329 protein-coding genes, 5 pseudogenes and 2 riboswitches are annotated in these 441,140 nt (G+C 71.3%); of the genes and pseudogenes, 155 read left to right on the top strand and 179 right to left on the bottom strand.

The features are described 5' to 3' along the window. A pseudogene (locus tag A6A29_RS46650) lies at positions 1-648 on the top strand (fumarate reductase/succinate dehydrogenase flavoprotein subunit); the annotation flags it as partial. Continuing rightward, positions 645-1,391 (top strand): succinate dehydrogenase/fumarate reductase iron-sulfur subunit, encoded by a 747-nt coding sequence (locus A6A29_RS18135; protein WP_073721137.1) that lies wholly within the window; start codon positions 645-647, stop codon positions 1,389-1,391. The pseudogene A6A29_RS46650 and the gene A6A29_RS18135, both read left to right, overlap by 4 nt. Before the next feature lie 84 nt (positions 1,392-1,475). On the opposite strand, the gene A6A29_RS18140 is transcribed toward A6A29_RS18135, so the two are convergent. Both A6A29_RS18140 and A6A29_RS18145 read right to left on the bottom strand, forming a co-directional pair. Further along, positions 1,476-3,941: an excinuclease ABC subunit UvrA gene (locus A6A29_RS18140; protein ID WP_073721138.1), complete on the bottom strand. Its 2,466-nt coding sequence runs from the start codon at positions 3,939-3,941 to the stop codon at positions 1,476-1,478. Between the two features lie 108 nt (positions 3,942-4,049). Next, on the bottom strand, positions 4,050-5,096 hold the full coding sequence (locus tag A6A29_RS18145; RefSeq protein ID WP_385728442.1) for an MsnO8 family LLM class oxidoreductase: 1,047 nt from the start codon (positions 5,094-5,096) through the stop codon (positions 4,050-4,052). A 113-nt stretch (positions 5,097-5,209) separates the two neighbouring features. Here A6A29_RS18145 and A6A29_RS18150 point away from each other — a divergent pair, with 113 nt between their 5' ends. Beyond that, the gene (locus A6A29_RS18150; RefSeq protein WP_073721140.1) at positions 5,210-5,698 is read left to right on the top strand and encodes a phosphatase domain-containing protein; all 489 of its coding nucleotides are present in this window, start codon (positions 5,210-5,212) and stop codon (positions 5,696-5,698) included. Here A6A29_RS18150 and A6A29_RS18155 read toward each other — a convergent pair whose 3' ends face one another. Next, positions 5,699-5,914, bottom strand: a complete 216-nt coding sequence (locus A6A29_RS18155; RefSeq protein ID WP_073721141.1) for a dodecin — start codon at positions 5,912-5,914, stop codon at positions 5,699-5,701. 205 nt (positions 5,915-6,119) lie between these two features. Here A6A29_RS18155 and A6A29_RS18160 point away from each other — a divergent pair, with 205 nt between their 5' ends. The 3 genes from A6A29_RS18160 (at position 6,120) to A6A29_RS18170 (ending at position 9,340) form a co-directional block, all read left to right on the top strand. Then, on the top strand, positions 6,120-7,373 hold the full coding sequence (locus tag A6A29_RS18160) for an extracellular solute-binding protein (protein ID WP_073721142.1): 1,254 nt from the start codon (positions 6,120-6,122) through the stop codon (positions 7,371-7,373). 162 nt (positions 7,374-7,535) lie between these two features. Next, positions 7,536-8,423 (top strand): GNAT family N-acetyltransferase, encoded by an 888-nt coding sequence (locus A6A29_RS18165; protein ID WP_079182837.1) that lies wholly within the window; start codon positions 7,536-7,538, stop codon positions 8,421-8,423. Next, on the top strand, positions 8,420-9,340 hold the full coding sequence (locus tag A6A29_RS18170) for a lysophospholipid acyltransferase family protein (RefSeq protein WP_073721143.1): 921 nt from the start codon (positions 8,420-8,422) through the stop codon (positions 9,338-9,340). Before A6A29_RS18165 ends, A6A29_RS18170 begins: the two co-directional genes overlap by 4 nt. Here the strand turns inward: A6A29_RS18170 and egtD are convergent. The 4 genes from egtD to egtA are packed head-to-tail and all read right to left on the bottom strand — an operon-like array spanning position 9,283 to position 13,665. Continuing rightward, positions 9,283-10,245, bottom strand: a complete 963-nt coding sequence (gene egtD, locus A6A29_RS18175) for an L-histidine N(alpha)-methyltransferase (protein WP_073721144.1) — start codon at positions 10,243-10,245, stop codon at positions 9,283-9,285. The genes A6A29_RS18170 and egtD overlap by 58 nt on opposite strands. Then, on the bottom strand, positions 10,242-10,997 hold the full coding sequence (gene egtC, locus A6A29_RS18180; protein WP_073721145.1) for an ergothioneine biosynthesis protein EgtC: 756 nt from the start codon (positions 10,995-10,997) through the stop codon (positions 10,242-10,244). Before egtC ends, egtD begins: the two co-directional genes overlap by 4 nt. Next, a complete protein-coding gene (egtB, locus tag A6A29_RS18185) occupies positions 10,997-12,328 on the bottom strand; it encodes an ergothioneine biosynthesis protein EgtB (protein ID WP_073721739.1) in 1,332 nt (443 codons plus the stop codon). Before egtB ends, egtC begins: the two co-directional genes overlap by 1 nt. Beyond that, positions 12,328-13,665 carry an ergothioneine biosynthesis glutamate--cysteine ligase EgtA gene (gene egtA / locus A6A29_RS18190; RefSeq protein WP_073721146.1) on the bottom strand — a complete coding sequence of 446 codons (1,338 nt, stop codon included), beginning with the start codon at positions 13,663-13,665 and terminating at the stop codon, positions 12,328-12,330. The genes egtB and egtA overlap by 1 nt, the downstream gene beginning before the upstream one ends. 146 nt (positions 13,666-13,811) lie before the next feature. Here egtA and A6A29_RS18195 point away from each other — a divergent pair, with 146 nt between their 5' ends. Further along, the gene (locus tag A6A29_RS18195; RefSeq protein ID WP_073721147.1) at positions 13,812-14,648 is read left to right on the top strand and encodes a TIGR02452 family protein; all 837 of its coding nucleotides are present in this window, start codon (positions 13,812-13,814) and stop codon (positions 14,646-14,648) included. Between the two features lie 118 nt (positions 14,649-14,766). Here the strand turns inward: A6A29_RS18195 and A6A29_RS18200 are convergent, their stop codons facing one another. Then, positions 14,767-15,234, bottom strand: coding sequence for a type II toxin-antitoxin system PemK/MazF family toxin (locus tag A6A29_RS18200; RefSeq protein ID WP_073721148.1), 468 nt, complete (start codon positions 15,232-15,234; stop codon positions 14,767-14,769). A gap of 275 nt (positions 15,235-15,509) precedes the next feature. Here A6A29_RS18200 and A6A29_RS18205 point away from each other — a divergent pair, with 275 nt between their 5' ends. The 3 genes from A6A29_RS18205 (at position 15,510) to A6A29_RS18215 (ending at position 17,977) form a co-directional block, all read left to right on the top strand. Then, positions 15,510-16,451 carry a glycosyl hydrolase family 18 protein gene (locus A6A29_RS18205; RefSeq protein WP_073721149.1) on the top strand — a complete coding sequence of 314 codons (942 nt, stop codon included), beginning with the start codon at positions 15,510-15,512 and terminating at the stop codon, positions 16,449-16,451. Positions 16,452-16,596: 145 nt separating this feature from the next. After that, positions 16,597-17,619, top strand: coding sequence for a LacI family DNA-binding transcriptional regulator (locus A6A29_RS18210; protein ID WP_073721150.1), 1,023 nt, complete (start codon positions 16,597-16,599; stop codon positions 17,617-17,619). A gap of 61 nt (positions 17,620-17,680) precedes the next feature. Next, on the top strand, positions 17,681-17,977 hold the full coding sequence (locus A6A29_RS18215; protein ID WP_073721151.1) for a hypothetical protein: 297 nt from the start codon (positions 17,681-17,683) through the stop codon (positions 17,975-17,977). Positions 17,978-18,053: 76 nt separating this feature from the next. Here A6A29_RS18215 and trxA read toward each other — a convergent pair whose 3' ends face one another. Beyond that, the gene (trxA, locus tag A6A29_RS18220; RefSeq protein ID WP_073721152.1) at positions 18,054-18,434 is read right to left on the bottom strand and encodes a thioredoxin; all 381 of its coding nucleotides are present in this window, start codon (positions 18,432-18,434) and stop codon (positions 18,054-18,056) included. Positions 18,435-18,549: 115 nt separating this feature from the next. Between trxA and A6A29_RS18225 the strand changes: the two genes are divergently transcribed. Then, positions 18,550-20,004: a dihydrolipoyl dehydrogenase family protein gene (locus A6A29_RS18225; RefSeq protein ID WP_073721153.1), complete on the top strand. Its 1,455-nt coding sequence runs from the start codon at positions 18,550-18,552 to the stop codon at positions 20,002-20,004. Between the two features lie 46 nt (positions 20,005-20,050). Here the strand turns inward: A6A29_RS18225 and A6A29_RS18230 are convergent, their stop codons facing one another. The 11 genes from A6A29_RS18230 to rpmG form a co-directional block, all read right to left on the bottom strand. Continuing rightward, complete coding sequence (locus A6A29_RS18230; RefSeq protein ID WP_073721154.1) at positions 20,051-20,968, bottom strand: RNA polymerase sigma-70 factor; 918 nt, start codon at positions 20,966-20,968, stop codon at positions 20,051-20,053. A gap of 172 nt (positions 20,969-21,140) precedes the next feature. Then, positions 21,141-22,343 carry an NAD(P)/FAD-dependent oxidoreductase gene (locus A6A29_RS18235; protein WP_073721155.1) on the bottom strand — a complete coding sequence of 401 codons (1,203 nt, stop codon included), beginning with the start codon at positions 22,341-22,343 and terminating at the stop codon, positions 21,141-21,143. A gap of 100 nt (positions 22,344-22,443) precedes the next feature. Beyond that, a complete protein-coding gene (locus tag A6A29_RS18240) occupies positions 22,444-23,199 on the bottom strand; it encodes a class I SAM-dependent methyltransferase (RefSeq protein WP_073721156.1) in 756 nt (251 codons plus the stop codon). A 68-nt stretch (positions 23,200-23,267) separates the two neighbouring features. Beyond that, a complete protein-coding gene (locus tag A6A29_RS18245; RefSeq protein ID WP_073721157.1) occupies positions 23,268-24,428 on the bottom strand; it encodes an aminotransferase class V-fold PLP-dependent enzyme in 1,161 nt (386 codons plus the stop codon). A 59-nt stretch (positions 24,429-24,487) separates the two neighbouring features. Next, the gene (locus A6A29_RS18250) at positions 24,488-25,807 is read right to left on the bottom strand and encodes a pyridoxal-phosphate dependent enzyme (protein ID WP_073721158.1); all 1,320 of its coding nucleotides are present in this window, start codon (positions 25,805-25,807) and stop codon (positions 24,488-24,490) included. Beyond that, entirely contained in the window at positions 25,797-27,338 is a 1,542-nt protein-coding gene (locus tag A6A29_RS18255) for a diaminopimelate decarboxylase (RefSeq protein WP_073721159.1), read from the bottom strand. Before A6A29_RS18255 ends, A6A29_RS18250 begins: the two co-directional genes overlap by 11 nt. 147 nt (positions 27,339-27,485) lie before the next feature. Beyond that, positions 27,486-27,788 carry a hypothetical protein gene (locus tag A6A29_RS18260; RefSeq protein ID WP_073721160.1) on the bottom strand — a complete coding sequence of 101 codons (303 nt, stop codon included), beginning with the start codon at positions 27,786-27,788 and terminating at the stop codon, positions 27,486-27,488. Positions 27,789-28,050: 262 nt separating this feature from the next. After that, a complete protein-coding gene (gene rpsR, locus A6A29_RS18265) occupies positions 28,051-28,293 on the bottom strand; it encodes a 30S ribosomal protein S18 (protein WP_073721161.1) in 243 nt (80 codons plus the stop codon). Between the two features lie 37 nt (positions 28,294-28,330). Further along, complete coding sequence (locus A6A29_RS18270) at positions 28,331-29,485, bottom strand: CobW family GTP-binding protein (protein ID WP_073721162.1); 1,155 nt, start codon at positions 29,483-29,485, stop codon at positions 28,331-28,333. Beyond that, the gene (locus tag A6A29_RS18275; RefSeq protein WP_073721163.1) at positions 29,485-29,739 is read right to left on the bottom strand and encodes a type B 50S ribosomal protein L31; all 255 of its coding nucleotides are present in this window, start codon (positions 29,737-29,739) and stop codon (positions 29,485-29,487) included. Before A6A29_RS18275 ends, A6A29_RS18270 begins: the two co-directional genes overlap by 1 nt. Before the next feature lie 63 nt (positions 29,740-29,802). After that, entirely contained in the window at positions 29,803-29,967 is a 165-nt protein-coding gene (gene rpmG, locus A6A29_RS18280; RefSeq protein ID WP_073721164.1) for a 50S ribosomal protein L33, read from the bottom strand. A 68-nt stretch (positions 29,968-30,035) separates the two neighbouring features. Between rpmG and rpmB the strand changes: the two genes are divergently transcribed. Further along, positions 30,036-30,272: a 50S ribosomal protein L28 gene (rpmB, locus tag A6A29_RS18285; protein ID WP_073721165.1), complete on the top strand. Its 237-nt coding sequence runs from the start codon at positions 30,036-30,038 to the stop codon at positions 30,270-30,272. Then, positions 30,272-30,577, top strand: coding sequence for a 30S ribosomal protein S14 (rpsN, locus tag A6A29_RS18290; RefSeq protein ID WP_073721166.1), 306 nt, complete (start codon positions 30,272-30,274; stop codon positions 30,575-30,577). Before rpmB ends, rpsN begins: the two co-directional genes overlap by 1 nt. Positions 30,578-30,754: 177 nt before the next feature. On the opposite strand, the gene A6A29_RS18295 is transcribed toward rpsN, so the two are convergent. From A6A29_RS18295 to A6A29_RS43115, 4 genes are all read right to left on the bottom strand, one after another. Beyond that, the gene (locus A6A29_RS18295; protein WP_073721167.1) at positions 30,755-31,204 is read right to left on the bottom strand and encodes a DUF6187 family protein; all 450 of its coding nucleotides are present in this window, start codon (positions 31,202-31,204) and stop codon (positions 30,755-30,757) included. Beyond that, positions 31,197-32,531 carry an FAD-dependent oxidoreductase gene (locus A6A29_RS18300; protein WP_073721168.1) on the bottom strand — a complete coding sequence of 445 codons (1,335 nt, stop codon included), beginning with the start codon at positions 32,529-32,531 and terminating at the stop codon, positions 31,197-31,199. Before A6A29_RS18300 ends, A6A29_RS18295 begins: the two co-directional genes overlap by 8 nt. Beyond that, positions 32,528-33,013, bottom strand: coding sequence for a DUF6423 family protein (locus tag A6A29_RS18305; protein ID WP_073721169.1), 486 nt, complete (start codon positions 33,011-33,013; stop codon positions 32,528-32,530). The genes A6A29_RS18300 and A6A29_RS18305 overlap by 4 nt, the downstream gene beginning before the upstream one ends. 201 nt (positions 33,014-33,214) lie before the next feature. Beyond that, positions 33,215-34,336 (bottom strand): DUF6235 family protein, encoded by a 1,122-nt coding sequence (locus A6A29_RS43115; RefSeq protein ID WP_143197002.1) that lies wholly within the window; start codon positions 34,334-34,336, stop codon positions 33,215-33,217. Positions 34,337-34,877: 541 nt separating this feature from the next. Between A6A29_RS43115 and A6A29_RS18315 the strand changes: the two genes are divergently transcribed. The 4 genes from A6A29_RS18315 (at position 34,878) to A6A29_RS18330 (ending at position 39,192) form a co-directional block, all read left to right on the top strand. Then, a complete protein-coding gene (locus A6A29_RS18315; RefSeq protein ID WP_073721170.1) occupies positions 34,878-35,693 on the top strand; it encodes an inositol monophosphatase family protein in 816 nt (271 codons plus the stop codon). A gap of 411 nt (positions 35,694-36,104) precedes the next feature. Beyond that, positions 36,105-37,274: an MraY family glycosyltransferase gene (locus tag A6A29_RS18320; protein ID WP_338012882.1), complete on the top strand. Its 1,170-nt coding sequence runs from the start codon at positions 36,105-36,107 to the stop codon at positions 37,272-37,274. 263 nt (positions 37,275-37,537) lie between these two features. After that, entirely contained in the window at positions 37,538-38,527 is a 990-nt protein-coding gene (locus A6A29_RS18325) for a metallophosphoesterase family protein (RefSeq protein ID WP_073721172.1), read from the top strand. Next, positions 38,524-39,192, top strand: coding sequence for a 4'-phosphopantetheinyl transferase family protein (locus A6A29_RS18330; RefSeq protein ID WP_073721173.1), 669 nt, complete (start codon positions 38,524-38,526; stop codon positions 39,190-39,192). The genes A6A29_RS18325 and A6A29_RS18330 overlap by 4 nt, the downstream gene beginning before the upstream one ends. Positions 39,193-39,262: 70 nt before the next feature. Here the strand turns inward: A6A29_RS18330 and A6A29_RS18335 are convergent, their stop codons facing one another. Next, positions 39,263-39,901 (bottom strand): histidine phosphatase family protein, encoded by a 639-nt coding sequence (locus tag A6A29_RS18335; protein ID WP_073721174.1) that lies wholly within the window; start codon positions 39,899-39,901, stop codon positions 39,263-39,265. A 263-nt stretch (positions 39,902-40,164) separates the two neighbouring features. Between A6A29_RS18335 and A6A29_RS18340 the strand changes: the two genes are divergently transcribed. The 5 genes from A6A29_RS18340 (at position 40,165) to A6A29_RS18360 (ending at position 43,950) form a co-directional block, all read left to right on the top strand. Continuing rightward, positions 40,165-40,380: a CbtB domain-containing protein gene (locus tag A6A29_RS18340; RefSeq protein WP_073721175.1), complete on the top strand. Its 216-nt coding sequence runs from the start codon at positions 40,165-40,167 to the stop codon at positions 40,378-40,380. Between the two features lie 19 nt (positions 40,381-40,399). Continuing rightward, positions 40,400-41,170: a CbtA family protein gene (locus A6A29_RS18345; protein WP_073721176.1), complete on the top strand. Its 771-nt coding sequence runs from the start codon at positions 40,400-40,402 to the stop codon at positions 41,168-41,170. A 250-nt stretch (positions 41,171-41,420) separates the two neighbouring features. Continuing rightward, positions 41,421-42,188 (top strand): SDR family oxidoreductase, encoded by a 768-nt coding sequence (locus tag A6A29_RS18350; protein WP_073721177.1) that lies wholly within the window; start codon positions 41,421-41,423, stop codon positions 42,186-42,188. Positions 42,189-42,329: 141 nt separating this feature from the next. After that, positions 42,330-43,223, top strand: coding sequence for an SDR family oxidoreductase (locus tag A6A29_RS18355; protein ID WP_073721178.1), 894 nt, complete (start codon positions 42,330-42,332; stop codon positions 43,221-43,223). A 13-nt stretch (positions 43,224-43,236) separates the two neighbouring features. After that, positions 43,237-43,950, top strand: coding sequence for a TetR/AcrR family transcriptional regulator (locus A6A29_RS18360; RefSeq protein ID WP_073721179.1), 714 nt, complete (start codon positions 43,237-43,239; stop codon positions 43,948-43,950). Positions 43,951-44,158: 208 nt separating this feature from the next. Here the strand turns inward: A6A29_RS18360 and A6A29_RS18365 are convergent, their stop codons facing one another. Beyond that, the gene (locus A6A29_RS18365; protein ID WP_073721180.1) at positions 44,159-44,512 is read right to left on the bottom strand and encodes a tetratricopeptide repeat protein; all 354 of its coding nucleotides are present in this window, start codon (positions 44,510-44,512) and stop codon (positions 44,159-44,161) included. A 154-nt stretch (positions 44,513-44,666) separates the two neighbouring features. On the opposite strand from A6A29_RS18365, the gene A6A29_RS18370 reads away from it, so the two are divergent. Further along, the gene (locus A6A29_RS18370; RefSeq protein ID WP_073721181.1) at positions 44,667-45,632 is read left to right on the top strand and encodes a pirin family protein; all 966 of its coding nucleotides are present in this window, start codon (positions 44,667-44,669) and stop codon (positions 45,630-45,632) included. A 1,313-nt stretch (positions 45,633-46,945) separates the two neighbouring features. Continuing rightward, complete coding sequence (locus tag A6A29_RS18375) at positions 46,946-47,359, top strand: hypothetical protein (protein ID WP_073721182.1); 414 nt, start codon at positions 46,946-46,948, stop codon at positions 47,357-47,359. A gap of 126 nt (positions 47,360-47,485) precedes the next feature. Here A6A29_RS18375 and A6A29_RS18380 read toward each other — a convergent pair whose 3' ends face one another. From A6A29_RS18380 to A6A29_RS18390, 3 genes are read right to left on the bottom strand one after another with little or no spacing between them, the layout of a single operon-like run. Continuing rightward, a complete protein-coding gene (locus tag A6A29_RS18380; RefSeq protein ID WP_073721183.1) occupies positions 47,486-48,547 on the bottom strand; it encodes a FecCD family ABC transporter permease in 1,062 nt (353 codons plus the stop codon). After that, a complete protein-coding gene (locus A6A29_RS18385; RefSeq protein WP_073721184.1) occupies positions 48,544-49,578 on the bottom strand; it encodes a FecCD family ABC transporter permease in 1,035 nt (344 codons plus the stop codon). Before A6A29_RS18385 ends, A6A29_RS18380 begins: the two co-directional genes overlap by 4 nt. Beyond that, a complete protein-coding gene (locus tag A6A29_RS18390; protein WP_073721185.1) occupies positions 49,575-50,606 on the bottom strand; it encodes an ABC transporter substrate-binding protein in 1,032 nt (343 codons plus the stop codon). Before A6A29_RS18390 ends, A6A29_RS18385 begins: the two co-directional genes overlap by 4 nt. 194 nt (positions 50,607-50,800) lie before the next feature. On the opposite strand from A6A29_RS18390, the gene A6A29_RS18395 reads away from it, so the two are divergent. Together A6A29_RS18395 and A6A29_RS18400 are read left to right on the top strand one after the other, a co-directional pair. After that, positions 50,801-52,420 (top strand): ATP-binding cassette domain-containing protein, encoded by a 1,620-nt coding sequence (locus tag A6A29_RS18395; RefSeq protein WP_073721186.1) that lies wholly within the window; start codon positions 50,801-50,803, stop codon positions 52,418-52,420. Next, a complete protein-coding gene (locus A6A29_RS18400; protein ID WP_073721187.1) occupies positions 52,417-54,030 on the top strand; it encodes an ATP-binding cassette domain-containing protein in 1,614 nt (537 codons plus the stop codon). Before A6A29_RS18395 ends, A6A29_RS18400 begins: the two co-directional genes overlap by 4 nt. A gap of 109 nt (positions 54,031-54,139) precedes the next feature. On the opposite strand, the gene A6A29_RS18405 is transcribed toward A6A29_RS18400, so the two are convergent. Genes A6A29_RS18405 through A6A29_RS18425 form a run of 5 tightly spaced genes read right to left on the bottom strand, consistent with a single transcriptional unit; the run spans position 54,140 to position 61,460 of the window. Continuing rightward, entirely contained in the window at positions 54,140-54,979 is an 840-nt protein-coding gene (locus tag A6A29_RS18405) for an ECF transporter S component (protein WP_073721188.1), read from the bottom strand. Then, positions 54,976-56,631 carry an ABC transporter ATP-binding protein gene (locus tag A6A29_RS18410; protein ID WP_073721189.1) on the bottom strand — a complete coding sequence of 552 codons (1,656 nt, stop codon included), beginning with the start codon at positions 56,629-56,631 and terminating at the stop codon, positions 54,976-54,978. Before A6A29_RS18410 ends, A6A29_RS18405 begins: the two co-directional genes overlap by 4 nt. Continuing rightward, the gene (locus A6A29_RS18415; protein ID WP_073721190.1) at positions 56,628-57,812 is read right to left on the bottom strand and encodes an energy-coupling factor transporter transmembrane component T; all 1,185 of its coding nucleotides are present in this window, start codon (positions 57,810-57,812) and stop codon (positions 56,628-56,630) included. The genes A6A29_RS18410 and A6A29_RS18415 overlap by 4 nt, the downstream gene beginning before the upstream one ends. 4 nt (positions 57,813-57,816) lie before the next feature. Further along, positions 57,817-58,740, bottom strand: a complete 924-nt coding sequence (locus A6A29_RS18420) for a hypothetical protein (protein WP_073721191.1) — start codon at positions 58,738-58,740, stop codon at positions 57,817-57,819. Next, positions 58,737-61,460 carry a prenyltransferase/squalene oxidase repeat-containing protein gene (locus A6A29_RS18425; RefSeq protein WP_241838539.1) on the bottom strand — a complete coding sequence of 908 codons (2,724 nt, stop codon included), beginning with the start codon at positions 61,458-61,460 and terminating at the stop codon, positions 58,737-58,739. The genes A6A29_RS18420 and A6A29_RS18425 overlap by 4 nt, the downstream gene beginning before the upstream one ends. 429 nt (positions 61,461-61,889) lie before the next feature. After that, positions 61,890-61,965, top strand: a riboswitch (cobalamin riboswitch). 137 nt (positions 61,966-62,102) lie between these two features. Between A6A29_RS18425 and A6A29_RS18430 the strand changes: the two genes are divergently transcribed. After that, positions 62,103-63,515, top strand: coding sequence for a hypothetical protein (locus tag A6A29_RS18430; protein WP_073721193.1), 1,413 nt, complete (start codon positions 62,103-62,105; stop codon positions 63,513-63,515). Positions 63,516-63,577: 62 nt separating this feature from the next. Here the strand turns inward: A6A29_RS18430 and A6A29_RS18435 are convergent. Together A6A29_RS18435 and A6A29_RS18440 are read right to left on the bottom strand one after the other, a co-directional pair. Continuing rightward, positions 63,578-64,049: pseudogene (locus A6A29_RS18435) on the bottom strand (citrate/2-methylcitrate synthase); the annotation flags it as partial. 36 nt (positions 64,050-64,085) lie between these two features. After that, positions 64,086-64,313: pseudogene (locus A6A29_RS18440) on the bottom strand (methylisocitrate lyase); the annotation flags it as partial. Positions 64,314-64,623: 310 nt separating this feature from the next. Here A6A29_RS18440 and A6A29_RS18445 point away from each other — a divergent pair. The 8 genes from A6A29_RS18445 (at position 64,624) to A6A29_RS44795 (ending at position 76,044) form a co-directional block, all read left to right on the top strand. Then, positions 64,624-65,286, top strand: a complete 663-nt coding sequence (locus A6A29_RS18445) for a deoxynucleoside kinase (RefSeq protein ID WP_073721196.1) — start codon at positions 64,624-64,626, stop codon at positions 65,284-65,286. Positions 65,287-65,659: 373 nt separating this feature from the next. Next, positions 65,660-66,499, top strand: coding sequence for a helix-turn-helix domain-containing protein (locus A6A29_RS18450; RefSeq protein ID WP_198953117.1), 840 nt, complete (start codon positions 65,660-65,662; stop codon positions 66,497-66,499). Positions 66,500-66,666: 167 nt separating this feature from the next. Further along, entirely contained in the window at positions 66,667-67,530 is an 864-nt protein-coding gene (locus A6A29_RS18455) for an ABC transporter ATP-binding protein (protein ID WP_073721198.1), read from the top strand. A 58-nt stretch (positions 67,531-67,588) separates the two neighbouring features. Beyond that, on the top strand, positions 67,589-68,650 hold the full coding sequence (locus A6A29_RS18460) for an iron-siderophore ABC transporter substrate-binding protein (RefSeq protein ID WP_073721199.1): 1,062 nt from the start codon (positions 67,589-67,591) through the stop codon (positions 68,648-68,650). After that, complete coding sequence (locus A6A29_RS18465; protein ID WP_073721200.1) at positions 68,647-70,749, top strand: iron ABC transporter permease; 2,103 nt, start codon at positions 68,647-68,649, stop codon at positions 70,747-70,749. Before A6A29_RS18460 ends, A6A29_RS18465 begins: the two co-directional genes overlap by 4 nt. A gap of 124 nt (positions 70,750-70,873) precedes the next feature. Further along, entirely contained in the window at positions 70,874-71,983 is a 1,110-nt protein-coding gene (locus A6A29_RS18470) for a peptidase C39 family protein (protein ID WP_073721201.1), read from the top strand. 100 nt (positions 71,984-72,083) lie between these two features. Further along, on the top strand, positions 72,084-72,959 hold the full coding sequence (locus tag A6A29_RS18475) for an alpha/beta fold hydrolase (protein WP_241838573.1): 876 nt from the start codon (positions 72,084-72,086) through the stop codon (positions 72,957-72,959). A 2,266-nt stretch (positions 72,960-75,225) separates the two neighbouring features. Then, positions 75,226-76,044: a hypothetical protein gene (locus A6A29_RS44795; RefSeq protein WP_143197003.1), complete on the top strand. Its 819-nt coding sequence runs from the start codon at positions 75,226-75,228 to the stop codon at positions 76,042-76,044. A 78-nt stretch (positions 76,045-76,122) separates the two neighbouring features. Here A6A29_RS44795 and A6A29_RS18490 read toward each other — a convergent pair whose 3' ends face one another. The 3 genes from A6A29_RS18490 to A6A29_RS45285 all read right to left on the bottom strand — a co-directional run bounded on the left by A6A29_RS18490 (position 76,123) and on the right by A6A29_RS45285 (position 79,485). Beyond that, complete coding sequence (locus tag A6A29_RS18490; RefSeq protein WP_079182902.1) at positions 76,123-77,805, bottom strand: ABC transporter ATP-binding protein; 1,683 nt, start codon at positions 77,803-77,805, stop codon at positions 76,123-76,125. A 193-nt stretch (positions 77,806-77,998) separates the two neighbouring features. Further along, complete coding sequence (locus A6A29_RS18495; protein WP_158074411.1) at positions 77,999-79,294, bottom strand: cupin domain-containing protein; 1,296 nt, start codon at positions 79,292-79,294, stop codon at positions 77,999-78,001. A gap of 17 nt (positions 79,295-79,311) precedes the next feature. Next, positions 79,312-79,485: a hypothetical protein gene (locus A6A29_RS45285; protein WP_158074412.1), complete on the bottom strand. Its 174-nt coding sequence runs from the start codon at positions 79,483-79,485 to the stop codon at positions 79,312-79,314. Positions 79,486-80,006: 521 nt separating this feature from the next. Here A6A29_RS45285 and A6A29_RS43125 point away from each other — a divergent pair. From A6A29_RS43125 to A6A29_RS18510, 3 genes are all read left to right on the top strand, one after another. Continuing rightward, positions 80,007-82,145, top strand: a complete 2,139-nt coding sequence (locus A6A29_RS43125; RefSeq protein ID WP_079182844.1) for a choice-of-anchor A family protein — start codon at positions 80,007-80,009, stop codon at positions 82,143-82,145. 208 nt (positions 82,146-82,353) lie between these two features. Further along, the gene (locus tag A6A29_RS18505; protein WP_079182845.1) at positions 82,354-83,145 is read left to right on the top strand and encodes a L,D-transpeptidase; all 792 of its coding nucleotides are present in this window, start codon (positions 82,354-82,356) and stop codon (positions 83,143-83,145) included. 393 nt (positions 83,146-83,538) lie between these two features. Further along, on the top strand, positions 83,539-86,814 hold the full coding sequence (locus tag A6A29_RS18510) for a S8 family peptidase (RefSeq protein WP_385728437.1): 3,276 nt from the start codon (positions 83,539-83,541) through the stop codon (positions 86,812-86,814). Between the two features lie 320 nt (positions 86,815-87,134). On the opposite strand, the gene A6A29_RS18515 is transcribed toward A6A29_RS18510, so the two are convergent. From A6A29_RS18515 to A6A29_RS18530, 4 genes are all read right to left on the bottom strand, one after another. Continuing rightward, on the bottom strand, positions 87,135-87,797 hold the full coding sequence (locus tag A6A29_RS18515) for a hypothetical protein (RefSeq protein ID WP_073721205.1): 663 nt from the start codon (positions 87,795-87,797) through the stop codon (positions 87,135-87,137). Beyond that, positions 87,794-89,329: a sensor histidine kinase gene (locus A6A29_RS18520; protein WP_073721206.1), complete on the bottom strand. Its 1,536-nt coding sequence runs from the start codon at positions 89,327-89,329 to the stop codon at positions 87,794-87,796. Before A6A29_RS18520 ends, A6A29_RS18515 begins: the two co-directional genes overlap by 4 nt. Positions 89,330-89,331: 2 nt before the next feature. After that, positions 89,332-90,015: a response regulator transcription factor gene (locus A6A29_RS18525; RefSeq protein ID WP_073721207.1), complete on the bottom strand. Its 684-nt coding sequence runs from the start codon at positions 90,013-90,015 to the stop codon at positions 89,332-89,334. 250 nt (positions 90,016-90,265) lie between these two features. Continuing rightward, on the bottom strand, positions 90,266-93,007 hold the full coding sequence (locus tag A6A29_RS18530; RefSeq protein WP_143197004.1) for an AfsR/SARP family transcriptional regulator: 2,742 nt from the start codon (positions 93,005-93,007) through the stop codon (positions 90,266-90,268). 131 nt (positions 93,008-93,138) lie between these two features. On the opposite strand from A6A29_RS18530, the gene A6A29_RS18535 reads away from it, so the two are divergent. From A6A29_RS18535 to A6A29_RS18585, 11 genes are all read left to right on the top strand, one after another. After that, the gene (locus tag A6A29_RS18535) at positions 93,139-94,134 is read left to right on the top strand and encodes a pyridoxal phosphate-dependent aminotransferase (RefSeq protein WP_073721209.1); all 996 of its coding nucleotides are present in this window, start codon (positions 93,139-93,141) and stop codon (positions 94,132-94,134) included. Beyond that, the gene (locus tag A6A29_RS18540) at positions 94,131-95,135 is read left to right on the top strand and encodes an SAM-dependent methyltransferase (protein ID WP_073721210.1); all 1,005 of its coding nucleotides are present in this window, start codon (positions 94,131-94,133) and stop codon (positions 95,133-95,135) included. The genes A6A29_RS18535 and A6A29_RS18540 overlap by 4 nt, the downstream gene beginning before the upstream one ends. Then, on the top strand, positions 95,132-96,436 hold the full coding sequence (locus A6A29_RS18545; RefSeq protein WP_079182846.1) for an ATP-grasp domain-containing protein: 1,305 nt from the start codon (positions 95,132-95,134) through the stop codon (positions 96,434-96,436). The genes A6A29_RS18540 and A6A29_RS18545 overlap by 4 nt, the downstream gene beginning before the upstream one ends. After that, positions 96,433-97,728: an MFS transporter gene (locus A6A29_RS18550; RefSeq protein ID WP_073721212.1), complete on the top strand. Its 1,296-nt coding sequence runs from the start codon at positions 96,433-96,435 to the stop codon at positions 97,726-97,728. Before A6A29_RS18545 ends, A6A29_RS18550 begins: the two co-directional genes overlap by 4 nt. After that, the gene (locus A6A29_RS18555; protein WP_073721213.1) at positions 97,725-99,092 is read left to right on the top strand and encodes an amino acid permease; all 1,368 of its coding nucleotides are present in this window, start codon (positions 97,725-97,727) and stop codon (positions 99,090-99,092) included. Before A6A29_RS18550 ends, A6A29_RS18555 begins: the two co-directional genes overlap by 4 nt. A 10-nt stretch (positions 99,093-99,102) precedes the next feature. Further along, positions 99,103-100,482, top strand: coding sequence for a hypothetical protein (locus A6A29_RS18560; RefSeq protein ID WP_073721214.1), 1,380 nt, complete (start codon positions 99,103-99,105; stop codon positions 100,480-100,482). 624 nt (positions 100,483-101,106) lie between these two features. Then, positions 101,107-101,316, top strand: a complete 210-nt coding sequence (locus A6A29_RS18565) for an MbtH family protein (RefSeq protein ID WP_073721215.1) — start codon at positions 101,107-101,109, stop codon at positions 101,314-101,316. A 38-nt stretch (positions 101,317-101,354) separates the two neighbouring features. Beyond that, the gene (locus A6A29_RS18570) at positions 101,355-101,981 is read left to right on the top strand and encodes an LmbU family transcriptional regulator (RefSeq protein WP_198953104.1); all 627 of its coding nucleotides are present in this window, start codon (positions 101,355-101,357) and stop codon (positions 101,979-101,981) included. A 120-nt stretch (positions 101,982-102,101) separates the two neighbouring features. Then, positions 102,102-102,491, top strand: a complete 390-nt coding sequence (locus A6A29_RS18575) for a cobalamin B12-binding domain-containing protein (protein WP_241838540.1) — start codon at positions 102,102-102,104, stop codon at positions 102,489-102,491. Further along, positions 102,488-103,834 (top strand): hypothetical protein, encoded by a 1,347-nt coding sequence (locus tag A6A29_RS18580; RefSeq protein WP_073721217.1) that lies wholly within the window; start codon positions 102,488-102,490, stop codon positions 103,832-103,834. The genes A6A29_RS18575 and A6A29_RS18580 overlap by 4 nt, the downstream gene beginning before the upstream one ends. Beyond that, positions 103,831-107,796: a non-ribosomal peptide synthetase gene (locus A6A29_RS18585; RefSeq protein ID WP_073721218.1), complete on the top strand. Its 3,966-nt coding sequence runs from the start codon at positions 103,831-103,833 to the stop codon at positions 107,794-107,796. The genes A6A29_RS18580 and A6A29_RS18585 overlap by 4 nt, the downstream gene beginning before the upstream one ends. A gap of 57 nt (positions 107,797-107,853) precedes the next feature. Here A6A29_RS18585 and A6A29_RS18590 read toward each other — a convergent pair whose 3' ends face one another. Further along, positions 107,854-109,266: an MFS transporter gene (locus A6A29_RS18590; protein ID WP_107468246.1), complete on the bottom strand. Its 1,413-nt coding sequence runs from the start codon at positions 109,264-109,266 to the stop codon at positions 107,854-107,856. A gap of 122 nt (positions 109,267-109,388) precedes the next feature. On the opposite strand from A6A29_RS18590, the gene A6A29_RS18595 reads away from it, so the two are divergent. Genes A6A29_RS18595 through A6A29_RS44800 form a run of 6 tightly spaced genes read left to right on the top strand, consistent with a single transcriptional unit; the run spans position 109,389 to position 123,388 of the window. Then, entirely contained in the window at positions 109,389-113,963 is a 4,575-nt protein-coding gene (locus A6A29_RS18595; RefSeq protein ID WP_073721219.1) for a non-ribosomal peptide synthetase, read from the top strand. Continuing rightward, a complete protein-coding gene (locus A6A29_RS18600; protein WP_073721220.1) occupies positions 113,960-119,020 on the top strand; it encodes a non-ribosomal peptide synthetase in 5,061 nt (1,686 codons plus the stop codon). Before A6A29_RS18595 ends, A6A29_RS18600 begins: the two co-directional genes overlap by 4 nt. A 59-nt stretch (positions 119,021-119,079) precedes the next feature. Further along, positions 119,080-120,153, top strand: coding sequence for a glutamate 5-kinase (gene proB, locus A6A29_RS18605; RefSeq protein ID WP_073721221.1), 1,074 nt, complete (start codon positions 119,080-119,082; stop codon positions 120,151-120,153). Between the two features lies 1 nt (position 120,154). Beyond that, entirely contained in the window at positions 120,155-121,411 is a 1,257-nt protein-coding gene (locus A6A29_RS18610; protein ID WP_073721222.1) for a glutamate-5-semialdehyde dehydrogenase, read from the top strand. After that, positions 121,401-122,573: a pyridoxal phosphate-dependent aminotransferase gene (locus A6A29_RS18615; RefSeq protein ID WP_073721223.1), complete on the top strand. Its 1,173-nt coding sequence runs from the start codon at positions 121,401-121,403 to the stop codon at positions 122,571-122,573. Before A6A29_RS18610 ends, A6A29_RS18615 begins: the two co-directional genes overlap by 11 nt. Continuing rightward, a complete protein-coding gene (locus A6A29_RS44800; RefSeq protein WP_073721224.1) occupies positions 122,570-123,388 on the top strand; it encodes a pyrroline-5-carboxylate reductase family protein in 819 nt (272 codons plus the stop codon). The genes A6A29_RS18615 and A6A29_RS44800 overlap by 4 nt, the downstream gene beginning before the upstream one ends. 387 nt (positions 123,389-123,775) lie before the next feature. Here A6A29_RS44800 and A6A29_RS18625 read toward each other — a convergent pair whose 3' ends face one another. Next, the gene (locus tag A6A29_RS18625; RefSeq protein WP_073721225.1) at positions 123,776-125,128 is read right to left on the bottom strand and encodes a hypothetical protein; all 1,353 of its coding nucleotides are present in this window, start codon (positions 125,126-125,128) and stop codon (positions 123,776-123,778) included. 96 nt (positions 125,129-125,224) lie between these two features. Here A6A29_RS18625 and A6A29_RS44805 point away from each other — a divergent pair, with 96 nt between their 5' ends. Beyond that, on the top strand, positions 125,225-125,476 hold the full coding sequence (locus A6A29_RS44805) for a hypothetical protein (protein WP_143197006.1): 252 nt from the start codon (positions 125,225-125,227) through the stop codon (positions 125,474-125,476). Between the two features lie 187 nt (positions 125,477-125,663). Here the strand turns inward: A6A29_RS44805 and A6A29_RS18630 are convergent, their stop codons facing one another. Then, a complete protein-coding gene (locus A6A29_RS18630; protein ID WP_073721226.1) occupies positions 125,664-126,302 on the bottom strand; it encodes a TetR/AcrR family transcriptional regulator in 639 nt (212 codons plus the stop codon). Positions 126,303-126,461: 159 nt separating this feature from the next. Here A6A29_RS18630 and A6A29_RS18635 point away from each other — a divergent pair, with 159 nt between their 5' ends. From A6A29_RS18635 to A6A29_RS18645, 3 genes are all read left to right on the top strand, one after another. After that, complete coding sequence (locus A6A29_RS18635) at positions 126,462-127,304, top strand: SDR family NAD(P)-dependent oxidoreductase (RefSeq protein WP_073721227.1); 843 nt, start codon at positions 126,462-126,464, stop codon at positions 127,302-127,304. Positions 127,305-127,513: 209 nt separating this feature from the next. Beyond that, positions 127,514-127,747 (top strand): DUF5988 family protein, encoded by a 234-nt coding sequence (locus tag A6A29_RS18640; protein ID WP_143197007.1) that lies wholly within the window; start codon positions 127,514-127,516, stop codon positions 127,745-127,747. Between the two features lie 3 nt (positions 127,748-127,750). Further along, positions 127,751-128,413, top strand: coding sequence for an O-methyltransferase (locus A6A29_RS18645; RefSeq protein WP_073721229.1), 663 nt, complete (start codon positions 127,751-127,753; stop codon positions 128,411-128,413). Between the two features lie 45 nt (positions 128,414-128,458). Here the strand turns inward: A6A29_RS18645 and A6A29_RS18650 are convergent, their stop codons facing one another. From A6A29_RS18650 to A6A29_RS18690, 9 genes are all read right to left on the bottom strand, one after another. Then, the gene (locus A6A29_RS18650) at positions 128,459-129,583 is read right to left on the bottom strand and encodes an HAD-IIIC family phosphatase (protein WP_073721230.1); all 1,125 of its coding nucleotides are present in this window, start codon (positions 129,581-129,583) and stop codon (positions 128,459-128,461) included. A 43-nt stretch (positions 129,584-129,626) separates the two neighbouring features. Next, entirely contained in the window at positions 129,627-130,733 is a 1,107-nt protein-coding gene (locus tag A6A29_RS18655) for an acyl-CoA dehydrogenase family protein (RefSeq protein WP_073721231.1), read from the bottom strand. After that, the gene (locus tag A6A29_RS18660; RefSeq protein ID WP_107468264.1) at positions 130,726-131,022 is read right to left on the bottom strand and encodes an acyl carrier protein; all 297 of its coding nucleotides are present in this window, start codon (positions 131,020-131,022) and stop codon (positions 130,726-130,728) included. Before A6A29_RS18660 ends, A6A29_RS18655 begins: the two co-directional genes overlap by 8 nt. Before the next feature lie 2 nt (positions 131,023-131,024). Continuing rightward, on the bottom strand, positions 131,025-131,918 hold the full coding sequence (locus A6A29_RS18665; RefSeq protein WP_073721233.1) for a 3-hydroxyacyl-CoA dehydrogenase family protein: 894 nt from the start codon (positions 131,916-131,918) through the stop codon (positions 131,025-131,027). A 118-nt stretch (positions 131,919-132,036) separates the two neighbouring features. Then, the gene (locus A6A29_RS18670) at positions 132,037-133,146 is read right to left on the bottom strand and encodes a Rieske 2Fe-2S domain-containing protein (protein ID WP_079182852.1); all 1,110 of its coding nucleotides are present in this window, start codon (positions 133,144-133,146) and stop codon (positions 132,037-132,039) included. Positions 133,147-133,150: 4 nt separating this feature from the next. Beyond that, on the bottom strand, positions 133,151-134,614 hold the full coding sequence (locus tag A6A29_RS18675; protein WP_073721234.1) for a cytochrome P450: 1,464 nt from the start codon (positions 134,612-134,614) through the stop codon (positions 133,151-133,153). Positions 134,615-134,622: 8 nt separating this feature from the next. Continuing rightward, positions 134,623-135,639, bottom strand: coding sequence for a 3-oxoacyl-[acyl-carrier-protein] synthase III C-terminal domain-containing protein (locus tag A6A29_RS18680; protein WP_143197008.1), 1,017 nt, complete (start codon positions 135,637-135,639; stop codon positions 134,623-134,625). A gap of 18 nt (positions 135,640-135,657) precedes the next feature. Continuing rightward, on the bottom strand, positions 135,658-141,861 hold the full coding sequence (locus A6A29_RS18685) for an SDR family oxidoreductase (RefSeq protein ID WP_073721236.1): 6,204 nt from the start codon (positions 141,859-141,861) through the stop codon (positions 135,658-135,660). Further along, positions 141,858-143,312 carry an acyltransferase domain-containing protein gene (locus tag A6A29_RS18690; RefSeq protein ID WP_206745369.1) on the bottom strand — a complete coding sequence of 485 codons (1,455 nt, stop codon included), beginning with the start codon at positions 143,310-143,312 and terminating at the stop codon, positions 141,858-141,860. The genes A6A29_RS18685 and A6A29_RS18690 overlap by 4 nt, the downstream gene beginning before the upstream one ends. Before the next feature lie 614 nt (positions 143,313-143,926). On the opposite strand from A6A29_RS18690, the gene A6A29_RS18695 reads away from it, so the two are divergent. Beyond that, positions 143,927-144,946 (top strand): AraC family transcriptional regulator, encoded by a 1,020-nt coding sequence (locus tag A6A29_RS18695; protein WP_079182854.1) that lies wholly within the window; start codon positions 143,927-143,929, stop codon positions 144,944-144,946. Between the two features lie 394 nt (positions 144,947-145,340). Here A6A29_RS18695 and A6A29_RS18705 read toward each other — a convergent pair whose 3' ends face one another. Next, positions 145,341-145,733: a VOC family protein gene (locus A6A29_RS18705; protein ID WP_073721239.1), complete on the bottom strand. Its 393-nt coding sequence runs from the start codon at positions 145,731-145,733 to the stop codon at positions 145,341-145,343. After that, a complete protein-coding gene (locus A6A29_RS18710) occupies positions 145,730-146,032 on the bottom strand; it encodes an ArsR/SmtB family transcription factor (RefSeq protein ID WP_073721240.1) in 303 nt (100 codons plus the stop codon). The genes A6A29_RS18705 and A6A29_RS18710 overlap by 4 nt, the downstream gene beginning before the upstream one ends. A gap of 297 nt (positions 146,033-146,329) precedes the next feature. Between A6A29_RS18710 and A6A29_RS18715 the strand changes: the two genes are divergently transcribed. From A6A29_RS18715 to A6A29_RS18725, 3 genes are all read left to right on the top strand, one after another. Further along, positions 146,330-147,466 (top strand): PQQ-dependent sugar dehydrogenase, encoded by a 1,137-nt coding sequence (locus A6A29_RS18715; RefSeq protein WP_073721241.1) that lies wholly within the window; start codon positions 146,330-146,332, stop codon positions 147,464-147,466. 279 nt (positions 147,467-147,745) lie between these two features. Continuing rightward, positions 147,746-148,963 (top strand): cytochrome P450, encoded by a 1,218-nt coding sequence (locus A6A29_RS18720; RefSeq protein ID WP_073721242.1) that lies wholly within the window; start codon positions 147,746-147,748, stop codon positions 148,961-148,963. Positions 148,964-148,991: 28 nt separating this feature from the next. Then, positions 148,992-149,183 (top strand): ferredoxin, encoded by a 192-nt coding sequence (locus tag A6A29_RS18725; protein ID WP_073721243.1) that lies wholly within the window; start codon positions 148,992-148,994, stop codon positions 149,181-149,183. 182 nt (positions 149,184-149,365) lie between these two features. On the opposite strand, the gene A6A29_RS18730 is transcribed toward A6A29_RS18725, so the two are convergent. The 3 genes from A6A29_RS18730 to A6A29_RS18740 all read right to left on the bottom strand — a co-directional run bounded on the left by A6A29_RS18730 (position 149,366) and on the right by A6A29_RS18740 (position 151,754). Beyond that, on the bottom strand, positions 149,366-150,064 hold the full coding sequence (locus tag A6A29_RS18730; RefSeq protein ID WP_073721244.1) for a methyltransferase: 699 nt from the start codon (positions 150,062-150,064) through the stop codon (positions 149,366-149,368). Between the two features lie 184 nt (positions 150,065-150,248). Continuing rightward, positions 150,249-150,950: a hypothetical protein gene (locus A6A29_RS18735; protein ID WP_241838541.1), complete on the bottom strand. Its 702-nt coding sequence runs from the start codon at positions 150,948-150,950 to the stop codon at positions 150,249-150,251. Positions 150,951-151,292: 342 nt separating this feature from the next. Then, entirely contained in the window at positions 151,293-151,754 is a 462-nt protein-coding gene (locus tag A6A29_RS18740) for a hypothetical protein (protein WP_073721245.1), read from the bottom strand. Positions 151,755-151,938: 184 nt separating this feature from the next. Between A6A29_RS18740 and A6A29_RS18745 the strand changes: the two genes are divergently transcribed. The 5 genes from A6A29_RS18745 to A6A29_RS18765 all read left to right on the top strand — a co-directional run bounded on the left by A6A29_RS18745 (position 151,939) and on the right by A6A29_RS18765 (position 158,425). Further along, the gene (locus A6A29_RS18745) at positions 151,939-153,219 is read left to right on the top strand and encodes a cytochrome P450 family protein (RefSeq protein ID WP_073721246.1); all 1,281 of its coding nucleotides are present in this window, start codon (positions 151,939-151,941) and stop codon (positions 153,217-153,219) included. A 136-nt stretch (positions 153,220-153,355) separates the two neighbouring features. After that, on the top strand, positions 153,356-154,306 hold the full coding sequence (locus A6A29_RS18750) for an ABC transporter ATP-binding protein (RefSeq protein WP_079182855.1): 951 nt from the start codon (positions 153,356-153,358) through the stop codon (positions 154,304-154,306). Positions 154,307-154,377: 71 nt separating this feature from the next. After that, the gene (locus tag A6A29_RS18755) at positions 154,378-155,355 is read left to right on the top strand and encodes an iron-siderophore ABC transporter substrate-binding protein (RefSeq protein WP_073721247.1); all 978 of its coding nucleotides are present in this window, start codon (positions 154,378-154,380) and stop codon (positions 155,353-155,355) included. Between the two features lie 22 nt (positions 155,356-155,377). After that, positions 155,378-157,456, top strand: a complete 2,079-nt coding sequence (locus A6A29_RS18760; protein ID WP_073721248.1) for an iron ABC transporter permease — start codon at positions 155,378-155,380, stop codon at positions 157,454-157,456. 141 nt (positions 157,457-157,597) lie between these two features. Then, a complete protein-coding gene (locus tag A6A29_RS18765; protein WP_073721249.1) occupies positions 157,598-158,425 on the top strand; it encodes a PhzF family phenazine biosynthesis protein in 828 nt (275 codons plus the stop codon). Between the two features lie 77 nt (positions 158,426-158,502). On the opposite strand, the gene A6A29_RS18770 is transcribed toward A6A29_RS18765, so the two are convergent. After that, entirely contained in the window at positions 158,503-159,570 is a 1,068-nt protein-coding gene (locus A6A29_RS18770) for a hypothetical protein (RefSeq protein ID WP_241838542.1), read from the bottom strand. Positions 159,571-159,862: 292 nt separating this feature from the next. Beyond that, entirely contained in the window at positions 159,863-160,480 is a 618-nt protein-coding gene (locus tag A6A29_RS18775) for an SUKH-4 family immunity protein (RefSeq protein ID WP_073721251.1), read from the bottom strand. Positions 160,481-161,320: 840 nt separating this feature from the next. Here A6A29_RS18775 and A6A29_RS18780 point away from each other — a divergent pair. Continuing rightward, positions 161,321-162,910, top strand: a complete 1,590-nt coding sequence (locus tag A6A29_RS18780) for an ABC transporter substrate-binding protein (RefSeq protein WP_073721252.1) — start codon at positions 161,321-161,323, stop codon at positions 162,908-162,910. A gap of 231 nt (positions 162,911-163,141) precedes the next feature. On the opposite strand, the gene A6A29_RS18785 is transcribed toward A6A29_RS18780, so the two are convergent. The 3 genes from A6A29_RS18785 to A6A29_RS18795 all read right to left on the bottom strand — a co-directional run bounded on the left by A6A29_RS18785 (position 163,142) and on the right by A6A29_RS18795 (position 165,499). Further along, positions 163,142-163,765, bottom strand: a complete 624-nt coding sequence (locus A6A29_RS18785) for a DUF5753 domain-containing protein (RefSeq protein ID WP_143197009.1) — start codon at positions 163,763-163,765, stop codon at positions 163,142-163,144. Positions 163,766-163,856: 91 nt separating this feature from the next. Then, entirely contained in the window at positions 163,857-165,056 is a 1,200-nt protein-coding gene (locus tag A6A29_RS18790) for an MFS transporter (RefSeq protein ID WP_073721253.1), read from the bottom strand. Between the two features lie 35 nt (positions 165,057-165,091). Further along, entirely contained in the window at positions 165,092-165,499 is a 408-nt protein-coding gene (locus A6A29_RS18795) for a MerR family transcriptional regulator (protein ID WP_073721254.1), read from the bottom strand. A gap of 92 nt (positions 165,500-165,591) precedes the next feature. On the opposite strand from A6A29_RS18795, the gene A6A29_RS18800 reads away from it, so the two are divergent. Continuing rightward, entirely contained in the window at positions 165,592-166,602 is a 1,011-nt protein-coding gene (locus A6A29_RS18800; protein ID WP_241838543.1) for an alpha/beta hydrolase, read from the top strand. 94 nt (positions 166,603-166,696) lie between these two features. Here the strand turns inward: A6A29_RS18800 and A6A29_RS45290 are convergent, their stop codons facing one another. The 8 genes from A6A29_RS45290 to A6A29_RS18840 form a co-directional block, all read right to left on the bottom strand. After that, positions 166,697-166,861 (bottom strand): hypothetical protein, encoded by a 165-nt coding sequence (locus tag A6A29_RS45290; protein WP_158074416.1) that lies wholly within the window; start codon positions 166,859-166,861, stop codon positions 166,697-166,699. A gap of 220 nt (positions 166,862-167,081) precedes the next feature. Continuing rightward, complete coding sequence (locus tag A6A29_RS18810) at positions 167,082-168,443, bottom strand: aldehyde dehydrogenase family protein (RefSeq protein WP_073721256.1); 1,362 nt, start codon at positions 168,441-168,443, stop codon at positions 167,082-167,084. Between the two features lie 53 nt (positions 168,444-168,496). Next, on the bottom strand, positions 168,497-170,272 hold the full coding sequence (locus A6A29_RS18815) for an asparagine synthetase B family protein (RefSeq protein ID WP_073721257.1): 1,776 nt from the start codon (positions 170,270-170,272) through the stop codon (positions 168,497-168,499). Between the two features lie 95 nt (positions 170,273-170,367). After that, a complete protein-coding gene (locus A6A29_RS18820) occupies positions 170,368-170,901 on the bottom strand; it encodes a hypothetical protein (protein WP_073721258.1) in 534 nt (177 codons plus the stop codon). Between the two features lie 100 nt (positions 170,902-171,001). After that, positions 171,002-171,922, bottom strand: a complete 921-nt coding sequence (locus A6A29_RS18825; RefSeq protein ID WP_241838544.1) for a hypothetical protein — start codon at positions 171,920-171,922, stop codon at positions 171,002-171,004. Next, the gene (locus tag A6A29_RS18830; protein WP_073721259.1) at positions 171,919-173,115 is read right to left on the bottom strand and encodes a hypothetical protein; all 1,197 of its coding nucleotides are present in this window, start codon (positions 173,113-173,115) and stop codon (positions 171,919-171,921) included. The genes A6A29_RS18825 and A6A29_RS18830 overlap by 4 nt, the downstream gene beginning before the upstream one ends. Further along, positions 173,112-174,176 (bottom strand): hypothetical protein, encoded by a 1,065-nt coding sequence (locus A6A29_RS18835; protein ID WP_073721260.1) that lies wholly within the window; start codon positions 174,174-174,176, stop codon positions 173,112-173,114. The genes A6A29_RS18830 and A6A29_RS18835 overlap by 4 nt, the downstream gene beginning before the upstream one ends. Next, a complete protein-coding gene (locus A6A29_RS18840) occupies positions 174,173-174,892 on the bottom strand; it encodes a cupin domain-containing protein (protein ID WP_073721261.1) in 720 nt (239 codons plus the stop codon). Before A6A29_RS18840 ends, A6A29_RS18835 begins: the two co-directional genes overlap by 4 nt. A gap of 379 nt (positions 174,893-175,271) precedes the next feature. Between A6A29_RS18840 and A6A29_RS18845 the strand changes: the two genes are divergently transcribed. The 3 genes from A6A29_RS18845 (at position 175,272) to A6A29_RS18855 (ending at position 178,229) form a co-directional block, all read left to right on the top strand. Next, positions 175,272-176,270 (top strand): ArsR/SmtB family transcription factor, encoded by a 999-nt coding sequence (locus tag A6A29_RS18845; RefSeq protein WP_073721762.1) that lies wholly within the window; start codon positions 175,272-175,274, stop codon positions 176,268-176,270. A gap of 161 nt (positions 176,271-176,431) precedes the next feature. Further along, positions 176,432-177,145 carry a C39 family peptidase gene (locus A6A29_RS18850; RefSeq protein WP_073721262.1) on the top strand — a complete coding sequence of 238 codons (714 nt, stop codon included), beginning with the start codon at positions 176,432-176,434 and terminating at the stop codon, positions 177,143-177,145. A 97-nt stretch (positions 177,146-177,242) separates the two neighbouring features. Then, the gene (locus tag A6A29_RS18855) at positions 177,243-178,229 is read left to right on the top strand and encodes an alpha/beta hydrolase (RefSeq protein ID WP_073721263.1); all 987 of its coding nucleotides are present in this window, start codon (positions 177,243-177,245) and stop codon (positions 178,227-178,229) included. Between the two features lie 147 nt (positions 178,230-178,376). Here the strand turns inward: A6A29_RS18855 and A6A29_RS18860 are convergent, their stop codons facing one another. Continuing rightward, entirely contained in the window at positions 178,377-179,906 is a 1,530-nt protein-coding gene (locus tag A6A29_RS18860) for an alpha/beta hydrolase (protein ID WP_073721764.1), read from the bottom strand. 124 nt (positions 179,907-180,030) lie between these two features. On the opposite strand from A6A29_RS18860, the gene A6A29_RS18865 reads away from it, so the two are divergent. After that, complete coding sequence (locus A6A29_RS18865; protein WP_073721264.1) at positions 180,031-180,978, top strand: helix-turn-helix domain-containing protein; 948 nt, start codon at positions 180,031-180,033, stop codon at positions 180,976-180,978. Positions 180,979-181,029: 51 nt separating this feature from the next. Here the strand turns inward: A6A29_RS18865 and A6A29_RS18870 are convergent, their stop codons facing one another. The 9 genes from A6A29_RS18870 to A6A29_RS18910 form a co-directional block, all read right to left on the bottom strand. Continuing rightward, positions 181,030-181,923: a siderophore-interacting protein gene (locus tag A6A29_RS18870; protein WP_073721265.1), complete on the bottom strand. Its 894-nt coding sequence runs from the start codon at positions 181,921-181,923 to the stop codon at positions 181,030-181,032. Positions 181,924-181,974: 51 nt separating this feature from the next. Then, on the bottom strand, positions 181,975-183,897 hold the full coding sequence (locus A6A29_RS45840; protein ID WP_073721266.1) for an ABC transporter ATP-binding protein: 1,923 nt from the start codon (positions 183,895-183,897) through the stop codon (positions 181,975-181,977). Beyond that, positions 183,894-185,603, bottom strand: coding sequence for an ABC transporter transmembrane domain-containing protein (locus A6A29_RS18880; protein ID WP_241838545.1), 1,710 nt, complete (start codon positions 185,601-185,603; stop codon positions 183,894-183,896). Before A6A29_RS18880 ends, A6A29_RS45840 begins: the two co-directional genes overlap by 4 nt. Further along, positions 185,600-186,487, bottom strand: a complete 888-nt coding sequence (locus A6A29_RS18885; protein ID WP_073721267.1) for an ABC transporter ATP-binding protein — start codon at positions 186,485-186,487, stop codon at positions 185,600-185,602. Before A6A29_RS18885 ends, A6A29_RS18880 begins: the two co-directional genes overlap by 4 nt. Beyond that, a complete protein-coding gene (locus A6A29_RS18890; RefSeq protein ID WP_073721268.1) occupies positions 186,484-187,572 on the bottom strand; it encodes a FecCD family ABC transporter permease in 1,089 nt (362 codons plus the stop codon). The genes A6A29_RS18885 and A6A29_RS18890 overlap by 4 nt, the downstream gene beginning before the upstream one ends. Beyond that, entirely contained in the window at positions 187,569-188,651 is a 1,083-nt protein-coding gene (locus tag A6A29_RS18895; RefSeq protein ID WP_073721269.1) for a FecCD family ABC transporter permease, read from the bottom strand. Before A6A29_RS18895 ends, A6A29_RS18890 begins: the two co-directional genes overlap by 4 nt. Before the next feature lie 47 nt (positions 188,652-188,698). Next, positions 188,699-189,787, bottom strand: coding sequence for an iron-siderophore ABC transporter substrate-binding protein (locus tag A6A29_RS18900; protein ID WP_073721270.1), 1,089 nt, complete (start codon positions 189,785-189,787; stop codon positions 188,699-188,701). 348 nt (positions 189,788-190,135) lie between these two features. Continuing rightward, on the bottom strand, positions 190,136-190,993 hold the full coding sequence (locus tag A6A29_RS18905; RefSeq protein WP_073721271.1) for a helix-turn-helix domain-containing protein: 858 nt from the start codon (positions 190,991-190,993) through the stop codon (positions 190,136-190,138). A gap of 144 nt (positions 190,994-191,137) precedes the next feature. Further along, positions 191,138-192,739: an alpha/beta hydrolase gene (locus A6A29_RS18910; RefSeq protein ID WP_073721272.1), complete on the bottom strand. Its 1,602-nt coding sequence runs from the start codon at positions 192,737-192,739 to the stop codon at positions 191,138-191,140. Positions 192,740-193,368: 629 nt separating this feature from the next. Here A6A29_RS18910 and A6A29_RS18915 point away from each other — a divergent pair. The 3 genes from A6A29_RS18915 to A6A29_RS18925 all read left to right on the top strand — a co-directional run bounded on the left by A6A29_RS18915 (position 193,369) and on the right by A6A29_RS18925 (position 195,445). Further along, positions 193,369-194,382, top strand: coding sequence for an L-histidine N(alpha)-methyltransferase (locus A6A29_RS18915; RefSeq protein WP_073721273.1), 1,014 nt, complete (start codon positions 193,369-193,371; stop codon positions 194,380-194,382). A gap of 63 nt (positions 194,383-194,445) precedes the next feature. Next, positions 194,446-195,087 carry a HemK2/MTQ2 family protein methyltransferase gene (locus A6A29_RS18920; protein ID WP_338012883.1) on the top strand — a complete coding sequence of 214 codons (642 nt, stop codon included), beginning with the start codon at positions 194,446-194,448 and terminating at the stop codon, positions 195,085-195,087. Between the two features lie 109 nt (positions 195,088-195,196). Then, positions 195,197-195,445 (top strand): CDGSH iron-sulfur domain-containing protein, encoded by a 249-nt coding sequence (locus tag A6A29_RS18925; RefSeq protein ID WP_073721275.1) that lies wholly within the window; start codon positions 195,197-195,199, stop codon positions 195,443-195,445. Here A6A29_RS18925 and A6A29_RS18930 read toward each other — a convergent pair. Then, positions 195,431-196,474, bottom strand: a complete 1,044-nt coding sequence (locus A6A29_RS18930) for an iron-containing redox enzyme family protein (RefSeq protein ID WP_073721276.1) — start codon at positions 196,472-196,474, stop codon at positions 195,431-195,433. The genes A6A29_RS18925 and A6A29_RS18930 overlap by 15 nt on opposite strands. A 264-nt stretch (positions 196,475-196,738) precedes the next feature. Then, positions 196,739-197,629 (bottom strand): helix-turn-helix domain-containing protein, encoded by an 891-nt coding sequence (locus tag A6A29_RS18935; protein ID WP_158074417.1) that lies wholly within the window; start codon positions 197,627-197,629, stop codon positions 196,739-196,741. A 385-nt stretch (positions 197,630-198,014) separates the two neighbouring features. On the opposite strand from A6A29_RS18935, the gene A6A29_RS18940 reads away from it, so the two are divergent. Next, positions 198,015-199,397 (top strand): MFS transporter, encoded by a 1,383-nt coding sequence (locus A6A29_RS18940; protein ID WP_073721277.1) that lies wholly within the window; start codon positions 198,015-198,017, stop codon positions 199,395-199,397. Positions 199,398-199,448: 51 nt separating this feature from the next. Here A6A29_RS18940 and A6A29_RS18945 read toward each other — a convergent pair whose 3' ends face one another. From A6A29_RS18945 to A6A29_RS18955, 3 genes are all read right to left on the bottom strand, one after another. Beyond that, positions 199,449-201,971, bottom strand: coding sequence for a SpoIIE family protein phosphatase (locus A6A29_RS18945; protein ID WP_073721278.1), 2,523 nt, complete (start codon positions 201,969-201,971; stop codon positions 199,449-199,451). Between the two features lie 225 nt (positions 201,972-202,196). Continuing rightward, a complete protein-coding gene (locus A6A29_RS18950) occupies positions 202,197-203,375 on the bottom strand; it encodes a glycoside hydrolase family 26 protein (protein WP_073721279.1) in 1,179 nt (392 codons plus the stop codon). Positions 203,376-203,531: 156 nt separating this feature from the next. Next, positions 203,532-204,815: a cytochrome P450 gene (locus A6A29_RS18955; RefSeq protein WP_073721770.1), complete on the bottom strand. Its 1,284-nt coding sequence runs from the start codon at positions 204,813-204,815 to the stop codon at positions 203,532-203,534. Positions 204,816-205,036: 221 nt separating this feature from the next. Between A6A29_RS18955 and A6A29_RS18960 the strand changes: the two genes are divergently transcribed. Both A6A29_RS18960 and A6A29_RS18965 read left to right on the top strand, forming a co-directional pair. After that, entirely contained in the window at positions 205,037-205,573 is a 537-nt protein-coding gene (locus A6A29_RS18960) for a tyrosinase family oxidase copper chaperone (RefSeq protein WP_073721280.1), read from the top strand. 19 nt (positions 205,574-205,592) lie between these two features. Continuing rightward, positions 205,593-206,453 (top strand): tyrosinase family protein, encoded by an 861-nt coding sequence (locus A6A29_RS18965; RefSeq protein WP_073721281.1) that lies wholly within the window; start codon positions 205,593-205,595, stop codon positions 206,451-206,453. 74 nt (positions 206,454-206,527) lie between these two features. On the opposite strand, the gene A6A29_RS18970 is transcribed toward A6A29_RS18965, so the two are convergent. The 11 genes from A6A29_RS18970 to A6A29_RS19020 form a co-directional block, all read right to left on the bottom strand. After that, the gene (locus A6A29_RS18970) at positions 206,528-206,809 is read right to left on the bottom strand and encodes a chaplin (RefSeq protein WP_073721282.1); all 282 of its coding nucleotides are present in this window, start codon (positions 206,807-206,809) and stop codon (positions 206,528-206,530) included. Between the two features lie 172 nt (positions 206,810-206,981). Next, positions 206,982-208,130 carry a GNAT family N-acetyltransferase gene (locus A6A29_RS18975; protein WP_073721283.1) on the bottom strand — a complete coding sequence of 383 codons (1,149 nt, stop codon included), beginning with the start codon at positions 208,128-208,130 and terminating at the stop codon, positions 206,982-206,984. Beyond that, entirely contained in the window at positions 208,127-208,804 is a 678-nt protein-coding gene (locus A6A29_RS18980; protein WP_073721284.1) for a lipopolysaccharide biosynthesis protein, read from the bottom strand. The genes A6A29_RS18975 and A6A29_RS18980 overlap by 4 nt, the downstream gene beginning before the upstream one ends. After that, the gene (locus A6A29_RS18985; protein WP_073721285.1) at positions 208,801-209,937 is read right to left on the bottom strand and encodes a glycosyltransferase; all 1,137 of its coding nucleotides are present in this window, start codon (positions 209,935-209,937) and stop codon (positions 208,801-208,803) included. The genes A6A29_RS18980 and A6A29_RS18985 overlap by 4 nt, the downstream gene beginning before the upstream one ends. Further along, on the bottom strand, positions 209,934-210,770 hold the full coding sequence (locus A6A29_RS18990; RefSeq protein ID WP_073721286.1) for a polysaccharide deacetylase family protein: 837 nt from the start codon (positions 210,768-210,770) through the stop codon (positions 209,934-209,936). The genes A6A29_RS18985 and A6A29_RS18990 overlap by 4 nt, the downstream gene beginning before the upstream one ends. After that, positions 210,760-212,601, bottom strand: a complete 1,842-nt coding sequence (locus A6A29_RS18995) for a lipid II flippase MurJ (protein ID WP_073721287.1) — start codon at positions 212,599-212,601, stop codon at positions 210,760-210,762. The genes A6A29_RS18990 and A6A29_RS18995 overlap by 11 nt, the downstream gene beginning before the upstream one ends. Continuing rightward, positions 212,598-213,956 (bottom strand): O-antigen ligase family protein, encoded by a 1,359-nt coding sequence (locus A6A29_RS19000; RefSeq protein ID WP_073721288.1) that lies wholly within the window; start codon positions 213,954-213,956, stop codon positions 212,598-212,600. The genes A6A29_RS18995 and A6A29_RS19000 overlap by 4 nt, the downstream gene beginning before the upstream one ends. Before the next feature lie 2 nt (positions 213,957-213,958). Further along, positions 213,959-215,449 carry an exopolysaccharide biosynthesis polyprenyl glycosylphosphotransferase gene (locus A6A29_RS19005; protein ID WP_073721289.1) on the bottom strand — a complete coding sequence of 497 codons (1,491 nt, stop codon included), beginning with the start codon at positions 215,447-215,449 and terminating at the stop codon, positions 213,959-213,961. Continuing rightward, complete coding sequence (locus A6A29_RS19010; RefSeq protein ID WP_073721290.1) at positions 215,446-216,621, bottom strand: glycosyltransferase family 4 protein; 1,176 nt, start codon at positions 216,619-216,621, stop codon at positions 215,446-215,448. The genes A6A29_RS19005 and A6A29_RS19010 overlap by 4 nt, the downstream gene beginning before the upstream one ends. Before the next feature lie 645 nt (positions 216,622-217,266). Beyond that, complete coding sequence (locus tag A6A29_RS19015; RefSeq protein WP_073721291.1) at positions 217,267-218,316, bottom strand: polyprenyl synthetase family protein; 1,050 nt, start codon at positions 218,314-218,316, stop codon at positions 217,267-217,269. Beyond that, positions 218,313-219,374 carry a tetratricopeptide repeat protein gene (locus A6A29_RS19020; protein ID WP_073721292.1) on the bottom strand — a complete coding sequence of 354 codons (1,062 nt, stop codon included), beginning with the start codon at positions 219,372-219,374 and terminating at the stop codon, positions 218,313-218,315. Before A6A29_RS19020 ends, A6A29_RS19015 begins: the two co-directional genes overlap by 4 nt. A 309-nt stretch (positions 219,375-219,683) precedes the next feature. Here A6A29_RS19020 and A6A29_RS19025 point away from each other — a divergent pair, with 309 nt between their 5' ends. Then, complete coding sequence (locus tag A6A29_RS19025) at positions 219,684-220,739, top strand: phosphotransferase (protein ID WP_073721293.1); 1,056 nt, start codon at positions 219,684-219,686, stop codon at positions 220,737-220,739. A 26-nt stretch (positions 220,740-220,765) separates the two neighbouring features. Here A6A29_RS19025 and A6A29_RS19030 read toward each other — a convergent pair whose 3' ends face one another. Together A6A29_RS19030 and A6A29_RS19035 are read right to left on the bottom strand one after the other, a co-directional pair. Then, positions 220,766-223,003: an FAD-dependent oxidoreductase gene (locus tag A6A29_RS19030; RefSeq protein ID WP_073721294.1), complete on the bottom strand. Its 2,238-nt coding sequence runs from the start codon at positions 223,001-223,003 to the stop codon at positions 220,766-220,768. Between the two features lie 96 nt (positions 223,004-223,099). After that, positions 223,100-224,917 (bottom strand): hypothetical protein, encoded by a 1,818-nt coding sequence (locus tag A6A29_RS19035; RefSeq protein WP_073721295.1) that lies wholly within the window; start codon positions 224,915-224,917, stop codon positions 223,100-223,102. A gap of 392 nt (positions 224,918-225,309) precedes the next feature. On the opposite strand from A6A29_RS19035, the gene A6A29_RS19040 reads away from it, so the two are divergent. The 5 genes from A6A29_RS19040 (at position 225,310) to A6A29_RS19060 (ending at position 232,773) form a co-directional block, all read left to right on the top strand. Continuing rightward, positions 225,310-226,692, top strand: coding sequence for an ABC transporter substrate-binding protein (locus A6A29_RS19040; RefSeq protein WP_073721296.1), 1,383 nt, complete (start codon positions 225,310-225,312; stop codon positions 226,690-226,692). A gap of 96 nt (positions 226,693-226,788) precedes the next feature. Next, the gene (locus tag A6A29_RS19045) at positions 226,789-227,757 is read left to right on the top strand and encodes a carbohydrate ABC transporter permease (protein WP_073721297.1); all 969 of its coding nucleotides are present in this window, start codon (positions 226,789-226,791) and stop codon (positions 227,755-227,757) included. Continuing rightward, on the top strand, positions 227,757-228,683 hold the full coding sequence (locus tag A6A29_RS19050; protein WP_073721298.1) for a carbohydrate ABC transporter permease: 927 nt from the start codon (positions 227,757-227,759) through the stop codon (positions 228,681-228,683). Before A6A29_RS19045 ends, A6A29_RS19050 begins: the two co-directional genes overlap by 1 nt. A 169-nt stretch (positions 228,684-228,852) precedes the next feature. Then, positions 228,853-231,657 (top strand): hypothetical protein, encoded by a 2,805-nt coding sequence (locus A6A29_RS19055; protein WP_073721299.1) that lies wholly within the window; start codon positions 228,853-228,855, stop codon positions 231,655-231,657. Between the two features lie 141 nt (positions 231,658-231,798). After that, entirely contained in the window at positions 231,799-232,773 is a 975-nt protein-coding gene (locus A6A29_RS19060) for an acetylxylan esterase (RefSeq protein WP_073721300.1), read from the top strand. Positions 232,774-232,785: 12 nt separating this feature from the next. Here A6A29_RS19060 and A6A29_RS19065 read toward each other — a convergent pair whose 3' ends face one another. The 7 genes from A6A29_RS19065 to A6A29_RS19095 form a co-directional block, all read right to left on the bottom strand. Then, the gene (locus A6A29_RS19065) at positions 232,786-235,794 is read right to left on the bottom strand and encodes an alpha-mannosidase (RefSeq protein ID WP_073721301.1); all 3,009 of its coding nucleotides are present in this window, start codon (positions 235,792-235,794) and stop codon (positions 232,786-232,788) included. A gap of 77 nt (positions 235,795-235,871) precedes the next feature. Beyond that, entirely contained in the window at positions 235,872-236,582 is a 711-nt protein-coding gene (locus tag A6A29_RS19070) for a polysaccharide deacetylase family protein (protein WP_073721302.1), read from the bottom strand. Further along, positions 236,579-237,730, bottom strand: a complete 1,152-nt coding sequence (locus A6A29_RS19075; protein ID WP_079182859.1) for a Gfo/Idh/MocA family protein — start codon at positions 237,728-237,730, stop codon at positions 236,579-236,581. The genes A6A29_RS19070 and A6A29_RS19075 overlap by 4 nt, the downstream gene beginning before the upstream one ends. A gap of 74 nt (positions 237,731-237,804) precedes the next feature. Further along, complete coding sequence (locus A6A29_RS19080) at positions 237,805-239,439, bottom strand: FAD-dependent oxidoreductase (RefSeq protein ID WP_073721304.1); 1,635 nt, start codon at positions 239,437-239,439, stop codon at positions 237,805-237,807. 13 nt (positions 239,440-239,452) lie between these two features. Continuing rightward, positions 239,453-240,625 carry a substrate-binding domain-containing protein gene (locus tag A6A29_RS19085; RefSeq protein WP_073721305.1) on the bottom strand — a complete coding sequence of 391 codons (1,173 nt, stop codon included), beginning with the start codon at positions 240,623-240,625 and terminating at the stop codon, positions 239,453-239,455. A 213-nt stretch (positions 240,626-240,838) separates the two neighbouring features. Further along, on the bottom strand, positions 240,839-241,909 hold the full coding sequence (locus A6A29_RS19090) for a LacI family DNA-binding transcriptional regulator (protein ID WP_073721306.1): 1,071 nt from the start codon (positions 241,907-241,909) through the stop codon (positions 240,839-240,841). Between the two features lie 78 nt (positions 241,910-241,987). Next, positions 241,988-242,356 carry a VOC family protein gene (locus A6A29_RS19095; RefSeq protein ID WP_073721307.1) on the bottom strand — a complete coding sequence of 123 codons (369 nt, stop codon included), beginning with the start codon at positions 242,354-242,356 and terminating at the stop codon, positions 241,988-241,990. Between the two features lie 213 nt (positions 242,357-242,569). On the opposite strand from A6A29_RS19095, the gene A6A29_RS19100 reads away from it, so the two are divergent. The 4 genes from A6A29_RS19100 to A6A29_RS19115 all read left to right on the top strand — a co-directional run bounded on the left by A6A29_RS19100 (position 242,570) and on the right by A6A29_RS19115 (position 246,891). After that, the gene (locus A6A29_RS19100; protein ID WP_073721308.1) at positions 242,570-243,457 is read left to right on the top strand and encodes an ABC transporter ATP-binding protein; all 888 of its coding nucleotides are present in this window, start codon (positions 242,570-242,572) and stop codon (positions 243,455-243,457) included. Further along, the gene (locus A6A29_RS19105; protein WP_073721309.1) at positions 243,454-244,764 is read left to right on the top strand and encodes an ABC transporter permease; all 1,311 of its coding nucleotides are present in this window, start codon (positions 243,454-243,456) and stop codon (positions 244,762-244,764) included. The genes A6A29_RS19100 and A6A29_RS19105 overlap by 4 nt, the downstream gene beginning before the upstream one ends. 124 nt (positions 244,765-244,888) lie before the next feature. Further along, positions 244,889-246,247, top strand: coding sequence for a sensor histidine kinase (locus A6A29_RS19110; RefSeq protein ID WP_158074418.1), 1,359 nt, complete (start codon positions 244,889-244,891; stop codon positions 246,245-246,247). Next, entirely contained in the window at positions 246,247-246,891 is a 645-nt protein-coding gene (locus A6A29_RS19115) for a response regulator transcription factor (RefSeq protein WP_073721310.1), read from the top strand. Before A6A29_RS19110 ends, A6A29_RS19115 begins: the two co-directional genes overlap by 1 nt. A gap of 76 nt (positions 246,892-246,967) precedes the next feature. Here A6A29_RS19115 and A6A29_RS19120 read toward each other — a convergent pair whose 3' ends face one another. Genes A6A29_RS19120 through A6A29_RS19130 form a run of 3 tightly spaced genes read right to left on the bottom strand, consistent with a single transcriptional unit; the run spans position 246,968 to position 248,987 of the window. Beyond that, positions 246,968-247,618 carry a TetR/AcrR family transcriptional regulator gene (locus tag A6A29_RS19120; RefSeq protein ID WP_073721311.1) on the bottom strand — a complete coding sequence of 217 codons (651 nt, stop codon included), beginning with the start codon at positions 247,616-247,618 and terminating at the stop codon, positions 246,968-246,970. Next, positions 247,615-248,295, bottom strand: coding sequence for a DUF4166 domain-containing protein (locus A6A29_RS19125; protein WP_073721312.1), 681 nt, complete (start codon positions 248,293-248,295; stop codon positions 247,615-247,617). The genes A6A29_RS19120 and A6A29_RS19125 overlap by 4 nt, the downstream gene beginning before the upstream one ends. Continuing rightward, positions 248,292-248,987, bottom strand: a complete 696-nt coding sequence (locus A6A29_RS19130; protein WP_073721774.1) for a hypothetical protein — start codon at positions 248,985-248,987, stop codon at positions 248,292-248,294. Before A6A29_RS19130 ends, A6A29_RS19125 begins: the two co-directional genes overlap by 4 nt. Before the next feature lie 216 nt (positions 248,988-249,203). Here A6A29_RS19130 and A6A29_RS19135 point away from each other — a divergent pair, with 216 nt between their 5' ends. Genes A6A29_RS19135 through A6A29_RS19145 form a run of 3 tightly spaced genes read left to right on the top strand, consistent with a single transcriptional unit; the run spans position 249,204 to position 251,508 of the window. Continuing rightward, entirely contained in the window at positions 249,204-249,881 is a 678-nt protein-coding gene (locus A6A29_RS19135; protein WP_073721313.1) for an ABC transporter permease, read from the top strand. Then, positions 249,878-250,555 carry an ABC transporter permease gene (locus tag A6A29_RS19140; protein WP_073721776.1) on the top strand — a complete coding sequence of 226 codons (678 nt, stop codon included), beginning with the start codon at positions 249,878-249,880 and terminating at the stop codon, positions 250,553-250,555. Before A6A29_RS19135 ends, A6A29_RS19140 begins: the two co-directional genes overlap by 4 nt. Further along, positions 250,552-251,508, top strand: a complete 957-nt coding sequence (locus A6A29_RS19145) for an ABC transporter substrate-binding protein (protein ID WP_073721314.1) — start codon at positions 250,552-250,554, stop codon at positions 251,506-251,508. The genes A6A29_RS19140 and A6A29_RS19145 overlap by 4 nt, the downstream gene beginning before the upstream one ends. A gap of 40 nt (positions 251,509-251,548) precedes the next feature. Here A6A29_RS19145 and A6A29_RS19150 read toward each other — a convergent pair whose 3' ends face one another. Continuing rightward, complete coding sequence (locus tag A6A29_RS19150) at positions 251,549-252,523, bottom strand: acetylxylan esterase (RefSeq protein ID WP_073721315.1); 975 nt, start codon at positions 252,521-252,523, stop codon at positions 251,549-251,551. A 105-nt stretch (positions 252,524-252,628) separates the two neighbouring features. On the opposite strand from A6A29_RS19150, the gene A6A29_RS19155 reads away from it, so the two are divergent. Next, on the top strand, positions 252,629-252,904 hold the full coding sequence (locus A6A29_RS19155) for a DUF2087 domain-containing protein (protein ID WP_073721316.1): 276 nt from the start codon (positions 252,629-252,631) through the stop codon (positions 252,902-252,904). Positions 252,905-252,926: 22 nt separating this feature from the next. On the opposite strand, the gene A6A29_RS19160 is transcribed toward A6A29_RS19155, so the two are convergent. Continuing rightward, positions 252,927-254,090 carry an ABC transporter ATP-binding protein gene (locus tag A6A29_RS19160; RefSeq protein ID WP_073721318.1) on the bottom strand — a complete coding sequence of 388 codons (1,164 nt, stop codon included), beginning with the start codon at positions 254,088-254,090 and terminating at the stop codon, positions 252,927-252,929. Positions 254,091-254,196: 106 nt separating this feature from the next. On the opposite strand from A6A29_RS19160, the gene A6A29_RS19165 reads away from it, so the two are divergent. Next, positions 254,197-255,492, top strand: a complete 1,296-nt coding sequence (locus A6A29_RS19165; RefSeq protein WP_073721320.1) for an alpha/beta fold hydrolase — start codon at positions 254,197-254,199, stop codon at positions 255,490-255,492. Between the two features lie 90 nt (positions 255,493-255,582). Here A6A29_RS19165 and A6A29_RS19170 read toward each other — a convergent pair whose 3' ends face one another. Next, positions 255,583-256,155: a rhodanese-like domain-containing protein gene (locus tag A6A29_RS19170; RefSeq protein ID WP_073721321.1), complete on the bottom strand. Its 573-nt coding sequence runs from the start codon at positions 256,153-256,155 to the stop codon at positions 255,583-255,585. Positions 256,156-256,255: 100 nt separating this feature from the next. On the opposite strand from A6A29_RS19170, the gene A6A29_RS19175 reads away from it, so the two are divergent. Next, the gene (locus A6A29_RS19175) at positions 256,256-256,534 is read left to right on the top strand and encodes a metal-sensitive transcriptional regulator (protein ID WP_073721324.1); all 279 of its coding nucleotides are present in this window, start codon (positions 256,256-256,258) and stop codon (positions 256,532-256,534) included. A 31-nt stretch (positions 256,535-256,565) separates the two neighbouring features. On the opposite strand, the gene A6A29_RS19180 is transcribed toward A6A29_RS19175, so the two are convergent. Continuing rightward, positions 256,566-257,333 (bottom strand): sulfite exporter TauE/SafE family protein, encoded by a 768-nt coding sequence (locus A6A29_RS19180; RefSeq protein ID WP_073721328.1) that lies wholly within the window; start codon positions 257,331-257,333, stop codon positions 256,566-256,568. Beyond that, a complete protein-coding gene (locus A6A29_RS19185) occupies positions 257,330-258,754 on the bottom strand; it encodes an MBL fold metallo-hydrolase (RefSeq protein WP_073721329.1) in 1,425 nt (474 codons plus the stop codon). The genes A6A29_RS19180 and A6A29_RS19185 overlap by 4 nt, the downstream gene beginning before the upstream one ends. Before the next feature lie 133 nt (positions 258,755-258,887). Between A6A29_RS19185 and A6A29_RS19190 the strand changes: the two genes are divergently transcribed. From A6A29_RS19190 to A6A29_RS19250, 13 genes are all read left to right on the top strand, one after another. Next, the gene (locus A6A29_RS19190; RefSeq protein WP_073721330.1) at positions 258,888-259,622 is read left to right on the top strand and encodes a PIG-L deacetylase family protein; all 735 of its coding nucleotides are present in this window, start codon (positions 258,888-258,890) and stop codon (positions 259,620-259,622) included. Between the two features lie 156 nt (positions 259,623-259,778). After that, positions 259,779-260,378, top strand: coding sequence for a helix-turn-helix domain-containing protein (locus A6A29_RS19195; protein ID WP_073721331.1), 600 nt, complete (start codon positions 259,779-259,781; stop codon positions 260,376-260,378). Positions 260,379-260,483: 105 nt separating this feature from the next. Then, on the top strand, positions 260,484-261,452 hold the full coding sequence (locus A6A29_RS19200; RefSeq protein ID WP_073721350.1) for an NADPH:quinone oxidoreductase family protein: 969 nt from the start codon (positions 260,484-260,486) through the stop codon (positions 261,450-261,452). After that, positions 261,449-262,639: an acyl-CoA dehydrogenase family protein gene (locus A6A29_RS19205; protein ID WP_073721352.1), complete on the top strand. Its 1,191-nt coding sequence runs from the start codon at positions 261,449-261,451 to the stop codon at positions 262,637-262,639. Before A6A29_RS19200 ends, A6A29_RS19205 begins: the two co-directional genes overlap by 4 nt. Next, the gene (locus tag A6A29_RS19210) at positions 262,636-263,769 is read left to right on the top strand and encodes an acyl-CoA dehydrogenase family protein (RefSeq protein WP_073721354.1); all 1,134 of its coding nucleotides are present in this window, start codon (positions 262,636-262,638) and stop codon (positions 263,767-263,769) included. The genes A6A29_RS19205 and A6A29_RS19210 overlap by 4 nt, the downstream gene beginning before the upstream one ends. 166 nt (positions 263,770-263,935) lie before the next feature. Next, positions 263,936-265,552, top strand: coding sequence for an ABC transporter substrate-binding protein (locus A6A29_RS19215; protein WP_073721356.1), 1,617 nt, complete (start codon positions 263,936-263,938; stop codon positions 265,550-265,552). A 23-nt stretch (positions 265,553-265,575) separates the two neighbouring features. After that, positions 265,576-266,541, top strand: a complete 966-nt coding sequence (locus A6A29_RS19220) for an ABC transporter permease (RefSeq protein WP_073721358.1) — start codon at positions 265,576-265,578, stop codon at positions 266,539-266,541. Continuing rightward, on the top strand, positions 266,534-267,391 hold the full coding sequence (locus tag A6A29_RS19225) for an ABC transporter permease (RefSeq protein WP_073721360.1): 858 nt from the start codon (positions 266,534-266,536) through the stop codon (positions 267,389-267,391). The genes A6A29_RS19220 and A6A29_RS19225 overlap by 8 nt, the downstream gene beginning before the upstream one ends. Positions 267,392-267,441: 50 nt before the next feature. After that, entirely contained in the window at positions 267,442-268,431 is a 990-nt protein-coding gene (locus A6A29_RS19230; protein ID WP_073721361.1) for an ABC transporter ATP-binding protein, read from the top strand. Continuing rightward, positions 268,424-269,104 (top strand): ABC transporter ATP-binding protein, encoded by a 681-nt coding sequence (locus A6A29_RS19235; RefSeq protein ID WP_073721362.1) that lies wholly within the window; start codon positions 268,424-268,426, stop codon positions 269,102-269,104. The genes A6A29_RS19230 and A6A29_RS19235 overlap by 8 nt, the downstream gene beginning before the upstream one ends. Before the next feature lie 259 nt (positions 269,105-269,363). Then, positions 269,364-270,263, top strand: a complete 900-nt coding sequence (locus A6A29_RS19240) for a phosphatidylinositol-specific phospholipase C/glycerophosphodiester phosphodiesterase family protein (protein WP_073721778.1) — start codon at positions 269,364-269,366, stop codon at positions 270,261-270,263. A 117-nt stretch (positions 270,264-270,380) separates the two neighbouring features. Then, positions 270,381-270,575 carry a hypothetical protein gene (locus A6A29_RS19245; protein ID WP_073721363.1) on the top strand — a complete coding sequence of 65 codons (195 nt, stop codon included), beginning with the start codon at positions 270,381-270,383 and terminating at the stop codon, positions 270,573-270,575. 67 nt (positions 270,576-270,642) lie between these two features. Beyond that, positions 270,643-271,383, top strand: coding sequence for a hypothetical protein (locus A6A29_RS19250; protein ID WP_073721364.1), 741 nt, complete (start codon positions 270,643-270,645; stop codon positions 271,381-271,383). Positions 271,384-271,451: 68 nt separating this feature from the next. Here A6A29_RS19250 and A6A29_RS19255 read toward each other — a convergent pair whose 3' ends face one another. Next, positions 271,452-271,817, bottom strand: coding sequence for a DUF779 domain-containing protein (locus A6A29_RS19255; RefSeq protein WP_073721365.1), 366 nt, complete (start codon positions 271,815-271,817; stop codon positions 271,452-271,454). 87 nt (positions 271,818-271,904) lie between these two features. Here A6A29_RS19255 and A6A29_RS19260 point away from each other — a divergent pair, with 87 nt between their 5' ends. Continuing rightward, on the top strand, positions 271,905-272,282 hold the full coding sequence (locus A6A29_RS19260) for a hypothetical protein (RefSeq protein WP_073721366.1): 378 nt from the start codon (positions 271,905-271,907) through the stop codon (positions 272,280-272,282). A gap of 161 nt (positions 272,283-272,443) precedes the next feature. Continuing rightward, positions 272,444-272,635 (top strand): DUF6381 family protein, encoded by a 192-nt coding sequence (locus A6A29_RS19265; RefSeq protein WP_073721367.1) that lies wholly within the window; start codon positions 272,444-272,446, stop codon positions 272,633-272,635. 53 nt (positions 272,636-272,688) lie between these two features. Here the strand turns inward: A6A29_RS19265 and A6A29_RS19270 are convergent, their stop codons facing one another. Beyond that, the gene (locus A6A29_RS19270; protein WP_073721368.1) at positions 272,689-273,705 is read right to left on the bottom strand and encodes a PHP domain-containing protein; all 1,017 of its coding nucleotides are present in this window, start codon (positions 273,703-273,705) and stop codon (positions 272,689-272,691) included. A gap of 214 nt (positions 273,706-273,919) precedes the next feature. Here A6A29_RS19270 and A6A29_RS19275 point away from each other — a divergent pair, with 214 nt between their 5' ends. Next, positions 273,920-274,246 (top strand): plasmid stabilization protein, encoded by a 327-nt coding sequence (locus A6A29_RS19275; protein WP_073721369.1) that lies wholly within the window; start codon positions 273,920-273,922, stop codon positions 274,244-274,246. A 54-nt stretch (positions 274,247-274,300) separates the two neighbouring features. On the opposite strand, the gene A6A29_RS19280 is transcribed toward A6A29_RS19275, so the two are convergent. Further along, entirely contained in the window at positions 274,301-275,617 is a 1,317-nt protein-coding gene (locus tag A6A29_RS19280) for a helix-turn-helix domain-containing protein (protein WP_073721370.1), read from the bottom strand. Between the two features lie 202 nt (positions 275,618-275,819). Here A6A29_RS19280 and A6A29_RS19285 point away from each other — a divergent pair, with 202 nt between their 5' ends. After that, positions 275,820-276,422: a hypothetical protein gene (locus A6A29_RS19285; protein ID WP_079182861.1), complete on the top strand. Its 603-nt coding sequence runs from the start codon at positions 275,820-275,822 to the stop codon at positions 276,420-276,422. Between the two features lie 79 nt (positions 276,423-276,501). Further along, positions 276,502-279,036 carry a SpoIIE family protein phosphatase gene (locus A6A29_RS19290; protein ID WP_079182862.1) on the top strand — a complete coding sequence of 845 codons (2,535 nt, stop codon included), beginning with the start codon at positions 276,502-276,504 and terminating at the stop codon, positions 279,034-279,036. A 30-nt stretch (positions 279,037-279,066) separates the two neighbouring features. On the opposite strand, the gene A6A29_RS19295 is transcribed toward A6A29_RS19290, so the two are convergent. Continuing rightward, positions 279,067-280,485, bottom strand: coding sequence for an FAD-dependent oxidoreductase (locus tag A6A29_RS19295; protein ID WP_073721372.1), 1,419 nt, complete (start codon positions 280,483-280,485; stop codon positions 279,067-279,069). A 486-nt stretch (positions 280,486-280,971) separates the two neighbouring features. Next, a riboswitch (cyclic di-AMP (ydaO/yuaA leader) is annotated at positions 280,972-281,131 on the top strand. A 2-nt stretch (positions 281,132-281,133) separates the two neighbouring features. On the opposite strand from A6A29_RS19295, the gene A6A29_RS19300 reads away from it, so the two are divergent. Beyond that, positions 281,134-282,042, top strand: coding sequence for a transglycosylase SLT domain-containing protein (locus A6A29_RS19300; protein ID WP_073721373.1), 909 nt, complete (start codon positions 281,134-281,136; stop codon positions 282,040-282,042). A 200-nt stretch (positions 282,043-282,242) separates the two neighbouring features. Then, entirely contained in the window at positions 282,243-283,871 is a 1,629-nt protein-coding gene (locus A6A29_RS19305; protein ID WP_385729475.1) for a GMC oxidoreductase, read from the top strand. Here A6A29_RS19305 and A6A29_RS19310 read toward each other — a convergent pair. The 3 genes from A6A29_RS19310 to A6A29_RS19320 all read right to left on the bottom strand — a co-directional run bounded on the left by A6A29_RS19310 (position 283,858) and on the right by A6A29_RS19320 (position 286,412). Next, positions 283,858-284,352, bottom strand: a complete 495-nt coding sequence (locus tag A6A29_RS19310) for a carboxymuconolactone decarboxylase family protein (RefSeq protein ID WP_073721375.1) — start codon at positions 284,350-284,352, stop codon at positions 283,858-283,860. The two genes, A6A29_RS19305 and A6A29_RS19310, sit on opposite strands and share 14 nt — an antisense overlap. Next, positions 284,349-285,428: an NAD(P)H-dependent amine dehydrogenase family protein gene (locus A6A29_RS19315; protein WP_073721376.1), complete on the bottom strand. Its 1,080-nt coding sequence runs from the start codon at positions 285,426-285,428 to the stop codon at positions 284,349-284,351. The genes A6A29_RS19310 and A6A29_RS19315 overlap by 4 nt, the downstream gene beginning before the upstream one ends. A gap of 114 nt (positions 285,429-285,542) precedes the next feature. Beyond that, the gene (locus tag A6A29_RS19320) at positions 285,543-286,412 is read right to left on the bottom strand and encodes a UbiA family prenyltransferase (protein WP_073721377.1); all 870 of its coding nucleotides are present in this window, start codon (positions 286,410-286,412) and stop codon (positions 285,543-285,545) included. A gap of 118 nt (positions 286,413-286,530) precedes the next feature. Here A6A29_RS19320 and A6A29_RS19325 point away from each other — a divergent pair, with 118 nt between their 5' ends. The 3 genes from A6A29_RS19325 to A6A29_RS19335 are packed head-to-tail and all read left to right on the top strand — an operon-like array spanning position 286,531 to position 289,136. Beyond that, positions 286,531-287,586 carry a type III polyketide synthase gene (locus A6A29_RS19325; protein WP_073721378.1) on the top strand — a complete coding sequence of 352 codons (1,056 nt, stop codon included), beginning with the start codon at positions 286,531-286,533 and terminating at the stop codon, positions 287,584-287,586. A 12-nt stretch (positions 287,587-287,598) separates the two neighbouring features. After that, the gene (locus A6A29_RS19330) at positions 287,599-288,126 is read left to right on the top strand and encodes an isoprenylcysteine carboxyl methyltransferase family protein (protein ID WP_073721379.1); all 528 of its coding nucleotides are present in this window, start codon (positions 287,599-287,601) and stop codon (positions 288,124-288,126) included. After that, a complete protein-coding gene (locus tag A6A29_RS19335) occupies positions 288,123-289,136 on the top strand; it encodes an NAD(P)/FAD-dependent oxidoreductase (protein ID WP_073721380.1) in 1,014 nt (337 codons plus the stop codon). Before A6A29_RS19330 ends, A6A29_RS19335 begins: the two co-directional genes overlap by 4 nt. A 47-nt stretch (positions 289,137-289,183) precedes the next feature. Here A6A29_RS19335 and A6A29_RS19340 read toward each other — a convergent pair whose 3' ends face one another. From A6A29_RS19340 to A6A29_RS19390, 11 genes are read right to left on the bottom strand one after another with little or no spacing between them, the layout of a single operon-like run. Next, the gene (locus tag A6A29_RS19340) at positions 289,184-290,782 is read right to left on the bottom strand and encodes a PucR family transcriptional regulator (RefSeq protein WP_073721381.1); all 1,599 of its coding nucleotides are present in this window, start codon (positions 290,780-290,782) and stop codon (positions 289,184-289,186) included. Between the two features lie 2 nt (positions 290,783-290,784). Further along, a complete protein-coding gene (locus A6A29_RS19345; protein WP_073721382.1) occupies positions 290,785-291,711 on the bottom strand; it encodes a serine hydrolase in 927 nt (308 codons plus the stop codon). Beyond that, positions 291,708-292,814: an o-succinylbenzoate synthase gene (gene menC / locus A6A29_RS19350; protein ID WP_073721383.1), complete on the bottom strand. Its 1,107-nt coding sequence runs from the start codon at positions 292,812-292,814 to the stop codon at positions 291,708-291,710. The genes A6A29_RS19345 and menC overlap by 4 nt, the downstream gene beginning before the upstream one ends. Next, entirely contained in the window at positions 292,811-293,668 is an 858-nt protein-coding gene (locus A6A29_RS19355; RefSeq protein WP_073721384.1) for a GNAT family N-acetyltransferase, read from the bottom strand. The genes menC and A6A29_RS19355 overlap by 4 nt, the downstream gene beginning before the upstream one ends. After that, a complete protein-coding gene (locus A6A29_RS19360) occupies positions 293,665-294,810 on the bottom strand; it encodes a M20 family metallopeptidase (RefSeq protein WP_241838547.1) in 1,146 nt (381 codons plus the stop codon). Before A6A29_RS19360 ends, A6A29_RS19355 begins: the two co-directional genes overlap by 4 nt. A gap of 1 nt (position 294,811) precedes the next feature. Further along, the gene (locus tag A6A29_RS19365) at positions 294,812-296,254 is read right to left on the bottom strand and encodes a serine hydrolase domain-containing protein (RefSeq protein ID WP_073721385.1); all 1,443 of its coding nucleotides are present in this window, start codon (positions 296,252-296,254) and stop codon (positions 294,812-294,814) included. Positions 296,255-296,277: 23 nt separating this feature from the next. Further along, positions 296,278-298,218, bottom strand: a complete 1,941-nt coding sequence (locus A6A29_RS19370; RefSeq protein WP_073721387.1) for a S9 family peptidase — start codon at positions 298,216-298,218, stop codon at positions 296,278-296,280. After that, on the bottom strand, positions 298,215-299,003 hold the full coding sequence (locus A6A29_RS19375) for an ABC transporter ATP-binding protein (protein WP_073721389.1): 789 nt from the start codon (positions 299,001-299,003) through the stop codon (positions 298,215-298,217). Before A6A29_RS19375 ends, A6A29_RS19370 begins: the two co-directional genes overlap by 4 nt. After that, complete coding sequence (locus A6A29_RS19380; RefSeq protein ID WP_073721391.1) at positions 299,000-300,919, bottom strand: dipeptide/oligopeptide/nickel ABC transporter permease/ATP-binding protein; 1,920 nt, start codon at positions 300,917-300,919, stop codon at positions 299,000-299,002. Before A6A29_RS19380 ends, A6A29_RS19375 begins: the two co-directional genes overlap by 4 nt. 2 nt (positions 300,920-300,921) lie before the next feature. Further along, positions 300,922-301,944 carry an ABC transporter permease gene (locus A6A29_RS19385; protein ID WP_079182863.1) on the bottom strand — a complete coding sequence of 341 codons (1,023 nt, stop codon included), beginning with the start codon at positions 301,942-301,944 and terminating at the stop codon, positions 300,922-300,924. Beyond that, complete coding sequence (locus A6A29_RS19390; protein ID WP_073721782.1) at positions 301,944-303,494, bottom strand: ABC transporter substrate-binding protein; 1,551 nt, start codon at positions 303,492-303,494, stop codon at positions 301,944-301,946. The genes A6A29_RS19385 and A6A29_RS19390 overlap by 1 nt, the downstream gene beginning before the upstream one ends. A gap of 302 nt (positions 303,495-303,796) precedes the next feature. Between A6A29_RS19390 and A6A29_RS19395 the strand changes: the two genes are divergently transcribed. From A6A29_RS19395 to A6A29_RS19405, 3 genes are all read left to right on the top strand, one after another. After that, a complete protein-coding gene (locus A6A29_RS19395; protein ID WP_073721393.1) occupies positions 303,797-304,663 on the top strand; it encodes a hypothetical protein in 867 nt (288 codons plus the stop codon). A 119-nt stretch (positions 304,664-304,782) separates the two neighbouring features. Then, a complete protein-coding gene (locus A6A29_RS19400) occupies positions 304,783-306,381 on the top strand; it encodes an MFS transporter (protein ID WP_073721395.1) in 1,599 nt (532 codons plus the stop codon). A 252-nt stretch (positions 306,382-306,633) separates the two neighbouring features. Further along, positions 306,634-306,837, top strand: coding sequence for a cold-shock protein (locus A6A29_RS19405; protein WP_015613078.1), 204 nt, complete (start codon positions 306,634-306,636; stop codon positions 306,835-306,837). A gap of 105 nt (positions 306,838-306,942) precedes the next feature. On the opposite strand, the gene A6A29_RS19410 is transcribed toward A6A29_RS19405, so the two are convergent. Beyond that, positions 306,943-307,347: a DUF5997 family protein gene (locus tag A6A29_RS19410; protein ID WP_073721397.1), complete on the bottom strand. Its 405-nt coding sequence runs from the start codon at positions 307,345-307,347 to the stop codon at positions 306,943-306,945. Between the two features lie 58 nt (positions 307,348-307,405). Between A6A29_RS19410 and A6A29_RS19415 the strand changes: the two genes are divergently transcribed. Beyond that, positions 307,406-308,185 (top strand): LysR family substrate-binding domain-containing protein, encoded by a 780-nt coding sequence (locus A6A29_RS19415; RefSeq protein WP_073721399.1) that lies wholly within the window; start codon positions 307,406-307,408, stop codon positions 308,183-308,185. A gap of 159 nt (positions 308,186-308,344) precedes the next feature. Here the strand turns inward: A6A29_RS19415 and A6A29_RS19420 are convergent, their stop codons facing one another. Further along, the gene (locus A6A29_RS19420; RefSeq protein ID WP_073721401.1) at positions 308,345-308,563 is read right to left on the bottom strand and encodes a ferredoxin; all 219 of its coding nucleotides are present in this window, start codon (positions 308,561-308,563) and stop codon (positions 308,345-308,347) included. 5 nt (positions 308,564-308,568) lie between these two features. Continuing rightward, positions 308,569-309,756, bottom strand: a complete 1,188-nt coding sequence (locus A6A29_RS19425; RefSeq protein WP_073721403.1) for a cytochrome P450 — start codon at positions 309,754-309,756, stop codon at positions 308,569-308,571. 109 nt (positions 309,757-309,865) lie between these two features. Between A6A29_RS19425 and A6A29_RS19430 the strand changes: the two genes are divergently transcribed. From A6A29_RS19430 to A6A29_RS19460, 7 genes are all read left to right on the top strand, one after another. Then, positions 309,866-310,462: a TetR/AcrR family transcriptional regulator gene (locus A6A29_RS19430; RefSeq protein WP_073721405.1), complete on the top strand. Its 597-nt coding sequence runs from the start codon at positions 309,866-309,868 to the stop codon at positions 310,460-310,462. 281 nt (positions 310,463-310,743) lie between these two features. Further along, complete coding sequence (locus A6A29_RS19435; RefSeq protein WP_073721407.1) at positions 310,744-311,685, top strand: sterol desaturase family protein; 942 nt, start codon at positions 310,744-310,746, stop codon at positions 311,683-311,685. A 76-nt stretch (positions 311,686-311,761) separates the two neighbouring features. Beyond that, a complete protein-coding gene (locus A6A29_RS19440; protein ID WP_073721409.1) occupies positions 311,762-321,178 on the top strand; it encodes a non-ribosomal peptide synthetase/type I polyketide synthase in 9,417 nt (3,138 codons plus the stop codon). Continuing rightward, the gene (locus tag A6A29_RS19445) at positions 321,168-322,853 is read left to right on the top strand and encodes a phytoene desaturase family protein (protein WP_073721411.1); all 1,686 of its coding nucleotides are present in this window, start codon (positions 321,168-321,170) and stop codon (positions 322,851-322,853) included. The genes A6A29_RS19440 and A6A29_RS19445 overlap by 11 nt, the downstream gene beginning before the upstream one ends. 50 nt (positions 322,854-322,903) lie before the next feature. After that, entirely contained in the window at positions 322,904-324,568 is a 1,665-nt protein-coding gene (locus tag A6A29_RS19450; RefSeq protein ID WP_073721783.1) for a phytoene desaturase family protein, read from the top strand. Beyond that, complete coding sequence (locus A6A29_RS19455; RefSeq protein WP_073721413.1) at positions 324,565-325,620, top strand: MDR family NADP-dependent oxidoreductase; 1,056 nt, start codon at positions 324,565-324,567, stop codon at positions 325,618-325,620. The genes A6A29_RS19450 and A6A29_RS19455 overlap by 4 nt, the downstream gene beginning before the upstream one ends. 203 nt (positions 325,621-325,823) lie before the next feature. Then, the gene (locus A6A29_RS19460; RefSeq protein WP_073721415.1) at positions 325,824-327,029 is read left to right on the top strand and encodes a cytochrome P450; all 1,206 of its coding nucleotides are present in this window, start codon (positions 325,824-325,826) and stop codon (positions 327,027-327,029) included. Positions 327,030-327,358: 329 nt separating this feature from the next. Here A6A29_RS19460 and A6A29_RS19465 read toward each other — a convergent pair whose 3' ends face one another. The 6 genes from A6A29_RS19465 to A6A29_RS19490 form a co-directional block, all read right to left on the bottom strand. Beyond that, positions 327,359-328,468 (bottom strand): Rieske 2Fe-2S domain-containing protein, encoded by a 1,110-nt coding sequence (locus A6A29_RS19465; protein WP_079182865.1) that lies wholly within the window; start codon positions 328,466-328,468, stop codon positions 327,359-327,361. Positions 328,469-328,896: 428 nt separating this feature from the next. Next, positions 328,897-330,039, bottom strand: a complete 1,143-nt coding sequence (locus A6A29_RS19470) for a hypothetical protein (protein WP_073721417.1) — start codon at positions 330,037-330,039, stop codon at positions 328,897-328,899. Next, positions 329,954-331,399: a cysteine desulfurase family protein gene (locus A6A29_RS19475; protein WP_241838548.1), complete on the bottom strand. Its 1,446-nt coding sequence runs from the start codon at positions 331,397-331,399 to the stop codon at positions 329,954-329,956. Before A6A29_RS19475 ends, A6A29_RS19470 begins: the two co-directional genes overlap by 86 nt. Further along, positions 331,396-332,340, bottom strand: coding sequence for a hypothetical protein (locus tag A6A29_RS19480; RefSeq protein ID WP_073721419.1), 945 nt, complete (start codon positions 332,338-332,340; stop codon positions 331,396-331,398). Before A6A29_RS19480 ends, A6A29_RS19475 begins: the two co-directional genes overlap by 4 nt. Before the next feature lie 26 nt (positions 332,341-332,366). Continuing rightward, positions 332,367-332,987 (bottom strand): hypothetical protein, encoded by a 621-nt coding sequence (locus A6A29_RS19485; protein ID WP_241838549.1) that lies wholly within the window; start codon positions 332,985-332,987, stop codon positions 332,367-332,369. Between the two features lie 5 nt (positions 332,988-332,992). Further along, the gene (locus A6A29_RS19490; RefSeq protein WP_073721423.1) at positions 332,993-333,550 is read right to left on the bottom strand and encodes a dCTP deaminase; all 558 of its coding nucleotides are present in this window, start codon (positions 333,548-333,550) and stop codon (positions 332,993-332,995) included. A 208-nt stretch (positions 333,551-333,758) separates the two neighbouring features. On the opposite strand from A6A29_RS19490, the gene A6A29_RS19495 reads away from it, so the two are divergent. Then, the gene (locus tag A6A29_RS19495; protein WP_073721425.1) at positions 333,759-334,829 is read left to right on the top strand and encodes a LysR family transcriptional regulator; all 1,071 of its coding nucleotides are present in this window, start codon (positions 333,759-333,761) and stop codon (positions 334,827-334,829) included. A 15-nt stretch (positions 334,830-334,844) separates the two neighbouring features. Further along, positions 334,845-336,185: a methyltransferase domain-containing protein gene (locus A6A29_RS19500; RefSeq protein WP_073721427.1), complete on the top strand. Its 1,341-nt coding sequence runs from the start codon at positions 334,845-334,847 to the stop codon at positions 336,183-336,185. 123 nt (positions 336,186-336,308) lie between these two features. Here the strand turns inward: A6A29_RS19500 and A6A29_RS19505 are convergent, their stop codons facing one another. Next, a complete protein-coding gene (locus tag A6A29_RS19505; protein ID WP_241838550.1) occupies positions 336,309-336,686 on the bottom strand; it encodes a nucleoside triphosphate pyrophosphohydrolase in 378 nt (125 codons plus the stop codon). Between the two features lie 200 nt (positions 336,687-336,886). Beyond that, a pseudogene (locus A6A29_RS19515) lies at positions 336,887-338,151 on the bottom strand (IS701 family transposase). A 473-nt stretch (positions 338,152-338,624) separates the two neighbouring features. Here A6A29_RS19515 and A6A29_RS19520 point away from each other — a divergent pair. Then, a complete protein-coding gene (locus tag A6A29_RS19520; RefSeq protein ID WP_241838551.1) occupies positions 338,625-339,050 on the top strand; it encodes a hypothetical protein in 426 nt (141 codons plus the stop codon). Between the two features lie 58 nt (positions 339,051-339,108). Here the strand turns inward: A6A29_RS19520 and A6A29_RS19525 are convergent, their stop codons facing one another. Beyond that, positions 339,109-339,471: a hypothetical protein gene (locus tag A6A29_RS19525; RefSeq protein WP_073721429.1), complete on the bottom strand. Its 363-nt coding sequence runs from the start codon at positions 339,469-339,471 to the stop codon at positions 339,109-339,111. Between the two features lie 101 nt (positions 339,472-339,572). Here A6A29_RS19525 and sigJ point away from each other — a divergent pair, with 101 nt between their 5' ends. Beyond that, positions 339,573-340,469: an RNA polymerase sigma factor SigJ gene (gene sigJ, locus A6A29_RS19530; RefSeq protein WP_073721431.1), complete on the top strand. Its 897-nt coding sequence runs from the start codon at positions 339,573-339,575 to the stop codon at positions 340,467-340,469. A 103-nt stretch (positions 340,470-340,572) separates the two neighbouring features. Here the strand turns inward: sigJ and A6A29_RS19535 are convergent, their stop codons facing one another. Beyond that, entirely contained in the window at positions 340,573-340,962 is a 390-nt protein-coding gene (locus A6A29_RS19535) for a winged helix-turn-helix transcriptional regulator (RefSeq protein ID WP_073721787.1), read from the bottom strand. Between the two features lie 123 nt (positions 340,963-341,085). On the opposite strand from A6A29_RS19535, the gene A6A29_RS19540 reads away from it, so the two are divergent. Then, positions 341,086-341,937 carry an alpha/beta fold hydrolase gene (locus A6A29_RS19540; RefSeq protein WP_073721433.1) on the top strand — a complete coding sequence of 284 codons (852 nt, stop codon included), beginning with the start codon at positions 341,086-341,088 and terminating at the stop codon, positions 341,935-341,937. 514 nt (positions 341,938-342,451) lie between these two features. Here A6A29_RS19540 and A6A29_RS19550 read toward each other — a convergent pair. The 4 genes from A6A29_RS19550 to A6A29_RS19570 all read right to left on the bottom strand — a co-directional run bounded on the left by A6A29_RS19550 (position 342,452) and on the right by A6A29_RS19570 (position 346,556). Continuing rightward, positions 342,452-343,771 (bottom strand): AMP-binding protein, encoded by a 1,320-nt coding sequence (locus A6A29_RS19550; RefSeq protein ID WP_073721437.1) that lies wholly within the window; start codon positions 343,769-343,771, stop codon positions 342,452-342,454. Between the two features lie 71 nt (positions 343,772-343,842). Further along, the gene (locus A6A29_RS19555) at positions 343,843-345,084 is read right to left on the bottom strand and encodes a CynX/NimT family MFS transporter (RefSeq protein ID WP_073721439.1); all 1,242 of its coding nucleotides are present in this window, start codon (positions 345,082-345,084) and stop codon (positions 343,843-343,845) included. Next, positions 345,081-345,791 (bottom strand): FadR/GntR family transcriptional regulator, encoded by a 711-nt coding sequence (locus tag A6A29_RS19560; protein WP_073721788.1) that lies wholly within the window; start codon positions 345,789-345,791, stop codon positions 345,081-345,083. The genes A6A29_RS19555 and A6A29_RS19560 overlap by 4 nt, the downstream gene beginning before the upstream one ends. 309 nt (positions 345,792-346,100) lie before the next feature. Next, positions 346,101-346,556: an SRPBCC family protein gene (locus A6A29_RS19570; RefSeq protein WP_073721441.1), complete on the bottom strand. Its 456-nt coding sequence runs from the start codon at positions 346,554-346,556 to the stop codon at positions 346,101-346,103. Positions 346,557-347,153: 597 nt separating this feature from the next. Between A6A29_RS19570 and A6A29_RS19575 the strand changes: the two genes are divergently transcribed. Both A6A29_RS19575 and A6A29_RS19580 read left to right on the top strand, forming a co-directional pair. Continuing rightward, complete coding sequence (locus A6A29_RS19575; protein WP_073721443.1) at positions 347,154-348,068, top strand: AurF N-oxygenase family protein; 915 nt, start codon at positions 347,154-347,156, stop codon at positions 348,066-348,068. 32 nt (positions 348,069-348,100) lie between these two features. Then, positions 348,101-349,753 (top strand): FAD-dependent oxidoreductase, encoded by a 1,653-nt coding sequence (locus tag A6A29_RS19580; protein ID WP_073721445.1) that lies wholly within the window; start codon positions 348,101-348,103, stop codon positions 349,751-349,753. A gap of 389 nt (positions 349,754-350,142) precedes the next feature. On the opposite strand, the gene A6A29_RS19585 is transcribed toward A6A29_RS19580, so the two are convergent. Together A6A29_RS19585 and A6A29_RS19590 are read right to left on the bottom strand one after the other, a co-directional pair. After that, the gene (locus A6A29_RS19585; protein ID WP_073721447.1) at positions 350,143-351,372 is read right to left on the bottom strand and encodes a PQQ-binding-like beta-propeller repeat protein; all 1,230 of its coding nucleotides are present in this window, start codon (positions 351,370-351,372) and stop codon (positions 350,143-350,145) included. A gap of 402 nt (positions 351,373-351,774) precedes the next feature. After that, a complete protein-coding gene (locus tag A6A29_RS19590; protein ID WP_073721449.1) occupies positions 351,775-352,677 on the bottom strand; it encodes a LysR family transcriptional regulator in 903 nt (300 codons plus the stop codon). Positions 352,678-352,945: 268 nt separating this feature from the next. Here A6A29_RS19590 and A6A29_RS19595 point away from each other — a divergent pair, with 268 nt between their 5' ends. After that, positions 352,946-354,070, top strand: a complete 1,125-nt coding sequence (locus A6A29_RS19595; protein WP_073721789.1) for a M20/M25/M40 family metallo-hydrolase — start codon at positions 352,946-352,948, stop codon at positions 354,068-354,070. Positions 354,071-354,137: 67 nt separating this feature from the next. Beyond that, positions 354,138-354,635 carry a hypothetical protein gene (locus A6A29_RS19600; protein ID WP_073721451.1) on the top strand — a complete coding sequence of 166 codons (498 nt, stop codon included), beginning with the start codon at positions 354,138-354,140 and terminating at the stop codon, positions 354,633-354,635. Between the two features lie 120 nt (positions 354,636-354,755). On the opposite strand, the gene A6A29_RS19605 is transcribed toward A6A29_RS19600, so the two are convergent. The 3 genes from A6A29_RS19605 to A6A29_RS19615 form a co-directional block, all read right to left on the bottom strand. Then, the gene (locus tag A6A29_RS19605) at positions 354,756-355,127 is read right to left on the bottom strand and encodes a hypothetical protein (RefSeq protein WP_073721453.1); all 372 of its coding nucleotides are present in this window, start codon (positions 355,125-355,127) and stop codon (positions 354,756-354,758) included. A 122-nt stretch (positions 355,128-355,249) separates the two neighbouring features. Next, complete coding sequence (locus tag A6A29_RS19610; protein ID WP_198953107.1) at positions 355,250-355,693, bottom strand: GNAT family N-acetyltransferase; 444 nt, start codon at positions 355,691-355,693, stop codon at positions 355,250-355,252. 89 nt (positions 355,694-355,782) lie between these two features. Then, positions 355,783-355,965 carry a hypothetical protein gene (locus tag A6A29_RS19615; RefSeq protein WP_073721455.1) on the bottom strand — a complete coding sequence of 61 codons (183 nt, stop codon included), beginning with the start codon at positions 355,963-355,965 and terminating at the stop codon, positions 355,783-355,785. Between the two features lie 252 nt (positions 355,966-356,217). Between A6A29_RS19615 and A6A29_RS19620 the strand changes: the two genes are divergently transcribed. Next, positions 356,218-357,201: a hypothetical protein gene (locus tag A6A29_RS19620; protein WP_143197010.1), complete on the top strand. Its 984-nt coding sequence runs from the start codon at positions 356,218-356,220 to the stop codon at positions 357,199-357,201. 25 nt (positions 357,202-357,226) lie between these two features. On the opposite strand, the gene A6A29_RS19625 is transcribed toward A6A29_RS19620, so the two are convergent. Beyond that, positions 357,227-360,169 (bottom strand): hypothetical protein, encoded by a 2,943-nt coding sequence (locus tag A6A29_RS19625; protein ID WP_073721458.1) that lies wholly within the window; start codon positions 360,167-360,169, stop codon positions 357,227-357,229. 401 nt (positions 360,170-360,570) lie between these two features. On the opposite strand from A6A29_RS19625, the gene A6A29_RS19630 reads away from it, so the two are divergent. After that, positions 360,571-361,119: an FABP family protein gene (locus A6A29_RS19630; RefSeq protein ID WP_073721459.1), complete on the top strand. Its 549-nt coding sequence runs from the start codon at positions 360,571-360,573 to the stop codon at positions 361,117-361,119. 128 nt (positions 361,120-361,247) lie between these two features. After that, on the top strand, positions 361,248-361,649 hold the full coding sequence (locus A6A29_RS19635) for a VOC family protein (protein ID WP_073721460.1): 402 nt from the start codon (positions 361,248-361,250) through the stop codon (positions 361,647-361,649). A 99-nt stretch (positions 361,650-361,748) separates the two neighbouring features. Here A6A29_RS19635 and A6A29_RS19640 read toward each other — a convergent pair whose 3' ends face one another. Beyond that, positions 361,749-364,985 carry a BTAD domain-containing putative transcriptional regulator gene (locus A6A29_RS19640; RefSeq protein WP_241838552.1) on the bottom strand — a complete coding sequence of 1,079 codons (3,237 nt, stop codon included), beginning with the start codon at positions 364,983-364,985 and terminating at the stop codon, positions 361,749-361,751. A 412-nt stretch (positions 364,986-365,397) separates the two neighbouring features. Here A6A29_RS19640 and A6A29_RS19645 point away from each other — a divergent pair, with 412 nt between their 5' ends. From A6A29_RS19645 to A6A29_RS19660, 4 genes are read left to right on the top strand one after another with little or no spacing between them, the layout of a single operon-like run. Next, positions 365,398-366,273, top strand: a complete 876-nt coding sequence (locus A6A29_RS19645; RefSeq protein WP_073721461.1) for an ACP S-malonyltransferase — start codon at positions 365,398-365,400, stop codon at positions 366,271-366,273. Between the two features lie 3 nt (positions 366,274-366,276). Further along, on the top strand, positions 366,277-366,534 hold the full coding sequence (locus A6A29_RS19650; protein WP_073721462.1) for an acyl carrier protein: 258 nt from the start codon (positions 366,277-366,279) through the stop codon (positions 366,532-366,534). Positions 366,535-366,549: 15 nt separating this feature from the next. After that, positions 366,550-368,595: an asparagine synthase (glutamine-hydrolyzing) gene (gene asnB / locus A6A29_RS19655; protein WP_079182868.1), complete on the top strand. Its 2,046-nt coding sequence runs from the start codon at positions 366,550-366,552 to the stop codon at positions 368,593-368,595. Next, on the top strand, positions 368,592-388,940 hold the full coding sequence (locus A6A29_RS19660) for an SDR family NAD(P)-dependent oxidoreductase (RefSeq protein WP_073721463.1): 20,349 nt from the start codon (positions 368,592-368,594) through the stop codon (positions 388,938-388,940). The genes asnB and A6A29_RS19660 overlap by 4 nt, the downstream gene beginning before the upstream one ends. Positions 388,941-389,020: 80 nt before the next feature. Here the strand turns inward: A6A29_RS19660 and A6A29_RS46665 are convergent, their stop codons facing one another. From A6A29_RS46665 to A6A29_RS19705, 11 genes and pseudogenes are all read right to left on the bottom strand, one after another. Further along, positions 389,021-391,945 carry an AfsR/SARP family transcriptional regulator gene (locus tag A6A29_RS46665; RefSeq protein WP_241838577.1) on the bottom strand — a complete coding sequence of 975 codons (2,925 nt, stop codon included), beginning with the start codon at positions 391,943-391,945 and terminating at the stop codon, positions 389,021-389,023. Between the two features lie 141 nt (positions 391,946-392,086). Beyond that, positions 392,087-394,372, bottom strand: a pseudogene (locus tag A6A29_RS47550) (SAV_2336 N-terminal domain-related protein); the annotation flags it as partial. After that, a complete protein-coding gene (locus tag A6A29_RS19670; RefSeq protein WP_079182869.1) occupies positions 394,369-395,409 on the bottom strand; it encodes an AAA family ATPase in 1,041 nt (346 codons plus the stop codon). The pseudogene A6A29_RS47550 and the gene A6A29_RS19670, both read right to left, overlap by 4 nt. Then, complete coding sequence (locus A6A29_RS19675) at positions 395,406-397,565, bottom strand: VMAP-C domain-containing protein (RefSeq protein WP_073721466.1); 2,160 nt, start codon at positions 397,563-397,565, stop codon at positions 395,406-395,408. The genes A6A29_RS19670 and A6A29_RS19675 overlap by 4 nt, the downstream gene beginning before the upstream one ends. A 5-nt stretch (positions 397,566-397,570) precedes the next feature. After that, entirely contained in the window at positions 397,571-398,050 is a 480-nt protein-coding gene (locus A6A29_RS19680) for a CU044_2847 family protein (protein WP_073721467.1), read from the bottom strand. 49 nt (positions 398,051-398,099) lie between these two features. Then, positions 398,100-398,774 carry a DUF5825 family protein gene (locus tag A6A29_RS19685; protein ID WP_073721468.1) on the bottom strand — a complete coding sequence of 225 codons (675 nt, stop codon included), beginning with the start codon at positions 398,772-398,774 and terminating at the stop codon, positions 398,100-398,102. Between the two features lie 118 nt (positions 398,775-398,892). Then, complete coding sequence (locus A6A29_RS19690) at positions 398,893-400,866, bottom strand: RiPP maturation radical SAM C-methyltransferase (RefSeq protein WP_073721469.1); 1,974 nt, start codon at positions 400,864-400,866, stop codon at positions 398,893-398,895. A 254-nt stretch (positions 400,867-401,120) separates the two neighbouring features. After that, positions 401,121-401,243 carry a hypothetical protein gene (locus A6A29_RS47555; protein WP_274535814.1) on the bottom strand — a complete coding sequence of 41 codons (123 nt, stop codon included), beginning with the start codon at positions 401,241-401,243 and terminating at the stop codon, positions 401,121-401,123. Then, entirely contained in the window at positions 401,203-403,026 is a 1,824-nt protein-coding gene (locus A6A29_RS19695; RefSeq protein ID WP_073721792.1) for a S9 family peptidase, read from the bottom strand. The genes A6A29_RS47555 and A6A29_RS19695 overlap by 41 nt, the downstream gene beginning before the upstream one ends. A gap of 113 nt (positions 403,027-403,139) precedes the next feature. Beyond that, entirely contained in the window at positions 403,140-404,510 is a 1,371-nt protein-coding gene (locus A6A29_RS19700; RefSeq protein ID WP_198953108.1) for an MFS transporter, read from the bottom strand. A 782-nt stretch (positions 404,511-405,292) separates the two neighbouring features. Beyond that, entirely contained in the window at positions 405,293-406,276 is a 984-nt protein-coding gene (locus A6A29_RS19705) for a LuxR family transcriptional regulator (RefSeq protein ID WP_198953109.1), read from the bottom strand. 216 nt (positions 406,277-406,492) lie between these two features. Between A6A29_RS19705 and A6A29_RS19710 the strand changes: the two genes are divergently transcribed. After that, positions 406,493-407,905, top strand: a complete 1,413-nt coding sequence (locus tag A6A29_RS19710; protein WP_073721472.1) for an aminopeptidase P family protein — start codon at positions 406,493-406,495, stop codon at positions 407,903-407,905. A 124-nt stretch (positions 407,906-408,029) separates the two neighbouring features. Here the strand turns inward: A6A29_RS19710 and A6A29_RS19715 are convergent, their stop codons facing one another. The 3 genes from A6A29_RS19715 to A6A29_RS19725 form a co-directional block, all read right to left on the bottom strand. After that, positions 408,030-408,242 (bottom strand): hypothetical protein, encoded by a 213-nt coding sequence (locus A6A29_RS19715; RefSeq protein ID WP_073721473.1) that lies wholly within the window; start codon positions 408,240-408,242, stop codon positions 408,030-408,032. 110 nt (positions 408,243-408,352) lie between these two features. Then, on the bottom strand, positions 408,353-409,459 hold the full coding sequence (locus tag A6A29_RS19720; RefSeq protein ID WP_073721474.1) for an alpha/beta hydrolase: 1,107 nt from the start codon (positions 409,457-409,459) through the stop codon (positions 408,353-408,355). Positions 409,460-409,686: 227 nt separating this feature from the next. Next, on the bottom strand, positions 409,687-410,580 hold the full coding sequence (locus A6A29_RS19725; RefSeq protein WP_073721475.1) for a hypothetical protein: 894 nt from the start codon (positions 410,578-410,580) through the stop codon (positions 409,687-409,689). Positions 410,581-411,185: 605 nt separating this feature from the next. Between A6A29_RS19725 and A6A29_RS19735 the strand changes: the two genes are divergently transcribed. The 3 genes from A6A29_RS19735 (at position 411,186) to helR (ending at position 417,601) form a co-directional block, all read left to right on the top strand. After that, entirely contained in the window at positions 411,186-413,738 is a 2,553-nt protein-coding gene (locus A6A29_RS19735; protein ID WP_073721476.1) for a helix-turn-helix domain-containing protein, read from the top strand. Between the two features lie 297 nt (positions 413,739-414,035). Then, positions 414,036-415,265, top strand: a complete 1,230-nt coding sequence (locus A6A29_RS19740) for a glycosyltransferase (protein ID WP_241838579.1) — start codon at positions 414,036-414,038, stop codon at positions 415,263-415,265. 188 nt (positions 415,266-415,453) lie between these two features. Further along, on the top strand, positions 415,454-417,601 hold the full coding sequence (gene helR / locus A6A29_RS19745) for an RNA polymerase recycling motor ATPase HelR (protein WP_073721478.1): 2,148 nt from the start codon (positions 415,454-415,456) through the stop codon (positions 417,599-417,601). Between the two features lie 73 nt (positions 417,602-417,674). Here helR and A6A29_RS19750 read toward each other — a convergent pair whose 3' ends face one another. Further along, the gene (locus A6A29_RS19750) at positions 417,675-418,436 is read right to left on the bottom strand and encodes a maleylpyruvate isomerase family mycothiol-dependent enzyme (protein WP_073721479.1); all 762 of its coding nucleotides are present in this window, start codon (positions 418,434-418,436) and stop codon (positions 417,675-417,677) included. 64 nt (positions 418,437-418,500) lie between these two features. Between A6A29_RS19750 and A6A29_RS19755 the strand changes: the two genes are divergently transcribed. After that, positions 418,501-419,511: a MerR family transcriptional regulator gene (locus A6A29_RS19755; protein ID WP_241838555.1), complete on the top strand. Its 1,011-nt coding sequence runs from the start codon at positions 418,501-418,503 to the stop codon at positions 419,509-419,511. 246 nt (positions 419,512-419,757) lie between these two features. Here A6A29_RS19755 and A6A29_RS19760 read toward each other — a convergent pair whose 3' ends face one another. Next, on the bottom strand, positions 419,758-420,402 hold the full coding sequence (locus A6A29_RS19760) for a class I SAM-dependent methyltransferase (RefSeq protein ID WP_073721481.1): 645 nt from the start codon (positions 420,400-420,402) through the stop codon (positions 419,758-419,760). A 105-nt stretch (positions 420,403-420,507) separates the two neighbouring features. Between A6A29_RS19760 and A6A29_RS19765 the strand changes: the two genes are divergently transcribed. Together A6A29_RS19765 and A6A29_RS19770 are read left to right on the top strand one after the other, a co-directional pair. After that, on the top strand, positions 420,508-420,963 hold the full coding sequence (locus A6A29_RS19765; RefSeq protein ID WP_073721482.1) for a VOC family protein: 456 nt from the start codon (positions 420,508-420,510) through the stop codon (positions 420,961-420,963). Positions 420,964-421,119: 156 nt separating this feature from the next. Further along, positions 421,120-421,509 carry an AAA family ATPase gene (locus A6A29_RS19770; protein WP_073721483.1) on the top strand — a complete coding sequence of 130 codons (390 nt, stop codon included), beginning with the start codon at positions 421,120-421,122 and terminating at the stop codon, positions 421,507-421,509. A 150-nt stretch (positions 421,510-421,659) separates the two neighbouring features. On the opposite strand, the gene A6A29_RS19775 is transcribed toward A6A29_RS19770, so the two are convergent. From A6A29_RS19775 to A6A29_RS19785, 3 genes are read right to left on the bottom strand one after another with little or no spacing between them, the layout of a single operon-like run. Then, the gene (locus A6A29_RS19775; RefSeq protein ID WP_241838556.1) at positions 421,660-422,676 is read right to left on the bottom strand and encodes a quinone oxidoreductase family protein; all 1,017 of its coding nucleotides are present in this window, start codon (positions 422,674-422,676) and stop codon (positions 421,660-421,662) included. Positions 422,677-422,725: 49 nt separating this feature from the next. Then, positions 422,726-423,787 (bottom strand): sulfotransferase family protein, encoded by a 1,062-nt coding sequence (locus A6A29_RS19780; protein ID WP_073721487.1) that lies wholly within the window; start codon positions 423,785-423,787, stop codon positions 422,726-422,728. Positions 423,788-423,819: 32 nt separating this feature from the next. Further along, on the bottom strand, positions 423,820-425,088 hold the full coding sequence (locus A6A29_RS19785) for an MFS transporter (protein WP_073721515.1): 1,269 nt from the start codon (positions 425,086-425,088) through the stop codon (positions 423,820-423,822). A 56-nt stretch (positions 425,089-425,144) separates the two neighbouring features. Here A6A29_RS19785 and A6A29_RS19790 point away from each other — a divergent pair, with 56 nt between their 5' ends. Continuing rightward, positions 425,145-425,774 (top strand): winged helix-turn-helix domain-containing protein, encoded by a 630-nt coding sequence (locus A6A29_RS19790; RefSeq protein WP_073721516.1) that lies wholly within the window; start codon positions 425,145-425,147, stop codon positions 425,772-425,774. Positions 425,775-426,257: 483 nt separating this feature from the next. Here the strand turns inward: A6A29_RS19790 and A6A29_RS19795 are convergent, their stop codons facing one another. Then, positions 426,258-427,241: a class I SAM-dependent methyltransferase gene (locus A6A29_RS19795; RefSeq protein ID WP_198953110.1), complete on the bottom strand. Its 984-nt coding sequence runs from the start codon at positions 427,239-427,241 to the stop codon at positions 426,258-426,260. 276 nt (positions 427,242-427,517) lie between these two features. After that, on the bottom strand, positions 427,518-436,760 hold the full coding sequence (locus A6A29_RS19800) for a non-ribosomal peptide synthetase (RefSeq protein ID WP_158074419.1): 9,243 nt from the start codon (positions 436,758-436,760) through the stop codon (positions 427,518-427,520). Between the two features lie 229 nt (positions 436,761-436,989). Here A6A29_RS19800 and A6A29_RS45295 point away from each other — a divergent pair. Next, on the top strand, positions 436,990-441,140 hold a 4,151-nt coding region (locus A6A29_RS45295), incomplete at its 3' end, for a non-ribosomal peptide synthetase (RefSeq protein WP_158074420.1).

Genomic DNA, 441,140 nt, shown 5'->3' on the forward strand with positions numbered 1-441,140 from the left:
GGCGAGGCGAACTTCTCCGACCACGGGGCCAACCGGCTCGGCGCCTCCGCGCTGATGCAGGGCCTCGCCGACGGCTACTTCGTCCTGCCGTCCACGATCAACGACTACCTCGCCCGCAACCCCCACACGGAGACGGTCGACGCGGACCACCCGGCCGTCGCCGAGGCGGTCGCCGAGACCGAGGACCGCATCAATCTGCTGCTCTCCGTCGACGGCGACCGCACCCCCGACTCCTTCCACCGCGAGATCGGCGAACTCATGTGGGAGTTCTGCGGCATGGCCCGCACCGAGGAGGGACTGCGCAAGGCCCTCGAACGGATCCCGCAGATCCGCGAGGAGTTCTGGCGCCGCATCAAGGTCCCCGGCACCGGCGAACAGTTCAACCAGTCGCTGGAGAAGGCGAACCGCGTCGTCGACTACCTCGAACTCGCCGAGCTGATGTGCCTCGACGCCCTGCACCGCGCCGAATCCTGCGGCGGCCACTTCCGCGAGGAATCACAGACCCCGGACGGGGAGGCCGCCCGCCGGGACGAGGAGTTCTCCTACGCCGCCGCCTGGGAGTTCTCCGGCACCGGCGAAGCCCCCGTCCTGCACAAGGAAGACCTCGTCTTCGAGTACGTCCACCCCACCCAGCGGAGCTACGCATGAAGCTCACCCTGCGCGTCTGGCGCCAGCAGAACGCCGAGACGCCCGGCGCCATGGCCACCTACGAAGTCGACGGCATCTCCCAGGACATGTCGTTCCTGGAGATGCTCGACACCCTCAACGAGGAGCTCATCCTCGGCGGGGACGAGCCCGTCGCCTTCGACCACGACTGCCGCGAAGGAATCTGCGGCGCGTGCAGCCTCGTCATCAACGGTGACGCCCATGGACCCGAGCGCACCACCACCTGCCAGCTCCATATGCGGTCCTTCCGGGACGGCGACACGATCGACATCGAGCCCTGGCGGGCCGCCGCCTTCCCGGTCGTCAAGGACCTGGTCGTGGACCGCTCCGCCTTCGACCGGATCATCGAGTCCGGCGGCTACATCTCCGCCCCGACCGGCACCGCCCCGGACGCGCATGCCACCCCCGTGCCCAAGCCGGACGCCGACTTCGCCTTCGAGCACGCCGAGTGCATCGGCTGCGGCGCGTGCGTCGCGGCCTGCCCCAACGGCTCGGCGATGCTCTTCACCTCGGCGAAGGTCAACCACCTCAATGTGCTGCCGCAGGGCGCACCCGAACGCGAGACCCGCGTCCTGGACATGGTCGCGACCATGGACGAGGAGGGCTTCGGCGGCTGCACCCTGACCGGCGAGTGCGCCACGGCCTGCCCGAAGGGCATTCCGCTGCCGTCGATCGCCGCCATGAACAAGGAGTGGCTGCGGGCGACGCGCAAGGTCCGCCGCTGACCCGACCGGCACACAACGCCCCTGACCCCAGGGCCCGGAGGCCGCCCGCCTCCGGGCCCTGCGCGTCAGGAGCCGATCACGAAGTCACCGCGCCCCGGGGCCGGTCGCCGGGCCTTCGCCCGGTACGGGGCCCAGCCGCAGCGCCTTCGCCAGATACGGGGCCGTCCGGCTGCCCGCCGCCCGTGCCACCTGGGCCGGAGTGCCCGTCGCGATAATCCGGCCACCCTGGTCACCGCCTCCCGGCCCCAGGTCGATGACATGGTCCGCACCCGCCACCACCGCCATGTCGTGCTCCACGACGACCACCGTGTTGCGCGCCTCCACCAGCCCGTGCAACTGCCGCATCAGCACCTCGACATCGGCCGGATGCAACCCGGTCGTCGGCTCGTCGAGCAGATACAGCGTGTGCCCGCGCCCGGTGCGCTGGAGCTCCGCGGCCAGCTTGATCCGCTGGGCCTCGCCGCCCGACAGCTCCGTCGCGGGCTGGCCCAGCCGCAGGTAGCCCAGCCCGACATCGAGCAGCGTGCCCAGGCTGCGCTCGGCCGCGGCGGTCCCCGCGAAGAACCCGGCGGCCGACTCCACCGTCAGGTCCAGCACCTGCGCGACGGTGAGCCCGCGCAGCGTGACCTCCAGCGTCGCCGGGTTGTAGCGCGCGCCGTGGCAGTCCGGGCAGGGCGCGTACGTACTGGGCAGGAACAACAGCTCCACGGAGACGAACCCCTCGCCCTGACAGGTCTCGCACCGCCCGCCCGGCACATTGAAGGAGAACCGGCCCGCCCGGTATCCGCGCGCCCGCGCCGTCTCCGTCTGCGCGAACAGCTTCCGTACGACATCGAAGAGACCGGTGTACGTGGCCAGATTCGACCGGGGCGTACGGCCGATGGGCTTCTGGTCGACCTGGACGAGCCGGTCCACCGCCTCCAGCCCCTGCGCCGACGCGCAGTGCCGCGCCACCCGCACCTCGGGCAGCCCGGCGCCGGCCGAAGCCTGCCGGTCCGCCAGTACCCCGGCCAGCACCTGACCGACCAGGGTCGACTTCCCCGAACCCGAGACACCGGTCACCGCGGTGAACACCCCGAGCGGGAACGCCGCGTCGACGCCCCGCACATTGTGCCGGTCCACCCCGTCCAGCCGCAGCCACCCGGTGGGCGCACGCGGCTCCCGTGCCGGCGGCGGATCCTCGTCGAACAGGAACCGTCGCGTCGCGGAGTGGGCCACGTCGGCGAGCCCCGCGGGCGGTCCGCTGTGCAGCACCTGCCCGCCGTGCTCCCCGGCCAGCGGACCCACATCGACCAGCCAGTCCGCCTGCCGCACCACGTCCATCTGGTGCTCCACCACGAACACCGTGTTCCCGGACTCCTTCAGCCGGCCGAGCACGGCGAGCAGCGACTCGGTGTCCGCCGGATGCAGCCCGGCCGAGGGCTCGTCCAGCACGTACACGACCCCGAAGAGCCCCGATCGCAGCTGGGTGGCGAGCCGCAGCCGCTGCAACTCGCCCGAGGACAGCGTCGGAGCCGTACGGTCCAGGCTGAGATAGCCGAGACCCAGCTCGGTCACCGTCCCGATGCGGGCCAGCAGATCGGCCGTCAGCACCCGCGCCGTCTCCTCGCCGCCCGCGCGGGACAGCACCCCGGCGAGATCGGCGAGGGGGAGCGCGGCGAGCTCGGCGATCGTCCGCCCGCCGAAGGTGACGGCCATCGCCTCGGGCCGCAGCCTGCTGCCGGCACAGACCGGGCACGGCACGCTGGTCAGAAACCGCTCCGCCTTCGCCCGCAGCGTGGTGCTCTTGGAGTCCGCGAACGTGTGCATCACATAGCGCCGCGCGCTCATGTACGTACCCTGGTAAGGGCGTTGGATGCGGCCCGCGTCGCGCACCGGATGGACCGTCACCACCGGCTGCTCGTCGGTGAACAGGATCCACTCCCGGTCCCCGGCCGCCAGCTCCCCCCACGGCCGGTCGACGTCGTACCCCAGGGCGTCGAGCACGTCGCGCAGATTCTTGCCCTGCCAGGCTCCCGGCCACGCGGCGATGGCCCCGTCCCGGATCGACAGCGAAGGGTCCGGTACGAGGAGTTCCTCGGTGGTGCGGTGGATGCGGCCGAGCCCGTGGCACGCGGGACAGGCCCCGGCGGCGGTGTTCGGCGAGAACGCGTCGGAGTCCAGCCGCTCGGCGCCCCCCGGATAGTCCCCGGCCCGGGAGAACAGCATGCGCAGCGAGTTGGACAGGGTGGTGACCGTCCCCACCGAGGAACGCGATCCGGGCGCGGAGCGTCGCTGTTCCAGGGAGACCGCGGGCGGCAGCCCGGTGATCTCGCCGACGGCGGGAGCGCCGACCTGGTGGATCAGCCGGCGGGCGTACGGGGCGACGGACTCGAAGTAGCGGCGCTGGGCCTCGGCGTAGATCGTCCCGAACGCCAGCGAGGACTTCCCGGAGCCCGACACACCGGTGAAGACCGTCAGGGTGTCGCGCGGGATGTCGACGTGGACGTCCTGGAGGTTGTGCTCCCGGGCGCCGCGCACGCGGACGTACGGATCGTGGGGGGTGGGCATCGGGGCGTGGCTCCGTACGGAATCTGGGCGGGGTGGGAAATTTGGGGTATGCGGTTCGATTCTAGGCACCCCGGCCGTTGCCGCGTCAGATGAGTGACGAGGGCGGGGTCACGCGCGCACGGCGGGAGCGGGGCTGTGCGTGTGCGGCCCGTGGGAGGCCGGTCCGCCCGTGATCCTGGACAGCCGTGTCAGGGAGTCCAGCAGCCCCTGACGGTCGTGGGTGCTGGTGGTGACCAGCACTTCGTCGGCGCCGGTCTCCCCGATGGCCGTGTCGAGCTGCGCGGCCACCTGCTCCTCGGTGCCGTGGAGGTGTCCGCGCAGCCCCTGTTCGAACAGGCTCCGTTCCTTCGCCGTCATCGTGAGCGCCTCGATGTGCTCGGCGGGTGACAGCGGCGGGAAGGTGCCATGGGTGCGGGAGTAGGCCATGGACCAGGCTTCCGGCATCAGGAGCCGGAGCGCGTCCTCTTCCGTCCCGGCGACCGCGACCGTGCCCGCGACGACCACGTAGGGCTCCGTCGACCAGGCGGAGGGCCGGAAGTCCCGGCGATAGCCCTCAATGGCCCGCAGCAGCCTCTCCCGGCCGCGCAGATCACCGACGACCAGGGGCAGCCCGGACGCCGCCGCGATCGCCGCGCCCTCGCCGGTCGCGAGCACGTACGGGGGGATGCGCAGCCCCTCCGCGGGCAGCGCGTGCACCTGGGGGTGGGCCCGCTGGGTGCCGTCCAGCCAGCCGAGAAGTTCCGTGAGCTGCCCGGCGAAGTCCTCGGCGTCCTGCTTGTCGCGGCCCAGTGCTCTGCGGATGCCGTCGGTGAACCCCACGGAACGGCCGAGGCCCATGTCGATCCGCCCCGGGAACAGCGAGGCGAGCACCCCGAACTGCTCGGCGACGACGAGGGGCTGGTGGTTGGGCAGCATCACGCCGCCGGTGCCGACCCGGATGGTGGAGGTCGCGGCGGCCACGGCGGCGGCCAGCACGGTCGGCGCCGAACCCGCGACCCCCGGCACGCTGTGGTGCTCGGAGACCCAGAAGCGGTGATAGCCCAGCATCTCCGCCTCGCGGGCCAGCCGCACGGTCTCGCGCAGGGCCTCCGGGCCGTCGTGACCCTCACGGGTGCGGGAACGGTCCAGGACGGAGAAACGGGTCGACGCGATCACAGAGCTCACGCAGTGTTCAACGTCTGCGGCCCGCCAGGATTCCCGCACCCAAGGGCTGTCCCGCCGTCCCTGGCGGGACAGCCCTCGGCCGCCGGCCTCCCTAAGCTGGGGGAGTGAGCGACGACGCGCGGCCTCTGGCCGTTTTCGACCTGGACGGGACACTTGCCGACACTGCCCACCGGCAGCACTTCCTGGAAGGGCGGACGAAGGACTGGGACAGCTTCTTCACCGCCGCCGTCGACGATCCGCCGCTGCGGGACGGGGTGGCTCTGGCGCTGACGAGTGCCGAGGAGTGCGAGATCGTCTATCTGACCGGGCGGCCGGAACGCTGCCGCCGGGACACCGTGGACTGGCTGGCCCGGCAGGGGCTGCCCGAGGGCAGCCTGCACATGCGGCGCAACGGCGACAGACGGCCGGCCCGCCGCACCAAACTGGACATCCTGAAGCGGCTGGGCCGGGCGCGCGGGGTGCGGGTCTTCGTCGATGACGACGCATTGGTCTGCGATGCCGCCGAGGTGGCCGGATTCACTGTGGTGAGGGCCGACTGGGCGGAGGCCCACGCATCGCTGAAGGATGCGCAGGAGCGTGAGGGGCGTACCTGATCAGGCGTTTTCGTCGAGCCGGAAACCGACCTTGAGCCCGACCTGGTAGTGCGCGATTCGGCCATCCTCGATATGCCCGCGCACCTGACTGATCTCGAACCAGTCGAGATTGTGCAACGTTTCCGAAGCCCTGGCGACGCCGTTGCGGATCGCCGCGTCGATTCCCTCCTCGGAGGTTCCTACGATTTCGGTCACCCGATAGGTGTGATTAGGCATGGTATGTCTCCTTTCCTGTGACCACGGTGCCTCAATCCGGGGTGCCGCGCGAGAGGGAGGGCCCGGCCGACCGGCCTCTGTCCGGGCCTTGACCTTATGAATGGTCCATACCAAAATCCAGCCACACACCCGTGCGAGCGATGCCGCCGCAGTCCCCCCACACCGGGTTCTGATTCCGTCGTGCCGTTTCGCAGAAGGTGACCTAGTGAAGAACCGCATACTCGCCGGAGCCGTCGCGCTCGTTTCGTCCGTCGCGCTCGGTGGATGTGGCTATTTCTCGGACTCCGGCTCCGGTGGCCGCACGGTGACGGTCTGGCTGATGAAGGACAGCGTTTCCCAGGGATTCCTGGACAAGTTCACCGCGTCGTACGAGGAGGCGCACCCCTCCGTCGAACTGGAGTTCAAGATCCAGGGATGGAGCGACATCAGCCCCAAGATCATCACCGCGCTCAAGGGGGACGACGCCCCGGACGTCATCGAGGTCGGCAACACCCAGGTGGCGCAGTACGCGGAGAGCGGCGGGCTGCGTGATCTCACCCTCGAATCGATGCGGGACCTGGGCAGCGACGACTGGCTGCCCGGACTCGCCCAGCCGGGCAGCATCAACGGCGTTCAGTACGGCATCCCCTGGTACGCGGCCAACCGGGTGGTGATCTACAACAAGGAGATCTTCGAGCAGGCCGGCGTCGAGACTCCGCCGAAGACCCGCGACGCGTGGATCGAGGCGAGCGAGAGACTCAACACCAACGGGAATCAGGGCATGTACCTCGCGGGCCAGAACTGGTACGTCCTGGCCGGGTTCATCTGGGACGAGGGCGGAGAGCTGGCCGACGAGAACGGCGGCGACTGGGAGGGCGCCCTGGCCTCGCCCGAAGCGCTCAAGGGCATGCGGTTCTACAAGGAACTCCAGGCGCTCGGCGACGGCCCCCTGGACGCCGACGAGGAGAAGCCCCCGCAGACCGACGTCTTCGCCGAGGGCGATGTCGCGCAGATCATCGCGGTGCCCGGGGCCGCCTCCCTCATCGAGCAGAAGAATCCCGAACTCAAGGGAAAGCTCGGCTACTTCCCCATCCCCGGGAAGACCGCGAAGTCACCCGGCTCCGTGTTCACCGGCGGCTCGGACCTGATCGTTCCGAAGAACGCCGACCAGCGCAGCGCGGGCATCGAGGTCGTCAAGGCGCTGGCGAGCGAGAAGTGGCAGACCGAACTCGCCCGGACGATGAGTTACGTGCCCAACAAGCCGAGCCTCGCCCATGTCATCGAGGGCGAGGAGGGCACCGCGGCGATGGCCGTCGGAGCCACCCGGGGCCGTGCCACCCCCAACTCGCCCCAGTGGGCCGCCGTCGAGGCCGAGAACCCGATCAAGCCGTACATGACGGCGGTCCTCCAGGGCGGCGATCCGGCCGAGGAGGCCAACGCGGCCGCGGAGCGCATCACCGCGCTGCTCGCGGGCGGCTGAGCCGCGGGAGGAAGGGACGCGCGGGATTCAGCCGTCGCACATCCCCGCTCTCCGTAGCGGTCATGTCAAATCCAGTCGGTCACGGAAGAAGTAAGGGGTCGGGCCGTCGCGCACCGCGGCGGCCCGGCGGCCGCCCTTGCTGATCCGTCCCCGGAGACTGCCATGACCGTGCTGCCCACCGCCCCGCTCGCCCCGGTCCCGGACCGGCCCGCCCCGCTCACCCGGATCCCGGACCGGCCCACCGGCCCCGCTCCCTCCGCGACCTCTCCCTTTGCTCCTTCCGGCGCCGTTCCCCCCGCGACCGCCCCCTCCGCCCCCGCCTACCGGGTCTCCCTCGCCGTCGACGAGGACGACGTACGCGCCGCACAGCGCCTGCGCCACCAGGTGTTCGCCGGTGAGCTCGGCGCCCGGCTGGACGGTCCCGAGCCCGGCCTGGACAGCGACGCCTTCGACGCGTACTGCGACCACCTGCTCGTACGGGAGTCGGCCACCGGCGACGTCATCGCCACCTACCGGCTGCTGCCGCCCGAACGGGCCCGGATCGCCGGACGCCTCTACGCGGACAGCGAGTTCGACCTCTCCCGGCTCGGGCCGATCCGGGACGACCTGGTCGAGGTCGGCCGCTCCTGCGTCCACCCCGCGCACCGCGACGGCGCCGTCATCGCCCTCATCTGGGCCGGACTCGCCCGCTACATGGAGCGCTCCGGCCACACCTGGCTGGCCGGCTGCTGCTCCATACCGCTCGCCGACGGCGGTGCCCTGGCCGCCCGCAGCTGGGACACCGTACGCACGAAGCACCTGGCGCCCGAGGAGTACTGGGTCACCCCCCGCCGCCTCTGGGACGCCTCCGGGCACCCCACGGGCAGCGGCGGCGCCCGCGCCGACCTCCCGCCCCTGCTGCGCGGCTACCTGCGGCTCGGCGCCTGGGTGTGCGGAGCCCCGGCGTACGACCCGGACTTCAACGTCGCCGACCTCTACGTCCTGCTGTCGCTGCGCCGCACCGACCCGCGCTACCTGCGCCACTTCCTTTCCCTCGCCCCGCTGCGATGAGTGTCTGGCTGCCCGTCGCCCCGTGTACCCCGCACGACTGCACAGGGCACCACGGGGCGGTACGGGCATTCCTGCCCGCCGCCGCCCTGCTGCTCACCGGGTGCGCGCTCACCCTGCTCGGCGCGGCGTGCGTCCCGGCCGTACTACTGCTCGGCGCGGCGCACCGCGACCGGCTGATCCGCCGGTGGGCGTACGCGGTGGTACGCGCCTTCGGTGTACGGGCGACCCTCAGCGGCCGGCCGGTGCGGCGGGACACGGCGGGTGCGGGCGAGCTCGTCGTCGCCAACCATGTCTCCTGGCTGGACATCCCGCTCGTCGCCGCCGCTCTGCCCGGACGGATGCTCGGCAAGAAGGAGATAAGGAACTGGCCGCTGCTCGGCCCGCTCGCGGCGCTCGGCGGCACGCTGTTCATCGACCGTGACGGGCTGCGCGCCCTGCCGGGCGCGGTGCGGACGGTCGCCGGGGCGCTGCGCTCCGGCGCGCGGGTGGTCGCGTTCCCCGAAGGCAGCACCTGGTGCGGCCAGGGCGCCGGCGGCCGGTTCGCGCCCGCCGTGTTCCAGGCGGCGATCGACGCCGGGGCGCGGGTACGCCCCGTCCGTATCGACTACCGCGTCCACCGCCGCTGCCGGGACACCGCCGGGGGCGCGGGAGCCGCCGACGGCTCCGGGGGCGGTACGGGCGCCGTCGCCGGGGCCGTCGCGTTCGTCGGGGACGACCCGCTCGCCGCCTCGCTGTGGCGGGTGGTGAGGGCCGCCGGGCTCACCGCCGAGATCCGGGTCCTGGAACCGGTGCCCTCGGCCGGCGAGCCCGGCAGACGAGCACTGGCGCGCGCGGCCCGTGCCGCTGTCCTGGGCGCCGGTCAGACAGCCGTGGCCAGCGACAGCGCGAACCGGCCCGCGGAGTCCGTCCACCACTGATCCAGCCGCAGCCCCGCGACGGCCAGCTCCTCGCGCACCCCCTCCTCACGGAACTTCGCCGACACCTCCGTACGCATCTCCTCACCGGCCTCGAAGGGGACCACCAGGTCCAGCTCCGGGATCTTCACCGTGAGGGCCCGCCGGGCGCGCAGCCGCATCTCGATCCACTCGGCACGCGGGTCCCACACCGCGACATGGTCGAACGCGTCCAGCGGGAAGTCGGCCCCCAGCTCCCGGTTGACGACGCTCAGCACGTTCTTGTTGAACGCCGCCGTCACCCCGGCCGCGTCGTCGTACGCGGCCACGAGCGCGCCCTCCTCCTTCACCAGATCGGTGCCGAGCAGCAGCGCGTCGCCGGGGGAGAGCAGCGACCGTACGGAGTGCAGGAAGGTGGCACGCTCCTCCGGGAGCAGATTGCCGATCGTGCCGCCGAGGAAGGCGACCAGCCGCGGCCCCGGTGTACCCGGCAGCGCCAGGCCGCCGGTGAAGTCGGCGATCAGCGCGTGTACGGAGAGGTCCGGACGTTCGGCGAGCAACGACTCGGCGGCGCCCGTCAGCGCGCTCTCGCTGACGTCGACCGGCACATAGCTGTGCAGGCCGCTCAGCGTGTCCAGCAGGTGCCGGGTCTTCTCGGAGGAGCCCGAACCCAGCTCGATCAGGGTCCTGGCCCCGGAGACCGCGGCGATCTCCGGGGCACGGGCCAGCAGGATCTCCCGTTCGGCACGCGTCGGGTAGTACTCGGGCAGCCGGGTGATCTCCTCGAACAGCTCACTGCCGTGCGCGTCGTAGAACCACTTGGGCGGCAGGGTCTTCGGGTGCCGGGTCAGGCCGCTGAGCACGTCGGCGCGCAGCGCCGCGTCCGTCGCGTCCACCGGCAGGGTGCGGGTCAGCAGAAAAGGACTCACGCGGTGGGCTCCTTGAGCGGGGTCAGCAGGATGTCGGTGGAGGTGGCGACCAGCAGCGTGCGGTCGGGAACCTCCTGCCAGCGGGAATCGTCGTCGTACGGCTCCGAGGCCACCACCGTGCGGAGGCCCGGGGCCCGCAGATACCAGAGGGAGTCGCCCCACGCGGTGCCCACGATCGTGAAGCCGTCGGTGAGCAGCAGATTCAGCCGTGAGCCGGGTGCCGCGGCCGCGATGTCTCCCACGGTGTCCGCGACGGCCTGCGGCACGGCGTCGCCCTCGGCGATCCGGTGGCGCACGAGCGCCCAGATCAGCGCGGAGTCGCTGCGGGCGGCCAGCGTCAGCAGGGTGGCGGGGGGCAGCGCGGCGGACAGCGGCGCGAGCGATCCGGGCCAGCCCCTGACCGCCCCGTTGTGGCTGAACAGCAGCCGGTCCGCGGCGAACGGAGCGGCTGCGGCCTCCCCGTCCGCCCCCGCCTCCGTGGCGTCGCGGACCGCGGCGAGCAGCGCCGTACTGCGCACCACGCGGGCCAGATCGGCGAAGGTCTCGTCGCCCCAGACCGGGCCACGGCGCCGGTAGCGGCCGGGCACCGGGTCGCCGTCCGCGTACCAGCCCACGCCGAAGCCGTCCGCGTTGACCGTGCCGTACTTCTGCCGCCGCGGTTCCCAGGACTGGCGCACCAGCGAATGCGGGGGCGAGAGGAGGATCTCGCCGAGCGTCACCGCCGGTCCCAGATAGGCGATATGACGGCACATCACGCGTCCTTCGCGGTACGGAAGCCCGAGAAGATCTGGCGTCGCACCGGCAGGTCCCAATTGCGGAACGTGCCCCGGCAGGCGACCGAGTCCACGGCGAACGAGCCCCCGCGCAGGACCTTGTGGGCCGGACCGAAGAACACTTCCGAGTACTCGCGGTACGGGAAGGCCGCGAAGCCCGGATACGGGAGGAAGTCGCTGGACGTCCACTCCCACACATCGCCGATCAACTGGCCCGCTCCGGACGGCGAACGGCCCGCCGGGTAGGCGCCGGCCGCCGCGGGGCGCAGATGGCGCTGGCCCAGGTTGGCCCGGTCCGCGGTGGGATCCTCGTCGCCCCACGGATAGCGCCGGGAACGCCCGGTCGCCGGATCGTGGCGGGCCGCCTTCTCCCACTCGCTCTCCGTGGGCAGCCGCCTGCCCGCCCAGCGGGCGTACGCGTCGGCCTCGTACCAGCTGACGTGCAGCACCGGCTCGTCGGCGGGCACCGGCTCGGTGACCCCGAACCGGCGGCGCAGCCACTGACCGGCGTCCCGGTGCCAGAACAGCGGTGCGGACAGCGCGTGTTCACGCACCATGGCCCAGCCTTCGGGAGCCCACCAACGGGCGTCGGTGTATCCACCGTCCTCGATGAACCGCTGGTAGGCGCCGCAGGTGACCGGTGCCGTGTCGAGGAGGAACGCGGCCACCTCGCGCCGGTGTGCGGGCCGCTCGTTGTCCAGGGCCCACGGCTCGGTGGACGTCCCCATGGTGAACGGCCCCGCGGGGACCAGGACTTCGGCGGGCAGTGCCGCGGTGCCGGTGGGGGGAGGCGGTTCCGGCTCGGTCAGCGCGGCCGGTCCCGCCCGTAGCTGATGGGTGATCAGCATCGTCTCGTCGTGCTGTTGTTCATGCTGGGCGATCATGCCGAAGGCGAACCCGGCCCGCTCCAGCGGGCGCCCGCCCGAGTGCAGTGCGGCGCCCTCCAGCAGGTCCAGGGCCCTGCCCCGTACCTCGGACGCGTACGTGCGTGCCTCGGCGGGCGCGAGCAGCGGCAGGGAGAGCCGGGCGGCGCGCGGGTGCTCGAAGGCGTCGTACAGCCCGTCGATCTCCGGCCGCATCGCCTCCCGGCCGCCCACGGTGCGCAGCAGCCACAGCTCCTCCTGATTGCCGATGTGTGCCAGGTCCCAGACCAGCGGCGACATCAGCGGGGAGTGCTGGGCGGTCAGTTCGTCGTCCTCCACGCTGTCGGTGAGCAGCGCGGTGCGTGCGCGGGCGGCGAGGAGCGCGTCGAGGGCGCGACGCCGCAGCACCTCGGGGTCGATGCCGGGTACGGCATGCGCGTCGGTCATCAGGAGGTTCCCCTTCCGGAGTGCGGCGTCGTGGTCCCCGCGGCCCATGCGGCCCCGGCGCCCGGCCCCGTGGGGTCGGGCAGATCGTCGGCCGGACATCGGCCCCGGGCGGCGAACCGGTCGTTGAAGGCCGCCACGGTGTTCTGCACGGCCTGGCTCGCGCCGATCCGGGGGAGTGCCTCCAGCGCGACCTCGAAGCAGGTGGCGGCCGCCGCCCGCAGTTCGGGGTCGGCCAGGCCGTCCCGGGCGGCCGTCGTCCAGAGCCGGTTGCGGGGTGCGGCGGGTGTGCCCGCCGTCTCCGCCAGCGGTTTGACGGTGCGGTACACGGTCTCGGCGGCCTCCGGGTCGTCGAACAGGGCGGTGGTGACGGCGAGCGGCACCAGCCATCCGTCCGGACCGCTCTGCGCGTCGATCATGCGTAGTTCGAGATGCCCGCGCGGGCGGACCGGAGGGAAGAGGGTGGTGATGTGGTATTCGAGATCGGCGTGCGACGGCCGCCGGGGCGCGCCGCCGCGGATCCACTCCCGGAAGGTGAGCCCCTCCGGCACGGTCCACGGTCCTTCGTCGCCACGGATGCACATCACGGTCGCGTCGAGCGCGTGGGCGGCCCAGGCGTCGCGCGGGGGGAGATGGCCGGGCGGGGCCAGTGAACGTACCGGATCGAGATGCGTCCACAGGGCCTGCCGCGTGGACTGCCAGCCGGTCCTGCGCCCCTGCTGGTAGGGGGAGTTGGCGAACGCGGCCACCAGGACCGCGCCCAGCAGGTGCGCCAGCTGCCAGCGCCGTCCGTAGCCGAGCGGCCCCGGCTCCTCCACCCCGGCGTCCAGACAGACCTGGACGGACGCGGAGGTGCACATCATGGCCCGGCCGTACGGGCCCGAGCGGTCGAGCGCCCTCTCCATGGCCTCGTAACGCGGCTCCAGCAGCCTGCGTCGCGGTGGATGCCACGGGTCGACGCCCAGACCGACCGGTGCGAGACCCAGCCGCCCGAGGCTGTCGCGTACGGCGGCCAGATCGGCGGCGGTGGCCTCCACACACGCCATCAGGGAGTCCGCGGGTAGCGAGCTGAGTTCCAGCTGACCACCCGGTTCGAAGGTCAGCGGGGCGCTCAGCTCCAGCGCGCGGACCGCTTCGACGGCGGCCTCGTGGCGCTCGGGGGACACCGCGACGTCAGGACGTTCACGGTCGTGGATGAGCCATTCGACTTCCACGCCCACGGTGCGGGGCGGACCTGTCTTGAAGCAGATGCCGCGCAGTAGATCCTCCGCCTCGCCTTCCCCGAGGGGGGCGTCGGCGGGCGGGAGCGTGCCGTGTTCACCGGGATTGTCCGGGGGCATACGGGCCTCCTCTTCGGTTACATCGATACCACCCAAACCCCTCCAGTGAGATCGCACAAGACTGCCTCTGCCCGACAAAAATACGGTTGCGTCCATGCCGTCGCGAGGTCGAGCATGCCCCGTATGCACCACACGGGGACGCGCCCATGAGCGCACGACTGCGCGGCATCGCCCGCGAGACCGAGGCCATCGTCGAGGCGGGCCGGTACCGCACGGCAGAGGGCCACGAGGTCTCCATCGAGCGCGCGCTGACGGCCGCGCTCTCCGGCACCCGGCTGTACGGCCCCGAGCCGGTGCCCGTCGCGGCCCTGGACACCGACCGCGTCCCGGTCATCGAGGTGACGGACGAGAGCAGCCTCCGGGCGGCCCGCCGGATGACCGGCGAGGCGGCGGGCAAGGTCGCCGTCCTCAGCTACGCCTCGGCCCGCAACCCCGGCGGGGGCTACCTCAACGGCGCGCAGGCCCAGGAGGAGGCCCTGTGCCGTGGCTCCGCGCTCCACGCGACCCTGTTGCGCGCCCCGGAGTACTACGCGCACCACCGAAGCGAACGCAGCGCCTTCTACACCGATCGGGTGATCCACTCGCCCGGGGTGCCCGTCTTCCGCGACGACCGGGGCCGGCTGCTCGACCTCCCGTACACCGCCGGGTTCCTCACATCGCCCGCGCCCAACGCCGGAGTGATCCGCCGGCAGACCCCGGACGAGGCGCACCGCGTTCCGGCCGCGCTCGCGAGCCGCGCCGAACGGGTCCTTGAGGTGGCGGCCGTACGGGGCTACCGCCGGCTGGTGCTGGGTGCCTGGGGCTGCGGCGTCTTCCAGAACGACCCGGCCCGGGTGGCGGGCGCCTTCCACGCGCTGCTCGCCGACGGCGGCCGGTTCGGCGGCCACTTCGAGCAGATCGTCTTCGGCATCCTGGACCGCGACCCCGACTCCGCGGTCCGGGCCGCGTTCACCCGGACGTTCGCCGGACGCGTCCAGGCGTAGGGCGGAGCACCGTCGCGGCGCGCTGGCGCCGTCACGGCCGGGTGTACGGCGGCGGGGCCGGGTCCGGTCCGGGTCCGGGCCCGGTTCCGGGTCGTACGGTGCGCTGCCGCGGTCACGGTCAGTTCCAGCCGTACCGCTCCCGCAGCCGCACGGCGACCAGATCGAACCGGTCCCGGTCCAGCGCGCACGCCTCCCGCCGCATCCCGTCCTCGTGGACCCGCAGCACCCGGTCCAGATCGGCCCAGGACGGCCGGCCCGAGCTGTCCCAGGGGCCCGCCCCCAGCGCCACCCACTCGCGGTCCAGGTCGTGCTGCTTGCTGGAGAGCTGGACGGCGAGCAGGGTGCCCGTCTGCTCGCGGGCCACGACGAGTACCGGCCGGTCCTTGCCGCGCCCGTTGTTCTCCTCGAACGGCACCCAGGTCCAGACGATCTCGCCGGGATCGGGATCGCCGTCACGGTCGGGGGCGTACGAGGTGCGGACCGGACCCGCGTCGCGCGGGTCGGCCTCAGCGGTCGCGGCCGGCCCGTTGCGGCCGGGGAAGTCGGAAGAGCTGTCGGTGCTGTATGTGCCGTGGTGGAACGTCATCGCATCACCGTAGGACCTGGACGGCCCATTCCGTGGAGCGGGTCCGCCGAACAGGCCGCAAGGTCGACCTCATGGCCCTCGCCGTCCTCACCCACCTGTCCAGAACCGCCACCGTCGCCGCGCTCCTGGCAGCGGCCCTGCTCCCCGCGGCGCCTGCCGGTGCGTCAGCATCGTCGCCCTCAGGACAACCGGCCCCCACACGCACACCCTCACCCTCAACCGTAGGGTCAGACTCCGGTTCGGCGGGAGGCGGCGCGGCCGCCCCTCCCCGCACCGTGTCGGCCTGGCTGCCCTACTGGGACCAGGAGGGCGCGTATCAGGATGCCCTGCTCCACGCCGACCAGCTGCACACCGTCAGCCCCTTCTGGTACCAGGCCATTTCGGCGGGCCGCATCGACGCCCACCCCGGCGCGGGCGAGCGCCGCATCATCGACGGACTGCACCGGGCGGGCGCCGAGGTCGTGCCCACGGTCATGGAGACGATGAAGTCCGGAGCTCTCGCCGCGATCCTCACCAGTCCCACCCGGCGCGCGGAGCACGCCGACGCCTTGACGCGCACGGTCCGCAGCCGCGACTACGACGGGCTCGACCTCGACTACGAGTCCATCGCCGCCACCGGCGACGCCACGTACGCCAAGGTCCGCGACGGCTTCACCGCGCTCGCCACCGACCTGTGCGACCGGCTCCACAGCCTGCGCAAGAAGTGCGTGATCACCGTCTTCCCGAAGACCGCCACCACCGGACGCATCTGGGACTACGCGGCGATCGGCAAGGTGGCCGACCGGATGCGGATCATGGCCTACAACCTGCACTGGTCCAGCGGTGAACCGGGACCGATCGCCGACACCCGCTGGTACGAGGACATCCTCACCCGCGCCACCGACCTGGTCCCGGCCGCCAAGCTGGAGATGGGGCTCCCCGCCTACGGCTGGGACTGGTCCACGAGCGGCGGCAAGACCGCCACCAAGCACGTGACCTGGAAGGACGCCGAAGCGCTGCGCCGCAAGGAGGGCGCGCCCTACCGGCTCGACGAGGTCTCGGGGACGCCGTACTTCACCTACCTGGACGGCACGGAGCGACGCGAGGTCTGGTACCAGGACGCACGCGGAGTCGCCACGCATCTGCCGGTGCTGCGCCGCCACGGCGTCCGCAACACGGCGCTGTGGGCCCTGAACTTCGAGGACCCGGAACTGTGGCCGGTACTGGCCCGTGGCTGAGTCCGCTCCACGTACAGTCCTCACACCGCGCCACCGGCCCGGTGCGGCCGGTGCCCCGGCCCCGCGGTACACAGGGCCCCGTCCCCGCGGTACAGGGCCCCGGACCGTTCCCCGGCCCGGCCGGTCTGGAAGACTGCCCGACGCCATGAGCCAGTTACCCAAACAGCCCGCCGCAGTCTCCGTTCCGACCAGCGCCGACGTGGCGCGACTCGCCGGAGTCTCCAGGGCCACCGTGTCGTACGTACTGAACAACAACGCCACCGTACGGATCAGCGAACCCACCCGGCACAGAGTCAGAGAAGCCGCCACCCAGCTCGGCTATGTGCCCCACGCGGCCGCGCGCAGTCTGCGCGCCGGACATACCCGCATGGTGCTGCTGCCCGCCGGACACGCCCCGGCCGGACCCGCGCACCACCACTTCTTCCAGGAACTCCAGTCCGGCCTGCGCCGCCTCGACTACACCGTCGTCCAGTACGGCAGCGTCGGCCTCGGCGCCGACGAGGCCGCCAGGGCCTGGGCCGAACTCCGGCCCGTCGCCGTCGTCGCACCCGCCGGTGTCGCCCTCACCCCGCACGGCATAGCCGTGCTCACCCGCTCCGGAGCCAAGGCGGTCGTCACCCTGGGCCCGGAACCCGTCGACGGTGCGCACGCGCTGGTCATCGACCAGCGGGAGGTCGGCAGTTGTGCCGTCGGCCATCTCCTCGGACGCGGCCGCCGCCGGATCGGCGTGGTCATGCCCCAGGAGCCGGGCCTCGCCCCGTTCGCCGAACCACGCCTGGCCGGAGCACTGCGCGCGGCGGAACCGGCGGGCGCCCGCATCCAGCCGCTGCCGCTGCGCTACGAGGAGGAGTCGGCGGCCGGCCTTGCCTCCCGCTGGCGCGCGCTCGGCCTGGACGCGGTCTTCGCCTACAACGACGAGTACGCGATGCTGCTGACAAGAGCCCTTCAGGACGTAGGCATCGAGGTGCCGCGCGAAACAGCGGTGATCGGCGCGGACGACCTGATGCTGGGCAGACTCCTGCGGCCGAGACTGAGCACCGTCCGGATGGAGCTGGCGACGCAACAGCCCCTGGCCGAGATGATCGACCGGCTGACGCAGCACCCCGGCGGAACACCGGAACGTCACGACCTGCTGCGCACCCGTGCCGTCCCCCGCGAATCCAGCTGACCGGGCCGCCGCGCGGAGCGACGACATGCGCGGGACACGACGGATGTCTAGCGTCGAAGGCATGAGCCATCCGCAGAGCTACGAGATCCTGCTGGTCCCCGAGTTCGAGAAGTCCGGCACCGACGACGCCCCCCGGCCCGGCCGCGCCATCCGCTCCGCGGTCGTGGCGGCCACCGGCCGGACGGGGGAGTCGGGCTACCCCCGCTACGCCGGCGACGGCATGGTGGCGGACATCGACCCGGCGACGCGCACCGTGGAGGCGCTCCTGGTCGACGGCGCGGAGCTGGACTACGGGCTCTCCGTCAGGATCTCCGAGAAGAGCGTGGACAGCGGCACCGACAGGAACACCCGGAGCTGATCCGCCGTCGCGGACAGCGATGAGGGCCGGTCCGTCCGGACCGGCCCTCATCCCGGGCGCTGCGCCGCGAAAAGCCCTACTGCTGCTCCGGCTGCTCCTGCTTCTGGGCCTCGACGGACTTGCGTACCTCGTCCATGTCCAGGTTCCGGGCCTGTCCGATGACGTCCTCAAGGGCCGCCTCGGGCAGCGCACCGGGCTGGGAGAACACGGCCACGTTGTCCCGCACGATCATCAGCGTCGGGATGGACCGGATCTCGAAGGCGGCCGCCAGCTCCTGCTGCGCCTCCGTGTCGACCTTGGCGAAGACCAGATCGGGGTGGCGCTCGGACGCCGAGTCGTAGACCGGTGCGAACTGCCGGCACGGGCCGCACCAGGAAGCCCAGAAGTCGATCAGCACGAAGTCGTTGTCACTGACGACCTGATCGAAGTTTTCCTTGGTGAGCTCTACGGTGCTCATGCTGTGATACCTCTTCCTGTGCCCGTTTGGACGTGTCCCGCACAACGGTGACCGCTCCTGCGCTATTCCGCCTTCCCATGTGGCCGTGGCGCACACCCACGATCAGACTGTTCGCATGACCGAAGCAGTGGAGGGCGCAGTGGAGAACACCGAGTACGACGTCGTGGTGATCGGTGCGGGGCCGGTGGGGGAGAACGTGGCCGACCGGGCCCGCGCGGCCGGTCTGAGCGCGGCTGTCGTGGAGTCGGAGCTCATCGGCGGCGAATGTTCGTACTGGGCGTGCATGCCCAGCAAGGCTCTGCTGCGCCCTGTCGTCGCGCGGGCCGACGCACGCCGCGTCCCGGGCCTGAGCGCCGCCGTGCAGGGCCCCCTGGACGTCGGGGCGGTCCTGGCCCACCGCGACGCGTACGCCTCGCACTGGAAGGACGACGGCCAGGCCGCCTGGCTGGACGGTATCGGCGCGGACGTCTACCGGGGCACGGGCCGCCTCACCGGTACCAGAAAGGTCACCGTCACCGCCCCGGACGGTACGGAACACGGGCTGACCGCCCGGCACGCCGTCGCCGTCTGCACCGGCAGCAGGGCCGTCGTCCCCGACCTTCCCGGGATCTCCGACGCCCGGCCCTGGACCAGCCGCGAGGCGACCAGCGCCAAGGAGGTGCCCGCCCGGCTGGTGGTCGTCGGCGGGGGCGTCGTGGGCGTCGAGATGGCGACCGTCTGGCAGGCCCTGGGGTCCGAGGTGACGATGCTGATCCGGGGCACGGGTCTGCTGCCGAAGATGGAGCCGTTCGCGGGCGAGCTGGTCGCCGAGGCGCTCACCGAGGCCGGTGCGACGATCCGTACCGGAGTGTCCGCCACCGCCGTGCACCGGGCCGGTCAGGACGGACCGGTCACCGTGGAGCTGGACAACGGCGAGCGGATCGAGGCCGACGAGGTCCTCTTCGCCACCGGCCGGGCACCCCGCACCGACGATCTGGGCCTGGAGACGGTGGACCTCGAACCCGGCTCCTGGCTCACGGTCGACGACAGCTGCCGTGTCGAGGGCAGCACCTGGCTGTACGCCGTGGGGGACGTCAACCACCGGGCGCTGCTGACCCACCAGGGCAAGTACCAGGCCCGTATCGCGGGCGCCGCGATCGCCGCCCGCGCCCAGGGCGTCCCCCTGCTGGAGAGCGACCGCTGGGGCGCCCACGCGGCCACCGCCGATCACGCCGCCGTCCCCCAGGTCGTCTTCACCGACCCGGAGGCGGCCTCGGTCGGCCTCACCCTCGCCGAGGCCGAAGAGGCCGGCCACCGGGTACGGGCGGTCGACCACGACCTGGCCGCGGTGGCGGGTTCAGGCCTGTACGCCGACGGGTACCGGGGCCGCGCCCGCATGATCGTCGACCTGGACCGGGAGATCGTGCTCGGCGTCACCTTCGTGGGGCCCGGCATCGGCGAACTGCTGCACTCGGCGACGGTCGCGGTCGCGGGCGAGGTGCCCATCGAGCGCCTGTGGCACGCGGTCCCGGCATACCCGACCATCAGCGAGGTGTGGCTGCGGCTGCTGGAGGCGTACCGGGACGCGTAGCCGCGCGGGTGGCCCGGCGGCCGGTCGCCCGACTCCGCCCCGGTACTCATCGCAGGGTGAGCCGGGTCTCGGATGCGACGCGGGACAGCTTCTCCGGGTTGCGGACGTAGTAGAGCCCGGTGATGCGGCTGTCCTCGACCCGGACGGCCACGACGCCGTCGATCTCCCCGTCCAGATGTACGAGGAGTGCCGGGCTGCCGTTGACCACGGTGGGAGTCACGGTGATCGGGCGCTTGTTCTTGCCGAGACCGCCGATCATGAAGCGGGCCACCTTCCCGGCGCCGGTGATCGGCCGCAGCGCGGCCTGCTTGATGCCGCCGCCGTCGCTCATCAGGACGATCTCCGGGGCGAGCACATCGAGGAGGCCCTGCGGGTCCCCGGTTTCGAGCGCGCGCCGGAACGACTCCAGGGCCGCGCTGGTCACGCTCGGGGGGACCACCTGGCGAGGGCGGCGGGCATCGACGTGCCGGCGGGCGCGGTGCGCGATCTGGCGGACGGCCGCGGGGCTCTTGTCCACGGCCGTCGCGATCTCGTCGTAGCCGACGTCGAAGACCTCGCGCAGCACGAAGACCGCGCGCTCGGTCGGCGACAGCGTTTCGAGGACGAGCATCATCGCCATCGACACACTCTCGGCGAGCTCGACGTCCTGAGCCACGTCCGGCGCGGTGAGCAGGGGCTCGGGCAGCCAGGGACCGACGTACGCCTCCTTGCGGCGCTTCATCGTGCGCAGCCGGTTGAGGGACTGCCGGGTCGTGATCCGGACCAGATAGGCACGCTGGTCGCGTACCTGCTCCAGGTCGACCTCGACCCACCGCAGCCAGGTCTCCTGGAGGACGTCCTCGGCGTCGGCCGCCGATCCGAGCATCTCGTAGGCGACGGTGAAGAGCAGGTTGCGGTGGGCGACGAACGTCTCGGTCGCCGGGTCCGTCGTCCCGGTCGCCGGGGCAGTGGCGTGGTCGCTCATGTCTCGACCCCTCTCCTTCGCGGTCGGCCCCGGTGGCGGAGGGCCTTGGAGCGTGCATCCACAGCAAGGTCCTTTCCACCGGCGGCCGTTCGGTCCGATGCACCTGTCCGGTGCGATCAGGAGTGTGACACCATCCGATGCCGGTCCGGCCGGCCGGACCGGCCACGAGCCCTCAGGCCGCCGGTTCGGCGGCGGCCCGCACCTCGCCGCGCCTGGCCTCCAGTACGTGTCGGCGTGTGTCGTCCTTGGCCCACGACCAGCTGAGCGAACCGGGCTTGCGTGCCTCGTCGGCCAACTGCTTGACCGTGCCCCGGCAGATGAACTCCTTGAGCTTCGCGCCGGGGCGGCCGCCGAGATGGAACCGCATCGCCGTGTCGTTCCTGTGGGCGAGCTGGAAGATGCCGACGCGACGGCCCAGGCTGATGCACTGTCCGGCGAACCCCAGCTCGATGGGTGCGGGTCGCTCGTCCGCGATCCGGCTGAGCACCGTGTCGGCGGCGTGCGCGCCCAGCGGCCCCGCCGCCTGGCAGCTCATCCGGAACGGCAGGTCCGAGGGAGCCGCCGAATCCCCGGCCGCGACGATGCGTGAGTCGTCCACGCTCGTCAACGTCTCGTCCGTGAGCAGGCGGCCCAAGGCATCGGTGCTCAGACCGCTGCGGGCGGCCAGGTCCGGCACCCCGAATCCGGCGGTCCACAGGGTCACCTCGCTCGGCAGCTCACGGCCGCCACTGAGCCGCACGGCATCACGCGTCACCGCCGTCACCTTCGCGTCTGGGCCTTCCAGCACGGTCACACCGAGCGCGGCCAGCCGTCCGGCAACCGAGCGTCGGCCCCGGGGGTGCAGGTACGGGCCGAGCACGTCGCCGCAGACCAGGGTCACGGTACGGCCCGCCTCCGCCAGCTCGGCGGCGGTCTCGATGCCGGTCGGACCGGCTCCGACCACCGTCACCGCGGCCGTCGGCGACGCGGCGTCGAGGACCGACCGCAGCCGCAGCGCCTCTTCCAGGCCGGCGAGCGGGTAGGCGAACTCGGCCGCTCCGGGCACCCGCGGGTCGGCGCTGCCACTGCCCACCGCGTACACCAGATAGTCGTAGCCGACCGTGCCACCGGTCGCCAGCGTCACGCCGCGCCCGGCCGCGTCGATCCGGGTCACGGTGCCGACGACCAGCCGGACGCCCGCGGCCAGGATCTCCCGGTAGTCGACGACCGCGTCGTGGGTCCCGCCCACCACTTGGTGCAGTCGGATCCGCTCGACGAACGTCGGGCGCGGATTGATCAGTGTCACGGTCACGTCGTCGCGCCGCGTCAGACGATTGGCCGTCATGACACCGGCGTATCCGCCGCCGATCACGACCACATCGGTCTTCTCCGTCATGGTGTCTCCTTCGTTCGAGGCGTTCGGCCTCAAGACACCGCGTGTTCGGCCCTTGTGACAGCGTGTGAGGCAGATCACTCCCCGGAGACGGTCCCGACCGTCACTGCCGTACGGCTACGAGTACGTAGCTGTTGCCCACCTGCCAGACCGGGCCGGCGTTGGTGAAACCCGCCTCCTTCAGCAGTTCGACATGGCGGGCCACGGTGACGGAGCAGCCGGAGTGCTCGCTGCCGCGTCGGCGCCTGCGCGCGCACAGTTCCGCCAGTTCGGGTTCGTGTGCGATCGCCGCCCACCACGCCTCCCAGTCCTCGTGGTCGAACGCTCGCTGCCGCTCGGCCCGGCGGGTCCCGACGAATTCGGCGATCCCGGCGACGCTCGCCCCCTCCTGGGAGAGGTGATCCGCGTTGATCAGTACGCCGCCGGGCCGGAGGAGCGCGGTGAGCTCGGCATAGGTGCGGCGCAGCACCTGTTCGGGGAGGTAGTGAAGTGCCGTGGTGGAGACGATCGCGTCCACCGGTCCCCGCAGTGCCAGCGTGGCGATCCAGCCGTCCTCGCCGATGACCGCCTCGACATAGCGCGCCGCGTTCGGATGGCGGGCGCGCCCCAGTGCCAGCAGCAGGGGGTCCATGTCGACGGCGACGATCCGGGCCGTCGGCAGGCGCCCGACGAGCCGCGCGGGCAGGGAGCCCGGACCGCAGCCCAAGTCCAGGATGCGGGGCCGGTCATGGTCGGCTGTCACGTGCTCGACCACGTCGGCGACCACGGTGAATCGCTCTTCCCTGTCGATCGCGTACCGCTGCTGCTGCTGTTCCCAGCGGTCCACCCACCGTTCGGCCGTCGGCATGCTGACGCTCATCGTGCGGTACCACCCCTGCTCTTCCGGTTCTCTTCCCGAGACTCCGAATCTACAGGTGAAAACGGTTTTCATGATGGTGGCGCCAGTGAAGTCAGCACTTCCAGCAGGCGGTCGACCTCCTCCCGGGTGTTGTACGCGTGCAGGCTGACCCGGACCGAGCTGCGCCTCTCTCCGGCGCGCCCCTGACACAGTCCGTCGGCCCGGACCATGAACCCGTGGCTGAACAGGATGAAGCCCAGGTCCACCGACTCGATGTCCGAGTGGCGGAACGTCACGATCCCATGGCGCTGCCGCACCGCGGACCGCTCCGCCAGACTCAGTTGACACCCCACCACCTCATACGGGGGCAGCCCGCGAAGCCCCTCGGTGAGGCGGGCAGCCAGGCCGACGGTCCACTGTTCGATACGCTCCGGCCCGGCGCCGTCGAGCCAGTCGAGGGCTGCTCCGAGGCTGGCGATGCCGACGGTGTTGGGGGTGCCCTGCCAGCCGCGCGGGGTGAACTCCGCGCCACGCAGGCCACGGGACCAGACCGCTCCCGACCCGGGCAGGGCCATCGCCTTGTGACCCGAGAAGACGGCGAAGTCGACGTCCAACTCCCGCAGCGAGAGCGGCAGATGGCCGACGCTCTGAGCGGCGTCCAGGGCGATGGGCACATCCGGGCCCACTGTTTCGCGTATCCGGCGTACGTTCATGTCGCCGCCGTAGACATGGTGCACATGCGTGGCCGCGACGAAGCGGGTACGACGGGTCAGCATTCCGGCCAGCGCGCGGATGTCGTAGTCGCCCGACGACTTCTGGTAGGGCATCTCCCGGACGCCGACCCGGATGTTCCGCCGGGCCAGGACATCCCTGGCCTCCAGCCAGGGCGAGACGTTGGCCTCGTGATCCGCGAACGGAACGATGATCTCGTCACCGTCGGCCAGTTCGTCCACCAGCCAGTCGAGTGCCACCGCCCGTAACCCCTCGGTCGTCCCGCTGACGAAGTGCACCCGGGAGCGGGCGGGGTCCGGATCGTCGAGGAACGCCTTGACGCGTTCCCGTACCCGCTCGATCAGTGCCGTGGTGCTGTTGGCCCAGGGGTATGTACCGCGTCCCGCATTCGCGTTGGACGTCGTGAGGTAGTGGTGGACGGCATCCAGGACCGGCTGAGGTTTCTGCGCTGTCGCGGCGCTGTCCAGATAGGCCAGCTCCGGGTGCGCGGTGATGATCGGGAACTGGGCACGGATCATTCCCTGCCATGTGCTCAGATCCTCCCAGGAGGAAGCCCGTCCGTGCTGAGTCACGAAATTCACTCCCGTATCAGCGGGGCGCCCGCATCGCGCCAGGCGATGATGCCCCCGGCCAGGCTGCGGACATCGGGGTGACCCATACGGGTCAGGAGAGCCGCGTACTTGAGGGACTTCTCGCCGACGGGGCAGGCCAGGAGCACGGGCTGTTTCTTGCTGAACGGCAGCCCGCCCCGGACGAGGTCCTCGAAGAGTTCGTCAACGATATTGATCGATCCGGCGATATGGAGCGCGGCGTAGGCGAAGGGGCTGCGCATGTCGACCACGGTCGGCGCGGCCTGCTGTATCCACTCCTGAGCCTCCGTGATGCCGATCGCGCAGGCATGTGCCGTATCGGCATCCGAGAGCGAGGCGACCGAGTGGACTTTCGGTCGTTGTCCGATCAGTTCGGGCCGACGCTTCCTGATGTAACTGAGATAGCTTTCCACGCGATCGCAGACAATGAATACGGCCGTTTTCCGTCCGGTCAGCTGCGAGTCTATTTCCCGCAGATGGCGAACGGTCCCGAAATAGGCTGCTCCGCCGGTCGGTCCCGCCAGTATTCCGCACCTGCGGAGAAGGGTGACCATCCCGTCGATCGCCTCATCGGACGTGACGGACTCGATGGTGTCATAGGTCTGGGGATCGAATATCCCTACCTCCTGGACCTCATCGATATTCCGGATGCCGGGAATGAAGTCGGACTTGTCCGCGACCAGACCGACCACCCGCACCTTGGGGTCCTGGTTTCGCAGGGCGCGGGCGACCCCGGTCGATGATCCGGCGGTGCCGACGCCGGAGATGAACCAGTCCGGCGCCCGGTTGTCGAGGTCGGCGATGATCTCGGGGCCGGTTCCGGTTTCGTGTGCCTCGGAGTTCAGGCTGTTGTAGTACTGGTCCGTGTGTACGTACGAACTGCTCGGGTCGGACAGGCTCCGATGGAAGAGCGTCAGCGGATCCTCGGTGTTCGTCGGGTCAAGGCATTCACTCCGACCCGGCAGTTCTTCTATCTCCGCCCCCAGGAGGAGAAGCAATTCCTTGATCTCCGGAATCTTCATCCGGTTGGTCACGCTCTTGAAGCCTATGCCGTGCATGCCCGCTATCGCCGCGAGGGCCTTGGCCGTATTTCCGCTCGACAGCTCCACAATCTGACTGCCGTGCTCGACCGCCGATGACAGACCGGGCCGTACCATGTTCCAGGCGGCCCGATCCTTGAGCGATCCGAAAGGATTGCAGAATTCGAGTTTCGCGAAGAGATCGATGTTCTGGAGCCCGTGCACGCGCGAGTCGATGCGTACCAACGGGGTGTCGCCCACCGTATCGATGATGCTGTCATATCTCATGGGCGTCCCCCGGGGAATGTATGGGCCAGTACTGGTCGTCGAGACTCCACTGCCAGCCGTCGGTATCTCGGTAGAGCGCCACCTTGCGGGCGGACGGTCGCTGCTGGGCGTACTGGGCGCGGAAATCCATGCAGTAGCCGGCGGTATTGGCGAAGGCGAGGAGGTCGCCCGGGACCGGCCGGCGGGGAAGGAACACCATCCTGCGCGTGATCAGATCGGATTCGAGACACAGATTTCCGTGGAGATACACCCCGACGGAATCCGATCCGTCCGCCGGCCGGCTCGCCCCGCCGCGGTCGAGGAGCACGGGGTCCATGAGAATCCCGTGCTCCTCCAGCGCGCAGTCGTCGGCGTTCATGGCGAGCCGCACCGAGTACGAGTCGTCCGGAGTACTGTGCACTCCGTCCTGATTCCCACGTGCTCCATCCGGATTCCCGCGCACCTCCAGCACGCGCGCCAGGGTCAGCCCGCACTGGTCCACGAGCGCCCGCCCCGGCTCGACGCACAGGTCATAGAGGTTCTCCAGCAACAGGGTGGCCAGGGGGCTGCCGAGCGAGGGGGCGGGGTACCGCAGGAGTTCGTCGAGGTAGTCGACACCGGCGACCGGGCGGTGGGAGGGGTAGAGCTCCAGGGAACCGCGCAGGGTGCCCGCCTCGCTGCTCAGCCCGTAACGGTGATCGCGCCACGTCAGCGCTTCGCGCCGGCCCAGCGCCGCCAGGGTGAGCTGTGTGGTGTAGTCCTCCCACTGTGCCTTGTGTGCGAGGTAGTTGACGCCGAAGCCCCCTCCGATGTCGAGCACACGCGGATGCATCCCCCTGGCCCGGCACTCGTCCATGGCCCGTATGCAGCCCTCCATGGCCACCGCCTTCTCGTCGAGGCTGGTGGTGTCGAGATGGAACGCGACGCCGATGATCTCCACCGCGTCGCGATGCCGCTCCGCCACGTCCAGCAGGCCGGACAGCTCACCGGCGGGGGAGCCGAAACGGCTGCGGCGGCTGAGTACCTTCACCCCCTGGGCGGCGAAGTCCGACAGCCGCAGGAGGACCTTCGCTCGCGTCAGCCCATGGCCGCGCACCAGGCCCGCCAGGGCTTCGAGTTCGGTTCGGCCCTCGACGTTGACCGTCACTCCGCAACGGGCGGCCAGCCAGAGGAACTCCGGTTCCTTCGGGCCCGTCGCGCCGATGCGGTCCGCCGTGAAGCCACAGGCCATGGCGTGCTGCAACTCGTGCAGTGACGCGACATCCATGGCGGCCCCGGTGGCGGCGAGCCGGCGGACGAGCGCGCTGGACCGGTTGGCCTTGTGGGCGAAGGAGATGTCCCCGCCCAGGCGGTGGCGCCGGTACAGCGACCGGAACCGGGAGACGTTCTCGGCGACCTGGTCCGGAAGCACCACGTTCAGGGGCGACCCCAGACCGTCCACGAGGCTGTGGAGGAGGGGGGCCGAGGCCAGTAATGACTTCGGCCGTGGTTCGAGCCTTGGTTCCAAGTACAGAGGAGAAGCCAACGACGGCACGCGCCTTCCCACGGGCATGGGAGGCAACTGAGCGGACTGCGTGACCGGTTGGCGCTGCCTCGGACGGTCGGGGGATTCATCGAAATGATTGTCATATCGATGATGTCCAGGCTGCGGGAGCTGTATGCCTGTCCGTTACGCGAAAACCGGGGCGAGCGGCGTGAGTCAGTGGTCGTCCCAGTGACCGTCGTGCTCGGCGTGCCGGTGGCCCTCGTGGATGTAGTCCACGTGATCGTCGTGCGGAACGGCGACATGGCCGCAGGCCGGGCCGTGCCGGTGGTCGTGCCCGTCGTGTACCGAGTGCTCCGTCTTCACGCATTCGTCCACATGGTCACCGTGCGCACGGTGCAGGTGGTTGTCGTGCGCGTAGTCGACGTGGTCCTCGTGAGGCACCGCGACGTGTCCGCATCCCGGGGCGTGCTGATGAGGGTGGGCGGTGTGGGGGCGGTGTTCTGTCGTGGCGGACATCTGCGTTGCTCCTCGCGGGTCAAGGACTCGGGGATGTGCTCACGTCGGCCGAAAGGTGCATAGGTGTTCCTTTCGGCATATGTGCGAGTCTATCGCCGCCCCTGTGCGCATGCCCGCGGGAGCGTCCGCGACGGCCCGTGACACGCGCTCGGCCGGCCCCGTGGCGCCCGGCGGGCGTCGGACCCCGGCCGGGCGTCGGGCGTCGTCCGGGCGTCGGGGCCCGCCTCGCACGGAACCGTGGAGGCGGGCCCCGGCCGGTCGGTCACGTGAGCGAACTGGAGTAGGGCAGCAGGGCCATCTCCCGTGCGTTCTTGATGGCGGCGGCGACCTGGCGCTGCTGCTGCGCGCTGATCCGGGTCACCCTGCGGCTGCGGATCTTGCCCCGGTCGGAGACGAACTTCCGCAGCAGACCGGTGTCCTTGTAGTCGATGTACGTGATCTTGGCGGCGTCGAGCGGGTTCGGACGGGCCTTGAGGGGCTTGTGGGGGTCGGGGCGGCGGGTCATCGGTTTCCCTTCGGGGGCACGGTCGGTGCGGGGGCGGTCAGTGGACCGGGTCGAGGAGCGAGTCGAAGGCGCGGGGCAGGCTCTTCCACGCCTCGCGCCCGGCCGCGTACTCCTCGTCGGTGAGCAGGCAGGAATCGAGCACTCCGGTGAGGCCGTCGCGGTCGAGGCCGGGGGAGACGAAGACCAGGTGCTGGCAGCAGTCGCCGTGCTCCGGGTGCCAGTCGAGCGCGGCGGCGGCTCGGCGGAAGGGCGGCACCATGTCCCAGGCGGCGTCCGGCAGGGAAGCGAGCCAGGGGCCGGTGTTCTCGACGCAGAGCGCGCCGCCTGCCGCGTCCCAGGAGAGCAGTGTGTCGGGCCGGTCGGCGAGCCAGAACCGGCCGCGGCTACGGGCGGCCGCGCAGCACAGGTCCTCCAGCGCCTCGTACAGGCGCTCGGGGTGGAAGGGGCGGTGCCTGCGCCAGACGAGGGTGCTGACGCCGGACTCCTCCGCCTCCTGGGGAAGGAGCGCACATGCCGGGTGCTGGGCGGCGCCCGCCGCCTCCACGTCGAACCCGGAGAGCGCGAGTTCCGTCAGTGCGTCCGATCCGGCCGTCGCCCGCCGGGCCGTGGGGTGCAGTTGCCCGATGAGCGCACGGTCCTCGTCGTCCGCTTCGTCATTCTCGACGAGGGCGACGACGGACGCGTACTCCAACTGCCGCGCCCAGGTGTCCCCGACGGTACGCCGATCGGTCGCCGCCGCGGCCAGTCCGGCTTCCGCCAGATCGTCGCCGTTGGTGAGACAGGGCAGCACGAGGGCCGGATCGACTGCGGTGATCACGCTCCTCACCTCGGCCCGCCCCGCTCCGTGGACGGCGATGACCTCCGCCGTGGCCTTCGGTTCGACCGAGTCCCAGAGATCGAGGACGGCGAGCCGGGTAAGCCCGTCGGCCGCGAGCCGGCGCAGTTCCGGAATCAGATCCTCCCGCAGCGCGCAGCAGGCGCAGTCGTTCACGAGAGGTGCCTCGCCGCTGGACAGCTCGCCCGAGGAATCGCGGACCGTCCGGTGCACGGTCCCCCGGTCCGCCGTGGTCAGGTCGTGGTGCAGCGCGACGCTGTGCGGGACCTTCCTCAGCAGCCCCTCCACCACCTCGCGGCGGGCGTCGGCGTGCAGGCCGCAGACGATGACGACGGGCAGCTTCCGGTTCTCCTCCATCACCGGCCCTCCCGGTTGCCGTAGCGGCGCTCGAACCGCTCCACCCGGCCCGCGGTGTCCAGGACGCGGGCGGTGCCGGTGTAGAAGGGGTGGCTCGCGGAGGAGATCTCCACATCGACGACCGGGTAGGTGTTGCCGTCCTCCCACACGACGGTGCGTTCGCCGGTGAGGGTGGAGCGGGTCAGGAAGGCGAAGTCGGCGGCCTTGTCGCGGAAGACGACGGGGCCGTAGGCGGGGTGGATACCGGGCTTCATGCTGATGTCCTTGAGGTCGGGCCGCGGGGTGGGCCGGTCGGGGCCGGTCGGGTGGGGGCGGAGTCAGCGCTCTTCGCGGAAGTCCACATGGCGGCGGACGACGGGGTCGAACTTCCGCAGCACCAGCCGGTCGGGGTCGTTCCGCCGGTTCTTGCGGGTGACGTAGGTGTAGCCGGTTCCGGCGGTGGAGCGGAGCTTGACGATCGGACGTAGTTCGGTGCGGGCCATGGCGCTACTATATGGGAATGGTTTCCATTTTCAAGAATGGACCCCGTCGATGAGAGGCAGGTAACTCTGTGTCCGCCTACTGCCAACTGACCGGCGCCCGGCCGGGCTTCGGCAACGCCATCTCCCACTCGCACCGGCGCACGTCACGCCGGTTCGACCCGAACATCCAGAGCAAGCGCTACTGGCTGCCCAGCGAGGGCCGGCATGTGCGGCTGACTCTGAGCGCCAGGGCCATCAAGACGGTCGACTCGATCGGAATCGAGGCAGCGGTGGCCCGTATCCGGGCGCGAGGGGTGAAGGTCTGATGGCGAAGAAGAGCAAGATCGCGCAGAACGAGAAGCGAAGGACGACGGCCGAGCGGTACGCGGCCCGGCGGGCGGAGCTGAAGGAGATCATCCGCAGGCCGGGGACGCCGGAGGCGGAGAGGTCCGCGGCCGTCGACGAGCTGCGGCGCCAGCCGCGTGACGCCAGTGCCACGCGCGTCCGCAACAGGGACAGTGTGGACGGCCGACCGCGCGGGCACCTGCGGAAGTTCGGGCTGTCCCGCGTCCGGATGCGGGAGCAGGCACACGCCGGTTTTCTGCCCGGGGTGACCAAGTCGTCCTGGTGAGGACGGCACACCTGACCCGAGGCGGGTGGTGGCCCGGTCTGCGGGCCGCGCCGTCACCCGCCTTCCCGGTGCTCCGGGTACCGACTTCGGCTCGGACCGGCTCGGCTCGTGCGCGCCGGACCGGCTCGGTCCGGACCGGCTTGTGCTCCGGTCGGGAACGTACGGGACCTCGGTCCGTCAGCTTCCCGTGAGTGCCGGGCGCCGGGCGAACCGGTCGATCTCCTCCTGCCGCAGCCAGCAGGCCGCCAGGTGGGCGATGGTGGCGGAGCCCGAATCACCGAGGTCGCAGTAGGTCAGCATGCGCAGGGTCTCGTCCCAGGCCCTGCGGAGGGAGGCGGGTGCCGGTGGCCGCGAACCCGCGGCGGCGATGACCGCGCGGGTGGAGCGCCAGTGGCGGGCGCCGACGTCGACGAGGGCGTCGAAGCCGGGAAAGGCGGGGACGTCGTGCCGGACCCGGTCGACGGCCAGGGCCACTTGGGCGGGATCGTCGGCGAGGGTGGCCAGGCCGAGTCCGGCCAGCAGGCGCTCGGCGTCGAGGCCCATGAGCATGACGCCCGTCTCGGTGAGCGCGGGTTCGTCCACGGCGGTCAGGGAGAACCGGGAGTCGTAGCCGTCGTGGTCAGACATGGGCGGCCACTCGGTCGTCGGCGAGGCGCGGGACGGCCGCCGACTCCAGGTGGGCGGCGACAGCGGTGGCCACTCGGGCGGTCGCGACGCGGTGCCCGTCGATGTTGCGGGCGGCGGGGCCCAGCACCATGCCCGCTGCCGCGCCGACCGCGAACACGCGGGGCGCGTTGCGGTAGGCCAGGGTCTGTTCGTCGAGGTCGGGCCAGCCGTCACGGGGTGCGGTGACTCCCTCGGGCAGGAGGTGTTCACCATTGGAGACGGTGGTGCCGAGGGCCAGTACGACATGATCGCCGATGACCTGCTCGCCGCCCGCGAGCCGGACGGCCGCGCGGCCGGCGCGCTCGGGTGCCACGGCCGTGATGGTGCTGCCCCGGTGCACGGTCAGCCGGCCGTCGGCCTCGGCGCTCCGCAGCAGGGGGCGGAACTCGAACATGACCGAGGCCCGGCGCTGTCCGCCCATCAGGATCTGGCGGTCCTCCCAACTCGTCCCGTCGAAACGGGCCCTGCCCTCGGCACGGAAGAACGACGCGTTGACATCGGCGCATTGGTAGCGCTCTTCGGAGGCGCGCAGAACCCAGTGCACGTTCTTGCCGTCGTTGAGGGCGTTCGCGATGAGGTGCGCCGCGCTGAGGCCGGAGCCGACGACGATCAGCCGCTGGGCTTCCCGGGGCACGGGTTCGTCCCAGTAACTGACGCTTCGCGGGGTGGCCTCGCCGTCCCACCAGTCGGCCGGCGCGGAACGGCGTTCCTCACCGAGGCAGAGGACGGTGTACGCGGCGCTGACCGCGAACCCGTCGCCGCGGACGGTGACACCGTCGGCGGTGGGCCGCACTTCGCGGACGGAGGCCCGCCGGATGCGCTCGTCCACGTGGTGCAGGGTGGCGACGTGCCTGCAGTAGGCCTCGAAGACGTCGACGGGCACGACGGAGCGGTGCCCGGCCTGGGCCATCCGGATCTCGCGGCGCTCGACGGGGGTGAGCAGCGACCAGTGGAGGCGGGCGAAGTCGAGCAGTTCGCAGTCGCGGTAGCCCTCGACTCCGGGGTGGTGCTCGTAGGGCGAGCGCAGGACCCGCTGTCCGAGGACGTCGACCCGGTCGAAGAACTGTCCGCACGCCCGCCCTTCGCGGTCCAGGAGGACGACGTCATGGACGCCGAGGTGCCAGAGCGCGGAGGCCACCGCGAGACCGGCGGGGCCGGCGCCGATGATGGCCACGTCCGCGGTGGCGGGCGGCGGGGCGGTGCGTGTGCCGTGCGGTCCGGGGGAGGGCGGCCAGTCGCGCCCCCGCGGAGAGTCCAGCAGGTAGGGCTCGGGGACGAAGGAGATCACCCGATGACCGTCACAGGAACGATGACCTCGATGACCGGTCGCTGGGGCATTCCCTCGGCGACCAGCTCTTCGAGGGTCCTGGCCGTGATCTCCGGGCTGTCGGTGGCGATCGGGCTGTACCGGGAGTACGCGTAGGTGGGCCTTCGGCCGGTGGTCTCCAGGGAGTACATCTTCACCACGGCCTCGCCGGGACGTACCTCGCCACCGTAGAAGGTGAGTCGGCGCTGGTCGGGCGTGATGAAGGACTTGGAGAACTGGCGCGACATCACGAGGGTGTCGGCGTCGTCGACGAAGACGGAGTCCTCGTCGGTGGCGGCCTGCATGGCCACCCAGGTGCGGTCCGTCAGGTTGGTCTCGGACTTGATGACCTGCCAGCGGCCGGGCTCGGGGAGGTTGACACAGACCGAGACGTCGTGATCGACGGTGTCGATGGCACCGGAGATCATCAGGACGTGGCGGCGTATGTCGGCGACGCCGGCCATTTGGATATCACGGGCCCGGACCCGTGAGGAAACATCTATTCCGGATACTTCCAGTGGCGGCATCAAATCTCCCCGAGTTCTTGACAGAGGAAGTCCAGGTAGCGCAAGTGCGGCCGACATTTTCACAGGGTCCGCACCCTGTCAAGGACACTTGTTCGGAGCCGAGTTGATGCATGAACACCCGTCCGCCCGGGAAGTGTGTCAAGCCGCTCGGTCGATTTCCCTCCCGATTCCGGGCGCCTCGTCGATCGGGCCGACGTGGGCGATCTCGAAGCTGTCCAGGTCGCAAATATGGATCTTGAGGACGAGTCCCTCCCTCACCGGGACAAAGAAGTCCAGCGGTTGCGTGGCGTCGTCATAGGTCTCGTACGTTCGGAACACCGTTCTGTCGGCGACGGCGAAGAGTGCCTTGTGCACCGCGTTCTTGTGGATCTGCCCGGCCGTCCGCGCCCATCGCTCCACGCGCTCCCAGCCCGCGTGCAGCCGGAGCGGGCCGCAGCCGGCCGGACCGGCGCCTTCCGGCGTGTGCCCGGGTGCCCGGCCGGGCGGATGGTGCTCGGGCGCCGGCCCCGACTCCGACCTCGGCCCCGACGCAGGCTCCGGCCTCCGACCCGACTCCGGCCCCGCCAGGTGGTGTCCGGGGTCCAGGGGCCGTCCGAGCAGAGCGCAGGCGGCCCGCAGTTTGGCTCGGACGGCAGGCGTCGGGCGCAGCCGCAGTACCGCGCGCAGGATGCGCTCGGCGGTCCAGCCGTCCCCCGTTCTCAGATAGCCGAGCGCCTGCCGGTACAGGAAGTCGGCCTCCTCGCCGCTGAGCCGGCCGGTGGAGGTCGCGAGGTATTCGATGCGCCGCTCGCGGGCGCTCGCGACGGCGGGGACCAGACCGACCGGGCCGACCGGGACGACGGGGACGGCAGAGCCGGTGATGCCGGCCGCCGGACAGTGCACCGTGATCAACCCGTCGGACACTTCGGCGAGTTCGGCGAGGGCCGAGAAGAACAACCGGCTGCCGTCGTCGAGCAGTTCCGCGTCGATCACGTCGACGCGGCAGGGGCCCACCTGGTCGAGCCACGCCTGTCCGACCTCACGGAGACTGCGCACCACCCACTCTCCGTACGGCACCCTGTCCGGGCCGTGGGCCCGGCCCCGTACGGTCGCGTTCTCCTCTTCCTCGTTCGTGGCACACGCGGGGTCGTCGGGAGCGACCAGCTTCAGTCCGATGCGTGCCTGCCGGGGCCACGTTGCCGTGGCACCCGTGTTGATCAGGGCTCGCACCGGTGAGAAGCCGACGGTTCCGATCTCGGCCCGCACAGCGAATCTACGCATCCCTACCCCAGTGATCCATCGGCCCGGATACGGCCGAGCGGTGGCACGGCTGTCCGCCTCCACCGCGCATCGGTGACCTCGTGATCGGTCGTGTCAGATGGCATCGCGCACGACCACGGCAATGGCGCTTCCGATGGCCGACGTAGCCTTGGCAGTCTTCACATATCGTGCCGGAAGGCACTTCCTTCGCTTTCCGTCACTTAGCAAAGTAGCTACGTCTCAGGGGGGCCACATCTTCCAAATTGCTCTCGCGCCTGGGGTGTTGCAGGAAACCGACCCACCTCGCCAAGTCCGCTCTTGCCATAACCCCAGATGGGATGCCCGCGCCCATGCGTCCGTTCCCGTGAACGTTCATGTGGCTGTTCAAGTGGCTGTTCAGTCACCGCGCCGGGGCCTCGCGTCAGTCACCGCGCCGGGGCCTCGCGCCGGCCGGTGCGGGGGTGAACCCTGGGGGAGCGGCCCGGCGCTCCGATGGCCCGAGGCGGGCCGATGCCGGTCGGAGCCGCCCTGTCCGGAAAAGGGGAGTGGCTATTCTGCGCGCATGTCGATCACGGACGCGAAGACGGATGCACAACTGGCGGTAGCGGCAGCACGGGCGGGGGCGGCCGTCGTCCGCTCGCTGTACGGGGAAACCCTGGAGCGGTACGAGAAGTCCGCGGCCGATTTCGCGACCACAGCGGACCTGGAAGCCGAGAAGGCCATCCTGGGTGTGCTGCGGACCGCGCGGCCCGACGACGCCATAACCGGCGAGGAGAGCGGGCGCACCGGCGCGGACGGCGCGGAGCGCAGGTGGCTGGTCGATCCGCTGTGCGGCACGCTGAACTACGCCGTGCGCAACATGCTGGTCGCGGTGAATGTGGCCCTCCGCGTCGGGACCCGTATCACCGCGGCCGCATCGGCCGACCCCTTCACCGATGAGGTGTTCTGGACGGACGGCGAGCGCGCCCACCTCCGCAGCGGCGGCAGGGACGAGGAGTCGGTGCCGTCGCCCGATTCGCGTCTGGTGGATGTCAACCTCGACCCGCCGTTCCCCAACGCGCCCGGCTTCAGGGCGGCCCGCCTTCTCGACGACCCGGGGTTCATCGAGCGGTTCCGGCCGCGCGTCGTCTCCACCACCCTCGCGGTGGCCTGGGTGGCAGCGGGCAGACGGGCCGCCTACGTCACCGACGGCGACCTGCGTGACAGCGTGCACTTCGCCGCCGGGATCGCGCTCTGCCAGGCGGCCGGCTGCGTGGTCACCGGCATCCACGGCCAGCCTCTGCACACCGGTGCGGGCGGACTGGTCGTGGCGGCCGACCGGGAAACGCACGCCGCGTTGCTGAAGTTGATCAGCGGTCAGTCCTCGGGCGACCGATAGGGAAGCGCTGCGAGCCACCACCTCCCGTCACCACGTCCTCACCGGCTCCCGTCCTCACCGGCTCCGGGATCTTCCGCCTGCATGACCGGGGCGGCCCCGAAAGCGCGCCGCACGCGACGGAGGAAACGCCGGACCGTCCGGGCCGCCGATGGCGTACCGGAGGCGCGTCCGGCGTGCCCATTTCTGACGGAACCTCAATCAGTGTCGAGTTTTTCGTGTTATTCGGGGCATATTGTGACATTCGAGCCTTAAGTTGTGGGACGACTCCACTCGGGTGGCGTCACGCATCGCTCCGAGACCGCAACGAACGTGCGACACCGATGTGTGCAGACGGCTGCGACGGATGAGCCGGACCCGGAGCGCCGGCCGCCGCAGGGGCGCGTGTCAGGAAAGGCAGGGCAGGTGAACGTGGTGGGGATCATCACTTCCGGTGTGGTCGCGCTGTTCATCACGGTGATACTGACCGCAGGCATCCGCAGAACAACGCTCCGCCGCAGAGGGCCGGACCGCCCGGACGGCCGCAAGCGGCCCGCCCGGCCGATGCCGTACCTGGGCGGAGTGGTGACAGTCCTGAGCGTCACCGGCGTCGGCTGGGCCGGATCCGAACTGGGGCTCGCGGAACCAGGCGCCCCCGTCCTGCCACTGCTCGCCGTGTCCGGCGCCGTCGCGGCGTTCGGCCTCGTCCACGACCTGAAACCGCTCAACCCCTGGCTGCGGCTGGCGGCACAGGCGGTCGCCGCGGCCGTCTTCGTCTCCTTCGCCGGGCTGTCCCCGGTGATGGCCGTGCTCGCCGCGCTCTGGATCGTGTTCCTCACCAACGCCTTCAGCACGCTGGACAATTCCGACGGCGCGATGGCCACCGTCGCCGTTGTCACCGCGACCGGCCTGCTCGTCTGCGCCGTCCTCGACGGCCGGTCCGGTGTGGTCCTGCTGCTGGCCGTCCTCGTGGCCGCTCTCACCGGGTCGCTGGTTCACAACCGGCACCCCGCGCGGATCTTTCCCGGCGAATGCGGCTCCCTGTTCACCGGGTTCGTGCTGGCGGGCTCCGTCGTGCTGCTCCATGCGGCCGCGCCACCGGAGCGTGCCGCGTGGGTGGCACTGCCGGTCCTGATGGTGGTGGCCGTTGCCGACACGGCGCTCGTGCTGGTGTCGCGCCGACGGGCCTCACGGCCGTTGCTCCCGGACGGCGGCGATCACATCGCCCACCGCCTGCGCCGGATCCGGTTCACCGCACCGGGCGTGGCGGTCGTCCTGGGCTTCGGCGCGGTTGTCGGGGCACTCACAGGGACCTTGGTGTACGCGGGGCTGCTGCACCCGCTCGCCGGACTCGTACCGTCGGCGGGCGCGCTCCTCGCGGTCTTCGCCCTGCTCAGGATTCCGGTGTACGGGGGAGCGCCCCGGCGCTCCGCACGGCCCGCCGGCCGCCGCAAGCCCCCGGGGAAGACGACCGGAGCGGTCGGCGCGGCGGTGCCGCCCCCGGCATCCACACCGACCTCTTCCACCGCCGCCGCTTCCGGCCGGACCGTGCCGCCCCCGCCGAACGGCCGCCCCGCCACCGAACTCGCCGCGGGCCGAGGCTGACGGACGCCCTGCGGCAATGGTCGGCCGTCGTCGCGGCCCCGGTCGGCCGGGGTCGGCCCGCGCCGCGGTTCTCCTGTTGGGCCGGACCGGCCGGACCGGCCCAACAGGAGGTACGGGGTGTCCGGGCCCGGCCGTGAAGCACGGAGCCAGGGACGAGGACTGCGTTCGAGACCACCGGGCGCGTGCGGGACGGTAGATTTCCCCTGACCCCGCACTGTGCGAGCGGAGTCGTACGCCGACCGACAGATGGGGAATCGACCTCCATGACTTCTCGAACTCCTGCGAGCGACCCCGCCCCCCACGCCGCGCCCTTCGCGCATTCTCCGGACGCCGTGCACCCCTCGTACGGAGGGGGCAGTCTCCTCGCGGTGAGCGATCTGCATGCCGCGGTCTCCGAGAACCGGGCCATCGTCGAGTCGCTGCACCCGACGTCGGACGAGGACTGGCTCATCGTCGCGGGCGACGTGGCGGAGCAGCCGCACGACGTCCGGTGGGCGCTGGAAATCCTCGCGGAACGCTTCGCCCATGTGGTGTGGACCCCCGGCAACCACGAGTTGTGGACGATGGACAAGGACCCCGTACGGCTGCGCGGGCAGGCCCGGTACGAGCACCTCGTCGAGACGTGCCGGAGCCTCGGGGTGACGACCCCCGAAGATCCGTTCCCCCTGTGGCCCGGCCCGGAAGGCCCGGTGGCGGTGGCCCCGCTCTTCCTCCTGTACGACTACACGTTCCGCGCCCCCGGAGCGCGGACCAAGGAGGAGTCGCTGGCGATCGCGCACAAGGCGGGCATCGTCTGCAGCGACGAGTACCTGCTGCACCCCGATCCGTACCCCGGCCGGGACGACTGGTGCCGGGCCCGCGTCGCGGCGACCGAACGCCGACTGGCCGCGCACGACCCGGACATCCCGCTCGTCCTCGCCGGACACTGGCCCCTCGTACGGGAACCCACCTCGGTGATGTGGTACCCGGAGTTCGTCCAGTGGTGCGGCACGGAACTCACCGCGGACTGGCACCGCCGGTTCAACGTCGCGGCCGTCGTCTACGGACACCTCCACATCCCCCGGACCACCTGGTACGACGGGGTGCGCTTCGAGGAGGTCTCGATCGGCTACCCCCGGGAGTGGCGCAAGCGCGGACATCCGCGCGGCCTGCTGCGGCAGATCCTCCCGTACGAGGAACGCCCCGCGACCCCGGACGGCGCACCCGCCCAAGGGCACGAACCGAGCCGCACCGCATCCGAGGGCGCCTCGTGATCGAGCGGCTGTTTCCCGAGTACGTCTCCTGTGCCGCCACCCGTGAGGAGACGGTGCCGGACGGAATCCTGTTCCCCGAGGAGGAGGAACTGGTGGCCAGGAGCGTGCCCAAGCGCGTCAACGACTTCGCGACCGCGCGCGCCTGCGCCCGTCGCGCGATGGCGGGCCTCGGCCTGCCGCCCGTGCCGGTGCTGCGCGGCCGACGCGGTGCGCCGCTGTGGCCCGAGGGGATCATCGGGAGCCTCACGCACTGCGAGGGCTACCGGGCGGCGGCGCTGACGCGGGCGACGGACGCACTGAGCCTGGGCATCGACGCCGAGCCGCACGCTCCGCTGCCCGCCGGTGTCGGGGACCTGATCTCGCTTCCTTCCGAACGCCGTTGGAACTTCCCGCCCCCGCCCGGCGACGACGGTGCGCTGCACTGGGACCGCCTGCTGTTCAGCGCCAAGGAGAGCGTGTTCAAGGCGTGGTACCCGATCACCGGGACCGAACTCGACTTCGACGAGGCGGACATCACCTTCCACCGGGCCGAGCACGGGGGCACCGAAGGCACCCTGAGCGCGCGCCTGTTGCGTACCCACCCCGCGCTGCCACCGACGCTGCGGGGCCGATGGCGGGTCGAGGACGGCATCGCCGCCACGGCAGTCCTGGTGCCGCACGGCTGAGCAGCCGCGCGGGCGGCGGGAATCGGCTGATCTCCCCGTCGGCTGTTCCCCCGGTCGCACCACCGGGGGTTCAGCTGTCCCGCGCCGTCAACGGCTGCCCCAGCCGCACATTCCACCGCCCTGACCGGCCGCTGAGCTCGGTGAGCGACAAGGGGGCGACATCGAGCCGCCAGAACGCTGCCATCGGCAGAGCCAGTCCATGGACGACCGCCGCCCGTACCACCGAGGGACCGGCCACCGCCAGCACGCTTCCACCGGCGTCGGCGTCGGCGTCGGTATCGGCTTGGGTCAGGGCCTGGGTCTGGGCCTTGGCTTGGGCCTGGGTCTGGGCCGCGAGCCAGCCTCCGACCCGGGCGGTCAGATCCCGCAGGGACTCACCGCCGTGCGGGGCTGCCGCAGGGTCGCCGAGCCACTCGGCCACCGCCTCCGGCTCCCGCCCGGCCACCTCGTCCAGGCGCAGGCCGCGCCAGCGTCCCAAGTCCCAGTCGGCGAGGTCCGGTTCGTGCCGGACGGCGAGGCCGAGCGCCTCGGCCGTCCGGAGGCACCGTTGCGAAGGGCCGCTCGCGTAGCGGCCTGCCGCCGGCATCGTGCCCGCGGCGGCGCGGGCACGTTGTTCGCCGGCCCGGTCCAAGGGACCGTCGCCGTCGAAACGGGCCTCCCGCAGCGCGGCGTTCATGGCAGGTGAGACCAACATCACCCGTACCGTCACGCTCTGTCTCCACTCCCTCGACTGTGGTCCCCATGGCGCGGTTTCCCAAGGTCTCCCGGGCCGTGGCCATGCCGATTGCACCATGGCGGTGTCCGCGTGCAGGCGGTAGGGTCGCGTCGACCATGACGAGGGTGTGACGGAAGTCCGGTGAGAATCCGGCACGGTCGCGCCACTGTGTACCCGTACCCGTACGGGAAGTCAGACCCAGCACCGTCGTCTGAGGCACCACGACAGGGACGCGTGTTCCCACAGGAGGTTCTGCCATGGCACAGTCCGCTGCCCCGGTGACCGGCGCAACTGCGATCACCCCCATCTCGGCGAAGGCCATTGCCCCTTGGGCGGTCTTCTTCGGCATTCTCATGCTCGTCCTGCTGTACTTCGTCGGCGCCGAGCAGGGGGCCACCGCGGTCATCTCCGGTGAAGGTGTCCACGAATGGGTCCACGACGGTCGTCATCTGCTCGGCTTCCCCTGCCACTGAGAAAACAGGGGAAACTCTCGTGAACTCCATATCTGTCAGAGCCCTGCTCGTCCGCGGCATGCTGGCCGGCCTGGTCGCGGGCGCGGCGGCTCTCGTCGTCGCCTACTTCCTCGGCGAGTCCCAAGTGGACGCCGCCATCGCGCTGGAAGAGGCCCACAGCCATGACCACGGCGGCGGCGAGGAGCTCGTCAGCCGCACCATGCAGGCGACCGGCGGACTCGCCACCGGCATCCTGGTCTTCGGCGTGGCGATCGGCGGCATCGCCGCTCTTGTCTTCTGTTACGCCCTCGGGCGCATCGGCGACTTCGGCCCGCGGGCCACGGCGGCGCTGATCGCGGGCGCCGCCCTGTTGACGGTGTACGTCGTGCCGTTCCTCAAGTACCCGGCGAATCCGCCGGCTGTCGGCAACCCCGACACCATCGGGAAGCGCACCACCCTGTTCTTCCTGATGGTCGCCCTCGGTGTTCTGCTGGCCGTCGTCGCCGTCATCCTCGGCAGACGGCTCGCGCCTCGCTTGGGCAACTGGAACGCGACCATCGTCGCGGCTGCCGGTTTCGTCCTGCTGATCGGGCTCGCCTATGCGTTCCTGCCCTCGATCAACGAGGTCGGCAGGGGCTTCCCGGCTGCCCTCCTGTGGGAGTTCCGGCTCTCCACGCTGGCTATTCAGGCCACGCTCTGGGCTGTTTTCGGCCTGGTCTTCGGCTATCTGACCGAACGCCTGCTGGCGCCCGGGACGGGGGCGGCGGCGGGCGGCGCGGTGTCCCGCGACACGGCCGGAGCGGTGACCTGACCGGCTGACCTGCTGACCGCCCGGCCTGCCGGCCGCCCGACCTGCCGGCGGTACTGCTGGTCGGACGGGACTGCTGGGCGGACAAGAACCCGTCGGGGATCATCCCGGCGGGTTCCGTCGTATGCGGCGGAGGGGTAGCGACGCTAACGGCGTCACCGGCAGCAGGGGTAGCGTCGCTAACGTATCGGTGTTAGCGTTGATGTCATCGGGTTCGCGGAACGCCAACCCCTGTGTCATCGGGAGCGAGACCATGACTGACCACACCACTGCCACTGCCTCCGCCACGGCTGCCGCACCGCGCGTCGCCCTTGTCACCGGGGGGTCCCGGGGAATCGGCCGGGAGAGCGCCGAACGGCTCGCGGTCGACGGTTTCGCCGTCGTCATCAACTACGCGGGCAACCGGACCGAGGCCGAGGCCGCCGTCGCGGCCATCACGGCCGCGGGTGGACAGGCCGTCGCGCACCAGGCCGACGTCGCCGACGAGATCGCCGTCGCGGCTCTCTTCGACGCCGCCGAGGAGGCGTTCGGGGGCATCGATGTCGTCGTGCACGCCGCGGGCGTCATGGCGCTCGCGCCGCTGGCCGAGCTCGACCTCGACGCGCTCGACCGGATGTACCGCACCAACATCCGCGGCACGTTCGTCGTCGACCAGCAGGCCGCGCGGCGCCTGCGGGGCGGCGGGGCCATCATCAACTTCTCCAGCTCGGTGCTTTCGCTCTCCCTTCCCGGATACAGCGCCTACGCGGCCACCAAGGGGGCCGTCGAGGCCATGACGCTGATCCTTGCCCGCGAGCTGCGCGGCCGGGACATCACGGTCAACGCCGTGGCCCCCGGGCCGACCGCCACGGCCCTGTTCCTGGACGGCAAGGACGAGGAGACCGTCGCGAGGATGGCCGCTCAGCCGCCGCTGGAGCGACTGGGCACGCCGCAGGACATCGCGGAGGTCGTCTCGTTCCTCGCGGGCCCGGCGCGCTGGGTCAACGGGCAGGTCGTGCGTGCCAACGGCGGGATCGTCTGACGGCCCCTTCCGGCAGCGGACAGTGGACAGCGGACGGCCGACGGTCTGCGGCTTTCGGCGTGAGCCGGGCCGAGGCCCCGCATATCTCTCTCGCGCGTCGCTGTTCACCCTGTGCGCATTCCCCGGCCGAGGAGCAGTCCCATGAGCAAGGTCATCGTCATCACCGGTGCGGGTTCCGGTTTCGGAGCCCTGGCGGCTCGGGCCCTGGCCCGCTCGGGCCACATCGTCTACGCCGCCCTGCGGAACACCACCACGCGCAATGCCGGCCGGGTTGTCGAGGTGGCGGCCTATGCCGCCGAGCACGGGGTGGACCTGCGCACCGTGGAGCTGGATGTGCTGTCCCAGGAGTCGGCGGACGCCGCGATCTCCGCGGTCATCACCGAGGCCGGCCGCCTCGACGTACTCATCCACAACGCCGGGCACATGGTCACCGGCCCCGCCGAGGCGTTCACCCCCGAGGAACTCGCGGCGGTCTACGACATCAATGTCCTCGGTACCCAGCGCGTGAACCGGGCCGCGCTGCCGCAGCTCAGAGGCCGGCGGCACGGTCTGGTGGTGTGGATAGGTTCCACGTCCACCAGGGGCGGTACGCCGCCCTACCTGGCCCCCTACTTCGCAGCCAAGTCCGCCATGGACGCCCTGGCCGTCTCCTATGCCGCCGAGTTGGCGCGTTTCGGCATCGAGACCGCCATGGTCGTGCCGGGCTCCTTCACCTCGGGAACCGACCACTTCATCACGGGCGGGCATCCGACCGACCAGTCCGTGGTCCCGGCCTACGAAGAGCTCTACGCCGGCCTGATGGAGCAGGTGTCCCAGCGGCTGGCCGCTCTCGCTCCCGCCGATGCCGATGTCGCACAGGTCGCCGATGCCATCGTCCGGGTCGTGGACGCCGAGCACGGGAAGCGCCCCTTTCGCGTACACGTCGATCCTGTCGACGACGGCAGCGAGGCGGTCAGCGCGGTCGCCGACCGCGTCCGCGCGGAGTTCCTCGGACGGATCGGCCTGGACGACCTGCTGGCGCCGCATGCCGCTTGATAGCGTCCGTTCGATGAGCACGCGAACACGCATTCTGGAAGTGGCGGCGGACTTGGTGAGGGAGTCGCCCGACGGTGACATCTCCACGCGTGCGGTCTGCGAGGCGGCGCAGGTGGGAGCCCCTGCCCTCTACCGGCACTTCGGTGACAAGGAAGGTCTGCTGTCGGCGGTCGTCGATCATGGATTCGACAAGTATCTGGCGACCAAACGGGAACGCGACGGCACCACGGATCCCGTCGAGGACCTGCGCAACGGCTGGGACAGCCATGTGGAGTTCGCCCTTCGCAACCCGAACCTCTACCGGCTGATGAACTCACCCGCGATGCGCACGCCGCCGGAGGCCGCACTTGAGTCCCACCGGATCCTCACCAGGGATCTGACCCGGGCAGCCGCGGTGGGAAGGCTGCGTGTCGCCCCGGAACTCGCGGCGCAGATGATCATGTCGGCCAACACGGGAGTGGCCCTGATGCTCGTGGCCCGCCCGGCGACCTTCTCCGACAACGCCATGTCCAGGAGGGTGCGCGACGCCGTGCACGCGGCCGTCCTCACTCCGGACGCGACCCCGAGCGGCCCGACGGAAGCCGGAGTCCCCTCGACGGCGGCTCGATTGAGCGCTCTGCTGCGCCACTCCCATGAATCGGGACTCAGTACTGCGGAGGCGGCCCTGATGACGGAGTGGCTGGACCGCGTGGCGAACTCGCTTCCGGGAGACGGGCCGACGGCCTGAACCGTCGACCCACCGCCACTGACACCGCCACCGCCAACCATCGACGACGACCCGGACCGGGGGATGCCGTGGGGCAGGGCCGCTGCCCACTACGGCCGGGTCGAGGCGGGCCCCGGGGCCGCTCCGGGGCCCGCCCCCGAATCACGCGGGCTCGGGCCCCGGACGAGTCCGGCTCCGCCTTCGCCGTTGTCTCCGCTTTGTTTCCGGCTCAGGAAGCGCCGGAGTCGAAGTCGCCGGTCAGCGCGGAAGCCATCCGCAGATGCGGCGCGGCCTCGCTGTGCCGCCCCTGGCGCTCCAGGGTGCGCCCCAGCATGAGGCGCGCGTAGTCCTCCACCGGGTCCCGCTCCAGTACGGCGCGCAGCTCGGCCTCGGCCTTGCCGAGCCGGGCGGAGTGGTAGTAGGCGCGAGCCAGAAGCAGCCGCGGGGCGACCTGCTCCGGCACCTCCTCGACCAGCCCGCCCAGAATCCGGGCCGCCGTCAGGTACTCCTTGGCCTCGAAGAACATCTGTGCCCGGTCCCACCGGTCGGCGGCCGTGCCGAACTCGTCATAGGTCTCGCTCACGTGTCCTCCTCCTGTTTCCTTCCGGCGCGGGCCGCCCGAGGGCTCCGTCCGCGTTCGCTCAGAGATGAGAACACAGCATGATGGTTTAACATTCCACTAAATTTTCGGCGTGGGGACCAGGCCTCCGCGCCCGTACGGGAATAGGTTGTGCGCCATGAGCAATCTCGATCGCCAGGCCGCACTCTCCGTCTGCGGAGGGCGGGGCTTCGTCGTCGCCGAACCGGTGCGTGAACTTCTCACCCCGCGCCGTGTCCAGCTCGGCGAGTCCACCGAGGTGCGCCGCCTGCTGCCCAACCTGGGGCGCCGCATGGTCGGCGCCTGGGCCTTCGTGGACCACTACGGCCCCGACGACATCGCTGACGGGCCCGGCATGCAGGTACCGCCCCACCCCCACATGGGGCTGCAGACGGTCAGCTGGCTCCACGACGGCGAGGTTCTGCACCGCGACAGTCTGGGCAGTCTCCAGACGGTGCGCCCCCGCGAGTTGGGTCTGATGACCTCGGGCCGGGCCATCAGCCATTCCGAGGAAAGCCCGAAGTCGCACGCCAGGCTTCTGCACGGTGCCCAGCTCTGGGTGGCCCTGCCCGAAGCCCACCGCGGCGTCGAGCCGCACTTCCAGCACCACGTGGACCTGCCCACCGTCACCGCGCCCGGCCTCACCGCCACCGTCATCCTGGGCGAACTCGACGGTGCGGTCTCGCCGGGCACCGCCTACACCCCGATCGTCGGCGCGGACCTGGCGCTGGCGCAGGGCGCCCAGGCCCGGCTGCCGCTGGACCCGGACTTCGAGTACGCGGTTCTGTCCATGTCCGGTGAGGCGGAGGTCGACGGCGTACCCGTACTGCCGGGCTCGATGCTCTACCTCGGCTGCGGCCGCTCCGAACTGCCGGTGCGCGCGATCTCCGATGCTGGGCTGATGCTCCTCGGGGGCGAGCCGTTCGAGGAGGAGATTGTCATGTTCTGGAACTGGATCGGACGGTCCCAGGAGGACATCGCACAGGCCCGGGAGGACTGGGTGAACGGGACCCGCTTCGGCGAGGTGAAGGGCTACGACGGCCCTCCGATCCCGGCTCCGGAGCTGCCTGTGGTGCCGCTGAAAGCGCGGGGGAGGGTGCGCTGAGCTGGGGTAATCGCCCGAACTGACCTCAGGCTGGCCGGCTTCGGACATGTTCCGTTTCTGGTCGACTCGTAGCTGCTCACTTCGCCCTTGGCGTGCGCTGCGGATCTTGAGTGCGACTTCCAGGTAGAGCAGGGTGTGGTGACGTTCGGTGGAACGAATGCTGACTCAATGCTGACTTCACTGACGAGTAGTCAGTTATCTGGTGGTGGTCCGCGCCGTGTCGTCGCGACAGGAGTGCGCGGGGTCGAGGCTCCGCCCGCAAGGCGGTCCCGTGCATGGAGCAGGGTCGTGGCGTGTGTTGTGTCGCGCGTGATGGGTAACGGTCGACTACGCGTCTACGCTGATCCAACGAATTGTGGGCAGTCGACAAAGAAATCCCTCTCAACTTCCCGTTCGCGACGGGACCGCGTCTGCGTGCGGGATCATGATGCGAGTCGCCGAGTTCGCGAGGACGCCGTCGGAGAAGCTGCATCGGTCGGCCTCGCAGTGTGACCCGCCTGAGCGGTTGATCTCGGGCCGCCGCAGAGCTGTGTTTGTGGGACGGATCGCTACTGTGTCAGCTGCCTCCACCGTCTGCATGGAACGCGATGCGGCGCAGCGATGGCGCACTCGCATCGCTGCCGGTGGGGTGATTCGCCCGCGCGGCGACAACCAGAGACCTTTGTCATGAAGATTGTCTACCTGGCGGCGCTGACCTGCGGTATTGCGACCTTCCGCGCCTCTGACCTGCCAAGACGGGTCTTTGAGGGTCTTTCGAAATCGTGCCGCGTTACGCAGCCGATTCTCCCCACGTGCTCCCCAGCGCCGCCCGTACTCCCCAGATTCTCCCCAGGAACGGGCTGCCCCGGGAGGGCAGGGAGACCTGAAGGCGGCGTACCCGAGGAACGGGCAGAGGCACGGTGGGTTACGTCGCCGAGGGTCCGTCAGGACACCAACAGGTTCTTCGTCTGCTGGTGGTACACGTCCCGCGCCCTGGTGACCAGCGAAAACATGTTTCCTGGTGGTCTTCGAGTGAGACTTGGTCCGCGAATGGCCCGGATTTTGGGGTAGTTGAGGGTCTGGGTGTCCGTTGCAGCCCGGCTTGGGCGGGGGACGTACATGCTGTACGTCGAAGTGCCTGGGGGCCTGGCCCCAGCGCCAGGCACTCGGCGAGAGAGGGGCGGAGGCGCCGGTGAGACTGCCGAGCAGTTCTGACCTGGCGTCCGCAAATTGGTTGGCGGTCGGGCTGGTGCGACGGTTTCAAGGCTGGTCGGCCTCACCTCCGCTCGCGCGGAGAGCACACCACCTTCTCGGGTGAGGAGTCGCTCGCGGAAGTGGCACAGAGCGAGAGCCGCACGATATTCGGGGCCCTGCGGCACCAGGAACTGCCCCACGCCCTGATGGCCAAAGAAATCGATCCGGAGAATTACGGCATCCGCTACCTCTCCGAGACGGGGTACGGACCGAGGTATGTGAACTTCGACCTCACCTCGGGCGGCTCCTCCTGGAAGCTTCGGACCGACGGGCTGACCGTGACCACCGTGCGCATCGCTCGCGACGAGGTGCCCCGGGGCGGGATGCGGGTGCACATCCGTGACAGCGGTGGGAGCGCGCTGGTCGAACTGCGGACGGACACGGGGGAGTACCGCGCGGAGTGGGCGGAGGAGTTCCTGGCACGTTACGTGAGTGTCCTGCGCCGCTTCGCCGCCGACCCGGGCACTCGGGTGGCTGGGGAAGTGGGCCGCTGACCAGGAAAGGAACGGGCGCGGCGGCTGACGGTCGCTCGCATCCCGGTTGCGCGCGGCCGGAGCCCTTCCGGATCGTCCAGGAGGGACGGCACCGCGGCTCACCCCATCTGGCCTCCGCGCCGCGGCTCACCCCTTCCGGCCTCCGCGCCGTGGGCCGAGCAGCAGCCAGAGCAGATACGCGCCCCCGGTGCTGACGGTGACGACTCCCGTCGGGAGCTGGACCGGGGCGAAGGCGTGTGCGGCGACCCAGTCGGCCGCGCCGAGCAGGAGGGCACCGGTCAGGGCGGCGCCCAGCAGACTGATGCCCGGGGTGCGGCGGTACAGAAGCCGGGCGATCTGCGGTGCTGCGAGGGCCACGAACGCCAGGGGCCCGGCGACCGAGGTGGCGACGGCGGTGAGTGCGACACCCACCGTCGCGAGGATCAGCCGCCCCCGTACGACCCGCGCGCCGAGCGCGGTGGCCACGTCGTCACCGAGCTCAAGAACCCGCAAGGTACGGATGAGGAACGGGGTGACCAGGGCGAGCGGCGCGAAGGCCACCAGGGCCGGGACGGCGTGTTCCCAGCCGAGGGCGTCGAGACTGCCCGCGGTCCACTGGGCCGCACGGGCGGCGACGGCCGTGTCGGCGCCGTACATCAGCCAGGTGTTGACCGAGGTGAGGACCGCGCTCACGGCGATGCCGGTGACGACGAAGCGGGTGGTGGCCGTGGAGCGCCTGCCGCCGAGCGCGTACACCAGGGCCGCCGTGGCGAGCCCGCCGATGAGAGCGCTCAGTGCGGTCCGGGTGTAACCGGCGGTGCCCGTGAGGAGCACGGCCAGGGCACCGGTCGAGGCGCCGGTGTTGAACCCGATCACGTCGGGGCTGCCGAGCGGGTTACGGGTCAGCGTCTGGAAGATCGCCCCGGACAGCCCCAGCGCTGCCCCGAGGGCCAGTGCGAGGAGGGCGCGCGGCAGGCGCCAGGTGAGGACCACCGTGCTGGTCAGCGGGTCCCCCCGCCCGGCGAGGGCGTGGAGGACATCGGGTACGGGGACGGAGATGTCGCCCGCTGCCAGTGAGGCGATGAGTACGGCCGCGCCCAGGAGCGTCAGCGTCAGTGAAGTGCCGGCCGCCCGGTGCCGGCGCCTGCCCCGGGAGCGACGGGCGCCGGGGGCTGTGGTCGTGGGCACGGTGGTGGTGGGGCCGGTCACCGGATCCGCCCTTTCCGGGAGTGGAGCAGTATGAGGAGCAGCGGTGCTCCGAGGAAGGCGGTGACGACTCCGACGGGGAGTTCGCCCGGCCGGGTGACGAGCCGAGCGGCCACGTCGGCGGTCAGCAGCAGCACGGGTCCGGCGATCAGCGAACCCAGGAGCAGGCGCCGGGTGCCGGGGCCGATGAGTGGCCGCAGCAGGTGGGGGACCATCAGCCCGAGGAACGACAGGGGTCCGGCCAGTGCGGTCGCCGAGCCCGCGAGCAGGGTGATCGCGGCGATGGCGACGGCCCGGGTGAGGTGGGTGCGGGTGCCGAGGCCCCGCGCCAGGTCCTCGCCCATGGCCGCCATGTCCAGGCCCCTGGCGACGGTCAGGGCGGCGATCAGCCCGACGGCGACGAAGAACGTGAGGAACGCGGTGGTGCCGGGCGGGATCCCGGTCAGGGTGCCGGCGCTCCAGGCGCGCATGGTGTCGAGGGTGCGGGGGTTGAGCAGGGTCAGGGCGGCCTGGATTCCCGAGAGGACGGCACCGAGCGCGACCCCGACGAGGACCAGTTGTCCGGGGTGGCGGTTGTCGGTCGCCGCGGCGACGACGACGATCAGCACGGTTACGGCGGCGGCCCCCGCGAAGGCGGACCAGACGGTGGCGGTGACGCCGGTGGATCCGGTGAGGGCGACGGTGAGGGTGACGGCGAAGCCGGAACCGCTGCTGACGCCGAGCAGTCCGGGGTCGCCGAGCGGGTTGCGGGTCACGGCCTGGATCAGGATGCCCGCAGCGCCGAGCGCGGCCCCGGCGACGAGCCCCGCCGCCGTACGCGGCACTCGGACCTCCCGGACCAGGGTGACGATGTCAGCCGGTCCGGTGTGGGCGAGCCCCTGGACGATCTGATGGATTCCGACGGTCCGCGAGCCGAAGGCGACACTGGCGGCGGCGACGAGCAGCAGGACGCCGCACCCGGCCCCGGCGAACGCGAGGACGCGGGTGCGGGGCCGGGGGGCGCGCCGCCCGACAGGCGGGATGGAAGCGGTCATCGAGCGGAGGCGGCGGTGGCGAGGGTGGCACGGAGTTCACCGATGAGCCACGGCACGGCGGCGGCGTTCGGGGACTGGAGCGCGGTCGCCGCCTCGATTCCGAGCGGCAGGTACCGGTCGGACGTGACGATCCGGAGCCGCGACACGACGGGGTTGGACTCGAACTTCTCCTTGAGCGCGCCGCTCTGGTACGTCATGAAGAGGACATCGGCGCGGTCGTACAGGGCGGCCCGTTCGTAGCTGACGTCGACGGCGCCCGGTACGGAGCCCCTCCCGTCCAGGTTCGCGACGGCGGGCAGCGGGGTCAGGCCGAGCCGGTTCATGAACCGGGCGGTGGCGTTGGTCTCCTCGGTGATCATCACGGCGAACCCGTCACGGGCCTGGCCGTACAGGTAGGTCTTTCCGGCCAGGCCCGGCAGGTCGGTCTTGAGCTTCTCCACCGCTCGGTCGGCGGTGTCCAAAACCTTCCGCGCGCCCTGCTCGTCGCCGAGGGCCCGCCCGATCCGCAGGGCCTCCTCGGTGGCGTCCGCCCCGTAGAGCTGCTTCTCGTAGGCGACGACGGGCGCCACGGTGGACAGCCGCTTGTAGGTGGGCTCATCGAGGGTGAACGCGGTACTCGCCAGGATGAGATCCGGCCTGAGCGCCGCTATCCGCTCGGTGTTGATGTTCATCGGGTCGAGCCAGGTCACGGAGTCGTCGAGCGGCTCGGTGTAGGGGAGGTTCTCGTCCTTCGTCTCCCCGCTCACGCTGCCGTAGCTCTTGACCGCGCCGACGATGTGCGCGCCCAAGGCGCCCGCGACGGCGGTGTCCGCGTAGCCGAGGGTGACGACGCGCCGGGGCGCGGCCGGGACGGTGGCCGTGCCCCAGGCATTGGTGAAGGTGGTGGGGAAGCCCTTGCTCGTCCCGCTCGCGGCGTCCGGGGCGGCGGAACTCTCGGTGCTCTTGCCGGCGGTGCAGCCGCTCAGGGCGATGGCGGCGGCGAGCAGGGCACCGAACAGCGGTGTCCACGGGCGGAAGGGGCGGGGCATGGTTCTCTCTTTCGCAGGGGTTGTGTTCGCGTCAAAAGGGGTGTGCGGATCGCCGGTACGGCCGGCGGTGCGGCGGTACGGGGTGTCGGCGGCGATGACGCACCGGTGCCCCCACATGTCACTGGTCTGACCAGCGCCGCCATCAGGTAAGCCTAGCCTTATCTTGCGGATATTTTTACATGTACGGTAATGCAATGCTTACTTCTACGGGGCCCGGTATCGGACGGGCACTGCACGGCTCGGTCGCACGTCTCGCCACAGGGATCGGCTGCGCGGCGCTCGCCGCCGGGGCGGGAGTCGCGCTCCTGGCCGCGGTCGTCGAGTTCGTCCGCGCCCCGGACCCCCGATGGGTGTGGTGGGGCGCCCTGGCCCTCGTCGTGGCGGGAGCCCTGAACTCCCTGTCGTCCTGGCTGGCGCACGGCGCGGAGGCGGAGTTCGAACACCGGCTCCGCCGCATCCTGGCGGCCCATGTCTCCCGGCTGCCCACATCCGCACTGGCCCGGCTCGGCGCCCAGGGTCTGCGCACCCGGCTCGACGACGACGTCTCGGCGCTGCACCACGCGGTGGCCCATCTGCCCGGCGAGATCGCGACCGTGGTGATCGCCCCGCTCGCCGCGCTCGTCCTGCTGGTCGGATACGCCGGTCCGCCCGGCCTCCTCGCGGTCGTGCCCGCCGCCCTGGCGGCCGTGTTCCGCCTGGTGGTCATTCCGCGGCTGTCACGGCGCTACGCGGCGGACCGGGGCCGGACCGTCGGCCGCATCGTCACCGCCGTAGACGACATGGTCCGCGGCGCGGTGATCACCCGGGTCCACGGCGACGAATCCGGCGCCTCGGCCCGATACGCCACCGCGACACGGGAGTTCGGGCACGGGTTCCGGGACTGGGTCGGACGGGTCGCGACCCCGGCGGCGGTGGCCACCGCGCTGCTCCAGCCGAGCGTGACCCTGGTCGCGGCGTTCTGCGTCGGCCACCGGATGCCGGTCTGGCAGCTCACCGCCGTCTGCGTTTTCGCCCTCGCCTCCCTCGCGCCGGTCCTGCGCCTCGGCCACGGCCTGGACTACCTCGGCGCCGCCCGGGACGCGGCCCGGCGCATCGATGCCCTGATCGCCGAACCCCTGCTGCATCCCGGTCCCGCAGGGAACAGGCCGCTGCCCCGGGACGAAACCGCCGCTGCCACCCGTGCGGCCGGGGACCCGAAGCCGGCACCCGTCCTCGAAGCGGTCACCGTACGGGAGGACGGGCGGCGGCTCGTCGGCCCGCTGAACCTGGTCATCACGCCGAACGCGGTCACAGCGATAACCGGTCCCAGCGGTTCCGGCAAGACCACCCTGCTGCGCCTGCTCGGCCGGGGCATCGACCCCGACGACGGCACGATCCGCCTCGGGGACACGCCCTACCGGGACCTGCCGCTGGAATCGATGGCACGACGCGTCGCCACCGTTCCCCAGTCGCCGGATGTCCTTCCCCGCAGCGTCCGCGAGAACCTGTTGCCCGCCCGCCCCCACGCCACCGATCCGGAACTACGAGCGGCCCTCGCGGCCACCGCCCTGGACGTCCCGCTCGACGCCCCGGCCGGACCGCTGTCCGGCGGGGAGCGCCAGCGCCTCGCCCTCGCCCGCGCGCTGCTCACCCAGGCCCCGGTGCTCGTGCTCGACGAACCCACCAGCGCCCTCGACCCCGACACGGCGGAGGCCGTCATGAACACCCTGCTCGCCCTCCCCGGCCGCACCATCGTGCTGGCCACCCATGACCACGCCCTCGCGGCACGGGCCGACCACCGCATCGTCCTGGAGCACGGGGAGGTGGTCGCATGAGGACCGCGTTCGGCACCACGGCCGTGCGGCGCGTACGCGCCGTGGCGCTCGCCTGGATCTGCGTCACCGCCCTCGAAGCCACCGTGGCCGCACTGCTCGCGGCCACCCTCGTACACGGAACACCCCTGGGCTGGGCGGTGGGCACCGTGATCCTCGTGCTCGGCGCCACCGTGCTGGTCTCCCGAGGCGGCTATCTCGCCGGCGCCGCCCTCGCCACCGACCTCTACCGCCGGCTCGGCCGCGCCCTGGTCCGGCTGCCGCTCGGCTGGTTCACCCACGATCACCGGGCGCTCTCCAACCGGATCGCGGGCGAGGGCGTGCCCCGGCTGATGGGCATCCCCGCGCATCTCGTGGAACTCCTCGTCCGCGGCGTACTGACCCCGCCGCTCGTCGTCCTCGGCCTCGGCATCGTCGTCGGCCGGCCCCACGCCGCCGCGCTGCTCGGCCTCCTCGCGGTCTCGGGCACGGCACAGACCTTCGCCCAACGGGCCCTCGCCCGCACGGACGCGCACCGCCAGACCGCCCGCACGGCCTCGACCGAGGCACTGCTCGAATTCTCCGAGCACCAGGAGCTGTACCGCAGCGTGACCGGAACCGCTGGAGCGGTCCGCCGGCTCACGGACGCCTGGGACCGCGAGCACGCCGCACTGCGACGGCTCAACGCGGTCAGCGCCCCGGTGACCCTCGTCTCGGCACTGGCCACGGCCCTGCCCACGGTCGGGATGCTCGCCCTCTGCGTCGCGCTCGACGCCCCTGCTCCCACGGCGTTCGCCGTACTCCTGCTGACCCTGCGCGCCGCCGCCCCGGTCGACGAACTCGCGCTCCTCGGCGTGACTCTCGGCGACACCCGCGCCGGTATCGACCGGTACGCCTCGCTCGTGACCGTGCCCCCACTGCCCGAACCGCCGCACCCGCGCCCGCTGCCGGACGACACCGGCCTCGGCATCGACCGCGTCGCGTTCGCCCCGGCGCTGCGGGATGTGTCCCTGACCATGCCCGCCGGATCGACCACCGTGATCACCGGCCCGACCGGAAGCGGCAAGTCCACCCTGCTGAAGCTCCTGCTGCGGGGCGACGACCCGGACAGCGGACGCGTCACCCTGGGCGGCACCGATCTGCGGCACCTCGCCGCGGCGGACCGGCTCCGCCGCTTCGCCGTCCTCCCCCAGGAACCCACGCTCTTCGACGGGACGGTCGCCGACAACATCCGCGTCGGCGACCCGAACGCCGACACCGCCGCGCTGCGCGACGCGGCACTGCGCGCGGGCCTCGGCAGTCTGCTCGACACCCACCCGGACGGTCTGGACCTCCAGGTCGGAACCCGCGGAACCGCGCTCTCCGGCGGCGAACGCCAGCGCGTCGCCCTCGCCCGCGCCCTGCTCAGGAACGCCCCCGTCCTGCTCCTCGACGAACCGACCGCCGCTCTCGACCCTGTCACCGGCGCCCATGTCACGGCCACGGTCAACGCTCTCCACTGCACCCGCGTCGTGGTCACCCACCACGACCCCGAACGCTGGCGTCCCGACCGGATCGTCCGACTCGTCGACGGCAGCATCACCGACCCGGAACCTGCACGGGGAACGCCGAGTGGCCGGGAGCGGGATGCGTGACCTGCCTCCCGCCGAGGCGCCGGCAGAAGGCGAGGACCGATTCGGCGCGGTCCGGTGTTCATGACCCGCACGGCCCGGGCCGACACCGCGGGCCGGCCCGGGCCACGACTCAGGGCGCGGGTCGCTTCGGGGGCGTGCGCTCGGCCGGAGGCGTGCGCGGTGCGAAGCGGATCGGGGCCTGGAAGCGGGCCCTGCGGGCCGCGCGGCGGAAGACCGTGAGCACGGCCGGGCCCGCCAGGCAGACGCAGACGAAGTTGGTGACGGCGCGTCCGGTGTCCCAGCCGAGGGAGGTGGCGAGGTCGAAGGCGAGGTAGCGCTGGAACTGCTCGGTGAAGGGGAGGCCGGGGAGATAGGCGATGGAGCTGTTGGGGTCGAGGGAGAACGGCCAGAAGGAGAGGTTGAGGAGGAAGCCGAAGAGGTAGCCGGACACGGAGCCGTAGACGGCGAGCAGAGCGACCTCGCGGCGGCCGGTGGCCTTCGGGAGGAAGCCGGCGAGCATACCGACGAAGGCGCAGCCGAACATCTGGTACGGCATCCAGGGCCCGACCCCGCCCGTGATCAGGGCGGAGGCGAAGAGGGACGTGCAGCCGAGGGTGAAGCCGAAGCCGGGACCGAACACCCGTCCGGCCAGGACCAGGATGAAGAACACCGTCTCGATGCCGGCCGTGCCCGCGCCGAGGGGGCGGATGGCGGCGTTGACCGCGGACAGCACCCCCAGCATGGCCAGGGCCTTGGAGTTGATGCCGCCCTCGGCGATCTCGGAGATGACCACGCAGAGCACGATCACGAGCAGGACACCGAAGATCAGCGGTGGTGCGTAGTTCGAGCCGAACCTGCCGGGGGCGACGAGGAAGGGCCAGAAGAACGCGACGATGCCGAGGAAGCCGGCCATGGCGATGACGGTCCCGGCCCGCGCGTTGATCCGGATGGCGGCGGCGCGTGCGGTCATGAGTCCGGGTCCGTCTCGTCGGCGGGCATGCGGGCGGCCGACTGGGCGACCGTGAGGTACGGGAGCGGGGCGAGGATCTTGGCCGTCTGGGGGGCGAAGACGGGGGAGGCGACGATGACCTCGGTGGTGGGGCCGTCGGCGACCACGTCACCCTCGGCCATGACCACGACGCGGTCGGCGGCCCGCGCGACGAACTCCACGTCGTGCGTGGAGATCACGACGGCGCGGCCCTCCGCGGCCAGGTCGTCGACGATGCGGATCAGTTCGCTCTTGGCGCGGTAGTCGAGGCCGCGGGTGGGCTCGTCGAGGAGCAGCACGCGGGGGGCGGCGGTCAGCTGGATCGCGAGGACCAGGGCGAGCTTCTGGCCCTCGGAGAGGTCACGGGGGTGGGTGGTGTCGGGGATGCCCGGTGCCAGCCGGTCCAGGACGGCGCGGGCCCGGATGCCGTCCCCGGCGACCCCTGACTCGGCGTCGGCCTGGTCGAGCTCCTGCTTGACGGACTCCAGGTAGAGGAGGTCGGTCGGGGTCTGGGGGACGAGTCCGACGAGCCGGCGGGCCGCCGCCGCGGAGAGCTTCCGGGGATCCCGCGGCTTCGGTGCACCGGGCGCCGCGACGGCCACGGAGCCCGCCTTGCGCGGCCCCGACCCCTGGAGCGCCCACAGCAGGGAGGACTTGCCGGAGCCGTTGCGGCCCATGAGGGCGGTGACCTCGCAGCCGTGCAGGGTCAGGTCGACCTCGCGTACGGCCGGCACGCCGTGGTAGGTGACGGTGATGCCGCGCGCGGTGAGGAGTTCGGGGCGGTCCGGGGCCGGGGCGGGCCTCACCGGCGGGGGAACGGTCCCGGCCAGCCGGGTGCGCAGCGGAGCCGCCGCCCGGCGGGCGTCGCGGATCGACAGGGGGAGCGGGGACCAGCCCGCGGCGCGGCCGAGTTCCACGATGGGCGGGGCGATGGAGGACGTACGGAAGATCTCGGCGGGCGCGCCCGACACGACGAGGCCGTCGCCCGGGAGGTGGATGACGCGGTCGGCGTACTGGACCACGCGCTCCAGGCGGTGTTCGGCGAGCAGCACCGTGACACCGAGGTCGTGGACGAGCCGGGTGACGGCCGCCAGGACCTCCTCCGCGGCCGTCGGGTCCAGGGCGGACGTGGGCTCGTCCAGGACGAGTACACGGGGGTGGGCGGTGAGGACGGAGCCGATCGCGACGCGCTGCTGCTGGCCGCCGGAGAGCTCGTGCAGCGCGCGGTGGCGCAGGTCGGCGAGGCCGAGCAGGTCGAGGGTCTCCTCCACGCGTTTGCGCATGGTGGCGGGCACAACCGCCAACTGCTCCATCGCGTAGGCGAGTTCTTCCTCGACGGTGTCGGTGACGAAACCGTCCAGGGGGTCCTGTCCCACGACCCCCACCACATCGGCGAGTTCACGGGGAGGGTGGTCCGCGGTGTCCCTGCCGTCGACCAGGACCCGGCCGAAGAGGGTGCCGCCGGTGAAGTGCGGTACGAGGCCGTTGACGGCGCCGAGGAGGGTGGACTTGCCGACACCGGTGTGCCCGACGACCAGGCAGAGCTCGCCTTCCTCCACTGTGAGGTTCACGTCGCGCAGTACGGGCTCGGCCGTGTCGTCGTACTGGACGGCGACCTGATCGAAGGTGATCATTCGGGTTCCTCGGTGCGCTGAGCGGGGACGGCCGGTCGGGCCGGGGTGGTCGGGGGCGGGGCCAGGATCCCGGCCGTGCCCGCGAGCAGGATCGCGGCGGCGGGTACGAGCGGCAGCGTGGGCCAGCTGAGCGGGTAGATGGAGGGGTTGAGCTCGGCGGCGTTGAAGCCGACGTTCGTGAACAGCAGGACGGCGGAGAGGACGCCGCAGGCGGCGACGGCCCATTCCGCGAAGTGCCAGGGGTCGGGGCGGTACGTGGTCCGGGTGACGCGGCGGCCGCCGAGGCGCAGGCCGGCGAAGCACAGGAGCGCGCCCGCGCCCATGGCGGGCAGGCCGAGCAGCTTGGGGGCGGTGGCGTCGAGGAGGCCGTAGGCGCCGGCGCACAACCCGCACATGCCGAGCAGCATGAGGGCACCGGTGGCCCGCCGGGAGCGGCGGGTGGCGGTACCGGTCCGGCCGTAGCCGCGCGAGTCCATGGCCGCGGCGAGCCGCAGGGAGCGTTCCAGGGCGTCTTCGAGGACGGGCACGATGATGCCCCGCAGGGCGCGGAGCCCCTTGGAGGGCCCGGCCCGCAGCCGCTTGGCCCGGTGCACGCGCTGGACGCTCTGGACGAGCTGCGGGGCGACGCTGATGGAGACGGTCACGGCGACGCCGAGTTCGTAGAGGGCACCGGGCAGCACGCGCAGGGCTCGCTTGGGGTTGGCGAGGGTGTTGGCCGCGCCGATGCAGCACAGCAGGCAGGCCAGCCGCAGCCCGTCCGTGGCCGCGGAGAGGAGCGCCTCCAGCGAGACGGGGCCGCCGAGTTGAATGCCGGCGTACCAGTTCGGGGTGGGGATGTGGGGGAGCGAGAAGAGGAAGTGGTCGCGAGGGGTGATCCCGGTGGCGAAGATCGCGCGGAACACCACCCGGATCGCCACCACGGTCAGTGCCAGGTAGAGGTAGTACGTGAAGCCGCGGGCCCAGGGGGCCTCGGTGCGGCGCATGGTGATGACGTAGCCGAGGACGGCCAGGACGAGGAACAGCAGCAGCGGGTTGTTGGTGCGGCTGACCGCCGTGGCCAGGGCCAGGGCCCAGATCCACCAGGCGACGGGGTGAAGGGTGCGGGGCAGGCGGCGGCCGCCCGCGTCCGGTGCGAGGCCGGACACGGGCGGCTCGGCCGCGGCCGTGGTGGTGCGTGACACGCGGCTACTCCGTACGACGGCGGCGCTTGGCCGCGCGTACGGCGGCGGCGCCGATGAGGAGCACCAGGGCCCCGGTGGCGACGGCGGGCAGGTACGAGCCCACGTCGTGTCTCGCGTCCGCGGCGGGAGCCGCGTCAACGACCTGTGGGCTGGGAGCGGCCACGGCCGGGGCGCTGGACGACGGTGACGGCGAGACGCTCCCGGAGGGGCTTGCCGAAGGTGAGGGGCTCGCCGACGCGGTGGGGCCGGGCGGCGGTGTCGTCGCGGGAGGGGCCGGGTCGGCCGGCGGCGGATTCTCCGGCTCGGGGCCGGTGTTGACGTCGCGCGGCAGGGGCGCCGCCGTACGGGTGTCCTCGGGGGCGGGTCCACCGGTCGGCCTGGTGTTCCTGGCGCGCAGCTGGTCGGGGGTGACGGTGGGCCTGCCCTCGGTGCCCTCGATGTCGGTGCCGCCGAAGATCCACAGATCGACGCTGCCGGGCTTCGGCTTGTAGAGCATCGCGCCGAGCCGACTGTACTCCCAGGTGTTCCGGCCGGGGTTCGCGTGCCAGTACGACCAGTACGCGGAGGCCGGCGGGGTCAGCACGCAGTCGTCCTGCTGGGGCGTCGGGTACTGCCTGCCGCCCTTGTAACCGCTGTATCCGATGCGGCAGATGAAGGCGGGGCCGTCGTGGCCGGTGCCGGTGGTGGCCCAGCCGCCCTGGTTGAGGAGCTCGTAGCCGGTGGTGGGGGTCGTCCCGCAGGAGCGGTAGACGGGACCGCCCCAGTGGCTGAAGTCCACGGCCAGCACGACCCCGGAGGAGGTGGTGCACCTGCCCATCGGCTGCGGGGCCGCGGCTGCCGGGGCCGCGGTGGCGGCGAAGGCCGCCACCGTCAGCCCGAGCGCGGCGACCGTACGGGCCAGGGCCCGCAGGAGTCGGTTGCCGCTCATGCCTCGCTCCCGGTGTTCTCGCGGCGGCGCCCGGCGGCGGCGCGGGTGAGGCCCCAGCCGCCGAGGGCCAGGACCAGGGCGGCGGCGGCGAGGCCGACGACCCGGGCACCGGTGGAGGCGAGGCTCCCGCCGCCCGAGCCGGAGGCGCCGCCCCCGGAGGAGCCCGCGCCCCCCGCGTCCTCGCCCGGGGTCACGATGACGGGCGAGCCGTTGCCGCCGGAGGAGGAACCGGCGGTCCCGCCGTTCGTCCCGCCGGATGTGCCGGGGACGGGCTCAGGGGTGGTGCCGTCGAGGTCACGGGTCAGCAGGCCGAAGGAGATCCCGGTGGCGCCGCCGACCGCCTGGGCGGAGGCGCGGACATCGGAGCCCGGCTGGCCGCCCTTGGCGATGGTGAAGCCGCCGTCGCGGTTCTGCCGGCTCGCCAGGAACGTGCGGGCCCTGGCGATCTGCGCGCTGTACTTGGGCGCGTCCAGGGAGAGCCCCTGGATGGCGAGGGCGGCGGAGTTGACGGAGTTGCCGGAGGCGCCGGGGAACCCGCCGTCCACCTTCTGCTGGGTGGCGAGCCACGCGACGGCCTTGTCCGCGGCGGCCTGGGAGGCGGCATCGGGCAACAGGTCGATGGCCATGGCGGCCATGGCGGTGGAGTCGACCTCGGCATCGCTCGGCTCGCCGATCAGGCTGACCCAGGCGCCCGAGGGGGTCTGGAGGCTCTTGAGATAGGCGATCGGCCCGGCCGCGGCAGCCTTCTCACCCGCCCGGAGCTGCGCGATGACGCCGAGGGACTGGGAGAACACGGAAGTCGCGTAGGTGTAGTTGCCCTTCGCCGCGCACTCCTGGCGGGTCGAGGTCCTGGCGGCGCAGGTGCCCTTGGCGAGTGCGGCGATCAGGTCCTGGCCGCCGAAGTCGCGGGGGTCGCGTCCCACGGCCTCCGCGAGGAGGGCCGCCTTGCCGAGGGAGCCGCCGCTCGCGTACTTGGTGCCGATGAGCGTCCAGTCGTGGATGCCCCGGCCCTTGCCGTCCTTGCCGCCCTTGTCGAAGAAGTCGACGATGTTGCGCAGGGTGGCGTTGTCCGTCCCGGTGGCGGCGAGGGAGTAGGCGCCGTCGATGGTCATGCCGTAGTCGGCGTGGCCGGTGCCCGCGCCGGCCTCGTAGTAGCGGCCCCGGATCAGCCGGCTGGGGTCGGTGAGGTACGCCACGCCCTTCTTCAGATTGGGCCCGTCACCTGCCGGAGGCGTGGTCGGCGGGTCGGTCTTCCTGGTGGTGAGCGTGACGAGGTCGCTCCTGGCGCCGGCGACCGTGACCGGGGTGGTGGCGAAGAGACGCGATTCGGTGTCGTCCTCCTCGAAGCCGAAGCCGCCTCCGGGGAACTGGTGCTCGGAGAGCCAGGAGACGCCGGCATCCGCGAAGGCGGCGTCACCGAGGGCGCGCAGGGCCTGCGCCGCCCAGGCGGTGGAGGCCGGGCTGCCGGTGGTCATGTAGGAGGCGGAGGGCCAGGCCCCGGACGCCAGTTGGGACTTCTTGAGGTAGCCGCGGGCCTTCTGCACGGCGGCGTCGTGACCGCCGGCCCGCCCCAGGGCCAGGGCGATCAGACCGGTGGAGTTCGCGTCGCTGTCGCACCACCCGCCGGAGCGGATCAGGATGGAGGTGAAGCCGCCGTCCTCGCACTGGAGCCCGGTCAGTCGGTTCACGGCGCCGGCGGGGGGCGTCACACCGCCGTTCAGCAGGGCGATGACGGCCATGGCCTGTGCGTCGGACTGTCCCGTCGTGCGGAAGTCGCCCTTGGTGAGGCAGCCGTCGATCGTCTCGCCGTCGCCGATGTCGCGCGGACAGACGTAGGTGAGGAGGTCACCGAGGAGATCGTGCCCGCCGAAGGCACGGGGGTCCCTGCCGGTGGCCTCGGCGACCAGCGCGAGGCGGGCGGCGGCGGTGGCGTCGGGTATCCCGTCCTTGCCGGCGGGGTACGCGTACGCGTCCGTCTGCGCGGGCGTGGCCAGGAAGTCGGCGATCCTGCGGGCCGCTCGGCTCTTGGCGTCGGTGGACGCCAGGGCGAACACGGCCTCGGTGGTGAGGAAGTAGTTCGGAGTGGTGGAGCCTTCGTCGACGACGCGCTTCCCGTCCGTCAGCTCTCCGGTGATCCAGCGGGTGGCGGCCGGAACGTCGACCGATCCTGCGGGCACGTCGGGCGGGGCGGTCGGCACCGTCGGGTCGGGGGTGGAGCCGCCTGCGGCCCGGACGTCGTCGGGGGAGAAGGCCGGCTTGCCCTTGGTGCCGCCGATGTCGGTGCCGCCGAAGACCCAGGCGTCCACGTCGCCGGGCTCCGGGGTGCGCGCCATGGCGCCGAGCGGGCTGTAGGTCCAGTTCTTCTGGCCGGGGGAGGCGATCCAGTACGACCAGTACGCGGTGGCCTGCGGGGTGAGGACGCAGGCCTCCTTCTCCGGAGTGGGGTACCGCGTACCGGAGTCCTTGCCTATGCGGCAGATGAAGGCGGGGCCGTCGTGGGCGGTGCCCTCGGTCGTGAAGCCGCCCGTGTGCAGCAGTTCGTAGCCGGTCGTCGGGGTCGTGTCGCAGCCGCGCTCGACCTTGCCGCCGAAGGGACCGAAGTCCACGGCCACGATGGCGCCGGTGGTGGCCGTGCACTGCTCGATCGGTTCGGCACTGGCGGAGTCGGGGACTGTGAAGAAGGCCATGCCCGCACCGAGCGTCAGGAAGGACGCGGTCATGAGCGAGAGGAATCGTCGTCCCGTCCCCGACTGCCGTTTCGCCTGCTGTTCGGTCCCCACCGCGGCCCCTCGTCTCTGCCGGGCGGCTGCGTGCGTGGCGATGTGCCCCCGCACGGCTTCCTTCGCCCCGGGGAGGCTGCGACGACCACACCGTAATCCGCGACGGCGCTCTTCGTACTTGTGGCCCAGCCCCAGGCATTCCGGCTCACCCGGGACGAGCCCGGGCCTACGGTTGCGGGTCAGCGCCGGAATTCGACCGGCTTCCCCTGGAGTTGAGCAGTTATCAGCCGGAGTGCAACACGGATTCCATGGACGCGTCAAGGTGGCACAGGATCGGGCGGACCGGCCCCGGATGCGTGCGGTCCGCATTCCGGTCCGGATGGCTGGCGGTCCCTTGACCACTCGGGTAGCGTCCTGGGCTGCCACTTGGGGGAATCCGGTGAGATGCCGGAGCTGACGCGCAGCGGTGTGGGACGGCGGGGGCCGTTTCCGAGCCCGAATGCCCAGACGGCGATGCAGTACAGGAAGCCGTACCACGCGTTCCGGACTACGGCCCTCCGACCAGGCTCAGCCGTGCCCCTACGGCGGTGACGTGCGGCCTGCGCAGGAGCAGCCGGGGTCCGCCGATTCCAGGAGCAGGACATGTCCCGTCCCCGTATCTCCCGCCGCCTCGCGCTCGCGGTGCCCGCAGCCCTGAGCGCGTTCGCGCTCACCTCGCTGCCCGCCTTCGCGACCTCGTCTCCCGCGCAGATCGCCACGTCCAGGGCGAACGGTGTCGCCTACCTCAAGTCGCTCCAGGCGGCCGACGGTTCGTACGCCGGTTCCGGCCTGTCCAACGAATGGGCCTTCAGCACCTTCGCCGCCGCCGGCACCGCGGTCGTCGACGTCTACCCCGGCGGCGACACCACGAAGAACGCCCGGACCGTCTACCGGAACCTGCTGTCCACGGCGGGCTGGCCGTCCGCCGCCCCGGTGGTCACCGACTACGAGCGCGGCACGCTGAACGCGTACGCGGCCGGTATCGACCCCGCCCGGGTCTCGGCCTCGCGGAACCTCGTCGCGAACATCTACGCGTACTGGCAGACGGCCGAGGCCGGGTACTTCGGCCCGTCCGCCAACTTCAACGGGACCGTCTTCGCGGCCCTCGCGCTGCATGGTGCCAAGACCCAGGGCGGCGCGAACCGTATCCCGCAGGCGCTCACCGACTCGATGGTCACGCGTATCCGTGCCAACCAGCACGTCGACGGCGGCTGGACCTACAGCAAGGCCGAGGGCGACCCCACTGCCCTGAACGCTCCCAGTGACGTTGACATGACCGGCTCCGCGATGGCTGCCCTGTGCGTCTCCGGCGTGCCGAACACGGACGCGGACGTGGTGCAGGCGAAGAACTTCCTCAAGGGCAAGCTGATCGCGGGCACCGGTGCCTTCAACTCCATGTACGGGGTCAACACCAGCTCCAACGGGTGGGGTGTCGCGGGCCTGAACGCCTGCGGCATCAACCCGCAGACCGGAGACTTCCTCACGTCGAGCGGCAAGACCCCGATCGACTTCCTGATCGCCAACCAGTACAACCCGGCGGGCGGCTTCAAGTACCAGCCGGCCGACACCGGCCCCTCCGCCTACTCCTCCATCGACGCTCTGCGGGGCGTCGTCGGCGGCGGTTTCACGACTGCCCCGCCGGTCCCGGTCACCCCTGGAGCCCCGCGGTGGGTCGCCCAGCCCACCTTCACCGCGGGCACCGCCACCACGTTGGCCCTCACCGTCGACGACGGCGCGGGGAACCTGAAGGTCTGCTCGGTGGCCTTCACACCCACCGGTACCACCACCACCCTCGGCGACGTCCTCAACGCCGCCGGCAGCGGGGCCACCCCGTCGGGATGCGTCACGAGCGTGACCCCCTCGTCGGGCACCGGCACCCTCACCGACATCAACGGCAAGGCCAACAGCGGCTCCAACACCTGGAAGGCCGGCGTCGACGGCTCCGCCTTCGCCGGTGCCGCCCGCAACAAGGTGATCAACGTGGGCGACACCATCGCCCTGCGCTGGGGCGCCTGATCCCGGTCCGGGTGTGGCCCCCCGCACAGGGGCCGCACCCGGACCGGGCACGTCCGGTCTCACTCGGGGTCCGCGGCCCTGGCGTCCAGCCGGTCGGTGGCCTCCTGCATGATCGGCACACGGGAGTCCCCGTGCCCGTGGATCCGATGGCCGAAGTCCATGATCTTTCGCTTCTCCGCCAGCGCCGGGTCGAGCCACGACCCCGCGTGTCCCGGGTCGCCGATCTCCCGCAGCATGTGCATCACCGCCTCGTCGGCCCCACTGTGCGGCGGGCCCTTCAGCGCACCGATCGCCGCCGTCACGGCGCCGAAGCACATCTGGAAGAAGGTCTCGGTGCACCCGAGCTCCGGATCCGGCTGGATGGGGTCCTGCCCCAGCCGATGCCGGAGACCGGCGGCGACCACCACCGGCAGCTCGGCGGTGGTTCGGTCGAGCGGACGCAGTGCCCGCTCCCGGGCCCGGAATCGCTCCAGCTGGACGGTATGTCGGCAGCTCTCCGTACCAGAGGAGGTACGCGACCTCCCCGAAGGACTTCAGAGGTGGTGGCGCTCATGGCTCACTCGGGTGGGATCAGCTGCCGGGAGGCAGGGCGAAGTCGAAGACGCTTCCGTCGAAGGCGGCGTACGCGCCGTACTCAAGGACCTCGTACAGACGCGAACGGGTCTGCGTACGGGGGAGGAGCGACCCCTGGGTGCCCTCTTCCGCGATCATGCGCAGGCCGTCCTCGACCGCCCCCGGGGCAAGGCGGAAGAACGTCACCGGACAGATGACGAGGTCGAAGCCGAGGCCGTCCAGCGTGCCGCATGGGCTGCAGGAGGGGACAGCCCTCAGGGGAGGTGGGTGCCGGTGCTCCGGACCGCGGGGGGCGAGTCGTCATTTATGCTTCAGGGCGGCCGCGGGGCGATGGCTCCTCGCGGTACGCGGCACCTGCGGAACGGTTCGTCCGGCCGTAGGAGCGCTGCGCGCGTCGGGACCTCGGTCCGGCCGGGACCTGGATGACGCCGATCATGAAGATCTTGGGGAATCGGGTGGCTGCCGACCCGCGTCCCGGTGGTGTGGGGTGTCCAGCCCCCGCCCGTGAACAGAAGCCCCCAGGGAGAAGCGAGGTATGCCGGTGATCTGCGTCGGAGGCATGATCGGGATCGGCAAGACGAGCGTGGCCGAGCTGCTCGCCAAGGAGCTGGGCAGTGAAGTCTTCTACGAGAGCGTGGACGACAACCCGATCCTCCCGCTCTTCTACACGGCGAGCCCCGAGGAGATCCAGGCGAACCGTTACCCCTTCCTGCTCCAGCTGTACTTCCTGCAGACACGGTTCGCCTCGATCAAGGAGGCGTACAAGCAGGGCGACAGCGTTCTCGACCGGTCCATCTACGAAGACTGGTACTTCGCCAAGGTCAATCACGACCTGGGGCGGATCAGCTCCCTCGAGATGCGGGTGTACGAGGGGCTGCTCGACGAGATGATGCGCGAGATCGACGGCCTGCCGTACCGCAAGGCACCCGATCTCATGGTCTACCTCAAGGCGGACTTCGAGACGGTGCTGCATCGCATCGGGCTGCGGGGCCGCGATTTCGAGCAGGACGAGAGCCTCGTCGAGTACTACCGGACGCTGTGGTCCGGCTACGACGACTGGGTGCACACGCACTACTCGGCCAGCGACGTGCTCGTCGTCGACATGAACCACACCGATGTGGTGAACGACCCCGAGGACGCGGCCCGCGTGCTGCGAGAGGTCAAGGGCGCCCTGACGGCGGCCGGGCTCCGGGTCTGAAGCCGTTCCGCGCGGGTGCGTCCCCACGCGGAGATCCTGGACGGAGTCGGCGGGCGAGCTGCGGTCCTGCTTCCGGGGGCGTCCACCTCGTTCGCAGGCACCTCGTATCCCCGATCCGTACTCCTGAGCCCCGCCCGTCGGACCTGACCGTTGCCCGTACGCGGACGATTCCATGTGCGGGGGTCCCGGTGACCTCGTGAGCGGGTCGGCGTGCATATCGAGCGGTACGTGCGGTGGCGGCCGCGCGTTGTGTTGTTCCTTCGCGTCCGCACCGCTCGTCGGTTCATCGCGGTCCGGGGCGCCGGTGCCGGTGCGGGCCCTGGATAGACTCGGCCCCATGGTCCGATCGTCCTGTGGTGAGGCGACCCCCGGGATGTGGCGGCGCGAGGCGGGTACCGCCATGCGCCGGGTCGCGGCGCTGCCGGAGGAGGAGGCAGTCCCTTTCGCCATCGTCGCCGGGTTCCGGGTTCCCCGCGTTCCCACGGAGTGGGCGCCGCATGCGCATGCCCTGCACGAGCTCGTCTGGGTACGCGGGGGAACGCTGACGTCCCGGGTGGAGGACCGCGTCTTCACCGTGTTCGAGGGGTGCGGTCTGTGGATGCCCGCCGGAGTGGTGCACGGGGGCAGGGCGACGGCCGGCGCGGAGTTCCATGACGCCTTCTTCGCTCCCGACCGCACGCCGTTCGCGTTCGGGGAACCGAAAGCGATCACGATGACGCCGTTGCTCGAGTCGCTGCTGACCCATCTGTCCCGAGAGGATCTTGACGCGGAGGCCAGGGCGCGGGCGGAGTCGGTCGTGTTCGACGTGATCCAGCCGTCGGAGCGCCAGTTCGCTCTGCAGCTGCCCGGTGACGACCGGATCGACACGATCGCCGAGGCACTGCTGGACGATCCCGCCGACGGCCGCTCGCTGGAGGAGTGGGCACAGTCGCTGGGGATCAGCGACCGCACCGTCACCCGTGCGTTCCGTCACACGACGGGTCTCTCCTTCGCGCGGTGGCGGCAGATGCTGCGTGTGCATCGGGCGCTGATGCTCCTCTCCGAGGGCTTCGATGTGATGACGGTCTCGGAGACGCTCGGCTACGCGCAGCCCAGTTCCTTCATCGCGGCCTTCCGACGGGTCATGGGAACCACGCCGGGCGCGTTCTTCGGCGCGGCCGACGGTACCCACGGGAATGTCCGGAATCCCGTATCGCGTGTCCAGAACTCCTGATTGTCGACTCGGCAAGCGGAATATAACCTTCACGGAGTTAGGTGACCCTTAGTTGGTGCTCGCCGCGCACGGTGCTCTCTCCGTGCGCGGGAGAGCCGCGGCCCGGCCGGTGAAGGCCGGACGGAGGGTGCCGCAGTCCTTGCCCCTCCGACCGTCCGGACCCCTCGATGTTCACAAGCCCCTTCCGGCACGCCGGCCGCCCCGCGGTGGACCGCGTCGCGCCGGCTGCCGCTCTCAACGGGCACGACCTGGTGCTGCGGTACAGCGGCAAGCCCGTCGTCCACGGCGTCTCCATCGCCCTGGAACCCGGCCGCGCGACCGCCCTGGTGGGGCCGAACGGCAGCGGGAAGTCCACGCTGCTGCGAGCGCTCTCCCGACTGCACCGGGTGGACGGCGGCCGGGTGACGCTCGGCCCCCGCGACGGACAGTCCGAGCGTGACGCGGCCCTGCTCAGTCCCCGCCGGTTCGCCCGCGAGGTCACGCTCTTCTCCCAGTCGAGGCCCGCGCCCCAAGGGCTGACGGTGACGGAGGTCGTGTCGTTCGGACGCCACCCCTACCGGAACGGCTTCGGCGGACAGACCGCCGAGGACCGGACCGCCATCGACCACGCCATGGGCATCACCGGCGTACGGGACATGGCCGGCCGGCCGGTCGGGGAACTCTCCGGCGGGGAGATGCAGCGTGTCTGGCTCGCGGCCTGTCTGGCCCAGGACACCGGCGTCGTGCTGCTGGACGAACCGACCAACCACCTGGACCTGCGCTACCAGATCGAGACGCTCGACCTGATACGCGATCTCGTCGAGGAGCACGGCATCGCGGTCGGGGTCGTGCTGCACGACCTGGACCAGGCATCCCGTGTCGCGGACACGCTGGTCCTGATGCGCTCCGGTCGTGTGCACGCGGCGGGCGCGCCTGCCGACGTCCTCACCGCCGAGAACATCGGCGAGGTCTACGACATCCGTGTCGAGGTCGGTATCGACCCCCGCACGGGCCGTCTCCGTATCGACCCGCTCGGGCGGCACTCCTCCTGAAGCAGGACATCCGCTCCCCAACGAATCGCGAACGAACCCCAAGAAAGCAGGACCCTTCATGAACCGTGCCCGTCGCCTGGCGGCGTCAGCCTCCACCGGGCTCGTCCTCCTCGTCGCAACGGCCTGCGGCACGACTGATGTCGACAGGACCGAGGCAGGCGGCACCAGCGCGTCGCCCGCGTCGAAGAGCTGTGCCGAGGACACCACGGCCACCTCGACGAAGCCGGTCTCCTTCAAGGACGGCGTCGGCCGGCAGGTGAAGCTCGACAAGCCCGCCAAACGGATCGCGGTCCTGGAATGGCAGCAGATCGAGGACGCGCTGACCCTGTGCGTCACCCCCACCGCCGTCTCCGACGCGAAGGGGTACCGCACCTGGGTCAGCGCGGAGAAGCTGCCCGGCGGGGTGACGGACATCGGCACCCGTGAGGAGCCCGACCTCGACACCCTCTACGCGGCCAAGCCCGACCTCATCGTCGTCGAGGCGTTCGACGCCGACGACGAGACCATCGCGAAGCTGGAGAAGCGAGGGGTCCCCGTGATGGCCACACGGGGTGCGAACCCGGCCGACCCGATCGGCAACATGCAGGAAGTGTTCAGCATGATCGGCAAGGCGACGGGGCGCACCGAGCGTGCCGACCAGGTGCTCAAGGAGTTCGACCAGCACCTGGCCACGGCGAAGAAGCGGGTCACCGACGCCGATCTGCCGACGAAGGACTTCCTGTTCTTCGACGGCTGGCTCCAGGGAGGCAACCTCACCGTCCGCCCCTACAGTGACGGCGCCCTGTTCACCGAGATAGGCAAAGAGCTCGGTATGAAGCCCGCATGGACCAAGGACATCGACAAGGCGCACGGGGACGGCGGCGTCGATGCCGCCTACGGCCTCGCGCAGACCGATGTCGAGGGACTCACCGCCGTGGGGAACGCCAACCTCTTCTACGCCAACGACGAAGGAGCCGGCGGGTACGTCGCGGCGCTGGCCAAGAACCCGATCTGGAAGACCATCCCGGCCGTGAAGGAAGGCCGGGCGCACGCGTTCCCGTCGCGGGTATGGGGCGCAGGCGGCCCGCGCTCCTGCGCGCAGGCGATCGACGCCTACGTCGACGTACTCGACAAGAAGTGAACACACCGCAGACAGCGACATCCGGAGGGAGAACGCTGCCGCGCGCCGAGCGCGGTGGCGGCCCCCAGGGGGTGGCCGTCCTGGCACTCCTTCTCGTCGTGACCGCGCTGGTGGGCATGTGGCACCTGACGCAGGGGACGTCGGGCGTCGGCGTCGGCGGCCTGGTGCGCCATCTCGCCGGGAACCGGGAAAGCACCGGTGACGCACCGGTCGGTGAGATCCTCACCGGCTCACGCCTGCCACGCCTGCTCGCGGGCGTCGCGGTGGGCTTCGCCCTCGGCACCGCCGGCGCGCTGCTCCAGTCCGTCACGCACAACGCGCTGGCCTCCCCCGACACCCTTGCGGTCACGGCCGGGGCCTACCTCACGCTCACGCTCGTCGCCGCCTTCGGCCTCGCCGTTCCGCTGTGGGCGTCGGGGGCCGTCGCCTTCACCGGCGGCCTGGTCGCGGCGGCGCTCGTGCTGCTCCTCGCGGGCCGGGCCGCAGGTACCGCGGGCACCCGCCTCATCCTCGCCGGATCGGCGACGGCCATGGCCCTGGACGCGGCGACCGGGATGCTCCTCATCCTGTTCAACCAGAACACGACCGGGCTCTTCGCCTGGGGGAGCGGTTCGCTCGCACAGCTGAACATCGATGCCGCGGCACGCGCCTTCCCTCTCGTGGCCGTGGTGCTGTGCGTCGCCCTGGTGCTGTCCCGGCGGCTGGACGTGATGAACCTGGGCGACGATGCCGCGTCCACCCTCGGCGTGCCGGTCCGGACCACCCGTGTGACGGCCGTGATCTGCGCTGTACTTCTGACCAGTACGGCGGTGACCCTCGCGGGCCCGATCTCCTTCGTCGGCCTCGGTGCCCCCGTCCTGGCCCGCCTGATCGCGGGGCGCGTCCGGGCGTTGCGCCGGCACCTCTTCCTGGTGCCCGCGGCCGGGCTGTTCGGCGCGCTGCTCATCCTGCTCGCGGACGCGTCCCTGCGCGCGGTGCAGGGTGCGGACGGGGCCGCCTCCATTCCCACCGGCGTGCCGACCGCGCTGCTCGGCTCCGTCGTGATCGTGGTCCTCGCGCTGCGCCTGCGTGACACGGGCCGGCTCCGCCAGCCACCGCACTCACGGGTCGCCGCACGCTCACGCCGCGGGTTCCTCCTCGTCGTGTTCGCCATGGTGACACTCCTGGCCGGGGCGGTCCTCGTGGCCGTTCTGGCGGGCAGCCTCTGGCTGCGGACGGGGGACATCACGCTGTGGTTCCGCGGCGCCGCCCCGGACCTGATCGGCCAGGCGCTCGACGACCGGGTCCCGCGGGTGACGGCCGCGGTCCTCGCCGGCGCGGCGCTCGGACTGGCCGGATGCGTCGTGCAGAGCGCGGTACGCAACCCGCTGGCGGAGCCGGGAGTGCTCGGCATCACGGCGGGTGCCGGGCTGGGCGCGGCGAGCGTGGTCACCTCCGGCCTCTCGGGCGGACGGCCTGTGCTCATCGCGGTCGCGGTCGCGGCGGGGCTCGCCACCTTCGGGCTGATCGCCCTGCTGGCCTGGCGCGGCGGCTTCCTGCCCGACCGGTTCGTACTGATCGGCATCGGGTGCGGGTACGGCCTCAGCTCCATCACCACCTTCCTCCTGCTGCGTGCCGACCCGTACAACACGCCCCGGATCTTCACCTGGCTCTCCGGCACGACCTACGGCCGCACCCTGCCCGACGTCGTACCGGTCGCGGTGGCCCTGGCGCTCGCGCTTCCCGTGCTGTTCGCCATGCGAGGCCGGCTCGACCTGCTCGCCGTCGACGAGGACACCCCGCGCATCGTCGGCGTCAGGGTCGAACGCACACGCTTCGCCGCGCTCGCGATCGCCGCGGTGCTCGCGGCGCTCAGCGTGATCGCCGTCGGCGTCGTCGGCTTCGTGGGGCTCGTCGCCCCGCATCTCGCCCGGTCATTGGTGGGCGCCCGGCACGGCCGCGCGATTCCGGTCGCGATGCTGCTCGGCGGATTGCTGGTGTGCGTGGCCGACGCCCTCGGCCGCACGCTCGTCGCGCCCGCCCAGATGCCGGCGGGCCTCATGATCGCTCTGGTCGGGGCTCCGTACTTCGTCTGGGTGCTCCGGCAGTCCCGCGCATGACACCGGGCGGCAGCGCCCCGGGCTCTGCCGCCTGCCACCGGCCCCAGGGCGCGGCGGCCCGGGGCCGGTGGCAGGCCCGGCCCGGGCCCCGCCCCTCCCTCTCAGACCCACCAGGAGTACCGATATGACGTCCCAGCAGGAAACGTCCGTGAATCCCCTCGTCGTCCCGTTCGAGGCCGGTACCTCGCCGACCCCGCTGGGACGACTCGGACACCACGAGGTGCTGGAGCGCTGGCACGCGGTCGACCGCACCGCCCACGCCCCCCACCTCGTGGCCGTTCCGGGTGAGGACGGCGAGGACTGGACCGCTGCCGCGCTCGTGACGGCACGCCCGCACACGGCCTATCTGAAGATCGTCGACGCCATCGGTGACATCCCGGCAGCCGTCACCGCCGTCGTCGCCCACGCACGCGACCGGGAGCTTGCGCAGGTCAAGTGGGAAGGATGGACGGCAAGTCCCGAGGACGCCGCTGCCGCCGGCTTCGCCGCGTTGAGTCCTCCGCTCGCGCAACCGGAGGACGTTGCGGGGCCCGCGGCCGGTTACGTTCGCTGGCTGCACGACAGCACGGTGACCGAGCCTCCGTACTACGGGCAGACCACGCACTTCACGTGCGGCGCCGTCACCGCCCTGGTCGCCCAGGTGCATGCGGGGGTGCTGTCGCGGGAGGAGTTCGACCGCCGGGCGGAGCTGACGCTGTGGCGCGACGCGACCAACTTCCCCGCATGCGAGCCCGTGGGACTGGGCGTGGCCGTACGCCGGGCATGGCCGTCGTCCCCCGTCGCGGTCCACCTCGACGTGGACCGGCCCGTCCTGCTGGACCACCTTTCGGAGAACGAGCAGGAGTGGCGTGCCCACCTCCAGCGCATGTCGCGTGCGGACGCCGGACGGATCGGCGTACCGATCGCCCCGCACCGTCTCTCCACGGCCGCGATCCGCTCCGCGGTCGGCCGACGGGAGCATGTGCTGCTCCTGGTCTCGCTGGCCGGGATGCAGGGGTTCGACGTACCGCACTGGGTGCTCTGTCACGGCGTTGTGCCCGGCGCCGTCGTCGTCGAGGACCCGTGGGCCAACGCGGCGACGGGGGACACCTGGGTCGATGCCCATCTGCTGCCCGTCCCCGATCGGTCGCTGGACACGATGTCGGCCGTCTCCGCGGACGGCTTCAGCGGTGCCGTGACCATCGGCCGCCCGCGGCGGAGCGGTGAGCCGTCCTCTGAACCGGCCGACGAGTAGCCCCCTCGGGGCCGGCATCCCACCCGGCATCAGCGGCGCTGGGTTCGTCGGTTCTCGGCGGGCCCTCGGTGAGACCGGTAGGTTTGCCGAGGTGACTTCGATGGAGGCGCAGGGGCTGGTGCCGATGACCGACGGGGCGCAGTTGCGCTGGGTGGCGTCGGGGGATACGACTCGGCGGCCGGCTGTGGTCATGCTTCATGGCGGTCCGGGTCTGCCGGACTATCTGGGCGATGTCGCCCCCATGGTCGCGGACCTTGCGCCGGTGTACCGGTATGACCAGCGTGGTACGGGCCGGTCCCCGTGGCGGGGCCCTCATTCCCTTGCCCGGCATGTCGAGGATCTCGCCGAGCTGCTCGACGCATGGGACGTGCCCGAGGCCGTGTTGATCGGGCACTCCTACGGCACCGATCTGGCGAGCCGGTTCTGCCTGGCGCACTCGGACCGGGTTGCCGCGATGCTCCTGATGTGCGGACCCTTCGTCGGTGATTGGCGTACGGGGGAACAGGCGGAGCGAGGCCGCCGCATGTCCGTAGCGCAGCAGGAACGGCTCCACGAGTTGGAGGAGTTGCCGCACCGCACGGAGGAGCAGGAAGTCGAACTGCTCACGCTGGCCTGGTTCACCGACCACGCCGACCTCGAACGCGGGTGGCACTGGGCAGCCCAGGGCGCCCGGCGGCGTCGCCCGGTCAACTGGGCCATGAACGGCGAACTCGGCAGGGAAGGGCGCGCGGACCCGCTCGACGAGCGCCTTGCCGAGCTGCGCGCGTGCTTGCCCGCACGGGCGGAGCTCCTCGGTGGACGCGGCGATCCCCGCCCTCTGGCGGCACTCGAATCGCTCGCGCTCCGCCTCGCTCTTGCGCTGACGCGGATCGAGGGCGCAGGACACGAACCCTGGTTGGAGCAGCCCGAGGCTGTCCGCGCGCACCTGCGGCGATTCGTGCGGGGCGCCGTCGGCGCACAGGGCTTCGACGGGTGACGGCTTCCGCTGGTGGCGGCTGCGGGACCTCGCCGACTACCGAGGTTCCGACACCTCCGACGCGTGGGACCACCACGTCGACGGCGGCGGAGACGACGCCGGCCTCGTCTTCGCCTGCCGGTTCCTGCCCCTTCCCCTGAAGCAGTCCCTGGCCGACGATCAAGACGTATGGCGGGGCCACATCGATCCGCGCTGGACCACCGTGACCGGCGACGGTCGGTAGTCGGAAAGCCGGGCCCGTCCGCTGAACACGCGACACCTCGACTTGCGAGCCCACTGTGGTTCCGGCGTTTTGCCGCACTTCCACGCCTGGTGGCGCTCGGTCGGAGAAGCCCCGAGGCGCTCAGTCTGCTGATGGGCAGTACCACTGGAGTGCCGTACTTGGAGACTTCACGGACGACTTCTACGACCTGTGCTGCCCTCACTGCGCCGTCGAGGTGACCGTTGCCATCGGCAACTACGGGCGGTACTCGGCAATCCGGGACTGGCAGGCCGGCGACAGAGAAAGACGCGACCTGAAGCCCACGTCCCCCGGAGCCCTCGTCGGCACCGGACGATGGATGTACGACCCGGCCGTCCGTGACGGCCATGACTGGCTCGCCAACGGTCTCACCTACCTTTTTGGGCGAGCCGAGTGCCCGAGGTGTGCCAGCACATTCGTCATCGCGGTGGAGTACACAGCCGCAAACCTCCCGTTTCCGGGGGCCTGACCGTCAACAGGGCCTGCGGAGCATGGTTTTCACAGGTCTCAGCGTTACTGCTCCAGAGAAGTTGAGCCGGAACCCGAGAAGTAGCAGCAGGGGAGCTGTCGGTGCCGGCTTCCTGTCTCCCCGGCGCCGGGCCGCCGAGGCCATCAGACGGTCCGGCCCGACGACGGTGGAGACCTCTGCAGCGCACACCGGGACCGCAAACCACCTGGAGTCCGCGTCCACTGGCAGATTTGTTCGACAACTACTGGCAGGTCGACGGTGTTCCCTGGTCTGCTAGGGCGTCGATTCGGTCGGGGCGGGCGACGGTACGGGCCCGTGGATGCTGAGGTGGTCCGGAGATGGGCAAGGCGGGACGTCGGCAAGGGGAGCCAAAAGGGGAGACGGCCGAGGCGAACGCACTGGCGGTCTTCCTGCGGAACATCACGCAAGGACGTACGGTCCGGGACCTCGCCAAGAGCTACGGGGCCGGCAGGACCAGCTGGAGCGACTACCGCTCCGGGGCAAAGATCGCTCCGCTGGAGCTGCTGGAACGGGTAGCGTCCGGCCGAGTCCGCGACGACCGAGGCCGCGCCGAGCTGCTTGCCCGGGCCAGGCGGCTGCACGCCGCTGCTTGTGCGGCTGAGGAGGGCAAGGGGCAGGCGGCGAAGGGCGCCTCGGCGAGCGGCGAAGCACTTGAGCCGATGCGGGAGGCCAAGCGGATCGCCGAGGCGCGCCTGGCCGAATCCGAGAGGGCGGTGCGCAGCCTGCTGGGGGTGACGGCACGGCTGCAGAGCGAGTTGGACGACGCACTCCGGCGGTCGGGCGGCGGGACCGCGGTGGGCTGGGATCCGCCCACAGGGGCGGCCCCTGTACCTTCGGCACGGACCCGGCCGGGTGCAGCGGACGGCGAACTCGTACGGCCGTCCCAGGAGCGTGCCGTCGCCCGAGAGGAGAGGGACGCACTCGCGTCCCCGGCAGCCGGGGAACGGTGCGGCGACCAGCAGCCGGACGCACAGGATGAAGCGGGCGGAATTCCGCCCGGAGCGGAGCTCGTCCTGCGAGATTGGTATCTGCCCGCGACACGAGACCTCGAAGTGCCTCTCATCCCGGTCGGTGCCGACGTGGGGGTCGGGCGTACGGGCTTGCCCCGGCTTCGTACCACGGCCGGAGTGATCGCGGCCAGGGAGACGAGGGTCGTCTCCGGACGTGTGGTGCACCGGGCGGACGACGCGTCCGGCGGACCGGGACGTTCGCCCGTCGCACTGCGACGCGCACTGGCTCGTCTCCCGTTGGCCCCGGGGTGTCGGTGGTGCGTCCTGTTCATGGTCTGCGTGGGTTTGGTCCTCGGAGCGGCGGCAACGGCGCTGGAACCGATGCCGTCCGCCCTCCGCGCCGGGTCCGGGGCCCCCTACCGGTCCGGCCGTGTCCCGCAGATGGCGCCGCAGAAGCGCGCCATCGGCTCCTCGCCGCGGCCCCCCGTGGCGACCCCGAGCCGATTACCACCGGGAACGGCCCCCTCTTCCGGCGCTCCCGTGCACCCGTCCACACCTGCGCCGAGCCGGTTCGCTCCCGAGGCGATGCCGTCGTCCACGGCGCCGCGGCCCGCCGAGATCCCGGCGCCGTCGGGCAGCGGCGTCTACGCCGTGGCGGAGGACGGCCGAGCGATCGTTCAGTGGAGCGGCGCGGATGCCGTATGGGTGAAAATCGGCGGTCCGGCCAAGGATTTGTACGCAGGCCCGGCAGGAGTCTTCGCCACCGACCCGGAGACGGGCGAACTGCGTGGGTACAGCGGTGTGCCCGGGGCCTGGGCGCCAGTCAGCGCGAGGGCCGCCGCCTTCGCGATGAGCGGCACGCAGTTGTACCGGCTGGCCGCGGACCGCGAAGCCGTCCACAGATGGAACCGGGCCCGTGGGACGTGGACGCGGATCGGCGGACCGGCGGGGCGACTGTACGGCGGCGGGGCCGGGCTGTTCGCGACCGATCCCGTCGACGGCCGGATCTTCGCGTACGGAGGGAAGGCCGACGTCTGGTTCTGCGCCGGAACGGCCGGCGCCGACTTCGCCGTGAGCGGGGACCATCTGTACGGGCTCAGTCCCGAACGCAGCGCGGTGATGCGCTGGAGCGGCAAGGCCGGCGTCTGGAGCGCGATCGGCGGACCGGCAGGCGATCTCTTCGCCGGCCGCTCGGACCTGTATGCCACCAACGACGCCGACGGTGGACTTTGGCGATACCGGGCGGGCGGTTGGTCGCGCGTCGGCGATGCCGGAGCCGCATACGGGACTCGCGGGGACCATCTCTACCGGTTGGACCGTGATCGCGCGGCGGTCCGGGAATGGGACGGGACGGAATGGCGACGCATCGGGGGGCGCGTCCGCACACTCGTGGTCGCCGAGTAACGCCTCGTGGCCGAACGATTCTCCCCAGAGCCGGGGGCGACGCCGGTTCGGCGGAGTCCTGTCCGTCCACGCCTCCCCTCACACCCGGGGCCGCTCCCGGCGCTCCGGCCGGAGCAGCGCGGCGTAGCGGCCCGAGTGTGCCAGAAGATCGGCGTGAGAACCGTGCTCCACGATCCGCCCGCGCTCCAGCACGATGATCCGGTCGGCGTTCACCACAGTGGAGAGGCGGTGGGTGATGGTGATTGTGGTGCGTCCACCGGACATCTTCGCCAACGCGCGTTGGACGCGCCGCTCGGTGTGGACATCGAGCGCGCTGGTGGCTTCGTCCAGGACGAGGACCGGTGGATCGCGCAGCACTGTCCTGGCGATGGCCAGGCGCTGCTTCTCCCCTCCGGAGAATCGGTACCCCCGTTCCCCGACGATCGTCCGGTACCCCTCGGGAAGACTGCGGATGAGGTCGTGGATATGGGCCGCTTTGGCCGCGGCGACCAGTTCGCCGTCCGTCGCGCCCGCCTTCGCGAAACGGAGGTTGTCGGCGATGGTGGTGTGGAACAGGTACGTGTCCTGCGACACCAGGCCGACCGTGGCCGCGAGGGTCTCGAAACTGAGGTCCCGTACATCGACCCCGTCGATGGTGACCGTGCCGCTGGTCGGGTCGCACAGCCGCGTGATCAGATATCCCAGGGTCGTCTTCCCAGCTCCAGTCGTTCCCACGACCGCGAGGTGTTCACCGGGGGCGATGTCCACGTCGATCCCTGACAGCCCTGTCGCCGATCCGGGGTAGTGGAAGTGCACTCCTCGCAGTTCGACCCTGCCCTTCGGGTGAGGGAGCGGCGTCGGGGCGGCCGGTTCGGGGACGCCCACGGGAAGGTCGAGATACTCGAAGACCCGGTCGAACAGGGCCATGGAACTCTGTAGGGAGATGCCCACCCGCAGGAGGGAGACCGCAGGGCCGAACAGACCCTGCTGGAGTGACGTGAAGGCGATGAGTGTGCCGATGGAGACCGGGTCCTGGCTCTGGTGACCGATGACTCCCGCCGCCCAGTAGATGATGACGGGCATCGTCCCCATGATGATCGCGATCGTCGACTGCCTCCATCGGCCCACCATCGTCGAACGGACGGCGAGATCCGTCAGAGCCCGGGAGTTCGCGGCGAATTCGGCGTTCAACGTACTGGTCCGGCCCATCGTCCGGCCGAGGAGGAAGCCGCTGACCGACAGCGACTCCTCCACCAGGGCCGACATCACAGCCAGTTTGCGCTGGTACTCCATGACTATCCCGCGGCGCTCGGCCCCGACCTTGCGGCTGATCCATACGAACAGCGGAAGTATGGCGAGAGAAAGAACAGTGAGTTCCGGGTCCAGGGCGAGCATCGCGACCAGGCTGGCCATAACCGTGGTGACGCTGCCGACGACCACCGTGGCGGTGCTCGTGACCGTCGCCTGCATACTTCCGATGTCGTTGGAGATCCGGGACTGGATCTCGCCGGTGCGGGCGGTCGTGAAAAACGCCAGCGACATTCGCTGGAGGTGGTTGTAGACGCTGATACGAAGGTCCTGCATCACCCGCTGTCCCAGGACCACGGTCAGATACGACTGGAGTACGCCGAGCCCGGTACTCACGACCACGGCTCCGGCCATCCCCGCTGACAGAGCGGTGAGCAGGCCGGTGCGTGCCTGTGGCAGGGCCACGTCCACTATCTCGCGCAGCAGGAAGGGGAGAGCCATCGACACCAGGGACGCTCCCACGATCAGGAGCATCAGCGCGGCGAGGCGTCCGCGGTATGGCAGGAAGAGCCTCAGCACCCTGCGTAGCCCCACCCCCTGCGGGTCTTTCTGCTCGGCGGTCAAGCGCGTCTCCCCTCCGGACTCCCGGACGTCCGGTGGCCCCGTCAGCGCTGCATCCGACGAGGCCACCGGTCCGGCATGATCACTTGCTGACGGGCGCCGCAGGTCAGCTCAGCGTCAGAAAACCTTCCCGTACGAGTGCCTGGACGAGCACCAGCCTGCCGGGCTCGTCCAACAGGCCCGGAACCGACCGCGGTGTGAACGATGGCTCGCCTCCCGTGGCCACGTACCGGACTTCGTCCGACACATGGACGGGGAACGCGACCGTCTTGTTATGGAACCGGAGTTCGATCCTCTCGGGTTTTGCCTCGATACCCCAACGAATACCGGGCTGACGTCGCACAGGCGTGTCGAGGCCGATGGACGCGACGCCTTCCAGGTCGGTCAAGTGGTGCCGCAGCCGTGGCGTTGCCAAGGACACCGCACGCTTCACCGCTCCGGCGGTCATCGATGCCGGAGACAGCCTGGAGGTCAGCGATGCGAGAAGGTCCGTCAGGGTCTCCTCGGTCTCCTTCTGTGCTTGCGCGTCATTGGCGAATCCCATGGGCAGCCCGGTGCGGAATCGCACGTCGTCGCCGAGAACCGCGTTGACGGCCTCCTGGATCACCGCGTTCCACAGGAGCGGACGAAATCCCACGGTGATGTGGACCGATGCCGAGTCCGTCGAGGTCGCCGCGTGGACGGTTCCCCTCGGGAGATAGAGCACATCGCCCGGCTTCAGGTCTATTTCTTGCTCCACCTCACGCTCGAAGACCTTCGAGTGGTCGAAGGGCTGGTCTCGGAGAGGCAGCTCGTGCGCCGTTCCGTAGAGGTTCCAGCGTTTCACCCCGTGTACCTGTAGAATGCAGACATCATGGGTGTCGTAGTGCGGGCTGAGTCCCTGGGCGCCACCACCCGGGGTGAGATACACATTCGTCTGCACGCGCGTGCTGGTTTCCGCGCTGAGTTCGGCAGACAGTCGTGACAGCGGCTCCCATCGCTGCTCCAGGGCGTTCAGCGCAATTGTGGATCCCGTCCGGTAGAGCTGGTAGAGCGTTTCGAGGACCGTGACCCGGCCGTTCTGTCCGCTCAGGTGCTCCAGCTCGGAGACCGGCATCTCCTTACCCTCGGTCAGGACCCTTATGCCATCGAGATTCACGCCCGCGGAGAACAGCAACAGGTCCACGTCGTCCAGTGTCAAGAGGTCCGAGAAACAGCCGGGGTCCTCGCGCTGGACCAGAAGAACCTGTTTCTCCCAGTACTTGTCCCGAAAGGATTCTTTTTCCAGCGGGTCAATGATCCGAGAGAGACCGAAGAGGCCTCGCTCCTCGGTTCCCGGAACGGCCCGAGGCCCGGACTCGACCTCATGCCGGCTGGCAGGAATTGTCATCTGCTTCTGACTCTCCTTGCTGAATTGGCGCACAGCTCGAAGGGGATGGACTAGTCCTCGTCGTCGACGTAGATGTTGTCGATGTACTGGTTGAACACGTCCTTCTTGCCGGAATCGTTGGTGTCGTTGTCGTCGTGGTTCCCCTTGCTGGGGTCGTGCCGCGCGAGTTCGAGGCCCTCGGGCCTGACGACCGTAATGTCCTCGGGGTTGAGTGAGTTCGTCATCACGTTCCCGTTCTGTAGTGACGTGGTCCGCGGATTCGGTACGAGAACCACCGTGCGGCCGACGCCGATTGTCCGTAAAGCGGTCGGTGCAAAAGCGCAGCCGACGTGCGGACAACCCCTGTTTGTCCGCGGACAACATGAAGGGGAACCCGGTACCGGGAGGCACCCGGCGTGCCCGGCGCATGCCGGCGAAAGGAAGCCGATCGCTCCGTGCGTCCGCGAGACGGCTCGGGGGCGAGCCGCGGCGGCAGGACCAGCTCCGCGATCAGCGAGCTCCGTCGTGAACGGTGACGGTCCCGGTCATGCAGACCGGCATCCCGTTCTGGGGCTCTCCCGTGTGCGACGGGATCGACTATGTGCACGTCAAGGTGGTAGCCCCGCCTCTGTCCAGGCGCCACCCGGCCCGGTCGCGCCTCTGTCCAGGCGCCACCGGCCCGGTCGGGTGATCTGTCGTGCGGCAAACGGTTCGGAGCGAGTGTCCCGCACGGGCCATCCCCCGCGCGCGTGCGACAACGCCACGTATGAAACTCCTCACCCAGCTATCCGGCCGGGGGCCCACCGGACGCACCCGCACCCGAGCCTGGGCCACCGGGCTCGCGTACGTGGTCGCCGCCGCATCGGCCCCCGTCATCGCCCTCGGTGCCGCGGCGGCACCGGCCGTGGCGGCTCCCCTCCCCGGCGGCCTCGGTCCCTGCGTCCCGGGTGACTGCCCGGATCCGTACCCGCCCGTCAGCAACGGCCCGATCATGGGCCGCGACAACGGCATCAACATCTTCGCGGGCGGTGACTACCGGGTCCGCGGACGTGCCGCCGAGGCCGAGGGCCGCCTCGTCGTCCTGGGGGACTTCGACCAGAACAAGAGCACCGCGGGCAGCGCGATCTACAACGTCGGCATCGTGGGCGTCGGCTCACGGGTCCCCCCGCCGGACGGAGCGGACTTCCTCACCACGGGCGGTAACGTCTCCGTGGCCGCCGGCCAGCGTCTGCTCGCCGAGGGCGGGGTCGTCCGGCACGCGGGCACCGCCACGGGCACCATCGAGGGCACGGTCACCGCCGACCCGGACGCCGCCGCACCGTACACCGAGCTCCCCGGCCTGCTCACCACCGCGAGCCAGTGCTACGCGCGCACGGACGCCGGGCCGCGGCCCGCCACCGGCACCGCCGTCAACCAGGGCGGCCAGACCCTCTTCACCGGCGACAACACCTCGGCCCTCCAGGTCTTCAACGTCGACTTCGACCTGACCACGAGCACCGGTGCCCAGCAGGGCCTCGTCTTCCGGAACATTCCCGCGGGCGCCACCGTCCTGGTGAACATCCTCGGGACCTCCCGCACGCTCAGCACCTACAGCGGTGGCATCGCGGACACCGACCCGCTGAACCAGCTCCGCCCGCGTCTGCTGTGGAACTTCCCGGACGCCACGACGGTGAACCTGGCCGGAACCGGTCAGTTCCAGGGCAGTGTCCTGATCGGCAACCCCGCCTCGGAGGCCACCATCACCCTGCCGGGTGTCAATGGCCGTTTCTTCACCACCGGTTCCCTCACCCACACCAGCTCCGCCAGCGGGGGCGGCGGCCAGGAGTTCCACGCCTACCCGTTCGACGGCGACCTGCCGGACTGCTCGGTGCCGGTGCCCCAAGCCCCGGTGACAGTCGTCAAGAAGGACTCGGCGACGGGCGACGTGCTGCCTGGCGCGGTGTTCGAGCTGTGGGAGGAGACCAACGGGGTGGCCGGTCTCCAGACCACCGGTGGGACTCCCGACACCCAGGTCGGCACCTCCTGCACCACCGGCGCCGACGGCAAGTGCTCCAAGACGGTGGACCTCGGTACGTACTACTGGCGCGAGACAGCGGCTCCGCCCGGCTACGAGCTGCCCCCGCAGACGGTCTTCGGGCCCGTGACGCTGACCCAGGCACAGATTCCGGACGGCGTCAGCATCACCGTCGAGGACGACAAGACGCCCGTCCTGGGCTCCGTGACGGTCGTCAAGAAGGACTCGGCGACGGGCGACGTGCTGCCTGGCGCGGTGTTCGAGCTGTGGGAGGAGACCAACGGGGTGGCCGGTCTCCAGACCACCGGTGGGACTCCCGACACCCAGGTCGGCACCTCCTGCACCACCGGCGCCGACGGTCAGTGCACGAGGTCGGCCGGGACCGGCACGTACTACTGGCGCGAGACAGCCGCACCCGCCGGGTACGACCTGCCCGACCCCGCGGTATTCGGCCCGCTGGTACTCACCGACGGGAACGCACCCGACGGTGTCACCGTCACCGCGGAGAACACCAAGACATCGGTGCCGACCGAGGAGTCGACCATCGAGGTCGCCAAGACCGACGCGAAGAACGGCAAGCCGCTCGCCGGGGCCGTCTTCGAACTGTGGCGAGAGTCCAACGGGGTCGCGGGTCTGCAGACCCGCCCGGACGGCACCGTGCCGCCGGACACCCGCACCGGTCCGGGCTGCTCCACGGACCCCGTCGGATCCTGCGTCTTCGACGAACTGCCGCTCGGGACGTACTACCTGCTGGAAACAGCCGTACCCGAGGGTTACGTCCTGCCGGAGAACCCGGTGAACGGCCCGTTCGTGATCACCGAGCAGAACGCCGGTGAGACCGTGACGGTCAAGATCGCGAACAAGCGGGGAGAGCCCGGCAAGTACAAGTGACCCATTTCCCTCCCCGAAACGGGTGAGGCCCCCGGACGGCCGCGTTCCCCGTGCGCCGTCCCCGGGGGCCTCACCGGTTCGGCATACTCCGCGGGGCGCGGACAGGCCGCTCCTGATAGCTGTGGGGTGGCAGGGGCGACGGTCGCCCGGTGGGCGCCGGTGGTCACATGTCGCCGGGGGCTGTGCCGCACGAGGCGCGGAGGCCGGCATGAGGTTCGCGGATGTCAGCGGATGTACGGGAGGGCCGTCCGCGGGAGGCGACCGGGCGACAGCGGTACGGGGGAGGGGCGTACGGGCGGGGCTTCGGGGCGGCACGGTGCGGCGGCGGATCGCGGTGCTGGCCGTGGTGGGCGCGGGACTGACGGCAGCGCTGCCCGGGACGGCGGCGGCCGCGGCCGCGGCGGAGACATGCACCGCCGCCACCGGCCCCTACCAGCGGCCCATGGAGGAGTACCTGAAGCGGACCGTCGACGGTGCGCAGTCCCCCGAGGACTGCGCGGCGATCCGTACCTTCCAGCAGTCCCGGTCCATCACCCCCGCCGACGGCTACGCCAACCTCGTCACGTACCGGACGATGACCGCCGTCAAGGCCGGCGCCAATCCCAACGCCGCCGGTGACTGCCCCCAGCGCTCCGACCGCGTCACCTGCGTCGACCTCGACCGTCAGCTCCTGTGGGTCCAGACCGGCAAGAACGTCGTCCTCGACCCCGTACCGATCCGCACCGGGCGCGACGGCGAGGAGACCCGGACCGGCTGGCACGCCGTCTACTGGCGGGACCGCGACCACGTCTCCACGATCTACAACAACGCGCCCATGCCGTACTCGCAGTTCTTCGACGGCGGCCAGGCCCTGCACGGGCGCCCCGACGGCCTGTTCGACGGGGGTGGTTCGGCGGGCTGCGTGAACCTGCGGCTCGCGGACGCGGCGGCCCTGTGGGACCTGCTGGACATCGATGACGCGCTGTACATCTGGGGCACCAAGCCGGGCACGGCCGACTGACCCGGCCGGGTCCGGGGGGCGCGGGGCCGTGGCGTGAGGTCTGTCGATGTCCAGGAAACGGGCGTGATCCCTCTGTGCGCGGGCACGGCTGGAGTGCCGTTCGCCCGAGACCCGCGGCACGCCCGAGCAGCCGCACATGCCGGGCATCCGGGCCCGTACGCCCCTCCCGGGTAAAGCCTGTTCATTCACTGCGGCTGTTACACAACGATCATTGAGTGCGTCCGAGCGACCCCGGCATACTTCAGAAATCCGGGGTCGTACACGTATCCGAATGCGCCCCGTGCGGGCTGGGCCTTCGCCCGCCCGATTCACTCCTGAGCAGGGGCAATCTTGCGTAGACAATCAAAGAAGGCGTGTGCCGTCGTTGCTGCGGCCGTCGCCCTCACGGCGGGCATGACCGGCCCGGCGTCAGCGAAGATCAGTGGCCTGGATACGGAATCCCCGGTTGCCGCCGCGGAGTTGGGGGCAGCCGGCCGGACTCAGCACACCGTCACCCTGATCACCGGGGACCGGGTCCTCGTGGACTCCCGTGGCCGGGCAGGCGGCATCCAGCGGGCCAAGGGCCGGGAGGACATACCCTTCTTCACCCAGACCTACGAGGGCCGTACCTATGTGGTGCCGCGTGACGCCCGTCGGCTGATCGCCGACGGCACGCTGGACCAGCGGCTGTTCGACATCACCGCACTCGCCAAGCCGGAGAGCCGCAAGGCCAACCGGGCCGGACTCAAGGTGATCGTCGGCTACCGGGGAGCGGCGGCCAAGTCCGCCCGGGCCGAGGTGCGTTCCTCCGACGGCACCACCGTCCGCCGGACCCTGTCGGCCCTCGACGCCGATGCCGTCACCACTGCCACCACCGACAGCACGGGCGCGCTGTGGGACGCCCTGACCCGTCAGCGGAGCGACGGTTCGGCGGCCACGGCCTCCGGCATCTCGCGGATCTGGCTGGACGGCGTGCGGAAGGCGTCGCTCGACCGCAGCACCGGTCAGATCGGCGCCCCGGCCGCCTGGGCCCGCTCGTACGACGGCACGGGTGTGAAGATCGCTGTCGTGGACACCGGAATCGACGCCACCCACCCGGATCTGGCGGGCAAGGTGGTGGCAGAGCGGAACTTCAGCGGCTCCGCGGACGCCCGGGACCATGCCGGTCACGGCACGCATGTGGCCTCCACCGCGGCAGGTACGGGGGCGAAGGACTCGCGGTTCAAGGGCGTGGCGCCCGGGGCCCAGTTGATCAACGCCAAGGTGCTGGACGACCGGGGCATCGGTGACGACTCCGGCATCATCGCGGGGGTCGACTGGGCCGTCGCCCAAGGCGCCGACATCATCAGCATGAGCCTGGGCAGCCCCGACACCGTCGGGATCGACCCGATGGAAGCCCAGGTCAACAAGATCTCCGCGGAGAAGGGCATCCTGTTCGCGGTGGCCGCGGGCAACAGCGGGCCGGGACGGGGCACGGTCGCATCGCCGGGCAGCGCCGACGCGGCCCTGACGGTCGGCGCCGTCGACGACAACGACCTGATCGCCGACTTCTCCAGCGTCGGGCCCCGCACCGGGGACGGCGCCGTCAAGCCCGACATCACCGCGCCGGGCGTGGGGATCACGGCGGCCGCGGCGGCGGGCACCGCGGGACAGAACCCTCCCGGGTACGTCAGCATGGACGGCACGTCGATGGCGACCCCGCACGTCGCGGGCGCCGCGGCGATCCTCAAGCAGAAGAACCCCACCTGGACGGGCGCGCAGATCAAGGCCGTTCTGACGGGATCGGCCAAGGGCAGCTCCCAGTCGGTCTTCCAGCAGGGCTCGGGCCGGCTCGCCGTCGACAAGGCGATCGACCAGACGCTCGTCTCCGAACCGGGCTCCGTCAGCCTGGGCACCCAGCCGTGGCCCCACACCGACGACACCCCCGTCACCAAGCAGGTGACGTACCGGAACAACGGCACCGCCGACGTGACCCTTGACCTGTCGCTGGCGGAACCCACCGGCGGGGACGGAAAGCCCGCGGCGGCAGGGTTCTTCACCCTCCAAGCGCAGCGGATCACGGTCCCGGCGGGCGGCACCGCCTCCGTGGATCTGACGGCCGACACCCGCCTCGGCGGTACGGTCGACGGCTCGTACTCGGCCACGATCGTCGCGTCCGGGGGCGGCCAGACCGTGCGCACCGCGGCAGCCGCGGAGCGTGAGAGCGAGTCGTACGACGTCACCTTCAAGACCATCGGACGGGACGGCGAGCCCAGCACCGGCTGGCAGGCCGACCTGAAGGGCTACCGCGATTCCGCCGCCGGCCAGCGGTTCTTCCCGGACCTGTCGTCGGGCTCCACCACGGTCCGGCTGCCGCGCGGTACCTACAGCCTCGCCGCCAACATGCTGGTCGACCCCGCCGCCCCGCGCAAGGGCACCGATCTGATCAACAATCCGCAGCTCTCGGTGACCGGTCCCACCACGGTCACCCTCGACGCCCGGACCACCCGGCCGGTGACCTTCAAGGTGCCGGACGCGGCCGCACGCCCCACGCGCGCCGGAATGATGAACACCCTGAGCACACCCGAGACCTACATCATCGAGGGGGCCGAGCTCAGCAGCTTCGACAACCTCCGCACCGCGTACCAGGGTCCCAAGATGGACGACGGTGTCCTCGCCCAGCAGTGGTCCGCCAACTGGGAGCGGGGCACCACCGAATACAACGTCCTCACCGGCGGCCCGGTCCAGGAGCTGGCCACCGGCTACAGCAAGACCTACACCGCCAAGGACATGGCCCTGGTGAAGGCGAAGATCGGGTCGTCCGTACCCGGTCTTGAGGGCGCCCTCGCGGCGCACGGCCTGCTGGACTGGGGAGGCGGCGTCGACGCCCCCTTCTCCGTGCAGTCGGCACCGGGAACGCGGAATGTGTATCTGTCCACGGCAGGCGGCGCCGCCTGGAACATCGTCGCGGCCGTACTCGGCGAGAAGGACGCGACGGGTTACCGCGGCTTCGACTCGGCGTACGAGCTCGGCGGGCCGCAGCGGTTCACTGCGGGGAAGACCTACACCGAGGACTTCAACATCGGTGTCATGGGGCCGCGGATGAACGCGGACGAGGGGATCGTCCGCGACGGCGACGACATCCAGGGCGCGTTCCCGCTGGTCAGTGATGGGGCAGGCCATTCCGGGTTCGCCGAGTACTCCGGTGCGAGCACCACCATCCACCGCAATGGCGAGCTGTACGTGCAGAAGGACGCCGCCATCGACCAGGGGCCCTTCACCCTGCCGTCGGATTCCGCCGCGTACACGGTGTCGACCACGATCCACCGGAACCCGAAGTTCAACCGCACCGGGACCCGGATCGACGCCTCGTGGACCTTCCACTCGGCCCGTACCGAGAGCCCGACCGCGCTCCCGGTCTCCACGGTCCGTTTCCTGCCGCAGCTCGCGTTGGACTCCACCGCTCCGGCGGGCGTCAAGCAGACCGTCCCCGTCAAGGTGCAGGGCGCGGCGGCCGGCGCCAACCTGAAGACCCTGCGGGTCCTGGTGTCGTACGACGGCACGACGTGGCTGCCCACCCCGGTCCAGTCGGACAAGATCACGGTCCGCGCCCCGGCGAAGGGCAAGGCGATTTCGCTGAAGGCCGTCGTCACCGACAAGGACGGCAACCAGTCGACCGTCACGATCCACAACGCCTTCTTCGGCAAGTGAGGCATCACGGGCCAGAACCCACGGGCGTCGCGCGATCGGGTGAGACCCCGACGGGCGGGGCACGGCCCGGGTGAGTTGAGGGGAGCGGCCCGCCGGAACGGAAGTTCCGGCGGGCCGCTCCCTTTCCGTGCGGGGCCGTCGGGAAGCCTCGATTCCGCCGTGGTCCGCCCGGACCGCCGGCCATCCACGGCGGGGTCGCCCCGGCTCCTTCGGACGGACGGGTGACCCGGGTCGGCACGGCCGACGTCAACTCGGCCGTGCGACTCGGGGATTGGCCTCTACGGCCGGTGCCCGGCCGTCCGCACGCCCTCGGTCAGGGCTCAGCGTGCCGGCACCTCGACCGGGCGAACGGGGCAGTCGGCCGGGGCGAGCCGCCCGTCCTGCCCGACCAGGCTTACGGACACGGCCCCCTGCGCATGCGCCGCGTACGCGGCCGTGCAGACGATCTGGTCGCGGGCGGGGGCGGTCAGCCGTTTCACCCGCAGGCGCAGCTCGACCTCGACGGCGGGGCCACCCGTCACGATCCGTTTTGCGGCGGATGCCGCGCCGGGCAGCGAGGGAGCATTGCGCAGCCCGGCCCGCCGTTCGGCCTTGTCCGGTCCGGCGAGCAGGGCGGTGACGGCCGCGAGCGGTGAGAGGGACCCGCCCGTCCCCCCACCGGCCGGGAACGAACCGCCGGAGCCGTCCTGTCCGTGCGGCTCGTCCGGGCCGGCCGACGAGTCATCCGACCCGGTGGAGCCCGCGTCGCCGCTTCGCCACGGCGCTTCGACGGTCCGCGGCACGGGCAGCAGTTCGTTGTCGGGGGAGAAGAAGAACAACAGCACGCGTCCCTCGCGCGGGGGAAGCAGATCGGCGACAGCCGGTCTTCCGGCCTCGATCACGGCCGTCTCCCGGACACCGCAGCCCGCGAGCGGGCCCCCGGCGAGCACCAGCAGCGCGGCGAGCCGGACCGCTCGACGCCCACGCGGCGCCGGCTTCCTCACGCGGTGGCCCCCGTCCGGTCCTGGCTGTCCCTCGGCCCCGCATCGTGCGCGGGCGACGGATCGTGCGCGGGCGACGGGCCGTCCGGCGCGCCGCTTCCGGACGCGGGCCCGTCGAAGGGCAGTTCCACCGTGAACAGCGCGCCGCCGCCGGGCGCGTTCTCCGCGCGGATCGTGCCGCCGTGCAGCCGTACGTTCTCCTCCGTGATCGCCAGCCCGAGGCCGCTGCCCGATGAGCGGGAACGTGCGGCGTCCGCCTTGTAGAAACGGTCGAAGATGTGCGGCAGCGCGCCCGGCGCGATCCCGGGGCCGCTGTCGTACACCTCGGTGATCAGGGCACCCTTGTGTGCCGACAGCCGCACAGTGACCGGTTCGGCACCGTGGCGCAGGGCGTTGCCGACCAGGTTGGCCACGATGACGTCGAAGCGACGCGGGTCCAGGCGGATCCGGAAGCCGTCGGGCAGCTCCCCGCGGACCCGGCCGAGCCACTGCCTGCCGGACAGGGTGCTGCGCACGGCCTCCGCCGCGTCCACCTCGTCGGCGTTGAGCTCCGCCGCGCGGGCGTCGAAGCGGGAGATCTCCATCAGATCCTCCACCAGTACGGCCAGATTGCCGGTCTCGGCGCTGATCAGGCGCACCGCCCGCGCGGTGTCCGGGGCGAGTTCCGCGGCGTCCTCGTCCAACACGTCCGTGACGGCGAGCATACCGGCGAGTGGGGTGCGCAACTCGTGCGAGACGTCCGAGGCGAAGCGCCGGGCCCGTGCCCCGGCGTCCCGCAACTCCTGCACGGAGCGTTCGAGCCGGGCCGCCGACTCGTTGAACGTCCTGGCCAGGTCGGCCAGTTCGTCCCGGCCATGTACGGGGATACGTGTGTCGAGCTGCCCGCCACCCATGGAGTGCGCGGCACGCCGCAGTTCACGGACGGGGCGCAGCACGCTGCGCGCCGAGAGCAGCGCGGGCACCAGGGCCACGGCCAGCCCCGGCAGCGCGCCGTCGCGGGCAGCGGTCACCAGGGCGTCGATGTCCACCTCCTCGTTCGTCATGGGCATCACGGCGAAGAGGACCAGGCCGCTCGGCACCGCGCCGCCGCCGGCGATGACCCGGGTCATCACCGGCATCCCGATCGTCAGATACGCGTTCCCGTCCTTGACGACCCGCTCGAAGCTGCCGTGCGGCGAAGTGAGCGCGGTGCGGCGAAGCTCAGCGGTCAGCACACCGGAGACGGACTTGTCACCTGAGGAGACGCGCAACGAGCCGTACTCGGCGAAGACGATCCACGGATGCGGTTTGGCGCGCGCCGCGATGTCGAAGAGGTCCCACCGCAGCGACTCCACGTCCAGGGGCAGGCCGGGGGCGAACCGCTCGGCCTCCTCGCGGAAGGAGACGACGGCGGTGTCCTGCGCACGCACGAGGACCGCGCTGCGCGCCTCCCGATAGGTCAACGCGGCGGTCGTGACAGCGCTGACGGCGGCCACCAGCAGGAACGCGATCACCAGCCGGGTGCGCAGCCCGAACGCGGCGGTCGCCCCGGGCATCCTCACAGCGGACCGAAGCGGTAGCCGAAGCCCCGCAGGGTCTGAATGTACCGGGGATCCCGGGACGGATCCTCGATCTTGGCCCGCAGCCGGCGCACACAGGCGTCCACCAGTCGGACGTCACTGTGGTAGCTGTGCTCCCAGACCTCTTCCAGGAGCCTCTGCCTGCTGAAGACCTGTCCCGGCACCGCGGACAGGTGCAGCAACAACTTCAGTTCGGAGGGCGCCAGTGCGATCTGGTCGCCCGACTTGACGACGCTGTGACCGGCGCGGTCGATGTCGAGTTCATCGTGGTGCTCAACGGCGGGTCTCGCGTCGACCGGGCCGTCGACGCGGCGCAGCACGGCACGTATGCGAGCCTCGATGACCTCGCTGCGGGCGGGCTTGACGATGTAGTCGTCCGCACCCGCCTCCAGCCCGACGACGATGTCGGTGTCGTCACCGCGCGCGGTCAGCATGATGATCGGCAACTGGCCGGCCGCGCGCACCCGGCGGCACACCTCGACGCCGCTCATGGCGGGCAGCATCAGGTCGAGCAGCAGGAGGTCGGGGCGAAACGCACGCAGTGCCTTCAGGCCGGCCTCCCCGGTCGCGGCGGCGAGGACCTCGTGCCCGCGCCGGCGCAGCCCGATCTCGACGCCCTCGCGCACGGAGGGGTCGTCTTCGACGAGGAGTACGCGTGGCATGGCGGTGTCTCCGGGGTCGTGGCGAATGGGACGGTGTTGCCATGACAGCAGTCTGGGGAACACCGGGCCGTATCGGAAATCAATGATCTGTCCGTAACTGGCGTGATCGGACCGGTCGTCATGGGCGGGTGCGAGCCCGGAGCGGTGCGTCGGAGGGCCACGAGCGACAGCCGCGGTGACAGGACGGCGATCACCTCCGCCGAGGGCGAGCTCGTGCGGCCGTCGAAACCGCTCACTGCGCACGAGGTCGTCAGTCCTGGACGGCGCCGGTCGTGTGGCCGAACTCGGCAAGGATGTCGCGGGCGTTCTTCCGCGCCTCCAGAGCGGTTCCCGGATCGCCCGCCGCGTCCGCCGAGTCGCCCAGGTGAGTGAGCAGGGATGCCTCATTGAACCGGTCGCCGAACTCGCGGTAGATGCACAGGGCTTGCTCGTAACAGGCAATGGCTTCCCGGTGCCGTCCCACCCGGTGGTACACCAGGCCGAGGGTGTCCAAGGTGGCGCTCTCGCCGTTGCGGTCACCGATCTCCCGCTGGAGGGCCAGAGCCTGCTCGCAGCATTCGCGGGCCGTGGGATACCGGCCGAGCTGAGTGTTGCACCAGCCCATGTTGTTGAGAGCCCGGGCCTGGCCCAACCGATTGTCGACCAACCGGTAGTTCGTCAGCGCGGAGGTGGCCTCCGCCAGGGCGGAGGCGAAGTCGTGCTGCCGCTCGAACACCAGGGTCAGGGTGTTGTGACAGTGCGCCTGTCCGAGCGGGTCGTTGAGCTCGTGAAACAGCAGGACGGCCCGGCGCAGGAGCAGGCCGGCTTCCCCGTAGCGGCCCATCCTGGCGTTGGCGCGCCCCAGTTCACCGAGCGCCACGCCGATCCCCGGCCGGTCGTCCAGCCGCTGCGCGGCGTCCAGCGCGGCGTGCTGAGTGGCCACCCAGTCGGGCCAGTGGCCGCGCTGTTCCAGGTAGGTCGATATCGCCCTGGCCAGCAGACCCACATGGCTGTCGGGGGCCGATTCGACCGTGGCGAGCAGGGTCTGGTGCTCGGAGGCGAACCACGTCGAGGCGCTGTCGCGGTCCGTGAACGCCGCTGGCGGCACGCCCGGCGCGGGCGGGGGGAGGCTGATCGCATCACGAGGGCCCAGGAGCGTGGTGGCGGCGTACGCGGTGTGCAGGTAGTAGTCGACGAGCCGCCGCAGGGCACCCGCCCGGTCGGCGGGCGTGACGTGGTCGTGCGCCAACGTGGTGGTGTACGCCCGCAGCAGGTCGTGCATGCCGAACCTGTCCGGGCCGACGAAGTGCACCAGGTGTGCGCGGGTGAGCGTGTTCAGCGCCTGGCGGGTGTCGTCCGGACTGCGCCCGGCCAGGGCGGCGGACGCGTGCAGAGAGATATGGGGCCCGAACTGGAGGCCGAGCAGCCGGAAGAGGCGCGCGGCGGCCGCCGGCAGGTGCTCGTAGGACCAGGAGAACACCGCACTGACCGAATTGCCGACCGAGTCCAGCATGCCGAGGCGCCTGCGGCTGTCGGCCAGTTCGGAGACCAGATACGGCAGCGGGGTGGTACGCAGCGTGGCCGCGAGCTCGGCTGCCACCCGCAGTGCGAGGGGCAACCCCACGCACTGGAGCGCCAGTTCCTCGCCGACCCCCGTCCTGCTGTCCACGCGGTCACCGATCAGCCTGCGCAGCAGGTCCAGCGAGTCGCTCATCGGCAGCAGGTCGAGGCTGACCCTCCGGGCCCCGTGCCGGGCTATCAGCCCGCCCAGGGTGTCACGGCTGGTCACCACCACCGCGCAGGATCCCGTTCCGGGGAGCAGCGGGCGGACCTGCTCCACCGAGGAAACGTTGTCGAGCACGATGAGGACGTGGCGCCCGTTGAGTTCGGTCCGGTACCGGGCCATCCGGTCGGCCTCGTCCAGCGGGATCTCATGGGCGGGCAGGCCCAAGGCGGACAGCAGCCGGGTCAGGGCCTCGCTGCCGGACAGCGGCTGCTGTGGGTCGTAGCCCCGCAGGTCGACGTAGAGCTGGCCGTCCGAGAAACGCGACCGGACGCGGTGCGACCAGTGCAGGGCCAGTGCTGTCTTGCCGACGCCGGCGGTTCCGGAGATCACGGCCACGGGGACCGCGGCGCCCTCCGGCCGCGTCAGGACCTGATCGAGTTCGGCCAGTTCACGCTGCCGACCGACGAAGTCGGGCACGTCGCCCGGCAGCGTCGCGGGCACCAGCCTGCGCATCGGGAGCCCCACGGTGTGCCGGGCGTCATGCGTCAGCAGCGCCTGGTAGGCGGCGATCAGCTCGGGGCCCGGGTCCATCCCGAGCTCCTCGGCCAGCCGGCGCCGCACCTCGTGGTAGGCGTCGACGGCCGCCGCCCGTCGCCCTGCCGCGTCGTAGCCACGGATCAACCGGGCCAGCGCGGCCTCGTCCAGGGGGCGTGCGTGGGCGGCCTGCTCGAAGAGGGCGACCGCTTCGTCGGCGGCCCCGGCGGACAGTAACGTCTCGCCCTTGGCCGCCAGGGCCGCGAACCGTTCCTCGACCAGGGCGCGGGTCGCGGGATGGGCGGCCAGCGCGGGGACGTCGGAGAGCGGGGAGTCGGCCCGCCAGAGCCCCAGTGCCGAGTCGAACAGAGCGAGGGCGTCCGTGTGATCCCCTGCCTGCCGGGCCGCCGCCGCTCGGGTCAGTACACCTCGGAACGCGCGGACGTCGACGGCGCAGGCCTCCGTGGGCAGTACGTAGCCGTCGCCGGCGGAGGGCAGGACAGAACTGGGGGCGCGGGGCGAGCGCTGGGGTTCGAGCAGCTTCCGCAGATGCTTCACGTGCGTCTGGATCACGTTGACCGCCGAGTTGGGCGGGTCGTCCGACCACAGGGCGTCGATGAACTCCGCGCGGGACACCGGCCGGCCGCCGGCCAGCCCGAGGAGGCCGAGAACGGCCCGCCGCCCCGCCGTCGGTACGTCGTGCCGGACCGCCCCGTGCAGGACTCTGACCGGGCCCAGCAGTTGGATCCGCACGCATGGTTCCCCGTCTGTCGTCAATGCGTCCCTCGCCCCGTGTGAGGGATGACCACTCGCCGTCCAGTCGTCGTCCAGTCGTCATCCAGTACCGATTCATACGGTAGTCGAAAGATCGAATCGGGAGAGCGATGCTGCGTCTGCATGCCAATGAACACCCGCAGGGACCGCCGGCCGGTGTGGCCGAGTCCCTGCATGCGCTGGTCCCGGAGCTGCACCGGTACCCCAGCCGGGAGGGCGCCCTGCAAGCCGCGATCGCGGAACTGCACGACGTCCCGCTCAACCGGGTTCTGGTCGGCGCGGGCAGTGCCGAGATCATCAGCCTGGCCTGGCGCGTGTTCACCGGGCCGGGGCGGGCGGCGTTCTTCCATGAGCCCGAGTTCGAGTTCTATCCGATGCTGAGTGCTCAGTGCGGCACCGCGGCACTGACCCGGGCGTGGCCGCCCGAGGAGCACCTCGCCGAGTATCTCCGGCAGGAGCGGGTCGGTCTGATGGCCCTGTCCAACCCGCACAACCCCACGGGCGCCTGGCAGCCCCGACAGGCGATTGCCGACCTGGCGGGACGCCTGCCCGACACCACCGTCGTCCTCAATGACGAGGCGTACTACGACTATGTGGACGTGCCGGACGCCGGGCCGTCGCTCAAGGCGCTGTCCGAACTGCCCAACGTGCTGACCACCAGGACCTTTTCGAAGATCTATGGTCTGGCCGGCCTGCGGGTCGGCTACGGCGTCGGCAACGCCCGGCTGATCGGCCTGCTGCGTTCACTGCAGACGCCCTTCAGTGTCAGCAGCACCGCGTGCTCCGCCGCCCTGGCAGCCCTGGCCGATCAGACGCTGGTCCTGGACCGTCGCGCCCGGAACCGGGAGCAACGAGAGGCCATGGCAGCCGCGTTGACCGAACGCGGATTCGAGGCGGAGCCCAGCCAGGCCAACTTCCTGTATGTCCGGCCGCCGCGTGGCACCGCGGACTGGGTGGCCGATCTGCTCGACCGCGGCGTCCGTGTCTACCCCGTCGGTAGCGCACTGCGGGTGACGGTCGGCTCCGCTGCCGAGACCGCCGTTCTCATCGCCGCGGTCGACGACGTTCTGACCAGCATTCAGACCAAGAGCATGGAGGAAATATGACCAGTCCAGGCATTGATGACCTTTACAACCACACGCTCTCCGCCTTCGCGATCTCGGCGTCCTGGGAACTGGGCCTGCTGGATCGGCTGGAGAGCTCCGAGTCGCCGGTGGACCTCCGTGACTTCTCCCGGGAGCAGGACCTGGACGCTCCCTCCGTCGAGGCCATCGCCCGGGGCCTGGCCCTCGTCGGCGTCATTGTGCTCAGCGCGGACCACACCACGGCCAGGCCGGGCCCGCTGTTCGCCGACACCCTGGCGAAGAAGGGCTTCTTCTACTGGCTCACCCGCGGCTGCGGCGAACTCTTCACCACCATGCCGGAGCTGGTCCGCAACGCCAACCGACCCGACGGATTCACGGTCCGCCGTGACTACAAGGCCATCGGTCTGGGGGCCCGCGAGGCGGGTTTCTCCTACGTGGACCCGGCGTTCTACAAGATCATCGCGGACCGCGGCCTGCGCCACGGTGCCGACCTCGGCTGCGGCAGCGGTGAACGGCTGATCAAACTGGCCGGGAGCGACCCGGAGTTCCGCGGGATCGGTGTGGACTTCGCCGCCGGAGCGCTGTCGCTCGCCACCGAGTCGGTTGCCCGGGCCGGCCTCAGCGACCGGATCTCCGTGGTGCACGGCGACGCGACCCGGATGGAACACCGCCCCGCATTCGACCAGGTCGACTTCGTGTGCACCTTCATGATGGGACACGACCTGTGGCCGCGGGCCGAATGCCTGGCCAGCCTCAAGCTGATCGGTGAGGCGTTCCCCCGGGCCACCGACCTCATCATCTGCGACACCTACCGCTCCGACCTGCCGTCCACCGAACGGCACCCGGTCTTCACCCTCGGCTTCGAGACCGCGCACGCCGTCATGGGACAGATGATCCCCTCGCTGGACGAGTGGACGGACGTGCTGGCCGAGGCCGGCTGGCTCCGGACGGACGTCATCGACTTCGACCTCCCCCCGTACACGGCGCTCATGCACCTCACCCGCGAGGTGACGGGCGAATGAACGCCCCTGCTGCGGCGGGCAGGCACATCCTCGTCCTCAATCGTTTTGATCAGGGCGTGGGCTGCGACTACACCGCGTACATCGACCACACCGCCGACCGGGTCGCCTACCTCGTCCCGCCGGCGGGGATCAGCGGCGTCGACGCCGGAACGGCGGAAACCGTGGACGTCGTCGACGACCTCGCGGACTGGCAGGCGGTCTCGGAACGGGCAGGTGACATCGTGCGGCGCTTCGGTCCGGTGGACCATGTCGTCGCCCTCTTCGAACGTGACCTCGAAACCGCGGCGGCCCTGCGCGAGCTGCTCGGGGTTCCGGGCCCCCGGCCGGACGACATCGCGCGGGTGCGCGACAAGGTGCCGATGAAACAGCTGGTGGCATCGGCGGGCCTGCGGGTACCGCGGTTCGTGGAGGCCCGCGAGCCCGAGCAGGTACGCCGGCTCGCCGCCGAGTGCGGCTTCCCGGTCGTGCTCAAGCCCCGCGACGGCTCCGGAAGCCAGGGCATCTACCTGATCAACTCCCCGGGCTCGCTGGAGGAGACGCTCGCGCTCCCTCTGGAGAACTATCTCTGCGAGGAGTTCGTCAGCGGGACGATGTACCAGGTGGACGGGGTGATCCAGGACGGGACCGTACGGGTCCTGCGCGCCTTCCGCCTGCTCAACACGTGCCTGGACTACGCCCTGGGCGACTCGTTCGGTTCGGTGGCCGCCGACGATCCGGAGCTGGAACGGCGGCTGACGGGCTACTCGGAGGTGGTGCTGAACGCCCTCGGCGTGCGCAGCAGCGTGTTCCACCTCGAAGTGTTCACTGTCGACCCGACCGGGCCGGGGGAGTACGACGGGCTCGTGTTCCTGGAGGTGGCCGCGCGGGCCGGCGGTGCGGAACTCCCGCACATCTGGCGCGACGTGTACCGGCTCGACCTGCTGGAGATCGCCACCCGGCTGGCACTCGACGAGTCCCCGGTACTGGCCTCGCACGGCCCCACGGGCGAGGCCGGCGGCTATCTCCTCATCCCGGAGCCGCCGGTGCGGCCCTGCCGCGTCCTGTCGACCACCTCGCTCCTCGACCGGGTGCCCGAGATGTATGCGGAGATCCTGCCCGAGGCGGGCGCGATCCTGAACGGCACCGGCGGGGCGAAGGAGACCGGTGGCCGCTACCGGTTCCGTGCGAGCAGCGGCGACCGCATCGCGCTCGCGATCGGCCGGGTGCTCGCCGAGTACCGTCTCGACTGGGAGCCGGTGGCGGAAGGGGACCTTCCGGTGATCCGGGCAGCCGGACGTGCGCAGTCGGTGGCGCGTCCGTGAGCAAGGCCCCGGCGGTGCCGCGCTTCAGCCAGGTGTTCGTCATCCGCGAGTTCCGCATGCTGTGGCTGGCACAGCTGATCTCGGTGGGCGGCAACCAGCTCGCCCGGGTGGCGCTGGCCGTGCTCGTGTTCGACAGGAGCGCATCGGCGGGGCTGGCAGCACTGACCTACGCCCTGACCCTGCTGCCGGAACTGGTCGGCGGTCCGATGCTCTCCTGGCTGGCGGACCGCTGCCCACGGCGCGGGCTGATGGTGGTGTGCGACCTGGTCCGAACGGGCTTGGTCGCCGTCATGGCCGTGCCCGGCATGCCACTGTGGCTGCTGTGCGCACTGGTCGTCGCCGTGCAGTTGGTCCAGTCGCCGCACATGGCGGCCCGAGCGGCGCTGCTCCCGACGATCGCGCTCGGTGAGCGCTATCTGGCCGCGTCGGCGGTCGTCAACCTGACCGCTCAGCTCGGCCAGCTCGCCGGGTTCGCGGCGGGGGGCGCGGTGGTCGCTGCGCTGGGCCCCTCGCAGGCGCTCCTGGTCAACGCCGCTACGTTCATGCTCTCGGCGGCGCTCACCCGGTTCGGCCTCGCGCGGCGCCCGAGGCCGAGGCCGAGCGGCCCCGCGCCGGCCGGCGCCCGGTGGAGTGTGATCACCGGTGGTGCCGGCCTGGTCCGGGCCGACCGCCGATTGCGCCTGCTGGTGGCGTTCGGCGCCGTGTCGGGCTTCTACGCCTGCAAGGAAGGCCTGGCCACCCCCTACGCGGAGGCCTTGGGGGAGGGACCGGCCGGGGCGGGGTTCCTCCTCGCGGCAAGTCCGGCCGGCGCGGTGGTCGGCATGCTCGTCATCACCCGATGGGTGAAGCCGGACCGTGCTCTCAAGCTGCTCGGGCCGCTGGCCATGGCCTCGTGCGCGGTGCTGATGCTCACCCCGGTGTCCTCGGGCATCGCCGTGACCTGCGTGCTGTGGGCGGCGTCCGGGCTGTTCTCGGCGTTCCAGCTCCCCGCGAACGCCGAGTACAGCCTCTCGGTCCCCGACTCCGAGCGCGGCAAGGCGTTCGGCCTGGCCTCCGCCGCTGTCCGGGTGGCCCAGGGAGCCGGCATCTCGATGGCCGGTCTCGCCACCGCCGTCGCCCCGGTGCCCCACGTCATCGCGGCGTTCGGTGCCGTCGGCGCGGCGGCCTCCGGACTTCTGGCGATCCGCTGGTCCAGGATGCCGCCCCGCGTCGCCGACTCCACGGGCGAACCCGTACGGACACCGAACCACCTGACTTCACGTCCCACTGACTTATCCAAGGACCTCGAATGACCACTACCGCACCGACGAACACCGAGCCACCGAAGGAACAGCTGCGCAGCACCCTGCGTTCGCACCACCTCACCATGCTCGCGATGGGCGGAGTGATCGGGTCCGGCCTGTTCGTCGGTTCCGGCGCCGGCATCAGCGTGGCGGGACCGGGGATCGTGCTGTCCTACGTGGCCGCCGGTGCGCTCACCCTGCTGGTGATGCGCATGATGGCCGAGATGGCCGCGGCGTACCCCTCCAGCGGTTCCTTCTCCGTGCACGCGGAGCGTGCCTTCGGCGCGTGGGCCGGGTTCACCATCGGCTGGATGTACTGGCTGACTCTGGTCGTGGTGCTCGCACTCGAATCGACCGCGGCCGCCGTCATCGTCCACAGCTGGCTGCCGGCCGTCCCCCAGTGGCTGCTGGTGCTGCTCTTCATGGCGGTCTTCACCGCGATCAACCTCACCGAGGTCGCGAACTTCGGCGAGTTCGAGTTCTGGTTCGCCCTGATCAAGGTCGCGGCGATCGTGGGATTCCTCCTGATCGGCGTGCTGGCGATCGTCGGCGTGCTCCCCGGCGGGGACTCCGGTGCGCTCAGCGGCGACCTGCTGCCCCATGGCTGGGCCGGAGTGGCGGCGGGACTCACCATCGCCGTCCCGGCTTTCGGCGGCCTGGAGATCGTCACCATCGCAGCCGCGGAGTCCGACGACCCCGCCCGCGCCACCGGCCGGGCCGTCCGCAGCGCAGTCTGGCGCATCGCGATCTTCTACATCGGCTCGATGGTGGTCATCGTCAGCCTGCTGCCCTGGTCCGACGAGTTCCTCGGCGTCGGCCCGTTCGCCGCCGTCCTCGACCACATCGGCGTGCCCGCCGCGGCGAAGATCATTCAACTCATCGTCCTGATCGCCCTGCTGTCCGCGCTCAACGCCAACACCTACGCCGCCGCACGGATGGCCTTCTCCCTGGCCCGCCGCGGCCAGGCACCCGCCCTGCTGGCCCGGCTCAGCCGGACCGGAGTCCCCTATCCGGCCGTGCTCGCCTCCGCCGCTTTCGGATTCGTCGGGGTCGTCCTCAACCTGCTGTGGCCGCGCACGGTCTTCCTCCACCTGCTCAATGCGATCGGGGCCGTGCTCCTGCTGGTGTGGATCCTGGTCGCCTGCTCCCAACTCCGCCTCCGCCCGCGCCTGCCGGCGGCCTCGCCGGTGCGGATGTGGGGACACCCGTACCTGAGCTGGGCCGCCCTCACCGTCATGGTCGCGCTGCTCGGGCTCATGGCCGTGAGGCCCGACACCCGGGTCCAGCTGATCAGCTCGGCCGTGCTCGCCGCGATCGTCCTCACCGTCGGACTGATCCGCGGTCGCCGCACAATCGCGGCGACCGAAAAGTAGAGAGAGAGCCATGGACCGCATCTCGCTGACCCGCGAATATCTCGCCGAGCTGGCCGAGGAAGGGCGCGCCGGCCACTCCTGGCCGGGAGGCCGGGCCGGTTCGGAACTGCTCGACGGGATGTACGAAGGGAGGTATCTGTCCCGGCCGCTGTTCCTCGGCCACGCCGACCGTGTGCGGATACACAGCGACCTGGAGAACCTGCGCACCGCCCTGGCGGCCCTTCCCGATCTGCTCTTCGGCGGCGATTTCGGGGCGTTCGCCCGTGCGGTCGGACTGACCGACGTCCAGATCTCCGCCGTGATGCGTGGCCGCGGGATGGCGATGAGCCGTCAGACCCGGGCCGACCTGTACGTCGACGACACAGGCTTCAAACTGCTGGAACTCAACATCGGCAGTGCCGTTGCCGGCATGGACAACGCCGACATGTGCCGGGAGTTGCTCACACACCCGCCCCTCGCGGCCTTCGCCGAGCGCCACAGGCTCGGCTTCGTGGACTCGCTGCGGGAACAGGTCAACAACATCATCGTGGAGAGCGGATTCCGACACGGCGACCGTCCCGTGGTCGCCCTGGCCGACTGGCCGGACGGCTACGAGCGGATGCTCCCGTACATGAAGGCGCTCTGCGAGCGTTGGGGCGGGTACGGGCTCGATGCGCACCCCTGCCACGTCGGGCAGTTGGAGGCGAGGGACGGCAGGGTCTGGCTCGGGGACAAGCCCGTGGACATCGTGTTCCGGGTGTTCCTGATCGGCGATCTGCTGGAGTCCGCGGAGGCACTGCGCCTGGTGGACCCGATCCTCGATGCGGCCGAGCGCGGCGAGGTCCGGATATTCACGCCGCTGGACTCGGCCGTGTATGCCAGTAAGGGTGCGCTCGCCCTGCTCTCCGACGAGTGCAATCGGGGACTGTTCGGCAAGGACGTGCTCGCCAGCCTCGATCGCATCCTGCCGTGGACGCGCATGGTCCGCCCGGGGACGGTCACCCTGGAGAGCGGCGACCGCGTCGATCTCGTCGATTACGCGCTGGCCCACCGGCAGGAACTGGTCCTCAAGCCCACCTCGCTGGCCGGCGGCAACGGAGTGTTGCCCGGCTGGACGGAGGGACTGACGGCGCAGCAGTGGAGTGAGCGGATCCTCGCCGCGCTCGACGGTCCGTACGTCATCCAGCGACGGGTCCGGCCGACGGTCGAACTCTTCCCCGACGACCAGGGCGAACTCCATCCCTGGACACCCCTCTGGGGGGTCTTCACCGTGGTGAACGGCCACGGCGGTGCCTTTATCCGTGCCACCCCCGCCACCTCCGGAGGCCTCGTCGTCAACCTCGCCACCGGGGCCTACGGGGGCGCCGTGCTCCACGAACTGCCGCCGCACGGGCAGGCCATCGACGTGTGAGGAGCTCCGACATGCACGAACTCGCCCTCAACGAGCACCCCTTGCCACCCCTGGGAACGGGCGCACATCCGCACCCAAGTCTTTCCGGGTGAGGGCGTACGGCCGACCATCGGCGACCGCGGGGACAACGACGCCGTCCTCGATGCCCTGCGCGACTGCTCCCCGTCCTCGACCGTGCAGCGGGAGAACAGGGACGGCTATTCGGAGGGCGGTTCGCTATCGAGCGGGCAACGAGAAAGGAATGCCGGCTCCTGGCGAACGAGTGGGGCTCGTTGAAGTAATCCGATCAACGCGCCGGGACGGCCCCCCAGTTCCTGAGCGCTGTCCCGGTGTGCGGCGGCCCCGGTGGCCTCATCAAGATCAAAATGGACCAAGACGCACGGAATCGATATCAACCGGCGCATGACGGCAGGCAAAGATTGCAGAGGGTGACCGAATCCCCTCAACGCCTCCCAACGGCACCGGATCGCGACTCCAAAGAGCGTTGCCGCTGAGCCAATCCGCTACTAAGATCCGTACGGACGCCGCCGGTCAACCATTGGCAATCGATCGGAAAGGAACTCGGCGTTCTCCAATCGGCATGGCGCTAAAGTCGAACGGCGCCACGAAATCGAGGGGTACCGTATGGCCAATCCGTTCGAGGACGCCGACTCCACCTACATGGTCCTCGTGAATTCGGAGGGACAGCACTCGCTCTGGCCCGTTGCCATCGACGTGCCGACCGGCTGGGAGATCGTGCTTCCCGAGTCGAGCAGGGACGCATGTCTTTCCTATGTGGATGAGCAATGGACCGACATGCGCCCGAAGAGCCTCATAGAGGCCATGACTCGCTGACCACGAGAACAAAGGATCCTCCTGAGAAGAATCCTCCGATGCAGGAACGATACGGCGAACAAGATCCTCACCTCCGCCCCCCGGACATCGTGGGCATCACCGACCAGATCATCCGGACGGACGGCGTAACGGCGGACCGGCTCGGCCTGCGACTCTGCGACGACCTGTCCTTCGACGCATGGCACTCGGTGGGCCACCGGATCATCGACGTCAGCGAGTCGTCGGCGTGGTGGATCGGGGACTGGATCATCTTCGGTCAGCAGTGCTACCGCACCCGCTACCGTGACGCAATCGCGGGTACACAGCTCGACTATCAGACCCTGCGTAACTATGCCTGGGTGGCTCGGAAGTTCGACATTGCGCGACGCCGTGCGGAGCTGACGTTCCAGCACCATATGGAAGTGGCCGCACTTCCACCCGTGGAGCAGGATCACTGGCTGGACTTCGCCATCAAGTTCGGGTGGTCAAGAAATGAACTCAGGAAGCAGATAAAGGCGGCCGGTGAATCACCGGAAGGTACGGAATCACAGCCGGATCCCGAGGCGTATCAGCTGCGCCTCGTCTTGAGCCAGGACCGAATTCGTCGCTGGCGGGCAGCAGCCCGACGGCAGAACTTAGACCTGGCCGACTGGATCGCGAATGCCGTCGACAAAGCGGCATCCTAGACGCATGATCCGTCGCCGCTTCCGCTACATGAGAGGCCAGCGCAGGTGCGCTCAGAGCTCGACGCCAAGGCAGTCGTGTGTTCCATTTCGTCGGATGCACACACCTGGAATCTCGTCTACTTGCAATTGCTTCTCGAAGACTTGGGATTCGACGTACGAAACCTGGGAGCATGCACCGAAGTCGCCGACCTCATGAAGCTCTGCCGCACCGAGCCGCCGGTACTCGTCGTGCTCAGTACGGTCAACGGCCACGGTCACATCGAGGGTCCCGCGTACGCGGGGGCGGTCCGCTCACTGCCCGGCTGCCGTGACACCAAAGTGGTGATCGGCGGAAAGCTGGGAATCGACGGGGCGGGCGACCAGTACACCGCCGCGCTCCTCGCCGCCGGGTTCGACGCGGTCTTCAGCCCCGGAGAAGCCGAACTGGCACGCTTCCGGGAGGATGTCGCGCCGCTCGCCCGCACCGGGACCCGCCATGCCCGGATACCGACCCCGACCGAGGTCACGTGAACAGCCCACACCTCGCGGTCAGTGTCTTCTCGCGGTACGTACGGGACTCGGCACGGGCCACCGGTGTTCCGGTCGTCCAGCCCCGCATGGGCTTCTCCGATCCCGAGGCGATGCGCCAGGGCCTGGCCGCCGTGAAGGCGGTGGGGTTCCCCGCCTGCGGCACCCTGACGCTGGACAGCTACACGAGGGTCGGCGACCACGGGGCAGCCCGCGCGGCATGCTCGGACGGCGTCCCGCTCAACGGCTATCCGATCGTGGCGCACGGGGCGCAGCGCACCCGGGCGGTACTGGCGGGTCTCGTCGGAGACGACTTCCCGGTCCAGGTCCGGCACGGCTCCGCAGCACCCTTCGATCTCTTCGAGGTGATGCTCGCCGCGGGTGTGCGGGCGAGCGAGGGCGGTCCGGTCTCGTACTGCCTGCCGTACGGAAGGGTGCCACTGGCGACGGCCGTCGCCGAATGGCAGCGTGCCTGTGAACTCCTCGCGTCGGCCGGCGGCGTACATATGGAGACGTTCGGCGGATGCATGCTCGGGCAGCTGTGCCCACCGAGCCTCCTCGTCGCCCTCTCGTTGCTGGAGGCGATGTTCTTCCAGCAGCACGGACTGCGCAGCCTGTCGCTCAGCTACGCCCAGCAGACGTCCTTGGAACAGGACGTCGAGGCGGTCCTCGCCCTGCGCAGTCTCGCCGCACAGTTCCTCCCCGGAGTCGACTGGCACGTCGTCATCTACACCTACATGGGGGTGTACCCGCACGATCCCGCGAAGGCGGGCCACCTTCTGCGGGGCAGCGCCGAACTCGCGGTGCTGACCGGCACCGAGCGGCTCATCGTGAAGACCCCGGCCGAGCACTCCAGGATCCCGACCGTCGACGAGAACGTGAGCTCGTTACGTACCGCGGCGAACCACGCACGGCAGGTGCGCGCGAACCTCGCCGCGCCGGCCGGACAGAGCCCCGCCTCCGCTCTCCGCTCCGAGGCCCTGGCCCTCATCGAGTCCGTGCTGTCGCTGGACGACCGCATGGGCACGGCTCTGCTGCGGGCCTTTCGCACCGGACTGCTCGACGTGCCGTACTGCATCCACCCGGACAACCGGAATCGCTCGCGCAGCTTCCTCGACCCGGCCGGCCGGCTGCAATGGCGCAGCACCGGGAACATGGCGGTCCGCCCGCATCCCGGTGCGTCCACGGACACCGTCGCGGGGCGGCGCGCCGAGCAGTTCGAGCGACAGCTGTCCCACTGGAACCGCGCCGAGACCTCCTACAGCACTGCCTCCGCGCCGACACTCATCGACGGTTTGCCGACCTGCCCGAGCCAGGCTCGGAGCCGAACGGGAAAGTCCTCATGATCCCCCTGTCTTTCGCACAGCAACGCCTGTGGTTCATCGACCAGGCCGAAGGACCGACGGCCGCCTACAACATTCCGCTGGCGATACACCTCCGGGGAAGCATCGTCCCGGAGGCGATGCGGGCAGCGCTCACCGATGTGGTGAAGCGCCATGAGAGCCTGCGGACCGTGTTCGTGGACATCGACGGTGTGCCGCACCAGCAGATCCTGGACGCGGAAGCGGCCCACGTTCCGTTCCGTGTCATGGAGTCGGGCGAGGAAGCGGCCCGTGACCTGCTCGTCCGGGAGGCTGCCGCCCCGTTCGATCTGTCCGCCGGAATCCCCCTGCGCGCTCTGCTGTGCCAGGTGGGGCCGAGGGAATCCGTGCTGTCACTGGTCATCCATCACATCGCGAGCGACGGCTGGTCGACCGGCCCGCTGGTGCGCGACCTCGGTATCGCCTATGCCGCGCGCTGCGCGGGAGCCGCACCCGAGTGGACCGAACTCCCGGTCCAGTACGCGGATTACGCGATCTGGCAGCGTGATGTGCTCGGCACGGAGGGCGACCCGGAGAGCGACCTGGCCCGGCAGTCGGCCTATTGGTCGAAGCGGCTCGCCGGGACACCCCATGAGGCGACGCCGGTCACGGACCGGCCGCGCCCGGCAGTGGGCAGCGGGCGCGGTGCCGCGGTACCGGTCCGCATCGACGCGGATCTGCGCCGCCGCATGGCGGGACTGGCGCGGGAGACCCGGGCGACCCCGTTCATGGTGCTGCACGCGGCGCTGGCCGTGCTGCTGCGCGAGTTCGGTACGGGCGACGACGTTCCCATCGGCACGGTCACTTCGGGCCGGACCGACGACGCGCTGCACGATCTGATCGGGTTCTTCGTCAACACGCTGGTGCTGCGCACCGATGTGTCGGCCGACCCCACATTCCGTGAACTCCTCGCGCGGGTACGGGAGACGGACCTGGCGGCGTACGCGCACGCGGACCTGCCGTTCGAGCGCCTCGTCGAGCTCCTGAAACCGGCCCGGTCATTGGCCCTGCACCCGCTGTTCCAGGTGATGCTGTCCGTTCACCAGGATGCCGACCTGGAATTCTCCGTGGGTCCGCTCGCCGGAAGGATCGTGCCGGTGGACGTACCCGTGGCCAAGTTCGACCTCGCGCTCTCGCTGATGGAGCGGTCGGACGGGACAGGTGCCGCGCGTGGCATCGACGGTGAACTCCGTTACGCCACCGATCTGTTCGACCGCACGACGGCGGAGCGGATGGCTGCCGCGCTCCTGCGGATTCTGGACGGGGCAACCGCCGGCCCGGACGTCCCCGTCGGGCGGATCCCGGTCCTCGGCCCCGAGGACAGGGAGCGCGTCCTGGACTGGGGGCGCGGCCCGGCTGGCCCTGAGCCGGACTCCCGAGGCTTTCTCGGCCTGTTCGAGGCGCAGGTGCGACGCACGCCCACCGCCATGGCGGTGGTCCACGGCCGCACCCGGCTGAGCTACGCGGAACTGGACGCGCGGGCCAACAGCCTGGCCCGGCTGCTCCGCCGACAGGGCGTGGACAACGGACAGTTCGTGGCGCTCGCACTCCCTCGGGGTACGGACGCCGTGACGGCGATGATCGGCGTACTCAAGGCCGGGGCCGCATATGTGCCCATAGACCCGGAGCATCCGGCGGACCGCATCGCGTTCATGCTGGACGACGCGCGGCCCGCGCTGCTGCTCACTTCGCGCGCGGTAACCGGCCTGCCCGCCGTCCGGATGCCCGTGCTGCGGCTGGACGACGAGGCGACCCTGAGCCGGCTGGCCCAGCTGCCGGCCACACCTCCCGAGGGAGCCGTACAGGATCCTCGGTATCCCGCCTACGTGATCTACACATCAGGTTCGACCGGCCGCCCGAAGGGCGTGGTGATCCCGCGCAGCGCGCTCGCCGACTACGTGAGCTGGTGCGCGAACGCGTACCCGGGGATGTCCGGTGTGGCGGTCGTCCCGTCGCCCCTGTCGTTCGACCTGACCGTCACCGGCCTGTGCACGCCGCTGACGGTCGGCGGCTGCGTCTGCCTGGCCTCGGTCACCGAGCCGACCGATGACGAACTCGCCGGTGTCGCCTCCTTTCCCGCCACCTTCCTCAAAGCGACCCCCAGCCATGTCGCGATCCTCGACGAGGCGGAGGCCGGATTCTCACCCTCGGGAGAACTTCTTCTCGGTGGTGAGTCACTCAGCGCCGAGATGCTGGAGAACTGGCGCGTCCGCCATCCCAAAGCCACTGTTCTCCATGTCTACGGGCAGACCGAGACGACGGTGAACTGCACCGAGTACCTCATCCGACCGGGCCAGGAAATACCCTCCGGTGTCCTGCCGGTGGGCCGTCCCCAGGCGCGGCAGGGCGTGTACGTCCTCAATTCCGCGCTCCAGCCCGCACCGCCCGGCGTGGTCGGAGAAATCCATGTGACCGGGGCCGGTCTCGCACACGGATATCTCAACCGGCCCGGACTGACCGCCGAGCGCTTTGTCGCCGATCCTTTCGGCGCACCCGGCGGGCGGATGTATCGCACGGGAGATCTCGGCCGCTGGAACAAGGACGGCGACCTCGAATTCGTGGGGCGCGCCGATCAGCAGGTGAAGATTCACGGCTTCCGTGTCGAACTCGGCGAGATCGAGGCCGTGGTCGCGGGCCATCCGGACATCGGCCGGGCCGCCGTCGTCATGCACGACGTGCGGGGCGACCGGCGCCTGGTGGCGTACGCCGTGCCCGCCGAGCCGGGAGACGCGCCCGACGTGTCCGACATCCGTACGCACCTGCGGGGCCAGCTGCCCGCCTACATGGTGCCCTCGGCCGTAGTGGTCGTGCCCGAGCTGCCGCTCACGCCGAACGGGAAGCTGGACCGGGCGGCGCTGCCGCAGCCCGACCCCACGCCGTCCGCGCAGCACATCGCGCCGCGCACCCCTGGTGAGGCCGAGCTGTGCGCGCTGTTCGCCGGCGTTCTCGGCACCGGTGCGGTCGGCGTCGACCAGGACTTCTTCGCGCTCGGCGGGCACTCGCTGCTCGGCATCCAGCTGATGCGCAGGATCGACGAGCGGTTCGGGGTGACGCTGCGGATCCGTGACCTGTTCGAGGCGCCGACGGTCGCCGGGCTCGCCCGCCGGGTTGCCGACGGATCGCGGCACGACACGTTCGACGTGCTGCTGCCGCTACGGGCCTCGGGCAGCAGGCTGCCGCTGTTCTGCTTCCATCCCGGGGGTGGAGTCGGCTGGTGTTACAGCGGCCTGCTCGGCCGGATCGACCCGCAGATCCCGCTGTACGGGCTGCAGGCGCGCGGGCTGGCCGACACCGCCGCGCGGCCCGGCTCGGTGGAGGCGATGGCGCGCGACTACGTCGATACGCTGCGCGGCGTCCAGGCCCGCGGGCCCTACCGTCTCTTGGGCTGGTCCTTCGGCGGGCTCGTCGCCCACGCCGTCGCGACCCTGCTGCAGGAGGCGGGCGAGGAGGTCGAGCTTCTCGCGATGCTGGACACGTTTCCCTCCTCGCGGATCACCGGCGAGAGCGAGCCGGAGGGTCCCGACCCGGCGTCGGGCCCCGACCCGGCGTCGGCGGACGCCCTTGGGCAACTGCTGACGGGCCTGCGGCAGGCCCGGGCGAAGAGCCCGGCCTCTGCGGCCGTGCAGCGTCAGGTCGATGCGCTGGGCGCCGCCATCGGCGGTCTGGACGGGATCACCGAGGACGAACTGCCGCGGGTGGTCGAGACGATCCTGCACCACCAGGAGCTGCGCGAGGAGCATGTGCCGCGTCAGTTCCGGGGCGATCTGCTCTACTTCACCGCGAACCGGGGGCGGCCCGAGGACGCGCCCACCGCCCGGTGCTGGGAGCCGTTCGTCGCCGGCCGCGTCAGCGACGTACCGCTGGACTGCCGCCACGGCGAAATGATGAGCCCCACCGTCCTGGACAGCATCGCGCCGGTCATCCACAGGTCGCTCAGCGATCGTTGAGCCCGAGGGCTGTCCCGCCGGGGATGACGGGACAGCCCTCGGCGGCGCCGTGCGGAGTCAGCGCACGACGCCGCTCACCTCGGTCGGCTGCGGGGGCCGCGGCCGGACACGGCGCAGCCCGCACAGGACGGCGCTGACGACACCCAGGCCGAGCGTGGCCAGGGTGGCGGAGAGGAGTGTGCGGCCCGCGCCCCAGCCGGCGACGATCAGTCCACCGATCCCGATTCCGGCCGGGCCCGACGTCACCAGGAGCGCGCTCCTGGCCGCGAGTACCTGCGCGAGGTCGTCCGCGCCGACGGTGCGCTGGATGAGGGCGGTCGAGGTGGCGCCGAAGGGGGCGTAGAGCACGCCGACGGCACCGAAACAGGGCACTGTCACGGCGATCGGTGCTCCCAGGCCCAGCGGCAGGAGGGCGAGGCCCGCGCCGATCACGCTGCCGTTGAGGACGAGCCAGTGCGGCAGCCGTCCCAGGTGTGCGGCGAGCAGTCCGCCGCCGACAGCACCCGCGCCGAATGCCGCGAAGTGCCACGCCAGGACCGAGGCCGGGGCCTTGAGATCGTCGGCGACATGCACCGGCAGACCGACCTCGATGGGTCCGTACAGCAGGTAGAAGCCGAACGTCAGTGCCATCACGCCGAGGAGCGCCGGCTGGCGGGCGATGAACCGGAACCCTGCGGTCCGGTCCTTGTCCCGCTTCGCCTGCTCGGTACGGGGCATCGTCGGCAGCGCGAACCGGCAGGTGACCGCCAGGATCGCGAAGGTGAGCGCGTCGACCGCCAGCGCCCACAGCGCTCCGACCCAGGCGATGAGCAGTCCGGCGATCACCGGTCCGATCAGGATCCCGGTCTGGCTGAGCGTCGAGATCAGTGCGTTGGCCGACAGGTGCCGGGACTTGGGAAGCATCTCCGCGACCAGTGTGTAGTACCCGGCCGAGCCCCACGAGCGCAGCAGCGACGAGGCGGCCAGCAGCCCCACGTACACGCCGATGGACAGGACGTCGAAGAGGGCCGCGACGGGTATCAGGCCCAGCCCCACCGTCCGCAGCCACGCGTTCCACGCGAGGAGCTGGGCTCCGCCGCGCCCCCGCATCAGCGGCCCCAGCAGCACCACCCCCGCGGCACCCGGCAGCGTGTAGGCGCCCACGGCAAGCGCGACCCACAGTCCGTAGCCCTGCTGGGGGGCCAGCTGCAACGCCAGCCAGCTGACCGCGACGGCACTCATGCCGTCACCGAGGAACGAAACGATGAACCCCGGCCATACGCGCCGCAGCCGCGGGTGCGATAACACCGGAGCAAAGGGGACGTACCGCTCGACCCGCCGCGCTGTTTGAGCCACCACTTGCCTTTCGTTCTCCCGTTGAAGCGCGCCGCGTCCTGCCGTAAAGAGCAGCACCGGGACTATGCCCGTCCCGCCGGCGAGACATCGGGAATTCGGCGGCCCGCTTCGCACACGACCAGTCCCACCAGCCACCTACCATACGGATCCGCCTCCAACTGACGACCTCTGGCCATCTGTTGAAAATCGCTTTCTGCATATGCTCCTCAACGCCGCTGGGCACGCCGGATGCGCGTCGGGCGATGGGGGGAATACAAATGAGCCAACTCACTCCTGAACAGCAGGACCTCATCAGGCAGCGCCTGCGGGGGACTGCGGCGGGAACTTCCGGGAGGGCGGCCCAGCCGGCCGGCATACCTCGCGCACAGGACAAGGGCATTGCGTCGTTCGCACAACGGCAGCTTTGGTTTCTTGAGCAATTGATGCCGAAAGCCCCTATGCATGTCGTCGACACGCTGTGGTCGATCAGCGGGGAGCTCGACGTGGCGGCCCTGCGGGCTTCCCTCGATGCGGTATGGCACCGGCACGACTCGCTGCGAGCGCGGTTCGAGGAGGAGGACGAAACCCTCCGGCAGATCGTCGCCGAGCCCGGACGGTTCCCCCTCGACCTCGTCGACCTCTCCGCGCCGGGCCCCGCCCCGGCCCGTGCCGAGGCGATCCGGCTCGCAGGCACGGACGCGGCCGAGGGCTTCGACCTGTCGGCCGGCCCCCTGATGCGTGCCCGCCTGTTCAAGCTCGCGCCGGATCAGCACGCCCTGATGCTCAACTTCCATCACATCGTCGTGGACGGCTGGTCGATGGGAGTGCTGTGGGGTGAACTCAGCGCCTTGTACGAGACGTTCCGCACCCCACGCCCGTCACCGCTGCCCCCGCTGCCCCTGCAGCACACCCAGTTCGCCGCGCAGGAGCGGGAGTGGATGCGCGGCGAGGAGGCGGCCGACCGGCTGCGCTTCTGGAAGGAACTGCTCGACGCCGCCCCCTCCGCGCTCGACCTGCGCACCGATCTGCCACGTCCGCGCACGCTCAGCGGTCGAGCGGGGAAGGTGGAGTTCACCGTCGACACGGACGTCGCGGAAGGGCTGCGCAGACTCGGGCGTGATCACGGCGCATCCCTGTTCATGGTGCTGCTCGCCTCCTTCGACGCGCTTCTGTCGCGGTACACCGGCAGCACCGACATCGTCACCGGCACACCCTCCTCGGGCCGCGCACGCCCCGAGCTCGAAGGTCTCATCGGATTCTTCGTCAATCTGCTGCCGTTGCGCGTCTCGTGGTCGGGCGACCCGACCTTCCTGGAACTGCTCGAAAAGGTCCGGGACGTCTCGCTCGACGCCTATGCCAATGACGGCGTGCCCTTCGAACGTATCGTGGAGGAGGTGGCCCCCACCCGTGACATCAGCCGTACCCCGCTGTGTCAGATCTGGTTCGACGGCGGGCGCGACCACACCTTCGAACAGCCCCATGGCCTCGATGTGGCGGACCTGCCCCGCGACCGGCACAGCGCGCGCATGGACCTGGAGCTGCGCATCGCCGTGGACGAGGGGGAGCTGGCGGGGCACTTCCTGTACAGCACCGATCTGTTCCTTCCGGCGACCGTGGAGCGGCTCGCGCGCCATTTGAAGACGCTGCTGCGCGCCGTGGCCACGCATCCCGAACTGCCGCTGTCGCGCCTGTCGCCGCTCGGTCACGACGAGGCGACCACGCTGATCGAGGACTGGAACGCCACCAGCACACCGGTGCCGGCCGGCGCCGAGCCGGTCGCGGCCTTCGACGCCTGGGCGGCCCGCACCCCCGATGCCGTCGCAGTGCGCTGCGGCTCGGACACCCTCACGTATCGCCAACTGCGGGACCGGGCCGACGGGTGGGCGCGGTCGCTGCGGTCGAGGGGAATCGGTCCCGAGGACATCGTGGTGCTGGCCGTGCCGCGCTCGGCGGCGACGGTGGTCGGGCTGCTCGCCGTCCTCAAGTCCGGGGCGGCATATGTACCACTGGACCTGGACCAGCCGGTGGGCCGAGTGGCCCACATCCTGACGGACTGCCGGGCGACGCTGATCCTCACGACTGCCGAGGCGATGACGGGTCTGCCCGAGACCGACACGCCGATGCTGCTGCTCGACAGCCTCGACAGCCTCGACAGCCCTGACGACCTCGTCGGCCCCGTCGGTCCCGGCAGCTCTGACATCCACGGCAGTGCGGCGATGCCCGGTTCCGCGCCCGGACCGCTGCCGGTTCCCGCGATCGAGCCCGCGCACCCGGCGTACGTGATCTACACCTCCGGCTCGACCGGCCGCCCCAAGGGCGTCGTCATTCCCCGCGCCGCCCTGGCCAATCTGCTGGGGTGCGTGGCCGAGCGACTGCGGCCCGGCCCTCAGGACCGGTTCCTCGCGATCACCACGACGGCGTTCGACATCGCGGCGGTGGAGATTCTGCTGCCGCTCTCCACGGGCGGCCAACTCCTCTTGGCCGAACCGGAGTTGCTGAAGGACGCAGGCGCGATCGCCGCCGCGGCCCGCGAGCGCGGCGCCACGCTGATGCAGGCCACACCCTCGCTCTGGCACGCCCTCGCCGAGGCGGACCCGGAGAGCCTGCGCGGGATGCGCATGCTGACCGTCGGCGAGGTTCTTTCGGCCGAACTGGGCGCCACCATGCACGCGCTCGCCGCCGACGCGACCAACTTCTACGGCCCCACCGAGACCACGATCTACTCCACGGCGAAGGTCCTGGACGGTTCCCCGGGCGCCCCGACCGTGGGAGTCCCGCTGTGGAACAACCGCGCGTACGTGCTCGACCGGCATCTGCAGCCCGTACCGCCCGGAGTCACCGGTGAGCTGTACATCGCGGGTCTCGGGCTGGCCCGCGGCTATCTCGGACGACCCGGTCTCACGTCGACGTGCTTCGTCGCCGACCCGTTCGGCGCGCCGGGGAGCCGGATGTACCGCACCGGCGACCTCGCCCGCTGGACCGCCGACGGCGAACTCGAATGCCTGGGCCGCACCGACCACCAGGTGAAGCTGCGCGGCTACCGGATCGAGCTGGGCGAGATCGAGTCCGCGGCAGCGGCGCACCCGGGCGTGGAGCGCGCGGCCGTGCGGCTGCGCCGCACCCCGGCGGGCGAGCCGGCACTCGCCGCCTATGTCGTCCCCCGCCCCGATGCCGCCGGCCTGCCCGGCCTTGAGGAACGCCAACTCGACGCCTGGCAGGCGGTGTACGACTCCCTGTACCGGGACGCCCTGCCGGCTCACGGCAAGGCGGTCGAGGACAGCTTCGCGATCTGGACCAGTGTGTACGACGGCGCCCCCATCCCTGAGGCGGAGATGGCCGAGTGGCGTGAATCCACCGTGCGCCGGATCCGCGGCCTCGCACCTCGCAGGGTCCTGGAGATCGGTGCGGGCAACGGCCTGCTGCTGTCCCGGATCGCGCCGCACTGCCAGGAGTACTGCGCCACCGACGTATCGGACGACGTGGTGGAGCGGCTGCGGCAGCTCGTCGCGGGACGCGCGGACCTCACGGGCCGCGTTCAGGTGCGCAAGCAGGCCGCGCATGTGCTCGACGGTCTGCCCGAGGGCCACTTCGACACCATCGTCCTCAACTCGGTCGTGCAGTACTTCCCCAGTGCCTCCTACCTCGCCGGCGTCATGGAGGCCCTCGTCCGGCATCTCGCGCCCGGCGGCGCCGTCTTCGTCGGCGACGTACGCAACGTGCGACTGCTGCGGACGCTGCGCACCGCCATCCGATCGCGCGACGGCGGCGACCCTCGGGAGATCGCGGCGCAGGTGGCACAGGACCTCGTCCAGGAGCGCGAACTCCTGGTCGATCCCGACTGCTTCATGTACCTGGCCCGTACGCTGCCCGCGGTGGAAGGCGTGGACATCCAGCTGCGCCGCGGCCGGACGCACAACGAGCTGACCCGCCACCGCTACGACGCGGTTCTGTACACCACGGGCGCGGAGGTCAGAGACGTGACCGAAGCCGACAGCACCGACTGGGACTCGCTGGGCTCACTCACGGCCCTGGGGGAGCGGCTCGTCGGACGACGGCCTCGCGAGCTGCGGGTGACCGGCATTCCCAACGCCCGTCTGCAGGCCGAGGCGGCCGCACTGCACGCAGTGCACGCGGACATGGGCGCACCCCGTCCCGGCGGGACGGCCGTCGACCCGGAGGACGTGTACGCCCTCGCCGACAGCCTCGGCCTCCATGCCGCCGTCACCTGGTCGGGAGCCGGCGGCGAGCACCTCTTCGACGCGGTCCTCATGGAACGCGGCGCGGCGCGGGCGACCGGCACGTACCGCTCCCCGGAGCCCCGTACCCGACGCGTCGACGAGCTGACCAACGACCCCGGGCGGCGACAGCGCGCGACGGAGCTCGCCGCATCCGTGCGGGCGAGCCTCGCCGAGTGTCTGCCCTCCTACATGGTCCCGTCGAGCATCGAGGTGCTCGATGAGCTGCCGCTCACCCCGAACGGCAAGCTCGATCTCGACGCGCTGCCCGACCCCGCTGCCCCGGCGTCCGGCGCCGGACGCGCTCCCCGCACATCGCAGGAGGCGGCGCTGTGCGAGATGTTCGCCGAGATCCTCGGGCAGCCGAGCGTGTCGGTGGACGACGACTTCTTCACACTCGGCGGTCATTCACTGCTCGCCACACGTCTCGTGAGCCGGGTGCGCGCCCGCCTCGGCCTCGATCTGCGCATCCCCGACGTGTTCGAAGCACCCACCGTTGCCGAGCTGGCCGAGCGGCTCGGACGGGCCAGGCCGTCACGGCCGGCCCTTCGGCGCGCCAGGCGCCCCGACCCCGTACCCACCGGCCCCGAGAGCGCACCTGAGGCGTCGCAGTCATGACCATGCAGACCTTTCCCTCGCTGTTCGCCGCCGCGGTGGCCGCCCGGCCGGAGGCCACCGCGGTGCGGGCCGTCGGCACCGCCCTCAGCTACGCGGAACTCGACCGCGCGTCGAGCCGCCTGGCCCACCAACTGATCGAGCGCGGCGCGGGACCCGAGAAGGTGATCGCGGTCGAGCTTCCGCGCTCTCCGCGGTGGGTGGTGACTCTGCTCGCGGTCCTCAAGTCCGGCGCCTGCTATCTGCCGGTGGACCCCACACACCACCCGGAGCGGATCGCGGCACTCCATTCGAGTGCCCGCCCCACCTTGACCATCCGCGCAGGCGCGGACGGTACGGCCCCGGACGGTGCGGCTACGGAGGGTGCGGCCCCGGACGGTACGGCTACGTACGGTGCGGCCCCGGACGTGCTCGTACTCGGCGAAGAGCCGGATGTCGCCATGGGTTACCCGGAAACGGCGCCGACCGACACCCAGCGGCGCGCCCGGCTGCTCCCCGAGCACCCCGCGTACGTCATCCACACCTCGGGTTCGACGGGGACGCCCAAGGGAGTGCAGGTCACGCACACCGGGCTCACCGATCTCCTGACGACCGCGATGGACCGCCAGGGCATCGGTCCGGGCAGCCGGGTGCTGCAGGGCGTCTCGCCGAACTTCGACGTCAGCCTCGGCGACCTCGTGACGGGCCTGCTCAGCGGCGCGACCCTCGTCCTTCCGGCATCCGGCGGACAGCCCGTCGGGAACGAACTCCTCGCCCTGCTCCGGGATCACGCTGTCACCCACCTGGCCACCACGCCGGGCGTGCTCGGTACGCTCGTGCCCACCCAGGTACCGGCGCCCCTCACCCTGACCATCGGCGGGGAGGCGCTCTCCGCCGAGATGCTCACCCTGTGGTCGGCGCACCATCAGGTTCTCCTGGCGTACGGGCCCTCGGAGGCGACGGTCCAGGTCACGCTGAGCCGCGCGGACGACGCACGCATCCCCTCGCTGGGCCGCCCCGGCGACGGGGTGCGGATCCACGTGCTCGACGCGGCGCTGCGCCGGGTGGCGGACGGGGACACCGGGGAGCTGTACATCGCGGGTCCCTGCCTGGCCCGCGGCTATCTCGGGTCCACCGCGCTGACCGCCGAACGGTTCGTCGCGGACCGCTTCGGCCCGCCCGGCACCCGCATGTACCGCTCGGGTGACCTCGTGCGGACGCTGCCCGACGGGACGCTCCAGTTCATGGGCAGGGCCGACGACCAGGTCAAGGTCCGCGGCCACCGCATTGAGCCCGCCGAGGTGGAGGCGGCCCTCGCCACGCACCCGGAGGTGCGCCAGGTCTGTGTCGTGGCACGCCCGACAGCTCTGGGGCAGCAGTTGGTCGCCTACACCGTGCCGGCCGGGGCCGCTTCACCGAGCGCCGCCGAGCTGCGGGAGTTCGTGCGCGGCCGTCTGCCCGACTACATGGTGCCGGGCATGTTCGTGGAGTTGTCCGAACTGCCGCTGAACGCCAACGGGAAGGTGGACCGCTCCGCGCTGACGGTGCCCGCCGCACCACGGACGGCGCCCCCGGTGCCGCCTCGCAACGACGCGGAGCGACACATGGCCGCGCTGTGGACGGAGATCCTCGGCGGCGCCGAACTCGGCATCGACGACGACTTCCTCGAACGGGGCGGCCACTCGTTGCAGGCCGCGCAGATCGTCTCCCGTACCCGCGAGGCGTACGGCGTGGACGTCCCGGTACGCGGCCTGTTCGACCACCCGACCGTGCGCGCGTTCACGGAGCTCGTGGCGCACGCGGGCGGCGCCACCGCACCGGCCATCGCCCCCGCCACCGGCGATCCCCAACTCTCCTTCGCACAGCAGCGGCTGTGGTTCCTGGACCAGGTCGGCACCGACTCCGCGCTCTACAACGTGCAGGGGCTGTGGCGCATCGCGGGACGCCTGGACGTCTGTGCCCTGGAGCGCGCCGTCAACGAGGTCCGGCGCCGTCACGACGTGCTGCGCAGCACCTTCGTGAGCGTGGCCGGCCTGCCACGCGTCGTCATCGGTGCGCCCGCTGACCTCCCGCTGACCTGGACGGATCTGTCGGGCCTCGACCCCGAGCGGGCCGAGACCGAAGCGCGTGCGGTGGCACGGCGCTGCGCGGGCGAGCCGTTCGACCTGGCCCGCGGCCCGTTGATGCGCACGCGGCTGATCCGTACGGACGACGCGACGCACTATCTGGCAGTGACGTTCCAGCACATCGTCGTGGACGGCTGGTCCATGAACGTGTTCTGGGCGGAGGTGTCCGCCCTCTACGACGGTTCGGCCCGGGGACGTTCCGTGCCGCTGCCCGAGCTGCCGGTGCAGTACACCGACTACGCCGCATGGCAGCGCACGATGCTGGACGACTCCGAGAACGCACGTCACCTCGCCTTCTGGCGCGCGCAGTTGGCCGGGGCTCCGGACTCCCTCGACCTGCCGACGGACCGGCCTCGTCCCAGGACGCCCTCCGGGCGCGGAGCGCAGGTGGACTTCACCGTCCCGGTCGCCGTGGCCGACGAGTTGCGTGTTCTGGGGCGCGCCCACGGCGCGAGCCTGTTCATGGTGCTGCTCGCCGGGTTCGACGTGCTGCTCGCCAAGCACAGCGCGAGCAGCGACATCGTGACCGGTTCCCCCGTCTCGGGACGAGTACGTCCTGAACTCGACGAGCTCATCGGCTTCTTCGTGAACACGATCCCGCTGCGTCTGCGCTGGTCCGGCGATCCGCACTTCACGGAGCTGCTGCGGCAGGCACGCGAGGTCACCCTGGACGCCTACGCCCACGAGGCGTACCCCTTCGAGCATGTCGTGGCGGAGCTGACCGGCGAGCGTGACCTCGGCCGCAATCCGGTGTTCCAGGTGTGGTTCGACGTCGACAGCGTCGCCGAGCCGACGCTGCCCGGCGACCTTGAGTGCGTGCCGGTGCCGATGCCCGCCCGCGTGGCCCGTTTCGACCTCGAAATGTATCTGGAGGACCGGGACGGCCTTCTCTCGGGGCGGCTCGTGCACAGCACGGATCTGTTCACCGGGGATACGGCCGCAGGGCTCGTCCGGCAGTTCGTGCGACTGCTCGCCAGCATCGCCGAGCGGGCCGACCGCCCACTGTCGCAGCTGTCGGCCCTGGACGACCGGGAGCGCGGGACGCTGCTGGTGGAATGGAACCGGGACCCGGTCGACGTGCGCACCGGCGGCAGCATCGTCGACACGTTCACCGACCAGCTGGCGCGCACCCCTGACCGCACGGCTCTCGCGGACGGCCAGGAGTCCTTGACCTACGCCGAGTTGGAAGCCCGCTCCAACCAGGTGGCCAACGCGCTCCGGGCCCGGGGGTGCGGGCCCGAGCAGGTGATCGGCGTCTGCATGAACCGCGGTGTGAACGTGTTCGTGCTCATGCTCGGCATCATGAAGGCGGGCGGCGTGTATCTCCCGCTCGATCCGATCCACCCCGCCGATCGTCTCGGTTACATGCTGGAGAGCGCGGGCGCGGGCCTGGTCGTGTACGGGTCGGGGCTCAAACAGTGCGTCGCCGGTGCTGCCGCGGCGCTGGTCGGGGCCGAGGAGTTCCTGGCGCGGGCCTGCGCGGAGCCGACGACCCGGCCCGCGCGGAAGGCCCTCCCCGGCCATCTGTCGCACGTGCTGTTCACCTCCGGCTCGACCGGCCGCCCCAAGGGCATCGGTCTGTGCGACAGCACGCTGGAGAACCTGGTGGGCTGGAAGCTGGCGGACGGTCATGGAGCCCGTCATGTCGCCCAGTTGTCGTCCATCGGTTTCGACGTCGCGCTGCAGGAGTTCTATGTGACGCTCGCGGCGGGCGGCACGCTCACCGTGATCGACGACCGCACGAGGGAGGACCTGGACCGCCTGCTCGACGTGCTCGCCGAGGAGCGCGTCCAGCGCATGTACTCCTCCCCTTCCATGCTCCAGCAGCTCGCCGCGACCTGGGCGCGGCGGGCGGACCGGCACACGCTGCCGCTGACCCTGACAGAGGTGATCGTCGGTGGTGAGGCGCTGCGTCTGACCACCGAGATCCGCGAGTTCCTGGCCGCACTCGACGGAGCGGTCCTGGAGAACCAGTACGGGCCCGCCGAGACGCACGCCGTCACGCGCCTCACCCTGGGCGGCGAACCGGCGCGGTGGCCGGCCCGCCCGCCGATCGGCACGCCGCTGCCCAATGTGGCGGTCTACGTCCTGGACGAGCGGTTGCGTCCGGTGCCCGTCGGGGTCCGTGGCGAGGTGTATCTGCGCAGCTCCGCGCTGGCCCGCGGCTACATCGGACGCCCCTCCATGACCGCGGCGCGCTACGTCGCCGACCCGTTCAGCGGCGAACCGGGCAGCCGGATGTACCGGTCCGGCGATGTGGCGCGCTGGACGACGGACGGTCGGCTGGAGTTCGCGGGCCGCACCGACGACCAGGTGAAGATCCGCGGGTTCCGCATCGAGCCGGCCGAGGTGGAGGTGGTCATCAGCACACACCCACAGGTACAGAACGCGGCCGTGCTCGTCCACCCGGGGCCGGGCGGCGGACTTCGGCTCACCGCGTACCTCGTGCCGGTGGCGGGCGGTACGGCCCCGGCCACCAAAGCGCTCAAGGACTTCCTGCGGACACTGCTGCCGGACTACATGATCCCCGTGTCGTACGTGCCCCTGCCCGAACTGCCGCTGAATCCGAACGGCAAGGTGGACCGACGGGCCCTGCCCGAGCCCGACGCGGCACACGGCGGGGGAGCCGAGGCCGAGGCGCTCGGCTCGGCGCAGGAAGAGATCATCGCGGGCATCTGGACACAGGTCCTCGCAGTCGGGCCGGTCGGCCCGCACGACAACTTCTTCGACCTGGGCGGGCATTCGCTCCTCGCCACCCAGGTGGTGTCCCGCGTACGCGAGGCCTTCGCGGTCACGCTGCCCGTCCGTGCCCTCTTCGAGAACCCGACCGTCGCCCTGCTCGCGCAGAAGGTCGAGGAGGTGATCACGGCGGAGGTGCTGGGCATGACGGCGCAGGAGATGGCGCGCTTCACCTCCGCCGACGACGGACCGGGCGACACCGCGCCCTCCTCCTGACCGCTTCACCCGGCTCATCCCCGTGCGCGCACATGTCCCCTACCGGAAGCAGGTTAAGCATGTCGCTCGGCGCCGCTCCAGGACGCGTCGTCATCAAGATCGGGACGTCCTCCCTCATGTCGGAGGGACGCCCCGACCCGGCCAAATTGGACGCGCTCGCGGACGCGGTGGTGCAGCTGCGCGCCGACGGCGTGCAGCCGGTACTCATCGCGTCCGGAGCCATCGCCGCGGGTGACGCGCTGCTGCTCACGCCCATCGGCGAACGGCCGGCCCACAGCCGCCAGCTCGCCGCCGCTGTCGGACAAGGAGTGCTGTTCGACGCATGCCGCCAGGCCCTGGCCCACCGTGGACTCCTCGCGGCGCAGATCCTCCTGACGCCGCCCGACCTCACGCACTCCGAGCACCGCGACAGCGCCCGCGCCGTGGTCGAGGAGAGCCTGGCGAGCGGGCTCGTACCGGTGGTGAACGAGAACGACGCCGTCATGGTCCGCAACAACGATGTGCTCGCGGCGCTGCTCGCCGCGGCGCTCGGCGCGGCGAGGCTGGTCCTGCTGACGGATGTGCCGGGACTGTTCGAGAGCGATCCGCGGCGCGACGCCGACGCCCGGCTCATCCCCGAAGTGCTCGCCATGACCCCGGAGGTGGAGCGCCTCGCCGGTCTGGCCGCGCAAGGGCTCGGCACCGGCGGAATGCCCGCGAAGCTGTGCGCGGCGTGGATCGCCTCCATGGCCGGTGTCCCCACCGTCATCGCGGGAGCCGACAGCCCCGACGTCGTGGTGCGCGCGGTGGTCGGGAAGCCCGTCGGCACACTCGTCCACCCGCGTACGCCGGACAAGGAGCTTGACCTCGGCCGACTGTGGCGGGCCCTGGGCGCGCCACCTGCGGGCCGGGTCGTGTGCCGCCCCGAGGCGGTCGCCGCCGTGCGCGACGGCAGGCCGCTGACGCTCGGTCACAGCATCGCGGGCGAGGGCGCCTTCACCGCGAACGCCGTGGTCGATGTGCTCGTGCCCGGTCAGGGCGTCATCGCCCGCGGCCGCGCCAGTACGGCGTGCGACACGATCACGGGCATGCGCCAGCCCACTGGGACCACCGTCATCCATCACGTCGACTACATCAGTTTTCTGGAGGCCTGAGATGTCCGTACCTGTCAATGAGATCTGCCGCCGTGCCTACGAGGCGTCGCTGGTCGTGAAGGAACTGACGACCGAGGTCAAGGACCGGGTGCTCCTGGAGATGGCCGAAGCCATCGACACGGCCGCGGCCCGGCTGCAGGAGGCCAATCAGCTCGACGTCGCCGCCGCCCGCGAGGCCGGCACCTCGGCGACCCTGATCGACCGGCTGACCCTCACCGACACACGCATCGCCGGCATGACGAAGGCGATCCGCACGATCGTCGACCTGCCCGACCCCGTCGGCGCGGTGGTGCAGGGCTGGACCCGGCCCAACGGCCTCCAGATCGAGCAGGTCCGCGAGCCCCTCGGCGTGGTCGCCGTGATCTACGAGGCGCGGCCCAACGTCACGGCCGACGTCGCGGCCCTGTGCCTGAAGACGGGCAACGCGGCGGTCCTGCGCGGCTCGTCGATCGCACAGCACACCAACGCCGCCATCGCCGATGTCCTCACGGAGGTCCTGCGGCGGCAGGAGGACGTGCCCGACGACGCGGTGCAGCTCGTCCGCGACACATCGCGTGAGGCGGCCCTGGAGCTGCTGCGCGCCGACGAGTACCTCGATCTGCTGGTGCCCCGCGGCGGCCCCGGCCTGATCAAGACGGTGCAGGACAACGCGACGGTACCGACCGTCATCGACGGCGACGGCAACTGCCACGTGTACGTGGACGCGACAGCGGACCCGGCCATGGCGACGGACATCGTGGTCAACGGCAAGACGTCCCGCCCCAGCGTGTGCAACGCCGTGGAGACACTCCTCGTCCACGCCGACCTGGCGGCGGACTGGCTGCCCAAGACCCTCGACGCGCTGCGGGATCTGGGCGTCGAGATCCGCGGCGACGACCGCACCCGCAGGGCGTGGCCCGCTGCCGTGGAGGCGCGGGAAGCCGACTGGGAGACGGAGTATCTGGACCTGGTGCTCGCGGTGAAGGTCGTCGACAGCCTCGACGACGCCCTGGCCCACATCAACCGCTACGGAACGCGCAACGCCGAGGGCATCGTGGCACAGGACATCGCGGTGGCACGGCGCTTCGCCCGCGCGATCGACTCCGGCAGCGTCTTCGTGAACACGTCCACGCGCTACTCCGACGGCGGCGAGTTCGGCTACGGCGTCGAGATCGGCGTCTCCACGCAGAAGCTGCACGCCCGCGGTCCGATGGGCCTGGAGTCCCTGACCTGTGTCAAGAACGTCGTCTGGGGAAGCGGGCAGGTCCGTGTTCTCTGAGACCCCACTGCTGCCGCCGCGGCACTCCAGCCTGCTCGACGGGATCTCGGAGGCGTCATCGATCCGGCTCAACAACCGGATCTACGAACTCCAGGAAGCCGGCCGGGACATCATCACGCTCTCCCTGGGAGAGGCGTTCTTCGACATCCCCCTGCCGTCATTCGAAGGGCTGCCCGCCCAGAAGATCCATCACTACTCCCACTCCCGGGGCGTGCCACTGCTGCGCGAGAAGCTGGCCGCGTACCAGCAGGAGATCTCCACCGCCCCGGTCGACGCGGCCCAGGAGATCCTGGTGACCGCCGGGTCCAAAGCGGCGATCTACATGGCGCTCACCGCGCTGCTCGAACCGGGCGACGAGGTGATCATCCCGGAGCCGCTGTGGGTGAGCTATCCCGACCAGGTGCGCCTCGCCCGTGCCGTGCCGGTGATGACGCCCTGGTACGAGTCCGTGGAGGAGCTCGGCGCCCGCATCACGCCGCGCACCAAGGCGGTCATCGTCAACAATCCCCACAACCCCACCGGTCGCCGCCTGAGCGCCGATCAGCTGCGGGGCCTGCACCGGCTGGCCGACCAGCACGGTCTGTTCCTCATCGCCGACGAGGCCTACCACGAGTTCGTGCCCGCCGGTGAGCGCTTCGTCTCGGCTCTTGAGCACGACCCGGACAAGCGGCACACCATCGTGTGCAACTCGATGTCGAAGAATTACGGGATCTCGGGCTGGCGGATCGGCTATCTGGTCGCGGGAGCGTCCCTGCTCTCGCAGATCATCAAGATCCAGCAGCATCTCGTCACGTGCGCACCGACGATTCTGAGCTACTACCTCGCCGAGCACTTCGAATCCGTCCTGGAGCGCACCAGGCCGCAGATCCGGAGGGTGGTGGAAACCCGCAACCGTATGGGCCGGCTCCTCGCCGACCGGGGCGTCGACTGCCTCGAAGGGGACGCCACCTTCTATCTGTTCGCCTCGCTCGGCGGCTCGAAGCTCAACTCCGATGACTTCGCCCATGAGTTGCTCGTACGGCACGGGGTCGGAGTGGTACCGGGCTCGGGCTACGGCGCCTCGTGCGACCGGTTCGTACGGATCGCGGTCGGCGCGGAGAGCGAGGAGCGCCTGGTACGTGGGGTCTCCGCGGTGGCCACCCTGATCGAGGAGACCCGGTGAGCGGGGCGGCCCACCCGACGCTCGCGTTCATCGGCTGCGGCCGCATCACCCGCGCCCTGGTGCAGGGCCTCGTCGGCGCCGGACACCCCGCGCACCTGCTGCGCGGGGTGTCCCGCAGCGGGGCCGGGGCCCTGGCGCTGAGCCGGGAGTTCGGCATCACCGCGGTGGACGGGAGCGCCGGCGCGGTGCGGGGCGCCGACGTCGTGGTGCTCGCCGTGCATCCGCACCAGACACCTGAGGCCCTCGCCGCCCTGTCCGGCCTGCTCGGCCCGGAACAGACGCTGCTGTCACTGGTGGCGTCATGGCGAACGGAGGCCGTCGCGGCACCCCTGCCCGGTGTGCCGGTGGTGCGGGCCGTGCCGAATGTCGGAGTGGCGGTGCGCGCGGGGGCCACCGTGTTCTCGGCCGGCCCCCATACCGACGCGTCCCGGCTGCGTGCCGTGGAGCAGCTGTTCGCACCGCTGGGAGAGACGCTCACCGTCGCCGAGGAACTGCTGGAGACGGTGAGCGCGGTGTCCGGGGCGGGCCCGGCGCTGGTCGCGCACTTCGCGCGGTCGCTCGCCGGGGCGGGCGTGGCTCAGGGACTCGACGAGCGGACGGCAGCGGTCCTCGCCGCCCACGCGGTCCGCAGCACCGGAGCGCTGCTCGCCCAGGACGCGGTGACCGTGGACGCGGTCATCGACTCCGTAGCCTCGCCGGGCGGCATGACGGAGGCCGCGTTGCGTGTGCTCGACGCGGACGAGGTGCCTGCCGCCGCGCGGCGCGCCGTGGACGCCGCGGTGCGGCTGTCGATGGGACGGCTGGCCCGTGCGTGACCAGGGAACGCGGCCGGAGGGCAGGGCGGGCTTCATGGGCGGACTGCGCAGATCACTTGCCGCCACCGTGTGCTGCGCGTCGTGCGTGGCCGCGCTGGCACGGGGGCACACCCCACGCCCGCACAGCGGCTCCGCGGCGGACCGGACGCCCGGGACCGGTCCGGAACCCGTCTGAACCGCGCGCCGGATTTCGCGCGAGTGCGCTGAGCGCTGCCCGGAGCGGGAGCAGGATGGGCTCCCGCTCCGGGGCGCGGTGGAGAGGCTGGATACGGGGATCGGAGGCGGGACGGGCCTCCCGCCCGAAGGGGCCCGCCGATCGGCGCCGATTCGCGAGCGGCCCGATCGAGGAGAGGCCGCCGGGCAACCCGCACACCCGTATCCCCGCGGTCAGCGAACTCCGGCCAACTCCACCTGATCGCTCTGCGCGGCGCGCATCAGGTGCCCGTGGTACTTCGCGCACAGGTCTGCCGACGCTTCGTCCGCGATCCGTTGCGGCCGGACGGGCAGGAAGCCGCAGTCCGCGCCCTTCAGGTACGCCACGTAGTGGTCCAGCCCCGAGGTGAACTTCCGGACGTCGCGGACGAGGGACCGCAGGAGAACCCTGTGCCTCGCCCGCAGCGACGGGCACAGATCGAGGATGCTGCGATGCCAGTTGTCGCACTCGTTGACTCCACACGCGTCGACGAGCTTGACGAACGCGACCTGTCCTTCGTCCCGCACATCGACCGAGCCGTTCGCCGCCTTCAGCCATGCCGTCATCTCGCGGGCCATGGCGACGTAGTCGCAGCAGTCGCAGGCCACCTGCAACTCGGGGTCGGCCACGACGGTGGAGAGATACGCGCGCTGCGTCCGCAGCAGCGCGGACAGGCTGTCGGAGTCCCGCCAACTCGTCGCCAGTTCGGCCTGCGTACGTTCCGGCAGCCCCCGGAACACGAACCGGTGCCGCTGTCCCAGCCAGACGTAGTGGCTCCACAGGGCCCACGCATCCGTCTCGGACCGGGACCACGAGTCGTCGCTGATGCGCTCCACGGCCCATTCGATCGCACCCCGCGCACCGGACTCGCAGAGGGTGTCGAGGAGATTGCGCTCCCCGCACATGGCCTCGTCCACCATGTCGACGCTACTGCAGATGATCATCACCCCGAGGCGGGCGACCACGCTCCGCGCGAACTCGTCGCAGTCGGCTTCGACGTCGCCGAGGATTCCGAAGTTGACGAGTTCGGAGCCCAGCAGGACCGGGAGCGGGTCCACCCCGGCGGGGAGAGCCGCGTCGCACAGCCAGTGGGCGTCCACCCGCCCACCGGAGTCCACACCCTGACTGAGTCCGAGGCACACCACTTCTTCCGCGTCACGCACCCGGCCCGGCAGCGTCGTCGCCCGCTGCACCTTCAGCCAGTCCGCGTACTCGTAATGGTCTCCGCCCTGGTAGTCGCATGCCCAGCCGAGGCCCAGCCTCGATGCCGCCCAAAGGTCCGATCGGTCGCGGGCGAGCGGGAATCCGCTGGTCAGTACCAGGATCGCGCACTCGCCGACATGGTCGTCGCACAGCTCCGGGGCGGGCCGCAGGAACGGGTTCCTGCCGAGCAGCGAAAGCTCTTCGCCACCTCCTGGATTCTCGAAATGGTTTCCTCGATGCCATTCCCGCAACACATCGCCCACCACCTTGAGGACGCTTCCCAGAATCGCCGCTTTGGTGATCCCGGCAGCACCCTTGTGTTCGTCCTTCAGCAGGCCGTCCATGTAAGCGCCGCGACTTGCCTTCTCGGGGATTCTCGCGGCCCTGTACGCGGTGGACAGCCAGCGGCCGCCACATGCCGCGCACATCGCTTCCCGCCCATGGCCGCAGCCGCAGAGCGCGGACGGCGATGCCGGAACGTGCGCACCGAGCGCCGCGAAATACTTATAGGCCACACGGATCAGGGATTCGACATCGGCGATCTCGCCCAGAGGAGCCGCGAATTGTTCGGGGAACCCTTCCGCTTGCCTTCCTTCGTGCGCGCATACGGCGAAAATCGGCCAACTCTGATGACTCATATCTGCTACCACCCGGAAATTTCGGCCTTCCAAATGCGCCTGCCGGTACGTTGACCACCGCATGCGTCATTGCTCCCGGGGGCGGCACTGTGCCGACGACAGCCCGGGAGGGCCGACAGACAGTGTGAGATTGCGCCCGCCGATCTGACCAGGCGTGACCTAGGTGCTGAAAGATCGAACTACGGCGCGCCACCCGCGCGCTCCCCCTGCGCCACCTCGGCCCGCAGTTGCTCCCGAGGGCTCAGGGCGCATCCCCTGGACCGGGCAGCCGTGCCTGGTGCGGATGGGTGCGGAGTCCGTCGAGAATGATCGCCAGATAACGTCGCCACGCCTCGGACGGGTGTTCGGCGGGCAGGGACATGATGGCGTCGATCATCGCGGCGATCGGCGCGAGGTCGGCCTCGGTGATCCCGTCGCGCAGCGAGCCCTGGGTGCGGGCCCGCGCCACGAGCTGCTCGCAGTGCGAGGTGATCTCCCGCCGGGCTCGGGCCAGGCCGGCGCCTTCGACGGTGCCGTGGCGCATCAGCTCGCGCAGCCCGCGGTTGTGCGCGGCCCGTGCCAGGGCCCGCTCAAGGAAGCCGGCCAGGGCGGCGAAGGCGTCGCGCCCGGCCCGAGCCTCTTGCGCCATCGCCGCGATCTCGTCGAGCTCCTCGCCGAAAACGGCCTCCGCGAGCGCCTGTTTGTCGGGAAACTTCCGGTAGACGGTGCCGACTCCGAGGCCGGCGTGGTGCGCGACATCGTTGAGCGTGGCCTGAAGGCCGCGCGCGGCGAAGACCTCGCGCCCGGCCCGGAGGATGCGCCGGCGGTTGAGCTCGGCATCCCGCCTCAGCGGGCGTCCCGCCGTCACGGCGGGTTCCTCGTCCTCCCTCTGCCTGCCCATGAACGGCTCCTTCCGTCGGTGTAGCCCCATTGAACCGGATGCAGCATATCCGGTTCGTGGTACGGTCCCCGCATAAGCGGATACAGCATATCCGCATAGTGGTTCCGTGAGATCGGGCCGCGTGTCCGTCACGCGGCCCGGAGGGAAGGGGAGTCGGGGATGCGGACCGTGGTCATCACTGGAGGAACCGACGGGCTCGGCAAAGGGCTCGCTCTGCACTACCTGCGCCGAGGAGCGCGCGTACTCGCTGTGGGCAGCACACCCGCGAAGGGCGAGGCCCTGCTGGCGGAGGCGGCGGCCCTTTCGGCCGGTGACCGCGTCACCTTCCTGCGGGCCGACCTGACCTCGGTCGCGGCGGCCGAGGAACTCGTCGCCACGATCGAGAGCACCCGCACCTCGGTGGACACGCTGATCCTGTGCGCCCAGCGGTACCGGCTCTCCGGCCCCCGCACCGTCACCCGCGAAGGGTTCGAGCACAGCTTCGCCCTCGCCTATCTGAGCCGGTACGTCCTCGGCCACGGCCTGCGCACGGCGCTGGAGTCCGCACCACGGCCGGTCATCATGAACGTCGGCACCCCCGGCGTCCCCCTGGGCCGGATCCGCTGGGACGACCTGCAACTGACGCGCCACTACAGCGGCACCAGGGCCACCCTGCAGTCGTTCCGCGCCAACGACCTGCTCGGCACGGCCTTCGCCACCGTGTACGCCGGCACCCCCATCCGCTACATCGGCTACAACCCCGGGGTCGTGGCGACCGGCATGCCCGACCATCTTCCACAACCGCTGCGCACCCTCACCAAGGCGTCCTTCGCCCTGCTCGCCACCTCCGTGGCGAAGGCCGTCACACCCATGGCCCGCCTCCTGGACGAACCGCCGGCCGAACGCTTCACCGCCTACCGCGTCACTCGTCGACTGCCGCTGAAGGGGCCGTCGTTCGACCCGGACGCCGCACTGCGTCTGCACCGCCTCACCCAGGATCTGGTACGCGATCGGAGCGCGTAGTCATCGCGGCGGCCCAGCAACCTTGTGCAGCGAACAGAGTGAGGGGCGTGCGCTGATCCACGTCGCGTGCGAGGTACTACGAGCGCCCTGCCCGTACGCCTGGTGGAGCTCTTTCTGATCATGCCCAATTGAGTACAAAGGAAATGTATCGCTCCCGGCGTCCGGCGGGTGACCGTCGGCCGTCGCGGTGACGAGAGGTGGGGGTGGGCATGGCCGGCGAGGATGCGACGGGGGCAGGTCGGTTGGTGGTGCTGTGCGGTGGGCCGCCGGAACTCCCGCGTGTGCAACGGCTGCCGGAAGGGGGCGTCGCGGATACATCGCGGCTCATCGTGGCTTTCTACGGACGGCATCAGCGCTTCGTGCGCACCAGCGAGACGGCGTTGGTGGAGGGCCGGACAGTGCCCGTGTTCCGGTTCCACTACAGCACGAAGATCGCCGAGTAGGCAGTGGCGCATCAGGTTTCGGTCGGCCCGGAGCTTCTGGAATATGTCAGGGAATTCTCTCTCAGGGAAGATGAGATCCTGCGCGATCTGCGCCGGGTGACCGCGGAGTTGCCCGGTGGGGAATCGATGCACGTCATGGCCGAGGAGGGGCAGCTCCTCGCGTTTCTCATCGCGGCGGCGGGCGTCGCGGACGTGCTGGAAATCGGCACGTTCACCGGCTACAGCACCTTGTGGATGGCTCGCGCTCTTCCGCCGCACGGTCGATTGGTCACCTGCGAAATAAGCGAGCGGTGGCCCGAGATCGGTGCCGGCCATTGGCGGCGTGCCGGCGTTGAGGGACGGATCGACGTGCGCATCGGTGCGGCGATCGACACTCTTGAGGAGATGCTCGCCGACGGCCGCTCCGAGAGCTTCGGACTCATTTTCATCGACGCCGACAAGGCGAACTATCCGCGCTACTACGAGCCGGCGTTGCGGCTCGTGCGGCCGGGCGGACTGCTGGTGGTGGACAACACGCTTCTCGCGGGCCGGGTCATCGACCCCCTCGCCGACGACGCGGACACCGCCGGTGTCCGTGAGGTCAACGCCAGGATCCGGGACGATCGGCGGGTCGACATCTGCATGCTCCCGATGGCCGACGGCATCACTCTGCTCCGCCGACGGTGACCGCTACCGGACCGGACCGACCGGCCCGGTCCGGTGCCGTCGCGCTCAATCCGGAAGGCCCGCGCCCCCGGCCGGTGAGGCCCGGTCGGTGAGGTGCGGAGCGATCAGCCGGGCCACCGTGGGGGAGCCCCGCCGGTCGGCGACGAGGTGCAGCAGCTGGACATCGTCGCCGGAACGCCCTGAGACCGGACTCCGGCACTCGCAGGGCTGCTCATCGAAGCCGGCGAACCGGTAGGCGATCTCCATCATCCGGTTGCGGTCGGTGGCACGGAAGTCCGCCAGCAGGTGGACACCGGCTCGGGCGGCCTGGTCGACCAGCCAGTTCAGGATGAGCGTCCCCGCGCCGAACGCCACCACACGGCACGAGGTGGCCAGCAGCCGCAGGTGCCACGCCTCCGCGTGCTTCCTGAGGAGCAGCACACCCACGGCACCGTGCGGCCCGAAGCGGTCGGTGAGCGTCGTGACCAGAATCTCGTAGCCGGGGTGGGCGAGGAGCGCGCGCAGCACCTCGTCCGGGTAGTGCACCCCCGTCGCGTTCATCTGACTGGTGCGCAGGGTCAGTTCCTCGACCCGCGAGAGTTCGTCCTCCGTGGCCCGCCCGATGCTCATCACCATGTCCAGCGAGCGCAGGAAGTCCTCGTGCGAGCCGGTGAACCGCGCCCGCTCGTCCGTGCGCCGGAAGCCGGCCTGGTACATCCTCCGGCGCTGCCGTGAGTCGACGGTCACCGACCTCGGGCTGAACTCCGGCAGGCCGAGCAGCGTCGCGGCGGCCTCCGCGGGGTAGCAGCGCACCTCCGGCAGATGGTGGGCGACCTCGGCCCGTTCGGCCGGCTGGTCGTCGATGAAGGCGACGGTGCCGGGAGCGAAGCCCAACCGCTCGGTGATCCGGCGTACGGCGTCCGACTTGCGCCCCCAGCCGATCTCCGGGAGGACGAAGCAGTCGGCGACACCAAGCTCCTCCAGCCGTGCCCAGGCGTGGTCGTGGTCGTTGCGGCTGCACACCGACTGGAGGATGCCCCGCGCGTCCAGGCCGGTGATCACCTCGCGGATCGCTTCGGACAGGACGACGTCCTCGTCCTCCAGCAGTGTGCCGTGCCAGAGCGTGTTGTCGAGGTCCCAGACCAGGCACTTCACGGTCGCGGGCGGGACCGCCGGGGCGGTGTCGCTCATGTCCGGCTCCCTGCGACGACTTCTTCGACGGCCACGGGCGCGGTCACCTCCGGCCGAGCGCGTGCTCGGCCAGGATCAGCTGGCACACCTCGTTGCTGCCCTCGATGATTTCCATGAGCTTGGCGTCGCGGTACGCCCGCGCGACGATGTGCCCGTCCTGCGCCCCGGCCGACGCGAGCACCTGGACCGCGGCGGCCGCGCCCCTGGCCGCGTTCCGGGCACTGACGTACTTCGCCAGCACGATGGCGGTGGCCAGGTCGGCCCCGTTCTCGTCCCAGCGGCGGCTGGCGTGCTCGCAGGCCCGGGTGGCGACCTGCTCCGCGGCCCACAGGTCGGCCAGATGCCGGGCGACGAGCTGGTGCTGCCCCAGCGGCCGGCCGAACTGGTGCCGGGACGCCGCATGGTCGACGGCCGCCGCCACGCAGGCCCGCAGGATCCCGACACAGCCCCAGGCGACGGAGATCCGGCCGTAGGCCAGGGCCGTCGTCACGAGCAGGGACAGCGGCTGCCGCCCGCCTCCCAGCAGGCTGCCGATCGGCAACCGCACCTCGTCGAGCCGGACTTCCGCGTGCCCGGCCGCCCGGCAGCCCAGCGGATCGGCCACCCGCCGCACCTGGACGCCGGGGGCGGCCCGGTCCACCACCACCACGGCACCCTCCTCACCCATCCGGGCGACGACCAGGAAGAGATCGGCGTAGGCGGCGGCGGTCACCCACTTCTTGTGACCGGTGAGCACCAGGGCGTCCCCGTCGACGGTGACGGTGGTCGCGATGGCCGACAGGTCGCTGCCCGCCTGCGGTTCACTGAAGGCCACGGCCGCCGTGACACCCGAGGCCAGCCGCGGCAGCAGATCCGCCGCCTGCGCCGGGTCACCGAGCCGTTCGACGGTCCACGCGGCCATGCCCTGCGAGGTCATGACACTCCGCAGCGAGCCGCACAGGCTGCCGGCATGGGCGGTGAACTCGCCGCTGTCCGCGCTGGTCCACCCCGGTCCGCCGTACCGCACCGGGATCTGAGCGGTCAACTGCCCGGCCGCACCGAGCTTCCGCACCACATCCTCGGGCAGCCGGCCCGCCCGGTCCCAGGCGGACGCCCGGTCGCCGACCAGCTCGGTGAGCGCCGAGGACGCCGCGGCGACCGCTTCACGCATGGGAGCCGCCCGGGGCCGGCTGCCGGAGCCGTTCGACCAGCGCGGCCATCCGCAGCACCGTACGGAAGTTCTCCATCCGCAGGTCGGAGCCGCGGATGGCAATGCCGTACGTCCGCTCCAGATGCACCACCAGCTCCATGGCGAAGAGCGAGGACAACCCACCGGAACCGAAGACGTCCGCATCGGTCGCCCAGGTCCTCCCCGTCTGCCGCTCCAGGAACCGCAGCAGGTCCGTCCGGACGCTTCCCGGGCCGTCGACGGGTTCCGGCACCGGCCGGTCGGATGGCATGGTCATGCGTGTTCTCCCTCGTACTCGTAGAAGCCGCGCCCGCTCTTGCGGCCGAGGTGGCCCGCCCGCACCATCTCCAGCAGTAGGTCGCAGGGGCGGCACCCTTCGTCACCGGTCCGGCTGTGCAGCACCCACAGCGAGTCGACCAGGTTGTCCAGCCCGATGAGGTCGGCGGTACGGAGCGGTCCCGTCGGATGACCCAGGCACCCCTGCATGAGCCGGTCGACCGCATCGGCGCTCGCGGTACCCGCCGCCACCACCCGGACCGCGTCGTTGATCATGGGGTGCAGGATCCGGCTGGTGACGAAACCCGGCGCGTCGTCGACCACGATCGGAACGCGGCGCAGCGCGGCCAGCAGTGCCCGCAGCGCCTCCAGGGTGGCCTCGCCGGTGTGCGTACCCCGGATGACCTCGACCGTCCGGATCAGGTAGGGCGGATTCATGAAGTGGGTGCCGATCAGATCCACCGGCCGGGCCGTCGCCCGAGCGAGTTCGTCGATGGGAATCGCCGACGTGTTCGAGATGATCGGGGTACCGGGCGCGACCAGTGCGGACACGTCCGCGAGCACCTTCGCCTTGGCGTCGGCGTCCTCGGTGACCGCCTCGATCACCGCGGTGGGTGCCGCGTCGTCGGCCGCCACCAGGCGGTCGAGCGACAGACCGGTGACGAGAGCGCCGGGGACGGCCTCGTCCGGCAGCGCGCCCATCAGCCGTGCCATCCGTACCTGGTGGCCGATCCTCGCCGGGGCCGCGTCCAGCCGACGCCGGTCCAGGTCGATCAGCGACACCGCGACGCCGTGGCCGACCGCCAGCGCGGCGATGCCCGACCCCATCACCCCCGCCCCGAGCACGGCCAATCGGTGCCCCGCTGCGGGCGTACCGCTCTCCGCTGCCATGTCGTCCCTCTTTCGGTCCCGGCCCGGCCGGCTCCCGGGCCACGTCGAAACACGGTGATCGCCGACGGCGGCGGCCCCGGGAGCGGCCTGCGCGCCCCCGGACCGCCGCCGTCGGCGATCACTCCTCGGAGCGGATCGCCTCGGTACGGGAGGGCCGCGGTGGTGCGAGGCCGCCCGTGGGTTCCGTGTAGAACTGCTGCGCCCACTGCCGGTATCGGCCGATCGGACCGTCCCCCTTGGCGAGCTTCGGATGCTCGACATGCTCCTGGTGATGCCACATCAGCAGGTCCGCGCCGGTGTCGACGCTCGCCACCCGCTGGAGGACGGCGCTGAGCAGCCTGGCGACGGGCATCACCGCCGCGCGCCCCATCCTGTCGGGCAGGCAGGGCACGCCGCTCAGCTCCAGCTTCGTACCGAACCGGAGCTGGATACGTCCCGGACCGGTCGGGGTCGCGTGGAGCATCACGTACAGGCTGCCCGCGCCCCGGGGCAGGACCGTCCGCGCCGCGATGGTGGCCAGTCCGATCACCGTGAGCGTGTAGGACTGGCGGAAGCCGCGCATCATGGTGCCGCGGGCGGTCGCGGTGACGGTGCTGACCTGTTGTCCGGCCACCGGTGCGCCCTCGATGTCGAGACCCTTCAGACCGTGCAACGTCGGCAGATGACCCCAGTCGAACGCGTTCTCGATGACGTCCTGCGGATGACCGGCGAGATCGAACGTGTCATGGCTGAACGGTTGCCGGTCGTCCATGGGGAAGAGCGGGACGTCCCACTGCGGGGGCAGGCCCAGAGCGTGCCACCACACATAGACCGAGCCGTTGGCCTCGCACACCGGGTACGGCGACAGGGACGCCTTCGGCGGTGGTTTGCCGTAGCCCGTGCGTACGCAGGTGCCGTCCGGGCCGAACGCGAACTGGTGGAAGGGGCAGACGATGTCTTCACCCTGGACCCATCCGCCGACCCCGAGATGGGCTCCCAGATGCGGGCACCGGGGCCGGACGGCCCGCAGCGTGCCGTTGGCCGTCCGGTACAGGACGACCTCCGCGCCCGCCAGCGGACGGGTGGTCACGGAGCCGGGCCGCACCTCGTCGGTGAAGGCCAGGCAGAACCACCCGTTCGGGTAAGGGCGTGAGGGAGCGTGCAGGGTGTCGGCCGGTGCCGCGGCGAGCAGATCGGCCTGCCGCGAGCTGAGAAGGTGTTTCACCATCGGCTTCAGGTGAGGCTTCATGGCGTCATCGCTCCCCGTGCTTCACCGGGCACGCGCCGCCCGGCTCCGCGGACGGCTGGGCGGACGCGGGCCGCGGCACGGCCGTGTCGCGGAGGCCGGTGCCGTCGGCGCCGCCCGTCCGCCGCTCACTGAGCCGCAGGCCCAGCCCGCGCGAACTCAGGCTGGTCTCCACCTTGGGCCGGAACGGCTCGTCGTCGACGGGGGACACCTCCCAGCGCGCGACGATGGCGGTGAGGGCCAGGATGGCTTCATTGAGGGCGAACTGGTCCCCGATGCACTTACGGGGGCCGGCGCCGAACGGGATGTAGGTGGCCCGGTCGGGCTGAGCGCCGAGCCAGCGGTCCGGGTCGAACCGGTCGGGCTCGGTGTAGAGATCGGGCCGGCGGTGCAGGAGGTACGGGCTGAGCACCAGGATGCTGCCGCCCTTGAGCCGTACGCCGCCGAGTTCGGCGTCCTCCCTGAGGGTGCGGGTCATCATCCAGGCGGGCGGATACAGCCGCAGCGCCTCGGTCACCACGCGGGCGGCCAGGCCGAGCGAGGGCAGGTGCGCGGGATCGAGCTGCCCACCGGCCAGGACACTGTCGGTCTCGGCCTGGAGGCGGCGCTGGATGTCCGGGTGCGTGGCGAGCAGGTTCAGCGCCCAGGCCAGGGTGATCGCCGTCGTCTCCATCCCGCCGAGGAAGAACGTGAGGGCTTCGTCGGCCAGTTCGGTGTCGTTGAGCTGCTTCTTGCCGTCCTCGCTCTCCTCGTCGACCGCCCCGACCAGTGCGGAGAGCAGGTCGGCATGGTCGGTCGGATCGGCCCGCCGTTCGGCGATGATCTCCGCGATGGTGGCCGACAGCCGGTTACGGGCGTGGTCGTACCGCCGCTTCCGCTGAGTCGGCAGCCACCGCAGCAGGGGCGGTGTCATCATCCGGCGGAAGAACGCGCTCACGATGGTGGCGGTGTCGGCCAGGGACCGCCGCATGGTCTCCTCCGACAACGAGCCGCTGAACATCGTCTCCATGGTGGCTCGCGTCGTCAGCGTCATCATTTCCTGGGTGACATCGAGGACATCACCGTCGTGCCAGGAGCCCGCCTTCAGCTGGGCGGCACGGGCGAACACCACCCCGTAACCGGCGAGCCGGGTGGGGTGGAACGACGGCTGGCACAGCCGTCGCTGCCGCCGGTGCAGGGTGTACGAGCAGGTGGACAGGCCGTCGCCGATGACCTCACTGATCCGGTCGTAGATCGGGCCGCCCTTGTCGAAGACCCGGTCGTTCAGGAACACCTGCCGGGTCAGGGCCGGATCGCAGACCATCACGGCGGTACTCGGTCCGAGCCGGACGCGGACCATCGTGCGGTATTCGGAAAGGGACATGATGAACGCCAGCGGATCGCGGAGCAGCGGCAGCGCGTGGCCCAGCAGCGGCAAGGCCCGCGGGGCGAGCGGAACCGACGCGGCGGTCGCCGCGGTCGTGTCGGTCATGGACAGCCTCATTCCTTGGTGGATCGGCCGGCCGGCACCGCGGCGGCGTGATCGTGGGTGACCTCAAGCAACGCGGAGGTCCAGCGGAAGCCGACCCCGAAACTCACGACGAGGATGCGTTCCCCGGCGCGCAGGGTGCCGGAGCGGAACATCCGGTCGAGGGCGAGGAGTACGTCGCACGGCCCGGCGTGGCCGAGGTGCCGGCCGAAGGTCCAGGCGGTCTCGCCGGACCGGACGTCGAGCGGTGAGCCGGCGAGCACCAGGTCGAGCACGACCGACCCGATCGCGATGGACACCACATGCGAGATGTCCGCCGGCCTCACACCGGTCTCCTCCAGGACGGTCTCGATGCAGCGGCGGGTGGACCGCTGCAGCGCGTCGATGTGGGGCATGAACCCGGTCTCCTCGATGAGGAACGACCGGTCGGCCCCGACGGGCCCCTTCCTGGCCCGGGTCAGCATTTCCAGTTGCGGCTCCGTGGCGTGGGCGGTCGCCACCAGGCGGGCGAAGCCCGTTCCCCGGGTGAGGACGGCGGCGGCGCCGGCGTCACCGGGCACGTAATTCATCTCCTGGGAATGGCCCCATCGCTCCTCCGGGAACCGCCCGGCGGCCGTGACCAGCGCGGCTTTCGCGTGCGGCCTGGCGGTGAGGTGCTCGGCCGCGACGACGAGCGCCGCGGCCCCGCCGTCACTGGCGGCGCCGAGCTCGATCCCGTTGGTGTCCGGCCCCCCGAGCACCCGCAGCAGGTACGGCGCGGGCGTGTAGTGGTCCCCGTCCTGGAAGTTGGCGTGCACGAGCAGACTCAGGTCGGCGCCGGCGACGCCCGCGTGGCGCAGCGCCTTGAGGCCGGCCCGTGCCGCCATCTGCGTCGCCGTGCTGTCCGTCGAGACGGCGGCCGAGGTGAATCCGTTGAGCGCCGCCAGCGAGGGCTGCTCGGTGGCCGCCCGGTCCCACGGTTCGTGCCCGGCTCTGACGGGTGGTACCCATGCGCCGGTACCGGCGATCGCGATGTTCTGCCACAACACTGCTGTCTCCTCGGGCTGTCACGAAAGGGGCGACTGCGGAACGCGGGCGCGGGGCCGGACCAGTTCTCCGGTGTGGTCCAGGGCATGGGCGCTGACCCCGGTGATCCGGGCCAGCACCCGGCCGTGACCGGTCACGGCGGTCAGGGCCCCGGTGGCGAAGTCGCAGTGCAGCCGGATGGTCGGGTTCTCCGCGCTGAGCCGGCAGTCGTTGCCCGGCCCCCTGAGGTCGACCTCGTCGAGACCGGCCATCGGGCCGACCGGAGGCGGGTGGTCACCGCGCGGCGGCAGCAGCAACAGATGCACCATCGCGTCCAGCAGGATCGCCGGTACGGTCGTCCCGGCCAGGACCGGAGCCCAGGCGGCGTGGTCCAGACGGAATCGGGCGCTGTTCCCGTCCGGCCCGCGGGCGTAATCGCTGGTACCGGCGAACGGACCGGTGAGCGAGATCGGCGGATCGGGGGAGTAGACCGGCATCGCGAAACCGGGTTCGGGTTCGTGGGACGAGCAGTCGGGAGGTCCGGCGAGGTCGGGGAAGCGATCCGCCAGTACGACCGTCGTCTCGCACAACAGGTCGTTGAAGCGCAGCACCTTGCCGTTCCTGCCGATCCGGTGCGCCGTCATCCTGACGGCCACCTCGGCCCGGTCGCGCTCGCGGCTCGTGACCCGGGCCTCCACCGCGACGGTGCGCGGCGGCCCGGCGAGCCTGACCGTGACCGACGTCCGGCAGACGAGACCGCGGAACCCGGTGACCTGGAGGCCGGGGCAGAGCGTCGCGGCCGCGCCGGCCGCGGCCTCCAGGGCGAACGTGCCGGGCAGCGTGTACTCACCGTTGACCCGGTGGTGGCGCATCCACCGCCCGTCCTGTTCGGCCAGCGTGCGCGGATCCCAGGTCTTGGTGAAGACGGCCCAGTCCTTGCCGCGGTGCAGGACACCGTCGAGCAGCGGCGTGGTCAGCTCCGGATCCGGCGGGGCGGGCGGTGGCGCGTCCGGGGCGGGGATCCGCAGCTCGCCGGAGGAACCCCAGGTGCTGATCCCGCGCCGGGCCAGCAGGACGCGTTCCTCCTCCCGGATGAAGAACGCCACCCCGTTGGCCGGTGGCCGGGTCACGGCGGAGAGGAACTGCGCGCATCCCTGCGCGGTGCTGATGTAGGCGTCCATCCGGTTGCGTTTGAGGGTCTCCCGCATGGTGACGCTGCTGGCGACGCCGACCTCCCGCCAGCCGCTCCAGAGAATCGCCGTCTCGTGATGGCCGTCCGGTCCGTGCCGCTGTGCCCACGCGCTCGCGTACGCCAGGTACTCGTTGACGGCGCAGTAGTCGATGTCACCGGGCGCGGGAGCGAGCGTCGCCAGGGTGCTGAAATTGCACCAGATCCGGGGCGGACGCCCGGCCAGGGCCCGTTTGAGGTTGCGGTAACCGGTCGCCTTGGTGGCCCGTACCGCCCGGAAATCGGTCAGGGTCTTGGCGTGCAGCGCACGCGAACGCAGGTCGAGGACCGTGTTGACGAGCAGGTCGATCCGGCCGTGCCGGTCGAGGATCTCGCCGAGTACGGCGGTGGTGCGCTCGGCGTCCAGGACGTCGCACACCCGGTGGTGGACACGGTCCGCTCCGCACAGCTCCGCCAGCCGCCGCACCGTGCGGTGTACCTCCAGGCGCGCCTGGGCCTTCTCGTACGCCGCGCGCAGTTCGCCCACCGATGCCCCGGGGCGTCTGCGGCGTTCGGCGGTGATGAACTCGGCCTGCGGCGGCAGCGCGTCGTCGGTGTCCGGCAGCGGGGTGCGGCCGATGACATACATGTGCGGACGGCCGCCGGCACGGGCGACCGCGTGGAGCAGTTCGGGTGTGATGCCCCGTGCGCCGCCGAAGGCGACCACGACCGCGCCGGACGGCAGCGGGAGATGTTCCGCCGGGGCCGTCGGCGCCGGGTCGTCGGCGACGGCGAGGGTGAGCCAACTGCCGCCGCGCCAGGCCAGTGTGCGCGTCGGCACCTGGGCGGTGCCCGCCCTCGCCAACTGCTCCAGAGCGGTAGTGGTGTCCGCCGTGTCGCTGAGCAGGGTCACCCCGCCGCACTGCGGGACCTCGGCCCGGACGGAGCGGACGAGGCCGGTGAACAGGGCGCTCAGCGGGGGCGGGAGGTCGTCCGGTACCGCCCCGAGCAGGAGCGCGCTGACGGAACCGCCGGTGCGCAGGGCGGGCAGTGCCGCCCGGAGGGTGGTGAACGTGAGGTCCTGAAGATCTTCCATCCGGGTGGCCTCGGCCTCGTCGCACCCGTGGTCGTCCCCGTCGTGGAGGACGGGCAGCCGGGACAGGACCCGGATGTGGCGCGGGACGAACGGCAGACCGGTCAGGGCGTCGGGCGCCGCCTCGGGCGGGACATGGGCGGCGGCTTCGACGCCCGGCCGCGGTGACCAGACGGCGATGTCCGGGCCGGTGACCGCCGCGGCGATGTCCGGGGCGTCGGTGATGACGACGGTGCCCGGCGGGATCGACGGCGTGTCAGGGTCTGCCGTCGGCGGGGGAGTCGGCACGAGACGGAAGGTCTGGCGACGGCCGAGGAAGTCCTCGGTGTGCTCCGGCCCGGCCCGGTCGGGCGCGGTGTGTTCCGGCGGGGCGGTCAGCTCGGGCGCGGTGGGTTGCGGACCGGTCCGGACGGTCGCGGGGTGTTCCGGCGCGGTGGTCCGGGCGGGAGCGGTGTGTTCCGGCGAGGTGGCCGGGTCGGGCGCGGTGTGTTCCCGCCCGGTGTGCGCATCCTCTGCCGACTCCTCCCCGGCCGGGCTGTGGTGTTCCGGGTCGGCCGGGGGCCGGGTGAACCGGATCGGCGGTGATCCGGCGGCCGCGGGCGTCACTACGGTGTCCGTTCCGGTGACGACGGCCTCAAGGACCGTGAGCAGGGCGTCCAGCGACAGATAGGTGTGTCCGGCGTCGGCCACCGCGCGAAGGGAGTGCGCGGGCGTTGCCGATGGCCCGGGGCCGGCCTCACCGGCCGCGGTGGAGAGCGTGCCCAGGACGGGCAGGTTGTGCTCCAGGGCGGTGGAGAGCCGAGTGACCGCCAGGACGGCGGCACCTTCCGCGATCGACCGGCCCTCCGGCACCAGACCGGTGAGGTGGCGGTCCCATCCGCTGATCGGTCGCAGGCAGACCGCACCGACGAGCGCGAGGTCGCAGGCCCGGTGCCTGAGCTGACGCAGGGCCAGGTCGACCGCGGTGTGCGCGGAGTCCCTGTGGGAGTAGACGCTGGTGCCCATGGCCTGGAAGTCGTAGTAGTTGGCGGCCCGGCCCGACAGGATGCAGGAGACCGCACCGGTGAAGTCGTCCTCGTTCAGGTCGCCGGGGATCACCCCCTTGGCCTCCTCCATTCCCTTCGCGAGATAGTTCTTCAGCGTCTGTGCCTGCGCCGGGTCCGGCAGGATGTCGAACGTGGTGGCGCACTCGCGGGCGTGCACCCGCAGTGCGGCCCGGGTGTTGTGCGTGGTCGGCAGCGTCGACCCCACCAGCACCGCCGTGGTGGGCCGCAGGTGGGTGCCCGGCTCGCCGAGCCGGTCCAGCAGCGGGCCGAGGACCTGGAGCATCATCAGGTGGGCGGCGTCCATGTGCCGCATCGTCAGCGGCGGGATGCGTACGTCACGTGGGGACGGCAGGGGGTACGGCGTACCGAAACCGCCCTCCGGGAGCGGGCCGTCACCGCGCAGCCAGGCAGGCACCTGGGCGGCGTCCAGGCCGGGCAGGTGGGTGTTCCAGCCCACGACGACCAGGTCCTCCGTGTCGGCGGGCCGCTCACCGCCCCGCCTCTCCACGGGGGCGGCCCGCGGCACACGGTCGGAGAGGACCACGTGCGCGTCCGCTCCGCCGAGGCCGAACGACGACACCCCCACCACGCGCGGTCGTGCGTCGTCCGTCGGCCAGGGCGCGTCCTTGACCGGGACGGTGAGCCGCGTGCCGTCACCCAGCAGCGCGTGCGGATCGGTGACCACGGGCTGACCGGGGACCGCCCCGCGTTCGAGAGCGACCAGCGCGTGCGCGACCGAGACCAGGCCCGCCAGCACACCGGTGTGCCCGAAGACCTGCTTGTTCGACGTCAGCAGGCACGCCCGCTTCCGCGGCCCCAGCCGGGAGAGCAGCGAGCGCAGTTCGATCTCATCCCCCACCGGCGTGCCGGTGCCGTGTGCCACGATCCAGTCCACGTCGTCGGCCTCGACGCCCGCGTCGGCCCAGGCCCGGGCGATCGCCAGCTGCTGCCCGCGGGTGGCCGGGGCGTGGATCCCCTTTCCCCGGCCGTCGGCGGCGAGACCGGTGCCCCGGATGACACCGAGCACCCGGTCGCCGTCGGCCACGGCCCGCGCATACGACTTCAGGGCGAGCATGACGGCGCCCTCACCGATGAGGGTCCCGTCGGCCGCCCGGTCGAAGGGACGCACCCTGCCGCTCATCGAGATGCCCTGGGCCCGGCAGAAGAGTGTGAACCCGATCGGTTCGACCACCGCGGTGCCGCCGGCCAGCGCCACGTCGCAGGACCCTTCGCGCAGCGCCTTGACCGCCGCGTCCAGGGTGAACAATCCGCTGGCACAGGCCGAGTCGAGAGTCAGGTGCTGCGAGTCGGCGGGGATCAGCCCGCGCAGTGCGTCCCGGGAGACGGACGCGGGCAGGTAGGCCTGCGGGCTCCCGCCGTCTCCTCCGTAGTGCGCGCTGATCGCGTGGTCGGCCAGCTCGGCCAGCCAGTCGCCGTCCCGGTCGGCGGGGATCGCCTCGCGCACCATGCGCCGGTACTCGTCACCCAGCACCACGCCCTGGGGGCCGAGCCCCGTCTGGTCGTGGATACCCGTGGTCGCGGCGAGCCACCGGTCCTCCGGACGCCGGGCCACCCCTGCGAGGGCCTGGACGGCGCAGTGCCGCAGCCAGCGAGTGGTCCGCGGCCATCCGGGGTGGCCGACGTTCCCGTCCGGTTCGGTGATCGAGGCGGGATCGGGGACGAAGGTGTGGAGGTACCCGGCCTCGCGGACGTAGAAGGCGTCGGTCTCCTCCCGGGTGGGCGCCCAGAAGTGCTTCAGGTCGAAGGCTGACGGCTCGCTGGAGAGCAGGACGCCCTCCCGCAGCCGGTCCCAGAACTCCGCCGTGTTGTTCGCGCCGGGCAGGGTCAGGCCGAGGCCGACGACCGCGACGGCTCCGGGGTCCGTCTCCGGCTCTCGGTCCGGCTCCGGCTCCGGGGCCGGTGCGGGTGCGTGCGCGGTCGTGTGTGCAGGTACGGGCGTGGAGGCGGGCACACGTACAGGCGCAGGTACGGGCACGGAGGCAGGTGCAGGCGCAGGTACAGGTGCGGGCGCGGGGCGGAGAGCCGCCGGTAGTCCAGGGGCGGGCCTTCCCTCCTCGGGTGTCATCACCACCGCAGGCGGGAGCGGTTGGCGCGGGGCGGGCGTACTCACCTGGTCGGCCAGCCTGCTGTGCAGCCGCATCCCCTGCATCCCCCCGATGCTGATGCCGCCGTCGGCGACGATGGTCTGCCCGGTGATGAAGCCGGTGTCCTCGTGCAGGAGGTGGACGATCAACCTGGCCGCCTCCGGCGTCGAGAGGGTCCGGCGCATCAGCTCGCTGGTCCCGGCCGGGTCACCGAGCGCCACGTCCGGGGCGTCGAGATTGACGACGATCTCGCTGGCGACGGACCCGAGCAGCACCGTGTTGACCCGGATGCCCCGGTCCACCAGCTCAAGCGCCAGATAGCGGACCAGCGACTCCAGGGCCGCCTTGGTGACGCCGCCGGGGCCGTACCCCGGAACCGGCTGGTGCGCCCCGACGCTGGACAGACAGAGGATGCTCGCGCCCTCCCGTCCCGCCATCAGCTCGGCCGCCCGGCGCGAACAGTGGTACGCCGCCATCACATTGGTCGACCACGCCCGCTGCCAATAGGTGTCATCGATGCCGAACAACGGCAGGAACGCCCCGCCCGCGGCGTTGTTGATCAGAATGTCCAGATGGCCGTGCCGCTCCTGGACCAGGTCGAACATCCGGTCGATCTCGCTGGTCTTGGCCACCGAGGCGCGGATGAACTCGCAGCTGTGACCTGCCTGTTCCAGCTCCGCCCGCAGCTGCTTCGCCTGCTCGACCGAGTGGAAGTAGTTGACGATCACATGGGCGCCGTTCCCCGCCAGTCGGCGAACGATGTCCGCGCCGAGGCTCTTCGCGGCCCCGGTCACGAGGGCGACCCGGCCTCGCAGGTTGTCGGTGGAGGTCATCGCGCGGCAGCCTCCGACCGGCCCTGTACGACGGACTCCGCGATCCGGCGCAGTGTGCCGACGGTCAGCAGGGAGGAGTTCGCCCGCAGACCGGGCAGGTCGAACCGGTCGGACACCCGCCCGAGCAGGGCGACTTGTTTGAGCGACTCCACACCCAGCTCGGACTCCAGGCCGTCGTCCTCACCGAGCAGGTCCGGCGGGTAGCCCAGGAAATCGCCGTAGAGCGTCTGCAACTCGGCCAGCACCGTCTCGTAGTCCAACCCGGCAGACGTCGGTGTGCCGCCCGGGGCGATCGGGGCCGGGGCCGCCGGGGCAGCGGGGGCCGGAAGGGGGACGGTGGCCACGTAGGACATGGCGGGCGCGGGTGCGGGCACGTCGGCCCGGGGCGATGGGACGGTGGCGGGGGGTGCCGAAACCGGGTCGGCCGACGTAGCCGTACTCATCCGCACGGCGGGACCGTGTCCGTTGCTCGACGGCAGCGGCAGGCGCGGGCGGAACGGACCACTGTGGGTGGACTCGGCGACCAGTGCCCGGACGGTTTCGACCGGGTCGCTCTCGCTCAGCGGGACGACACACCGCACGCCCGGGACCGACGCCTCGACGAACTTGGTGACGACGGGCCACTCGCCGCACTCCACGAAGACATCGGCGCCCGCCGCGTGCAGGTCACGGATCGTGTGCAGCATGCGGACCCGGGCGGTGAGTGCGTCGGCGACCAGGTCGACCGGGTCGTCGTCGCCGACGTCCCGCCCCAGCCAGGGGGAGCACACCCGCCAGCGCCCGGCACCGTAGGGAACCCGTGGCGCGGCCGCCCGCAGGTCCCGTGCGGCCTGCGCCATCGCGGGGGTATGGGTCGGATGCGGGACGTCCAGGCGGAAACTCGGCCAGCCGAGCGCGTCGGCCACCCGCTCCACCTGCTCGATCAATGGTTCGGGGCCACTGATGACGCTCTGCCGGGGAGTGTTCTCGCAGGCCAGTACCAGGTCGGGATGGCCGATCAGCCCGGCGAGCGCCTCCGCCCGGCAGCCGTCCACACCGACCGCGAGCATCTTTCCGCCCCAGCCCTGACGGGTCAGTGCCTGCGACCGGGCCACGGCCAGGCGCGCGGCGTCCTCCACGGCCAGGCGTCCCGCGGCGGCCAGGGCCCACAGTTCCCCGATGCTCTGCCCGACGATCGCGACCGGCTGGGCCCCCTCGGCGATCAGCACACGGTGCGTCGCGATGGCGACCGCGAAGATCTCCAGATACTGCACCTCGGGGCCGCGCCGGTCGCTCGTCCCGTTGTGCTCGATCAGCCGGTCGCTGATGTCGGGCAGTCCCATTTCCCGGGCTGCCTTGTCGATGAGGGAAAGCGATTCACGTACGGTCTCGTACCGGTTGTGGAAGTCGCGTAGGATCCCCCCGCGCGGGGGAGCCACCGTACCGGGCATGACAAAGACAGAACCCACCATGTGCATCACCCTTTTCTCCGTCCCGACTTCTGGCGATGTCGCATCTGTCGGCCGGGGATCTGGAACGCCATGACGGCGTTTCGAAAACCACGACATGCGTTCACTTTGTTTTGCTGTACCCGTTCGGTGAGTCCAGCGAAATGCGCCCCCGGCCCACCGTCATGCATTGCTCATCAGGTAAAGGCGGGTGGTCTTGCTCTTGTTGCCGGGTAAAGTCGTGGGTATGTCGCGAAGGCATATGCCTGTGGCGCCGGCCTTCGTGAACTACCGTGCTGGCGGCGGGGATAAGAGGCGAACCGGTATTCTGTGACGGAGATTCACTCCCTGTGATGTCGAGTTGAAATTCGATGGAGCTGATGTGTCGCTCTGAATCCTCGGCTGTCGGAGTCCATTCCCCTTTCCGGTGGCATGTACGCCATTCAGACCGTGAGGTTTCGTGAATCAAGGGGTGGTGTGGTTCGAAACCGTGCATGCCGGATGTGCGTGCGAATGCCAGTGGGATTGTTCATATTTTCGCCGTCTTTCGACTGCGGTGGTGACTTATTTAGGATGCAACGAAAAGTCGCCCCCGGTAAATGCTTGTCAGTCCGGATAAGTTGCGCGAGAGTCCTTTCATGGGTGCACCGCCGTATCTGGGTTCGACCGTTCCTGATCCGCTGACCCACACCCTCGGCGTGACCGGTGCACGCTGTGTGCTCGTCCGGGGTCTCACCGCCGGGGGAGGCTGGGCCCTGCGGTTTCCGGCCCCCGGCAGACTCAAGGTCCACGCCGTGCTGCGCGGCGTCAGCTGGCTGATGGTCGACGGCGACGAGCACCCCGTGCTTCTGGAGCAGGGGGATGCGGTGGCCTTCGGCGGAGGTCTCTCCTATGTTCTGGCCTCCGACCCGTCCGTGCCCCCGCAGGACGCACTGGCCTTGCTCGGGACCTCGCCGCAGCTCTTCGCCCATGCCGGGGACGAGGACATCGCCGAGGTGGTGTCGGTCGGTGCGCATTTCGAACTGAACACCGCGGGAGAGGACTTGTTGCTCCAGGCGTTGCCCCCGGTGATTCATCTGTCCCGCGCGGGCGAGGAGGCGCCCGCGCTGTGCTGGCTCCTCGACCAGATGCTGCGGGAGATGAGTTCCGAGCGTCCTGGTGCGGACAGCGTGGCCGAATACCTCTCCCAACTGGTCTTCGCCCACGTGCTCCGCGCCTGTCTCGACGGGAGCGAGTCCTACCCCGCCGGCTGGCTCCGGGCTCTCGCCGATGAACGCATCGCCCCGGCCCTGAGGCTGATGCATGCCGATCCCGCCCGGCCCTGGCACGTGACCGAACTCGCCCAGGCGGCGGCCATGTCCCGCAGCGTCTTCGCCGGAGTCTTCACTTCGGTGGCAGGCGTGCCACCACTCACCTATCTCCACCAATGGCGTATGCGGCTCGCCGAACAGACCCTGCTCCACAAGGACACACCGGTGTCGGAGCTGGCGCTCTCCCTCGGCTATGCCTCCGAGAGCGCGTTCAGTCACGCCTTCAAACGGGCGACCGGAGTCGCACCCAAACGGTTCCGGGACGCCGCTCGTGTGTCACGGGACCGCGGCGAAGCCGAACGAGCGGTGGCCGCCGCGTTCAGAGGGGATGCTCGGCCCGGTGGGTGACGAACCTCCCCTCGGTGAACGACCGCCTCCCTCGGCCGGACCGTACGAAGCGACAGGGGCGATCCCGTCCCGGCGCGGCAAGCTCCGCAGCAGGGCCGGGTGATCGCGCTGGATGTCGGCTGGTCGACCGCGAGGAGCATCCCGAGGAAGCCGAAGCCCTCGGCCGGTGCCACGGCCGTCGGCAGACTCAGGTGGCGGCCGATCACCGCGGCGATGTCGCGGGTCGCCACGCCCTCGTCGGCGACCGCGTGCAGCACCGATCCCGCCGGGGCCTCTTCCAGCGCCAGACGGAACAACGTTGCGGCGTCACGTACGTGCACCGCGGGCCAGCGGCTGGAGCCGTCGCCGGTCGCCGCGGCGGGCCGGTCTCGCACTCGGCCGGACCCCCGACCGCCTACCGCGGCTGCGTCGCGATCTGGATCAGGTTGCCGCAGGTGTCGTCGAGGACGGCGGTGATGACGGGGCCCATCTCCAGGGGCTCCTGGGTGAAACGGACGCCGAGGCCGCGCAGGCGCTCGTACTCCGCCTTCACATCGTCGACGGCGAACTGGGCGAGCGGGATGCCGTCCGCGACGAGCGCGTCGCGGTAGGGCTTGACGGCCGGGTGGCCGGCGGGCTCCAGGAGGAGTTCGGTGCCGCCGGGCTCGTCGGACGAGACGACGGTCAGCCACCGGTCCTTCTCGCCCAGCGGGACGTCGTGCTTCTTCACGAAGCCGAGGATCTCGGTGTAGAAGTGCAGCGCCTTGGCCTGGTCGTCGACGAAGACGCTGGTCAGATGGATCTTCATGGGGTGCTCTCCTCCGGTCCGGATGTGTCGGGCACGGGCCATCGCTCGGCGATCTGCCGCAGCGGGGCCGTGTTCAGGTCATGGAATTTGTAGCGGCCCTCCCGCCGGGTCCCGACGAGCCCGGCGGCCTCCAGTACGGCGAGATGCTGGGAGATCGCCTGGCGCGAGAGGCCGAGCTGATGCTTCATGCTCAGTCGCGAGCAGATCTCGAACAGTGTCTGCCCGGATTTCTCCGTGAGCTCGTCGAGGATGGTGCGGCGGGTGGAGTCGGCCAAGGCTTTGAAAAGGTCGTCGGCCATGCCCCCATGATAGGCAAACGTTCACTTGCCTATCAACTCGGGGTGCGCCGCCTCCCGAGTCGGCCCGCCGCTCGGTACGCGCCGGGGAACGCGACGGCGGAGGTCGCGACGGAAAGCGGAACGGAGACAGATGGATGGATCCTTGGTCTACACCAACCACCCCTGTCCCCGTATCCTCATCCGGAGCCAGTAGCACACCATCCCCCCACCCAGGTTGCGTGCTGGCGCGGGCAACACCCGCTCGACTCTGCCCAAGCAGCCGGGTGACCTCCCCTCGCCACTTCCAGGAGGATCACGGTGAACGTTCGCACCAGAAGCTCGGCGATCATCGGCGCCGTCTGCCTCGTCGCTTCCCTCGCCTTCACCACGGCGTCCGCCGACGAGCCCGCCGCCCCACGTCAGGCACCGAAGGTCGCGCTCAAGGAAGTGACCACGGCCAAGAATCCATCCGCAGGCGCCGCCGGCCCCGATGGCACGGTCTGGATCGCCGAACGCGCCGGCACCGTAAGGGTCTTAGGTGATCAAGGGCTCGGCGATCCCGTCCTCGATATCTCGGCCGAGACCACCACCGACGGCGAACGCGGCCTGCTGGGCATCACGTTCGACAAGGAGTTCGCGCACTTCTACATCTCGTTCACGAACCTCGAAGGCACCAGCACCGTGGACGAGTTCGCCGTGCGGGACGGCAAGATCCAGCCGGACACCCGACGCACCGTCCTCACCCAGACGCAGCCCTACTCGAACCACAACGGCGGCGACATCAAGTTCGGCCCCGACGGGTACCTCTACATCGCGTTCGGCGACGGTGGCTCGGGCGGAGACCCGCACGGCAACGGGCAGAACCTGGACACGCTGCTCGGCAAGATGGTGCGGATCGACCCGAGCGGCGGCGAGCCGTACGCGATCCCGTCGGACAACCCGTTCGTGGACGACCCGAACGCCAAGGGTGAGATCTGGGCGTACGGGCTGCGCAACCCGTGGCGTTTCTCCTTCGACGCGGGCACGGGCGACCTGCTGATCGGTGACGTCGGCCAGAGCGCCTGGGAGGAGATCGACTGGGCCCCGGCGAACAGCGAGGGCGGCGAGAACTACGGCTGGTCCCAGATGGAGGGCAGTCATCCCTTCCGCGGCGGCACGGAGCCCGCGAACCACGTGCCGCCGGTCCACGAGTACGACCGCAATGGACTGGGCTGCTCGGTGACCGGTGGATACGTCTATCGGGGCGAGGCGATCCCGGACCTCAAGGGTCAGTACGTGTTCAGCGACTACTGCGACGGCACCGTCCGCGCTCTGCGGATGGAGAACGGCGAGGTGACCGGTGTGAGCGACCTCGGGGTCAACGGCGGCGAGGTCGTGTCGTTCGTGCAGGGCGGCAACGGCGAGCTGTACGTGCTCGACATCGGCGGCACCGTCTCGCGCATCGACCCGGCGTAGCCCCTGCTGGGTGATCCATCCGTCCCGGCGTACGGAGACCGATCCGCCCCTTCGCGGAAGCGCGGCCACCACCCCGAACGGTGGTGGCCGCGCTGCCGGGTGAGGAGCACGGCCCCGCCCCGAAGCCATGGGCCGCGGCCTTCTCGTCGCCTCCGTGCGAGCCGCACTCCGGGGCGGATGCGAGTTGGCCGAACAGTGCATAGACCAAATAGGTGACTCAGGCATCTAGTAGGGAGAGATCGGTAGGACTCCTTCCCTCCTGCTCTTGCGAGGCTCGTCATGGCAGACACCGACACCGGCCCTCAGACCGACACCATCACCTTCCCGCAGGACCGCACCTGTCCCTATCACCCGCCGACGGGGTATCGACCGTCCCCCGGTGCGGCGCAGCGGCCGCTGTCGCCCGCGACGCTCTACGACGGCCGGATCGTCTGGCTGGTCACCGGGCACGCCGAGGCCCGCGCGCTCCTGTCCGACCGGCGGCTGTCCGCCGACCGGCAGAACCCCGCGTTTCCCATGGCCACCGAGCGAGTGGCGAAGTTGGCCACGCGCCGCATCGAACTGCTCGGTGTGGACGACCCGGAGCATCACGCACAACGCCGGATGCTGGTACCGAGCTTCACCCTCAAGCGGACCGAGACCCTTCGTCCGCAGATCCAGGAGACCGTGGACCGGCTGCTGGACAGGATGATCGAACAGGGGCCACCCGTCGATCTGGTGAACGCGTTCGCACTTCCGGTTCCCTCGATGGTGATCTGTGCGCTGCTCGGTGTCCCGTACTCCGACCACGACTTCTTCGAGTCACGGACGCGGACGTTGCTGCGCGGGCCCGTGGTCACTGATGTCCAGGCCGCCCGTGACGAGCTCGACGAGTACTTCCGGACGCTGATCGACCACAAACGGTCCGTCAGGGGAGACGGACTTCTCGACGAGCTGATCGCCGAACGGCTCGACACCGGAGCGGTCAGCCGCGACGAACTGGTCCGCCTCGCGCAGATCCTCCTCGTCGCGGGCCATGAGACGACCGCGAACATGATCTCGCTGGGCACCTTCACCCTGCTGCAACACCCCGACCAGCTCGCACGGTTGCGCAGCGAGAAGGAGCTGATGCCCTCGGCGGTGGAGGAACTGCTGCGCTTCCTGTCGATCGCGGACACGGTCTCACGGGTGGCCACCGAGGACATCGAGATAGGCGGGGTGACGATCCGGGCCGGCGAGGGGGTCGTCCTGTCCACGTCGACGGTCAACCGCGACGCCGCCGCCTACCCCGCGCCGGACGAACTCGACCTCGGCCGCCGGTCGCGCCATCACGTCGCCTTCGGCTTCGGTATCCACCAGTGTCTCGGCCAGAACCTCGCGCGGGCCGAGATCGAGATCGCCCTGCGCAGCCTCTTCGCACGGTTGCCGGGGCTGCGGCTCGCGGCGCCCGCCGACGAGATCCCGTTCAAGCCGGGCGACACGATCCAGGGCATGCTCGAACTGCCCGTGGCCTGGTGACCCGCACTCTTTCGGAAAGGAGCCGACCATGACACGGATCAGTATCGACACGGATGTGTGCATCGGCGCGGGACAGTGCGCGCTGACCGCCCCGGACCTGTTCACCCAGGACGACGACGGCTACGGCGAACTGCTGCCGGGTACGGAGGACGGCACCGTCGGCCCGCTGGCGGGCGAGGCCGCCCGGGTCTGCCCGGTGCAAGCGATCACCGTCACCTAGCACCGGGCCGGGTCACCGGGGTCCGGTCATCGAGGCCGGGTCCCCGGGGCTCCGGTCGCCAAGGCCCCGGACACGCTGTGCGAGGCCCGAGGAGCCAGGGTGCTCTCCTCGGGCCGTCGGGTGCCCGGCGTCGTACGTCTCCGGCGAAGGCTCGGTCGGGCAGGCGGCCCGAGGGACACGGATCAGGCGGGGACCGCCTCGATCACCGAGATCGCGGCCGGTGCCGGCAATCGAGTCACCCCGGCCAAGAAGAATCCGGCGCGTTCGCACAGCGAACGGAATTCCGCCTCGGTCCGCTCGCGTCCTCCCCCATTGACCAGCATGTTGAAGTCGCTGACGTACATCATCGGCGGCAGCGACCCGTCGACGGTCTCCGGCAGCACCGGCTCGATGATCAACAGCCGGCCCTCGGGCGGGATCACCGCCCGTATGTGCCCGAGGATCGTGACCACCCGATCGTCGTCCCAGTCGTGCACGATGCTCTTGAGCAGATAGACGTCCGTCCCGGCGGGCACCGCGGCGAAGAAGTCCCCGGTGGCGACCTCGCAGCGCCCGGTGACGCCGGCGGCGTCCAGCACCGGACCGGATTCGGCCGACCCCTGGGGACTGTCGAACAGCACGCCACGCAGATGCGGGTGCGCCGTCAGGATCGCCGCGGTCGCCCTGGTGCCCTGGCGCATCGAGGCGTTGAACGCCCTCGACAACTCCGGGTGCTTCGCGAGGAAGCCGAAGAAATCGCTGCCGAACAGGTCGTCGAACGTGACGCGTCCCGTGCGGACGCTGTCGTCGAGGTGGCCCCAGGCGCTCACCATCGTCGGGTCCAGGAACATGCCGACGAACTCGGCGACCGAGTCGGGGCGGTCGGTGCGCGGCAGTGCCACGGGGCGTCAGGGCGAACACGCCGGGCTTCGGTTCGGTGGCCAGGCCCGAAGCGGCCAGCGCCCGCAGCAGGCGGCGGGTGGCGCCGGGGTCGGTGCCCAAGTACGGCCGGGGTGTTCGGACATGCCCCACCCTGGCGGGCGAGCATGTCCGGACGGGGTCGCGCCGGTACGGTCGGGCCGGCCCTCAGGCCAGCGTGTATCCCAGTACGCCTCCGTGGATCTGACCCTCGCAGTTGGGCTGGATGGAGTCGAAGATCTGGCGGTTCTCGTTCCGCAGGCAGCGGAGCAGCTGAACGGTGCCCACGCCGGCCGGCTGGGTGGTGTAGAGCCAGCCGAGGCGGGTCACGTACTGCTGGCCCTCACAGTTGACGTCCGTACTGGTGAAGTGGTCGCCCCTGACCTGGCAGAGGTACAAGGGTGTGGTGTCCGGGGCCGCGTAGGTGTACAGCGAACCGAGCGGCCCCTGCAGCTGGTAACCGTTGGGGTGGTACCAGCTGTTGCTCTGGGTGTCGGAGCTCTTGTGATAGCGGTTGAGCACGAACGTCGGACCGGGCGTGTACGGATCCCCGGCACAGAGGTACTCGACCGCGACCTGCACGTACCCGTTCGGGAGCTGATTGACGATGGTGGGGCCCTTGACCAGGGTGCACCGGGCGGGATCGAATCCCTTGGCCACGGCACTGTCCATGGCGGTACCGACGGCCGACTGCACGGCGACGTTGTACGGGCCGCTTCCCAGACCACCGATGGGGAGCTGCACCGGGCCGACGGACGTGGCTGTCCGCTCGGCGGGGGCCGACGCGGCTGTGGCCGGAGTGATGAGGGCCAGGGTGAGCGCGGCGACGGCCGCGGCCAATCCTGTGAGACGGCGGGTCAAAGGCATCATGAAGAACCTCTTCCTCAGGTAGATGGAGTCGCGCGGCGGAAACAGGGCGATCCATGGGATATCCAGAGGAGGAGCTTGATTCGCCGCAGCCCGCGCGCCACAGCTAAGCATGAGCACGCCTCTCCGACCAGAAGGCCACGCAGCGCGGGAGCGGGAGAGGGAGCCTGATGCGGAGCGTGGCGAGAGGAGATCTCCGCGCATGGGAACTCCCGTACGGTGAACGGGAGTTCTGTATTCCGCGACCGATTGCCTCTCGTTGCCTGTCCGCACCGGGCGGGGGATCCCATTCGGTCGGCCCGACAGTCCGCAGGGCCACGCAGTCCGTGCCGCTCGCGCCCGCGACTACCGCGCCAGGTCCGGATCGGCCGGTGGCCTGATCTCGATCACCGTGGCGGTGCCGAGAACCGGCCTGCCCTCATGCATCGTGATCACGTCGCCGGGCTGAAGACGGCGCCACTGCTCGGGGCCGAGAGGAGCCAGGCGCACCGTGGCACTCTCGCCCGGCGCCATCCACGGCGCCCGCTCGACCCACAGTCGCGCGACGTTCACAGCCCGCTCCCCGTCGGGTGCGCGGTTGCCGATGCCCCACAGCGGCTTGAGGCGGCCATCCCCGGAGAGCGCGGTCCTGCGCCCGCCCTCCTCCGTCCTCAGCAGGCTCAACCTGGCCCGGAAGGTGCCGTGTCGCACTTCCCCGGCGCGCCAATCGCACCAGCGGGCGCTGCGCTCCAGCATCATCTGCTGGGCAGCTTCCGAGAGCAGCGACCAGAAGTGCAGGGGAAGGGGACAGCTGTCCCCGATCTCCATGCCAGGCATTCTTCCGGGGGCTCGGTCATGGCGCCCGGCCGGGTGCCATCGGTGGGAGCCGCTGGGGGCATATCGGATGCGAATATGCCCGTCCGGGTGGATTAGCGCCCAAAGGGATGCGCGAGGTTCGACCCGGAGGCGAAGATGCCGTAGCCGAATCCCCACATGTTTGGAGAATTCTGGTATGGCCGTTCAGGACCTGGACACCGGCGAAACCGGCGACGGCGACACCGGCGACGCTCTGTTGGACCTCTCGGATCCGGCGCTGGTACGGGATCCGTTCACCGCATACGCGCAGACCGACGAGAACGAGCCGATGGCGCGCGGGTGCGTGCGAGGGGTCGACCCGATGTGGGTGGCCACCCGCCACGACGACATCCGTACCGTCATGAGCGATGCCCGCTTCACCATCGACGCCGCCACCGTCCCCGGCGCACCGGTGGCACACCGCACCGAGCAGACCTGGCAGGCCCGCGGTATGCACCTGGGCCAGGAGAAGTATCTGCGCGCCGGGATCTTCGACGCGGACGGTGCCGATCACCGCCGGCTGCGCGGCCTGGTCACCGCCGCGTTCTCCCCCGGACGGGTGGCGTCCTTGCGCCCCAGGATCGACGCCATCGCCGCCCAGTTGCTGGACCGCCTGCCGGACCACACCGAAGACGGCGTCGTCGACCTCGTCGAGCACTTCGCCCGGCCGCTGCCCATCACCGTCATCTGCGAGCTCATCGCCGTCCCCGAGGCCGACCGCGACCGCTGGCGCGCCCGCAGCAGCACACTGACCGCCGGTACCTGCGGTGACGAACTCGGCGACGCGCTCGCCGGCATGGTCGACGACGCCCACATCCTCATCGAGAACCACACCGCCAACCCCGGAAGCGACCTCATCTCCGACCTGGTCAGCCCGCACCACCGGGACCGGCTGAGCACCGACGAACTGGTCGCTCTCGTCGTCAACCTCGTCGTCGCCGGGCACATCACCACCGTCAATCTCATCACCAACGGCACCGAAGCGCTCCTCGCCCACCCCGACCAACTCGCTCTGCTGCGTGAAGATCCCACGCTCATGCCGCACGCCGTCGATGAACTCATGCGCTACTGCGGCCCCGTCGTGCGCGCACTGCCCCGGTACGCCATCTGCGACACCGCCCTCGGCAGTACCCCGGTGCGCGCCGGGGAAGCCGTCCTTCCGATCGTCTCCGCGGCCAACCGCGACCCGGCCGCCTTCACCGACCCCGGCCGCTTCGACATCACCCGCACCCGGCGTGGCCGCGAACCCCACATCGGATTCGGACACGGCGCCCATCGCTGCCTCGGCGCGCATCTCGCCCAGGAGGAGACCGCCGCCGCCCTGACCGCCCTGCTCAACCGTTTCCCCGGCCTGCGGCTCGCCACTGATCCGCAGCACCTGCAACGCGGCACCAACCCCGTCAACTGGCACCTGAAAGCCCTCCCGGTGCGCCTGTAGCCCCGCGCCGCGCGAACACGCCCGGTACGGAGCCCCGGCACCCGGTACGGAGCCCCGGCGCCCGGCGCTGCGGCAGGCGCAGGGGCTCCGTACCGGCGATTTTCAGTCATAGTAAGGTTAGGCTAACCTTCGACTTGTGAAAGCCGGTGAAGCACTTACCCAGGCCGCACACTCTCGCGGTCACACCCTGTCCGCCACGGGCGTCACCGTGGCGTACGACGGTGTCGACGTCGTGCACGAGGCGTTCCTTGAGCTCTCACCCGGCCAGGTGACCGTACTGGTCGGGCCGAACGGCAGCGGGAAGTCGACGCTGCTGCGGACCGTGGCGCGGTTGCAGCGTGCGCGCAGAGCGGCGCTGACCCTCGACGAGGGTACGGACGGTTTCGCGCTGACACCTCGCGAGTTCTCGCGGCACGTGGCGCTGCTGACCCAGGGACGGCCCACACCCAGCGGGCTGACCGTGCGGGACGTCGTGGAGTTCGGGCGGTATCCGCACCGGGGGCGCTGGGGCCGGGCCGATGAGGGCGGGCGTGCGGCCGTGGACCGGGCGCTCGGGATGACGGGGGTCGCCGAGCTGGCCGAGCGGGGTGCCGAGCACCTTTCCGGCGGTCAGTTGCAGCGGGTGTGGCTCGCGGGGTGTCTCGCCCAGGAGACCGGCGTACTGCTGCTGGACGAGCCGACGACCTACCTCGATCTGCGGTACCAGGTGGAACTGCTGGACCTGATAAGGGACTTGGCGGACGACCACGGGATCGCCGTCGGGGTGGTACTCCACGATCTGGATCAAGCGGCGGCCGTCGCCGATCGGATCGTGCTGCTCCGGGCGGGACGGGTGATCGCGGACGGAGAGCCCGAGCACGTGCTCACTCCGGAGCGGCTGACGGACACGTACGGCATCCGGATCGAGGTCTCCACCGATCCGCTGACGGGGCGGCTGCGCACCCGTGCGATCGGCCGGCATCACGCACGACGGACGTCGGACGGCAACAAGACGTCCGACAGCGACAGCGTGCAGGACAGCGACAACGCGCATGGCGGAAGCAGCGCGCAGGACGGCATCACGACGCAAGTCAGCAGCAACGCGTAGATCAGCAGTACGACGCAGGACACCAAGCGGAACGCGCGCGACGCGCACAGTGAAAGGCTCAGTACCACCTCATGAGACGACTCCTCCTCACCGCCGCCGCGGCCACCGCCGCCACGATCGCCCTGAGCGCGTGCGGGACGACCGAGCCCGCCGCGGACAAGTCGAAGAAGCCCGCCGAGCGCATCACCCTCACCGGCGCCTCCGGTACGAAGGTGGAGCTGGACGGTCCCGCGAAGAAGGTCGTCGGGACCGAGTGGAACGTCGTCGAGCACCTGGTATCGCTGGGCGTCGAGCCGGTCGGTGTCGCCGACGTCAAGGGGTACAAGACCTGGGACACGGCCGTTCCGCTGACGAACGAGCCGAAGGACATCGGCACCCGCGGTGAACCGAGCATGGACACCGTCGCCGCCCTCGCGCCCGATCTCATCGTGGCCACCAGCGACCTGCCGGCCGCCGCCCTCACGCAGTTGCGGAAGATCGCCCCGGTCCTGGACCTGAAGGCCGCCGACGCGGCCGATCCGCTCGGGCAGATGACCGACGAACTCGACCTGATCGCCAAGGCCACGGGCACCACCGAGCAGGCCGACAAGCTCAAGAAGGGCTTCGAGGCGAAGCTCGCCGAGGGCAAGCAGGAGCTGGAGAAGGCCGGGCACACGGGCACGGAGTTCGCCTTCGCGGACGGGTACGTGACCGGCAATCAGGTCTCCATCCGGCCGTACACCAGCGGCTCTCTGATCGGCGCGGTGAACGAGAAGCTCGGGCTGAAGAACCCCTGGACGATGAAGGGCGACCCGGCCTACGGCCTCGCCGCCACCGACGTCGAGGGGCTGACCAAGCTCGGTGACGTGGAGTTCGCGTACATCGGCAGCGACGGCGACAAGGGCAGCACACCGTTCACCGGAGCGCTCGCCGGCAACGCGGTCTGGAAGTCGCTCCCCTTCGTGAAGGCGGACAAGGTGCACCGGCTGCCCGACGGTGTGTGGATGTTCGGCGGCACCGGGTCGATGGAGTCGTATGTCGACTCGGTCGTCGCCGCGCTGAAGAAGTGATGACGGAGCGCGCGTAGACATCATGGCCGTCACCACCACCGCCCCCTCCGCCCCCACCACGGCTGCGGCTTCCCGGAAGGGCGGCGCGGTCGCGGTGACGGCCACGCTCGTCCTGCTGGTCGCCGCCCTCGCGCTCGTCGACATCGCACAGGGCACCTCCGCCGTCGGCGCCGCAGAGGTGTGGAAGGCGCTCACCGGGCAGGCGGACCCGGCGGACGCCTCCGTCGTCATCGCCTCACGCCTGCCGCGCATGGCCGCTGGACTCTTCGTCGGAGCGGTGCTCGGCATGGCGGGCGCCGCTCTCCAGGCCGTCAGCCGCAATGTGCTCGCCGCACCCGACACCCTCGCGGTCAACGCCGGTTCCTACCTCTCGCTCGGGCTGGTCGCCGTGACCGGTGTCTCGCTGCCGCTGCTCGCCTCCTCCGGCGTCGCCTTCGTCGGCGGCCTGGTGGCGGCGGCCGTCGTGCTGGGGCTGTCCGGCCTGGGAGCCGGGACCGTGCGGCTGGTTCTGGCGGGCAGCGCTCTGACCCTCGGTCTCACCTCCGTCACCGAAGGTCTGCTGCTGCTGTTCCCCGTGCAGACGGAGGGGCTGTACGCCTGGAACCAGGGCAGCATCGCGCAGAACGGTTTCGGCGGCGTGCTGTGGATGGTGCCGCTCGCCGTCATCGGGCTGGCCGGGCTGCTGATGGTCGCCCGCAGGGTCGACGCCCTGGCGCTCGGCGACGACGCCGCGCGTGGACTGGGCGTACCGGTGCGAGCCACCCGCGTGACCACGGTCGTGCTGTCCGCGCTGCTGTCCGCCGCCGCCGTCACTCTCGCCGGTCCGATCGGCTTCGTCGGACTGTGCGCCCCCGCCGTCGTACGCCTGTTGGCGCGTCGCTACCGCGGGTTCTCCCGTGTGCGTACGAGCGTGACGCTGTCCGCACTGGCCGGTGCGGCCCTGGTGATCGGCTCGGACGTCGCGCTGCGGACGCTGGTGTCGTCGGACACGGCGGTGGCCGTGCCGACGGGTGTGGTGACGAGTCTCGCCGGCGCCGTCTTCCTGGTGGTGCTGGCGACCAGGGGCCGGGACACCGGGGCCGCCGCCCCACCCGAGCGGTTGCGCATCCGCAGCAGGGCCGTGTTCCTGACCGTGGCCGGGACGCTGGTGGCGGTCCTGATCGGGCTGGCCGTTCTCTCCGTACTCCTCGGCGACACCAAGCTGCTGCTCGGTGACGTCATGAACTGGACGCAGGGCAGGGCCGGCCGGGCCGTCTCCTTCGTCCTCGACACCCGGGTGCCACGGGTGCTCGCCGCTCTCCTCGCGGGTGCGGCCCTCGCGCTGTCAGGCACCCTGGTCCAGGCGGTGACCCGGAACCCGCTCGCCGAGCCGGGCGTCATCGGCGTCTCCGGCGGAGCCGCACTGGGCGCGGTGACACTGGTGACGACCGTGCCCACGGCCGGGCCGATGGGCCTCGCCGCCGCGGCCTTCGCGGGCGCCGCCCTCGCCTCCGCACTCGTCTTCGGGCTGTCCGCGCGCGGCGGCTTCCAGCAGAACCGCCTGGTCCTGGTCGGCATGGGTGTCGCCACCGCGAGCTCCGCCCTGATCAGCCTGCTCATCGTCCTCACCGACCCGTTCAACGCCACCAAGGCGCTGACCTGGCTGTCCGGTTCGACGTACGGGCGGACGCCGACCGACCTGCTGCCGCTCGCCGTCGTCCTGGTGGCGGCGGTCGCCGTGACCGTCACCCGGCGTACCGAGCTCGACCTCGTCTCGCTCGACGGGGACACCCCCAGGCTGCTGGGACTGGGGCTGTCCCGGGCGCGCCTCGGGTTCCTGGCGCTGGGCGTTCTGCTGAGCGCCGCGGCCGTCGCCGCAGCCGGGACCATCGCCTTCGTCGGACTGGTGGCGCCGCACGCCGCGCGCGCCCTGGTGGGCCGTCGGCATGTGCGGGTGGTACCGGTGGCGGTGCTGCTGGGCGCGGTGCTGGTGGGTACGGCTGATGTGGTGGGCCGGACGGTGATCGCCCCGGCCCAGCTCGGGGCAGGACTGCTCACGGCGGTCATCGGGACGCCGTATTTCCTGTGGCTGCTGGTACGGAGCCGGGGAGAGGCGCGGTAGGGGTACGCGCTCCGACCGACACCCCTGCCCGCCCGCGCACGGCACGGGGGTGGGGGACCATCGGGTCCGCTACTGAAATCCAGTCCACTTTCCTCGGATTGGACTTGGATGGACGGTGATTGGCGTCAGTATGGTCGCGGTATGCGTATTCACGTCGTTGACGCCTTTACCGACCGGCCCTTCGCGGGCAACCCTGCGGGCGTGTGCCTGCTCGATTCGGGGGAGTGGCCCGAGGATGCCTGGATGCGGCGGGTCGCCGCCGAGCTGAACCACTCGGAGACCGCGTTCGCGCGGCCGCTCCCCGCGGGGGCGGACGCCGACTGGGAGATCCGCTGGTTCGCCCCGCTCGTCGAGACCAACCTCTGCGGCCATGCCACATTGGCCACGGCGCACACGTTGCGGCGGGAGCGCGGGGTCACCGGGACGGTGCGGTTCCGCAGCAGGTGCAGCGGCATTCTCACCGCGCACGCGCAGGAGGACGGCAGCATCACCCTGGACTTCCCGGCCGCGCCCGGCACCGAGGTCCCGGTGCCGGACGGTTTGCCGGAGGCACTGGGGGTGACACCGGAGGCCGCGTTCCGTACCGGTGCGCTCGGCGACCTGCTGACCGTCCTGCCCGACGAGGCCACCGTCCGGGCCGTGACGCCCGACCTCGACGCGGTGGCCGATGTGACCCGGCGTGAGGACCTGCGGGGCATCATCATCACGGCCCCGGCGCCCGAGCCCGGCCTGGAGTACGACTTCGTCTCCCGCTTCTTCTCGCCCGCCGAGGGCATCCTTGAGGACCCGGTCACGGGCAGTGCCCACACCGCGCTGGCCCCCTACTGGTCGGCCCGGACCGGCCGCGACGGGCTCACCGGCCTACAGGTGTCCGCGCGCACCGGGCTGGTCAGGACCTCCGTGCACGGCGACCGCATCCATCTCAACGGACACGCGGTCACCGTCCTCGACGCGACGCTGCTCGCCTGACCGGCCGACCCCGAGGGCCCGGTCACGGCCGTTCGAGCGGCTGGGACAGGTCGTCGAGCCGAACGGGCCGGGCGTACTCACGTCGCCTGTCCTTGCGCCGTGTCGGCCGCGGCGGGGTTCGAAGTGCCGTCCAGGAAAGCCTTCCCCGGACGCAGTGTCCAGGGAACCGGCTGGGTGTTGGTCAGCCACTCGTTGGCGATGAGGCGCTCGACGATGTGCGTCCGCAGGGCGCGGCGCTGCTTGCCCCAGCCCATTCCTTCGCACAGCTGCCTGATGGAGGGGCCGTGCCCATGCTCGGCGCGGAAGGCGGCGGCGAACTCGGCGGTGCGGGGACCCCGATCCGGATTGTTCTCCTTCCACGCGGTGTAGGCGGCACGCGCGTGCGTCTTGCGCTGGGCGGGAATGGGCTTGCCGATGAAGGCCTCGGCCACCCGCCATTCAGGGATCGAACACAGCGGACAGCGCTGGACGTTGTCGATATGGCGACGCAGGGCGGTGCTCGCCCGAGCCTTCCACTCCTCCCAGCGCAGGCGTTCGGCCGGCACCAGACCGTGTTCATCGGGCTGCGGCTTGGGCTGCTGCTCGCGCTCTTCCCGCTCCTCGTCGCCGGGGCGCGGGTACTGCCCCGAGAGGTGGCGTACGACGGGGGACAACAGGTAGCTGTCGCCGTCGAGTTCGGACACGAAGCCCTTGGCCAGCAGTTCCGGAAGGGCGGCGTGGCAGTGTGCCGGAAGTCCGGCCGGAAGAGCGCCGCAGCGGTCGGACGTGCTGTGCGCGGCCAGGTACAGGGCGGCCAGGCGCGTTGCGGGCGAGGTCTTCTTCACCGGTTTGGCGGCGAGCGCGCGGGTCGTCCACCCCGACACCCGTGAGCGCATGTTCTTGCCGAAAGGGAGCCTGCGGTCAGTGTCGTCGGCCAGATCGGGCACGACGACGCCCACGGGCGTATCGGGATCGCCGTGGAGCAGATCACCCTGTGGCTGCCACCCCAGAGCGGTCACCGCACCGAGGGCGGCTTCGGCGTCGCCCAGTCGCAGGGAACGAAGGTCCGCTCCGGTCAGATTGCCCACCCCGCCCCGGGCGGCGCGGATAGCGATGACCATGGCCAGTAACTGCGCGTCGGCTCCGGTCAGCGGCAGCGAGCCCACGTACTCCAGAAGGGTGCGGGCGGCTGCTCCCTGCCGGGCCGACAGGAGGAACGGTAACGGGTCGCTCTGCACTGTCGGTGCGGCGGGAGCATGGGATGAGACAGACGGAATGTTCGACACACCAACTACAACGTGCGTGGAGCGCCGGGGTCACCACGCTCGGGGCCACATCTCAAGCCAAATATCCGTCCGTTCATGTGGCCGCCCGGCAACCGGCCGTCGACGTGCGCCGGTTCCGTGCCCGTACCGCGCGGGCAGGGCCGCGACCGGCGGCGGGTGAGAACGCGCCGCGCTACTTTCGTCGGCCCCTGTAATAGGTGGCGTAGAGGCCGTCCTCGATATCGCGGAAGAAGGCGGGCCAGAGACTGTCCGCGGAGAGTGCGACGGGGTCGGCGTCGTCGAACTCCGCGCGAATCCCGCCCGTGAAGCGTTCCATCGAGCGGTGCGGAGCGCCGGCAGACCCGGGGACGTACGTCCTCTCGGCACTCAACTCCTGCCGGTACAACAGCTCCAGCATCCGCCGGAGCGACGACAGGTCCGAGTGGACCGGGCGGAAGTCCCCGGAGAAGAGCGCGATCTCGTCCGGGATGGCGTGCACCGTTCCGTCGCCGAGGTGCAGGAAGAGATACCAGCCCTGTACGGCTCCGAAGAGGAGGAGATCCCCGAACTCGCACTCGACGATCTCCACGTCATCGCCGAGGTGCACCACGGAGGACAGCTCGAAGGCGCACTCCTCGGCCACGATCGGCGGGGCCATCCGGAACGGACTCTGCGGGAAGCCGATGTCGCAGAGCGCAGCCAGGTCCTCAGGCCGCCGTACGACATCCCCGAGGATCTCGCGCGAGGCCCGGACACGCCGCGGTCCCGCCTCGTCCGGGCGCGGGCATTCCTCATCGACGTCGAAGATCATGCGGTGCGTCCCTCCGGGTAGTTGCTCTTCCGCCGCCCCGGACCGGGACACCCGACATCATCTCTCAGGCATCGCGACGCCGTGGGCGCCGGTGCGGAAATGCCGGTCCGTCGCCGCACCGGCACCGGTACGGGAGGGTGCCGGTCCGTTCCGGCGCCCTCCGCACCCGTAAGCCGTCGCCCGTGCACCGCCCGCCAACAGCAGCGCGCCGGGCCGCTTTTTCCGCGCGGAGTGGCTACGGGACACCCCTTACGGATGCCGGGAGATGTCGGGAGCTCCGGTGCTCCGTGGATGCTCCGAAGGGTTTCGGCCTAGACGGCGCGACTCGGGAACGGGTCGGCGGTCCGGACCCGGTGGCCGGCCGCCGTCGACAGACGGAGAGGTGGCACGGATGCCGGGAGCGATGCCCGGACCACAGCCTCGGCGACCCGCGTACCTTCCTCGGACCTGTTCACCGAACGGCCGCTCCGGGGCGACGGCCGGGTCGGCCGGGTCGACCACCATGATGTGATATCTGGCAAACCAGGCCAACATTACGGGCAGTCCATGGGAATTTTTGTCTGATGATGTGCCACCGCACGGCGCGGTCTCCTACTAGATTGTCAAGCTGCACCACGGGACCGATCATGGTCTGTCTTTGTTCACCGGCCGGAAATCTGGCAGTCAGTCACCATGGCCAGAATTTCAGGTGAACAGCGCGTCCGGACAGGCTGTCGGTCCTACCGCCGAGACCGGCCGGGTTGACAGTGCTGGGCGGTCGAGGTATTCGCAGTATTTCCTGACCTGATCCGGTTGTCCGGGGACACCCACACGGCCGGCCGAGATTATGAGGCACGTTCTGTGAAGGTTCGTACGAAGCGGTCGAGCCCCCTGATCGCCGGGGGACTGGCAGTGGTGTTGCTGACGGGTTGCGGCTCCACGGATCAGATATGGACATTCAAGTCCAAAGAGAAGATGGTCGTCGGGATGTCCGACGACATCCTCGCGACCGATCCGGCGGCGGGGTACGACCCGGGGTCATGGCTGCTGTTCAACAACGTCTTCCAGTCCCTGCTGAGCTTCCCGCCAGGGGCTTCCGCCCCGGTGCCGGAGGCCGCCGAGGAGTGCAAGTTCTCGAACGGCAGCAAGACCTATACGTGCACCCTGCGTGAGGGGTTGAAGTTCAGCAACGACAACAGCCTCACATCGGCGGACGTCAAGTATTCCTTCGACCGGGCCATCAAAATCAACGACCCGGCGGGCCCGGCGCCGCTGCTCTCGACCATCTCATCGATCAGTACACCGGATGACAAGACCGTCGTCTTCCGCCTCAAAGTCCCCGATGCGACATTTCCCAGCAAGATAGCCTCGGGTGCCGGTTCTATCGTAGACCGCCGGATTTATCCCAAGGACAGTCTGCTCAAGGATGGCAAAACGGTTGGCTCCGGACCCTACAAGCTGGACTCCATCGACAAGGAGAAGGCCGTCTTCTCCGTCTACTCCGGCTACCACGGAACTGCCGAGGTGAAGAACTCCGGTGTGACGCTCCAATTCTTCCGCGGCAACCAGCAGGACCTTAAATCGTCACTGGAGAAGGGCGACGTCGACATCGCCTACCGTGGTCTCACCGCCAAGGCGATAGCGGCGCTGGACACTTCGCCCACCGCGGAGACGGACGGCATCGACGTGGTCCAGGGGAGCAGCGCCGAAGTCCAGCACATGGTCTTCAACGTCGCGGACCCCGTGGTCGGCAAGCTCGCCGTGCGCAAGGCCATGGCCTATCTCATCGACCGTTACTCGCTCGTCAGCGAGGTCTACCAGTCCACGGCGACGCCGCTCTACTCGATCATCCCGGTCGGGATCACCGGCCATGGCACCTCCTTCTTCGACACCTACGGCGACAGCCCGCAGCCGAAGAAGGCGAAGGAGGTGCTGCGGGACTCCGGCATCACCGACAAGGTGAAACTCACGCTCTGGTCCACCCCGAGCCGCTACGGACCCGCCACCGACGACGAACTGCAGACCATCGCCGATCAGTTGAACGAGAGCGGACTCTTCGACGCCCGGATGAGGTCCGTCCCGTACGACGAGTACGAGCAGGGCATCGCCGACGGCAAGTACGGCGTCTATGTGAAGGGTTGGGTGCCGGACTACCCCGACCCCGACAACTTCACCCAGCCGTTCTTCGGCCAGGGCAACGTCCTGTCGAACAACTACGAGAACGGCGAGATCATCAAGCAGATCATCCCGCAGACCTCGTCCATGACCGACCGCGCCAACACCCGGCAGGAGTTCATGAAACTGCAGGACATCGTGGCTCAGGAGCTGCCGCTCCTGCCGCTGTGGCAGGGCAAGCAGTACGCGGTCGCCCACGAGAACGTCCGGGGACTGCAGAACTGCCTGGACACCTCGACAGTCTTCCGGTTCTGGGAACTGAGCACCGCGGAGTAGCCCAGGCGTCCGGTACGGGGTCGTCGGCGGCGTTCCATCCCCCGGCACGTGCGGTTCCCGCAGGTGCCGGGGGATGTCGCTGTGCCCCTTCGACGGAGTCGGCCGGTGCCACTGCCGACCGTCAACGCGTCCGTGTGCCGGGTCGATACGCAACTGGGGGGTTGCTTCGGCCCGCCTGATACGTGGTCGGGACCGGCCGGAAGGCCACCGGGCCAAGGATCGGCCCGAACGTCACGTCGCTTCCATCGTGCGGGTGATGAGGTCCTGGGCATCCTGGCCGTATACCGCCGATGGCTGGAGCAGGCCGAAAGCCTTGCGGAAGACCGCGAGCCTCTTCGGATCCGTGATCGTCTCGGCGCCCCGAAAACCTTCCACCTCGGCGCGACGATCGTCAAAGAGGGAGAAGCCGTCGCCGGGGTAGATCTTGAGTGCGGCACGTGCGGGGATGATCCCCAGGGTGAGTCCGGGGAGGGCGGTGGCGGCATGCAGCCTTCGCAACTGCCCCCGCATGATGTCTGCTCCACCGATGTTCGTGAGCAGCGCTTGTTCCCCCAGCAGGACGTGGTAAGTGCGCCCCTCCTGTCCGATGTACTGGGCTCGTGCCGTCCGCGCGGCAACACCGGCTTCGATGTCGGCAGGGATGTCGTGGAAGTCGACGACGAGCCGCAGCATGGCGGCGGCGTACTCCGGGGTCTGCAGGTTGCCCCAGACGACGTCGGGGCAGTAGCCGACTGTGTCACGGGTGTTCCTGACCAGATCCAGGAAGCTCTGTTGCACGGGGCCCGTGCCTGACGTGAGTAACGTGCCCCAGGAGCGGTCCGGGGGAGGCGATGATGGCTGCATGCCGACGATCATCGCAGTGTGAGACGGTTCCACGGGTGGGCTTCTGTGTGATTCAGGCTGTGGGAACCCGCGAACACGTCGTCGGCGCTGCGGCCCGATCTGTTCAGCGCGCAGGGGGAAAGCCGTTGCGGTGTGCGAGTGCGGCCGTCACGGCGGCTGTGGCGAGCAGGGCGGCCGCCGTCCAGGGCAGTGCCCCGGTTCCGGCGCCCGTGAGGACCACGCCGCCGAGCAGTGATCCGCCGGCCATGCCGATGTTCCAGCCGGTGACCCACAGGGAGTTGGCGGTGTCGGGGTCCTGCGGCGCCGCTCTGAGCCCCGCGGTCTGCATCAGCGTCGGTATGCCGCCGTGGGTCGCGCCCCAGAGGAGCGCGCCGAGCAGTACGGCCACCGTGCTGCGCGGGAACAGGCCGAAGGACGCCAGGCACAGAGTGGCCAGGGTCAGCAGGCCGAGCGTCGCGGTACGCAGCCGGCGGTCGGCCGTGACTCCGGCGAACCAGACACCGCCCATGGAGCCCAGGCCGAAGACGAAGAGCACGGTGCCGGTGCCCACGCCCAGTTCCGCCCGCTCCACGAAGGGCGCGATGTAGGTGTAGAGCACGTAGAAGCCGAGGACCGTCGCGATCGAGGCGGTGTTGATGGCGGCGATACCGGGCGTCCTGATCGTGGACAGCAGCCCGCCGCCGCGCCGCGCCCGCTCTCCCGGCAACCGGGGGAGGTACCGGAACGCCGCGGCGCCGAGGGCGAGGGCCAGAGCGGTGAGCAGTGCGAACGTCCAGCGCCAGCCGATGAGCCCGCCGAGCGCGGTGCCCGCCGGAATGCCGAGCGAGAGCCCGACGGTCATGCCCGCCAGCGCGGTGGCGATCGCTTTTCCGCTGCGCTCGGGGGCCAGTCGCGCGGCGTAGGCGGGGACCATGGCCCACAGCAGCCCGGCGAACACTCCCGAGACGATCCGGGCGACAAGCGTGAGGGAGAAGTCGGCGGATACCGCTGTCACGGCGTTGGTGGCGGCGAAGCCCAGGAGCAGCGCCAGCAGCAGGGTGCGGCGCGGCACGATCAGTGTCCAGGCCGTGACCGGGATCGCGGTGAGGGCCGCGGCCAGGGCGTAGACGGTGACCAGCAGGCCGGCGCGGGCTTCGGTCACGTGCAGGTCCGTGCTCATCACGGGCAGCACACCGGCCGGCAGGGCTTCGGTGAGGATGGTGACGAACGCGGCGCCGGCCAGCACCAGCAGCCCGCCCAGTGGCCAGTGCGGGGTGGAGAGCGGCGTGTCCGCGGCAGGGGAGGAGTCGGTCGTCGAGGTCATGACCGGACACTAAAACCCTCACGCTTACGTGAGGGTCAAACGGCCGCCGGCGCCACGGCCGCCTCGCGGTCACGGGCCGCCTCGGCCGCGGTCCGCGCGGCCCGCAGGTAGGCGTCGATGGCACCCCGGTTGCGGGTGAGGCACCGGATGCGGCGGTCGAGCTGTTCCCGCTCGGCCGCGACCTGGTCGAGCATCTGCGCACAGGGGGCCTGGGGGAGCAGATCCGCCGGACCGTCCAGGAAGGGCAGAATGTCGCGGATGATCCGGGTGGGCAGTCCGCATTCGATCAGCCCGCGGATCTGCCGGACCACCTCGTCCGCGCCGTCGCAGTAGTCGCGGTAGCCGTTGCCGCCCCGGGAGGGCCGGATCAGCCCCTCCTCCTCGTAGTAGCGCAACGCCCGCACGCTGACCCCGGTCAGCCGGGACAGCTCTCCGATCTTCATGTGACCCACTCCACAGCGACTGCGTTTGACCCTTACGTCAACGTGAGGGTTCTACGTTACGGGGACACCAGCCCCGAAGGAAAGGCGCTCCCGTGTCCGACTCCAGCATCACCCACCGTATCGACCCGCAGGTCCGCCTCGGCCTGGACGCTCTCCATGAGCTGACCGGACCCGGCGGCCTGGTCGACTTCGACATCCCCCGCCAGCGCGAGCTGTACGAGGAGATGAACCGGGCGGCCCTCGCGGCGCTGCCGCCCAACGACCGCGTGGAGTACGAGGACCTCACCGTGCCCGGCCCGGCCGGCGGACCGGACGTCGCCGTACGGGTCTACCGGCCCGCCGGCACCAAGGGCACCGGCCTGCTCCCCGGCATCCTGTACATCCATGGCGGCGGCATGATCACCGGCAGCGTCCGGACCGACCACCGGCAGGTCCTTCCCCTCGTCGAGGCGCTCGACTCGGTCGTCGTCTCCGTCGAATACCGGCTGGCTCCCGAGCATCCCGACCCGGCTCCGGTCGAGGACTGCTACGCGGCACTGCTCTGGATGTCCGGCGAGGCCGCCGCCCTCGGTATCGATCCCGGCAGGCTGGCCCTCTTCGGAGGCAGCGCCGGCGGGGGCCTGGCCGCCGGGGTGTCCCTGCTGGCCCGGGACCGCGGCACCCCGCCGCTCGCGTTCCAGATGCTTCCGTACCCGATGCTCGACGACCGCAACACCACCCCGTCCAGCCATGAGATCACCGACATCGGGATATGGGACCGCGCGGCCAACCTCCAGGGCTGGCAGGCACTCCTGGGCGACCGGGCCGGCACCGACCGGGTCAGCCCCTACGCGGCCCCCGCCCGCACCGACGACCTGAGCGGGTTGCCGCCGACCTACCTGGACGTCGGTGAACTCGACCTCTTCCGCGACGAGAACATCGCCTACGCCCACCGGCTCATGCAGGCAGGCGTTCCGGTCGAGCTGCACGTCTACCCCGGCGGCATCCACGCCGGTGAGCTGCTCGCCCCCGATGCCGAACTCAGCACCCGTATCACCGACTACCGCATGAGCGCCCTCCGCCGGGCCCTCAACACCCCGCCCACGCCCAGCACTCGCCGGTAGCCGCCCGTCCCGCCGCCGGGCCCCGAACCGGCCGGAGGCGCCCCCGCCGGGGCCCGTCGCGCGGTGGGACCCGGCGAGGGCCGTCGCCGTTCGGTCAGGCGATGGGGGTGGTCCTCGTGCAGTTCGTCCACGGCTTCCAGGGGCGGTTGCCGCCCCAGTCCCGGAGACCCGGGATGCCCGCGGAGACGCTCGCGGTGATGCCGACGCTGTCCGTCTTCATCCGCTCGACGGTGACGGTGCCGTCGGACCACTGCTGCACCTTGAGCTCCTCGCTGTGATTCAGCTTCCAGAGCGCTCTGCCCCCGGTCGCCCCCGACCCGGGTCCTGCCGGTCCTCCGCCCACGTCTGCCGCTCATGCCCCACCCACGCCTTCCGCCGCCGTCCCCCCGGTCCTCCCCAGGACCGTAAAGGGGCGCGCGGGCCCACCAGAAGGGCCCCTGGGCCCAACCGGAGGCTCAGCTCCCGCGTGTGCCGGGCGCTCAGCTCCCGGGTGTGCCGGGCGACAGCCGTACCGTCACCGTCTTGGGCCGTTGGTACTCCTGGAGCGCCAGCGCGCTCAGGTCCGTGCCGTGGCCGGACGAGCCCCGCCCGCCGTGCGGCAGCTCCGCGGTCTGCACCAGATGGCAGTTGAGCCAGGCCTCGCCCGCGTCGAGACGGGCCGCGAGGTCCAGCCCCGTGCCGAGAGCGGTCGTCCAGACACTGGCCGCCAGGGCCTGGGGGACACTGTTGGCCAGGTCCAACGCCGCCTCCACGGTGTCCGCGTGCTGGACCGTGAGGAGCGGGCCGAAGACCTCCTCGGTGACCGCCGGGTCGTCGTCCGGGAGATCCGCCAGCAGCAGGGCCGGGCGCCAATGGCCGCGCTCCTCGCCGGGCCGCGCGGCGAGACCGGCCGCCGGACGCCGCTTCGCCGCCGACGAGGCGACGAGGGAGTCGTACCGCGCCACCTGGTCCGGGTTGTTCAGCGGGCCGAAGTCGCGGCCCGCCAGCCGGGCGCCCATCGCCTCCGTCAGACGGGCCACCGTCGACTCGTAGTTCTCGGCGAGCGTGATGACCCGGGCCGGGGCCGCGCAGCTCTGCCCCGCGTTGTACGTGGCCGCTTCCGCGAGCGCGGCATACGTGTCCGCCGGGGCGTCCGGGAGCACGAGCGCCGGGGCGTTGCCCCCCAGCTCCAGGCTGATCCGGCGCGTCCCCGCCCGCGCCGCCACATCCAGCCCCGCCCGGCCGCTGCCCGTGAACGCGACCATGTCCACCGGTGACTCGACCAGCAGTTGACCCGTTCGCCGGTCCCCCGCCAGCGCCTGGAGCACGCCCTCGCCCAGCGCCCGCGCGGCGTGCTCCGCCAGCAGTTCCACGGTGTCCGGAGTGGTTTCCGCCGGCTTCACCACCACGGTGTTGCCCGCGGCGAGCGCCGGGGCGCAGCGCCAGGCCGCCATCATCAGCGGGTAGTTCCAGGGGACGATCACCCCGACCACGCCCATCGGCTCCCAGCGCACCCAGCTCTCGTGCCCCGCCACCAGCCGGCCCGCCGCCGGGGCCGTCCGGGTCCGCGCCGCCGTCGCGTAGAAGCGGAACAGATCCGCCACCTGCTCGATCTCGCCCGCCGTCTCCGGGTCCGGCTTGCCCGTCCCGGCCCGCTCACGGGCCGCGTACTCCGCCGCGCCGTCCTCGATCAGCGTCGCCAGCTGTTCCAGCCGTCGCGCCCGGTCCCTGGGGGTCAGGGCGCTCCAGGTGCCCAGCGCCGTACGGGCCGCCGCCACCGCCGCGGTCACCTCCGGCTCGCGGGAGACGGCCGCCGTGCCGCGGATACGCCCCGTACGGGGGTCCATGAGTTCCGTGTTCATCGCTGCTTCCCGCTCGTTGTTTCCGACACCCGTCGAGTCCCGTCGCCCGCACCTCACAACGCGTACGAGCGCAGCCACAGTTCCAGCGTCAGCACCAGCCACAACTTGCCGCCCTGACGGGGCAGCAGTGTGCCCTCGCCCTTCATCCAGGTGCGCACCGTGTCCGGGCGGAACAGACCCCGGCCGACCGCCTGCCGGCTGAGCAGCAGATCGTTCCCGAGATCGCGCAGCGGACCGGTCAGCCACTGCTGCACCGGCACCCGCATCCCGCTCTTCGGCCGGTCGACGACCGTGCCGGGCAGCAGGTCGCGCACGGCCTCCTTGAGGATCCACTTCTCCGCCGAACCACGGAGTTTGTACGTCGGTGGCGTCGCGAACGCGTGGTCGACGACCCTGCGGTCGAAGAGCGGTGAGCGGCCCTCGATGCCCTGCGACGCCGTCAGCCGCTCCACCTTCGTCAGGATGTGGTGCGCGCCCTTGGTCCGCAGATTGCAGTGCAGGAGCTGGTTGAGGAGATGGTCCATGCGGTGCGGGCTGCCGTCGCCCGGTGTCAGATACGGCTCCACGAACCGCTGGGGGCGCGGGGCGTCCCGCAGCGCGTCCAGGGTCCGCGGGGTCAGCAGCGCCGGAAGGTCCGTCCAGCACTTGCGGTACGAGCGCAGATACGCCGTCGCCCGGTCCTCGTCCCACGGCGCCCCCGCTTCACGGTGCATCTCCTGCACCAGCATCGGAAGGTTCTTCGGGCCGCCGAACACGGGGTCGCCGCCCTCGCCGTTGAGGACCACCGAGGCACCGTCCGCGGCAACGGCCTCCGCGAGCAGCAGATTCGGGACCGTCAACGGGTCGCCCACCGGGCTGTCCAGGAGCCCCGCCGCCTCCGCCAGCCGTGAGGCGACCGTCTCCCCCGACACGTTCAGGACCCGGTGACGGGTATGGCAGTGGGCGGCCACCAGCCCCGAGTAGCCCAGTTCGTTGGGGAGTTCGTCGCCGAAACTGATCGAGTACGTGTGCACCGGATGGTGGTGGAGCTTCGCCGCCAGCGCGGTGACCAGGGAGCTGTCGATCCCGCCGGAGAGCAGGACCGCCGCAGGTTCCGCCTCCGGGAGCCGGTCGGCCGTCGCCCGCTCCAGGAGCGCCCGCAGGGCCAGGACATGCTCCGTAGGATCCCGCGGCACCGGCTGTCCGATGTGTTCGCGGGGCTCCCAGTACACCGTCTCGGTGACCGTGCCGTCCTCCGCCAGCCGCAGCACCCGTCCGGGCAGGACCTCCCGCACGCCGGTCAGGAGCGTCTCCTCGCCCGGCAGATAGGCGAAGGTGAGGAAGGAACGGACCGCGGACAGATTCATCGACGTGCCGAGCGCGGGCCAGCGCCGCAGCGCCCTCAGTGACGTCGAGGCCGCCCACGCCCCTTCGGCACGGGCGTAGAAGAGCGTGCGCGCGCCCACCTGGTCGCGGATCAGGATCAGATCCCTGCCGTCCAGCACGGCCAGCACGAACATGCCCTCGGCGAGCGCCACCCCCGCGTCGCCGAGCCGCGCCCAGCAGCGCAGCAGCAGCTCGGCGTCGGAGCACCGGGCGGGTACGGGGGACCCCTCGGCATGCAGCGCGGACAGGAGGTCTGGGCGGTTGTGGAGGGTGACCTCGCCCACCGCCGTCAGGCCGTACGCCGTGAACGGGCCCTCGGCGCGGCCGGGTTCGCCCGCGATCAGTCCCAGATCGGCCCCGGCGACATCCACGGACACGCGGCCGGTCCCGGCCGCGCCCATCGCCTCGATATGGGTGCGGGCCTGCCGGGTGGCCGGGGCCAGGCAGACGCAGAAGCGTGCCATGGACGGCTCCTCTCCTTGATGTTCCGTGCTGCGTACCGCTGCCGTTGCCCCTGACCGCGTCGCCGGGGCTTCCGGTCGTGCCGACAACGGCGGGCTCAGCCGAAGTCGTCGTCGCTCCAGGCGTCGTCGTCGTTGTTCCAGCCCGCGTCCCAGTCCCCCGACCCGCCGTCACCGGAATCGCCGCCCCCGCCCGAGTCGCCGGACGACGACTGGCTCTGTGCCTGCTGTTGGCGGAGCGCTTCCTCCTCCGCCGGGCTTATGCTCAGCGGCGGCAGGTGGGCGGCGGTGATGGCGAGGCCCGCCACGCCCAGGCCCGTGAGCATGACGCCCATCCTGCCGCCGAACGACGTCCGGTTGACCATCACGGTCTCGCCGCGGCCCCACAGGGTGCGGCCGTATCCGATGTCGCGGGCGTACGTCACCGTGCCGTCGGCGAGAGTGCGCTTGATGATGCGGTTGCCGAGGAGCTCGTCGGTGCCGGCGGAGTTCCGGTTGTCGTGCCACCGCACGAGGTCGCGGTGGGAGCCCTCGCGGTGGCGCCACTCCTCCCGGCCGTCCTCGTAGCGCCGGTGGACGCTGCCGTCGGCGAGCAGTTCGTCGGAGTAGCCGATCTCTTGAGGTCGGATCATCGTGTGCGTTCCTCGGGTCTGTGGGGCGGTCGTGGCCGCAGGTGCCAGGGCTCGCTCGGACAGGCCGCCCCGCGGTTCATGGGCGGGGTGGCGTGGTGGGTCATGAGGCGGGCCAGCTCAGGAAGCCCGTGGTACGCAATCCGCGCAGCTCGCTCCACAGGGAGTTCCGCGGCGGTCGGGGTCCCCGGGTGAGGCGCAGCACCGTACGCACCAGGCGGGGCGGTGGCACGGCCGCGACCTGCGCGAACCGTCCCCCCGCCAGCCACTGGACTTCCTGGGGCCGCAGCGCCGGAGGCCAGGGCCGCAGCGGCGGAGCGGGTGCCGGCCCGCGGCCGGTGGGGAGGCGCAGGGCCGCCGCGTGACGGGGTACGAGCCCGATCGACGAGATCCGTACGCCGGGGACGCGGCCGAGGGCGTCCCTGATCAGGGCCGGGAGCTCGATGCCTTCGGGGCTCGCGTCGTGCAGCACATGGACCGTCGCGCCCCGCGCCCGCTCCAGCGCCGCGACGAGGCGCGGGGCGAGCGGCAGGGCGTCGTCCGCCGCGAGGACGGGGCAGGCCGCCTCCAGATGCACATGGTTGGCGAGCAGCATGCGGGCGATCGAGCGGTCCTGGCAGACGAGAAGGCGGGGCAGCCCGTAGGCGTAGAGGTCGGGTTCGCCCGGTTCCGGCGTGGCCGGGGGCCGTGGCAGTGCGGGCGGCGGAGCCGGGACCGGCGGGAGCAGGCCCTCGACGCTCTCCCTGCCCCGCGCCTCCAGAGCGCGCGTGAACGCCGGCAGACGCAGGGGAGGGGCGGGGGTCCGGGGGACGCGGGTGAGCAGGGTCGCGGCCGGGCTCAGGACGCGGCAGGTCTCGTAGTAGAGCTGCCGTTCCGTGAACCTGATGCCGCCGGGACCCGCCGCGCGGGCGGCGGCCCCGGTGATCGCCAGATCGAGGAGGCGGGCGCCGGGCCCGCGTCCGGTTCGGGGAGCCGGGGCGGTGGAGGTGCCGCTTCCGGGAGCCTGGGGGCGTCGCGGAGTCATGCGGAGCTGGTGCCTTCCTTCGTGGACGGGCCGGTGCCGGGACGGCCCGTACCCCGCGCCCGAGGGGTCTGCGGGGGCTGCGGTGCCTGCGGCCAGGTGAGGAAGCCGTGGGTGTGGGCCTGTCGGGGGCCGGGCGGCGGGACGGTCAGGGCCCGCTCCACCGCTCGTTCGACGATCGAGGGGAGAAGAGGCGGCGGTACGGCGGCGATGGGGCTCCAGTAGCCGTCGGCGAGCCACTTGGCGTCGGCCTCGGACAGGCCCGCGACCGTGCGGAGCTGTTCCGCGTCGGCGATCCGGTTGGGCCGGGCGAGCCGTACGACGCCCTTCCTGCCCCGGGCCGCGGAGACGGGCAGACCCGCGTCCACGACGACCCGGTCGGGCTGCGCGGCACGAATGAGCGGCGCCAGCAGGACGCCCGGCGGGTCGGCGTCGTGCAGGACGACCACCGGCAGCGCGCTGCGGTACTCCGCGAGGCGGTCGAGGGCCTCGGCCACGAGGGCGGAATGCCCCGCCGGTCCCTCCTGGCCGCAGGTTTCCAGCAGGACGGCGCCCAGTCGGCCCGGAACGTCATTGGCCGTGAGGAAGAGTGACACCACCCGGTCGGTGCACAGGATCACGGCCCTGGGCCGCGACACCGGAGCGGACGCACGGGAAGGGCCCGCACCGCGCGGGCGGGGCAGCGGGCGGGCGTCGTCGAAGACGCCCGCGGGCAGATCGCCGTACGCCGCCGGCCAGGCGCCCGTCATCAGCCCGCGGAACCTCTCCTCGGAGGGAATGATCCGCGACCCGGGCAGCACTCCGGGGCGATGACGCATGGCCGACGCGGCGACGAGGATCAGGAAGGCGGCGGCTCCGGCGAAGAAGGCGAGGTCGCCGTCGACCAGGACGGTGCTCAGAAGGAGGGCGACGGCCACCGGCAGGGCCACGAGCCAGCGGATCCTGGCCGGCACACCCTCCCGCTCCCGCCCGGCCCACGCGTAGTTGTTGCTGCGGGACAGGTACCAGAGCTGGGTGAGTGCGATCTTCAGCCGGCCGTGGTCGGTGGCCCGCTGCGCGATGCCCCGCACGCGGAGGTCGTGCATGCCCTTGCCGTGGACCGCGGGGTCCAGCGCGAAGCGCTTGTGGCAGCGCACGCACACACGGCCGGCGCGCTCCTTGCCCTTGAGCGGGGCGGCGCACCGGGGACAGATCATCGCTCACCCGCCGGGTCCGGGGCCGTCGGACCGGGCCAGGTCATGAATCCCACGGACGCGGCGCGGCGTTGTTCCGGATCGGCGTTCCGGGTGACCTGTTCGGCGACCCGGGAGACGACGGCGAGCAGCCGGGCCGGAGGCATGCCGGCCAGCGGGTACCGCCAGCCCTTGCCCAGCCACTTCAGCTCCTCGCCGGTGAACTCGCCGGACGCGGTGAGCCGCGCCATGGTCTCCCGGTCGGGCCGGCCGTCGCGGTCGCGGTAGGGCACGGCCCGTGCGAGGGAGCGGACGGTGCGCAGCGGCAGCCCGGCGTCGATCACCGCGCGCTGCCCCAGGTTCTCGCGGACGCGCCGGACGAGGAGTTCCCCGTGCGCGTCGGCGTCGTGGAGCACGATCACCGGGCTCCGCGTGGGCAGGGCACGGACCGCGTCGAGGTCACCGGCCGGCGCGATCCCGTACCGGGCGGGCAGGCCGACGGCGATCAGGAACGCCGTGATGGCACGGTCGGGGCACAGCAGTACGGCCCTGGGCTCCGTGCCCGGGAGCACGCGGGCTCCGGCCTGCGGGGGAACACCGGGCCCGTCGTCGAGCACCCCGGGCGGCAGCCCGCCGTAGACACGCTGCCAGGGCGCCAGCGCCTCCGTGCGGAACGCCGCACGGCTCATGGCCGGGAAGCCCCGGCCCGCACCGGCGGCCCGCGCGAAGGTGAACCCGGCGGAGACGAGCAGCAGGGCGCCCGAGACGAGGAGGAGGCGCACTTCCTCGATGAAGACGCCGAAGGCACCGACGACCAGCCCGGCGAAGAGGAAGGAACCCGCGCACCCCGGTGCGAACGTGCGCTGCTGGAGCCGGTTGCGGGAGAGCGCGTACCACAACTGGTCCGGCGTCACCGCGATGCTGCCGGCCTCCGTCACCTTGGCGAGGATCCTGCGCACCCGCAGATCGCTGAGGCCGAGGGAGTTGGTCTTGGGGTCCAGCGCGTACCGGCGCCGGCAGTGGGAGCAGGTGTGGTCGGGGCGCTCCTTGCGGAGCAGGTTCTTCTCGCAGTGCGGACAGATCACCGGCGGACCTCCAGTGCGGTCGCCACACGGCGCAGTCGTGCGGCCAGACGCTCGCGGACGGTGGTGGTGGCGATGCCGCGGTCCCGCTGGAGGTCCTCGATGTCGCGCAGGGCGGCGGCGAGTGCCCGGTAGTCGGTGGCGGCGGCCACGGCCACCTGCCCGGCCGCCGGGATGCCGCCCGCGGCGCGGCGCTCGGCCTCACCAGCGGTGATCGCGTAGTCCTCGTGGTCGATCCCGTAACCGGTGTTGGCCGCGAGGATGGTCAGTGGATCGGTGCCCCTGTTCGCGAAGGAGTGGGGCATCATCTCCGGAATCCGTATGAGCGTTCCGGGTGTCAGGGGTATGTCGGTGACCCGGTCGCGGTCCGCGTCGTAGAGGCCGCACGCCGCGTGGCCCAGGCTGAGGACGAAGTGTTCACCACCGTGGGCATGCGGGGTGAAGGCGCTGCGCGGCCCCACGACACCGAGCTTGACCGTGGCGTTCGAGGGACGCTCGGGGGAGGTCGTCGCGTCGCCCACCAGATAGTGGGCGAACTTCCCGTCATCGATGAAACGGAGGAACTCCCGTTCGGGCCCCAGCAGGCGGGCGCCGTCGCGGTCGGCCAGCTCGATGCCTCCGTCCGGCCTCAGGTGGTACAGCTCCACCCCTTCGGGGAGCGTCTCCCACGCCCCGCCCGGCATCGCGTCGGATATGCCGTCACCCGGATTCCCTGACATCGCGCCTCCCCCTGTGTACTTGTGCGCGGCGCGCGCTTCGCAAGCGCATCGTATGGCCTTGATTCACAACAAGGGGAGCCTCTGCGGCGACTCTTGGGCAACGCGCGGGGGAACGCGCGGGGGAACGCGCGTCGGGCGGACGGCGCCGTACGCGGGGTGCGGACCGCGAACCCGGGGGCGAGGGGCGACCGCTTCCGGGGTCCGCCCACGGGCCGGAGAAACGGCCTCGCGCGAGCGACGCCCGTACGGCCGCGGTACGGCGGTACGCTGCGGGGAGAGGCGGCGGGTCGGGGCAACTCCTCTCCTCCGTAAGCTCATTGACCGGACGGACATGGCCGCGGTCGGCGTCGGCGCGCCTTCACTCATCGATGGAGCCACCATGCTGCGGGTGCACTTCACGTCCGAGGACCTGGCGCGGGTCCGAGTGGCCCCGGGACCGGACTTCCTCTGGGAGATCAGCAACAGCGTGCAGACACTGCAACGCCGCGACGGCGAGAGGGTGTTCGGCGCGTGGCGCCGCTGGGCACGGCCCCGGCTCCCGGACAGCCGCCGACTGCTCTCCTGCCTGCTGCCGCCCCACGGCTACTCGCCGGACTTCCTCACCCCCACCTCCGGCGACCGCGCCACCCTGCAAGCGGCCGTCGACACCCTGATGAGCACACCCCGCCCGCGACTGCGCACCGAGCTGTCGCGCCTGGCCTCCTCCTGGCAACTGCCGCGCTGGGCAGGGGCCTTGGCAGACGGCGACCCGCATGCCCTGCGTCAGCTGGGCGATGCCCTGACCGCCTACCAGCTGGAGGCGCTGGCGCCCTACTGGCAACGCGTCCGGGCACATGTCGACGCCGACCGTGCACTCCGGCTGCACAGTCTCCTGGACGGCGGCACCGAGGGGCTGCTCGCCGGACTCGGCCCGCAGTTCCGCTGGCGGCCGCCGGTACTGGAAGTCGCCTACCCCGTCGACCAGCAGCTCCGTCTGGAGGGACGGGGCCTCGTGCTGCAACCGTCGTTCTTCTGCTGGCCCACACCGATCACGCTGGCGGACGGGGAACTGCCACCCGTCCTGGTCCATCCCATCCACCACAACGCCGACTGGGCCCTGCCCGCCCCTGACGCCCGCCCGGCGGAAGGCGCCGGTTCCCTGGGACCGCTGCTCGGGCACACCCGCGCGGGCGTTCTGCGCGCGACCCGCAACGGCTGCTCCACCGTGGAAGCCGCCCGCCTGCTGGAAGTGACCCACCCGGCCGTCAGCCAGCATCTGAACGTGCTGCGCGCGGCGGGTCTCATCACCACCGTCCGCAGGGCCGGACGGGCCTTTCACGTCGCCACGGCGGAGGGCCGTGCGCTGCTGGCCGCCGAGGAGCGGACGGCCGGCCGGTAGGCCACGAGCACCGGGCCCCAGCCTCCGGTCGTAAGCCTGGACTTACACCGCTTGTGCCCGTGGCGGGTGGGGAACCACGCTGGTCCCCGCCGCCCCGCACGGCCGGGCGCCCCCCGAAGCAGCTTCTTCCCGCAAGGCCCGTCCCCCCACCAGGAGCCTGCATGCGCAAGAGACTTGTGGCCACCACGATCGCCGCCGCCGCCGTCGGAACCCTTCTCCTTCCCGTCACGGCCCGGGCGTCCTCCGCACCGCACATCACGGCCGTATCCGTACGCACCCACGGCTCCGAGGCTGGTACGGCCGTCGTCAGCGGGTACAACCGGCCGGGCGACCGGCTGAGCGTCGACTCCGGCCGTACCCGGAGCGCCCACTGGCTACAGATCGACTACCAGGTCCAGGAGACCGGCTACTGGTGCGGTCCGGCCGCCGCCCGCATCGCGCTCTCCGCCCGCACCGCCCCGCCCGGTCAGGGCGAGCTCGCCCGGCAGCTCGGCACCACCGAGGCGGGCACCGACCACATCGGCCAGGTCACCGGCGTACTCAACGCGAACCTGGGCGGCGGCTGGTACGAGACCAAGGAGATGCCGAACGACCCGCCCACCCAGGCCCAGCGGGACCTGCTGTGGTCGGACATCGTCTTCGACATCGACCGGAACTACCCGCTGGTGGCCAACATCGTCGCCCCGCCGGGCAACCAGCCGCCCGGATACCCGTCGGACCAGACGATCTACCACTACTTCACCGTCTTCGGCTACGACGAGGTGGACCGCACGGTTCTCATCGCCGACCCCGCCTCCTTCGGCGGCAACCAGATCTACTGGATCTCCTTCGACCAGCTCGCCACGCTGATCCCCCCGAAGGGGTACTCCGCCTGACGTCCGCCCGGTCGGCGGCCGACCCGCGTCCGGCCGCCGGCCCCGCACGGTGTCCCGCAGCCGCGTCCGCGCCACTTCCCCACACCAGGAGATCACGTTGAGCACCCACCCCACCCGCAGGAACGTCATCAGGGCCATCGGCGGAATCACCGCGGCGACGGCCCTCGGCGCCGGGGGCGTGCTGGCCTCGGCGTCGTCCGCCGCCGCGGCCGGCGACGGCTTCGGGCTGCGCGTCGTCGACCACAACGAGGGCGATCCGCGCATGTGGTACTACCGCTTCGCGACCGACGCGATCGGCTGGAATCCGGGCGTCAACGTCCTGCTCCCCGACGGTTACCACACCAGTGGACGCCGCTATCCGGTCCTGTACCTGTTCCACGGCGGCGGAACCGACCAGGACTTCATCACCTTCGACCGCATGGGCATCCGCGCCTGGACCGCGGGCAAGCCGGTCATCGTCGTGATGCCCGACGGCGGCCACGCGGGCTGGTACTCCAACCCGGTCAGCTCCCACACCGGCCCCCGGAACTGGGAGACGTTCCATATCGCCCAGCTCCTCCCGTGGATCGACGCCAACTTCCGTACCTACGCCGAGTACGACGGCCGGGCTGTCTCCGGATTCTCGATGGGAGGCTTCGGCGCGCTGAAGTACGCGGCCAAGTACTACGGTCACTTCGCCTCGGTGAGCGCCCACTCCGGGCCGGCCAGCCTGCGCCGTGACGCCGGCCTGGTCACGCACTGGGCCAACGTCTCCTCCGCGGCCGTGGAGCTGGGAGGCGGCACGGTCTACGGTGCGCCGCTCTGGGACGAGGCCAGGGTCAGCGCCGACAACCCGGTGCAGCGCATCGGGAGCTACCGCGACAAGCGGGTCTTCCTGGTCGCCGGCACCAGCCCCGACCCGATCAACTGGTTCGACACGCTCAATGAGACGCAGGTGCTCGCCGGGCAGCGGGAGTTCCGGGCCGGCCTCGGCGCGGCCGGTATCCCGCACGAGTGGCACGAGGTGCCCGGCGGGCACTTCGTCCGCCCCGACCTGTTCCAGCGGGACCTCGACGGCATCGTCGCCCGGCTCCGCAGGGCGTAGGCAGGGCGCCCGTGCCCCAGGAACGTCGCACCGCCGGGTCAGGACCGTAGCGCCGCCGGTGCGGTCGAGCGGCCGGCGCCGATGACCGTCGCACCGCCGGAGCCGGGTCGGACGGTCAGGACGTCGGGCGGCCTGGCGGTCAGGGCCTCAGGCCGTCAGGTGCGACAGGACGGAGCTCATCGCCCTGCGGACGGCGTCGCGTGACGCGTCGGTCGGGTCGACGGTCTCGAACCCATGATGGCCCTCGGGCACGTCGATCACCTCGACAGCGGCTCCGCACCCCTCGGCCGCGGCCAGGAACTCCGCGACCGTCACGGAGATCTCCGGCATCTCCAGCCCGGCCCGGACCAGGACGACCGGCAGCTCACCGGCTCCGCGCACCGCGCTCACCGGCCGGAACCGGCTGCCGCCGAGCCCCCAGTTCGGCAGCGGCGCGAGGATCGGGTAGTTCGCGGCGACACAGCGCAGCCACACGGGCGGCGCGGCCAGCCAGTCCGCCGTGAGCAGGCCGCCGCCCGAGAAGAACCAGAGCGCGACCCGGTCCGGGTCGACCCGTGGGTCGGCCCGGACCAGATCCACCGCCACCGCGACGTCCTCGGCGGCGCGCGCGTGGTCGGTGATCTCGTGCAGCCGGTGATCCAGGGTCACGCCCACCACCCCGCGCAGGGCGGCGAGCCGGCCGTACCCGGTCAGGGTCGGCCAGTCCCGCGGGGTCGGCCGGGCATCGGCGGGCACCGGGCCGCCGTGCACGAGCACCACCGCCGGGTACGGTCCTTCGCCCTCGGGCGGCAGATACAGGTCCACGTTCCCGGACCGCTCGCGCGGGACGTCCGGCAGGTCCAGAAGGAACGGCCTCAGATGCGCCGGACGTTCGTCCGTCGCCGGGGTCAGCCGATGCCCCTCGCCCGCGGCCGCCCGCAGCAGCACCGTGACCAGTTCGCCGGGGCAGGAGAGCATCGGCCAGTGCCCGGTGGGGAGTTCGAAGAAGCTCACCCGCCGCTCCGCGAGGGCCCGGAGGGCGGGGTTGCCGAGGCCCACCTGCATCTGGACCATCTCGATGCTCGCGCCGTTGGCGGTGCACAGCACGCCGGTGGTCGCCACCGCCGAGGCCGCGCCCGTCAGCCGCAGCGGCTGGAGCAGGGTGCCGAGCGGCTGCGGGGCCGCGAGCCGGGTCAGCCGGTCCAGTGCCTCCTCGGGAACACCGGCGGTGCTGCCCCAGCGCTGCCAGGCCTCCCCGGAGTCCGGGGCCGGGAGCACCTCCTCACCCGCCGGAGCGTCCTTTCCCGCCCGCGTCCGCAACTCCTCGCGCACGCCCTGGTCGGGCACGGTGGCCAGCGCCGGGACGCCGTTCTGCGGCAGGCCCGTGTCCAGGCAGACGATCCGCGCGACGCGCCCGGCACGCCGGTCGGCGGCGCCCAGCACCGGGTGCATCCCGTAGTCGTGACCCACCAGCACGATGTCCCGGCCGCCCGCCGTGCCGACGGAGTCGATCAGCCGCACCACATCGGCGATGTGCGTCTCCAGGTCCACCCCCGGGGCCGCGGACCCGCCGCGCCCGCCGAGCCTGGTGAGCGTCACCGCGCGCGCCTCGGCGCCCTCCGCGGCCAGTCCCGCCGCCGTCCCGTCCCACACATGACCGCCGGTGAAGGTACCCGGCACCAGGATGAATGTGGTCATCGCGCTCTCCTCGTACGTCATGCCGCGGAGCCCGTACACCGCGGTCCGGGCGGCGGCCGAGCCTTCCTCGATCGGCTGTCCGCCCTCCCCGGTACGGTAGGAACTCCCCCTGAGGGAGGTTCAAGTGTTCCCGTCGCACGACGGTCTGTGCGGCATCGGCGAGCTCGCCGAGCGCGCCGGCGTCACCGTCAAGACCGTCCGCTTCTACTCCGACCGCGGCCTGCTGCCGGAGACCGCGCGCAGTTCCGGGGGCCACCGCCGCTACGGCCCGGACGCCCTGGACCGGCTGCTGCTGATCCGTTCCCTGCGCGCCCTGGACCTGCCGGTCCCGCAGGTGCGGCGCATCCTCGACGAGGACGACGGGTCGGGCGGTGTGCTGGAGGACGCCGTCGCCGGACAGCTGCGCGAGGTCGGCAGCCGGCTGGGGGCGCTGCGGTGGCGCGAGGCGGGACTGCGGCTGGTCCAGGAGTGCGCGCCGGAGGAACGCGCCGAGCGGTTGCGGCTGATCGGTACGGTGGCGGCCCCGCCCAGTACGGACCCGCTCGTACGGTTCTGGCGGGCCTGGCTGCCGCGACGGATGCGGGGCCGGGCGCTCGCGGCGTTCCTGGATCAGGCCGTGCCGGCGCCGCCCGAGGACCCGACGCCCGCGCAGGTGCTGGCCTTCGCGCGGCTGAACGCCTTCGTGACGCGCCCGTGCGAGGGGACCGAGCGGGGGCAGCCCGTGGTCCACCGGTCCTCCCCGGACTTCCGTCCGGCGGTGCTGTACGACGGTCTGGGTGAGGCGTACGGCCTGGCGGCGGCGCAGCTGCGGTGGGGGCGGGCACCGCGTCCGGGCGAGGCGTTGGACTGTTTCGTCGCCGCGTACGCCGCTTCGTACGGCGCGGGTGACAGCGTGGACTTCCGCCGCCTGCTGACCGGCCGGCTCGCGGCGGACCCGCGGATCGACCGGTACTGGGAGCTGGTGGCCGAGGTGGTCGGCCTGCGGGACGGGCGTGCCGAGCCGACCCCCGGCACCGCGCACGACTGGCTGCTCGCGGCGCTGACGGGGGAGAGCGCCGAGCGGGCGGCCTGAACCCGGGCGGGCCTCACAGCCCGGGCCCGGCGGGCCCCGGCCCGCGCCGCCTCACAGTCCGAGGGAGCTGAGCCGGGCCTCGTACCGGATGGTGAGGTCCTCCGGCTCGTCGGCCGGGTTGTCCCAGAGGGCGTCCAGTTCCGCCCGTACGTCCGCGGGCAGGGCCTCGTAGCGCTCGGTCCAGGTGTCGGAGTCCGGCACCCAGTAGCCGACCACCTTGAAGCGTTCCATGGGGAGCTTCAGCTCCTTGCGGAGGTGGCGGCGCACGGTGCGCAGGGCGTTGGTCTGGCCCGCGACCCAGAGGTAACCGCCGGTCAGGTCCGCGCCGGGCGGGATCGCGGCGGCCACCAGCTCGGCCAGGCGGCTCGGGCCCGCGCCGTTGCCGCCGTAGCTCCAGGTCGACCGGATGTGCGGCCGGTCCGGGAGCGGCTGGACGGCGGCCGGGCCGGGCACCTCGATGACCGCCCGGGTCGTGACCCCGTCCGGGGTGTCCTCCAGGATCCGCGCGACGGCGGGCAGCCCGGTGAGGTCGGAGATCAGGACCTGCCAGGTGAGGTCGGCGGGGGGACTGTAGAGACCGGTGGGGGAGTTGAGTCCGATCATGTCGCCGGGGCGTGCGGCGGCGGCCCAGCTCGACGCCACACCGTGGGAGTGCAGCACGAAGTCGATGTCGATCTCCCCGGCCTCCGGGCGCACCGCGCGGATGGTGTAGGTGCGCATGGGGGCGGTGGGCCTGCCCTCCGGGGTCTGCCAGTCGCCGTTCTCCGTCGTCTCGGGCAGTGACAGGTCGGCGCGGTCGGTCCCGTGCGGGAAGAAGAGGCGTACGTACTCGTCGCCGATGCCCGTCGAGGTGAACGTGGCGAGGTCCCCGCCGTGGAACGTGATCCGGACCATGGTTCCGGTGAGCGGCAGGACCCGGGCGACGACGGCTCGGTGGATGGTCATGGGTGTGCTCCTTCGTGCTGGCGTGTGGTGGTGCGGTGCGTCGGGGCGAAGTCAGGAAGGGGGAGCGGTCGCGGTGTAGGCGTGCCAGAGGGCGGCGTATGCGCCGTGGCGGGCGAGCAGTTCACTGTGGGTGCCCTGTTCGGCGACCCGGCCGCGGGCGAGGACGACGACGCGGTCCGCGGCGCGTGCCTGTTCCAGGCGGTGGGCCACGATCACGCTGGTGCGGTCCCGGGTGACGCGTTCGAGAGCCGCCCGCAGGAGGTTCCTGGCCTGCGGTCCGGACTCGGCGGTGGCCTCGTCGAGAACGGCCACGGGCGGATCGGCGAGCAGCACCCGGGCCAGGGCGAGGTGCTGGACCGATCCGTCGTCGAGGAGGGTGCCGCCGGGGCCGAGGACGGTGTCCAGCCCGGATTCCGGGCCGAGTGCCCAGTCGGCGCCGACCTCGCGCAGGGCGTCGCGGAGTTCGTCGTCGGTGGCGGTGGGGCGGGCGAGCCTCAGGTTGTCGGCGAGGGTGCCGCCGAAGAGGTGGACCTCCTGGGTGACCAGGTACCGGCCGGTGGGAGCGATGCCGTCCCCGATGGTGATCCGGCCCTGTGAGGGTTCGCCCAGACCCGCGATCAGGCGGGCCAGAGTGGTTTTGCCGGAGCCGCTGGCGCCGACGAGCGCGAGGCTGCCGCCGGCGGGCACGCGCAGGGAGACATCGCTGAGGGCGGGGCGGGAGCCGTCGTACGAGAACGAGACGCCCTTCACCTCGATCTCCGGGCGGTACGGAGCACGGGCCGGGCCGTCGGTCTCGTCCCGGCCGTCGGTCTCGCGAGGCCCGTCGGTCTCGTCCCGGCCGTCGGTCTCGCGAGGCCCGTCGGTCTCGTCCCGGCCGTCGGTCTCGCGAGGCCCGTCGGTCTCGTCCCGGCCGTCGGTCTCGCGAGGCCCGTCGGTCTTGTGACGTCCGTCTGCACCGCCCCGCCCGTCCGCCTCTTCCCGGTCACGGCCCAGGTCGGTGATCCCGATGAGGCGGGCCAGCCCGACCGTGGCCCGCTGCACGTCGTCCAGGCTGCCCAGAAGCGCGCCGACCGGACCGAAGAGCCGGTGGAAGTAGAGGGCGGCGGCGGTGGCGGCACCCAGCGTGATGGCCCCCGAGCCGAGCAGCGCGTAACCGCACAGGAGAACGGCGGCCAGCCCGATGAACTCCGCCGCGTTGAGCAGGCCCGTGAAGCGGTTGCGCAGCCTCACCCCGTCGCGCTGCCGCTCGATGGCGAGTTCACCGCGCCCGGACAGCTCTCCCAGGTGCAGGTCCTGGGTCCGGTAGGTGCGGATGGTCTCCGCCCCGTGCACCGCTTCGATGACGGACTGCCCGCGTGCGGACTCCAGTCGGCGGATGTCCCCGTACACCACGTGGGAACGGGCGAGGAACTGACGGGTGGCGAGGATGTGGACGGGCAGGCAGACCAGACCGGCGAGGGCCAGCCGGGGGTCGAGGACGGCCAGCCCGACCAGGCTGAGGCCGATGGTGAAGCCCGCGTTGGTGATGTCGGGCAGCACATCGGAGGCCGCCTCCGAGATCGCCTCGACATCGCGGGTGACCCGCGAGACCACATCGGAGCTGTCGGAGGATTCCAGGGTGGCGACGGGCAGGTGGATCGCGGTCTCGAACACGTCCTCGCGCAGCGCGGCCAGGACGTCCTGGACCACCGTGACCAGCATCCGGCCTCCGGCGTGGGCGAGGGCGGCGCCGGTGGCGGCGACGAGCAGCAGGGCGACGCCGAGAGCGGTCAGCCGGCCGCGTCCGGCCTGCTCCGTGACCGCGTCCACGATGCCCCCCAGGATCGCCGGGGTGGCCAGCGTGACCGCCGTACCGCTGAGGAGGGTGAGCAGCGCGGCGGCGAGCCGGACACGGTGGGCGCCGAGGCGGCGCCGCAGTTCCCGCCGGGTGCGGCGGGGGCCGGCGATGGGCAGGGTGGGGTGCGCCGGAGTCACCGGGGGGTTCCGTTCGGTTCGTGGTGGGCGGCGCCGAGGTCGACGACCCGGTCGCAGGCGGACAGCAGGATGGGGCTGGTGGTGATCAGCAGGGTGGTGGCGTGCAGCGCGCGCAGTCCTTCGGCGATGCGCTGTTCGGTCGCGGGGTCGACCGCGGTGGTGGGTTCGTCCAGGACGACGAAGTCGGCCCCGGCGTGCAGCGCGCGGGCGAGCAGCAGGCGCTGGCGCTGGCCGCCGGAGAGCTTGCGGCCGCGCTCGCCGATGTCGCTCCCGTCCCCGCCGAGGTGTTCGAGTACGTCGTCGAGCATCGTCGCCCGGAGTACGGCGGGGTCGGCGTCGCGGCCGTGCGGGGCGAGGTTCGACCGCAGGGTGCCCGAGAACAGGGCGCCGTGGTGGGGCGGTGCGGCGATCCGCGCGCGGACCCGGTCGGGGCCGAGGTCGACGGCGTCGATCCCGTCGATGAGGAGTTCACCGCGGTCGAGCGGGACGCGGTAGCCGAGCCGGTCGCTGAGGTCCCGGGCGTGCGCGGGGTGACGGGGCACGACGCCCACGAGATCGCCGGTTCGCAGCTGGAGCGGCTCCTTGCGGCCGGGCGGGTGCCAGCGCAGAACCGGGTCGGTGGTGCCGGAGACCGGGGTGGAGGGTGCCGGTACGGTGCGGGCCGCGGCCGACGCGGGGTCGATCAGCGGCGGTTCGTTGATCAGGTCGCTGAGCCGCCGGGCGGAGGCGCGCTTGTGGATCCAGTTGGACGCGAAGGTGCCGACATGGGCGAGGGAGCCCTGGAGGTACTGGGCCAGCCCGAGGACGGTGACGAGCTGACCGATGGTGATGCGCCCGTCGAGAGCGAGGTATCCGGACGCCGTGGCGAGCCCGGCGAGGAACACACCGGACATCAGGACGCTGAGGTTGGAGTACGCCAGGACGGCACGTGCGGCGGCGACGGCGCCGCGCCGTGACTCGTCGCTCGCGGCACGGTAGCGGCGGGCCGCCTCGGCCTGGGCGTTCATGCCGATGACCACCCGCAGTCCGGTGATCATGTCGGTGGCCACCTCACCGGCCCGCGCCGCCGAGCTCTGCTCGGCCAGCCCCCGTGCCTCCAGCGGCATCGAGATCCTGCGCATGACGAGCAGCACCAGGACGGTGCTGGTGATGACGCCCAGGCCGAGGGGGACGGAGATCAGCAGCAGGGCGGTGGAGGCGGTCAGGATCGCGGTGATGGTGGACGCCTGCTGCACGACGCTCCAGGAGACCCCGGCGACACGGTAGGTGTCGGACGAGACCAGGGAGAGGGACTCTCCCGCTCCGGGGCGCCGCAGGAGGGAGTGCGGATCCAGCAGCCGGGCCATGGCGCGCTGCCGCAGGGCGTGCTCGCCGTAGCCGTACACGCTCACCATGGCCGACGACGCCCGCTGGTAGGACAGGGACAGGGCGACGAACACCCCCGCGAGCACCGCGAGCCATCCGATCAGCGCCGAGCTGTCCGAAGGGGCCAGCGCCCGGTCGATGACGATCCCGATGAGGATCGGCACCAGGGCCTCGCACAGTTCGTGGACCATGAACGAGAGCGTGGTGAGCACGAGCCGGCCGCCGCGCCCCTGTCGCAGGAGCGCGGTGCGGAACAGTGCCTGTACGGTGCTGGGTTCGCGGTCCGGGAGGGCCGGGCCGATGCCGGTGCCGGGCTCGCGGACGGCGGTGGGTTCGTTCACCGCGCGTCCCGCTGACGGGCGAGCGGGACGACCATCGGGGTGCCGGTGACCGGGTCGGGCACGACCTTGCAGGGGAGGTCGAACACCTCTCGTACGAGTGCGGCCGTCACCACCTCTTCGGGGGCGCCCTCGGCGACCACCCGGCCGTCGCGCATGGCGATCAGATGGGTCGCGTAGCGGGCCGCGTGGTTCAGGTCGTGCAGCACGGCGACGAGGGTGTGACCGGCGCGGTGCAGATCGGTGAACAGTTCCAGCAGGTCGATCTGGTGGGCGATGTCGAGGAAGGTGGTCGGTTCGTCCAGCAGCAGGACGGGGGTCTGCTGGGCGAGCACCATCGCCACCCAGACCCGCTGGCGCTGGCCGCCGGAGAGTTCGTCGACGAGCCGGCCGGACAGTTCGGTGACGGAGGTGGCCGCCATGGCGTCCAGCGCGGCCCGCTCGTCCTGTTCGGTCCACTGGCGCAGCAGCCCCTGGTGCGGGTGGCGGCCCCGGGCGATCAGTTCGGCGACGGTGATCCCGTCCGGTGCCTGCGAGGTCTGCGGCAGCAGTCCCAGAAGCCGCGCGACCTCCTTGGAGCGGTAGCTCGCGATGGACCGGCCATCGAGCACCACCTGTCCGGCGGTCGGTTTCAGCAGCCGGGCCACGGCCCGCAACAGGGTCGACTTGCCACAGGCGTTGGGGCCGATGACGACGGTGAAGGACTGATCCGGAATACGTACGTCCAGGTGCTCCGAGACCGGCCGCCGGCTGTAGCCGAGGGACGCGTCCCGCACCTCCAGCCGGGCCGGTACCGGGGTCCGGGTGCTCTGCTTCGTGGTGGTCACGGGGTACTCCTGGCGGCTGGGGGACGGGGTGGGGAGGCGGGGCGCCGCGGGCGCGGTCATCGGCGGCTGCCCGCGTACTGGCGGGCGAGCAGCCAGGCCAGATAGGCGCCGCCGACGGACACGGTGACGACACCGACGGGCAGGTCGATGCGCTGCGCGACGAAGTCGGCGCCGACCAGGACCGCGGCACCGGTGAGTGACGCGGGAAGGATCCGCAGGGTGGTCGAGCTCCGGGTCAGACGCTGGGCGATCTGGGGTGCGGCGAGTGCGATGAACGCGATCGGGCCGACCGCCGCGGTCACCAGCGCGGTCAGCGCGACCCCGACGACGGTGGCCGTGAGCCGGGCGCGCTGCGCGTTCACCCCGAGCGCGACCGCGGTGTCGTCCCCCATTTCGAGATGGATCAGGGGCCGGACCACGGCGGCGGAACCGGCCAGCAGGACCACGAAGACGGCCATGGTCACCCACAGCTGGCCGAAACCGAGTCCGCTGAGCGAGCCGGCCCCCCAGGTGGCCGCGAGCATCGCCTGCTGCGGGTTGACGGAGAGGAGCAGCATCGAGGTGAGCGAGCTGAGGAACGCGCCCACGGCGATACCGACGATGATCAGCCGGAACGGGTGCAGCCCGTGACGGTAGGCCAGCACGTACACCAGCAGCGCGGTCGCGGCCCCGCCGATGAGTGAACCCGTGGCGACCGCGAGGTAGTTGGCGGTGCCGAGCAGAAGCATCACGACGCTCGCGCCCGCGTACGAACCGGAGGCGAAACCGATCACGTCGGGGGAGCCCAGCGGGTTCTTGGTGAGCGACTGGAAGATCGCGCCGCTGATCGCCAGCGCCGCGCCGCAGATGATCGCGAACAGCAGCCTGGGCAGCCGCCAGGTCACCACGACGAGCCGGGCCCGGGAGTCGGCGTCCGGGTCGAACAGGGCGGACAGGACCTGACCGGGGGTGAACGAGATGGACCCGGAGCCCAGGGTGGCGATGCCCAGGGCCACCACGGTGACGGCCAGCGCGGCGCAGACGAGGACGGACCGGCGCTCGATGCGCAGTGCCAGCCCGGTACGCCGCAGGGTCCAGGTGGTCCGGCCGAAGTCGACCCGTTCCGGTGCGGCTCGGGTCGTGGCGGGTACGGCTTCGGCGGTCACAGGGTGCTCACCTTCCGGCGCCGGACGAGGGCGACGAGTACGGGGGCGCCGACGAGCGCGGTGACGAGTCCGACCCGCAGTTCCCCGGAGGGGAGCACCAGGCGTCCGATGATGTCGGCGCTCAGCAGGAAGGCCGGGGCGACGATGACGGTGACGGGCAGGATCCAGCGCTGGTCGGGCCCCACGAACCAGCGCACGACGTGGGGCACCATGAGGCCGACGAACGAGATGGGTCCGGCGACGGCGACGGCGGTTCCGGCCAGCAGGGTGACGGCGAGGACCAGCACCACCCGGGTCACCGCGAGGCGGGTGCCCAGGGACCGGGCGATGTCGTCCCCGAGCGCGAGGGCGTTGAGCGATCCCGCGCTCAGCAGCCCGAGTACGAGTCCGGCGCCGATCAGTGGCAGGGCGACCGGGAGGATGTCGAGCGACCGGCCGCCGATGGAGCCGACCGACCAGAACCGCATGACATCGAAGGTGGTCGTGCTCTTCAGCGCCATGGCGGAGGTGAAGCCGCCGCACACGGCGGTGAACGCGACGCCGGCGAGCGTGAGTTTCACCGGGCTGCCGCGACCGGCGCCGACCGAGCCGAGCGTGTACACCAGCACGGTGAGCCCGAACGCCCCCGCCAGCGCGAACCAGATGAACTGGCCGGCGCCGGTGTATCCGAGCACGGCGACCGCGAAGGTCACCGCGAGGCTCGCGCCCGCGTTGACGCCGAGGATGCCGGGATCGGCCAGGGGGTTACGGGTGAACGCCTGGATCAGGGCGCCGCTGAGGCCGAGTGCCGCGCCGACGACCAGTCCGATCGTGGTGCGCGGGACCCGTAGTTCGCGGACCATGACGTGCTCGTCGGAGTCGTCGAAGTGGAACAGCGCGTCCCACACCGTGCCCGGCGCGATGGAACGCGCGCCGACCATGACGCTGAGGACGGCCACGACGAGCAGCAGCCCGACGGCGGTGAGCAGGATCAGCAGGCGGTACCGGTTGCGCCGGGCCGGGCCCGCGCCGTTGCGCGGGCCCGGCACATCGCGCTCCGCGCCGGTGGTGAGGTCACCCGTGGGTGAGGCGGTCGTCATGGTTGTCCTTGGGGGAGGGCGTCACCTGTGGAGAGCGGCGGGGTCGGTCACTTGTCCGCGCCGGTGTTGCCCTTGCCCGAGACGGCGTCGACGAGCATCGGGACGTAGCGCTCGATCGCCCAGGGGATGGAGAGCACCGACGGTCCGCTGGTGGCCATGCCCATCGCCGGGTCCTGGACGAACGCGTAGTGCTTCCCGGCGATCGGCTTCCAGCGGGTGAACAGCGGGTCCTTGAGGGTGTAGGGGACCTCGTCGGGGCCGTTGGCCCAGCCGACGAAGATGTCGGCCTCGATGCTGTCGAGCTTCTCCAGGCTGATCCCGCCGTACCAGTTGGTGCCCTTGACGGTGGAGGCGATCGCCTTCATCGACGGGGTGTTCTTGAAGCCCATCTCGGTCAGCAGCCGGACCCGGGCGTCGTAGTCGACGTAGAGGCCGAGGTCCGTCGAGCCGGGTGTCAGCGCGACCCCGTAGGTGAACGTCGTGTCCTTGAACTCGGGGTGGTCCGAGGCGACGGAGGCCAACTGCCCCTGGACGTCCGTGACCAGGCTCTCGGCCTTCTCGGTCTCGCCCAGCGCCGCGCCGATGGTGCGGGTCATCTCCTGCCAGGTCCCGCCGTCCCACGGCTTCTTCAGGTAGGGAAGGGTGGGCGCGATCTCGGAGAGGCGCTTGTAGTCGACGTCGCTGATGCCGGAGTACAGCCCGACGATGAGGTCGGGTTCCAGCGAGAGGATCTGCTCGAAGTCGATCTCGCCCGCGTCACCGTAGTTCAGCGTCTCGGGCAGGGGGCCGCCGAGCTTCTCGACCGTGCCGCGGAACCAGGGCGTGTACCCCTGCTTGTCGCCGCCCCACTGCTTGTCCACGCCGACCGGGACCGTACCCAGCGCCGCGACCACATCCAGCGACATCCAGCTGACCGCCACGACGCGCTTGGGCTTCTGCTTGATCGTCGTGGTCCCGTGGCCGTGCTTGATGCTCACGGGGAAGCCGGCCGCCGCGGCACCGGGCTTCGCCTCGGCCGAGTCGGAATCGGACGCGTTGCCGCCGCAGCCCGTCAGGACGACGACGGCGGCGACCGCCACGGCCAGCGCGCGGGCCAGGGCGCCCGGTCCGCGTCGGGCCGGGGTGAATGTGGACATGTCTCTCCTTGAATGCTGACCGCGCTCGGTGCGACGTGGCACGGGTGGGGGAAAACCACCGAAGGCGGGGTGTCATACGGTGCACGACTCCGCGCACCAGAAAGTAAGGCAACCCTTACCTAAGGAGACATTAGGGAGGCGGGAGTCCCGTGGGGGTCGCGGAGCGGTCAGGGTGCGTCGCGAATCGGCCACATCCCGCCGAATGTCCGGCGGGGCGCGGATCCGGGGACCATCGTGCCGGGCGGCAACGGCCGAAAGCCCGTCCCCGGCACACATCTGGTGCCGGTGAACGGGCGGGGGAGGGGTGAGGGGGCGCGGTCACCGGCGGGTCTCACCCGCCGGGCCGGCTCAGCGGCCGGCCGGTACCGGTACGGTCTGCTCGCGCAGATACTCGGTCGGACTGGCCCCGGTCACCCGGCGGAAGGCGGCGGAGAACGCACTCGTGGTCGAGTAGCCGCAGCGGTGCGCGACGAGATTGACCGGGCGCCCCTGCGCGAGCAGCGCCGTGGCGACGGACATCCGTACCAGCGAACGCCACCGGGTGAACGGCATCCCGACATCGCGGCCGAACGCCCGGGTGACGGTGCGTACGCTCAGGGCGTGCCGGGCCGCCCATTCCTCCAGTGAGCGGTCGCTCTCCGGGTCGCGCATGACATCGTCGGCAAGGACCCGGATCCGCCAGTCCTCCGGTACGGGTACCTCGATCACCGGATGCGTGTCCTCCTCCAGCATCTCGATGATGACGCGCTGCGTCCGCAGCCGGAGATCGTCGGGCATCGAGGTCGCGTCGAGATGGAGCAGCATCTCCTGGAGCGCGCGGCCCACCTTCATCGGACGCGGGGACGACCACCGCGGCGGGGCGGCGGCCCGCGCCACATAGGTGTAGCAGCAGACGCTGCCGGGTTCGTGGAACGCGGCGTGCGGGGTGCCGGGCGGCAGCCAGGCCCCCTGTCCGGGTATGAGCCGGCGCACCGTGGTGCGCGTGTGCAGCGTCAGTGAACCGAAGTGCGGCCAGACCAGGAGCGCGTCGGTGTGCGTGTGCACCGCGGAGGTCGGCGGCCCCTTCGGTCCGGTGCCGTCGAAGACCGAGGTGGTGAGCAGATAGGGGTCGGCCACCTCGCCGCCACCGCCCGGCGGTTCGGCCCACTGGAGCGGGACTGTCGAGGGGGCCTCGCCGCGCTGGTGACGGGGAAGGGTGATCGGCATGAACTTAGGTTACCCTAACCTCGTGTGCGTACCGCCCCCTCGGCGGACGCGGAACGCCGGGCGCGGCGAAGCGCGCCCGTACGGCAAGCGGCGCAGGCGCGGCCGGGGCAGGCCCGGCCGCGCCCGTCACAGGCTCCGGCCGACTCAGCCGGTCTGCTTGACGCAGGTCCGGTCGTGCGCCGGCAGCTTGCCGGTGGCCAGGTACGTGTTGACCTCGGCATCCACGCAGGCGTTGCCGTAAAGGCCGTAGACCGCGTGGCGGTTGGCACCCTTGAGCGTGATCAGCCGGGAGCTCGGCAGCATGCGGTGCAGCTCGACGCTGCTCCGGTAGGTCGTACGCGGGTCACCGGTGGCGGCCACGATCAGCGCCGCGGCGTCGCGCCGCACCTGCGTGGGCTTCTCGCGCGGCCGGTCCCAGAAGGCGCACGGGCCGATGTTGTTGGCCAGCGGGCCGAACAGCGGGTGCGCGGCGCGGCTGCGTTCGATGTCCCGCCAGTAGACCTCCGGGTCGCGCGGCGCCGCCTTGTCCCCGCAGATGATCGCGGACTGCACGCTGCCCGACTGTGCGTCCTCACCCATCAGCGCACGCCGCAGCATCGCCGCGAACTGCGGCGACAGCCGGGTCGGCCGGCCGTCCGCGGCCCTGGCGAGCACGGACACCTGCTCGCCGAAGGCGGCCCGCTCCCCTTCGCTGTCGTCAGCGACCCCGGCGATCAGGAGGAACGGCACCTGGGTGTCGTCGATGCGGAAGACATCGGGGGCGGTGCCGACGGTCAGCGGGCCGCGCGCCGACGCCGCGTAGACCCGATCGACGGTGGTGAGCACCTCGGCGCGGGTGCGGCCGAGGCCGTATGCGGCGTCGCGCTCCGCCGCCCAGGCGGCCCAGTCGGAGAGCGCCCGCTCGTTCTCGCCCTCGGCGCCCTGGAGCAGCCGGGGGCTGTAGTCCTGCGGGGCGAGCGCTCCGTCGAGGACCATGCGGTCGTAGCGGCCGGGGAACATCTGCGTGTAGACGGTGCCCAGGTAAGTACCGTACGAGTAGCCCAGGTAGGAGATCTTCCGCTCGCCGAGCGTGCCCCTGATGACGTCCATGTCGCGGGCCGTGTTGCGGGTGCTGACGTGGGGCAGCACCGACGCGTTCGTGGCGCGGCACTTGTCGGCCAGGCTCTTGTGGTGGGTGACCTGTCGCTCGAACGACGCCCGGCCGAGACCGGCCGAGGAGATGGAGGTACCGACGGGCCAGTCGCAGTCCAGCGGGGTGCTGCGGCCGACGAAACGCGGGTCGAAGCCGATGATGTCGTAGCGCGGTCCGACCCGCTTCATCGCCTTGCGGACATCCGGCGGTGATTCGAGGGCGGAACCGCCGGGACCGCCGTTGTTGAGGAGGATCGAGCCGATCCGGCGGCGGGTGTCGGTGGCCTTGAGCCGGGATATCGCGACGGTGATCGTACGGCCCCGGGGGTCGGCGTAGTCGAGCGGTACGGTCACGTCCGCGCACCGTACGCCGGCCTTCTCCAGGTCCCGGCCCATCGTGTCGTCGGGGCCCTTGACGCAGGTTCCCCAGTCGAGGTGCTGGCGGTAGTAGCGGTCGAGCCCGGTCCCGGTGGCGTCGGTGGCCGTCGTGGCGCGGTCGCGGTCCGTGCCGGGGGGTGCGGCGGCCGTGGCCGCGGCGGGGGAAGCGGTGAGGCAGGCGGCGAGCGCGAGGCCCGCGGCCGAGGCGCGGCGCACGGCCGGGCGGAGGGTGTTCACGGGGTCTCCTTGAGCTGGTGCGTTCGGTGGGTGGCGCCACGGGCGGTGGACCACCGGGCGCGGTCGGGGTCGACGGCCACGGCTAACGCCGTTGCGTACCGCGCACGTTGTCTCGCTTTGATGGGGAGTCCTCTCGCTCTGTTCCGGTCGTTTCTCACACCGTCAGACGCTAGATGCGCGCACATCCGAACTCACTACAGCTCTCCCCCCGATCCCGGTGGTGCCAGCTACACCAACCGCACCGGAAGACAACGGAATTCACCTCCCGAGACCGGTCCGGACCGGAAGTGCGGGAGCCGATATGACGCACGGTGACGCAATGTCCGGCGCACCTGCTCGAAGGCGGGCGGCGGGGGTATCGCGTCCGCCGGTGACGTCGGGACGTTCGGTTCGGCGGAAAGCGCAGAGGCCGCCGCGGGTGAAATACGGCCTCTGGCATATGCGATGGTGGGAGGTTCGCGATGTGGCTGAGTTAATCCGTTTGCGTCCTCTCGCGCAGTGGCAGGCTCCACGGGTGCGGCCGTAAGGCAAGCCGCTTTTTCGTCCTGTTCGATCGGCGCGCGCAAGACGGGCACGGAACTACGGCCGCCGCCTGGGGAGGCGCGGTCCGATGAGCCAGGGGAGAGATCATGTCGCTGAGTCAGGTCGACATCGTGGCTGTTGACGAGGGTGCGGCTTTCTGGGACGACCGGTCGGCTCTCCTGGCCGGTCTGCGGGAGAATCCGCCAAGGATTCCCGCGCACTTCGGATATGACGCGCGCGGGTCGGATCTCTTCGAGTTGATCACCGAGTTGCCCGACTACTACCTCACCCGCGTCGAGTACGGGCTGCTGCAGCGCAATGCCGGAGAGATCGCGGACCTGATCGGGGGCGGGCCGCTGGCGGAAATGGGCAGCGGGAGCGCGAAGAAGACCCGTCTGCTGCTGGCGGCCTGCGTCGAGCGTCGCGCGACCTGCTATCTGCCGATCGACGTCAGCCGCGAGATGCTTGAGGCCAGCGGCCGCGATCTGACCGCCCAACTGCCCGGCCTGCGGGTACGGGGGCTGTGGGGCCGGTACGAGGCGGGGCTGGCCTGGCTGCGGGACAGCGTGCCCGAGCCGTTGACGGTGTCGTTCCTCGGGAGCAATTTCGGCAATATGCCGCTGGAGGAGCGCGACAAGCTGCTTTCCGAGATCGTCGGCACGCTTCGACCCGGTGACGGATTCCTGGTGTCGGTCGACCTGCTGAAGCCGGCCCGCATACTCGAATCCGCTTACAACGATCCGGCCGACCGCTCCGCCTTCACGCCGTTCCGGCTCAATCATCTGGACCACCTCAATCGGCGTTTCGGCGGAAATTTCGACGCGCGGAATTTCTCCACGCGAGCACATTTCGACTCCGTCACCGGCACCGTCGAGGCCCGCGTCTACGCGACCGAGGACCATTCCGTCGCGCTTCACGAGCTGGATCTTGAGCTGAATCTGCGGCGGGGCGACTCGCTCAACGTCGGCCTGTCCCACAAGTTCCGGCGCGAGCAGTTCGTGGCCGACGTCACCGCACGAGGTCTTGAGCTGCGCGCACAGTGGACCGACGAGGAATGGCAGTACGGCATCTTTCTCTTCACCCGTTCATCCGGCCGTCGAGAGGCGGCCGATGAGATCTGAGAGGAGTCAGGCCGATTCCCGCGATGTACGGATCGCGCCGTGTGGTTACTGAGACCCCCGGGTGTGTACCGGCCCCAAGCGGATACGTGGTTGTTGGTTCAGGCTCTGCGTGACGCCGGAATCCCTCATGGCGCACGAGTTCTCGATATGTGCACCGGTACCGGCGCGTTGGCCGTCGCGGCGGCCAACGCGGGGGCGGGACACATCACAGCCGTGGACATCTCGCTCCGGGCCACCCTGGCGACGCGGTTCAACACCCGCGTACGCGGCCTCCCGGTCCGGGTCGAACGCCGCGACGCCCTGACATTCCCCGCCCGTCGGCAGTTCGACGTGATACTCGCCAACCCGCCGTACGTACCGTCCCCGCGGCGGGAGCTCCCCCGGAGCGGACCGAGCAGGGCCTGGGACGCCGCACGGGACGGGCGGGCCCTGCTGGATCCCCTGTGCGCCAACGCCCCCAAGCTGCTCTCCAACGGCGGCATGCTGCTGCTCGTGCACTCCGCCGTGTGCGGGGTGGGCACCACGGTGGACCTGCTGCACGCGGGCGGACTGAAGGCCGCCGTGGTGGCCCGGCGGACCGTGCCCTTCGGCCCGGTCATGAACGGCCGCGTCGCACTGCTCCAGGACCAGGGAATGATCAGGGCGGGACAACGTCACGAGGAGCTGGTGGTGATCCGCGGTGACCGGCGGGACTCCGGAACGTAGCGCGCAACCGGAACGTGGCGCGCAACCGGAACGTGGCGCGCAACCGGAACGTGGCGCGCAACCGGAACGTGGCGCGCAACCGGGCCGGGAGCGGGAGCCGGACCGGGAGATGGGCTCGGAGGACGGCCCGCGCGACCGGGACCGGAGGCGGGTCACCGTCGTGCCCGGCGGACCGCTGCTCGTCGAAGGACCGGTCGAGATCGTGACCGGGGACGGCCGGGCCGTCGTCTCGGACCGGTTCGTGGTCGCGTTGTGCGTCTGTCAGCGCACCCGGCGCCCACCGTTCTGTGACACCAGCCACCGCCGACGCGTTCGTCAGGCCCCGCAGGACAAGGCCGGGGGATCACCCCCCGACTGAGTGCTCGGGCAGCGGCCGGCGCAGAGATGTCGTACCGGTCCTCCAGGCGGTGAGCAGGTGGGCCGCCAGTCTGCCCTCCAGCAGCTCGGTGGCCGCGATGCCGAACACCACATCACCGGTGAGTTCGGGTTCCCGCCGGAGCAGGTCACCGATGACATCGCGACGCAGTACCTGCTCGTGCACGGCGTCGGCTTCGACGTGCTCGGTGAAGAAGAGGGTGCACGCCGGGTCCGCGCCCAGCCGGTCCAGCGCCTGGGCGATCCGCTGCGCGCTCGGCGCCGTGCTGATCTCGGCCGCCGCGAAGTGACCGACCAGGGCGCCGCGCAGTCGTCGGTGCAGTCCGAACATCGACATCAGATTCACGATGGTGAGTGCGGGCGCCGGGACATCATCCGCATAGTGCAGATACGCGGCGGACAGCCCTGCCCCGACCAGGAGGTCGGCGAACATCTGCGCGTGCGCGTTCTCGGCGCGGCCCCCACCGAACTCGTCGAACTCGACCGCGACCAGGGACGCCTTGGCCTGCCCCTGCAGACGGGGAATGACCCAGGCATGTGGGTCGGCCTCCTTCAGGTGGTACACCGAACGGTGCGCGAAGTACTCACGTACCTGCCCCCAGTCGGCGGAGTCCCGAAGGAAATGCGAGACCCCGTCACCGGGTACCGGCTCGACGAGCAACGCGTCCAGCGCCGCGGTGACGTCATCACCGCCACCGGCGTCCGAGCGCAACGCCGACAGGAACACACGCTCCAACACGGCCCGGAACCTGAGCAGTTCCGGATCCCACTCCCACAGCGGGTCGACACCGGCGAAACCCCGGTAATGCAGCTCGTAGCAGGTGTGGAGAGCCAGCGTCAGATCCTCGCCGTACGGATCGATCCGCTCCACGTCGTGCGCCGGAAGCGGCTCCGGCGGATTCGCGGGGCCCTTCGCCAGTGCACTGACCACCGCTGCCGACAGCGGACCGCGGGGAACGGGTAACGCGGGGGTGAGGTGAGGCACAACTCCGGTGGCGGCGACGGGGGTCATCGACTCTCCCAGCTCGATCGGATCACGTGGATGTCATGCGCACGGTCGGTACGGACATATTCGCCCACCGCGGCCCCACACCGCCAGACGCCCTTCTCGGCCCGCTCCATCCACCTCCCCCATCGGAATCCGGAAAGCAGGTGACGGGCCGCTCGTGCGTCACGGAGGCTCAGCCCCCCGGGGTGCGGCAGCCCGCGCTCGTACGCGCGGGGCGTCGACGACCGCCCGGTGTGATCCCCGGCGGCCCCGGACGGGGGAGTCCGGTCAGCCCGGTCCGGCCGCCGTGCCCGTCTCCAACGCCCGGTACGAGGGTGAGTCCTCCGGGGCCGTCATGACGACCAGTTCGAGCGCCTGCGCACCGGGGAGCACGTACACCGTGTAGTCGAGCCGCAGGCGCCCCGCCACCGGGTGGTCGAGATCCTTGTGGCCGGTGCCCGGACCGCGTACGTCGTGATCCTCCCAGGCGGCGGCGAACTCCGCGCTGCGCGCGGCCAGTTCGGCCACCAGCCGGTTGCCCCGCACCTGGTGGGGATCGGCGGCCAGCGCGTCGCGCAGCCGGTGCGCATTGCCGCGGGCCACGGCGTCCCAGTCCACGAAGAGCTCCCGGGAGTACGGGTCGGCGTAGGCGAACCAGGCGAGGTTGCGGTGCGGGACGGACAGCGCGGCGAAGTCGGTGATCAGCCGGGCCGCCGCGTCGTTCCAGGCCAGCACGTCACGCACCGGACTGACGACATAGGCGGGCCACACCGTGGTGGTCCGCAGCAGGCGCAGCGTCGCCGCCGGAACGCGGAGGGGGTCCCCGGCCGCGTCGCCCCCGCTTTCGCCTCGCCGCGACGCGCGGAGGGTGAGGCGGTGCAGATGGCGTCGGGCGTCGGCGTCCAGGCGCAGCGCCGAGGCCAGGGAATCCAGGACCTCCGCCGAAGGGTGACGCTGGCGGCCCTGTTCCAGCCGGGTGTAGTACTCGGGGCTGATCCCGGCCAGCGCGGCGACCTCGGACCGGCGCAGACCGGGCAGCCTGCGCGCCCCGGAACGCGGCAGGCCCACGTTTTCCGGCGTCAGCCGGGCCCGCCGCGACCGCAGGAAGTGCGCCAGTTCGGGCAGCGGCGGCGCGGAAGTACCACGAGCGGAGGCCACGGCAGCGGAAGGCTCGGGCACGGAGGACACGGAAGGCACGGTCACGGAAAGGGCGGGACCGGAAGGCATGGCGCCGGAGGCCAGGGCAGCGGAAGGCACGGGACCGGAAGGCGCGGAGGGCACGGAAGGCGCGGCGCCGGAAGGCTCGGAAGGCGCGGCGCCGGAGTCCGCGGGGCCCTGCGTCGCGGGGGCAGAAGCGGCGCGCGCGGGTCCGGCCGCCGGGGCCGTTGCGTGCGAGGCCGGGGGTACGGGAGCCATATCGCCCGATTATCTCCCCTCGCCCCGACCGGCGGCGCCCCCGAGGGTGGCCCTGCCGGGGCCACCCCCGACCGGTATCTGGTCCACCTGCTCCGACCTGCGAAGACTGTGCCCCGTCCGCATCGTCCACGCCTTTCGGAGCCCGTACATGTCCACCGCCCCCACACTCGGCCGCGCGCCGGTGGTGCCGAGGCACCTGCCCCTTCTCGTCCTGAGCGCCGCCGCCGGGCTCGACGCCGGGAGCGTCGCCGTACTCAACAGCGCCCTGCCCTCACTGGGCGCCGCATTCGGCACCTCGGCGCAGAGCCTGTCCTGGGCGGTGACCGGCTACGCGCTCGCGTTCGCCGGACTGCTGCTCTGCGGCGGAGCCATGGCCGACCGCTTCCCACGGCGCCGGGTGCTGGTCGCCGGCCTGCTGATGCTGGTCGCCGGAGCCGTGCTCGCCTTCCTCGCCCCGGCCTTCTGGCTGGTCGCCGCGGGCCGCGTGGTGCAGGGCGCGGGCGCGGCGATCACCATGCCCGCCGCCACCGCCCTGGTCACCGAGCTGTACCCGGAGGGCACCGCCCGGTCGAGAGCGCTCGGCGTCTACGCGTCCGCGCAGGCGGGCTGCTACGGCGCCGGGCTCGTACTCGGCGGGGTGATCACCGACGCGCTGGGCTGGCGCTGGGTGTTCGTCCTGCAGGCGGCTGCCGCCGCGGTCACCGCCACGGCCGCCGTGCGGTGTCTGCCCACCGGCACGGTGGAACGGGCCCGCCGCCCCGACCCGGTCGGCGCCGGTGCCCTCATGGCGGCGATCGTCCTGCTCGTCCTGGGCGCCGACCTGGCGGCCCGGCCGGGTGACGGGATGTTCCTCGTCGCGTTCGGGTCCGCGGCGGTGGCGGGGACCGTGTGGTGGCGGCGCGGCCGCACCCGGTCCGCCGACGCGGTGCTCCTCGACCGGGCGCTGCTGCGCCTGGACGGCGTCCGGACCGCCGCGCTCATGGGGGCGGCCTTCTACTTCTGCGTGAGCGGTGCGCTGTTCCTGCTGCCGCTCCACCTCCAGCAGGTGCGCGGCATGTCCGCCGCCGCCTCCGGCCTCGCCGTGCTGCCGGTCAGTATCGCCGTCACCTGCGCGGCGCTGGTGTCCGGCCGGCTGATCCCCCGCTTCGGTGCCCGCCCCGTCCTCGTCGCGGGCCTGCTGCTGACCGCGGGCGGAGTGCTGCTGTGGTGCCTGGCCGGGGCCCGATCCACTTACTGGTGGCCGGTCTTCGCCGGGCTCGTCATCACCGGCATCGGGCAGGGGCTGTCCTTCCCCGCCATCAGCGTCACCGGTCTGAGAGGAGTTCCGGAAGCGGCCCACGGCACCGCGTCGGCGGTGACGGTCACCGCTCTGCAGATCGGCAGCGCCGTGGGCCCGACCGTGCTGGCCGCCGTGGCCGCCACCGCCGGGCACGGCACCCCCACACTCTCGGGCCACCACCTCGCGCACGCCGTGGCCGCGGGCGTCGTCCTGCTGCTCGGCCTGCCGACGGCCGCCCGGATCAAGCGATAGTTCCGGGCTCGGAGGTGTTCCCTCCGGGGCCGGCGAGCGACAGCGACGGGCTCACCCCGTATGCGGTTCGTCCTCCGGAGGACCCGTACGAGGTTCGTCCTCCGGAAGGTTCTGCTCGGCCCAGATGATCTTGCCGTGGGCCGCGTACCGGGTGCCCCAGCGCGCGGCGAGCTGAGCGACGAGGAACAGGCCGCGCCCTCCCTCGTCCGTCGTCCGGGCGTGCCGGAGACGGGGCGACGTGCTGCCCGCGTCGGAGACCTCGCAGATCAGGACGGACTGGCGCAGCAACCGCAGGCGTACCGGCCCCGAGGTGTACCGGATCGCGTTGGTGACCAGCTCGCTGACGATCAGTTCGGTGGTCATCGCCAGCTCCGCCAGCCCCCAGGTCTCCAGTTGACGGGCCGCGCGGGCTCGCGTCCCGGCGACGGCCGCCGGTTCACTGGGTACGTCCCACGAGACGACCTGGTCGCTGCTCAGGGCGTGGGTGCGCGCGAGCAGCAGCGCGATGTCGTCGGGCTGCGGCACGGGAAGCAGCTGCTCGACGGCGCTGGTGCACAGTGTGTCGAGGGCAAGGCCGGGCCGGGCCAGGGCGCGGCCGAGCCGGGACATGCCGAGTTCGACGTCCCGGTCGGCGCCCTCGATCAGACCGTCGGTGTACAGCCCGAGCAGAGTGCCTTCGGGAAGTTCGATCTCCACGGCCTCGAACGGCAGCCCTCCCAGCCCCAGCGGCGGCCCCGCGGGCAGCTCGGGAAAGCTGACGTCGCCTTCCGGGGTGACGAGCACGGGAGGCGGATGCCCGGCGCGCGCCATGGTGCAGCGGCGCGTCACGGGGTCGTAGACGGCGTACAGACAGGTGGCGCCCAGCACCGTCGTGCTGGCGGGGCCCGCGGCCTCGTCGTCGGACTCCTCCTGGCTCAGCCGGAGCACCAGATCGTCGAGGCGGGCCAGCAGTTCGTCGGGCGCCAGGTCCATGTCGGCCAGGGTCTGCACCGCGGTGCGCAACCGGCCCATCGTCGCGGCGGCGCTGATGCCGTGGCCGACGACATCGCCGATGACCAGTCCGACCCGGGCGCCGGACAGCGGGATCACATCGAACCAGTCGCCCCCGACCCCGTCCTTCGCGTCCGCGGGCAGATAGGAGGAGGCCACGTCCAGGGCCGTTCCGCTGCGGAGCGTCTGCGGAAGCAGACTGTGCTGAAGCGTGAGCGCCGCCGTGTGTTCCCTGGTGTAGCGGCGGGCGTTGTCGACGCCCACCGCCGCCCGTGCCACCAGCTCGCGGGCCGGTGCCACGTCCTCCTCCGCGAAGGAGACCGGGTTACGCGACCGTAGGAACGTGGCGAGGCCCAGCACGGTGTCGCGGGCCCGCATCGGCACGCAGATGAGGGAGTGCAGCCCGAACTCCCGCATGCGCGCGGCCCTGGCGGGCTGATCCACGGCCCACATCGGACTCGTGGGGTCGAGTACCGGGATGAGCGCCGGCTCGCCGTCGATGAGAAAACGCGGATCGTGCGGCGGGGGAGTGAAGTCCACCAGCTCCCCGATGCGCGCGACCGCCTCCGGGCAGCCCTCCCGGACCGAACACATGGCCGCCCGCCGCATCACCGGCCCGTCGGCCGCCCGCAGCGTCCTGGAAAGCCGTACCCGCTGCTCATCGGTGCTGACGACCGGCTCCAGAAGATCGACGAACACGAGGTCGGCGAAGCGCGGCACGGCGAAGTCGGCCAGCTCCTGAGCCGTCCGCAGCACGTCCAGGGTGCTGCCGATGCGGGCCCCGCCCTCATTGACGAGGGACAGCAGCCGCCGGGCGTTCCACCGGTCGGTGATGTCGAGGACGATGTAGCAGACGCCGGTGACGGTCCGCTCCTCGTCGACCAGCGGAAAGAACGAGGCCGAGTACGCGTGCGGGCGATGTGGATCGGCCCAGCTCCAGCCCTGGTACTCGTAGTCGGTGACCGGTGCGCCGGTTTCCACGACCTTCCGCATAAGCTCCTCGATACGGTCGGCCCCGAGCCCCGGCAGCACCTCGCTCATCCGGCGGCCCAGACGCTGCTCCCGGGGGACACCGCCCAGACGCTCCAGGGTGTCGTTGAGCCAGAGGTAGCGCAGCTCCGTGTCCAGCACCGCCATGCCGACCGGCGAGCGGGTGAGGAAGCCGTCCAGTACGGACTGGCGCATCGTCCACTGCGGTTTGCGCTCCGTGCCGGACACCAGGAAACACTCGCGGCCGTCGATCCGGAAGGACGCGGACACCCGCAGTTCCATGTCGATGCGTCGGCCGTCCCGGCACCGCACGGGAATCAGTCCGCTCCAGCCCGTCCCCGCCCGGCACCGCTCGGCGACACCCGCCGTACGGATGGGGTCCTCGGGGACCGCCAGCAGCATGGCCGCGGACCGGCCGGTCACCTCGGCGGCGGAGTACCCGAGAAGGTCCTGTGCCCCCTGGGTCCAGCCGATGACCTTCCCGTCCCCGGCGATCACGGCCGTCGCGTCGTTGGAGGCGTCGAAGGGGCTCTGCGGGCCCGTGGAGGGCAGGGCGCCGGAGCCCGCGTCGGGCTGCTCAGCGGCGGCTGCCATGCGCCTCACCACACTCTCTGGGATTCCATGGTCCCGCTTCGGCCGGGAATGTGCACGAGCGTGGTCGTGGGCGGGGAGCTTCCCCCGTTCGGCGGCGTGACCGCGCCGTCCCCACACGCGTTGTCGTGACGACGGGCACCGCTCGTCCCGCATTCCCCCGCGCTGGACCCGTGTGGGTGGACGGCTCCGACTCCCGAGGGAGTCGGAGCCGTTTCCATGGGCGGGTCAGTAGCGCACGCAGATCCTGCGTTCCCTCAGCCAATGGCCGAACCAGTCGCTGAAGGGAAGCGTGACGCACCATCTGCGGGAACCCTGATCCGGCACGGCCGGGGTCGGGGTCGGCGGGACGGGCGCGGAGGGTGCCGGCGTCGGGGACGGGGTGGCGGGGCCCGCCGGTGCCGCCTGCCCGGTGAGCACGGAGCGGTACACCCGTGCGGACTCCGGGTTGTCGGAGCATTGCCACACACCGTGCGGACAGTAGTCCGTGAGGGTCTGGTACACCGGATCGTGCTGGTCGATCCATGTGAGCATGCGGCGCATGTACTCGGGATTGTCGCCGTTGCGGAACAGGCCCCACTCCGGATAGGAGAGGGGTTTGTTGTGCTCGGCCGCGAATTCGACGTGTTTCCGCAGTCCGTAGGGTGCGTTGATCTGGTCGTCGAAGGACTCGCCGGGGGGCTGGTCGTAGGAGTCCATGCCGATGATGTCCACCACGTCGTCGCCGGGATAGCAGTCGGTCCAGGGAATCGCGTCCCGCCCGCGGCTGGGGGCGAAGTCGAAACGGAATTGCTGGCCCGGCACCTCGCGCATGGCGGTGACGATGCGTTTCCAGTACGCCTTCCACGACGCGGGATCGGGGCTGCAGCGATGTGTGTACGTGGTGCCGTTCATTTCCCAGCCGAGCACGATCACCGTGTCCGGGATACCGAGGGAGACCAGTCGTCGGGCCAGCTTGCGGAAGTGCTCGTCGTATTCTCCGGCGGCCCCCGCGCGCAGCATGGTGCGGACCTCGGCGTCCGGGACGTGTTCCTCGTTCCGCTCCAGCATGGGAGTGTTGAGCACGAACATCCGGTTGTCCTTCGCCCGCCGCCAGTTCGCCCAGGAACGCAGGAATTCCGGTCTGCCCTCGATGTTCACCCAGAGATCGCCCGGCAGATAGCTGTGCCCCGCGCGCAGCTCGGCGCCGCCGAGCCAGCGCGACAGGCCGGCCATTCTTCGTACGCCTGCGGGCCCGTAGTCCAGGTAGGCGCCGTGTGCGGTACCGCCCGCACCGGGCGCGCCCGGTGCGGCGCCGTCGACGGAGTCCCGGTTCGGCGGAGCCTGCCCGGCGATGCCGCCGCCGGCCAGGATGCTGAGCGCGACCGCCGCGGTGCACGCACTGATGAGACGGCGCTTTGCGGGCATTACTCCTCCTGGCTCCGGGGGAACTCCGGCCGGTTCGACGATGTGGGGAGATTTTCATCATCGGGTACCACAGGGCCCGAAAAGAGTCATTGATGATTTCCGGCGTTTCGGCCGGTCCATTCAAGTGAATCTCGACCGGGAGGGTTTCGGCAGGGGTCAGGTCTGTTGAAATGTGAAGGGCAGTGAGCGCACCCGGTTGTCGAAATTCGAATCGACAAGCTCTGCTTCCGCCACCTGTCGAAAGACGTTCTTCCTGGTGAGCAATTCCCGTAGCAGGGCCTTCATCTCCAGCCGGGCCAGGTGTGCCCCGAGGCAGTGATGGGGTCCGCCTCCGCCGTATCCGAGGTGAGGATTGGGGGAGCGGGTGATGTCGAAGGAATCGGGGTCGGTGAATACTGTTGCGTCGCGGTTTGCCGAGGCATAGAAGAGGGCGACCTTGTCTCCGGGGAGGAATGTGCGTCCACCCAGGGAGTATTCCGCCGTGACGGTCCGGCGGAACTGGATGATCGGTGTCGAATGTCGGACAATTTCATCCGCGGCGCCGTCGATGTACCGGTCGAAGTCGGATTCCAGCAGTTCGCGTTGCTCCGGATGAAGGGTGAGCAGGGACAAGCCATGGGCGATGGCGTTACGGGTGGTCTCCACACCGGCCACGAGCAGCAGGGAGAAGAAGGCGCCGAGCTGGCGCGAGGACAGTGCCTCGCCGTCGATGTCCGCGTTCACGAGAGCCGATACGAGGTCGTCCTCGGGGTGGCGGCGGCGCTCACGGGCGAGTTTCGCCATGACGATCTGCATGCGGGCCAGGGAACGCAGACCGCGTCCGGGCACCCGCAGCCGGGCACGTCCCCGCCGCTGTACGCCGACGTGCTCCGAGGCGTGATCGATCTGGGCGGCGATCTCCGGACGGTGGTGCTCGGGGATGCCCATCAGGTCGCAGATGACCTCCAGCGGAAGACGGGCGGGGGCCGACGGCATGAAGTCGGCGGCGGAGCCGGCGCCCACCTCGTCCACCAGCTGCCGGGCGACCCGGTGGATGTTCTCCTCGGCGGCGGCGAGCAGGCGCGGGGTGAAGGACCGGGAGATGATCCGGCGCATGGCCGCGTGCTCGGCGCCGTCCATGTTGACCATGGAGTTCCCGAACACCGCCCGCGCCCAGCGCGCCGGCTCCGGGGTGGTGACGCCCGGCGCGCTGGCGAAGATCTCGGGATTGCGGCTGGCGGCCCGTACGTCCGCGTGTTTCACCAGCGCGTAGAACGCGGTGCCGAAGGTGCGCGAGGCACCGGCGCGGGGGGTGAAGCCGACCGGCGCGTCCAGCTCACGCAGCCGCGCGAACGCCCTGAGGCGCTCCGTGCGCGGCCGTTGCCAGAACAGCGGGTCGGCGAGGTTGGCCTCCTTCGTGCGCGGTACGCGGTCCCCGGACGTCCGGGTCGGAACGGTCATGCCCACCACCTCCAAGAGTTCGCACGCCATGTTCCGGTCCGCCGCGCGCTGTCCGGCGAACGACGCGGCAGTCGCGGGCCGTCGGCTCGCCATGTCACGCGATTGCCGGAACACCGGGCGGGCGCGCAGGGTCCGGACGGCCCCTGCCCCGACACCGTGCCGCGGTCGGCCCCGGCTTCGGCAGCACCCGTAAGAGTTGACGAGAGGCAGGTTGCGTACCCATGGATCTGACCAAGGACACGAGCGGCACCACGGCCGGAGCGCGCTTCCTGCCCCGCCGCATCGTGCTGCGTGCCGCCTTCACGGTGGGCATGGTCGCGGGCACGGCCGGAGTGCTGGTGCCCGTTCTCGACGGCGGCGCGGACCCCGGGCCCCGCCCGGAGCCGGGGCCCGGGACGCCGCACGGTGTCGCGGCGCACGGTGCCGGGTCGCCGAACCGCGCGGGGACGGCGGCCGGCGGCGTACGGCCGCGGTCCGAGCGATTCGCCGAGAGGTACCGAGGGCGCGACATCCGGGGGACGACGACGGCACCGGCGCCCGCGGGAGCGGTACCTGCGGGTGATGCCCGCGCGGCCGCCACGCACATCGAGGTCCTCATCGACGGCAGGCCCCTGCACATCATGCGGCGCGCCGACGGGACCTATCTGAGTCATGTCAACCACTACGAGTCCTTCCCGACGCTGGTCGAGACGGCCCGCGCCGCGGTCGATGAACTCGGCCAGTCCCAGTTGTCCCTCGCCACGACGCACAGCATGTGAACCAGGAGGACGAGCACCGGTGTACAACCGAAAGAATCAGCGGGATCTCACGCGGGCGGAGAAGCGGCGGCTGGTCGACGCCCTCCTGCGGCTCAAGCGCTCGGGGCGGTACGACGAGTTCGTCGTCATGCACCAGGAGTTCTATGTGTCGGATGCCGAGGACCGTCTCCGGCCCGCCCATATGACTCCCTCCTTCTTCCCCTGGCACCGCAGGTATCTGCTGGAGTTCGAAGGGGCCCTGCAGGCCGTCGATCCGGGCGTATCGATTCCCTACTGGGACTGGACCGTCGACAACACGCCCAGTTCCTCCCTGTGGGCGGACGACCTCCTCGGCGGCAACGGCAGGCCCGGCGACCGGCAGGTCATGACCGGACCGTTCGCGTACGAGCAGGGCAACTGGCGCACGAGCGGCGGCACGACCGACGACCGCTTCCTGGCACGTGACCTCGGCAGATCCCACAACCCGGTCGCGCTGCCCACGAAGAAGGAGGTGGACCGGGCGCTGAGCGACCCGGTCTACGACGTTCAGCCCTGGAACAGCGTCAGCATCGAGGGCTTCCGGAACCGGATCGAGGGCTGGGGCATCCGGGACTCACGCCCGGTGGCCAACCACAACCGGGTGCACCAGTGGGTCGGCGGGCCGATGGCGGGCGCCGGCTCACCCGACGACCCGGTCTTCTGGCTGCACCACGCGTTCATGGACCTGCTCTGGACCCGCTGGCAGAAGGCACATCCCCGTGGCGGCTACCTGCCGGGCCGGAAGCCGTCCTCTCCCGATGCGGATCGCGACCGGGTGTTCGGCATCGACGACCGGATGCCGCCGTGGAACGTCGCGCCCTCCCAGCTCCTGGACCACACCCGTTTCTATCGGTACGTCTGAAACCGCTCCGGGCACGGAAAACGGCCGGTGTCCCTTCCGACGGAAGGGACACCGGCCGTTCTCCTGGAGGAAGATCAGTGGCCGTAGCCGTAGTCCCCGCCGGTCTCGTGGCCCCCGGAGGCGTTCACGCAGGTGTTGCCGAAGCTCGGGTTGAGCAGCCCGATCACGTCGACCGTGTTGCCGCAGAGGTTGATCGGGACGTGCACCGGAACCTGGATGAGGTTGCCCGAGAGGACACCCGGCGAGGCGGCGGCGAGGCCCGACGCACCGGCGTCGGCGGAGGCCATCCCGGCGCCTCCGGCGATCAGGGCACCGGTGCCCGCCATCACAGCGGCCACCTTCGTCATACGCGACATCAGTACTCCTTGCAAGGATCGAGGTTGGCTGCGGAGCACGCGGCCCCGCATGCTGTGACAACGCGAAAGTCGGCAGACGGTAACGGAGCAACGCAAAGGTGATATCTCCGGTTTGTTCCGCACGGTGTCACCGGGCACCCGGCGGCCTCGGCCGCGTGGGGCACCCGCGGGATCACCGGCCCATGACGGAGAGGCTCGTCAGCCGGTCGCGCCAGTCCCGGGCGGTGGGGAAACGTGCCTTGACGCTCTGCGCCGCCCGGTCCCGCACCGCCACCTGCGACTCGCGCAGCCGAAGCAGCGGCTCCAGACCGGAACGGGCCAGCAGCAGCCGCTGATTGACCACCGTGACCGGCTGCCAGTGATTCTTGTACTGCTCCGACCCGCGCAGCAGACTCAGTACGCTGCGCCCGGAGCCGGCCGCCTGACCTGCCACGTCCCGCAACAGGAGCGTCGCCACATCCACCTTCCGGTCCCTGAGGCCGGGATGCGCCCCGTAGAGGTATCCGCCCGTCAGACGGCCGGAGTGGAGCGCCAGGTTGACCGCGACCACCTCGCCCCCGAGCCGGAACTCGGTGACCACCGCGTCACCGTCCCGCACCATCCGCCCGGTGGCGCGGACCAGATGTGCGGCGAAGCGGGGCCTGAGGTGCTCGGGATTGATCCCCCGTCCTTGCCACTGGAGCTCGTGCAGCCGCAGCAGATTGCCGACCGCGGCCGGCACCTCCTGCTCCACCACCGGCCGGGACTCGACCCCCAGCGCGTCGACCTTGCGGAGCTTGGACCGCACCCGCTGACCACGCGAACTGGACATGCGCCGGACGAGTACGTCGATCGGCTCGGCGGGCAGTTCCATGCACGTCGAGTCCGTGAGCCGGCTCCTGGCGCCCGGCCACATCCCGAAGAGCAGCTGCGCCGACGCGTCGGGCCGCACCTCCCGCAGGTCGATCACCGCGTGCCGGGCGGCCCGGTCGAGCCCGCGCGCCAGGGCCGAAACCGCGCGTGCGGCGCACTCCTCGTCGACGAGGACGTCGAAGAAGTCGGAGATCGTGCCGCCCATCGGCACGAGCAGCGGCATCGGGCGGTGCACGAGCATCAGCGGTGCCGCGCCGATCAGCTGCCCGCCACGACGCGCCAGGACGACGCGGAGCCGGCCCTCCTGGCCGTACGAGAGCCACCACGAATGAAGCCAGGCGTGGCGCTGGAAGGGGGTCGCCGTGGCGCAGCGGCGGTGCAGCGCGTCCCATTCCCCGGCGAGCGCGCCGAACTCCTCGGGATCGCGGCAGAGCGTGACGGAGAGGCCGCCCGGCCCGTGCGCGGTCATCGTACGAGCTCGCGGTCGCCCGCGGACGCGGGTTCACCGGCGGACGTCGGCCCGGGGAGCTGGGCGGACACGGTCCAGCCCTTCCGGCGGGGCCGTACGAGGAGGACGAGCCCGCCGATCAGGCCGCCCGCGCACGCTCCCACGGCCGTGCCGACGGGGACGGAGGGCGACACCGCCCGCTCCGGCGTCATGGCGTGGGTGTACTGGATCAGTTTCACCCCGGTGGCATCGGCGACATGATCACTGTTGACGATGACGGCCTCGATGACGGCGTTGGCGATGTCGGCGGCCCGGTGCGGATCGCTCGACGTACCGGTGACCGCGATCATGGGTGAGTCGGGCGAGGTCTCCGAGAGCACCTGGGTACGGAGCGCGGCCACCGGTTCACCGGCCGCACCATGGGCGTACGAGAGAGTCGCGTCGCTGGTGGCGAGCCGCCCGTACGACTGTGCGTAGCCGAGGGCCGCGGACGGGTCCGCACCCTTCTCGACCACCGCCATCGCGTAACTGGTGGCCGCGTACTGGGGGGACTTCAGCAGGCCGTAGGAGAGCCCGCACGCCGCGCCCAGCACGATGCAGACGGGCAGCGGCCACCCATGGGGCGGGCGCGGGAGTGCGCGCCGCAGGCGGCTTCGTCCGGGGGCGGCCTGCTGCTTCTCGGGAGACTCGGTCATGGGTGTGCTCTCCAGGTCGGTGGGGCGGTGTCGAGGGCATGCGTGTACACGTCCATGAGGCGTTCGCTGCTGCGCCTGATGTCGTAGTGGCGGACCGCCCGAGGCGGCGGAAGCCGGTGCGGCGCGGCCTGTATCCGCCGTCGCAGCGCCGCCGTCAACTCCTCGGCGCCGCCCGTGATGCGGGTGGCGCCCGGGGCGTGGGCGGCGGGCAGGTCGTCGATCGCGGGGCAGGCGCCGTGCAGTACCGGCAGCCCCGCCGCCAGCGCCTCGACCGCGGCCAGCCCGAAGGACTCCTCGCGGGACGTCGAGACGAAGACGTCCATGGCGCCGAGCAACGCGGGGACACCGGGGGCGGCTCCGGACGCCGCGGCGTCGCACTCGCCGAGGAAACGGATCCGGTCCGCGGCGCCCAGCCGGCGGGCCAGTGCCCGCAGCGACTCGCTCTCGGGCCCGTCCCCGGCCACCAGCAGCCAGGCACCGGGCAGCGCCGCGACCGCGCGGACGAGCACGTCGAAGCGTTTGCCGGGAACCAGCCGCCCCACGCCGCCCACCACGAAGGCGTCGGCGGGAATCCGCAGCAGTGACCGGGTCGAGCGCCGCTCCCCGCCGTCGAAGCGGAACGGGACCGGGTCGATCCCGTTGGGTACCAGGTGAATCCGTGCGGCGGGCACCCCCCACTCCCGCAGCCGTCCGGCGACGGTCGCGGAGACGGCGACCGTCGCCGACCCGAGCCGTTCGGTCCCCAGATAGAGCGCGCGGGTGCCCCGGGTGAGCGGGCGCCCCTCGATCTCCGCCCGCCCCAGCGAGTGCTCGGTGGCGACGGTGGCACGGATCCCGGCCAGCCGGGCGGCGATCCGCCCGTAGACGCAGGCCCGGTACAGATGCGTATGGACGAGGTCGTACCCGCCCGCGCGGATGAACCGGGCCAGTCCGCTCACGGCCGTGAGGTCCCGGTTGCCGCCCATCCCCAGATGCGCCACCCGCACACCGTCGGCGCGCAGCCCCGCGGCCACCGCTCCCGGGTTGGTGAGCGTCAGGACATCGCAGCGGACGGGAAGATGACGCAGCATCAGCCGCAGTTGCTGCTCGGCGCCCCCGACCCCGAGCCCGGTGATGATGTGCAGCACTCTCATCGCCGGCCGCCCGTCGGGACCGGAGGGGTGACGCCGTTCTCGTCGGAGGGGGCCGTCCGGGACCCCGGAGCGTTCCCTCTGCCGTACCGCAGCGTGTGCCGCAGTTCCTTCGCCCGCAGCCGGACACCGCGGTCGGCCTGGCTGATGTGGGTACGGGGCAGGGCGAAGGGACCCAGCAGCGGACCGGGGGCGATGGCGCAGCCGTAGCCGTAGCCCGCGTCGCGCACCGCGTCGATCACGCGCCGGTCGACCGTGCCGTACGGGTAGCAGAAGCCCTCGGGAGCGGTGCCGGTGATGCCGCGGATCAGCTCCCGGCTGCGGCGCGTCTCGGCGCGCAGTTCGTCGTCGGACAGCGTGGTCAGATGCCGGTGGAACAGGCCGTGCGAGCCGATCTCCACGCCGGCGTCGGCGAGGCGGCGGATCTCCCGCGGCGTGAGCAGCGGCCTGCGCGGGCCCAGCGGATCCCAGGCGTTGGAACCGCCCGGCCGGCCGGGCAGTACGAAGACCGTCGCCGTGCAGCCGTAGCGGCGCAGTACCGGAAGGGCCTCGTGGAGAAAGTCCGCGTACCCGTCGTCGAAGGTCAGCCCGACCAGACCCCGCCGGGCTGTAACGTCCGCGCGCAGCAGGGCGGACATCCCGACACCGGTCAGGTGTCTGCCGCGCAGCCAGGCCAGTTGCCGGTCGAGCCGGTCGGCGGAGACGGTGATGCCGTACGGGTCGTACCGCGGATCACTCACCGAGTGATAGGTGAGAATCCACGGCTGGGTGCGGCCGGGCTGCCGGAGCCGGGAGGAAGGGGAGCCGGCGCGACGCGCCGAGGGGTCAGCGGCCATGGAAGAACCTCTCTCGGATGAGGGCCAGCAGATGGACGACTTCGGGAGCTCTGAACGCGAGCCCGGCCAGCAGGAAGACCGCGGGAACCAGCACACAGCCGGTGGCCAGGCTCAGAACGGGACCGGTCACCGCGGGCGCGGCGGCCCAGCCCGCCGCCCCGGCCACCGCGGCGGCACCGGCCAGCCGGGCCAGGGAGGCGGCGACGGTCCGGACCCGGATCGCCACCACCCGGGTACCGAGCCCCATCAGCAGGAGCAGCGCGGCGGTGCTGATGCCGATGGCGTTGGCCGCGGCGATGCCGTTGACGCCGAAACGGAACGTCAGCGCGTACCCGGCGCCCGTGGTGACCACCAGCCCGGTGGCCATGGCGAAGGCCGGGAACCAGGTGGGCCGCCCGGCGGAGAAGAACGGCCGGCTCAGGGCACCGACGAGACAGTGGCCGAGCAGACCCACGGCGTAGACCCGCATGACCTCGGCGGTCGCCGCCGTGTCCCGTGCGCCGAACGCGCCGCGCTGGAAGAGCACTTCGATGATCCGGGGCGCGTATCCCAGGACGACCGCGGTGCCGAGCAGCACCACCATCCCGGCCAGGGCGAGGTCGCGCTCGACCCGGTGGCGGGCCCTGTCCCGGTCCCCGTCCGCCATGGCCTGGGCGACCAGGGGAAAGGTCACCGTGCAGATCATCAGGGACAGCACCATCGGCATCTGCGCGACCTTCTGCGCGTAGTTCAGATGGGAGATGGCACCCGCGGGCAGGGTGGAGGCCAGGAACCGCTCGACGAGGACCTGCGACTGGCGGCTCACCACGAACAGGACGACCGGTGCCAGCACGGTGGCACTCAACAGCGGGACGGTGCTCCCCGCCACCGGCCGCCGCAGGGCGCGGGACGCCCCGGACCGGCGCCGGGGCAGCAGCCGGAGAAAGGCGGGCAACTGGGTCAGGATCATCAGCAGACTGCCGACGGCGACTCCGGCCGCCGCCGCCCGCACGCCCCAGACCGAGTGGAGCATGAGCGTCATGCCGATGATGCCGACGTTGTACGCGACATAGACCCCGGCGGGCGGCAGGAAACTGCGATGTGCGCGAAGAGCGGCGCTGAAGTATCCGGTGATACCGAAGGTGAGGACGGTGACGGCGGTGAGGCGCGTGCAGTCCACCGCCAGCCGGGGGTCGCGCAGGCCGGGCGCCAGAACGCCGACGACCCACGGGGCGCCCGCGATCAGCAGCGCAGCGCCGCCGGCCAGCAGCGCCGACAGCCGGGGGAGGGTTGCGGCGATCAGCTCCCGGACGGGGTCGTCCGTGCGGCAGTCCCCTTCCGGGGCGGCCGCACGCCGGGCCAGGGCCATGCTGAAGGCCGGGACCAGGAGCAGCGCCATACCGTCCTCGATCAGTACCGTCGCCGCCATCTCGGGCACGGTCCAGGCGATCAGGAACGCGTCGCTCGCGTCGCTCGCTCCGAAGTAGCGGGCGATGGCCTGGTCCCGTACCAGCCCGAGCAGGGCCCCGATCACCGTCAGCGCGGCGGTGACGGCCGCGGCCCTGGCGAGGAAGGAACCGAGCCCGGGGGCGTCGCCGACGGTGCCGGAACGCCCGGTCGCGGTGCCGGAATCGCCGCTCGTGGAGTGCTCGGCGCCGCCGGTCGTGGTGCCGGAGCCGCCGGGCAGGGGCGGTGCCCCGCCGGCCGCGGCGGGGGCCGTGCGGATGCGTGGCGCGGTGGGCAGCCGGGGGGCGGTTGCCTGTTCGGGTGGCAGGGGCGCCCCGAGGACCGGCTTGCGCGGAGACCGCAGCTCCGCGGCCTCCGTCTCCGTCCCCGTGCCGGTATCGCTCACGCGGCGCTCACCTTTTCCGGCTCGGCCAACGCCCACCAGGCGGCGAGCCCGAGGATGATTCCGCTGAGTACCGTGGTGGGGCCGCCGATGTCCGCGTAGAGGAAGTTGACGGTCTGCCAGATCATCAGGCCGACCGCCACCAGCCCGCAGTCCACGGCCGCGTGCCCGCGCGACCGGGCGCGGACCAGCCTGCGTACGGAACCGACCAGGATCGCGGCCCAGCTGCCGAGCACCGCCGTGAGCCCGATCAGACCCTGCTCGCCCAGTACGAGCAGGTACATGTTGTGCGGGGACAGGAGTGCCTGCCTCCGGAACGCCTGGCCCGCCCCCTCGGTGTCACTGCCCGAGGAGAGCCCGATCGAGGCGTGCCCGTCACGGTGCGCGGGGAAGCCCTTGAGGCCCACCCCCGTCGCGGGCCGCTCGCGCCACATCCCGGCCGCGGCGCTCCACATGGCGTACCGGTCGCTGACCGAACGGTCGGGGTTCCGGGTCACCTGGGTGACGCTGTCGAGCCGCTCCGAGATCATCTTGGAGCCGACGCCGAGGCCCCCGACGAGCACCACTGAAGCGGCGCACAGGACGGCGAGCGAGCGGATCGCCTGCTGTCGGCCGGTCAGCGCGAGCACGGCGACGACCGCCACCGCCGTGGCGATCCACACCCCCCGGCTGAAGGACAGCACGAGCGGAACGGTCAGCGCGACGGCGGTGAGGGCCGCGCAGGGCCGGAGCCAGCGGGGCGAGCCCTCGGGGGTGCGCAGGGCGTGGGCGGTGGCGGCGAGCAGGCCGTAGGCGACGACCGTGGCCATCCCCATGATGTCGCTGGGCCCGAAGGTGCCCACGGCCCGGATCTCCTCGCCCATGTACGAGGCGCCGGTGCCGGTGACGTACTGGTGGACGCCCGTGATGCCCTGGACGAGCGCCAGGAGCACAAGGGCTCCGGAGACGACCCGGAACCCATGGGCGTCCTTGATCAGGAGGAAGACCGCGGCCGGCACCAGGACGAAGACCTGGAGGTAGCGCACGAGGCCGGGCAGCGCGCCGGCCGGGTCGCCCGCGGTGACCGTCGCCACGGCGAAACCGAGAGCGGGAAGGCCCAGGACCAGCGCGGCGGCGGCCGTCAGGGGACGCTGCCGGAGGAACAGCAGGCGGCCCACGCACAGGAGCACCGCGACGCCCGACGCGATGTCGGCAGGGGGGACACCGGGCCAGGCCCCGGAATCCTGGGCCGCGACCGGGACCGCGGGCAGCAGCACGGCCGCGACCAGGGGGAGCAGCGGCCACTGGTTCTTCCAACGGCCCGCGGTGACGCGGGGGACAACCCGTACGGGCGCAGCCGCTGTGTACGTCACGGCCATGATCAGCTGCCTCCGAGCCGGAACAGGGAACCGGCGGTGCGGGCGAGCACGCACGCGTCCTGCCAGAGCGACCAGGTCTCGATGTAGCGGTTGTCGAACCGGGCCCGCTCCTCGATCGACGTGTCGCCGCGCAGGCCGTTCACCTGGGCGAGTCCGGTGATGCCGACCGGCATCCGGTGGCGGGCCTGGTATCCGGGGTGGGCGCGGCTGAACTGGGCCACGAAGAAGGGACGTTCGGGCCGGGGGCCGACCAGGCTCATGTCGCCGCGCAGGACGTTCCACAGCTGCGGCAGCTCATCGAGCGACGTGCGGCGCAGGATCCGGCCGGCCCGGCTCATCCGCCCGTCGGCCGCGACGTTCCACCGGGTGGCCGACTCCTGTGCGTCGGCCGGTCGCAGCGTGCGGAACTTCAGCAGGACGAACGGCCGTCCGTGCCGGCCGACGCGTTCCTGCCGGAAGAGGACGCCCGGTCCGTCGGAGAGCCGTACCGCCAGTGCGCACCCCGCCATGAGGGGGGCCACCGCCAGCAGGACGAGCGCGGCCAGCACGGCGTCCATGACCCGCTTGACTCCGTGTGTCAGGGGCCGGTGCGCTCCGCTGTGCAGGGCATACGCGGTGAAGCCCCACAGGTGGTCGGGCCTGGCCCCGGCCGGTCGCGGGGCGGCGGCCCCGGAACCGGGGCTGCTGATCAGCCACACCCGGCAGCCGTGCCCGACGAACAGGCCGAAGAGGGCCGCCCCTTCGGGGGTCGCGTCGGGCGGGGCGGTGAAGACCGCGTGGCGCACCCCGTTCTGGACGACGGCCCGGCCCGCCTCCTCCACCGTGACCAGGGAGGGCAGGGGCGGGAATCCGGCCGGGGACGCGGTGAAGCCCTCGTCCGGGGCAGTGCCGGGGACGACCCGGCCGACCGGCAGCAGCCCGTACTCGGGGTGCTCGTACAGCGCCGCCGTGACCTGCTGGGCGGTCGCTCCGTGCCCCACGACGACGGCGGCCTGCGGGTTCCTCGCGCCGGACCGCAGGCGTGCGCGGTGGACCGCGGCCCGTGCGACGCAGCACAGCACCGTCTGCGCCGCCGCCGCGCAGGCCAGCGCCGACCAGCCGATCGCGTGACGCGGGTCCCACGCGGCGAGCAGTTCGGCGGTCGCGTACCACTGGAGCAGGGCGAGACCGAGGAGCGCGGGCAGCTCGGAAAGGGCCGAGGGGGACAGGCCCTGCCGGTACAGCCCCCGGTAGGCGTGCAGCATCAGTGGGGCCGCGGCCTGGACGGCGAGCCACGCGGACGGCCACGGCACCGGGGAGAACACCGCCAGGGTGATGCCCAGCGCGAGCGAGTCGGCGAGCAGCAGCCGCGCCGCGGGTGCGTACCGGCCGTCCCTGCGGGTGCGGCGCAGGGACGGCGCGCGGGCCCCGCCTCTTCGCGGCGGATGAACCGTGTGTGCCTGAAAGGCTGTTGCCTGGGCAGTGCCGGGGACCGGTGCACTCTCCGTCGTCATCGCTCGGTGCGCTTCCTCATCGTGGGGCCGGACAAGCCGACGAGTTCCTGGTAAAGCCCGGCTACCGCCCCCGCGGTCTCCCGGACGTCGAAGACAGCTCGTGTGTGGCGCTGGACGCTGCGGGACAGCGCGTCCCTCAGCGCCGGGTCGGTGAGGAGGCCGGTGAGCGCCGAGGCGAGGGCCGCCGGATCCTCGGGCGGCACGATGCAGTGCGCCTCGTGACCGGGCGGCAGGCTCTCCCGGGCGCCGTTGACGTCGGACATCACGACGGGCCGGCCGCAGGCCATGGCTTCCAGAGGGGCCAGTGCCATGCCCTCCCAGCGGGAGGGCAGGACGAGGACGTCCGCCGCGTGGATCCATGGCCGCACGTCCTGACACGCTCCGGTGAACAGCACACCGGCGGGGGCCGCGGCCCGCAGGCTGTCCAGATCGGGACCGTCGCCCACCAGGACCAGCCGGGCACCCTCGACCCGCATCCGCCGCCAGGCCCGCAGCAGCACGTCCTGGCCCTTCTGCCGGCTCAGGCGGCCGACGCAGACGACCAGCGGAGCGTCGGCCGCGACGCCGTCCAGCAGGGGCAGGGCCGCACGGGCCGTTCGACGGTCCGTGCGGTCTCCGGGGCGGAAGTGGGCGAGGTCGATCCCGTTGTGGATCACCGACCAGCGGGCGGTGATGCCCGCCTCCTGCCCGGTGCGCAGTTCGGATTCGCTGACACACAGGATGTGGTCGGCCCAACGCGCGCCGAAGCGTTCCCACTTCAGGGCCAGCTCGGCGGTGCGGCCGCCCACGGCCTCGAACGACCAGGCGTGCGGCTGGAACACGGTGGGCACCCGGCCGCGTACGGCGATACGGCCCGCGAGACCCGCCTTGGCGCTGTGCGCGTGCAGCACATGCGGGCGGCACTCACGGATCAGCCGGCTCGCGGCCGCGACCTCCCCGGCCAGCCGCGGACCGGGCGCCCGCACGGCGGGCCAGCTGTGGACCACCGCTCCGGCCGCCGCGGCTCCGGCCGCCAGCGGACCGACGGGCGGACAGGCCACCACCGGGCGCAGACCCGCCCGAGCCTGCTCCTTCACGAGGTCGGTGACCACCCGGGCCACGCCGCCATCCACTGGCTGTACCAAATGAAGGACCGTCAATTGTCTTTCTTCAGTGCAACGCTTTTGCAGCACGGCCGGCTCTCTTCTTACGTGCCCCCGAAGCGCAGGCTCGGGAAAGCCCTGGTATCAGGAGATTCTGAAACGACGGTGATCCGACCGCCGAAGAAAGAGGGCGGTCGGGCAGCCGGATAGGAGAGACCTCATCCATGAGGCCGTCGCACGACTTCTTGGATGTGACGCCTCACGACGTCAACTGCGGGATCAATCCAGTGAGTAAAGACGAAGTGCACTTTGGCAGACAGAAGGCCGAAAGACCCGCGTGACTCGCTCATGCGTCCATGTGGGGAACACTCGAATGGCAGGCTGTTCCAGTGGAGTTCCGGAAATGCCGTACGCCTATTCGGCTCCGGTGGAACCGGGCTGCCGCTGGGCGGTGCGGCGAGGTCGTGGCAGCAATGGCACGGGAAGCGGGATGGTCACGCGGTCCTGATCTCACCCTCTTCGAGAGGGTGAGAATGCGGCCGATTGCCTTAATACCTGTAAGGCCCACCATTCGTTCTGCTGCTTAGTTCTATTGTCCGCAAAGCGGTGGGGATGGCGGGGCGCTCGTGACGGACGCGTGCGTCCCGAGCCGCGACCGCTGACAGAGCGACCCCGCCGGGAGGGACTGGGACCGGCGGGGTCGCGGAGCGTGGCGGGGCGTGGCGGGGCGTGCTGTCACATGGTGCGTTGGATGAGGTACGGGAGAAGCGCCAGGATTTCCTCGTGCGCGGCCGGAGCGAGCGGAACGCGGGCCAGGCTTTCGCGGGCGGCGGCCAGGTGCTCGTGCGCCTCGACCACGGTGGCGGTGCGGCCACCGGCTTCCTCGATGAGGCCGGCCGCCCGGCGGGCGGTGGCGTCGTCGAGCGGTCCGCCGACGTGCAGGAGGGCCTCCAGCCGGCGGGCGGCGGGGTGGTCCGCGGCCAGCGCCGCCAGGACGGGATACGTCTTCTTCCGGCGGCGCAGATCGCTGTGCACCGGCTTGCCCGTGGTCTGCGGGTCCCCCCAGATGCCGAGCAGGTCATCCACCGCCTGGAACGCCACCCCGAGATGCCGGCCCGCCCGGTCCAGGGCGTCGGCCGTGCCCGCGGGGGCCCCGGCCAGCACGGCGCCCAGTCCGGCGGCACAGCCGAGCAGCGCGCCCGTCTTGTGTTCGGCCATCGACCGGTACTCGTGCGGGCGGACCGCTCCGGGCCCCGTCCAGGGCCTGGACTCGAAGAGCAGGTCCTCCGCCTGACCGCGCACCAGGTCGCTCAGCGCCGAGGCCAGCCGCCGCACCGCCGGGGCGCCGCTCCCGCCGGGCGCGTCGGCCAGCGTCTGTACGGCCAGGGCGAAGAGGGCGTCTCCCGCCAGTACCGCGGGGCCGGTGCCGTACGCCTTCCACACGGTGGGGCGCTGCCGGCGGGTCTCGTCGCCGTCCATGATGTCGTCGTGCAGCAGGGAGAACGTATGGATCAGCTCGACGGCGACCGCGCCCACGACGGCCTCCCGGCCGGGGGCTCCGGCCGCCTCGGCACCGAGCACCGCGAGTGCCTGGCGGATCCCCTTGCCCTGTGAACCGGGCAGCGGGCTGCCGTCCACCTCGCTCCAGCCCAGGGAGAAGGCGGCCATCCCGGCGTGCCAGGGGTGCAGGCGCTGTACGGCCTGGGCGAGAGCGGGCCGTACGAGATCGCGGCAGCGGGCCAGGGTCCGGGGCGCGGTGTCCTGTTGGGTCGTGGGCACGGTCATCGGCGGCCGCTCTCGTCGTCGCCCGCGCCGCCGCTCGGTGCCACGCCGAGTTCGGCGTACGCCTTGTCCACCATGTCCCGGGCGTTCAGCAGGCCGATCCGGTCCAGTGTGTGGCGCAACCCGTCCAGATCCGCGGCGGTTTCGTGCCGGTCGCGGCCGAGCCGGGCGCGCGCCTTGACGAGCCCGAGCCGGGCCAGCGCCTCGCCGCGGGGCTCGCTCATGGCGCTGAACTCTTCGAGCGCCTGCTCGTACACCGTGCGGGCCTCCTCGTACCGGCGGGCGCGGAAGAGGACATTGGCGCGCATCTTGTGGTTGTAGGCGAGCGCGCTGGACAACTTCATCTCGCGGCAGGTGACTTCGGCCTCGGAGAGCAGGGTCAGGGCATGCTCCGGGTCGTCCCGCAGGGAGACGATGTCGGCGATGCCGCGCAGGGCCCATGCCCGGCCGCGCCAGTCGTCCGCGTCCTTCGCGAGCTGGGCCGCCTCCTCGAACATCGTCAGGGCCGTGTCGAGCGAACCCGTGTTGCGGTGGATCTGCGCGATGCCTTCCAGTGCCCATACGGTGTGGCGTGCCTCGCCGCGGGCGCGCGCCTCGGCGAGCAACTGCTCGTGCAGGGCCGCGACGGTCCGGTAGTCGCCCTGTATGCGGCCGGTCTCGGCGAGGCCGGCGAGGGAGTAGCCGCGGGCGACGACGTCCCCGCCGCGCTTGCCCATGTCGGCGGCGAGCCCGAGCAGCCGGAACGCGAGCCGCAGGGAGCCCCGTTGGCGGGCCAGCGTCCCGCCGCTCCAGAGTGCCCAGGCCATGGCCCCGAGGTCCTCGACCGAGCGGGCGGACCGGTAACTGGCCTTCCAGGCCAGATCGGCCTCCGTCACATGGCCCAGCCTGCGGTGCGCCTCCGCCACGGCGAGCCCGGCCCGTGCCACCTCCGCCTGTGAGCCGGAAGCCTCGGCTGCCGCCAAGTGACGTATGCCCTCGGCCAGTACATCGGTCAGGGAGGCGTTCACCGACATCTTGGTGAGAGCACCTTGGTACTCGGGCGCCAGTGCTTTGCTCTGCATGGGTGCCTTTCGCGCGTCAAGTCCGGTCACCGCACAGCTATGCAGGCGATGTATACATGGGGTGCATAGCTGTATGGCGCTCATAGCCCGGAACTGGTGGGGGGTGGCCGCCGCCCGTCACGTGCGGCGAACTCTTCCTGTCGGTGATCAAGACGGCAGTCGCGCGCCGGGGGTTGCCTGTCCGCGTCAACTGTCTGGCCGGGTACGGATTCAGGACATCGGGCGAACGCGCTGCCACGGGACGGCGCCGCACGGCATCCCCGTACACCTCGCACGGCGGCCCTCGCCCGAGGCAACTACGCTGACCCCATGCCGAACCGCCTGCCGATGAGCGACGAACTCCGCGACGTACTGGGCGCTCCCGCCGGATCCGTCCCGCTGGAGAGCAGTCCGCGATCGCGCGTGTGGCGGGTCGGACTCCGCGACGGCGGCCGGGTGATCGTCAAGCAGATCACCGACGGCGGCGACGCCGCGGCGGACGCGGACGCCCGCTACGCGCGCGAGGTCGCCGCGCTGCGGCTCGCCGCGAGGGCCCCCCGGCCGGGCGTCGCTCCCGCACTGCTCGCCACGGACCCGCCGAACCGGGTGATGGTCCTGGAGTACGTGGACGACCTCGGCCCCGCCGGCGACTGGCTGCCGGGGTACGCGGAGTCGCTCGCCCGGCTGCACTCCCTCACCGGTCCGGCGGACACCGGCATCCTGCCCGCGTGGTCCGGTCCCACGGCCGGGGACGCCGCATCCTTCCTGGCCTTCGCCAAGGCCCTCGACGTCCCCGTACCGCGCGACGTACCGGACGAACTCGGCTCCCTGCTCGACCGGTTGGACCCCGCGCCCCATCACGCGCTGCTGCACGGAGACCCCTGCCCCGGCAATGACCTGCGCACCGCCACCGGCGTCCGGTTCATCGACTTCGAACAGGCCGCGCTCGGGAACGGACTCGTCGAACTGGCCTACCTGCGGATCGGGTTCCCGACCTGCTGGTGTGCCATGTCGGCCGGGCCCGCGCCGCTCGCGGAGGCGGAGGACATCTACCGCTCCACCTGGCGGACGCTGACCGGCACGGACGTACCCGGCGACCTCGCCGACGCCTGCGCGGGCTGGCTGATCCGCGGCGACGCGCTGGTCGAGCGAGCCCACCGCGAGTCGGTCGACCACCTCGCGCGGGTACCCGTGGCCGACTTCGCGTGGGGAGACGTCCTCGCCCGGGAGCGGCTGGTGCACCGGCTCGGAGCGGTCGCCGAACTCACCCGCGACCACGAACACCTGCGTGCCCTCGGCCGCCTGTGCTCGGCCCTCGCCACCCGCATGCTGCACCGCTGGTCGGGCCTGCGCCCGCTGCCCGCCCACGACGCCAGACCCCGGTAGACCGGAGACGGCCGCTCCCGGCCCGCTCAGCCGTACGCGCGCACCCCCACGATCCGCGCGTGGCGCGCGCCGTTCGTCGCGTCCACCCGCACGCGCAGCGCGGTGGCGGTGCGCCGGGTGAAGCGGTGGACACGGTGACGCACGCGGTTGTCCGTCTCCGCGGCGACCGTCTGCCAGGCGCCGTCCACCAGTGCCTCGACCCGGTAGTCCCGTACCAGCTCCGGCATGATCTCGAACGGTGTGCGGTGCAGGTGCAGATTGTTCAGATACTCGTCCACGTCGTCGTCCAGGACGAGCTGTACGGAGCCCAGCTCGACGGGCGAGTCCCAGTCCAGCCGCAGCCAGGCCGCCCCCTCCTCGGCCGCCTGCCACAACTGCGGTCCCCCATAGGGGCGTTGATAGCCGCCGACGGTCCTCTCCGGTGCGTACGCGGCCGTCGCCCCGGCCCGGAAGCAGAAGCTGCGCCGCCGTAGCCCGCGGGCGATCCACTCGGTCACCGGCTCGGCGTTCACCTCGGGGATGTGCTCGTCGAACCCCGCCTCCGCGGGCCGCTTCCGGGTCAGGGAGAGCACCCCGGTGCGCCGCTCGTCGGCGAGGTGCAGGGCGGCGTCGGCATTGGCCCGCACGACCACGACGGCGTTGCGCGGCTCGTCGGGGTGCCAGCGCAGCGGAACGGTGATCCACCGGCCGCGCCCGGCCGCGAGGGGGACCGAGTGCGTGGACAGCCGACGGAGCGGAACGGCGTTCTCGGCGCGCACCGTGTCCCACAGCTCGACGTCAAGAGCGGTGTCCGCACCCGCGTCGACGAACAGCTCGAACCCGTCGAGAAGCGGGTCCACCGGCAGCACGATGCCCAGATCACGGTCGAGGGGACAGCGCTCGGTACCCGGGCCCGGCTCGACGGACAGCCGGTCCAGGGTGCTCGACGCGCTCACCCGCGCCGACCGCGCCCGGTCGTCCGGGTCGGTGTTGCGCACCCCCACCACCGAGGCGTCCTGACGGAGCAGAACCTGCTGGAGGCGCCGGTCCGCGGCCAGCTCGCGCGGAGTGACCCCGTCCCGTACGCAGAGCGCGGCACCGGTCCCCGCCGCCTCGCCGAGCGTCGCGCACGTCGCCATCACCCGGGTCGTACCGAACGCGATGTGCGTGGCCGAGATATTGCGGCCCGCGAAGAGGAGATTGCCGACGTTGCGGGAGTAAAGACTGCGGAAGGGGATGTGGTAGATGCCGTCGGGGTGGATCTGGTGGGCGCCCGGCTCGGTGGCGTACATGCCCTCGACCGGGTGCAGGTCGATCGACCAGCCGCCGAACGCGACCCGGTCCTCGAAGGGTTCCTGGGCCATGACCTCGGTCTGGGTCAGCACATGGTCGCCGAGGAAGCGGCGGTACTCGCGCTTGCCGGGCAGGGAGCCCACCCACTCCAGGGTCAGGTTCTCCGCGTCGAACTTCCCCGAGTTCTTGATGTGGTCCCAGATGCCGTGGATCACGGACCAGAGTTCGTCACGGATGCGCTCGTTGTCGTGCACGGTGTCGAGCCCGCCGCCCCACTCGATCCACCAGTAGTCGCAGCCGTTGTCGCCGGTGCGGATCAGCCGGTGCTCGGGGATCGGGGTGTCGAGGATGTTCTTCGCGGAGGACGGCGGTACGTACTTCACCGGGTGCCCGGCGTCCTTGGTGTAGAAGAGGATCGTCGAACCGAGCAGTTCGCCGTCGGGGGCGTCCGGAGCCCAGCTCTCCCCGTACTCGGCGCGGCCCTCCCGGCCGATCCGGTGATCGGCGCCCGCCAGATGCCCGACCAGACCGTCCCCCGTGCAGTCCAGGAACACCGGGCCGGTGAAGCTGATCAGCCGCTCCGAGCCCATCGTCCAGCCGGTGACCGAGGTGATCGTGCGCGCGGTGGCGGAACCCGTCGCCGCGACCTCGCGGACATCCGTGTTGAGGAACAGCGACACATTCGGCTCGGCCCGCAGCGCGTCCATGACGACCTGGTCCCAGTAGTACGGGTTGCCCTCCGGGTTGCGGTACTGGTTCTCCAGGTACAGCTCGCCCATGATGCCGCTCTCGCGGGCCCACCGCTGGGTTCCGTGCGCGGTCGCCCCGCACACCCAGACCCGTACCTCACTGCTCGAATTGCCGCCCGGTACCGGGCGGTTGTGGACGAGAGCGACCCGCTGTCCCAGTCGGGCGGCGGCAATGGCCGCGCAGACACCGGCGAGACCTCCGCCGATGACGGTGATGTCGCTGTCCACGGTCTCTTCACGCATGGCGTGAACGGTCCTTTCTCCAGGAACCTCTGCTCGGAATCCCACCGGTCCGGCGGACGGGTGGGACGAGGGCGCGTGCCCCTCACTCCGCCGGTGCTACGGGGCGAGACGGGTCTGCGACAGACGGGGCGAGGGCGGTGCCGCACCGTCCAGCGTCGCGGAGTGCAGCGCCGCATGAGCCTCGCGGGACACCACCGACCGGCCGCCGCGCAGCGTGAGCCGGTTCCCCCGCGGGGTCGTCCAGCGCAGCTCCGCACGGTCCTCGGCCGCCACCAGCTCCGGTGCGAGCCCGGTCGCCCGGTCCTCGTCCGAACCCTCGGTGACGCGGACGAGGGAGAGGGTCCCCGCCGCGTAGGCGTCGCCCACCGTCTCCCAGTCGAGCTCGGCGGGCGTCCCGCTCTCGAAGAGGACGACTTCGATCCGTACGCCGTCCTCGCGCGGGATCAGCCGCGCCGTCGGTGTACGGCCGCCGAAGCTCCCGCCGGCCAGCCGGAGGGCGAGCCGGGCCGTCCCGAGGTCCAGCACGACGCCATCGGTGAACGCGGCCGGTTCCGGCACGGGAGGCGCGCCGATCGCGTCCACCACCAGACGCAGCGACCGGGCCCGGAAACGGCCGCCCGGCTCGATCATGTCGAGGTGGTGGTGCCGGTCGCCCGCCGGACAGGCGAAGCCCGTCAGCCAGGCCACGTGCGGACCGCTCTGTACGGTACTGATCACGCCGGAGGCGAAGTCGAAGTCCTCCGCGCCGTCGTCCTTCACCAGATGGACGTGCACATGTCCCGTCCCGCCGTCCGGGCGCAGCCAGTGGCCGAACAGCGGGCGCCGCTGGAGCCAGGTGTCCTGGTGGTTCACGCTGCCGAGCGTGGTGACGCCGTCCAGCCAGGTGGTGCCCGTCTCGGGGGACGGGGCCCCGGCGAACCGCTCCCGGTGCTCGTGCTCGCCCTCCAGCGCCAGCAGCCGGGGGCGGGCCCAGTCGGGCATCCGGTAGTCCACGCAGGCGTGCACGCCCTCCAGCAGGGGAGACCCGGCCGGAGCGTCGGCCGGAGCACGCACCAGGCCCCCGGTGGCCTTGACCAGGTGGGGCGGCGCGCCCACGTCGTTGCTGTAGCAGCGGGCCATCGGGCCGGACAGCTGACGGGTCGGCGGGTGCCAGCGGGCCAGGAAGTGCTCCCACAGCCGGTCGTGCAGCCGCTCGTTGACGGCCAGCACGTCCTCGTCCCAGACGTGTTCCCTGATCAGGGTCAGGGTCTGCAGGACGACGCCCCAGTAGGACGGGCTGTTGAACTCGGTGAAGCTGCCGGTGGTGTCGATCGCCTCCGCGAGGCGCACCATGCGGTCCTTGCCGTAGGCGGACACCGCCTCGTCCTCAAGGATCTGACCGGCCGCGAGCGTGACGAACGTACCCATCGCGGCGACGTTCGTGTACGTCAGGTGGACGTTCCTGCGGATGATGGAGGAGGCCGCGTGCCGCAGTGACTCGCGCACTTCGCGCATCACGGGTCCGGGCAGGTCCTCGCCGTGCCGGGCGTGTATCAGGATCAGGTGGATGCCGAGGAAATCCGCCCAGTTCCAGTCCGCCGGGGCCATCTGTGAGGCCGGCTCCTCGGCGTAGTAGCCCCAGATGCCGTAGGTGTCGCTCGTGGTCGACCGGTCCTGGAGCCGCGCGATCTCAAGGATCACCGAGTGGGCGCGGGCGGCGTCCCCGTCGGCGCCCCGCTCCAGCAGCAGCAGCGCGTAGTGGAGGGAATTGCGGGTGGGGTGTGCCGGACCGCCCTTGATGTGGGTGTGAATGGGGTTGTACGGGGCCTCGACCCGCAACAGGTGCGCCTCGGCGTCCCAGCAGCGGTCGCCCTCGGCGAGGGCTGCTCGCAGCAGGGAGCGGTCGTACTCGGCGGCCGACCAGGCAGGGTGCACGGGATGTCCTCCAGCTCACGATCGCCTCCGCGGCGATCTCCGAAAACGCTTGGGAAACGTTTTCCAGAGGCTAAGCCGATGTCAACGCCCCGGCAAGGGGCTGATGGTGGACCGAGGTCCGTTCCGTCATCCCTGGTGGATCAGCGCGCGGCGTCGGATGTGGTCCGTCGCCGGGCGGAGGGGCGTCCGCATACGGGATGTATGCGGATGTTCCGGCAATGTCGCGAGGTGCCGTAGCTGTCGTCGCCCGCCTCGCAGGATTCGGGGACAGCCCTCAGCGGCAGGAAGTCCGCACCGTACCCATTGACGCGGCGATATGTCGCGAGGCAAGGTGACCCCGGCTGGAAAACGCTTTCCGGCTTGTTTCCGGTCTGCCCCTGAAGGAGTTCCCGATGAGACCCTCCCTGCGCACCGCCCTGACGGGCATCACCGCCGGTGCGCTCGTCTGCGTGCTTGCGTCGTGCTCCGACTCGGACAGTGGCGTCGCGGCCGACGGCACGGTGACCATTACCGTCTCGGGCCGCCCCCCGGCCACCAACGCCGCGGCGCTGAAGACCTTCAACACGCGGGTGGCAGCGTTCCGGAAGGCCAACCCCAAGGTCCGGGTCAAGACCAACGAGTACCAGTACGACCAGCAGAGCTTCCAGACCAAGGTGGGCGGCGGCAGCCTGGAGACGATCGTCAGGGTACCGCTCACGGAGATGTCGGGACTGATCAAGCGCAAGCAGATCTCGGACGTCACCGAGGAGTTCGGGCAGCTGAAGAACGGCGACCAGTTCAACGACGCCGTGCTCGCCGCGGCCAAGGGGCAGGACGGCAAGATCTACGGCGTCCCCACCGAGGAGTACGCCATGGGCCTCCTCTACAACCGGGACCTCTTCGAGAAGGCCGGACTCGACCCCGAGAACCCGCCGAAGACCTGGTCCGAGGTCCGCACGGCCGCCAAGGCCATCACCGACAGGACCGACGCCGTCGGCTACGCCCAGGCGACCAAGGAGAACGCCGGCGGCTGGATGCTGACCGCCATGACGTACTCCCACGGCGACGAGATGCAGAAGAAGACCGGCGGCAAGTGGGCCAACTCCTTCGACGCCCCCGGCAGCGGTGCCGAGAAGTCCCTCGACCTGCTGCGGCAGATGCGCTGGTCGGACGGGTCGATGGGCAAGAACCAGCTGCGCAGCATCACGGACATCGAGAAGGACTTCTCCGCGGGGAAGATCGGTATGGCGGTCACGGGCCCGAGCGCGGTCAACCACTACGTCCAGCAGTACAAGGGCGACCCGGAGACCGTCGGGCTGTCCGCCATGCCCGTGGACGGCGCCGGGCGGCGCACCCTGGCCGGCGGCAATGTCGCGGTGATCAGTCCGAAGGCGAGCCCTCAGGAGAGGGCGGCCGCGCTGAAGTTCATCGACTTCTACTACCTGACGACCAAGTACGACCCGAAGATCGCGGGCGAGGACGCGGCGGCCAGGAAGAAGGACGGCGGCGTCGTCGGCGTCCCGGTCGTGCCCTTCTTCCGGCCCGCCGTCTCGGACCCCGTCGACGCGGCCGTCAATGAGCACGCCAACACCCCGGTCGCGCACTTCGCCAGGTACACCCAGGCCCTCAAGGACTTCGAACTGGTCGTCGAGCCGCCCATCGAGGCGCAGAACGTCTACAAGTCCCTCGACAGCGCCGTACAGGCCGTACTGACCCGCGAGGACGCCGACCCCGCCGAGCAGTTGAAGAAGGCCGCGGGGCAGGTCAAGTCCCAGGTGGAGCGGGCGCAGCGTTGAGCGCCGCCGCACAGAACGCTTGAGGAGCCGTCAATGAGCAGGTCGGACGCGCCACCGGCGCCCACCGGGGACCGCACACCGAAAGACCGCACACCGATGAACCCTTCCGTGAAGTCCGCCCCGCCGTCGCCCCGCGAGCAGGCCGGGCCGCCGCACCGTGCCTCCCCGCATCGTGGCAGCCCGGCCGAACGCTTCGTCCGCTGGGTCAGGCAGGGGGGCATCACCACCATCCTGTTCGGCCTGCCGATGGTGCTGACCTTCGCCTACTTCTCCTGGTGGCCGATCGTCCAGAGCGTGCGGCTCAGCTTCGAGCAGACCAATCTGGTCGGCCCCGCCCAGTGGGTGGGCCTGGACAACTTCCGCAATGTGCTGGACGACCCGCTGCTGTGGACGGCGGTCGAGAACACCGCGCTGTTCGCGGCGCTCGCCCTGGTCATCGGCTTCCCCGTACCCCTGTTCCTCGCGGTCCTCATCGCCGAACTGCGGCGCGGCGGAACGCTGTTCAGGATCCTCGCCTACCTCCCGGTGGCGATCCCGCCGGTGGTCTCGGTGCTGCTCTGGAAGTGGTTCTACGACCCGGACGCCGGACTGTTCAACCAGTTGCTCGCCCATGTCGGCCTGGGACCCTACCCATGGCTCCAGTCCACCGACACGGCGATGCTGTCGATCGTCCTGGAGGCCACCTGGGCCGGTTTCGGCTCCACGGTGATCATCTACCTGGCGGCGCTCGGCTCGGTGCCCAGCGAGCTGTACGAGGCCGCCGAGATCGACGGGGCGGGGATCTGGCGCCGGGTCTGGCACATCACCCTGCCGTCACTGCGCGGGGTCATCCTGATCATGCTGCTGCTCCAGATCATCGGCACCCTCCAGGTGTTCACCGAACCCTTCGTGATGACGGACGGCGGGCCCGAGGACTCCACCCTCACCGTCCTGATGCTGATCTACAACTACGCCTTCCAGAACGGCGACTACGGATCGGCCACCGCCCTCAGCGTGCTGCTGGCCCTCGTGCTCGGCGTGCTCTCGGCGATCTATCTGCGGGCGACGAGGAGCTGGAGCAACTGATGGCCGTCACCACCCCCCTCCGTTCGCGGGGCAGGAAGAGCACCGAGGAGAGCGCACGTGGGCTCATCTCCTCGGCCGACCGCCGGCGCACCTCCGTGCGCGCCTCGCTCCGCTCCGTGCAGGGACTGTCCCTGCTCCTGCTGATCGCGTTCGGCGCGGCCCCGCTGTACTGGACCCTCAAAGGCGCGATATCACCGACCCAGGAGCTGCTGCGCGACCCGCTGGCGCTCTGGCCCGACCACACCCAGTGGGACAACCTCTCCCATGCCTGGACCGAACTCCAGGTCGGCCAGTACCTCTGGAACACCGTGGTCCTGGTGACCGGTTCGGTCATCGCCCACCTCCTCGTCGCCACCACCGGCGGCTACGTCCTGTCCGTGCTGCGGCCCAAGTGGGCGACGCCGGTGCGGTGGATGGTGCTCGCCACCCTCTTCATCCCCGGCTCGATCTCCCTGGTCGCGCTCTATCTCACCGTGCTCGACCTGCCCGGCCTCGGCATCTCGCTCGCCAACAGCCCCTGGGGCGTATGGCTGCCGCACGCGGCCAGCGCCTTCACCGTGCTGATCGTGATGAAGTTCTTCGACGGCATCCCGCGGGAGCTCTTCGAGGCCGCCCGGGTCGACGGCGCGGGCCCGTTCATCATCTTCCGCCGGATCGTGCTGCCCATGTCGCGGCCGATCCTCGCGGTGGTGACCCTGCTGACGGTCATGAGCTCCTGGAAGGACTTCCTCTGGCCGCTGATCGTCATCCCGGACACCGAGAAGCAGCCCATCTCCGCCGCACTGCCGCGCCTCGCGGAAACGGCGGAACAGTCGCTGCTCATCGCCGGGATGCTGCTCGCCATCCTGCCTCCCGTCGTCCTGTTCCTGATTTTCCAGCGGCAGATCGTACGCGGCGGGGGAGGCTTCACCGGCCTCAAGGGATGAGATCCACCCGGGAACACGCGCGGAACCGCTCCGCGCAGGCCGACGGCGGCAGCGGTGCGCGCCGACGGCCCGGACCGGTGTGCTCCGCCGGGGTACAGCCGACGGAGCACACCACCGCCCGGGAACCACGTCCAACGCACCGCACCGATCCGATCGAGAGGACACCTCGATGGAACAGAACGGCACGATCCGGTCCGGACCCCTGGCACGGGCCAGAGTAATGGGCCGTTCCGGGCATCCCACCGCCTGGGGCAGCGCCGCGGCCCTGCTCGGCTGCCTGCTGGTGGCCGCGCCCCTGCCCGGCACCGCACCGTCCGCCCACGCGGCGGCGGCCGCGGCCACGCTCACCGTCACCTCGCCCGACCTGTTCTTCGTCAAGGGCCAGGCGAAGATCACCCTCACCTCCGACCAGACTTCGGTGGTCTGGAAGGCCGTCGACGACCAGGGGGTGACCGTCGCCTCCGGCACCGCGCCGGTGACGGGCGGCACGGCCACCGTGGACGCCACCCAGCTGGGCAACGGCTACTACACGCTCACGGCGACCGCCGGCACCACGACCCGCACGGTGAACTTCGGCGTGGTGACCGCGCTCGCGGGCCATGAGCAGAAGGACCCGCGCTTCGGTACCGGCATCCACTACGGGTGGAACGACGGCGACGACCAGAAGCTGCTGCGCTCGGTCAAGCTGATGGGTATGCACGGGATCCGCGCCGACATCAACTGGAGCGCGATCGAGAAGACCCCGGGCCAGTACGCCTGGAGCAACTACAGCACCGACCAGCACATCCCGTACGCCAAGAGCCTGGGCCTGGTCTCCCTGCCGATCTCCGGCTACCGCAACCCCAACTACGACAACAACAAGACCCCCGCCTCAGAGGCCGCGCTGGAAGCGTACGGAAAGTACACCGCGGGCATCGTGGAGAAGTACCAGCAGTCCTCGAAGGAGGTCGAGATCTACAACGAGTACAACTCGACCGGCTTCAACAACGGCACCTGCGGCATCACCGCCGACTGCTACCTCCAGATGCTCAAGGCGAGCTACGGCAAGGTGCACGCCAAGGTCCCGGACGCCACTGTCGTCGGCGGCGGTCTGGCCGGGCTCCAGACCGACTGGCTGAAGCGGCTCTACGCCCTCAAGGGCCTGGACTACATGGACGCCCTCAGCGTCCACCACTACGGCTACCCGAGCCCGCCCGAGCAGGCCCTGGCGAAACTGCCGCAGGTGCGGGCCGATCTGGACGCGGCGGGCGGCCAGGACTTCCCGCTGTGGATGACCGAGAACGGCTACCCCACCCACGCCGACGGCGTCAGCCAGGCCGCGCAGGCCGCCTATGTGCCGCGCGCCCAGATCTTCTCGTTCGCCTCCGGCGTCGACCGCTACTACTGGTACGACCTCACCAACGACGGCACCGACGCCAACAACAAGGAACACAACTTCGGCGCGTTCAAGCGGCCCACCACCGGCGTCGCGGCCTGGCAGCCCAAGCCGTCCGTCGTCACCGAGAGCGTCCTGATCCGCCAGCTCGCGGGCCGCGCCTTCGCGGGCCGTGACGACGCCGGGTCCGCCGACGTCCGCTCGTACCGCTTCGGCACCGGCACGTCCACCGTCCGCGCGCTGTACACGACGGCCGCGACACCGGGCACCGTCCAGCTCTCGGCCACCGGACCGGTCACCGTCACCGACCAGCTGGGCCGGGCGAAGACCTACGTCCCGGTCGGCGGCAAGGTGCAGCTCGGCGTCGACGGCAAGGTGCTGTACGTCAAGGGCGCGGTGAGCGCCGTCACGTCCGTCGCCGCCCCCGCCTTCTCCCTCGAACTCCCCGAGCGCACCAACACGGAGGAGTCCGTCACCGCGGTGCTCAAGGCCGACCGCACCAAGGGGCAGCCCCCGGTCTCGCCGCTCCTCGACTTCCGCATCGCCGGAAAGACCTACCGGGTGACCGCGAAGCCCGGCACCGTGACCCGCAAGACCATCGACCTGCCCACCTCCGCACTGACCGGCACGCGTTCGGTCAGCGGTACGGTCGGACTCGGCCCGGTCAACTTCGGCCGGATCACCACCGACACCGATGTGGTGCCCCCGACGGAGGTCACCTTCGACCCGGTGGTGAAGACGGCGGCACCCTTCGCCGCCGCACTGAAGGTCACCGTCACCAACAACCGCGCCCGCTCCGCGCTCGACCTCAGCAAGCTGGAGTGGCAGGTCAACGAGGGCACCACGTTTCTGGACCGGGGCACCATCGACGGGCCGATCAAGGTGGGCACCGAGAACAAGGTCGCGTACACGGTGGACGCGCGCAACGTGAAGCCGTGGAACCGCTACTGGACGGCCGCCTACGTCAGCACCCCCGACGGCGCCAGGAACCCCGTGGGCTCCTGGAACGGCTGGGGAGCGGTCCAGCCGGCCGGAACCAGCACCACCACGCCCATCGACCTGGCCACCCACGCCGGCAAGAAGTACGCGGGCGGCTACCAGGGCGCGGCCGACCTCTCCGGCTCCCTGCGCCCGCAGTACACCGACGCCGGGCTCGTCCTGAAGGGCGAGTTCACCGACAACGCCCTGTACCAGCCCGCGACCAGCGCCGAGAACATGTGGCAGGGCGACAGCCTCCAGTTCGCCGTCACCCCCGAGGTCCCGGGCCGCAGCCGCCAGTACGTCGAGGTCGGCGCCTCGCTCGTCGGCGGCAAGCCCCAGGTGTACACCTGGCGGCCGCCGGCCGGCCAGAGCGCGGGAACCACCCCCGGCGCGACGGCGCAGATCACCCGTGAAGGCACCACCACCCGCTACACGGTGACGGTCCCCTGGGCCTCCCTCGGCCTCAGCGGCAAGCCGGCCGCCTCCATCGGACTCGGCTTCGTCGTCAACGACGCCGACAATGACGGACGGGGCCGCGGCTGGTTCGAGTGGGGCGCCTCCATCGCCAACAACTCCAAGAGCGCCACCGGCCTGCGGGCCGTCCAGCTGACCGACTGACCGGGCGGCCGGCCGAACGACCGCTCCCCATGAACCGGCGGGGCCGGGTGCACCTGACAGCACCCGGCCCCGCTGCTCCATGCCGTACCACCGGCACCGAACCCGTCACCACCCACCACCCATGAGGAGACGCACGACACCATGGCCCTGTTCGACCTGCCTCTCGACGAACTGCGCGACTACCGGCCCCGGATCGAGGAACCCGACGACTTCGACGCCTTCTGGTCCACCACTCTGGCCGAGACCCGCGCCCACCGGCCCGGCATCACCTTCGAACCCGTCGACACCCCGCTGACCGGCCTGCGCGTCTGGGACACCACCTTCGCGGGCTACGGCGGCCACCCGGTCAAGGGCTGGTTCAGCGCCCCCGCGCACGCCGAAGGCCCGCTCCCGCTCGTCGTCCAGTTCCACGGCTACAACGGCGGCCGCAGCCTGCCGCACTGCTGGGGCCTGTGGCCGCTGGCGGGCTTCGCCCACTTCATCATGGACGTACGGGGCCAGGGCAGCGGCGGCAACGTCGGGGACACCCCCGACCCGGTCGGCTCCGGCCCCTCCCACGCGGGGTTCATGACGCGGGGCATCGAGGCCCCGGAGAGCTACTACTACCGCCGGGTCTACGCCGACGCCGTACGCGCCGTCGAGGCGGCCCGCACCCATCCCCTCGCCGACCCCGCCCGCACCGTGGCGCTCGGTGGCAGCCAGGGCGGCGGCCTCGCCCTCGCGGTCGGCGGGCTCGTCCCCGATCTGGCGGCCGTCTCCGCCGACGTACCGTTCCTCTGCCACTTCGGGCGGGCCGTCACCCTCACCGATGCCAACCCGTACTCCGAGATAGCCCGCTACCTCAAGATCCACCGCGGCAAGGAGGAGAACGTCCTGCGCACCCTGTCGTACTTCGACGGGGTGTCGTTCGCCGCCCGGGGCAACGCCCCCGCGCTCTTCTCCGTCGCCCTCCAGGACCAGACCTGCCCGCCGTCCACGGTCTTCGCCGCGTACAACGCGTACCGGGGAGAGAAGGAGATCGAGGTGTACCCGTTCAACGGCCACGAGGGCGGGGCCATGTTCCAGGAAGCGGTCCGGCTGCGCCGCGTTCCGGCGCTGCTGGACCGCGATTCCTGAGCCGGGGCCCGCTCAGCCCGTCGCGGCGACCGCCAGGCGCAGCGTCAGGATCTGGAACGGGCGCAGCACCAGCTCCACCACGTCCCCCTGGACGGTGACCCGCTCACCGTCCAGGGGGCGTTCCAGCAGATCGGTCACCGTCGCCGAGGCCAGCGGGAAGCCGGCGCTCAGACGTGCGGCGGCCCGTCCGCCGTGTGCCTCGTGGACCCGGACGACCACGTCCCCGCTGCCGTCGTCGGCCAGCTTCACCGCCGTGGCGACCACCGCGTCACTGTCCAGCGAGACCAGCGGCGCCACCTCGCCGGTGCCCGGCACCCGGCGCTCCGGCAGGCTGAACTGCCAGCCCTCGCGCACCGCGTCACCGATCGTCGCCCCCGGCAGCAGGGCATAGCGCAGCCGGTGCACACCCTGGTCGGTCGCCGGGTCGGGATAGCGCGGGGCCCGCAGCAGCGACAGCCGCACCGTGGTCGTGGTGGAGCCGTCCTCGCGGACCGTACGGGTCACATCATGGCCGTACGTCGAATCGTTCAGCAGCGCCGCACCCCAGCCGGGCTCGCCGACATGCAGGAAGCGATGCGCGCAGATCTCGAACTTCGCAGCCTCCCAACTGGTGTTGGTGTGCGTCGGACGCTGGACATGCCCGAACTGCGTCTCCGCCGTGGAGTGATCGGCACGTACGTCGAGGGGGAAGGCCGCCTTGAGGAACTTCTCCCGCTCGTGCCAGTCGACCTCGGTGTCGATGTCCAGGCGCCGCGCCCCGGCCCGCAGTGTCAGCAGCTGGGTGACGCGGGACGACCCGAAGCCGCGCACCACCTCGACGCCCCCGCCGACGCGGCGCACCGAATCGGCCCCGGTCAGATCCGTCACCGTATTGCGGTAGAAGGAGTCGACGTCCCACGCGTCCCAGCGGTTGGGCAGATCCGGGTGGATCTGGAGCAGGTTCGCCGCACAGCCGGGGGCCACGCTCTCGCGGCCGGTCGCCAGATCGACGGCCGAGACCACCAGACCACGGGCGTCCACGATGACCCGCAGAAGCCCGTTGTCGAGCCGGAAACCACCGTCGTACTCCTCGATCTCCACCGGCTCCTCCACGGGCTCGCGCAGGGTGCCGCCACCCGCCGCGATACCCGCACGCGCGTGCGGAGCACCGTTGAACACGACCGTGCCGCCACCGTCGGACGAACCGGCGAGCGCCCGCTGCGCCGCGTCGATCACCGCTTCCAGCTCCTCGGCGATCCGGGCGTACGTGGCCTCCGCCTCGCGGTGCACCCAGGCGATCGACGAGCCGGGCAGGATGTCGTGGAACTGGTGCAGCAGCACGCTCTTCCAGATCCGGTCCAGTTCCGCCCGCGGATAGCGGAAGCCGGTCCGTACGGCGGCGGTGGCCGCCCACAGCTCGGCCTCCCGCAGCAGATGCTCGCTGCGCCGGTTGCCCTGCTTGGTCCGTGCCTGCGAGGTGTACGTGCCCCGGTGCAGCTCCAGGTACAGCTCACCCAGCCACACCGGCGGCCCGGTGTACTCCGCCTCGGCGGCGGCGAAGAACTCCGCGGGCGTCTCGATCGTCACCCGCGGCGAGCCCTCCAGGTCCGCCAGCCGCTCGGCACGCGCCAGCATCTCGCGGGTGGGACCGCCACCGCCGTCCCCCCAGCCGAACGGGACCAGCGAGCGGGTGGCGCTGCCCTTGTCCCGGAAGTTCTCCTCGGCGTGCGCCAGCTCCTCGCCGGACAGCTCGGCCACATAGGTGTCCACCGGCGGGAAGTGCGTGAACACCCGGGTGCCGTCCAGCCCCTCCCACAGGAAGGAGTGGTGCGGGAAGGGGTTGGTCGTGTTCCACGAGATCTTCTGGGTCAGGAACCAGCGCGAACCGGAGAGCGCCACCAACTGCGGCAGAGCGGCCGAGTAGCCGAACGAGTCGGGCAGCCACACCTCCTGCGTCTCCACCCCGAACTCCTCCAGGAAGAAGCGCTTGCCGTACACGAACTGCCGGGCCAGCGCCTCCGACCCGGGCATATTGGTGTCCGACTCCACCCACATCCCGCCCACCGGCACGAACTGCCCGGCCGCGACCTTCTCCTTGACCCGCTCGTACAGCGCCGGCTGATGCTCCCGCAGCCAGTCGAGCTGCTGCGCCTGCGACATGGCGAAGACGAACTCCGGGTGGTCGTCCATCAGGGCCACCACATTCGAGGTGGTGCGCGCGACCTTGCGCACGGTCTCCCGGAGCGGCCACAGCCACGCCGAGTCGATATGGGCGTGGCCCACCGCGGAGAGCCGGTGCGCCGACGCGTTCGCGGGCGAGGCGAGCACCTGGCGGAGCTGTTCCCGGGCGGCGGTCGCGGTGGCGTTGACGCCGTCGAGATCCAGCGCGTCCAGGCAGCGTTCGACGGCGCGCAGGATCTCCCAGCGGCGTGCCGAGCCGACCGGCAGCTGCCGCATCAGCTGGTCGAGCACCTCCAGATCCTGGACCAGCTCCCACACCTGCCGGTCGAAGACGGCGACCTCCATCCGCTCGACCCGGTACAGCGGCTCGCTGCCCGCGGTCTCCCGGTCGCCGAGCGCACTGACCCCTTCCAGGAGCTCGGGGTTGGCGGCGGCCTCCAGGTAGTACGTGAACTCCTCGCCGCCCGAGACCCGTTCCCCCACACGTAGCCAGGTGTTGCGCGGGTTGAGGGCCTTCACGACGCTTCCGTCCGGCCGGTGGGCGAGGGCTTCCGCCGAGAAGCCGGGCCGGTCCCGGGCGAACCCGAGGTCGATCACCGCTTCGACGGTCAGCCCGGCCCAGTCGGCGGGGACCCGTCCGGTGACCTTGAACCAGCTGGTGCCCCACGCGGGCCCCCAGTCGTCGCCGACCGCGCCGGGCTTGTAGGGGGCGCTCACCGCCTCGGTGAACGGGACCGGTTCGCCGGGGGCGTGCCAGACCTCGATGTCCAGCGGCGCGGTCCGCGGATGGACGGCGGGCCGGATGCGCTCGCGCAGGACCCGGTCCAGGCGTTCCTCGGTCAGTGTGCGGTCGTCATGCATGGCGAAGCCTCTTCCGGGCTGAGGGAGTGAGGGGCAGGGAGATGCGGTGGGAATGGGGATGCGTCGGCCGGCGAGCGTCAGGGGAGCTCGTCGAAGCCCACGCAGGGCAGTGACAGGTCGTCGGCGAGGGCCAGGAGTGCCTCCAGCCGCGCGGGCGCCACATGGTTGGCCTCGTGCGCCTCGGCGACGCAGTGGGCGTACAGCGTGGAGACACCGCCGTCCTCGGCCGTCGCGCGCAGCGTCGCCTCGACACCGGTCAGATCGTGGCCGTACACGACGGGCCCGCGCCCGGAGTCCACCGAGCAGCCGAGCAGCACCCGCCGGTCCGCGAGGTCCGCGGCGGGAACGCGCAGGTCGGCCGCGAGCGCCGGATCGGCGCGCCGGTCGGCGGGTACGCCGCCGCGCAGCCGCTCGAAGAGGCCGAGCAGCAGCCGGTCGGTGCTGTCGTCACGGGCACTGCACGGGTAGGCGAAGCTCCGGGGCGCGAAGCCGAGGCGGCGCAGCTCCTCCAGCGCGGGCAGGACCTCGCGGCGGAGATAGGCGCCGGCTCCGTGCGCGGCGATGAACTCGGGCGCCCGTTCGTGCCGCAGGCCGTGGCAGCCGATGGTGTGGCCGTCGTCCGCGAGCCGGTGCAGCAGCCGCCGGTCCTCGCGGTCGAGCCGGTCGGGCTCGCAGACGAAGAAGGTGACCCGGGAGCCGTACCGGCGCAGCAGCGGCGCGGCGGCGGCCCACTCGCGTATGTGCCGGTCGTCGAAGGTGAGCAGCAGCGCCCGGGTGGTGTCCGTCATCGCCCGGACTCCTCGGGGGCCCAGCCCGGTACGGAGCCGTGCAGCGCCGTGTAGAACGGGTCGCCCGGGACGATCTCACCGGCGAGCACCGGGGCTCCGGTCAGGGCCGCCTTGTACAGGGCGGTGATCAGCTCCAGGGAGCGGCGCCCGTCCCCGGCGCTCGCCCGGGGCCGCCGGCCCGCCCGCATGTCGGCCAGCAGTGAACGCAGTTGGGCGCCGTGCGAGCTGGGGATGTCCTCGGCGGGCGTGGACCGGGCGGCCGTACGGGCGGGGTCCACACCGGGTGCCGGGGTGTAGGTCCAGTCTCCGTTGCCGTACCCGTACAGATGGTTCAGCTCGATCGTGGCGTCGCGCAGGTCGATCCGCAGATGGCTGACCTGGCGGGGCGAGAGGGCGCTGTTGACGACGGTGGCGAGGGCGCCGGAGGTGAAGCGCACGGTCGCGGTGGTCACGTCGTCGGTCTCGGTGTCACGGGCCAGCCGGCCCGCCATCGCCCGGATCTCCGCCCAGTCCCCGAGGAGTTCGAGCATCAGGTCGATCTGGTGGATGCCGAGCCCCATCGCCGGGCCCGCGCCCTCGGTGGCCCACTTTCCGCGCCAGGGGACCGCGTAGTAGGCGTCGTCGCGGTACCAGGTGGTCTGGCAGTGGGCGACGAGCGGGGCCCCCAGCTCGCCCGAGGCGATCAGCGCCTTCGCGTGCTCGGCGCCCGATCCGAACCGGTGCTGGAACACGATCGGGGCGTACGGCCCCGTCTCGCCCTCGGCGGCGGTCATCGCGTCGTACTCCGCCAGGCTGAGCGCGGGCGGCTTCTCGCACCACACCCAGGCCCCGGCCGCCAGCGCGGCGACGGTCTGTTCGCGATGGGCGACGGGCGGGGAGGCGATGACCACGAGATCGGGACGCACCTCGCGCAGGGTGGCGTGGAGGTCGGTGGAGTGATGGGGGAGTGCGAAGTCCGCGGCGAAGGAGCGGGCGGCCTCCGCGTCGGCGTCGACGGCGCCGACCACCGTGAAGTCCGGGGCGTGTGCGAGGAAGGCCGGCATATGGACGGCGCGGACGATGTTGCCCGCGCCGACGAACAGGACACGGTAGGGGGTCACAGACACGGAAGGCCGTCCAGGTGAGTGAGCGAGGTGGTGGGCAAGCATGCTGGTAAGCGTTTTCCCGCAGGCCGGGAAAACGCCCTCCCCGAGAGGAGGGCGGAGGGGGAGGCCGGAACGTCTCAGAGCGTGGCGTAGAGCACTCCGGCGCTGTTCACGGGCCCGGTGCGCAGTTGGTCCGGCCAGTCGAGGGCGATGCCGAGGGAATCGCTCAACCGCCCCTGGAAGGAGGCCAGCCTGCGCTCGGTCGCGCGTACGGCACGCGGCGGCAGCCGGTGCTCCAGGCAGTACGAGACCAGGGCGCCCACGGCCTCGCCGATGCTCCACTGGCCGCAGTGCCCGCCCAGTGCCGGGGCGCTGAGGTGCGTGGCGCCGACGTTCTGCCCGGCAGGGAGCAGATTCTCCACCCGTACGGGAAGCAGTGCGCCCAGCGGCAGCTGGAACGGCAGGCACTCCAGATCGAGCCCGACGCCGCCCCCGGTGCCCGGCTGCAGGGTGATGCGGGAGCGCAGGGTCCCCACGCTGTCGGTGAAGGTCTCCGCGCCCGGCGCCCCGGTCCTGGCGGCGGCCGTGAGGTGGTGTTCCCGCACCGTGAACTCGGCCCGTATGCGCCGGGATTCGCGTATCCGAAGGGACTTGGCGAACCCGTCCGCCGTCCCCGTCACATCCGGTCGCAGCCGCAGTTCGGGGTAGCCGTGGCCGCCGTCGTGGCGGGGCGCCCGCGTCTGCATCCAGTGGAGGAAGGACAGCGCCTGCTCACGCGCCTCCCGCTCGGCCCGGACCCGTGCCCCCTCGCCGAGCCCCACGAGCGGGAGCCCGGAGTAGGCCGTCTGCTGCCAGTCGACCAGAGTGATGTCGCTGTCGAAGGTCCCGGGCAGATACCGGCCGCGGGCGAGCGCCCGCCGCTGGTGCCAGCGGTCGTTGGGCGGCGCGGCCCACGGCGGGACGTCGTCCGGCTCGTGCAGGAACAGGGGCACGGAACGGAGCGAGCCGCTGCCCGGTTCGGCGGTGTCCCAGGAGAAGGCGGCGGACCACCGGTCGTAGCCGGCCGGCCGGTCGACCGTGTGGTCCTCGCCGGGGCGGTGGTCCAGGGCGAAGACCCAGGAGACGGGCTGCTGGTCGAGCGGGTCGGCCACCGCGGCGGCGTGCGGCTCACCGGTCTCCTCCCGGGACTCGGCGCCCGTGACGTGCTCGACGCCCGCGAGTTCGAGCAGTTCGCCCAGGTCGGTGGCGTCGACGACGTACGAGGCGGACACGGTCAGCCGCTTCCCGTCCGGGCCCTCCAGGGTGACGGCGGCGACCCGGTCGCCCTCCGGGTGGGCCGCGACCGGCCGGTGCGACAGCAGCAGGGTGATCCGGCCCGCGGCCAGGTGCGGGGCCAGCAGCTCCTGGACGACGGCGAGCGCGGCGCGGGGTTCATGGCTGAGATGGCCGGTGGTGCTGAGCCCGGGGTCGAGCAGCGGATCGGCGTACGGTTCCGGGCGCAGCGGGTAGTTGCGCCGGTAGAAGTCGCGGATCCGCTCGCGCAGATCGCGGTAGCCGGGGGAGACCGGGTCCAGTTCGATGCGGTGACCGTCGGCGAGCGGCAGCGCCTGCGCGGTGAGCAGGCCGCCGGGCCAGTCGGTGGCCTCGGCGAGCACGACGTGGTGGCCGAAGCGGGCGGCGGTGAGCGCGGCGGCGAGGCCGCCGAGGCCGGCACCGACCACCAGGACGTCGGTCGCGAGCTCGCGGGCGGGGGGTTCGGGGGTGGCGGACACAGGAGTCTCCTCCTCAGGGCCGGGGGGCGGCGACGGTGCGGAGCCGGACCGGCGCGGAGTCGCGCGTCCTGATCCGGACGGGAAGCACGATCTGCTCGGCGCTGCGGTACGGGTCGTCGCCCGCCGCGCGCTCCGAGATCCGGGTGACCAGGAGTTCCACCGCGCGGCTGCCGATCTCCCGCGCGGGCAGCCGGGCGGCGAAGCTCGTCAGCGGCAGCAGATCGTACGGGCCGGCGTCGTCCATGCCCGCCAGCACGATCTCGTCGGGAACACCGATGCCGAGCGAGGCCAGATCGGAGGCCGCGGTGGCCACGGCGAAGCCATGGGCGCACAGCAGGGCGGTCGGCGGCTCGGGCGCGGAGAGCAGCTCGGACAGCAGGCGGATGCGCTCCCTGTCCGGCAGCGCGGTGTACGAGCGCAGTGCGGTCAACTGGGGCAGCAGGGGCTGCCCATGGGCGCGCAGGGCCTGTTTGTGGCCGGTCATCCGGTCATGGACGCTCGTGCACTCGGTCTCGCCCCAGAGCGTCGCGATGCGTTCGTGGCCAGCGGCGAGCAGCTGTTCGGTGAGGCGGTAGCCGACGTCGTAGTTGTCCGCGGTGACCGCGTCGATGGCGAGATCCGGGAAATACCGGTCGACCAGCACCATGGGCAGGCGCAGGCGCCTGATCTCGTCGAGCACACCGAGATCGGGTGCGCCCTGGACGGGGTACAGGATGATGCCGTCGACCCGGTCCTCGACCGCCTGGCGCAGCATCTTGTCCTGGCGCGCCGTGGACGCCTGGTGATCGGCGTGGCCCGTGGCGGTCATCCGCATGGCCGTGTCGGAGAAGAACAGGCGCAGTCCGCGCTCCGCACAGCTCGACTCGATGCCGCGCAGTACGTCGGTCTGGTGCGGCCCCTGACCGCTGATGATGCACGCGATCACCCCCGAGCGCTGCGGGGCGGCGGACCCGTCCGTCCGGTCGCCGGGTGCGGCGACGAAGGTCCCCAGGCCCCGGCGGCGTACCAACAGGCCCTCCGCGACAAGGTCGTTGAGCGCACGTACGGCGGTGGTGGAGCTGACCTGGAACCGCTCGCGCAACTGGTTCTGCGTGATGAACGGGGCACCTGCCACGTACTCGTCGCGCGCCACCTCCGCCCGCAACTCGTCCTTGATGCGCTGGTACTTGGGCTCGGACGTGCCCATCCAGCCACCACCCCCCTCGGTTTGACGCGTCAAAGCAGCGTGGGTACCAGTGTGTTGAGGGTTAACGCATTATTTCAAGGGGGTTGCAGGGAAAATTTGCCGCTTAGTGCGTCAACTGAAGGGGGAGAGGCATCGGAACGCGTACGGCGGGACGATCGCGCGGCGGCCGGGTGGAAGTCCACCGACACGGCCCACGGCCCGGCCCGAGGGGCCTCAGCCGGTGACGCGCGGCGGCGGGGCCGTGCTGGCCCGCACCACGAGCCGCGACGGCACCGCGAGCGACCTGGGCGAGGCCGACGCGTCGCCGAGAGCCAGCAGGAGTGCCCGGCGCCCGATCTCCTCCAGCGGCAGCCGTACGGTGGTGAGTGCCGGCGTGACGTCACAGGCCACCGGAAGGTCGTCGAACCCGACCACGGAGACCTCTGCCGGGACGCTGCGGCCGAGGTCGTCACGGAGCGCCGCGAGAGCGCCGAGAGCCATGGCGTCATTGAGCGCGAACAGTGCGGTGATGCCCGGGGACCTGCGGAAGAGCCGCACCGCCGCGGCGCGCCCGCCGTCCCGGGTGAAATCGGCCTCCGCGCGATGCCGCTCCTGGACCTGGACGCCCAACTCCGCCGCCCGCTCCAGGAATCCCCGCAGCCGGTCCTGTACGGAGACCAGGGCCAGCGGGCCGCAGATGACGCCGATCTCGGTGTGCCCGAGCCCGGCGAGATGCTCGGCCACCGCACGGCCGCCCTCGCGGTTGCCCGGCACGATCGTGTCCACCGGCAGCCCCTCGTGCGCCACCGCGGTCACCCGGCCGCCGTGGGCGGCGAACGCCTCCAGTTCCTGGGTGAGCGCGGGGCTGCCGCCGGTGAAGCCCGACCCGGCGAGGATGACGGCCCGCGCCCGCTGGGCCCGCAGCCGGGCCACGTACTCCGCCTGGAGACGCGGCTCGTGGAACGTCCCCGCCAGCATCACCAGGAGCTTGTGGTCGCGGGCGACCTCCATGACACCGGCCGCGATGGCGGAGTAGTAGGCGTCGTTCACATCGTGGACGATCAGCCCGATGATGGAGGTCGTGGACTGCACGAGCGCCCTGGCCGGCGCGTTGGACACATAGCGGAGCCGGGCGGCTGCCTCCAGGACGCGCTCCTGGAGCTCCTGGGTGACGTTGCGGTCGCTGTCGCTGAGCACGCGCGACGCCGTGGCAAGGGATACCCCGGCGTCCTGCGCGACCTGCTGGAGCGTCACGGCGGACGGCGGGCGGGGGCGGGCGGAACGTCGATTGACCTGGCTCGGCATAGGGCTACGATAGCCGCACTGAAAGCGTTTTCCCATTGCATCCATCGGCGGATCCGACGCCGTGGACACCTCGCCGGGTCAGCCGCCGGCCGGCGGCTGATGCAGTCCGAACGGTGAGCCCTGATCGTCGTGGCAGAGCCGGAACCGGCCGAAGCGGGCGACCGAGGCGTCGTCGGAGCCGCCGAGATCGACGGCGTCGACGGTGCCGCCCAGCTCGCGGACGCGGTCGGCCGCGGCGGACAGGTCCTCGACCCTGAAGAACAGATAGGGACCCGCTCCCGCGTCGCCGCCGTGCAGCCCGCCCGGTCCGCCGGGAGTCCGGATCGCGAAGCCGCCGCCGTCCGACAGCCCCGGGTCGAAGGTCCAGCCGAACAGCGCTCCGTAGAACGTCCTGGCCCGTTCGGGGTCGTCGACACCCAGCTCGAAGAAAGAGACCTCACCGGCCATCACTGACACCCGCCGTCCGTCGGGGGACTTCCGCACTCCCACCGTACGGCCGCCCGTACCCGGCCGCTCCCGGTGGAGCCGGCCCCGCCGGGGTTCGGAAATCCCGAACCCCGCATCCGGGTGGCCGCCCCATTCCGGGCCCCGTCCGCGGCTTCGTACCGTCGGGGAGTCGTCGGCGAGTGGCGCCGGCCGAGGAAAGCGGGCAGAACCGCGATGGACCTCCTGACATCGGCGGACAGCCGACCGGTTCTCGAACTCGACCGGGTGTGCCGGACCTACGGGCGGGGGCCGGGGGCCGTGCACGCGCTGCGCGATCTGGACGCCCGGCTGCGCGGGGGCACGTTCACCGCCGTGATGGGTCCCTCGGGATCCGGGAAGTCGACGTTCCTGCAATGCGCGGCCGGACTCGACCGGCCCACATCCGGCGCGGTGCGGCTGGCCGGACAGGAGATCAGCCGGATGCGGGAGCGGAAGCTGACCCGGCTGCGGCGGGCCCGCATCGGGTTCGTCTTCCAGTCCTTCAACCTCCTCCCCGCGCTGACGGTGCAGGAGAACGTCCTGCTGCCGCTCCGGCTCGACGGCAAGCGGCGCGACGCCGCACGCGCCCGGCGGATGCTTGCCCGGGTGGGCCTGGACGGACGCGAGGACGCCCGCCCGGGGCAGCTCTCCGGCGGACAGCAGCAGCGGGTGGCGATCGCCCGTGCGCTGATCACCGAACCGGAGGTGGTGTTCGCCGACGAGCCCACCGGCGCGCTCGACGGCGCGACGGCCGCCGGGATCGTGGAACTGCTGCGGGAATCGGTGAGCGCCTTCGGCGCCACGGTGGTGGTCGTCACGCACGACCCGCTGGTCGGCGCGGCGGCCGACCGGCTGCTGCTGCTCTCCGGCGGGCGGCTGGCCGAGGACACCGCACCCGCGCACGGCCCGGCCGGACCCGGCGCGCCGCAACGCCGCCCGGCCGGAAGCGGCGCCCACGGGTTCGATCCGCCCGGAAGCGGCGCCCATGGGTTCGGCCCGCCCGGACACGGCGCCCACGAGCCGTGCGCGGCCGGACGCGGCGCCCACGGGTTCGGCCCGGCACAGGACGGACCGGTGTCATGACGACCGGACTCGCCCGTGCCTCCGTACGCTCCCGGCCCTCCGCCTTCGCCGGTACCTTCGCCGCTCTCGTCCTCTCCGCGACGGTGGTCACCGCCTGTGTGGCGATCGCCGTCTCCGCCGCGGGGGCGCCCGCGGCCCCCGGGCGCGCGGCGGTCTCCGAGATGGGCCTCGCCTTCACCCTGGTCACCGTCTATCTGTCCGTCTTCGTGATCGGACAGGTGATGTCGCTGGCCGTCGCCCAACGGGGCCGCGAGAGCGCGCTGCTCCGGGCGATCGGGGCCGGACCCTGGCAGATCAGACGCATGGTCGCGGCGGAGGCACTGTGCACCGCGCTGCTCGCCCTGCCCGTCGGGTACGGCTTCGGCTCCCTGCTCGCCCGCGTCTGGTTCGACGGGATGTCCGCGCACGGCATGGTCCCCGACGGGTTCTCGCTGAGCGTCGGGTGGCCCTCGTTCCTCGCGGCGGCCGGGGTGCTGGTGATCTCCTCGCAACTCGGCGGAGTGATCGCCGCCTGGCGCGGCTCGCGCACCCGCCCGTCGTCGGCGCTCGCCGCATCGGCCGTATCCGGCGGTGAACGGGCAGGCGTGGTACGTGGGTTGTCCGCCGTGCTGGCTCTGCTCGGCGCCGTCGCGCTGACCGCCGCCGCACGGGCCGGGTCGGTGGAGGACGCGGGGGCCGCGATCCCTCTCGTCCTGCTCGCCCACCTCGTCGCGATCGGGCTCGCCGGGCCGTGGATCGGCCGCCTCACCGCCGCGGTGGCGGCGCCGCTGCTGCGCGGGCCGGGCGGCGCGGCGGGGGAACTGGCCGTGGCCGGTGCGCGGGCGAGGGCGCGCAGGCTCTCCGCGGCGGTCACGCCGATCGCCCTGGTCACGGCCTTCGCGCTGGCCAAGTTCATCTCCCTGTCCGGGGCGGGCGATCCGGACTGGATGGAGGTCTTCGGCACGCTCCTGTACGCCGGTTTCGCGGGCTTCGTCGCGGCGAACACCCTGATCATGCTGACCCTGGAGCGTCTGCGGGAGTTCTCCCTGCTGCGGGCGGTGGGTGCCGGAGCCCGGCAGATCGTCGCCGTCGTCCTCTGGGAGGGCGTCATCACCGCCCTGGCCGGGGTGGGCGCGGGCGCCGTCGCGGGCTGCGCCGTGATGGTGCCGTTGGGGGAGAAGACCGGCACTCCGCTCTCCGGCCTGCCGCCCTGGGCCTGGGCGGCGACGCTCACCTCCGGTCTCGTGCTGGTCCTGGCCGCCTCGTGCGTGCCCCTGGTGCGGATGCTGCGGGTGCGGCCGATGGAGGGGATGGTCCGAAGCACCTGAGGAGGAGAGATCATCTCCGGACACGACCGGGGTGGTGTCCGCCGCCGTCGAGCGTGACAGTCCGCCCCGCCACCCTGCCCGCCCCCGCCTGCCTACCGCTCATCCGCCAGGAACGGACCTCTTCGTGCCCCCTCGTACCACCCGCCCCCTCGGCGTTCTGCGTTTCCTCGGCATCCCCGTCTCCCGGACCCTGTGCAGGGAGACCGCGTACGCCGTCCTCGCCCCGCTGCCCGGCGTCATCTGCGGCATCGCGCTCCTCGAACTCCTCGCCGTGTCGCTCGTCGCCTCCGTGACGCTCGTCGGTCTGATCCTGCTGGTCGGGGTCCTGTTCGCGGCCCGAGCGGCAGGCGCCCTGCACCGCGGGCTGCTGCGTGGCCTGCTGGGGGAGGACATCCCCGCGCCGCCGAAACGGAAGTGGCGCGGCCGGGGCTTCCTGTCCGGCGTCCGCGCCCGTCTCACCGACGGCGACGGGTGGCGCGCCGCCGCCTTCGGTGTCGCGTACGCACCCCTGGGCCTGGTCCTGTTCGCCGTCGCGGTGGGCCTGCGGCTGTACGGCATCGCCGCACTCAGCTACCCCCTGTGGTGGCGGGCCGTCGAGACGGACGGGCGTCCCGGTATCGGCCTGGTGGGCGACATCGGTCTGGACACCTGGCCGAAGGCGCTGGCCACCGCCCTCGTGGGCCTCGCCGTGCTCGCCCTCTCCGCCTGGTCGACGCGCGCACTGCTCACCCTCGTCGTACGGCCCACGGCCCGCGCCCTGCTCGGTCCGGGGCGGCTGGCGGACCGGGTGACCGTCCTGGAGGAGACCCGTGCGCTGGCCGTCCAGGATTCGGCGGCCACGCTGCGCCGCATCGAACGCGATCTGCACGACGGTGCGCAGTCGCGCCTCATCGCCGTCGCCATGGCCCTCGCGGGTGCGCGCGACCAGCTCTCCCGCGCACCGGGCGACTCACCGCAACTGATCCGGGGCCGCGAACTCGTGGACTCCGCGCTTGCCAACTCCCGTACCGCCATCGAGGAGTTGCGCGACCTCGTCCGCGGCATCCATCCGCCCGCCCTCAACAGTGGCCTGGACGTGGCGCTGGAGACCCTGGCGACCCGGGCGGGCCTCCCCGTCGCCGTACGGCTCGATCTGCCCGACCGGCCGCCCGAGGCCATCGAGTCGATCGCGTACTTCTGCACGGCCGAACTCCTGGCCAACGTCGCCCGCCACGCCGGTGCGGACCGGGCCGAGGTCGAGGCGTATGTGAAGGGCGGGGTGCTGCGGGTGACCGTGCGCGACGACGGCCGCGGCGGCGCCCGCCCCCGTCCCGGTGCCGACACCGGGGCCGGGGGCACCGGGCTCGCCGGTCTCGCCGAACGGATCAGTACGGTGGACGGGCGGCTGCTGATCGACAGCCCCGACGGCGGCCCGACCGAGGTCACCGTCGAACTGCCGCTGCCCGCCCACGTCCCCCGCACCGTCCCCCAGGAGTCCCGCTGATGCGCATAGTGATCGCCGAGGACGCCGCCGTCGTCCGTGAGGGGCTGGTGCAGCTGCTGCGCGACCGGGGTCTGGACGTCGTGGCGGCCGTCGGTGACGCGGACGCCCTGCTGGACGCCGTCGACGCACATCTGCCGGACGTGGTGGTCGCCGACATCCGGATGCCGCCCACCCACAAGGACGAGGGGCTGCGCGCCGCCCTCGAACTGCGCCTGCGCCACCCCGACCTCGGTGTGCTGCTGTTCTCCCAGTACGTCGAGACCCGGTACGCGGACCGGCTGGCGGCCACCGGGATGTCCGGTTTCGGATATCTCCTCAAGGACCGGGTCGTGGACGTCGCCGACTTCGTGGACGCCCTGCACCGCGTCGCGGACGGCGGCACCGCACTGGACCCGGAGGTCGTCACCCGGCTGCTGGCCGCCCGGCGCAAGGAGGACGGGCTGTCCGGCCTCACCTCACGGGAACGCGACACCCTCGCCCTCATGGCGGAGGGGCGGACCAACGCCGCGATCGCCGCGGCGCTCGGCATCTCGCAGCGCGCCGTCGAGAAGCACACGGCGGGCATCTTCACCAAGCTCGGTCTGCCCCGCACGGAAGAGGGACACCGCCGGGTACTGGCCGTACTGCGCTACCTCGACACCTGACCGGCACCCGCGCGGGGGACACCCCCACGGGCTTCCCCGGCCGGCCCTCTCCCGCCCCTGGTCCGGCCCGTCCCGCTCACTTCCCGCCGGTGCGCCGCAGCCGGTGCCGTACGGCGCGCTGCGCCATCGGGCCGAGCCCTTCCAGGACGTCGACCAGCGCGGCGAGCTGCTCCAGAGCGTCGAGCGCCCGCCCGGCGCCGTCCGGGTCGACCCCGTCGTACAGTTCCAGGCCGACGAAGGACGCCGCCACGGCGCGGGCCAGCCCGGCGGGGTCCGCGAAGTCCCCGAGCGGGGTGGTGGCGACCACCCGGACCAGGACCTTCTCGATCTCGTCGGTCCACAGCTCAAGACCGGCGGCGGTGGCGGGGGCGAGTCGCGGCTGCGTCTGGGCGCCCGCCAGCAACTGGGCGAGGAAGGCGACATGGCCTCCGGCCCGTTCCTCGGCATGCAGCTCACGCCCGCACCGGAGCAGCTCGCTCAGCGTCGTGACGGACGCGAACCGGTCGCGGTAGCGGGCCACACGCTGCTCGGCACCGTGGCGGCAGGCAGCCGCGAGGAGTGCGTCGACGGACCCGAAGTGGTAGAAGACCAGCGCCTGATTGACCCCGGCGGCGGCCGCGACGGACCGGGCCGACGTCCTGGCGATGCCGTGTTCGGAGAGTGTGCGCAGGGCGCCCTCCATCAGCTTCACCCTGGTGTCCTCACCGGCGGCGCTCCCACCGGTCATGCCCGTGCCTCCTCGCGCACGGGACGCAGTCCGGCGCGCACGCCGTGACGCCGGGCATCGACGTACCGCGCGCGGAACGTGCCCTCGTACCCGAACAGCGGGCCGAAGTGCCGGTTGGTGACCGCGACCCGGATCCGGAAGCGTTCCGTCGCGTCGTCGTAGGATTCGCGCACTTCGGCGTCGCCCCGGAGGAATCCGGGGACGCGGACGTCGAACGGCCCCTCCCGGAAGCGGTGTTCGCCCGAGCGGATCAGCATCGATCCGTCGGGCTCGGCGGCGAGCCGCAGATCGGTGGCGAGGTGCTGATGGGTGCCGAGGTAGTCGAGCACGCAGGACCGCTCGGGGCTGTGCACCATCGTGGCGTCGAACCGGCGCGGCCCGCCGGGCAGCGCGAAGGTGCGCACGAACGTGACGGTCTCGCGGCCGTAGGAGTCGGTGTACGGCACGTTCTCGATGGTGAAGGGAATGTCGCGGCCGGTACGGGGGACGAGCACGTTGCGGGTGCCGCCGAGGGCGAGGAACGGCTTCACGAAGGCCCGCCCGTGCCAGATCCGGTCCATGACCCCGCGTCCCAGACAGGCTTCCCCGCTGTCCAGACCGACCGAGAAGCGCCGCCGCAACTGGGGGTGCAGCCGGTCGAACTCCGCGCCCATGGCGAGGCGGAAGATCGAGGTCATGGACGCTCCAGCAGACGGAGGACGGCGGGTGCGGGGGCGGTGGCGCGGCCCGGCGGCCGGCGAAGACAGCGGCGGGCGGCGGGAGTGACGGGCAGCGGCGGCAGCAGCAGCGCGGCCGCCGCGGCGATGAGCGCGGCGCCCGGCCCGAGAGGCAGCGCCGCCGGCACGGCCAGCAGCCGGACGGCGACCTCGGCCACGGCGTACCCGAGGGAGCGGGCGGGGCTGATGCCGCGTTCGCACCAGAGCCGCAGCCGGTCGAAGGACCAGGCGGTGGCCCAGCCCATCAACGGCCGGAACCCCAGCCGGTCCACGAGCGAGCCGAAACGGCCCCAGCGGGTCCGGTAGTCGTAGCCGGTCAGGAAGCGGATGCCGTCGGACGTCGGCACGTAACGCCAGTAGCCGCTGCCCTCGGCGAGGAGCGAGAGGGGCTGGGGCGAGGAGAACCGGAGGGCCGACACCCGCTCGCCGTCCGGCCGGTGCCGCTCGCCCGCGCTGGTACCGGTGCCCGCGACCGTGAGGAAGGGGGCCACCCGGGTGGCATAGCGGAACCGCCGGGCAGCGTCGGGGGCACCCGGCACATACGTGATCTCCGTGAACCGGAGATCCCACCGCTGATGCTGCGCGGGGTTCTGGGTCAGCTCCCAGAGTTCCTCCGGATCCACACGGATCAGTGCCTCGACGTACAACCCCACGTCTGCCCCCGGTTCGTCCATGGTCCATCCACGGTTGAGCGATCGCTCAACCCTCCGCCGGTCCGGGACACTAGCAGGGATTTGAGCAGTCGCTCAAGACGCGGGTCGCGTGCGGGGCGGCCGGCTCCGTGCTCCGGACCCGACGGGCCCGGAGCACCCACCTCGAACAGGCGATCATGACGCGCGTCCGCCGGACTCCCGCGCTCCAATGGACGAGTGACCGCGCCTCCCGACGACTGCCTCGCGCGCAATGAGTGGATCTGCGGCGCCTACCTCTCCAGCCGCCGGGAGATCCTCTGGGACGCGGTCGTCCAGCACCTTCAGCTGACCGCGGTCTCGGTGCTGATCGGACTGGCCATCGCCCTGCCGCTCGCCCTGGCCGCCCGCCGCCGACGCTGGGCGGCCGGGCCCGTGCTCGGGCTGACGACGATCCTCTACACGATCCCGTCGCTCGCGATGTTCTCGCTCCTGCTGCCGGTGTACGGGCTGTCCGCCACGCTCGTCGTCGCCGGACTCGTCCTCTACTCACTGACCCTTCTCGTCCGGAACATCCTCGCCGGACTGCGCGCCGTACCCGAGGAGACCCGGCAGGCGGCGCGCGGCATGGGCTACGGCCCCGCACGCCTGCTGATCGCCGTGGAACTCCCGCTCGCCCTGCCCGCGGCCATGGCCGGACTGCGGATCGCCACCGTCTCGGCGGTCTCCCTGGTCACGGTCGGCGCGATCGTCGGCCACGGCGGACTCGGCAACCTCATCTACTCGGGCATGAACACCTACTTCAAGGCCCAGGTGCTCACCGCGTCCGTCCTCTGTGTCGTCATCGCCGTCGCCGCCGACCTGCTGCTCCTGCTCGTGCAGCGGTGGCTGACGCCCTGGACGAGGACACCGTCGTGACCACCCTGCGGGACACCTGGTCCTGGCTCACCACCGCCACCCACTGGTCCGGCCCCGACGGCATCTGGCACCGGCTCGGCGAACACCTCTTCCTCACCGTCGTCTGCCTGCTGATCAGCTGCCTCATCGCGCTGCCGGTCGCCCTGGTCCTCGGCCACCTCGGCAAGGGCGGCGCCCTCGCGGTCAACATCTCCAACATCGGCCGGGCCGTCCCCACGTTCGCCGTGCTGGTCCTGCTGCTCCTCACACCGATCGGTGCGTACGGCCAGTGGTCGACCATCATCGCCCTGGTGCTCTTCGCCATGCCGCCCCTGCTCACCAACGCCTACGTGGGGATGCGCGAGGTCGACCGGGATGTCGTCCGGGCCGCCCGGGGAATGGGCATGACGGGCCGGCAGATGCTGCTGGGAGTGGAGATCCCGCTCGCGCTGCCGCTCATCCTCACCGGCGTCCGGATCGCCGCCGTGCAACTCGTCGCCACGGCGACGCTGGCCGCCCTGGCCGGCGGCGGGGGACTGGGCCGGATCATCACCGCGGGCTTCAACCTGGCCTCCACGCCCCAGGTCGTGGCCGGAGCGGTCCTCGTCGCCGTGTTCGCCCTCCTCGTGGAAGGGCTCTTCGAGACCGGTCAGCGCCTCGCCCCGGACCGGCGCCGCACCCGGGAGGCCGCGTGAGCGGCCCCCGTACCCCGTACGCCCTGTGCTGCGCACTCCTGCTGGCCGCCACCGCCTGCACCTTTGGCCCCACGCTGGAGAACCGGGGCGATGTCACGGCCCCGCCCGGCGACAGCAAGCACCTCACGATCGGCTCCGCCGGATTCACCGAGAGCGATCTGCTCGCCCAGATGTACGCGATCCTGCTCGACCGGGCCGGGTACTCCACCGAGATCATCTCCGTGACCAACCGGGAGATCTACGAACCCGCACTGGAGAACGGCCAGATCGACGTCGTGCCGGAGTACGCGGCCACCTTCGCCGACTGGCTGAACGCCAAGGCCAACGGTGCGGACGCCGCCCCGGTCGGTTCCCCCGACCTCGGCACCACGATGAAGGCGCTCCGTTCGCTGGCCGCCCGCCGCGGCCTCGTGGTCCTCGATCCGGGCCGCGCCGTCGACCAGAACGCCTTCGCGGTCGCCGCCCCGTACGCGGCGCGGCACCGGCTCAAGACCCTCGGCGACCTGGGGCGCTCACACCTGCCCGTACGGCTGGCGGCGGGCGACGAATGCGTACAGCGCCCCTACTGCGCGCCCGGACTCAGGAAGACGTACGGCATCCGGATCACCGCCGTCGACCCGAAGGGCGTCGGCACCACCCAGGCCAAACAGGCCGTGCAGAGCGGTCAGGACCAGATGGTCCTGACCACCACCACCGACGCCACCCTGGACGACTTCGGCCTCGTACTCCTCGCCGATGACAAGCATCTGCAGAACGCCGACCACCTGGTCCCCGTCGTCAACCGTTCCCGGGCGGGCAGCGCCGGAGTGCGGGACGCGCTCGACCCGCTCAACACCGTGCTGACCACGGCCGCCCTGGCGTCGATGAACGAGGAGGTGGACAGCCGGCGGCGGCTCCCCGAGGACGTCGCGCGCCACTACCTGGAGTCCGAGAAGCTCATCCCGGCAGGGTGAGACCACGGCCCCGCGAGGGGTGCCCGTCGCTCCGGGCCGGTCAGGCCGTCAGCTTTCCGGGCAGCCAGGCCAGTTGGGCGGCCTGCTGGAACGCGCCGCCGCCCTCGTGGTCGTTGAAGTCGTACACCTCGATCGTCTTGTCCTCGTGGGCGTACGCGTTGAAGGCCGCGAAGACCGTCGACGGCGGGCAGGTCTGGTCCTCCAGGGCCGTCGAGAACAGTGCGGGAGCCCGCCCGCGTGCCGCGAAGTGCACCCCGTCGAAGTAGGCCAGCGTGGCGGCGGCCCGCGCGGTGCGCCCGCGGTGCGTCTTGAGGTAGTTGCCCACCTCGCGGTACGGCTGCCGGTCGGTGACGGTGACCGCGCGCGGGAAGTCGCACAGGAACGGCACGTCCGGAGCGACCGCTACCAGGTCCGGTATCAGCCCGCCGGCCGCGATCGCGATGCCGCCGCCCTGGCTGACCCCGGTGACGGCGGTGCGTGCCGCGTCGGCCAGCGGATGCGAACGCGCGGCCTCCACCGCCCGCACCGCGTCGGTGAACACCCGCCGGTAGTAGAACTCCCGGTGATCCTCGATGCCCCGGGTCATGAAACCGGGCAGCGAGGGCGCGCTGCCCACGGGGTCGGCGGTGTCGCCCGGTGCCCAGCCGCTGCCCTGGCCCCGCGTGTCCATCACGAAGTGGGCGAAACCGGCCGAGGCCCACAGCAGATGCGTGTGCGCCAGGCCGCGCCCGCCGCCGTACCCGAGGAACTCCACGACCACCGGCAGCGGGTCCCGGGTGCCCGCGGGAAGGACGAACCAGCCCTTGACCGGGTGCCCCCCGAAACCGGCGAACGTCACGTCGTACACCTCGGCACTCGCCAGTCCCGTGTCGGTGCGGCGTTCGAAGCGGGCGTCGAGATCATGGCTCCTGGCCTCGTCCAGCGTCGTCGACCAGAACGCGTCGAAGTCCTCGGGCTCCACCGACCGGCTGCGGTAGGTGCGCAGCTCATCGAGGGGGAGGTCGAACAGGGCCATGCGGGACCACCTTCGTCGCAGTAGCAGATGATCACACCGTACGGTTTCCGTCATAGCGCCGAAAAGGCGTTGCCCTCCCACCGCGGGCCTGCGACGCTTCCGGCCATGCCCGAGAAAGAAACCAGCAGTGCGCACGGTGTGGCCGCGCTCTTCTCCCACGGACGTCTCACGACGATCCCCCGCAAGGTGGCACGCCGCGAACAGTTGCTGGTCCACCTCTCCGAGACGCTCTTCGAGCGCGAGCGCGCGTACACCGAGCGCGAGGTGAACGAGGCGCTGCTCACGGTGCACGAGGACTGCTCGGCGCTGCGGCGCCATCTCGTCGTCGCGGGGCTGCTGGTACGGCCCAAGGACGGCAGCAGTTATCGGCGCGGGCGGTAGCCGGTCACTCCGGGGAGCGCCCCTACGCGTCCGCGACGGAGTCGAAGTCCACGTCCTCGCGCCCCACGCCCTGGGCCTCCGCGTCCACCGAGCGGCGCAGCGCCTCATGGAGCTTCGCCGGAGTCAGTACGCCCAGGAAGCGCGCGCCGTCCAGCACCGCCACCCACCCGGCGTCGTACTGGAGCATCTCGCTGAACGCCTGCTTCAACGGGGCGCCGACGGGCACCCACGCGTCCATCCGCCGGGCCAGCTCGCCCACCGTGCCCAGCTCCCCGGCGATCCGCAGCGCATCCGCCGACACCCAGCCGTGCAGATCGCCCGCACCGTTCAGCACCACCGCCCAACGGGCCCCCGACGCCCCCAGCCGGGCCGCCGCCGACCGGGCCGGCTCATCGAGGCGGGCCACCGGCGGCTCCCAGAGGTCCTCCGGTTCGATCGCGGTGACCGACAGCCGTTTCAGACCCCGGTCGGCGCCGACGAACCCGGCCACATAGGGCGTCGCCGGGGTGCCGAGCACGGCGGCCGGGGTGTCGAACTGCTCGATGCGGCCCTCCCCGTACACGGCCATCCGGTCACCCATCCGCACCGCCTCCTCGATGTCGTGCGTGACCAGCAGGACGGTCTTCCTGACCGTCGCCTGAAGCCCGAGGAACTCGTCCTGCAACCGTTCCCGTACCACCGGGTCGACCGCACCGAACGGTTCGTCCATCAGCAGCACGGGCGGATCCGCCGCGAGTGCGCGGGCCACCCCCACCCGCTGGCGCTGCCCGCCGGACAACTGGGCGGGATAGCGCGAGCCGTACGTGCCGGGGTCCAGGCCCACCAGGTCGAGCAGCTCCGCCGCCCGTTCCCTGGCCCTGCCGCGCTTCCAGCCGACCAGCGCCGGGACGGTCGCGGTGTTGTCCAGGACCGTCCGGTGCGGGAACAGGCCGACCTGCTGGATCACATAGCCGATCCGGCGGCGCAGCTTCACCGGGTCGACCGCGGCGATGTCCTCGCCGTCCACCAGAATCCGGCCCGCGGTCGGCTCGATCAGCCGGTTCACCATCATCATCGTGGTGGTCTTGCCGCAGCCGGACGGTCCGACCAGGGTGACCAGCTCCCCCTCGGCGACCTCGAAGGACAGCCCGTCGACCGCGGCCGTGCCATCCGGGTAGACCTTGCTGACCTGCTCGAACCGGATCATGACTGCACGCTAGGAGCCCCCCGCGTACGGCGCACACGGGCCGCGACTGTCCGAGTCACGGCCATGTGCTGAACTTTCCCGGAACCATCTGATTCAGGAGCCTTTTGTGAGCAGCTACCGGCAGCCCGGTGTCGTCTTCACCGACCGTCATTTCACGGTCCCGCTCGACCACAGCGACCCGGGCGGCGAGCAGATCGAGATCTTCGGCCGCGAGGCGGTGGCGTCCGGCAGGACCGGGGAGCAACTGCCGTGGCTGATCTACCTGGAGGGCGGCCCCGGGTTCGGCGCCCGCCGTTACGTCGGCGCGGAAGCCTGGCTGGGCCGCGCCCTGCGGGAGTTCCGGGTGCTCCTGCTCGATCAGCGCGGGACCGGCAGGTCCACCCCGGCGAACCGGCAGACCCTGCCGTTGCGGGGCGGCCCGCGCGAGCAGGCCGACTACCTCGGCCACTTCCGCTCCGACAGCATCGTCCGCGACTGCGAAGCCATCCGGCCGCAGGTCACCGGCGGCGAGACCTGGACGGTGCTGGGACAGTCCTTCGGCGGATTCTGTGCCGTCCGCTATCTGTCGGCCGCCCCGGAAGGGCTCACGGCCGCTCTGATCACCGGCGGACTGCCCGCCCTGGACGCCCATGCCGACGAGGTGTACCGGGCCGCCTACCCCCGGGTCGAGCGGAAGGTCGCGGCCCACTACGCCCGCTACCCGCAGGACGTGCGGCGGGTCCGGGAGATCACCGAGTACCTCGTCGCCCACCGCTCGGAGGGCACCGGGCACCGGCTGACGCCCGAGGGGTTCCAGTCCCTCGGCATCATGCTGGGCGTCGGCAACGGCAGCCACCAGCTGCACTACCTGCTGGAGAACGCCTTCGTCCGCACCCCGCACGGAACCGAGCTGTCCGACGCCTTCCAGGAGGCCGTGCGCACCGCCACCTCGTTCGCCGGCCATCCGCTGTACGCCCTGATGCACGAGGCGATCTACGGCCGGGGCGAGCGGCCCACCGGCTGGTCGGCCGAGCGGGTCCGCGCCGAGTTCCCGCAGTTCGACGCGGCGGGCGCACTGGCGGGCGAGGGCCCCGTGCTCCTCACCGGCGAGACGATCCACCCCTGGCACTTCGACGTCGACCCGGCCCTGCGCCCGCTGCGCGAGACCGCCGAACTCCTCGCCAGCCGCACCGACTGGCCCGTGCTGTACGACCCCGAGCGGCTCGCCGCCAATGAGGTGCCGGTCGTCGCCGCCGTCTTCCACGACGACATGTTTGTCGACACCGGGCACGCGCTGCGCACCGCCGCCGCCATCCGCGGGCTGCGCACCTGGGTGACCAACGAGTTCGAGCACGACGGACTGCGTGCGGGCGGACCGCGCGTACTGGACCGGCTGCTCGCGATGGTCAGGGACGAGATCTGACCGGGACCGCCCGGTGAACACGGGGGAGCCGGCCGCACATGGTGTGCGGCCGGCTCCCCCGCGTACGTTCCGGGCGAACGCCCGCACCGCTCACTTCTGGAGCGCCTCCAGCGTGGTGCTCAGGTCGGCGGCGGTGCGCGGTGCGCGGTTGTGCGGGAGCTTCGAGAGGGCCGCCGCCATGCCGCAGGTGTTGGTCAGCGCGGAGAAGACCAGGCCGGAGCCGATGCCGGCGGACAGCCAGCGCGCGGCCGGGAACCGAAGCCCCGCCACCAGACCGGCCACCACCAGCGAACCGGCGGCGAGACGGACCTGGCGCTCCATCGGCCAGACGGCCCCGGAGCCCTCGGGCCGGTCCAGTCCGCGGCCGTCGCCCTCCCAGGCGGAGGTGCCGCCCGTGAGCGTCAGGGCGTCGATGTCCGCCCCGGAGAGGACCTCGCACGCACGGGTGGAACGGACACCGGAGGCGCAGACCATGAGCAGCGTGCCGCGCGCGGACGCCGACTTCAGCGCGGGCAGGGCCTCGGGAAGCCGGTCGAGCGGGACGTTCAGGGCGCCGGGGACATGCCCGGAGGCGTACTCGCCGGGGGCCCGCACATCGATGACGGTGAACTCCTCCAGACGGGCTGCGGCCTGGGCGGGGGACAGGGAAGCATGGCTGGTCACGAGCAGGTGGTCCTTTCGTTCACCGGGTGGGGAAGAGACAGGCGTCTCTGCCTTCCCCGGACAGGTTAGGATACCCCTTGGGGTATTCGGAGGAGGATGTGTGGAACTCGACATGGCGGCCGACGAACTGAAGTCGGTCCTCAATCGCCTGCGCCGCGCCCAGGGCCAGCTCAACGCGATCATCAGGATGATCGAGGAAGGGCGGGACTGCGAGGACGTCATCACGCAGATGGCGGCGGTCTCGCGGGCCCTGGACCGGGCCGGTTTCGCGATCATCGCCACCGGACTGCAGCACTGCATGGCGGACGGTGCCGCCGAGCCCGCCGACCGGGACCGGATGCGCGCCAGGCTGGAGAAGCTCTTCCTCTCGCTGGCCTGACGGCGCCTGCCGGGCCCCGGGCGGACGTGGGTCACACCAGGAACGCGTCGAGGATCATGGCGAGCGCGACGGCCAGGAGCACCGCACCGAACAGCCGTCGCAGGGTGTCCGTGGACACCTTCGCGGCCAGCCGTTTCCCGTCCCAGGCACCCAGCACCGCCGACGCCGTGAACGGCGCGATCACCGCCCAGTCCAGCGGGGTCGGTGTGGCGAGCCGGGTGACGAGCGCCGCTGCCGAGTTGACCGTGATGACCAGCAGGCTCGTCCCCACGGCCGCGGTCATCGGCAGGGCGAGGACGGTGACCAGGGCCGGCACCGCCAGGAATCCGCCGCCCACTCCCAGCAGCCCCGTCAGCGCACCGAGCCCCGCCCCCGCCCCGGCCGCCCTGCGGGCGGGCACGACGTCCGGGCCGCGCCCGTCCCCGGCGCCCGGCGGCGCCGGACGGGGCCGGAGCATCCGGACCGCGGCGAACGCCGCGAGCACGGCGAACGCCACGGTCAGCACCACCGCCGGAATCCGTGCCGACAGCGCGCCCGCGACGGCGGCCGGGACGACGCCCGCGGCGGCGAAGAGCCCACCCGTACGCCACCTGACCACGCCCTCCCGCGCATGGGCCAGCAGTCCGGTGAGCGAGGTCGCGATGACGATGAGCAGCCCGGCGGTGGTGGCCGCGGTGGGGGTGAAGCCGAGCAGATAGATCAGCGCGGGCACGGCGAGGACGCTGCCCCCGCCGCCCAGCCCGCCGAGTGCCAGGCCGACCACGGCCCCGGCCGCCAGCGCCAGGACCAGCGAGGTCACGCGGTCGTGCCCGGCACCCGGGAACCGGACGCCGGTCCGCCTGCCGCGCCGGGGCGCTCGGCCACGACGACCGTCAGTCCCGCCTCGTCCGCCGCTCCGAAGCCGTCGTCGACCGCCACCACCTCGCGCCCCGCCGCGTCCAGCAGTGACGCGGCGATCGCCGCCCGCATGCCGCCCGCGCAGTGCACCCACACCACGCCCGGCGGCACCTCGGCCAGCCGGCCGGGCAGCTCGTGCACGGGGATGTGCGCCGAGCCGGCGATCGCGCCGCCGTCGCGCTCCGAGGCCCGCCGTACATCGAGTACCACCGGGTCCTCGCCGCGGCGCCGGGCGGCGGCCAGCCCCGCGAAGTCCGACCGCGCGAAGGAGCGCAGCTCGTCGGCTGTCCGGACCCAGGAATCCGGGGCGCCGGTGGCCGCGGCGGCCGGCCGGTCGATGCCGACCCGTGCCAGCTCGCGCTGAGCGGCCGCGATCTCCTCGGCGGTGGACGCCAGCAGGGTGACCGGCCTGCCCCACGGGATGAGCCAGGCCAGATAGGTGGCGGGCTGTCCGGCACCCTCGAAGTTGAACGACCCGGCGACATGCCCCTCGGCGAACGCGACGCGGCCGCGCAGGTCCACCACCCACTCGCCCGCGGCGAGCCGCCGTGCTATCTGCTCGGCGTCCGCCGGGGCGGGCGGGGTCAGATCGATGGGGGAGGGGCCCGCGGCATTGGCCGGGCCCATGTGCGCGTAGTACGCGGGAACGTCGTCGAGACCGGCGAGCAGCTCCGCGACGAAGGTGTCCACGTCCTTGACCAGCGCCTCGTTCCGGCCGCGCTCGGCACCGATCGTCGTCGCGGTGCCCTCGCCCGGCGTGGTGGAGCAGAAGCTGCCGAAGCCGTGCGTGGGCAGCACGGCGACCTCGTCGTCCAGGGCATCGGCCAGCCGGTGCGCCGAGGCGTGCTGGGCGCGGGCCAGCCGTTCGGTCAGCCGGGGCTCGACCAGATCGGGGCGGCCCACGCCGCCGATCAGCAGCGAGCCACCGGTGAACGCGGCAACGGCACGGCCGTGCTCCCGGAGGACGTACGAGGTGTGGTGCGGGGTGTGTCCCGGAGTGGCCATCGCGCGCAGCGTGATTCCGTCGTCGACCTCGACGGTGTCTCCGTCGGCGACCGGCGTACGGGCGAAGGAGACCTGCGCGGCGGCGGGCACCAGATAGCGGGCGCCCGTGATCCGCGCCAGTTCGAGGCCGCCGGACACGTAGTCGTTGTGCAGATGCGTCTCCACCACCAGGGCGATGCGCACCCCGCGAGCGGCGGCCGCGGCGATGATCCGGTCGATGTCACGCGGCGGATCCACCACCGCGGCGGCCCGTTCGCCGCCCGCGAGATAGCTGCGGTTGCCCAGGCCGGCGGTGTCCATGGTGTCGATGAAGAACACGACACGCTCCTTCCGATTGCTTACCCCAGGGGGTATATCTTCAGTAGCCTAACAGTAATACCCCGGGGGGTATATTTCGGCCCGGGTGTGCCGACTCGGCGCGGACTCCACGGCGCGCGGATAGCCTGCGTGCATGACACAGCGACAACTCGAACCCATGCCCGTCGACTGGCAGCGTGCCCTGGCCGTCGCGGCCCATCCCGATGACCTGGAGTACGGATCCGCCGCCGCTGTGGCGGGCTGGACCGACGGTGGCCGCGAGGTCGCCTATCTGCTGGCCAGCCGTGGCGAAGCGGGCATCGACACGCTTTCCCCCGAGGAGTGCGCGCCGCTGCGGGAGCGGGAGCAGCGGGCGAGCGCCGCGGTGGTCGGGGTGCGTACGGTGGAGTTCCTGGATCACCGGGACGGTGTGATCGAGTACGGGCTCCGGTTGCGGCGTGAGATCGCCGCCGCCATTCGCCGCCACCGGCCGGAACTGATCATCACTCTCAACCACCGGGACACCTGGAGCGGGGTCGCCTGGAACACGCCCGACCACCGGGCGGTCGGCCGGGCTGCGCTGGACGCGGTCGCCGACGCGGGAAACCGGTGGATCTTCCCCGAACTCGTCGAGGAGGGGCTCCAGCCGTGGAACGGGGTGCGCTGGGTCGCCGTCTCGGGCAGTGACCGGCCCACCCATGCGGCGGACGCGACACAGGGCTTCGAACGCTCGGTCCGGTCGCTCCTGGCGCACCGTACGTACATCGAGGCGCTGACGCGGGAGGACCCGGAGGCGTACTGCCGGACCCTGCTGGAGGGTGCGGTGCAATCCGAGGCCGAACGGTTCGGCGGCACTCCCGCCGTCACCTTCGAGGTCTTCACACGCTGAGTGGCCGTGATGCCCCGTGGTGCGCCGACTGTGCTCAGCGCGCGCGGCGGGGCGGTGCGCGGCGGGGCGGCGCGCGGCGGGGCGGCGCCCGCAGGCGCCGGTGGGTCGTCGGCCTACCCGATTGACAAACCTCCTTGCTGATTCTGCAATGGGCACATGAAGGAACACGACCGGGACGACCCGGAACTGAACACCGTGCTCACCGGTGTCGGACCCCGACTGCGCAGGCTGCGCACCGACCGGGGCGTCACGCTCGCCGCTCTCTCCGCCGCCACCGGAATCTCCGTGTCCACCCTTTCCCGGCTGGAGTCCGGCGGGCGGCGCCCCAGTCTGGAACTGCTGCTCCCGATCGCCCGCGCCCATGAGGTCCCCCTCGACGACCTCGTCGGCGCGCCGCCCGTCGGGGACCCGAGGGTCAGGGCCAAGCCGATCGTGTACGGCGGGAAGACCGCGCTTCCCCTGACCGGACGGCCGGGCGGCCTCCAGGCGTACAAGGTGGTGCACGAGTCCGCCTGCCAGGAGGTGCCGGAGCGGCGTACGCACGAGGGGTACGAGTGGCTGTACGTGCTCTCCGGGGAGCTGCGGCTGCTGCTGGCCGAGCACGACCTGGTGCTGGCTCCGGGGGAGGCCGCCGAGTTCGACACCCGGCTGCCCCACTGGTTCGGTCCGGCCGGTGACGAACCGGTGGAATACCTCAGCCTGTTCGGGCCGCAGGGGGAGCGCATGCACGTCAGGGCCAAGCCGAAGCGGGCGTGAGGGGGCCGGTGCGCCGGACGGGCCGCAGCTGTTCCCAGATCGGCAAGCGACCGCTTAGTATGCGCCGGAGCAGTGGTAATGCCGACAGTGTTGTGGAGGCCCCTCATGCAGGCATGGCGAGTGCACCGGAACGGCGAGCCGAGCGAGGTGATGGAGCTTCAGGAGACGGACCGGCCCACACCCGGAGACGGCCGGACACTGATCGAGGTACGCGCGGCGAACATCAACTTCCCCGACGCGCTCCTCTGCCGAGGCCAGTACCAGGTCCGTCCGCCACTGCCCTTCACCCCCGGCGTGGAGATCTGCGGCGAGACCGAGGACGGGCGCAGGGTGCTCGCCACCCCCGCGCTCCCGCACGGTGGCTTCGCCGAGTACGTCGTCGCCGACGAAGCGGCCCTGCTGCCCGCCCCCGACTCCCTGGACGACGCCGAGGCGGCCGCCCTGCACATCGGCTACCAGACCGGCTGGTTCGGGCTGCACCGGCGGGCGCACCTCCGGGCCGGCGAGACCCTTCTCGTGCACGCGGCAGCGGGCGGTGTCGGCAGCGCCGCCGTCCAGCTCGGCAAGGCGGCGGGTGCCACCGTCATCGGCGTCGTCGGCGGGCCGGAGAAGGCCGGGATCGCCCGGACGCTGGGGTGCGACCTGGTCATCGACCGGCGGAGCGAGGACATCGTCGCGAAGGTCAAGGAAGCGACCGGCGGGCGCGGCGCCGATGTCGTCTACGACCCGGTCGGCGGCGACGCCTACGCCAAGTCCGTGAAGTGCGTCGCCTTCGAGGGACGTGTCGTCGTGGTCGGCTTCGCGAGCGGCGTCATCCCCGCCCCGGCGCTCAACCACGCCCTCGTCAAGAACTACTCGATCGCCGGACTCCACTGGGGTCTGTACAACACCAAGGACCCCGCCGCGGTCCGCTCCTGCCACGACGAACTGACCGCGCTCGCCGCCCGGGGAGTCATCAAGCCGCTGATCAGCGAGCGTGTCGCGATGGCCGGCGCGGCGGATGCCGTGCAGCGTGTCGCCGACGGCACGAGCACCGGCCGCATCGTCGTCCTGCCGACGGGAGCCGCCCGATGACCGCCTCCATCGACGCGGCCGACGTCCGCCGCCGCACGGGCGAACTGCTCGCCGCGCACCCACCGGCCACCACGGACCGCACCGACTTCCTGAAGGCCCGCTTCGACGCGGGTCTCGCCTGGGTCCACTACCCGGCCGGACTCGGCGGGCTCGACGCACCGCGTTCCCTGCAGCCCGTCATCGACGCCGAACTCGCCGCGGCCGGGGCCCCGGACAACGACCCGCGCCGCATCGGCATCGGTCTCGGCATGGCGGCCCCCACCGTCCTCGGCTTCGGCACCGACGAGCAGAAGCAGCGCTTCCTGCGGCCCCTGTGGGTCGGCGAGGAGGTGTGGTGCCAGCTGTTCAGCGAGCCGGGCGCCGGTTCCGACCTGGCGGCCCTCGGCACCCGGGCCGTCCGCGACGGCGAGGACTGGGTCGTCGACGGGCAGAAGGTCTGGACCTCCAGCGCCCATGTGGCCCGCTGGGCGATCCTGATCGCCCGCACCGACCCCGATCTGCCCAAGCACCGCGGCATCAGCTACTTCATCTGCGACATGACCGACCCCGGTGTCGAGGTGCGCCCGCTGCGCCAGATCACCGGCGAGGCGGAGTTCAACGAGGTCTTCCTCACCGGCGTACGCATCCCGGACAGCAGGCGGCTCGGCCCGGTCGGCGAGGGCTGGAAGGTCGCCCGGACCACCCTGATGAACGAGCGCGTCTCGATCGGCGGGGCGCGTATCCCGCGCGAGGGCGGCATGATCGGCCCGGTCTCGCGGACCTGGCGCGAACGCCCCGAGCTGCGCACCCATGATCTGCACCAGCGGCTGCTGACCCTGTGGGTGGAGGCCGAGGTCGCCAGGCTCACCGGCGAGAGGCTGCGGCAGCAGCTCGTCGCCGGGCACCCCGGCCCCGAGGGGTCGGGCATGAAGCTCGCCTTCGCCCGCCTCAACCAGGAGATCAGCGGCCTGGAGGTCGAACTCCTCGGCGACGGGGGCCTCCTGTACGGCGACTGGACCATGCGCCGCCCGGAACTGGTCGACTTCACCGGACGCGACGCCGGATACCGCTACCTGCGCTCCAAGGGCAATTCCATCGAGGGCGGCACGAGCGAGGTACTGCTGAACATCGTCGCCGAGCGCGTCCTCGGGCTGCCCGTCGAGCCGCGCAACGACAAGGACGTCGCCTGGAAGGACCTCTCCCGATGACCGCGCTCCACCAGCCCGCCGCGACCCCCGGCCTCCTCTACTCGGAGACCGAGGAGGACCTGCGGTCCGCCGTGCGCTCCCTGCTCGCCGACCGGGCCGACGCGCCGACGGTGCTCGCCCGCGCGGAGTCCGACACGCCGTACGACCCGCGGTTGTGGGAGGCGCTCGCCGCCGGTATCGGCGCCGCCGGACTCCTCGTACCGGAGAAGCTCGGGGGACAGGGCGCCTCCCACCGGGAGGCCGCCGTGGTCCTGGAGGAGATCGGGCGCAGCGTCGCGCCGACGCCGTACCTGACGAGCGCGGTCGTGGCGACCGCGACGCTGCTCGCGCTGGGGACCGAGGACGGCCCGGTCGCGGAACTGCTCGCCGGCCTCGCCTCCGGCCGCAGGGTCGCCGCCCTCGCCGTGCCGTTCGCCACCCCGCCCGCCGGTACGCCCGGCGCGACGGTGGCCGCGGCGGACGGCGTACTCGACGGGACGGTGACCGCGGTGGCCGACGCGGCCACCGCCGACGTGCTGCTGGTGCCCACCCCCGAGGGCCTGTACGCGGTCGAGGCCGCCGCGGGCGGGGTCACCGTGGAACCGCTCATCCCGCTCGACCTGACCCGTCCGCTCGCGGCCGTCACCCTGACCGGCGCCACCGGGACCCTGCTCGCCACTGCGGGAGCGGCGGCCGACGCCGTACGGAGAGGGCTGCTCGCCGGTGCCGGACTGCTCGCCTCCGAACAGCTCGGGCTTGCCGAGTGGTGCCTGACGGAGACCGTCCGGTACACCCGTGAACGGCACCAGTTCAACCGGCCGGTGGGCTCCTTCCAGTCGCTCAAGCACCGGATGGCCCAGCTCTGGCTGGAGGTCGTCTCGGCCCGCGCCGCCGCCCGCAACGCCGCCGACGCCCTCGCCACCGGCAGCCCCGACGTCCCGCTCGCGGTCGCCCTGGCCCAGGCGTACTGCTCGAAGGTCGCGGTCCGTGCGGCCGAGGAGTGCGTGCAGCTGCACGGCGGGATCGGGATGACCTGGGAACACCCCGCGCATCTCTATCTGAAGCGGGCCAAGGCCGACTCGATCGCGTACGGCACGGCGGGAAGCCATCGCGCGGCCGTCGCCGAGCTGGTCGAACTCCCGGCGCCGTAGGGCCCTTTCCTCGGATCCGTCAGCGGGGGTACGCGTCGCGTACCCCCGCTTCGCCCTGCCCGGCGGAGACGGACGGCTGTGGGCGGGGTGGGCGCGGCCCTTTACGTGCTGTTTAATTGCGATCGTTTCGCAATAACATTCGATCTTCATTAGGGATGTGCAGAGTATGACGGCCCGATCGATACGGGGAGCGGTCGCCACCGCGCTGGCGACCGTGCTGTCGATATCCGCGGCGGCCTGCTCGAATCCGGGAGATCCGGACGCGAGTTCCGGCTCCGGGGCGGGTTCCGCGGACTCCGCCGTCGTCGGTATCGCGTACGAGCCCGACAGCCTCAGCCCGCTGCTCGGCTACGGCAAGGACGGCAACTCCAAGATCTTCGACGGGCTGCTCGCCCTCGACGGCGGGATGACGCTGCGGCCCGCGCTCGCCACCGCCCTGCCCGAGGTCAGCGCCGACGGGCTCACGTATACCTACCGGCTCCGCAAGGGCGTCACGTTCAGCGACGGAAAGCCCTTCGGTGCCAAGGACGTCGTCTTCACCTACCGCACCATCCTGGACGAGAAGACGAACAACGCCTCCCGCACCGAGCTGGACGCGGTGAAATCCGTCGAGGCGGTCGGCGAGGACAGCGTCGTCTTCACCCTCAAGTACCCCTACGCGCCGTTCGCCCAGCGCACCGTCCTGCCCATCGCCCCCGAACACGTCGCGGGCGAGCAGGACGTCAATACCGGCGCCTTCACCACCCACCCCATCGGCACCGGGCCCTACCTCCTCACCAAGTGGTCCAAGGGCGAGAAGCTGAGCTTCAAGGCCAACCCCGACTACTGGGGCGGCGCACCGAAGATCAAGAAGTTCACCATGGCGATCATCAAGGACGACGACGTGCGCGCCACCCGGCTGCGCTCCGGCGACCTCGACGGCGCGATCCTGCCGCCCAACCTCGCCAAGGGCTTCAAGGGCGACGACGGCAAGCGGACCTACGCGGCCACGACGTACGACTACCGCACCGTGACCCTGCCCACCCACAACAAGGCCGCCGGTGACACCGCCGTCCGGCGCGCACTCGATGTCGCCGTCGACCGGCAGGCCATGGTCGACTCCATCCTCAACGGCGAGGGCAAGCCCGCCTACGGTCCCGTCCCCACCGACAGCGAGTGGTTCACCAAGGGCACCGAGCGCACCCACGACCTCGCCGCCGCGAAGAAGATCCTCGACACGGCGGGCTGGAAGCCCGGCAAGGACGGCATCCGCACCAAGGACGGCGTACGCGCCGCCTTCCCGCTCTGGTACCTCACCGGCGACAAGCTCCGCCAGGAACACGCCCTCGCCTACGCCTCCGACGCCAAGAAGGCCGGCATCGACATCACCGCCGAGGCCGGGACCTGGGAGGTCATCGAGCCCCGGATGAAGCAGGACGCCGTCCTCGCCGGCGGCGGATCGCCCGCCGACCCCGACTTCGACCAGTACACCCTGCTGAAGTCCTCCCTCGCGGGCGACGGCTTCAACAACATGGCGTGGTACGACAACAAGGCCGTCGACACGGCCCTCGAAGCGGGCCGCAGGAGCGGTGACAAGGCCGCCCGCCAGGCCGCGTACGACACGGTCCAGCGGGAACTGGTCAAGAACCCCGGCTACACCTTCCTCACCCACATCGACCACCTCTACGTCGTCGACGACCGGTTCGGCCCGCTCACCACACAGGTCGAACCGCACGACCACGGCCTGGCCTCCGGCCCCTGGTGGAACGTCGAGAAGTGGACCACCGAGGGCGCGGAGAAGTGAACCACCGCCTCCCCTGGGGGCCGATGGCGCGGATGGCGGGACGGCGGGCCCTGTTCGCCGTGCCCGTCCTCGGCGTCGTCACCTTCGGCGTGTTCGCCGTCGCCGCCGCGTCCCCCTTCGACCCCGTCAAGGCCTACGCGGGCACCGCGGGCCTCACCGCCTCGCAGGAGAACCTCGACCAGCTCCGCGCCAACCTCGGCGTCGACCAGCCGCTGGTCACCCGCTGGTGGAACTGGCTCACCTCCGCGCTCCAGGGCGACTTCGGCGACTCCAGCGTGATGCGCCAGCCGGTCGCCGATGTCATCGGCGAACGCGTCGGCTGGTCCGTGCTGCTCGCCGCCACCGCCTTCGTCGTCGCCATCCTGCTCGGCACCGGCCTCGGCGTCCTGGCCGCCCGCCGTCCCGGCGGCTCGCTCGACCGGTGCGTCAGCTCGGCCGCGTACACCCTGGAAGCCGCCCCCGCCTTCTGGCTCGGGCTGCTCGCCATCTGGTTCTTCGCCCTGAAACTGGACGTCCTGCCGGCCGGCGGACTCACCGACGCCGCCAGCGACACGGTCACCTTCGGACAGGTCGCCTCCCACCTGGTGCTGCCCGCGGCGGTCCTCGGGATCTCCCAGCTGCCGTGGTTCTTCCTGTACGTACGCCAGGGAGTCGCCGACGCCCTGGACGAGGACCCGGTACGCGGCGCCCGCGCCCGCGGACTGCGCGAACGCACCGTGCTGCTCGGCCACGCCCTGCGCTCCGGCATGCTGCCGATGCTCACCCTGATCGGCTCCCGCGTCCCCGAACTCATCACCGGCGCACTCCTCGTCGAGACGGTCTTCAGCTGGCCCGGCATCGCCGCCGCCACCGTGCAGGCCGCCACCTCCGTGGACTTCGCGCTGCTCGCCGCCCTCACGGTGCTCGCCACCGCGGCGGTGCTGCTGGGCAACCTCCTGTCCGATCTGCTGTACGGACTGGCCGATCCGAGAGTGGGCTTCGATGGCTGAGGCCGTGTTCGCGTCCCCGCGCCGCACCACCCGCCGCATCCGTGTGGTCACCTCCGCGGGGATCGTGGCCGCCGTGCTGCTGGCCGTCCTCGTCGTACCGCCGCTGGTCCAGCTCGACCAGCAGGCCGTCGACCTCGCGGCCAAGCTGCGACCCCCTTCCCTCGCGCACCCGTTCGGAACGGACGACGTGGGCCGGGACCTGCTGCTGCGGTGCGTCTACGGGCTGCGCGTCTCCCTGCTCGTCGGACTGGTCGCCGCCCTCACCGCCACCGTCATCGGCACGGCCGTCGGCGCCCTGGCCGCGGCGTTCGGCGGCTGGACCGACCGGGTCGTGATGCGGCTGGTCGACACCTTCTCGTCCGTACCGCACCTGCTGCTCGGCATCTTCATCGTCGCGATGTTCCGGCCCGGCGTCTGGCCGGTGATCGTCTCCGTGGCCCTGACGCACTGGCTGTCCACGGCCCGGATCGTCCGCTCCGAAGTGCTCTCGCTGCGCTCGCGCCCCTTCATCGACGCGGCGATCTCCGGCGGCGCCTCACGGGGACGGGTCATCGTGCGGCACCTGCTGCCCGGAGTGCTGCCGCAGGCCGGTCTGGCGGCCGTCCTCATGGTGCCGCACGCCATGTGGCACGAGTCGGCGCTGTCCTTCCTGGGTCTCGGCCTGCCCGCCCACCAGGCGAGCCTCGGCAACCTCGTGCAGTCCGCGCGTGGATCGCTGCTCGCCGGTGACTGGTGGCCGACGCTCTTCCCCGGCCTCTTCCTGATCATTCCGACGCTCGCCCTGGCGGGCCTCGCCGGTGCCTGGCGCGAGCGGATCAATCCGCGCCGCCGATCGGAGCTGATGCTGTGACCCGCCCGAGCGAAGACCGGCCGCGCCGGACGTCCGCGCCGGGACACCGTGTGCCGTCCGCGCCGGGGGCTCCCGTGCTGTCCGTGCGGGGACTCTCCGTCCGCTTCCGGCTGCGCGGCGGACGGCACATCGCCGCCGTCACCGACGCCCACTTCGACCTCGCGGCCGGGGAGTGCCTGGCGCTGGTCGGCGAGAGCGGCTGCGGCAAGTCCGTACTCGCCTCCGCCCTGCTCGGACTGCTGCCCGCCAACGCCGGGACCACGGGCAGCGCCCTCCTGGCCGGGGACACCGATCTGCTCACCGCGGACGAACGCACCCTCGCCCGCTCGGTACGCGGCCGCCGCATCGGACTCGTACCGCAGAGCCCCGCCGCCCACCTCACCCCCGTACGCACGGTCCGCGCCCAGTTGGAGGAGACCCTCCGCGAACTGACCGGGGTACGCCGGCCCGCCGTACGGGCAGCGGCGGAGGCGGCCGCCGCCCGCGCCTCGTTCCCCGCCGACCACCTCGACCGCTACCCGCACGAACTCTCCGGCGGCCTCGCCCAGCGCGCCGCCACCGCACTGGCCCTGATCGGCGACGCGCCGCTGCTCCTCGCCGACGAACCCACGACCGGGCTCGACCGGGACCTGGTGGAGCGGACCGTCGACGAGCTGCGCCGCCACACCGACGGGGGCCGTGCGCTGCTGCTCATCACCCACGACCTCGCGGCCGCCGAGCGGATCGCCGACCGGGTGGCCGTGATGTACGCCGGACGGATCGTCGAACTCGCCGACGCCGACCGCTTCTTCGGGCACCCGGGACCCCGGCACCCGTACGCGAGGGGGCTGCTCGACGCCCTGCCGGAGCGGGACTTCACGCCGATCCCCGGGATGCCGCCGGAGCTGGGCGCACTGCCCGAAGGGTGCGCGTTCGCCGCCCGCTGCGCCCATGCCGATGAACAGTGCGCCGTGCTGCCCGCGTTCGACGGGGCCCTCGCCTGCCATCACCGCCTGCCCACCGGTGAGGACCGCCGGAGCGAGGAGTCCGCCGATGCTTGAGCTCACCGGCATCACCGCCGGATACGACCCGCGGCGCCCCGTCGTCCGCGATGTCTCGCTGAGCGTCGCCCCGGCCGAGGCGGTCGGGCTGCTCGGTCCGAGCGGCTGCGGCAAGTCCACCCTGGCCAGGGTCGCGGCCCTGCTGCACCGCCCCGACGCGGGCACCGTCACCCTCGACGGCGAAGCGGTACGCGGCTGGCGCCACCGGGCCCCGCAGGCGCAGCGGACCGCGGTCGGCGTCGTCTTCCAGCAGCCCCGGCTCTCCGCCGACCCCCGGCTGAGCCTGCGTGAACTCATCGCCCAGCCGCTGCGGTCCACGGGGCGACGCGGTGAGGTCGCGGACCGGGTGGGGGAGCTGGCCGGGCGCGTCGGGCTGACGGGGGAACTGCTCGACCGCCGGCCGCACGCGGTGAGCGACGGCCAGCTGCAACGGGCCTGCCTCGCCCGCGCGTTGGTCCTGCGACCGAGGCTGCTGATCTGCGACGAGATGACCGCGATGCTCGACGCCTCGACGACCGCCGCCCTGGTGGCCGTCGTGGAGTCCTACCGCGCGGAGTCCGGGGCGGGGCTGCTGGCGGTGGGCCACGACCGGGTGCTGCTGGAGCGCTGGTGCGACCGGACGGTCCGCTGGGACGAACAGGCCCCGCGGCACGGACCGCGGAAGCGCGGGTGATTTCCCGCGACGGCACGGCCCACGCGGCCACCGCCTGTGGTGGAACCGGCCGGCGCCGGACGATGCCTGTCCGACGGCCCGTCCCCTCCATGGCCCGGCGCCGAGGCCGAACAACGGGCGCAGCGCAGTCGACGGGTGGACGACGACCGCTCCAACTCTTGGCAGGTACCTGCCGTGGAGGTGGTGCGCGCCCTCATACTCGGTCGCGTCCGTCCGCACCGCTCTGCTCTTCCCACCGCTTCAGGGAGACCCCATGGCCATGGCACACCTGACCCGTCGCAGAGTCGTCACCACCGCGCTCGCCACCGCGGCCGCGGGCGTGGTCGTCCCCGCCGGGGCGGCCGTCGCCGCCCCCTCCGGCAACCCGGGCGACCACGGCCGCCCCCACGGCCCGCGTCCTCTGCGCCACGCCCACGCGCACAACGACTACCTGCACCCGCGACCGCTCCACGACGCCCTCGCGCACGGCTTCACCAGCGTCGAGGCGGACATCTTCCTCGTCGACGGCGACCTGCTCGTCGCCCACGACGCCGCCGACCTCGACCCCACCCGCACCCTCGCCTCCCTCTACCTCGACCCGCTGCTGGCCCTGGCCGGGGCGAACCACGGCAGCGTCCACCCCGGACACCGCGCCCCGCTGCAGCTGCTGATCGACATCAAGGCCGACGGGGTGGCCGCCTACCTCGAACTGGACCGGCAGCTCCAGCGCTACCGCCGGATGCTGACCCGCTACCGCCACGGCCGGGTCCGCGCCGGAGCGGTCACCCCCGTCATCTCCGGCGACCGCGCCGCCCGTGGCCCCATGGAGGCGCAGCGCACCCGGTACGCCTTCTACGACGGCCGCCTCGAAGACCTCGGTACGGCGGCGACCGCGTCCTTCATCCCGCTCATCAGCGCCAACTGGACCCAGTCCTTCGGCTGGCTGGGCGCGGGTCCCTTCCCGGCCGCCGAACGGGACCGGCTCGCCGGTCTCGTGAAGGCCGCCCACCGGCGGGGTCAGCGCGTCCGTTTCTGGGCCACCCCGGACCTCGCGGGACCCGAGCGCGACGCCGTATGGACCGAGCTGCTCGCGGCGGGGGTCGACCATCTGAACACCGACGACCTGGCGGGCCTCGAACGCTTCCTGCGCGCCCGGGGGAGCGCCGTCCGGGCCGACTGACGCGCCCCAGCCGGTAAGTACCCGTTCGGCGGACACGCCAGTGCGCCGAACGGCCTTTCCGCTACGCCACACTGGCGGCCGAATGCCGCAATTCCGGCGCGGCGGAGGAGGTTGGCCATGGCGATTTCGATCTCGTTGGTGCTGCTGATGCTGATCCTGGCAGTGATCTTCCTGCGCAACGGCGGGCTGAAGCTCTCCCACGCGCTGGTCTGCGCCCTGCTCGGGTTCTGCCTCGCGGGCACGAGCATGGCGCCGACCATCCAGGAAGGCATCGTCGCCACCGCGAACGTGGTCAGCGCCCTGAACCCCTGACCGGGACCGGTGCCCCGTCCCCGTACACGGTTCGTGCCGGTGCGACCCGATCCCGCACAATGGGGCCATGTCTTTCCCGCCACCCGGACGGCACTCGGGCGCCGCCCACCACGAGTACTGCAACAACGGACTCTGCTGCCGGTGCCAGATGCGGACCTGGTCGACGAAGGTGGGCAACGAACGGCTCTGCGGGCCGTGCGCCTCCTGCTGCCGTGAGTGCGGCCGGGCTCCCGCGCCGCATGTGGACGGGCTCGACGACGGACTGTGCGCCGAGTGCCGCGGTCTGTGCGGCCGCTGCCAGAGCCCGAGACGGCCCGACGGCTCCTGCGAATGCCAGAGGTGGCGCGAGGACGCGAAGGGCAATCCGCCGCGCTACGTTCTGCAGGCCCTGCCGCAGCCGCTGATGCAGGCGTTCGGCGGTCGCGTACCGCAGTCCGTCCAGGAGCTGATCCACCAGGAGCTCGGCCGGCGCACAGCGGGCGGTCTGCGCGAACGCATCGAACGCCGGTGGAACCTCCGCTGGGCCCACGCCCTCAACGAGAAGGACGAGGACGGCAGGCGCCGCTGGAGCCCCCAGGACATCGCCGAGCAGCTGCTGCGGCCCGGCCAGTGCGCCGACCCCCAGTGCGAGGACGGCTATCTGATCACCACCGACGCGCCCTGCGGCCGCTGCCGACAGCCCACGCACCGCTTCGTCACCTCGGTCGCCGACCACACCGCCACCCCGGACCACGCCAGGGCGACCGCGGCGGGAATCCGCCGGGCCATGCTGGAGAACCGCTCCCACCAACAGCGCCGGCCGCGCTGAGGCCCCGCACCTGGGGCCCGTGCACCGGCCCGCCCCCACGCATCGCGTTCAGTGCACCGGGGCCCGCCTCAGGTGCCGACGAGCCGTGAGCGGATGAGGAACCTCACCCCTTCCGGAGCCTCCAGCGAGAACCCGCTGCCGCGCCCCTCCACCACATCGACGATCAGCCGGGTGTGCGCCCACACCTCGTACTGGCTCCTCGACATCCAGAAGGGCACCGTCTCGGCGACGCCCTCGACGGCGAGATCGGCGAGCAGCACATCGGAGTTCCCGGTACGGAACTCACCGGCCAGGTAGCACATGGGCGCACTGCCGTCGCAGCAGCCGCCCGACTGGTGAAACATCAACGGGCCGTGGTCCGCCCGCAGCCGTCTGACCAGACCGGCCGCCGCGTCGGTGAACTCCACGACCGGAGCGTTCGGAACGTGATCCACGTATCAGCCCTTCCCCGACCGGCCACGGACGGGCCGAGTCAACTGCACCTGACGTTGCGGCAAGGTTGCACGCCCTATGCTCGCGACATGGAGCAGAGGGAAGTTGTGAAGCGCGTGATCGGCATTCTCACCGAGGCGGGTGAGATGCAGCGGCTGCTGGAGGCGGACGTCGACCGGGACGATCTGGACAGCGGTGCCGGTGCTGTCACCGCCCTGCTGAACGAGACGATGCCACACATCGCGATCCCCGAGGACTTCTCCGTCGAGGAGGTGGTGAGCGTGGTCGGGCGTGAGGTCGGCGGCGCCGTCGAGCAGCTCGTGGGCGCCTTCACGCTGGCCTTCACGATGCTGGCGCAGGTGCACGACTCCGGACAGACGGACGTGACCTCGACCGACGTGCTGCGGGATCTCGCGCTCCGGGTCGAGGCGGGCGGCCCCGACGACGATCCCGGTTCCGTCCTGTAGGCGGCGCGGCCCTCACGGTGTTCCGGCGGGCGGCACGGGGCGGGGGACGCACTCGCCGTGCTCCCCGCCGGGTGGCTCCGGGATGCGGGCGTGCCGCGGCACTGGTTCGCTGGGGGTGTTGGTCCCCTGACGTGGTGGCCCGTACCGTCCGAGGAGTGGTGATGAGCGGTTCCGACGAACCCGCGAACCTGGCCCGGCAGATGCGTGAGAAGGCGCAGCAGCTGACCGAGGCCGCGCAGCGCGCGACAGACCCGGAGGAACGCAAGCGCCTGGAGAAGAAGGCCCGGACGATCCGTGACCGGAGCGAACAGCAGAGCGGCATGGCCAGTGGAGACATCTACCCGCAGAAGTAGATACTCCCCCCCCGGGGCCCCCGTGCGGCAGCTCCCGGCCGATGACCTGGACCTCACCGGGCCCCCGGTGAGGTCCACTCCAGCAGCCGGTCGGCCGTCCATGACGTGACGACGCGCTCCACGGGCACCCCGCACTCCTCGGCCCGCGCACAGCCGAGGATCTGCCAGTCCAGCTGTCCCGGAGCGTGCGCGTCCGTGTCGATGGCGAAGAGCACGCCCGCCTCGACGGCCCGGCGCAGCAGCCGCCGCGGCGGATCCAGCCGCTCCGGGCGGCAGTTGATCTCCACCGCCGTTGCGGACTCGGCACACGCGGCGAAGACCCGGTCCGCGTCGAACTCCGACTCCTGCCGGCCCCGGCCCGCGACGAGGCGCCCCGTGCAGTGACCCAGTACATCGGCGTGCGGGTCGCGCACCGCAGCTTCCAGCCGCCGTGTCATCGCCCCCGCCTCCATGCGCAGCTTGGAGTGCACCGACACGACGACCACATCGAGCCGTTCCAGCAGCTCCGGTTCCTGATCGAGTGAGCCGTCCGGGAGGATGTCGCACTCGATGCCGGTGAGCAGCCGGAACGGCGCCCACCGCTCGTTGAGTTCCGCCACCACCCCCAGCTGCTCCCGCAGCCTCCGCGCGGACAGCCCGTTCGCGACCGTCAGCCGGGGGGAGTGATCGGTGAGGACCGCCCACTCGTGGCCCAGCTCCACGGCCGTCCGTCCCATCTCCTCGACCGGACTGCCACCGTCCGACCAGTCGGAATGCAGATGGCAGTCGCCCCGCAGGCGCGCGAGCAGTGCCCCGCCTCCCTCGGCGAGCGGGACCGTGGCCTCCGCCTCCAGCCGGTCCAGGTACTCCGGCACCCTGCCCGCCAGCGCCTCCCGGATCACCTGGCCCGTCCTGGGCCCGATGCCGCTCACCTTTTCGAGAGTCGCCCGTGTCACCCGTTCCGTGAGCTCGTCTCCGGACAGGTCCTCGACCGCCTCGGCTGCCCGGCGGAACGCCCGTACCCGGTACGTGGCGCCCTGCGAACGCTCCAGCAGAAACGCGATCCGCCGCAAGGCGGTGGCCGGATCCATCAGTACCTCCCTGGCGGAACGGCGACAGCCGTTGACGGGGACGTCCGGGGCTGTCCGCAACCAGCATCGCCGGATGCCCACCGGCCCGCACGGCGGCGAGCCGTCGGCCGCCCTGCGGAACCGTGCTCCGCCGGCGGAGCGGTCCGGCGCTGTGGAGGGGTGGACATGCGGCGTCCGGGCCGCACACCGCAGTGACACGGAGAGGAGAGGCATCGTGCCCGCAGGTTCCAGTCGGAAGCGTGAACGTCAGGACGAGCACATCAAGGAGGGAGCCGAGAAGCGCGGCGAGTCGACCGGGCGTGCGAAGGAGATCGCCGCCCGCACCGTGAACAAGGAGCGGGCGAGGTCCGGCGAGTCCAGGACCGCGAGCAGAACATCGACGCAGGACAGCAGGTCGGCGTACGAACGCGGTGGGGAGCGGTCGCACAGCGGGTCCCGGGGGCCGACCAGGGACCAGCTGTACGGGGAGGCGAAGAGGCGGAACATCGAGGGCCGTTCCTCGATGAACAAGGAGCAGCTGCGTAAAGCCCTGGACGGCTGAACGCCGACCGGGCGCACCGCGCCGGGCGCGACGGGAGCCGCGGCCCGCTGCGCGCTAACGAAGGGGCGGTTCCGGCTCGGCGTGCACCCAGCGGCCGGCGTGGGAGTCGTAGTCGTACACCGGACGCCCCCGGGCACCGCTGGTGCGGAACGGGCTGCCGTTGTCGTCGACGCGTACGGTCCCGGACCGCCCGCCGGCGCTCCACCGCAGCTCCCCGTACCAGTCGCAGTCACAGCCGGCCGTGCGGCCGGTGACCAGGAAGACCTCCGGGTCCGTCGCGGAGACGCTGTACGGGAACGCGACCGCCGCAAGGGGCTCACCGGAGTCATTGCCCGCGACGGACCGTGCGACCGGCCGCGGCAGGTCCAGGTCGACATCGAACAGGCGGGGAGTGAGCGCGCCGCCGCACCCGTGATTCATGCGGTAGACGTCCCGCTTCGGCGGCTCCCGCCGGGCGGTCACCCGGATCCGCAGCGATTCGAGGACCACCGCCCGCTCACCCTTGCCCTGCAGCGTGATCCGCACGCCGGTGTCGGACGCGTGCACGGCACCGAGGGACCGTGCCCAGGACTCCGCGTCCGCCTCCACCGGCGGCGGGGGCACCTTCGCGGTGTCCCCGCCGAGGAGATAGGCGTGATCGCACCCGTTCTTCCAGATGTGATCGTCGGTGGTCCACGAGAACGGCATCGCGTCGCCGTCCGGTTCCCCGGCGGCGCCGACGCCGTCCTCGGCCACCGTCGCCCGCGGCTGCCGCGGGCGGTCCACCGCCCCGGCCGCCGCGTCGCCGGAACGGGAGGGCGTGACATCGGGGGAGGGGGCGGCAGGGGAGGGGACGACGGCCCGTCGTGGCCGTTCCGCTCCGGAGACACGGCCCTTGGACCGCTCCACGGCGGCTCCCGGTCCGTCCGCCCCGGAGAACGGCGTTCCGCCGAACGCGACGATCAGGGTCAGCGTGATGAGCGTCGCGAGCAGGGCAGCGGCGGCATACGGACCGCGCCGCCGCGCCGGGGCACGTACGACAGGCTCCCGCCCCTTCCCGCCTCCGTCGCCCTCCGTGCCGCCCCCGGCCGTGAGCGGGGCGGCCGGCAGGCTCGTCACCGGGACCCGGCGCCGGTTCCGTTCGGCGTCCGCCATGATCCACAGGCGGTGCAGCGCCGCGAGGTCCTCGCCCCCGCACCCGCAGAAGCGGGCCAGCCGCTCCACCGGCGCGAACTCGATCGGCACCGTCCGTCCCACGCAGTACCGGTGCAGTGTCGAGGCGCTGATGTCCACCCGCCGCGCGAGAGAGGCATAGGTGCGGCCGGACCCTTCCCGCAGGGCGCGCAGCCGCGCCGCGAAGGCATCGCTCGCGCTCTCTTTGGCTGCTGCCAACCCCCTCGACCTCCCCCGGCCGTCCCAGGAGGGCGTTCCACCCCACTGAAAGGACCCCACGTCACCGGGGGTGGGATGGTTCCGCCGTTCCACGGGTTCGTGTCGTGCTTGGCACCGCCCCGACGGCCGCCGAGGCTGGTGCCTGTTCCGCTCAGCCACCGAAACGGGGAGTACTTCCGTGAACAGGATCCGTGCCGCCGTCATGGCCGCCGTAGCCGCGGGCATGACCCTCACCGCACCCTCACCGGCCTCCGCCGCACCCGCCTCGCACGCGGCCCCCGCCGCTCCCGCGGCGCCGAAGTTCCTCTCTGCCTCGCAGCTGCCCGCCTCCCTCAGCCCATGGACCGCTGGTCCGGTGCGCCGGGGACTGCCCGACTCCGGCTCCGTATGCACCGCCGGTATCGCGCCGGCGGCGTCCACCAGCCATCGTGACTTCCGGACGGAGCTGGACACCGGTGCGCGCCAGACCACCACGGTCGCGGCCACCACCGCGCGGGCGACGGCACTGGCCGCCGAGCTCCGTGCCGCGCTCGAAAGCTGCCTGGACCGGCTCAAGGAGGAGGACCCGGGGCTTCAGGGCGAGGCTTTCTACCACGGCCGGGTGAACGTCGAGGACGGCGCGCACATCTACAGCGTCGACACGTCCTACCCCGAGGGCGGCTCGACCGACATCGGCCTCTACTCGGTCGGCCGTGACGGCCGGACGGTGACCGTCGTGGAATGGGGCCAGCTGGGCGATCTCGACGGAGCACCGCTGGAGGGCTTCAGGAAGAGCACCCGCACCGCCGTCGCCAAGCTCCACTGAGCCGTCGTACGGCACCCGGAGCGAGCCGCCCGGCACTCTTCGCGAGCCGCCCGGGTCGCGGCCCGCGAAGGTGCGCGGCATGGCGGAGGGGGAGCATGCTGGCTGTGTGACCCGGCACGGCACGACCCGGCACACCCCGCTCGACGAGAGCGGGGAGGTGGCCGGGGAAGCGAGCACTGGCCGAGTACCGGACGAGCTTTCCCTGGTGCTCGCCCAGGCCGCCGTGAGCGCGATCGAGTCCGCCGGGGGATACGCGGGCGGTGTGTATCTGCGTTCGTCGACGCCCGGACTGCTGCGGCTGGCGGTACTCGCGGGGCTGCCCGGTCCGCTGTTCCGCCCCTGGTGGCGTATGCAGGTGAAGCGGCCCCTCCCGGTGTCCGAGTCCTACCGCACGGGCAGAGCGGTGCTCCTGGCCGACGCGGAGGAGGCGATGCGCCGCTTCCCGCAGCTGATGGCGGGGCTGCCGTTCCCCTTCGGGTCGCTGTACGTCCCGGTCGGGGCCGGCCGGGACAGAGCGGGCGTCCTGTTCGTGATGCGCGCCGCCACGCCCGGGGAGCCGGTGGCACCCGCCGAGGTCGGGCGGCTCCAGCGCATCGCCCGGCGGCTCGGCCAGGACCTCGCGGGACTCGGATCCGGCGGCACCTCGTGCCTGTGGGACGGCGAGCCGCTGCCCGTCCAGCTGCCCGCGGCCATCGCGCCGCCGCTGCGGATCGGCCGCTTCGACTGGGAACTCGAAAGCGGCGCCGTCACCGCCGACGAGGAGATGTGCGCGATCCTCGGCACGACGCCCGCCGCTTTTCCGGGCACCGTCGACGCCCTCGCGGCGCGGCTGGTGCCGGAGGACGTGTACGGGCTGTGGGCACTCGCCCGACAAGCCGCCGAGCCGGACGCCTCCGTCGTCCGCAGGATGCGGCTGCGGGGACCCGACGGCCGCTCGCACCTGCTGGAACTCTCGGGACGCTGGGTCCACCCGACCGGCGACGGAGCCGCGAGCCACCTGAGCGGCTCCGTGGTGGACCTCGGCGCCGGGCCGGTCGTCGCGGAGGCGGCCGACCGGATGCCCCGCGGCATCTTCTCGCTCGACCGGCTCGGCCGGATCACCTACGCCAACCACCTGGCCGAGGACCTCCTCGGCCGCAGCCGGGCGGAGCTGGTCGGGCGCGTCCTGTGGGAGACCCTGCCGTGGTTCGGGCACCCCGCCTACGAGGACCACCACCGGGCCGCGCTGCTCTCCGACGAAGCCGTTCACTTCCTGGCCCGCCGCGCCCCGAAGGAATGGCTCTCCGTCTCCATGTACCCCGGCCACGACGGGGTGACGGTGGTGCTCAGCGCCACGGAACAGCCGGCCTACGCCCCCGGGTCCGTCGTCGTGCCGGGCGCCGGCCTGGGCTCCCCGGCCGACCGTTCCGCCGCCCTGTACCGGCCGGTCGCCCTCGCCATCGCGCTGACGGAGGCCGTCACCGCCCGCCAGGTGTCCGCCGTCGTCACCGAGGAACTGCTGCCCGCCTTCGGCGGCAGGCAGCTGGCGATCTACCTGCTGAGCGAACGCCACCTCTATCTGGCCTGGGAGACCGGCTTCCCGGAAGGCTTCCTCAACCGATTCGACGGGGTCGCTCTCGACGCCCGCATTCCCGGCGTGGAGACCCTCACCTCGGGCCGCCCCATCTTCTTCGAGTCCATGGAGCGTCTGGGGGAGGCCTATCCCGGCATCCCCATGGACGCCGACGTCGGAGCACGGGCCTTCCTGCCGCTGATCGCCTCCGGGCGGCTGGTCGGCTCCTGCATCCTCGGCTTCGACCGGCCGCGCGGCTTCAGCCCGGAGGAGCGCACCGTCCTCACCGCCCTGGCGGGGCTCATCGCGCAGGCACTCAAGCGGGCCCAGCGCTACGACAGCGAGGCGGCGCTGGCCCGGGGTCTGCAGGACGCCCTGCTGCCGCACCGGCTGCCCGGGATCGAAGGCGTCGACACGGCCGCCCGGTACCTCTCCGGCACGCAGGGCATGGACGTCGGCGGCGACTGGTACGACGTCATCGAGACCGGCCGCGGTCTCGCCCTGGTCATCGGCGACGTTCAGGGACACGGTGTGGCAGCCGCCGCGACCATGGGTCAACTGCGCAGCGCCGTACGCGCCTTCGCCCTCGGCGCACGTGATCCGCAGGAGGTGATGAGCGGTACCAACAGGCTGCTCATCGATCTCGACCCCGGCCAGTTCGCCAGCTGCTGCTACGTCGTCCTCGACCCTGCCACCGGTGTCGTCCAGGCGGTGCGGGCGGGGCATCCGCAGCCCGTGCTGCGCCATCCCGACGGCGCGACGGAGGTCCTGGACCTGGCCGGTGGTGTCGTCCTGGGCATCGACAGCGAGGCGGTCTACCCGGTCACGGAATTCCGGCTCGACCCCGGGGCGATGCTGGCCCTGTTCACCGACGGGCTCATCGAGCGCGCGGGGACCGACATCGACGAGGGCATCGAGCGGCTGCGGAGCGGCATCGCCGCGCTCGGCTCGGCATCGCTCGGCGACATCGCGGACCGGGTGATCGAGGAGGCGGGGCAGGCCGACGACCGCCCCGACGACATCGCGCTGCTGCTCGCCTCCCGCTGGACGGCGGCGGACTGAGCCGCCGTCCAGGGGTGCGGATCCGGCCCGTCAGGAACCGGCGGGAGCGTCCGCCGGTCCGGAGGCACCGGAAGCCCCCGACGCGGCGGGAGCACCCGACGCGTCCAGCATGGCGGAGCGGTCCACGACCTTGATCCGCTCGCGGCCCTCGGCCGCGCCCAGTGCCTGCTCGTGCGCGTCCAGGCGGTGCCAGCCCTCACGGGTGGTGTAGCGGACACCTCGTTCGTCGAGGAAGGCGACGACGGCGTCCGGCTCCGGCTGTGCGGGGGCGGGCAGCCGGCCCTCGGCGCGGTCCTCCAGCAGGCAGGCGACCGTCTCGTTGGCGTCACCCTTGGTGTGCCCGATCAGGCCGATCGGTCCACGCTTGATCCAGCCGGTGACGTACACGGACGTCATCGGCTCCTCACCGGCGATGACGCGACCGGCGGCGTGCGGGACGGTGCCGGAGGACACGTCGAAGGGGAGCTTCGGGAGCTCCTGCGAGTAGTAGCCGACCGCGCGGTAGACGCTCTGCACGTCCCAGTCGGTGAACTCGCCGGTGCCCCGGACGTTGCCCGTGCCGTCCAGCTCGGTCCGCTCGGTCCGCAGACCCGCTACGCGGCCGTCCTCGCCCAGGACCTCGACGGGCGACTCGAAGAAGTGCAGGAAGAGCTTGTGCGGCCGGTCGCCGACGTCGCGGATCGCCCAGTTCTCCAGTGTGGAGGCGACCATGTTGGCCTGCTTGTTGCCCCGCCGGGTCTCGATGGACCCCGCGTCGTAGTCGATGTCCTCGGGGTTGACGATGACCTCGATGTTGGGCGAGTGGTCCAGCTCCCGCAGTTCCATCGGGCTGAACTTGGCCTGGGCCGGACCGCGGCGGCCGAAGACATGCACTTCGAGTGCCTTGTTGGCCTTGAGGCCCTCGTACACGTTGGCCGGGATCTCCGTCGGCAGCAGCTCGTCGGCCGTCTTGGCGAGTATGCGCGCCACGTCCAGGGCCACGTTCCCGACGCCCAGTACGGCGACCTTCTCCGCCGTCAGCGGCCAGCTGCGGGGCACCTCGGGGTGCCCGTCGTACCAGGAGACGAAGTCGGCCGCGCCGTAGGAGCCGTCCAGCTCGATCCCGGGGAGGCCGAGCGCGCGGTCGGCGTCGGCGCCGGTGGAGAAGATCACCGCGTCGTAGAAGGACCGCAGCTCGTCCAGCCCGATGTCATGGGGGTAGTCGACGTTGCCGAACAGTCGCAGCTGCGGCTTGTCCAGCACCTGGTGGAGCGCCTTGACGATGCCCTTGATCCGCGGGTGGTCCGGGGCCACGCCGTAGCGGATCAGACCGAAGGGGGCGGGCATGCGCTCGAACAGGTCGATCGATACGCCCGGGTCCTGTGCGGCTTCGGATTTGAGCAGCGCGTCCGCTGCGTAGATCCCGGCGGGACCGGCTCCGACGATGGCGACGCGGACGGGGCGTGTCATGGCGTGTTGTTCCTTAGGGCGGGCGACGCGGGCAGGGGGGCGGCAAGCTGCGCAAGTAAGGCTTGGCTTACCAGTCTCCACCGCACACGTTAAGCCCTGCCCCGGCCGGACCTCGGGCCGGGGTCCCGTGAAGCCCATCGATCCGCCCCAAGATGCCCGAATTCTGCAATATGGGGGATTTTCCGGAATCGGGTTTTTCGCTCACGGAAGCCATGGGGGCGATATCTGATCTTCGGGGCGTGGAGCAAAACGGCCTTTTCGGACTCAGTGGCGAGCGTCACGTTCTGGACCCCTGACGGTGTGACACGTCGCCCGGTTCCCTTCTGTGACGGGAAATTTGACTTCGCGTTGTGGGATTGCCGACAGGAATTTCCATGAATTGATCTTGCGGAAGAATTGCGATCAAGAATTCGGGGCTTGTTCTGGCCGGCCTTTCTCGCCTACGGTCACCGTCAATCCGGATGGAACGCCTAATCCTGCCGCCGTCCGGCAATCAGACCTACTTACGTACGGCAGGAGCGGGGGACCCAGGTAAGCCGCCGATCCGGTATCCGGATCGGCTCGGGGTGAAGTCGCATTCGCGTGCGGCCAGGCAACTCCAGCCTGAACCCGACAGCTCACCTCGTAGGCGACGGAGAGGAATTCACCATGCCCTCAATGGGTAAGCACCGTCGTTTCAAGGCCACTTCGCTGACCCGCGGCATCATCGCCATGGGTGCGGGCGGAGCCGCTCTCGTGCTTCCGCTGGCCGGTGCGACCGTCGCCTCGGCTGCGCCCGCGCAATCCGTCACCGCCGAAAAGGCGCCTACTGCCGTATCCGCCAAGGAAATCGCCGTCGGTAAGGGCGCCGTGACGACTCATTCCGTGATCGCGGGTGATTCCCTTTCCAAGATCGCCCGTGCGTATTCCCTCGGTGGCGGCTGGCAGAAGCTGTACGAGGACAACCGGGAGGCCGTCGGCGGCAACCCCGACCTGATTCACCCCGGCCTGAAGCTGTCGGTCGGTGCCACGTCCGTAACCGGCTCCAAGTCCTCCGACGCGTCGTCGGACCGGGCCGCGGGCGGCGACCGCGCCGACCGCTCCGAGCGGACGGCCGCGCCGCAGGCCGCGAACGGTGCCACCGGTACCGCCGCCACGACCCCGGCGGACGACACCACCGGGACCGCGAACGGCGTCGCCGAGGCCACTGCCGTCGCCGACACCGCCACCGTCCCCGCCGAGCAGCCCGCGACGTACACGGACGACCTCGACGGCTGGATCAAGGAGTCGCTGGCCGTCATGGCCGAGCACGGCATCCCCGGCAGCTACGACGGCATCCACCGCAACATCATGCGCGAGTCGTCGGGCAACCCGCAGGTCGTCAACAACTGGGACTCGAACGCCGTCGCCGGGACCCCGTCCAAGGGGCTCCTCCAGGTCATCGACCCGACCTTCCAGGCGTACCACGTGCCCGGTACGTCGATGGACAGCCTCGACCCGGTCGCCAACATCACCGCCGCGTGCAACTACGCCGCCGACAAGTACGGCTCGATCGACAACGTGTTCGGGGCCTACTGATACCTGGCAGTGCCGGCGGCGAGAAGAACCGATGGGCGGTGAAGGGGCTTTCGGCCCCTTCACCGCCCATCGGCGATTCCGGATCATGCCGGGCATCCAGTACAAGTTACCTACAGGTATGTAGTGACTTACCACGCGATCGACAGTAGAACCTGTTGCACTCTGTCGAGAGTGAGGGAAGTCACATGAGTGACGCTACCATGCAGAATGCGGGATCCAAGAGGGTATCGCGCCGTCGTTTCATCACGGGAACAGGTTCTCTTCTTGGAGCCGTGGCCCTTACGGGCCACTCGGCCCCGGCGCGGGCGGCGAACGCGGCCGTGTCCGCTCCGATCGATCCCGGCGCCCATGTGCCGGTCCTGGTGATCGGCACCGGGTACGGCGGCTCCGTCGCCGCCCTGCGCCTCGCCGAAGCGGGCGTCGATGTGCACATGATCGAGATGGGGATGGCCTGGGACACCCCGGGCCCGGACGGCAGGATCTTCGCCAACACGACCAGCCCGGACTACCGTTCCTACTGGCTGCGCACCAGGACGAAGCAGCCGCTCAGCAACTTCCTCGGCTTCCCGATCGACAGGAACGTCCCGCGCCACACCGGGATCCTGGACGCCGAGGAGTTCGCCGGCATCACGGTCTACCAGGGCCGCGGTGTCGGTGGCGGTTCGCTGGTCAACGGGGGTATGGCGGTCACGCCCAGACGGGAGAACTTCGGCGCCATCCTTCCGTCGGTGAACGCCGACGAGATGTACGGCACGTACTACCCGCGCGCCAACGCAGGGCTCGGGGTCGGCACCATCGACCCGGCCTGGTTCGACACCGCCGAGTGCTACCGGTACGCCCGGGTCGGCCGCAAGCACGCGGAGCGGTCCGGGTTCCCGTTCGTCTTCGTCCCCGCCGTGTACGACTGGGACTACATGAAGCAGGAGGCGGCCGGGAGCGTCCCCAAGTCGGCGCTGGACGGCGAGATCCTCTACGGGAACAACTACGGCAAGAAGTCGCTGCAGAAGACCTACCTCGACCGGATCAGGGCCACCGGCAGGGTCACCATCTCGCCGCTGCACAAGGTCACCTCGGTCGCCCCCGCCGCCACCGGCGGATACACCGTCCTCATCGACCGGATCGACACCTCGGGCAACACCGCCGAGACCAAGTCCGTCACCGCGGACAAGGTGTTCTTCGCCGCGGGCAGCGTCGGCACCAGCAAACTGCTGGTCGCGCTGAAGGCCACCGGAGCGCTGCCCCGGCTGAACGGCGAGATCGGCAAGGGCTGGGGCGACAACGGCAACGTCATGTGCGGCCGTGCCAACCACATGTGGGACTCGACGGGCAAGGTCCAGTCGGCCATACCCACCGGCGGCATCGACAACTGGGCCGCCGGGGGAGCGTTCGCCGAGGTCGCACCGCTGCCCACCGGCATCGAGACGTACGCCTCGTTCTATCTGTCGATCACCAGGAACCCCCACCGTGCCGAGTTCGCCTGGAACGCCGCGACGGGCAAGGTCGACCTGAACTGGCAGGCCGCCTGGAAGCAGCCGTCCATCGATGCCGCCAGAACCATCTTCGACAAGATCAACAAAAAGGAGGGGACGATCTACCGGACGGATCTGTTCGGCGTCTACAAGATCTGGGGCGATCACCTCACGTACCACCCGCTCGGCGGCGCGGTGCTGGACAGGGCCACCGACAACTACGGCCGTCTGCACGGCTACGCGGGGCTCTACGTCATCGACGGCTCGCTGATCCCCGGCAACACCAGCGTCAACCCGTTCGTCACCATCACGGCCCTCGCCGAACGGAACATCGAGAAGATCATCGCTACTGATCTGTGACCGCGTGGCTGGGCAGCGCACACACCGTGTCGAGGCCCAGCACATGGTTGAGCCGGCCGAACGCCAGCCAGGAGCCGATGCTCATGCTCAGCTCCACGATCTCCAGCTGACTGTAGGCCGCGCTCATCCGGGTCCAGAACTCCTCGTCGAGGCCGTGGTGGTCCAGGGCGTACCGCTCGGCGTACTCGGCGGCGAGCCGGGTCCGCACATCGAAGACATCGGCGGTACGCCACTGGGTCACCGCGTCGGCGAACGTGTCCTCGACCGTCTCCCCGTCCCGTTCGGTGCGCCAGTCCAGGCAGAACGCGCACCCGTTGATCTGCGCGATCCGCAGCCGGGCGGCCTCGAACTCGCGCAGTCCCAGGGTCGTGTGGGCGTACACCGACAGGGAGAAATTCGCGGCGGCGATGCCGATGCCGGGGACCATCTCGCCCCATACGTACGCGAGGGCGTCCTTGCCTTCGGGGATGTCGATGTTCATCGTGGTCTCCTTCCGAGTCTGCCGACTGCGGGGCGCAGCGGGACGTCGAGTGCGTCGTACAGTCCGGGTTCCGCCGCCACGAGCCAGTCGACGGCGCTCACGAGGCGGCCGACCGCGGTGGCGTTCCCGCCCGCCGACCGGTTCTCGCCCTCGTCGGTGGCCGCGACGGTGACCTCGATGCGCGGGCGGCCCTCGATGACCACCCGGTGCGCGCCGTCGCCGTCGGGCGGGCTCGGCCAGTGCGGTGCGCAGGAGGGGTGGATACGGGTGATGTGCTCGATGACGATGCGGGGCTCGCCCTCGACGATGCCCTGCACCTCGAACCGCACCGCACCCTGCGTACCGGCCTCGAACCCGCCCATCGTCCTGGTGGTCACCGCGGTCTCCAGCGGGCACCGCTCCAACGTCTCGCGCATCCCGTCCAGTTCGACGCCGAGCGCCCTGGCCATCAGCCGTATCTGCCCGCCCCACACCATCGTGGGGACCGTCGGGGCGAGCATCAGCGGCTCGAAGTCCATCGGCCGGCCCATGCCGATCAGGTCGCGGACCGAGTCCTCCTGGTCGTACGTGGAGTAGTCGAAGATCTCCTGGCAGCGGATCACGTCCACGGTGGTGCCGAGGCCGCTGATCAGCAGGGGCAGCACATCGTTGCCCCAGCCGGGATCGACTCCGGAGACGAACAGTGAGCCGCCGCCGTCCGCGATGGCGGCCAGTACCGGCTCCCGCAGCTCCGCCGGGGCGTTGAGCTGGTCGTAGAGCGCGTACAGCGCGGGGGTGACGACCACGGCACCGGCCCGGATCGCCCGGCAGATGTCGTCGAGGGCCTCGTCGGGGCGGATGTCGCCCGACGCCGCGTACACCACCGCCCGCGGACCGGCGGCCAGCACACCGGCGGCGTCGTCGGTCGCGGCGACCCCCAGGCGGCGGCCGGTCCCGCCGAGGTCACCGGCGTCCCGGCCCACTTTGCCGGGGTCGTGGACGATGACGGCGGTGAGTGCGAGGGCCGGATGGGTTTCGACGGCGCGGATCGCCGCGCGGCCGACGTTGCCAGTTCCCCAGACAACCGTGGAAATCATGCGCGGAGGGTAGCGGGAGGACCTATCAGTTCATAGTGCCGCGACCGGAGAATACGGGACCGCGGCCGGGGCCCCGCCGTCGGCGGGAGAAGATCCCCCGCTCCTGGTACGGGGTCAGGTGAAGCTGCTGCCCCGCACCAGGAGCAGGGACAGATCCACCGCCGCCACGGCCACCGTCCCCGCCAGAGCCGCCTTGCGCCAGAACCGGCCCAGGACGAGCCCGGCGAACGCCGTCGGGAGGACCAGCGCGAGCGTGGCCGCGCCCCACCGGTCCGGTGGTCCCGCGGGGCCCAGCACCAGCACCGCCGTCGCCGCCGCCGGGGGGAGCGGCAGCAGCAGCCGGGTGCCCGTGGCACCGAGGCGGTGCGGCAGACCGCGGATACCGGCCCGCTCGTCGTCGGCGATGTCCGGGAGTGTGTCTCCCAGATGGGCCGCGAACCCGAGCAGCGCACCGGCGCTCACCGCCCACCACGCGGGCCAGGGACGGCCCGGGAGGCTCAGGGTCACCACGGCGGGCAGTGCGCCGAATCCGGCCGCATACGGGAGCCACGACAGGGCGGTCGCCTTGAGGCGCAGGTTGTACAGCCACGCCGCGGCGACCGCGGCCAGATGCACCGCACCCGCGAGCGGGCCGCAGGCCAGCGACAGCGGTACGCACAGGGCGAGGGCCGTGAACGCCGCCGCCCACACCTCGCCGGGGCGCACCGCCCCGAGGGCCACCGGCTTTCCCCGGCGGCCGGCCTCGGCGTCGCGCCGCGCGTCGTAGGCGTCGTTGCACCAGCCGACCGAGAGCTGACCGCTCAGCACGGCCGCGCCGATCAGGAGGCAACGGGCCGCGTTCGAACCGGCGGCGACGGCCAGCGCGGCAGCCAGCGACGTCACCGCGACCACCGGCCCGGGATGGCAGGCCATGGCCAGCCCCGCGGCGCGGTGGAACGGTGGGGTGACCGCCACGGTCATGGCCGGTTCATCCGGGTTGTCCATCGGCTGATCGTACGGACCCGGGGCCGGGCCAACACGACAGCCGCACGGGTCGTTTGCGGCGATTCATCCCCTTCTGGGGGCAGGATGGGGCCATGACGCCGCCTAAGCAGGAGTCGGGATGAGCCGGATCGCAGCTGTCCACGGGGCCCTGCCACCGCACCGCCACGCCCAGCGGGAGGTCACCGACATGGTGGCGCGCACCTGCCTGCCGCCGGGCGCCGACCGCCGCGTACTGGACCGGCTCCACGAGAACGCGCAGGTCCGCAACCGCCACACGGTCCTGCCGCTGGAACGCTATGACGCACTCGACGGCTTCGGCGGGGCCAACGACGTGTTCATCGGCGCTGCGGTCGACCTCGGCGCCGAGGCGGTACGCGGCGCACTGCGCGCCGCCGGACTGCGGGCCACCGATGTGGATCTGCTCATGTTCACCTCCATCACCGGAGTGGCCGCGCCGTCCGTCGACGCCCGGCTCGTGGGCCGCCTCGGCCTGCGGCCGGACGTCAAGAGGCTGCCGGTCTTCGGCCTGGGATGCGTCGCCGGAGCGGCCGGGGTGGCCCGGCTGCACGACTATCTGCTCGGCTCGCCCGACCACGTCGCCGTGCTGCTCTCGGTCGAGCTCTGCTCCCTCACCTTCCAGCGCGATGACATGACCCCCGCCAACCTGGTGGCGACCGCGCTGTTCGGCGACGGCGCGGCCGCCGTGGTCGTCACCGGAGACCGCCGGCCCCGCACCGCCGGCCCCGAGGTGGTCGCCACCCGGAGCCGGATGTACCCGGACACCGAGAACATCATGGGCTGGGACATCCGGAGCACCGGCTTCAAAGTGGTGCTCGACCCGGCCGTCCCCGACGTGGTCCGCCGGTATCTCGCCGACGACGTGACCGGATTCCTGGCGGAACACGGCCTCAAACCGAAGGACATCGCCCACTGGGTGTGCCATCCGGGCGGTCCCAAAGTGCTCGAAGCCGTCTCCGACGCCCTCGCACTGCCCGAGAACGCCCTCGATGTCACCCGGCGCTCACTGGCCGACGTGGGCAATCTGTCCTCGTCCTCGGTCCTGCACGTCCTTCGGGACACGCTGGCGGAGCGGCGGCCCGAACCGGGAACGCCCGGTCTGCTGATGGCCATGGGACCCGGATTCTGCTGCGAACTGGTGCTGCTGCGCTGGTAGGACGGGGGACACATGATCTGGTACACCGCGCTGGTGCTGGCCGTCGCGGCCGAACGCCTCGCCGAACTCGCCGTGGCCCTGCGCCACACCCGCTGGAGCCTGGCCCGCGGCGGCACGGAGGCCGGCCGGGGGCACTACCCGGCGATGGTCGCCCTGCACACGGGCCTGCTGGCGGGCTGCCTGGCCGAAGTCGCGCTGAGCGGACGCCCGTTCCTGCCGCTGCTCGGCTGGACCATGGTGGCCGTGGTCGTCGCCGCGCAGACGCTGCGCTGGTGGTGCGTCCGCACGCTCGGACACCAGTGGAACACCCGCGTCATCGTGGTTCCGGGCCTGCCCCTGGTGACCGGCGGGCCTTACCGGTGGCTGCGCCACCCCAACTACGTCGCGGTCGCCGCCGAAGGACTGGCGCTGCCCCTGGTCCATGGCGCCTGGGTGACCGCCGCCGTGTTCACCCTGCTCAACGCCGCCCTGATGGCCGTGCGGATCCGGTGCGAGGACGGGGCACTGGCACGTATGCCGGAAGCGGACGTGCGGGTGTGATCGACGTCCTGGTGGCGGGCGGCGGCCCGGCAGGCCTGGCCGCGGCGATCGCGGCGGCCCGCGCGGGGATGGACACCGTCGTGGTCGAACCCCGCACCACCCCCGTCGACAAGGCGTGCGGCGAGGGGATCATGCCGAGCGGGGTCGCGGCCCTGCGGGCACTGGGAGTGCGGCCCTCCGGCCGCGAACTGCACGGAATCCGCTACCTCGAAGGCGGCCGCAGCGCCCAGGCGGCGTTCCGCGACGGCCGGGGGCTCGGCGTACGGCGGACCGAACTGCACACCGCGCTGCACCAGCGGGCCGTGGAACTCGGCGTCCGGATCGTGCCGGGCAAGGTGACCGGGATCCGCCAGCACCACGACAGCGTCGGCGCGATGGGACTCACCGCCCGCTGGCTCATCGCCGCCGACGGTCTGCACTCCCCGCTCCGCCGCGAGCTGGGCCTCGACCGCCCCGCCGCGGCGCCGCGCCGCTACGGGCTGCGCCGCCACTACCGGATCGCCCCCTGGACGGACTTCGTCGAAGTCCACTGGTCCCGGCAGGGCGAGGCCTATGTGACACCCGTCGGGGAGCACCTCGTGGGCGTGGCCGTACTCAGCCGCGACCGCCGCCCCTACGCGCAGCACCTGACCGCCTTCCCCGCGCTCGCCGCCGTACTCGACGGCCTGGACGCCACCCCCGTACGCGGCGCCGGACCCCTGCGGCAGGGAGCCCGGAGCCGGCGGGCCGGACGCGTCCTGCTGGTCGGCGACGCGGCGGGCTACATCGACGCGCTGACGGGAGAGGGCATCGCCCTGGCCATGGCGACGGCCACTGCGGCGATCGGCTGCCTGGCCGCCGGCCGCCCCCAGGACTACCCCCGGCACTGGGCCGGGCTGACGAGACGTCACCGGCTGCTCACCGAAGCCCTGCTGAGGGCGGCCCGGTACCCCTGCGGAGGCCGTCTGATCGTCACCGCGGCCCAGCGCGCACCGGCGCTGTTCGGGGCGGCGGTGCACGCCCTGCAATGAGCCCGCCACAGCGGCGGCCGGAACGGGCCCGGTGGACGTACCGGGGATCATGGACCAGGTGGCCGCAGCCGCAACTGGAGCATGGCCTCGAACCGGGCCTCCGGGTCGCCGAGGTCGATGCCCGCCACCACGGCCAGCCGCTTGAGCCGGTACCGGAAGGTATTGGGGTGGATATGGACGGTGGCCGCGGCGGCGATCACATCACCGAACGTGCTCAGCCAGGCGTCCAGCGTCTCGGTGAGGGCGGTGTGGTGCTGCGCGTCGTAGGCGCGCAGCCGGACCACCGGACCGTCGGGAAGATCGTCCTCGGCGGCGATCCGGTCCGTCAGCTCCTCCAGCAGCGAGGCGGCGTAGACGTCCGAGAGCCGGGCCGCCCGGCGTGCCGAGCGCCCGGAGCAGAGCACCCGCAGCGCCCGGTCCGCGTCCGCGCGGGAACGCCGCAGCTCGGCCGGGCGCGCGGCGAGCCTGCCGACGCCTATGACGGCCGGGACCCGACCGCCGATGCGGCCCAGGAACGCCTCGGCCACCCGCAGCGCCTGCTCGTCCGAACTCGTCGGCAGAACCGCGTAACTGACACCGCCGAGCGAGGCCGCCGCCGTACGGGGGTGGATCGCCGACAGATGCAGGGCGAGGGCCTCCGCGACGCGCTCGCCCGCCGCCGCCCGGTCGGGCGCGGACGCCTCTCCGGTGACCGCCAGGGCCAGGACGCAGGCGGGCTGCACCGAAAGACCCAGCCGGATGGCGGCCTGGGGCGCGTGCGGGCCGCCCTCCAGCACGGTGGCGAGCAGATCCGCGCGCAGCCGGCGCTCGACGTCCTCGCCCGTCCGCTGCCGCAGCAGATGCAGGGCCGCCACCTTCGCGGCCTCGTGCAGGGACTGCGTACGGTCCTCGCTCAGCGGGCCGTCGACGACGACCCAGATCGAACCGAGGATCTCACCGCCCGCCCGGACGGCGATCGCGACCCGGGGCTTGGCGGAGATGCCCTCCACGAAGACCGGACCCTCGTTGCGGTACAGGGCGTGGAAGGCGCCGCGCTCCTCCAGCGCCCGCAGCTTCTCCGCGGGCACCTGACGGTCCAGGACGGTCGCGATCCTGGCTTCGTCGCCCTCGTCCTGCCGACTGGAGAAGGCCAGCACCCGCCCGTTGCGGTCCTCCACGGTGACCGGGCCGTCCAGGAGCCCGGCCGTCGCGTTGGCCAGGGCGAACAGATCCCCGGCCAGCGGCTCACCGCCGTCGGCCTCGTCGGGACCGCCCACCGTGCCCAATTCGTCGACGGCGAGCAGCGACCGCAGCAGCGCCGCCACCTGCGCCCAGGACGCGCCCGGGGTCAGGCCCAGCACGGTGAGGCCGGTGCGCGAGGCCGCCTCGGACACCGGCCCCTCCACCGGGACCGGCGACCGGACCACCACGGCCGCCGCGCCGAGACCGGCGGCACGGTCGAGGAGGGCGGCGACCTGCTCGGCGCCGTACACCCCGACGCCGAGCACCACCGCACCCGGCAGCCGGGCCGGCTCGTCCAACGGGTCCTGGATCAGCACCCCGGTCACGGCACGGGCCGGATCCGCCTCCCCGGCCACCACCTCGATCAGCGTCGTTCCCAGATCCGTGAGTATCCGGCCGAGTACGGCCCGCGGTTGCTCCGTCATCGTCACAAACTAAGGGATCGGAGTTCGTCCACGGCCAGTCGCGCCACCTGCCCGATCACCCGGTCCGCCCGGGGATTGCGCAGGTCGGGGGTGTCGGACCGGGTGAAGACGGCCACCGCCCAGCGCCCGCCGCCCGGATGTTCGATCACCCCGGCCTCATTGCGCCAGCCCGGCAGCGTCCCGGTCTTCGCGGCCAGGCGGTAGCTGTCGTCGAACCCGGAGCCGAGCCGGTGCGGCCAGATCTGCTGGGCCATCACGGCCCGTACCTCGGCACAGGCGACCGCGGAACCGGCCTCGTCACGCCAGATACGGGCGAGCAGTTCGGCGGTCTCCCGGGCCGTGGAGCGGGTGGTGAGCTCCGGCACGCACACCGAGAGCTCCATGATCCGCTCCGGCCCCAGCGCCGCCAGCTTCGTGTGCGCCTCGGCCTCGGTGGACGCACCGAGGTCCGCGAGGAGTGAGCTGATCAGTTCGAGACAGCCGCCGATCAGATGGGTGTGCTCCAGGCCGAGTTCACGGAGCAGGCCATTGACCGTGTCGAGACCGACCCGGGCCAGCACCACATCGGTGGCGGCGTTGTCGCTCATCGTCAGCATCAGGTGGACGAGGTCGCGCAGACTCATCTCGATCGGGTCGGCGCAGCCGGACGTGCCGATTCCACCGTCCCGGTACCGTGCGTCCACCGCGAGACGCTCGGTCCGCTCCAGCCGCCCGGCGGCGGCCTCACGGGCGTAGGCGAGGGCGACCGGGATCTTGAACACCGAGGCGAGAACGACCGGTTCGTCCGCCGAGACGCCGATCGTGCGGTCCCCGTCGATCTCGCGGGCGAGGAAGAATCCCTCGACCCCGGCTTCGTCGAACGCCGCCCGGATCCTTGCCTCGGCGGTGGCGGTCGGTATTCCTGTCGTACCCGGGCGGATCGTGGTCATCGGCTGATCCATTCCGTCGATTCGGTGACCTCGGCCAGTCGGCCGGGGATGGGGGAGAGCCCGAGCCCCGGCCCCCGGGGCACATCGAGGTGGCCGTCATCGAGGACGAACGGCTCGGTGATGTCGGTGCGGTAGTACCGGTCGGAGGCCGAGGTGTCGCCGGGCAGGGTGAACCCGGGCAGCGCGGCGAGGGCGACGTTGGCGGCCCTGCCCAGCCCGGTCTCCAGCATGCCGCCGCACCAGACCGGGACGCCGTGCGCGGCGCACACGTCGTGGATCCGCCGCGCCTCCAGATAGCCGCCCACCCGGCCCGGTTTGATGTTGACGACCGAACAGGCACCCATCGCGATCGCGTCCGCCGCCGACCGGGCGGAGACGATGGACTCGTCCAGACAGATCGGGGTCCGCACCCGCCGCGCCAGTGCGGCGTGGCCCCGGATGTCCTCCTCGTCCAGCGGCTGTTCGATCAGCAGCAGACCGTACGGGTCCAGCCGGGCCAGCTGCCCGGCGTCCGCGAGGGTGTAGGCGGTGTTGGCGTCCACCTGGAGCGCCACATCGTCGCCGAAGCGCTCGCGGACGGCCCGCACGGGTGCCACGTCCCAGCCGGGCTGGATCTTCAGCTTGATCCGCCGGTATCCCTCGGCCAGATAGCCGTCGACCGCGTCGAGCAGGGCGGGGACGGAGTCCATGATGCCGACCGACACCCCGGCCGGCACCCGCTCGGCCGTCGCCCCCAGCCACTGGCCCATCGACAGCTCGTGGGCGCGCAGCCAGGCGTCGAGCACGGCCGTCTCCAGTGCCGCCTTGGCCATCCGGTGGCCCTTGAAAGCGGCCAGCGCCGGGGCGACCGCCCATGGATCGAGGGCGGGCAGTGCGCCGAGCGCGGGCACCAGATGGCTGCGCAGGACGTCCACCGCCGCCGCCGTGTACTCCGAGGAGTACAGCGGGTCGGCCATGGTGACGCACTCCCCGTACCCCTCGTGGTGCTCGGTCTCGACCCTGACCAGCAGGATCTCCCGGGAGGTCAGGGTGGCGAACGAGGTCCGGAACGGTGCCACCAGGGGCATCGCGATCCGGCGCAGTTCCACACCGACGAGCTTCATGCCGTTCTCTCCTGACGCTTGTCGATCACATACCAGCCGTCCCGGGTGAATCCGGTGACGGCGTGTCCCTGCTCCATCAGCCCACCGAGGACCTCGCGCAGCGCGTACCGCCACTCGCGGGCCAGGGGCGGGTCGGTGCGGCGCAGCGTCTCGATGTCCGCCGGGATCCGCACCAGTACGGTGTCGCCGTCCAGGCGCCCGACGGCGGGACGGCCGTCGGGCTTGGCGTCCAGTCCGACCACGGTGCGGGCACCCGGGGTGTCGTACGTGACGACGAGGGGGGTGCCCGCGGCGGCCCTGACGGCGGATCCGCCGGTCAGCTCCCAGCGGACCAGCAGCCGGTCCGTCTCGGTACCGGCGTTCACCGCGTCGTGCATCGTGCCGTAGAAGTCGGCCAGATACTCGCTCGGCACCGCCCCCAGCTTCGCCAGGTTGAAGTAGGCGTTGCGGCTGACCAGCGGGTCGAACGTCCAGGTCACCGTCGTGATGTCACGGGCCAGTGCCCAGGCCCGCTGGTGCAGTTTGACGGCGAACCCGACATTGCGGCCCCGGGCGCTGCCGTCCACCCCGGCGATGTGCGAGTGCAGCCCGGCGGTGGCCAGGAACCCCAGGCAGACCCCGGTCATCTCGCCGTCCCGGTGGACTCCCACCACATAGCTGCCGGAGTGGGCGAAGACGCGCAGCAGTTCCGGGGTGATCAGCGGGTTGCCGGGCTGGGGACGCCAGATCCGGTCCAGCAGCCCGCAGGCCGCCAGGATCTCGTCCGGATCGTGCAGCTCCGCGACGCTCACCCCCGCGTCGTGCGCCGCTCGTTCCGCGGCGGCCGCCGCGGCCACGACGTGCGTACTGTTCACGCTTCCACCCGGTCCGTCCCGGCCACCGGCTCACGTACGAGCGAGGTCACCAGCGACGCCACCAGCGCCGCGCGACGGGGCAGTTCGGCGACGGTCACATGCTCGTCGTCGGCGTGCGCCCCACCGCCCACCGCCCCCAGCCCGTCCAGCGTGGGCGTACCCACTCCGGCCGTCAGATTGCCGTCGGAGCCGCCGCCGACCGCCACACCGCGCAGGGCCCCGAAGCCCAGGTCGGCGTAGAGGCTCCGGGCACGGGCGAACAGCTCCTGTGACGCGCTCGCCGGCAGCGGCGGCCGGTTCGGACCGCCAGACACCCGCAGCGAGGCGCCCGTGAGCACCGGCGCCAGCGCGCCCATCGCACGGTCCACCCGGGCCTGTTCGCCGAGGCTCTCCACCCGTACGTCGACCAGCAGCCGGGCCGCGTCGGGCACCGTGTTGCCGGTGGTGCCGGAGGAGGCCACGGTCGGGGTCACCGTGGTGCCGGTCGCCGGATCGGCGAGCGCCGACACCGCGAGCACCTGGTGCGCCAGCTCGGTGGTCGTATTGACGCCCCGCTCGGGTTCGAGACCGGCGTGCGCCGCGCGCCCGGCGATCCGCAGTTCGTAGCCGGACACCCCCTTGCGCGCCGTCTTCAGCGCCCCGCCCTCGCTCGCCTCCAGGACCAGCACCGCGCGTGTGCGGCGGGCCTCGGCCTCGATGAGGGTGCGCGAGTCCGGGGCGCCGATCTCCTCGTCGCCGGTGAGCAGCACCGATACGCCGTCCCGGTCGTCGAGCACGGACAGCGCGTGGAACAGCTGCACCACCCCGGCCTTCATGTCGAAACAGCCGGGCCCCGTCAGCCGGCCCCCGGTCACCGCGAAGGGGTGCCCGGCCAGGGAGCCCACCGGCCAGACCGTGTCGAAGTGGCCCAGCAGCAGCACCCGGTCACCGGAGCCGAAGCGCCAGCGCAGGGCGGGACTCCCCGGCGTGTCGAGCCACTCCGGCGCGGCACCCGTCAGCCGGGTGCCGAGTGCGGCGACGACCCGGGCGCAGGCCGTGACGGCGGCCCGGTCCTTGCTGGGCGACTCGGCCAGCACCAGCTCCTCGATGCCCGCCAGCAGGTCCGGCAGACCCGCTTCCAGCGCGGTGGCGAACGCGGGCACGTCAGAGGGCCTTCGGGGTGGCGCGGGCACCGTGGTGCAGATAGGGAGTGCCGTCGGCGAGCGTATAGAACACGACCGGCAACCAGGGGGTGAACCCGGGCCGGCGCAGCACGAAGAGACCCGGCCCGACCGGGTGCAGCTCGTACTCCTTGTCGGGCTCCGCGGTCAGCCCGGCCAGCGGCCCCGTCACCTTGTCGAGCATCACCAGAGCGCCGTCCCGCTCCACGACCTCCATCCGGCTGGAGATCCGCTCGTACACCCCGACGTACTCGGCCGGGTCGAACGCGACCGGCTCCTTCGCGGGCTGGAGCGTTGCGCGCATCGTCACCCCGGCCAGCTCGCGGGCGATCTCCGAGAACACCTCCAGATACAGGCCCATGGTGTCGCCGCCGTTGGTGAGCAGGCAGATCGCGAGGTCGGCCCCCGGCAGCACCCGCAGGAACGCGCTCTGGCCGATGGTCCCGCCGTCGTGGCCGTACACCGGCTGTCCGTCCCAGGTGTCGAGAATCCAGCCCAGCCCCCAGGAATGCCCCAGCATGTTCGCGTCGGGGACCTTCACCTGCGGGCTCTGCATGGCGGTGGTGCTCTCGGCCGAGACGATCCTGGTGCCGTTCCCGGTGACACCGCCGTCGAGGTGCATCCGGGCGAAGGCGAGGACCTCACGCGGCGTCGAGCAGATCAGCCCGGCCGGTCCGGCCGACCGCATCAGGCCCCACTGCGGGGCGAGCGCCGGGGGCTCGCCCGGGTGTCCGGCGGCGGCGCGGTGGAGCAGCGCCTCCTCCGGCAGGGTGACCGTACGGGTCAGGCCGAGCGGCCGGTACAGGCGCTCACGCATCAGCTCGTCCCACTGGACGCCGGTGACATGCTCCAGCACCCGGCCGAGCAGGGTGAAGCCCGCGTTGCAGTACGACATGGTGGCGCCCAGCGGGTGGTTGGCGGCGACATCGGCCAGCAGCGCGGTGAACTTCTCCAGGCAGTCGTCGCCCCGGCCGGTGTCGGCGAAGAAGTCGCCGTCGATGCCGCTGGTGTGCGTCAGGAGATGGCGGAGCGTCACTCCCTGGGTCAAATCGTCATTGACGAGACGCAGTTCGGGGAGCACGGAGACGATGGGGGCGTCCAGTTCGAGCAGCCCCTCGTCGACCAGGGCCATGGCCACCGTGGTGGTCCATACCTTGGAGATCGAGCCGATCTGGAACAGGGTGTCGGTCGTCGCCGCGATCCCGGCCTCCATGTTGGCCAGGCCGGTGGACGCCTCGATCGTCACCTCGCCCCGGTGCAGGACGGCGAGGCTCGCGCCGGGCACCCGGTAGCGGGCGGCGAGCTCGGTGAGGCGGGCTGCCCAGTGGGCGGTCAGCTCGGCGGACAGGCCCGGGGGCAGCTCGGCGGACGGGTCGGTGGACGGGACGGCGGTGTCGGTCATGTTCGGCTCCTGATTCGTGGTCATGGTCGGCTCCGGCTTCGTTGTGTTCAGCGGTCGGTGTGAGTGGTGACCCAGTCGACGAGGCGCCGGGAGTAGTCCTCCCGGTGCGAGGGCCGGCCGTTGAGGATGAACAGGTGCGAGCAGCCCGGGTACAGCACCAGCCGGACCGGCACGCCCCGGGTGCGCAGCGCGTGGAACCACTGCTCGGCCTGGCCGACCGGGCAGCAGTCGTCCGCGCCGCCGTGCAGGATCAGCGTGGGCGCGCGGACCGCGTCCACATGGCTGAGCGGGGAGAGTGCCGTCAGCCGGTCCCGGTCACCGATCTCGTGACCGGCGATCAGATGTCCCTCCTCGGACGTCCCGGCCAGGCTCGTCAGGTCGGCGACCACGCCCCCCGGTACGACGGCGGCGAAGAGATCGCTGCGGGCGGAGAGCCAGCAGGTCAGATAGCCGCCGTAGCTGTAGCCGGTGAGCGCGATCCGGGCCGGGTCGACGAGCCCCTCGTCGACGAGGGCGGCGATCGGTTCGAGGATGTCCTGCTCGTCCGCCTCGCCCCAGGCGCCCACGGCGGCCCGGTAGAAGGACTCGCCGTAGCCGTCGCTGCCGCGCACGTTCAGCGTCAGGACGGTCCAGCCCCGCGAGACCAGCTCCTGGTGGTAGAGGTGGGCCGGGTCGGCGTGCGGCGCCCAGGCGTTGTGCGGTCCGCCGTGCACGTCCACCAGCAGGGGGCCGCCCGGGGCGGTGCCCGGAGCGCGGGTGATCATCCCGTGCACGACGGTGCCGTCCGAGACGGTGAACTCCCGTTCGGTGAACGGGTGGAGGGCGACGTCGGGCAGCGACCGCGCCATGTGCGCGGTCAGCCACGCGGGCTGTCGTCCGGTGCTCGGGCCGCCCGGCCGCCCGGACCCCGCGTCAGCCAGGTCGAGCAGCGCGATCTCGGCGAAACTCGACGTGTCGGAGACGACCAGCGCGGCCCGGCCCGCCTCGGCGGCGACCGAACAGCCGCTGACCCCCTGACCGGCGGGCAGCGCGAACTCGCCGATCCCGGAAGCGTCGACGCGGTAGAGCCGGGTGGCCCCCCGGTCGCGGGCGCAGAACACGATGCCGTCGCCGTGGAACTGCGGCAGCGCTCCCGGGTATCCGGGCCCTCCGGGCAGGACGTTACGGTCCAGAGGGGCGCTGAGCGACACCGGAGCGGCTCCGTCGAGGGGCTGGCGCAGCAGCTCCAGATGGCCGACCCCCGTGCCGGTCCGCCCCACGACGAGCAGCGCGTTCCCGTCGGGGTACCAGCTCACCGGGCCGGCCACCCCCGTGGACGGACCGACCCGCACGGGTGCGGGCACGGCGGCCCCGACCTCGACGACATGAGCCGCCGAGGTCCCGGTGACATCCGCGTCCGGCCCGGTCTGCGCCGGATAGGCGAGCCGTGTGCCGTCGGGCGACCAGGCGGGCGGGCCCGCGTGCCGGTCGCCGTCCGTGAGCTGCCGGACCTCGCCGGACTCCACCTCCACCACGAACAGCTGGGTGCGGACCGCGCCGAGCAGACCCGCCCCGTCCACCTTCCAGCCGAGGCCGTCGATGACCACCGGGGCGGTGTCCTCGCGGCGCGATCCCGGCCCCGCGAACGCGATCCGCGAGCCGTCCGGGCTCCACACCGGCACCCCCGCCCCCGCCGGACACCGGGCAGGCGTGGTCAGCGGCGCCGCCTCGCCCCCGTCCGCGGGCAGCAGATGCACCTGCCCCGCGCGCAGGAACGCCAGCCGCGTGCCGTCCGGGGACCAGCGCGGCGCGGCGTCCGAGGGACCCCGGGTGAGCCGGCGGGCCGGGCCGTCCGTACCGCGGACCTCCCAGATCGAGGTCACCGCACAGTCCCGCTCGGCGTCCTGGGTGGTCAGCGTGTACGCGACGCGTTCGCCGTCGGGGGACAACGACGGATCACAGGGGATCTCGAACCGGTACACATCGTCGATCCTCAGCGCTCTGGTCATGACGCCTCCTCGGCGGTCGCAAGGGTGGGTACGCAGGAGATGAGGGTGCGCGTCGTCGGGTGTGCGGGCCGCTCCAGGACCTCGGCGGTGGGACCGCACTCGACCAGGCGTCCGCCGTCCAGCACGGCGACCTGGTCGGACAGATGGCGCACGACCGCGAGGTCGTGGGAGATGAACAGCATGGAGAACCCCAGTTCGCGCTGGAGCCGCCGCAGCAGATTGAGCACCGCGCCCTGGACGGAGACGTCCAGCGCCGAGGTGATCTCGTCCGCGATCAGCACGGCGGGCCGGGCGGCCAGGGCGCGGGCCAGGGCGACGCGTTGGCGCTGTCCGCCGGAGAGCGCGTCCGGCGTCAGTGCCGCCCGCCCGGGGTCGATGCCGACGAGTTCGAGGCAGCGCGCCACCTCCGCGTCCCGGGCGGCGCGCCGCTCGCGGGCCGTCGGCCGGCGGGACGGCTCCCCGTCGGTACGGACCCGGCGGGGCAGCGCCTCTGCGACCGCGGCACCGATGCTCATGCGCGGGTCGAGCGAGGCGTACGGATTCTGGAACACCAGCTGCACCGGGCTGCGACCGCGCCGTACGCCGACCTCGCGCCCCGCCACCCGTACGCGGCCCGCCGCCAGCGGCGCCAGCCCCACCACGGCCTTGCCGAGGGTCGACTTGCCCGACCCCGAACCGCCGACCAGGCCCGTCACCGTCCCGTCCGGCACCAGCAGATCCACGTTCTCCACCGCGGTGAAGCGGCCGTATCGCACGGTGATCCCGCACAGTTCCAGGGAGCTCATGAGGTGGCCTCCGTTGCCTGTGACGCGGTTCCGACGGGGTCGCCGCCCGCCGCCCCGCCCTCCGGGTACCAGCAGGCGACCTCCCGGCCCGCCCCGAAGCCGGCCAGCACGGGCGCGGCTGTGTGACAGCGTTCCCGGGCCCGTTCGCAGCGGGGGGCGAAGGAGCATCCGCCGCTGTCCTCGCCCGGCTCCGGCGGACGGCCCGGGATGGTCACCAGCTCCGTACCGGGGGGCGTGGTCATCGTCGGGACCGCGCCGATCAGCGCCCGTGTGTAGGGGTGCGCGGCGCCGTGCAGCAGCTCCGTGACCGGGAGGCTCTCGACGATCAGGCCGCCGTACATCACCAGCACCCGTTCGCAGACCTGGGCCACGACGGCGAGGTCGTGGGAGATCAGCAGCAACGCCGCGCCGGAGTCCTCACGCACCTCGGCCAGCAGGTCGAGCACCTGCTTCTGGACCGCCACATCCAGCGCCGTGGTCGGCTCGTCGGCGATGATCAGCTTCGGATTCCCCATCAGCCCCATCGCGATGACGGCCCGTTGACGCATCCCGCCGGAGTACTCGTGCGGCCGCTGCCGGGCCCGGCGTTCCGGCGACGGGATACGGACGGCGCCGAGCCGGTCGACGGCGCGCGCCGCGGCCTGCGCACGGGTGTGGCCGAGGTGCACCTCCGCCACCTCGGCGAGCTGGCGGCCCACGCGCAGGGCGGGGTTGAGCGAGGCCATCGGGTCCTGGAAGACCATGGCCAGGGCGGTGCCCAGCCGGGGGTCCGCCCGCAGATCGTGCCCGTCGAAGCGGAGGGTACGCGCGGAGACCTGCCCCGGGTGCGGAACCAGGTCCGCCAGTGCCAGCGCGGTGAGGCTCTTGCCGGAACCGGACTCGCCGACCAGCCCGACGGCCTCGCCCGCGCCGATGTCCAGCGAGATGCCGCGTACGGCCTGCCGCCCGCCGGGAAAGGTCACCCGTAGATCGTGCGCCCGGACCACCGGCCCGTCGTCGGCGCCGGCCGCCGTGTCCCGCACCATCTTCTCCGGCCGCCGCGGCGCCGACGTCCCCCGCGCCTGTGGTGCCCGTCGGCCGCCCGCCTGGGCGAGCACCTCACCGACCAGCCCGAACATCAGCCCCGTCAGCACCACGGCCGCACCGGGCGCCAGGGCCGCCACCGGGTTCACATAGACCCGGTTCAGCTGCTCGTTGAGCAGCCGCCCCCAGTCGTAGTCCGGGGGCTGCACACCGAGCCCGAGGAAGGAGAGCCCCGAGAAGGCGACCAGGATGCCCCCCGCCGCCTGGGTGGCGAACAGCACCGACGGCTCGGCGATGTTGGGCAGCAGATGACGGACCACCAGCCGGAACCTGCCCACGCCGAGGATCCGTGCCGCCGCGACGTAGTCCGCCCCCGCGACCGAAGCCGTGAGGTTCTGCACCAGCCGTGCCATCGGCGGGACCATGGCGAGCCCCACCGCGAACACCGCCCCGGTGCTGCCGACGCCGAAGATCGTGGCCAGAAAGAGGAGGAACAGCAGTCCGGGGAAGGCCACCAGCACGCCCACCACGGCGGTGATCAGCCGCCCGGCGCGCCGCCCGAGTACCGCGGGTGCGACACCGAGCAGCAGCCCGCCACCGACCCCGATCGCGGTGGCCAGCAGAGTGAGGCGAAGGGTCAGCCGGGTCGCCACCACCACCCGGGCGGCGATGTCGCGGCCCAGTTGGTCGGTGCCGAGCAGATGCGCGGCACTGCTGCCCTCGTTGATCGCGTCCGTGTCCACCCGTGCCGCCTGGGTGCCGAGCAGGGCGGGGCCGAACACGGCCACCAGCGCCACCACCAGGCAGGCGATGAGGGCGGTGACGCCGATCGGCGTCCTGAGGGTGCGCCCCAGCCGGTGCCGTAGCGCGGTGTCGTGATTCCTATGAGACATCGTCAGCTCCCGCGAACGGTGGACCGGGGGTCGGCGACGGCCACGGCCACGTCGACGGCGAAGGTGATCAGCAGCGCGGCCGCCCCGTAGACCAGCACGACGCCCTGGACCAGGGGGTAGTCCTTCTCGGTGATGGCCTGCACGATCGTGGTGCCGAGACCGGGCCAGGCGAAGACGTTCTCGATCAGTACGGTGCCGGCGAGCAGCGAACTGAACAGCAGGCCGCCCAGAGTGAGCGAGGAGGTCAGCAGATTGGGCAGCGCGTGCCGCAGATAGCGCAGCCGGGCGGGCAGCCGTTTGGCCTGGGCGGTGCGCATGTAGTCCTCTCCGAGCACCCGCAGTGTCTCCACCCGGACGATGCGCGACAGCGTCGCCGCCGGGACGAGTGTGAGGGCCAGTACCGGCAGTACGTAGGAGGCCGGGCCGGCCTGCGAGGCCACCGGGAGGACCGGCCAGGCCACGGCGAACGCGGCCACCAGACCGACCGCCAGCAGGAATTCGGGCACAGCGCCCAGAAATCCGGTGACCCCGGTGAAGGCGAGTTCACCGCGCCGCCTGCGGCCGTCCCGGGTCAGGACCGCGGCCGTCATCCCGACCGGGATCGCGAGCAGCAGGATCAGCACGAACGCGGGGACGGCGATCTGCAGGGTCGCCGGAAGCCTGCTGGAGATGATCTCGGACACGGGCAGCTGGGCACCGATCGAGTCCCCGAGGCTGCCCTGGAACAGCCTGCCGACGAAGTCGCCGTACTGCTGCGGCAGCGGCTGGTCCAGTCCGAGCGACTGCCTGCGGGCATCGACCAGGGCCGGATCGGCGGTGGGGCCGAGCGCCGCCCGCACCGGGTCCCCGGGAATCAGATGGATCATCGCGAAAGCGGCCGTGACCAGCGCGGCAAGAGACACGACCAGCCGCCAGGTGCGGCGCAGGGCGAATCCGAACCAGGGGCTGCGGGCCCGCTCGCGCAGGGATCGCGGCGTGCCGAGGGTGCGCAGTCGGCGCAGGGAGCGCGCGGGGAGCGTGGCCATCAGCTCGCGCTCCGGCGCAGGGTGGTGGGGATGATGCCGCTGCCGTCCACCTGGAAGGTGACGCCCTTCGCGTAGTGCCGGATCGGCCTGCTGACGATCGGCACGATGTCGACCCGCTTGACCAGGGCGGCACCCGCCTCTTCCCACAGGGCACAGCCCGACGTGCCGGGCATGGCGGAGGCACGTGCGGCGAGCCGGTGGTAGTCGGGGTTGGCGACGGCCCCGAAGTTGTTGCCCTTCGGCGGTGGCGGTCCGTCGTAGAACTGGGTCAGCTGGTCCGGGAGGGTCACCCCGATGGGAGCCCAGGCCACGTCCCAGTCGCCGCCCGTCAGGGTGCCCGCGATGCTTGCCCCGCTCACGGGGTCGGCCGATGCCTTCACCCCGAAAGAGGTCCACTTCTGGACGGCCAGTTCGACCGCCGACGCGACCTGCGCGCCCTGGTTGGTCGCGTAACTGAACCCGACGGTCAGCGGCTTGCCGTCCTTCGTCCAGGTGCCGCCGCTCTTGGACCAGCCCGCCGCGGTGAGGGCGGCGGCGGCCCGCTCGGGGTCGTGGGCGGGGAGATTCCCGGTCACCGGGTCGCCGGTGCAGGGGGTGGGCGCGATCTCCCCGATGCTGGTGGGGGGTGTGCCTTTGCCGCCCGTGGCGACGTTCCTGAGATCCTTGAGATCCAGTACGGAGATCAGGGCGCGGCGCACCGCGAGGTCGGCGGACGGACGCCCGGCGGCCTGGTTGAACATGAGCTGGCCGGACAGCGCGTCGATGCTCCGGTTCTTCACCTCGGCCGCGTCCAGCCGTTGCTGGTCGCCGCCGTTGATCTGGGCGACGTCGATCTGCCCGGCCATCAGGAGGTTGGCCGCGGTCGACTCGTTGGCGACGACCTTGAACACCACTGTGCGGGGAAGGTCCGCCCCGGTGGCGCCGCGGGGCCCCCAGGTGTATTCGTCCCGCCGGGCGTACGTGTAGTGGTCGCCCGGAACCGCTTCGGTCAGCCGGTACGGGCCGCTCGCCCCGGTGGACTTGGCCAGCGCGGCCGGGGCCGCCAGGCTCTCCTCGCAGAGCAGCGGCAGCAGCCGGGCCATGTGCGCGATGAACGGTGCGGGGCGTGTCGTGGTGACGGTGACCGTGCGCGTCGCCTCGTCGGCCTTCGCGACGGCGGTGACGGGTACGGAGAACCCGAGCATCGGCGACTGGTTCGCCGGGTCGGCGATGTGGTTGTACTCGGCGGCCACATCCGTTGCGGTGAGCGCCGAGCCGTCCTCGCAGCTCACCCCGGAGCGGATGGTGAACCGGGCCGAAGTGGAGGTGACCGTCCACTTCTCGGCCACCCCGGGAATCAGCGCACCGTCGGCCGCGATGTGCACGAGCGTGTCGTAGGCGAAGGAGTTCATCGCCAGCGCCGTGCTGGCCAGCGCCGTCGTGGGGCTGAGACTGCCCGGATCGGCGGCGATGGCGACCACCACCCTCGACCCGCCGCTGCCCCCGGCCGCGCCGCTCCCGCACGCGGCAGCTGTGGCGACGAGACCGAACGCCGCCGCCACAGCGGTCACGGGACGCACCCCGCGCTTCGGTGTACGTCGCGTCCCCTTGCCTGCGGAACTGGGCATGGTCACCTCCGAAGGAGCGGCAGGCCGCCGCCGAGTGAGGGGAACATTAGGCAGCGACGGACCGGTCCCGATTGGTGGCGGCGGACGAAAAACCGCCCCGTCGACGGTGCGCCGCACCGAAGACGCGGTCCCTTGCCGCCCAGACCGTGTCCGGTTCCGTAGACGCCCTGTTTCCCCCGCGCGCCCCGTGCTGGAGGCTGTGGCGACCACGGGCGCGGGCCCGGGTACCGAGGGGAGCGCGAGCGATGGCCGATGCACGAGGAGAGGGCGCCGAGGCGCCCGTCCAGCGGACGATGACCCCGTTCGACGACATCTACGACCGGGCCGATCCCCGGGCCTTCTTCCGCGAACTGGGGGCGTTCGGCTACCGGACACCGCAGCACGCCCGGCCCGTCTTCCGGCGCCTGGCCGCACTCCGGCTGAGCGGCACGGGCGACGCGGTGCTGGACCTGTGCTGCTCGTACGGGATCAACGCCGCTCTGCTCAACCACGACGTGACGCTGGAGGGCCTGCAGGCCCACTACACGGCTCCGCGGACGGTGGCCATGACCACCCAGGAGCTGATCGCGCACGACCGGGCGTTCTTCCGGGCCCGCCGCCGACGGGACGCCGTTGCGGTGATCGGCCTCGACATCGCCCCCCGCGCCATCGCCTACGCGCGAGCGGTCGGCCTGCTCGACGACGGGTTCGCCGAGAATCTGGAGACCTCCCCGCCTTCCCCGGCCCTGCTGGACGCGGCACGGAGCGTCCGCCTCATCACCATCACCGGCGGCGCCAGCTTCCTGTCCGGGGCAACCTTCCAGCCGATCCTGGACAACGCCGGCCCGCCACCGTGGGTCGCCGCGTTCGTGCTGCGCACCGGCTCCTACGCGCCGATCGCCGAGCACCTCGCCCGCCATGGCCTGACCACGGAGAAGTACGCCGGGGCCACCTTCGTCCAGCGCCGCTTCACCAGCGCGGCCGAGCAGCGGTACGCCGTCGACGCGGTGGCCGCGACAGGGGAGGATCCGGACGGCAAGGAGACGGCGGGCCACTTCCACACCGCACTGCACCTGTCGCGCCCCCGTGCCGACATCGACACGTACCCGCTCGGCGACCTGGTCGCCCAATGATCGATTCGCGGGGCGCGATGCCCCGTCCTAGGGTCGATGTGTGAACGCGACCGTTCACCCGTGAGTCGTTTCCGACTCGGGACCGAACCGCGAGTGACCCTCACGACGCAACCAATCCCATGACGGGCTCCCACGCGACACCCGCGCACACTGCCCAGGCCCCGGAGCGGGGCCGAGGCGGTGGGATGGCGCTACTCGTCATCGCCTCGTGCCAGTTGATGGTGGTCCTCGACATCACCATCGTGAACATCGCGCTGCCGCACATCCAGACGTCACTGGGTTTCTCGACCGAATCCCTGTCCTGGGTGGTCAACGCGTACACGCTGACCTTCGGCGGGCTCCTCCTGCTCGGCGGGCGGCTGGGAGACATCCTCGGCCGTCGCCGGGTCTTCGTCTTCGGCGTCCTGCTCTTCGTCTTCGCCTCGCTGCTGGGCGGTCTCTCGCAGGAATCCTGGCAACTGCTCGCGGCCCGCTCGCTGCAAGGTGTCGGTGGCGCCATCGCTTCGCCGACAGCCCTGTCGCTGATCACCACGACATTCCGGGAGGGCCCCGAACGGAACAAGGCGTTCGGGGTGTTCGCCGCCGTCTCGGCAGGTGGCAGCGCGATCGGACTGCTCGCGGGCGGGGTGCTGGTGGAGTGGCTCGACTGGCGCTGGGTCTTCTTCGTCAACGTGCCCATCGGCCTGCTGATCGCGCTCGCCACCCGCCGCTACATCCGCGAGTCCGAACGCCACCCGGGCCATTTCGACATCGTCGGCGCGTTCACCTCCACGCTGGGCATGGTCATGCTCGTCTACGGATTCATCCGTGCCTCCGAGGACGGCTGGAGCGACCGGGTGACCCTGCTGTCCTTCGGCGCGGCGCTCGTGCTCCTCGCCGTGTTCATCGCCATCGAGCGACGCTCGAAGCAGCCCATCACCCCGCTGTGGATGTTCCGCGACCGCAATCGCGCGGGCTCCTACGGGATGATGCTGTGCCTGTCCGCCGCGCTGTTCGGGATGTTCTTCTTCCTGACCCTGTTCGTGCAGAACATCCTGGGCTTCAGCCCCCTGCTGGCCGGTCTCGCCTTTCTGCCGGTGAGCGTGATCGTCGCGGTGGGCGCGGGAATCACCTCGCAACTGCTGCCGAGATGGGGCCCCAAACCCTTCATGGTGACGGGGGCGGTCCTGGCCGCGGTGGGGCTGGGCTGGCTGACGATGACCGATGTGAACAGCTCGTACCTGGGGAGCATCCTCGGCCCCGTGCTGGTCTTCGGCCTCGGCATGGGCATGCAGTTCGTGTCGCTGACGCTGATGGCGGTGTCGGGTGTGGCGCCCCAGGAGGCGGGCGCGGCGTCCGGGGTCCTCAACGCCAGCCAGCAGGTGGGCGGGTCGCTCGGTCTGTCCATTCTGGTCACGGTCTTCGGCACGGCCAGCCGCAACTCGGCGGCCGAGCAGATCCCCCGGTTCCTGAAGGAAGGGACCCCGGCCCAGCTGCTGGAGTTCCGCAGGACCGGGCAGCTCCCGGGGCACTGGGGTGACGAGGTGCTGGCCTCGGGCGTCTCCAGCGCGTTCATCGTCGCCGCGATCATGGCCGTGGTGGCCGCTCTGGTCGCGCTCGTGGTCATCCAGGTGCGCCCCGGGGACCTGGAGCGTCTCCAGGGCGGCGCCGCACCGCCGACGACTCCCCAGGACACCCCCGGGAGCCGCACTCCCGCCCCCGGCGCACCGCCTGACTGACCCGCGATCCACGGCGGGCGTACCCGGTACCGATCGGTAACCGTGCGCACCAGGTGGATGGCAGGTGACGGCAAATTAGCGTTGCTCTCTGGTGAGCGCCCCTCTCGCCGTGTAGCGTCATCGGCAGATGTCGTGGTTCGCAGCACCTGCCCGCGCCTGGCGCGGGCGTTTTGCTGTGCAGTGCCTGAGGACCAGGGCGATCACCTCCGGATTCGCGCGGTGCGGATCCGATATCGACTGAGAGGCACCGGCATGGCAAGCGGAACCGTCAAGTGGTTCAACTCGGAAAAGGGCTTCGGCTTCATCGCGCAGGACGGTGGCGGCCCGGACGTCTTCGCGCACTACTCCAACATCAACTCCACCGGCTTCCGTGAGCTCCAGGAAGGCCAGGCTGTGACCTTCGACATCACGCAGGGCCAGAAGGGCCCGCAGGCGGAGAACATCACCGCGGCCTGACCCGGTCCGCACAGCACATCAGCCCCCCGGACGACACGTCCGGGGGGCTGATGTGTGAAGGGCGTCGATCGTGGCCGCCGGTGAACTCGGCGGCCACGCGGGAGGTCAGGAACGCGGCTGGTGCGACTGCTCGCCCTGTTCCGCCTTCTTCTCCTTGATGCGCACCGTCTCCTTGCGGACCTCGGCCTGGGTGGCGCGCTCCTTCTGCAGCCACTCCGGGAGTTCGTTCTTCAGGGCCTCGATCTGCTCCGTGGTGAGCGGCTCGGTGACTCCGCCGCGCGCGAGACCGGCGATGGAGACGCCGAGTTTCGCCGCGACCACGGGCCGGGGGTGCGGGCCGGTGCGTCGCAGCTCCTGCAGCCACTCGGGCGGATCGGTCTGCAGGGCGTTCAGCTCGGAGCGCGAGACGACACCCTCCTGGAACTCGGTGGGGGTGGCCTCAAGGTACACACCCAGTTTCTTCGCCGCGGTCGCGGGCTTCATGGTCTGGGTGGTCTGGTGCGACGTCATGGTGTCAAGAGTATCGAGCGTGTGAGCTACCGCCGACCACGACCGGTAATCTGGGCGGGTGACTGTCTCGGAAGTACCCCCTGCGTTCCGGCTCGCCTATGTCCCGGGGGTGACGCCCACCAAGTGGGTGCGGATCTGGAACGAGCGGCTGCCCGAGGTCCCGCTGACCCTGGTCGCGGTGCCCGCGGCCGAAGCGCCCGGCCTGCTGCGGGCGGGCGGTGCCGACGCGGGATTCGTACGGCTGCCCATCGACGGTACGGACCTCAGCGCGATCCCGCTCTACACCGAGACGACCGTGGTCGTGATCCCGAAGGATCACCTCATGGCCGCGGTCGAAGAGGTGTCCGTCGAGGACCTGGCCGACGACATCGTGCTGCACCCCCTCGATGACCCCCTCGACTGGGAGAACCGGCCGGGGCGGCCCGCGAACGAGCGCCCGGCCACCGCGGCGGACGCCATCGAGCTGGTGGCGGCCGGTGTGGGCCTGCTCGTCGTCCCGCAGTCGCTCGCCCGGCTGCACCACCGCAAGGACCTCACGTACCGGCCGGTCCCCGGCGCCCCCGAGTCGCGCATCGCACTGTCGTGGCCGGAGGGCGAAAAGACCGACCTGGTGGAGGAGTTCATCGGGATCGTCCGGGGGCGCACCGTCAACAGCACACGGGGCCGCCCGCCGACCCCGGCGCAGCCGAAGGGCAAGCGCGCCGAGGCGCGGGGCGCGGGGCGCAAGCCCGCGGCCGGGAAATCGACGGGCAAGAGCCCCCAGCGGGGTTCGGGCGGCACCAAGGCCGGCAAACGAGGCAGGCCCGGCAAGTCGGGCAAGCCCCGCCGCCAGTCGTAGCCGATTCCGTTCGCCGTCCGGGCCGGTCACGGGCGTACGGGTCCTGGGCCGGCCCGGTCCTGGCCCCGGTGTCCCGACCCGGGCCGGCCCGGCCCGGCCCGGTCCTGAGCCGACCGGGTCGCCGGCCCGCCTCGCCGGCCCGCCTCGCCGGCCCGGCCCTCAGTCCCGTCCGGGTGCGATCACCCTGTTCCCCTCGTGCACCGTGATCGCCTGGGCCGGGCAGATATCGGCCGCGTCCAGGACCCGCTCGTCGGGTTCGATCCCGTCGGCGACGGTCCTCGCGTGCTCGCCGTCCAGGGCGAACGCCTCGGGGGCCACCCCGGCGCACATGCCCGACGCCAGACACAGCTGCGGATCCACACGTACGTGCCAGGTCATGGCGCTCACCACCCGATCGGCATGACGCGGGGGCCGCGCACGAGCAACTCGGTCTTCCAGGTCACGTCCCCCGCCGGCTTCAGTCCCGGGAAACGGGTGAGGAGCGCGCCCAGTGCCTCCTGGAGCTCCAGCCGGGCCAGCGGGGCGCCCAGGCAATGGTGGACCCCGTGCCCGAACCCCAGGTGCTGGTTGCCCTCCCGGGAGACGTCGAGCACACCGGGTGCGGTGAAGCGCAACGCGTCCCGGTTGGCCGCGCCGACGGCGACCAGCACGGGGGAGCCGGCGCGGACCAGAGTGCCGCCGACCTCGACGTCCTCGGTGGCGTACCGGGGCTGACCCGCTCCGCTGCCCAGCGGCACGAACCGCAGCAGCTCCTCCACCGCGCCCGGGATCAGTTCGGGGTGCGCCCTGAGCTGATCCATCTGATCGGGATGATCCAGCAGGGTGAGCACGAAGTTGGGAATCTGCGAAGCGGTGGTCTCGTGTCCGGCCACCAGGATGGCCACGCACAGATCGATCAGCTCCAGCTCGGTGAGCCGTTCGCCGCCGTCCCTCGCCTCGATCAGCGCGGTCATCAGGTCGTCCTGCGGATCCTCGCGGTGCAGGTTGATCAACTCGCCCATGTAGGCGCGCAGTTCCTCGCGGCTGGCGTCGAACTCGGCGGCGGTCAGGGAGCTGGTCGACAGCGCGTTGTCGCTCCATACCCGAAAACGTGGGCGATCGGCTTCCGGAACCCCGAGCATCCGGCAGATCACCGCGACGGGCAGCGGCAGCGCGAAGCCGTCCACCAGGTCGGCGGGGGGCCCGGCCGCCTCCATCCCGTCGAGCAGGCTCGCGGTCAGCTCCTTGACCTGAGGCCGTAACTTCTCGATCTGGCGGACGGTGAACGCCTTGGCCACCAGGGAGCGCAGCCGTGTGTGGCCGGGCGGGTCCATGCTCAGGATCCCGCTGTCCCGGCGGCCCTCCGACTGCCGCGGCTCGTCGTGCGCGGCGCCCGCGGCCCGGCTGAAGCGCTGGTCGCCCAGTACCAGCCGGGCGTCCGCGTAGCGGGTGACCAGCCAGGCGGGCTCGCCGTACGGCATCTGGACCCGGAGCAGTCCCGAACGTTCGCGGACGCGCTCGTACTCTTCCGCGAGCTGGAGTCCTTCGGCGGTGTTGAAGGGGTACGCGTGGGGCTCGACGTGCGTCGTCATACGATCTCCCAGTTGTAAGCAGCTGCTTACAACGGTAGGACCGGCCCTTCGAGCGGTCAACAGCGCTTTACAGCCGTTACTCTGACGGGCCATTCGAAAGGACGCAGTCATGGCAGAAGCGCCCGCCCCGTCGTCCGGCCGGGGGCGCCGGGATGCTGCGGCCACCCGTGAACGGCTGCTCGACGCCGCTCGTGACCTGTTCGCCGAGCGGGGCTACCAGCGGGCCACCGTCCGTGCCATCGCCGAGCGGGCCGGGGTCAACCAGGCGCTGCTGTTCCGGTACTTCGGATCGAAACAGGCGCTGCTGACCGAGGTCGTCGCCGAGGGCGGGCTGGAGGAGCTGCGCGCGACACCGCCCGAGGAACTGTTCGAGAAGGCGCTGCGCTCCATGCTCACCCGCAGCGCCCCCGGCTCCGGCGACCGGACGCTGGAGGTCTACCTCCGGTCCATCGGCCGGGGCGACGAGGCGGCCGGGGCGCTGCGTGAACTGGGCGCGGAATACCAGAAGGTACTGGCCTCGCTCTCCGGGACCCCGGACGGCGAGCTGCGCGCCGATCTGGCCATCGCCTGGCTTCTCGGCATCGGCCTGATGCGTACGGTCGTCGCGCGCGAGCCACTGGCAGGCGCCGACCCGGACGCCGTGTGTGAGCTGGTTCTCGACGCCTTCGCCCGCCTCGGCGGACGGTCCGGCGGAAGCTCTGTGTGACCATTCCGCCGGGGCGCTAATAATACTAAGTAACTCACATTAGCGACAGTGGGGTCTGTTCATATTCCGCCCGGGTAGGTCGTCCGGTTCAATGGTTCACGTGAGGGTTCGCGTTCTGCGGAATTCTCATTTCTCGGGGGCGCGTGAGGATTGAAGCCGCCGAAAAGGGAAAAGAATGAACCGAGCCAACGGGGGCGGCGTCCACGTGTCGCCACGCGGAGTTTGACCTGCAAGGGTGCAGGTCATGGCCCTGCGACCGCATCGCTACGGAGGTGTTGCGGATGGACGAATATGAACAGCAGATCGACGGTGGGGCGTATCCGGACACAAATTCCGGATGGCGGGGAATTCTCTCCGAATTAACCTGGGGTGCTGTCCTTCGCAGGATTTCCTATCCGTTGCTCCTCGGAGCCACCGTTGTGGTAGGTGCGGCTTCCCTGCTGCTGCGGTGGGACCTGACGCGGGTCAGTCCGCTCTTCCTCATCGGCACCCTCCTCTATCTGGGCGTCCTGGAGAAGCTGATCCCGCACCAACGCGACTGGCATCCCAACCGGGCCGAATGGCGCTGGTACACGGTCTACTTCCTCCTGACCATGGCCGGCAGCGCCCTGGCCCAACTGCTGGTGACGACCGCGATCGGGGAGCTCTCCCCGGCCCGTCCGGCGCTCGGTCTGTGGGCCGAGATCCCGCTGGCGCTGGTGACGGGTTCGCTGGCCAGCTACTTCGTGCACCGGCTCGGGCACACCAATGCCCTGCTGTGGCGGCTGCACGGTGTGCACCACGTCCCGCAGAAGGTCAACGTCGCCAACAATGGCGTCAACCACGTCCTCGACATCCTCCTCGCGCAGGGAGTCATCCAGCTCGCGCTGGCGCTGATCGGCTTCTCCCGTGAGTCGGTGTTCGTCGTGGGGCTGTTCGTGGCCGCACAGGGCTACTTCGTCCACGCCAACATCGATGTGCGCATCGGCCGGCTCAACCACGTCCTCGCAAGCCCTGAGCAGCACCGCCTGCATCACAGCACCGATCTGTCCGAGGCTGGCCACTACGGCTCCGACCTGTCGTGCTGGGACCACCTCTTCGGGAGCTTCACCTGGCGGCCCGGACGCGAGCCGGCCGCGGTCGGACTCGGCGATCCCGCCTCGTTCCCCGGCACCGGTGAGATTCTCGCCAGTCTTCTCCACCCCTGGCGCCGTGCGGAGAAGCCCGGGAGCCGACCCGCCTGACCGGGCCCTTCGGGCCCCACACCGTCAACTGCACCACTGCCGCAAGGCAGTGTCACGACTTGAGGAGTGTGCGAACTTGGCTGACGCGATCAACGACGCTTTACGGGGTAAAGTCGCGATCATCGGCATGGGCTGCCGTATGCCCGGCGGAGCGTCGGACCATCGGGCGTTCTGGCAGAACCTGGTGGAGGGCAAGGACTGCATCACGCCCACCCCGGCCGACCGGTACGACGTGACCACACTCGGCAGCGGACACAAGGACAAACCCGGACGCCTGACAGGTGGCCGGGGCGGATACATCGACGGCTTCGACGAATTCGATCCGGCCTTCTTCGGCATCAGCCCGCGCGAGGCCGACCACATGGACCCGCAGCAGCGCAAACTGCTGGAGGTGGCCTGGGAGACGCTGGAGGACGGCGGCCAGCGGCCCGCCGAACTCGCCGGGAGCAACACGGCTGTCTTCGTCGGGGCGTTCACGCTGGACTACAAGATCCTGCAGTTCTCCGATCTGAGCTTCGAGACGCTGGCCGCGCACACCGCGACCGGCACCATGATGACGATGGTGTCGAACCGCATCTCGTACTGCTTCGACTTCCGCGGCCCCAGCCTCTCCATCGACACCGCGTGCAGCTCGTCCCTGGTGGCCGTGCACCTCGCGTGCCAGAGCCTGAACAAGGGCGAGACCGATCTCGCGCTCGCGGGCGGCGTACTGCTGCACATGGCACCGCAGTACACGATCGCGGAGACGAAGGGCGGCTTCCTCTCGCCGGACGGCCGCTCCCGTACGTTCGACGCGTCGGCCAACGGCTATGTACGGGCCGAGGGAGTCGGCCTGGTGGCGCTCAAGCGGCTCGGGGACGCGCTGGACGACGGGGACCCGATCCACGCCGTCATCCTCGGCAGCGGGGTCAACCAGGACGGCCACACCAACGGCATCACCGTGCCGAACGCGCAGTCCCAGATCTCTCTCATCCAGCGTGTCTGCGCCGAATCGGGCATCACCCCCGGCGAGCTGCAGTACATGGAGGCGCACGGCACCTCGACGCCGGTCGGCGACCCGATCGAGGCCAACGCCCTGGCCCGCGCCCTGGCCATCGGACGCAGCCCCGGAGCCGCGTGCTACGTCGGCTCCGTCAAGACCAACATCGGGCACACCGAGTCGGCCGCCGGAATCGCCGGGCTGATCAAGACCACCCTGTCCCTGAAACACCGGGCGATCCCGCCCCACATCAACCTGGAGCGGATCAACCCCGCCATCGACCTCGCCGCCGCGCCGTACGACATCCCCACCCGGCTGACCGAATGGCCCGAGCACGAGGGTCCCGCACGGGCCGGAGTGAACTCGTTCGGCTTCGGCGGCACCAACGCCCATGTCGTCCTGGAGGAAGCACCTCCGCGCCCGGCACCGGCCGCCCCGCCCACGCCTCGGGCGGAACGGACCTGGAGCATCCTCCCGCTGACCGCACGTCATCCCGAAGCGCTGGCGGACGTGGCGGCGGGCATCCGCAGGGAGCTCGACGGGAGCAACGGCCGGGCCGTTCCGCTGGCCGACCTCGGCCATACGCTCGCGCACCGTCGCAGCCATCTTGAGTCACGGCTGTCCGTCGTCTACTCCTCGCGCGCCTCCCTGGACGAGGCGCTGGCCGCGTACCTGCGGGACGAGCCGCACCCCCGCGTGCTCCAGGGACGTCGGCTGGACGCCTCGGAACGGCGCCTGGTCTGGGTCTTCACCGGCATGGGCCCCCAGTGGTGGGGCATGGGCCGGGGGCTGTTCGCGAGCGAACCGGTGTTCCGCGACGTGGTCACCGCCTGCGACCGCGAGATCCGCAGGATCGCCGGCTGGTCGCTGATCGAGGAGATGACGGCCGACGAGGAACACTCGCGCATGGGGGAGACCTGGCTGGCGCAGCCGGCCAACTTCGCCGTGCAGATCGGTCTCGCCGCCCTGTGGCGGGCCCATGGAGTGCGGCCGGACGCCGTCGTCGGGCACAGCACCGGGGAGATCGCCGCCTTCCACGAGGCGGGCGTCTACTCCCTGGAGGACGCGGTCGGCATCGCCGTGCACCGCAGCCGCCTGCAGCACACGCTCGACGGTACGGGCACGATGCTCGCCGTGAGCCTGCCCGAGGACGAGGCGGAGCGCCGCGTCCGCCCCTACCGGGACCAGGTGTCCGTGGCCGCCGTCAACAGCCCCACCGCGGTGACCCTGGCGGGCGACGAGGCGGCGCTGACCCTGCTGGCGGACGAGCTGCGGGCCGAGCAGGTCTTCACCAGGTTCCTGTCGGTGCGCGTCCCGTACCACAGCCCCGGCATGGACCGCATCAAGGACGACCTGCTGACCTCGCTGCGGGACCTCGCGCCGCGTCCGGCGCGGGTACCGGTGTATCTCACGGGCCAGGAAGGCATCGCCGAGGGCGTCGAACTGGACGCGGGGTACTGGTGGAAGAACGTCCGTGACCGGGTGCGGTTCCGCGCGGCGGTCGACCGGCTCGCCGACGACGGCCACAGCCTGTTCCTGGAGATCGGCCCGCATCCGGTGCTCGCCCACGCGATCCGCGAATGCCTGGACAGCAGGGGCCGGCCCGGCACGGCGGTACCGTCGCTGCGCCGCAAGGAGAACGAACCCGAGCGCTTCGCCGCCTCACTGGCGACGCTGCACAACGCGGGCGTCGGCGTCGCGTGGGACGTGCTCCAGCCCACCGGGGAGCCCGTCGCACTGCCCCGCTACCCCTGGAAGCGCGACCGCCACTGGACGGAGCCCGGACCGGTCGCACAGGTCCGCCTCGGACGTGTCGACCACCCGCTGCTGGGCCGCCGCACGGACCACGCCGAACCCGCCTGGCAGGTCCGGCTCAACACCGAGGCGCTGCCGTATCTGGCCGACCACCGGATCCAGGACACCGTGGTCTTCCCGGCGGCGGGCTACCTGGAGATGGCGACGCAGGCCGTACGGGCGCTCACCGGCGGCGACGCGGCCGTCCTGGCCGACATCGATCTCCGCAAGGCCCTCTTCCTGCCCGACGGCGAGGACCGGACGGTGCACCTGTCCCTGTCCCTGGAGAACGCGGCCTTCACCATCGCGTCCGTACCCGACCCGGACGCGGAGCGGACCGTACACGCGAGCGGTGTGGTCCGTGCCGGGCAGCGCCGCACACCCGGCCCGGCGCTCGACGCCGAGGCGATCAGGGCCCGCAGCCGACGCCGGCTCGACGGCCCGGAGTGCTACGCCGCACTCGCCGCCCTCGGCTACCACTACGGCCCGGCGTTCCAGGCCATCGAAGAGGTGTGGATCGGCTCCGGCGAAGTCCTCGCGCGCATCCGTCCCCCGGAGGCGATCGGTGACGACGCGGCCCGCCACCACATCCACCCCGTACTGCTCGACGCCTGCTTCCAGTCCCTGCTGACGCCGCAGATCCTCACGGACCGCGAGCAGCCGCAGAGCACCGGCATCCGGCTCCCGCTGTCACTCGACGAGCTGAGCCTCGACCCGGTGGGCGACCAGCCGCTGTGGGCGCACGGCACCGTGTCCGGCGACGACGGGAACGAACTCGTCGGCGACATCACGCTGTACGCACAGGACGGCACCGCACTCGGCCGTATCCGGGGCTTCCGCGCGGCCGACGTGGAGAAGGCGTCGACAGCCGTCGCCCGGAGCACCATCGACTCCTGGCTGGCCGAGACCACCTGGATCGACCGGCCGTGGGACGCGGCCGCCCCGCAGGACGGGGGAGAGCGGCAGGAGGCCCACGCCACCGGCGACGGGCACGACTGGCTGGTTCTCGCCGATACGGGCGGCGTCGGCGACGCGTTCGCCGCGCTGGTGACCGCACGCGGTGAACGCTGCCGCACCGTACGCCCGGGACCCGCATACGGGCGCGGCGGGGACGGCCGGGAATTCACCGTCGAACCCGGATCCGCCACCCACCTGGAACAGCTCTTCGCCGACCTGGAACAGGACGGCGCACCCTTCCGCGGCACCGTCGTCCATCTCTGGAACCTCGATCTGCCCCACATCGCGGAATGCCGGCGCGCCGACCTGGCCCGGCACAGCGGCACCGGGACGTACTCCCTCATCGCCCTCGCCAGGGCCCTCCTCGCCAGGGGAGAGGGCGGCAGACTGCACATCGTCACCCGCGGCGCGCAGCCCGTCTCACCCGGTGAGCCGGTCGAGCCGCTGGGAGCGCCCGCCTGGGGCGTCGGACGCGTGCTCCGCCACCAGGAACTGACCGCCCACCGGGGCAAACTGATCGACCTCGACCCCGCGCGGCCGCAGGACGACGCAGGGCGCCGTGCCGACGCCGACGCGCTGCTGCGCGAGCTCCTGACCGACGACGAGGAGGAGATCGGACTGCGCGGCGACCGCCGCGCGACCAGCCGCATCCGCACGGCCGAGGGACTGACCCGCCCCTTGCCGCTGCGCCTGCGCGCCGACGGAAGCTATCTGGTCACCGGCGCCTTCGGAGCCCTCGGCAGGCTGCTGTGCCGCACGCTCGTCAAGCGGGGCGCCCGCAGGCTCATCCTGATGGGCCGCACCAGGGTTCCGGCACGCGAGGAGTGGCGGGCGACCGGCCCCGCCGGTCCGCAGGGCCGGGCCGTGGCGCTCCTGAGGGAACTGGAGGCACTCGGCGCGCAGACGGTTCTGGCACCCGTCGACATCACCGACGAGCAGGCCCTCACCGCCTGGCTCGACACACACCGGCGCGGTGACCCACCGCCGATCCGAGGGGTGTTCCACCTCGCCGGACAGGTCCGGGACACCCTGATCGCGGACATGGACCGGCCGACGTTCGACGCGGTCCACGACCCCAAGGTCATCGGCTCCTACCTGCTGCACCGCCACCTGCGCGACGAACCTCTCGAACACTTCGTCCTGTTCTCCTCGATCGCCTCGCTGCTGACGACCGCGGGCCAGACCAACTATGCGGCGGGCAACGCCTTCCTGGACGCACTGGCCCACCACCGCAGGGCCCACGGCCTGCCCGCCCTCAGCCTGGACTGGGGCCCCTGGGCCACCGGCATGATCGAGGAACTGGGCCTGGTCGACCACTACCTCAACAGCCGGGGGATGAGCTCGCTCGCACCGGACGTCGGCATGAGCGTCCTGGAACGCGTCATAGGCCAGGACCGCGCCCAGCTGCTCGTCGCCACGGTCGTCGACTGGCAGACCTTCCTCGCCTGGTACGCCGCCCCGCCCCCGCTCGTCGGCGAACTGGCGGCGGCCGCGCGGGAACCGGTCACCGGCGGGGGCGACGGATTCCTCGACGCCTTCCGTGACGCCGGCGAGGACGAACGCCGCGCGCTGGTCACCGCACGGTTCACCGGCCTGTGTGCCACCGTGCTGCGCACGGCGGCCGAGGAGATCGACCCGTCGACCGGACTCGGCATGCTGGGCCTCGACTCCCTGCTGGCGATGGAGCTGCGCGCGAAGGTCCACGCCGAACTGGGGATCGCCCTGCCGGTGGTCGCCCTGCTGAGCGGCACCCCCGTCGGCGAACTGGCCGGGCAGCTGTACGACGGGCTCGTCGAACGGGTGGCGACCGACGCGGCTCCCACCGGCGCGACGAGCATCGAGGTGTTCACCGACGAACGCCGCTATCCCCTCACGCAGAACCAGAAGGCCCTCTGGTTCCTCAAGCAGCTCAACCCCGACGGCTACGCCTACAACATCGGCGGCGCGGTCGAAGTCCGCGTCGAACTCGACCCGGACCTGATGTTCGAGGCCGTACGCAGGCTCATCGCACGGCATCCCGCGCTGCGCACCAACTTCTTCCTGGAGGACGGCCGCCCCGTACAGCAGGTGTCCACCGACGTCGACCCGGACCTCGCCCTCTTCGACGTCCAGGGCCAGGACTGGGAGAGCATCCACCGGACGATCGTGGCCGAATACCGCAAACCCTACGACCTCGAACGTGATCCGCTCGTCCGCTTCCGCCTCTTCAGGCGGGAGACGAACCGCTGGATCATCATGAAGGCCGTGCACCACATCGTCTCCGACGCGATCTCGACGTTCACGTTCATCGAGGAACTGTTCGCCGTGTACGAGGCGTTGAAGAAGGGGCAGGAGCACGCGCTGCCGCCGGTGCGGACCCGCTACCTCGACTTCCTCAACAAGCAGAACGAATTCCTGGCCGGCCGGGAGGCCGGGGGAATGCTCGACTACTGGCGCTCCCACCTGCCCGCCGAGGTCCCGCTGCTGGACCTGCCGGTCGACAGGCCGCGCCCGGCCGTGCAGACGCACAACGGCGCCTCGGAGTTCTTCACGCTCGACTCCGAACTCAGCGCCCGCGTCCACACGCTGGCCCGCGAGCACAACGTGACCCCGTTCATGGTCCTGCTCAGCGCCTACTACATCCTGCTCCACCGCTACTCGGGGCAGGACAACATCATCGTCGGCAGCCCGGTGACCGGACGCACCGAGCAGGACTTCGCCCCCGTGTACGGGTACTTCGTCAACCCGCTCCCGCTGCACGCCGATCTCTCCGGCGCCCCCACTGTCGGAGATCTGCTGGACCAGGTCCGCACCGCCGTGCTGAACGGGCTGGACAACCAGGAGTACCCCTTCGTCCTGCTGGTCGAGGAGCTGGGCCTCCAGCACGACCCCAGCCGCTCCGCGGTGTTCCAGGCGATGTTCATCCTGCTCACCCACAAGGTGGCCACCGAGAAGTACGGATACCGCCTGGAGTACATCGAACTGCCCGAGGAGGAAGGCCAGTTCGACATCACGCTGTCGGCGTACGAGGACGAGGCGGAAGGCCGGTTCCACTGCGTCTTCAAGTACAACACCGACCTGTTCCTGCCGCAGACCATGCGACGGATGGCCGCGCACTACATCAATCTGCTCGACAGCATGACCCGGGCCCCGTCCGTCCGGCCCACGCCGCAGCTGACGATGCTCGGCGCCAAGGAACGCGAACAACTGGTCGGCGAGTGGAGCGGGGCCGCCCGGCTCGCCCTGCCCCCGGGCCGTACGGACCGGGAACCCGGCCCCGTCCGGCCGGTGCACACGGTGATCAGCGACGTCGCCGCCGCGCATCCCGGCGCGACAGCCGTCTCGGTGCCCTCCCCACGGGGCGCCGCGACCCGGCTGACGTACGCACAACTCGACCGCCGCGCCACGGCCAGGGCCCGCCGGCTGCGTGAACTGGGAGTCACGGCGGGCTCCGTGGTCGCTCTCTGCCTGGACAAGTCGCCGGAGCTGATCGTCACCCTGCTCGCCGTCCTCAAGGCCGGCGGCGCCTATCTGCCGATCCAGCCCGACCAGCCCGCCGAGCGCGTCGCCCACATCCTGCGTACCGCCGACGCCGGACTCGTCGTCATCGCCGACGACGGCCGCCGGGAGTGGGCGGCAGGTCTGCCGGCCACGACGGTGACCCTGGAGGAGCTGCGCGCGACCGAGACGGACGGGACCGCCCTGCCGGGGACGAACGACCTGGACGCCCCCGCCTACATCATCAACACCTCGGGCTCCACCGGCCGCCCCAAGGCCGTACAGGTCAGCCATCGCAGCCTCGCCTCGGCGTACGAGGCATGGCGCGAGGAGTACCGGCTGGAGCAGGACGTGCGCGTACACCTCCAGATGGCCGGGCCGTCCTTCGACGTGTTCACCGGCGACCTGGTGCGCGCCCTGTGCTCCGGCGGCAGCCTGGTACTGGCCGACCGCGATCTCATCCTCGACACACCGCGCCTCTACCGCACGATGCGGTCCGAGCGCGTCGACTGCGCCGAGTTCGTCCCGGCCATCGTGCGGGGGCTGATGGACCACTGCTCCCGCGAAGGGAAGCGGCTGGACTTCATGCGGCTCCTGGTGGTCGGCTCGGACGCGTGGAAAGTCGCCGAGTACCGGCGGCTGGGCGACCTGTGCGGGCCCGGCACCCGACTGATCAACTCCTACGGCCTCACCGAGGCGACCATCGACAGCGCCTGCTTCGAAGGCCCCGTGGACGACCTGGAACCCGGTCTGATGGTCCCGATCGGCAGGCCCCTGGCCAACAGCACGCTCCATGTCCTCGACGAACACGGCGAACCGGTCCCGCCCGGCGTCCCCGGCGAACTGTGGATCGGCGGCGAAGGCATCGCCATCGGGTACGCCGGTGATCCGGAGCAGACCGCCCGGCGCTTCGTGACCCGCACCCTCAGCCACGAGCCGGACGCCGCTCCCGTACGCCTCTACCGGACCGGCGACATCGCACGCTGGGACGTGCACGGCCGCGTGCACCTGCTCGGAAGGATGGACAACCAGGTCAAACTGCGCGGCCACCGCATCGAGATCGGAGAGATCGAGGCGCATCTGGCGAGCATGCCCGGCCTCGCCCGAGCGGTCGTCGCCGTCCGTCCCGACAGCCGGGGGGACGACACGCTGTGCGCCTACTGCGTCGCGGAGCCCGGCGCGGTCCTGGAGCGGCGCACCCTGCGCCGCCATCTCGCCACGGCCCTGCCGACGTACATGATCCCGTCCAGCTTCACCGAACTGACCGACCTTCCACTCACCCCCCACGGCAAGGTCGACATAGCCGCGCTGCCCGTACCGCGGGCCGGGGAGCGTGAGCGGCCCCACGAAGCGCCGGTCACCCTCTACGAGACGAGCATGGCCCGGCAGTGGGAATCGCTGCTCGGCCTCGAACAGGCCGGCCTGGAGGACGACTTCTTCGAATCGGGCGGAAGCTCGATCAAGCTGATCGAACTGCTCCACCACCTGCGGACGGAGTTCGGCATCAGCATCCCCGTGAGCCGGCTCTACCAGGCCACGACCCTGCACGGGATGGCCGCGACCGTGGAGGAACTCATCCACAGCACGACGGCCGAGGAACTTCCCTGCCTGACCTTCAACACCGAGGCCGGACCGACCGTCTTCTGCTTCCCCCCGGCCGGCGGCCACGGCCTCGTCTACCGCAACCTCTCGGCAGCGCTCCCGCAGTACCGGATCATCGCCTTCAACTACGTACCGGGCGACGACAAGGTGGCACGCTACGCGGATCTCATCGAGTCCGCCCAGCCCGAAGGCCCCTGCCTCCTGCTCGGCTACTCCCTCGGCGGCAACCTCGCGTTCGAGGTCGCCAAGGAGATGGAACGCCGGGGACGCCAGGTCGACCACGTCGTCGTGCTGGACTCGCGCCGCATTCTGCAGAGTTACGTCCCGGGCGACGAGGGGATCAAGACCTTCGAGGCGGAGCTCGGCAGGCATCTGCACAAGCACACCGGATCGGAGATCGTCGCCCGAGCCACACTCGAACACGCCGCCGAGTACCTCGCCTTCTGCGGCCGCACCCCCAACACCGGGACGGTCGCGGCATCGGTCAGCATCGTGACCGACGAGGACAAGACCGAGCTCTACGCGGAAGGCGCCCGGGGCACCTGGCACGGCAGCTCCACCACCGGTACGACCGTGCTCCGCGGCTCCGGGACCCACGCCGACATGCTCGACGCCAAACACCTCACCCGCAACGCCGACCTGGTACGCGCCATCCTGACGGGGGGCGCGGACCATGCCGGATGACCACGAGCCCGACTGGAGCACCCGACAGCGGGCGGCCGGCAGCAAGCCCCGCGTCATCGTCATCGGCGCGGGTGTCGCCGGACTGTCCACCGGCTGCTACGCGCAGATGAGCGGAGTGCGGACCCGCATCTTCGAGAAACACGTACTGCCCGGTGGCTGCTGCACGGCCTGGGCACGCGACGGCTACATCTTCGACTACTGCATCGAATGGCTGATCGGTACGGCCGACGGGAACGACGCGAACCGGGTATGGCGTGAACTGGGCGCGCTCGACGGCAAGACGATCACCAACTTCGAGCTGTTCAACAAGGTCGTCGACGAGAACGGCCGGTCGGTGACGTTCTACAACGACCCGGCCCGGCTGGAACGCCATCTGACCGGGGTCTCGCCGGCCGACGCACGGCTGATCCGCTCCTTCTGCCGTGATCTGCGGCGATTCACCGCCATCGAGCTGTACCCGTTCCTGACCGCACCCGCCCTGCGGACCGTACGGGAGAAGGCCGCGACGCTGCGCACCGTGCTGCCGGCGTTCCGGCTCTTCTGGCGCACCGCCGCCACCCCGATGCACACCTTCGCCGACCGCTTCGAGGACCCACTGCTGCGCAGAGCGTTCCGGAACATCTTCTTCCAGGACCCGGAGGGCTTCCCGCTGCTGCCGTACCTGTTCAACATGGCCAGCGCGTACCACCACAACGCGGGCTTCCCGCAGGGCGGTTCCCTCGGGCTCGCCCGGTCCATCGAGGAACGCTACACCGGGCTCGGCGGCACGATCACCTACCGGGCCCGGACCGAGCGGGTACTGGTCGAGGACGGCCGGGCCATCGGCATCCAACTCCGCAACGGCAGGAAGTACTACGCCGACCATGTCGTGTCGGCCTGCGACGGCCACACCACGATCTACGGGCTGCTGGGCGGGCAGTACACCGGCCCCCGGATCGACAAGCTCTACAACGACCTGCTGAACCGCCCGGGGACCCTGTTCCCCGCGGTCGTCTCCGCCTTCGTCGGCATCCGGGGCGACTACGCCCCCGACGACGACGCCCACAGCACCACGTACCTGCTCTCCGACGCCGACGCGGCCGAACTGCCCGGCGCACTCCAGAACAGCCTGGTCGTCCAGTTGCGCTCCCGCTACTCGGAGGGCTTCGCACCCGAGGGGAAGTCGGTGGTCCACTGCACCTACTTCAGCGACTTCGCCTACTGGAAGGCGCTGCGAGCCAGTGACCGCAAGGCGTACTGGGCGCAGAAGCGCAAGGTCGCCGACTTCGTGCGGCGCTTCCTGGAGCGCCTGCGGCCGGGCACGGCCGAGCGCATCGAACTGGTCGATGTGGCATCACCGGCGACGACCAAGCGGTACACGGGCAATCACAACGGCTCGATCCTGGCCTGGAAGGCGTTCTCCGACGCCGACGACGTGGCCACCGACCTGGTCGGCAAGGACCGCATGCGGCTGCCCGGACTGAGCGGCTTCTCCATGGCCGGGCAGTGGGTCGGCATGGGCGGCCTGATCCGCGCCGCGTCCACCGGCCGCTTCGCCACCCAGTACCTGTGCGAGGAGCTGGGCGTCGAGTTCACGGCCTGGGAGAGCGAGGGCAAGGAGCCCTGGCACCCCGGCAAGCTCGGACAACTGCCCCAGCTCGACCGGCGCTCCCCCCAGGAGGACGTCGCCCCGTGAACACTGAGGAGAGCGAGTCCATGGCGCGTTCGCCGCGCGGCAGAGAAACGATGATCATCATTGGCGCGGGGCTCGGTGGGCTCTCCACCGGCTGCTACGCGCAGCTGAACGGCTACCGGACCCAGATCCTGGAGATGCACGAGATCCCCGGCGGTTGCTGCACCGCCTGGGAACGGGGGGACTTCACTCTGGACGCCTGCGTCAGCTGGCTGCTCGGCAGTGGCCCCGGCAACGAGATGCATCAGATCTGGCTGGAGCTCGGCGCGTTGCAGGGCAAGGAGGTACGCCACTTCGACGTCTTCAACATCGTGCGCGGACAGGACGGCCGGGCGGTGTACTTCTACTCCGACCCGGACCGGCTGCAGGCCCATCTGACCGAGCTGTCGCCCGCCGACGCGAAACAGATCAAGGAGTTCTGCAAACAGCTCCGGGCGTTTCGCAAGTGTCTGGCCGTCTATCCCTTCCTCAAGCCGGTCGGACTCATGGGACGGACCGAACGCTGGCGCATGCTGGCCTCGTTCATCCCGTACTTCAACTCCATCCGCAAGTCGATCAGCGTGCTCATGTCCGACTACTCGGCGAAGTTCAAGGACCCGCTGCTGCGCCAGGCGTTCAACTTCGTCCTGTACGAGAAACACCCGGCGTTTCCCGTCCTGCCCACCCATTTCCAGCTCGCCTCGCACGCCAATCTGTCCGCGGGTGTGCCCGAGGGCGGCTCGCTCGGACTGGCGGAGTCGATCGAGCGGCGCTACCGGCGCCTCGGCGGCGAGGTGACGTACAACGCCAAGGTCGAGGAGGTGCTCGTCGAGCGGGACAGGGCGGTCGGGGTCCGCCTCAGCGACGGGCGCGAGATCCGGGCCGACATCGTGGTCTCCGCCTGCGACGGGCACACCACCATGATGAAGTTCCTGGGCGGGCGCTATCTCAACGACGCCTACCGCCGTCTCTACACCGAGACCATCCACGAACCGGGCATGGTGTTCCCCGGCTACTTCACCCTGTTCCTCGGGCTCAAACGCGCCTTCCCCGAGGCCGACCCGTGCACGACGTATCTGCTGGACGACGCCCAGGCGGCCGAGCTGACCGGCATCCGCCACCCGAGCATCAACGTCCAGTTCCGCAGCAGCCACTACCCGGAACTCTCCCCCGAGGAGACGACCGTCATCTACGCCACGTACTTCTGCGACATCGCCCCCTGGCGCGCACTGGACGAAGGGCCGGAGCAGATCAGCCGCGCCCGCGGCGGCCAGGAACTCCACACGCTGCCCGTGCGCCACGGACGCGGCTACTACGCCGCCAAACGCCGGGCCCGCGTGGCGCTCGTGAAATTCCTGGAGGAGCGCTACCCCGGCATCGAGGACGCGATCGCCGTACGCGACGTGTCGAGCCCGCTCACCCAGGTCCGCTACACGGGCAACCACGACGGGACCGTCCTCGGCTGGCAGCCGTTCGTGGAGAGCGGGGAGACGCTGGAGGAACTGGTCAAGAAACACGGCCCCGGACTGCCGGGGCTGAGCAACTTCTACCAGTCCGGTGTCTGGGCGACGACGGGCGGGCTGATCCGCGCCGCGGCGGCCGGCCGGCACGTCGTGCAGTTCATCTGCCGTGACGACGACAGGACGTTCACCGCCTCCATCGACCGGACAGGGCCGCCGCCGACCCATCTCGTCATTCCGGTCGGGAAGCACGCAGGCATGGGAAGGGAAGCGAAATGAAGATCAAGAAGTGGGTGGTCCGTGAGCACGTCAAGGGTGTTCCCGACACCGACCGGGTCTACGAGAAGGTCGTCGAGGACCTCGACGTGGACCTCGCCCCCGACGAGATGCTGCTCAGGACGCTGTACGTCTCGGTGGACCCGTACCTCCAGGGCATCGCCCTGGACACTCCGCTCGGCGGACACATGGGGGCCGACTCGATCATGGAGGTGCTGGAGGCCGGACCCCTGGCCGCGCACCGGCCCGGCGACCTGGTGCAGGGGTTCGGGGGCTGGCGCTCCCATGTGATCGGCACGGGCGCCGCCACGCTCTGGCAGACCGGCACGTTCCCGATGGTCTTCCCCGCCTACCGCCGCCTCGACCCCAGCTGGTACGACGACGCCCTTCCGCTGCCGACGGCGCTGAGCGCGATGGGCGGCCCCGGCATGACGGCCTGGGGCACACTGACCAAATTCATGACGATCCGCCCCGGTGACACCCTCGTGATCAGCGGCGCCTCCGGCTCCGTCGGCACACTGGTCGGCCAGCTGGCCCGGCAGGCCGGAGCACGCGTGATCGGTACGACATCCAGCCCGCAGAAGGCCGGCCACCTCACCGGCCTCGGCTTCGACGCGGTCGTCGACTACCGGCACGGGGACAGCCCCGACAGCATCCGTGACGCGCTCGCACAGGCGGCCCCGGACGGTGTCGACCGCTACTTCGACAACCTGGGCGGCGCCGTGACCGACGCGGTGTTCTCCATGCTGAACATCAACAGCCAGGTCGCCGTCTGCTGGCAGTGGGCGACCCAGGTGGGCCGGGACGCCGTGGGCCCCCGGCTCCTGCCGTACATCATGTTCCCGCGCACGACGGTACGCGGCATCTTCTCCCTGGAATGGTTCACCGACGAGAACTGGCAGACACTCCACACCGAACTCGGCGGCCGGATCCGCCGGGGTGAGGTCGTCTTCGACCACACCCTCCACAGCGGCTTCGACAACATCCCGGCCGCCTACGGGAGTCTGTATCACGACCGGGCGGCGAACCTGGGAAAGGTACTGGTCGAGCTGTGACCCGTAAGGGCTGTCCCACGATCCCCGGCGGGCGCGCGACGACGACCACGGCACCTCGCCGCGCTGTCGGAGCACCCGAATACATCCAGTACGCGGATGTCCCTCCGCCCTGCGACGCACCGCGTCCGGCGCCGGGCGCCGATGCACCGGGACCGCTGGGACAGCCCTTGCCGCAACGGACGACGACGACACCAGGAGGCACCGTGCCCGCCGCGGACAGCACCACGAAGGCCGGCCCCGACGAGCCGCTGCCCCCGCTCCACCGGCTGGACTTCGGCGAACCCGGCCCACCCCGGACCATGACGCTGCCCGACGGGTCCCCGGGCTGGCTGGTGAGCCGATATCCCGATGTGCGGCAGGTCCTCACCGACACCCGGTTCGGCCGCGCCGAACTGTACGCGGCGGACGGTCCGGCCCTGTCGGACGCGCCGGGTCTCGTGAACAACCCCGACCTGATCTTCAACCAGGACGGCCTCGACCACCTGCGACTGCGCCGCACCCTGCGCCGCGCGTTCACCCCGAGGGCCGTCGCCCGCTGGCGCCCCTGGATCGCCACGATCGTGGAACAGCTCCTGGACGAACTGGACCGCGGGCAGCGGCCGGTGGACATCGTCGCCGAATTCGCCCTCCCGCTGCCGGTGGCGGTGATCAGCCGGCTGATGGGTCTCGACGCGTCGGCCTGGGGCCGGTTGCGGCACTGGAGCGAGCACGCCTTCTCGGACGGTTCCCACTCCGCGCCCGAAGTGGCCGCCGCGCTGGCCGAGTTCACCGCGTTCGGTGCCGAACTGCTCGCCGAGCGGCGTCTGAAGCCCGGGGACGATCTGGTCAGCAGCCTGGTCGCGGCCGCCGACGAGGAGGGCCAGATCCCCGAGGCCCAGCTGGTCAGCCTGGTCTGCGGACTGGTGGTGGGCGGCCACGACAGCACGATGACCATGCTCGGCAACTCCCTCCTCTACCTGCTCGGTGAACGGCCCGAGTGCTGGCCCCGACTCGGCGCCGACGAGGCGGCGGCGGGGGCGGTGGCCGACCGGCTGCTCCACCTGGTCCCCCTGGGCGACGACCGGGGGAGCGTACGCCGGGCGTCCGCGGCCGTCGACGTGGGCGGCGTGACCATTCCGGAGGGCGCGGTGGTCGTCGCGGACTGCGGCATGGCCAACCGGGACCCGGCGGTCTTCTCGAAGGGGCCGCTCGATGACCTGTTCGCTCCGATGGAGGCCCCCACCCTGTCGTTCGGCGCCGGACCGCACTACTGCCTGGGCGCCTGGCTGGCCCGGCTGGAGCTGCAACTGGCCCTGCACCGCCTGGCCGCCGGATTCCCGGGCTTGAGGATCGCGGAGCCGCCGGACAGGGTCGCCTGGCGTTTGGGCTCCACTTCCCGCAGCCCGATGCGGCTTCTGGTGACCTGGTAGGGGTGCGGGCGCCGCCCTGGCGGGAGGCGCCCGCACACTCGTTCCGGGACGCGGTTGAACTGCGCCGTCGACCGGCGGCGGCCGGGCGCGATGAGGCCGACCCATCAGGCGAGCGAGCCACCGGTGTGGCCGCTCCACCACTTCACACGCCTCGGAACGACTGACCGGTGTCCGGGCAGGCTGCGGCACCGGAGGGCTGCTTCAGAACGTTGGTGGCCGAGCCTCATTTCCGGCATGACTCCGGCGTAGCGGTAAACGGCCCTGGCACCGGCAGCCGCGATCTGTTCAACAGCGCCCCCCGACCGGCCGCTCCGCGCTGCGAGACCGTGTTACGAGTTCTCGGGGCGCGGCGGGCCCATCAGCTCCGTTGCCTCGTTCGTCGTCGCCGCCGAACCGAGTTCTTCCGCTCCCACCGGCACCGGGTAGAACCGCCGGGCCCAGCGCCGGAAGGGACCGATCGGCCCGTCACCCGGGGCGAGCCGGGGCGGCTGCTGGTACTGCTTGTGGTGCCAGATCGGGAAGTCGGCCGCGGTGAATTCGCAACTCGACCGGAAGACGGCGCGGTCCAGCAGCCTGGCGGCGGTTCGGCTCACCACACGGGCGAGAGGGGCCGGCAGCCGGGCCGCCTCGGTGAAGGCGATGCGGTTCTTCTGACGGAACTGCATCCGGTTGGGGGCGATCGCCGTCGGCATGACCATCGTGCACATCCGCAGCCCGAGCCGAGGCGTGTGCACGTCGGCGTGCAGGCAACCGAGTCCGTAACCGTCCACTTCCACATCGACGACGAAGTCGCCGAGGAGCGGCGCCGACTCGTGGGCCCGCATGGACACGTGGAACGAGGCGTCGTCGTAACTGACAGGACCGCCGATCTCGGCCTTGGCCCAGCCGTGCAGGGTGGCGAAATGCCCGAGGTCCACCGAGTTCTCGATGACTTCCTGGACATTGCCTGCCAGCTCCCAGGTGGCGTTCCGGGCAGGTCGGTGGCCGATCTCGTGCCACTCGGGAATGAACCAGTCCGGTGCCCGGCCGTCATGGTGCCGCCACACGAAGACGGCACCGTTGACCTCGTGCACGGGCAGCTGCGCCAACGGCGACCTCGGAGGCTTCGTGTCGTACCCCGTCCGCACGCATGTGCCGTCGGGGCCGAAAGCGAAGAAGTGGAAGGGACATACGAGATCGTCCCCGTCGACCTTCGCCAGACCCAGATGCGCACCGAGATGCGGGCAGTACGGACGGACGGCACGGACGGCACCCGTCCCGAGCCGGTACAGCACCACGTCCTGGCCCGCCAGGGGCCGCGTGAGCACAGCACCGGGACGCAACTCGTCGGAGAAGGCCAGCGCGGACCAACCGCTGGGATAGGGCAGTGCGAGCGTCCCCGCCGCATCGGCCGACGTCGGCCCCTCGCTGATGGCGCCGTACTCGCGTGACACTCCCACGAATTCCCCTCCCAGGATTCGGACGCCTGGAGGCTGCCCATACCGCCCCGAGATCCTCCCGACGCGCCGTAGATCACCCGAACGGGAAGGCGGATGACAGGTGTTGACGGCCCGGCGGGCTCGGGGTCCGGTACGAGGCGGCCGTCCTCGTCGCCGCGGTGGACGAATGGCTGTGACCATCGCTCTTCGTGCTCAGCCCTGTGGTCGCAAACGTTCTCTAGCCGGTCTGCGCGTGTTGCTTGGTATCTCTCTGGGGTCCCCGCTGTGACGGCAGAGGATGACGAACAGAGCGCGAGGCCAGGCTCCCGGTAATGCCCCAGGTCACCTGGCCTCACTTCTGAGAGCCCACGGTCCTCAGCGTCTAGACCACGGTAGTACTCAGTCGACGAGAGCGGCGAGCCGCCCGCGGATGCGTTCTCGCTCCTTCTTCAGCTCCTGGAGCCGGATGTGGCCGGTGGCGGTCGTCCTTGCCTCTTTGCGCCAGTGCCGTGGGCGGCTGTCCACTCCGGGTGGGTGAGTTGCCAGAGAGCCCATGCGACGGGTTCACGCAGAGGCTTGGTGAGCTTCTTGCCGGTCGCGCTGCGGTGGCGAACGTCGAGGTTCTGCTGGGTGCCGAGGTATTGGCAGGCCATGTAGAGGTCTTCGGCCTGCAGGACTCGGTCGGAGGGGATCTCGCCCGCGGCCTGGAGAGTGTCGGCGATGATCCGGACCGGCTCGGGGACGGGAATGTAGGCGGCGGCCAGGTTGGCCAGCAGCAGGCCGTTGATGCTCGGGGTGGTGGGGCGCATGATGCGACCCTCCTCCCGGATGCGGGCGGCCCATTCGGCTGCCTCGATCTGGGTTTGTTCTCCGGTGAGTTCGGCGATGTGCTCGCCGTCGAGCTCCGCGGATCCGGCGGCGGTGCCGGGGCGGGTGTCGCCGTCACGGTGGGTCCAGAACGGCTTCCCGGCGCCCCAGGCGAGGGTGCGGGTGGTGACCAGCGCCTCCCAGGTCCGGGCGACCAGCATGGCGTCCTCGCGTGGGTCGGCGTCGTGTCTCTCGGGCGACATTCCGCTGATGCCGCCGGGTCGCAGTCCGGGGGCGGAGGTAGGGAAGCGGACCCTGCACCGCATCTCGCCGAGGTTCTCCTTGACGAGGTCGTCGAGGTTGCAGCCGGTGGGGAATGGGCCGCCGCGGATGCGGTGGGCGAAGGCGAGCGTGTCGATCGTGCGGTTCAGGAGTTGGCTGGGGATCGGGGTGACCATGGCGGCGGCCCGCAGGTCGGCGGTGAGGATGCCCTGGCCCACGATCAGCTGTTTGCCGTGGAGTGCGTTGATCAGAGCGCTTGCGGGATGGGGGCCCGTGATGATCTCGTAGCCGGTGATCCGTAAGTGTTCGCCGTCGAAGTCGGCGTGGACCAGGCCGGCTCGGCCGATGAGCCCTCCTTCGGGAGGGGCGGCTGCGACGCTGCGTCCGTGTGCTCGGGATCCGCGCTCGTAGTCGACGTCATAGAACGTCAGGGAGATGGGGCGTCGTCGCGGTTGACCGGCTTGTCGACGTTGTGCGGTTTCCCCACCGGTGCTGCTCCTCATCTTCTCCGGTTGTCGTGCCCGTGCCGGCATCGTCGCAGCCGTCACTGACAACCGGCCTGCGCGTGGGGCGAGGGTCCAGGCGCCGGGCCTTTCCTTTAACGCTCTGACCTGTTCGTTTAAGGAAAGCGGGGGCGCCTTCGTGCCGCTGCCGAGACGGGGGAGGGTGCTCGAAGGCCGCCCCGGCGGGCCTTGAGGGAGCTTCCGTAGGGGCGGCCCGGTTCGGGCGGCGGTTCAAGGCCGCGGTGGCGGTCATCGGGATCAGGGTGTGCGCGGTGCGGGTGATGAGGTCGGCGGCTTGGTCGATGTCGGTGTCGGTGGTGGTGCGGCCGAGGCTGACCCGGAGGGTCGCGCGGGCCTGGTCGCGGGTGAGGCCGATCGCGGTGAGGACATGGGAGGGCTCCCCACTTCCGGCGTTGCAGGCCGAGCCGGTGGAGGCGGCGATGCCGGGGAGGGTGAGGCTGAGGTTCCCGGGCAGCCGCCGGTGCGGGTGCCCGTTGAGGGTGGCGCCGGGGATCGCGGCCAGGAGGCGGTCCTGGAGCCGGTCGCGCAGGGCCCGGACGCGGGTCGGGGGCGGAACGGCATCGGTGGTGATGAGGTGGGCGGCGGCGCCGAAGCCGACGATGGCGGGGACGTTGGGGGTGCCGCCCCGCAGTCCGCGTTCTTGTCCGCCGCCGGTCTGCTGGGCGGTGAGTCGGGTGCCGCCGCGGATGTAAAGGGCGCCGATGCCTTTGGGACCGTGGAGTTTGTGGGCGGACAAGGATGCGAGGTCGACGCCGAGTTCGGCGACGTCGAGGAATCCGCAGCCGGCGCTCTGGGCGGCATCGGTGTGCAGGATGATGCCGCGCGGGGCGGTGATCTCGGCGATGGCCGCGAGCCGTTGCAGGGTGCCGATCTCGTTGTTGGCGTGCATCACCGAGACGAGCACTGTGTGCGGGGTGAGGACGGCGGCGATGTCGGCGGGGTGGACGCGGCCGTGCTTGTCGACGCCGACGCGGGTGAGGGTGAAGTCGTGGTGGTCGACCAGCCGCTGGCAGGCGGCGAGGACGGCCTTGTGCTCGATCGCGGTGGTGACGATGTGCCCGCCGCGCGGGCGGGCGGCCAGGGCGGCGCCGACGATCGCGAGGTGGTTGGCCTCGGTGGCGCCGGAGGTGAAGACGACCTCGAGCTCGCTCTTGGCGCCGACCAGGTCGGTGACCTGGCGGCGGGCGGTGCGAACGGCCTTGGCGGCGGTGCGTCCGAAGGCGTGCGGGCTGGAGGGGTTGCCGTACTCACGGGTGAGGAAGGGCAGCATCGCCTCCAGGACGTGCTCGTCCAGCGGGGTGGTGGCCTGGTGGTCGAGGTAGATCGGTTCGGTGTTCATGCTGCCCGCCCCTGCTGTCGGGCGGCGGCCGGTGCCGTCGCGGCGTACTTGCGTTCGCCGTCGACGAGGTCCCAGTAGATGGTGCGGGGCTCGGCGAAGACGGAGAATGCGGTGGCCAGGCAGTGCCAGTTCCGGTTCGGCTGGGACATCGCGAGGAAGAAGGCGTCCTCGAAGAGCCGGCGGGCGCGTTTGGCCAGGGCCTCGCGGGTCGGCTGCGGGGCGAACAGGTGCAGGTAGCCGCGCTGCCGCAGCCAGCTCTCGGCGTGCTCGGCGCCGACCTCGCCGTCGAGGTGGCCGCCGTCGGTGAGGGTCTGGGTGGCGAGCTGCTCGAGGCGGCGGGTGCGGCGGGCGTCCTCGCCGCCGGGGCACTGGTCCTCGGTGATCTTCCACTCGTGCCAGCGGGGTGGCTGGTAGTGGGCGAAGTCGACGTCGTCGAGGTGGGCGGTGACCTGCGGCGGGATCTGCCCGCGGGTCAGGTCCGCGACGTCGTAGCCGGGCCCAAGGGCCTCCAGGGTCAGCGAACCGGGGCGGCCGGGGCCGGGCTGGTCCATGCGGATCAGGACGGTGAGGCGGTTGGTGAAGCGATTGGTGGGCTCTGCGAGAATCACCGCCCGTCCGTCCGCCAGCAGGGCGGCGGCCCTCGGCCCGATCTCCTCGATTGCGAAGGTGTTGCCGCCTCGGTAGTACTGCTTCTTCTCCACCCCGCCGTCCGAGCGGATCATCAGCGTCTGGGTGCCGGTGGCGGCGGCCAGGACGTGGGCGGCGGTGCGGACGGCGTCCGCGCTGTGGCCGGGCGGGATGAGGCAGGCGTTGAGAACGGGCAGTTTCAGCGAGTGCAGCAGGGCCATGGTCTGCCACTTCGGCCAGCGCCGGTCCTTGGCTGCCGCCGTCAGCTCGGCGGCGGTCAGTGCGTGTAACGGGCGGGGCAGGGGTATCGCCATCGCTCCGTCTCCTTCCTCATCTTTGCTCAGGCGGCGTCCGCGAGGTGCAGGTCGGCGGTCAGCTCGGCGAAGGTGCGCTGACGGTTCTCGGTGAAGGGGTGATCGCGCCAGTCGTAGGAGGCGCCGATGCCGAGCTGGTCTGCGCAGACGCGGCGTACGAACTGCCGGGCGAAGCCCGCCGAGGGCCAGTAGTAGTGCTCGCCGGGATGCGGGGAGAGGTAGAGGTAGGAGCCGTCCGCGGCCGCGGGGAGGCCGGTCATGGAGGTGAGCCGCAGGCCCGGCCCACCGATCTTCCGGTAGGCGGCGGTGATCTCGTCCGGGTCGGGGACGGGGATCAGGTGCAGGTGGCAGTGACTGCAGCAGGAGGCGCCCAACTCGCAGTCGCGGGGGCCGTGTTCGGCCAGGATCACCGGCCCGTAGCGGGCCTGGATCAGCGCGCGCATGCCCTCGGTCTCCTCGGCGACGCGCTGGAGGCCGGCGGAGGTGACGTCGGCGGCGGCGTCCAGGTGCTGAAGCGGCATGAACAGGCAGTAGCCCGGGGTGAGGGCGCCGATGGTGGGCAGCAGCACCCAGCCGCCGTCGGTCTCGGTGATGATCCGGGTCGTGCTCTCGCGTGCGGCGAACTCGGTGCAGAACTGGCAGTCCATCACGGTCACCTCGAAGTCGGGTCGGTGGAGAACTCGTCGGCGTATCGGCTCTTCAGGTCGGCCTCGCGGCCGTAGAAGGGGTGAGGTGCACTGTCGTCGGGGCGGGGGCCGTTCAGGGCGAAGACGAGCAGGCGCCCCAGCGGAATGCCGTGGTGCAGCCGCAGGACGGCGGGGCCGGTGTTGACCAGCTCCAGCGTCAGGTGTCCGTTCCAGCCGGGCAGCACGAACGGGCTGGTGATGTGGACGGCCAGGCCGACGCGGGCCAGGTGGCTCAGCCCGCCGATCACGCCCATCAGTCCGGCGCCGAGCCGCAGGGGCTGTTCGACCGAGCCCAGCAGCATCTCGCCGGGCATCATCTCGTAGCTCGTCCAGTCGGTGACCGGCTCGCCGTAGAGGTCGTCGATGCTCGCCTGATCGGCCAGGTCGATCACCTGCGTGCTCGGTGCGGCCATCGGCTGCAGAGGCGAGCCGAGCGTCAACAGCAGCCCATCGCCACGGAGTTGGCCAGACCATTCCAGAGCGTTTTGTTTGATCAGCCAGTTGATCGACTCGGCTGAGAGCATGGCTCACCCCCGGGGGTTCAGGCAGCGCTGTGGTCCTCGCCTTCCGGATCGAAGGCGGCTGCTGAAATGTTCCCCGGGATACTCCGCGATATCCATATGTCCGATTGGGCATTTAAAGGTTTTCTCGGGATGAAATGCGGAGAAGTTCAGTTCTGCTGGCCGTGCGGACAGTGCAAGCTGAATGAAGCCGCGTCAGGGAGGGGACGTCATGGTGCCGTCATTGCCGTCCGGGCCGTTGAAGGTGCCGGGCCCGGAGGGGTTCCGCGCCGATCTGATCTCGTGTTCCTCCGACCTTCTGGACCTGACCTGGGACCAGTTGAGGACGCTGATCGTCGTGCGGGAGGCGGGGACCGCACTGGCCGCGGCGAAGATTCTCGGGCGAGAGCAGTCCAGCGTGCAGAAGCAGCTGGACATCCTCAACCGGAACTTCCAGGCTCTGACCGGCGAGTTGCTGGTGGTCAAACAGGGGCGGGGCCGGGATTTCCTGTTCACCCCGACCGGGCTGGAGGTCGTCGAGCGCGGACGGGCGACCTTTGCCGATTGGATGCAGGGCATCGCCGACTCCCGGCGCCGGCTCGGCTCGACGCTGACGGTGGGGACCACCGAGTTCACCCTCGGCTTTCTGGGGCGGGTGTGGGAGCGGGTGGCCCCGCAGCTGCTGGAGCGGGAGATCGAGCTGAAGGTCGTGCATGTGCGGACCCGCGACTTCTGGAAACGCCTGGACTCCAACCAGGTCGACCTGCTGTGCGGCGGGCTCGCGGCCGACGCCGCCGCCGAGCGGGTCGCCCCCGAGTACGACTTCCTCGAGTGGCATCGCGAGGGTCTGGCCCTGCTGACGAACCTGCCGGTGCGCGAACTCGCCGCCAAGACCGTCGGGATCGACCGGCTGCGGAGCCTGCCGCTGGTCATCCCCTCCCGCGGGGTGATCACCGACTTCGTCGAGCGCTGGTATGGCCCGGACTTCCGCTCGCAGCTGCAGATCGCCGCCGAGATTGACGACATCTATTACGGACTCGCCCTGCTGAGGTCCCGCATGACCTATGGGTGCATGCTGTGTGCCCGTTCCATCGGTGAGGCCGCCGTCGACGGGCGCCTGCCCACCAGCGAGGACTTCCGGCTCATCGACTTCGCCGACGACTTCGACCCCATGCTCCAGCTGGTCTCCGGCGTTTTCGCCCGCAAGGGGGAACGCGAGACGTATGAGGCCTCTCACCCGCTGAACATCCTGTGGGAGGCCTTCCGCGAGGAGGCCGCCTCCGGCAGGCCCTTGCCCCTGTAACCCTGGAGGACCCTCGTGCTGCTGGCCTCGGTCAACCTCAACAAACGACTCGGCGCCTCCGGCGCCCGCTCAAACCTCGCCGCCTGGCTCCGCGAGCACGGCGTGAAGATCGTGCTCGCCCAGGAGCCGTTCAAGCCCGCCGAGCGGACGCCGCCTGCTCTGGGCGGCTTCGTCTTCGCCGGCGGGGACGGGCATCTGGCCGCCTGGATCAGCGAGGACCTCGCCCCGCCCGCCGTGACCTGCCCCCAGACGTGGGTCCAGCGGGTCGAGCTGGAGTGGATGCTCGTCCTCCAGGTGCATCTCGACGCCTATGCCGGTGCCTCCCGGGCCGCCCAGCTGGCCGAACTCGCCGCGATGGCCGCCGCCGAGAAGGGGCGCCCGCTGCTGGTCTGCGGGGACTTCAACCTCGCCCCCCGCCCCGAGGACGGCCTGTTCGGCGAGGAGACCAGCACCTTCACCACCGAGGCCGAACGACGCGCTCTGCAGCAGCTGACGCAGTCCGCGACCCTGGACGACACCACCGCCGAGAAGGTGCCTGTCTTCACCTTCGAGCGGGTCTTGAACGGCCAGCCCAGCCGCTTCCGCTGTGATCTCGCCCTGCTCAGCGGCCATTTGACGGAGACGACCACCGTCACCGTGGATTCCTCGGTGCGAAGCGGTCCAGCCGCGTTCACCGACCACTCCGCGCTGCTGATCGACCTGCCGCTGTCCCTGCAGGCGGCCGAGCCGGACGACGTGCTCTTCGCGCTGAGCGACCTGACCGGCGACGGGCCCGCCGCCGCCCCGACCCGACGGGAGTATCAGCCCCATAAGACCGCGATGAGCCGTCAGGCGCCCTCCCCGGCCTCCCGGGCGGTGACCGAGCGCCTGACAGGCTCGCTCGGCATCAAGACCGTCCTGGACCACGGCTGCGGCCGCGGCGCCGACGTCGCCCACTACCGCTCGGCGGGACTGACCGCCGAGGGCTTCGACCCGCACGACGACTTCGGCTGGCCCCGCCCCGAACACAGCGGGTTCGACCTGGTCACCTCGATGTTCGTCCTCAATGTGCTGCCCGACCCCTGGCAGCGGATCCAGGCCCTCAAGGACGCGGCGTCCTTCGCCCGCCCCGGCGGGCATCTCGTGGTCGTCACCCGCTCACCGGAGGAGATCACCAAGGCCGCCGCGGACGGCGGCTGGAGCGTCCATCACGACGGGTTCTGGTCCAGCCAGTCCAAGGGAACCTTCCAGCGCGGCATCGCCCCCGGCGAGATCACCGCGCTGGCCCGCCAGGCCGGGCTCCTGCCCGCTGACAAAGTTCCGGTGCTGCCGCTGCCCGGGGTCTGCCATGTGGTCCTGACCAAACCGGCCGCGTAAAGGCGTACGGACGAACGTCCCCAGCCGTCCGCGACGTGGTGCACGAAGCCGCGTACCCACCAACGTCCCCAACCGCGTACCACGTTGGGTACGAAGTCGTGTACCGACTTCTCGCCGAAGCGGTCAGCGGTTGCCGGTCCAGACGATCCGCTCCGCGAAGCCGCCGCGCTCGCTCGCCTTGGCCTCGCGGATCTTCTCCAGCTGGGCCGTGTCGATCCCCAGGTCCGCGGCGAGCGCGAGCACGACCTCCAGGACGTCCGCGAGTTCCTCCGGCGCCTTCTCATCGTCGGCCTCCAGAACCTCGGCGGCCTCCTCACAGAGCTTGTCCCGCAGCCGGTCGCGGTACTCCTGCGGACCCGCGGTGTAGGTGACTGGCTCGGCCCCATCCTCGCGAATGATCTGCGGAATCCGGTCCCGCACCAACTTGCCGGACTTGTTGCCGTAGCCGTCCACCGGTTGTTCTCCCGCGCCCATCACCGCGAAGTGGCCCCTGCTGGCCACCCCTTCATGCCGAAGCAGCCTAGGCAAAACGCCTCACAACTCGCCAGGCGAACCGCCATTCCCACCCGTTCGGGTCCAGAAGGACCTAGTAGTGCTTGGTCATGTTGGTGCGGGGTCTGGCATGTTGCGGTGACAGGTGGGGCAGGCGCCGGTCCAGGTCGCGAGGAGTATCTGCAGTTCGCGGACGACTCGGTAGAGGCTCAGGCCGGCGCCGTCTCTTTTGGGGATCGGCTCAGTCGCTGCAGGGTGCAGAAGGCGTGGGCGACCGAGACGAGGGTGACGTGGTGGTGCCGGCCTGGCCAGGTCCGGCCTTCGAAGTGGGCCAGGCCGAGGGCCTGTTTCATCTCGCGGTAGTCGTTCTCGATGCGCCGGCGGAGCTTCGCGGTGCGCACGAGGACCGGCAGCGGGGTGGTCCCGGGCAGGTTGGAGAGCCAGAACTGCACGGGCTCGTCCTGGTCGGCGGGCCATTCGGCCAGCAGCCAGCGCATCGGAAGCCCGGTGCCTGCTGTGGCCTTGCGGATCTCACATCCGGCGGGCCGGATCCGCAGGGCCACGAAGCGCGAGTACATGCGCTTGTGTCCGCTGCGGCCACTGCCGGGCCGTGATCCCTCCCTCCACTGCACCGGCCGCGCGGCTCGTTTCCCGGCCGCGATGACCAGGCTCTTCACCCTCTGGGCCGGCTCGGGGTATGCAGGAACCGGCCGCCGCCCCCGGCCGGGGTGGGGCGGGGTGCAGGGCTGTGCGTCCTCGGGTTGCGCGGTGGTCGTGGTCGAGATGCCCACCATGTAGTGGAGACCGCGTTCTTCCAGGCAGAGCCGGAAGGCGGCGGTGTCCCTGCAGCCGCCGTCGGCGATGACCTGGGGCACCTCGATGCCCCAGGACCGTGTCTCGTCGATCATGTCGAGGGCCAGCTGCCACTTCTCGGCATGGCCCACCTGGGCAGGAATGGCGCACTTGTCACGGCGGGCGACCTTGACCGGAACGGCTTTCGGTGAGGCGGGATCCCGGCTCCCGGGCAGGAACAGACGCCAGTTGACCGCCGCCGGGGCGCCGTGGGACGCCAGGTGCAAGGAGACCCCGGCCTGGCAGTTGGTGACCTTCCCCGCGGTGCCGGTGTACTGCCGGGTCACGCACGCCGACGCGTCTCCGTCCTTGAGGAACCCGGTGTCATCGATGACCAGCGCGGTGGGCTTGATGACCGGCTGCATGCGCCAGGCCGGCCGGGCCCGCACATGAGCCGCGTCCCACGGGCTGGAGGTCACGAAGTGGGCCAGGGCCTGCCGGTCCCGTCCTCGCCCAGGCGGGCGGCCATCGGCTCCACCGACTTGCGCCCGCCCTCCAGCAGCAGGCCCCGCAGATAGACCCCGCCCCACCGACGCTGATCCGCCCGCGCGAACGGCTCGAACATCTCCGCCGCGAAGTCCTCCAGATCACACCGGACCGCAGCCAACTCCCCACTCAGCACACACGGTCAACAACACGACCGATCAAGAAAACACGCCATCACAGACCGCACATGACCAAGCACTACTAGGAGAAGATCCGCCCGTTCCTCGTGAAAGTAGACCTTCCATCTCACATCAGGATCCTGCATAGCCCCACGTCACGCCGGGACCTCAACCCCTCACCAGTCACCCGAATGGGTGACGGCTCCTGTACCCGACTCCAGCAACACGGATCTGCAACAACAGGGATCTCGCTAGAGAAGCAACGACTGGCCCACGGGCTGGGGATCTGATGGGGTGGGGCCGCCTTCCCTCGTCCGAGGAGAAGCCGGTGGGACACAGCGGATGCGTCTTCTGCACGATTCACCGCGGCGCAACGCTGACCCGCGCACCCGCTGAGTACCGGGGCGCGGCCCCCGGCCGCCGACTGCCGGGGGCCGCACTCATTCCAGCGCCGGACGGCCCGAAGATGTCACCCTCGTGAGAGCCGGGCATGCTCGGTGCGTCGCTCGGGCGTGGTGGTGAGACATTGGTGGGCGTGATCGAATCCTGGGTGCTCAGCGACGCCACTGCACCGATGTCGCCCGGGGCGGTGGTGGCGACGCTCCGGACGAGGATCGGCGGCGGGCAGTGCGAGACATGGCTGACCAGTTCGTCCGGGCGGTCCTTGGCCATCGTGTCCAACACCGAACGCGCGATGGTGATGTTGCTCGACGGTGCGGGTGACCCCGGCGAGCATGCTGTGGACCCGGGTGCCGAGGGCCGCAGCGGGGGTTTCGTTCTGGCGAACGGCCAGAGCGATGAGTATCCGGACGAGGACACGGTGCCCCTCGCGGAGGCATTCAGGATCGTCGCGCACATTTTTGCCGCCGGTTCTCCGCCCGCGGATGCGGCCTGGGCCGTCGACCGTGCCTCTTGATGCCGCCCGATCAGCCGGACAGGCTCCGGCTGATCCGTGCAGGCGTTGGTGTCCGACCTCAGCGCCGCGCCAGCGCCAGCACGCTCAGTCCGAACATCAGGACGCCCAGGGGGAGATGGACCGACGGTATGTGCGCGATACCGACCGCGACCTGGACCGAGGCGAGGACAAGGAAGCCGGATGCGTACCAGATGGGCCGGGGCGAGCCGCCGCCCGGCTTCCACGCCAGCACCGCCGCGAGCACGTACAACATCGACGCCCCGTACATCACGCGGGCTCCGGCGCTGTGCAGCGTCTCTCCGTAGGACGAGGTCAGCAGTAGTCCGGCGGAGACCGCTTGAAGGAAGATGGTCAGGGTCTGCAGGATGATCGTGATCCGCAGAAACGAGAAGCGGCGTTGTGCCGTCGCCTGGGTTGCCATGCCGCGGTCCCCTTTTCTGCCCGGGGGCAGTAGATCGATAAGGTCTCACCAGCCCGACGACGCGGGCCTGCGAAAGGTAAGGCGAGGAGGTGATCGGGAGTATGGGGACAGCTGGGGCGAGCACCGATGGGATAGCCGGCGAGCGGCGCCAACTGATCAATGTCGCCTACCGGTTGCTCGGTTCACTGGCCGAGTCCGAGGACGCCGTGCAGGAGGCATACGCGCGCTGGTACGCGTTGCCGCGCAGTCGGCAGGACGTGGTCGTTTCCCCCGGTGCCTGGCTGACCACGGTGACCGGACGTATCTGTCTGGACGTGCTCGGCTCGGCGCGGGCCCGGCGTGAACGCTATGTCGGGGCGTGGCTGCCCGATCCGCTGCCCGATCACGCCGAGTGGGACCACGGCCATGGCACCGACCCCGCCGACCAGTTGGTCCTGGACGAATCGGTGACCATGGCCTTCCTCGTCGTCCTGGAGTCGATGACACCCGCCGAGCGGGTGGCGTTCGTCCTGCACGATGTCTTCCGGTACCCGTTCGCCGAGATCGCCGACGTCCTCGGCCGGACCCCTGCGGCCTGCAAGCAGCTCGCGGCCTCCGCCCGGCGCCGGGTACGTGTCGAGCGAACTCCGGCGGTGGCGGCCGGGCAGGCCGACACGGTGCGGCAGGTCAAAGAGGCATGGGAGACCAAGGACATCGCGGCCCTCGTCGACCTCCTCGACCCGGCCGCCGTGATGACCGCCGACGGCGGCGGCATGGTCGGTACCGTCCTACGTCCGATCGAAGGCGGTGCGCGCATCGCCCAGTACATGGTCGCCATCGCCGACAAGGCTCCGGGGCTCGAACTCCTGGAGCGGTCGGTCAACGGTGTGCCGGGCCTGGTGGCCCAGCGTGCCGGAGCCGTCATGACCGTGGCCTCGTTCGAGGTCGCCGACGGCCGGGTCACCCGGATCTGGGCGGTCCGCAATCCGGAGAAGCTGGGGCCGTGGGTGCGGGACTAAAGCGTGTATCGAAAGCGGATGTTGAGCGATGAATGATGAGGCGACCGTCCTCGTTGCCACCATCGACGATTGGCTGTGACCGTCGCTCTTCCTGGCAGGGAAGTCAGGCCCCGGCGAGCCGGTTACTGCGGTCGATCTCGGCCATGTGTGTCTCGGCCCAGACCCGCAGGGCGGAGAGCGGCCTTTCGAGGGACAGGCCGAGCTCGGTGAGCCGATAGTGGACGGCGGGCGGCACTGTGGGTTCCACGCGACGCGCGACCAGGCCATCACGGACCAGGCTCTGCAGCGTGACAGACAGCATCTTCTGCGAGATGCCCGGAATGCGACGCCGAAGTTCTGCGAACCGGAGTTCGCCGGGATCCGTCTCGGCCAACACCTTGACCACCATCGACGTCCACTTGGTACCGATACGGTCGAGCAACTGGCGGGTCGGGCAGCGCGGGTCCAGCAGATCGCCGCGCTCACCCGGCCGCCGACCGGGTTCGCCGGGCATGGACGTGGTCACCCGGGGCTCACCACCTGAGGGGAAAGTGCCGTCTTGGAAGGACCAGGCTAGTTCCCTAGCGTGACCTTGTCACCAGCCCTCACCAGCCCTCACCAGCCCTGGAGCCCCTCCGTGCCCGAACTGCGACGTGTCCCTGTCAATGGGATCGAACTCAACGTTGCCCTCGCCGGATCCGGCCCGGCCGTCTTGCTGCTGCACGGCTTTCCGCACACCTGGGAGCTATGGACGGACATCATGGCCGACCTGTCCGACCGCTACCGTGTCATCGCGCCGGACCTGCGCGGATTCGGCGCGAGCAGCCCGGCCGCCTCCGGGTATGACGCCGGCACCCTGGCCGAGGATGCCGCAGCGCTTCTCACCGAACTCGGCGTGTCCTCGGCCGCCGTAGTGGGTATCGACGCGGGTACCCCAGCGGCCTTCCTCCTCGCCCTGCGTCACCCCGGTCTCGTCCGACGCCTGGTCCTCATGGAGTCCGTGCTGGGCGGGCTGCCCGGCGCCGAGGACTTTCTTGCCGGCGGCCCGCCGTGGTGGTTCGGCTTCCATACCGCCGCGCCCGGCCTCGCCGAGACCGTGCTGGTAGGCCACGAGGCCGCCTACATCGACTGGTTCCTGCACACCGGCACGCTCGGCGACGGAGTGCCCCCTGCCATCCGGGACGCCTTTGTCCACGCATACACGGGCAGCCACGCCTTGAGCCGCGCGTTCTCGTACTACCGGGCTCTGCCCGAAAGCGCACTGCAGATCTCGCAGGCCGTCACCACCGCCCGTCTGACGGTGCCAACACTGGCGCTGGGCGCACACCCTGTCGGCGCCGCGCTGGAACGCCAACTCCGCCCCCTCACCGACGACCTCACCGGACACGTCATCGAGGACTGTGGCCACATCATTCCTCTGCACCGACCACACGCCCTGCTCATGCTGTTGAATCCGTTCCTGGCCAGTGAGGACGCGATTGCAGCGTGACCCGGACAGCCGCCGACATTCGACAGCACACGCCCGTCCGCGCTTGCGAAGCAGCTGAGCCGCAGGAAGGCCTCGGGGCGAAACCTGGCTGACAGCTCGTCCCACTCCCCGAGGCGCCGGACGTTCCCGGCGGCACGGTCGAGGGCGTCCTCCGTCGGCACGACGACCGCGAGCAGGTAGGCGCGGGCGCTGTTGCCGTACAGGAAGATCTGCCGGACGGCCGGACTGCCGCTGAAGAGCGCCTCCAGGCGGGAGACGGTGACGAATTCGCCCTGGGACAGCTTGAGGACGTTGGAGCGGCGGTCGACGTACCTCAGTTCGCCGGGGCCGACGCGGGCCATGATGTCGCCCGTACGGTAGAAGCCGTCCTCGTCGAAGACCTCGGTGGTGGCGTACGGGCGCCGGAAGTAACCGGGGACGAGCCGGTCCGACTTGATCAGCAGCTCGCCCCTGGGGTACGGCGAGTCGGTGCCGAAGTATCCCAGCTCGGGTACGTCGGCCAGCTTGTGGTCGGTCACCGGCGGGCGCAGCACCGGCCGTCGAGGGAGACGATCCCGCCTTCCGTCGACCCGTAGCCGTCGAGCAGCCTGACGTGGAGGCAGTCCTCGACGAATGCCGTCGTCCCGGCGCTCGGCGGGGCCGAGGCGCTGACGGCCCACAGGAGGCGGCCGCCCATGACCTTCTCCCGCAGCTCCTCCATGACCTGCTCCGCCGGCCCGGCCGCACCGCCACCCGTCCCGGTCCGGCGGGACAGCTCGGCGCGGTAGTGCTGGAAGAACATGTCGGAGATGCGGGGAACCACGAGGAACTCGGTGGGACGGACCAGGGAGAGGTCCTCGAGGAGCGTCGACAGATCGCTGGACGCCGCGAAGCAGGCGAGGCCTCCCTTGGCGAGCGTGCCGAACAACATGCCCCTGCCCATCATGTGGCTCAGGGGCAGGTAGTTCAGCGTGATGGCGGGCCGAACCCCTTGACCGGGTACGAAGTCGACCCAGAACTGCCTGACCAGACGCTCGGTGTACATGGCGCCCTTGGGGAGGCCGGTACTGCCCGAGGTGTAGATCAGTGCGCTGAGCGCGTCGGCCGCCGACCCGTCGGGGACCTGCGGGAGCGACGGCAGCGTCCTTCCCCGGTCGATGACCGACGCCAGCGTGTCCAGCGCCACGCTCCGGTCCCGCGCCGCGAGCCGGGCGCGCGAGGCATCCCATTCCTCCTGGTGGGTGGTGACTTCGGCGCGGTGGTCCATCACGATGATCCTGCCCAGTGAGTGGGCGTTCGCCGCCAACTCGACCGCGACCTCCAGGTGGTCGATGTGCACCACGAGCAGGCGCGGTCCGGTCTGCTCGACCATGGGGGCCAGGTGTTCCGCCGAGGCACCGGCCTGGAGCGGAACGGACACCGCGCCGGAGCGGACGCAGGCCAGATCCACCACGGTTTCTTCGGCGCTCGTGGGACCGAGGACGACGGTGAAGTCGCCCGGTTCCAGCGCGTGTTCGGGGTGGTGGCGCCACTCGGAGGCCACAGCGTCGACCCGTTCCCGGAGTTCGCCGTAGGTGAGTGTGTCGAACCGCTCCAGGAGGCGCAGCGTGGTGCGGCGCGTGTCCGGGTCGGTGACCGGCTCCGTGGCACGCTCGCCGAGGGCGGGGCGGTCCGCGTACCCCTCCATCACCATGGCCACCAGGGCGGCGAGCGGCAGTCCGGGCCGCCCGATCGCCTCGGTGACGGTGTCCAGGGGCGCGGTGTCACGGAACTGGGCGTCGGTCGCGTACAGATGGGCGCTTCGTCGGTCGGTACGTGCGTCGAACTCGTCGGTTAAGAGCCGGCAGCGGGACACGTGTGATCTCCTTCGCGGCCGTGCAAACGTGTTCATGCGGGCGGTGTTGCTGTGCGGGCAGGGCGGTCGTGTCAGCGGGAGGGCTGATGTATGTGGCGGTCCTGTCCCGCACCGTGTCCGGCGACCGCCGTGGCGATGCCGAGGACGGCCAGGACGGTGAGCGGAAGTTTCCAGCTGTGCGTGGTGTCGTGCAGGATGCCCAGGAGGAGCGGCCCGGTCGCCGCCACGAGGTAGCCGATGGACTGTGCCATGCCCGCCAGTGCGGCGGCTTCGCCGGAGCTGCCGGCGCGCTGGCTCTGGAAGGTCAGCGCGAGGACGAGGCACGCGCCGCCGCCGAGTCCGAGCAGGGTGCATGCCAGGACGGACAGCGCGGGGGCGGCGACCAGTACGGTGAAGCCACCTGCCACGAGGAACGAGGCCCCGGCCGCGGTCCAGCGCTGGTCGTGCCGGCCCCGGGTGAGCAGGGGCAGGAGGCTGCTGGCCGCCAGGGCCACCACCTGGTAGTAGAAGAGCATCCATCCGGCCGTGGTGCTGCTCGTGCCGCGGTCGATCAGGATGCTGGGCAGCCACGCGACGGCGGTGTAGAAGGCCAGGGACTGCAGGCCCATGAAGAAGGTGACCTGCCAGGCGAGCCGCGACCGCCACGGTACCGGGCTGTGGGCCGCGCCGGTGGACTCCGGTGGCTTGTCACCCCGTATCCGGGGCAGCCAGGCGAGGAACGCCGCGACGGTGAAGGCGAGGCCCCAGGCCAGCGCGGTGCGCCAGGAACCCGGCACGGTGTGGGCCAGCGGTGCGGAGATCCCGGAGGAGACCGCGGCCATGAGCCCCATGACGGTCACGTAGAGAGCGCTGACGGCCTGGATGCGGTGTGCGGGCACGCTCCGCCTGATCAGAGCGGGCAGCAGTACGTTGCCGAACGCGATGGCCGCGGAAAGGATCACCGTTCCGGCGAACAGGCAGATGACGGAGGGAAGGGAGCGGATCACCGTTCCGACGGCCAGCACACCGAGCGCCGCCACCAGCAGGCGTGCGCTGCCCCACCGGTGGGAGGCGCGGGCGACCAGGGGCGACGTCGCGGCGAACGTCAGCAGCGGCAAGGTGCTCAGCAGCCCGCCCCAGCTCGACGTCAGGCCGCTGCCGTGCTCGATCTCCGGCAGCAGTGCGCCGACACCGGTGAGGGTGGTGCGCAGGTTCGCCGCCACGAGGCAGATGGCGACGACGAGCCCGACCGACACGGCGTGCCGGGCGGGATCGGCGGTGGGTGATCCGGAGGCGGAGTGCTGACGGGAGATCGAAGGCGGGCGCGAACTCACAGGTCCTCCGCCGCTCGTGGCGTCCTGGTCTCGTGGTCGCGGGTGAGCTGGACGATCGCGGCTGCCGCGTCGCGGGCGCCGCCCTGGTCCCGGGCCTCGATCGCGTCCACGAGCCGCCGGTGCATACGGGCGTGCTCCTCGGCGTGGACGGCGTCCCACGGCAGACCCCCCAGGGACGAGGTGAGCGCCGTACCGAGGTAGTCGTACACCTCGATCAGCAGGTCGTTCCCGCTCGCCCGGACCACGGCCCGGTGGAACAGCGCGTCGACGCCCGTGGCCGCGGACGTGTCCTCACCGGCGCAGGCCGCGTCGGCATCGGCCAGCAGCTCCTGCAACTGCTGCAACTGGCTCTCGCTGCGGCGCAGGGCCGCGGCTCCCGAGGCGTACTCCTCCAGAACGGTCCGCAGCTCCAGCACGTTGTCCCGCTGCGCGGAACTCGCCCGCCGCACCATGACCGACTGGAGCTCACTGGAGGCGCGGACATAGGTGCCGTCCCCGGCCCGGGGCTCCAACAGGCCCAGGTGCACCAGCGCACCGATCGCTTCCCGCAGCGTGCTGCGTCCGACCCCGAGCTCCTCGATGAGGGCCTGTTCCGGCGGGATCCGCGTCCCCACCGGCCACCCGCCCGACTCGATGTGCGAGCGGAGACTGTCCACGAGCTGAGCGGACAGGCTGGCCGTCCGCCGCGGTGCACTGATGCGTTTCATGGAGACACCGTACACAAACATCAGACATTTGAACATCACAGGGTGTGGGTGGCTACGCACACGGCGCCTGCCCTTGCTGGAAGCGCGTCTCGCGTCCGTTCAGCGGGCTCATGCCGCTGGCCGGAGCCTCCGCGGCGAGGGCCGGATCCACGAAGCGCAGGCCGGCGTGGACACGGCGGCCTGCGTCGACCAGTTACTCGGGTGGGGAGTCCTTCACTACGTATCCCGCCGCGCCCCTGGACATCGGCCGCGAGGGTGCCTTGGGGAATCCGGTGTCATCAATGAGTTCGTACCGTCGGTGGGTCGTCGTCACGCGGCGTCGGCGTCGTCTTCGGCACGCGACTCGACGACCTCGGCGAGCCGGCGCAGCATCGCGCGGTGCCGTATCTGCAGCAGGGCGTCCACGGCAGCGTTGTGCAGTTGGCCGCCGACTCCTTGCAGGGGGTGCTCATCCACCAGTACGAGGGTGTCATCGTCCCACGGCCGGATGTCGAAGGCGATCCGGGCCGTGCCCAACGGCCCGCTGTGCGCCTCCAGTTCCAGGGCCCTGGGGGGATCCAGCAGACGGACCACGGTCCGCCCGTGGAACTCTCTCCGGCCCAGCCGCACCGCGTACTCGATCGAGGATCCGACCTCCGGCCAGATTCCGTCCGCCGCACGCGAGGAATCGGTGCCGACGACCCAGTCGCCGTAGCGTGACGGGTCCCGCAGCACTGCCCAGAGCTGGTGGGGCGGGCTGTGGATGAGGCGATGCCGTATCGCCATGAACGCCTCCCGCGTGGGTTGCCTTCCGCACGGTACGTAGCCCTGTCGGCGTCCGGCCTCGGGGATTCCGCGCCTCACTGCATCGTAAAGGGCCCGAGCCCGCGGCTCATGTGGATCACTGCCCAGGGCTCGTTGCCGGCCCTGGGCAGCGATCATCGATTGCGGTGCCCGGCCGACGAAGGTCAGGGGGCGGGCCGTGACCGAAATCGGCGAACCGCTGCGCAGCCTCCGTCCGGAACGCGGTCCGAACCGTCTCGCCCCCGCCTTGACCAGCCGCATCCGGCTGTCCGTCTCAGCAACTCCGTTGACGGGCAAGCATGTTCGCCCGGGCGGGCCGTCGGCGATGTCCGCCCGCCCGGCATGGGTCCCGGTGGCGCCCGGACCGTGCCGTCGGGTCGTGCGGGGCTCGTACAGATTCTTGGCGCGGGGGTAGGCCCGTGCGGCACTCTTGCTATACCTTGCGTCTAATAAGCTTGCTAGACGCGGTGTCTAACAAGCGTGGCGGCGCTCGGCGGCCATCGATCTCATCGGACGCGCACGCGATGGGACACCGGTCGGGCAGCGTCGGGTCGATCTCTCGATTCAAGGAGCCGCACCATGGCAAGCAGCACCGTTCGGCCGGAGGACCAGGGCCGCCCCGCCGAGCAGGACGTCGCCCGACGGCTGCTCGAATCGGCTGCCAAGCTGTCGTACGACCCGGCCACGGAAGTGGACTGGGAGACCCCGCTCAACAAGGACGACCACGGCGCGAGCCCCGAGTGGAGCACGCTCTACGGCACCGCCTACTGGGCGGAGTTGACCGACGCGCAGCGCAAGGCGCTGACCCGTCAGGAAGCGGCGTCCGTCGCCAGTACGGGCATCTGGTTCGAGATGATCCTCCAGCAGATGGTGCTGCGCGACATGTACGCCAAGGACCCGACCGACCCCCGGTTCCAGTGGGCGCTCACCGAGGTCGCCGACGAGTGCCGGCACTCGATCATGTTCGCCAGGGGTGCGGCGAAGCTGGGCGCCCCCGCCTACCGGCCGCACCGGGCGGTGGTGGAGCTGGGGCGGGCGTTCAAGACCCTGGCCTTCGGCGAGGCCGTGTACGCGGCGATCCTCGTCGCCGAGGAAGTGCTCGACGTGATGCAGCGTGACTGGATGAGGGACGACCGGGTCGCGCCCTTCGTGCGCACCATCAACAACATCCATGTGGTGGAGGAGTCGCGGCACATGAAGTTCGCCCGTGACGAGACCCGCAAGCGGCTGCGCGACGCGGGCGCGGTGCGCCGGCAGATCAACGCGTTCGTGGTGGCGATCGCCTCGTACTACATCGTCACCAGCATGGTGAACCGCGACGTCTATGCGAACGCGGGCCTCGACAGCAAGCGGGCCCGCGCCGAGGCCAGGGCCAACGAGCACCACAAGTCCCTGATGAGGTCCAGCTGTTCGGGTCTGATGGAGTTCCTGGCCTCGGCCCGGCTGTTGACGAAACCGGCCCTGTTCTTCTACAAGCGCGCCGCGCTGATCTGACCTGATCCGAGCCGACGACCCGAGCTGACGAGATGACCTACGCCATCACCCAGACCTGCTGCAACGACGCCACCTGCGTCGCCGTATGCCCCGTCAACTGCATTCATCCGACCCCCGAGGAACGGGCGTTCGGCAGCACCGAGATGCTCTACGTCGACCCGGCGACGTGCATCGACTGCGGTGCCTGCGCCGATGCCTGTCCGGTCGACGCCATCTTTCCCGTGGACAGCCTCTTCGGTGCGCAGAAGCAGTACGCCGCGATCAACGCCGCCTACTTCGCGGACAAGGAACCCGAGCCGGCCCCCGCCGGACCGAACTTCCATGCCTGGGGCGAGCCGTCCTTCGCGCGCGGCCTGCCGTCCGATTTCGCGCCGATCCGCGTGGCGGTCGTTGGTACCGGACCGGCCGGCATGTACGCCGCCGAGGATCTCCTCCTGCACACCAACGCCCAGGTGACGCTGGTCGACCGGCTGCCGGTGGCGGGCGGTCTCGTCCGCTACGGCGTGGCGCCCGACCACCCCGCGACGAAGAAGGTCGGCGAGACCTTCGCACGCTTCCACTCCCATCCCCGTGTACGGATGCATCTGGGCGTCGAGGTCGGCAAGGACATCACCGCCCAGGAACTCGCCGCGCACCACGACGCGGTGATCTACGCGGTCGGTGCCTCGACCGACCGCCGGCTCGGCATCCCCGGCGAGGATCTGCCCGGCAGTGGCTCGGCCACCTCGTTCGTGTCCTGGTACAACGCCCACCCGGAGGTCGCGCCTGAGTCCGTGGGCCTCTCCGCGGAACGGGTCGTCGTCGTGGGCAACGGCAATGTCGCTCTCGATGTCGCGCGCATCCTCGTCACAGATCCGGCCACGCTGGCCGGTACCGATATCGCCGATCACGCCCTCGCGGCACTGCGGGACTCGACGGTGCGTGAGGTGGTCCTGCTGGGCCGACGGGGCCCCGAGCACGCGGCCTGTACCGCCTCCGAACTGCTCGCCCTCGGGCATCTGCCCGGCGTGGAACTCGTTGTGGACGACCACGATCCCCGGACCGGGGCGGCGATCGACAACGCGGCGCCGGGCGAGAAGGCGGCCCTGCTGCGGGACGTGCCCCGCCGGACGCCGGACTGGTCGCGTCCGCCGGCTCCGGGCCGGCGCATCGTCTTCCGCTTCCACTCCGCTCCCGTGGAGGTGCTCGGTGACGACAGCGTCGCAGGCGTGCGCGTGACGGACGGTCCCGGCGAACAGGACATCCCGGCGGGCCTGCTGCTGCGGGCGGTCGGCTACCGCGGCATGCCGGTTCCGGGCCTCCCCTTCGACGAGTCGGGCGGGACCGTACCGCACGAGGGCGGCCGGGTGACGGGCATGCCCGGGACGTACGTCGTCGGCTGGATCAAGCGCGGCCCCTCGGGCGGCATCGGAGCCAACCGCACCTGCGCGGCCGAGACCGTCGGCACGCTGCTGGCCGACGCGATCGCGGGCGCCCTGGCCTCCCCGGTCCACCCGCCCAAGGCGTTCCACCGTCTCGCCCGGAGCCGCGGGCGTGACGTCGTGGACGCCCGGGGGCTGGCCGCCATCGACCGGGCGGAGCGGGCACGCGGCCGTGAGCACGGCCGCCCGCGGGTCAAGCTCGGCACGGTGCCCGCACTGGTCGCGGCGGCGAAGGGCGGCCGCCGCTGGAGAACGCCGCGCTGAACGGGACATCCCGCAGGGTTGCAGCGCCCGCCCGGGTGCTGCGGCCGCAGGTGCGGACGGTCCGGGCGCGGACGGCCCCGCTGCGGACCGCACCGGTGCGGAGGGCTCCCGGCGCGGGCGGTGCCGGTGCGGAAGCCCGTGGGAGCACCTGAAACAGCCGAGGCCCCATGGGCGAACCACGGGGCCTCGGTGATGCGTGCGGGCGGGGGAACATACCCGCACCAACTCGGGTCATGGGTCTTGTACCCACTGATCGCCGGTTCGCACCTGGAGGCTTCCCCGGCCCGCCGCGTGGACACCACGCCGATCTCGTGGAGAACCGTGCCTGTGCGCGTGTACGTCATCGATGGCAGGTTCGACACGAAGGTGATCGTGCCGGACGGCGGCCTTCACACGGCGGGCAGGGCGTAGAGCCGCTTCCCGTGCATCACGGCCAGCCGGTCGCCCGCCGCCGCCACGTACCACTGCTGGATGTCACCGGACTTGTCGTTGTACGTCCAGCGCAGCTTCCCGGTCGCCGCGTCGAAGGCGTGCACACCGCCGTCCTTGTCGAACTCGGTCGCGCCGTACAGGGTGCCGCCCACCTTGGCGAACTGCCATGCCTGCGTGGCCGACTCCAGCAGGTCCTCGTTGTGCCAGATCCGCCTGCCCGTGCCGGGGTCCACCGCCCACATGCCGCGCACACTGTCGGAGACGTAGAGCACCCCGTCCAGGACATGCGGGTCGTTGAACGTGCTGAACTCCTCCGTCCGGAGCGACCAGCGGTCCTTGCCCCCGGCCAGTGAGAGTGCCCGCAGCCGCCGCCCGTCCGCCACGATCACCAGATCCTTGTGCACCGCGAAGTGACGGCGGTTGGACCGGCTGATCTTCTTCGTCCACACCTGCCTGCCCGTCGCCGTGTCACGGACGGTCACGTTCTCGCGGTAGTCCGTGTAGATGAGGTGCCCGTCGACGACCGAGGCGGTGATGCCGTACTCCTCGGTCCCCGCGTCGCGCTGCTCGCGCCAGGCGATCCTGCCGGACGTGGTGTCGATCGCGGCGATCACGTTGTTCGGGGTGGAGAAGTCCTTCTCCAGGATGCCGGCGAGGACGTACACATGCCGGTCGTCGGCCGCGATCGGGCGCGGCAGCTGATACTTCTCGCCCAGGCGGCTGCGCCAGGTCTCCTTGCCCGTGGCCGGGTCCAGACCCACCACATCACCGTCGTACTCGGCGCTGGTGAGATAGAGCGTTCCACCGCCGATGACGAGTTCGGCTCCGGGAGTGGTGACCCCGGCGCGCGACCACTTCTGTTTGCCGCCGGCCATGTCCCGTCCCACCAGCGGGTCGCCCGCCACCAGAACCAGGTCACCGGTCACCGCGAGCGCGTCGATGCCGGACAGGTTGCTGTTCGCCGCGTCGGCCCGCCACAGCGGCTCGGGCGCGGTGCCCGGCGGTGGGGTGGTGAAACCGTCGCCGTTCTTGTCCCCGCCCGGTGCGGCACTGCCGCCCGGCACATCCACTTTCTTCTCGGGACCGCACCCCACGACCCCGGCCCCGAACGCGACCAGCCCCAGCCCTGTCCCCGCCAGCCCGAGTATCCGCCTGCGCGACACCGCGTGCCCGTCACGTCTGCCCACGTCTGTTCCTGCTTCCCGTTCATCTGTTCCGACGCCCCGGGGACACCCCGAGCGCCGTCAGGCTAACGTCGAATTTCGGCCGAACACCAGATGGCACACAACCGGGACACGGCCGTGAAGGTCCCGTCACAGGTGGCCCGTGCCCACGCCCACGCCTCGCGCGGTGGCCGATCCGGGTCGCGCCCCTCGGGGCCTGCCTTTTGCGGGAGCATCGGGGGAAAGCGGCCTCCTGTCGCTCCGCGGGCCGCCGACCGTACTACGGCTGGTCGAGGGGCGCCCTCTGCGACCGGGCGCGCGGTATCAGGCGCGCACCGACACGCAGGGACACATACGGGCGCGTACGGGCACGTACGGGCGCGCGTCGATCCGCACCCGGCTCCGTGGACAGGCGTGGACGAGGACCTACGTATCCCACTGATCGCGGTCGACGGCAGCACGCAGCAGGTCCCGCAGTTCCAGGGCGGCCGGCAGCGGCGCCGAGGGCAGAGCCACATACAGAGTCCGGCGCAGAGCCGGATCGGTGAGGCGGCACACGGCCAGCGTCCCGGGGACCGCCCGAGCGGCCAGCGAGGGAACGAGCGCCACCCCCAGTCCCGCGGCCACGTAACCGAACTTGCCCGTCCACTCCGCGATCCTGATGATCTTCCTTGGGCTGAATCCCGCCCGCACACAGGCGTCGGCGAGCATCGTCGGGCGGTCACCGTAAGCGCTCTGGAGCCAGGCCTCGTCGCGCAGTTCACGCAGGTCGATCCGGCCGGCACCGGCCAACCGGTGCCCTCGCGGAAGCGCGACGCACAACTCGTCCTCGCACAGCACGGTCGTCGTGACACCGTCGGCCTGCGGCAGGCCGGACGGGTAGTCGCTGACGACGGCGAGGTCCAGCGCCCCGTCCGAGAGCCGCCGCATCAGGGTGTCGGTCGGGCCTTCGGCCGCGACCACCTCGACCTCCGGCCTGGCGTCCCGCAGTGCCCGCAGAGCGCCGGGCATCAAGGAGATGTTCGCGGTGGCGAATGCTCCGACGTGCAGAAGTCCACCGAGGCCGGCCTGCAGCACGGCGAGCTCCCGCTCCGCCCGCGCCAGCCGGTCCAGCACCTCCAGGGCGTGCCGGTGCAGCGTGCGACCGGCCGGATTGAGCCGTACGCCGCGAGGCAGTCGGTCGAACAGGGCCCCGCCCGCCCGCTGTTCCAGCGCGGCGATCCGCCGGGACACCGCGGACTGCGTGTAGCTGAGCCGGACCGCCGCTTCCGTGAACGAACCGCTCTCCGCCACGGTCACGAACAGCCGCAGCGCATCGTTCTCGAACACTCTCTTACCGCCCTCCGGTTGCCTTCGCCGACCGCACCATCCTCCCTCAACACATTCCTCAAACGCATGGCTTCCATGCAAACCAGTCGCTGGTGGAATGCCGGGTCCCGTCCTAGCGTCGTTTCACGCGGCGGTGCTCCGGAACGGAATCGAGCTCCGCCGCTCCATCAGAGGCCCATGAGATCCGAGGGGGACGTGCGGTGTTACGACGGAAAGCGACGACGGGGTGGAACCGGTGACCGGGAAGCACGACCTCGACCTGCAGGCGATGCTGGCCGACCTCAAGGAGCTCGTGGTCTGCGAGTCCTACTCGGCCGACCTGGGTGCGGTGGCGCGCAGCGCCGAGGTGGTCGGTGCCCTCGGGGCGAGGCTGCTGGGGGTCGCGCCGGAGACGATCGTGATCGGGGGAGTGACTCATCTGCGCTGGAGCTTCGGCACGCCACGGGTCCTGTTGGTGGGGCACCACGACACGGTGTGGCCCATCGGCTCACTCGAAACCCACCCCTGGTCGGTGGCCGGTGGGAGGGCTCGCGGTCCCGGAGTTCTGGATATGAAGGCCGGTCTGGTGCAGATGTTCCACGCACTGGCTTCCCTGCCTTCCCCGGAGGGCGTGTGCGTGCTGGTCAACGGGGACGAGGAGGTCGGCTCCACCACCTCCCGGCAGCTGATCGAGCGATCCGCGCGAGGATGCGCGGCGGCGTTCGTGCTGGAGGCGGCCGCCGACGAGGAGGGCGCGCTCAAGACCGCCCGCAAAGGCACGTCGCGATACGAGGTCGTGGTGCACGGCCGGGCCGCGCACTCGGGCCAGGAACCGGAGAAGGGGGTCAACGCCACGGTCGAGATCGCTCACCAGGTGCTGGCCATCGCCGGCTTCGGAGCCTCGTCGGCCGCTTCCGGAGCCTCGTCGGCCGCCTCCGGTGCGGACGGTGAACCCCTGGGTGCCGCGACCGTCACCCCCACCCTGATGTCGTCCGGAAGCGCGCGCAACACCGTGCCCGCGCTGGCGCGGCTGGCGCTCGACGTACGAGCGCCCACCACCGCGGAGCAGGACCGGATCGACGCGCTGGTACGAGGGCTCGGCGCGCGGACACCCGGAGCCAGGGTGGAGGTGCTGGGCGGCAGGCAACGTCCGCCCATGGGACCGGAGTCCTCCGCCGCCCTGTTCGCCCTCGCTTCCGGGATCGCCGACGAACTGGGTCAGGAACCGTTGCGCGGGCGCGCCGTCGGCGGCGCCTCCGACGCCAACTACACCGCGGCGGTCGGCTGTCCGACGCTGGACGGCCTGGGCGCTGTGGGCGCCGGCGCGCACGCGGACTCCGAGTACGTCGATGTCACGCGGATGGTTCCCCGGACCCGTCTGCTCGCCGAACTCGTCGCGCGGACCAGGCAATGACCCGGTGGCCCCCGCGCACCGACAAGGAGCCCTCACCCCACATGACCTACCAGGAAGACGATTCAGCATGCGACCAGGCGTGAACAGGGCGGGTTTCGGCGAGGCGCGGGGCAACTATGCCGTCGCGGGACTGGGGGGAGGGCTTGCCCAGCTCGGTCGACGGCTCCTCCTGGGGCTGTGCCTGGCGCTCCTCGTCTCCCTCGTGTACATCAGGCCCACGGCGGCGTTCACCAAGGGCGCCATCACGATCTCCGTGGCGCTGGTCGCGATCGGGCTCAGATGGGCATGGGGCCGCGCCTCCGCCAGATTCGGGCTCAGGAGGTGCTACCTCTTCAGGGACGGCCTGGTCATCACCGGTCTGTTCGGACAGCCGCGGAGTGCGGTCCCGTGGGCCGAGGTGATGGGGATACAGATGATGACCTCCCAGTCCCTCTTCATGGCCTTCTACCGGTTCGAGATCACACGGCGCGGTTCCCGGCCCGTCGCCTTTCTGGCCCTGGGCTTCCAGCCGCCCCTGGTGGAGCCGCTGTTGAGCCAGGCGGCGGAGAACGGCGTGAGCCACTGACCCTGCCGAGGTCATCGCGGCGGCAACAGAACGTGCCCGGCCCACGGAGGGGGTGAGCCGGGCCGGACCGCCGGTCGAGCCGGGCCCGGTACACCCGACGGATCCCGACGACCGCGGGGGTCAGACGATCTCGCCGGCGCAGGACCCGTGGGCGCCGCAGTCGTAGCACGTGTACCGCATGCATCCGGTGCACAGCCCGATGTTCTCCAGCCGGTATCTGTCGCCGCAGCTATCGCAGTTGGCCCGCTCACGCAGCATGGCTTCCCAGCCGTCCTTGCCACCGAGGGAGTGGTACGAGGCGGCGGCGAACTCCGCCCACGCGATGTCATGGTCGGTCCAGTGCCGGAGATGCCAGGAGTACATCGCGAAGAACGCCTTGCCGGTCACCAGCTGGTCGGTGCCACGGCCTTCGTGGATCCACATCTCGACGGCCTGCCGGATCCGCTCATGGAAAGGAAGTTCCCGGTCGAGAATCACGTGGTTGCTCTTCACCGCTGAATTATGCGGTGGGACAGGCTCTCGTGGACAGTCACGGACGTCGGGCCGCCGAACGATGCGGGCCGCCCCCGACGACTGCCGGAGCCCGACGTCCACCAGCCCTCAGGGCGACGTGCTCAGCGTCCCGGACGGAACATGACGATCAGGACGTGCCCGGTCTCCTCGTCCACGCGGCGTTCGCGCTCCTCGAAGCCCATGAGCCCGTAGAAGCCGCGGGCCCCGGGATTCGCCTCGAACACCTCCAGCAGCAGATCGCCGCGCAGCGTCGCGGCATGTTCCACCAGCGCCCGCCCGATTCCCCGCCCCTGAGCCCGGGGCGCGACGAACAGCCCACCGATCTCGCTGCCGATCAGGCCCAGGAGGCCAACGGCGACACCGTCCTCGTCCGCGACCCAGTTCTCGGCCTCGCGCAGATAGACCTCCCGGACCTTGCGGGCTCGTTCACCCTCGCCCTCACCCTCGACGAACGGGTGGGCCAGCTTCGAGGCACTCGACCACAGCGCCATCACCTCGGCCTCGTCGGAGGTCTGGTAACGCCGGACGAGAGGCTTTGTCTCCATCTCGCGGACGCTATGCGGAACCTCCGGTTCGATCAAGCGACTTTCGACTCGGCCGGGCTCCGCCGTCCTGCCCGCACCCGGTCCGCGTCTCAGCGGCCGAGCCGTGTCCAGTACGTACAGCCTGCCGCGGTCGCTCCGCCCAGACACATGATCCAGCGCAGCGCGGCCAGCGAGACCGACAGACGCAGATGCGCGCCCGCGCCGACCTCCAGCCCCCTGCCGTCCAGGCTCAGATGCCAACCCCCGCGACCCGTACGGCGATTCCCCGTCATGGTGACTCCTCCGGTTGCTCGCGCCGGGTCCGTCTCCGCGGATCACCGGCGTCCTCTCCTTGCGACGACTCCATGGGAGAACACGGTCGGGCCGGAGACCAGCCGGGCGAACGGACGAAGACGAATCCGAACCGGCAGGGTGTTCGGCCGAAACGCCATTCGTTCGGTGGTTTTCGCTGGAACACCCGGAAGCCCCGCGCGCAGCCGACTAGCGTGACGGAACGTGCCGGAACGAACACAAGGAGCCCGACGTTGGGTGCTGTCCCCGAAGAGCCCGGAGAAGAGGTGGTGGACGCTGCCGAGCCCTCGGCCGACGCCCTGGCCGTTGCCTACGACAAGGCACTGCGGGTGTTCGCCCATCGGTTGCGCGCGGTGCACCTGGATTCCGGTACACCTCCTTTGCGGCAGATCTCGCGAGGTGCCAGGCGGGAGGTCCCGTTGTCTCCGGCCGCGGTCTCCGAGGCACTGAACGGCAAACGGCTGCCCTCGCAGCAGTTCACGCTGGAACTCGTGCGGCTGCTCGCTCCCGGCGATCACGCCAAGATGGAGGAGTTCCGGAAGCTGTGGCGCAGCGCCCGTGAAGCGCAGATCGCCGCCAGGGCGGCGGCCAGAGCGCGTCAGAAGCGAGCAGGCTCCGGCCCGCTGCCGGACCGCGCACGCACCGCCCCGCAGAACGCGGAAGAGAGCTACGCGGAGGCGGAGCGGCTGCGCCAGGAGGCCGCCGCGGTGCCGGCGGAGGCTTCCTGGCGCGAGGTGACGGCCGTGCGGGAGGGGGCCGAACGACCGCTCCGGGCATCCAGCGTCACGACGCCCGTGCCCCCGGCAGCCACCGGGTCGGCCCGGGCCATCGTGGCGGCGGCCCGTGAGGAAGCGAAGGCGATCCTCACCGAAGCGGCCCGGCAGGCCGACCGGGTATGGGAGGCCCTGGCGAGCCAGTCACTGACGATGCGGCGCGAGATCGAGCAGTCGATCCGACGGCGTGAGGAAGTCCAGCTGGAGATCGCCCGTGTGCAGGACGTGCTGGAAGCGCTGGACTCCTTCCACGAATCTGCGGTACACGACACCTCCGGGCCTCGGTCGTCGGGCCGGGCCCATGACGCGCCGTGGAGCACGGCTGTCACCAGAGGCGTGGCATGGCCCTGGCCCGATGCCGACGCACCCGACGTCACCACCCGTATCAGGCTGAACATCCCGGGCTCGGCGCCACGTCCACCCCAGCAGCCTCCACAAGGCTGACCCCGGCACCACCCCGACGTACGGTTCAGCCGCTGAGCTCGACCAGTTGCACGCCGCTGTACGCCGCAACCCCGTCACGTGTGACAACGGCGCGGACCGTCGCCCAGCCGCTCGTACCGCCGGGGTTCGGTGCGAGCCACACGCTGCCGTCGGCGTCGGTGTCCAGGTGCGCGACCGGTTGGCCGTCGAGTTCCCAGGCGATGTCCGCACCGGTCAGGTCGATCGGTGTGCCGTCCCACGCCGCGAGCTCCAGGGCCGCACGGGTGGTGCCGCCCGCGGGGAGTTCGGCAGGTGTGGCGGTGAGCCGCAGGTCGGCGTGGACCGTGTCGGACCGGTATCCCGCCAGATCCGCCGGGTACCACGCGAGTTCGGGAACGAACCGGCCGTTCTTCCAGCGCGCGAGGTAACCGGGCCGGTGGTGCACGTCGTTGATCAGCGCGTACGTCGGCGTTCCCTGCTCGCTCGCGACGAAGCCGTGCGGGGCCACCGTCACGGTGCCGAGCGTGCCGGGCAGCGGCAGCGCGCGGGGCTGGAGGTCATGGCTGGCGATGATCTCCACGCCCCCCTCGAACGCGGTCCGGGACACCTTCAGATCCTCGGTGAGGTAGCGGAACGCCGTCATCGCCCGTCCGAAGTACCTCCCGGCGACCCGCCGTTGGACCAGCGACAGCCCCTTGAGCATCTCGAATCCGCGTCCCGCCCTGAAGTCCCTCTCCATGTGCTGTGCCTGATAGTGCATGTTGAGGCCGAAGGCGAGCGCCCAGCTGAGGTTCTCGGTGGTGTCGACGCCGCGGTCGAGGTTGTGCGGGTAGAACGCGATCTTGTCGTGCATGACGGCTGTGCCCAGCGGCCATTGCTGAACCACGACGCCGTTGCGGTTGGGCCCGTCGTACGTTGCGGCCCGTTCGCCCTGCATGGTGTTGAGGTAGAAGCCGAGGCTCGACGTCAGGTTCTGGAAGAGCCGGTCACCGCCCACCCCCTCGGTGCCGATCGGCAGGATCGCGGCCGACTGCGCGGTCTGCTCCACTATCTCCTCGCAGTACGCGTACGGCGGCGCGCAGAAGTCCGCCGAGTAGTCGTACTCCCGGCGTGCGATCTCGTCCTGGAACATCATGTCCAGGCCGTACCTGTCGCGGAACGTGCGGAGCTGGTCGAGGATCAGCGCCCGGGGCGCCTTGCGCCAGCCGCCGATGAGGTACCCGAGGTTGTCGGTGTGCGTCTTGGTGACCAGTTTGCCGCGTCCGTCCCGGATCCCGATCCGCTCGACGCCGCCGAGAGTGGCCACCGCCCGGCTGTCCGGGTGCCACCACGTCGGGTTGGTGTACGCGCTGGCGTAGTGCCCGCGGTCGTGGATGGTGTCGATGAGCCGCTGGAACTCCGCCGGCCCGCCGAGGTAGTCGAAGGTGAGGAAGTCCGGGTAGTGGTGGTCATGCTGACCGTCCGAGTAGTAGCTGGCGAGCTCGACGCTGTACGGCCCGCCGGGCACCGCCCGCAGGTACGCGAACGCCACTTCCGGCCGGCCCGTGGCCGAGGTGCCGCCGGTCGGTTGCCAGAGGTCCACTTTGAGGTGCACCGAGTCGGCCAGCCCCGCTCGCAGTTGCGGTTCGAGCTTGTCGGAGAGCCCGCGCCAGGTGTTCATCCGGTTGTCCGCCCGGTACGCCGCGAACAGGTCGAACGCGGTGCCGCCCGCCGCCAGCCTGGTCGCGGGGAGCGCCTCGGACGTGCCGGGCGCGATCCAGGCGTCCACGCGGTGCATCAGCCCGGTCAGGGATTCGGCGCGGGCGCGGGCACCCACGAAGCCGAACTGGGTCGGGCGGAAGGGCTTCACGTTCGCGGGCTGAACGGAGTACACGCCGAGCGCGGAGTCGTCCTCCTCGAACAGGATCAGGTCGTGGGTCGCGGTCGGCATGCCGTAGTTGGCGTAGAAGCCGCCGGCGAGCACCGACCGGGTGTGGGCGAGCCCGCCCCACTTCGGCGCGATGCCGAGCATGGTGCCTTCGGCGGGGATGACCCGGTAGGCCACCTCGGGGCAGGCGACCCGCAGGATCGGCCGGGACCAGAGGTTCCGGACGGCGGTCGGGCGCAGTTCGAGGTGTCCCGCACGCAGCCGCACCGCCACGTCCGCGGCGAAGAACCCGGGCACGGTCAGGCTGACCGTGGCCTCATCGGCGGTGACCCGGGCGACTTCGGCCGTGGCCTCGTCGGAGAAGACGCCGGTGCCGTTGTCGTAGTACACGGCGAGCGGCAGCACACCGGGGGACTGGACCCGGCCGCCGGTCGTCCAGTCGAGCAGCCGGCCGTGAGGGTCGATGAGGACCCGGTCGGCGCCGCTGGTCAGTTCCAGCGCACCGGCCCGGCTCCAGGTATCCACCGGCCCGCCGTCGCCGACCACCTCGATGGAGTCCACATCGACCACGAACGGGTCGGGCGACTGCTTGTCGTCGGGAAAGAACACGAGCACGAGCCGGCGCAGCGGGTAGGTGAGCCGTCCGTCGGCCTTCCCGCTCCAGGTCATCCGCGACAGCCGCTGCGGCTCGAACGTGACCCGGGTCCGCCCGTCGAATCCGGCCGGGTCGACCCGGCTCGCGAGCGTGCCCCACTCCTCGTTGTCCTGGTCGAAGAGCTTCAGCCAGAGGTTGCCCTTCTTCGGCGTCACCCCGGTGAGCCACACCGACACCCGGCTGAGGTGCGGGATGTACGGGCTCGGGAACGCCACCGAGAACTCGCTGTACGCGTCGGTCATGGTGACCCGCGTCCCTCCGGCCGTGCCGGTGGCCGCGAGCGTCGTCCGGTACAGCGTGGCCGGCGGCACATCGTGCGCCACGCCGTCGAGGACGAGGCGCACCGTCGCGGCGCTGTCGGCGCTGTCGGGGGTGACCGGCGCGGCAGAGGCGACGGCGGGTGCGATGGCGATGGTGGCGGGCACGGACGCGGCGGCGGTTCCGGCAAGGAAGGTGCGGCGCTTCATGGGTACGCTCCGGCGGCGGCTCGATGGATGGCGGCGTGTGCACCGTATGGTCTCGCCCATAACGCGTCAAGGCTCTTGTCGCTGTGGGTATTTGGGATATTTCTTTGCGCGTCAAGCCTCTCCCGCTGCGGTCGTCGGGTTGATCATTTGACGCGTCAAATCCGTGCACGAGCTGGTGAAGCTGACGCGGTCTCCCTCGCCCAACCCCTCCCATCAGGGGAAATCCCTTGGCGACGGTCGGCTGTCGAGCCCATGGCGCGATGACCCTGTTCGCGTGTCCGAAGCAGGGGCGGTGCGCATCGCGGAGGAGTTCAGTGCATCATTCGCGTGGTACTCGGCGGCATGACCCCGAGGCAGCCCTTAGGCTGCCACCGGCACCGAACCCCGACCCAGGAGCGCGCATGTCCGACCCCGTTCGCCGGCACCCGTATCCGGACACCTCTCGCCCCGACGAAGCACCTGCGCCGCACCCGCTGCTCGCGCCGCTGATCGGATTCCTGGGCACCTGGACCGGCCGGGGCCGCGGCGAGTACCCGACGCTCGCCGAGAAGTTCGCTTACGCGCAGGAGGTCACGTTCAGCCACGACGGGCGGCCCTTCCTCCGCTACGAGGCGCGAGCCTGGCTGATCGACGCGGACGGCACCCCGCTGCGGCCCTCGGCCCGTGAGAGCGGCTGGTGGCGTATGCAGCCCGACGGGCGGGTGGAGGCATTGATCACCCAGCCCACCGGTATCGCGGAGATCTCGGTCGGCCGGGCGGACGACGGCGCCCTCGACCTCACCACCCAACAGGTCGCTCTCGCTCCGACCGCCAAGGAGGTCGACGCCACCCGCCGCCGCTACACCCTGACCGACGAGAACACGCTCACCTTCGTCCACGATCTCGCCGCGGTCGGTCAGCCCCTCCAGCACCACCTCTCGGCCCGGCTCCGACGCGAGGGCAGCGGCTGAGGGCCGCACCCCTACCCGGCGCCGTGCCGGCTGTCGCGTCCTGGACACGGCGGGGAGGGGACCGTGTCGTATCAGCCGGAAGCCGGGTCGGCCGGAGTGGGCGGTCGCACCCTGGGTATCCGGAAAATATGACTGTCGAAAAGACGAGTGTCCTGGTTCTGGACTGTGCCGAACCCCTGGAACTGGCCGAGTTCTATTCCGGCCTACTCAGCGCGGAGACCCGCATCGGGAGCGATCCCGACTTCGTGGAAGTGGTCGGGAACAACGGCGTGCATCTCGCCGTCCGCCGCGACCACGGCTATGCGCCGCCGAGCTGGCCACGCCCGGAGGACGCCCAACAGGCCCATCTGCGCATCCTGGTGGGCCGGGGCGACATGGATGAAGCGGAGCGCGAGGCGATCGGTCTGGGCGCCAGGCCGGTCGACACGAAGGACAACGGCGGCCCGCGCGATGTCAGGGTCTACACGGACCCCGCCGGGCACTCGTTCTCCCTCGCCGTGTACCCGGTCTCCCTGTCCTCGCACACCTGAGGGACAGCGCGTCGACGCCGTGGAGACACTGGGCACGGTCCGTCGGAGGCAATCGCCTGCTCCATGCGTGACGGCCGGTCGGGCAGCACTGGGCGCAGCTCACTCCGGTAATAACCGTTCGGTCGTGTCCTTGCCCAGGAGCTCGTGGAGCAGGCGCGTCGCGGGCAGGGCGGAGTGGAGGTACACGTACTCGCTGCGGTGCTCGATGACAGCGACCATGGTGCGCAGGGTGTCCACCGCGTCCTCCCGTTGTCCGGCGTGGTGCTGGGCCTGGGCCAGCAGTCCCAGGTGGAGCGGCAGGCGTATGTGTGTCCGGGACAGTCGCAGCTCCGCCAGCGAGTTCCTCATCTCGGGGATCCCCTCCCGATGGCCGACGTGCGTGAGGGCCCAGCCCAGCGGGATGTGAAGCATCGCCTTCCAGTAGTACAGCCCGTGTTCGACGGCCAGCCCGATGCCCTCGGTGCCCGAGGACCGTGCCGTCTCCACATCCCCCTCCCAGGCGGCCACGATCGCGTCGGCGTACAGGGCCTCGATCCGGTCCCACGGCCTGCTCTCGTACCGAGTCAGCCGCAACAGCCGCCGACGCTGCTCGGTGGCCGCCGCGCGGTCGTTCAGCAACCAGCGGGCGAACACGTCATAGCAACGGAAGTAGACACGTGGGTCGGACCGGTACGTTCCCTCCGGCAGCCTGCCCTCGCGCGCGAGCCGATCGGCGAGCTCGACGCCGTGCTCCAGTTCCTTGAGCGCGTCGGGCAGGAGGCCGCGGACGAAGAGCGCCGCACCCTCGCCGTACGCCGCGCCGAGCCGGGCGGTCGGGCCGTCGGTGCGCTCGGCGATGTTCCGCAGCAGGATGGACAGTTGCCTCGACTCGTCGTAGCGCCCGCGGACGAGAAGCGACACACCCAGCATCGACAGGACCGCCGGGTCGTCGGAGGTCTGGGGGGTGGTGTGCAGGCCGTGTCCCCGGGTGACCTCCGCCTCGGCCTCGACGTCGCCGAATCCGCGCACCTGGCCCAGCAGATGGCCCAGTTCCAGATGGAGCCGCTGCTCCAGGTCGCGGGCGGACGGGTCGTCGGGCAGTGAGCCCGCCATCACGAGCGCGCGGCGCAGCCACGTCTCGCGTTCCTCGGAGGCCAGGCGCACTTCCGCGTTCTCGGCCGCGCGCAGCAGCCAGGGCAGCACCCGCGCCGGGGGCATGGCGTTCTTGGCGCGCCAGGCGTGATGGGCGACGCGGTCGATCTCCTCCGGCTCGCTGTCCTCACGTACGTGCGGGGACAGGGCATCGGCATACCGGGCGTGCAGCCGCCGGCGCTCCTCCTCCGTCAGCTCGCTGGTGAGCACCTCCTGAGCCTGTGGCGGGGCGAGATGGAGCCGTCCGGGGCGGTGCCGGTCCGGGGCGAGCAGCCCGTACCGGACCGCCGACTCCACGATGGCGATGGCCGAATTGGTGCCGGTGGCACGGCACAGCGGATCCAGTTCGATATCGGGTGCGACGACCGCGCACAGCCGCAGGAGCCGTACGACCGGTTCCGGCAGCATGGCGAATTCCTGGCGGAGCACCTTGCGCGCGCACGTCACGATGAGGCCGAGGAGCTCGTCGACGGCGCCGGGATCGCGCAGGTCCCTCGCGTCGCAGAGCAGGGAGAGCATCTGCAGGACGAAGTAGGGACTGCCCGTGCTCTGGCGGTGCAGCGCGTCGACGACCCGCTCGTCGACGCCGGGCCCGGCGTGCGCGTCGACAAGGGTGGCGATGTCCGACCGGGTCAGTCCGGCCAGTCGAAGGATCTCCGTGTGGGGACCCTTGAGCACCTCGGTCATCACGCGGAACCGCGAGGCGTCGGGCCATGCCTCCAGGTCCCAGCCGGTCAGGACGATGCTGAGGGAATGGCCCTGGCGGCGCGTGGTCAGCAGGCGAAGCAGGTCCAGGGAGACGGTGTCCGCCCAGTGCACGTCCTCCAGAAGCAGCACCAGCGGCCTCTGGGCGGCCAGGGCGAGCAGGACTTCGCAGAGCGCGTCGTGGGTCCGGAAGGGGCCCTGGGAACCGCCCGGCTCGGCCTCCTCCCTGTCGCCCGGACCGGTCTGCCATCCGGGCAGCAGCGGGGAGAGCAGCGAGCCGAAGGGTGCCGCGGCGGCGCGGAAGGCATCGGGCCGTGCCGCCGACAGCCGACGCAGCACCTGGGTCCACAGCCAGTACGGCGGGACTCCCTCACCGGAGAAGCAGCCGCTCCGGATCGTTTCGATGTCCCCGTCCATGTTCTGCAGGCGCTGGACGAGCTCCATCACCAGATGGGTCTTGCCGAGCCCGGAGGAGCCGAACACACAGGCGAGGTGTCCACGACCGGCCGCCGCTCCGGCCGTTGCGGCGACCAGGCGCCTCAGCTCCCGTTCCCGGCCGGTCAAGGGCGGTGGTGTCACCGGTTCACCGAGGGTGAGTCCGGTGGCGAGGGACCGGACCTGTGCCGTACGCCCCGGCCCCTTCGGCTTCTCCGTACCGCACAGGGCCGTTTCCCCGGCCGCCGGAGTCACCGCGGCCACACCCTCGGCTTCGACGGACATCCCGGTCCGGACGGGCCGGGTGAACTCGGTGGTCCTGGACGGCAGCTCGACGTTCGGCACGGTGTGGGGGCGTTGGTCGCCGAGTTCCTGTCGGAGGAGAGCGGTGTGGAGCCGCTGGAGTTCGGCGGTCGTGTCCACGCCGTACTCCTCGACCAGATAGCTCCGCGTCCATTCGTACACCTCCAGCGCTTCGGCCTGACGGCCCGACCGGAACAACGCGGTCATCAGATGGCCGACCAGGCGTTCCCGCGTCGGATGCTGACGCACCTCGCGCTCCAGTTCGGTCACCACCTCGGCGGTCCTCCCCAGTTCGAGTCCGGCCTCGGCGGATGCCTCCAGGGCCGTGAGCCGGACCTGCTCCAGCCGTGTGCACTCGTCCGCGAGCGGCCGGTGGGTGACGAATTCGGCGTACGGGGAGCCGCGCCACAGGGCGAGCGCCCGGGTGAGCCGGTCCCGGGCGGCGGCGGGATCCTGGCGGGCGAGGAACCGGCGCCCGGTGGAGAAGAGGTGCTCGAACTGGTGGACGTCCACCTGCTCCGGGGACAGCTGAAGGACGTATCCGGGGGCCCGGTGGCGCAGTACCGCCGTCCTGCCGGGGCCGGCCGCGGGGGCCAGCGCCCGGCGCAGGTGGGAGATATGGCTCTGCAGCGTGGCGACGGCCCGCTGCGGCGGATCGTCCCGCCAGAGTTCCTCGACGAGAACCGTGGTGGGGACGACCCTGCCCAGCCGTATCAGCAGGAGCGCCAGGAGCGCCCGGCGACGGGGGGGACCCAGGGACACGTCATGCCCCCCGAACTGGGCCGACATGGGCCCCAGGACCTGCAGCACCGGTCCGGAGGGGGCGGGCGACTGGGGAGGCTGAGCTGCGCTCTGAGCCTGGCGTACAGACATATTCGGCCCCATTCGTTCTCACGCTTGAGACTTCTCCGGCGAATTAATCCTAGATCAGCGGATGTTCGTCCAATGATTCAGTGCCGATGAATGGCCAATAAACGATCACCGAATTGGCAAAGTGGTTCCTGTGTATACCGGGGGAACCGGCAAGCGGATGGCAAGGATCCCGACAAGGGGCCGAGTCGGTGGATCAGCATTCCGGCCAGCACGCCGCAAGGGGGGTGGCACAGCATGTGCGGAACCGACATCGCCGGGTGGCCGTGTGCCCGCCACCGGCGCAGACCCTGGAGGCATCACGGTGTTTGCGATTCTCTTCCCTGGGCAAGGGGCGCAGTTCCGGGGCATGGGTGCAGATGTTTTCGGCCGCTATCCAGGCATCTCGCGATACGCCTGCGATCTCCTGGGGTACGACCTGGTCGCGCGCTGCCGCGACAATCAGGACGACGTGCTCGCGCGAACGGAGTGCACGCAGCCGGCCCTCTTCACCGTCAACGCGCTGCATACGTTCGAGCGTGAGCGTCGCGAGGACCGGCGTGCCGACTGCTACCTCGGGCACAGCCTCGGGGAGTACAACGCGCTCCTGGCGGCCGGGGTCTTCGACTTCGAGACAGGTCTCCGGCTCGTCAAGAAGCGCGGCGAGCTCATGGCCGAGGCGTCGGGCGGCGGGATGACCGCGGTCATGGACACCCCGGCTCCGCGCCTGCTCGACATGTTGAGGGCGGACGGCGTCGAGGGCGTGGATCTCGCGGCCTTCAACACCGACGCCCAGGTCGTGATCGCCGGCAGCGACGGCGCCCTGCGTGCCGCCCACGCCTCGCTCAAGGAGCGGGGGATCCGCTTCGCCGCGCTACGGGTCAGCGCCGCTTTCCACTCCCGCCACATGGAACCGGTGCGCGCCGAATTCGAGAGATTCCTCGACGGGTTCACGTTCGCGGAGCCCGGAACGACCGTGATCTCCAATGTGAGCGGACGTCCCTACGAGCGGGGCACGATCCCGGAGTTGCTGAGCAGGCAGCTCGTCGAACCGGTCCTGTGGGCCGACAGCATTCGCTATCTCCTTTCTCTCGACGCCGGGCTGGAGTGCGAGGAGGTAGGCGGTCACTCCCTTCTCCGCATGGTGAAGAGTCTTACAAGGACCGATGCCCATAAAACTCTCATGAAAAGCGGGGTGTGAGACATGGACCGAACGCGGCACATACAGAAGCTCATCGAGGATCAATTCCTTGTGGAGTTCGACGGCGAACTGACGGCCGAGAGCGATCTGTTCAAGGCCGGGGTGATGGATTCCTTCGGATACATCCAGCTCCTGAGCTCCCTCGAACAGGACTTCTCGCTGAAGCTGACGGACGAGGAATTCCTCACGAACGTCTTCACCTCACTGGCAGCCATCGACGCCTTCATCGCGAAGAAACTTGCCGAGCGCGACGACCACTGAAGCAAGGAGACCCGCATGTGCGGAATAGCAGGCTTCCTCTCGCCCTCGCTCGACGCCGGAGCCATGCCCGAGGTCATGGCCTCGATGCTGTCGCTCATCCGCCACCGCGGGCCGGACGAGGCGGGCTATTACCTGGACGACGGCGTCGCCATGGGCACGGCCCGTCTGTCGATCGTCGACCTCCCCAACGGCGCACAGCCGATGGCGGACCCGACGGAACGCTACTGGATCTGCTTCAACGGCGAGTTGTACAACCATGTCGAACTCCGCGAGGAGCTGCGAGGTCTCGGCCGCCGGTTCCGTACGCGTTCGGACACCGAGGTCGTCCTGCAGGCGTGGGCCCAGTGGGGGCTCGCCTGCCTGCCCCGCTTCAACGGCGCCTTCGCGGTCGCGATCCGGGACGTGCAGTCGGGCGAGCTCTTCCTGGCGCGTGACAGATACGGCAAACGCCCGCTCTTCTACGTCGACCGCGAGGGGAGCGGCGCCCGGGGAGACCGGGGCGGGGAATTCCTCTTCGCCTCCGAGATGAAGGCGTTCCAGGCGTTCCCGGGGTTCCGATTCGAGCTCGACCCCCGCGAACTGGCCTCCACCTTCGCGGTGTGGACGCCATTGCCCGACCGGACACCCTTCCAGCACATCCGCCAGCTCCCCATGGGCAGCTGCCTGACCGTCCGCGGCGGGCGGACGGTGCTGCACGACTACGCCGAACTCGAACTCGACGTATCACCGTTCACGGGTACCGAACGCGATGCGGCCGCATTCGTTCGCGAGACCCTCCGCGAGAGCGTCGAGATGCGGCTGAGGAGCGATGTCGAGGTCGGCGTCTACCTGAGCGGCGGCCTCGATTCCTCCATTGTGACCAAGCTGACGACGGAGCTCTCCTCGCACGAGGTCCGGACGTTCTCGGTGGAGTTCGACGAGGCGGCATTCGACGAGTCGAGCAGCCAGCAGGTCGTTGCCTCGCATCTGGGGACGCGCCACTCGTCCATCGCGGTGTCGAGCGCCGATATCGCCGCGAACTTCCCGTCCGCCGTGTATCACGCGGAAGTTCCCGCATTCCGGGCGGCGTTCGTGCCCATGTATCTGCTGTCCCGGCACGCCCGGGACGCCGGAATCAAGGTGATCCTCAGCGGCGAAGGTGCCGACGAGGCGTTCCTCGGATACTCGCTCTTCCGCGAGACACTCCTGCGCGCTTCATGGAACGATCTGTCGGACGACGAGCGGATGACCGGGCTCAGCAGTCTCCACCCCGAGCTGAGCCACTTCGGTCCCGCGAACCGGGCGCGGCTCAAGGGTCTCTTCGAGCAGTTCGCCGTCGAACGGCTGCCGGGGCTCTTCTCGCACGAACTCCGCTACCAGAACGGCCGGTTCGCCGCGCGTCTGCTGAAACAGCGTGACGATCCGTTCGCGGACATTCTGGCGCTCACGGACGCGACACCCGGCTATGCCGCCCTGAGCCCGGTCCGCAAGGCGCAGTGGCTCGAATACAAAACCCTTCTTCCCGGCTATCTCCTCTCGACCCAGGGGGAGCGTATGAGCCTTGCGCACGGGGTCGAGAACCGCTGCCCGTTCCTCGATCCCGCCGTCGTCCGCGCGGCGGCGTCCATCAACCTGCGATTCGACGACGGTTTCGAGGAGAAGGCCATTCTCAAGAAGGCGTTCTGGGGCGAGTTGCCGGAATCGAGCCTCACCCGGCGGAAGCAGCCGTACCGCGCGCCCGGCGCGACCGTGTTCAAGGAGCAGCGGCCCGAGTATCTGGACCTGCTGCTCTCGGACACGGAGTTGAAGAAGATCGACTGCATCGACCCCGTGTTCGCACGGAAGCTCGTCACCAAGATCATGGCCACGCCCCAGGGGGAGATCAGCACGAAGGAGGACCAGGCCTTCGTCTACCTGCTCTCGACCGCGGTCCTCAACCAGCAGTTCGTGCTCGGGCAGGGACTGCCCGAGCACGCTTTCCCGGAGGACGGTTTCACGGTGAGAACGATCGTCGACCATCGCACATCCCGGCGATCGACGTCAGCAGACCAAGCCTTCCCCCCTGCAGGAGGACTCCGATGAGTACGGTCGAACCGACGCCCGCGACCGATGATGTCGCGATCATCGGGCTCGCCCTGCGATTCCCCGGTGCCGACACACTGGAGGAACTCAGCGGGCATCTCATCGCGGGCCGTTCGCTCATCTCGGAGGTCCCGGCCGAGCGCTGGTCCAAGGAGACGTACTTCGGGGATCCGAAGCGCGGGGCCCAGAAGACGAACAGTATCTGGGGCGGTTTTATCGAGCACGCGGACTGCTTCGACGCCGATTTCTTCACTATCTCGCCGCGCGAGGCGGAGAGCATGGATCCGCAGCAGCGGATGACGCTCGAACTCGCCTGGCGGGCCATCGAGAACGCGGGCTACGCGGCGAGTGCACTCGCGGGCACGGAGACGGGCGTCTTCATGGGGGTCTGTCACGCGGACTACGCGGAAATGATGGAGCGTGAAGGGGCCAGAACCGACGTCTATTTTCCCACCGGCACGGCCTACTCGATCATCGCGAACCGCGTTTCCTACCATTTCGATTTCCAGGGCCCGAGCATCACGAACGACACGGCATGTTCGAGTTCGCTCGTGTCCGTGTACGAGGCGGTCCGTGCGCTGAGCAACGGCGAGTGCGGTCTCGCGCTGGCCGGCGGGGTCAACCTGATCTGGTCGCCGAAGCACTTCGTCGCCTTCAGCCAGGCGAGCATGCTGTCCCGCACCGGCCGCGCGAGCGCCTTCGACGAGAGCGCCGACGGCTACGTGCGCGGTGAAGGTGGCGCGATCCTTCTTCTGAAGCCTCTCGCACAGGCCGTCGCGGACGGTGATCCCATCCAGGCGGTCATCAAGGGGGTCGCCACGAATCACGGCGGCCGGACGAATTCCCTCACGGTCACCAATCCGACAGCACAGGCGAATCTGATCGAGCGGCTCTACACCCGCGCCGGAATCCGCCCCGAGACCGTGACGTACATCGAAGCGCACGGCCCGGGAACGCCCGTGGGTGATCCGATCGAGATCATGGCTCTGAAGCGGGCCTTCCGTAACCTGCACGCGGCACAGGGCACCGTCGCCCAGCCGTCGAGCTGCGGGATCGGCTCGGTCAAGACCAATATCGGGCATCTGGAAGGGGCCGCAGGAGTTGCCGGCATCGCCAAGGTGATCGGCTCCCTGGCGCATCGGACGCTGCCCGCGACCGTCAACTTCCAGAATCAGAACAAGCTCATCAGGCTCGACGACAGTCCCTTCCACGTCATCCGCGACACCCAGCCCTGGGCCGCACCGTCCACCGGGAAGGACGGAGAGGCACTGCCGCGCCGCGCCGGGGTGAGTTCGTTCGGATTCGGCGGCACCAACGCGCATGTCGTGCTTGAGGAACACCTCGCCGACGACGGCACGCGGGACGAGCCCGTCCGGGGCGCGCAGCTCGTGCCGCTCTCGGCGAAGACGCCGGAACGGCTGCGCGCGGTCGTGGGCAACCTGCTCTCCCATCTGCGGGAACAGCCCTCGCAGGCGCTCGCCGACATCGCGTACACCCTGCGGTCCGGCCGCGAACCGATGCCCGCGCGGGTCGCGTTCGTCGTTGCCGACCGGGCCGAACTCGACGCCGCACTCCAGGCGTTCATGGACGGCACGCGCGCCGAGGGAGAAGTCCACCTGGGCGGCACGGTGGCCGCCGCCGACGAGGGAATCACCGAGCTGAAGAGGACGGGGGCGCTCTGGGCCGGGGGCGGAGAGGTGGACTGGGCGGAGCGGCCCGGTGCCGGCACCGCAGCGGCACGTCCACGGCGTGTGTGCCTGCCCGGCTACCCCTTCGCCCGTGAGCGGCATTGGTTCAGGACTCCGCCGAAGGATGTCGCGGCAGCGACGGCGCCACCGGCGGCGATCCGAAGCGCGGTGCACCACCCGCTCGTTCACGCCGACACCTCCGATGCCTCAGGGCCCGCAGGACGGCGCTACAGCTCGACATTCACCGGGGAGGAACCGTTCCTCGCCTCGCATGTGGTGCGCGGCACCCGTGTCCTGCCCGCGGCCGCCCACGTGGAGATGGTCCGTGCCGCGGTGGCGCGTGCGGTGGGGCGCGATGCCGAGGAGCCCGCGGTCATCCGGCTCCGCAACGTCGCCTGGCCGCGCCCGCTCGTCGTGGAGGACTCACCGGTCGACGTCAGTGTGGGGCTCACCCCGCAGGGCAGCGGCGCCATCGCGTTCGAGGTCTCCACCGGCACGGCCACGACCGTGGTGCACAGCTCCGGCCTCGTCGAGATCGGCGCTCCCGAGCAGCCGGAGCGGCTCGACCTCGACACGCTGCTGGCGGCCTGCCCCGGGGAGCGCGGCCCGGCGGAGGTGTACGCGGCGTTCCACGCGCGGGGGCTGGAGTACGGACCGGCCATGCGCGGGCTGAAGGAGCTCCGGGTGGGTGCGCGGGAACTGCTCGCGCGCATCGCGGAGCCGGGCGCCGGACAGGCCGAGGACGCCGGGCAGGCCGACGCCGCGCAGGCCGACGCCGCGCAGGCCGAGGGCGCCGGCCGGGCCGGGGACGTCCGCCGGGCCGAGGGCGCCGGTTTCGTCGTGCCTCCCAGCGTGCTGGACGCGGCGCTCCAGTCCTCGCTCGTGCTTCTGGCGGAGACCTCGCGTGAGCCCTCCGACAGCCCTGCCCTGCCGTTCGCCTTCGAGGAACTCACGGTCCACGGCCCCTGCGCACCCGAGACATGGGCGTGGGTGCGGCGCCGTGAAGGGCACAGCGCGCTCGCCATGTTCGACATCGACCTCTGCGACGGCGAGGGCATCGTGAGCGTCAGCCTGCGCGGGCTGGTCCAGCGGACGGACCCGGCGAAACCCGGTCGCGGACCCGGGGCGGACATCGTCACCGCCACTGTTCAGTGGGTGCCGACGCCGCTTGGCACGCACGAGGGCGAGGCAGCCGCCTTCCCTGCGGTACGCGGGTACCTCGGTGGAACGGCCGCCGCGCACAGGGCCCCCGTGGCGGACGCGACCGGCTTCACCGTCTCGCCTCTTCCCGAAGTCGCCCCCGGCCGTGTCGCCGATGGCGTCGGGGCCGCGGTGGACCTGGTCTTCGGCCACATAGCGGAACTGGTGCGGTCGAAGCCCAGGGGAGCCCACCGGTTCGTCGCGCTGGTGGACGACCGCGTACCGAGGCACTACCACGCGCCGCTCACCGGCCTGTTCAGGACCGTCGTGCTGGAGAACCCGCGCATCTCGGGCCGGGTCGTACGCGTCGCGGGGCTCGACACCGCGTCGCCCGAGCGGATCGCGGAGATTCTCCGGGCGGAGGCGGCGGACGGGTCGGCCGACTGCGAGATCCGCCACGGGGCGGACGGCACACGTCTCGCGTCACGGCCCGGGGACCTCCCGCTGGGCGAGGGAGCCGAGATCCCGCCGCTGAAGGAGGGCGGGGTCTACTGGATCACGGGCGGTCTAGGCGGCCTGGGGCTGCATGTCGCGCGGTACTTCGCCCGGCGTGCCGGCGTCACCGTTGTCCTGAGCGGCCGGTCGGAACCCGGAACCGCAAGCGAGGCGGCCCTGCGAGAGCTGCGGGAAGCCGGGGCCGACGCCCACTATCTCCCCCTGGACGTGGGGTCGACGGGTGATGTGGACCGCGCGGTCCGCGCCATCACCCGGGACCACGGAACGATCGACGGCATCGTCCACGCGGCGGGCATCCTCCGTGACGCGTACATCTTCACCAAGGACGCGTCCGATCTCCGGGCGGTGCTGGAGGCGAAGGTCGCGGGCGTTCTCAACCTCGACGCCGCCTCGCGCGGCCTGCCGCTCGACTTCTTCGTCGCCTTCTCCTCGGTGGCGGGGGTGTTCGGCAACGCGGGGCAGTCGGACTACGCGGCGGCCAACGCCTTCCTGGACGCCTTCGCCCACCACCGCCGAGCGCTGGTCGACATCGGCGAGCGGTCCGGGCGAACCCGCGCCGTCAGCTGGCCGCTGTGGGCCGACGGGGGGATGTCCGTGGACCCCGTGACGCTGGAGTCGATGCGCCGGGACCGCGGCTGGGAGCCCCTGCCGACGGAGGACGGGCTGCGCGTCCTCGGCCGCGTACTGGGCGATGCGCCCGAACACGTCGTCGTCGCGTACGGCGCCGCCGCCACGCTCACGGCGGCCCCGCCCCCGCACGCGCCCGTCTCCCTGCCCACGGACACCGCTCCCGCCCTCGCCCTCGCCGAGGGAGAGCTGACGGAGCGTACGACGGCACTGCTGCGCCGCATCGTGGGCGATGTGCTGCACCGCGATCCCCACACGCTGGACGAGACGGTCAACCTCGTCGAGTACGGGATCGACTCGCTCGCCATCCTTGAGACGACCGCCTCGCTCGAAGAGATCTTCGGCCCGTTGCCCAAGACGATCTTCTTCGAGCACACCAATATCGAGGGCGTCGCCGGCCACTTCATCGCGGAGCACGGCGACACGCTGCGCGCCCTCGTCGCTGCCGAAGACCCGCCCCAGTCGTCGGCCGCCCCCGCCGCAGCCCTGCCGGACGCGGTGCCGGCGCCCGCGGCCCCCGCGCGGCCCGATCCCGTCGCACCTGCCCGGCCCGCTCCTGTCACCGGTACGCCGGCCGCCCCCGACCGGCGCGACACCGTACCGGGCCCGCGCGACGACTACCACGACATCGCGATCATCGGCATCTCGGGGACGTACCCCGGAGCGGACACACTCGGCGACCTCTGGTCGGTGCTCGAAGAGGGCCGCGACGAGTTCCGTGAAGTACCGCGCGAACGCTGGGACTACGACGCGGTCTACAGTCGCGACCGCAGTGTCCTCGGCAAGAGTTCCATCCGTACCGGAACCTACCTCCGGGACATCGACATGTTCGATCCCCGCTACTTCCGCATCTCCAAGCGTGATGCCGAGAGCATGTCGCCCGAAGTCCGTCTGTTCCTGCAGACCGGTGTCGAGGCGCTTGAGGACGCGGGCTATTCGCGCGAGACGATCCACCGCGTGTACGAAGGCGATGTCGGCGTACTCGCCGGTTCCATGAGCAACCACTACGGTCTGTACGGATTTCAGAACAGTCTGACGCGCGGGTCCCCGGCAAGCGGCAGTTACACGGGGACGCTGCCCAACATGCTCTCGTACTTCTACGGGCTCACCGGTCCCTCGATCTTCGTGGACACGATGTGCTCGGGGTCCTCGACCTGTGTCCACCAAGCCGTGCAGATGCTCCGTGCGCGCGAGTGCAAGATGGTCGTCGCGGGCGGAGTGAACCTGCTGCTGCACCCGTACAACCTCATCACCTCGTCGCAGGAGCACTTCACGACGGCGACCTCCGACGTGATCCGGAGCTTCGGTCTGGGCGCGGACGGGACGATCCTGGGGGAGGGCATCGGAGCCCTCGTCCTCAAACCGCTCGTCGAGGCCGAGCGCGACGGCGACCATGTGTACGCGGTCATCAAGGGAACCGCTCTCGCCAACGCGGGCGTACGCAACGGGTTCACCGTCCCCAGCCCTCGGATGCAGGCACGTGCGATCGAGAAGGCGATCGACGACGCGGGAGTCGATCCACGGACCATCACTTATGTGGAGGCCCACGGATCAGGGACGTCACTGGGCGACCCGATCGAGGTCAAGGCGCTGAGCACCGCCTTCGGGAAATACACGGACGAGAAGCAGTTCTGTGCGATCGGCTCGGTCAAGTCGAACATGGGACACCTTCTTCACGCCGCCGGGATGATCGGTATCGCGAAGGTCATCCTTCAGTTCCAGAAGGGGAAACTCGCACCCTCGCTGCACAGCTCGGTGACCAACCCGGACATCGACTTCTCCCGTACACCGTTCCGTGTGCAGCGCCGGCTCGCCACCTGGGAGCCGGCGGTGACGACCGTCGACGGTCGGCGGATCACCCATCCGCGGCGAGCGGGGATCACATCGATCGGTGCGGGCGGCATGAACTCCCACATCATTCTTGAGGAGTACCCGCAGACGGTCGGCGACCCGGACGGCGCGGTGCACCGGCGCGAGGAGCTGTTCGTCTTCTCCGCGATGAACGACTCCGCACTCGCGGCGTATCTCGCCCGTTTCCGGGCCTATCTGGCCGCCGGTACGGAGACGGATCCGGCGGCGATCGCCTTCACGCTCCGCGTCGGCAAGAACGAACTCCCGCACCGCTGGGCATTCCTCGCGAAGACCACCGGCGAGGCCGTCGCCGCCGTCGACCGCTATCTCGCGGGAGAGCGGGACCTCGGTGCCGCGCTCGCGAGCGGCGGCCCGGTGACCGAGGGCCTGCGGAGCCTCGCGACCACCTGGGTGGGCGGGAAGAGCGTCGACTGGCGCCGGGCCGACGAGGGCGCACGCACGCCCCGGCGGGTCTCCCTCCCCTCCTACCCCTTCGAGCGCGTGCGCTGCTGGGTCGCCCAGGAGGAGGGTGCGCCGTCCGTGATCGCGCCGCTCGCACTCCGCGACAAGCTCCACCCGTTCCTCGGCAGGAACGAGTCGGACGTCAGCGGGCTGCGCTACGCGCTCGATGTGCACCTGGACGATCTCCTCGACTACGGCTGCACCACGGGAGAACGGCAGGACAAGCGAGGCGGCATCATCCCCACGTTCGCCGTCGACCTGGCGATCGCCGCCACGAAGGTCTCCGGATTCGCCGACGGGTCCCTCGTGCGCCGGCTGCGCCTCCTGGGCCCGGTCCCCTGGGCGACGGCCGCGCGTCTGGTGACGTCCGTCGACGCCGTCGACGGGAAGACGGCCTCCGCGGCCGTGTTCGCGCAGGACGCGTCGGGGGCACGGGTGCCCGTAGCGGCGTTCGACGTGCAGGCGGGTGACGACGACCGGATGTCCTCGCCCGGTCGTCCCCGTACGGAACCCTTCACGGGAATCCCTGTCGGGGCGCTCACCTCCGGCCCGGCGGACCCGCTCTCCCGGACCGAGTTCCTCGCGGAACTCGCCGAGGGAGGCCTCGGATACACACCGGAGCTCAACGGCACCGAGAGCGCGCACCGCATGCGGGACGGGCGACTGGTGCTCAAGGTCACCGCACCCGAACTCCAACGGGACCATGTGAAGCCGAACGTCACCCTCGCTCCGCACGTCCTCGCCGCCCTCGCGCAGGGCCTCCAGTACGAAGCGAAGCGGACGGGCTCACCCCATTGGGCGCGGACGGCGCCGCACCGGATCGACGAGATCCGGCTCTTCGCCGGTGCGAGCGGTACCGGTGAACCGGTGGCGTACGCCGTCTTCGACGTCACCGCCGACGGCGAAGGTCTCGGCGGGTCCGTCGGACTGCTGGACCGGAACGGCGAGGTGCTCGCCGTCCTCTCGGACATGTGGTGCGGCGATGACGAAGCACCGCGAAAGGACTCCGGCGTGAGCGCACGAGCAGTGGACCGAGCCGAAGGCGCGGACAAGGAGAGGCCGGGGGAGGGCAGCGACGACCTCGTCTCCTTCGCGGTGGACGGACTCCGTGAAATGGCGGGCGGCATCCTCAAGTTCGAGGTCGATGAACTCGACCCCCGCACCGGCTTCGACGCCTTCGGCTTCGACTCGATCTCGCTGATCACCCTGTCCAAGCAGGTGGGCGAGCGGTTCGGTATCGATCTGACCCCCGCGGTCTTCTTCGACCGGAACACGTTCGACTCACTGGGCCGGCACCTCGTCACGGAGTACGCGGGCCCCCTGCGCACGGCGTACGAGCGATCACTCCCGGCGGACCGTACCGAGGAGCCGGTTCCGAGTCGCACGGACCGTACCGAGGAGCCGGCTCCCCGACGCAGGGAGCGTACGGAGGAGCTGGTTCCGAGTCGCACGGAGCGTACGGAGGAGCTGGTTCCGGGTCCCGCGGGCCGGGCCGAGGAACCTGTTCCGAGTCCTGCGGACCGGACCCGCGGGGAGACGGCAGAGGTTCCCGACGCCGTGGCGGTCACCCCGCGCCCGGTGCCCGCGGACGCACTCATGCCGATCGCCGTCATCGGGGCCGCCGGCCGATTCCCCGGTTCACCCGATCTGGACGCGTACTGGGCGAATCTGGCGGCGGGGACCGACAACGTCACGGCGTTCCCCCTGCACCGCTACGACGCGGCCTACGCGCGCATCGTGGAGGAATCCGAGTTTCCGCGCCACGCGGGCGTCCTGGACGAGGTGGACGCCTTCGACGCCGCCTTCTTCCGCATCCTGCCGCGCGAGGCCGAGCTGATGGACCCGCAGCACCGGCTGGCGCTCCAGACGGCCTGGAACGCGCTGGAACACAGCGGGTACACCCCCTCCGACCTGCCGGCGAACACCGGGCTGTACTTCGGTGTCTCGGGGACCGACTACGCGACCCTGCTCGCGGCCCACGGCACCCCGCCGGACGCGTTCACCTCCACGGGCAACGCCCACTCCATGCTCGCCAACCGCATCTCGTACGTACTGGATATCCACGGTCCGAGCGAGCCGGTCGACACGGCCTGTTCCAGCTCGCTCGTCGCGGTCCACCGGGCCGTCGAAGCCATCCGCTCCGGGGCCTGCGACGCCGCGATAGCGGGCGGGGTGAACCTTCTCCTCAGCGTCGACACGTTCGTCAGCGCGGACCGGGCCGGCATGCTGAGTCCGGACGGCCGGTGCAAGACCTTCGCGAGCGACGCGAACGGATACGTACGGGGCGAGGGCGTCGGCGCCGTCGTGCTGAAGCCCCTCGCGGCGGCCGAGCGCGACGGGGACGCCATCCTCGGAGTGATCGTCGGGAGTGCGGAGAACCACGGCGGGCGCGCGAACTCCCTCACCGCGCCCAACGGTTCCGCGCAGTCGGACCTCGTGGTGCGGGCGATGGGAGGCATCGACCCCCGCACGATCGGCTATGTGGAGGCCCACGGCACCGGCACGGCCCTGGGCGACCCTGTCGAGGTGCGCGCGCTCCAGAGCGCCTTCCGGAAGCTGGGCGGCGACGGCATCGGCACCTGCGGAATCGGCTCGGTGAAGACCAACATCGGCCATCTGGAAGCCGCCGCCGGTATCGCCGGGCTCCTCAAGGTGCTGCTCGCGATGGAGCACAACACCCTGCCGCCGACCCGCAACTGCGACGAGATCAACCCCTACATCCAGCTCGACGGCAGCCCGTTCCGCATCGTGCGCGCCAGTGAACCCTGGGAGCGTCCGCGCGACCGCGACGGTGCGCCCGCTCCCCGGCGGGCGGGAGTCAGCAGCTTCGGCTTCGGCGGCGCGAACTGCCATGTCGTCGTCGAGGACTACGCCGGGCGGACAGCGGCGGACAGGAGTCAGGCACAGGACACCGACGGCGCCGGGAGCCCGGTCGCCGTCCCCCTCTCGGCGCGTACGGAACAGCAGCTCCGCGAGCGGGCGAAGGACCTGCTCGCCCACCTGGAGAACACCGCCCGCCCCGCCCCCCTCCGTTCGATCGCGTGGACGCTCCAGGTCGGGCGCGAAGCCATGGACGTACGGGCGGGCTGGGTCGTCACCTCGCACCGGGAACTCGCCGGAAAGTTGCGCGCGTTCCTCGACCACGCGACACCCGGACCGCAGGACGGCACCGGGCCGGATCCGGACGGCCTCGCCGAGGTGATCGCCCGCTGGAGCGGAGGGGCCGAGGCCGACTGGCGCCGGCTGTACGGGGCCGCCCTGCCCAGGCGCGCGCATCTGCCCACGTACCCGTTCGCACACGACAGGTACTGGATCCCCGGAAGCGGCCCGAGGGAGACCAGCGCGGTGGACCCGAGGGAGAACAGCGCAGTGGAACCCGCCCGCCCGGTCGGCACGACGCTGCTCGTACCCCGCTGGACTCCGAAGCCCATGGCGTCGGGTGACTCCGGCGAAGCCCCGTACACGCGTCATGCAGTCATCCTCTGCGGAGCGACGGCGTCCGCGCGGGACAGCGTCGAACGTCGGCTGCCGGGTGTGCGCTGCCACACCGTCACGACCGCCAAGCAGCGCCCGGAGAGCCGCTTCACCGACATCTCACGGCAGGTCTTCGAGATCCTCCGCGCTCTCGCCGGGGAAGCGCACGAGGGCGCCACGCTCGTGCAGCTGGTGACACCAACGGACGGGGAGGAAGCGTCCGGGCTCGCCCTCGCGGGACTCCTGCGGACGGCCACGCTGGAAAACCCGCAGATCGCCGGACAGGTCATCGGAATCGACGGCGAGCGCGACGCGGACGGCATCGCGGCGATCGTCCGGGACGACGCACGGCACGCGGACGACGGAATCGTTCTGTACCGGGGCGCGGAGCGCCGGGTGCGGACCTGGGCGCCGATGCCGTCCACCGGCACGGGCACGCCCTGGCGCTCGGGAGGCGTGTATCTGATCACCGGAGGCGCCGGCGGTATCGGCGCCGTCGTCGCCCGCCGGATCGCCACTGACGTCGCACGCCCGACGCTCGTCCTCGTCGGCAGGTCGGCACCGGACGCACGGATCGACCACCTGCTCGCCGAACTGCGGGAAGCCGGGGCGGTCGCCCGGTACGCCCTCGCGGACGTCTCCCGCTGGGAGGAGGTACGCCACCTCGTCGCGCAGGTCGGCGAGGAGAGCGGCGCGATCCACGGAATCATCCACGCCGCGGGCGTCATCCACGACGCGACCCTCACGAACAAGACCGCGGAGGACTGGGACAAGGTCCTCGCCCCGAAGGTCGACGGCCTGGTGCACCTGGACCGGGCCACGGCGGGCATGCCGCTGGAATCCTTCCTCGTCTTCTCGTCCGGAGCGGCCGTCACCGGAAATCCCGGTCAGTGCGACTACGCCACCGCCAACGCCTATCTCGGCACGTACGCCGCCCGGCGCAACATCCGTGTCGCGGCGGGCGAACGGTCGGGCCGCACGGTCTCGATCGCCTGGCCGCTCTGGAAGGACGGCGGAATGACGGTGGACGACGCGACCGCCGCGTACCTCCGGCGCGACCGCGGCCTCGTCCCCATGGAGTCGGAGCGGGGGATCGAAGCACTCCTGGGCGCCTGGCGGCTCGGTGAGGCAGGTGAGGACCAGATATGGGTGCACCACGGCGAGACGGCGAAGGCCGTGCCCGGATCCGTACCCGCTTCCGCAACTGCTCCCGTACGCGGTCCTGTTGCCGCTTCCGCTTCCGCGTCCGTACCGAGGACGGCAGGCGGGGCCCCCGACCGGGAGACCCTCCGGTCCGTCGTGGAGCTGTTCGCGCGGGTGACGAAGCTCCCCCTGCCCGAAGTCGACGCCGACCGGCCGCTCGACGACATGGCCCTCGACTCCGTCATGGTCGTGCAGCTCAACAGGGAGCTGTCCTCGGTGTACGGCGAGGTCCCGACGACACTCCTCTACGAGTTCCCCACGCTGCGCGCCGTCGCCGGGCAACTCGCCGCGCAGCACCGCCCGGCCGCTCCCGGCAGGCGCACCGACGCAACCCCGGCCGCCGTCTCCGGACCGTCGCGCCCGCCCACCCCCCGTACGGCCGAGCCCTCCGGCCCGCCCGCCCCGGACGAGGCCATCGCGATCATCGGAATGAGCGGCCGCTATCCGCAGGCCGAGAACACCGACGAGTTCTGGGAGAACCTCAAGGCGGGACGCGACTCCATCACGGAGATCCCGCCCGGCCGATGGCCCCTGGACGGCTTCTACGAACCGGACCGGGCCACAGCCGTCGCCACCGGGCGCAGCTACAGCAAGTGGGGCGGATTCCTGGCGGACTTCGACGCGTTCGACCCGCGGTTCTTCCGGATCGCACCGCGCGACGCCTACGCCATGGACCCGCAGGAACGCCTCTTCCTCCAGGCTTCGTGGGAGGTGATCGAGGACGCGGGCTACACCCGCGAGGAACTGGCCCGTCGCCATCGCCGGCGGGTCGGCGTCTTCGCCGGCGTGACCAAGTCCGGCCACGCACGGCACGGTGAGGCGCGCCTGCCGTCGGGCGAGAGCGTCGTGCCCTCGCTCTCCTTCGCCTCGCTCAGCGCACGGACCTCGTACGTCCTCGACCTCCACGGACCGAGCCTGACGATCGACACGATGTGCTCGTCCTCCCTCACCGCGATCCACGAGGCATGCGAGCACCTGCGCCGAGGCTCCTGCGAGGTGGCCATCGCCGGTGGCGTGAACCTCTATCTGCATCCCTCCGACTACATCGAGCTCTGCCGTTCCACCATGCTGTCCTCGCAGGCACACATCCGGAGCTTCGGCAGCGGCGGTGACGGGTTCGTACCCGGCGAGGGCGTGGGCGCCGTACTGCTGAAGCCGCTCGGCCGCGCCCTGGCGGACGGCGACCGGATCCTCGCGGTGGTCCGCGGGACGAGCATCAATCACGGCGGGCGGTCCAACGGCTACACGGTGCCGAGCCCGACCGCCCAGGCGGAACTGATCAGCGACGCGCTGGCCAGGTCCGGGGTCCCGGCGCGGGACGTGAGCTATGTCGAGGCGCACGGCACCGGTACGGAGCTGGGTGATCCGATCGAGGTCAAGGGTCTCTCGCTCGCCTTCCGACAGACCACCGACGAGCGGCAGTTCTGCGCGATCGGCTCCGTGAAGTCGGCGATCGGGCATCTGGAGGCCGCCGCGGGCATCGCGGGCATCACGAAGGCCGTACTCCAGCTCCGGCACCGCACACTCGTACCGTCCCTGCACGCCGAGGAGCTGAACCCCGGCATCAAGTTCGAGGAGACGCCGTTCTTCGTCCAGCGGACCCTGGCACCGTGGGAGTCCGAACGGCCGCGGATCGCGGCGGTCTCCTCCTTCGGGGCGGGCGGGTCGAACGCCCATGTGATCCTTGAGGAGTACGCGGCGCAGGGCGCCCAGGAGGACCGGGCGGCCTCCGGTGAGGGCGAGCACATCGTCGTCCTCTCGGCGCGGACGCCGGAGCGGCTCCGGCACTCCGCCGCGCGTCTGGTGGCGTTCCTCGAACAACGGGAAGCGGAGCGCGAACCGGTCGGCCTGGCGGATCTCGCCTTCACGTTGCAGGTCGGACGGGAGGCGATGAAGGAGCGTCTGGCGGTGACGGCGTCCTCACTGCCCGAGCTCCGGCGTGTACTGCGGGCGTATACGGAGACCGGGGACGGGGCGCGGACGCCGGGCCTCCACCGGGGCAGCGCCGGAGAGGCATCGGGCGCCGTCGCCGAGATCTCGGCCGACGAGGACCTCCGGGAGCTCCTGGTCGAACGGTGGGCCCGCGCGGGGAAGCTCGACAAACTGGCCGCGCTCTGGACCGACGGCGTGGCGCTGGACTGGCCGATGCTGCACGGGCGGACGCCGCCCCGTCGGATCTCCCTGCCGACCTACCCCTTCGCGAGGGACCGGTTCTGGATCGGCGACCTGGAGCCCGTCCGGGCGACGATCCCCGGCGGCACTCCGGCCGCCCCCGCGCGGCAGTTCGCCGACGCCGTGCCTCTCCCCGCAGCCGATGCCGCGCCCCGCGCCGTACCCGCCCTCGCACCCGACGCCACGCCCGGCATCACCCGCGATGAACGGGTCGCACGCATCGTGCGGGCCAAGATCGCGGAAGTGCTGGTCATGTCGCCGGACGAACTCGACGGCGGGCTCGCGTTCGCCGACTACGGTCTCGACTCCATCCTTGCCGTCCGTCTCGTCCATCTGCTCAACGAGACGTTCGGGCTCGACCTCTCGACCGGCATCGTCTTCGACCACAGCTCCGCCGATCGTCTCGTCGCGCATCTGCTCGCGGAGTACGGCGACATCGGCGCCCCCGCCCCACCGCGGGCCGACACCGTCGACGTAGGTCCGCGGACCGCTTCCGGCCCCGTCCCGACCGAACGGCCCGCCGGCCGCGCGCCGATCGCCATCGTCGGGATGAGCGGTCGGTTCGCCGGGGCCGACAACCTCGACGACCTCTGGACCCATCTCGTGAACGGCGACGACCTCGTCACCGAAGCGACCCGCTGGAAGCTCGCGGACACCGGGGCCGACGGTTCGCCGCTCTGCACACGGGGCGGATTCCTCCACGGGATCGATCGGTTCGACCCGTCGTTCTTCGGCATCTCGGGCGTCGAGGCCGCCGCCATGGATCCCCAGCAGCGCCTGCTCCTGCAGGAGGCGTGGACGGCGCTGGAGGACGCGGGGTATGCCGGGAGGCACCTGGGGGAAACCCGCTGCGGTGTGTACGTGGGCTGCTGGAACGGTGACTACCAGGAGATCGTGGGGGAGGACGCGCCGGCCCAGGCGTTCTGGGGGAGCATGGCATCCGTCATCCCGGCCCGCATCTCCTACGTCCTCAACCTGAAGGGACCCGCGCTGGCGGTCGACACCTCGTGCTCCAGCTCGCTCGTCGCGATCGACCTCGCGTGCCGGGGGCTCTGGTCGGGCGAGACCACCATGGCACTGGCGGGCGGGGTCTTCGTCCAGTCGACACCGCGGCTCTACGAGCTGGCCGGGCGCGCCGGAATGCTCTCGGCGACCGGACACTGCCACACCTTCGACCACCGTGCCGACGGGTTCGTACCGGGCGAGGGGGTCGGTGTCCTCGTACTGAAGCGGCTCGACGAGGCCCTGGCCGACGGCGACCACATCCATGGCGTGATCCGCGCCACGGGGAGCAACCACGACGGCGCGACCAACGGCATCATGGCGCCCAGCTCCGTCTCGCAGGAGCGTCTGCTCCGCGAGACGTACGAGACCTTCGGCGTCGACGTCGAGTCGATCCGGCTCGTGGAGGCGCACGGCACCGGCACCCCGCTCGGCGATCCCATCGAATTCTCGGCCCTCAGCCGCGCGTTCCGGGCCGGCACGGAGAAAACCGCCTACTGCGCGCTGGGTTCGGTCAAGACGAACCTCGGGCACACCCAGTTCGCCGCGGGCGTCGCGGGGGTGCTCAAGATCCTCCTCGCGATGAGGCACGAACAGATTCCCGCCTCACTGCACTTCGAGAAACCGAACCCCGCCATCAGCCTTGAGGACAGCCCCTTCTACCTGAGTACACGCAACCACCGCTGGGAGAGCCCGTCCGACGGCGGACCGCGTCGTGGGGCCGTCAGCTCCTTCGGCGCGAGCGGCACCAACGCGCACCTCGTCATCGAGGAAGCGCCGTCCGCCGCCCGCGACCGTGCCCGCGACCGAGCGCCGCGCCCCGCGTATCTCGTCGTCCTCTCGGCACACTCACGCGAGCAACTGGCCCGACAGCTGACGCGGCTGGCGGCGCACTGCCGCCGCGAGGACGCCCCGGACCTGGGCGACCTCGCCTACACGCTCGCCGTGGGAAGGGACTGGTTCGCCCACCGGTTCGCCTGCGTGGTCGCGGACCGCGCCGAGCTGCTCCGGATACTGGACGAAGGTCCCGACGGATCGCGGGCGTTCACCGGCCACGCGGTGCCGGCCCGCAAGGGCGGCGCGGGCAACGGGAGCAGCCATGGCGACGCGTGCCTGCTGCGTTGCTCGGACCCGGCCGGGGCCGGCGCGGACGCCGAGGCGTACCGCGCGGACCTCACCGCTCTCGCCGGATACTTCACCCAGGGCGTCGCCCTCGACTACGGGGCGGCGTTCGCCGCGGGAGCCCATCTGCGAGTTCCCCTGCCGACCTACCCGTTCGCTGCGGAAAGCTACTGGGCCGGGCCGCCGCCCCTGTCCCCTCCGTCCGTCGGGCACCGCGCCGCGGTGCGACGCCCGCTGACGGACCACCCGCTGATCCAGGAGTTCTCGCCGGTGGCGGGCAGCCCCGGCACCCTGCGCGCGTCCACCGAGTTCAAGGGCGACGAGTCCATCCTCCGCGATCACACGGTGCGCGGGCAGCGCGTCCTCCCGGGCGTCGCCCATCTCGAAATGGCACGGGAGACCGCGGCCCGGCTGTGGGGCACCGACGCGTCGGCGCCGCTGCGGATGCGTGACATCACCTGGGTACGGCCGGTCACCCACGACGGAGCACCCCTGAGCCTCGACGTCCTGGTGAAACCCGCGAAGGGCGACGAGTTCACCTTCGAGATCGCCTCGAACACCGGTGGAGCCGCCCGGCCCGTCGTGTACTCCACCGGGCGGATGGCGCCCTCCCACACGGCCCGTCCCGAGCCCGTCGATCTCGCCTCGCTCCGCGCGAACTGTGCGACGACCGTGCCCGCCGCACGCATCCACGACGCGCTCGCGTCGATGGGCATCGTCCACGGGCCGTCGCTCCGCGCCATCCGTGAGGCACACGTCGGTACCGGCACCGTCGTGGCCGAACTCGACCTGCCGGCCGACGCCGACGCGGCCGACGCGGCGTACGTCCTGTACCCGTCGCTGCTGGACTCGGCCATCCAGGCATCGATCGCGCTGCACCTCACCGACGGCGCGACCACCCTGGAGACGGTGGTGCCGTTCGCGCTCGACCGCTTCGAACTCCTCGCCCCGTGCCCGCCCTCGATGTGGGCGGTCGTCCGTGCCGCGGACGCGACGGGGAAGCCGACCACGCTGAGCCGGCTCGACGTGGATCTCGTCGACGGCGACGGCGAGGTCTGCGTCCGGATGACCGGCTACACCTCCCGCCGGATGAAGGAACCGGCACCCGCGCTGTTCGCGCCGGTCTGGGAACCCGTGTCCGCGCACACGACGGATGACCGTACCCTGCCGACCACGGACCATGTGCTCGTCGTGGGAGGAACCACCGACCAGCGGTCCGCTCTCACCCGCCAGTACCCGCGTGCCACGGTGTGGGACCTTCCGCCGAGCGCGTCGACGGACGAGGTCGCGTCCCGGCTCCGGGCCGCGGCCCCGGTCGGACATCTCGTCTGGATCGCGCCCGACACCGGACCGGACGGACGGCCGGCGCTCCTGCCGACCGACACCGCGGGCTTCACCGCCGCCCAGGAGGACGGCGTCATCGCGGCCTTCCGCATGATCAAGGCCCTCGTCCGCACAGGTCACGACGCCCGCCCGCTCGTCGTGACCCTGGTGACGCGGCGCGCCCTGGCCACGTACGACACCGAGTCGACAGCACCCGCCCACGCCGGGCTGCACGGCCTCTTCGGCTCGCTCGGGCAGGAGTACGCGAACTGGTCGGTCCGCCGGACGGACCTCGACACCCCCGACCTGCCCGAGAACCTGCTGACGCTCCCCGAACGGGCGGACAGCGACACCCTGGTGCGCCGTACGGGCCAGTGGCTGGTCCGGCGCTGGGTGCCGAACGAGGCCGGGAACGCGGAGAAGGACGCGTACCGCGAAGGCGGCGTCTACGTCGTGATCGGCGGTGCGGGCGGACTCGGCACCGTATGGACCCAGCACGTCGTCCAGCGCTACGGCGCCCATGTGATCTGGATCGGTCGCCGCCCGCAGGACGCGTCGATCGACGCGAAGCTCGGCAACGGCAACGGCAACGGCAACGGCAACGGCAACGGCAACGGTCGCGGCAGTGTGCGCTACCTATCGGCCGACGCCGCCGACCCCGCGTCGCTGCGCGGGGCCTACGAGGAGATCAAGCGGCATCATCCGCGGATCAACGGCGTCATCCAGGCGGCACTCGTCCTGCGGGACCAGAGTCTGGCCAGGATGGACGAGGCGACGCTGCGCGCGAGCCTCACGGCGAAGATCGACGTCAGCGTGGCCATGGCCGAGGTGTTCGCGGACGGGAGCCTGGACTTCGTCCTCTTCTTCTCGTCCGTCCAATCGTTCACGACCGCCGCGGGCCAGGGCAATTACGCGGCCGGATGCACCTTCAGCGACGCCTACGCCCACTTCCTCGCCCGGCACTGGGAGTGCCCGGTGAAGGTGATGAACTGGGGGTGGTGGGGGAGCATCGGCAGCGCCTCGTCCGAACTCCACCGCGAACACATGGCACGCTGGGGCCTGGTCTCGATCGAACCGCCGGAGGCGATGGCGGCGCTCGACACACTTCTCGGCGGACCGCAGCGTCAGGTGAGCTTCATCAAGCTGAGCAAGCCCGACGCCATCGAGGGGATCGACCCGGCGACCCGGCTCACGGTCCACGCGAGGGCGCGGTCCCACGTCACGCCCGCCGCCGTCGTGGCAGCCCCCACGGCACCGTCCGAGTGGGAGACCCTGCGCGCGATCGCCGTATGGCGCAGGAACGAACGCGATCCGCTCCTCGCGCGCATGGTCCGCGGACACCTCGAAGCGCTCGGCGGACTGCACGGCCCCGGCACTCCGTCGTCCCCCGACGACATCGCCCGGCTCCGCCGGCGTGCCGGAATCCTGGACCGCTACGACACCTGGCTCGACCACGCGCTCCGCATCGTCCCGCAGTCGGCCCCGTCGCTGGAGGCCCTCTACCGCGCATGGGACCAGCGCCGCGCGGAGTGGTCCGCGGATCCCGACAAGGCGGCCGAACTCGCCCTGCTCGACGCCGCGCTCCGGGCGCTGCCCGACATCCTCACCGGCAGGACCAGGCCGACCGACATCCTGTTCCCGCGTGGCTCCGTCGCGCTCGTCGAAGGCACGTACCGCAACAACCGCGTGGCCGACATGTACAACCGCGCCATGAGCGATGCCGCGGCCTCCGTCGTCGCGGAGCGGCTGCGCCTGGATCCGGGCGCACGCCTTCGCATCCTGGAGATCGGCGCCGGCACGGGCGGCACGAGCGTCGGGATGTTCGCCGCGCTGCGCCCCTTCCAGCAGCACATCGAGACATACGTGTACACCGATCTCTCGAAGGCGTTCCTCAACCACGCCCGGACCGAGTACGGACCGGAGGTCCCGTACCTCGCATACGCCCGCTTCGACGCCGAACAGCCGCTGGCGGGGCAGGGCGTCGAAGGCGGGAGCTACGACCTGGTCATTGCCGCCAATGTCCTGCACGCGACGCGCGACACCCGGAACACGATCCGCAACGCGAAGGCGGCCCTGCGCGACGGGGGCTGGCTCCTGATGAACGAACTCGCGGCGTTCGACGTCTCCAGCCACCTCACGTTCGGACTGCTGGAGGGCTGGTGGCTCTTCGAGGACGACTCGCTGCGCGTTCCGGGTTCGCCCGCGCTGTCGCCGGAGAACTGGCGGGAGGTGCTGGCGAGCGAGGGCTTCCCGTCGGTCGTCTCCGTGCTGCCACAGGCACGTGAGCTCGGGCAGCAGATCATCGCCGCCGAGAGCGACGGGATCGCGCGGCAGGCGGCGGCCCCGCCGGCGCGGCGGGAGTCCGCGACCCGCCGCACACCCCCGAAGTCCCCGGCCAGGACCACCGCACCCCCGCAACCCGCCTTCACCCCGGTAGCGGTAGCGATCCCGGCTCCGGCCCCGGCTCCGGCTCCGGCTCCGGCCCCGGCTCCGGTCCCCGTATCGGCTCCGGTCCCGGTCCCGGCAGCACCCCTGACCGGCGCCCCGACCGGAACGACATCCGGTCCCGACGCGGCGAGCCGCGCCGACACGATGGCCGGGTACCTCCGTGACCGGGCCGCGCGGACCCTCGGCATTCCGGCGGACAAGATCGTTCTCTCGGCGCCGCTCAGCGACTACGGGATGGACTCCATCCTTGTCCTTCAGCTGACGAACGTGCTGCGCGAGGATCTCGGTGAGGTGTCGTCCACCCTGCTCTTCGACGCCGAGTCCGTCGAGGAGCTGGCCGCCCACTTCCTGGAGACCGGCGGCTCCCACGTGGACGCCCTCATGGCGCGCCTGAGCCCCGCGGCAGTGGGGGAGCCCGCCTCCGACACCGCGTCCCGGCCACCGAACGCGTCCCCGCAGCAGACATCGCCGCCCTCGGCGGACCCGGCGCACCCCATTGCCGCGCTCTTCCGCGCAGCGCTGCGGACCGGCACCCCGCAACAGGCCGGTGACCTGCTGTCGATCGCCGCCCGGCTCCGTCCGGCCTTCGCGACGGGCGAGGGGGCCGAGCCGGAAACCCTGCGGCTGTCGGACGGTGAACAGGAACCGGCACTCGTCTGCCTGTCCTCGCTCATCGCACCCACAGGGGCGTACCAGTACGTGAAGTTCGCCGCCGCCCTGCGTAACCGCCGCCAGGTCTGGACGGCAGCCGCCCCCGGATACGCCCCGGGGGAGCCGCTGCCGGTGAACCTGGAAGCGGCCGCGGACCGACTGGCCAAGACGCTGCTCCGACGTTTCGAGGACCGGCCGTTCGCGCTCGCGGGCTATTCCTCCGGAGGATGGCTGGCTCATGAGCTCGTACGACGGCTGGAGGCGGCCGGCGTTCCGCCCGTCGCGCTGGTGCTGCTCGACACCCCCCGGTCGACCGGGGCGGCCATGGTCCGGGGAATGTCCGTGATCACGCGAAGGCTGCTCGACCGGTTCCCGCAACTGCCCGTCGCCGACGAACAGCTCACCGCGATGGCGTGGTACGCGGATCTGCTCGACGGCTGGACCCCGCGGCCCGTGACCACCCCGACCCTGCTCGTGGGGGCGGCGGAGGACAGGGCCCTGCCCGAACTGCTCGGCGACGACGCGCGCGCCGGCTGGCCCCTGGAGCACGTCCGGACGGAGGTGGCGGGGGACCACTTCTCCATGCTTGAGGAACACGCCGAATCCACCGCACTCGCCGTCCATCGATGGCTGTCCGAACACGGCGACTTCCAGAAGGGGTTCTGACCTCGCCGGATGCGCACGGCCGCTGCCCCGTTCCCGGACTCGCACCGGGAGCGGGGCAGTGTGCGTCGACGGGACAGCCCTTACGCGGTGTTCGGTACGGAGGAGGACATCCGGCCCTCGATCAGTTCGCTCACCTGCCGGGCTTCGGGGGAACCGAGTTCCTCGAAGAGGTCCAGCGCCTCCTGCCAGCACGCCCGCGCCCGGTCCGTCTGTCCCACGGCCTGGAGTGCGCGCCCCAGGACCGTCAGCACGTTGCCCCTCCGCCAGTCCCCGCCGATGCCGCTCAGCACGGCCAGGGCCCGCTCGGCCAGGTCCAGAGCCGCTGCCGGATGGTGCGCGGCGAGTTCGGCCTCGGCGATCCTGAAGAGGCTCATGCCCTCCCAGAGACGCTGGCGGCTGTCGGCGAACCTCAGATGGGCCTCGCGGAACGAAGCGATGGCCTCGTCGAACCGCTGGGCGGCCGTGAGCGCGAGTCCGAGCGCGTAGCGCGCGTTGGCGCCACGCAGAGACATGTCGAGGCCGTCGTAGACGGCCATCCCCTCCTCCGCGAGTGTCAGGGCCGAGGAGACCTCACCGACGGCGAGCCGGGCACGGGACAGATTGCACAGGACGCTCGCCTCGCCGGGCCGGTCACCGACGGCCTGGAAACCCGCCAGGGCAGCCGTCAGATGACGCTCGGCCTGCTCATGGCGGTTCTGATAGAGAGCAATCGTGCCCCGGCTGTTCTGCGACCAGCAGGTCGCCAGGGTGTCCTGACAGCTCTCCGCCATCAGGAGCGCGCGGGCGGCCGCGTCGTCGGCCTGCGCGAACCTGCCCGCGTTCATATGGCTCCTGGCCACGACCAGCGCGGCCCGCCCCTCGGCCCCGGGGTCGCTCCGCCGCGCCGCCTCTTCCCACAGGGCCGTGGCGGCCGCCTCGTACTGCCGTGAAGCGGCGCCCGAGTCCGCCAGATCCTGGGTGGCCCACAACGTGTCCACAGCGCGCCGCAGCGACGGGCCCGCGGACTGGCGGACCGAGGCGAGCAGAGCGGTCGCCTCCGAGTACAGCCAGTCGATCGCCTCGCGCCGGCCGCCGAAGACCAGGCCTCCGTGTTCCGTGGGCTCCAGATGGTCGACCAGCCGGTCACCGGGGTGTTCCAGCGCGTACACCCCGGCCGCCGTGGCGAGGTAGAAGTCCAGCAGCCGTGACAGCGCCATGTCCGTCTCCTGCGGCGGCTGTTCGTCGCGCTCGGCGCAGGCGCGCGCGTAGAGGCGTACGAGGTCGTGGAAGCGGTAGCGTCCCGGTGCCGCCGATTCGAGGAAGCTGGTGCCGACCAGGTCCTCCAGCAGGTCCTCCGCCGCGTGCGGCTCCTGGCTGAGCAGGGCGGCGGCGGCGGCCAGCGAGATGTCCGGGCCGTCGGCGAGGCCGAGGAGGCGGAAGGCGCGGGCCTGCGCGGGCTCCAGCTGGCCGTAGCCGAGTTCGAAGGTGGCCCTGACCGCGAGGTCTCCGGCCTGGAGTTCGTCCAGGCGGCGGCGTTCGTCGGCGAGTTTGGCGGCGAGGACGGAGATGGTCCAGGTGCGGCGGGCGGCCTGGCGGGAGGCGGCGATGCGGATGGCCAGCGGGAGGAAGCCGCAGGCGGCCACCACGTCCAGGGCCGCCTCGCGCTCCGCGCCGACCCGCTTCTCGCCGACGATCCGGGTGAAGAGCTGGAGGGCTTCCTGGGGGGACATCACATCGAGGTCCACCAGGTGCGCGCCGGCCAGGTCGACCATCCGGACCCGGCTGGTGACCAGCGCCGCGCAGCCCGCCGTGCCGGGGAGCAGGGGTCGGATCTGGGCCGCGTCGTGAGCGTTGTCCAGGAGGACCAGGACGCGGCGGCCCTCAAGCGAGGAGCGGTACAGGGCGGCCCGTTCGTCCAGGGTGTCCGGGATGGCGGAGTCGGCGGTGCCGAGCGCGCGCAGGAACGAGCCGAGCACCGCCTCGGCCGCCGCCGCACGGGATCCGGCGCCCTGGAGGTCGACGTACAACTGGCCGTCCGGGAAGTCGGCCCGGACCGTGTGGGCAGCCTGGACGGCGAGGGTCGTCTTGCCGACGCCCCCCAGGCCTCCCAGCGCGGTGATGGCCATGACCGAACCGTCGGCCCGGAGCAGATGCTCGGTGATCTCCAGAAGATGGTGCTGACGGCCCGTGAAGTCATGAACAGAAGCCGGGAGTTGGCGAGGAATGGCCGGGGGAGGCGGCCAGGGGGTCTCCTCGGCAGGGGAGTGCTGCCCGGCCGGGCGGGCCAGCTCCTCGTCGGCCTGGAGGATGCGCTGCTGGAGCTGGGCCAGCTCGGGGCGCGGGTCGACGCCCAGTTCGTCGGCGAGCAGCCGGCGGGTGTCCGCGTACACCGCGAGGGCCTCGGCCTGGCGGCCGCTGCGGTACAGGGCGATCATCAGCAGTTCGCGCAGCCGTTCCCGCAGAGGGTGTGCGGCGGTGAGTGCGGTCAGCTCGGAAATCGCCTCCGCGTGGAAACCGGATTCCAGATTCAGGTCGAGCCGCGTCTCGGTGAGTTCGAGTCGCCATTCCTCCAGCCGGGTGCGCTCGTTCTCCGCGTACGGACCGGGCACGGAGGTGAGCGCCTCGCCGTCCCACAGGGCCAGCGCCTCGGTGATCAGGGCGCGGGCCTGAGGGAGATCGCCGTTGGTCCGGGCCTGCTCGGCCTCGGTGGCCAACCGCAGGGCGGTGTGGAGATCCAGTGCGCCGGCGGGGATACGGAGGGCGTAACCTCCGGCTTCGGAGATCAGGGCACCGGGGTCCAGGACTTTGCGCAGCCTGGAGGCGTACGTCCGTAGCGCGGCCAGTGCCTGCTGGGGCGGGTCCTCGCCCCAGATTCCGTCGATGAGTTCGGCCGCGGTGGCGGTCCGCCCGTCGCGCAGGAGCAGCGCGGTCAGCAGGGCCCGCTGCTGCGGTGAACCGGAGGGCAGCGGCTCGTCACCGCGCCGGGCGCGTACGGGCCCGAGCACGGCGAACCGCACCCCGTCCACCGGTGGTGCCGTGACCGGTGAGGTCGCGAGGACGGGCCGCGGGCGTGGGGCGACGGCGGGGTGAGAGGCATCGGCGCCCTGCAGGATGCGCGTCTGGAGCCGCGTCAGTTCCGGGCCCGGGTCGAGGCCGAGTTCATCGCGGAGCAGTCTGCGGATATCCGTGTACACCGCGAGGGCCTCGGCCTCTCGGCCGCTGCGGTACAGGGCGAGCATCAGATGCGCGCGCAGCCTCTCGTTCACCGGATGTGCCTGGGTCAGGCCGCCGAGTTCGGGAATGATCGCGGCATGATCCCCCGCCTCCAGATCGAGTTCGATACGGAATTCGAGGAGCGCGAGGCGCCACTCGGCGAGACGGGTGGCCTGGTCCGTGGCGAAGGGGCCCGTGATCCCGTCGAGCGGAGGTCCCTCGGTGCGGGCCAGCGCATCGGTCAGCGCCCGCCGGGCCCCGGCAAGGTCGCCCGCCGCCCGTGCCGTCTTCGCCTCCTCGTGGAGCCGCTCGGCGACCGTGAGATCCAGGTCCGGTTCGTCCCTCTCGCCCGGTGCCGGCAACCGGTAACCGTCCGCCGTGTCCTCGATCTCGATCCCGGCGGAGGCCAACGCCCGCCGCAGCCGGGAGACATAGGACCGCGCCGCCTGCGTCCTGTCGTCGGGCGCCTGCTCACCCCACACCGAGTCCACGAGCACCGTGTCGTCCACGGCCCGGCCCCTGCGCAGCAGCAGCGCCACCAGTACCGCCTTCTGCCGCGACGATCCCATCGGGACCGGCTCGGTGCCCCGCCAGGCGAGATGCGGTCCGAAGACGGTGAACCGCAGGGGTACCCGGCGCGCGCCCGGAACCTCCGCGACCGGCGCGGCCCTGCCGTACAACCGGTCCAGCACCGGACTGACCAGGACCGCGAAGGCGGATGTCCCCGCCGAGCGGTGCTCATTGCCCCGCGGATCGTCGAGCAGCGCGGCGAAGTCCGGCATCCGGCCGAGATAGGGCTCCAGCGCACCGCCGACTGCCTCGACGACCTCGATGGACTGTTCCACGCTGAGCCCGCTCGCCAGCAGGTCCCGGATTCCGGGCCTGAAGTCGTAGAGCGGATCGGCCGGCCTGCCCCCGACAGCCGTCGGCAGACGAAGGTCTCCCGGCCCGCTGTCCTCCATCGGCCGCAGCAGATCACCGAGCAGGACCTCGGCGACCGCTGTCGGTGACGTGCCGGGCAGTGAGGCGATCCGTACCAGCTGGATGACCGGCAGGCTGAGCGGCCTGATCGCGGAGAGCCGCACGGCCAGCCGGTAGGCGTCCGGGGAGAAGGAGGCCCGGAAGCGTTCCAGACGGTGGTGCGGGAGCGTCGAGGGGGGAGGACCGGCAGCCCGTGGCGCCCCGCCACCGGCGTCGAACAGGGCGATGTCCACCAGCGAGGGAGTGCCGGGCCGGGTGAGGAGCCGGGCCCACGCGGACAGCGAGGACGGCGTGAGCGCGACCACCGGGACAGCGGGCCGGTCCGCCGTCCGGCCGACCGGCAGACCACTGAGCGGGTCGAGGACCCGGAGCTCGCGGGCGGGCGCGAACGGCCGCTCCGCCACGACCGGATGAGGCTGTGCGTCGAAGGCCGTGCCACGCCACAGCCGCCGCGGCAGCGGCGGCAGCACGGTCAGCGGCCCGGCGCGCCCCCACGTCTCGATGAACCGGTCCGCCGCAGGGCTCTGCCATGCCTCGTCCACACCGTCCGTCAGCACGAAGGTGACGGGCGATTCCGTCCGCGGAGTTCCGGTGGGGCGGTGACCACCTCCCAGGGCGAACCGGTGCACCCGTACCGCACGGAACACTCCGGCTCGCTCCAGGAGGCGCTTCACCTCCCGTGCGAGCGGCTGCCAGAGCCGCATGGACGGCGAGTCGTCCACGAGCAGGACAGCCGTGTGCCGCAGCTCCTGCTCGGGCCGGGCCACCACGTCGAGCACACCCGACTCGGCGGTGAGCCGGACCGTGGCCTCGATGTCCGCGACCGTACGGTAGCGGTGGTCGCGGTAGCCGCGCAGCGGGCGCAGCGCGCGGGCCAGCGGCTGCGTCCCCGGCAGTGCCCGGGGCCCCGGGGCGCGAACGGAACGGGCCCGGGTCCCGGCGCCCTCCGGTGCGGCGCCGCCGCCTTGGCCGTCGGCGGCGTACAGACGGTGCGGCCGGCCGGCCGGCTCCGCGGCGGGCGCCGTGACGCGCGGATCGCGGGCGGCCTCGGGCGGCGCTGCGGGCGACCCGGGCCCGGCGTCCCCCACCGGCTCCACGACGGGCGCATCACCCGGCCGGACCGCCGGCGGGCCGGTCGCCGGCTCGGGCGCCGGTGCTGCGTGGCCCATCGCCCGCGCGAGCCAGAGCACATCGAGCAGTTCGGGCGCCGCCAGGTCGTACCCCAGGGAATCCAGGAGCACGTGCAGCCGATCGATCATGAGGGGAACGCTTCGTCCAACCGGTGCATGACCGCGCCGAGCAGCTCCTCACGCGTGAGGTCGGCGCCGGTGACCCGCAGATGGACGGCGGCGAGCAACTGGTCGGTGGCCAGGCTCTGTACGGCCGCCTTCCGGAGGAATTCGGAGATCAGATCGTCGGCCTCGGCCAGGGCGGCCTCACCGAGGTTCTGCCGGACGATGTCACGGAGCTTCGCCTCGTCCGGGTCGCGCAGGTCGAGCCGGACACAACGGCGCAGGAAGGCCGGGGGGAAGTCCCGCTCCCCATTGCTGGTCATGACGACAATGGGGAACTCTTCGCAGGCCACCAGGCCGCGCTGCACCCGGATGCGTTCCCTGCTGCCCGTGACGAGAACATCCGCGGTCTGCTGGTGCTCGGGCAGCCTCGCCAGCTCCGGGATCTCGAACTCGCCCTCCTCCAGCACCACCAGAAGATCGTTGGGAAGGTCCAGATCGGACTTGTCGAGTTCGTCGATGAGGAGCACGCGAGGGCCGCCGGTGGCGGCGAGCGCTGTTCCCAGCGGCCCCAGACGCAGGTAGTTGCCGATGTCCGAGCTCTGCGCGCCGCGCCTCTTGAGCCGCCGTGCCGGACCGCGCGGCGTGTCGCGCTCACGTTGCAGCGACGCCTCGCGCAGTCGGCCGACGGCGTCGTACCGGTACAGGGCGTCCAGCAGCGTCGACCGGCTGTTCACCGACCAGCGGAGCACCTCGCCCAGCCCCAGGTCCTCGGCGAGGGCGCGGGCCAGCGAGCTCTTCCCGGTGCCGGGACGGCCCGTCACCAGCAGGGGGCGGCGCAGATGGAGCGCGGCGTTGACGACGGCGATCTCGTCGGCGTTCATGAGGTAGCGCTGGGAGCCGGGGCTGCGCCGTGCGGCGGGGAAGCGCCGCCACGGTGGCGGCTCGGGCAGGTCGGACGGGCCGCGGAACACCCACCAGGGTTCGGCGGGCGAGCTGCTGTCACCAGGTGCTGTGGCGCGTGGATGCGGCACGACGCGGTCTCCTCGTCGGGACGGGTTCATGGCTGGGTGAGGGTCCACGGGGCGGGTGCCAGGGGCGGTGGCCGGTGGTCGGGGCCGTCGTGCAGGAGCGACAGCTCACGCCCGTGGTGGGTCGTGCAGTCCGGATCGGCCATGGCCTTGGCCCGCTCCAGCCGGACCGCTTCGGGGATGCGCGCGTGATCGACACCCTCGACCAGCGCCAGCAGGTCCGCCGCGATCTGCCCGCCGTGCTCCTCGCGGTGCCACAGCACGGTGTGGACCCCGGCCTGGATGCACTGGCGCAGCACCAGCCCCTGGTACTGCCGGTCGCAGCAGACGACGACGATCCCGGCCTCCGGATTCACTTCGAGTCTGGCCTGCGCCACCGCCGGGTCGGAGGAACGCTGATCGAGCAGCAGCCGGGGCGAGGACGGCAGCGCGCTGCTGCGGCGCTTCCACCCGGCGTGTGTCTCCCGGGTCCGCTCCGAACTGCGCAGCACCACCCGGCGGGTGATGCCGGGCCGGAAGCCCCCGTCGTCGGCGCTGCCCGGGAACTCCCAGGCGTCCACATCGAGCCGCAGCCAGGCGGGTGCCACGAAGAACTCGACCAGCGCCGTCTCCGGATGCTCCTCCACCTCCGTACGCAGCACCTGCCGGATGGCCTCCACGACGCGGTGACTGGTGACTTCGGTGTCCTCGGTCAGGACCACCTCGTGCCGTCCGTCGCCGCTCCAGACCCAGATCTGATACGTGAAGAGATGGCCGGTGGACACGGGCAGCAGCTCGACCTGGACCCGGGGCGGAGCGGTGCTCGGCGGTCGCGCTCCACGCGCCCCGGCCTGCGCCGAGACATCCGCCCGGAACTGGGCGACGGCGGCGGGCGCCACGCCCAGCCGGGGGGCGGTGCTGCGTACCCACGCGTCCAGATCGTCGGCGAGATACGCGCCCGACGCGCGCTCCTGGACGCTGATGTGGATGACGCCCTGCAACAACGGGGGCATGGGCTGGCCGGGTTGGGCGTCGTAGCGCTCCAGGACATCCGTGGCGTCCGCGAGATCGAGGGGCCGCGGCAGGTCGTCCGCGTAGGGAAGTACGGTGCGCACGAGCGCACCCGGGTCGGTGGTGCGGCACTCGGCGAGCAGGGCGTTGAGATTGCGCCGCTGCCCCGGCGACAGCCGTTCCCGCGGGCTGACGATGCGCGCGATCCCGAGCGCCCGCTCCCAGTCGGGGTCGGCCGCAGGGGAGCCGGGACGGAGTTCGGCGAGCTGCTCGTAGACGATGTTGAGGAGTTCGGGGACGCCCCGGCGTACGCCCATGGCCATCCCCGCCAGCCGTTCGATGTCGGCGGCCGGACCGGAGGACCGCCGCCCGAGCCGTCCGGCGAGCCGCTCCTCGCACGCCATGATCTCTCTGCGGGTCGGCAGCAACTTCTCCAGTGCGCCCAGGAGTTGCTGTCGGCCGCGGCCCGCGGCGGGGACGGCGACCGGCGGAAGACCGGGGAGTTCGGACTCGATGGAGGAGAGCCCGATCGCGTACATCGCGGCGGGCGGGGTGTACTGCCCGGCCGGTGCGGAGTGCTCCCCTTGCGTGCGGCTCTCGTGAGCGGCGACGACCAGCCCGACGACGGCCTGCCGCTCCCGGTCCCACAGCGGCCCGCCGCTGAATCCCTCGGCCACGGTCCCGCCCAGGACGTCGAGCGCGATCCAGGGATGGGCGGAGACCCGTGGCATCGCGCGGAGGGTGGGCAGGGCGTGCCCGCTCGCCCACTGCGCGATGACCTCGTTGCCGTCCCGATGGGTCAGGAAGGGTGCCGGTTCGGCGCCCGGTGGGGCCTCGGTGTCCAGCTCGACGACCGCGAGATCGCCGTAGTACGGAAGGGCGCCGGCTCCGGGCGGGCTCGGGCGGTCGGCCTCGGGGCGGCTGCGCGGCGGCCGCCAGCAGTGCGGCAGCACCCGGCCGATCAGCTCGCGCTCCCGGTCGACATGCGGGAACCTCAGCCCGATCTGCTGCCCCCGCGACGGCAGGGGCGTGTCGAAGCGGTGCCGGCCGAGTGCGCTGTTGATGACATGTGCGCAGGTCAGGACCAGGGTGGGGGAGAGCAGTACGCCCGCACCGACCGGCTGGTCCCGGCCCAGGACGGACACGAACGCCCGGTGCAGCGGTGTGTCGGCGAGCGAGGGCGTCACATCCAGCCGCATACGGGTCAGGAACCGTTGACCTGGCTGGGCAGCTCTGCGACGGGCGGGTGCGTCGGCGCGGCTTCCTCCGTGCCGTTGAGGTTCCAGGTCGCCGAGACGGTGAAGCTGGCCTCGCCGCTTCCGGAGAACACGCCGAGACTCAGGTCGCTGCCCAGCGTGACACCGAACTCGACCGTGACCTCGTCGGGCCGTTGGGCGAACCGGCTGAAGGAGTCGTGGATGCCGCTCAGCACCCCGCCGAGAGGACGCAACGCGTCGCTGAGCGCCTGACCGCTCCGGGTGAGGGTCCGCGCCGTGCGTCCGTCGGAACTCACCGGCCGCGCGCTGCCGAACCCCGGCGGCAGGTCCAACTCGCCCGCCGGGTCGCCGTCGTGCTCGCCGGTGCGCGCGTCGGCGGCCGGACGGTCCGTCGGCGTCCCGGTCTGCGGCGCAAGGTGCAGGCGTACGACAGAGCCGTCGTCGAAGGTCAGTCTCACATCCTCCATGGCCGAAGTCTTTCACGACAGTGGGGGGTTCGCCGTTCGTTCGCCGGTCTCAGATCGCCATGGGCTCCTGGATCCACCGGCTCACGCGGTAGGGAACCCACCAGGCCAGCGGTCCGAGATGGAGGACGAGCTTCTCCTCGGTGAAGTCCTCCAGGGCGTCCTTCGGCACGGACCGGCTCGGAGCCCCGTAGGAGAGCTCCTCGACGGCGCTGCGGTAGTGCGGCTCGTCCGCCGTGAAGCGCTGGAGGTTGCCCCAGCGGCGATCGCGGATCTGGAGGAAGCCGGGGCCGTTGCGCCACAGGCATTTGCCCAGGTAGTGGCCGTTGCGCCAGGTGGTGAGCGTGGCGAGCGGGTCAGGTGCCCCGTGCAGGGTCCGGGGCGGCTGGAGATGACTGAGGGTCAGCCAGTCGTCCGGGCGCGCGGGGTCCAGCCGGAGGTCCCACTCGACGAGCACGGCGCGGGCGGTGAGGTCCCGGACCAGGCTGAGCGCCCGCACGGTGCGGCGGGCGCTGTCGAGGTCCCCCGCGGCCGTGAGGTCCACGGCGGCGGGCAGGATGACGCGGCGGGCGCCCAGTTCCCAGAGCCGGTCGCTCTCCTGTGCCACGGGGCCGGTCAGATCGAGTTCGCCCAGGAACATGCCGGGCAGGGCGCAGGCGGCTTCGTCGTAGTCGCGCCAGGCCGCGACGCGCAGGGTGTCCGCGGTGGTGTCGAGGGCTGAGTCCATGGCAGGGCGTCTCCGGCTCGTCGGGTTTCGCTCACATCGGGCAGATCAGCGGGTCAGCTGGTGGGTAGGCCGGTAGGCCAAGGGGGAGAGGGCGGGGTGGTCGGGGGAGCGGGAGGCGTCAGGCGAGTACGGCGTCGCGGTCCGTCCTGGCTCCGCTGTCCGTTCCGCGCTCGGACCCGGAGCCGGACTCCGGCGGGGAATCGGGTGCGGGCGCCGCGTGCGCGGTGCGCATGAAGCCCAGGCGCAGCAGGTCCTCGTTCACGGCGGAAGGGGCGAGGTGCACGAAGTGGCCGCCGTCGGTGAACAGCAGCCCGCGCTCCTGCCAGCGGGCCAGCAGCGCGTCGACGTCCGCCTCGGTACGGGTGTGGCCGGGCACCCGTACCGTCGCCTTGCGAAGGAGCGAGGCCGGTGCGTGGGGCTGGTCCAGCAGGCGGAAGACCGCGATCTCGAAGGGGTCGGACAGTTCCATGACCCGCCAGTCGAAGGCGCGCCGCCTGCTGACGAGGATGATCCGGTCACCGAGGTCCGCCTGGGTGAGGCGGGCGTCGGCGTGGTGCTCCTTCCAGAGCGCCAGCGCATCGTTGAGAGCCGAGACGGTGGTCTCGCCGATGCCCCGCTGAGGTGCCTCGAAGACGTAGGCGAGGTCGTACAGTTCCTCTTCCGGCAGATCGTAGGTGAAGCGGTAGTGCGCCTCGGGCCGGAGCCCGGAGAACCCCAGTTCAGGTTTGTTGAAGTACGGGCTGAAGCGTTCGATCGCGATCCGTGCGGAGAGATCGACGGGCGGGTCGAGGTGTTCCAGTGCCGGAATCTGGCCGATGACCCCTTCGTAGTCCTTCGCGCTCTCCCCGGGGAAGCCGTGGAGGTAGTTCCACGAGATGGACAGCCCCGTCTCCGCACCGTCCCGGAGCATCCGGACGTTCTGGCAGCCGCTGACGCCCTTGTCCATCAGGTCCAGCACGCGCTTGTTGAGGCTTTCGATGCCGGGCTGCACGTAGATGAGGCCGGCGTCGGACAGCGTGCGCAGCTGGCTGCGCCGCATGTTGGCCTTGATCTCGATGTGCAGCCGCAGGTCGTAGCCGCTGTCGATGATGCGGGGCAGCACGGTGGAGAGATAGCCCATGTCGAGGATGTTGTCGACGACGTACATGTCGAGCACCCGGTGCTTGCGCGCCAGTTCCATGATCTCGTCGTAGAAGACATCGGGGCTCTTGCTGCGGAACTGCATGAAGGAGCCGTTGAGTCCGCAGAAGGTGCAGTGGTGCTTCTCGCCCCACCAGCAGCCGCGCGCTCCTTCGACGACGAGCTTCGGCTCGACCCAGTTGCGGGCGGCGGAGGACGCCAAGCGTTCGAAGTAGCCGCTGTAGTCGGGCGCCAGGATGGTCGCGGGCGGCAGCGGGCTCGATGCCATGGCGTTCACGGTACTCACCCCGTCGTCCGACCGGTGGCACAGACCGGACACCCCGGCCGGGTCCTCCCCCGTGGCGAGCGCGTTGAGCAACTGGGGGAAGGCGGCTTCTCCCTCGCCCCGCACCACATAGTCCACGAAGGGGAAGTTGCGGTGCAGGGCCGCCCCTTGTTCGGCGTCGCAGTTGGCGCCGCCCATGACCGTCCTGATGTGCGGGGCGAGCCGCTTCACGTGCTTGGCGGCGGCCAGCGCCGCGGTGTTCTGCTGGAACGTGGAGGTGAACCCGACGACGTCGGGCGCCTCGTCGACGATCCGCTGGGCCATCTCCGCGACGAAGTCCGGTGCCAGACGGTGCAGTTCGTGGGACATCTTGAGGCGGGACTTCTTCAGCCGGGTGCGCATGGCCTCGGTGAACTCCGCCTCGCGCCAGGAGGGGTCGTCGTAGAGGGCCGAGGAGAAGACCCAGTCGCCGCAGCCCATGAAGTACGAGGAGAGGGCGTAGTACTCGTAGTCGTCGGCCGTGAACTCGGTGCGTGAGGTGATCCAGTCGGTGAATTCCAGGTTGGCGTGGAGCACCGTCGCCGAGGCCCCGGGAACGCGCTCGTCCACGCTGCGCTTGAGGATCCCCAGGGCGAGTGACGGAAGGTCGATGGGCGACCAGGGCATATTGACCAGCAGAACACGCACGGGGGCTCCTTGCGGTGGCGTCGCGGCGGCGGGGCGGGGACGTGCGGGGGCACCGAGGCACTCGGGACGGTCCGGACCGTCAGGCGCTCCGGAGGCCCGGAGGCCCGGAGGCCCGGAGGCCCGGAGGCCCGGAGGCCCGGAGGCCCGGAGGCCCGGAGGCCCGGAGGCCCGGAGGTACGAGGTCCCGGGTCCCGGGTCCCGGAGGGGAGGAGGGCCGGCCCGGTGCGCGGGGCATCGGACCGGCCCCATGAGGACTAGCTCTCGGTGTCCGAGTCCTCGGCGTTGCGGATGGGGACCGTGATGGTGATGCTGATGCCCGGCTTGCGGCTTTCCTCGTCACCCGTGAGCGGGTCGTTGTTGATGATGTCCTTCTGCATGATGGGTCTGCCTTTCCGTGAGGCGTTGCGGTGTGCCGTTCGCGGCCGCTGCGGAATCGCCCGTCGGCCGGACGGACTCCCCCCGCCGGGTGGCGGGGGGCGCTGTGGGGGTGGTGCGCTGACGGCCGCGCAGTTCGCGGTCGAGGAAGACGAGGGCGCCGCGCAGAACCTTCACGTGGTCCCGCCCGTCGTATCCGTCGTGGCCGGTGTCCAGCCACAGCGCCTCGTGCCGCTTGTGATGGGCGGCCAGCTCGTCCAGGTACTCCCGGATCTGGCCGGGCGGGCACTTCACGTCGTGCGTCGCCGCGACGAGCAGCAGCGGCGCGTCGAGGTGCGGGACGTAGGTGTGCGGCGAGCTCCGCGCGTAGACCTCGGGGAGGTCCTGCGGCGTTCCGCCGAAGAGCCGCTCGTCCAGAGCGCGCAGGGCCGGTGTGGTGGTCGCGTGGGCATGGGCGAGATGGGCGACCGGTTTCACGGCGACCCCCGCCTGCCACAGGCCGGGCCGGGTTCCCAGCGCCAGCAGGGCGAGGTACCCGCCCCAGGACGTGCCCCAGAGGGCGAGTGCCCGCGGGTCGGCCCAGCCGCGCGCGACCAGGTCCGCACGGACCGCCGTGAGGTCGGCGACCTGGGTGAGTCCGACGCCGTCCGTCATCGCGCCCCGCCATGCGGGCCCGTACCCGGTGGAGCCGCGGTAGTTGACCCGGGCGACGGCGAACCCGGAAGCCACCAGGGAGTGCACGGCGCCGTCGTAGGCATCGCGGTCGTGGTCGGCGGGGCCGCCGTGGACGAGGAACACCGTGGGCGTGGGCGCGGACGTCCCCTCGGGCAGGGTGACCAGGGTGTGCACCGGTCCGTCGGGGCCCGGAGTCCACAGATCGTGGGGCACTCCCGGTACCCGCGGGGCGAGGCGCGCGGCGGAGGGCAGCGGGGTGCCGGCGGTGGAGAGCGCGCGCGGCGGGGTGGCGGTACTGGTCCAGAGGGTGTGGACGTCGCCGTTCATGTGCTCGGAGGCGTCCAGCAGGGTGCCGGGGTCGGTGGGCAGCACGGTCAGCGTGCGGGCGGCGAGGTCGGCACGGTGCAGGATGCTGCGGCCGTGCCGGTCCTGGCGGACGAGCACGGAGCGGCCGTCCGGGCACCAGCGCCCGGTGATCTCCGTGTCGAACGCGCACCACGCGTGGGTGACGAGCGGCTGCCCCGGGGACCAGGTGGCGAGCAGGTAGCGTCCCTGCCACTCCCGTATCAGCAGCAGATCCCGCTGCCCGGTACGGGGCCCGAACCCGAGGGACCACAGGGCTCCACCGGGTTCGTGGAGCACGGCGCAGCGGGTGCCGTCGGTGCGGAAGACGGTGACCGCGTTCGCGGAGCGGGCCTGCGCGCTCACGGCGAGCAGACCACCGGTGGCCGTGATCCCGGTCAGGGTGGCGTGATGGGGGAGGCGGGTCACCGTACGCGCCTCGCCGCCGCGCCGGCCGCAGTGCACGGTGGTGCCCTCCGCGTCGGCCAGGGCGACCGCGACGGTGCCGGTGCGGCTCACGCTCAGACCACGGGCCGGACCGGCGGGAACGCCGAGCAGGCCGTCCCGTGCGGGCCCGCCGTCGAAGGGCTGGAACTTCCAGCGGCCCACACCGCGGGCGTCCTCCTCGAACCACCACACATGGGCGTCGGCGTCGATGGAACCGTGGAACGTGCCCAAGGGGTGGTCGGTCACCTGCCGGGCGGTGGCGGTCGTGGCATCCCAGGTGAAGACCTCGCAGCGACCCCCCGCGTCGGCGGTGAAGACCATCCGGAGCGGATCCGTCGCGCACACCTCGGGCAGCGCGTCCCGGGAGACGAGATACGGAGGGGGTGCTTCGCCCGCGGTGCGGCTGTTCGCGGAATCTGCGGTCGACGGGCCCGTCACGAGGTGCTCCCGGTGCTCTTGAGCGTACGAGGATGAGCCGAACTCGTATACGCGGCAAGGCCGATGAGGGCCACCGCGCAGCCGAGGGCCGGTCCGGCCGTGCCCGCGCGTGACGCGAGCAGCCCCGCCGCCGCGGGCCCCAGTGCGGCGGCGCCGCCCGCGGCGGCGGCCAGGACGGCCCCGGCCCGTGCCTGGAGGTGCGGCGGAGTGGTGGCGATGGTCCTGGACTGGAGGACGACGGTGGCCGCGGGCAGGATCAGGCACACCGCGCCGAACAGCGTGGCGAAGGCCCACGGCGAACGGGTCGCGGCCAGACCCGCGGCGAGCGGCACGAGCAGCCAGGTCACCGCGAGGAAGGTGCGCGTGGCACCGAGCCGGCCCGCCAGCGCGGGTGCCACGAGCGCGCCCGCGATGCCCGCTGCCCCGGACACGGCCAGGACCACCCCGGTCGCGGACCCGCTGTGGCCGTCGTGCCGGAGGGAGAAGAGCACCCCGAAGTAGAGGGCGGACAGCGCCCCGTTCACGACGGCGGTCCACAGCATGACCAGGCGCAGCAGCGGAGAGGAACCCACCAGGCGCAGACCGGCGCCGACTTCGGCGAGCAGGGCCGTGCGGCGAAGCCGACGCGCGTGCCGCTCCGGACCGCCGCCACCGCTGCGGGGACCTGTCGCGCCCGGTGTCTCCTCCCCGGGCCCGTCCGCGAGGGGTGTCGCGGTCTCGGTGTCCGCCGTGGCGGGGGCACGCAGATCAGCGCGCATGAACCGGATGCACACGGCGGTCACCGTGTAGGACAGGGCATCGGCGAGGAAGGGCAGGGCACGGCTTACCTGGTAGAGCGCGCCCCCGAGCAGGGGTCCCAGGACCAGGGCGACGTTGTCCCCCACCTGCAGCCGGGCCACGAGGCGGGGGTAGCCCGCCGGCGGGCAGATCATGGCGATCGTTCCGCGGGAGGCGGCCTCGTAGGAGGCGGTGCACAAGCGTTCCACGAGCACGGCGCACAGCAGCAGGGCCAGTGGCGGCCGTCCTGACGCCACGGTGACGGACACGGTCGCCATGGCGAGAGCGGCCCCGCTCGCGGACCACAGCATCACCGTCTTGCGGGCCCCCCGGTCGGCGGGGACCGCCGCCAGCGGGCCCAGCACCATTCCCAGGGCCGCGGACGCACCCGCGATCAGACCGACTGCGGCGGGCGAGTACCCCAAGGTGAGCAGCAGCAGGGGAAGCACGATGCCCGAGGTCTGGCTCCCGAGCGCGTCGGCGGTGCTCGCCCACCAGAAGAGGCGTACGTCGCGGGGCGGAGCAGGGGGCTCGGCCGCGGGCGGAGTGGCCGGGCTGTTGTCCGCCCGGGACGCCGATGTCCCTGCCATCCATGCCCCCTCTCCGCATGCGGCGACGACCGGAGGTTGTTCACCAGTCGTCCAGAACTTGCAGAAAATGCCAAGGAATTGAAACGAGCCGGAGCCTAACCAGGCGTCACCGAGCGCCACAAGGCCAGTACGGGGTGCAGTATGTCCGGCTCCGCGGCGCAATCCGGCCGTGGACCCGATCCCTGTACGAACCCGGGGGGTCGTGTGCCGCTTACCGTTCCACGGCCGTACGGCAGCGCGTAATGCGCGGTGGAAGGCTCCGGCACCACGCCCGGTGAATTCGCTCCGGCACACGGCCGATCGCCCGGTGCCGGGCGCCCCCGCCCGGCCGGGCCACCCATGCCTCGGGGCCGGCGCCGAAGCCCCCGTGTGCTCTCACCTCGTCTGTCCGGCGTGCGAGGAGGCGCGGAGGGAGGCCGCGCTGCGGGAGTGGGCCGTCCCCCGGGCCGTACGCATCGACGGTGCCACCCCTCACGGGAGTCGGCTTCCTTTCGTTCTCGGGGGCGAACGGCGGACCTCCGCGTCGGTGAGCCGGTGGCCGGCCCGCTCGCGGGACGATCTTGACGTCCCGCCGGGCCGGGTCCACTCACCCATCGTTCGCACGACACTCCCCGGCCGCATGATTGGCCGAAAGCAGAGGCGCTCCCTCCGCTCCCTCCGGTCCCTGTACGGCTCGCGAGACCCTCGTACGGCTCACCGCTCCCTCGGGCGGTTCGCGCCGCCCTCGAACAGCCGTCGGCGGCTGATCGGTCCCGGAACCGGTTCGCCCGTCGGCGGCCCGGTCACAACCATCCGGAGCGCTGTGCCTGCAAGGCCATCTGGAAGCGGTTGGCGGCGCCCAGCTGCGCCATCAGGATCTGCAGGCGGCGGAACAGCGTACGGCGGCTGATTCCCAGCTCGCGGGCGATGACATCGTCGCTCGCGCCGCCCGCGAGGAGCCACAGCAGCCGGCGGTCGGCGGCAGGCAGACCGCCCGGCCGGGTGGTGCGGCCGTGGAAGGGCAGGGCGTTCTGCCAGGACTGCTCGAACAGCGCCACGAGCGCGGAGAGCAGACCGCACGGCTGCACGACCAGCATGGTGTTGTGCACGTCGGCCTCCTTGATCGACAACGACACGAGTGCGTACGCCTCGTCGATGATCACGAGTTTGACCGGCACCGACGGCAGCACCCTCGCCTGCTCACCGGCCTTGATGCACGGCTCGATGACGTTCTTCAGGTGGCCCGGATGCTCCAGCGACTCCCGCGAGTACACGACGCGTTGCGTCACACCGCGGGCGAGTGTCGCCAGCGCGTCGTCCGTGGCTCCGGGCAGGGGGAAGTACGGCGGTGACTCGAACTGCCGGATCCTGTCGCGGGCACTCGCCCAGGCATGACGGATCCTGGGGCCGATGGCGTCGCCGGTCACGACCTCGACGAGATGATCGTTGTACGCGGCGAGCCGCTGCCGCCGGAACGACTCGAACGCGCCCCCGACGGTGATGCGCGACTCCTCGACCTCGGCCGCCCGGTGCCGGGCGAGGATCTCCAGGCCCGCGGTGGGGGGAACCGGCGCCACCACGTCCTCGCCCTCCTCGGCGGCACTGGCGAGACCGGCGTCGACCAGCGCGCCGTACGACGCGGCGAGATCCGCACCGTCCAGACCCGCCGCGGTCCCGATCGCGCTCAGCGGCGCGGGGGCCAGCTCCAGCAGCGCCAGATAGACCCGGACCGCCGCGTGATCGATTCCCAGAAGCCGCAGGGCCTCGCCGAGTTTCCCGTTCGTCATGGACCACATTATCGACGGCTCCGGCCAGGGATTTGGCGGATCTGTGCCAGTGGCGGTCTTCGGCACCGCACGCTCACCGCGCGCGATACCGTCCGGGAGCCGCCGACGACCGGCGGCAGCGAGGGCGCCCGGGAGGCACCGCGAGCGGCAGCGGTCCGCGCGGCTCCCGAGGCCCCCCTCGCCGCTGAGGCACTCACCCACAGGAAGGCGTACGACGTGGCGAAAGGCCGAAAGAACGGTCTCTACCCAGGGATCTCCGAGGAACTGTCCGCTCTGATGCGGACGGGGTGGGCGGACACCGAGCGGCACGACCTGCGGCTCGCCGAGCAGGCCCCATACGCGGCCGGCCGCCGCGCCGCGCTCTCCGCGCGCTTCCCGGGCGAACGCCTAGTGATTCCCTCGGGGAACCTCAAGGTCCGGTCGAACGACGACGCCTACCCGTTCCGCCCGTACTCGGGCTATGTGCACATGACGGGAGACCGGGCCCGGGACGGCGCCCTCGTCCTCGAACCCCGTGCGAACGGCGGCCACGACGCCTACTGCTACCAGCTGCCGCGGGACAGCAGGAACAACGACGAATTCTGGACCGGCCCCACGGCGGAACTGTGGATGGGCCGCCGCCGCTCCCTCGCCGAGTCGCAGCTCGTGCTCGGTCTGCCCTGCCGCGACGTCCGTGCGGCGGCCGATGACCTGGCCGCCGCCACCGCTGCGCCGACCCGGATCGTCCGCGGGATCGACCCGTCCCTGGAGACCGCCGTCACCACCGAGGAGGAGCGTGACGCCGAACTGGAAGAGGCGCTCAGCGACCTCCGCCTCGTCAAGGACGACTGGGAGATCGCCGAGCTCCGCAAGGCCGTGGACTCCACCGTGCGCGGATTCACCGATGTGATCGGTGAGCTCTCCCGGGCGATCGCGTCGTCCGAGCGATGGATCGAGGGCACCTTCTTCCGCCGTGCACGCCTTGAGGGCAACGCCGTCGGCTACGGCTCGATCTGCGCCGCGGGCGAACACGCCACGATCATGCACTGGACGGACAACGACGGTCCGGTACGGGCCGGGGACCTCCTCCTGCTCGACGCCGGCGTGGAGACCCACACCCTCTACACCGCCGACGTCACGCGCACCCTGCCGATCAGCGGCACCTTCACACCGCTGCAGCGCAAGGTCTACGACGCGGTGTACGAGGCGCAGGAGGCCGGCATCGCCGCCGTCAAGCCGGGCGCCGCCTACCGCGACTTCCACGAGGCATCCCAGCGTTACCTGGCGGCCCGGCTGGTCGAATGGGGTTTCATCGAAGGCCCCGCCGACCGCGCGTACGAACTCGGCCTCCAGCGCCGCTTCACCATGGCGGGCACCGGTCACATGCTCGGTCTGGACGTCCATGACTGCGCCCAGGCCCGGCACGAGGAGTACGTCGGCGGTGTTCTGGAGCCGGGCATGGTGCTCACCGTCGAGCCGGGACTGTACTTCCAGCCGGACGATCTCACGGTGCCCGAGGAGTGGCGCGGCATCGGCGTCCGGATCGAGGACGATCTGGTCGTCACCGACGACGGCAACGAGAACCTGTCGGTGGGCCTGCCGCGGTCGGCGGACGACGTCGAGGCATGGATGGCCCGGTTCGCGGGCTGAGCGCGTCGAAGAAGGGGTCCGGCACGCACCCGATGATCTCCGGGCCCTGTCGATCACCCGCCGGGACAGCCGGGCCCAGCGCGACGCAAGGCGTTCGCGCCGGGCTCGGGACGGGCTCGGCCGCTCAGAACAACCGGGCCGGCTCCGGCATCCCCGGGGTCACGAACAGCACCGGGTCGCCGTCCGGGGCCCGGACCGGTTTCAGGCTCCCGGGGCACGACTTCAGCTCCGCGGTCCTGCCCGATGCCGGATCGTGGCGGTAGACGAGCCCCTTGCTGCTGACCGCGACATCGCGGCCGCACCCGGGCTCGGGGCACTCGGTACGGGGAAGAGACATGCGCCCAGTCTCGCGTGTCTCCTCCCCGTACCGGACGTGTCCGGAGGAACTCACCCCCTGATGATCGGTCCGGGGTCTTCCGGGGAGCCGTGCGCCACGGCTCCCCGGGGTCAGCTCGCCGCGGCGAACTCGGTCGTGAGGCGGGGAATGTAGTCGGCGAGCGCGGGGGCCCAGCAGCCGTAGTTGTGACCGCCGTCGCACGTGGGAGCCAGCGTGGAGCCATTGCCGTAGTTGATGAGGCGGCTGGGGAGTCCGAGCACGTCCAGACGGTCCTTGACCGTCCTGGCGGCGATCTCGGTGAAGTGGTCGATGGGCCCCTGGTCGCCGGTGTAGAGCGTGACCCCGGTCCCGGTCAGAGCGGCGAGGTTGGCCTGGGCGGCGGGGTTGACCGCTTTCCAGACGCGGTCCGCGTCGAGGACCGGGTACGGGGAGCCGAAGATCGCGTCACTGTCGACATAGGGCCCGTAGCCGGTGCACCGGCCGGTGCCGGACGGGGTGGAGCTGCTCACCGCGCACCACGCGCCGGTGAGGTTGAGCTCCGTGGCCAGGACGGCCGCGCGAATCTCCGCCATGCCGAAGTCGATGCCGCCGGACAGGGAGGCGACATGGCCGAAGAGGCCGGGGTGGGCCTCGGCGTAGCGCAGGGCTCCGTAACCGCCCATCGAGAGACCGATGACCGCCCGGTGTCCCCTGTCGGCGACGGTGCGCAGATTGGCGTCGATGAACGGGATGACCTGGCTGATGTGGAAGGTCTCCCAGTTGGCCGCGCCCAGAGCGGTTCTCTGCATGACCCAGTCGGCGTACCAGCCCTTCAGGCCGCCGTCCGGGACCACGGTGATCATCGAGTCCGAGCGCAGAGCGGGGGCGGCGGCGGCATCGTCCACGGTGCCGCCTCCACCGTGGAGGAAGTACGCCACGGGCCACCGTTTGGCGGGCTCCGTCCGGTAGCCGGCGGGAAGGAAGACGCGGATCTTGTGCCGGCCGGACAGCTGCGGGGTTGTCACGGTGATCGTGAAGTCCGTGCTGGAGTGCACTTCGGTGGCGTCGGTGACCTGGGTCAGGCCGTAGCCGTCGGTGAAGCTCGGGATCACGGGGGTGTCCGCGTGTGCGACCGGTGCGGACAGTGCGGTCAGCACCGCCGTCGCGGCGATCGCGGCAGCGGCCGCCTTGGCGCGTATCGTGGCGCGGATCTGTGCGCCGGACATCATGGGTTTCATAGGGCGTTCTGCTTTCGGTTTGCCGTGGGGGACGGTCACTTCGGTCGTCCCATGGGGCCGGCTGCTCGGCGGACCGGGCGTCGGGCGGTGCCGGCCCGGGGCGAGGGCCGTGAGGGCCGGCCGGCTGTCGCGAGATGTTCCGGTCGTTTGCGCGCGATCACGGTGCGGCGTCGCCGTCCCCGATGGCGTGGAACGCGGTGCGGGTGCCGTGTGCCCGCGCACGGCCCTCAGGGGTTGGTGGTGACGCGGAAGCCCGCGCCGTAGACGCCGGGGTGTGCGGTATCCCGGGCACGCAGGTCGGCGAGGATGTTCGCGGAGCTCGTATAGGCGTACTGGGGGACTCCCAGGAAGATGGCCTTGGTGATCCCCGCCCAGGGGCCGGTTGCCCGGAAGCCGTTCCCGGACGAGGGGTAGGCGCTGCCGGGCACGTGCCAGATCGCCGGTCCCCCCGAGTCTCCGGCCTTGTGCGGAGCCCAGGACTGGTAGATGCCGCTGGAGTTGTTGGTGATGCGTCCGTAGTAGACACCGAGCTGACCGGACACCACCAGTTCGTTGTTGTCGAACAGGGCTGTGCCGAGGAGGCGTTCGACGGCCAGCGGCGGGGTGAGGGCGTTGGGGCTGGGCTGCCCGCCGGCAACCGCTGTCTCACCCACCTGCTTCAGGTGCGGGCCCTGCGAGGAGGGGGTCACGGTCGGCACCAGCTCGATGATCATGTAGTCCTTGGTGGCGTGCCCGGTCATCGAGCCCTCGGGATCCTTGAAGTACCGCACGTACCCGATGGGGCCGAAGCCGGCGTCGCCGCGATCGTAGACGGGCTGGATGTTCTCGGGGATGTCACGGTCGGCGTACTCCTCGCCGCGCAGGCAGTGCCCCGCCGAGATGGCGATGTTCCGCCCGTAGGTGTCCGTGCCGACCGCTCCGATCGTGCAGAAGAGGTCGGGTGTGTCCGGCCGGAAGATGATCTGCATGGCGTTGAAGACACGCTTCTCCCCTCCCGCGACCGCTGCCGTCGCCGTTCCGGCCTCGGCCGCGACAGCGCCCGTGGCGCCGGTGGTGCCCGTCAGAGCCAGGAGAAGTCCCAGGACTCCGGCGAGAAGACCGACAATGCGCCGTTGACGCATGCGTATTCCTTTCCTCGATGATTCGACATGTTCAGGGCCGGGCGGGGCGGCGTCCTTTCCGCTCGGCCGCCCGGACGTCCCATTCCGGTGGGCAGGCAGAGCCCTCGGGCTCAATTCCCGTACCACTGACGGCATGAGGCCGCGAGGGTCAGCAACAGGACGAGGATTCCCACCACCTGAAGACATCCCGTACCCCCGTTCGGACTCTTGCGATCGACTTCCACATGGCCGCCGGGCTCAACGCCCGGATGCCTCTCGGCGTAGTGCTGGATCAGCCGGGTCTCGGCCTGGGACTCGCTGAGCCATGGCGTCTTGAAAGCGCATTCTCCGCACCAGCAGCGGTATGCCATGGCGATTCCTCGTATCTCGTATCCCGTTTCTGGGCAGTCGGTGGGACAGCCCTTCGGCTCCGGCACGCTCCCGCTGCTGGGCCGGCCGTGCGATCCCGGCGTCCGCTGCCCGGCAGGACCACCCGCCGATGGGCCCGGCACCACTGATCGTCGTATTCACCCGGCTCGGGGGACAGGACAGAGCACCGGCCATATATGGCCGGTCACCGGACTACACTCGCCGCTGTCCGCGCTCGCGAGTGGAGGGGCACCCAAGTGACGGATCAGCTCGGCACGTTGTTGCGCCGGCTGCGGAATGAAGCGGGGCTGACGCAGCATGAGCTGGCGGAACGGTCCGGGGTGAGCATTCGCACCATCAGCCGGCTGGAGACCGGAAAGGCCACCGACCATCGGCTGGGCACGGTGAACCTGCTCGCCGACGCTCTGGAACTCACCCCGGAGGACCGCCGGCGCCTGGCAGCCATGCTCGCGAAGGACCACGCCACGACGGCCCCGGAGCAACCGGAGACGGTCGCCGGTCCAGCGGAAGCCGACAGCGCGCTCTCCGCACCGCCCCCGGGCCCGGCCTCTCTGTCGCCTTCCGCACTGCCCCCGGCCTCCCTGTCGCCCTCCGTACCGCTCCCGAGCCCGCCCTCCGTACCGCCCCCGAGCCCGGCTTCGCTCCCGTCGTCGGCCGGTGACGTGCTCGTCGGTGTCGCTGTCGAACTGGCGAGAGAGGTCAGGCGCCGTTGGCGGCGCGAGGAGGAACAGCACCGGGTCCACGACCCGTTTCCGCTGCCGGTGCGGTGGCAACAGGCACCCGCGGACCTGACCGACCATGCGGAGAACATCGAACGCCTGCCACCGGGAGCCACTTCGCCCCGCATGGACCTGAGCGGTGATCTGCGGAGTGTGGCGGACGTCTACCGGAAGATCCCGTCCGGGCGTCTGGTCATTCTGGGCCGGGCCGGATCGGGAAAGTCCATTCTGACGATCAGGCTGATCCTGAATTTCCTTGAGAGCCCCGCAGTTTCCGGCCGGGTACCGGTGATCTTCAGCATCGGTGACTGGGACGCGACGGCCATCACCTTGCGGGACTGGCTGATCGGTCGGCTGCTGCGGGACTATCAGCATCTGGCCCGCAGGACTCCCAGCGGAATGACCCTGGCCGCCGCGCTGGTCGACGCCGATCTCGTACTGCCGGTTCTGGACGGGTTCGACGAGATCGCCGAAAGCCTGCGGCGTGAGACGCTCGAAGCCCTCAACGCGACCTCGCTGCCGCTCGTGCTGACCAGTCGGCGCGACGAGTACGCCGAGGCGGTGCGGGCAGCACGAGCGCCACTGGTCTGGGCGGCCGGCATCGAACTCACCGACCTCACCCCCGACGACCTCACGGCCTACCTGCCCCGGACCGCCCGGCCCGCCGCCCACAGCCCCGGACCCGACCGGAGAGCAGGGGCCTGGGGCACCGTCCTGGAGGAACTGCGGTCCCTGGAAGCCGAGTCGAGCGTGAATCTCGCCAGGGTTCTGAGCACCCCCCTGATGGTCGTCCTGGCGCGGACGATGTACAGCGAAGCGCCGGACAGGGATTCCGCGGAACTGCTGAACACCGAGCGGTTCCCCACCGAGCACGCCCTGGAAGAACACCTGCTGGCGGGCTTCGTGCCCGCGGTCTACCGTCCGCGCGTCCCCGAGCAGGGCATCGGCGGATCCCGGCGCCCACCGCGGAACGCGGACCCGGAACGGGCCCGGCGCTGGCTCGGATACCTCGCCCACCACATGGTTCGCCTCGACCGGGACCGGCAGGACCTCGCGTGGTGGCAGATCGGCGACTCGCTGCGACGCTCGACGCGCACCACGGCCGTCGTGCTGACATCCGCGCTCTGCATCACGCTGTCCACCTGGATGGTCGGACTGCTCGCCGGCGTCATCACGCCCGGCGAGATCCTTGCGCAGGGAGCCATGATGGGGCCGGCCGGTGGCCTCGCCTTCGGATCCGTCTACGCCGTGCTGGCCGCGTTGGACGGCGGTGTCTTCGCGCCGAGCCACGTGCGGCTGCGGCCGCACACCAGATCCAACGGCATCGGCCGCAGACCGCTGCGCACGTTCGCCGCCCGGTTCGGCGCCGTGCTGCTGGGCGGATTCGTGATGGGGGCCGGGTGCGCGTGCGCCTTCGCCCTCGAACGCGCGCTGTACTACGGGCATCCGCTCGCGCTTCCCGAGGTGTTCGAGAGCGCGCTCATCGACATGCTGATCTTCGGACTGATCTTCGGCTCGGCCGCCGGGCTGGTCTTCGGGGTCATCGCGGCGCTCGAAGCGCCGCTGGACGTATCCTCCGCGGCCACGCCGATCAGCCTGCTGTCCGCGAACCGTGCGACGGTGAGCCGGCAGATCCTCGTCATCGTTCCCGTGCTCAGCCTGGCGATCGCCCTCGGCGGGTTCCTGATCGTCGACGTGTTCCGGGGGGTGTTCGGGCCGCTTGGCTGGAGCCTGCCCAACGGAATCCTCATCGGAGCGGTCGGAGGGCTCGGCGGTGCCTTCTCCTACGCACTGTGCTTCACCGCCTGGGGGCAGTGGCTGACCCTGGTCCGCGTCTGGCTGCCGCTCACCGGGAAGCTTCCCTGGAACACGGGCGCCTTCCTCGACGACGCCTACCGCCGCGGCGTGCTGCGCCGGACCGGTGCGGTCTATCAGTTCCGCCACGCTCGGCTTCAGCACCATCTCGGACACTCGTACCGCCTGCGGCAGCCGAACTACACACCGGCAAGATTCCCCGCCCCGCGGACGCCGCCCACCGCGGTGGTGAAGGAGCCCGACGTCAGCCGGTGACCCGCGCCGCGCGCCACCCCGTGTGGGCGCGCGAGGCGTCACCGGCGTACGACATCGTGTACGCGACCCGGCGTCGGGACCGCGGGAGGCTGGAGCTGTCAGCGGACGTGCGTCGACGCTTCGCTCAGGGAGGAGGGTGTCCGTCCGCAGTGGACGAGACCGGGAAAGGGGGAGTACCCACTCCTTTCCACTCCCAAGGTATAGCGCACAGGGGGGCTTGCGGCAAGGCCCCGGTCATGCCGCAGAATCGTCCGCCGAGGCCAGAACCTGCGGAAATGGGAGAGTCACTCGGTGCGTGTGCTGTTGTCTACGTATGGGTCGCGCGGAGACGTCGAACCGCTGGCGGGACTGGCGGTGCGGTTGCGGGAGCTCGGCGCGGAGGTACGGGTGTGCGCGCCGCCGGACGAGGACTTCGCGCAGCGGTTGGCCGGTGTCGGCGTGCCGCTGGTGCCGGTCGGCCCGTCGGCGCGCGCGTGGACGAAGGCGGCGCCGCCCGCGTCGTCGCTTCCCCGGCGCGCGGCCGAGGTGATCGCCGCCCAGTTCGACGCGGTCGTCCCGGCGGCCGAGGGATGCGATGTGCTGGTGGCGACCGGCATGATGCCGGCCGCGGCCGGCGCGCGCTCGGTGGCCGAGAAGCTGGGCATCCCCTCCGTGTCCGTGACCTTCCAGCAGCTCACCCTGCCGTCGCCGCACCACCCGCCGCCGGCGTATCCGGGCCGGCCGTTCCCGCCGGAGGTGACCGACAATCAGGTGCTGTGGGACCTGGACGCCGAGAGCATCGACGTGCTGTTCGGTGAGGCGCTCAACACGAACCGGGCGTCGATCGGTCTGCCACCGGTGGACCACGTCCGCGACTACGTCATCGGCGACCGGCCGTGGCTGGCGACGGACCCGGTCCTGGACCCGTGGCAGGAGACGCCGGATTTCGACGTCGTCCAGACCGGAGCGTGGATCCTGCCCGATGTCCAGCCGCTCTGCGCCGAGTTGGAGGCGTTCCTGGACGCCGGCGCACCACCGGTGTACGTGGGCTTCGGCAGCATGCCCATGCTCGCCTCGCCGGATGTCGCCCGGGTGGCCCTCGAAGCGGTCCGGGCGCAGGGCCGCCGCGCGGTCGTCCTGCGCGGCTGGGCGGACCTGGCCGCGATCGACGACCGGGACGACTGTCTCGTGGTCGGTGAGGTCAACCAGCAGCAGTTGTTCGGCCGGGTGGCCGCCGTCGTGCACCACGGCGGCGCGGGCACCACGACGACGGCCACCCGGGCCGGTGCGCCCCAGGTGGTGGTGGCCCAGATGGCCGACCAGCCGTACTGGGCGGGCCGAGTCGCCGACCTGGGCATCGGCGCGGCACACGACGGCCCGACCCCGACCTTCGAGTCCCTGTCGGCCGCGCTCGGTACGGCCCTGGCCCCCGGGACCGGCGCACGGGCGAGGGCCGTGGCCGGCACGATCCGCGCCGACGGGGCCGAGGTGGCCGCGAAGCTGCTGCTCGACACGGTCGGCCGGGAACGGCCGTCCGAGCCCGCGTGAAACCACACCGGATCATCGGGCCGGTACCCGGAACACAAGAACCCACAGATCCCGGCGGCCTGAACGGACAACGGCCACGGGGTCCCCGCCAGGCGGAGCGTGGCCCGTCATGGCCACCGGATTCGTCACGCGGGACAGCTCTTGGCCGTGCGCAAGGGCGCCGGAGACCTCAGATCGGAGCTCGTACCGTGAACCCCCTGACCACGAGGGCGTTTGACCTTCCCGGCCACCTTTCCCCCAAGGCCGATCCGACGCTGATCGGCGGCGATGAGGAGCACTTCGCGGCCATCGCGGAGTGCCTTGAGCAGTCGATCGCCGAGCTGTCCGACCGCCTCGACGCCGAGCGCAGGTCGCCCGGCGGCGTCGGCCGGCAGGCGATGGACCGGGACACGGAAATCCACCGGCTGACCGGTCGCCTGCGCGCGCTGCGTCGCTTCGGACTGGATCTGTGCCTGGGGCACATGGTCGGCGCGGACAGCCCCGAGCCCGTGTACGTGGGACGACTCGGTCTGACGGACAGCGAGGGGCGCCGGCTGCTGCTCGACTGGCGTTCCCCCGCGGCCGAGCCGTTCTTCGGCGCCACCCACGGCAACCCGATGGGCCTGGCGAGCCGCCGCAGGTACCGCTGGACGCGTGGGCGGATCAGCGACTACTGGGACGAGGTGTTCACCTCGGACGGGTTCGCCGGGCACGCCGCGCTCGACGACCAGTCTGCCTTCATCGCGAGCCTGGGCAGCAACCGGTCGCCACGGATGCGCGATGTGCTCGGCACCATCCAGGCCGACCAGGACGCCATCATCCGGGCGGGATCCCGCGGCGCGCTCGTCGTCGACGGCGGTCCGGGTACGGGCAAGACCGTCGTCGCTCTGCACCGCTCCGCCTACCTCCTCTACTCCGACCCCCGCCTCGGTCACCGCCGGGGCGGCGTACTGTTCGTCGGCCCGCACCAGCCCTATCTGGGCTATGTCGCCGATGTCCTCCCCAGCCTCGGGGAGGAGGGCGTGCAGACCTGCACCCTGCGCGACCTCGTCGCCGAGGGAGCCGCGGCGACGGCCGAGGCCGATCCGGATGTGGCCCTCCTGAAATCGTCCGCGGATCTGGTGAAGGCGATCGAGACGGCCGTCAGGTTCTACGAGGAGCCGCCCACCAGGGGGATGACGGTCACGACCCAGTGGTCCGACATCCGGCTGAGCGCCGACGACTGGGCCGTGGCCTTCGCGTCAGCGGGACCCGGCGCTCCGCACAACGAGGCGCGCGACCAGGTCCGGGAGGAACTGCTCACGATCCTGATGGACAAGTACGACGGCGACGGCTCGGCCGACCTGCTCCGCAGGTCGCTGCTGCGGAACAGGGAGCTGCTCACGGCCTTCGACCGCGCGTGGCCGCTGCTCGAAGCGGCGGACCTCGTCGGAGACCTGTGGTCGGTACCCGCCTACCTGCGCACGTGCGCTCCCTGGCTCGGCCGCGAGGACATCCAGCGGCTGCAGCGCGAGGATGCCCAGGCATGGACGGTGTCCGACCTGCCGATCCTGGACGCGGCACGGCAGCGGGTCGGCGATCCGGAGGCGTCGCGACGCAGGCGTCGCCACGACGCCGCTGTCGCCGCCGAACGCGAGCACATGGCCCATGTCGTCGACGCACTGCTGGAGGCCGATGACGACGGCGAGGGCGCGGTGACGATGCTGCACGGACAGGACATCCGGGACGCCCTGGTCGACGGGGCCGCAGCGCCCGGCACCGAGCCGGACCGGCTCGCGGGCCCGTTCGCGCACGTCGTCGTGGACGAGGCCCAGGAACTGACCGACGCGGAGTGGCAGATGCTGCTGCTCCGGTGCCCGTCCCGGAGCTTCACCATCGTCGGGGACCGCGCCCAGGCCCGGCACGGGTTCACGGAGACGTGGCAGGAACGGCTCGAACGGGTCGGGTTCGACCGGATCAGCCTGGCCTCCCTGAGCGTCAACTACCGGACGCCGGAAGAGATCATGGCGGAAGCGGAGCCGGTGATCCGCGCCGTGCTCCCGGACGCCAACGTGCCGACCTCCATCCGCAGCGGCGACGTGCCCGTCCGCCACGGTTCCGCTGCGGATCTGACCGCGATCCTGGAAACCTGGCTCGACGCACACGCCGACGGGATCGCCTGTGTCATCGGCGATCCCGCGTTCCGGGCGACGTCCCGCGTACGGTCGCTGACCCCGGAACTGTCGAAGGGGCTCGAATTCGACCTGGTCGTCCTCATCGACCCGGAGGCGTTCGGCAAGGGCATCGAAGGAGCGGTCGACCGCTATGTCGCGATGACCCGGGCCACCCGGCAACTCGTCATCCTCACCAGCCCCTGACGACGGCTCCGCAGGGCGACGCCGTCTCCCGGAAGGCCGGGAGGCGGCGTCGATGAGGTGCGGACCGGCCGGGCTAGAACACCGCGCGGGCCAGCCAGTGGTTCAGCAACGCACGGTCGCCCGTCACCGTCACCCGGTCGTCCTCCGGCGGTACGCGGCGGGAGAACACCAGCATGAGGTCCGCCACGGCCCCCGACACCACCACGTCGGCCTCGACCGGCCCGCGTACCCACCGCAGTGCCTCAGGCGTTCTGGTGATCACCCAGCCGTCCGTGAACCGCGGCCGGAACCCGATGCGTTCACCCCTGCCACGCAGCTCGGCGACCGTCGGCGCGACCCTCTCGAAGGCCGACGCGGACAGCAGGTCCAGGCTCTCGCTGATCACGTCGGCCGCGAGGTCATCGGCGACCTCGAACGGGGTGCCCGTCGCGAACGCCGCGTCGTAGTGGTGGACGCAGGTGTCGCTCAGCATCCTGCGCAGACAGAAGGCAGCCGGTCGCGGCCCGAGGAATGTGTGTGTCTCGGTGTCCGGTCCGGTCTCCTCGATCGCGCGGATCAGTTCCTCCGCGCCCTCGCGCAGCCATCCGGCCCACCCGTCCGGGGCGCCGGGGTCCGCCTGCCGAGGGTCGGGGACGGGCAACTGCGCGCCTGTGCGGATGAGTTCGGCCGCCCATCGGTGCTCCTGACCGACATGCCCGACGAGGGTACGCAGCCGCCATTGCGGGCAGGTGGGCACCGCAGCGTCCGGGTCCCTTCCGGCGACCGCGCGGGTGAACGCTCCGGTCTGCTCCCGCAGGCCCGCCACGAGCCGTGCGGTGTCCAGCGTCTCCGTCATCACGAAAGCTCCTCTCAAGGGGTTACGCCGGTACGGTAGGAACTCCAGTCCAGTGGAGATTCAAGTGCCTTTGCTCGACGAGACGTTCGGGATCGGTGACCTGGCACGGCTGACCGGTGTGCCGGTGCGGACCGTTCGCTTCTACTGCGACGAGGGCATCATCGACTCGGTACGCAGCACGGGTGGGCACCGCAGGTTCGACCGGGCGGCCGTGGAGCGGCTCGGTCTGGTCAGACGGCTGCGCAGGCTCGGGCTGGGGCTGCCCTCCATCAGGCGCGTCCTGGCCGGTGAACGCTCCGTGGCCGAGGTCGTCGCGGCAGAGCGGGCCGCGCTCGACGCGCAGGCCGCCGAGCTGGCCTGGCGGCGGGCCTCGCTGCGCGCGGTGGAGGAGGCAGGACCGGCCGACCAGGCCGCCAGGCTGGACCTGCTGGCCGCGGTGGAGAACGGAGCGGCTGCCCGCGACGCGCTGATCGACTTCTGGCGACGTGCGATGGCCGCCCCGGTGTCCGAGGCCATGCTCACCGCGTTCGTGACCATGGCCGTGCCCGAGCCGCCCGCCGATCCGACCCCGCCGCAGGTGGTCGCATTCGCCGAGCTGTACGCCCTGGCGGGCGACCGGGCGCTGACCCGCGGCCTGCTGGCCATGGCGCGGGCCAACGCCGAACTGGTCGCCGACCAGGACGAGCTGATGAGCGGGATCAGCGAGGCGTGCGCGCTCGCCGGGCCCATGGTGCGGGCGGGCGAGCCGCCCCGGGTGGGCCACGAACTCGACCGGTTCGTCGCGGCACACGCCGCGGTGCGCGGCGGCAGCGACACCCCGCGGTTCCGGTGCGGGCTGCTGGCCCACGTGGCGGCCGACCGCGTCCCGCGGATGCGCCGCTACTGGCGCCTCGTGGCCGAGGCGGGCGGCAACCCGGTCACACTCGGCACGTCCCACCTGTGGCTGACCGACGCCCTCGAACGCTCCGTACGTCCGGACGGCGCCGCTGAGGCGGGAAGCGGGAAACCGGGGGCGGAACCGCCCCCGGCCCGCAGCCCCGCACCGGCCCCCGGTCCGTGCCGTGTCAGTGGCTGATGACAGTCCTGCGGGGTGCTGATCGAGGGATACGACGACGGCCCGCTGGAGGAACGCGACCGCAGGATCATTGCCAGACTCGCCGCAGGGCGCAGTGCGGTCGCCGAATCGACGAATGTTCCCAGGGCGTCGGCAAGGGGTCACACCCGTCGAAGCCGCCGAACGGTTCCGCTTCTGCTGAGGCGGCATCCAAGGTGTCCGGGCCCGTGGTCCAGCACTCCTCCCCGAACCGCTCAGGGGCAGCTCCTAGGGATGGCGGCGCGCGAAAAGGACCGCTCCTGGGGCACGCTCGTCGGGGTCGGTCAGCAGCTGAGCCTCCACCGTGAATCCGGCATCGCTGAGCCAGGCGGTCATGCGGGCAGGCAGGCGGCGGTGGACGTGGACCTTCATCGGATGGCCGCCGTAGCCCTGTGTCTTGAGCCGCGACTCGTCGCCGACATGAAAGCCGAGCAGCAGGGGTCCGCCAGGTCGCACCACCCGCCGGAAATGGGCGAAGACCGCGGGGATCGCATGGTCAGGTACATGGATCAACGACCAGAAGGCGAGCAGGCCGGTGACCGACGCGTCGGCGAGGGGGAGATCGGTCATCGAGCCCACCTCGAACCGCAGGTCCGGGTGGTCACGCCGAGCCACGTCGATCATCACGGGTGAAAGATCGATACCGAACGCGTCGATGCCCGACTCATGCAGGTGGGCGGTGACGTGTCCCGGTCCGCAGCCCACATCTGCCACCGGCCCGCCACCGGCCGTGTGCACCATCTCGGCGAACAGCGCCAGCGCCGCCCGCAGGTACGGCTTCCCGGTCAGGGCCTCACGCAACTGGTCGGCGTAGCTGACCGCGACCATGTCGTAGGAGCTCCGGGTGTCTGCCAACCAGCCGTCCACGTTCATGGTCCGACACGGTAGCCGACCGCGGCGGCGGCCCGCCGGGGAGTGGGCCCCAGGGTCTGTTGCGCAAGTGGATCGACTGTCAGACCTGTCTGGGATGCTCCGAGCATGGAGATGACGCTGCAACTGACGATCGACTGCTCCGATCCACAGAGAATGGTGACCTTCTGGGCCGAGGCCCTGGGCTACGTGCCTGAGCCCCCGCCGGGCGGGCACGCCACATGGCGTGCTCACTGGGCGTCGATGGGGGTGCCCGAGGCGGAGTTGCCGGCCGGTGCCGGGGACATTCCGGAGTCGATCATCGATCCTGCGGGACGAGGACCAAGAGTGTGGTTCCAGCAGGTTCCGGAGCCGAAGGCCGCCAAGAACCGGTGGCACTTCGACCTGAAGGTCGGTGGGGGCAATGACGTCCCACTGGACGTCCGCACGCAGCGGGTCAAGGCCACGGCGGAACGGCTGGTCAAAGCCGGTGCCACCGTGCTGCGGATCAAGGATGAGCCGGACATGGGGCTCTACGCCGCCGCCATGCAGGACCCCGAAGGCAACGAATTCGACGTCGTCTGAGGGGCGTTGCGACGGTGCTGGTCGCGGCCATCAACGGGTGGCTGTGACCAGCGGATGTGGTCGTGCGCCCGGTCAAGGGCACTCGGTATCCCCCTGAAAGGACGAGGAGGACAGTGAAGTCGGAGAAAAATCGATGAGGCCGACGGGATCTCCAGCATGCTTCTGATCACTGGACCCGCCGGTGCGGGGAAAAGTACCCTGGCGGACGCCTGGGCCAGAGGTCGGCCGACCCCCACCGTGCATATTTCCCTCGACGATGTACGGGACTGGGTGAAGTCGGGCTATGCGAACCCCGAGGACGGTTGGGACGAGCTGTCGGAACGTCAGTACACCGTGGCCAGACGCTGTGTGGCCCTGGCCGTGCACGAATATGCGCGGATCGGCTACGGCTGTGTGGTGGACGATGCGGTCTTCCCCGGGATGATCAAGATCATCCATGACCGGATGAGCGGCTGGCGAGACAGCGGTGCATCGCTGATCGACAACTCGGGCATGGGTGTGGACGAGACCGTCGGGCTGCTGAACGAGGTGCTGCGGCAGGGCTGATGCGCGTTTTTCCGCCGTGCGCGAGGGTGTGACCGTGTACCCGGCTGATCGGAATCCGGTTCTTCGCAGGGCGCCGGGACAGCCCTTCTTCTGCGCACCTTCCACGCTGGACATCTCTCACGTCTCCTATGGAAAGTGACGCCCCGACCGTCAGGACGACGCCCCGGAGCCCGCACGCTCCGGTGCACCGCCGCAGGTGAGTACTGTCTTGGCGATCGTGGTGCGCGCTTCGAGAGCCGCATGGGCGGCCGCCGCGGCGGGCAGGGCGAACCGTTGTCCGATCCGGACCCGCAGACGCCCGTCGCGGACCAGGTGGAGCACGGCCGTTCCCCGGCGGAGCAGCTCTGCCCGGTTCTCGATGTGGTGTGTCAGGTTCGGTCGGGTGACGTACACGGACCCGGCGGCATTGAGGCGCTGCAGGTCGAACGGTGGCACCGCGCCGCCGGACTGCCCGTAGACCGCCAGGACTCCGCGCGGGCGCAGCGCGGCGAGGCTCTCGTCGAACGTCGGACCGCCGATGCCGTCGAACACCGCGGCGGCGCCGAGGCCCCCGGTGTGCCGACGCACCGCCGCCGCCAGCGCGCCCGGTCGGTAGTCGACGACCTCTACGGCGCCGGCGGCACGCGCGGCCTCCGCCTTGGCCCCGGTCGACGCGGTGCCGATCACCGTGCCGCCGCGCAGCCGCACGAGCTGGGTCAGCAGCATGCCGACGCCGCCCGCGGCGGCGTGCACGACGACCGTGTCGCCGGCCTGGACGGGATAGGTGTCGTGGCACAGGTAGTGAGCGGTCATGCCTTGCAGCAGGGTGGCCGCCGCCACTTCAGGTGCCAGTCCGTCCGGCACCGGAACCAGCCGGTCGGCGCTCAACAGCGCGTATTCCGCATAGGATCCCGGCAGGTTCGCCCAGGCGACCACGTCACCGACGGCGACCTCACGCACTCCGGGCCCGATCTCGACGACCGTACCGGCGCCCTCCTGCCCGGGTACGAACGGCAGTTCCTGCGCATAGAGGCCGGATCGGAAGTAGACGTCGACATAGTTGACCCCGGCGGCGGCGAGCCGCACCACCGCCTCGCCCGCTCGCGGTGATGGGCGTGGCAGGTCGACGAGTTCGAGCACCTCGGGCCCGCCGGGCCGACTGACCTGAATGGCCTTCATGGCCTTCATGGCCGGGATCGTACGACGGCTGTCACTCGCTGATCGAGGGCCGGACGGTTCAGCTGACGTCATAGCCGGCCTTCTCGGCGAGGTCACGGACGATCGGCAGGACCTGACGGATCTCGGACTCGTGGCGGCGCCACTTGTCCGGGTCGGGAACGGTCTGGGTCATCACGACCGGGAGGTCGCGGCGGCCCCAGGCATCGGCGAAGGGCAGGTTCACCGCCTCGGCCACGGCCTCCATCGTGGAGACCGGGTCGGCCTGGACATCCTCGTAGCGGACGAGTACGGAGTTGCCGGTGGGGGCCATGTTCCGGGCGGCGTCCAGGACGGCCTGATTGTGGGTCAGCCAGTTGTGTGCGCAGACCTCGGCCAGACGCAGGTCCACCCAGTCCTGCCAACCGGGCGGCAGGCTCAGGTTCCACCACTCCTTGCCCCACGGGAACACGTCCGAGTAGCCCTTGATGCGCAGCGGCACCGGAACCTTGTAGGAGAAGAACATCCGCGGGTTGAGCCAGGCGTCCATCAGGGAGCCGATGCTGGTGCGCGGATCACGGATGACGAAGACGTACTTGGCGTCCGGGTAGAGGGCCTGAAGGAACGGGATCCGGAAGCAGGACTGGATGCTCTTCTCCACCAGCCGGATCCCGTCGGCGAGTTCGGTGTCAGTGGGGCGCGGGCCGCGCGGTGGGAAGCAGAACGGTGTGATCTCGTCGAGTTCACCGCCGTCCCGCGTGGTGGGCGGGCCTTCCGGCAATTCGCCCGGGAAGCGCTGCCGGAGGGCCTTGAGCGGCACGTCGTAGTAGTACGGCTGGGGGCCCTGGGCGCTGAGGAAGTCGAGGAAGTCGAGCTTGTCGTCGACGGACCACTCCGCACCGGGTCTGCGCGCGGCGGCGAGCAGGTCCGCGTTCAGCCGTGCCGCCACCTCGGGGGTCGCGTCGGCGGCGTCCAGGGCGTTGGAGTGCCAGCCCCGCCGGCCGGGGTGCAGGCTGTCACGTTCCCATATCGGCTTGCCTTCGCGGCCGATGCTCCAGACGTGCTCGCTGCGTTCGATCAGGCTGCGCACCAGGCTGGTGCCGGAACGGGGATGGCCGACGATGAAGATGGGCTGCTTGAGCATGGCTGAGCTCGCTTTCGTGAGGAGGCGGGTTCTCATGCGGGCCAGCGAGCGGATCTGACGTGCCGGTTCGCGAGCCCGGCCGCGGTGATCACTGCCTGGACGCCCGCGATCAGCGCGATGGCGCCGGTGACGCCGAGGAACTGCAGGGCCAGACCGCCGACCAGGGAGCCGAGCGGGGACCCGGCGCCGATGAGGGTGATGGTCGCGGCGATGGCACGGCCTCGGCGGTGGTCCGGGGTCTGTCGGAAGATCATGATGTCGACGAGGATCTTCAGCGCCGGCAGTCCGAGTGCTGCCAGGGTCAGCATGGCGAAGACCCAGACCGGTCCGAGGGGGAGCGCCAGCAGGGCCACCGCGACCGTGGTCAGCGTGGACGCGCAGAGCAGGAGCGCGCCGGGGCTGAGCAGCCGGTTGAGCCGCGGCACCAGCGCCGACCCGATGAGCATGCCGACGGCGGTACCGGACAGAGCCAGACCGATCGTGCCGGGCGAGTGGTGCTGGTGCCGCAGGGTCACCATCACCATCAGGATCGCGGCGGTGATGCTGAAGTAGAAGATGCTGACCAAGAGCAGTGCGGACCGCAGCAGTCGGTCGCCGAGCAGTTCGAGCAGTCCGGAGAAGGCGGTGGTCAGCGGCGCGAGGGCGCTCCTCGGCTCGTCGCTCACCGGCTCGGTGTGCTTCTCCGCCTTGGGCACGCGTATCACCAGGGCGCAGACGAACGAGATCACGAAGCCGACGATCGCCGCGACGAAGGGGAACGTGCGGGAGACCAGGTAGAGCGCTCCGCCGAGGGGCGGTCCGGCCAGGGCGGCGGCTCCGCTGCGCGCCTCGTCCTGACTGAGCGCCGCGGTCAGCTGATGGTCCGGCACGACAGCGCGGATCAGCAGCATCCTGGCCGGTGCGCCGAAGGCCGTACCGGCGCCCAGGACGACCGCGGCCAGGATCAGGAGGCCGAAGTTCGCCTGCCCGGCCGTCAGACTGAGGACGATGAACGCGAGAGTGAGTGCGCGGACCGCCTCGGAGATCAGCAGGATGCGCCGCCGGTCCCACCGGTCGACCACCACGCCGGCCGGTAGTCCGACCAGGAGGGCGGTGCCTATCTGGGCGAATCCGAAGAGGCCGGCCAGCGCCGGTGACCCGGTCAGGGACATGATCAGCAGGGGATAGGCGACCTCCACGGCTTCGAGGCCGAGATTGGCCGCGGCCGCCCCGATCCACAGAGTCTGAAAACGCCGGTTACGGCGCAGGGGTACTGGCGTGGCGGGAACCTCGCTATCACCCTGACGTAAGCATTCACTCATGCGTGAACGATAGCGTGTGGATGAATGGTTCGCTACGAGGAAACGGAGATGGGTCAATGGCTGACGATGCCGACGCGGTGGCGGTCGTCCGGGAGGTGGACGACGTGGAGACGCTGAAGGCCCTGTCCGACCCGCTGAGGTTGGCGATCCTTCGCACGATGATGAGCGATGTGCGTGCGTCGCACAGGGTGAAGGACATCGCCGGGCTTCTGGACCAGCCGACCACCCGGCTCTACCGGCACATCAAGGTGCTTGAGGCGGCCGGCCTGATCAAGGTGGCGCAGACCCGGATGGTCTCGGGCATCCAGGAGAGCCAGTACCGGGTGGCGCAGTTCGCCCTGCGGCTGAGCCATGAGCTGCTGGCCGCGCCGGGCAACGCGGGCGAACTGGCCGACGCGTTCGCCGCGACGCTGAACGACTTCCGCGACCGGCTCGTACGGGACATCATCAGCGGTCGCTTCCAACCGGAGCCCGAGGCCGCGGAGAAGCCGGATCCGCTCGGCCCGATGGTCGTGGCGCTGGACCGTCGGCTGACGCCGGAACGGGCCACCGAGTTCCGGTCCCGGCTGTCCGCGCTGATGGAAGAGTTCAACCGCCCCGACGACGAGGCGAACGCCGTCGTACCGGTCGAGTTCCTGCTGATGTTCTGGGCGCCGAAGGAGCCCACCGGAGAGCCGCCCGCGTAGCCACCCTGCCCTCACGGGCGGCGGGCGGCGGGCGGTTCCCGATCGGTCCGGGCACATCTCCGCGACCCGGAAGTCCGAGTCCGGGGCCTGCTGTCGGCCCGGCCGGGGATCGCGCGCCGACCGGTCGGCCGGCCCGCGCCCGACCGCGATCGGGGCGCGGATCGGCAGGCGAACTCCCTGTGCGCGCCGTCGATCTGCCGGGTCCGCCCACCCATCCGTAGCCGGTACGCCGGACCCGGCGCCCCGGACCCGGCGTACCGGTCACCGCGCCGGACGACGCTTCGAACGTCTCGGCGCGGTGCCCGTCACGAAGGAGGAACGTTCACCCGGGGCGGCCGGCGCCAACCGCGGCCGGTCGTGCCCCCGTACAGGCGCCTGCGGCTCGGGCGCCGCCAGTTCCTCCCGGACGCGTGGATGCGCCCTCCGGTCCGCGAGGTCCGGCTGCCGGGCCGCCGCGCATGACCGTCAGCCGTCCACGACGGCTCACTTGGCCGCGATGAAGAGCCGGCCGGCGGGGAACCGGTGCGGCACGCACCGGGCTTGGTCGAAACCGGCCTGCCGGAAGCGGGCCAGCCAATCCTCCTCCGGAGGCAGCTCCACGTTCATGAAACCGGCGTGCAGGTAGGTGAACAGCGCGCTGAACCTGCGTTCGCGTTCCGCCGACGCGTAGGGCACCGCGTCGGTGATCGCCATGATGCCGCCGGGCCGCAGCGCCTCCCGGCACCTGCGCAGCACCTGGTCGAAGACGTCGCCCTCCTGCACGATGTCATGGAAGACGAAACCGGCGTGGATGACGTCGGCACCGGCCACCGGCGCGGGGTCCTCCGCGATGGACTGGATCGGCCGCTCCACCACCTCAAGACGGTCGCCGACGCCCGCTGCCGTTGCCGCGCGGGCCGCCTCCTGGCACGCGCCGGCACTCATGTCCAGGGCCACCCCGGTGCTGCCCGGCAGCCGGCCGAGCAGGTCGATCAGCAGGCCGGCGGCACCGGCGCCGAGGTCGACGATCCGCTGCGGCCGCGCGGCGAGGATCGCCCCGGTGGCGGCCGGGTAGAAGCCCTGACTTCCGATCCACCGGGAACTGACCGCGACCTCGCGTCCGTTCCGCTGGTACTGCGCGGCGGCACCGACCGGGTCGCGCAGGAACTCGGCGGGATGCTCGACGTATGGCTGGTTGGCCCGCAACGACCAGGTGAGGTAGCCGGACTGGTAGATCCGGTCGGCGAAGTCGTCCGAGATCCGGTACTCCTTGCCACCGGTCGGCACCAGCAGGGCGGCGGCGACCAGTGCGGACAGGAAACCTCCCATGCCCTCTTCCGGCACGTCCGCGGCCGCGGCCAGCTGTGCCGCGGTGACGGGCTCGCCGCGTTCCAGCAGTGGGACGATGCCCAGCCGGTCGGCCATTTCCAGCAGGGCTGCGACGGCGGCGAGATCGGCTGCGGTCTCAGAGGGACTGATGCTTGACATCGCGCTCTCCCACTCCATTTCGACGATCATCTCGGGTTCTGCGGTGCCGGACCGGTACGGTGCTCGGCCGGCGGGCGCGGCACGGTCGGCGCCGCGCCGGTCTTCGGTCCCGCTGTCACGGGGCCCCTGCCGGCGGGCGGCAGGGGAGAGCGAGTGCGGCGGTGCGCGCGAACCGGTCGGGTTCGTCGAGGTCCGCGCCGCCCGGCACATCAGCGGGATGGTTGCCGTGCCGACCGTTTTGGTGGGCACGGACACGTGGGGTGGTCGCCCGTGGCCTCATCGGGAATCCCCTTCTTCGGCGGCGGGGCCGGTGCGCCGGCGAAGTTTTGGCCGGGTGCGGTTCGCGGACCGGCCGAGGTGAGCGGCGAGTGCGGCGACCGTCGGGGATTCGAAGAGCGCGGCCACGCTGAGGCTCGCGCCGAACCGGGTGCGCACCCGGTTGAGCAGGCGGGTGGCCAGCAGGGAGTGGCCGCCGAGGTCGAAGAAGTTGTCGTTCACACCGACCTTCGGTGCCTTGAGGATCTCGGCGAACATCGCGCACAGAGCGGCTTCCCGCTCGTCCCGGGGGGCCACGTAGGCCGTGTCGGACGCGCTCGGGCCGGGTGCCGGCAGCGCCTTCCGGTCGACCTTGCCGTTGCCGGTCAGCGGTAGCCGGTCCAGCGTGACGAACACGCTCGGCACCATGTAGTCCGGGAGCGTCCGGGCGGCGTGCTCCCGCACGGCGGCCACGTCCACATCCGGCGGTACGAGATAGCCGATCAGCCGTTCGCCGTCCCCGGTGACCGTCGCGTGGGCCACGTCCGGGTGGCCGGTCAGGGCCGCTTCGACCTCGGCCGGTTCGATCCGGAATCCACGGACCTTCAACTGCGCGTCGGCGCGGCCGTCGAATTCGAGCACCCCGTCGGGCCGGTACCGGGCGAGGTCGCCGGTGCGGTACATACGTCCACCGGCCGGGCCGTACGGGTCGGCCACGAACCGTGCGGCGGTCACGTCCGGCTGATGCGCGTACCCCCGGGCCAAGCCGGTCCCGGTCACGTACACCTCACCGGGTACCCCGGGGGGCACCGGCCGCAGACGCTCGTCGAGGAGATACAACCAGGTGTTGTCCATCGCCCGGCCGATCGGCACCGTACGGGACGGCGCGGTGGCGATCGGGTACCAGGACGAGATGATGGTCGTCTCCGTGGTGCCCCAGGCGGCCGCGACCGAGGTGTGCGGCGCGTCGGCCATCAGGTCGGCGACCGCCGCGGGCGACACCACGTCACCGGCCACCCATACGAGGTCCAGCGCGGACAGTGCGCCTCTGGCCTCGGCCACCATCAGGTTGAACAGCGCGGAGGTGAAGACCGCGGTGGTGGCCCTCCCGTCGACGATGGTGCGGGCCAGTACGTCGGTGTCCAGGTCGCCCTCCGGCGCGATCACCACCCGGCCGCCGGTCAGCAGGGGCAGCCAGATCTCGAACGTGGACGGGTCGAACGACGTCGGCGAGTGCATCAGCGCGTCGGCCGGGCGCAGTCGTTCCCAGGCACGGTCGGTGACGAACTCGGCGACGCTGCGGTGCGAGACGCTGACCGCCTTGGGCGTACCGGTCGAGCCACTGGTGAACATCGTGTACGCCGTGCGGTCCGCGTGGGCGGTGAACGTGGGGCCGTGCTCCTCGGTACCGGGGGAGGGCGTGATGACCGTGACCCCGGTCAGCCCGGTGGGACGGTCGGTGACGAGCAGGCCGGCCCGCATGTGGTCGACCATCCGCTGCTGCCGGGCCAGCGGCGCGGACCCGGGCAGGGGCAGATAGCCGCCGCCCGCCTTGATGACGGCGAGGACCGTCACGAGGTAGTCGATACCGCGCGGCTGACGTATCGCCACCGGATCGTCGGGCGTGCAGCCCGCCGCCACCAGCACGTGCGCCAGATGGTTGGCGCGCCGGTCGAGGTCCCGGTAACTGATCGACGTGTCGCCCTCCACCGCGGCGATCGCGTCCGGGCCGGCGGCGGCCTTCCGGGTGAACAGGACGGCGAGGTCCTCGTCGACGACCGGCCGCGCGGTGTCGCGCCAGCCCGACAGCGCGGCCCGTCGTTCGGCGTCGGACAGCAGGTCGATCCGCCCGATCGGCGCGTCCGGATCCGCGACGGCGGCGCCCAGTACCCGCAGGAGCCGGTCCATCAGAGCGGCCACGGTGTCCCGGTCGAACAGATCGGTGCGGTAGCGCACCTCGCCGGTGATGCCCTCGGGCACCCGGCCGTCTCCGTGGTGCTCGACGAAACTCAGGTTGAGGTCGAAGTCCACCGGACCGACCCGGATCGCGTCGAGCGCGCCCTCGGCCGGCGCGGGCGACACGTCCACGCCGGACAGCGTGAAAGCGGAATCGGCGTTGTTCTGCAGCACCAGCATGGTTTGGAAGAGGGGGTGCCGGCTCAGTGTGCGGGCCGGGTTGAGCGCGTCGACGATCCGGTCGAACGGCAGCTCCTGATGGGCGTAGGCGGCCAGGTCCAGATCCCGCACACGGCCCAGCAGTTCGCGGAAGCTCGGATCCCCGGCGGTGTCGGTCCGCAGGACCAGGCTGTTGACGAAACAGCCGATCAGATGGTCGAGGCTGTCGTCGCTGCGCCCGGCGACCGCGGTGCCGATGGGAATGTCGGTGCCGGCGCCGAGCCGGGTGTAGAGCGTCGCGAGGGCGGCGTGCAGCACCATGAACAGGGTGGTGTGCGTGTGCCGGGCCAGGTCCAGCAGGCGGGCGTGCAGCGGACCGGGCAGGGTGACCGGCAGCAGTGCGCCGCGCAGGTCCGACGAGTCGGGGCGGGGCCGGTCGTAGGGCAGTGCCAGTTCCTGCGGGAGCCCGGCGAGTTGCCCGGTCCAGTACGCCGAAAGGTCTTCCCCGGCCGGTCCTTCGAGCAGGGCCCGCTGCCACAGCGTGTAGTCGGCGTACTGGACCGGCAGTGGGTGCCAGACCGGCGCGTCACCACGGACACGGGCGGCGTACGCCTGGGCGAGGTCCCGGGTCAGCGGGGCCACGGACCAGCCGTCGCCGGCGATGTGATGCATCAGCAGCAGCAGCGTGTGCCGGTCCGTGCCGGTGGTGAACAGGTGCAGCCGCAGCGGCAGGTCGGTGGTGAGGTCGAACCGGTGGCCGGCGGCGGCCGTCAGTTCCCGGTCCAGGTCGGCCGGGTCCACCGGGACCACCCGCAGTACCTCGTCCGGGTCGGCCTTTTCCAGGACCTGCTGGCTGGGCACCCCGTCGGCCTCCGGGAAGCGGGTGCGCAGCGTCTCGTGCCGCTCCAGCAGATCGCCCACCGCGGCGCTCAGCCCATCGAGGTCCAGCGCCCCGTCCAGGCGCAGCACCAGCGGCCAGCCCAGCCCGTTCCACCGGGACAGGAACCACAACCGCTCCTGGGCGTAGGACAGGGGCAACGGGGACGGCCGAGCGGCCGGCAGCAGGGCGCTGCGGGTCCGGCTCGCCCCGTGGCCGGAGACGAGCCGCGCGCCGAGTGCCGCCGCCGTCGGGGCTTCGAACAGGTCCGCGACGCCCAGCTCCGCTCCCAGGTGGGTGCGGATCCGGTTGACCAGGCGGGTGGCGAGGAGCGAATGGCCGCCGAGGTCGAAGAAGTTGTCGTGGGCGCCGACCCGGGACCTGCCGAGCAGTTCGCCCATGAGCTCGACGAGGATCTCCTCGGTGGGGGTGCGCGGCGCCGTGTACCCGGTGCCCGTCTCGAACTCGGGCTCCGGCAGGGCCCGCCGGTCGACCTTGCCGTTGCCGGTGAGCGGCAGCCGGTCGAGGACGACATAGGCACTGGGCACCATGTAGTCGGGCAGGGCCGCGGCGACCCGGTCCTGTACGTCGGCGACGTCCAGGCCGGCGCCATGGGGCACCAGATAGGCGACGAGTCTGCGGTCACCTGCGCGGTCCTCGTGGGCGGTGACGAACGCCTGACCGACCTCCGCCAGGGTGGTGAGCGAGCACTCGACTTCGGCGGGTTCGACCCGGAAACCGCGGATCTTCACCTGGGCGTCGGCCCGCCCGACGAAGTCCAGCGTGCCCTCACTTCGCCACCGGGCGATGTCACCGGTGCGGTACATCCGGCTGCCGGGCGGCCCCCACGGATCGGCGGTGAACCGTTCGGCGGTCGGGCCGGGCTGTCCGCCGTACCCGCGCGACACCCCTGAGCCGGCGATGTAGAGCTCACCCTGGACCCCGGTCGGTACCGGCTGGAGCTGCCCGTCGAGCACGTACAGCCGGGTGTTGTCCATCGGAGTGCCGATCGGCACCCGGCCGGGCACGGCCTGCGCGCCGGACATCGAGAACCGGGTGGAGCAGGTGGTGGTCTCGGTCGGACCGTACAAGGCCCTGACCGTCAGCCCGGGGTGGCGGTCCAGAATCCGTCCGACCGCCGCGGGCGGCACCACGTCGCCGCCGGTCAGGACCTCCCGGATGCCCGCGAAGCAGTCCGGGTTCTCCACGAGAGCCCCGAACAGGCCGGAGGTGAGCCAGATCCGGTCCACACCGTGCGTGGTCACCGCGCGGGCCAGGCCGGCGGCGTCGAGGATCTCCTCGGAAGCCACCACGACCGTGCCGCCGGTCAGCAGCGGTGTCCAGATCTCGTGCACCGACGCGTCGAATCCGGTGGCGGAGTGCATCAGCACCGTGCCCCCGGCCTGCCAGAGCCGGTCGCGGACGAACCCGGCCGTGTTCCTGTGCGTCAGGACGACGGCCTTGGGAACACCGGTCGAGCCGCTGGTGAACATCACGTAGGCGGCCTGGTCCGGGTGCGGGTCCGGGCGGGGCGGCTCGGACGACTCGCCGTCCCCGGGTACCAGCACGGTCAGGCCCGACGGCTCGTGGGGCCGGTCGGTGACGAGCACGGTGGCGCCGACCTGGTCGGTCATCTGCCGCAGCCGGTCCGCGGGAGCGGCAGACGGCAGCGGGAGGTACGCGGCGCCGGCCTTGAGCACCGCGAGCATGGACACGATGAGGTCGGCCGACCGCCGCTGGAGCAGTGCCACCGGCCGGTCCGGGGCCGCGCCGGCCGCGACCAGACGGTGCGCCAGATGGTTGGCACGCCGGTCCAGTTCGGCGTAGGTCAGGGTGACCGGCCCGGTGACCGCCACCGCGTCGGGGGTCGCCGCGGCGCGTGCGGCGAACAGCCGCGGCAGCGACGCGTCCGGCAGCGGCCGCTCGGTGGCGTTCCAGGACCGGAGAATGGTGTCGCGTTCGTCGCCGTCGAGCACGTCGAGCCGGCCCAGCCGCTGGTCGGGGTCGGCGGCGACGGCCCGGAGGACGCGGATGAACCGGTCGGCCAGCGACCGTACCGTGTCCGGGTCGAAGAGCCCGGTGCGGTAGACGATCTCGCCGACCATGCCGTCGGCGGTGCCGTCCCGCCGGTAGGTGTCGGTGAGGTTCACGAAGAGGTCGAGCTGCGCGGCCGACGGCGTCGACCGGACCACCTCGACATCCAGACCGGTCAGGTCGAAGCCGGCATCCGCGTTGTTCTGCAGGACCAGCATGGTCTGGAAGAGCGGGTGGCGGCCGAGTGCGCGAGCCGGGTTGAGTGCCTCGACGAGACGGTCGAAGGGCAGCTCCTGTTGGCTGAGGGCGGCCACGTCGTCGGTCCTGGTGCGTTCCAGGAGTTCGCGGAAGGTCGGGTCGCCCGCGGTGTCGGTGCGCAGCACCAGGTTGTTGACGAAGAAGCCGATCAGGTGGTCGAGCTTGTCGTCGCCGCGCCCGGCGACCACGGTGCCGATGGGGATGTCGGTACCCGCGCCGAGCCGGGTGTAGAGCGCGGCCAGGGCGGCGTGCAGCACCATGAAGAGAGTGGTCCGGCTCTGCTGTGCCAGGGCCAGCAGCCCGGCGTGGAGCGACGCGGGTATCCGCAACGGGAGCAGCGCGCCGTCGTGGTCGGCGCCGCTGGGGCGGGGCCGGTCGTAGGGCAGGGCCAGTTCCTCCGGGAGCTCCGTCAGGTAGTCGCGCCAGAACCCGGTCAGCTGCTCCTGGTACTCCGTGGTGAGCAGGTCGCGCTGCCACAGCGCGTAGTCGGCGTACTGCACCGGCAGCGGCTGCCAGGCCGGCGGGTCGCCGGCGACCCGCGCCGCGTACGCGGTGGCCAGGTCCTGTGCCAGTGGCTGCATCGACCATCCGTCGCCGGCGATGTGGTGCAGCACCAGCACCAGCACATGCCGGTCCGGCGCGGTGCGCAACAGCCGTACCCGCACCGGCACTTCCGCGGTGATGTCGAAACGCTGCCGGCAGGCGGCCCGCACGGCCCGGTCCAGGCCGGACTCGTCCACGTCCAGCACCCGGACCAGATCACTCGCCGCCACCCGGGGAAGGATCCGCTGGTACGGCTGCCCGTCCCGCTCCTCGAACAGGGTGCGCAGCGACTCGTGCCGCGCCATCAGGTCCTCGACCGCGGCGACCAGCGCGGCCCGGTCCACCGGGCCGGCCAGGCGCACCACCACGGGGAGGTTGTAGGTCCAGCCGAGCGGATCCATCCGGTTGACGAACCACAGGCGCTGCTGCGCCCAGGACAGCGGGACGCGTTCCGGACGCGGGGCCGCGACCAGGGCCGGCGCCTCCTGCCCCGTGGTCTCGGCGATGGCGGCCGCGAGACCCGCGACGGTGGGCGTGGCGAACAGCGCGTCGAGCCCGAGCCGGATGCCGAAGGCGCCCCGTATCCGGTTGAGCAGTCGGGTGGCGAGGAGCGAGTGGCCGCCGAGGTCGAAGAAGTTGTCGTCGATGGTGATCCGGGACCGGTCGAGCAGTTCGGCGGCGAGTTCGCAGAGCAGCTTCTCCCGCGCGTCACGGGGTGCTCGGCCGGACCCGTCGCCGCGGAAGTCGGGTTCGGGCAGCGCCTGTCGGTCCAGCTTGCCGCTCGCCGACAGGGGCAGCGCGTCGAGCACCATGAACGCGGAGGGCACCAGGTAGGAGGGGAGGCGCTCCTTGGCCCAGTCACGCAGGGCCGCGACGAGCAGCCCACGGCGGCGGGTGGCGATCGGGTCGTTGGTGAAGCCGGTGGAACCGGTGGAGCCGCGGTGCAGGTAGACACCGTCCAGCACCTGTGTGCCGTCGGCGGCCGGGAAGAGGACGTTGAGCAGGTCCGGGCCGTCCGCCGACCAGGTGACCACGGCGGTACGTCCGTGGGCCGCGGCGAGGGAGTGCCAGTACTCCGGGTCGATCTGGTCGCCCGGCCCCACGAGTGCGGCGCGTGCGGTCTCCACCGGCGCGTCCGCCCGGACCGCTCGTGCGGCGGCGGCCTCACCGGCGACCCGGGCGTTGCGCACCCCGGTCAGCCGCAGTGCGGTGCCGTCGGCCAGCCGCGCGGCGAGGTCCTCGGGGCCTCGGACATCGAGCCCCCAGCTCAGCACCGGGACCGCCGACAGGTTCTGCGCGTCGGTGCCGCCCTTGTGCAGCACCACGTCGTAGCGGTGTTTGGTCAGCTCGTTGTGGTCGGTGCCCGGCTTGAGCCGCACATCGACCGCGCCGGCGCCGACGGTGGTGAAGAAGCCCGGATCGATCAGGAGCTCCTTCTCCAGGGCCACCGCCTGTTCGATCTCGCGCCGCAGTACACCGGGTCCCGGATCGTGGTCGAGCTGCCCGAGCCGGATGCCGGTCCACATGCTGTCCACGAGCGGCAGGCACCGCACGTCACCGACGATCAGCCGGCCGCCCGGCCCGAGCAGGTCCAGCAGCTTGGCCAGCACGTCCCGCAAGTACCGCTCATGGGGGAAGTACTGCACGACCGAGTTGATGATGATCGTGTCGAAGTGGCCGGGCGGCAGGCCGGTGGTCACATCGGCGGCCTGCACGCGCAGGGTGACCTTCCCGGCCGTGTCCGCTTCGCCGGCGAGCCGGTCGCGCAGCCCCTCGATCGCGGACGCCGAGTAGTCGGTGCCCCAGTACTCGTCCACCTGGCCGACCAGTGGCGTCAGGATCAGACCGGATCCGACACCGACCTCCAGGACGCGCCGCGGCGCGAAGTCCCGTACGCGGGTGACGATCGCCTCGCGCCAGCGGGCCATCTGCTCGACGGGGATACCCTCACCGGTGTAGCTGGAGTTCCAGCCGGAGAAGTCGGCTCCGAAGCCCGCGCTGTCGGAGCCGTCGTAGAACGAGTCGTAGATCTGCTGCCACTCGTCGACGTGCCGTTCGGCGTTGCCGTCGTCGGTGTCCCGTGCCTGTGCGGCGACCAGGTAGGCGGCGAGCCGCTTCTCGCCGAGCTGGTCCTCGTGCACCAGGACCCGGGCCTGTTCCACCGCCGGGTGTCCGGTGAGGATCGCCTCGATCTCGCCCGGTTCGATCCGCAGGCCCCGGATCTTGATCTGGTCGTCGACACGGCCGCAATAGGCGAGTTGTCCGTCCGGCAGCTGCCGCACCAGGTCGCCGGTGCGGTACATCCGGGTGCCCGGCGCCCCGAACGGGTCGGCGACGTAGCGCTGTGCGGTGAGCCCGGCGCGGTCGACGTATCCGCGGGTCACGCCACCGCCTCCGCTGTACAGCTCGCCGATCTCGCCGGGCGGCGTCGGGCGCAGTCCGTCGTCCAGTACGTACAGTCGGCTGTCGCCGGCCGCGGAGCCGATCGGCGGTGCGTCCGGCCCGGGCGTGAGCGGGGCCGAGAGGGTGATCGCCATGGTGGTCTCGGTGGGGCCGTAGCCGTTGATCATCCTGCGGCCGCGGCTCCAGGTGTCCACCAGCCGCGCCCCGCACGCCTCACCCCCCACCATCAGCGCCCGCAGCTGCGGCAGTTCGGTCCGGGCCACGGTCGCCAGCACCGACGGCGGTACGAACGCGTGGGTGATCCGGTTGTCCGCGAGGAACGCGGCCAGCTCCTCGCCGACCAGCGCGTCGGGGGGCGAGACGACCAGGGTGCCGCCCGGCGCGAACGCCAGCAGTACCTCGATGATCATGGCGTCGAAGCTGGGCGAGGCGAGCTGTGACACCACGCAGCGGGGGCCCGCCGCCATCCGGTCCACCAGACCGGTGGCGAACGGCACGACCCCCCGGTGCGGTACCGCGACCCCCTTGGGCCTGCCCGTCGAACCGGATGTGTAGATGACGTACGCCAGTGACAGCGGATGGTCCACCGGGTCCGGGGCGGTCACCGGCGCCGTGGCAGCCTCGGCCAGGAGCTCCGGCAGCGACAACTGGGCGGTGCCCGGGGTGTCCGGCAGCCCTGGCAGCACCGCCTCGGTGGCCAGCAGGGCGCGGGGCGCGCTGTCGGCGCACATGAAGGCGATCCGCTCGGCCGGGTGATGGATGTCGACCGGCAGGAACGCGCCGCCGGCCTTTCCGACCGCGAGCATGGCGACGATCAGGTCGGCCGAGCGCGGCAGGGCCAGCGCCACCACGTCCTCGGCGCCGACCCCGCGACCACGCAGCACGTGGGCCAGTTGGTTGGCGCGGGTGTCCAGTTCGGCGTAGCGCAACTCGACCTGGCCGCAGCGCAGTGCCGGTGCGTCGCCGTGATCCGCCGCGTGCCGGGCCACCAGACCGTGCAGGGAAGCGGGCGAGTCGGAATCGGCTGACGGCAAGCGCTCCGGCGAAAACGGCATCGCGGCTCTCCATGATCGATGTGTGCCGGTGGTCCCATGCGGGCTGGCCCATGATGAGCGGACGGCAAGATGTGCGGCAACCCCTAGACGGGGCCGCCAGAACCCCTTTGGGCACGGCCTTTTCGGACTCGGTGACCTTGCTTCCGTGGGAACCGTCCTATCGTGTGCGGCCGACGACCGTCGATGCCTCGCAGGCGCAGGAGGATCCGTGTTCCCGTTGTCTTTCGCGCAGCAACGCCTGTGGTTTCTCAACCGCCTCGACACCGGAGCCTGGACCTACAACCTGCCGCTCGCGCTCCGGTTGGAGGGCCCGCTCGACACCGCGGCCCTGCGCTCCGCCCTGGGCGACCTGGTGGCCCGGCACGAGAGCCTGCGCACCGTCTTTCCCGAGATCGACGGCGAGCCGCGGCAGCGGGTCCGCGACACCGTGGACGTCGCCGAGTTCGTCACCGGCCTGGACGTCACGGCGGCCGAACTGCCCACGACCCTGGACCGGCTGGCCCGGCACGCGTTCGACCTGACGGAGGACCTGCCGCTGCGGGTATGGCTGCTGCGCACCGGCGCGCGGAGCCACACGCTGTACATGGTGCTCCACCACATCGTCGGCGACGGCTGGTCGATGGCGCTGCTCGGCCGCGACCTGGGCGCCGCCTACCGGGCCCGCCGGGCCGGTGCCGCACCCGACTGGGAGCCGCTGCCCGTCCAGTACGCCGACTACGCGCTGTGGCAGCGGGAACTCCTCGACGGCCAGGACGGTGCGGAACTCCTCGCCCACTGGACCGGGCGGCTGGCCGGCCTGCCCGACGAGCTGCCGCTGCCACTGGACCGGCCACGGCCGGACGTCTCCGGTGACGACGGCGGTGAGGTACGGCTGGAAGTGCCGGCGGCCCTGCACGCGCGACTGCTGCGGCTCGCGCGCGATGCCGACGCGTCGCTGTTCATGGTCGTGCACGCGGCCTTCGCGGCCCTGCTGACCCGGCTGGGAGCCGGTAGCGACATTCCGCTCGGCACGATGGACGCGGGCCGCGCCGACGAGGACCTGGAGGACCTGATCGGGTTCTTCGTGAACACGTTGGTGCTGCGTCTGGACACGGGCGGAGATCCGACGTTCCGGCAGCTGCTCGCGCGGGCCCGGGAGGCGGACATCGCCGCCCTCGCACATCCCGAGCTGCCGTTCGACCGGCTTGTCGAGGCGCTGAACCCGAGCCGGGCGCTCAACCGGCACCCGCTCTTCCAGGTCGCGTTGGTGATGCAGAACAACGCCGCCGCGCAGTACACGCTGGACGGCCTGACCGTGACGGAGCTGCGCAACCGGACCATCGCGGCGCACTTCGACCTGTCGGTCGGCTTCACCGACCGGTACGCCGCCGACGGCACCCCGCTCGAACTGTCCGCGCAGCTCGTCTACCGCACCGAACTCTTCGACCGGGCCACGGTCACGGCGCTCGCGCACCGCCTGGTGCGGCTGCTCGAAGCGGTGGTGGACGACCCGGACCGGGCCCTGGGCGACATCGACCTGCTGGACCCGCGCGAACGCGACACCGTGCTGTACGGGTGGAACGGCACGACCCGGCCGGCGCCGTCGGCCGGACTCGCCCCGGCATTCGCCCAGCAGGCCGCCCGGACCCCCGCCGCGCCCGCCGTCTCCGATACGGACGGCTCGCTGAGCTACGCCGAACTGGACCGGCGCAGCGACCTGCTGGCCGGCCGCCTGAGCCGGCTGGGGGTGGCGGCGGAGACGCGGGTCGCGATCCTTCAGCAGCGTTCCGCCGACCTGATCGTGTCGATGCTCGCGGTGCTCAAGGCCGGCGGCTGCTTCGTACCGCTGCCGCTGACCGCGCCGGACGGACGGCTGCGCGACATGCTGGACCAGGTCGGCGTGGAACTGCTGCTGGTCGACGACGCGCTGCGCGACCACGACGTGGTGACCGGCGCCGGGGTGGAGACCCTGACGGTCACCGGTTTCCGGGCCACCGCGGCCGACCACGCCGCCGTACCGGCCGGTGTCGCGCACCCCGAACAGGCCGCGTACATCATGTTCACATCGGGCTCGACCGGTGCCCCCAAAGGAGTCGTCACCACCCAGCGCGGAGTGCTCGCGTTCGCCCGCGACCAGTGCTGGCAGGACGAACGGCCCCGCCGCGCTCTGCTGCACTCACCGCACGCCTTCGACGCGTCGACCTGTGAGATCTGGGTGCCGCTGCTGTCCGGCGGGGAGGTCGTCGTGGCACCGGTCGGTGATGTCGACGGCGCCGTCGTGCGGGCCGCCGGCCTCACCGACGTGCTGCTGGTCTCCGGCCTCTTCCAGGTCATCGCCGAGGAGGACCCGGACTGCTTCGCCGGACTGCGCGAGGTGATGACCGGCGGCGACGTGATCAGCCCCGCCGCGGTCCGCGCGGTCCTGCGCCGCCACCCGGGCCTGCGGGTCCGCGCCACGTACGGCCCCACCGAACTGACCATGTGCTCGGTGCAGATGTCACTGCACGACCCGGACACGGTGCCGGGCAGCGTGCCGCTGGGACGGCCGATGGACGACACCGCCGTCCACCTGCTCGACGACCGGCTGCGGCCGGTACCGGTCGGGGTGGTCGGCGAGCTCTACGCGGCCGGCGCCGGTCTGGCGCGCGGATACGCCGGCCGTGCCGGACTGAGCGCCGAACGCTTCGTCGCCGACCCGTTCGGCGCGCCCGGCACCCGGATGTACCGCACCGGCGACCTCGCCCGGTGGCGCGCCGACGGCACCCTGGAGTTCGCCGGCCGGGCCGACACCCAGGTGAAGATCCGCGGCTTCCGGGTCGAACCCGGCGAGGTGGAGAGCGCGCTGGTCCGCCACCCGCACGTGGCGCAGGCCCATGTGCACGCCCGCGAGGACCGGCCGGGCGACAAGCGCCTCGTCGGATACCTGGTGCCCGCCGTACCGTTGCCGGACCTCGCCGGGATCCGCGCCGCGGCGGCCTCGGTGCTGCCGCCGTACATGGTGCCCTCCGCTCTCGTCCTGCTCGAACAGCTGCCGCTCACCCCGAACGGCAAGATCGACCGGGGGGCGCTGCCGGCCCCCGATCAGGCCGCCTCCGGAACGGACTACGTGGCACCCCGGGACGACCGGGAACGCGCCCTGTGCGCCCTGTTCGCCGAGGTGCTGCGGGTACCGCGGGTCGGCGTGCACGACGGCTTCTTCATGCTCGGCGGCCACTCGCTGCTCGCGATCCGGCTGATCAACCGGATCCGTACCACCTTCGGTGTGGACCTCGGTGTGGCGACCCTGTTCCAGGCGCCCTCCGTCGCCGAACTCGCCATCCGGCTCGTCGAACCGTCCGGCGGCCGACGCATCCCCGCCGTTTCGCGGGCGGCCGCGCTGCCACTGTCGTACCAGCAGGAAGGGCTGTGGTTCCTGCACCAGCTCGACCCCACCTCCCCGGTCTACAACGTGCCGCTCGCGCTGCGACTGCGAGGCCGCCTCGACGTGGACCGGCTCTCCCGTGTCCTGGGCCGACTGGTCGCCCGGCACGAGAGCCTGCGCACCCGGTTCGTCACGGTGGACGGCGCTGCGGTCCAGGTGACCGATCCCGCACCGCCGGCCTGGCCGCTCGCGGTGACCCCGGTCCACCCGGACGGTGTGCCGGAGGCGCTCGCCGAGGCCGCCACCCGCCCGTTCGACCTGGCCGCCGACCCACTGCTGCGCACGGAACTGCTGCGGCTCGGCCCGGTCGAGCACGTGCTGGTGCTGTGCACCCACCACATCATCGCCGACGGATGGTCGGCGGGCGTCCTGCTCGATGAACTGTCCACCCTGTACACCGATCCGGACGCCTCCCTCCCGGCATTGGACATCCAGCCGGCCGACCACGCCGTGTGGCAGCGCACCTGGCTCGCCGACGACGTGCTGGACAAACAGCTCGGCTACTGGCGCGAACAGCTCCACGCGCTGCCGCGGCTGGACTTCCCGACCGACCGCCCGCGCGGCACCGGTGCCGGGCACCCCGGGGCCACGGTGGAACTCCACCTGGGGGACGGCCTCGGCGCGGCGCTGCGCCGGCTGGCCGAGACCGAACGCGGATCGCTGCTGTCCGTGCTGATGGCCGGATTCCTGGTGGTGCTCTCCCGGCACACCCGGCAGGACGACATCGGCATCGGTTCGGTGTTCTACGGCCGCAACCGCCCCGAACTCGAACCGCTGGTCGGCTACTTCGCCAACACTGTCGTGCTGCGCGCCGACGTCGGCGGCAATCCGACCTTCCGGGAGCTGGTGCGCCGCTGCGAACTGGCTGTGCAGGGCGCCACCGCACATCAGGACCTCCCGTTCAGCACCTTGGTCGAACAGCTGCGGCCGGTCCGTGAACCGGGCCGTAACCCGCTCTT

It is taken from the genome of Streptomyces sp. TSRI0281, from assembly GCF_001905125.1.
GTDB lineage: Bacteria > Actinomycetota > Actinomycetes > Streptomycetales > Streptomycetaceae > Streptomyces.

Excerpts from the sequence above, each read along its gene's own strand:
- A6A29_RS18135 (WP_073721137.1), top strand. The coding sequence starts at position 645 with ATGAAGCTCACCCTGCGCGTCTGGCGCCAGCAGAACGCCGAGACGCCC.
- A6A29_RS18140 (WP_073721138.1), bottom strand. The coding sequence starts at position 3,941 with ATGCCCACCCCCCACGATCCGTACGTCCGCGTGCGCGGCGCCCGGGAG.
- A6A29_RS18155 (WP_073721141.1), bottom strand. The coding sequence starts at position 5,914 with ATGCCTAATCACACCTATCGGGTGACCGAAATCGTAGGAACCTCCGAG.
- A6A29_RS18165 (WP_079182837.1), top strand. The coding sequence starts at position 7,536 with ATGACCGTGCTGCCCACCGCCCCGCTCGCCCCGGTCCCGGACCGGCCC.
- A6A29_RS18170 (WP_073721143.1), top strand. The coding sequence starts at position 8,420 with ATGAGTGTCTGGCTGCCCGTCGCCCCGTGTACCCCGCACGACTGCACA.
- egtC (WP_073721145.1), bottom strand. The coding sequence starts at position 10,997 with ATGTGCCGTCATATCGCCTATCTGGGACCGGCGGTGACGCTCGGCGAG.
- egtB (WP_073721739.1), bottom strand. The coding sequence starts at position 12,328 with ATGACCGACGCGCATGCCGTACCCGGCATCGACCCCGAGGTGCTGCGG.
- egtA (WP_073721146.1), bottom strand. The coding sequence starts at position 13,665 with ATGCCCCCGGACAATCCCGGTGAACACGGCACGCTCCCGCCCGCCGAC.
- A6A29_RS18195 (WP_073721147.1), top strand. The coding sequence starts at position 13,812 with ATGAGCGCACGACTGCGCGGCATCGCCCGCGAGACCGAGGCCATCGTC.
- A6A29_RS18200 (WP_073721148.1), bottom strand. The coding sequence starts at position 15,234 with ATGACGTTCCACCACGGCACATACAGCACCGACAGCTCTTCCGACTTC.
- A6A29_RS18210 (WP_073721150.1), top strand. The coding sequence starts at position 16,597 with ATGAGCCAGTTACCCAAACAGCCCGCCGCAGTCTCCGTTCCGACCAGC.
- A6A29_RS18215 (WP_073721151.1), top strand. The coding sequence starts at position 17,681 with ATGAGCCATCCGCAGAGCTACGAGATCCTGCTGGTCCCCGAGTTCGAG.
- trxA (WP_073721152.1), bottom strand. The coding sequence starts at position 18,434 with ATGAGCACCGTAGAGCTCACCAAGGAAAACTTCGATCAGGTCGTCAGT.
- A6A29_RS18225 (WP_073721153.1), top strand. The coding sequence starts at position 18,550 with ATGACCGAAGCAGTGGAGGGCGCAGTGGAGAACACCGAGTACGACGTC.
- A6A29_RS18230 (WP_073721154.1), bottom strand. The coding sequence starts at position 20,968 with ATGAGCGACCACGCCACTGCCCCGGCGACCGGGACGACGGACCCGGCG.
- A6A29_RS18235 (WP_073721155.1), bottom strand. The coding sequence starts at position 22,343 with ATGACGGAGAAGACCGATGTGGTCGTGATCGGCGGCGGATACGCCGGT.
- A6A29_RS18240 (WP_073721156.1), bottom strand. The coding sequence starts at position 23,199 with ATGAGCGTCAGCATGCCGACGGCCGAACGGTGGGTGGACCGCTGGGAA.
- A6A29_RS18245 (WP_073721157.1), bottom strand. The coding sequence starts at position 24,428 with ATGATCCGTGCCCAGTTCCCGATCATCACCGCGCACCCGGAGCTGGCC.
- A6A29_RS18250 (WP_073721158.1), bottom strand. The coding sequence starts at position 25,807 with ATGAGATATGACAGCATCATCGATACGGTGGGCGACACCCCGTTGGTA.
- A6A29_RS18255 (WP_073721159.1), bottom strand. The coding sequence starts at position 27,338 with ATGCCCGTGGGAAGGCGCGTGCCGTCGTTGGCTTCTCCTCTGTACTTG.
- A6A29_RS18260 (WP_073721160.1), bottom strand. The coding sequence starts at position 27,788 with ATGTCCGCCACGACAGAACACCGCCCCCACACCGCCCACCCTCATCAG.
- rpsR (WP_073721161.1), bottom strand. The coding sequence starts at position 28,293 with ATGACCCGCCGCCCCGACCCCCACAAGCCCCTCAAGGCCCGTCCGAAC.
- A6A29_RS18270 (WP_073721162.1), bottom strand. The coding sequence starts at position 29,485 with ATGGAGGAGAACCGGAAGCTGCCCGTCGTCATCGTCTGCGGCCTGCAC.
- A6A29_RS18275 (WP_073721163.1), bottom strand. The coding sequence starts at position 29,739 with ATGAAGCCCGGTATCCACCCCGCCTACGGCCCCGTCGTCTTCCGCGAC.
- rpmG (WP_073721164.1), bottom strand. The coding sequence starts at position 29,967 with ATGGCCCGCACCGAACTACGTCCGATCGTCAAGCTCCGCTCCACCGCC.
- rpsN (WP_073721166.1), top strand. The coding sequence starts at position 30,272 with ATGGCGAAGAAGAGCAAGATCGCGCAGAACGAGAAGCGAAGGACGACG.
- A6A29_RS18295 (WP_073721167.1), bottom strand. The coding sequence starts at position 31,204 with ATGTCTGACCACGACGGCTACGACTCCCGGTTCTCCCTGACCGCCGTG.
- A6A29_RS18305 (WP_073721169.1), bottom strand. The coding sequence starts at position 33,013 with ATGGCCGGCGTCGCCGACATACGCCGCCACGTCCTGATGATCTCCGGT.
- A6A29_RS43115 (WP_143197002.1), bottom strand. The coding sequence starts at position 34,336 with ATGCGTAGATTCGCTGTGCGGGCCGAGATCGGAACCGTCGGCTTCTCA.
- A6A29_RS18315 (WP_073721170.1), top strand. The coding sequence starts at position 34,878 with ATGTCGATCACGGACGCGAAGACGGATGCACAACTGGCGGTAGCGGCA.
- A6A29_RS18325 (WP_073721172.1), top strand. The coding sequence starts at position 37,538 with ATGACTTCTCGAACTCCTGCGAGCGACCCCGCCCCCCACGCCGCGCCC.
- A6A29_RS18340 (WP_073721175.1), top strand. The coding sequence starts at position 40,165 with ATGGCACAGTCCGCTGCCCCGGTGACCGGCGCAACTGCGATCACCCCC.
- A6A29_RS18350 (WP_073721177.1), top strand. The coding sequence starts at position 41,421 with ATGACTGACCACACCACTGCCACTGCCTCCGCCACGGCTGCCGCACCG.
- A6A29_RS18355 (WP_073721178.1), top strand. The coding sequence starts at position 42,330 with ATGAGCAAGGTCATCGTCATCACCGGTGCGGGTTCCGGTTTCGGAGCC.
- A6A29_RS18360 (WP_073721179.1), top strand. The coding sequence starts at position 43,237 with ATGAGCACGCGAACACGCATTCTGGAAGTGGCGGCGGACTTGGTGAGG.
- A6A29_RS18370 (WP_073721181.1), top strand. The coding sequence starts at position 44,667 with ATGAGCAATCTCGATCGCCAGGCCGCACTCTCCGTCTGCGGAGGGCGG.
- A6A29_RS18385 (WP_073721184.1), bottom strand. The coding sequence starts at position 49,578 with ATGACCGCTTCCATCCCGCCTGTCGGGCGGCGCGCCCCCCGGCCCCGC.
- A6A29_RS18390 (WP_073721185.1), bottom strand. The coding sequence starts at position 50,606 with ATGCCCCGCCCCTTCCGCCCGTGGACACCGCTGTTCGGTGCCCTGCTC.
- A6A29_RS18395 (WP_073721186.1), top strand. The coding sequence starts at position 50,801 with ATGCTTACTTCTACGGGGCCCGGTATCGGACGGGCACTGCACGGCTCG.
- A6A29_RS18400 (WP_073721187.1), top strand. The coding sequence starts at position 52,417 with ATGAGGACCGCGTTCGGCACCACGGCCGTGCGGCGCGTACGCGCCGTG.
- A6A29_RS18405 (WP_073721188.1), bottom strand. The coding sequence starts at position 54,979 with ATGACCGCACGCGCCGCCGCCATCCGGATCAACGCGCGGGCCGGGACC.
- A6A29_RS18410 (WP_073721189.1), bottom strand. The coding sequence starts at position 56,631 with ATGATCACCTTCGATCAGGTCGCCGTCCAGTACGACGACACGGCCGAG.
- A6A29_RS18420 (WP_073721191.1), bottom strand. The coding sequence starts at position 58,740 with ATGAGCGGCAACCGACTCCTGCGGGCCCTGGCCCGTACGGTCGCCGCG.
- A6A29_RS18425 (WP_241838539.1), bottom strand. The coding sequence starts at position 61,460 with ATGACCGCGTCCTTCCTGACGCTCGGTGCGGGCATGGCCTTCTTCACA.
- A6A29_RS18430 (WP_073721193.1), top strand. The coding sequence starts at position 62,103 with ATGTCCCGTCCCCGTATCTCCCGCCGCCTCGCGCTCGCGGTGCCCGCA.
- A6A29_RS18445 (WP_073721196.1), top strand. The coding sequence starts at position 64,624 with ATGCCGGTGATCTGCGTCGGAGGCATGATCGGGATCGGCAAGACGAGC.
- A6A29_RS18450 (WP_198953117.1), top strand. The coding sequence starts at position 65,660 with ATGTGGCGGCGCGAGGCGGGTACCGCCATGCGCCGGGTCGCGGCGCTG.
- A6A29_RS18455 (WP_073721198.1), top strand. The coding sequence starts at position 66,667 with ATGTTCACAAGCCCCTTCCGGCACGCCGGCCGCCCCGCGGTGGACCGC.
- A6A29_RS18460 (WP_073721199.1), top strand. The coding sequence starts at position 67,589 with ATGAACCGTGCCCGTCGCCTGGCGGCGTCAGCCTCCACCGGGCTCGTC.
- A6A29_RS18470 (WP_073721201.1), top strand. The coding sequence starts at position 70,874 with ATGACGTCCCAGCAGGAAACGTCCGTGAATCCCCTCGTCGTCCCGTTC.
- A6A29_RS18475 (WP_241838573.1), top strand. The coding sequence starts at position 72,084 with ATGGAGGCGCAGGGGCTGGTGCCGATGACCGACGGGGCGCAGTTGCGC.
- A6A29_RS44795 (WP_143197003.1), top strand. The coding sequence starts at position 75,226 with ATGCCGTCGTCCACGGCGCCGCGGCCCGCCGAGATCCCGGCGCCGTCG.
- A6A29_RS18490 (WP_079182902.1), bottom strand. The coding sequence starts at position 77,805 with ATGCTCCTGATCGTGGGAGCGTCCCTGGTGTCGATGGCTCTCCCCTTC.
- A6A29_RS45285 (WP_158074412.1), bottom strand. The coding sequence starts at position 79,485 with ATGACGAACTCACTCAACCCCGAGGACATTACGGTCGTCAGGCCCGAG.
- A6A29_RS43125 (WP_079182844.1), top strand. The coding sequence starts at position 80,007 with ATGAAACTCCTCACCCAGCTATCCGGCCGGGGGCCCACCGGACGCACC.
- A6A29_RS18505 (WP_079182845.1), top strand. The coding sequence starts at position 82,354 with ATGAGGTTCGCGGATGTCAGCGGATGTACGGGAGGGCCGTCCGCGGGA.
- A6A29_RS18510 (WP_385728437.1), top strand. The coding sequence starts at position 83,539 with ATGACCGGCCCGGCGTCAGCGAAGATCAGTGGCCTGGATACGGAATCC.
- A6A29_RS18520 (WP_073721206.1), bottom strand. The coding sequence starts at position 89,329 with ATGCCCGGGGCGACCGCCGCGTTCGGGCTGCGCACCCGGCTGGTGATC.
- A6A29_RS18525 (WP_073721207.1), bottom strand. The coding sequence starts at position 90,015 with ATGCCACGCGTACTCCTCGTCGAAGACGACCCCTCCGTGCGCGAGGGC.
- A6A29_RS18535 (WP_073721209.1), top strand. The coding sequence starts at position 93,139 with ATGCTGCGTCTGCATGCCAATGAACACCCGCAGGGACCGCCGGCCGGT.
- A6A29_RS18540 (WP_073721210.1), top strand. The coding sequence starts at position 94,131 with ATGACCAGTCCAGGCATTGATGACCTTTACAACCACACGCTCTCCGCC.
- A6A29_RS18545 (WP_079182846.1), top strand. The coding sequence starts at position 95,132 with ATGAACGCCCCTGCTGCGGCGGGCAGGCACATCCTCGTCCTCAATCGT.
- A6A29_RS18555 (WP_073721213.1), top strand. The coding sequence starts at position 97,725 with ATGACCACTACCGCACCGACGAACACCGAGCCACCGAAGGAACAGCTG.
- A6A29_RS18560 (WP_073721214.1), top strand. The coding sequence starts at position 99,103 with ATGGACCGCATCTCGCTGACCCGCGAATATCTCGCCGAGCTGGCCGAG.
- A6A29_RS18565 (WP_073721215.1), top strand. The coding sequence starts at position 101,107 with ATGGCCAATCCGTTCGAGGACGCCGACTCCACCTACATGGTCCTCGTG.
- A6A29_RS18570 (WP_198953104.1), top strand. The coding sequence starts at position 101,355 with ATGCAGGAACGATACGGCGAACAAGATCCTCACCTCCGCCCCCCGGAC.
- A6A29_RS18585 (WP_073721218.1), top strand. The coding sequence starts at position 103,831 with ATGATCCCCCTGTCTTTCGCACAGCAACGCCTGTGGTTCATCGACCAG.
- A6A29_RS18595 (WP_073721219.1), top strand. The coding sequence starts at position 109,389 with ATGAGCCAACTCACTCCTGAACAGCAGGACCTCATCAGGCAGCGCCTG.
- A6A29_RS18600 (WP_073721220.1), top strand. The coding sequence starts at position 113,960 with ATGACCATGCAGACCTTTCCCTCGCTGTTCGCCGCCGCGGTGGCCGCC.
- proB (WP_073721221.1), top strand. The coding sequence starts at position 119,080 with ATGTCGCTCGGCGCCGCTCCAGGACGCGTCGTCATCAAGATCGGGACG.
- A6A29_RS18610 (WP_073721222.1), top strand. The coding sequence starts at position 120,155 with ATGTCCGTACCTGTCAATGAGATCTGCCGCCGTGCCTACGAGGCGTCG.
- A6A29_RS18625 (WP_073721225.1), bottom strand. The coding sequence starts at position 125,128 with ATGGACGGCCTGCTGAAGGACGAACACAAGGGTGCTGCCGGGATCACC.
- A6A29_RS44805 (WP_143197006.1), top strand. The coding sequence starts at position 125,225 with ATGGCCGCAGCCGCAGAGCGCGGACGGCGATGCCGGAACGTGCGCACC.
- A6A29_RS18630 (WP_073721226.1), bottom strand. The coding sequence starts at position 126,302 with ATGGGCAGGCAGAGGGAGGACGAGGAACCCGCCGTGACGGCGGGACGC.
- A6A29_RS18635 (WP_073721227.1), top strand. The coding sequence starts at position 126,462 with ATGCGGACCGTGGTCATCACTGGAGGAACCGACGGGCTCGGCAAAGGG.
- A6A29_RS18640 (WP_143197007.1), top strand. The coding sequence starts at position 127,514 with ATGGCCGGCGAGGATGCGACGGGGGCAGGTCGGTTGGTGGTGCTGTGC.
- A6A29_RS18650 (WP_073721230.1), bottom strand. The coding sequence starts at position 129,583 with ATGAGCGACACCGCCCCGGCGGTCCCGCCCGCGACCGTGAAGTGCCTG.
- A6A29_RS18655 (WP_073721231.1), bottom strand. The coding sequence starts at position 130,733 with ATGCGTGAAGCGGTCGCCGCGGCGTCCTCGGCGCTCACCGAGCTGGTC.
- A6A29_RS18660 (WP_107468264.1), bottom strand. The coding sequence starts at position 131,022 with ATGCCATCCGACCGGCCGGTGCCGGAACCCGTCGACGGCCCGGGAAGC.
- A6A29_RS18665 (WP_073721233.1), bottom strand. The coding sequence starts at position 131,918 with ATGGCAGCGGAGAGCGGTACGCCCGCAGCGGGGCACCGATTGGCCGTG.
- A6A29_RS18670 (WP_079182852.1), bottom strand. The coding sequence starts at position 133,146 with ATGAAGCCTCACCTGAAGCCGATGGTGAAACACCTTCTCAGCTCGCGG.
- A6A29_RS18675 (WP_073721234.1), bottom strand. The coding sequence starts at position 134,614 with ATGACCGACACGACCGCGGCGACCGCCGCGTCGGTTCCGCTCGCCCCG.
- A6A29_RS18685 (WP_073721236.1), bottom strand. The coding sequence starts at position 141,861 with ATGACCTCCACCGACAACCTGCGAGGCCGGGTCGCCCTCGTGACCGGG.
- A6A29_RS18690 (WP_206745369.1), bottom strand. The coding sequence starts at position 143,312 with ATGGTGGGTTCTGTCTTTGTCATGCCCGGTACGGTGGCTCCCCCGCGC.
- A6A29_RS18695 (WP_079182854.1), top strand. The coding sequence starts at position 143,927 with ATGGGTGCACCGCCGTATCTGGGTTCGACCGTTCCTGATCCGCTGACC.
- A6A29_RS18705 (WP_073721239.1), bottom strand. The coding sequence starts at position 145,733 with ATGAAGATCCATCTGACCAGCGTCTTCGTCGACGACCAGGCCAAGGCG.
- A6A29_RS18710 (WP_073721240.1), bottom strand. The coding sequence starts at position 146,032 with ATGGCCGACGACCTTTTCAAAGCCTTGGCCGACTCCACCCGCCGCACC.
- A6A29_RS18720 (WP_073721242.1), top strand. The coding sequence starts at position 147,746 with ATGGCAGACACCGACACCGGCCCTCAGACCGACACCATCACCTTCCCG.
- A6A29_RS18725 (WP_073721243.1), top strand. The coding sequence starts at position 148,992 with ATGACACGGATCAGTATCGACACGGATGTGTGCATCGGCGCGGGACAG.
- A6A29_RS18735 (WP_241838541.1), bottom strand. The coding sequence starts at position 150,950 with ATGATGCCTTTGACCCGCCGTCTCACAGGATTGGCCGCGGCCGTCGCC.
- A6A29_RS18740 (WP_073721245.1), bottom strand. The coding sequence starts at position 151,754 with ATGGAGATCGGGGACAGCTGTCCCCTTCCCCTGCACTTCTGGTCGCTG.
- A6A29_RS18745 (WP_073721246.1), top strand. The coding sequence starts at position 151,939 with ATGGCCGTTCAGGACCTGGACACCGGCGAAACCGGCGACGGCGACACC.
- A6A29_RS18755 (WP_073721247.1), top strand. The coding sequence starts at position 154,378 with ATGAGACGACTCCTCCTCACCGCCGCCGCGGCCACCGCCGCCACGATC.
- A6A29_RS18760 (WP_073721248.1), top strand. The coding sequence starts at position 155,378 with ATGGCCGTCACCACCACCGCCCCCTCCGCCCCCACCACGGCTGCGGCT.
- A6A29_RS18765 (WP_073721249.1), top strand. The coding sequence starts at position 157,598 with ATGCGTATTCACGTCGTTGACGCCTTTACCGACCGGCCCTTCGCGGGC.
- A6A29_RS18775 (WP_073721251.1), bottom strand. The coding sequence starts at position 160,480 with ATGATCTTCGACGTCGATGAGGAATGCCCGCGCCCGGACGAGGCGGGA.
- A6A29_RS18785 (WP_143197009.1), bottom strand. The coding sequence starts at position 163,765 with ATGATCGTCGGCATGCAGCCATCATCGCCTCCCCCGGACCGCTCCTGG.
- A6A29_RS18790 (WP_073721253.1), bottom strand. The coding sequence starts at position 165,056 with ATGACCTCGACGACCGACTCCTCCCCTGCCGCGGACACGCCGCTCTCC.
- A6A29_RS18795 (WP_073721254.1), bottom strand. The coding sequence starts at position 165,499 with ATGAAGATCGGAGAGCTGTCCCGGCTGACCGGGGTCAGCGTGCGGGCG.
- A6A29_RS18810 (WP_073721256.1), bottom strand. The coding sequence starts at position 168,443 with ATGAACACGGAACTCATGGACCCCCGTACGGGGCGTATCCGCGGCACG.
- A6A29_RS18815 (WP_073721257.1), bottom strand. The coding sequence starts at position 170,272 with ATGGCACGCTTCTGCGTCTGCCTGGCCCCGGCCACCCGGCAGGCCCGC.
- A6A29_RS18820 (WP_073721258.1), bottom strand. The coding sequence starts at position 170,901 with ATGATCCGACCTCAAGAGATCGGCTACTCCGACGAACTGCTCGCCGAC.
- A6A29_RS18825 (WP_241838544.1), bottom strand. The coding sequence starts at position 171,922 with ATGACTCCGCGACGCCCCCAGGCTCCCGGAAGCGGCACCTCCACCGCC.
- A6A29_RS18830 (WP_073721259.1), bottom strand. The coding sequence starts at position 173,115 with ATGATCTGTCCCCGGTGCGCCGCCCCGCTCAAGGGCAAGGAGCGCGCC.
- A6A29_RS18840 (WP_073721261.1), bottom strand. The coding sequence starts at position 174,892 with ATGTCAGGGAATCCGGGTGACGGCATATCCGACGCGATGCCGGGCGGG.
- A6A29_RS18845 (WP_073721762.1), top strand. The coding sequence starts at position 175,272 with ATGCTGCGGGTGCACTTCACGTCCGAGGACCTGGCGCGGGTCCGAGTG.
- A6A29_RS18850 (WP_073721262.1), top strand. The coding sequence starts at position 176,432 with ATGCGCAAGAGACTTGTGGCCACCACGATCGCCGCCGCCGCCGTCGGA.
- A6A29_RS18860 (WP_073721764.1), bottom strand. The coding sequence starts at position 179,906 with ATGACCACATTCATCCTGGTGCCGGGTACCTTCACCGGCGGTCATGTG.
- A6A29_RS18870 (WP_073721265.1), bottom strand. The coding sequence starts at position 181,923 with ATGACCATCCACCGAGCCGTCGTCGCCCGGGTCCTGCCGCTCACCGGA.
- A6A29_RS18885 (WP_073721267.1), bottom strand. The coding sequence starts at position 186,487 with ATGACCGCGCCCGCGGCGCCCCGCCTCCCCACCCCGTCCCCCAGCCGC.
- A6A29_RS18895 (WP_073721269.1), bottom strand. The coding sequence starts at position 188,651 with ATGACGACCGCCTCACCCACGGGTGACCTCACCACCGGCGCGGAGCGC.
- A6A29_RS18900 (WP_073721270.1), bottom strand. The coding sequence starts at position 189,787 with ATGTCCACATTCACCCCGGCCCGACGCGGACCGGGCGCCCTGGCCCGC.
- A6A29_RS18905 (WP_073721271.1), bottom strand. The coding sequence starts at position 190,993 with ATGCCGATCACCCTTCCCCGTCACCAGCGCGGCGAGGCCCCCTCGACA.
- A6A29_RS18915 (WP_073721273.1), top strand. The coding sequence starts at position 193,369 with ATGTCGCTGAGTCAGGTCGACATCGTGGCTGTTGACGAGGGTGCGGCT.
- A6A29_RS18925 (WP_073721275.1), top strand. The coding sequence starts at position 195,197 with ATGGGCTCGGAGGACGGCCCGCGCGACCGGGACCGGAGGCGGGTCACC.
- A6A29_RS18930 (WP_073721276.1), bottom strand. The coding sequence starts at position 196,474 with ATGACCCCCGTCGCCGCCACCGGAGTTGTGCCTCACCTCACCCCCGCG.
- A6A29_RS18940 (WP_073721277.1), top strand. The coding sequence starts at position 198,015 with ATGTCCACCGCCCCCACACTCGGCCGCGCGCCGGTGGTGCCGAGGCAC.
- A6A29_RS18945 (WP_073721278.1), bottom strand. The coding sequence starts at position 201,971 with ATGGCAGCCGCCGCTGAGCAGCCCGACGCGGGCTCCGGCGCCCTGCCC.
- A6A29_RS18950 (WP_073721279.1), bottom strand. The coding sequence starts at position 203,375 with ATGCCCGCAAAGCGCCGTCTCATCAGTGCGTGCACCGCGGCGGTCGCG.
- A6A29_RS18955 (WP_073721770.1), bottom strand. The coding sequence starts at position 204,815 with ATGACCGTTCCGACCCGGACGTCCGGGGACCGCGTACCGCGCACGAAG.
- A6A29_RS18960 (WP_073721280.1), top strand. The coding sequence starts at position 205,037 with ATGGATCTGACCAAGGACACGAGCGGCACCACGGCCGGAGCGCGCTTC.
- A6A29_RS18970 (WP_073721282.1), bottom strand. The coding sequence starts at position 206,809 with ATGTCGCGTATGACGAAGGTGGCCGCTGTGATGGCGGGCACCGGTGCC.
- A6A29_RS18975 (WP_073721283.1), bottom strand. The coding sequence starts at position 208,130 with ATGACCGCGCACGGGCCGGGCGGCCTCTCCGTCACGCTCTGCCGCGAT.
- A6A29_RS18980 (WP_073721284.1), bottom strand. The coding sequence starts at position 208,804 with ATGACCGAGTCTCCCGAGAAGCAGCAGGCCGCCCCCGGACGAAGCCGC.
- A6A29_RS18985 (WP_073721285.1), bottom strand. The coding sequence starts at position 209,937 with ATGAGAGTGCTGCACATCATCACCGGGCTCGGGGTCGGGGGCGCCGAG.
- A6A29_RS18990 (WP_073721286.1), bottom strand. The coding sequence starts at position 210,770 with ATGGCCGCTGACCCCTCGGCGCGTCGCGCCGGCTCCCCTTCCTCCCGG.
- A6A29_RS19000 (WP_073721288.1), bottom strand. The coding sequence starts at position 213,956 with ATGGCCGTGACGTACACAGCGGCTGCGCCCGTACGGGTTGTCCCCCGC.
- A6A29_RS19005 (WP_073721289.1), bottom strand. The coding sequence starts at position 215,449 with ATGACGACGGAGAGTGCACCGGTCCCCGGCACTGCCCAGGCAACAGCC.
- A6A29_RS19015 (WP_073721291.1), bottom strand. The coding sequence starts at position 218,316 with ATGACCGTGCCCACGACCCAACAGGACACCGCGCCCCGGACCCTGGCC.
- A6A29_RS19020 (WP_073721292.1), bottom strand. The coding sequence starts at position 219,374 with ATGCAGAGCAAAGCACTGGCGCCCGAGTACCAAGGTGCTCTCACCAAG.
- A6A29_RS19025 (WP_073721293.1), top strand. The coding sequence starts at position 219,684 with ATGCCGAACCGCCTGCCGATGAGCGACGAACTCCGCGACGTACTGGGC.
- A6A29_RS19030 (WP_073721294.1), bottom strand. The coding sequence starts at position 223,003 with ATGCGTGAAGAGACCGTGGACAGCGACATCACCGTCATCGGCGGAGGT.
- A6A29_RS19040 (WP_073721296.1), top strand. The coding sequence starts at position 225,310 with ATGAGACCCTCCCTGCGCACCGCCCTGACGGGCATCACCGCCGGTGCG.
- A6A29_RS19045 (WP_073721297.1), top strand. The coding sequence starts at position 226,789 with ATGAACCCTTCCGTGAAGTCCGCCCCGCCGTCGCCCCGCGAGCAGGCC.
- A6A29_RS19050 (WP_073721298.1), top strand. The coding sequence starts at position 227,757 with ATGGCCGTCACCACCCCCCTCCGTTCGCGGGGCAGGAAGAGCACCGAG.
- A6A29_RS19055 (WP_073721299.1), top strand. The coding sequence starts at position 228,853 with ATGGAACAGAACGGCACGATCCGGTCCGGACCCCTGGCACGGGCCAGA.
- A6A29_RS19060 (WP_073721300.1), top strand. The coding sequence starts at position 231,799 with ATGGCCCTGTTCGACCTGCCTCTCGACGAACTGCGCGACTACCGGCCC.
- A6A29_RS19065 (WP_073721301.1), bottom strand. The coding sequence starts at position 235,794 with ATGCATGACGACCGCACACTGACCGAGGAACGCCTGGACCGGGTCCTG.
- A6A29_RS19070 (WP_073721302.1), bottom strand. The coding sequence starts at position 236,582 with ATGACGGACACCACCCGGGCGCTGCTGCTCACCTTCGACGACCGGCAC.
- A6A29_RS19075 (WP_079182859.1), bottom strand. The coding sequence starts at position 237,730 with ATGCTTGCCCACCACCTCGCTCACTCACCTGGACGGCCTTCCGTGTCT.
- A6A29_RS19085 (WP_073721305.1), bottom strand. The coding sequence starts at position 240,625 with ATGGGCACGTCCGAGCCCAAGTACCAGCGCATCAAGGACGAGTTGCGG.
- A6A29_RS19090 (WP_073721306.1), bottom strand. The coding sequence starts at position 241,909 with ATGCCGAGCCAGGTCAATCGACGTTCCGCCCGCCCCCGCCCGCCGTCC.
- A6A29_RS19095 (WP_073721307.1), bottom strand. The coding sequence starts at position 242,356 with ATGGCCGGTGAGGTCTCTTTCTTCGAGCTGGGTGTCGACGACCCCGAA.
- A6A29_RS19100 (WP_073721308.1), top strand. The coding sequence starts at position 242,570 with ATGGACCTCCTGACATCGGCGGACAGCCGACCGGTTCTCGAACTCGAC.
- A6A29_RS19105 (WP_073721309.1), top strand. The coding sequence starts at position 243,454 with ATGACGACCGGACTCGCCCGTGCCTCCGTACGCTCCCGGCCCTCCGCC.
- A6A29_RS19115 (WP_073721310.1), top strand. The coding sequence starts at position 246,247 with ATGCGCATAGTGATCGCCGAGGACGCCGCCGTCGTCCGTGAGGGGCTG.
- A6A29_RS19120 (WP_073721311.1), bottom strand. The coding sequence starts at position 247,618 with ATGACCGGTGGGAGCGCCGCCGGTGAGGACACCAGGGTGAAGCTGATG.
- A6A29_RS19125 (WP_073721312.1), bottom strand. The coding sequence starts at position 248,295 with ATGACCTCGATCTTCCGCCTCGCCATGGGCGCGGAGTTCGACCGGCTG.
- A6A29_RS19150 (WP_073721315.1), bottom strand. The coding sequence starts at position 252,523 with ATGGCCCTGTTCGACCTCCCCCTCGATGAGCTGCGCACCTACCGCAGC.
- A6A29_RS19155 (WP_073721316.1), top strand. The coding sequence starts at position 252,629 with ATGCCCGAGAAAGAAACCAGCAGTGCGCACGGTGTGGCCGCGCTCTTC.
- A6A29_RS19160 (WP_073721318.1), bottom strand. The coding sequence starts at position 254,090 with ATGATCCGGTTCGAGCAGGTCAGCAAGGTCTACCCGGATGGCACGGCC.
- A6A29_RS19190 (WP_073721330.1), top strand. The coding sequence starts at position 258,888 with ATGACACAGCGACAACTCGAACCCATGCCCGTCGACTGGCAGCGTGCC.
- A6A29_RS19195 (WP_073721331.1), top strand. The coding sequence starts at position 259,779 with ATGAAGGAACACGACCGGGACGACCCGGAACTGAACACCGTGCTCACC.
- A6A29_RS19200 (WP_073721350.1), top strand. The coding sequence starts at position 260,484 with ATGCAGGCATGGCGAGTGCACCGGAACGGCGAGCCGAGCGAGGTGATG.
- A6A29_RS19205 (WP_073721352.1), top strand. The coding sequence starts at position 261,449 with ATGACCGCCTCCATCGACGCGGCCGACGTCCGCCGCCGCACGGGCGAA.
- A6A29_RS19210 (WP_073721354.1), top strand. The coding sequence starts at position 262,636 with ATGACCGCGCTCCACCAGCCCGCCGCGACCCCCGGCCTCCTCTACTCG.
- A6A29_RS19215 (WP_073721356.1), top strand. The coding sequence starts at position 263,936 with ATGACGGCCCGATCGATACGGGGAGCGGTCGCCACCGCGCTGGCGACC.
- A6A29_RS19220 (WP_073721358.1), top strand. The coding sequence starts at position 265,576 with ATGGCGCGGATGGCGGGACGGCGGGCCCTGTTCGCCGTGCCCGTCCTC.
- A6A29_RS19225 (WP_073721360.1), top strand. The coding sequence starts at position 266,534 with ATGGCTGAGGCCGTGTTCGCGTCCCCGCGCCGCACCACCCGCCGCATC.
- A6A29_RS19235 (WP_073721362.1), top strand. The coding sequence starts at position 268,424 with ATGCTTGAGCTCACCGGCATCACCGCCGGATACGACCCGCGGCGCCCC.
- A6A29_RS19240 (WP_073721778.1), top strand. The coding sequence starts at position 269,364 with ATGGCACACCTGACCCGTCGCAGAGTCGTCACCACCGCGCTCGCCACC.
- A6A29_RS19245 (WP_073721363.1), top strand. The coding sequence starts at position 270,381 with ATGGCGATTTCGATCTCGTTGGTGCTGCTGATGCTGATCCTGGCAGTG.
- A6A29_RS19250 (WP_073721364.1), top strand. The coding sequence starts at position 270,643 with ATGTCTTTCCCGCCACCCGGACGGCACTCGGGCGCCGCCCACCACGAG.
- A6A29_RS19260 (WP_073721366.1), top strand. The coding sequence starts at position 271,905 with ATGGAGCAGAGGGAAGTTGTGAAGCGCGTGATCGGCATTCTCACCGAG.
- A6A29_RS19265 (WP_073721367.1), top strand. The coding sequence starts at position 272,444 with ATGAGCGGTTCCGACGAACCCGCGAACCTGGCCCGGCAGATGCGTGAG.
- A6A29_RS19270 (WP_073721368.1), bottom strand. The coding sequence starts at position 273,705 with ATGGATCCGGCCACCGCCTTGCGGCGGATCGCGTTTCTGCTGGAGCGT.
- A6A29_RS19285 (WP_079182861.1), top strand. The coding sequence starts at position 275,820 with ATGGCCGCCGTAGCCGCGGGCATGACCCTCACCGCACCCTCACCGGCC.
- A6A29_RS19290 (WP_079182862.1), top strand. The coding sequence starts at position 276,502 with ATGGCGGAGGGGGAGCATGCTGGCTGTGTGACCCGGCACGGCACGACC.
- A6A29_RS19295 (WP_073721372.1), bottom strand. The coding sequence starts at position 280,485 with ATGACACGCCCCGTCCGCGTCGCCATCGTCGGAGCCGGTCCCGCCGGG.
- A6A29_RS19300 (WP_073721373.1), top strand. The coding sequence starts at position 281,134 with ATGCCCTCAATGGGTAAGCACCGTCGTTTCAAGGCCACTTCGCTGACC.
- A6A29_RS19305 (WP_385729475.1), top strand. The coding sequence starts at position 282,243 with ATGCAGAATGCGGGATCCAAGAGGGTATCGCGCCGTCGTTTCATCACG.
- A6A29_RS19310 (WP_073721375.1), bottom strand. The coding sequence starts at position 284,352 with ATGAACATCGACATCCCCGAAGGCAAGGACGCCCTCGCGTACGTATGG.
- A6A29_RS19315 (WP_073721376.1), bottom strand. The coding sequence starts at position 285,428 with ATGATTTCCACGGTTGTCTGGGGAACTGGCAACGTCGGCCGCGCGGCG.
- A6A29_RS19320 (WP_073721377.1), bottom strand. The coding sequence starts at position 286,412 with ATGGACAACCCGGATGAACCGGCCATGACCGTGGCGGTCACCCCACCG.
- A6A29_RS19325 (WP_073721378.1), top strand. The coding sequence starts at position 286,531 with ATGAGCCGGATCGCAGCTGTCCACGGGGCCCTGCCACCGCACCGCCAC.
- A6A29_RS19330 (WP_073721379.1), top strand. The coding sequence starts at position 287,599 with ATGATCTGGTACACCGCGCTGGTGCTGGCCGTCGCGGCCGAACGCCTC.
- A6A29_RS19340 (WP_073721381.1), bottom strand. The coding sequence starts at position 290,782 with ATGACGGAGCAACCGCGGGCCGTACTCGGCCGGATACTCACGGATCTG.
- A6A29_RS19345 (WP_073721382.1), bottom strand. The coding sequence starts at position 291,711 with ATGACCACGATCCGCCCGGGTACGACAGGAATACCGACCGCCACCGCC.
- menC (WP_073721383.1), bottom strand. The coding sequence starts at position 292,814 with ATGAAGCTCGTCGGTGTGGAACTGCGCCGGATCGCGATGCCCCTGGTG.
- A6A29_RS19365 (WP_073721385.1), bottom strand. The coding sequence starts at position 296,254 with ATGACCACGAATCAGGAGCCGAACATGACCGACACCGCCGTCCCGTCC.
- A6A29_RS19370 (WP_073721387.1), bottom strand. The coding sequence starts at position 298,218 with ATGACCAGAGCGCTGAGGATCGACGATGTGTACCGGTTCGAGATCCCC.
- A6A29_RS19375 (WP_073721389.1), bottom strand. The coding sequence starts at position 299,003 with ATGAGCTCCCTGGAACTGTGCGGGATCACCGTGCGATACGGCCGCTTC.
- A6A29_RS19380 (WP_073721391.1), bottom strand. The coding sequence starts at position 300,919 with ATGTCTCATAGGAATCACGACACCGCGCTACGGCACCGGCTGGGGCGC.
- A6A29_RS19385 (WP_079182863.1), bottom strand. The coding sequence starts at position 301,944 with ATGGCCACGCTCCCCGCGCGCTCCCTGCGCCGACTGCGCACCCTCGGC.
- A6A29_RS19395 (WP_073721393.1), top strand. The coding sequence starts at position 303,797 with ATGGCCGATGCACGAGGAGAGGGCGCCGAGGCGCCCGTCCAGCGGACG.
- A6A29_RS19400 (WP_073721395.1), top strand. The coding sequence starts at position 304,783 with ATGACGGGCTCCCACGCGACACCCGCGCACACTGCCCAGGCCCCGGAG.
- A6A29_RS19405 (WP_015613078.1), top strand. The coding sequence starts at position 306,634 with ATGGCAAGCGGAACCGTCAAGTGGTTCAACTCGGAAAAGGGCTTCGGC.
- A6A29_RS19410 (WP_073721397.1), bottom strand. The coding sequence starts at position 307,347 with ATGACGTCGCACCAGACCACCCAGACCATGAAGCCCGCGACCGCGGCG.
- A6A29_RS19420 (WP_073721401.1), bottom strand. The coding sequence starts at position 308,563 with ATGACCTGGCACGTACGTGTGGATCCGCAGCTGTGTCTGGCGTCGGGC.
- A6A29_RS19425 (WP_073721403.1), bottom strand. The coding sequence starts at position 309,756 with ATGACGACGCACGTCGAGCCCCACGCGTACCCCTTCAACACCGCCGAA.
- A6A29_RS19430 (WP_073721405.1), top strand. The coding sequence starts at position 309,866 with ATGGCAGAAGCGCCCGCCCCGTCGTCCGGCCGGGGGCGCCGGGATGCT.
- A6A29_RS19435 (WP_073721407.1), top strand. The coding sequence starts at position 310,744 with ATGGACGAATATGAACAGCAGATCGACGGTGGGGCGTATCCGGACACA.
- A6A29_RS19445 (WP_073721411.1), top strand. The coding sequence starts at position 321,168 with ATGCCGGATGACCACGAGCCCGACTGGAGCACCCGACAGCGGGCGGCC.
- A6A29_RS19450 (WP_073721783.1), top strand. The coding sequence starts at position 322,904 with ATGATCATCATTGGCGCGGGGCTCGGTGGGCTCTCCACCGGCTGCTAC.
- A6A29_RS19455 (WP_073721413.1), top strand. The coding sequence starts at position 324,565 with ATGAAGATCAAGAAGTGGGTGGTCCGTGAGCACGTCAAGGGTGTTCCC.
- A6A29_RS19470 (WP_073721417.1), bottom strand. The coding sequence starts at position 330,039 with ATGAGGAGCAGCACCGGTGGGGAAACCGCACAACGTCGACAAGCCGGT.
- A6A29_RS19475 (WP_241838548.1), bottom strand. The coding sequence starts at position 331,399 with ATGAACACCGAACCGATCTACCTCGACCACCAGGCCACCACCCCGCTG.
- A6A29_RS19480 (WP_073721419.1), bottom strand. The coding sequence starts at position 332,340 with ATGGCGATACCCCTGCCCCGCCCGTTACACGCACTGACCGCCGCCGAG.
- A6A29_RS19485 (WP_241838549.1), bottom strand. The coding sequence starts at position 332,987 with ATGGACTGCCAGTTCTGCACCGAGTTCGCCGCACGCGAGAGCACGACC.
- A6A29_RS19490 (WP_073721423.1), bottom strand. The coding sequence starts at position 333,550 with ATGCTCTCAGCCGAGTCGATCAACTGGCTGATCAAACAAAACGCTCTG.
- A6A29_RS19495 (WP_073721425.1), top strand. The coding sequence starts at position 333,759 with ATGGTGCCGTCATTGCCGTCCGGGCCGTTGAAGGTGCCGGGCCCGGAG.
- A6A29_RS19520 (WP_241838551.1), top strand. The coding sequence starts at position 338,625 with ATGCTCGGTGCGTCGCTCGGGCGTGGTGGTGAGACATTGGTGGGCGTG.
- A6A29_RS19525 (WP_073721429.1), bottom strand. The coding sequence starts at position 339,471 with ATGGCAACCCAGGCGACGGCACAACGCCGCTTCTCGTTTCTGCGGATC.
- sigJ (WP_073721431.1), top strand. The coding sequence starts at position 339,573 with ATGGGGACAGCTGGGGCGAGCACCGATGGGATAGCCGGCGAGCGGCGC.
- A6A29_RS19535 (WP_073721787.1), bottom strand. The coding sequence starts at position 340,962 with ATGCCCGGCGAACCCGGTCGGCGGCCGGGTGAGCGCGGCGATCTGCTG.
- A6A29_RS19560 (WP_073721788.1), bottom strand. The coding sequence starts at position 345,791 with ATGAAACGCATCAGTGCACCGCGGCGGACGGCCAGCCTGTCCGCTCAG.
- A6A29_RS19570 (WP_073721441.1), bottom strand. The coding sequence starts at position 346,556 with ATGGCGATACGGCATCGCCTCATCCACAGCCCGCCCCACCAGCTCTGG.
- A6A29_RS19575 (WP_073721443.1), top strand. The coding sequence starts at position 347,154 with ATGGCAAGCAGCACCGTTCGGCCGGAGGACCAGGGCCGCCCCGCCGAG.
- A6A29_RS19580 (WP_073721445.1), top strand. The coding sequence starts at position 348,101 with ATGACCTACGCCATCACCCAGACCTGCTGCAACGACGCCACCTGCGTC.
- A6A29_RS19595 (WP_073721789.1), top strand. The coding sequence starts at position 352,946 with ATGCTGGCCGACCTCAAGGAGCTCGTGGTCTGCGAGTCCTACTCGGCC.
- A6A29_RS19600 (WP_073721451.1), top strand. The coding sequence starts at position 354,138 with ATGCGACCAGGCGTGAACAGGGCGGGTTTCGGCGAGGCGCGGGGCAAC.
- A6A29_RS19610 (WP_198953107.1), bottom strand. The coding sequence starts at position 355,693 with ATGGAGACAAAGCCTCTCGTCCGGCGTTACCAGACCTCCGACGAGGCC.
- A6A29_RS19615 (WP_073721455.1), bottom strand. The coding sequence starts at position 355,965 with ATGACGGGGAATCGCCGTACGGGTCGCGGGGGTTGGCATCTGAGCCTG.
- A6A29_RS19625 (WP_073721458.1), bottom strand. The coding sequence starts at position 360,169 with ATGAAGCGCCGCACCTTCCTTGCCGGAACCGCCGCCGCGTCCGTGCCC.
- A6A29_RS19630 (WP_073721459.1), top strand. The coding sequence starts at position 360,571 with ATGTCCGACCCCGTTCGCCGGCACCCGTATCCGGACACCTCTCGCCCC.
- A6A29_RS19635 (WP_073721460.1), top strand. The coding sequence starts at position 361,248 with ATGACTGTCGAAAAGACGAGTGTCCTGGTTCTGGACTGTGCCGAACCC.
- A6A29_RS19650 (WP_073721462.1), top strand. The coding sequence starts at position 366,277 with ATGGACCGAACGCGGCACATACAGAAGCTCATCGAGGATCAATTCCTT.
- asnB (WP_079182868.1), top strand. The coding sequence starts at position 366,550 with ATGTGCGGAATAGCAGGCTTCCTCTCGCCCTCGCTCGACGCCGGAGCC.
- A6A29_RS19660 (WP_073721463.1), top strand. The coding sequence starts at position 368,592 with ATGAGTACGGTCGAACCGACGCCCGCGACCGATGATGTCGCGATCATC.
- A6A29_RS19670 (WP_079182869.1), bottom strand. The coding sequence starts at position 395,409 with ATGAACCCGTCCCGACGAGGAGACCGCGTCGTGCCGCATCCACGCGCC.
- A6A29_RS19675 (WP_073721466.1), bottom strand. The coding sequence starts at position 397,565 with ATGCGGCTGGATGTGACGCCCTCGCTCGCCGACACACCGCTGCACCGG.
- A6A29_RS19680 (WP_073721467.1), bottom strand. The coding sequence starts at position 398,050 with ATGGAGGATGTGAGACTGACCTTCGACGACGGCTCTGTCGTACGCCTG.
- A6A29_RS19685 (WP_073721468.1), bottom strand. The coding sequence starts at position 398,774 with ATGGACTCAGCCCTCGACACCACCGCGGACACCCTGCGCGTCGCGGCC.
- A6A29_RS47555 (WP_274535814.1), bottom strand. The coding sequence starts at position 401,243 with ATGCAGAAGGACATCATCAACAACGACCCGCTCACGGGTGACGAGGAA.
- A6A29_RS19695 (WP_073721792.1), bottom strand. The coding sequence starts at position 403,026 with ATGGTCTTCACCGCCGACGCGGGGGGTCGCTGCGAGGTCTTCACCTGG.
- A6A29_RS19700 (WP_198953108.1), bottom strand. The coding sequence starts at position 404,510 with ATGGCAGGGACATCGGCGTCCCGGGCGGACAACAGCCCGGCCACTCCG.
- A6A29_RS19705 (WP_198953109.1), bottom strand. The coding sequence starts at position 406,276 with ATGACGAACGGGAAACTCGGCGAGGCCCTGCGGCTTCTGGGAATCGAT.
- A6A29_RS19715 (WP_073721473.1), bottom strand. The coding sequence starts at position 408,242 with ATGTCTCTTCCCCGTACCGAGTGCCCCGAGCCCGGGTGCGGCCGCGAT.
- A6A29_RS19720 (WP_073721474.1), bottom strand. The coding sequence starts at position 409,459 with ATGAAACCCATGATGTCCGGCGCACAGATCCGCGCCACGATACGCGCC.
- A6A29_RS19725 (WP_073721475.1), bottom strand. The coding sequence starts at position 410,580 with ATGCGTCAACGGCGCATTGTCGGTCTTCTCGCCGGAGTCCTGGGACTT.
- A6A29_RS19750 (WP_073721479.1), bottom strand. The coding sequence starts at position 418,436 with ATGACGGAGACGCTGGACACCGCACGGCTCGTGGCGGGCCTGCGGGAG.
- A6A29_RS19760 (WP_073721481.1), bottom strand. The coding sequence starts at position 420,402 with ATGAACGTGGACGGCTGGTTGGCAGACACCCGGAGCTCCTACGACATG.
- A6A29_RS19765 (WP_073721482.1), top strand. The coding sequence starts at position 420,508 with ATGGAGATGACGCTGCAACTGACGATCGACTGCTCCGATCCACAGAGA.
- A6A29_RS19770 (WP_073721483.1), top strand. The coding sequence starts at position 421,120 with ATGCTTCTGATCACTGGACCCGCCGGTGCGGGGAAAAGTACCCTGGCG.
- A6A29_RS19775 (WP_241838556.1), bottom strand. The coding sequence starts at position 422,676 with ATGAAGGCCATGAAGGCCATTCAGGTCAGTCGGCCCGGCGGGCCCGAG.
- A6A29_RS19780 (WP_073721487.1), bottom strand. The coding sequence starts at position 423,787 with ATGCTCAAGCAGCCCATCTTCATCGTCGGCCATCCCCGTTCCGGCACC.
- A6A29_RS19785 (WP_073721515.1), bottom strand. The coding sequence starts at position 425,088 with ATGAGTGAATGCTTACGTCAGGGTGATAGCGAGGTTCCCGCCACGCCA.
- A6A29_RS19790 (WP_073721516.1), top strand. The coding sequence starts at position 425,145 with ATGGCTGACGATGCCGACGCGGTGGCGGTCGTCCGGGAGGTGGACGAC.
- A6A29_RS19795 (WP_198953110.1), bottom strand. The coding sequence starts at position 427,241 with ATGTCAAGCATCAGTCCCTCTGAGACCGCAGCCGATCTCGCCGCCGTC.